Origin of the sequence: Mycolicibacterium mageritense (assembly GCF_010727475.1) — a bacterium.
GTDB classification, from domain to species: Bacteria; Actinomycetota; Actinomycetes; order Mycobacteriales; family Mycobacteriaceae; genus Mycobacterium; species Mycobacterium mageritense.
In genome coordinates, this window is record NZ_AP022567.1 from 6,987,710 (window position 1) to 7,441,530 (window position 453,821).

General features: G+C 67.5%; 426 protein-coding genes, 29 tRNA genes, 3 rRNA genes, 1 other RNA gene, 7 pseudogenes and 1 other annotated feature (2 of these 467 running past the window's edge). Of the genes and pseudogenes, 207 read left to right on the plus strand and 259 right to left on the minus strand.

Annotated features, from left to right (window positions below):
* The 26 genes from G6N67_RS33685 to G6N67_RS33805 all read left to right on the plus strand — a co-directional run.
* Positions 1–275, plus strand: partial view of a hypothetical protein gene (locus G6N67_RS33685; protein WP_036439613.1) — the 3' portion only. It extends 40 nt beyond the left edge of the window; the window shows 275 of its 315 coding nt (coding positions 41–315); its start codon lies beyond the left edge, outside the window; it ends in the stop codon at positions 273–275.
* 10 nt (positions 276–285) lie between these two features.
* The gene (locus G6N67_RS33690) at positions 286–462 is read left to right on the plus strand and encodes a hypothetical protein (RefSeq protein WP_163642404.1); all 177 of its coding nucleotides are present in this window, start codon (positions 286–288) and stop codon (positions 460–462) included.
* Positions 455–631, plus strand: a complete 177-nt coding sequence (locus G6N67_RS38875) for a hypothetical protein (RefSeq protein ID WP_165572187.1) — start codon at positions 455–457, stop codon at positions 629–631. Before G6N67_RS33690 ends, G6N67_RS38875 begins: the two co-directional genes overlap by 8 nt.
* A gap of 3 nt (positions 632–634) precedes the next feature.
* Positions 635–711 (plus strand) — tRNA-Thr (locus G6N67_RS33695).
* Positions 712–733: 22 nt separating this feature from the next.
* Positions 734–808, plus strand: a tRNA-Thr gene (locus tag G6N67_RS33700).
* A 144-nt stretch (positions 809–952) separates the two neighbouring features.
* Positions 953–1,028: transfer RNA gene (locus G6N67_RS33705), tRNA-Gly, on the plus strand.
* 1 nt (position 1,029) lies between these two features.
* A tRNA-Leu gene (locus G6N67_RS33710) sits at positions 1,030–1,103 on the plus strand.
* Between the two features lie 17 nt (positions 1,104–1,120).
* A tRNA-Asn gene (locus tag G6N67_RS33715) sits at positions 1,121–1,193 on the plus strand.
* 11 nt (positions 1,194–1,204) lie between these two features.
* A tRNA-Ala gene (locus tag G6N67_RS33720) sits at positions 1,205–1,277 on the plus strand.
* Between the two features lie 59 nt (positions 1,278–1,336).
* Positions 1,337–1,795 (plus strand): HNH endonuclease, encoded by a 459-nt coding sequence (locus tag G6N67_RS33725; RefSeq protein WP_036376710.1) that lies wholly within the window; start codon positions 1,337–1,339, stop codon positions 1,793–1,795.
* Between the two features lie 67 nt (positions 1,796–1,862).
* Positions 1,863–1,933, plus strand: a tRNA-Glu gene (locus G6N67_RS33730).
* Between the two features lie 28 nt (positions 1,934–1,961).
* Positions 1,962–2,032: transfer RNA gene (locus G6N67_RS33735), tRNA-OTHER, on the plus strand.
* A gap of 64 nt (positions 2,033–2,096) precedes the next feature.
* Complete coding sequence (locus tag G6N67_RS33740) at positions 2,097–2,333, plus strand: hypothetical protein (RefSeq protein WP_131524825.1); 237 nt, start codon at positions 2,097–2,099, stop codon at positions 2,331–2,333.
* Positions 2,334–2,344: 11 nt separating this feature from the next.
* Positions 2,345–2,920 carry a hypothetical protein gene (locus G6N67_RS33745; RefSeq protein WP_131524822.1) on the plus strand — a complete coding sequence of 192 codons (576 nt, stop codon included), beginning with the start codon at positions 2,345–2,347 and terminating at the stop codon, positions 2,918–2,920.
* A 31-nt stretch (positions 2,921–2,951) separates the two neighbouring features.
* Entirely contained in the window at positions 2,952–3,440 is a 489-nt protein-coding gene (locus tag G6N67_RS33750) for an HAD domain-containing protein (RefSeq protein ID WP_036439609.1), read from the plus strand.
* Positions 3,441–3,443: 3 nt separating this feature from the next.
* Positions 3,444–3,516: transfer RNA gene (locus G6N67_RS33755), tRNA-Phe, on the plus strand.
* Between the two features lie 23 nt (positions 3,517–3,539).
* On the plus strand, positions 3,540–4,109 hold the full coding sequence (locus tag G6N67_RS33760; protein WP_062654571.1) for a ParB N-terminal domain-containing protein: 570 nt from the start codon (positions 3,540–3,542) through the stop codon (positions 4,107–4,109).
* Between the two features lie 57 nt (positions 4,110–4,166).
* On the plus strand, positions 4,167–4,379 hold the full coding sequence (locus G6N67_RS33765; RefSeq protein ID WP_036376698.1) for a hypothetical protein: 213 nt from the start codon (positions 4,167–4,169) through the stop codon (positions 4,377–4,379).
* A gap of 31 nt (positions 4,380–4,410) precedes the next feature.
* Positions 4,411–4,483: transfer RNA gene (locus tag G6N67_RS33770), tRNA-Arg, on the plus strand.
* Between the two features lie 32 nt (positions 4,484–4,515).
* Positions 4,516–4,589 (plus strand) — tRNA-Ile (locus G6N67_RS33775).
* 106 nt (positions 4,590–4,695) lie between these two features.
* A tRNA-Asp gene (locus tag G6N67_RS33780) sits at positions 4,696–4,769 on the plus strand.
* 59 nt (positions 4,770–4,828) lie between these two features.
* A tRNA-Val gene (locus tag G6N67_RS33785) sits at positions 4,829–4,900 on the plus strand.
* Between the two features lie 4 nt (positions 4,901–4,904).
* Positions 4,905–4,988 (plus strand) — tRNA-Tyr (locus tag G6N67_RS33790).
* A 28-nt stretch (positions 4,989–5,016) separates the two neighbouring features.
* Positions 5,017–5,092, plus strand: a tRNA-Pro gene (locus G6N67_RS33795).
* 10 nt (positions 5,093–5,102) lie between these two features.
* Positions 5,103–5,175, plus strand: a tRNA-Arg gene (locus G6N67_RS33800).
* A gap of 4 nt (positions 5,176–5,179) precedes the next feature.
* A tRNA-Lys gene (locus G6N67_RS33805) sits at positions 5,180–5,252 on the plus strand.
* A gap of 16 nt (positions 5,253–5,268) precedes the next feature.
* Here the strand turns inward: G6N67_RS33805 and G6N67_RS33810 are convergent.
* Complete coding sequence (locus tag G6N67_RS33810) at positions 5,269–5,862, minus strand: GIY-YIG nuclease family protein (RefSeq protein WP_036439605.1); 594 nt, start codon at positions 5,860–5,862, stop codon at positions 5,269–5,271.
* A gap of 85 nt (positions 5,863–5,947) precedes the next feature.
* Between G6N67_RS33810 and G6N67_RS33815 the strand changes: the two genes are divergently transcribed.
* From G6N67_RS33815 to G6N67_RS33875, 13 genes are all read left to right on the plus strand, one after another.
* Positions 5,948–6,019 (plus strand) — tRNA-Trp (locus G6N67_RS33815).
* A gap of 61 nt (positions 6,020–6,080) precedes the next feature.
* Positions 6,081–6,153, plus strand: a tRNA-Glu gene (locus G6N67_RS33820).
* A 61-nt stretch (positions 6,154–6,214) separates the two neighbouring features.
* A complete protein-coding gene (locus tag G6N67_RS33825; RefSeq protein ID WP_036439603.1) occupies positions 6,215–6,412 on the plus strand; it encodes a hypothetical protein in 198 nt (65 codons plus the stop codon).
* Between the two features lie 397 nt (positions 6,413–6,809).
* A complete protein-coding gene (locus G6N67_RS33830) occupies positions 6,810–7,310 on the plus strand; it encodes an Rv2253/PknI dimerization domain-containing protein (RefSeq protein WP_036376689.1) in 501 nt (166 codons plus the stop codon).
* Between the two features lie 563 nt (positions 7,311–7,873).
* Positions 7,874–9,886, plus strand: a complete 2,013-nt coding sequence (locus tag G6N67_RS33835; RefSeq protein WP_036439601.1) for a hypothetical protein — start codon at positions 7,874–7,876, stop codon at positions 9,884–9,886.
* A 36-nt stretch (positions 9,887–9,922) separates the two neighbouring features.
* Positions 9,923–9,999, plus strand: a tRNA-Met gene (locus G6N67_RS33840).
* 31 nt (positions 10,000–10,030) lie between these two features.
* Positions 10,031–10,103, plus strand: a tRNA-Ile gene (locus G6N67_RS33845).
* A gap of 31 nt (positions 10,104–10,134) precedes the next feature.
* Positions 10,135–10,222 (plus strand) — tRNA-Ser (locus G6N67_RS33850).
* A gap of 134 nt (positions 10,223–10,356) precedes the next feature.
* A tRNA-His gene (locus tag G6N67_RS33855) sits at positions 10,357–10,433 on the plus strand.
* A gap of 57 nt (positions 10,434–10,490) precedes the next feature.
* Positions 10,491–10,781: a hypothetical protein gene (locus G6N67_RS33860; protein WP_062654573.1), complete on the plus strand. Its 291-nt coding sequence runs from the start codon at positions 10,491–10,493 to the stop codon at positions 10,779–10,781.
* On the plus strand, positions 10,778–11,035 hold the full coding sequence (locus tag G6N67_RS33865; RefSeq protein ID WP_036376680.1) for a hypothetical protein: 258 nt from the start codon (positions 10,778–10,780) through the stop codon (positions 11,033–11,035). The genes G6N67_RS33860 and G6N67_RS33865 overlap by 4 nt, the downstream gene beginning before the upstream one ends.
* A 6-nt stretch (positions 11,036–11,041) precedes the next feature.
* Positions 11,042–11,341 carry a hypothetical protein gene (locus G6N67_RS33870; protein ID WP_036439597.1) on the plus strand — a complete coding sequence of 100 codons (300 nt, stop codon included), beginning with the start codon at positions 11,042–11,044 and terminating at the stop codon, positions 11,339–11,341.
* Between the two features lie 157 nt (positions 11,342–11,498).
* Complete coding sequence (locus G6N67_RS33875) at positions 11,499–11,882, plus strand: hypothetical protein (RefSeq protein WP_036439595.1); 384 nt, start codon at positions 11,499–11,501, stop codon at positions 11,880–11,882.
* A gap of 201 nt (positions 11,883–12,083) precedes the next feature.
* On the opposite strand, the gene G6N67_RS33880 is transcribed toward G6N67_RS33875, so the two are convergent.
* Together G6N67_RS33880 and G6N67_RS33885 are read right to left on the minus strand one after the other, a co-directional pair.
* The gene (locus G6N67_RS33880; protein ID WP_163642406.1) at positions 12,084–14,093 is read right to left on the minus strand and encodes an FtsK/SpoIIIE domain-containing protein; all 2,010 of its coding nucleotides are present in this window, start codon (positions 14,091–14,093) and stop codon (positions 12,084–12,086) included.
* Positions 14,094–14,797: 704 nt separating this feature from the next.
* Positions 14,798–15,031 carry a hypothetical protein gene (locus G6N67_RS33885; protein WP_051579166.1) on the minus strand — a complete coding sequence of 78 codons (234 nt, stop codon included), beginning with the start codon at positions 15,029–15,031 and terminating at the stop codon, positions 14,798–14,800.
* Positions 15,032–15,139: 108 nt separating this feature from the next.
* Here G6N67_RS33885 and G6N67_RS33890 point away from each other — a divergent pair, with 108 nt between their 5' ends.
* The 7 genes from G6N67_RS33890 (at position 15,140) to G6N67_RS33920 (ending at position 17,016) form a co-directional block, all read left to right on the plus strand.
* Positions 15,140–15,490, plus strand: a complete 351-nt coding sequence (locus tag G6N67_RS33890) for a hypothetical protein (RefSeq protein ID WP_051579165.1) — start codon at positions 15,140–15,142, stop codon at positions 15,488–15,490.
* A 143-nt stretch (positions 15,491–15,633) separates the two neighbouring features.
* The gene (locus G6N67_RS33895) at positions 15,634–15,834 is read left to right on the plus strand and encodes a hypothetical protein (RefSeq protein WP_036439593.1); all 201 of its coding nucleotides are present in this window, start codon (positions 15,634–15,636) and stop codon (positions 15,832–15,834) included.
* A 4-nt stretch (positions 15,835–15,838) separates the two neighbouring features.
* Positions 15,839–16,126, plus strand: coding sequence for a DUF4031 domain-containing protein (locus G6N67_RS33900; RefSeq protein ID WP_036439591.1), 288 nt, complete (start codon positions 15,839–15,841; stop codon positions 16,124–16,126).
* Positions 16,127–16,199: 73 nt separating this feature from the next.
* Positions 16,200–16,394, plus strand: a complete 195-nt coding sequence (locus G6N67_RS33905) for a hypothetical protein (protein WP_036439589.1) — start codon at positions 16,200–16,202, stop codon at positions 16,392–16,394.
* A gap of 81 nt (positions 16,395–16,475) precedes the next feature.
* A tRNA-Cys gene (locus G6N67_RS33910) sits at positions 16,476–16,549 on the plus strand.
* Between the two features lie 283 nt (positions 16,550–16,832).
* Positions 16,833–16,905: transfer RNA gene (locus G6N67_RS33915), tRNA-Thr, on the plus strand.
* A gap of 26 nt (positions 16,906–16,931) precedes the next feature.
* A tRNA-Ser gene (locus G6N67_RS33920) sits at positions 16,932–17,016 on the plus strand.
* A 25-nt stretch (positions 17,017–17,041) separates the two neighbouring features.
* Here the strand turns inward: G6N67_RS33920 and G6N67_RS33925 are convergent.
* The 3 genes from G6N67_RS33925 to G6N67_RS33935 form a co-directional block, all read right to left on the minus strand.
* Positions 17,042–17,323, minus strand: a complete 282-nt coding sequence (locus tag G6N67_RS33925) for a hypothetical protein (protein ID WP_036439585.1) — start codon at positions 17,321–17,323, stop codon at positions 17,042–17,044.
* Between the two features lie 90 nt (positions 17,324–17,413).
* On the minus strand, positions 17,414–18,406 hold the full coding sequence (locus G6N67_RS33930; protein ID WP_051579164.1) for a hypothetical protein: 993 nt from the start codon (positions 18,404–18,406) through the stop codon (positions 17,414–17,416).
* Between the two features lie 2 nt (positions 18,407–18,408).
* On the minus strand, positions 18,409–19,545 hold the full coding sequence (locus tag G6N67_RS33935; protein WP_036439581.1) for a site-specific integrase: 1,137 nt from the start codon (positions 19,543–19,545) through the stop codon (positions 18,409–18,411).
* 331 nt (positions 19,546–19,876) lie between these two features.
* On the opposite strand from G6N67_RS33935, the gene G6N67_RS33940 reads away from it, so the two are divergent.
* The 3 genes from G6N67_RS33940 (at position 19,877) to G6N67_RS33950 (ending at position 22,203) form a co-directional block, all read left to right on the plus strand.
* Entirely contained in the window at positions 19,877–20,167 is a 291-nt protein-coding gene (locus tag G6N67_RS33940) for a helix-turn-helix transcriptional regulator (protein WP_036439579.1), read from the plus strand.
* Positions 20,168–20,394: 227 nt separating this feature from the next.
* Positions 20,395–21,141: a helix-turn-helix domain-containing protein gene (locus G6N67_RS33945; RefSeq protein WP_036439577.1), complete on the plus strand. Its 747-nt coding sequence runs from the start codon at positions 20,395–20,397 to the stop codon at positions 21,139–21,141.
* A 30-nt stretch (positions 21,142–21,171) separates the two neighbouring features.
* Positions 21,172–22,203, plus strand: a complete 1,032-nt coding sequence (locus G6N67_RS33950) for a hypothetical protein (RefSeq protein ID WP_036439575.1) — start codon at positions 21,172–21,174, stop codon at positions 22,201–22,203.
* Positions 22,204–22,253: 50 nt separating this feature from the next.
* On the opposite strand, the gene G6N67_RS33955 is transcribed toward G6N67_RS33950, so the two are convergent.
* The gene (locus G6N67_RS33955) at positions 22,254–22,406 is read right to left on the minus strand and encodes a hypothetical protein (RefSeq protein ID WP_163642046.1); all 153 of its coding nucleotides are present in this window, start codon (positions 22,404–22,406) and stop codon (positions 22,254–22,256) included.
* Here G6N67_RS33955 and G6N67_RS39005 point away from each other — a divergent pair.
* Positions 22,402–22,524 (plus strand): annotated as a pseudogene (locus G6N67_RS39005) (IS21-like element helper ATPase IstB); the annotation flags it as partial. The gene G6N67_RS33955 and the pseudogene G6N67_RS39005 sit on opposite strands and share 5 nt — an antisense overlap.
* Positions 22,525–23,007: 483 nt before the next feature.
* On the opposite strand, the gene G6N67_RS33965 reads toward G6N67_RS39005, so the two are convergent.
* The 4 genes from G6N67_RS33965 to G6N67_RS33980 all read right to left on the minus strand — a co-directional run bounded on the left by G6N67_RS33965 (position 23,008) and on the right by G6N67_RS33980 (position 26,865).
* Positions 23,008–24,846: a hypothetical protein gene (locus tag G6N67_RS33965; RefSeq protein WP_081812779.1), complete on the minus strand. Its 1,839-nt coding sequence runs from the start codon at positions 24,844–24,846 to the stop codon at positions 23,008–23,010.
* A 27-nt stretch (positions 24,847–24,873) separates the two neighbouring features.
* On the minus strand, positions 24,874–25,485 hold the full coding sequence (locus G6N67_RS33970) for a TetR/AcrR family transcriptional regulator (protein WP_036439573.1): 612 nt from the start codon (positions 25,483–25,485) through the stop codon (positions 24,874–24,876).
* 73 nt (positions 25,486–25,558) lie between these two features.
* Positions 25,559–26,293, minus strand: a complete 735-nt coding sequence (locus G6N67_RS33975) for a sensor domain-containing protein (RefSeq protein WP_081812777.1) — start codon at positions 26,291–26,293, stop codon at positions 25,559–25,561.
* A complete protein-coding gene (locus G6N67_RS33980; RefSeq protein ID WP_051579163.1) occupies positions 26,290–26,865 on the minus strand; it encodes a hypothetical protein in 576 nt (191 codons plus the stop codon). The genes G6N67_RS33975 and G6N67_RS33980 overlap by 4 nt, the downstream gene beginning before the upstream one ends.
* A 111-nt stretch (positions 26,866–26,976) precedes the next feature.
* Between G6N67_RS33980 and G6N67_RS33985 the strand changes: the two genes are divergently transcribed.
* The 11 genes and pseudogenes from G6N67_RS33985 to G6N67_RS34025 all read left to right on the plus strand — a co-directional run bounded on the left by G6N67_RS33985 (position 26,977) and on the right by G6N67_RS34025 (position 35,911).
* The gene (locus G6N67_RS33985) at positions 26,977–27,927 is read left to right on the plus strand and encodes a hypothetical protein (protein WP_036439569.1); all 951 of its coding nucleotides are present in this window, start codon (positions 26,977–26,979) and stop codon (positions 27,925–27,927) included.
* A gap of 102 nt (positions 27,928–28,029) precedes the next feature.
* Positions 28,030–28,179, plus strand: a pseudogene (locus G6N67_RS39795) (DUF7832 domain-containing protein); the annotation flags it as partial.
* A gap of 65 nt (positions 28,180–28,244) precedes the next feature.
* On the plus strand, positions 28,245–28,433 hold the full coding sequence (locus G6N67_RS33990) for a hypothetical protein (protein WP_036439567.1): 189 nt from the start codon (positions 28,245–28,247) through the stop codon (positions 28,431–28,433).
* 97 nt (positions 28,434–28,530) lie between these two features.
* Complete coding sequence (locus G6N67_RS33995) at positions 28,531–28,785, plus strand: hypothetical protein (RefSeq protein ID WP_036439565.1); 255 nt, start codon at positions 28,531–28,533, stop codon at positions 28,783–28,785.
* 191 nt (positions 28,786–28,976) lie between these two features.
* The gene (locus G6N67_RS39360) at positions 28,977–29,774 is read left to right on the plus strand and encodes a site-specific integrase (protein ID WP_235684079.1); all 798 of its coding nucleotides are present in this window, start codon (positions 28,977–28,979) and stop codon (positions 29,772–29,774) included.
* 223 nt (positions 29,775–29,997) lie between these two features.
* Entirely contained in the window at positions 29,998–30,282 is a 285-nt protein-coding gene (locus G6N67_RS39365; RefSeq protein WP_131805410.1) for a hypothetical protein, read from the plus strand.
* 11 nt (positions 30,283–30,293) lie between these two features.
* A complete protein-coding gene (locus G6N67_RS34005; protein WP_234713980.1) occupies positions 30,294–32,021 on the plus strand; it encodes a hypothetical protein in 1,728 nt (575 codons plus the stop codon).
* Positions 32,018–33,514: a hypothetical protein gene (locus tag G6N67_RS34010; protein ID WP_051579162.1), complete on the plus strand. Its 1,497-nt coding sequence runs from the start codon at positions 32,018–32,020 to the stop codon at positions 33,512–33,514. Before G6N67_RS34005 ends, G6N67_RS34010 begins: the two co-directional genes overlap by 4 nt.
* A 72-nt stretch (positions 33,515–33,586) precedes the next feature.
* Positions 33,587–34,724, plus strand: a pseudogene (locus tag G6N67_RS34015) (IS3 family transposase).
* Positions 34,725–34,789: 65 nt separating this feature from the next.
* Positions 34,790–35,464, plus strand: a complete 675-nt coding sequence (locus G6N67_RS34020; protein WP_036439561.1) for a hypothetical protein — start codon at positions 34,790–34,792, stop codon at positions 35,462–35,464.
* Between the two features lie 12 nt (positions 35,465–35,476).
* Positions 35,477–35,911, plus strand: coding sequence for a hypothetical protein (locus tag G6N67_RS34025; protein ID WP_036439559.1), 435 nt, complete (start codon positions 35,477–35,479; stop codon positions 35,909–35,911).
* A gap of 99 nt (positions 35,912–36,010) precedes the next feature.
* Here the strand turns inward: G6N67_RS34025 and G6N67_RS38880 are convergent, their stop codons facing one another.
* Positions 36,011–36,184, minus strand: coding sequence for a hypothetical protein (locus tag G6N67_RS38880; RefSeq protein ID WP_165572186.1), 174 nt, complete (start codon positions 36,182–36,184; stop codon positions 36,011–36,013).
* A 223-nt stretch (positions 36,185–36,407) separates the two neighbouring features.
* On the opposite strand from G6N67_RS38880, the gene G6N67_RS34030 reads away from it, so the two are divergent.
* A complete protein-coding gene (locus G6N67_RS34030; RefSeq protein ID WP_048470744.1) occupies positions 36,408–37,475 on the plus strand; it encodes an SIR2 family protein in 1,068 nt (355 codons plus the stop codon).
* A 518-nt stretch (positions 37,476–37,993) separates the two neighbouring features.
* On the opposite strand, the gene G6N67_RS34035 is transcribed toward G6N67_RS34030, so the two are convergent.
* From G6N67_RS34035 to G6N67_RS34045, 3 genes are all read right to left on the minus strand, one after another.
* Positions 37,994–38,575 (minus strand): TlpA family protein disulfide reductase, encoded by a 582-nt coding sequence (locus G6N67_RS34035; protein WP_036439553.1) that lies wholly within the window; start codon positions 38,573–38,575, stop codon positions 37,994–37,996.
* A gap of 109 nt (positions 38,576–38,684) precedes the next feature.
* Complete coding sequence (gene lnt, locus G6N67_RS34040) at positions 38,685–40,289, minus strand: apolipoprotein N-acyltransferase (protein WP_063835185.1); 1,605 nt, start codon at positions 40,287–40,289, stop codon at positions 38,685–38,687.
* Between the two features lie 188 nt (positions 40,290–40,477).
* On the minus strand, positions 40,478–40,855 hold the full coding sequence (locus G6N67_RS34045; RefSeq protein ID WP_036439551.1) for an ArsR/SmtB family transcription factor: 378 nt from the start codon (positions 40,853–40,855) through the stop codon (positions 40,478–40,480).
* Between the two features lie 142 nt (positions 40,856–40,997).
* On the opposite strand from G6N67_RS34045, the gene G6N67_RS34050 reads away from it, so the two are divergent.
* Both G6N67_RS34050 and resB read left to right on the plus strand, forming a co-directional pair.
* On the plus strand, positions 40,998–41,765 hold the full coding sequence (locus tag G6N67_RS34050) for a cytochrome c biogenesis CcdA family protein (RefSeq protein WP_036439549.1): 768 nt from the start codon (positions 40,998–41,000) through the stop codon (positions 41,763–41,765).
* Positions 41,762–43,354 carry a cytochrome c biogenesis protein ResB gene (resB, locus tag G6N67_RS34055; RefSeq protein ID WP_036439547.1) on the plus strand — a complete coding sequence of 531 codons (1,593 nt, stop codon included), beginning with the start codon at positions 41,762–41,764 and terminating at the stop codon, positions 43,352–43,354. Before G6N67_RS34050 ends, resB begins: the two co-directional genes overlap by 4 nt.
* 767 nt (positions 43,355–44,121) lie before the next feature.
* Here resB and G6N67_RS34060 read toward each other — a convergent pair.
* Positions 44,122–44,589, minus strand: a complete 468-nt coding sequence (locus G6N67_RS34060; protein WP_230023371.1) for a helix-turn-helix domain-containing protein — start codon at positions 44,587–44,589, stop codon at positions 44,122–44,124.
* Between G6N67_RS34060 and G6N67_RS34065 the strand changes: the two genes are divergently transcribed.
* Positions 44,588–45,544, plus strand: coding sequence for an alpha/beta hydrolase (locus tag G6N67_RS34065; RefSeq protein WP_063835184.1), 957 nt, complete (start codon positions 44,588–44,590; stop codon positions 45,542–45,544). The two genes, G6N67_RS34060 and G6N67_RS34065, sit on opposite strands and share 2 nt — an antisense overlap.
* A gap of 24 nt (positions 45,545–45,568) precedes the next feature.
* Here the strand turns inward: G6N67_RS34065 and G6N67_RS34070 are convergent, their stop codons facing one another.
* Positions 45,569–46,234 (minus strand): peroxiredoxin, encoded by a 666-nt coding sequence (locus G6N67_RS34070; protein ID WP_036439543.1) that lies wholly within the window; start codon positions 46,232–46,234, stop codon positions 45,569–45,571.
* A 446-nt stretch (positions 46,235–46,680) separates the two neighbouring features.
* Complete coding sequence (locus G6N67_RS34075) at positions 46,681–47,691, minus strand: NAD(P)/FAD-dependent oxidoreductase (protein WP_235684080.1); 1,011 nt, start codon at positions 47,689–47,691, stop codon at positions 46,681–46,683.
* Between G6N67_RS34075 and G6N67_RS34080 the strand changes: the two genes are divergently transcribed.
* From G6N67_RS34080 to G6N67_RS34090, 3 genes are all read left to right on the plus strand, one after another.
* Positions 47,654–48,724 carry a hypothetical protein gene (locus G6N67_RS34080; RefSeq protein ID WP_163642048.1) on the plus strand — a complete coding sequence of 357 codons (1,071 nt, stop codon included), beginning with the start codon at positions 47,654–47,656 and terminating at the stop codon, positions 48,722–48,724. The two genes, G6N67_RS34075 and G6N67_RS34080, sit on opposite strands and share 38 nt — an antisense overlap.
* Before the next feature lie 77 nt (positions 48,725–48,801).
* The gene (locus G6N67_RS34085; protein WP_036377622.1) at positions 48,802–49,605 is read left to right on the plus strand and encodes a hypothetical protein; all 804 of its coding nucleotides are present in this window, start codon (positions 48,802–48,804) and stop codon (positions 49,603–49,605) included.
* Positions 49,606–49,695: 90 nt separating this feature from the next.
* A complete protein-coding gene (locus tag G6N67_RS34090; RefSeq protein ID WP_051579160.1) occupies positions 49,696–50,334 on the plus strand; it encodes a hypothetical protein in 639 nt (212 codons plus the stop codon).
* 41 nt (positions 50,335–50,375) lie between these two features.
* Here the strand turns inward: G6N67_RS34090 and G6N67_RS34095 are convergent, their stop codons facing one another.
* The 7 genes from G6N67_RS34095 to G6N67_RS34125 form a co-directional block, all read right to left on the minus strand.
* A complete protein-coding gene (locus G6N67_RS34095) occupies positions 50,376–50,981 on the minus strand; it encodes a helix-turn-helix domain-containing protein (protein ID WP_163642408.1) in 606 nt (201 codons plus the stop codon).
* A gap of 282 nt (positions 50,982–51,263) precedes the next feature.
* Positions 51,264–51,533, minus strand: coding sequence for a helix-turn-helix domain-containing protein (locus G6N67_RS34100; protein WP_081812807.1), 270 nt, complete (start codon positions 51,531–51,533; stop codon positions 51,264–51,266).
* Between the two features lie 147 nt (positions 51,534–51,680).
* Positions 51,681–52,892 (minus strand): tyrosine-type recombinase/integrase, encoded by a 1,212-nt coding sequence (locus G6N67_RS34105; RefSeq protein ID WP_051579157.1) that lies wholly within the window; start codon positions 52,890–52,892, stop codon positions 51,681–51,683.
* Positions 52,893–53,015: 123 nt separating this feature from the next.
* A tRNA-Pro gene (locus tag G6N67_RS34110) sits at positions 53,016–53,089 on the minus strand.
* A gap of 78 nt (positions 53,090–53,167) precedes the next feature.
* A complete protein-coding gene (locus G6N67_RS34115; RefSeq protein ID WP_036439541.1) occupies positions 53,168–53,950 on the minus strand; it encodes a nitrilase-related carbon-nitrogen hydrolase in 783 nt (260 codons plus the stop codon).
* The gene (locus G6N67_RS34120) at positions 53,947–55,314 is read right to left on the minus strand and encodes an APC family permease (protein ID WP_036440595.1); all 1,368 of its coding nucleotides are present in this window, start codon (positions 55,312–55,314) and stop codon (positions 53,947–53,949) included. The genes G6N67_RS34115 and G6N67_RS34120 overlap by 4 nt, the downstream gene beginning before the upstream one ends.
* 11 nt (positions 55,315–55,325) lie before the next feature.
* On the minus strand, positions 55,326–56,216 hold the full coding sequence (locus tag G6N67_RS34125; RefSeq protein ID WP_081812774.1) for a carbon-nitrogen hydrolase family protein: 891 nt from the start codon (positions 56,214–56,216) through the stop codon (positions 55,326–55,328).
* A gap of 102 nt (positions 56,217–56,318) precedes the next feature.
* Between G6N67_RS34125 and G6N67_RS34130 the strand changes: the two genes are divergently transcribed.
* Positions 56,319–57,080, plus strand: a complete 762-nt coding sequence (locus G6N67_RS34130; protein ID WP_036439539.1) for a FadR/GntR family transcriptional regulator — start codon at positions 56,319–56,321, stop codon at positions 57,078–57,080.
* On the opposite strand, the gene G6N67_RS34135 is transcribed toward G6N67_RS34130, so the two are convergent.
* From G6N67_RS34135 to G6N67_RS34210, 16 genes and pseudogenes are all read right to left on the minus strand, one after another.
* The gene (locus tag G6N67_RS34135; RefSeq protein ID WP_036439537.1) at positions 57,077–57,994 is read right to left on the minus strand and encodes a sulfite exporter TauE/SafE family protein; all 918 of its coding nucleotides are present in this window, start codon (positions 57,992–57,994) and stop codon (positions 57,077–57,079) included. The two genes, G6N67_RS34130 and G6N67_RS34135, sit on opposite strands and share 4 nt — an antisense overlap.
* Positions 57,995–58,240: 246 nt before the next feature.
* The gene (locus G6N67_RS34140; protein ID WP_235750436.1) at positions 58,241–59,008 is read right to left on the minus strand and encodes a sulfite exporter TauE/SafE family protein; all 768 of its coding nucleotides are present in this window, start codon (positions 59,006–59,008) and stop codon (positions 58,241–58,243) included.
* A gap of 88 nt (positions 59,009–59,096) precedes the next feature.
* Positions 59,097–60,509 (minus strand): ribosome biogenesis GTPase Der, encoded by a 1,413-nt coding sequence (der, locus tag G6N67_RS34145; RefSeq protein WP_036439534.1) that lies wholly within the window; start codon positions 60,507–60,509, stop codon positions 59,097–59,099.
* Positions 60,506–61,192: a (d)CMP kinase gene (gene cmk, locus G6N67_RS34150; protein ID WP_036439533.1), complete on the minus strand. Its 687-nt coding sequence runs from the start codon at positions 61,190–61,192 to the stop codon at positions 60,506–60,508. Before cmk ends, der begins: the two co-directional genes overlap by 4 nt.
* Positions 61,189–61,929, minus strand: coding sequence for a pseudouridine synthase (locus tag G6N67_RS34155; protein ID WP_036439532.1), 741 nt, complete (start codon positions 61,927–61,929; stop codon positions 61,189–61,191). Before G6N67_RS34155 ends, cmk begins: the two co-directional genes overlap by 4 nt.
* Before the next feature lies 1 nt (position 61,930).
* Entirely contained in the window at positions 61,931–62,635 is a 705-nt protein-coding gene (gene scpB / locus G6N67_RS34160; RefSeq protein WP_036439531.1) for an SMC-Scp complex subunit ScpB, read from the minus strand.
* A gap of 8 nt (positions 62,636–62,643) precedes the next feature.
* Positions 62,644–63,468 carry a segregation/condensation protein A gene (locus G6N67_RS34165; protein ID WP_051579214.1) on the minus strand — a complete coding sequence of 275 codons (825 nt, stop codon included), beginning with the start codon at positions 63,466–63,468 and terminating at the stop codon, positions 62,644–62,646.
* Positions 63,469–63,497: 29 nt separating this feature from the next.
* Positions 63,498–64,382 carry a ParA family protein gene (locus tag G6N67_RS34170; RefSeq protein WP_036439528.1) on the minus strand — a complete coding sequence of 295 codons (885 nt, stop codon included), beginning with the start codon at positions 64,380–64,382 and terminating at the stop codon, positions 63,498–63,500.
* A 104-nt stretch (positions 64,383–64,486) separates the two neighbouring features.
* On the minus strand, positions 64,487–66,775 hold the full coding sequence (locus tag G6N67_RS34175) for an MMPL family transporter (RefSeq protein ID WP_036439526.1): 2,289 nt from the start codon (positions 66,773–66,775) through the stop codon (positions 64,487–64,489).
* Positions 66,772–67,920, minus strand: a complete 1,149-nt coding sequence (locus G6N67_RS34180) for a flavin-containing monooxygenase (protein ID WP_036439524.1) — start codon at positions 67,918–67,920, stop codon at positions 66,772–66,774. The genes G6N67_RS34175 and G6N67_RS34180 overlap by 4 nt, the downstream gene beginning before the upstream one ends.
* Positions 67,921–67,930: 10 nt before the next feature.
* Positions 67,931–68,989: a pyridoxal phosphate-dependent aminotransferase gene (locus tag G6N67_RS34185; protein WP_036439522.1), complete on the minus strand. Its 1,059-nt coding sequence runs from the start codon at positions 68,987–68,989 to the stop codon at positions 67,931–67,933.
* Positions 68,986–70,782 carry a fatty acyl-AMP ligase gene (locus G6N67_RS34190; RefSeq protein WP_036439520.1) on the minus strand — a complete coding sequence of 599 codons (1,797 nt, stop codon included), beginning with the start codon at positions 70,780–70,782 and terminating at the stop codon, positions 68,986–68,988. Before G6N67_RS34190 ends, G6N67_RS34185 begins: the two co-directional genes overlap by 4 nt.
* A complete protein-coding gene (locus G6N67_RS34195; protein WP_036440592.1) occupies positions 70,779–71,045 on the minus strand; it encodes an acyl carrier protein in 267 nt (88 codons plus the stop codon). Before G6N67_RS34195 ends, G6N67_RS34190 begins: the two co-directional genes overlap by 4 nt.
* Positions 71,046–71,065: 20 nt before the next feature.
* Positions 71,066–72,094: a 3-oxoacyl-ACP synthase III family protein gene (locus tag G6N67_RS34200; RefSeq protein WP_036439518.1), complete on the minus strand. Its 1,029-nt coding sequence runs from the start codon at positions 72,092–72,094 to the stop codon at positions 71,066–71,068.
* A 1-nt stretch (position 72,095) separates the two neighbouring features.
* Positions 72,096–72,785, minus strand: a complete 690-nt coding sequence (locus G6N67_RS34205; RefSeq protein ID WP_036439516.1) for a hypothetical protein — start codon at positions 72,783–72,785, stop codon at positions 72,096–72,098.
* A pseudogene (locus G6N67_RS34210) lies at positions 72,766–74,536 on the minus strand (thiamine pyrophosphate-binding protein). Before G6N67_RS34210 ends, G6N67_RS34205 begins: the two are co-directional and overlap by 20 nt.
* Positions 74,537–75,762: 1,226 nt before the next feature.
* On the opposite strand from G6N67_RS34210, the gene G6N67_RS34215 reads away from it, so the two are divergent.
* Genes G6N67_RS34215 through G6N67_RS34225 form a run of 3 tightly spaced genes read left to right on the plus strand, consistent with a single transcriptional unit; the run spans position 75,763 to position 79,211 of the window.
* Positions 75,763–77,109 carry a cytochrome P450 gene (locus G6N67_RS34215; RefSeq protein ID WP_036439514.1) on the plus strand — a complete coding sequence of 449 codons (1,347 nt, stop codon included), beginning with the start codon at positions 75,763–75,765 and terminating at the stop codon, positions 77,107–77,109.
* Positions 77,106–78,434, plus strand: a complete 1,329-nt coding sequence (locus tag G6N67_RS34220) for an FAD-binding oxidoreductase (RefSeq protein ID WP_036439512.1) — start codon at positions 77,106–77,108, stop codon at positions 78,432–78,434. Before G6N67_RS34215 ends, G6N67_RS34220 begins: the two co-directional genes overlap by 4 nt.
* 21 nt (positions 78,435–78,455) lie before the next feature.
* A complete protein-coding gene (locus G6N67_RS34225; protein ID WP_036439510.1) occupies positions 78,456–79,211 on the plus strand; it encodes an O-methyltransferase in 756 nt (251 codons plus the stop codon).
* A gap of 5 nt (positions 79,212–79,216) precedes the next feature.
* Here G6N67_RS34225 and G6N67_RS34230 read toward each other — a convergent pair whose 3' ends face one another.
* The 17 genes from G6N67_RS34230 to G6N67_RS34305 all read right to left on the minus strand — a co-directional run bounded on the left by G6N67_RS34230 (position 79,217) and on the right by G6N67_RS34305 (position 99,542).
* On the minus strand, positions 79,217–80,329 hold the full coding sequence (locus G6N67_RS34230) for a methyltransferase (RefSeq protein WP_036439508.1): 1,113 nt from the start codon (positions 80,327–80,329) through the stop codon (positions 79,217–79,219).
* 271 nt (positions 80,330–80,600) lie between these two features.
* Positions 80,601–81,548 carry a site-specific tyrosine recombinase XerD gene (xerD, locus tag G6N67_RS34235; RefSeq protein WP_036439506.1) on the minus strand — a complete coding sequence of 316 codons (948 nt, stop codon included), beginning with the start codon at positions 81,546–81,548 and terminating at the stop codon, positions 80,601–80,603.
* Positions 81,545–82,165 (minus strand): NUDIX domain-containing protein, encoded by a 621-nt coding sequence (locus G6N67_RS34240; protein ID WP_036439504.1) that lies wholly within the window; start codon positions 82,163–82,165, stop codon positions 81,545–81,547. The genes xerD and G6N67_RS34240 overlap by 4 nt, the downstream gene beginning before the upstream one ends.
* On the minus strand, positions 82,158–83,924 hold the full coding sequence (locus G6N67_RS34245; protein WP_036440590.1) for a CTP synthase: 1,767 nt from the start codon (positions 83,922–83,924) through the stop codon (positions 82,158–82,160). The genes G6N67_RS34240 and G6N67_RS34245 overlap by 8 nt, the downstream gene beginning before the upstream one ends.
* Positions 83,925–84,056: 132 nt before the next feature.
* Positions 84,057–84,998, minus strand: a complete 942-nt coding sequence (locus tag G6N67_RS34250; RefSeq protein WP_163642410.1) for a copper transporter — start codon at positions 84,996–84,998, stop codon at positions 84,057–84,059.
* A gap of 3 nt (positions 84,999–85,001) precedes the next feature.
* Positions 85,002–86,198 carry a putative cytokinetic ring protein SteA gene (gene steA / locus G6N67_RS34255; protein ID WP_036439502.1) on the minus strand — a complete coding sequence of 399 codons (1,197 nt, stop codon included), beginning with the start codon at positions 86,196–86,198 and terminating at the stop codon, positions 85,002–85,004.
* Positions 86,199–86,290: 92 nt separating this feature from the next.
* The gene (gene recN, locus G6N67_RS34260) at positions 86,291–88,057 is read right to left on the minus strand and encodes a DNA repair protein RecN (RefSeq protein WP_036439500.1); all 1,767 of its coding nucleotides are present in this window, start codon (positions 88,055–88,057) and stop codon (positions 86,291–86,293) included.
* 6 nt (positions 88,058–88,063) lie between these two features.
* A complete protein-coding gene (locus tag G6N67_RS34265) occupies positions 88,064–88,987 on the minus strand; it encodes an NAD kinase (protein ID WP_036439498.1) in 924 nt (307 codons plus the stop codon).
* Positions 88,984–89,793 carry a TlyA family RNA methyltransferase gene (locus G6N67_RS34270; protein ID WP_036439496.1) on the minus strand — a complete coding sequence of 270 codons (810 nt, stop codon included), beginning with the start codon at positions 89,791–89,793 and terminating at the stop codon, positions 88,984–88,986. Before G6N67_RS34270 ends, G6N67_RS34265 begins: the two co-directional genes overlap by 4 nt.
* Before the next feature lie 6 nt (positions 89,794–89,799).
* Positions 89,800–89,958 carry a hypothetical protein gene (locus G6N67_RS38885; RefSeq protein WP_165572185.1) on the minus strand — a complete coding sequence of 53 codons (159 nt, stop codon included), beginning with the start codon at positions 89,956–89,958 and terminating at the stop codon, positions 89,800–89,802.
* A gap of 13 nt (positions 89,959–89,971) precedes the next feature.
* Complete coding sequence (locus G6N67_RS34275; protein ID WP_036439494.1) at positions 89,972–90,988, minus strand: HAD-IIA family hydrolase; 1,017 nt, start codon at positions 90,986–90,988, stop codon at positions 89,972–89,974.
* Position 90,989: 1 nt separating this feature from the next.
* The gene (locus tag G6N67_RS34280) at positions 90,990–91,829 is read right to left on the minus strand and encodes a hypothetical protein (protein WP_073913019.1); all 840 of its coding nucleotides are present in this window, start codon (positions 91,827–91,829) and stop codon (positions 90,990–90,992) included.
* 143 nt (positions 91,830–91,972) lie between these two features.
* Positions 91,973–92,085: ribosomal RNA gene (gene rrf / locus G6N67_RS34285) — 5S ribosomal RNA — on the minus strand.
* 126 nt (positions 92,086–92,211) lie between these two features.
* Positions 92,212–95,332: ribosomal RNA gene (locus G6N67_RS34290) — 23S ribosomal RNA — on the minus strand.
* A gap of 371 nt (positions 95,333–95,703) precedes the next feature.
* Positions 95,704–97,221 (minus strand): 16S ribosomal RNA (locus G6N67_RS34295).
* Together the 16S, 23S and 5S rRNA genes form the textbook arrangement of a ribosomal RNA operon.
* Positions 97,222–97,616: 395 nt before the next feature.
* Positions 97,617–98,903 carry a tyrosine--tRNA ligase gene (gene tyrS / locus G6N67_RS34300; RefSeq protein ID WP_179976773.1) on the minus strand — a complete coding sequence of 429 codons (1,287 nt, stop codon included), beginning with the start codon at positions 98,901–98,903 and terminating at the stop codon, positions 97,617–97,619.
* A gap of 27 nt (positions 98,904–98,930) precedes the next feature.
* Positions 98,931–99,542, minus strand: a complete 612-nt coding sequence (locus G6N67_RS34305) for a DNA-3-methyladenine glycosylase (protein ID WP_036439490.1) — start codon at positions 99,540–99,542, stop codon at positions 98,931–98,933.
* A gap of 67 nt (positions 99,543–99,609) precedes the next feature.
* On the opposite strand from G6N67_RS34305, the gene G6N67_RS34310 reads away from it, so the two are divergent.
* Genes G6N67_RS34310 through G6N67_RS34320 form a run of 3 tightly spaced genes read left to right on the plus strand, consistent with a single transcriptional unit; the run spans position 99,610 to position 101,760 of the window.
* Complete coding sequence (locus tag G6N67_RS34310; RefSeq protein ID WP_036439488.1) at positions 99,610–100,377, plus strand: ABC transporter ATP-binding protein; 768 nt, start codon at positions 99,610–99,612, stop codon at positions 100,375–100,377.
* A complete protein-coding gene (locus G6N67_RS34315; RefSeq protein ID WP_073911715.1) occupies positions 100,302–101,129 on the plus strand; it encodes an ABC transporter permease in 828 nt (275 codons plus the stop codon). Before G6N67_RS34310 ends, G6N67_RS34315 begins: the two co-directional genes overlap by 76 nt.
* 7 nt (positions 101,130–101,136) lie before the next feature.
* Positions 101,137–101,760 carry a TetR/AcrR family transcriptional regulator gene (locus G6N67_RS34320; protein WP_036439484.1) on the plus strand — a complete coding sequence of 208 codons (624 nt, stop codon included), beginning with the start codon at positions 101,137–101,139 and terminating at the stop codon, positions 101,758–101,760.
* Here the strand turns inward: G6N67_RS34320 and G6N67_RS34325 are convergent.
* From G6N67_RS34325 to G6N67_RS34335, 3 genes are read right to left on the minus strand one after another with little or no spacing between them, the layout of a single operon-like run.
* The gene (locus G6N67_RS34325; protein WP_036439482.1) at positions 101,734–101,943 is read right to left on the minus strand and encodes a Trm112 family protein; all 210 of its coding nucleotides are present in this window, start codon (positions 101,941–101,943) and stop codon (positions 101,734–101,736) included. The genes G6N67_RS34320 and G6N67_RS34325 overlap by 27 nt on opposite strands.
* A 9-nt stretch (positions 101,944–101,952) precedes the next feature.
* Positions 101,953–102,396, minus strand: coding sequence for a hypothetical protein (locus tag G6N67_RS34330; RefSeq protein WP_036439481.1), 444 nt, complete (start codon positions 102,394–102,396; stop codon positions 101,953–101,955).
* A gap of 42 nt (positions 102,397–102,438) precedes the next feature.
* Positions 102,439–105,447, minus strand: a complete 3,009-nt coding sequence (locus G6N67_RS34335; RefSeq protein WP_036439479.1) for an acyl-CoA synthetase — start codon at positions 105,445–105,447, stop codon at positions 102,439–102,441.
* Positions 105,448–105,605: 158 nt separating this feature from the next.
* Between G6N67_RS34335 and G6N67_RS34340 the strand changes: the two genes are divergently transcribed.
* Positions 105,606–107,396: an ABC-F family ATP-binding cassette domain-containing protein gene (locus tag G6N67_RS34340; RefSeq protein WP_036439477.1), complete on the plus strand. Its 1,791-nt coding sequence runs from the start codon at positions 105,606–105,608 to the stop codon at positions 107,394–107,396.
* A gap of 4 nt (positions 107,397–107,400) precedes the next feature.
* Here the strand turns inward: G6N67_RS34340 and argH are convergent, their stop codons facing one another.
* The 8 genes from argH to argC all read right to left on the minus strand — a co-directional run bounded on the left by argH (position 107,401) and on the right by argC (position 115,811).
* Entirely contained in the window at positions 107,401–108,810 is a 1,410-nt protein-coding gene (gene argH / locus G6N67_RS34345) for an argininosuccinate lyase (protein WP_036439474.1), read from the minus strand.
* Between the two features lie 72 nt (positions 108,811–108,882).
* On the minus strand, positions 108,883–110,082 hold the full coding sequence (locus G6N67_RS34350) for an argininosuccinate synthase (RefSeq protein WP_036440584.1): 1,200 nt from the start codon (positions 110,080–110,082) through the stop codon (positions 108,883–108,885).
* Positions 110,083–110,120: 38 nt separating this feature from the next.
* Positions 110,121–110,597: an arginine repressor gene (locus G6N67_RS34355; protein WP_036439472.1), complete on the minus strand. Its 477-nt coding sequence runs from the start codon at positions 110,595–110,597 to the stop codon at positions 110,121–110,123.
* A 28-nt stretch (positions 110,598–110,625) separates the two neighbouring features.
* Complete coding sequence (gene argF, locus G6N67_RS34360; protein ID WP_036439470.1) at positions 110,626–111,549, minus strand: ornithine carbamoyltransferase; 924 nt, start codon at positions 111,547–111,549, stop codon at positions 110,626–110,628.
* Positions 111,546–112,712, minus strand: coding sequence for an acetylornithine transaminase (locus G6N67_RS34365; RefSeq protein WP_036439468.1), 1,167 nt, complete (start codon positions 112,710–112,712; stop codon positions 111,546–111,548). Before G6N67_RS34365 ends, argF begins: the two co-directional genes overlap by 4 nt.
* Positions 112,709–113,584 (minus strand): acetylglutamate kinase, encoded by an 876-nt coding sequence (gene argB / locus G6N67_RS34370; protein WP_036439466.1) that lies wholly within the window; start codon positions 113,582–113,584, stop codon positions 112,709–112,711. Before argB ends, G6N67_RS34365 begins: the two co-directional genes overlap by 4 nt.
* Positions 113,581–114,780, minus strand: a complete 1,200-nt coding sequence (gene argJ, locus G6N67_RS34375; protein WP_036439464.1) for a bifunctional glutamate N-acetyltransferase/amino-acid acetyltransferase ArgJ — start codon at positions 114,778–114,780, stop codon at positions 113,581–113,583. Before argJ ends, argB begins: the two co-directional genes overlap by 4 nt.
* Positions 114,777–115,811, minus strand: a complete 1,035-nt coding sequence (argC, locus tag G6N67_RS34380) for an N-acetyl-gamma-glutamyl-phosphate reductase (RefSeq protein ID WP_036439463.1) — start codon at positions 115,809–115,811, stop codon at positions 114,777–114,779. Before argC ends, argJ begins: the two co-directional genes overlap by 4 nt.
* 206 nt (positions 115,812–116,017) lie before the next feature.
* Here argC and G6N67_RS34385 point away from each other — a divergent pair, with 206 nt between their 5' ends.
* Genes G6N67_RS34385 through G6N67_RS34400 form a run of 4 tightly spaced genes read left to right on the plus strand, consistent with a single transcriptional unit; the run spans position 116,018 to position 120,545 of the window.
* Positions 116,018–118,153: an acetate--CoA ligase family protein gene (locus G6N67_RS34385; RefSeq protein WP_051579155.1), complete on the plus strand. Its 2,136-nt coding sequence runs from the start codon at positions 116,018–116,020 to the stop codon at positions 118,151–118,153.
* A gap of 15 nt (positions 118,154–118,168) precedes the next feature.
* Complete coding sequence (locus G6N67_RS34390) at positions 118,169–119,113, plus strand: acyl-CoA thioesterase (protein ID WP_036439461.1); 945 nt, start codon at positions 118,169–118,171, stop codon at positions 119,111–119,113.
* A gap of 29 nt (positions 119,114–119,142) precedes the next feature.
* Entirely contained in the window at positions 119,143–119,748 is a 606-nt protein-coding gene (locus G6N67_RS34395; protein ID WP_230021434.1) for a carboxymuconolactone decarboxylase family protein, read from the plus strand.
* On the plus strand, positions 119,745–120,545 hold the full coding sequence (locus G6N67_RS34400) for an SDR family NAD(P)-dependent oxidoreductase (protein WP_036439459.1): 801 nt from the start codon (positions 119,745–119,747) through the stop codon (positions 120,543–120,545). The genes G6N67_RS34395 and G6N67_RS34400 overlap by 4 nt, the downstream gene beginning before the upstream one ends.
* 19 nt (positions 120,546–120,564) lie before the next feature.
* On the opposite strand, the gene G6N67_RS34405 is transcribed toward G6N67_RS34400, so the two are convergent.
* From G6N67_RS34405 to G6N67_RS34430, 6 genes are all read right to left on the minus strand, one after another.
* The gene (locus G6N67_RS34405; protein ID WP_051579154.1) at positions 120,565–122,628 is read right to left on the minus strand and encodes a 3-hydroxyacyl-CoA dehydrogenase NAD-binding domain-containing protein; all 2,064 of its coding nucleotides are present in this window, start codon (positions 122,626–122,628) and stop codon (positions 120,565–120,567) included.
* Positions 122,625–123,794, minus strand: coding sequence for an acyl-CoA dehydrogenase family protein (locus G6N67_RS34410; RefSeq protein ID WP_036439457.1), 1,170 nt, complete (start codon positions 123,792–123,794; stop codon positions 122,625–122,627). Before G6N67_RS34410 ends, G6N67_RS34405 begins: the two co-directional genes overlap by 4 nt.
* A 74-nt stretch (positions 123,795–123,868) precedes the next feature.
* Positions 123,869–125,083, minus strand: coding sequence for an ABC transporter substrate-binding protein (locus tag G6N67_RS34415; protein ID WP_230021436.1), 1,215 nt, complete (start codon positions 125,081–125,083; stop codon positions 123,869–123,871).
* Positions 125,076–126,845, minus strand: coding sequence for an ABC transporter permease (locus G6N67_RS34420; RefSeq protein WP_036439455.1), 1,770 nt, complete (start codon positions 126,843–126,845; stop codon positions 125,076–125,078). The genes G6N67_RS34415 and G6N67_RS34420 overlap by 8 nt, the downstream gene beginning before the upstream one ends.
* Positions 126,842–127,969, minus strand: coding sequence for an ABC transporter ATP-binding protein (locus tag G6N67_RS34425; RefSeq protein WP_036439453.1), 1,128 nt, complete (start codon positions 127,967–127,969; stop codon positions 126,842–126,844). The genes G6N67_RS34420 and G6N67_RS34425 overlap by 4 nt, the downstream gene beginning before the upstream one ends.
* Positions 127,970–128,005: 36 nt before the next feature.
* Positions 128,006–129,394 (minus strand): MmgE/PrpD family protein, encoded by a 1,389-nt coding sequence (locus tag G6N67_RS34430; protein ID WP_036439451.1) that lies wholly within the window; start codon positions 129,392–129,394, stop codon positions 128,006–128,008.
* Positions 129,395–129,668: 274 nt separating this feature from the next.
* Between G6N67_RS34430 and G6N67_RS34435 the strand changes: the two genes are divergently transcribed.
* Positions 129,669–130,340, plus strand: coding sequence for a GntR family transcriptional regulator (locus G6N67_RS34435; RefSeq protein ID WP_230021439.1), 672 nt, complete (start codon positions 129,669–129,671; stop codon positions 130,338–130,340).
* Positions 130,341–130,353: 13 nt separating this feature from the next.
* Here G6N67_RS34435 and G6N67_RS34440 read toward each other — a convergent pair whose 3' ends face one another.
* Positions 130,354–131,211, minus strand: coding sequence for an IclR family transcriptional regulator (locus tag G6N67_RS34440; protein ID WP_051579211.1), 858 nt, complete (start codon positions 131,209–131,211; stop codon positions 130,354–130,356).
* A 132-nt stretch (positions 131,212–131,343) separates the two neighbouring features.
* On the opposite strand from G6N67_RS34440, the gene G6N67_RS34445 reads away from it, so the two are divergent.
* The 12 genes from G6N67_RS34445 (at position 131,344) to G6N67_RS39375 (ending at position 142,393) form a co-directional block, all read left to right on the plus strand.
* Entirely contained in the window at positions 131,344–132,567 is a 1,224-nt protein-coding gene (locus G6N67_RS34445) for a CaiB/BaiF CoA transferase family protein (RefSeq protein WP_036439447.1), read from the plus strand.
* Complete coding sequence (locus tag G6N67_RS34450) at positions 132,564–133,358, plus strand: enoyl-CoA hydratase-related protein (RefSeq protein ID WP_036439445.1); 795 nt, start codon at positions 132,564–132,566, stop codon at positions 133,356–133,358. Before G6N67_RS34445 ends, G6N67_RS34450 begins: the two co-directional genes overlap by 4 nt.
* The gene (locus tag G6N67_RS34455; protein WP_036439443.1) at positions 133,355–133,789 is read left to right on the plus strand and encodes a PaaI family thioesterase; all 435 of its coding nucleotides are present in this window, start codon (positions 133,355–133,357) and stop codon (positions 133,787–133,789) included. Before G6N67_RS34450 ends, G6N67_RS34455 begins: the two co-directional genes overlap by 4 nt.
* A 51-nt stretch (positions 133,790–133,840) precedes the next feature.
* On the plus strand, positions 133,841–134,821 hold the full coding sequence (locus G6N67_RS34460; protein WP_051579153.1) for a tripartite tricarboxylate transporter substrate binding protein: 981 nt from the start codon (positions 133,841–133,843) through the stop codon (positions 134,819–134,821).
* Positions 134,818–135,282: a tripartite tricarboxylate transporter TctB family protein gene (locus tag G6N67_RS34465; RefSeq protein WP_036439441.1), complete on the plus strand. Its 465-nt coding sequence runs from the start codon at positions 134,818–134,820 to the stop codon at positions 135,280–135,282. The genes G6N67_RS34460 and G6N67_RS34465 overlap by 4 nt, the downstream gene beginning before the upstream one ends.
* A 120-nt stretch (positions 135,283–135,402) precedes the next feature.
* Positions 135,403–136,962: a tripartite tricarboxylate transporter permease gene (locus G6N67_RS39370; RefSeq protein WP_063835183.1), complete on the plus strand. Its 1,560-nt coding sequence runs from the start codon at positions 135,403–135,405 to the stop codon at positions 136,960–136,962.
* The gene (locus G6N67_RS34475; protein WP_036439439.1) at positions 136,962–137,462 is read left to right on the plus strand and encodes an AbrB family transcriptional regulator; all 501 of its coding nucleotides are present in this window, start codon (positions 136,962–136,964) and stop codon (positions 137,460–137,462) included. The genes G6N67_RS39370 and G6N67_RS34475 overlap by 1 nt, the downstream gene beginning before the upstream one ends.
* Complete coding sequence (locus G6N67_RS34480) at positions 137,459–138,622, plus strand: CaiB/BaiF CoA transferase family protein (protein WP_036439437.1); 1,164 nt, start codon at positions 137,459–137,461, stop codon at positions 138,620–138,622. The genes G6N67_RS34475 and G6N67_RS34480 overlap by 4 nt, the downstream gene beginning before the upstream one ends.
* Positions 138,619–139,827, plus strand: a complete 1,209-nt coding sequence (gene lhgO / locus G6N67_RS34485) for an L-2-hydroxyglutarate dehydrogenase (RefSeq protein WP_036439435.1) — start codon at positions 138,619–138,621, stop codon at positions 139,825–139,827. The genes G6N67_RS34480 and lhgO overlap by 4 nt, the downstream gene beginning before the upstream one ends.
* Positions 139,824–140,711, plus strand: a complete 888-nt coding sequence (locus G6N67_RS34490) for a dihydrodipicolinate synthase family protein (protein ID WP_036439433.1) — start codon at positions 139,824–139,826, stop codon at positions 140,709–140,711. Before lhgO ends, G6N67_RS34490 begins: the two co-directional genes overlap by 4 nt.
* A 9-nt stretch (positions 140,712–140,720) precedes the next feature.
* Complete coding sequence (locus G6N67_RS34495; RefSeq protein WP_036439430.1) at positions 140,721–141,509, plus strand: SDR family oxidoreductase; 789 nt, start codon at positions 140,721–140,723, stop codon at positions 141,507–141,509.
* 29 nt (positions 141,510–141,538) lie between these two features.
* Positions 141,539–142,393 carry a fumarylacetoacetate hydrolase family protein gene (locus G6N67_RS39375; RefSeq protein ID WP_036439428.1) on the plus strand — a complete coding sequence of 285 codons (855 nt, stop codon included), beginning with the start codon at positions 141,539–141,541 and terminating at the stop codon, positions 142,391–142,393.
* Positions 142,394–143,067: 674 nt separating this feature from the next.
* On the opposite strand, the pseudogene G6N67_RS39380 reads toward G6N67_RS39375, so the two are convergent.
* A pseudogene (locus G6N67_RS39380) lies at positions 143,068–143,367 on the minus strand (MerR family transcriptional regulator); the annotation flags it as partial.
* On the opposite strand from G6N67_RS39380, the gene G6N67_RS34510 reads away from it, so the two are divergent.
* On the plus strand, positions 143,314–143,952 hold the full coding sequence (locus G6N67_RS34510) for a maleylpyruvate isomerase family mycothiol-dependent enzyme (RefSeq protein WP_036439427.1): 639 nt from the start codon (positions 143,314–143,316) through the stop codon (positions 143,950–143,952). The pseudogene G6N67_RS39380 and the gene G6N67_RS34510 sit on opposite strands and share 54 nt — an antisense overlap.
* A 52-nt stretch (positions 143,953–144,004) precedes the next feature.
* On the opposite strand, the gene pheT is transcribed toward G6N67_RS34510, so the two are convergent.
* The 4 genes from pheT to G6N67_RS34530 form a co-directional block, all read right to left on the minus strand.
* Positions 144,005–146,485 (minus strand): phenylalanine--tRNA ligase subunit beta, encoded by a 2,481-nt coding sequence (gene pheT / locus G6N67_RS34515; RefSeq protein ID WP_036439425.1) that lies wholly within the window; start codon positions 146,483–146,485, stop codon positions 144,005–144,007.
* Positions 146,485–147,528 carry a phenylalanine--tRNA ligase subunit alpha gene (gene pheS / locus G6N67_RS34520; protein ID WP_036439423.1) on the minus strand — a complete coding sequence of 348 codons (1,044 nt, stop codon included), beginning with the start codon at positions 147,526–147,528 and terminating at the stop codon, positions 146,485–146,487. The genes pheT and pheS overlap by 1 nt, the downstream gene beginning before the upstream one ends.
* A 57-nt stretch (positions 147,529–147,585) precedes the next feature.
* Entirely contained in the window at positions 147,586–148,353 is a 768-nt protein-coding gene (locus G6N67_RS34525; RefSeq protein WP_051579210.1) for a rhomboid-like protein, read from the minus strand.
* A 74-nt stretch (positions 148,354–148,427) separates the two neighbouring features.
* On the minus strand, positions 148,428–149,342 hold the full coding sequence (locus G6N67_RS34530) for an adenylate/guanylate cyclase domain-containing protein (protein ID WP_036439421.1): 915 nt from the start codon (positions 149,340–149,342) through the stop codon (positions 148,428–148,430).
* Positions 149,343–149,595: 253 nt separating this feature from the next.
* Here G6N67_RS34530 and G6N67_RS34535 point away from each other — a divergent pair, with 253 nt between their 5' ends.
* Together G6N67_RS34535 and G6N67_RS34540 are read left to right on the plus strand one after the other, a co-directional pair.
* Positions 149,596–150,630 carry an oxygenase MpaB family protein gene (locus G6N67_RS34535; RefSeq protein ID WP_036439420.1) on the plus strand — a complete coding sequence of 345 codons (1,035 nt, stop codon included), beginning with the start codon at positions 149,596–149,598 and terminating at the stop codon, positions 150,628–150,630.
* Between the two features lie 9 nt (positions 150,631–150,639).
* Positions 150,640–151,875 (plus strand): acyl-CoA dehydrogenase family protein, encoded by a 1,236-nt coding sequence (locus tag G6N67_RS34540; protein WP_036439419.1) that lies wholly within the window; start codon positions 150,640–150,642, stop codon positions 151,873–151,875.
* Here the strand turns inward: G6N67_RS34540 and G6N67_RS34545 are convergent.
* Genes G6N67_RS34545 through G6N67_RS34555 form a run of 3 tightly spaced genes read right to left on the minus strand, consistent with a single transcriptional unit; the run spans position 151,872 to position 154,101 of the window.
* On the minus strand, positions 151,872–152,276 hold the full coding sequence (locus G6N67_RS34545; RefSeq protein WP_036439417.1) for a RidA family protein: 405 nt from the start codon (positions 152,274–152,276) through the stop codon (positions 151,872–151,874). The genes G6N67_RS34540 and G6N67_RS34545 overlap by 4 nt on opposite strands.
* A 35-nt stretch (positions 152,277–152,311) precedes the next feature.
* Entirely contained in the window at positions 152,312–153,061 is a 750-nt protein-coding gene (locus G6N67_RS34550; protein WP_036439415.1) for an IclR family transcriptional regulator, read from the minus strand.
* Positions 153,058–154,101, minus strand: a complete 1,044-nt coding sequence (locus tag G6N67_RS34555; RefSeq protein WP_036439413.1) for a sugar kinase — start codon at positions 154,099–154,101, stop codon at positions 153,058–153,060. The genes G6N67_RS34550 and G6N67_RS34555 overlap by 4 nt, the downstream gene beginning before the upstream one ends.
* 121 nt (positions 154,102–154,222) lie before the next feature.
* Between G6N67_RS34555 and G6N67_RS34560 the strand changes: the two genes are divergently transcribed.
* From G6N67_RS34560 to G6N67_RS34575, 4 genes are read left to right on the plus strand one after another with little or no spacing between them, the layout of a single operon-like run.
* Complete coding sequence (locus G6N67_RS34560) at positions 154,223–155,536, plus strand: amino acid deaminase (protein WP_036440556.1); 1,314 nt, start codon at positions 154,223–154,225, stop codon at positions 155,534–155,536.
* Positions 155,537–155,547: 11 nt separating this feature from the next.
* A complete protein-coding gene (locus tag G6N67_RS34565; protein ID WP_036439411.1) occupies positions 155,548–157,155 on the plus strand; it encodes an N-acyl-D-amino-acid deacylase family protein in 1,608 nt (535 codons plus the stop codon).
* Positions 157,152–157,781 carry a bifunctional 4-hydroxy-2-oxoglutarate aldolase/2-dehydro-3-deoxy-phosphogluconate aldolase gene (locus tag G6N67_RS34570; RefSeq protein ID WP_036439409.1) on the plus strand — a complete coding sequence of 210 codons (630 nt, stop codon included), beginning with the start codon at positions 157,152–157,154 and terminating at the stop codon, positions 157,779–157,781. Before G6N67_RS34565 ends, G6N67_RS34570 begins: the two co-directional genes overlap by 4 nt.
* A 38-nt stretch (positions 157,782–157,819) precedes the next feature.
* Positions 157,820–159,211, plus strand: a complete 1,392-nt coding sequence (locus G6N67_RS34575) for a GntP family permease (protein ID WP_036439407.1) — start codon at positions 157,820–157,822, stop codon at positions 159,209–159,211.
* A 73-nt stretch (positions 159,212–159,284) separates the two neighbouring features.
* Here G6N67_RS34575 and G6N67_RS34580 read toward each other — a convergent pair whose 3' ends face one another.
* From G6N67_RS34580 to infC, 4 genes are read right to left on the minus strand one after another with little or no spacing between them, the layout of a single operon-like run.
* Positions 159,285–160,028, minus strand: coding sequence for a TrmH family RNA methyltransferase (locus G6N67_RS34580; protein WP_036439405.1), 744 nt, complete (start codon positions 160,026–160,028; stop codon positions 159,285–159,287).
* Between the two features lie 23 nt (positions 160,029–160,051).
* Positions 160,052–160,441: a 50S ribosomal protein L20 gene (gene rplT, locus G6N67_RS34585; protein WP_005149096.1), complete on the minus strand. Its 390-nt coding sequence runs from the start codon at positions 160,439–160,441 to the stop codon at positions 160,052–160,054.
* Positions 160,442–160,480: 39 nt separating this feature from the next.
* A complete protein-coding gene (gene rpmI / locus G6N67_RS34590; RefSeq protein WP_036439403.1) occupies positions 160,481–160,675 on the minus strand; it encodes a 50S ribosomal protein L35 in 195 nt (64 codons plus the stop codon).
* Positions 160,676–160,703: 28 nt separating this feature from the next.
* Positions 160,704–161,342: a translation initiation factor IF-3 gene (gene infC / locus G6N67_RS34595; protein WP_163642553.1), complete on the minus strand. Its 639-nt coding sequence runs from the start codon at positions 161,340–161,342 to the stop codon at positions 160,704–160,706.
* Positions 161,343–161,541: 199 nt separating this feature from the next.
* Here infC and G6N67_RS34600 point away from each other — a divergent pair, with 199 nt between their 5' ends.
* The 3 genes from G6N67_RS34600 (at position 161,542) to G6N67_RS34610 (ending at position 166,687) form a co-directional block, all read left to right on the plus strand.
* Entirely contained in the window at positions 161,542–161,901 is a 360-nt protein-coding gene (locus tag G6N67_RS34600; RefSeq protein ID WP_036439399.1) for a DUF1844 domain-containing protein, read from the plus strand.
* 68 nt (positions 161,902–161,969) lie between these two features.
* Entirely contained in the window at positions 161,970–165,272 is a 3,303-nt protein-coding gene (gene lysX / locus G6N67_RS34605) for a bifunctional lysylphosphatidylglycerol synthetase/lysine--tRNA ligase LysX (RefSeq protein ID WP_036439397.1), read from the plus strand.
* Between the two features lie 47 nt (positions 165,273–165,319).
* A complete protein-coding gene (locus G6N67_RS34610) occupies positions 165,320–166,687 on the plus strand; it encodes an alpha/beta hydrolase (protein ID WP_036439395.1) in 1,368 nt (455 codons plus the stop codon).
* Positions 166,688–166,691: 4 nt separating this feature from the next.
* Here G6N67_RS34610 and G6N67_RS34615 read toward each other — a convergent pair whose 3' ends face one another.
* On the minus strand, positions 166,692–167,783 hold the full coding sequence (locus G6N67_RS34615; RefSeq protein ID WP_036439393.1) for a hypothetical protein: 1,092 nt from the start codon (positions 167,781–167,783) through the stop codon (positions 166,692–166,694).
* On the minus strand, positions 167,780–169,111 hold the full coding sequence (locus G6N67_RS34620; protein WP_051579152.1) for a hypothetical protein: 1,332 nt from the start codon (positions 169,109–169,111) through the stop codon (positions 167,780–167,782). The genes G6N67_RS34615 and G6N67_RS34620 overlap by 4 nt, the downstream gene beginning before the upstream one ends.
* An 85-nt stretch (positions 169,112–169,196) precedes the next feature.
* Here G6N67_RS34620 and G6N67_RS34625 point away from each other — a divergent pair, with 85 nt between their 5' ends.
* Complete coding sequence (locus G6N67_RS34625) at positions 169,197–169,634, plus strand: hypothetical protein (protein ID WP_370466159.1); 438 nt, start codon at positions 169,197–169,199, stop codon at positions 169,632–169,634.
* Positions 169,635–169,639: 5 nt separating this feature from the next.
* Here the strand turns inward: G6N67_RS34625 and G6N67_RS34630 are convergent, their stop codons facing one another.
* The 3 genes from G6N67_RS34630 to G6N67_RS34640 all read right to left on the minus strand — a co-directional run bounded on the left by G6N67_RS34630 (position 169,640) and on the right by G6N67_RS34640 (position 173,146).
* Positions 169,640–170,830 (minus strand): CHAT domain-containing protein, encoded by a 1,191-nt coding sequence (locus G6N67_RS34630; protein ID WP_179976891.1) that lies wholly within the window; start codon positions 170,828–170,830, stop codon positions 169,640–169,642.
* On the minus strand, positions 170,827–172,581 hold the full coding sequence (locus G6N67_RS34635; protein WP_036440550.1) for a hypothetical protein: 1,755 nt from the start codon (positions 172,579–172,581) through the stop codon (positions 170,827–170,829). The genes G6N67_RS34630 and G6N67_RS34635 overlap by 4 nt, the downstream gene beginning before the upstream one ends.
* A 64-nt stretch (positions 172,582–172,645) precedes the next feature.
* The gene (locus G6N67_RS34640) at positions 172,646–173,146 is read right to left on the minus strand and encodes a lipoprotein LpqH (RefSeq protein WP_036439387.1); all 501 of its coding nucleotides are present in this window, start codon (positions 173,144–173,146) and stop codon (positions 172,646–172,648) included.
* Positions 173,147–173,263: 117 nt separating this feature from the next.
* Here G6N67_RS34640 and G6N67_RS34645 point away from each other — a divergent pair, with 117 nt between their 5' ends.
* Genes G6N67_RS34645 through G6N67_RS34655 form a run of 3 tightly spaced genes read left to right on the plus strand, consistent with a single transcriptional unit; the run spans position 173,264 to position 175,327 of the window.
* Entirely contained in the window at positions 173,264–173,599 is a 336-nt protein-coding gene (locus G6N67_RS34645) for a hypothetical protein (RefSeq protein ID WP_407663297.1), read from the plus strand.
* Positions 173,600–173,602: 3 nt separating this feature from the next.
* A complete protein-coding gene (locus G6N67_RS34650; RefSeq protein WP_036439383.1) occupies positions 173,603–174,751 on the plus strand; it encodes a winged helix DNA-binding domain-containing protein in 1,149 nt (382 codons plus the stop codon).
* A 6-nt stretch (positions 174,752–174,757) separates the two neighbouring features.
* Positions 174,758–175,327, plus strand: coding sequence for a hypothetical protein (locus G6N67_RS34655; RefSeq protein WP_036439381.1), 570 nt, complete (start codon positions 174,758–174,760; stop codon positions 175,325–175,327).
* Here G6N67_RS34655 and G6N67_RS34660 read toward each other — a convergent pair.
* Together G6N67_RS34660 and uvrA are read right to left on the minus strand one after the other, a co-directional pair.
* On the minus strand, positions 175,324–176,970 hold the full coding sequence (locus tag G6N67_RS34660) for an ATP-binding cassette domain-containing protein (protein ID WP_036439379.1): 1,647 nt from the start codon (positions 176,968–176,970) through the stop codon (positions 175,324–175,326). The two genes, G6N67_RS34655 and G6N67_RS34660, sit on opposite strands and share 4 nt — an antisense overlap.
* 49 nt (positions 176,971–177,019) lie before the next feature.
* Entirely contained in the window at positions 177,020–179,914 is a 2,895-nt protein-coding gene (uvrA, locus tag G6N67_RS34665; RefSeq protein WP_036439377.1) for an excinuclease ABC subunit UvrA, read from the minus strand.
* A gap of 73 nt (positions 179,915–179,987) precedes the next feature.
* On the opposite strand from uvrA, the gene G6N67_RS34670 reads away from it, so the two are divergent.
* Entirely contained in the window at positions 179,988–180,671 is a 684-nt protein-coding gene (locus G6N67_RS34670) for an MBL fold metallo-hydrolase (protein ID WP_036439375.1), read from the plus strand.
* 6 nt (positions 180,672–180,677) lie between these two features.
* Here G6N67_RS34670 and G6N67_RS34675 read toward each other — a convergent pair whose 3' ends face one another.
* The 5 genes from G6N67_RS34675 to G6N67_RS34695 form a co-directional block, all read right to left on the minus strand.
* Complete coding sequence (locus G6N67_RS34675; protein WP_036439373.1) at positions 180,678–181,121, minus strand: universal stress protein; 444 nt, start codon at positions 181,119–181,121, stop codon at positions 180,678–180,680.
* Positions 181,122–181,471: 350 nt separating this feature from the next.
* A complete protein-coding gene (locus G6N67_RS34680; protein WP_036439370.1) occupies positions 181,472–182,329 on the minus strand; it encodes an acyl-CoA thioesterase in 858 nt (285 codons plus the stop codon).
* An 11-nt stretch (positions 182,330–182,340) separates the two neighbouring features.
* Positions 182,341–186,045, minus strand: a complete 3,705-nt coding sequence (locus G6N67_RS34685; RefSeq protein ID WP_131524816.1) for an Ig-like domain-containing protein — start codon at positions 186,043–186,045, stop codon at positions 182,341–182,343.
* A 280-nt stretch (positions 186,046–186,325) separates the two neighbouring features.
* Positions 186,326–186,396: transfer RNA gene (locus G6N67_RS34690), tRNA-Cys, on the minus strand.
* A 61-nt stretch (positions 186,397–186,457) separates the two neighbouring features.
* A complete protein-coding gene (locus G6N67_RS34695) occupies positions 186,458–187,222 on the minus strand; it encodes a DUF899 domain-containing protein (protein ID WP_036439366.1) in 765 nt (254 codons plus the stop codon).
* 86 nt (positions 187,223–187,308) lie between these two features.
* Between G6N67_RS34695 and G6N67_RS34700 the strand changes: the two genes are divergently transcribed.
* The gene (locus tag G6N67_RS34700) at positions 187,309–188,028 is read left to right on the plus strand and encodes an MgtC/SapB family protein (protein ID WP_036439364.1); all 720 of its coding nucleotides are present in this window, start codon (positions 187,309–187,311) and stop codon (positions 188,026–188,028) included.
* A gap of 47 nt (positions 188,029–188,075) precedes the next feature.
* On the opposite strand, the gene G6N67_RS34705 is transcribed toward G6N67_RS34700, so the two are convergent.
* Both G6N67_RS34705 and uvrB read right to left on the minus strand, forming a co-directional pair.
* Positions 188,076–189,467: an MFS transporter gene (locus G6N67_RS34705; protein ID WP_036439362.1), complete on the minus strand. Its 1,392-nt coding sequence runs from the start codon at positions 189,465–189,467 to the stop codon at positions 188,076–188,078.
* A 45-nt stretch (positions 189,468–189,512) separates the two neighbouring features.
* Positions 189,513–191,684 (minus strand): excinuclease ABC subunit UvrB, encoded by a 2,172-nt coding sequence (uvrB, locus tag G6N67_RS34710; protein ID WP_036440547.1) that lies wholly within the window; start codon positions 191,682–191,684, stop codon positions 189,513–189,515.
* Positions 191,685–191,751: 67 nt separating this feature from the next.
* On the opposite strand from uvrB, the gene G6N67_RS34715 reads away from it, so the two are divergent.
* Together G6N67_RS34715 and G6N67_RS34720 are read left to right on the plus strand one after the other, a co-directional pair.
* Positions 191,752–192,258 carry a ribonuclease FAU-1 family protein gene (locus tag G6N67_RS34715; protein ID WP_179976892.1) on the plus strand — a complete coding sequence of 169 codons (507 nt, stop codon included), beginning with the start codon at positions 191,752–191,754 and terminating at the stop codon, positions 192,256–192,258.
* 11 nt (positions 192,259–192,269) lie between these two features.
* Positions 192,270–192,827, plus strand: coding sequence for a hypothetical protein (locus tag G6N67_RS34720; RefSeq protein ID WP_036439355.1), 558 nt, complete (start codon positions 192,270–192,272; stop codon positions 192,825–192,827).
* Here G6N67_RS34720 and glsA read toward each other — a convergent pair.
* Positions 192,824–193,750, minus strand: coding sequence for a glutaminase A (glsA, locus tag G6N67_RS34725; protein ID WP_179976777.1), 927 nt, complete (start codon positions 193,748–193,750; stop codon positions 192,824–192,826). The two genes, G6N67_RS34720 and glsA, sit on opposite strands and share 4 nt — an antisense overlap.
* Positions 193,751–193,925: 175 nt before the next feature.
* Between glsA and G6N67_RS34730 the strand changes: the two genes are divergently transcribed.
* On the plus strand, positions 193,926–195,473 hold the full coding sequence (locus tag G6N67_RS34730) for an APC family permease (protein WP_179976778.1): 1,548 nt from the start codon (positions 193,926–193,928) through the stop codon (positions 195,471–195,473).
* Positions 195,474–195,541: 68 nt separating this feature from the next.
* Here the strand turns inward: G6N67_RS34730 and G6N67_RS34735 are convergent, their stop codons facing one another.
* Positions 195,542–196,276 carry a FadR/GntR family transcriptional regulator gene (locus G6N67_RS34735; RefSeq protein ID WP_036439349.1) on the minus strand — a complete coding sequence of 245 codons (735 nt, stop codon included), beginning with the start codon at positions 196,274–196,276 and terminating at the stop codon, positions 195,542–195,544.
* Between the two features lie 171 nt (positions 196,277–196,447).
* Between G6N67_RS34735 and G6N67_RS34740 the strand changes: the two genes are divergently transcribed.
* From G6N67_RS34740 to G6N67_RS34780, 10 genes are all read left to right on the plus strand, one after another.
* Complete coding sequence (locus G6N67_RS34740) at positions 196,448–197,179, plus strand: SDR family NAD(P)-dependent oxidoreductase (RefSeq protein ID WP_179976779.1); 732 nt, start codon at positions 196,448–196,450, stop codon at positions 197,177–197,179.
* A complete protein-coding gene (locus G6N67_RS34745) occupies positions 197,176–198,189 on the plus strand; it encodes a YlbE family protein (RefSeq protein ID WP_235684081.1) in 1,014 nt (337 codons plus the stop codon). Before G6N67_RS34740 ends, G6N67_RS34745 begins: the two co-directional genes overlap by 4 nt.
* A complete protein-coding gene (locus tag G6N67_RS39385; protein WP_235684082.1) occupies positions 198,186–198,440 on the plus strand; it encodes a hypothetical protein in 255 nt (84 codons plus the stop codon). The genes G6N67_RS34745 and G6N67_RS39385 overlap by 4 nt, the downstream gene beginning before the upstream one ends.
* Positions 198,437–199,210 carry an SDR family NAD(P)-dependent oxidoreductase gene (locus G6N67_RS34750; RefSeq protein ID WP_036439340.1) on the plus strand — a complete coding sequence of 258 codons (774 nt, stop codon included), beginning with the start codon at positions 198,437–198,439 and terminating at the stop codon, positions 199,208–199,210. Before G6N67_RS39385 ends, G6N67_RS34750 begins: the two co-directional genes overlap by 4 nt.
* On the plus strand, positions 199,207–200,271 hold the full coding sequence (locus G6N67_RS34755) for a hypothetical protein (protein WP_036439337.1): 1,065 nt from the start codon (positions 199,207–199,209) through the stop codon (positions 200,269–200,271). Before G6N67_RS34750 ends, G6N67_RS34755 begins: the two co-directional genes overlap by 4 nt.
* The gene (locus G6N67_RS34760) at positions 200,264–201,532 is read left to right on the plus strand and encodes a glutamine synthetase family protein (RefSeq protein WP_036439334.1); all 1,269 of its coding nucleotides are present in this window, start codon (positions 200,264–200,266) and stop codon (positions 201,530–201,532) included. Before G6N67_RS34755 ends, G6N67_RS34760 begins: the two co-directional genes overlap by 8 nt.
* Entirely contained in the window at positions 201,529–202,899 is a 1,371-nt protein-coding gene (locus tag G6N67_RS34765; RefSeq protein WP_036439331.1) for a glutamine synthetase family protein, read from the plus strand. The genes G6N67_RS34760 and G6N67_RS34765 overlap by 4 nt, the downstream gene beginning before the upstream one ends.
* Before the next feature lie 15 nt (positions 202,900–202,914).
* The gene (locus G6N67_RS34770) at positions 202,915–203,844 is read left to right on the plus strand and encodes an alpha/beta hydrolase (RefSeq protein WP_036439328.1); all 930 of its coding nucleotides are present in this window, start codon (positions 202,915–202,917) and stop codon (positions 203,842–203,844) included.
* A complete protein-coding gene (locus G6N67_RS34775; RefSeq protein WP_036439326.1) occupies positions 203,841–204,563 on the plus strand; it encodes an SDR family NAD(P)-dependent oxidoreductase in 723 nt (240 codons plus the stop codon). Before G6N67_RS34770 ends, G6N67_RS34775 begins: the two co-directional genes overlap by 4 nt.
* Positions 204,564–204,650: 87 nt before the next feature.
* On the plus strand, positions 204,651–206,114 hold the full coding sequence (locus G6N67_RS34780) for a flavin-containing monooxygenase (protein ID WP_036439324.1): 1,464 nt from the start codon (positions 204,651–204,653) through the stop codon (positions 206,112–206,114).
* Here G6N67_RS34780 and coaE read toward each other — a convergent pair.
* Positions 206,111–207,238 carry a dephospho-CoA kinase gene (gene coaE, locus G6N67_RS34785; RefSeq protein ID WP_036439322.1) on the minus strand — a complete coding sequence of 376 codons (1,128 nt, stop codon included), beginning with the start codon at positions 207,236–207,238 and terminating at the stop codon, positions 206,111–206,113. The two genes, G6N67_RS34780 and coaE, sit on opposite strands and share 4 nt — an antisense overlap.
* Before the next feature lie 106 nt (positions 207,239–207,344).
* The gene (gene rpsA / locus G6N67_RS34790) at positions 207,345–208,784 is read right to left on the minus strand and encodes a 30S ribosomal protein S1 (RefSeq protein ID WP_036439320.1); all 1,440 of its coding nucleotides are present in this window, start codon (positions 208,782–208,784) and stop codon (positions 207,345–207,347) included.
* 199 nt (positions 208,785–208,983) lie between these two features.
* On the opposite strand from rpsA, the gene G6N67_RS34795 reads away from it, so the two are divergent.
* Both G6N67_RS34795 and G6N67_RS34800 read left to right on the plus strand, forming a co-directional pair.
* On the plus strand, positions 208,984–210,153 hold the full coding sequence (locus G6N67_RS34795) for a PrsW family intramembrane metalloprotease (RefSeq protein WP_036439318.1): 1,170 nt from the start codon (positions 208,984–208,986) through the stop codon (positions 210,151–210,153).
* Positions 210,154–210,193: 40 nt separating this feature from the next.
* The gene (locus tag G6N67_RS34800; protein WP_036439316.1) at positions 210,194–210,829 is read left to right on the plus strand and encodes a LysE family translocator; all 636 of its coding nucleotides are present in this window, start codon (positions 210,194–210,196) and stop codon (positions 210,827–210,829) included.
* On the opposite strand, the gene polA is transcribed toward G6N67_RS34800, so the two are convergent.
* Together polA and G6N67_RS34810 are read right to left on the minus strand one after the other, a co-directional pair.
* A complete protein-coding gene (polA, locus tag G6N67_RS34805) occupies positions 210,826–213,486 on the minus strand; it encodes a DNA polymerase I (protein ID WP_230022832.1) in 2,661 nt (886 codons plus the stop codon). The genes G6N67_RS34800 and polA overlap by 4 nt on opposite strands.
* A gap of 46 nt (positions 213,487–213,532) precedes the next feature.
* The gene (locus G6N67_RS34810; protein ID WP_036439312.1) at positions 213,533–214,417 is read right to left on the minus strand and encodes a LysR family transcriptional regulator; all 885 of its coding nucleotides are present in this window, start codon (positions 214,415–214,417) and stop codon (positions 213,533–213,535) included.
* Positions 214,418–214,488: 71 nt separating this feature from the next.
* Here G6N67_RS34810 and G6N67_RS34815 point away from each other — a divergent pair, with 71 nt between their 5' ends.
* Complete coding sequence (locus G6N67_RS34815; protein ID WP_036439310.1) at positions 214,489–215,610, plus strand: FAD-dependent monooxygenase; 1,122 nt, start codon at positions 214,489–214,491, stop codon at positions 215,608–215,610.
* Entirely contained in the window at positions 215,607–216,272 is a 666-nt protein-coding gene (locus G6N67_RS34820; protein WP_036439308.1) for an alpha/beta fold hydrolase, read from the plus strand. Before G6N67_RS34815 ends, G6N67_RS34820 begins: the two co-directional genes overlap by 4 nt.
* On the opposite strand, the gene G6N67_RS34825 is transcribed toward G6N67_RS34820, so the two are convergent.
* On the minus strand, positions 216,266–216,616 hold the full coding sequence (locus G6N67_RS34825; RefSeq protein WP_036439306.1) for a hypothetical protein: 351 nt from the start codon (positions 216,614–216,616) through the stop codon (positions 216,266–216,268). The genes G6N67_RS34820 and G6N67_RS34825 overlap by 7 nt on opposite strands.
* Before the next feature lie 139 nt (positions 216,617–216,755).
* Here G6N67_RS34825 and G6N67_RS34830 point away from each other — a divergent pair, with 139 nt between their 5' ends.
* From G6N67_RS34830 to G6N67_RS34840, 3 genes are all read left to right on the plus strand, one after another.
* The gene (locus G6N67_RS34830) at positions 216,756–217,193 is read left to right on the plus strand and encodes a Zn-ribbon domain-containing OB-fold protein (protein ID WP_036439304.1); all 438 of its coding nucleotides are present in this window, start codon (positions 216,756–216,758) and stop codon (positions 217,191–217,193) included.
* Positions 217,193–218,395 (plus strand): lipid-transfer protein, encoded by a 1,203-nt coding sequence (locus G6N67_RS34835; protein ID WP_036439302.1) that lies wholly within the window; start codon positions 217,193–217,195, stop codon positions 218,393–218,395. Before G6N67_RS34830 ends, G6N67_RS34835 begins: the two co-directional genes overlap by 1 nt.
* 88 nt (positions 218,396–218,483) lie before the next feature.
* On the plus strand, positions 218,484–218,711 hold the full coding sequence (locus G6N67_RS34840) for a DUF167 domain-containing protein (protein WP_036439300.1): 228 nt from the start codon (positions 218,484–218,486) through the stop codon (positions 218,709–218,711).
* Positions 218,712–218,797: 86 nt separating this feature from the next.
* Here the strand turns inward: G6N67_RS34840 and G6N67_RS34845 are convergent, their stop codons facing one another.
* Genes G6N67_RS34845 through G6N67_RS34855 form a run of 3 tightly spaced genes read right to left on the minus strand, consistent with a single transcriptional unit; the run spans position 218,798 to position 224,333 of the window.
* Positions 218,798–220,795, minus strand: a complete 1,998-nt coding sequence (locus tag G6N67_RS34845; RefSeq protein WP_036439298.1) for a DUF7064 domain-containing protein — start codon at positions 220,793–220,795, stop codon at positions 218,798–218,800.
* 45 nt (positions 220,796–220,840) lie between these two features.
* Positions 220,841–222,778, minus strand: a complete 1,938-nt coding sequence (locus tag G6N67_RS34850) for a primary-amine oxidase (protein ID WP_036439296.1) — start codon at positions 222,776–222,778, stop codon at positions 220,841–220,843.
* Positions 222,779–222,827: 49 nt separating this feature from the next.
* Positions 222,828–224,333 carry a carboxylesterase/lipase family protein gene (locus G6N67_RS34855; protein ID WP_036439294.1) on the minus strand — a complete coding sequence of 502 codons (1,506 nt, stop codon included), beginning with the start codon at positions 224,331–224,333 and terminating at the stop codon, positions 222,828–222,830.
* A 77-nt stretch (positions 224,334–224,410) separates the two neighbouring features.
* Here G6N67_RS34855 and G6N67_RS34860 point away from each other — a divergent pair, with 77 nt between their 5' ends.
* Positions 224,411–225,121, plus strand: a complete 711-nt coding sequence (locus G6N67_RS34860; RefSeq protein ID WP_036439293.1) for a hypothetical protein — start codon at positions 224,411–224,413, stop codon at positions 225,119–225,121.
* Here the strand turns inward: G6N67_RS34860 and G6N67_RS34865 are convergent.
* The 7 genes from G6N67_RS34865 to G6N67_RS34895 all read right to left on the minus strand — a co-directional run bounded on the left by G6N67_RS34865 (position 225,118) and on the right by G6N67_RS34895 (position 231,375).
* Positions 225,118–226,224 carry an LLM class flavin-dependent oxidoreductase gene (locus G6N67_RS34865; RefSeq protein WP_036439292.1) on the minus strand — a complete coding sequence of 369 codons (1,107 nt, stop codon included), beginning with the start codon at positions 226,222–226,224 and terminating at the stop codon, positions 225,118–225,120. The genes G6N67_RS34860 and G6N67_RS34865 overlap by 4 nt on opposite strands.
* A gap of 12 nt (positions 226,225–226,236) precedes the next feature.
* Complete coding sequence (locus G6N67_RS34870) at positions 226,237–227,259, minus strand: ABC transporter substrate-binding protein (RefSeq protein WP_036439290.1); 1,023 nt, start codon at positions 227,257–227,259, stop codon at positions 226,237–226,239.
* A 25-nt stretch (positions 227,260–227,284) separates the two neighbouring features.
* Complete coding sequence (locus tag G6N67_RS34875; protein ID WP_036439288.1) at positions 227,285–228,022, minus strand: ABC transporter ATP-binding protein; 738 nt, start codon at positions 228,020–228,022, stop codon at positions 227,285–227,287.
* Positions 228,019–228,747 carry an ABC transporter permease gene (locus G6N67_RS34880; RefSeq protein WP_179976893.1) on the minus strand — a complete coding sequence of 243 codons (729 nt, stop codon included), beginning with the start codon at positions 228,745–228,747 and terminating at the stop codon, positions 228,019–228,021. Before G6N67_RS34880 ends, G6N67_RS34875 begins: the two co-directional genes overlap by 4 nt.
* Before the next feature lie 244 nt (positions 228,748–228,991).
* The gene (locus G6N67_RS34885) at positions 228,992–229,705 is read right to left on the minus strand and encodes a hypothetical protein (RefSeq protein WP_036439287.1); all 714 of its coding nucleotides are present in this window, start codon (positions 229,703–229,705) and stop codon (positions 228,992–228,994) included.
* Between the two features lie 70 nt (positions 229,706–229,775).
* Positions 229,776–231,026: an alpha/beta hydrolase gene (locus G6N67_RS34890; RefSeq protein ID WP_036439285.1), complete on the minus strand. Its 1,251-nt coding sequence runs from the start codon at positions 231,024–231,026 to the stop codon at positions 229,776–229,778.
* 7 nt (positions 231,027–231,033) lie between these two features.
* The gene (locus G6N67_RS34895; protein WP_036439283.1) at positions 231,034–231,375 is read right to left on the minus strand and encodes a hypothetical protein; all 342 of its coding nucleotides are present in this window, start codon (positions 231,373–231,375) and stop codon (positions 231,034–231,036) included.
* Positions 231,376–231,500: 125 nt separating this feature from the next.
* Here G6N67_RS34895 and rbpA point away from each other — a divergent pair, with 125 nt between their 5' ends.
* Positions 231,501–231,839 (plus strand): RNA polymerase-binding protein RbpA, encoded by a 339-nt coding sequence (gene rbpA, locus G6N67_RS34900; protein WP_036439282.1) that lies wholly within the window; start codon positions 231,501–231,503, stop codon positions 231,837–231,839.
* Positions 231,840–231,899: 60 nt separating this feature from the next.
* On the opposite strand, the gene G6N67_RS34905 is transcribed toward rbpA, so the two are convergent.
* From G6N67_RS34905 to G6N67_RS34960, 12 genes are all read right to left on the minus strand, one after another.
* On the minus strand, positions 231,900–232,688 hold the full coding sequence (locus G6N67_RS34905; protein ID WP_036439281.1) for a polyprenol monophosphomannose synthase: 789 nt from the start codon (positions 232,686–232,688) through the stop codon (positions 231,900–231,902).
* On the minus strand, positions 232,685–234,568 hold the full coding sequence (lnt, locus tag G6N67_RS34910) for an apolipoprotein N-acyltransferase (RefSeq protein WP_081812770.1): 1,884 nt from the start codon (positions 234,566–234,568) through the stop codon (positions 232,685–232,687). Before lnt (G6N67_RS34910) ends, G6N67_RS34905 begins: the two co-directional genes overlap by 4 nt.
* Entirely contained in the window at positions 234,561–236,153 is a 1,593-nt protein-coding gene (locus G6N67_RS34915; protein ID WP_036439280.1) for an amidohydrolase, read from the minus strand. Before G6N67_RS34915 ends, lnt (G6N67_RS34910) begins: the two co-directional genes overlap by 8 nt.
* 16 nt (positions 236,154–236,169) lie before the next feature.
* On the minus strand, positions 236,170–236,670 hold the full coding sequence (locus G6N67_RS34920; RefSeq protein WP_036439278.1) for an FxsA family protein: 501 nt from the start codon (positions 236,668–236,670) through the stop codon (positions 236,170–236,172).
* Positions 236,671–236,707: 37 nt separating this feature from the next.
* On the minus strand, positions 236,708–237,094 hold the full coding sequence (locus G6N67_RS34925) for a PPOX class F420-dependent oxidoreductase (RefSeq protein WP_036439276.1): 387 nt from the start codon (positions 237,092–237,094) through the stop codon (positions 236,708–236,710).
* 6 nt (positions 237,095–237,100) lie between these two features.
* Positions 237,101–237,484, minus strand: a complete 384-nt coding sequence (locus G6N67_RS34930; RefSeq protein WP_036439274.1) for a PPOX class F420-dependent oxidoreductase — start codon at positions 237,482–237,484, stop codon at positions 237,101–237,103.
* A 96-nt stretch (positions 237,485–237,580) separates the two neighbouring features.
* The gene (gene cobN / locus G6N67_RS34935; RefSeq protein ID WP_036439272.1) at positions 237,581–241,180 is read right to left on the minus strand and encodes a cobaltochelatase subunit CobN; all 3,600 of its coding nucleotides are present in this window, start codon (positions 241,178–241,180) and stop codon (positions 237,581–237,583) included.
* Positions 241,181–241,488: 308 nt separating this feature from the next.
* The gene (locus G6N67_RS34940) at positions 241,489–241,962 is read right to left on the minus strand and encodes a hypothetical protein (protein WP_036439270.1); all 474 of its coding nucleotides are present in this window, start codon (positions 241,960–241,962) and stop codon (positions 241,489–241,491) included.
* A 2-nt stretch (positions 241,963–241,964) separates the two neighbouring features.
* Positions 241,965–243,200, minus strand: a complete 1,236-nt coding sequence (locus tag G6N67_RS34945; protein WP_036439268.1) for a DUF58 domain-containing protein — start codon at positions 243,198–243,200, stop codon at positions 241,965–241,967.
* Positions 243,197–244,144 (minus strand): AAA family ATPase, encoded by a 948-nt coding sequence (locus G6N67_RS34950; protein WP_036440538.1) that lies wholly within the window; start codon positions 244,142–244,144, stop codon positions 243,197–243,199. Before G6N67_RS34950 ends, G6N67_RS34945 begins: the two co-directional genes overlap by 4 nt.
* A gap of 23 nt (positions 244,145–244,167) precedes the next feature.
* The gene (locus tag G6N67_RS34955; protein ID WP_073909832.1) at positions 244,168–244,650 is read right to left on the minus strand and encodes a hypothetical protein; all 483 of its coding nucleotides are present in this window, start codon (positions 244,648–244,650) and stop codon (positions 244,168–244,170) included.
* On the minus strand, positions 244,647–245,585 hold the full coding sequence (locus G6N67_RS34960) for a DUF4129 domain-containing protein (RefSeq protein WP_163642416.1): 939 nt from the start codon (positions 245,583–245,585) through the stop codon (positions 244,647–244,649). The genes G6N67_RS34955 and G6N67_RS34960 overlap by 4 nt, the downstream gene beginning before the upstream one ends.
* 78 nt (positions 245,586–245,663) lie before the next feature.
* Here G6N67_RS34960 and cobG point away from each other — a divergent pair, with 78 nt between their 5' ends.
* The 4 genes from cobG to G6N67_RS34980 all read left to right on the plus strand — a co-directional run bounded on the left by cobG (position 245,664) and on the right by G6N67_RS34980 (position 250,132).
* The gene (gene cobG / locus G6N67_RS34965) at positions 245,664–246,812 is read left to right on the plus strand and encodes a precorrin-3B synthase (RefSeq protein ID WP_036440534.1); all 1,149 of its coding nucleotides are present in this window, start codon (positions 245,664–245,666) and stop codon (positions 246,810–246,812) included.
* Between the two features lie 33 nt (positions 246,813–246,845).
* Positions 246,846–247,472, plus strand: coding sequence for a precorrin-8X methylmutase (locus G6N67_RS34970; RefSeq protein WP_036439264.1), 627 nt, complete (start codon positions 246,846–246,848; stop codon positions 247,470–247,472).
* On the plus strand, positions 247,469–248,947 hold the full coding sequence (locus G6N67_RS34975) for a precorrin-2 C(20)-methyltransferase (RefSeq protein WP_036439262.1): 1,479 nt from the start codon (positions 247,469–247,471) through the stop codon (positions 248,945–248,947). The genes G6N67_RS34970 and G6N67_RS34975 overlap by 4 nt, the downstream gene beginning before the upstream one ends.
* Before the next feature lie 114 nt (positions 248,948–249,061).
* Positions 249,062–250,132, plus strand: a complete 1,071-nt coding sequence (locus G6N67_RS34980) for a phosphotransferase family protein (protein WP_036439260.1) — start codon at positions 249,062–249,064, stop codon at positions 250,130–250,132.
* Here G6N67_RS34980 and G6N67_RS34985 read toward each other — a convergent pair.
* From G6N67_RS34985 to G6N67_RS35000, 4 genes are read right to left on the minus strand one after another with little or no spacing between them, the layout of a single operon-like run.
* Positions 250,095–250,841: a cobalt-precorrin-6A reductase gene (locus G6N67_RS34985; protein WP_036439258.1), complete on the minus strand. Its 747-nt coding sequence runs from the start codon at positions 250,839–250,841 to the stop codon at positions 250,095–250,097. The two genes, G6N67_RS34980 and G6N67_RS34985, sit on opposite strands and share 38 nt — an antisense overlap.
* Positions 250,841–251,596: a precorrin-4 C(11)-methyltransferase gene (cobM, locus tag G6N67_RS34990; protein WP_036439256.1), complete on the minus strand. Its 756-nt coding sequence runs from the start codon at positions 251,594–251,596 to the stop codon at positions 250,841–250,843. The genes G6N67_RS34985 and cobM overlap by 1 nt, the downstream gene beginning before the upstream one ends.
* Complete coding sequence (locus tag G6N67_RS34995) at positions 251,593–252,768, minus strand: bifunctional cobalt-precorrin-7 (C(5))-methyltransferase/cobalt-precorrin-6B (C(15))-methyltransferase (protein ID WP_036440532.1); 1,176 nt, start codon at positions 252,766–252,768, stop codon at positions 251,593–251,595. The genes cobM and G6N67_RS34995 overlap by 4 nt, the downstream gene beginning before the upstream one ends.
* Positions 252,765–253,523, minus strand: coding sequence for a decaprenylphospho-beta-D-erythro-pentofuranosid-2-ulose 2-reductase (locus G6N67_RS35000; RefSeq protein ID WP_036439255.1), 759 nt, complete (start codon positions 253,521–253,523; stop codon positions 252,765–252,767). Before G6N67_RS35000 ends, G6N67_RS34995 begins: the two co-directional genes overlap by 4 nt.
* A gap of 35 nt (positions 253,524–253,558) precedes the next feature.
* On the opposite strand from G6N67_RS35000, the gene G6N67_RS35005 reads away from it, so the two are divergent.
* Positions 253,559–253,969, plus strand: a complete 411-nt coding sequence (locus tag G6N67_RS35005) for a F420-dependent biliverdin reductase (RefSeq protein ID WP_036439253.1) — start codon at positions 253,559–253,561, stop codon at positions 253,967–253,969.
* A 16-nt stretch (positions 253,970–253,985) separates the two neighbouring features.
* On the opposite strand, the gene G6N67_RS35010 is transcribed toward G6N67_RS35005, so the two are convergent.
* Together G6N67_RS35010 and G6N67_RS35015 are read right to left on the minus strand one after the other, a co-directional pair.
* Positions 253,986–255,107, minus strand: a complete 1,122-nt coding sequence (locus tag G6N67_RS35010; RefSeq protein WP_036439251.1) for a M24 family metallopeptidase — start codon at positions 255,105–255,107, stop codon at positions 253,986–253,988.
* 10 nt (positions 255,108–255,117) lie between these two features.
* Positions 255,118–255,513 (minus strand): VOC family protein, encoded by a 396-nt coding sequence (locus tag G6N67_RS35015; RefSeq protein WP_036439249.1) that lies wholly within the window; start codon positions 255,511–255,513, stop codon positions 255,118–255,120.
* Between the two features lie 87 nt (positions 255,514–255,600).
* On the opposite strand from G6N67_RS35015, the gene G6N67_RS35020 reads away from it, so the two are divergent.
* Entirely contained in the window at positions 255,601–256,557 is a 957-nt protein-coding gene (locus G6N67_RS35020) for a 5'-3' exonuclease (RefSeq protein WP_036439248.1), read from the plus strand.
* A gap of 3 nt (positions 256,558–256,560) precedes the next feature.
* Here the strand turns inward: G6N67_RS35020 and G6N67_RS35025 are convergent, their stop codons facing one another.
* From G6N67_RS35025 to pafA, 7 genes are all read right to left on the minus strand, one after another.
* Positions 256,561–257,358 carry a DUF4333 domain-containing protein gene (locus G6N67_RS35025; RefSeq protein WP_036439246.1) on the minus strand — a complete coding sequence of 266 codons (798 nt, stop codon included), beginning with the start codon at positions 257,356–257,358 and terminating at the stop codon, positions 256,561–256,563.
* A 44-nt stretch (positions 257,359–257,402) separates the two neighbouring features.
* Positions 257,403–260,144: a DEAD/DEAH box helicase gene (locus G6N67_RS35030; protein WP_036439244.1), complete on the minus strand. Its 2,742-nt coding sequence runs from the start codon at positions 260,142–260,144 to the stop codon at positions 257,403–257,405.
* Positions 260,128–261,090 carry a twin-arginine translocase subunit TatC gene (gene tatC, locus G6N67_RS35035; RefSeq protein WP_036439242.1) on the minus strand — a complete coding sequence of 321 codons (963 nt, stop codon included), beginning with the start codon at positions 261,088–261,090 and terminating at the stop codon, positions 260,128–260,130. Before tatC ends, G6N67_RS35030 begins: the two co-directional genes overlap by 17 nt.
* 76 nt (positions 261,091–261,166) lie before the next feature.
* Positions 261,167–261,421 carry a Sec-independent protein translocase subunit TatA gene (tatA, locus tag G6N67_RS35040; protein ID WP_036439240.1) on the minus strand — a complete coding sequence of 85 codons (255 nt, stop codon included), beginning with the start codon at positions 261,419–261,421 and terminating at the stop codon, positions 261,167–261,169.
* 30 nt (positions 261,422–261,451) lie between these two features.
* Positions 261,452–262,408, minus strand: a complete 957-nt coding sequence (locus tag G6N67_RS35045) for a helix-turn-helix transcriptional regulator (RefSeq protein ID WP_036439238.1) — start codon at positions 262,406–262,408, stop codon at positions 261,452–261,454.
* A complete protein-coding gene (locus G6N67_RS35050) occupies positions 262,405–263,403 on the minus strand; it encodes a helix-turn-helix transcriptional regulator (protein ID WP_036440529.1) in 999 nt (332 codons plus the stop codon). The genes G6N67_RS35045 and G6N67_RS35050 overlap by 4 nt, the downstream gene beginning before the upstream one ends.
* Positions 263,404–263,459: 56 nt before the next feature.
* Positions 263,460–264,818 carry a Pup--protein ligase gene (pafA, locus tag G6N67_RS35055; RefSeq protein ID WP_110798650.1) on the minus strand — a complete coding sequence of 453 codons (1,359 nt, stop codon included), beginning with the start codon at positions 264,816–264,818 and terminating at the stop codon, positions 263,460–263,462.
* 72 nt (positions 264,819–264,890) lie between these two features.
* Between pafA and G6N67_RS35060 the strand changes: the two genes are divergently transcribed.
* A complete protein-coding gene (locus G6N67_RS35060; RefSeq protein WP_131524813.1) occupies positions 264,891–265,169 on the plus strand; it encodes a hypothetical protein in 279 nt (92 codons plus the stop codon).
* Here the strand turns inward: G6N67_RS35060 and G6N67_RS35065 are convergent.
* Positions 265,141–265,815: a TetR/AcrR family transcriptional regulator gene (locus G6N67_RS35065; RefSeq protein WP_051579150.1), complete on the minus strand. Its 675-nt coding sequence runs from the start codon at positions 265,813–265,815 to the stop codon at positions 265,141–265,143. The two genes, G6N67_RS35060 and G6N67_RS35065, sit on opposite strands and share 29 nt — an antisense overlap.
* Positions 265,816–265,896: 81 nt before the next feature.
* Between G6N67_RS35065 and G6N67_RS35070 the strand changes: the two genes are divergently transcribed.
* Positions 265,897–266,331 carry a hypothetical protein gene (locus tag G6N67_RS35070; protein WP_036439234.1) on the plus strand — a complete coding sequence of 145 codons (435 nt, stop codon included), beginning with the start codon at positions 265,897–265,899 and terminating at the stop codon, positions 266,329–266,331.
* Between the two features lie 48 nt (positions 266,332–266,379).
* Complete coding sequence (locus G6N67_RS35075) at positions 266,380–267,246, plus strand: alpha/beta fold hydrolase (protein WP_036439232.1); 867 nt, start codon at positions 266,380–266,382, stop codon at positions 267,244–267,246.
* Positions 267,247–267,266: 20 nt separating this feature from the next.
* On the opposite strand, the gene G6N67_RS35080 is transcribed toward G6N67_RS35075, so the two are convergent.
* The 11 genes from G6N67_RS35080 to G6N67_RS35125 all read right to left on the minus strand — a co-directional run bounded on the left by G6N67_RS35080 (position 267,267) and on the right by G6N67_RS35125 (position 277,290).
* Complete coding sequence (locus G6N67_RS35080) at positions 267,267–268,520, minus strand: methyltransferase family protein (RefSeq protein ID WP_036439230.1); 1,254 nt, start codon at positions 268,518–268,520, stop codon at positions 267,267–267,269.
* The gene (locus tag G6N67_RS35085; protein ID WP_179976781.1) at positions 268,517–269,473 is read right to left on the minus strand and encodes a hypothetical protein; all 957 of its coding nucleotides are present in this window, start codon (positions 269,471–269,473) and stop codon (positions 268,517–268,519) included. The genes G6N67_RS35080 and G6N67_RS35085 overlap by 4 nt, the downstream gene beginning before the upstream one ends.
* Before the next feature lie 9 nt (positions 269,474–269,482).
* Positions 269,483–270,211 carry a proteasome subunit alpha gene (gene prcA, locus G6N67_RS35090; RefSeq protein WP_036439228.1) on the minus strand — a complete coding sequence of 243 codons (729 nt, stop codon included), beginning with the start codon at positions 270,209–270,211 and terminating at the stop codon, positions 269,483–269,485.
* Positions 270,211–271,071, minus strand: a complete 861-nt coding sequence (prcB, locus tag G6N67_RS35095; protein ID WP_051579149.1) for a proteasome subunit beta — start codon at positions 271,069–271,071, stop codon at positions 270,211–270,213. Before prcB ends, prcA begins: the two co-directional genes overlap by 1 nt.
* Complete coding sequence (locus G6N67_RS35100; protein ID WP_036439226.1) at positions 271,068–271,262, minus strand: ubiquitin-like protein Pup; 195 nt, start codon at positions 271,260–271,262, stop codon at positions 271,068–271,070. The genes prcB and G6N67_RS35100 overlap by 4 nt, the downstream gene beginning before the upstream one ends.
* A 96-nt stretch (positions 271,263–271,358) precedes the next feature.
* Positions 271,359–272,855: a depupylase/deamidase Dop gene (gene dop / locus G6N67_RS38950; protein ID WP_036439224.1), complete on the minus strand. Its 1,497-nt coding sequence runs from the start codon at positions 272,853–272,855 to the stop codon at positions 271,359–271,361.
* Positions 272,856–272,864: 9 nt separating this feature from the next.
* Positions 272,865–273,737 (minus strand): ectoine hydroxylase, encoded by an 873-nt coding sequence (gene thpD, locus G6N67_RS38955; protein WP_081812768.1) that lies wholly within the window; start codon positions 273,735–273,737, stop codon positions 272,865–272,867.
* Between the two features lie 2 nt (positions 273,738–273,739).
* Positions 273,740–274,132, minus strand: coding sequence for an ectoine synthase (locus G6N67_RS35110; RefSeq protein ID WP_036439220.1), 393 nt, complete (start codon positions 274,130–274,132; stop codon positions 273,740–273,742).
* 16 nt (positions 274,133–274,148) lie between these two features.
* On the minus strand, positions 274,149–275,435 hold the full coding sequence (gene ectB, locus G6N67_RS35115) for a diaminobutyrate--2-oxoglutarate transaminase (RefSeq protein WP_036439218.1): 1,287 nt from the start codon (positions 275,433–275,435) through the stop codon (positions 274,149–274,151).
* Between the two features lie 73 nt (positions 275,436–275,508).
* Positions 275,509–276,090, minus strand: coding sequence for a diaminobutyrate acetyltransferase (ectA, locus tag G6N67_RS35120; RefSeq protein WP_051579148.1), 582 nt, complete (start codon positions 276,088–276,090; stop codon positions 275,509–275,511).
* A gap of 312 nt (positions 276,091–276,402) precedes the next feature.
* A complete protein-coding gene (locus tag G6N67_RS35125) occupies positions 276,403–277,290 on the minus strand; it encodes a DMT family transporter (RefSeq protein ID WP_051579147.1) in 888 nt (295 codons plus the stop codon).
* Between the two features lie 71 nt (positions 277,291–277,361).
* Between G6N67_RS35125 and G6N67_RS35130 the strand changes: the two genes are divergently transcribed.
* The gene (locus tag G6N67_RS35130) at positions 277,362–278,303 is read left to right on the plus strand and encodes a LysR family transcriptional regulator (RefSeq protein ID WP_051579146.1); all 942 of its coding nucleotides are present in this window, start codon (positions 277,362–277,364) and stop codon (positions 278,301–278,303) included.
* Here the strand turns inward: G6N67_RS35130 and G6N67_RS35135 are convergent.
* Positions 278,245–278,802: a TetR/AcrR family transcriptional regulator gene (locus G6N67_RS35135; protein ID WP_230021310.1), complete on the minus strand. Its 558-nt coding sequence runs from the start codon at positions 278,800–278,802 to the stop codon at positions 278,245–278,247. The two genes, G6N67_RS35130 and G6N67_RS35135, sit on opposite strands and share 59 nt — an antisense overlap.
* A gap of 49 nt (positions 278,803–278,851) precedes the next feature.
* Here G6N67_RS35135 and G6N67_RS35140 point away from each other — a divergent pair, with 49 nt between their 5' ends.
* Complete coding sequence (locus G6N67_RS35140) at positions 278,852–280,108, plus strand: DUF418 domain-containing protein (RefSeq protein ID WP_063835180.1); 1,257 nt, start codon at positions 278,852–278,854, stop codon at positions 280,106–280,108.
* Here G6N67_RS35140 and arc read toward each other — a convergent pair.
* On the minus strand, positions 280,041–281,888 hold the full coding sequence (gene arc / locus G6N67_RS35145; RefSeq protein ID WP_036439216.1) for a proteasome ATPase: 1,848 nt from the start codon (positions 281,886–281,888) through the stop codon (positions 280,041–280,043). The genes G6N67_RS35140 and arc overlap by 68 nt on opposite strands.
* Positions 281,889–282,033: 145 nt before the next feature.
* Between arc and G6N67_RS35150 the strand changes: the two genes are divergently transcribed.
* Genes G6N67_RS35150 through G6N67_RS35160 form a run of 3 tightly spaced genes read left to right on the plus strand, consistent with a single transcriptional unit; the run spans position 282,034 to position 283,398 of the window.
* On the plus strand, positions 282,034–282,537 hold the full coding sequence (locus tag G6N67_RS35150) for an MTB12 family secreted protein (protein WP_036439214.1): 504 nt from the start codon (positions 282,034–282,036) through the stop codon (positions 282,535–282,537).
* The gene (locus G6N67_RS35155) at positions 282,538–283,101 is read left to right on the plus strand and encodes a lipoprotein LppK (RefSeq protein ID WP_036439212.1); all 564 of its coding nucleotides are present in this window, start codon (positions 282,538–282,540) and stop codon (positions 283,099–283,101) included. It abuts the gene before it with no gap.
* A gap of 3 nt (positions 283,102–283,104) precedes the next feature.
* Positions 283,105–283,398 carry a DUF503 domain-containing protein gene (locus G6N67_RS35160; RefSeq protein WP_036439210.1) on the plus strand — a complete coding sequence of 98 codons (294 nt, stop codon included), beginning with the start codon at positions 283,105–283,107 and terminating at the stop codon, positions 283,396–283,398.
* 30 nt (positions 283,399–283,428) lie between these two features.
* Here the strand turns inward: G6N67_RS35160 and G6N67_RS35165 are convergent, their stop codons facing one another.
* Entirely contained in the window at positions 283,429–284,268 is an 840-nt protein-coding gene (locus G6N67_RS35165; protein ID WP_036439208.1) for a tRNA (adenine-N1)-methyltransferase, read from the minus strand.
* An 85-nt stretch (positions 284,269–284,353) separates the two neighbouring features.
* On the opposite strand from G6N67_RS35165, the gene G6N67_RS35170 reads away from it, so the two are divergent.
* The 5 genes from G6N67_RS35170 (at position 284,354) to G6N67_RS35190 (ending at position 289,695) form a co-directional block, all read left to right on the plus strand.
* A complete protein-coding gene (locus tag G6N67_RS35170; RefSeq protein ID WP_036439206.1) occupies positions 284,354–285,193 on the plus strand; it encodes a RecB family exonuclease in 840 nt (279 codons plus the stop codon).
* Entirely contained in the window at positions 285,190–285,987 is a 798-nt protein-coding gene (locus G6N67_RS35175) for a thioesterase family protein (protein ID WP_036439204.1), read from the plus strand. The genes G6N67_RS35170 and G6N67_RS35175 overlap by 4 nt, the downstream gene beginning before the upstream one ends.
* Positions 285,984–286,502 carry a DinB family protein gene (locus G6N67_RS35180; protein WP_036439203.1) on the plus strand — a complete coding sequence of 173 codons (519 nt, stop codon included), beginning with the start codon at positions 285,984–285,986 and terminating at the stop codon, positions 286,500–286,502. The genes G6N67_RS35175 and G6N67_RS35180 overlap by 4 nt, the downstream gene beginning before the upstream one ends.
* A gap of 352 nt (positions 286,503–286,854) precedes the next feature.
* A complete protein-coding gene (locus tag G6N67_RS35185) occupies positions 286,855–287,841 on the plus strand; it encodes an acyl-ACP desaturase (protein WP_036439202.1) in 987 nt (328 codons plus the stop codon).
* Between the two features lie 651 nt (positions 287,842–288,492).
* Positions 288,493–289,695, plus strand: a complete 1,203-nt coding sequence (locus G6N67_RS35190) for a helix-turn-helix domain-containing protein (protein ID WP_036439200.1) — start codon at positions 288,493–288,495, stop codon at positions 289,693–289,695.
* A gap of 123 nt (positions 289,696–289,818) precedes the next feature.
* Here the strand turns inward: G6N67_RS35190 and G6N67_RS35195 are convergent, their stop codons facing one another.
* Genes G6N67_RS35195 through G6N67_RS39770 form a run of 8 tightly spaced genes read right to left on the minus strand, consistent with a single transcriptional unit; the run spans position 289,819 to position 299,444 of the window.
* Positions 289,819–291,138 (minus strand): aspartate aminotransferase family protein, encoded by a 1,320-nt coding sequence (locus G6N67_RS35195; protein ID WP_036439199.1) that lies wholly within the window; start codon positions 291,136–291,138, stop codon positions 289,819–289,821.
* A 13-nt stretch (positions 291,139–291,151) separates the two neighbouring features.
* Positions 291,152–291,892 carry an SDR family NAD(P)-dependent oxidoreductase gene (locus tag G6N67_RS35200; protein ID WP_036439198.1) on the minus strand — a complete coding sequence of 247 codons (741 nt, stop codon included), beginning with the start codon at positions 291,890–291,892 and terminating at the stop codon, positions 291,152–291,154.
* A 56-nt stretch (positions 291,893–291,948) separates the two neighbouring features.
* Complete coding sequence (locus tag G6N67_RS35205) at positions 291,949–293,655, minus strand: diol dehydratase reactivase ATPase-like domain-containing protein (RefSeq protein WP_036439196.1); 1,707 nt, start codon at positions 293,653–293,655, stop codon at positions 291,949–291,951.
* A 28-nt stretch (positions 293,656–293,683) separates the two neighbouring features.
* The gene (locus G6N67_RS35210) at positions 293,684–294,085 is read right to left on the minus strand and encodes a diol dehydratase small subunit (RefSeq protein ID WP_081812802.1); all 402 of its coding nucleotides are present in this window, start codon (positions 294,083–294,085) and stop codon (positions 293,684–293,686) included.
* Positions 294,067–296,310: a propanediol/glycerol family dehydratase large subunit gene (locus G6N67_RS35215; protein WP_081812766.1), complete on the minus strand. Its 2,244-nt coding sequence runs from the start codon at positions 296,308–296,310 to the stop codon at positions 294,067–294,069. Before G6N67_RS35215 ends, G6N67_RS35210 begins: the two co-directional genes overlap by 19 nt.
* On the minus strand, positions 296,307–297,881 hold the full coding sequence (locus tag G6N67_RS35220; protein ID WP_081812765.1) for an APC family permease: 1,575 nt from the start codon (positions 297,879–297,881) through the stop codon (positions 296,307–296,309). Before G6N67_RS35220 ends, G6N67_RS35215 begins: the two co-directional genes overlap by 4 nt.
* Positions 297,866–298,945, minus strand: a complete 1,080-nt coding sequence (locus G6N67_RS35225) for a phosphotransferase (RefSeq protein WP_163642423.1) — start codon at positions 298,943–298,945, stop codon at positions 297,866–297,868. The genes G6N67_RS35220 and G6N67_RS35225 overlap by 16 nt, the downstream gene beginning before the upstream one ends.
* 28 nt (positions 298,946–298,973) lie before the next feature.
* On the minus strand, positions 298,974–299,444 hold the full coding sequence (locus G6N67_RS39770) for a hypothetical protein (protein WP_407663298.1): 471 nt from the start codon (positions 299,442–299,444) through the stop codon (positions 298,974–298,976).
* Positions 299,445–299,550: 106 nt separating this feature from the next.
* Here G6N67_RS39770 and G6N67_RS35235 point away from each other — a divergent pair, with 106 nt between their 5' ends.
* The 3 genes from G6N67_RS35235 to G6N67_RS35245 are packed head-to-tail and all read left to right on the plus strand — an operon-like array spanning position 299,551 to position 301,020.
* Complete coding sequence (locus tag G6N67_RS35235; RefSeq protein WP_036439189.1) at positions 299,551–299,868, plus strand: ArsR/SmtB family transcription factor; 318 nt, start codon at positions 299,551–299,553, stop codon at positions 299,866–299,868.
* The gene (locus G6N67_RS35240; protein ID WP_036439188.1) at positions 299,865–300,392 is read left to right on the plus strand and encodes an SRPBCC family protein; all 528 of its coding nucleotides are present in this window, start codon (positions 299,865–299,867) and stop codon (positions 300,390–300,392) included. The genes G6N67_RS35235 and G6N67_RS35240 overlap by 4 nt, the downstream gene beginning before the upstream one ends.
* Positions 300,373–301,020 (plus strand): flavodoxin family protein, encoded by a 648-nt coding sequence (locus G6N67_RS35245; protein WP_179976782.1) that lies wholly within the window; start codon positions 300,373–300,375, stop codon positions 301,018–301,020. The genes G6N67_RS35240 and G6N67_RS35245 overlap by 20 nt, the downstream gene beginning before the upstream one ends.
* Here the strand turns inward: G6N67_RS35245 and G6N67_RS35250 are convergent.
* From G6N67_RS35250 to G6N67_RS35265, 4 genes are all read right to left on the minus strand, one after another.
* A complete protein-coding gene (locus G6N67_RS35250) occupies positions 300,971–302,347 on the minus strand; it encodes an FAD-containing oxidoreductase (protein ID WP_036439186.1) in 1,377 nt (458 codons plus the stop codon). The genes G6N67_RS35245 and G6N67_RS35250 overlap by 50 nt on opposite strands.
* Positions 302,348–302,356: 9 nt before the next feature.
* Positions 302,357–302,839 carry a DUF4126 family protein gene (locus G6N67_RS35255; RefSeq protein ID WP_036439184.1) on the minus strand — a complete coding sequence of 161 codons (483 nt, stop codon included), beginning with the start codon at positions 302,837–302,839 and terminating at the stop codon, positions 302,357–302,359.
* A 65-nt stretch (positions 302,840–302,904) separates the two neighbouring features.
* The gene (gene hisG, locus G6N67_RS35260) at positions 302,905–303,759 is read right to left on the minus strand and encodes an ATP phosphoribosyltransferase (protein ID WP_036440498.1); all 855 of its coding nucleotides are present in this window, start codon (positions 303,757–303,759) and stop codon (positions 302,905–302,907) included.
* A gap of 5 nt (positions 303,760–303,764) precedes the next feature.
* A complete protein-coding gene (locus tag G6N67_RS35265) occupies positions 303,765–304,046 on the minus strand; it encodes a phosphoribosyl-ATP diphosphatase (protein ID WP_036439182.1) in 282 nt (93 codons plus the stop codon).
* Between the two features lie 37 nt (positions 304,047–304,083).
* On the opposite strand from G6N67_RS35265, the gene G6N67_RS35270 reads away from it, so the two are divergent.
* Positions 304,084–304,581 carry a DUF7956 family protein gene (locus G6N67_RS35270; RefSeq protein ID WP_036439180.1) on the plus strand — a complete coding sequence of 166 codons (498 nt, stop codon included), beginning with the start codon at positions 304,084–304,086 and terminating at the stop codon, positions 304,579–304,581.
* Here the strand turns inward: G6N67_RS35270 and G6N67_RS35275 are convergent.
* The gene (locus G6N67_RS35275) at positions 304,578–306,044 is read right to left on the minus strand and encodes a sugar porter family MFS transporter (RefSeq protein WP_036439178.1); all 1,467 of its coding nucleotides are present in this window, start codon (positions 306,042–306,044) and stop codon (positions 304,578–304,580) included. The two genes, G6N67_RS35270 and G6N67_RS35275, sit on opposite strands and share 4 nt — an antisense overlap.
* 96 nt (positions 306,045–306,140) lie before the next feature.
* Complete coding sequence (locus tag G6N67_RS35280) at positions 306,141–306,824, minus strand: HAD family hydrolase (RefSeq protein ID WP_036439176.1); 684 nt, start codon at positions 306,822–306,824, stop codon at positions 306,141–306,143.
* Between the two features lie 93 nt (positions 306,825–306,917).
* Here G6N67_RS35280 and G6N67_RS35285 point away from each other — a divergent pair, with 93 nt between their 5' ends.
* The 3 genes from G6N67_RS35285 to G6N67_RS35295 all read left to right on the plus strand — a co-directional run bounded on the left by G6N67_RS35285 (position 306,918) and on the right by G6N67_RS35295 (position 309,951).
* Positions 306,918–308,006 carry a sensor domain-containing protein gene (locus G6N67_RS35285; RefSeq protein ID WP_036439174.1) on the plus strand — a complete coding sequence of 363 codons (1,089 nt, stop codon included), beginning with the start codon at positions 306,918–306,920 and terminating at the stop codon, positions 308,004–308,006.
* A gap of 124 nt (positions 308,007–308,130) precedes the next feature.
* On the plus strand, positions 308,131–309,072 hold the full coding sequence (locus tag G6N67_RS35290; protein WP_036439172.1) for a sensor domain-containing protein: 942 nt from the start codon (positions 308,131–308,133) through the stop codon (positions 309,070–309,072).
* A 75-nt stretch (positions 309,073–309,147) separates the two neighbouring features.
* Positions 309,148–309,951 carry an SDR family oxidoreductase gene (locus tag G6N67_RS35295; protein WP_036439169.1) on the plus strand — a complete coding sequence of 268 codons (804 nt, stop codon included), beginning with the start codon at positions 309,148–309,150 and terminating at the stop codon, positions 309,949–309,951.
* A 3-nt stretch (positions 309,952–309,954) separates the two neighbouring features.
* Here G6N67_RS35295 and metH read toward each other — a convergent pair whose 3' ends face one another.
* The gene (gene metH, locus G6N67_RS35300) at positions 309,955–313,722 is read right to left on the minus strand and encodes a methionine synthase (RefSeq protein WP_036439167.1); all 3,768 of its coding nucleotides are present in this window, start codon (positions 313,720–313,722) and stop codon (positions 309,955–309,957) included.
* 409 nt (positions 313,723–314,131) lie between these two features.
* Here metH and G6N67_RS35305 point away from each other — a divergent pair, with 409 nt between their 5' ends.
* The gene (locus G6N67_RS35305; protein WP_036439165.1) at positions 314,132–315,010 is read left to right on the plus strand and encodes a PAC2 family protein; all 879 of its coding nucleotides are present in this window, start codon (positions 314,132–314,134) and stop codon (positions 315,008–315,010) included.
* Positions 315,011–315,026: 16 nt separating this feature from the next.
* Here G6N67_RS35305 and G6N67_RS35310 read toward each other — a convergent pair whose 3' ends face one another.
* The 3 genes from G6N67_RS35310 to G6N67_RS35320 form a co-directional block, all read right to left on the minus strand.
* Complete coding sequence (locus G6N67_RS35310; protein WP_036439163.1) at positions 315,027–315,905, minus strand: SDR family oxidoreductase; 879 nt, start codon at positions 315,903–315,905, stop codon at positions 315,027–315,029.
* A 22-nt stretch (positions 315,906–315,927) separates the two neighbouring features.
* Positions 315,928–317,169, minus strand: a complete 1,242-nt coding sequence (gene mshC, locus G6N67_RS35315) for a cysteine--1-D-myo-inosityl 2-amino-2-deoxy-alpha-D-glucopyranoside ligase (protein ID WP_036439161.1) — start codon at positions 317,167–317,169, stop codon at positions 315,928–315,930.
* 108 nt (positions 317,170–317,277) lie between these two features.
* Complete coding sequence (locus G6N67_RS35320) at positions 317,278–318,036, minus strand: 3'(2'),5'-bisphosphate nucleotidase CysQ (protein ID WP_036439159.1); 759 nt, start codon at positions 318,034–318,036, stop codon at positions 317,278–317,280.
* A gap of 113 nt (positions 318,037–318,149) precedes the next feature.
* On the opposite strand from G6N67_RS35320, the gene G6N67_RS35325 reads away from it, so the two are divergent.
* Positions 318,150–318,800 carry a DUF6891 domain-containing protein gene (locus G6N67_RS35325; RefSeq protein WP_131524811.1) on the plus strand — a complete coding sequence of 217 codons (651 nt, stop codon included), beginning with the start codon at positions 318,150–318,152 and terminating at the stop codon, positions 318,798–318,800.
* Between the two features lie 3 nt (positions 318,801–318,803).
* On the opposite strand, the gene G6N67_RS35330 is transcribed toward G6N67_RS35325, so the two are convergent.
* Genes G6N67_RS35330 through G6N67_RS35350 form a run of 5 tightly spaced genes read right to left on the minus strand, consistent with a single transcriptional unit; the run spans position 318,804 to position 322,090 of the window.
* Positions 318,804–319,628: an Rv2133c family protein gene (locus G6N67_RS35330; protein ID WP_036439155.1), complete on the minus strand. Its 825-nt coding sequence runs from the start codon at positions 319,626–319,628 to the stop codon at positions 318,804–318,806.
* Positions 319,612–320,199: an Rv2134c family protein gene (locus G6N67_RS35335; RefSeq protein ID WP_036439153.1), complete on the minus strand. Its 588-nt coding sequence runs from the start codon at positions 320,197–320,199 to the stop codon at positions 319,612–319,614. Before G6N67_RS35335 ends, G6N67_RS35330 begins: the two co-directional genes overlap by 17 nt.
* Positions 320,200–320,234: 35 nt before the next feature.
* Complete coding sequence (locus G6N67_RS35340) at positions 320,235–320,906, minus strand: histidine phosphatase family protein (protein WP_036439151.1); 672 nt, start codon at positions 320,904–320,906, stop codon at positions 320,235–320,237.
* On the minus strand, positions 320,903–321,733 hold the full coding sequence (locus G6N67_RS35345; protein WP_036439149.1) for an undecaprenyl-diphosphate phosphatase: 831 nt from the start codon (positions 321,731–321,733) through the stop codon (positions 320,903–320,905). The genes G6N67_RS35340 and G6N67_RS35345 overlap by 4 nt, the downstream gene beginning before the upstream one ends.
* A gap of 45 nt (positions 321,734–321,778) precedes the next feature.
* A complete protein-coding gene (locus G6N67_RS35350) occupies positions 321,779–322,090 on the minus strand; it encodes a hypothetical protein (RefSeq protein ID WP_110798671.1) in 312 nt (103 codons plus the stop codon).
* A gap of 159 nt (positions 322,091–322,249) precedes the next feature.
* Here G6N67_RS35350 and G6N67_RS35355 point away from each other — a divergent pair, with 159 nt between their 5' ends.
* Genes G6N67_RS35355 through G6N67_RS35365 form a run of 3 tightly spaced genes read left to right on the plus strand, consistent with a single transcriptional unit; the run spans position 322,250 to position 324,569 of the window.
* Positions 322,250–323,248 carry a YncE family protein gene (locus tag G6N67_RS35355; RefSeq protein ID WP_051579142.1) on the plus strand — a complete coding sequence of 333 codons (999 nt, stop codon included), beginning with the start codon at positions 322,250–322,252 and terminating at the stop codon, positions 323,246–323,248.
* Positions 323,245–323,505, plus strand: coding sequence for a DUF5703 family protein (locus G6N67_RS35360; protein ID WP_036439146.1), 261 nt, complete (start codon positions 323,245–323,247; stop codon positions 323,503–323,505). The genes G6N67_RS35355 and G6N67_RS35360 overlap by 4 nt, the downstream gene beginning before the upstream one ends.
* Positions 323,505–324,569, plus strand: a complete 1,065-nt coding sequence (locus G6N67_RS35365; protein WP_036439145.1) for a quinone-dependent dihydroorotate dehydrogenase — start codon at positions 323,505–323,507, stop codon at positions 324,567–324,569. Before G6N67_RS35360 ends, G6N67_RS35365 begins: the two co-directional genes overlap by 1 nt.
* Before the next feature lie 66 nt (positions 324,570–324,635).
* On the opposite strand, the gene G6N67_RS35370 is transcribed toward G6N67_RS35365, so the two are convergent.
* Both G6N67_RS35370 and G6N67_RS35375 read right to left on the minus strand, forming a co-directional pair.
* The gene (locus G6N67_RS35370) at positions 324,636–325,160 is read right to left on the minus strand and encodes a YbhB/YbcL family Raf kinase inhibitor-like protein (protein WP_036439143.1); all 525 of its coding nucleotides are present in this window, start codon (positions 325,158–325,160) and stop codon (positions 324,636–324,638) included.
* 23 nt (positions 325,161–325,183) lie between these two features.
* Positions 325,184–326,527, minus strand: a complete 1,344-nt coding sequence (locus G6N67_RS35375) for a M20/M25/M40 family metallo-hydrolase (protein ID WP_036439141.1) — start codon at positions 326,525–326,527, stop codon at positions 325,184–325,186.
* 122 nt (positions 326,528–326,649) lie between these two features.
* Here G6N67_RS35375 and G6N67_RS35380 point away from each other — a divergent pair.
* Positions 326,650–326,735, plus strand: a tRNA-Leu gene (locus tag G6N67_RS35380).
* 255 nt (positions 326,736–326,990) lie between these two features.
* Here G6N67_RS35380 and G6N67_RS35385 read toward each other — a convergent pair.
* The 5 genes and pseudogenes from G6N67_RS35385 to G6N67_RS35405 form a co-directional block, all read right to left on the minus strand.
* Positions 326,991–328,229, minus strand: a pseudogene (locus tag G6N67_RS35385) (IS3 family transposase).
* Positions 327,814–327,945: a sequence feature (AL1L pseudoknot), on the minus strand. It overlaps the preceding pseudogene by 132 nt.
* 381 nt (positions 328,230–328,610) lie before the next feature.
* Entirely contained in the window at positions 328,611–328,790 is a 180-nt protein-coding gene (locus tag G6N67_RS35390) for a DoxX family protein (RefSeq protein ID WP_081812763.1), read from the minus strand.
* Between the two features lie 10 nt (positions 328,791–328,800).
* Complete coding sequence (locus G6N67_RS35395) at positions 328,801–329,664, minus strand: fumarylacetoacetate hydrolase family protein (protein ID WP_036439137.1); 864 nt, start codon at positions 329,662–329,664, stop codon at positions 328,801–328,803.
* Positions 329,665–329,698: 34 nt separating this feature from the next.
* Entirely contained in the window at positions 329,699–330,529 is an 831-nt protein-coding gene (locus tag G6N67_RS35400) for an alpha/beta hydrolase (RefSeq protein WP_036439135.1), read from the minus strand.
* 48 nt (positions 330,530–330,577) lie between these two features.
* Complete coding sequence (locus G6N67_RS35405) at positions 330,578–331,237, minus strand: hypothetical protein (RefSeq protein WP_036439133.1); 660 nt, start codon at positions 331,235–331,237, stop codon at positions 330,578–330,580.
* 63 nt (positions 331,238–331,300) lie between these two features.
* Between G6N67_RS35405 and G6N67_RS35410 the strand changes: the two genes are divergently transcribed.
* The gene (locus tag G6N67_RS35410) at positions 331,301–331,963 is read left to right on the plus strand and encodes a TetR/AcrR family transcriptional regulator (protein WP_036440493.1); all 663 of its coding nucleotides are present in this window, start codon (positions 331,301–331,303) and stop codon (positions 331,961–331,963) included.
* Positions 331,960–332,604, plus strand: a complete 645-nt coding sequence (locus tag G6N67_RS35415; protein ID WP_036439131.1) for a polysaccharide deacetylase family protein — start codon at positions 331,960–331,962, stop codon at positions 332,602–332,604. Before G6N67_RS35410 ends, G6N67_RS35415 begins: the two co-directional genes overlap by 4 nt.
* 96 nt (positions 332,605–332,700) lie before the next feature.
* On the opposite strand, the gene G6N67_RS35420 is transcribed toward G6N67_RS35415, so the two are convergent.
* Both G6N67_RS35420 and G6N67_RS35425 read right to left on the minus strand, forming a co-directional pair.
* Positions 332,701–334,116, minus strand: a complete 1,416-nt coding sequence (locus G6N67_RS35420) for an amidohydrolase family protein (protein WP_268951234.1) — start codon at positions 334,114–334,116, stop codon at positions 332,701–332,703.
* Between the two features lie 35 nt (positions 334,117–334,151).
* Positions 334,152–334,853, minus strand: coding sequence for a TetR/AcrR family transcriptional regulator (locus tag G6N67_RS35425; RefSeq protein WP_230023870.1), 702 nt, complete (start codon positions 334,851–334,853; stop codon positions 334,152–334,154).
* A 58-nt stretch (positions 334,854–334,911) separates the two neighbouring features.
* Here G6N67_RS35425 and G6N67_RS35430 point away from each other — a divergent pair, with 58 nt between their 5' ends.
* The 4 genes from G6N67_RS35430 (at position 334,912) to G6N67_RS35445 (ending at position 339,460) form a co-directional block, all read left to right on the plus strand.
* Positions 334,912–335,754 carry an alpha/beta fold hydrolase gene (locus tag G6N67_RS35430; RefSeq protein ID WP_036439127.1) on the plus strand — a complete coding sequence of 281 codons (843 nt, stop codon included), beginning with the start codon at positions 334,912–334,914 and terminating at the stop codon, positions 335,752–335,754.
* The gene (locus tag G6N67_RS35435; RefSeq protein ID WP_036439125.1) at positions 335,751–336,644 is read left to right on the plus strand and encodes an alpha/beta fold hydrolase; all 894 of its coding nucleotides are present in this window, start codon (positions 335,751–335,753) and stop codon (positions 336,642–336,644) included. Before G6N67_RS35430 ends, G6N67_RS35435 begins: the two co-directional genes overlap by 4 nt.
* A gap of 3 nt (positions 336,645–336,647) precedes the next feature.
* Positions 336,648–338,222, plus strand: coding sequence for an FAD-dependent monooxygenase (locus G6N67_RS35440; RefSeq protein ID WP_036439123.1), 1,575 nt, complete (start codon positions 336,648–336,650; stop codon positions 338,220–338,222).
* Between the two features lie 68 nt (positions 338,223–338,290).
* Positions 338,291–339,460: an MFS transporter gene (locus G6N67_RS35445; protein ID WP_036440487.1), complete on the plus strand. Its 1,170-nt coding sequence runs from the start codon at positions 338,291–338,293 to the stop codon at positions 339,458–339,460.
* Positions 339,461–339,620: 160 nt separating this feature from the next.
* On the opposite strand, the gene G6N67_RS35450 is transcribed toward G6N67_RS35445, so the two are convergent.
* The 7 genes from G6N67_RS35450 to G6N67_RS35480 all read right to left on the minus strand — a co-directional run bounded on the left by G6N67_RS35450 (position 339,621) and on the right by G6N67_RS35480 (position 350,841).
* Complete coding sequence (locus G6N67_RS35450) at positions 339,621–341,141, minus strand: M6 family metalloprotease domain-containing protein (protein WP_063835179.1); 1,521 nt, start codon at positions 341,139–341,141, stop codon at positions 339,621–339,623.
* Positions 341,142–341,292: 151 nt separating this feature from the next.
* Positions 341,293–341,571 (minus strand): hypothetical protein, encoded by a 279-nt coding sequence (locus tag G6N67_RS35455; protein WP_036439121.1) that lies wholly within the window; start codon positions 341,569–341,571, stop codon positions 341,293–341,295.
* A gap of 135 nt (positions 341,572–341,706) precedes the next feature.
* Positions 341,707–345,750 carry a bifunctional nitrate reductase/sulfite reductase flavoprotein subunit alpha gene (locus G6N67_RS35460; RefSeq protein ID WP_036439119.1) on the minus strand — a complete coding sequence of 1,348 codons (4,044 nt, stop codon included), beginning with the start codon at positions 345,748–345,750 and terminating at the stop codon, positions 341,707–341,709.
* A 126-nt stretch (positions 345,751–345,876) separates the two neighbouring features.
* Positions 345,877–347,040: an ABC transporter substrate-binding protein gene (locus tag G6N67_RS35465; RefSeq protein WP_036440481.1), complete on the minus strand. Its 1,164-nt coding sequence runs from the start codon at positions 347,038–347,040 to the stop codon at positions 345,877–345,879.
* 5 nt (positions 347,041–347,045) lie between these two features.
* Positions 347,046–347,894: an inositol monophosphatase family protein gene (locus tag G6N67_RS35470; protein WP_051579140.1), complete on the minus strand. Its 849-nt coding sequence runs from the start codon at positions 347,892–347,894 to the stop codon at positions 347,046–347,048.
* Positions 347,891–348,994 (minus strand): ABC transporter ATP-binding protein, encoded by a 1,104-nt coding sequence (locus G6N67_RS35475; protein WP_235684084.1) that lies wholly within the window; start codon positions 348,992–348,994, stop codon positions 347,891–347,893. Before G6N67_RS35475 ends, G6N67_RS35470 begins: the two co-directional genes overlap by 4 nt.
* 26 nt (positions 348,995–349,020) lie before the next feature.
* On the minus strand, positions 349,021–350,841 hold the full coding sequence (locus tag G6N67_RS35480) for an ABC transporter permease (protein ID WP_036439117.1): 1,821 nt from the start codon (positions 350,839–350,841) through the stop codon (positions 349,021–349,023).
* Positions 350,842–350,993: 152 nt separating this feature from the next.
* Here G6N67_RS35480 and G6N67_RS35485 point away from each other — a divergent pair, with 152 nt between their 5' ends.
* Positions 350,994–351,758 carry a GntR family transcriptional regulator gene (locus G6N67_RS35485; protein WP_051579139.1) on the plus strand — a complete coding sequence of 255 codons (765 nt, stop codon included), beginning with the start codon at positions 350,994–350,996 and terminating at the stop codon, positions 351,756–351,758.
* A gap of 12 nt (positions 351,759–351,770) precedes the next feature.
* Here the strand turns inward: G6N67_RS35485 and G6N67_RS35490 are convergent, their stop codons facing one another.
* From G6N67_RS35490 to G6N67_RS35505, 4 genes are read right to left on the minus strand one after another with little or no spacing between them, the layout of a single operon-like run.
* On the minus strand, positions 351,771–352,160 hold the full coding sequence (locus G6N67_RS35490) for a universal stress protein (protein ID WP_036439115.1): 390 nt from the start codon (positions 352,158–352,160) through the stop codon (positions 351,771–351,773).
* Complete coding sequence (locus G6N67_RS35495; protein WP_036439113.1) at positions 352,157–353,698, minus strand: tripartite tricarboxylate transporter permease; 1,542 nt, start codon at positions 353,696–353,698, stop codon at positions 352,157–352,159. The genes G6N67_RS35490 and G6N67_RS35495 overlap by 4 nt, the downstream gene beginning before the upstream one ends.
* Entirely contained in the window at positions 353,699–354,220 is a 522-nt protein-coding gene (locus G6N67_RS35500; protein ID WP_036439112.1) for a tripartite tricarboxylate transporter TctB family protein, read from the minus strand. It lies immediately after the preceding gene.
* Positions 354,217–355,146, minus strand: coding sequence for a Bug family tripartite tricarboxylate transporter substrate binding protein (locus tag G6N67_RS35505; protein WP_230023041.1), 930 nt, complete (start codon positions 355,144–355,146; stop codon positions 354,217–354,219). Before G6N67_RS35505 ends, G6N67_RS35500 begins: the two co-directional genes overlap by 4 nt.
* A 139-nt stretch (positions 355,147–355,285) precedes the next feature.
* Between G6N67_RS35505 and G6N67_RS35510 the strand changes: the two genes are divergently transcribed.
* Together G6N67_RS35510 and G6N67_RS35515 are read left to right on the plus strand one after the other, a co-directional pair.
* Positions 355,286–356,950, plus strand: a complete 1,665-nt coding sequence (locus G6N67_RS35510; RefSeq protein WP_081812760.1) for a sensor histidine kinase — start codon at positions 355,286–355,288, stop codon at positions 356,948–356,950.
* The gene (locus tag G6N67_RS35515; RefSeq protein WP_036439109.1) at positions 356,943–357,605 is read left to right on the plus strand and encodes a response regulator; all 663 of its coding nucleotides are present in this window, start codon (positions 356,943–356,945) and stop codon (positions 357,603–357,605) included. The genes G6N67_RS35510 and G6N67_RS35515 overlap by 8 nt, the downstream gene beginning before the upstream one ends.
* Here the strand turns inward: G6N67_RS35515 and G6N67_RS35520 are convergent.
* Complete coding sequence (locus G6N67_RS35520) at positions 357,587–357,955, minus strand: DUF2784 domain-containing protein (protein ID WP_036439107.1); 369 nt, start codon at positions 357,953–357,955, stop codon at positions 357,587–357,589. The two genes, G6N67_RS35515 and G6N67_RS35520, sit on opposite strands and share 19 nt — an antisense overlap.
* Positions 357,956–358,013: 58 nt before the next feature.
* Between G6N67_RS35520 and G6N67_RS35525 the strand changes: the two genes are divergently transcribed.
* Positions 358,014–358,751: a type 1 glutamine amidotransferase gene (locus G6N67_RS35525; protein ID WP_110798648.1), complete on the plus strand. Its 738-nt coding sequence runs from the start codon at positions 358,014–358,016 to the stop codon at positions 358,749–358,751.
* A 34-nt stretch (positions 358,752–358,785) separates the two neighbouring features.
* Positions 358,786–359,460: a phosphoribosyltransferase gene (locus G6N67_RS35530; RefSeq protein WP_036439105.1), complete on the plus strand. Its 675-nt coding sequence runs from the start codon at positions 358,786–358,788 to the stop codon at positions 359,458–359,460.
* On the opposite strand, the gene G6N67_RS35535 is transcribed toward G6N67_RS35530, so the two are convergent.
* From G6N67_RS35535 to G6N67_RS35630, 20 genes are all read right to left on the minus strand, one after another.
* Positions 359,457–359,870 (minus strand): hypothetical protein, encoded by a 414-nt coding sequence (locus tag G6N67_RS35535; RefSeq protein WP_036439104.1) that lies wholly within the window; start codon positions 359,868–359,870, stop codon positions 359,457–359,459. The genes G6N67_RS35530 and G6N67_RS35535 overlap by 4 nt on opposite strands.
* A 46-nt stretch (positions 359,871–359,916) precedes the next feature.
* Entirely contained in the window at positions 359,917–360,741 is an 825-nt protein-coding gene (wag31, locus tag G6N67_RS35540; RefSeq protein ID WP_036439103.1) for a DivIVA-like cell division protein Wag31, read from the minus strand.
* Positions 360,742–360,949: 208 nt separating this feature from the next.
* Positions 360,950–361,240, minus strand: a complete 291-nt coding sequence (locus tag G6N67_RS35545; protein WP_036440463.1) for a YggT family protein — start codon at positions 361,238–361,240, stop codon at positions 360,950–360,952.
* A gap of 152 nt (positions 361,241–361,392) precedes the next feature.
* Positions 361,393–362,034 carry a cell division protein SepF gene (locus tag G6N67_RS35550; protein ID WP_036439102.1) on the minus strand — a complete coding sequence of 214 codons (642 nt, stop codon included), beginning with the start codon at positions 362,032–362,034 and terminating at the stop codon, positions 361,393–361,395.
* A complete protein-coding gene (locus G6N67_RS35555) occupies positions 362,031–362,846 on the minus strand; it encodes a YggS family pyridoxal phosphate-dependent enzyme (RefSeq protein ID WP_036440460.1) in 816 nt (271 codons plus the stop codon). Before G6N67_RS35555 ends, G6N67_RS35550 begins: the two co-directional genes overlap by 4 nt.
* 14 nt (positions 362,847–362,860) lie before the next feature.
* A complete protein-coding gene (gene pgeF / locus G6N67_RS35560; protein WP_110798647.1) occupies positions 362,861–363,574 on the minus strand; it encodes a peptidoglycan editing factor PgeF in 714 nt (237 codons plus the stop codon).
* 43 nt (positions 363,575–363,617) lie between these two features.
* Positions 363,618–364,772 (minus strand): cell division protein FtsZ, encoded by a 1,155-nt coding sequence (gene ftsZ / locus G6N67_RS35565; RefSeq protein WP_036439100.1) that lies wholly within the window; start codon positions 364,770–364,772, stop codon positions 363,618–363,620.
* Positions 364,773–364,966: 194 nt separating this feature from the next.
* Positions 364,967–365,920, minus strand: coding sequence for a cell division protein FtsQ/DivIB (locus G6N67_RS35570; protein WP_036439099.1), 954 nt, complete (start codon positions 365,918–365,920; stop codon positions 364,967–364,969).
* Positions 365,917–367,374 carry a UDP-N-acetylmuramate--L-alanine ligase gene (gene murC / locus G6N67_RS35575; RefSeq protein ID WP_036439097.1) on the minus strand — a complete coding sequence of 486 codons (1,458 nt, stop codon included), beginning with the start codon at positions 367,372–367,374 and terminating at the stop codon, positions 365,917–365,919. The genes G6N67_RS35570 and murC overlap by 4 nt, the downstream gene beginning before the upstream one ends.
* The gene (gene murG / locus G6N67_RS35580; protein WP_051579137.1) at positions 367,371–368,537 is read right to left on the minus strand and encodes an undecaprenyldiphospho-muramoylpentapeptide beta-N-acetylglucosaminyltransferase; all 1,167 of its coding nucleotides are present in this window, start codon (positions 368,535–368,537) and stop codon (positions 367,371–367,373) included. The genes murC and murG overlap by 4 nt, the downstream gene beginning before the upstream one ends.
* On the minus strand, positions 368,534–370,138 hold the full coding sequence (gene ftsW / locus G6N67_RS35585; RefSeq protein ID WP_036439095.1) for a putative lipid II flippase FtsW: 1,605 nt from the start codon (positions 370,136–370,138) through the stop codon (positions 368,534–368,536). The genes murG and ftsW overlap by 4 nt, the downstream gene beginning before the upstream one ends.
* Positions 370,139–370,143: 5 nt before the next feature.
* Positions 370,144–371,601 carry a UDP-N-acetylmuramoyl-L-alanine--D-glutamate ligase gene (gene murD, locus G6N67_RS35590; RefSeq protein ID WP_036440454.1) on the minus strand — a complete coding sequence of 486 codons (1,458 nt, stop codon included), beginning with the start codon at positions 371,599–371,601 and terminating at the stop codon, positions 370,144–370,146.
* Position 371,602: 1 nt separating this feature from the next.
* A complete protein-coding gene (gene mraY, locus G6N67_RS35595) occupies positions 371,603–372,682 on the minus strand; it encodes a phospho-N-acetylmuramoyl-pentapeptide-transferase (protein WP_036439093.1) in 1,080 nt (359 codons plus the stop codon).
* Positions 372,679–374,196 carry a UDP-N-acetylmuramoyl-tripeptide--D-alanyl-D-alanine ligase gene (locus G6N67_RS35600; RefSeq protein ID WP_036439091.1) on the minus strand — a complete coding sequence of 506 codons (1,518 nt, stop codon included), beginning with the start codon at positions 374,194–374,196 and terminating at the stop codon, positions 372,679–372,681. The genes mraY and G6N67_RS35600 overlap by 4 nt, the downstream gene beginning before the upstream one ends.
* Positions 374,193–375,761, minus strand: a complete 1,569-nt coding sequence (locus G6N67_RS35605) for a UDP-N-acetylmuramoyl-L-alanyl-D-glutamate--2,6-diaminopimelate ligase (RefSeq protein WP_036440451.1) — start codon at positions 375,759–375,761, stop codon at positions 374,193–374,195. The genes G6N67_RS35600 and G6N67_RS35605 overlap by 4 nt, the downstream gene beginning before the upstream one ends.
* A gap of 58 nt (positions 375,762–375,819) precedes the next feature.
* Positions 375,820–377,742, minus strand: a complete 1,923-nt coding sequence (locus tag G6N67_RS35610) for a peptidoglycan D,D-transpeptidase FtsI family protein (protein WP_073916977.1) — start codon at positions 377,740–377,742, stop codon at positions 375,820–375,822.
* The gene (locus G6N67_RS35615; RefSeq protein WP_036439089.1) at positions 377,739–378,854 is read right to left on the minus strand and encodes a cell division protein FtsL; all 1,116 of its coding nucleotides are present in this window, start codon (positions 378,852–378,854) and stop codon (positions 377,739–377,741) included. Before G6N67_RS35615 ends, G6N67_RS35610 begins: the two co-directional genes overlap by 4 nt.
* Positions 378,851–380,002 (minus strand): 16S rRNA (cytosine(1402)-N(4))-methyltransferase RsmH, encoded by a 1,152-nt coding sequence (rsmH, locus tag G6N67_RS35620; protein ID WP_179976783.1) that lies wholly within the window; start codon positions 380,000–380,002, stop codon positions 378,851–378,853. The genes G6N67_RS35615 and rsmH overlap by 4 nt, the downstream gene beginning before the upstream one ends.
* Positions 379,977–380,408 (minus strand): division/cell wall cluster transcriptional repressor MraZ, encoded by a 432-nt coding sequence (mraZ, locus tag G6N67_RS35625; RefSeq protein ID WP_036439085.1) that lies wholly within the window; start codon positions 380,406–380,408, stop codon positions 379,977–379,979. The genes rsmH and mraZ overlap by 26 nt, the downstream gene beginning before the upstream one ends.
* Before the next feature lie 381 nt (positions 380,409–380,789).
* Entirely contained in the window at positions 380,790–381,188 is a 399-nt protein-coding gene (locus tag G6N67_RS35630) for an SCO2097 family morphological protein (RefSeq protein ID WP_036439084.1), read from the minus strand.
* 224 nt (positions 381,189–381,412) lie between these two features.
* Between G6N67_RS35630 and G6N67_RS35635 the strand changes: the two genes are divergently transcribed.
* The 4 genes from G6N67_RS35635 to G6N67_RS35650 all read left to right on the plus strand — a co-directional run bounded on the left by G6N67_RS35635 (position 381,413) and on the right by G6N67_RS35650 (position 385,540).
* On the plus strand, positions 381,413–382,033 hold the full coding sequence (locus G6N67_RS35635; RefSeq protein ID WP_036439082.1) for a GNAT family N-acetyltransferase: 621 nt from the start codon (positions 381,413–381,415) through the stop codon (positions 382,031–382,033).
* A gap of 50 nt (positions 382,034–382,083) precedes the next feature.
* The gene (locus G6N67_RS35640) at positions 382,084–382,791 is read left to right on the plus strand and encodes an LppM family (lipo)protein (protein ID WP_036440445.1); all 708 of its coding nucleotides are present in this window, start codon (positions 382,084–382,086) and stop codon (positions 382,789–382,791) included.
* Positions 382,792–382,932: 141 nt separating this feature from the next.
* Positions 382,933–383,991 (plus strand): bifunctional (2E,6E)-farnesyl/geranyl diphosphate synthase, encoded by a 1,059-nt coding sequence (gene idsA2 / locus G6N67_RS35645; RefSeq protein WP_036439079.1) that lies wholly within the window; start codon positions 382,933–382,935, stop codon positions 383,989–383,991.
* A gap of 16 nt (positions 383,992–384,007) precedes the next feature.
* Positions 384,008–385,540: an alpha-(1->6)-mannopyranosyltransferase A gene (locus G6N67_RS35650; RefSeq protein ID WP_036439078.1), complete on the plus strand. Its 1,533-nt coding sequence runs from the start codon at positions 384,008–384,010 to the stop codon at positions 385,538–385,540.
* Here the strand turns inward: G6N67_RS35650 and G6N67_RS35655 are convergent.
* Positions 385,527–385,931 (minus strand): Rv2175c family DNA-binding protein, encoded by a 405-nt coding sequence (locus G6N67_RS35655; RefSeq protein WP_036439077.1) that lies wholly within the window; start codon positions 385,929–385,931, stop codon positions 385,527–385,529. The two genes, G6N67_RS35650 and G6N67_RS35655, sit on opposite strands and share 14 nt — an antisense overlap.
* A 36-nt stretch (positions 385,932–385,967) precedes the next feature.
* On the opposite strand from G6N67_RS35655, the gene G6N67_RS35660 reads away from it, so the two are divergent.
* Complete coding sequence (locus G6N67_RS35660) at positions 385,968–387,236, plus strand: protein kinase domain-containing protein (protein WP_036439074.1); 1,269 nt, start codon at positions 385,968–385,970, stop codon at positions 387,234–387,236.
* Here the strand turns inward: G6N67_RS35660 and G6N67_RS35665 are convergent.
* The 3 genes from G6N67_RS35665 to G6N67_RS35675 are packed head-to-tail and all read right to left on the minus strand — an operon-like array spanning position 387,233 to position 390,045.
* Positions 387,233–388,630 (minus strand): class II 3-deoxy-7-phosphoheptulonate synthase, encoded by a 1,398-nt coding sequence (locus G6N67_RS35665; protein WP_036439073.1) that lies wholly within the window; start codon positions 388,628–388,630, stop codon positions 387,233–387,235. The two genes, G6N67_RS35660 and G6N67_RS35665, sit on opposite strands and share 4 nt — an antisense overlap.
* A 33-nt stretch (positions 388,631–388,663) precedes the next feature.
* Positions 388,664–389,170 carry a polyadenylate-specific 3'-exoribonuclease AS gene (locus G6N67_RS35670; RefSeq protein ID WP_036439071.1) on the minus strand — a complete coding sequence of 169 codons (507 nt, stop codon included), beginning with the start codon at positions 389,168–389,170 and terminating at the stop codon, positions 388,664–388,666.
* The gene (locus G6N67_RS35675; RefSeq protein WP_036439069.1) at positions 389,170–390,045 is read right to left on the minus strand and encodes a hypothetical protein; all 876 of its coding nucleotides are present in this window, start codon (positions 390,043–390,045) and stop codon (positions 389,170–389,172) included. Before G6N67_RS35675 ends, G6N67_RS35670 begins: the two co-directional genes overlap by 1 nt.
* Before the next feature lie 81 nt (positions 390,046–390,126).
* On the opposite strand from G6N67_RS35675, the gene G6N67_RS35680 reads away from it, so the two are divergent.
* On the plus strand, positions 390,127–391,416 hold the full coding sequence (locus G6N67_RS35680) for a glycosyltransferase 87 family protein (RefSeq protein WP_036439067.1): 1,290 nt from the start codon (positions 390,127–390,129) through the stop codon (positions 391,414–391,416).
* A gap of 7 nt (positions 391,417–391,423) precedes the next feature.
* Here G6N67_RS35680 and G6N67_RS35685 read toward each other — a convergent pair whose 3' ends face one another.
* The 5 genes from G6N67_RS35685 to G6N67_RS35705 all read right to left on the minus strand — a co-directional run bounded on the left by G6N67_RS35685 (position 391,424) and on the right by G6N67_RS35705 (position 394,851).
* Positions 391,424–392,155, minus strand: a complete 732-nt coding sequence (locus G6N67_RS35685; protein WP_036439065.1) for a lysophospholipid acyltransferase family protein — start codon at positions 392,153–392,155, stop codon at positions 391,424–391,426.
* Positions 392,156–392,253: 98 nt separating this feature from the next.
* Complete coding sequence (locus G6N67_RS35690; RefSeq protein WP_036440442.1) at positions 392,254–392,640, minus strand: hypothetical protein; 387 nt, start codon at positions 392,638–392,640, stop codon at positions 392,254–392,256.
* On the minus strand, positions 392,637–393,926 hold the full coding sequence (locus G6N67_RS35695) for an ArsA family ATPase (protein ID WP_081812758.1): 1,290 nt from the start codon (positions 393,924–393,926) through the stop codon (positions 392,637–392,639). The genes G6N67_RS35690 and G6N67_RS35695 overlap by 4 nt, the downstream gene beginning before the upstream one ends.
* Positions 393,919–394,356, minus strand: coding sequence for an SRPBCC family protein (locus tag G6N67_RS35700; RefSeq protein WP_036439061.1), 438 nt, complete (start codon positions 394,354–394,356; stop codon positions 393,919–393,921). The genes G6N67_RS35695 and G6N67_RS35700 overlap by 8 nt, the downstream gene beginning before the upstream one ends.
* Positions 394,357–394,461: 105 nt before the next feature.
* A complete protein-coding gene (locus tag G6N67_RS35705) occupies positions 394,462–394,851 on the minus strand; it encodes a polyketide cyclase / dehydrase and lipid transport (RefSeq protein WP_036439059.1) in 390 nt (129 codons plus the stop codon).
* 95 nt (positions 394,852–394,946) lie between these two features.
* On the opposite strand from G6N67_RS35705, the gene G6N67_RS35710 reads away from it, so the two are divergent.
* Positions 394,947–396,746 carry an AMP-dependent synthetase/ligase gene (locus tag G6N67_RS35710; protein WP_036439057.1) on the plus strand — a complete coding sequence of 600 codons (1,800 nt, stop codon included), beginning with the start codon at positions 394,947–394,949 and terminating at the stop codon, positions 396,744–396,746.
* 6 nt (positions 396,747–396,752) lie between these two features.
* Here G6N67_RS35710 and pimB read toward each other — a convergent pair whose 3' ends face one another.
* From pimB to G6N67_RS39390, 4 genes are all read right to left on the minus strand, one after another.
* Positions 396,753–397,895, minus strand: coding sequence for a GDP-mannose-dependent alpha-(1-6)-phosphatidylinositol monomannoside mannosyltransferase (pimB, locus tag G6N67_RS35715; protein WP_036439055.1), 1,143 nt, complete (start codon positions 397,893–397,895; stop codon positions 396,753–396,755).
* A 10-nt stretch (positions 397,896–397,905) separates the two neighbouring features.
* Positions 397,906–398,646: a basic secretory family protein gene (locus tag G6N67_RS35720; RefSeq protein WP_230023641.1), complete on the minus strand. Its 741-nt coding sequence runs from the start codon at positions 398,644–398,646 to the stop codon at positions 397,906–397,908.
* Positions 398,647–398,705: 59 nt separating this feature from the next.
* Positions 398,706–399,851 (minus strand): peptidoglycan hydrolase RipC, encoded by a 1,146-nt coding sequence (ripC, locus tag G6N67_RS35725; protein WP_036439053.1) that lies wholly within the window; start codon positions 399,849–399,851, stop codon positions 398,706–398,708.
* Between the two features lie 154 nt (positions 399,852–400,005).
* Positions 400,006–400,260, minus strand: a complete 255-nt coding sequence (locus G6N67_RS39390; protein WP_036439051.1) for a hypothetical protein — start codon at positions 400,258–400,260, stop codon at positions 400,006–400,008.
* Between the two features lie 114 nt (positions 400,261–400,374).
* Here G6N67_RS39390 and G6N67_RS35735 point away from each other — a divergent pair.
* Positions 400,375–402,198: pseudogene (locus G6N67_RS35735) on the plus strand (DEDD exonuclease domain-containing protein); the annotation flags it as partial.
* Here G6N67_RS35735 and trpD read toward each other — a convergent pair.
* Positions 402,136–403,230 (minus strand): anthranilate phosphoribosyltransferase, encoded by a 1,095-nt coding sequence (gene trpD / locus G6N67_RS35740; protein WP_073916379.1) that lies wholly within the window; start codon positions 403,228–403,230, stop codon positions 402,136–402,138. The pseudogene G6N67_RS35735 and the gene trpD sit on opposite strands and share 63 nt — an antisense overlap.
* Before the next feature lie 124 nt (positions 403,231–403,354).
* On the opposite strand from trpD, the gene ctaE reads away from it, so the two are divergent.
* From ctaE to G6N67_RS35765, 5 genes are all read left to right on the plus strand, one after another.
* A complete protein-coding gene (ctaE, locus tag G6N67_RS35745; RefSeq protein ID WP_036439049.1) occupies positions 403,355–403,966 on the plus strand; it encodes an aa3-type cytochrome oxidase subunit III in 612 nt (203 codons plus the stop codon).
* Between the two features lie 59 nt (positions 403,967–404,025).
* On the plus strand, positions 404,026–404,832 hold the full coding sequence (qcrC, locus tag G6N67_RS35750; RefSeq protein ID WP_036439047.1) for a cytochrome bc1 complex diheme cytochrome c subunit: 807 nt from the start codon (positions 404,026–404,028) through the stop codon (positions 404,830–404,832).
* Positions 404,829–405,995, plus strand: coding sequence for a cytochrome bc1 complex Rieske iron-sulfur subunit (gene qcrA / locus G6N67_RS35755; protein ID WP_036439046.1), 1,167 nt, complete (start codon positions 404,829–404,831; stop codon positions 405,993–405,995). Before qcrC ends, qcrA begins: the two co-directional genes overlap by 4 nt.
* On the plus strand, positions 405,992–407,635 hold the full coding sequence (gene qcrB, locus G6N67_RS35760) for a cytochrome bc1 complex cytochrome b subunit (RefSeq protein WP_036439044.1): 1,644 nt from the start codon (positions 405,992–405,994) through the stop codon (positions 407,633–407,635). Before qcrA ends, qcrB begins: the two co-directional genes overlap by 4 nt.
* A 148-nt stretch (positions 407,636–407,783) precedes the next feature.
* Positions 407,784–408,428: an HAD-IA family hydrolase gene (locus G6N67_RS35765; protein ID WP_036440429.1), complete on the plus strand. Its 645-nt coding sequence runs from the start codon at positions 407,784–407,786 to the stop codon at positions 408,426–408,428.
* A gap of 22 nt (positions 408,429–408,450) precedes the next feature.
* Here G6N67_RS35765 and G6N67_RS35770 read toward each other — a convergent pair whose 3' ends face one another.
* From G6N67_RS35770 to ctaC, 4 genes are all read right to left on the minus strand, one after another.
* Positions 408,451–409,044, minus strand: a complete 594-nt coding sequence (locus G6N67_RS35770; RefSeq protein WP_036439042.1) for a DUF2561 family protein — start codon at positions 409,042–409,044, stop codon at positions 408,451–408,453.
* Entirely contained in the window at positions 409,044–409,955 is a 912-nt protein-coding gene (locus tag G6N67_RS35775; RefSeq protein ID WP_163642427.1) for an MmpS family transport accessory protein, read from the minus strand. The genes G6N67_RS35770 and G6N67_RS35775 overlap by 1 nt, the downstream gene beginning before the upstream one ends.
* 179 nt (positions 409,956–410,134) lie before the next feature.
* Positions 410,135–410,554, minus strand: a complete 420-nt coding sequence (locus G6N67_RS35780; protein ID WP_036439039.1) for a cytochrome c oxidase subunit 4 — start codon at positions 410,552–410,554, stop codon at positions 410,135–410,137.
* Positions 410,555–410,566: 12 nt separating this feature from the next.
* A complete protein-coding gene (ctaC, locus tag G6N67_RS35785) occupies positions 410,567–411,556 on the minus strand; it encodes an aa3-type cytochrome oxidase subunit II (protein ID WP_370466156.1) in 990 nt (329 codons plus the stop codon).
* Positions 411,557–411,787: 231 nt separating this feature from the next.
* Here ctaC and asnB point away from each other — a divergent pair, with 231 nt between their 5' ends.
* On the plus strand, positions 411,788–413,770 hold the full coding sequence (gene asnB, locus G6N67_RS35790; RefSeq protein WP_036439033.1) for an asparagine synthase (glutamine-hydrolyzing): 1,983 nt from the start codon (positions 411,788–411,790) through the stop codon (positions 413,768–413,770).
* A 2-nt stretch (positions 413,771–413,772) separates the two neighbouring features.
* On the opposite strand, the gene G6N67_RS35795 is transcribed toward asnB, so the two are convergent.
* A complete protein-coding gene (locus G6N67_RS35795) occupies positions 413,773–414,750 on the minus strand; it encodes a carbohydrate kinase family protein (protein ID WP_036439032.1) in 978 nt (325 codons plus the stop codon).
* Between the two features lie 169 nt (positions 414,751–414,919).
* On the opposite strand from G6N67_RS35795, the gene G6N67_RS35800 reads away from it, so the two are divergent.
* Entirely contained in the window at positions 414,920–415,528 is a 609-nt protein-coding gene (locus tag G6N67_RS35800; RefSeq protein ID WP_036439030.1) for an Rv0361 family membrane protein, read from the plus strand.
* 37 nt (positions 415,529–415,565) lie between these two features.
* Here the strand turns inward: G6N67_RS35800 and G6N67_RS35805 are convergent, their stop codons facing one another.
* Positions 415,566–415,922 carry a HesB/IscA family protein gene (locus G6N67_RS35805; protein WP_036439028.1) on the minus strand — a complete coding sequence of 119 codons (357 nt, stop codon included), beginning with the start codon at positions 415,920–415,922 and terminating at the stop codon, positions 415,566–415,568.
* Positions 415,923–416,094: 172 nt separating this feature from the next.
* Between G6N67_RS35805 and G6N67_RS35810 the strand changes: the two genes are divergently transcribed.
* The 4 genes from G6N67_RS35810 to G6N67_RS35825 are packed head-to-tail and all read left to right on the plus strand — an operon-like array spanning position 416,095 to position 419,119.
* Positions 416,095–416,775 carry a DUF3043 domain-containing protein gene (locus tag G6N67_RS35810; protein WP_036439026.1) on the plus strand — a complete coding sequence of 227 codons (681 nt, stop codon included), beginning with the start codon at positions 416,095–416,097 and terminating at the stop codon, positions 416,773–416,775.
* 30 nt (positions 416,776–416,805) lie between these two features.
* Positions 416,806–417,339: a bifunctional adenosylcobinamide kinase/adenosylcobinamide-phosphate guanylyltransferase gene (gene cobU / locus G6N67_RS35815; RefSeq protein ID WP_036439024.1), complete on the plus strand. Its 534-nt coding sequence runs from the start codon at positions 416,806–416,808 to the stop codon at positions 417,337–417,339.
* Complete coding sequence (gene cobT / locus G6N67_RS35820) at positions 417,336–418,397, plus strand: nicotinate-nucleotide--dimethylbenzimidazole phosphoribosyltransferase (protein ID WP_036439022.1); 1,062 nt, start codon at positions 417,336–417,338, stop codon at positions 418,395–418,397. The genes cobU and cobT overlap by 4 nt, the downstream gene beginning before the upstream one ends.
* Complete coding sequence (locus tag G6N67_RS35825) at positions 418,394–419,119, plus strand: adenosylcobinamide-GDP ribazoletransferase (protein ID WP_036439020.1); 726 nt, start codon at positions 418,394–418,396, stop codon at positions 419,117–419,119. Before cobT ends, G6N67_RS35825 begins: the two co-directional genes overlap by 4 nt.
* Here G6N67_RS35825 and G6N67_RS35830 read toward each other — a convergent pair.
* Both G6N67_RS35830 and gcvT read right to left on the minus strand, forming a co-directional pair.
* The gene (locus G6N67_RS35830) at positions 419,116–420,222 is read right to left on the minus strand and encodes a branched-chain amino acid aminotransferase (protein WP_036439019.1); all 1,107 of its coding nucleotides are present in this window, start codon (positions 420,220–420,222) and stop codon (positions 419,116–419,118) included. The genes G6N67_RS35825 and G6N67_RS35830 overlap by 4 nt on opposite strands.
* Before the next feature lie 22 nt (positions 420,223–420,244).
* A complete protein-coding gene (gcvT, locus tag G6N67_RS35835; protein ID WP_036439017.1) occupies positions 420,245–421,351 on the minus strand; it encodes a glycine cleavage system aminomethyltransferase GcvT in 1,107 nt (368 codons plus the stop codon).
* Between the two features lie 56 nt (positions 421,352–421,407).
* On the opposite strand from gcvT, the gene G6N67_RS35840 reads away from it, so the two are divergent.
* Both G6N67_RS35840 and G6N67_RS35845 read left to right on the plus strand, forming a co-directional pair.
* Positions 421,408–422,484, plus strand: a complete 1,077-nt coding sequence (locus G6N67_RS35840) for an adenylate/guanylate cyclase domain-containing protein (protein ID WP_036439016.1) — start codon at positions 421,408–421,410, stop codon at positions 422,482–422,484.
* A 24-nt stretch (positions 422,485–422,508) separates the two neighbouring features.
* A complete protein-coding gene (locus G6N67_RS35845) occupies positions 422,509–424,026 on the plus strand; it encodes a leucyl aminopeptidase (RefSeq protein ID WP_036439014.1) in 1,518 nt (505 codons plus the stop codon).
* Here the strand turns inward: G6N67_RS35845 and G6N67_RS35850 are convergent.
* Both G6N67_RS35850 and G6N67_RS35855 read right to left on the minus strand, forming a co-directional pair.
* Positions 424,023–425,759 (minus strand): SDR family oxidoreductase, encoded by a 1,737-nt coding sequence (locus tag G6N67_RS35850; RefSeq protein ID WP_036439012.1) that lies wholly within the window; start codon positions 425,757–425,759, stop codon positions 424,023–424,025. The two genes, G6N67_RS35845 and G6N67_RS35850, sit on opposite strands and share 4 nt — an antisense overlap.
* A gap of 66 nt (positions 425,760–425,825) precedes the next feature.
* Positions 425,826–426,182, minus strand: a complete 357-nt coding sequence (locus G6N67_RS35855) for a hypothetical protein (RefSeq protein WP_036439009.1) — start codon at positions 426,180–426,182, stop codon at positions 425,826–425,828.
* 205 nt (positions 426,183–426,387) lie between these two features.
* Here G6N67_RS35855 and sucB point away from each other — a divergent pair, with 205 nt between their 5' ends.
* The 5 genes from sucB to G6N67_RS35880 are packed head-to-tail and all read left to right on the plus strand — an operon-like array spanning position 426,388 to position 431,470.
* Positions 426,388–428,124, plus strand: a complete 1,737-nt coding sequence (gene sucB / locus G6N67_RS35860) for a 2-oxoglutarate dehydrogenase, E2 component, dihydrolipoamide succinyltransferase (protein ID WP_163642429.1) — start codon at positions 426,388–426,390, stop codon at positions 428,122–428,124.
* A 6-nt stretch (positions 428,125–428,130) separates the two neighbouring features.
* On the plus strand, positions 428,131–429,051 hold the full coding sequence (locus G6N67_RS35865) for a TIGR01777 family oxidoreductase (protein WP_036439006.1): 921 nt from the start codon (positions 428,131–428,133) through the stop codon (positions 429,049–429,051).
* A 38-nt stretch (positions 429,052–429,089) separates the two neighbouring features.
* Complete coding sequence (gene lipB, locus G6N67_RS35870) at positions 429,090–429,764, plus strand: lipoyl(octanoyl) transferase LipB (RefSeq protein ID WP_036439004.1); 675 nt, start codon at positions 429,090–429,092, stop codon at positions 429,762–429,764.
* Positions 429,765–429,768: 4 nt separating this feature from the next.
* Positions 429,769–430,713 carry a lipoyl synthase gene (gene lipA / locus G6N67_RS35875; RefSeq protein ID WP_036439001.1) on the plus strand — a complete coding sequence of 315 codons (945 nt, stop codon included), beginning with the start codon at positions 429,769–429,771 and terminating at the stop codon, positions 430,711–430,713.
* 4 nt (positions 430,714–430,717) lie between these two features.
* Complete coding sequence (locus tag G6N67_RS35880) at positions 430,718–431,470, plus strand: DUF4191 domain-containing protein (RefSeq protein ID WP_036438998.1); 753 nt, start codon at positions 430,718–430,720, stop codon at positions 431,468–431,470.
* Position 431,471: 1 nt separating this feature from the next.
* On the opposite strand, the gene G6N67_RS35885 is transcribed toward G6N67_RS35880, so the two are convergent.
* Entirely contained in the window at positions 431,472–431,960 is a 489-nt protein-coding gene (locus G6N67_RS35885) for an RDD family protein (RefSeq protein WP_036440422.1), read from the minus strand.
* Positions 431,961–432,106: 146 nt separating this feature from the next.
* Between G6N67_RS35885 and glnA (G6N67_RS35890) the strand changes: the two genes are divergently transcribed.
* From glnA (G6N67_RS35890) to G6N67_RS35900, 3 genes are all read left to right on the plus strand, one after another.
* Complete coding sequence (gene glnA / locus G6N67_RS35890) at positions 432,107–433,543, plus strand: type I glutamate--ammonia ligase (RefSeq protein ID WP_036438995.1); 1,437 nt, start codon at positions 432,107–432,109, stop codon at positions 433,541–433,543.
* 71 nt (positions 433,544–433,614) lie between these two features.
* Positions 433,615–434,046: a D-aminoacyl-tRNA deacylase gene (gene dtd / locus G6N67_RS35895; protein ID WP_036438992.1), complete on the plus strand. Its 432-nt coding sequence runs from the start codon at positions 433,615–433,617 to the stop codon at positions 434,044–434,046.
* Positions 434,047–434,078: 32 nt separating this feature from the next.
* Positions 434,079–434,489, plus strand: coding sequence for a DoxX family protein (locus G6N67_RS35900; protein ID WP_036438989.1), 411 nt, complete (start codon positions 434,079–434,081; stop codon positions 434,487–434,489).
* On the opposite strand, the gene G6N67_RS35905 is transcribed toward G6N67_RS35900, so the two are convergent.
* From G6N67_RS35905 to G6N67_RS35935, 7 genes are all read right to left on the minus strand, one after another.
* Positions 434,486–435,343 carry a TIGR03619 family F420-dependent LLM class oxidoreductase gene (locus G6N67_RS35905; protein WP_036440419.1) on the minus strand — a complete coding sequence of 286 codons (858 nt, stop codon included), beginning with the start codon at positions 435,341–435,343 and terminating at the stop codon, positions 434,486–434,488. The genes G6N67_RS35900 and G6N67_RS35905 overlap by 4 nt on opposite strands.
* The gene (locus tag G6N67_RS35910) at positions 435,340–435,969 is read right to left on the minus strand and encodes a PaaI family thioesterase (protein ID WP_036438986.1); all 630 of its coding nucleotides are present in this window, start codon (positions 435,967–435,969) and stop codon (positions 435,340–435,342) included. The genes G6N67_RS35905 and G6N67_RS35910 overlap by 4 nt, the downstream gene beginning before the upstream one ends.
* Before the next feature lie 80 nt (positions 435,970–436,049).
* Positions 436,050–439,052, minus strand: a complete 3,003-nt coding sequence (locus G6N67_RS35915) for a bifunctional [glutamine synthetase] adenylyltransferase/[glutamine synthetase]-adenylyl-L-tyrosine phosphorylase (RefSeq protein WP_110798645.1) — start codon at positions 439,050–439,052, stop codon at positions 436,050–436,052.
* A 37-nt stretch (positions 439,053–439,089) separates the two neighbouring features.
* Positions 439,090–440,430 carry a type I glutamate--ammonia ligase gene (gene glnA, locus G6N67_RS35920; RefSeq protein WP_036438983.1) on the minus strand — a complete coding sequence of 447 codons (1,341 nt, stop codon included), beginning with the start codon at positions 440,428–440,430 and terminating at the stop codon, positions 439,090–439,092.
* A 72-nt stretch (positions 440,431–440,502) separates the two neighbouring features.
* The gene (locus G6N67_RS35925; RefSeq protein WP_036438980.1) at positions 440,503–442,050 is read right to left on the minus strand and encodes an alpha/beta hydrolase; all 1,548 of its coding nucleotides are present in this window, start codon (positions 442,048–442,050) and stop codon (positions 440,503–440,505) included.
* 88 nt (positions 442,051–442,138) lie between these two features.
* On the minus strand, positions 442,139–443,662 hold the full coding sequence (locus G6N67_RS35930; RefSeq protein WP_036438977.1) for an alpha/beta hydrolase: 1,524 nt from the start codon (positions 443,660–443,662) through the stop codon (positions 442,139–442,141).
* Between the two features lie 56 nt (positions 443,663–443,718).
* Complete coding sequence (locus G6N67_RS35935) at positions 443,719–445,110, minus strand: WS/DGAT/MGAT family O-acyltransferase (RefSeq protein ID WP_036438974.1); 1,392 nt, start codon at positions 445,108–445,110, stop codon at positions 443,719–443,721.
* Between the two features lie 157 nt (positions 445,111–445,267).
* Between G6N67_RS35935 and panB the strand changes: the two genes are divergently transcribed.
* Both panB and G6N67_RS35945 read left to right on the plus strand, forming a co-directional pair.
* Positions 445,268–446,119 carry a 3-methyl-2-oxobutanoate hydroxymethyltransferase gene (gene panB / locus G6N67_RS35940; protein ID WP_036440413.1) on the plus strand — a complete coding sequence of 284 codons (852 nt, stop codon included), beginning with the start codon at positions 445,268–445,270 and terminating at the stop codon, positions 446,117–446,119.
* 79 nt (positions 446,120–446,198) lie between these two features.
* Positions 446,199–448,013 (plus strand): BamB-related PQQ repeat family beta-propellar protein, encoded by a 1,815-nt coding sequence (locus G6N67_RS35945; protein WP_036438971.1) that lies wholly within the window; start codon positions 446,199–446,201, stop codon positions 448,011–448,013.
* Between the two features lie 3 nt (positions 448,014–448,016).
* On the opposite strand, the gene G6N67_RS35950 is transcribed toward G6N67_RS35945, so the two are convergent.
* The 3 genes from G6N67_RS35950 to G6N67_RS35960 are packed head-to-tail and all read right to left on the minus strand — an operon-like array spanning position 448,017 to position 451,321.
* Entirely contained in the window at positions 448,017–448,802 is a 786-nt protein-coding gene (locus G6N67_RS35950) for an enoyl-CoA hydratase/isomerase family protein (protein ID WP_036438969.1), read from the minus strand.
* Positions 448,803–448,813: 11 nt separating this feature from the next.
* On the minus strand, positions 448,814–449,488 hold the full coding sequence (locus G6N67_RS35955) for a TetR/AcrR family transcriptional regulator (RefSeq protein WP_036438965.1): 675 nt from the start codon (positions 449,486–449,488) through the stop codon (positions 448,814–448,816).
* Positions 449,489–449,515: 27 nt separating this feature from the next.
* Positions 449,516–451,321: a fatty acyl-AMP ligase gene (locus G6N67_RS35960; RefSeq protein ID WP_073911736.1), complete on the minus strand. Its 1,806-nt coding sequence runs from the start codon at positions 451,319–451,321 to the stop codon at positions 449,516–449,518.
* Positions 451,322–451,484: 163 nt separating this feature from the next.
* Here G6N67_RS35960 and G6N67_RS35965 point away from each other — a divergent pair, with 163 nt between their 5' ends.
* Positions 451,485–452,999 (plus strand): CYTH and CHAD domain-containing protein, encoded by a 1,515-nt coding sequence (locus G6N67_RS35965; protein ID WP_036440410.1) that lies wholly within the window; start codon positions 451,485–451,487, stop codon positions 452,997–452,999.
* Between the two features lie 4 nt (positions 453,000–453,003).
* On the opposite strand, the gene rnpB is transcribed toward G6N67_RS35965, so the two are convergent.
* An RNA gene (rnpB, locus tag G6N67_RS35970) (RNase P RNA component class A) lies at positions 453,004–453,383 on the minus strand.
* Positions 453,384–453,412: 29 nt separating this feature from the next.
* On the opposite strand from rnpB, the gene G6N67_RS35975 reads away from it, so the two are divergent.
* On the plus strand, positions 453,413–453,821 hold the 5' portion of the coding sequence (locus tag G6N67_RS35975) for a helix-turn-helix transcriptional regulator (RefSeq protein WP_036438961.1). It continues 32 nt past the right edge of the window; 409 of the gene's 441 nt are visible here — the first part of the coding sequence; the start codon lies at positions 453,413–453,415; its stop codon lies beyond the right edge, outside the window.

Below are 453,821 nucleotides of genomic sequence, written 5' to 3' on the forward strand. Positions count from 1 at the left end.
GCACCTACCGCGGCGCAGACAGCCGCCCGACAGCCGAAGATCGCTCCCACCTCGAGTCCCTGTGCCGCGAGGTGGCCGCCGATATGGGTGATGACGTGCTGTTCGCGCGCACCGAGCCCACCGAGACGGTGTCCTGGCCGTCGAAGACGCTGGTCCTGTCGTACTCGCTGTTCCACCCTGAATCAGCGGCGCTCAGTTCACTGGCTCAGGTGTGGAAGTCCAAGCTGGAGACGGCCTATGACTGCACCGTCCACGTCAGCGCCAGTACCGATTAAGCTGCTGGCGATGGCGCGTGAAAAGTGGGTCTACCAGGGAGCCCGTATCGCCCTTGGGTATGGGGCTCAGATGGAAGGCCAGCGCCGTTACTGGTTCCGGCGCGAGGACATCGGCGCCGGCGGCACGACGTTGATCATCCCCGTCGACAAGTTCTGGCCGGCCGGCCAGCGGGTCGCACATGCCTGATGCCACACCCACGACGGCACCGCCGCCGCCGAACGGCTGCCGTTGGTGCGGCCGCGAACAGCGCACCCATGCCCTCGAATGGGACGACTCAGCGGGGTACCACGGCTGGGTAGCGCCCACCGACGATCAGCGCGTCGAACGTATCCGCACCCGCCGCGAGGCGGGATAGCACGCCCCGGTAGCTCAGCCCGGCCAGAGCGGCCGCCTTGTAAGCGGTGTCCGCCGCCGGTTCGAATCCGGCTCGGGGCTCCCCCGCACCCATCGGTGCGTCGCCGCCGTAGCTCAGTGGCAGAGCGCCGCCTTGGTAAGGCGGAGGCCTCGGGTTCAACCCCCGACGGTGGCTCCACGGTTGTCGGTGACCATCCGCTGCGCGAGCGGGGCGTGGAACCGTCAGACCCGGCGTCGCCCTGCCCGCGCGGGGACCGTTGGCGGATGAGTGAATCTGTGCCGGGCAAGTCAGACTGCAGCTGGCCGAAAGTCGCGGGTCTACGTGGATGTGGCGCAGCCGGTAGCGCGTCTCGTTGCCAACGCGAAGGCCGCGGGCTCGATCCCCGCCGTCCGCACCATGCCCCTCTGGCCCAACTGGTAGAGGCGTCGGGTTTAGGTTCCGAAGGTTCCCGGTTCGAATCCGGGGAGGGGTACGCAGATCAAAACACATTGGCCCGTAGCTTAATTGGCAGAGCACGCGACTGTTAATCGCGCCGTTGAAGGTTCGAGTCCTTCCGGGCCAGCGCACCATCTCGGGGGCTTAGCTCAGTCGGTAGAGCGCCTGCTTTGCAAGCAGGATGTCGGGAGTTCGAATCTCCCAGTCTCCACTTCCGGCGCACCCGCGCCACCTTGGCCCGACCACGACACCGAAAGGAGGTGCGGCGCCATGACCACATTGCTGCCCGCACCTGCCGTGCAGGTGTTCAACGCCGACTACTCCGATCACGGCACCATCTCCTGGCAGGACGCCGTGAGCATGATCCTGCGTGAGGCGGCGTTCGTGCTGGAGACCCACGTTCCGCCGCGGCTGGTGCGGTCCCCCTCGGTCGCGATCGAGGTTCCGCGGTCGCTGATGCTGGCGCGATACGTGCACGTGCCGTACCGGCGCGACACCGAGCACGCCGCTCGCGCTGACATCCTGGCCCGCGACAAGCACACCTGCGCCTACTGCGGCAGTCGGGCTGACACCTACGATCACGTGCTGCCACGTTCCCGCGGTGGTGGTGACACCTGGTTCAACCTGGTGGCCGCCTGCGGGCCATGCAACTGGAGCAAGGCCGACCGGACGCCGGAGGAGGCGGGGATGCGGCTGCTTTGGCAGCCGTACCGACCCAAGGGTGTGTGACCTGGGGTTTGAGTGTTACCCGCAGTGGAGACTTGGCCCGCTGCGGGTCACACTCAAACCCCATCTTGGTCCGTTCGGTTAGTGGCAGGCCGCGGGTTTCTCAGACCCGTTGCGCGGGTTCGATTCCCGCACGGACTACGTTGAAGCCCGCCGAGGCGACAGCACTGAGAGGGTTGGCATAGACGGTCTGCCGGCTGGGACGCCAGCTGCACGCGGGTTCAACTCCCGCCCCTTTCACTCGACACCGCCCTGCTATTCTCTACTTTAGAGATTCGCACATGTGCTGCTTGAGGGAGGTTCGGTGGGACGGTGGAAAGTAGGCGCGCGAGTCACGATCGCCGACGCCGCCCACGTACCTGTCTCGCTGCGGCGGTACTTCGTCCCCGGCGAGACGGCCGGCACGGTGTCGCATCAGGTGCGCCACAACGGGATCAGCGGCTATGGATATTCCTGCGATGTGCGTTGGGACATCGCAGGACGGTGGGGCGACACAATCTCGAAGCGGCACGCTGAATCGGAACTCACCGCACTGGAATAGGGGCTGACACCGTGACAACGCCGATGTGGTTGCTCGACTTCGACGGCGTGATCAACGCGCTGTCCAAGCGCGGCGGGCGAAGCTTCTGGCCGGACTGGCGATCCGCGACCATCGACCACCCCGAAGGGGACCGTGACCGTCACGGCAAGCCGGTGAAGCTCCCACTGCTGTGGTCGGCGACGGTCGTCGAGACCGTTGCCGCGGCTGTCGACGCCGGTGTGGCGGTGCAGTGGTTATCGACGTGGCGTGAACACACCCGGCAGCTGCCGCCGATCCTGGACGGGCTGCCGGAGATCCCGTGGTTCGACGAGAACGTCCTCGCCGCCGATGCTGCAGACGGGCTGGATGCGCGTGAGCGGATGGTATCGGGCCCCTGGAAGGTTGCCGTCGCCAAGGCGGCGGTCCCCGGCGATGCAGCACTTCTGTGGACCGAGGACGCGCTGTCAGTCGACATGCTCTCGGAGAGCTGGCGCAAGTCGCGTACCGCGCCCACTACGTTCGTGCGTCCGCACCCGGCACAGGGGCTGATTCCCCGCGATGTGCGCGTGATCCGCGAATGGATCGCCCAGTACGCGCCACATCCGTAGCATCGATCCGACCCAGTTACAGTCCCACGGCATGGACGCCGTGTTTCTCGACATCGACGGCACGCTGAATGTCACCGACTCCGCACCGGGTTGGACACTGAGCACCCGCACAGTCGGGTATCCGATCCACGCGGTGACCGAGGTCGTCGACTGGCTGTGCACGCTGCATGATCGCGGCGTCGCGCTGGTGTGGAACACCACCTGGAACGACCAGGCCGACGACTACGCCGAGTGGTTCGGCCTCCCGCACGGGCTGCCATGGGTTCGCCACGACGAGAACCGGGTCAGCTTCGGGCACAGCCTGAAAGTGCGCGGCGCGCTGCGCTACCTGCAGGCGCATCCTCGGATCAAACGTGCCGTGGTACTCGACGATGTGGTCGGCGAGCATGACGCGTGCCTGCCAGCAGTTACGTCCGGCCGGGTACTGGTACCGGAACTGCACGAGCGCCACGGCGTGACCCGTGAGGTGATGGTCGCTGTCGATGCTCACCTGCGCCTGCACCCGCGTGTAAGGGTGTGAGATGGTCCCGAAGCTGACATGGTTCAAGCGCCCGGTTGAAGCCCAGGAGAAGTCGGTTCGATTCCGGCCGGGACCACACAACAGGGAGGTGAGGAGGTGATGCGGCGCCACAGCACCCGCGCGGTTGATGCGGAGTGGTTCCGCGCCCACGTCCGTCCTGCTCACGAGGAACGGTGGTCTGACACCGAGGCGATTCTGCTGGCGGACCCGCATGAGCGTCGCCGCATCGCCGAGCTGGCATCCGAGCTGGTTGATGGCTTCGAGCGCCCGATCATCGTCCGCCGCGATCGCTGGTGGAGCCGACGGCTGCGAGTCGCAGACGGAGTGCACCGCTCGATTGCCGCGATGCGTCACGGGATTCCGCTGCTCATCCGCAACGGGTACCCGCCCGAGAGCGATGACAGCGGCGGCGACATCTACACCGCGACTGTCAGTGGGTCTGATCCTGCGGAATTCCTTGATGCAGCGCTGAGTCTGTCGTCGTTCCGGTGCTCAGCTGGGCCATGGGTGCAGTGTGATGTCGCATCCGGTGCTCCGGACGGTGTTGTGCGGCTGCATCTGTCACGCCACGACGACCTGCAGGAGCTGATCTCCGCGGAGCTGCAGGAGCGGCTGCGCGAGTCCGGATGGTGGGCGCAGGTGAAGTTCATCGGCCCCGCCGAGGACTGAGTATCCGTACGCGCCGCGTGCCGACCGGGGACCGTTGCCCGCGCAGGGTGGCCGGCTATGAGCGGATCCGACTACAAGAAACGGCTCAAGGCGCTGATCTCGACAGCCGAGGAGCAACAATGGGACGTCTGTAAGACCAGCGGCGGGCATTGGCGGTTCGTTCCGCCGGACAAACAGCAGAACATCGTGATCGCGCCGGCCACTACTCGCGATCACCGTGCCGTGGCCAACTTGGAAGCCGACCTGCGCCGTTCCGGGTTGTCTGCGTGAAGTGCGTCGGTCCCGTTGCGGGGATCGTCACGCCGCGGTAGCTCAGTGGAGAGAGCGCCTGATTACGGATCAGGGGGTCGGGGGTTCGAATCCCTCTCGCGGTACGTCATCACGCGAATCGCTCAGCGGTGCGCGCGGATTCCTAGCTCAGTTGGTTAGAGCACCGTCCTGATAAGACGGAGGTGCCGGGTTCGATTCCCGGGGGATCCACAACGGTGGTGTGTCCAGGCGGGCACGCGGTTCGAGTCCGCAGCGTGTCGAATCGGGCGCGTCATGGGCCGTGTGTGGGTTTCGAGTCCCGCGCACACCACCTCATGGCTGTGTGGAGGAGCTGGAGTCCTCGCCGCCCTGTCACGGCGGAGATCGCGGGTTCAAGTCCCGTCACGGTCGCAACTCGCTGGCATCGCCGCTTTCCCTGTGCACGGGGGCCGGCGGTGTCCGGCGGCAACGGTCCTCTAGCTCAGCGGGAGAGCGCCGCGCCTACAACGCGGATGTCGGGGGTTCGAATCCCTCGGGGACTACAAGCGCGGTGTTGAGCAGGTGGTGGGCTCAGCGGCCTGTAAAGCCGTCTCTTCGGACGTGTCGGTTCAATTCCGGCCACCGCGACCAGGACCGCGCCGGCCTCAACGGCGCACACCGGGGTGTAGCTCAGCTTGGTTTAGAGCACCCGCTTTGGGAGCGGGAAGTCGCACGTTCGAATCGTGTCACCCCGACCGATCGCATGCCCGCGTAGCTCAGCGGATAGAGCACCTGCCTCCGGCGCAGGTTGTCCCGAGTTCGATTCTCGGCGTGGGCTCTTGGCCTCCATAGCTCAGTTGGCAGAGCTTCCGACTTTTAATCGGAATGTCGCAGGTTCGATCCCTGCTGGGGGCACGCACAGCGGAGGAAGTCAGGTCTGTCGGCAGTCGGCCGCCATCACCGCCCTGGCAGCCCGGATCGATTTTCCCCAGCGGTGGGTGACTTTGTCGAGATTCAGCGGTGGCTTCAGCACTGTGAGTACCGCGGTTTCGACCGCGTCGAGCGGCACCTCAGTTGCGGGGTGGACCCAATACGTTGCGCGCAGGTTGGCGCGCATCCACGTGCTGAGAAGTTCGTCGTGCTCGGCGGATAACCCGTAATTCGACGCATATTTCGGAATCGACGGATTACGGTAGCGGCCTCGCAAACCCAGCGTCGACCGCAGTTGTGCCGCCAAAGATCGGCGCAGTGTCGAGCTGCCGGTGATGCTGGTTGACCCGCCGGCGAAACCGAAGTGGGTGCCGACATCTCGGCTGGACAACGATCGCTCGGCTTTCCCGGCGTAGAGCGGACGCGCGTCTGGAGCTTCGCCGAGTCCCAGCGTGTGCCAGACGGTATCCGCACCGAACACCGCATACAGACCGGGACTTGCCGGCCACGAAAGCAGCGACGCCTCTGTGATGGCCTCCGGTGGGGCGTACAGCGCTGCCATGGCGGCACAAGACAGCTCGTCGACAGTGACCATGCGGCCCCACGTTAGCGGGCTACCGACGGTCCCCGGCGCACAGTCGTCCCTCACCTTTCCGACACCCACCCCGCTCGCGGGGCAAGCGTCCGTAGCTCAGCGGCAGAGCAACCGTCTCCAAAGCGGTTACGCGCAGGTTCGAGTCCTGCCGGGCGCGCAACACCTCGCTGGGTTGGCGGGGTTCCAGAGGTCGCGGCGACGGTCGTGGTCTCGTCCATGGCGCCGTGCTGTGATGGCTAGGCACCCGAGTTTTCACCTCGGGAGGCGCGGGTTCGATTCCCGTCGGCGCTACAAATTTCGATACCGCGCCGCGCACGGCTGAGGTGCCGACCACCGGCCTACGGTCACCGACATGTCCAGCGCCGTCGTCACTGCCACTCACCCGACGCACTGGGAGGTCACCTCGCACAGTGTGGCCGTCACGGTGCGCGATGTCCGCAAGATCGAATCGACCTACGACTGGCTGGTTTTCAACAGCCACGGCCAGTCTCTGCTGACCAGCAACCCGGTCGCTGCAGCCGCGATCGAGGCCGTGAAAGCCACCCCATAGCGGCGCATCCTCCGCGTGTCGCGCGCCGTCGGCGGGATCTTCGGTTCCATCGGTGAAGCTGTGCGCAGCGAGACCTCGTGTCAACACCGGCTTCGATGACCTTCACCGGTGAAGGCGTCTCCATGACGCTGGCCCCAGACGAGAGGCGACCTGCACGGGGTTTCGCTACTGCCCCTGCAGCTCAGCGGATCAGAGCACCGGGCGATCCGTTCGGGGCCAGCGGGTGTGGCCCCAACTGAAACGAGTGGCAACCGCACCAACCGTGTCGAGCAACGCGTCAGCCGCGAGGTGGCTACTCCATGCATGGTGGGTACTCGGCCGAAACGCCCAGCCGGATCGCCCGCCAGTGATATTCTCCGAAAGCGAGAATGCCACTATCAGTAATGGGAGCGGAGCAATGTCATCCGGTAGGGTGTTGGCGGTGGTCGCGTCCGCGATGCTCGTTGTGCTCGGCGGTGCCCCGCCCGCGCGCGCCGAACAGCTGTGGGGGATCAACGGAACGTTCCTCACATCGTCAAACGGTGACTGGGCCAAGATCAACCAGCGCTACGAGGATCAGCCACCCACCCGCAGCACCTGGACCATCTCAACGCAATGCGTCTCCCCGTCAGACTGCACCGGCACAGTGAACAGCGACGCCGGCTGGAGTGCGCCGATCTACACGACCAACGGTCTCTGGTACGTCAAACGCAAGGTGCCCAACTGGCGATACTGTGCCGACGGCGTCCCGGTCGAGGGCCTGCAGACCTACATGATCTACCCGGTCGGCGCTAACGGGCACTACGACGCGGATGCCCGGGAGTACACCGGGTTCGACAAGACGATCGGACCGAGCGGATCCTGCGGGCGCAACCAGTGGCCTGTCATCGAGATGCCGTTCTACATGAAGGTGGCATAGCGCGCCCACTTCGGCGCCCGCAGCGTCGCGTTTTGGAGAAGAAAACCACCCTAGTCGTCAGGGCCACCGACACGGTCAAGAGCCAGTAAGCCGCCGGGGATCAGAATGAGCAAATCGCCTGCACAACGTGTTCGGCGAACTATGCGTGCATCGCGACGGTAACTGCCCCACGCGGATCGATGAGTAGAAAAGCCGCGGATAAGGTCGAGCGCCTGGTCCCCGGCGCGTGTACGTCGCTTCCTCCGATCACCGCCGGTGCCGACACACACGATGTACGGCGGTTCCAGCAGCGCCATATTCTGCTCGCGCAGATTGTCGAAGTGCGGGTATGGCGGGCAGCGACCGTCCGGTGGGGGACGTGCAAGCGTAGACAAACCGCCGTGAAAATGCGGTGCACACCCGTCACCCGACCGGCGACGTTCGCAGCGCTACAACTGTTCTCACGTTCAATAGATCGCCCACTGGCACTGGCGACCGCGCGTGACGGAGGTCGCGCCGCACACATCGATGTTCTTTCACTGCGTGGTACAGACTGCCCACCCGCCCAGGCAAGGAAGTCACCCATGCAACGTTCGATCGGTTCGTACCTGCCCGCTGCGACTGCACTCACGGCAGCCGCGATCACCGCTGCTCCGCTGTTGGTCAGCCCAGCCGTGCTGCACTCGACCGCCGCCCCGACGTTGCCGTCGTTGTCGGCACCACGGATTCAGCTCGCGGCGCTGGTCAGCCCCCGAGACATTGATGACCTTGTCGAGCGGTTGAATTCGGCACTCGCGTCCGTGTCCTCTACGGTCACCTCCGTTGTCGCGATGCCGGGGAACAGCCTCAGCTCCGTGCTCGACTCCGCCGTGGCGGTGAACAACGACCTGTGGAACAACATGATCAGGTCCACCGATAACCGCGCGCTCGTCGATCTTCTGCGCGCACTGCGCGCGACCTCCTCGGGTGGCCTGACGCGCCTATCGGACACGGTGGCTGATGTCAGCGGCACCATCGTGCTCACCACCGGTGAGGTCACCACCCTCTTGGCATCGACATTGACAGGATCTTTGAGCACGGCGTTGCATGCCGTCGCGAGCATCATCAACAACCCGCTCTCGTTGTCCAGCTACACAGGTCTTCTCAACGTTCCGCTCGATGTCGCCGGCCTGGTCCTTCACGATGGGGCGGGTCTGGTCAACAGCGTCGGCCGCGGTGCACTTTCCACGGTGGGGACACTCGCCACGGGAGTCACCTCCCAGATCGACAACCTGCTGCGGGGCGTCAACGAGGCGCTCAGCGCCGCGAAGGGCCTCGTGCCGGGTGTGGCGCTGCTTGATGGTGTCCTGACAGCGATACAGGGAATCGTGACGGCCCCGGTCAGCGCTGCGCTCGCCGGCGTCAACGGGTTGACCGGAACGCTGGTCGACGCCGCGGGGCGGACGCTGGGCAACATCACCCATGGTGTGGGTGAGATCGCAGACGCGTGGCTCGGAGACGGTACCGGCGATGGCGCGTTGCAGCGCAGCATTCGCGCCATCGGCTCCGAACCGCTCAGCGTTGCGAGCTACACCCAGGCACTGGGAGCTGTTGTGGCCGCCGGCGTGCGCACCGTGGGGGCCATCACCGACATCGGTACCGGGCTCCTGTCGGTTCCGTTCACCGCTGGTGCCGACCTGTCTGTGACCGCCGCGGAGATGGTCGCGAAATTCAACGGTGGCGCGGCAACGTTGGCTTCTGGGCTGATGCGCGCCGCAGGGTTGCCGTCGCTGGTGGCGAACCTGCCGCACACGGTGGCCGGGGCAATCAATATGGCGGTCCGCGCCGTGGGCGCAGCCGTTGCCGCCGGCTTCAATACGGTTGCCGCCGTGCTGGACCCGGGCTCGTTGACGCACCGATCGGCCGTCTCCGCTGCCGCACCGCAGCTGCGCCAGGCAGCTGCGTCCACGTTCGTCACCGCCGACGTTCAGCTGTCAGCTCCCATGTCTGTTAACCAGGCACGGGACGGTGTCGATGTGGCCGATGCGGGACCGCTCACTGCCAGCAATTCAGCCGCGTCCGCTGTCTCCGCACCGGCGGTGGTCGGATCCGCGGGCGACGTAACCGAAGCCGATCCGGTCGAGGACACCGCGGTTGTCGCGGAACCCCACGAAGACGACGTGCCAGTCACAGATGATGAAACCGGCGACGACGTGACCAAAGCTGAGCCCGAATCCGCGAACAGCACCGCAGCAGATCCCGAGACTTCGACCGGCGGCCTTGAGTCAACCGACGAAGCCGCCGATCCCGGTGACGAATCCACCGTCGCCGTCCCCGGACGCAAACGCTCGGCCACTGAATCTTCGCGCAGCAACGACACCCGGACGAGGCTCGACGTCACTGATTCCACCTCGTCCTCGACCGATACCGGCGAGGACGAATCTCGGCCGAAACCGCAGGGCCGGCACGCGTCCGGAAAGACCGCTGCGGATTCACCGGCAGTTGCGGGTGGGCGCCATCGCGGTGACTCTGCTGGTGCGAAAGGCACCGCCGGGTCGCCGGCCGGAGGTGGCGGAAGCGAATCACCGCGTGCCGGTGGATCAACTGGATCGGAGTAGCCACCGAGCGCGTACAACGCGCGCAAGCAACAGCTTCGCGGAGTAGAGCAGTTTGGTAGCTCGCTGGGCCCATAACCCAGAGGTCGCAGGTTCGAATCCTGTCTCCGCAACCACTTTCGGCCACTCTGCAGAGGGTGTCCGCAACGCTCCGTAGCTCAGTTGGCAGAGCCCCGCGCTCATAACGCGGAAGTCGCGGGTTCGAGTCCCGCCGGAGCAACGAGGATCGGTCCGCGGGGGCCGGTCACATTGGAGGGCCCACCCGACGGCTGGCGACGGGCGCTGTCTTGAAAACAGTTGGTGCATAGACATGTAGGGGTTCGATCCCCCTGCCCTCCGCGCATATCGCCACGGCTCACGGCCGCTGGCGGAACTGCTCAGCTGAGATGCTGGGTGCGGGTGGCTCCGCTCGCGCAGTCGCGGACAGGCGGCGCGCGTTCAGCGGACGGTCCCCCTGTTCGGGGACCGTCATGGCGGCGATAGCTCAGACGGCAGAGCACCCGGTTGTGGTCCGGGAGGTCGGTGGGTTCGATTCCCCCTCGTCGCCCCAACCCAGCTGCCGCGCCGCGCAACGGAAATCGGACCGGTCGTGGCCACTATCGGTGCCATGCCGACAACCGTCATTTCGCTCAACGCGCTGCGCGACCACCAAGCGATCGAGCAGATCATCACGACTCTGGACCCGCGTTCCCCGCTGTGCGGGCAGCTCGAGACGATGGTGTCTAGGGGACGTGACCCCCTGCGGGAGGCACAGTTGGTAGGCGTCGCCGAAGCCTGGGTGCTGCGTGTTCAGCCTGTGGGCGGGCATCCGGTGTATCACCGGTTCGACACCACCGGCAATGCGCACCGGATCATCGCCGAGAATGCCGCTTCCACTTTGGCCGGCGGTGCCCTGTGAACGAGTGGAAGCTGCAGCACACATCGGGCACTCAGACCACCTATGCCCGTGAGTTGTCCGGTCTCGACCGCATCTACGCCTACGTCGACTACGACCAGTGGGACGACGAGGAGCAGCCGACGCACTACCGCTGGTCGGTGCAGGACGGCTCGTGCGGCAAGGTGCTCGACAGCGGTTTCACCGATGAGGGTGGATTGACCGCTGCGCAGGCCGATGCCGATGCCGCCGCCGCGAAACTGTTCCCGGGACGCTGAGGCACGATGCACCAGAACTACCAAGCCCTATTCGCGGAGGCGGGAGCCGAGGTATTGCTCGGTGGGGTCGACGGGCTGCGGTCCGAGCTTGCGACCGCCTCTCGTCTCGGCGGAGAAGCCCGGGCTCGCGGGGCCAAAGTCGATCTCGACGAGGGCCAACCGTTCGACATCTACACCCTGTACGTGCAGGTAACCAACCGGGCATACGACCGCGCCAGGCATCTCGATGAGCTGTACATCCTGTTGCTCGCCCACGCCTACGAATTCGGCGCGGGAGTTCGCGAGGACCCCCTTCCGGATCTCTAGCACCGCGGGTTACGCTGTCCGGCTCGCCACCGCCGCCGCGCGGCTTCGCGCACACGCATGGAAGGACACGGTCATGGGTCTCCCGTTGTAGGTGCGGCTGCCTCCCCTGCGGCCGGACGGAGGTCGCCGGTAGCCCGCCGAAAGGCGGACAGATCCGTTGTCCAAGACCGACAAGACCCGTCCCTGGCGGGTCCAGATCAACGATGCCCCGGGCATGCGAGCGGCGCACATGTGTACCGGCATCCGGCGGCTGCACGTCACCGCTGCGTGTGACCTTCCTACTGACCCGTGGACATACGCGGACACCGTGTGCCGCTGGGAACCTGCGCGTGAGCCTGTTCCGCACTGGAAAATGTTCTCTGACACCGGCTATCGGCAGACTGCTCGCCGCGCCTGGTTCTCTGCCGAGCGGGCGGCGCAGCGGACCATCCTGCGCGACCTCACGCGCCAGGCCAACAGCCGCGGCGAGATCAACGAGGACCGCGTCGACAACCGCCAGACCCACCGCTACTGCGAGTACACCGGCGGGTGGTGGGACTGATGGCGCGCACCGACAAGACGCCCAGCGGGGGCCTCAAAACGGTCGCTCCCGAGCACCGTGCAGGGCCCGCTGGCGGACCGTCGGCGACCCCGGGGAACCCCCGACCTGCGTGCTCGACGCGATGTCGACTGGTGGTGGACGTGAGGCCGCTGCGGGTCGGCGCCGGCTTTCGTTCCGGGCACCGACCCACCGCGGGCGGTGTCACTCGACGGCCACTCCTGCCGATCCCACGATGCGTTCAGCCGCGCACACAATGTCGTCGCGTGTGAGTGTGAACAGTTCGCTGTCGGTCAGCTCAGACAGATCCGCTACTTGTCCGAACCGCTGTGCCGCGATTCCGGCGGCCGCATCGACCACACCGCGAGCGAAACGGATATTGCCGAGCCGGTCGATGTGGCGCACGCCGTAACCGTTGTCCTTGCCCAGCTCCTCGACAATGTGCTGGAACGCACCCTCGGTGGAGTTACTGAGAACGTGGCCGCCATCCTCGGCGAACTTCACCAGGTGCTTCCACAGCTCAGCCGGCGAAGGCGAGGTGAACGTGACATGGCGGCTGAACAGGCCGGCCAGGCTCTGTTCGCGTGCCAGGAAACGCCGCATCTCCTCGGGGTATCCGCACAGGACCACCACCGGGTCGTTCCCGCCGTCTCGCATCCGCTGACTGAGCGTGTCCACCGCCTCGCGCCCGAACGGGTCGCCGCTGCCGCCGCGGTCCTGGACCAGTTCGTAAGCGCTGTCGACGAAGAGAACACCCCCGCGCGCACTGTCGAACACCGCGGATGTTCTCGACGAAGTCTCACCCTCGAATCTGCCAACGAGCGTGTTGCGGTACGCGAACACCACCTTCGAGGTTTCTGTGACCCCGGCGGCGTGCAAGGTGTCTGCCAGGATTTCGGCAGCATGGGTCTTCCCCGTGCCGGGAGCGCCAGTGAAGACGAAGTTGGGGCGCACCGGTGAGACACGCAACCCGCGGCGGACGCGTTCCGCGGTTGCCGACGCATCGGTCAGGATGCCGTGCAGCTGCTCTTTGACCTCGTCCTGGCCGATCAGGGAGTCAATCTCGGCGCGGACGAAACCGATGCGTCCGCGTTGCGCGGCCTCGTCAGACAACGGGTACTGGTCCATCGCGCGGAAGTCACTGAGCGCGGACAGCCGTGAGGAAATCTGCGTGAGCATGCTGTTCGGCTGTCCGGTCCCGCCGGTCTCTGCATGTATGCGGTGTAGTGGTTCATCAAGCGGCAGCGTGATCCGAGTGCGCAGCTGTTCGGACAGTTCATCGCCCAGCCTCCTGTCAGACGGCTGGTCGCCGACCACCAGGTGCATCCCCAACGCCCGCCCGGTGCGCGCCAGGTGGCCAAGTGCTGACACCAAGCGCGGGTGGCTGCGCGCAGCTGCGTGCAACTCGTCGACCACGATGAACAAGTGCGGCAACCGCGGATACTCCGACCCCGCGCGCTGCATGGACCGTTCGGTGTAGCTGACAAAGTCCTCGCATTTTGAATGCGTGTAGATCAGCTGCGCCCGCCGATCCATCTCGCTCGCGATAAAGTCGATGAGGCGCTGGACACGCGGCGGGAAGTGCTCCAGGTGAGAAACCGCCGCAACCACGTGTGGCAGCTTGTCGAGCCCCTCGAATGTGCTGCCGCCCTTACCGTCGGCCAGGACGAAGCTCACGGTGTCGGGCGCATAGGTGGCGGCAAGGCCCAAAACGAGAGAGCTCAGAAAATGTGACTTCCCGCTTCCGGTGCGCCCCTCAATCGCGACGTGCGGACCGTTTCCGCCCAGACTCTCGTCGGTGAGATCGAGGTATTCCAGCTCGGCGTGCGTTGCGCCACTCTCGATGCGTCCTTGGAGCACGGGGTGCGGACCACTTCCGCCCAGACTCTCGTCGGTGAGATCGAGGTGTTCCAGCGCGGCGTTCATTGCGCCGCTTTCGAGCCGATAGCAGTAGGGCACCCGCAGCGAAGCGGTTGCCGTGTTGCGTGCCCACACCTCGGTGAAATCGTGGGTGGCGATGTCTTCGATGCCCAGAGCTTCGAAGAGGTCTACTGCGCACACGCCGACGAGGGACGGTTCCTGTGCTGGCCTGCCGCCGGAACCGTCCCCCGTCGGCGTGTGTGCAGTGACAGCACGCAACGCTGCCTGGTAGCTGACCCCGGGGTGCTGTTCCATGTACGCGCGAGCGTCGGCCTTGAGTCGGTGAGAAACCATGGTTGAAGAAACCTCTCCTGTGCAGTCCGCGGAGTGGATCCGGCGCCGCGACCACCAGCCACACCGCGGTGAACAGGGCGGGTTCGCCATGTGCCCCTGCGGGGGCTGACCTCCACGTTGCGGTGCGGGGTCGCGGCCCGTCTCGCTTCGAGGATCCCGCCCCACGGCCGGGGCGATTGCCGGGAAAGCTACACGGAACTCGGCACCGTGCAATGCGCGACACGAACGCACGGCATCGGGGTGTGCATCACTGGTCAGCGCACTGTCCGGCCTGGCGGCACATTCCGACCGCCTGATCCAGATACACACTCGCTGTGCGCCTCTGGTCAACATCAGCGTCCGCCGACAGTGTCACGTCCGCAGCGAGAGTTGCGGCATGGTGTGCGTGCTGGCGGCGGTAGTGGCGATCATCGGCGGCGGCTACTGCGGTGTGTAGCGAAGACCGTGCCTCGGCCAGTTTCTCGGTGGTGCTCTGCATCTTCGGTGTGACTCCTGCGCTGGGACCGGCCACCTGTTCGACCGCTGGTTACGCGCAGTGTGCAAGTTTCCGGCGCGTCACCAGCCCTACGACACGGGAACCCGAATCCGGCCCTTCCGCGTGTTGCGTGTCCGGCACGGTGAATTCAGGTCATGGGACGCATGCTCACCGATGCATGGACGACTGAGCGCGGTTGTCCCCGGCCAGAGCGGAGCTTTCCCCAGTGTCAGCAGAGAGCATCACCATCAGCCGCGGCGGCCAAACCGAAGATCTGCACGAGTCGTGTGGATCGCCGCGGTGCAGCGTAGCCATTCTGGAAGCCCTCGGCGTCAATGTCTCTGGCCGGCGTCCGGCTGACATTGACAGTGAGGATGTCGGTGGCGCTACGCGGATCTCGGTACTGCCGGCCGGTGAGACCGACTACGACGTGTGGTGTGCCGCCTGCGGTGAATTCCTGCATCACGGGCTGTCTTGCGACTGCTCCAGCTCCGCGGACCGCGCGCCGGCCAGCGGCCCATCCATCTCCCTGCGCGACGCCCCCAGCATCCGCGCACTCTGGAGCTAGCCAATGCAGCTCCTCCACGTCACCACCGCATCGGCAGCTGCGTCGATCCGGAGCCATGGTCTGCGCCCCTCGATCGGGCCCCGTTCCGCGCAACTGGGTGAAACAGTTCCCGCGATCTACTTCTTCACCAGCGAATCCGCGCTCAAAGCGGCCAGTGACAACTGGCTGTCCGAAGCGTTCGAAGACGTCGAGGAGTCCCTGGTGGTGCTCGTCGTCGATGTGTCCGCGCAGGTGGTACGCATCGACCCCACCGCCGCGTTCGAAGCTGTGGTCACGGTGCCAGTGGCGGCCGCTGCTGTCCTGCGGGCCTACGACATCGACACCGGTGCGGCCTTCCCCGCGTCGGCACCTTGAGACCGAGAGGACCACAGCCCGTGGCCGGTGAATCGCAGTGCCCACTATGCGGGTGCTTCTACTTCTGTAACGGCAACCCGAAAGACGAAAACTGCCGCGACCGCATTGCCAATGCAGCCGCGATGAACCGGGGAGGTTGACAGGTGGACGCTGTGTTCAAGAAGAACGACCTGGTGCGAATCGGCAAGAACCGCAAGGTGTATCGCGTGCAAGTGGCTCCGCGTCCCGGCGGCGACGGCATGCATTACCTGGAAGCTGACGCCGATCACCCTGACGCGGCCAAGCGCCAGCCCGATGCGTTCCGCTGGTACCGCGCAGATGAACTGACACCGGTGGAGAGATAGGGCGATGCCGGTCTACGTCGACGACATGCAACGTCCTGCTCAGGTGGGGCGGCTCAACGCGGTGTGGTCGCACCTGCTTGCCGACACCGATGAGGAGCTGCACGCCTTCGCTGCGCAGCTGGGTCTCCGACGCGCCTGGTTCCAAAAGCCCGGCACACCGATCGCGCACTACGACGTGACAGAGTCGAAACGGCAACTCGCGCTTCGGCTGGGAGCGATACCGATCGGGTACCTGAGCCGCGAGTCGATGGATCTGATTCGACGCCGCCGCACGGCACTGGGAACCCGCTAGGGATGTGCACATGGTCAGCCAAGACGACGGGCGATGATTGCGATGAGCGAAACGCCGTGAGTTGATGTCTCACGTGACGGAAGCGCAGGCCCGCGCTGCGAGCGAGATCGTGTACCGCTCGAGCAATGGGTTGCAGGCGTGGTGTCTGTGTCCGGATTGCACCGCACAACATGCGAGCAAGAACAAGTTCCGCACCGCCCACGATCGCTGGGCGATTGATGGGCAGGACTGGCGCATTCTCGAAGACGTGGCCCGGCGCGCGAACTGATCGCTCAGCCGCGCCGGCTCGGCGACGTCTGCCGCTAGGCGTCGACAGTAGCCCAGCGATCGTGAGCGGTACGGCGAACGTGTCTCCGTGGCCGAATGGCGAGGCAGCGGTCTGCAAAGCCGCGCACACCGGTTCGATTCCGGTCGGAGACTCCAACAACGCGTATCGGTACCGCGGTGACTCCGCGGGACGTGCGTTCAAACCTCGACGGTGTCACCGACTTTCGCGTCGTCCGGAAAATCGCTCGATGGCACCACGCTCACGGTCCCGGCACTAAGCTGGTCCGACAGCGCTTTAGCCGCTGTGTATTCGAGATGGTGACCGACCAGCACGTGGGTGTCGTACGGAGCGTGTGACTGGACCACGGAGTACAACCTGTTTTGTGCCATGCACGTAGACAAGCACCGGATCGTCGGCTGCTGCGTGCAAGGCGCGCATGCCCCCATAGCTCAGTCGGCCAGAGCGGCGCACTCGTAATGCGCAGGCGTCGGTTCAATTCCGGCTGGGGGCTCGCAATGGCGGCGGTGCAGCCAAATTGGAGACGTGGCAGAGTGGCGAATGCAGCGCCTTGCTAAGGCGTAGTCGGTGTAACCGGCCGCGGGTTCGAGTCCCGCCGTCTCCGCTGCGCATCACACACGATGGGTTCTCTACCTGGAGGATTCGCGGCGGTTCCGCGCCTGCGGGTGCCGCGACAGGTCGACCGGCGTGCCGGGGAACGCGCCGAGTGACACGTAGCTGCCGGCGCCGTATAGGCGGGTCTCAGACTCGTGCTGGTTCTGTCTATCCTGCGCGTCATCGTCAGTGCGTGGTGTGTAGACCGTGACCTGGATCTTGTCCCCCACGCGCATCACGTCGAGGATGCGCTGGGCATCGTCAGTGGACAGTCCCTCCACTAGTTCGGTGGCCGGCAACTCGTAGAAGACAGACATCGGCGAATCCTCCTGCGTGTGCTGGGAACACGGTGCACCCGGCTGTCTGGAGGGGATCACAGCGCCGTGGCCGAACTGCCACCGGGCGCGTCACCGCTGTGCGCCCGGGTCTGGGTCGTCGAGCAGCCGCAGCAGGTCATCGAGTAGGCGGCTGGCGCGGTCCTCAACATCGTCGAGCACATCGGTGACTCCGGCCAGATCCGTGGCCGCGCGGCGACGTGCGGCCAGGCCGCGGCCGAAGGTTTCCGGGTCCAGTGTCATGACGGTCTCCGGTACCGGCGCAGGCTCTGCTCGGGGCGCGGGACGTCTCGCGCGGTGCGCTTCGGGTGCCGGAAGCGGCGCATGTGGAAGAGCCGTGCCTTCCAGGTGCGGGGCGAGGATTGCCGAGACCGCGGCGGGTGTGAGCGCGGTCGGCGCTAGGCCGCAGTCGCCCCAGCGGTCGATCGGCGTGAACAGCGGTAGATGCACAGGCGCCGCAGCGGCGTTGCGCACCTGCTGCCCCCGAAGATGAGCCGCGACAATGCGTGGGCTCGGGAACTGGTGCTGGAGACCGCGGATCTCCCGCCATTCCTCCCACACACTGACCGGGGACGCGTCGATTGCGGGCGTTGTGGCGGTGTACGCCGTCCCGTCGGGGCAGGTCACCGACACGGTGTCACCGCGCTGGTCGCTGTCGATGTCGCCCAGGCGCAGCGACGCGATCCGGGTGTAGGGCACCGCGGCTGCGGCCAGCGTCAGCAGCATTGCGTCTCGGCGGGCGAACAGCGCTGTTGGCCAGCCGCGTCTGGGGAGCCTGGCCAGCGCAGCTGCTGCGGCATCAGCCCGGGCAGCGACGGTGCCGCGCCGGCGACTGTCGATGAGTTCGCGCACCGTCTCGACGTGCCCGGGCGGTCGGTGTCCGCGACGCCGGTGCACCGCGTTGACGACACCTACACGGCGGCGCTGGCTGGCCACCGTGGCGGGATTCTCGGCCAGGAACCGCGCCAGCGTCAGCGGCGCGGCCGGCAACGGCGGCTGCTCATGCGCCGCGCACCAGTCGGCGAACAAGCCCCACACCGCCTGCTCCCGACGGTTGACAGCCACGGTCAGAGCCCGAGTTGGGTGACCGCGTTGCCGACCAGGGGTGCTTTCTCTCGGGCGTAGCGCGCCACCATCGCCGGGGTCTGGTGGGCTGTCTGGCGCATGATCGCCACGGTGTCGGCGCCGTTGCGTATGGCCTGGGTGACGAATCCGGCTCTCAGGCTGTGCGCGCCGAGTCTGGCGACCTCGTCCTCGGAGAACCCGGCTCGCTCGGCACGCCGGCGCACCGCGGAGTGCACTGCGGCCCCGGACAGTGCATCAGTCGAGAGATTGCCGTTCTGTGCGATGGAGCGAAACACCGCCCGTCCCCCAGTGATCGCTGGGCGCATCCGCCGGCACAGGTGATCCTCGAAGTCATCGTCGACACCGCAAACCGCAGCGATGAGTGCGGCGCGACCGCCGCGGTCGAACGCGGAGACTGCGAGGGCCCAGCGGGTGTAGGCGCACGGCGGGCAACGGCGGGGGTCCTCAGTGCGCGGAAGTGCATGTACGCGGCCCTCGCCACCCTGGTCTGTCTTGGATCGGCGCACGTGAATATGCATCCCGTCGAGCGGGTGCAGTGCCAGATCAGCACCGGTGAGTGCGACCAGCTCGCTGCGGCGGAACGCTCCGGCGAATCCCATCAGCAACAGCGCCGTGTCACGCCTTTCACGGACCCCACTGGCCCACCCGGTCACCTGGGCGCGGGCCGTCTCGACCAGAGCCATGATGTCCTCGGTCAGCAGCGGGTCGCGCGGCGTTCGGGGACGGTCACCGGCGATCGCGTATTCGCGGCGCAGACCAGCGGCGGTTGCGCGCACCAGTGCATGCTGCGTGGGGTCGCTGTCGCAGCTCGCGCGGCGATGTCGGTCGCTGATCGCCGCGACCCACTTGGCCAGCGTCGCGGCGGCATAGGAACGGCGGCCGTCGCTGTCGACGGTCTCGGCGGCTTCGACGAGGTAGGCCGCGACGACATCTGGACGTGCCGGTAGCGGACGGTGCTGGTGGGTGGCACACCAGCGTTCGAATCGGGCCCAGGCGCTGTCGTAAGCGCGCCGGGTGCCCGGCGATTGGGCAGCCGCGGCAGCACGCAGGATCGCCTCCTGTGTGCGCCGGTCCAAGGCGGTGTCCGGACCGTCCGCTGGTACGGCGAGTGACGGCATGGTGGCAGCCTATCGCCGTCCAGGTACTTTCGATGCCGCTGATGTTTGCACGTGCATAAATGCGTGCATCGGCTGAGCTGGGACTGTCACGTCTTTTGGCTGCCGGAGCCGTGCGTGCTCACTGGTGTCATGTGCCTTGCGGGGGCTATGCCATCTGCCCAGTTCAGCGATCCGTCCGGTGGCTTTTCAATGCGGTTCCGGTCAACGATTCGGGTGTCGGCTACAGGTGTTTTGCCTGGTGGGCTCGACTAGTTCCGACCGGTGACAGGGCGATGAAAATTCCTAGTGCGCGGCAGCCTGAATGGCCCGTTTGCAGCCTTAATGTCGGCACATGGAGAACACGAGAGTCGATGAAGCCGCGGCCTATTTCGCAGACCGCCTACGGACACTGATGGGCGGCCACCTCGCGGTGCAGCCCCGTACCGGCCGGCAGCGGCGTGTGACGCCGCTGAGCGTCCACAGGATGCTGCAAGTCGAGCACCCTGACCTCAAGCTTTCACAGACGCAGTGGTACCGATACTGCAACGGGGTCGCGTCGCCGCGCCTCAACGAAGTGTGTGCAGTGGCCGACATCTTCGGTGTCACCCCGAGTTACTTCGTCAGGGATACACATCCGCACTGAGAAAACGCGCTCACCAGGCACTTCACTGGACCTGCTGCGGGAATGAGAATTCTCAGGGGTTAGCGCCGATAAATCGAGGGTGACCGTGCACTGCGCGGGAGGATGGCCAGAATCGGGGCCGAGAAAGACAGCTACCGGGACTGAACGGCGGCCTGTCACGTCCCCATTCTAGGCGGTCCAACAGCAACGATATACACAACTATCGCGATCCCGCTATAGTTGTGTATATGTCCGGCGTCCTTACCACCGCGCAGGTTGCGCACCGCCTCGGTGTGCACACCTCCCGGGTGCGCGCGCTGATCGCCGCAGGGCGTCTGACCGCCACACGCGCAGGCGACCAGTGGCTCATCGACGCCGACAGCGTCGACCGGCACGCCGACCTGATGACCGCGGGGGCCACAGGGCGGCCGTTCGCGGCCCGCACCGCCTGGGCCGCAGCTGCGATGTGCGACGGGCTTGCCAGCGGACTCAACGCCACCGAGCGCTATCGCCTGCGCAACCGACTCGCCCATGCCCGGGAGGCCTCCGCGCCCTGTGAGACGGTGCAACGCTGGCTGTCCCTGCGCATGCAGACGGTGCGCCGCTACCGGATCGGCGCGCGCGACGTACAAGACCTCCTGGGCACCGGCGACGTTCTCCCCACCGGGATCAGCGCGGCTGACGTCTACGGTCTCGGGCTGGCATCCGGCGGCGCGGCCGACGCGTACGTCAGCGCCGGGACCGCGCGCCGACTAGTCGCGGATTTCTTTCTGATCGACAGCCCACAGGGGAACCTCACACTGCGGGTGCTCGACCTCGACATGGTGGCGGCGACCGAGATCGTCGACAGCGGCGCACACGGTGACACCTTCGCAGTGCGCGCATCGCCGCGGTTGATTGTCGGTGCCGACCTGGCCGACGACACCGACGCACGGACGCGTTCCGCGGGCTGCACATTGATCAACGACGCGCTGCGCGCGACCAGGCGGACCTGAACGGTGGGCGCTCTTGAATGTCCCCATTCGGTGGCGCTGGAAGCGATCGCGGCGATCACGGGCCAGACCATCGACAGCGCCACCGAAATGTTTCTGGCAGGACGGCAGCCTGGTGCCTCGGCGATTGCCGACACCGCGGACCTCGCTGCGGCCGTGGACCGTCTCTGCACCCGGGTCGGGCTGGCACCGGCACTGACGCAGAACGAACGCGAGCGGCTGAACACCGATCTGCGCGCACTGGGACAGACGGCGCAGCAGGTCTCGCGCGCCGACCTGGATCGGTGGAATCAGATTCTGCGCACCACACCGGATTTCGTCCGGACCTTGGAACAGGATGCCGTCGTTCTGCCCGACATGCCCGAGCATCAGATGCGCATGTGGCACACACTGCTGGACTTCGAAGAGACTGATCCGCCGCCGTGGGTTCTGGTCGGCGGGCAGATGACCATGCTGCACCTGCTTGAGCATGGAGTCACCATTCACCGGCCCACCGACGACGGCGACATGGTCGTGGGTGTGTGGACCCGCCGCGACGCGCTGCGCGACACGACGCTCTACCTGACCGGCAACGGATTCACCGAGGTGAAAACCAGTGACGGGTTGGGGTATCGCTTCGCTCGCGGGAAGACGGTCATCGACGTGATGGTCCCCGAGGGGATGGAACGCCAGAGGCGACCCGCCAGGACCGGGTCGGGTAGGCCCGGACTCGGCGCTGAAGGTGGAAACCAGGCGCTGACGCGTGCGCAGCGCGTGCCGATTGAGTCCGACGGTCGGCGAGGATACGTTCGGCGACCCACGCTGCTGGGTGGCCTGGTCGCCAAGGCCCACGCATGGACCGTGGATAGCCGCGATCCGGAGCGCCATCTGCAAGACCTCATCTCGCTGGCCGGCCTGGCGCTAGGTGACCCACGCGCTGTGCTGAGCCAGCTTCGGCCCGACGACAGCCGCGCCATGCGGGTCGCACTGCGTCGCGTCGGCGCTGATCACCGAAGGATTCGCGCCGCTGACGACCCCGCCGGTGTGTACGCCTTCCTCACACGGATGGCGAATCCGGCTGGATGACGGGACTGGCATCGAGGCAGATCGAGTCGCGCCGCAGATCAGCGAGCCTGTCACGTCATTGACGGTGCGCCTGACACCGAGACCTCTGACACCAGCCGGGCGTAGCTGTCCCTGGCCGCCGGCGAACGCTCCCCGCGAATCGCCTCACCGACAGCCCTGATGTCGATGTCCCCGCGCCGCGCCGCTGCTGCGACCGCCTTCACCGACCCCAGACTGTGCGCGGCGATCGTTGATCGACTCACATTCGGCGGCAACATCATTGAGACCGGGACCGATTCTTACCGCCTGGCCCACGCCCGCGCTGCACGGGCCGCTACCTAATCAGCCACAACGCCTGTAAAGATGCCCATGCACCTTGCCGGACTCACCTCGCGGTCGCGAGGCGGCTTGCGGTAAGGGCGCTGCTAATGGATACCTCGGCGAGTAGGCCCGGTGCGGCGACCATGTCACCGACGAGGTAGCGGTCGTCGCCTCGGGTGATCGCGGGCCGATCTCGCCAGGTCTGGCCAGGTAGGTCCAGAGCCCCGGTGCGGTAGTTCGCCGACTGCTCGCGTCGCTACGTGACACGATCGCGCCAACCGGGGTAACTCACTCGGTCCAGAAGACCTCGAACATGTTGCTGCGGAGGCTCAGCATGCTGACCCAGTCGAGCAGCGTCCGCGAATAAACGACATTCGCGTCGATCAAGGACGCGCGACACAGGCATGCCGGCCACCGCAACGTCCTCGGAGTTCTTGAAGCCCTCGGCCCCTCACGTGGTACCGCGGCAATCAGATCGGTGACCATCCTCACCGGCCGCCGGATCTACTCCAGCAGTGCGGCCACTTCTGCATCCCTGCGGGCGTGCAGCCGCTCCATCACCTCCTCGGGTGGGCAGCGCAGCGCGCGGGCCATGCCGGCGAGCGGGTCCCGAACGCGGCGGCCCAGCAGGCCCGCGAGCCGTCGTGCTGGTGGCGCATCGGCGGGGATGCACGTCGACTGCACAGTCGAGTCCGTCTTGTCGAAAGCCAATACGAGGGTGTCGCCGTCGGCGCCGCCGACGGCGGCCGCGACCGCGCGCAGGAATCCGATGGTGGGTCCGCGGTTCGAGGACAGCCGCCACCGGATGGGCACCTGCCCGACGGTGGACGTGAACAGTCTGGTGATCCCTGGTGTTATGTCGAGCGCCGCTGCTGCCTGCGCCGGCAACGGCATCTCGGAACCGCGTAGCAGGTTCGCGTCGACGGAGATGGCGACACGGATCTGGCGGCCGTTGCGGTACACGCCACGGGCGGTTGCCGCAGATTCGGGTTTGGGCCAGGGATCGTCGCCGGTGCGCCGCCGGATGATCCCCTTTTCGATGATGTAGCCCGGTGTGCCCATGAACTTGCGCACCGAACTTTCGGTGATATCGGGTGCAGCTGCGGTCACCTCGGCCACCACCTGTGCGGTGCTGACTGCTCCGCCGGCGGCGTCGATGCGCGCGCCGATCTCGCCATAGATGCCGGCGTATTCGCGAAGACCCCACCGAGCCAGCCCCCAGGTTGTTCGCGTGGTCCGGATGAAGCGCGCGTCGCCGTTGAGAACTGCGCGCAGGTACACGCGCCGCTGGCCGGCAACAGGCAATCCGGCCGTCGCGGCGATCTGCTCCAGGTCGCAGGGACTACCGGCAAGGTGCAACGCCGCCTCGGCACGGTCTCCCACACCCGCGCCCCACCGCACCCACCGGTCGCCGACCCGGCGCAGGTCCGGCTGCTGCTCGATGAACGCCATCGCCGCCGACGCAGTGATGCCCACGCTCGCGAAGTAGTTCGTCAGCTGGGATCGGGTCGGGGCACGGCGCAATACGAGGGCACGATCCAGCGCGGCATCGGCTGCGGTCAGTGCGCCGGCGACCTCCAGCCACGGCCCGGTGCACTGGTAGGGGCCGGCCAGATACAACACGATCTGCCCGGCGTCGGAGCCCAGATCCAGTCCGAACTCCTGCAGCGCAGCCGCGGCGGTGGCCTCTCGGGTGAGCGCACCCAGACATGTGCGCAGCTGCTCTGCTGCGTGTGCGATGGGGCTGTGCCACGGCTCGGTGAGCAGATCCTGGAAGCGCAGGCGGCTACGCGGTTCGTTGCGATGCACGTTGACATTGGCGACTCCCAGATGGGTCGCGATCTCATCGATCGACCGCGGGCGCAGCGCCCATCCGCGCGCGGAGAGCACCGTGCGGTCATAGTCGTCGAAGCGCCCGATGAACCGGCGAAGCACCGCGGCCAGTGACGACGTGCTCATCTGCGCCTTGGTCGTCTTCGGCGCGGATAGGTGGCGCGCGACGGCATCGCACGCGGTGAGCAGAACCGCGCGCACGGTGGCCTCGCCCGCATAGGGGCGTCCCAGCAGAGTGGCGATCGTTTCGGCGCCCAGATCCGACCAGACCGTGAACTCAGCGGCGTAGGCGCTGTGGGCACGCACGGGGAGCCAGCCGTAGGGAATGCGTTGGTTGCTGATCTCGGCGAACCCGTCGACCAGCTCGTCGATCGGTGTTTCGGTCTGGTCTTTCGTCGCGGCCCACCACTGCCCGCCCCCGTCGGCCCCTGCGGTGGAGGCCGTCCGACGCTTCGGCCGCGGCGCGGTGCGCACGTCACCGGTCGCCGTATCTGTATCGACGCCACGCATTTCTCTAGGCTATCGGCCCGGGTGCGATCACCTATTTTGCGGCGGCTGCCGGTCGTCGGCGTGGCGGAAATAGCCCTCGCGGATCAGTGACGTGGCCGCGGCGTGCCAGCGCGCCAGCTGCGCCGGGGCGTCCAGCGGTTGTGGCAGATGACGCTCGATGTGGTGGCGGAACATGATCGTCCCCAGGCCCAGGATCAACGGGTTGAGCGCCGCCCACAGCGGGTCCGGGCCCGTAGCTGATGCGCTGGCCGCCGGCGCCTGGGCGGCGCTGACCTGCAGGATCCGGTCGAAGAGGGCCGCCCCGATCGGGTCGCCGTCGCACAAGGCGCGCGCCATGTAGGCCGTGGCCTCGGGGTTGCCGACCAACAGTTGCGCGAACCGGCGGTGCAGCTCTGCCGGCGTGGGTTGTGAACCCCCGTGGGCGGGGCGCGCGGTGAGGGTGTGGGAGACGATACCGAGAACGTGCTCGTCGACCGCAGCGATCAGCGCCGCCTTGGTGCCGAAGTAATGCTGCACCAAGCCCAGACTGACGCCGCACCCGGCAGCAACTGCTCTCAGTGTCATGCGCGAGGCGCCCCCGGCAGCGGCCAGTGTCAGCGCGGATCTGACGATCAGATCCCGCTTATCCGGTTCGACCATTGCGACGCCGCGCACTTCATCCCCGTTCTGACCCGTCCCCGTCACGGATTGAAGCAGATCCCGCGCCGCCGATCTAGGCCGCGTCGATGCGCTCCAGCGACACCTGGGCGACCTTCTCGGCAAGATCGTCTGGCACGGCGGGCCCGTCATCGCGGTAGTAGGTCACGCTGATATCGACGATGCAGTTGGCGGCCACCACTACTGCGCGCTTGATGGTGGCCTCACCGGCGAACGTACTGAACACCACCTCGGCGCTCAGCTGTGCCGGTTCGGTGTGCACGGCGCTCACCCGGTAGGCCAGATCGTGACCGGATCCCGCGGCGTCGGCGACACGCACGTCCGCATCCTGGCACTGCCGCCATTGGTCGCCGAACGCGGTCACCGCATCACGTGCTGCGGCCTCCGAGCGCAGCGCGATCGCCGCGACATCGACGAAAACGTGGGGCGGCATGAAACCTTCGCTGTCCCAGCTGTCCTCCGCCGCCGCCCAGATCGGCAGCGCCTTGTAGACACTGAATGTGGCCTCTTCGGCTACCCCGGCACAGGCAATGTCGCCGCTGTAGTCGGCCCCGACGCCCAGCACTCGTGCACCGCCGACTCTCGGAGGAAAGTCCTCGGCCTCGAAAGCGATATCGAGTGCGGCGGACAGTTCGTGGTGGGTGGGCAGCACGTCGGCGACGTTGCGTCCGATCCGCACATCCGGTGTGCCCTCGATCGCCGCCGATCCGCTCACCGCTACGGTGCATCCGCTGAGGATCCCAGCGGCCAGCGCGAATGCTGCTGCAGCGCAGCGTGTTTCCCGGCTCATCTTTCTCCGATTCCCGGGTAGGACAGGCAGTAGGTGCGCGGCACCGACCGGTAGACCATCGTGCGTGAAGGGGGCGCGTCTGTGCAAGCGTGCGCGTCGCTGACTTCGAACCGTTCCTCGATGCGGATGGTCGCGGCACCTGCGCTCGCGCAGGGCGTCTGTGCGTATATGCCGGTGGGGATTCCGAACGCATAGCACTGGCCTGTCATCAAGTTGGGGACCATGCACAGCCGCGCGGTGAGTCGGTCGGCGAACGGTTCGACGAACACGGTCGCGTCGGCGGGTGACGGGCAGTTACCTGCTACGTCGGTGTGCGCGGCCACAGTGTAGGTCATGCCGTCGCCGCAGCGCGCCACAGCGGCACTCAACGCGTCGTCGTGACCGTCGCCGTGCAACGCGGCGCACTCGCCCACCGGCACTGGTGTGCTGACCGTGGCGGGCCCGGTGTCGTGCTGCGCGGCCGGATCCGCCGTCGTGCACCCGGCGATCACCGCGGAGGCCATGATGGCTGCGGCGGTCGCGCGGCTGCGTTGACGTCGCAGCGTCGCCAGCCGCCGGGGCTCGGGTGTCATGTCCTCTATTCTCGCCGCTGTCCATGCAGTACCGCGCACCAGTTTCTGGGCGGCCCGGAAGCGGGATTCTGGTGTGCGGTGGGGGTGCTGGCCCCACTTAGGCTCGGGGATATGCGATTGCGCGTGAAAGCCGGCATCCTGCTCGTTGCCGCCGCTGCGGTGGCGGGTTGCACCGGTGTACCGGACCGCGGGAGTGAAGCCCTCGACATCGAGCAACGGATCTCGGCGATGCCGGGGGTCAGCGATGTCGATCTCGTCTATGACAACGGGATTCTGGAGGGCACACGCTTTGAGCTGCGCATCGACATGGCGCAGGCCACCGATGAGCAGATCGGCGCCGTCGCAGCCGAGATCAACACCGCACGTGGCGACAGGTTCGAGGAGTTCGATCAGCGCATCGAGATCGATATCGCCGATTTCGTCACTCTGGGCGCCAGCGCATCGCTACCCGACGATTCCGCAGACGTGGCGACCCGGCTGCGGGACTTGGATGGGCGTGTCGCCGCGCAGACGATCGATATGCTCCGCACCTCCGCCGGCGCCACCAGGATCACGATCAACGGCGCCGAGGAAACGGCAACTGTGGTTGACACCGTCCTGCAGGTGTTCGCCAACCGCCCGTTCGACCAGGTCGAGGTCAATCCCCCGGCAGGGCCCGGCACCCAGGCCTCTTGGTGGATCCGCACACAGCTGGGCCCGGAGCAGAAACACCACATCGACATGCAGCTGGCGGCCGCCGCACCCGCGACCCCGCGGCTGCTGATCATCCGTGATGGCGAGGTCGAACGCCTCAACGTCGCCATCCCCAGCCCCGAGACCGCACACGCCGACATTGTGCGGGTCATCGCCGCGCTCGGCGCCGGCTCGCAGCACCCGCTGGAGCTGGGCTGGTCCTGGGCAGATGATCCGGCCCGCCACGGCGATCTGCGCTGGTCGGGCGGCGTCGACATCGGCAACTGCGCTGACCCCGACGCGAACACCGGCTCCGATCCCGACCTGGTGCCCGCCGCCCGCCAATTCCAGCAGCGGATCCGCGACGAGTACGGACCCTGCGTGAAGTAGGCGCGCCGGCTGCGCGGTTCGCCGAAGACGGACCTCCGGGGAGGCGCGCACCCACGGAAACCCGCCACAACAACGGATTCGGACAAGAAAGGGAGTCACACCATGCCGATAGATGATGCCGGATGGCATTTCGACACCTGCCGCGAACACGACCTGGACGAAACGTGCGCAGCGACCCACATCGGGATGTTCTTCGCCTGGTTGTCCCACCACGATCTGGTCAACGAAGACCGGGTCGACGTCGCATCGCTTCGGGATCGTTCGGCCAACCCGGGTGCGTTTGTATTCCAGCACTGTTGCGGCGAGATCCACGGTTCATGCTCACCCCGCGGGGCTGGGCATTCAGCAAGGCCGCCTACCGCGCATACCTTGGCATGTACGAGTACATCCCGGAGATTGCCCGCCACCCGGTGACCTACGCCGCGCCGGACACGTGGGCGACCTACGACGCGGTGGCCCCGGTCATTCAGGAGGCCTACGACGTGTTCTGCGCTCAGATCGAGTAGAAACGAGAGGCGACAGGATCCATACAGTGGCCGCCGGAGCGGGGCTCAGGTGATGGCTCACCCCGATTCGGTACCGGTCCTACCAGGAGGTCACTCGATGAAACGCGGATCGCCATGGGCAGCGCCCGCGGTGCCCGATATTCGTGCCGGGTTGCGCCGCGGGTTTGTCGAGCTGATCGAGCGCTTCTCCGTTGCTTTGACCGATGATCCCGACCTGAGAAGTGTGCGCGACCCAGCCGAGTTGCGGCGCCGCAACAATCGTGCTCGCGATCTGGGCGCGTCGCTGGACGAGATGCGCACCGAGGTGGCGGCACTGGACCGTGCCGGACTGTATTGGGTTCTCTCCGCATAAGTTCCGTGTCTTGTTTTGACGGTCTCCTTTACGCCTTGCGCGTGTCGGGACTCGTTGTCGGATTAATAGGACTTAGGTGTCGGTGTGGAGATGGTGGCGTTCACCGGGGACGGCTGGGAAACATGGGATGTCGAACGGCGCCCGGTGGCGCCGACGGGGATGCGCCGGGCCGTCCCCGTGCGTCTGTTGCGATGAACAGGTGGTTGAGAGAGCTACCTTCGAGCGGGGCGACCTCACCGGCCACGTGGCTTCGGTACGGACGGATTCTGCGAGACTGGGCGCGCTTCTTGACCGAGCACGGAATCGGTGTCTTCGATAACCGGGAGCGGTTGCGCACTGGGCTGAGTGGCTACGCTGCGTATCGAGCGGTGGGTCCTGTTAAAGCCCGCTTCGAGGCGACGACGTGGAATCAGCACGTGAGCGTGTTGGCGTCGTTCTATCGGTGGGCGACGGCGGAGGGCTACGCGGCTAGCGAACCGTTCTCCTACGGCGTGGCACTCAATTCGTATGCGGACAAATTGTTGTTGCGCCAGAAAAATTCTGCCACTCGGCGCGTCCCCAAACCGCACGTGTCGATCAAGTACTTGGCTGTGGATTTCGCTGACTTGCTCATCCGCGGATTGGCAGGACTTGACCGTGACGGCGGTCCGTCAAAATTTCGTGGCCACCATTTGGCCCGCAATGGTGCTGTTGGCCGACTTGCGTTGTCGACGGGGTTGCGGGCCGCCGAGTTCTCATCATTGCTGGTGTGGGAAATTCCCGCTCTACCGCAACGGCCACAACGGTTTCCGATTCCGTTCCCTGTTCCCGCGGGGGTGACCAAGGGCACCAAGTTCCGCACGACCTGGATCGAGTATGACGCGTTGGTGGAAGTGCATCGCTACATCGAGCTGGACCGGGCGGTCAACGTGGAGGGCTCGTTGTGGAAACCGGTGCATAAGCGAGCCGTTGATGGTGACCGAGCCGGATCACCGGGGCGGCCGCGTTAACGGCACCAGGGTCGCGTGGGCTTCGCTTCGTCCCGTTGAGCGGCGCCGGCTGGTCGCGCCGGGCGGTGGTTCGTGTCTGTTGTCGGTGTGTAGTGACGGACGACCGTTCACAGCGTGGTCGACAGTGTTCGCCCGCACTGCGGATCGCATCCGACAACAGTGGGAGCCGCGATTCCCGCATGTGTCTCCACACCGGCTGCGCCACACCTTCGCCATGAAAACGATGGAGCGTTTGGTAGGCGGCTACTACGCCCAGCTTGCCCAGGCGGTGAAGGACACCAACGCCGACAACGCGCTGGCGTTCTACCTGTCGAAAGCAGACCCGATGATGGTGCTGCGTGACCTATTGGGCCACTCGTCGGTACTGACCACGGAGAAATACTTGCGGCGTCTGGACACCACTCGAATCTTCCGAGAGTCCTACGCCGCGGCGGGATCCCATCACGGACTGATAGCCGATTCGGCTGCCGACGAGGCCGCCTCCGAGTTCGCCGAAGAGGCCGACTAATGCCAGCTGAGATGACGACGGACCCGTTGGGACTGGACTGCCTGTTCACCAATGGCCAGCGTTCCCGGATCGCGGTGCCAGCCGGCTTCCGCAACGAGACCTTGGCGACGAACCTGGTGACAGCGCTGATCGAACTGATTCACCCACGGGGCGGGGTTGATGCGGCTGGCACTGTCCGGCATCACATGCGCTCCATTGCCGGCATGGTGTCGTGGTTCGATGATCGGGGATTCACCGGTGGGGTGAAAGACCTGACCCGAAGCCAAGTGGCCGAGTTCCTGATGAGCCGCAAGACTGCCGTCGAACGCAATTGCCGGCAGCTGTTGACCGCATTCGGCAACGAGATCGAGCCCCTATCGCCCGGTGTCATGGAGTTCGTGACCGGCAAAACCTTTCACCCGAAACGCCGCCGCAACGAAAAGCCACTCGCCCCCTACTCCGAGGCAGAGTGGGGCCGTCTACAGCATGCATGCCTGGAGGTCATCAACGACTCCTACGCCGAGAATCGCCGCGCTGCGACCGCAGCGCAACGGGGCCAGCGGCCCTCGCTTGATAACTGGACCTATCAAGACGTCTGCTGGTTACTCGCCGACCTGGGGCCGACCATCACCAACGCATCGGTGAGCCGTCTCTATGGTGTGTGCGCGGCCACGATCGCGAGCCGAAGCGGCGGAGTGGTACCCGCTCGCAGAGCTCTCTTTCCTCAGACTTCGACAGTCATCGCTTACATGCTGCTGTTCGGCAGCTACACCGGAATCGTGCCAGATGGCATCGCTAACCTGGGCGTAAAGGACTTGGACTGGACCGGGGACAGCGAGGTCCTGCTGTCGTACTTCAAGGGTCGGACCGCCGCCGAAAGTCTGGTATTGAACAAGGACGCGGTGAAACTGCTCGAGCAGTGGTTGCGCCACTCGGCGTCGCTGCGGCAGTTCGCACCCGCCGACAAGCGCGGGGCCCTTTGGATTCGGTACCAGCAAGGACAATTCGGTCACCAGTTCCTCACCGGTGCAACTGATTACGCATCCCTGCGCAAGTGGGTGAAGAACCGTGGCCTGGTCGACGACAACGGCAGCCCGTTAAAGGTGCATCGCCACCGTATCCGCACCACGTTCGAGTCCACGCGGGACCGCCGCACCTGGTTCGGCAGCGCGAGGGCCACCATCGACCCCAACCACACACCGGCGGTTGAGGGTGATCACTACCTCAGTGTCACCACGCCCGGCCAGCAACGCGCCATCGAGGGTGTGATCGAGGAGGCTCAGGGCGACCTGGTGCGTCAGGCCTGCGTTCCGCAAGTGCTGCTTGGCGAGGCAGATGCCGCTGAGATCGCCGAACGCTTCCCGCAGCTGGTGGACACGCTGAACCTGGACGGGCCCGCGTTGGCCGAGCTGGTCGGCGGCGAACGCGACGTGTTCGTCGCCAGTTGCGCTGACCAATTAGCCGGCGTCCACGGCCCCGTGGGCAAACCGTGCCCGGCGCGGCCATGGGTATGTCTGTTGTGCCCGCTGGCATTATTCACCCCTCGCCATGCGACGAACCTCCTGCGACTCAAGGCGTACTTCGCCCGGCAATGGCTGCTCATGGCTGCACCGCAGTACATGGCCGTTTTCGGTCCATATTCAGCTCGCCTCGACGAAGTGTTGGCACTGTTTCCCCCTGACGTGCTCACTCGGTCCGCCACCCACGTCAGCGAAACCGACCAAGACATCCCGCTGCGGCCAGAGGAAGGCACTCAGTGAACCGACAAAGCTCGACCGCCGCCGACAGCACCGCGTTGCCGCGATCGGCCTTCGCAGGAATCGATGTCTGCAGAGCCGCCTCGCTTCCACTGACCGAGGGGGCCCGACGGCCGCTGTTTGATGACGACGTGTGGAATTTGGACGAGGTGGTCGGCACAGCCGTCGCACTCGCTAAATGTCAGCAGCAGTTGGACTTTCGGCCGCTAACCAATCCGCGCTGGCGCCAGGTCGCGAAGGAGTACGTGTTCGCCCTGCTGGTCCCCCATCATGAGCACGTACGCGTACTGCCGCACGCCTACCGCGTTGCATTCGGTCTGCAAACCTGCGCTATGCGGCTGGCGGAGCTGGCACGATTCTTCCGCTGGCTGACCGAGCAAGGAGTCGACGAACTGACCCAGCTCGATCAGGGCCTTTGCGACGGGTACTTGAATTGGCGCCGCGAGATACGGAGCGAGAAGGACGAGCCGATTCGTCAAGCGCTAATCGTTCACTATCAGGCTGCGATGGTCATGATCGACATCGCCGAGTACAGCGAATTATTCACCGCCGATCGATGCCGTACTGGATTTCGACCGTGGCCAGGCAAGTCCGCCGCCGAGGCTGCCGGGGTGAAGACCAACACCGGGGAGAACAAGACGCCTCCGCTGCCGATGGAGACGCTGCGGCCGCTGCTCTCGGCGGCCTTATACATCGTGGACACCCTCGGCCCGCACATCCTGGCGCTTCGTGACGAGCTAGTGGAGCGAACTGAACGGAAGGCAAACCTGCGCGGGATGCGCGCGTGCCCGACTGACAAGCTGCTTGCGGTGCTCGACCGGCAGTTGCGCGAGGGCGATCCCTTCTACGAGCGGCTCGGCTCGTTCAGCGCCGTCAAGAGCAGCGCCTATGGCGGACCTCTCGATGCCATCAACTTCACGCCACTGGCTCATGCGGTCGGCTCTCGCCAGTTCTACGGTCGTTGGCTTGACGAACAGCCAGCGCTGCGTAACACGATCGAGAACGTGCTCGCTGTCGTGGGGACCGAAAAACCGCTGTGCCGCAACGCTGCTCTAGTTCTCCGAGCTGATGACGACACCGAAGTGCCCTGGACAGAACCCCTGCACTACGCGGTCGCCGATGACCTGCCCAGCCTGCTGCGCACCGCGTGCCTATTGGTGGTGGCAATCCTGACCGGCATGCGGAGTGGTGAGCTGATGGAACTACAGCGGGGCTGCCTGACCGAAGAGGAAATCGCGCCGGGGCTCAAGCGTTATCGACTAAAGGGGAAAGTGATCAAGGGGCGTGCTCTGGGCGGCGAACCCGAAGAGTGGGTGGTCATCCCCGAGGCGCACCGCGCAGCGGCGGTCGCCGAGAAGCTCATCGGTTTCGACGTGCACGGGGTTCGCAGCGACCTCGATCACCTGTTCGGCCGGTTCAGTTACCAGGACCTCGTTAGACGACTCTGCTCCTGGGTCAACGGGCCAGCCGGCGCCAGGCTGGGCCTGCTGAGGTGAGCCCTTCGTAGTGGTCCAGTCGTTGTGCGACTCTGTTGCCCGGTCTGCGGGCAAGGAAGAATCAACAACGACATGGCATCGAACAAGCGCCGGCGGCACACCCCGGACCAGATCATCCGCAAGCTCGCCGAGGGCAACAAGCTCCTTGCAGCGGGCCAGGAACTGAGCGAGGTGTGCCGACACCTAGAGATCGCGGAGTCGACGTGGCATCGCTGGCTTGCCCAGTACGGCGGCATGAAGGCCAACGACGCCAAGCGTCTCAAAGAACTCGAAGCCGAGAACGCCCGGCTCAAGAAGATGGTCGCCAACCAGGCCCTCGACATCGACATGCTCAAGGAGATCTCGGCGGGAAACTTCTGACCCCGAACCGCAAGCGCAGCGCCGTCACGGTGCTGCGCGAGCGGTTCGGGGTGTCTGAACGCCGCGCCTGCACGGTCGTGGGTCTGCACCGCTCCACGATGCGCCTGACGCCGGCGCCGATCGCCACCGAGGAGGCCGAGCTGCGGGCTTGGTTGCGCCGGTTCTCCACCGATCGACCTCGCTGGGGGTGGCGACGGGCAGCCAAGATGGCCCGCAAGGCCGGCTGGAAAGCCAACAACAAGCGCATCCGCCGGCTGTGGCGTGAAGAGGGCTTGCGGGTCCCACAGCGCCGCCGCAAGAAGCGGCTGACCGGCATCGGTGTCGCCGTGGGTGCGATGTCACCGATCCGCCCGAACGTGATCTGGGCGATGGACTTCCAGTTCGACACGACCGCCGATGGCCGCATCCTCAAGATGCTCAACGTCATCGACGAGTTCACCCGCGAAGCACTCGCGATTGAGGTCGACCGCGCCATCAACGCCGACGGCGTCGTCGACGTCTTGGATCGCCTGGCCCTCACCCACGGGCGCCGCACTACGTGCGCTTCGACAACGGGCCTGAGTTCGTGGCCCACGCCGTGAGCGATTGGTGCCGATTCAACAGTGCCGGTTCCCTTTTCATTGATCCCGGCTCGCCGTGGCAGAACGCCTGGATCGAATCCTTCAACGGCCGCCTGCGTGATGAACTGCTCAACTCGTGGCGCTTCGACTCGCTTCTGGAGGCCCGGGTGATCATCGAGGACTGGCGCTGCGATTACAACGCCAACCGACCCCACTCCGCCCACGGCGAACTTACCCCAGCGGAGTTCGCTCTACAGTGGACCACGACCCACCAACCCCAAGTCGCATAGCGACTGGACCACCAAACGGGTCCCCCTCACTGCAACCGATTCCTGATGAGACGTTCACCCTGCGGATGCTGCGCCGCCGGCTTGCCATCGAACTTGCTTACCGGCCAGCGGGGCTTCTGGCGGCCAAGGTGCAACTCAAACACGTCTCCGTGGTGACCACCGAGGGTTACGCGGCCCGCCCCGGCGGGGCTCAAGCCAAGCTGTGGGCCGAGATCAGCCAGCACGAACAGAGCCGAAACATTGAGCTGACACTGGAGGCCTTCGCCGACTTCGAGCGGGGGGTCATGCCCGCGGGGCCCGGCGCCCGCGAACTCATCGACTACTTCGGCAGCATCGACGCCCGACTCGACCGCGAGCAGGCATCCCCGAAGGTCCTCCCCAACGATCAACAGCTTCGTAACCTGCTTTCACGACGCGCCAAGACGCTGCATCTAGCTGTGGCGAACTACTGCTGGTTCAGCGACCCCGCCCGTGCCCTGTGCCTGAAGATTGCAGGGACACCAACCGCCGAGAAGCCCCTGATCGGTATGTGCGACGCAGCTCGCTGCCCACAGGCAACCCACCACGCTCGTCACCGCGACACGTGGTCGGAAGCCGTGAAATCGACAACGACTTTCCTGGGCTCATTGAGCAAGACCCAGAAAACCGAACGTCAACGCCTGCAGTCCGAACTGAGCCGCGCTCAACGGGTGATCGACGGCATCGATGCTGCCAGCACCGGCGGCCAGCAGGATCCCTAGAGACGCCGACACATGGGCCGAGTTAGCCAACAGCAGCGCGAACAAATCGAATCGCGCATCAGGGCCGCCTCCGACAGGCTGCTGCGCGGAGACATACCCGCAGGAGGTGGTTGCGACGTAAAGACGCTCGCTGCAGAGTCTGGAGTCACTCGCGCCGCTCTCTACAGCACCTATCTGCACCTCAAGGAAGAATTCGAAGCGCGGCGCGAACGCCAGCGCGCCCTCAACATCGACAACGACCAACGGGAAAAACAAATTCGGCGGTTGAAGGACGAGGTCGTCAAGCTGCGCCAATGGTTGGCTGACCGCGATGCCGACATCGCCACCCACGAGCAATTCCGCAAAAGCGCAATCTCTCGACTGGCCGCCCAACACGACGAGATCGTCCGGTTACGCGACGCCCTAGCCGACAACGACAACGTCCGTGGTCTGCCCAGGCGTAGCTGATCAGCCATGCACGTCTCCTCAGATGCCTTTGGCCCCCAGAATCCATGTGAGGCGAAGGTACCCGAGAGGGCAAGGACAGCCCGTTGAGGTGGTTCCACCTCAGCGCTTCGGCGACTGCTGCTTCGCGAGGTACGCCTTGACCGCCGCAGAACGTCGATGATCCGCCGGAATCACCCTGCCCTCCAGCTTGGCGGAAGCTTTTGTAGCTCGGGCGCCGGCCTTCTTGGCGGCCGCTGCGGATACGACCACCTTCTTGGGTGTCCGCTCCGCCATCACCACACCTCCGCCAATCAATAGATTAGGCCGACGGTACTGCTGGCGGCCGAGCCTGACCACCAATTTTTGCCGACACGGAGCCAGCGTGACTGTCCCACAACTGCCCGAAACTCCTAGGGGTATAGAGAACACCGCGTGTCTCACTGCTGCGCTGTCTGCACTCAATGAGACAGTCGATATGTGACCGCCAACGGTCCGTACGAGCAGGAAGGCTCCGGGTTTGAGCGTTGCGGTCGTCGACCTTGGCACCTTCTCTCGCCAGTGGGCCGTAGAGGGTCGGCGGATCGCATGGCTGTTCGGTGCGGGCGCAAGTGCCTCGGCTCAAGTCCCGACCGCTGGCCGGGTCGTCCTTGATCTCCTGTCGCGGTTGTACGCCGACGCACATCACCTCGTCCACCAGGACCTGAACCTTGGCGACGAAGATACGCGGCGGTCGATCCTCGCCTACTACGACGGCATAAACGGCATGCCTCCCATCGGTGATCCCAGCGACTACAGCACCGCCTTCTCCCTGGCTCTGCCCGACGATGGGCCCCGACGTCAGTACCTCCGTGGCCTGTTCCAGGACCGTTTGCCCTCGTATGGGCAACGCGTGCTCGGCGCCCTGATCGCCGAGGGGTTCGTCGACCTCGGGCTGACGACAAACTTCGACGACCTCGTCGAGCAGGCGGCCGAGAGTGCGCGAGCGGCGCTCACAACCTCGTCGCGTCCGCGCCTGGGGATCGCAGCGCTTGGTGATCCTGCGCGGGCCAGTCTCGCGCTGAGTGACGATGACTTCCCCCTGCTAGTCAAGCTGCACGGCGACTTTCGCGAGCACGCACTGAAGAACCTCGAAAGTGAGCTTCAATCACAAGACGCCAAGCTGCGTCAGGCGTTCCTCGACAGCAGCCGTCGGTTCGGCCTGGCCGTCATCGGGTACAGCGGCCGGGACGCCAGCGTGATGACGATGCTCAACGACGCCGTCGCAATCGCTGACGCGCTTCCCGGCGGGCTGTGGTGGCTGACGCGCGACCCGAGCAGTGCACTGCCAGCGGTCGCCGAGTTGATGGAACGGGCCGATGCGGCCGGAGTGACGGCTCGCTTGGTCACCATCGAGAACTTCGATGAGACGTTCGCAAGTCTCGGCAGGACAGCCACCCTCAAACCGGCTCTGCGCTCGCACGTCGATCAGCTGCGTACGACTGCGCGCGTCGTGGACGCCGCCCTCCCAGCCATCGAGGCCGGCGACTTCCCGATCTTGCGTATGAATGCGCTGCCGATCCTGAGTTCGCCGACCCGCGCCCTTTAGGCCACGCTGCAACCGCGCACGACGCTCGATGCGGTTCGTGATGGACTCCACGCCGCGCGTTGGCGAGGAGCCCTGGCCACGTCTGGTGAGCGCGTTCTCGCCCTTGGCAGTGCAACGCAGCTCGCCTCCGCGCTTCCCCTGGCGGGTCTGCCGTCTGGGGTCACGATCAACTGCCATCGAGAGAATGCGCCGACTCTGGAGCGAGCGGTGACCTCCGAGGCCCTGACGCGCGGCCTGGCACGCCGCCTGCCCGTACGAGCGCTGATCCGCGACCGAGGGCATCAGTTGGTCATCAGGTCCGTGAGCGCCGACCGGCCCGACTCCGCTGCCCAAGCCTCAGCCAGTTCACTCGCCCAGTCGACAGCTGTCGAGTCAACCCATGATGTCGCCCGACATGACAGAAAGTGAGACATCGTCAACTGCGGAAACATCTGGTCGGCACTGGGCAGGTACGCTCTTCGGTTGGTCTGTGCCGCATCCCAGCCCGGCAACTTCAGAGCTAAAGAACCTCGCCAACACTAGGATTCCGACAGAAGGCGATTCAGCAGCGGTCTTAGGTCGTCGGCGAGTAAAGCCATCAGGTAGACCGCTGCCACTCGGTGTTGGCGATCAAGCACCATGGTGGTGGGAACCACACTGGTGGGATAGTTGCGGCCCAGGGCGATGAGGGTGCGCATCTCGGGGTCGAAGATGGATGGGTAGCTGACGTTGCGGTCGGTCTTGAAGTCACGTGCTGCCTGGAGATCGTCGCGAACGTCGATGCCAAGGAACTCGACGCCGCGGGAACGGTATTCATTAAAGGCCAGTTCGAGTTCGGGAGTCTCGGTGCGGCACGGGGCACACCATGATCCCCAAACGTTGATGACGACGATCTTGCCGGTGAAGTCGGACAGGCTGACGGTTTCGTCTGTCATCAGATCCGGACCGCTCAACGCTCCGATAGTGCTTCGCGAGTCCGCTGGGTCGTAGTAGATGACTGTCTTGCCGCCGGGCGATACGAAGTCGAAGTTCCCAGCTTGCGCACCAGTTCCCGCGTTCGAGCAGGCAGACAGTAGTGTCAGGATCGCGACCATGAGGACCGCCAGTCGCACGGTGCTCATACGTTCGTTCCTTTGCTTTCTGGCCATCTTTCCTCTGCATCATCGGGATTCACGTACCTACTATCTCGAATAGTAGATACTCGTGGTCGGGCCGACGGACTTGCTCGCATCATCCGCTTGACGATTTGCGCCACGACGGCGTGTAGCGCTGGATCGCCGCTAACAAGAGCGCAGCGATTGCCAAAGCGGTGACAACCCCGTGAATGATCGGGGTCCACCGCGTGGCCGGGGTGAGTTCGTCGTTGAGTTCAATGCGGCTGATCAGATAGTCGGCGGTGAAGAAGGCTGTCTCATCGACAACCCGGCCGTCCGGCGTGATGATGGCGCTGACGCCGGTGGTGCCTGCCACCACGACCGGCCGTCGGTGCTCGAAGGCGCGAATCTTCGCGAACGCGAGAAACTGCCGACTCATAGTTTCGTTGAAGGTGGCGTTGTTGGTCGGGATGACCAACACCTGGGCGCCGTTACGAACTGATTCACGAGGAGCACGGTCGAAAACCGCCTCCCAACAGGTAGCGACTCCGACGGAGACATCGGCGGCTTCGACGACACCGGAGCCGGCACCGGGAACGAAGAAGCCGGCGCGCTCCGCATAATCGGAGAAGAGCCGGAAGAACCCTCTCCACGGTAGATATTCACCGAACGGTTGCAGGATCTTCTTGTCGTGGCGGGCGCCGGGTCCGTCCTCGGGTGACCAGAGAATCATGGTGTTCGAGGTGGATCTGGGGTCGGTGCTTTGTGGTGGGTTGCTCAGGACCGCGCCGATCAGAATGGGTGCGTTGATCGCCCGTGCAGCAGTGTCGATTTGTTGCGCTGCATCGTTGTTGATCAATGGGTCGATGTCGGAGGAGTTTTCCGGCCACACCACCAGATCGGGTTGGGGCGCGCTACTGGCGCGAACGTCGTCGGCGAGACGCAGAGTCTGCTGAACGTGGTTGTCCAGCACGGCGCGCCGCTGTGCGTTGAAGTCCAGGCCGAGGCGCGGCACGTTGCCCTGCACCGCCGCAACCACCAGAGTCTGTTTCTCACGATCCGAACGCCAGGGCTCCCAGGCGAGTCCGGTGAGGGCCGCCAGACACAGTGCCGTTGACAGCGCGACTACCGCGCTGCGCCGTCGGTGTGGACCCGGACCAACGAGCACCGCCGTGACGGTGAAACCGATCAGCGTCGTGGTGAACGAGATCAGGGAAGGTCCTCCCCAGGGTGCCAGTTGCGCCAGCGGCCCGCTGGATTGGCCGAAAGCCAGTACACCCCAAGGGAATCCGCCGAAGGGCACGGCACTCTTCAACAGTTCCACAGCGACCCACCAGGTGGCCCACCACATCGGCCAACCCGGTTGATCGCGCAGTGCCACGGCGGCGGCACCGAACAGTGCAGTAAACGCCGCGCACAGAGTGCTCAAAGCCAACCACGGAACCATGCCGACCAGAGCACCGGTCCACGGCAACAGAGGCAGGTAAAACGCCACGCCGAAGACGAAGCCAAAGCCCAGGCCGCCGAGCACTGTGGTGTTGCGGTGGGCCAGGACCCAGCCCAGCAGAGCGAGTCCGGCGAAAGCGGCGGGCCACCAGTCTGTCGGTGGAAAGCTGCTCCACAGCAACCCGCCGCCGGCGACAACGGCGATCAGCCCACGAGGGATCAGCCGACGAGGATCGCATCGAGCGCCCGGTGAACCGGTGCCTGGCGCCGCGACAGCGGTGGGGAGGGTGTCCATATTTGGCTGCTCGGCGGGTTCACCGGCTATGTTCCGGCCACTCACCCCCCACGAACATCGGACTCGACCGAGGCGGGTTCATCCTTGGCCACGCCACGGCCTGCAATTCATGTACCTGCCAAAGCTTTTCAGGTCCGGACTCGGGTTCGCCGGACTGCTGACCCTCAGGCTGCGGTCCGCAGCACGCATCAGACACGATTGACCCCCTCAACGCGAACCGAAGCGAGTACGGCGGCAGTCAAGTGGACGCCGAGCGGGGTGAGCCGATACATCACCAGCTTGCCGTCGCGGCGAGAAGCGACCAAAGCGGCGTTCTTCAACTGCCGCAGATGATGTGACACCAGGTTCTGCGCCGAGCCGACCACCCAGGCCATATCGCAGACACACAACTCATCACCGTTGCTCAACGCCGTCGCGATCATCAGGCGGGTGGGATCGCTCAGCGCCTTGGCGGCTGAGGCCGCCGACTCCACCTTGCTCGGTGCCGGCAGCGAGGCACGGATGGCTTCGGCGTGCGGCAGATCAAGACACAACAGATCGCAGCTGTCGACAGGCGGATCAGTCATGGCAACATACTAACGGACGTTGAGATGGTCCTCGCGGGCTCGGGCCATGAGAACGTGCGGGGCAGTTATGGTTCTAACTTACTACTCTATGTAGTAAGTACGTAGATTTCTTGAGGATGTGGTTCGACATGCATTGGCGCCGATGAACGGTTTCACCGAGATCGCAATGTCAGGCAATATTGTGCCGGCACTGCTGGTGTCGGTGCTGGCTGGGATTGTGTCGTTCGCGTCTCCGTGCGTGGTGCCCCTGGTGCCGGGGTATCTGTCCTATCTCGCTGCCGTGGTTGGCGTCGACGAGGACAGCCGATTTAGATCACGTGGGGTGCGTTTACGGGTCGCCGGTGCCGCAGGGCTGTTCATCCTTGGTTTCACCGTGGTATTCCTGATGGGCACCATCGCGATTTTGGGCCTTACCTCCACAGTCATCAGCAACCAGTTGCTGCTGCAGCGGATTGGCGGTGTCCTCACGATCGTGATGGGCCTGGTGTTCATGGGCTTCATCCCGGCACTGCAGCGCCAGGCCCGGTTCACGCCGAAGGCGGTGTCCACCGTCGGCGGTGCCCCGCTACTCGGGGCGGTCTTCGGGCTCGGCTGGACGCCGTGTCTGGGACCTACGCTCACCGGTGTCATCGCGGTCGCCTCGGCCACCGAGGGATCGAACATCGCCCGCGGTGTGGTGCTGGTCATTGCCTACTGTCTGGGTCTGGGTATTCCGTTCCTCCTACTCGCATTGGGTTCAGTACGTGCGGTACATGCGCTGGGGTGGCTTCGCCGGCACACCAGGACGATTCAGATTTTCGGGGGTGTCCTGCTCGTCGCCGTGGGATTGGCTTTGGTGACCGGCTTGTGGAACGAGTTCGTCACCTGGATCCGTGACGCGTTCGTCACCAACACCACGTTGCCGATATGAGACGAGCGTTGGCCTATGTCCGCAACACCTGGCGTGCCCTCACCTCGATGGGCACCGCGCTCGTCTTGTTGTTCTTGCTGGCATTTGCGGCGATACCGGGCGCGTTGTGGCCGCAACGCACGGTCAACCCGACGACCGTAGCCGGCTATCTCGCCGACAATCCGCGACTCGGTCCGTGGCTGGACCGGTTACAGGTGTTCGACGTGTTCTCCAGCGTCTGGTTCACCTCGATCTACGTCTTGCTGTTCGTCTCGCTGATCGGGTGTCTGACACCGCGGTTGATCGAGCATGCCCGCAGCCTTGCGGCAATACCGGTGCCGGCGCCGCGCAATCTCAGCCGGCTCCCGAAGCACCGTGTAATGGTCATCGAGGGGGACCCTGACGCCCTCGGCGTCGCAGTCTCCGACAGCTTGCGCCGATGGCGCAGGACCACCCGCAGCAACGACGGCTTCGTCGAAGTCTCCGCGGAGAAGGGCTATTTGAGGGAGGCGGGCAACCTGGTTTTCCACTTCTCGCTCATTGGACTGCTCGTTTCCATCGCGGCCGGGAAACTGTTCGGTTACGAGGGAAACGTCATCGTGATTGCCGACGGGGGACCAGGATTCTGTTCGGCTTCGCCCGCGGCGTTTGATGCCTTTCGTGCGGGCACAACCGTTGACGGTACCGCGCTATACCCAATCTGCCTGCGCGTCAATGATTTCGAGGTTAGTTTCCTGCCGAGCGGACAAGCGGTGTCGTTCGCCGCGGACACCGTCTATCAGGCCGGGGACGACCTGGTAAACGATACCTGGAACGCTTATCAGCTGAGAGTCAACGAACCACTGCGGGTCGGCGGCAACCGAGTGTATCTGCTCGGGCACGGCTACGCACCGACGTTCACGGTCACCTTCCCGGACGGGCAGACGCGCACCCAGACCCTGCAGTGGCAGCCCGAGGACCTGCAGACGTTGCTGTCTTCGGGCGCTGTGCGTTTCGACCCGCCGGCGGGCAGCTACCCCGACCCCGATGAGCGCCGCAAGAATCAGATCGCGCTGGCAGGGTTGCTGGCGCCGACGGCGCAATTCGACGGCACACTGTTGTCGTCGGCGTTCCCCGCCCTCAATGATCCCGCCGTGGCGATCGACATCTACAAGGGTGATACCGGCTTGGATTCCGGTCGCCCGCAATCGATTTTCGCGTTGGACAGGCGCATGATCGGGCAGGGTCGTCTCAATCGGATGGCCAGGGTGAACCTGCGTCTGGGCGAGGAGACACGCCTTGACGACGGCACGGTGGTCCGTTTCGACGCGGTCACCGACTTCGTGAGTCTGCAGGTGTCACATGATCCGGCGCAGATCTGGGTGCTGGTGTTCGCCATGACGATGATGGCCGGCCTGCTGGTCTCGCTGATCATTCGTCGGCGACGGATCTGGGTGAAGATCAGCAGAGACGAAGGCGGCGGTGCTCTGACGGTCGAGGTCGGCGGGCTGGCACGCACCGACAACGCCGGGTGGGGTGAAGAATTCGACCGTCTGGTGATCCGCCTGCTGTCAGAAGCGTCGGAGCAACCACCGGGGAAGACCACGACGAACACCCGCGGCAGACCGTGACGGCCGGGACGCGTCGCTATAACGGCCCTGCTGACCGTGGCGTCGATGGACGCTCTCGCCGCGCCGGTCGATGCGCATGCTGTGTCACCACGGCGATGCCGCACCCAACTATCCGCGTGGTTGTAGACACGCCCGCCCATTTCCTGTGACAGCCGAATACGGCCACGCCGCTGCGAAGTTCAGACGAAAAGACGCCTAGGCGATGCGCCCAAACAGACAGCACCGTAAGCCCCCGACATCGATCGCGCTGGCAATAGCGACCACGATGTCAACGTTGATTTTGGGTCATCTGGCTTGCGGGCGGGTCACTATGCACGTGTTCACCTGCGGGATTCGCCGGCGGGCTGCTGCTGCCCAACCGCGGCAGCTGGGCCGACATCCGGATCCCGTACTTCATCGCCCTGGCCCTGTTCCTGGCGCATCGGGTCGGGTCGAGGAAGAGCAGATGGGCTTCTTCGCCCACCGCCGAAGTGACCGCGCTGCCGTCACCAGCCGTCACCTCGGAGTCTGTCCTCCTGTTGCTTCTGGTGTCGGTGGGCATGTGGCTGCTCATCCCGGTCCTGATGATGAGGGCTCCGGCATTCGGCTGCTACCTGGCTTGGGCGTTCTCCGCGTCGCTGGGCATCACCGAACTCGCTCATTTCGTTGTGCTTCTCGTTCCTCGACCAACCGGGCTACAGCTACGTTCCCGGAATGTGGGCGGTCCTCCCGCTTGCCCCGGTGGCGTGGCTGAACATGTGGCGCTGGCCCGCGGCAAACATGACCTATCAATCGCCGGCCACATCGCCGGCGGCTGATCGGTTGTCGACCCGTTCGGCAAGGACCGACTGAAACCGGGGGCACATGGCCACGTCGCCGTGTTCGCAATTCAACCCGGAATCCACCAGGGCCAGCGCTGACTGCGCATCAGCGATGCGCGCGATCAGCTGATCGCGCTGCCGGTGCAACACCGCGTTGCGCTTCGCCGGGGTGGCCGCGGTGAGGATCTCCCGAATGTCCTCCAGACCCATCCCGGCACGCTTGGCTTGCAGGATCGCCGCAACCCGAAACCGATCCGCGCGCCCGTAGACACGATGGCCCACTGAGGAGCGGTGCGGAACCAGCAGTTCCACGGATTCCCAGTGGCGCAGCACATGGGTAGCGACGCCGAAATGCTTCGCCAGCTCGCTGATCGACACGTCGCCATCTTCATCGCTTGACTTCATGTCGACATTAAGGCCCAGCATCGCTGCCATGTCCACACCCGATAGTCCGATCCACCCCGCCCACCCGCATTTCGAGGTGGTACGCGAAGACCTCGCCTTCAGTTCCGGCAGCGATCGCTGCGACGGCTGGCTGTACCGGCCACGAACAGACGCCACTCACCCGTGCGTCGTGATGGCTCACGGCATCGGTGGCATCCGCAGCGCCGCGCTGCCCGAGTTCGCGACGCGGTTCGCCGCCGCGGGGATCGCCGCGCTCACCTTCGACTACCGCCATTCCGGCACCAGCGGGGGCGTACCGCGCGGTCTGATCGACATCCGCCGACAGCGAGCAGACTTGCGCGCGGCACTGGACTACGCGCGCGGCCTGGATAGCGTCGATCCGGACCGAATGGCGCTGTGGGGGACCTCTTTCGGCGGGGGGCATGTACTGGCCACCGCCGCCGCCAACCCACGTATTGGCGCGGCTATCATCCAAAACCCCTTCGTCGACGGTCGCGCGGCGGCGGCGGCGGCGATGCGCTCGGCCGGTCGTGTCGCCACCTACCGGCTGGCTGTGCGGGCTCTTCGCGACGCGCTGCGCGCCCGCCGCGGCCGCGACCCCATCTACGTCGATCTGGTTGGCGAACCCGGCACGGTGGCGATGATGACCACACCCGATGCGAGAGCTGGATTCGAGGCGATTCTGCCACCCGACCCGATCGGTTGGGAGCCCGCCGTTGCTGCCCGTATCGCGTTGCACTTGCGATCGGATCGGCCCGCCACCAAAGCCGACCAGGTGACCTGCCCTCTGCTGGTCAATGTGTGCGACCACGACGCGATCACGCCACCGGATCCCGCGATTCGCGTCGCCGAAGAAGCTCCTCGGGGCGAGTTAAGCCGTTACCCCATAGGGCATTTTGACCTGTTCGCCGGGGAGTGGTTGAACCGAGTGTGCGCCGACCAAATCGCCTTCCTGCGCAGCAACCTCATTGCCGTTGCGCAGTGAACGGGTGCACGCCCGTCGGCGCCCTCAGCCTTGGGTGGGGTCGGCAACGATGCGCAGGTAGGGACGAGGGGCAGTCCAGCCGTCCGGATAGATCATTTTGGCCTCCTCGTCGCTAACCGAGCCGGCGATGATCACGTCGCCACCTCTGTTCCACTGGGCGGGGGTGGCCACCTTGTGCGCGGCAGTGAGTTGTAGCGAGTCGAGTACACGCAGCACCTCGTCGAAGTTGCGGCCGGTGGTCATCGGGTAAACGAGCACCAACTTGATCGTCTTGTCGGGGCCGATGACGAAGACATTGCGCAGCGTCGCCATCTCGGCCGGAGTGTGACTGGTCGGGTCACCGGCGATTTCGGCGGGTAGCATCCCGTAGGCCTTCGAAATGGTGTAGTCGCTGTCGGAGATCATCGGATAGTTGGGTGCGGTACCTTGTGTTTCGGCGATGTCGTCGGCCCATGCGGTGTGGTTGTCGAGTGGGTCGACCGACAACCCGATGATTTTGGTGTTGCGTTGGTCGAATTCGGGTTTGATCTTGGCCATGTAGCCGAGTTCGGTCGTGCACACCGGGGTGAAATCGCGGGGGTGGGAGAACAGAACTGCCCAGCTGTCGCCGATCCACTCATGGAAGTTGATCGGACCCTGGGTGGTTTGGGCGTGGAAATCGGGGGCGGTGTCGCCGATGGTGAGTGCCATCAGTGGTTGTCCTTTCGGTTTGGTGCGGTCGACATCGACGCTAGCGGTCGAGCCTGAGGCGAACCTGAAGTCGGCGGGGGGCGCGGTCAGCTTCGGAGGGTATCGACTAGTACGAGGCCGGCACCACCGTCATCTACCCTTGAAACGCCGTACTAATGAAAGAAAATGCGTTCTGGCCTGGCGCGTTGTCCGCATTTTGGTCAGTCCCTTGGTGTTTATGTCACGTAAGGCTCGTCAGCATGGGGCTCTCCTCGTCGCGAGCGATAGGAGGTCGATAGGCAGTCGGCTGGTGGTATTTGGTGGTGTCGGCGGCTGCGTTGGGCGCCGGTTGCGGTCGGTTCCCAGGACAATTGGGTTCCGTACGAGGCCGAGGCGAACCGGCGCGTCGGCACGGCTGCGCGATACCAAATGGGCTATGTCCGGCACGGCAGCCATCGGCGACGTTTCTATCGTTCAGCTTCGGATCGGCTGAACCAGCGGTGCCGTCGGGTGTTGGCGAATTCAGCTTTTTCGTCGGCCAGGTCGGTGGAGGGCCCGATGAAGGGGGCGGTGGGTTTGGGCCCGGAGAGGAAGTCGGCCTCGACCTTGCCAACCTGTCCATCGCCGAACTCGATGTAGCAGACCCCGCGCCCAGAATACTTGGCGGTGAAGGGCGTTCCGTGCAGCTGTGCGGCGATGTGGGCGGCAACGGTGCGGGCAGCGTCTTCGGCGTAAACCCCGGCTCGGGGTACGGGTGCGTCGGCGCAGTCACCGATGGCGTACACGCCAGCATGTTTGGTGGCGAGTGTGGCGGGGTCGACGGCGATCCATCCGTCGCTGCCTCCAGCAGTCAGCCCGGAGGCGTCGATCACGCCGGGGACGCGGTGTTTGGGGATGCCGATGAACAGGTCATAGGGCACGGTGTCGGTGTCGGTGTGGACGAGGTGTTGGTTCGGGTCCAGTGAACGGATCTTGGTGTCGGGCCGGTAGATGATGCCGCGTTCGGCCATGGCGGTGATCAGCGATTCGGACGTTTCCGGGGAGACCGGGATCGGGGAGGGCATGGGGCTGATCACCTTGATGGTGGCGGCGTCACGGATGCCCCGCTCGACCAAGTGGGCATGTAGCAGCAGGAGTGCCTCATAAGGTGCTGGGGGGCACTTGAAGGGGACACTGAGGATGCCCAGCACGATGGTGCCTCCAGTGAATTCAGTCAGGCGGTCACGCAGTCGAGCGGCGCCATCCACGGTGTAGAAGTCGTGACCGTCCTCGGAGAAGCCAGGGGTGGCTTCGGGCTCGTAGTCGGCGCCAAGGGCGATGACGAGGATGTCGGTCTGGTAGTCGGATTGATCGGTGGCGACGCGGCGGGTGGCCGGGTCGATCGAGGTAATGTGTTCCTGGCGGAATTCCACGCCTGGCCGGGTCAGCTCGGCATACGGAATGCGGACCTCCTCGGGGGTGTGGTTCGCGAACAACACGTCGGCCGGTGACCCGTCGCAGGCGCTACGCGAAACCACACCTGGGCACTATCTGCGCGACCTCCCCCGGCTGGACACGGCCGACGACCTGCAATTGCGCCGAACATCATCCGCGCTCGCACAGGCGATCCGCGCCGCCACGACCGGTCGCCGTCAACGATGGACTGCACGAGAACTCGTACCGGCCCTCGATGCGATCTACGCAGGTATCGCGCCCATGCGCGCAGCGCTCACCGCGCCCGCGGCTGCCCCGGAGACTTTGGAAGCCATCGTCGAAGAGCTGCGCAGTGAGTTCACGCTGTCGCTGGCGGTGATGCTCAGCGGCCAGTACGCGGTGGTCACCAAGCTCTACGAGTGGTACTCCGCGGGGGCAGGAGTGCCGGCGGATGCCTATCTCGATGTCAGTCGCTTCCAGATCGTGAAGGCAGCGGGCCCCGGCCGGATCGCCATGCGCGATCTCGAAATCGCGACGCACGGCGGCATCACGATGCTGACACCGCAGACCGGGTTCGTCAGCTTCGACCGGTTCTCGCCGGTCCAGCATCTTCTCTACGGTCAGTGGTTCGCCTACATGCACTCGCTGTGGGACGAGCAGTTCCGGGCACGGGTGGCTGCCGCGCACGGCGCCGCGCCGGATGGAGACCCGTGGGACGCGCGGGACATTCGTGTGCCACTGTTCGGCGACATCCGCCGAATCCGCAACGACTTCATCCATAACAAGGGCATCGTCGACGAAGCAAGCGAGACAGAAGTTCTCACCTGGTTCACCGAGGGCAAAGCAGCAGCGATCAAGCCCGAACAGATGCTGGCGCTGCTCACCATGTTTCCCGAATCCGATCTGCTCGCAGTGCCCGCGCGGGCGGCGCGGCACAGCCGAAAACCCCTGCCGTGGAGCGCCGAGCCGGACCTCATCAACCAGGTGCAGAAACGGGCACGCCAGCTCGGACTCAACAGGAAAACCCGTAAGGAAATCGGCCCCGCCGCACTGGAGCTGTGGCTGGCCGCCAACCCAGCCCCCGCCGCGGGCGGGTAGGCGCCACCGACCACTCTCAGCATTCGCGTCAGGTTTGATGCAGGCACGCAAGACGCCTCAACTCGGAAAGGGCCACCATGACGACACCTGCGCCTGGCGGTTACCCGCCGCCATCGGGCTACCCGAATCCGTTCGCGCAGCTGGACGCCAAACGCCGCAACACTGTCGGGTTGGTCGCGCTGACCGTCGCGGTCCTCGGGCTGATCGCCGCTCCGTTTGTGCTGCTGGTCAGCGCAGTGTTGCTGCCAGTCGCGCTCGTTCTCGGTGTTGTGGGGCTGTGCCTGCCGGGGCGGCCGAAGGCGACCAGCGCCGGCGCGGTCGTCGTGGCTGTGATCGGTGCAGTGGTGAGCGGCTTCGCGTTGATGGATCTGGTGCGCGGTGTTTTCGATGACGCTTTCGACAGCGCTGAGCCGCCGTCACCCACTGAATCCGTCAGTGCGAGCGAGGGCCCTGGTGCCGGTGCGCCACCCGGCAGCCGGGAGAACCCGCTGCTGATCGGGGAAACGGTCACCGAGCCGGGGTGGACGGTCACGCTCGGCGCACCGCGCGAGGCCACCGCCGAGGTGGCCGCCGCGGATCCGTCCAATCCCGCACCGTCGCCGGGCATGGAGTTCTGGATCGTGCCGGTGCGCGCGACGTACACCGGGGACGACCCCGTGAGGCCGGCGCTCGAGATCTGGGTGGAGTTCGTCGGTTCAGACAGCCGCACCTATGGCGACGAATGTGGCTTCATTCCCGATTCGCTGCTCGGCTTTGGTGAGCTGCACACCGGCGAGGTTGCCGAAGCAAACACCTGCGTGGCTGTGCCTGCCGACGCAGATGGCCTGTGGGCGTTGACGATCGCCATGTTCTCCGACCCGGTGTTCTTCGCGACCGAATAGGTGACCACGCCGTCACCGCGGAACGGCCGCCCGCGACCTGTCACACCTCTCGTCTATTCTCTGTTTTAGAGAACACAACGAAGGGGAATTATGAGCCGCTACGCCTGGGAACACGGAACCATCACGCTGCCGACCGGCCAGCCCGCCCAGCTGCGCGCCGCCCTGCAGCGTGCCGCTGATGCGCAGATCGCGGCGCTGACCGCGGAGACCGATCGCGCGTGGAATCGACTGCGCACCATGACCCCCGCACAGCGGGCCGACCACTCCCGGATCGCCAACGATCCCATCGTGAGCACGCTGAGCGAACAGGCACACTTTCTGATGTGCCACTGGGAGCGCCGCGGCAACACGTCGGCGACCCGCTGGCGCAAGCCGTCACAGAAGGCGATCCGCGAGTCAGTGATCACCCGCCACAGAGACGGCGCAGGCAAGACCCACACCGTCTTCCGCTGCGGCCTCGACGCGACCATCACCCTGGCCGGCAACACCGTCACCTGGGACGTCTCCGAGAACAACCATGCCCCCGAGCGAGCACACGCACACCCACTGGCCGCATCCCTTTTCCGCCACCTCCACGCGGTTCAGTGGACATCCCGCAGCGGCGGAATCATCGTCGGCAACGACGAGTACGCCCGCGACGACCGTGACGTCGGCGGTGGCGGCAACTACACAGTCGAATCATTCGGGGCAGCTCCGACTCGCGGTGCTCGCGCGTTGGTGCGCCGGTAACGCCACGGCGATGTCCAAGTCCGCGTCCACCCGCCGTGGGGTTACGACGTGGGCGCCATCAAGCGCTCGACCTCTCGCGCTGAGACGAACACGCGGCGACCCACGGTGACCGGCGTCAGCCGGCCGTCGCGCAGCATCGCACGCACCCTGCCCTTGCTACACGCCAGCAACTCGGCTGCCTCATCCATGGTGTGCACCGTCACCGGCGCCGCCTCGGCTTCGGCAGCCGAGGCGGGCGACAGCGCGGGCAGCGCCCGAAGATGCCGCGATAGGCGCGGTTCACCCGTGGCCCGCGCTTTGCCTGCTTGCTCCGGCAGCGGAGGTGGCGACGGTGGCGACGGTGCGACGGCTGTCCTCTTGGGCGCCCGTACATGCGTTTGGTAGCTGTTGTCCGGTTCCGGCTTCGGCGCGGTGCCGGCAGCAGCGTCGAAGAGTCGGTGAACGGCCGACGCCTGAATGAACCTGCGCGAACCGATAGTGATGCTGGCGAGTTCGCCGCGACGCAGCATTGCGCACAGAGCCGAGCGTGACACGTCCAGCCACTCTGCGGCTTCTGCGAGCGTGAGCGTGTCGGGCTCCGCCTGCGGCTGCTGCTCACGCTCGCGGAGCGCGGTGGCCACCACGTCGAGAAGCGTGTCCAGTTGCATGTGCACCATCGTGCGCATATCTCGCGATACGCGCCAGTGCGGGAGTCCGACACTCCGACGTCGACGCACTTCCGCAGGTCTGACGACTTACAGGCACAGCCGCTTCAGTTGGACCGGTGTGTTGCGGCGGCAGCCCTGCCGTCGTCGCCGCCGCCGCTGTGTTCCGCTGGTTCAGCGGCGGTCCAGATCGGCTGCGCCAAGCTGCAATCCCACGGCGACATCTGCGTGCCGGCGTTCCTTGATGCAGCTGCAGCCACCTCACGGTCGCCAGGCGTCACCGGGTCAACTGGCCTCACTGGCGGCCATGATGCGCTCGATCTCGTTCGGGGCAATCCGGCGTGCGTTGCCGAGCTTCACACTGCGGATCTCCCCGGAGCGAATGAGTGCGTACACGTGGGCTTCTGAGATGGCCAACTGTTCTGCAGCTTCGGCAACCCGCAGCAGCTTGCGCGCTCGTGGCGGCGGAGCGCTGGTGGCCCCCGTCGAGACGGCACGCAGAAGCGTGACTACTGCCTGAACCAGTTCGTCGTTGCCACCTTCACTGCCCGCCATGCACTCCATGGTCTGCGCTCAACGCCACCACGTCCAGTGCGAGCACACGACACGCCGCCGAAGACAGATGAATGCATCGCAGGCGTGCATCGGCACATGCATCTCGCTCCTGTCCATGCCATTGCCGACAGGGACGTGACAGCACCGCTAGGTGGCGGCTTTCTCGCGGGTTTCGAGCACCCGCGCGTAGACCGCCATGCCCTGCGTCACCGCATCCTCCTGCGAGTGCGCGTACACCCGCTGAGTGAAGCTGGCGTCGGTATGGCCCAGCACCGCTGCGATGACGGCGATCGGCACCCCGTTGAGATGCATCAACGTTCCACAGGTGTGGCGCGCGTCGTGCAGTCGGACGTGAGGTAGCCCGGCGTCGGCGAGAGCATTGCGCCACATATAGCTCAGGGTCGTGGGGTAGTAGGCGCGCCCCAACTCGTCGCACACGACGGTCCCATCGCCCTGCCACCGGTTACCGACCAATTTCTGTTCTGCCTCCGAGCGCAGCACAGCGCGTTTGAGCACGGGCAGCAGTGTCGAAGGGATCGGGAGCGTGCGGCGGCCGGCGTCGGTTTTTGTGTCGGCCTCCACGGCACCAGCCTCGCTGTGTACACGCTGGCGCGCCACCGTCATCGTTTCGGCCTCCAGATCGATGTCATCCCACTTCAAGCCCGCCAGCTCGCCACGACGCATGCCGGCTTGCAGCGCCAGATGGTGCATGTGCTCCAGGCGGTCCCGGGTGGACTCGAGATGATCGAACAAGTGTTGGCACTGCGCGACAGTCAGCGTCACCTTGGCGCGCTTGACCCGCGCCGGGCCCTTCACATGATCGAGCGGACTCCGCAGCACCGTCCCATCCTCGATCAATCGCCCGTACACCGCACCGAGCCGCGAGAGCATGTGCTTGATGCTGCCTGGCGCCCACGGCCCGCACGTCTCTTTCACCCCCGCCGGCAACTTCGACGGTTTGTGCCAGTCCCCTGACGGCACCGCTTTGGTCGAGATGTCGGTGACAAGTTTCTCGATCTCGTCGCGGCGCAGCTCCTGCACCGGACGGTCCCCCAATCGTTCGATCGCTGGGCGCAGCACCGCGGCATAGGCGGTGCGGGTGTTGGGCCGGGCGTTTAGCGCATCCAGGTAGGCATCGGCGGCCTGACGAAGCGTGACACCTGAAGGTGTCACCTGCACCCCGCGGGATCGGTCGCCGCGCGCCTCGCTGTATGCGTCGATGGCGTCCTGCAGCTTCTTGAAATTGCGCTTGCCCTGGTGGCGCTTCCCGTCGACTTTGCCGGTCTCGATGCGGACCTGGTAGCGGGCCTCGCCGCCCTTCGTGGTGACGATCTTGACGTAGTGCGGGATGCGCGCCATGACACGGAACTGTAGACCGAAACAGAGGCTTGAGTGTCACCGCGTGTCATCGGGGAGCGAGTTGGCACAACCCCCGGATACAAGAAAACCCCCTCCGACCGAGGTCAGAGGGGGTTTTCGTTGTCGGGCTGACAGGATTTGAACCTGCGACCACTTGACCCCCAGTCAAGTGCGCTACCAAGCTGCGCCACAGCCCGTGGTGCCTTTCCGGATCTCTCCGGCAGCGGTCGAAAGCCTACCGCAGTCGGCCACTCTTTTCGTAATCGCCCCACCCGTCACACGTCGACGCTCAACGCGCGGGGATCGGCGGACCGCTGACGCTCGGTAAGAGAAGCCTCGAAATCCGCCGTGACCAGCGCCGGGCCCTCGCCCAACACAGCCAGCACGGTCCCGTCCGGCGCCACGGCCAGGCTGTGTCCGATCGAGATGGGCTCGGCCTGGGTGACCGCGGCGACGTGGCAGATGTTCTCGATCGCCCGGGCACCTGCGAGGGTCGACCACTGTGCGAGCTTGCCCGGGCCCGGCACCCAGGAGGACAGCACCGCCAGGATCGTCGCGCCTGCTCGTGCCTGGCGCCGGCTGATCTCGGGGAACCGGAGCTCGTAGCAGGTCTGCAACCCGAACACCGTCGAGCCGATGCGCACCACACACACCTCCGTGATGTCGCCTGCGCTGATGTACGACGATTCGCGGAACGCCCCGACGTCATAGAGCAGCGCCTTGCGGTGCCGGCCCACCAACACCCCAGAGCTGTCCCAGGCGGCCTGGGTGTTGAACGGCCGCGTGGCGTCGTCGGGATTGGCCTCCACCAGCCCGGTCACTACCGCGATGCCGAGCCGGGCCGCCAAAGCTGAGACAGCACACCCGAACGCCCCGTCCAACGGCTCGGCCACCGCCGCGAAAGTTCCGTCCACCACGGGCTTTTCGTACATCGCGTACTCGGGGAACAGCACCAGCTCGGCGCCCTGGGCCTGAGCGGCCGTGGCAGTGGAGACGATCTGCGCCAGGTTGGCGGTGACGTCGGTGCCCGAACCGATCTGCGCGAGCGTGACCTTCACGCCGCAGGTTCGGCGATCGACACCTCGTCGACGGCGATCTCCGGTGGCAGTTCCTTGAAGCCGCGGCTCGTGACGGCCAGCACCACGATCCCGATGCCGAGCCAGGACAGGCCCAGGACGATCGCCCGGCTGTCGAGCTGCATCAGCAGATACGACGTGATGATCGCGCCGATCGCGGGTGCCACGACGTAGAGCAGCGGGTTGTGTACCACGCCCGCGGCGCGCTGGCGGAAGTAGTGGACGATGACCGACAGGTTCACGAGGGTGAAGGCGACGAATGCGCCGAAGTTGATGAACGACGTCGACGTCGCCACATCGAGGAACACCGCCAGCAGACCCACCACGCCGACCATCACGAGGTTGGCCGCCGGGGTGCGGAACTTGGCGCTGAGCGTGCCGAACACCGACCGCGGCAGGGTGCCGTCGCGGCCCATCGCGAACAGCAACCGCGACGCCGAGGCCTGCGCGGCGATGCCGGAGGCGAACTGCGCCAGGATCAGGCCGGCCAGGAACACCGCGCCGAACAGGTTGCCGCCGATCAGCTTGGCGATCTCCAGTGCCGCCGACGACGAATCGGCGAATTCCCCACCGGGATGCACCAATTGGGTGGTGTAGGCGACGACGAGGAAGATCGAGCCGCCGATGAGTGCGATCAGCATGATGGCGCGCGGCATGTTCTTGCGCGGGTTGACGGCTTCCTCGGTGAACGTGGTCACGGCGTCGAAACCCAGGAAACAGTAGGCCGCAATGGCCGCCCCGGCCGTGACTCCCCCGAGGCTCGCGCCGATCCCGGTGAACGGGCTCGCGCTGACCAGCCCGCTGGCTCCGGCGTCGCGCAGCACCGACGCGACCGACAGCGCCACGAACAACACGATGACCAGCAGCTGGAACGCCATCAGCAGATAGTTGGCCTTGTCGGCGACCTTGATGCCGACGACGTTGAGCACCGTGGTGACGAGGATGAACCCGACCACCCACAGCCAGCCGGGCACCGCGGGGAACTGGGCCTGAAGGTACGCCGCCCCGATCAGCCAGATGACCATGGGCAGGAACAGGTAATCGAGCAGCACGGCCCACCCGGTGAGGAATCCGATGCGGGTGTCGATGGTGCGCCGGACGTAGGTGTAGGCCGAGCCCGACACGGGATAGGCGGCCGCCATCCGGCCGTAGCTGGACGCGGTGAACAGCATCGCCACCAAGGCGATCAGGTAGGCCGACGCGGACGCCCCGGCGGTCGCGGCAGCCACCACACCGAAGATGCCGAGCACGATCAACGGCGTCATGTACGCCAGACCGAACAGCACCAGTGAGCGCAGCCCAAGGGCTCGCACCAACGTCGGTTGCCCTGCGGATGGTTGTGTCATTGCGGTGCCTTTCAGTGGGCGCGGTGGTTCGACGGCGACCACCGCTGCGGATCGATGCGACCGTCGTAGAGCGGCAGCGGTACCGGGCGGTCGCTCGGCCCGAACTGGTCCCACATCCGGTTGGTTCCCGCGGTCCCGCGCTCGCGGACCGCGGCGACGGCACCGAAGTCGAGGTGTTGCAAGAACACGCCGGGTGTCTCGTCCGGACTTTCCTGCAGCACAGCGCCTTCCGGGTCGACGAGGATGCTGCGGCCCATGCCGACCGGGCCAGCGCAGTTGACGCTGACCGTGAACACCTGGTTCACAATCGAATTCGCCCGCGCCAGCACGAGTTCCTGGTACCGGTCCGGGGTCGTGGTCTTGACGACGTTGACGATCACCTCGGCACCCATCCAGGCCAGGTGCCGGCTGAGTTCCGGGAACCACGCGTCGTAGCAGATGGACAGCCCGAGCCGGCCGACATCAGGGATGTCGACGGTGACGAACGTGTCACCGGGAGTGAACTTTTCGAACGGCCGCCACGGGAAGATCTTGCGGTACGACGCCGCCAGCGCTCCGTCGGACGCGAAAACCGGTGCGGTGTTGAATAACTCGCCGTTCTCGCCGAGTTCCAGCACCGACCCTGGCACGAGCCACGCGTCGGCGGTGCGGGCCACCTCGCCGAGTGCCGCGATCAGCGGGCCGTCCAGCGGCTCGGCGGCCTTGGCCAGTGCCGCGGCGTCGTCGGTGCCGAACAGGTGGATCTCGGGATAGACGATCAGCGCGGGGCCGGCCACCGACTCGCGCACGCGCATGACGTCGGCCGCGAACTGCGCGACGGTGTCGTCCCGGCCGAACACCGGCAGGCCCGCGATGTCCAGGGGTGCTGCCTGAACGGCAGCGACGGTGATCGATCCGGGCACCGATGTACCTCCGTGGCGTTAATAGCTCAGGATGAGCGAATTGAGGCACGATATTAGTTCAGGATGAACAAATAAGGCAATAGTTCCCGTACCCTGAGTGCCATGACGTTGCAGGTCGGTGACGCGCATCCGGCATTGAGCGCACCCGCGGTCGCCGGCATCACGCGCCTCAGCGCCGCCGACACCGTGCGAGCCCGCCTCGAATTGGCCATGGAGTTGGAGCTCATGGCCGCCGGCGAGAAACTGCCCGCCGAGCCCGACATCGCCGAGGCCCTCGACGTCAGCGTCGCCACGGTCCGTCGGGCCCTGCAGTCGATGGCCGACGAGGGCCTCGTGGTCCGGCGGCGCGGGCGGGCCGGCGGCACGTTCGTCGCGCGCAGCGGGACGGGGGTGACGCCGGGGGCCGACCGTCCGTCCGCGACCTTCCGCGCCGACGCCGCCGAGGTGCACCGGCTGATCGACCTGCGCGCGCTGTCAGAAGATGCGCTCAGCGCCGCCGCAGCACACGCCGCCACCGACGAGGAACTCGACGGGCTCGCGGCGATCGTCGCGGAGGCGGCCGCGACCACCGACTGGACCAGCTACCACAACGCCGATCAGCGGTTTCATGAATCAGTGGCGGCGGCAAGCCATCTCGACTGGGCGATGAGCACGTACTGCGACGTCCTGCACGGGTTGTACCGGTATTTCATCCCGTACCCCATCAGCTATCTGCACAACGTGAACCTCGAGCACGCGCAATTGGTGGAGGCGCTGCGGCGGCGCGACAGCAGAGCGGCCTCCGAGATCGCGCGCAACCATGTGCTCACGCTGCACAAGACGATGTACGTGGGGCTGCCGCAGCCCGCGAATGACGCGGGTTAACTCTGCCGCTGGGGTTCGGCCACGACGTCGACCGCGGAATCGGCGACTTCGCGCGGCGCCCGGGAGATCCGCCAGGCGTGGAACACCAGGGCGGCCCACGCCACCACGATCACCGAGTAGATACCTGTCGACCACGGCCAGTGCACGCCGAAGAAGTGCACCAGTTTCTGGCTGTTGGTCAGCAGGATGACACCGCCGACAGCGGTCCCGAGCAGAGCCGGGTTGACCCGGCTGACCAGCCATGCGGCAACGGGCGCGGCGATCACCCCGCCGACCATGAGACCGAGCACAACGGGCCAGTTGTCCAGGAATTCCTGGCGCAGCCCGACCAGGAAGCCGAGCGACGCCGAAACCGAAACCAGGAACTCCGAGGCGCTCACCGAGCCGATCACGGTGCGCGGCGCCGTCTTTCCCTGAGACAGCAGGGTGCTGGTGGTCACGGGCCCCCAGCCGCCGCCACCCGATGCATCGATGAAACCGCCGAACAGGCCCAGCGGGGCCAGGAACTTCGCGCTGTGGCTGGTGCCGTGCTCGCCCAGGCTCAGCGGCGTTCCGAGCGAGAACCGAAGCAGGACATAGCATCCGATGCCCATCAGGATCGCCGCCATGAGCGGTGCCGCAGACTCGGTCGACAGCGAGGACAACACCGTGGCACCCACGAATGCGCCTGCCGCGCCCGGGATCCCGAGTTTGGCGACCATCGGCCAGTCGATGTTCTTGAACCGCCAGTGCGACACCGCCGACGCGAGCGTCGTCCCCACCTCGGCCAGGTGCACCGCCGCACTGGCCTGCGCCGAGGCCACCCCGCTGAGCACGAGCAGAGTCGAGGCGGTCACCCCGAAAGCCATCCCGAGTGCGCCGTCGACCAGTTGGGCTCCGACGCCGACGAGCGTGAAGATCAGTAGCGAACGCATGGGTTCGGCTGCTTTCGATTAATGGTCGCCGAGCGACCTGACGGACTGGCGGGCGCGGATCAGCTGCGCGCGCGACACCATTCGTCGAAAGCCATCAACCGCCGCGAAGGCCAGAACGGCTCGAGAGCAGCGAGGGCAGACGGTGCGGTGCGGTATGCACGTTCGGCCACCGGTTCGCCCCTCTCCCTCGTCGTTAGACAGACTGAGCAAGCTTACAAGAGCCCGGGCGGAACCCCGCCGACGGCCTCACACGGTCAACAACCGGTACAGCCCGATTAATCCGACCACCACGATCACGCCGCGCAGTGCGTTCGGCGACAGCCGCCTGCCGTAGTGCGCGCCCAGGAATCCGCCGATCAGGGATCCGACCGCGATCAGGCCTGCCGCGAGCCAGCTGATCCGGTCGAACGCGACGATGGTGTAGGCGACCGCGGCAACGATGTTGACCAGCAGCGACAGCAGATTCTTGGCGGCGTTCATGCGCTGCATCGACTCCGGCAGCAGCGCACCCATCACCGCGACCAGCAGGATGCCCTGCGCAGCGGTGAAGTAGCCGCCGTAGACACCGACCGCGAACGTGCCGAGCACCAACACCGCCATCCGGCGCGAGCTCACGTGATCTGCCGACTTGCCGGATTCTTCGGCGCGTCGGCGAGCCCACGCCTGGATCCGCGGACCGATCACCACCAGGATCAGCGCCAGGATCAGCAGGACCGGCACGACGGCGACGAACACCTTTTCCGGCAGGTGCAGCAGCAGCCACGACCCCAGCCCGGCCCCGATCAGCGAGCCGGGGATCTGCCAGCGCAGCCGATCCCACTGGCCGCGCAGCTCGCGGCGGTAACCCCAGGTGCCCGACACCCCACCCGCGACCAGTCCGACGGCGTTGGACATCGTCGCCGTCACGGGTGGATAACCCAGGGCCACGAGGGTGGGAAACGTGATCAGTGTGCCCGAGCCGACTACCGCGTTGATCGCTCCCGCTCCGACGCCGGCCAATGCGATCAAGATCATGTGGGTGACGGACACTCGGGCCACCCTATCGCGCCGACCTGTGTGCGTTCAGCCGCGGTGACCGCCGCCGAGCGCACACAACTCACAGCTACCGCTTGGCGGAGCGCTTCTCCCGCACCCGCACGTTGATCCGGATCGGGCTGCCTTCGAAGCCGAACGTCTCCCGCAGCCGCCGCTCCAGGAACCGCCGGTAGCCGGCCTCCAGGAACCCGGTGGTGAACAACACGAAGGTCGGCGGCCGCGACGCGGCCTGGGTCGCGAACAGGATCCGGGGTTGCTTGCCACCGCGCACCGGCGGTGGTGTCGCGGCCACGACCTCTTTGAGGAACGTGTTGAGCCTGCCGGTCGGGATCCGGGTGTCCCACGACGTCAGCGCGGTTTCCAGCGCGGGCACCAGCTTCTGCACCGCACGGCCGGTCTTGGCCGAGATGTTGACCCGCGGCGCCCACTGCACCTGGGCCAGCTCCAGGTCGATCTCGCGCCCCAGCACGTAGCGGCGGTCCTCGTCGACCAAATCCCATTTGTTGAACACCAGCACCAGTGCGCGGCCTGCCTCGATCACCATCGACAGCACCCGCTGGTCCTGCTCGGTCAGCGGCTGGGACGCATCGATCAGCACCATCACCACTTCGGCGGCGTCGATCGCGCCGTGCGTGCGCACCGAGGCGTAGAACTCGTGCCCGCTGGCCTGCCCGACCTTCCGGCGCAGACCCGCGGTGTCGACGAAACGCCAAGTCTTGCCGCCCAGTTCGATCAAAGAGTCGACGGGGTCCACGGTGGTTCCCGCCACGTCATGCACCACCGACCGCTCGTCGCCGGCCAACCGGTTGAGCAGCGAGCTCTTGCCCACGTTGGGTTTGCCGACCAGCGCGACGCGGCGCGGTCCCCCGCCGCCTGCCCCGGCCACCTCTGACACCTCGGGCAGTTTCGCGATCACCTGGTCCAGCAGATCGGCGACACCGCGGCCGTGCATGGCGCTGATGGGGTGTGGCTCCCCGACGCCGAGCGACCACAGTGCCGCGGCGTCGGCCTCACCACGTTCGGTGTCAACCTTGTTGGCGGCCAGGAAGACCGGCTTGCCCGACTTGCGCAGGAGCCGCGCGGCAGCCTCGTCGGCCGACGTGGCGCCGACAACGGCGTCGACCACCAGGATGATGGCGTCGGCGCTCCGCATCGCCACGGTCGCCTGATCGGCGACGAGTTGTTGCAGTCCCTTGGCGTCGGGCTCCCACCCACCGGTGTCCTGCACGATGAAGCGGCGCCCCAGCCAGTTGGCGTCATAGGACACCCGGTCCCGGGTGACACCGGGCACGTCCTGCACGACGGCCTCGCGGCGCCCGAGGATGCGGTTGACCAACGTCGACTTGCCGACGTTGGGCCGGCCGACCACGGCGAGCACCGGCGGCGGGGACGTGACCTCCTCGATGGCCTCCGCGACGGCTTCGCCGATCTCCCAGTCGCTCTCGTCGGACCAGGTGCCGTCGGATTCGGTTGTGCTCATCGGCGGGCCCCGGCGTGTGTGGTGACCAATTCCAAAAGGTGTGTCACCACTTGGGTTTCGGCCATGTCGCTGGTGTCGACCACCAGGGCGTCGTCGGCCGCGCGCAGCGGCGACACCGCGCGGGTCGAGTCGAGATGGTCGCGGCGCTGTACGTCGGCCAGCACGGCCGGGTAGTCGTCGGGCAGCCCGCTCGCGATGTTCTGCGCGTTGCGGCGCCGGGCCCGCTCCTCGGCGGACGCGGTGAGGAAGATCTTCACGTCGGCGTCGCGCAGCACCACGGTGCCGATGTCGCGTCCCTCAACGACGACGCGACCGCCCTCGGCGGCCAGGGTGCGCTGCAACTCGACCAGCCGTTCCCGCACCGCGGGCACGGCCGAGACCGCCGACACCGCGCGGGTCACCTCGTCTCCGCGGATCTCGGCTGAAACGTCTTCGCCGCCAAGGTAGGCGCGGTCCACGTCGGGATCCGATCCCACCCCGACCTCGGCATCGGCGGCCACCCGGTCGATCGCATCAGGATCGGACAGGTCGGCATTCGCGCGCAGCACCGCGAGCGTCACGATGCGGTACATCGCGCCGGTGTCGAGGTAGCGCGCACCCAGCGCACGCGCCAAACCCCTCGACACCGAAGACTTTCCGGTGCCGGCCGGGCCGTCCACCGCTACTACAAGAGATCCGCTCACAACCCCACCGCCTGATACAGCTCGCCGACTTCTTTGCGGCTGAGCACTCGGATGCTGCCGGGCCGCTGATCACCCAGCGACACCGTGCCGATATCGGTGCGCACCAGCTCCTGCACCGGGAAATCCACCGCGGCGAGCATGCGCCGCACGATACGGTTGCGGCCCTCGTGCAGCGTGACCCGCACCAGCGTCTTGCCCGGCACCGTGTCCACCACCGCGAAATCGTCCACGTGCGCGGGCCCGTCGTCCAATTCGATTCCGGCACGCAGTTTCTTGCCCAACCCGCGCGGAACGGTTCCGATCACCGTCGCCACATACGTTTTGGGCACCTCGTAGGACGGGTGCATGAGCCGGTGTGCCAACTCACCGTCGTTGGTCAACAGCAGCAACCCCTCGGTGTCGGCGTCGAGCCGTCCGACGTGAAACAGCTTCTTGTTGCCGCGGACCCGGTGCTCGACCAGATCGCCCACACATGGGCGGCCCCGGTCGTCGGACATCGTGGAGTGCATCCCGCGCGGCTTGTTGATCGCCAGATACACCAGGGTGTCGTCGAGCACGATGCGCGCGCCGTCAACCCGGATCTGCGAGACATCGGGATCCACGCGTGTGCCGAGTTCGGTGACGATCTTGCCGTCGACCTCCACCCGGCCGTCGAGGATCATCCGCTCGGCGACCCGCCGGGACGCAATTCCCGCTTGCGACAACACTTTCTGCAGCCGCACACCTTGGTCAACCATGTCAGTCCTTGTCCACATCGAAGGACGCCTGGGCTTGCGCGCTGGGTGTCCCTCCGTTGAGTTTCGCGAAACGCGGTTCGTCGCCGAGGGATTCGCTGAGGTCGTCGATCACGTCGACGTCGGGCAGCAGCGGTGCGATGTCTGGCAGATCGGTCAGCGACGACAACCCCAGCCGCTCCAGGAACAGCTCGGTGGTCGCGAATGCTGCCGCACCGCTGTCGGGATCGGTGCCTGCCTCGGTGATCAACCCACGTGCCAGCAGCGTGCGCATCACCGCGTCGACGTTCACCCCGCGTACCGCGCTGACCCGCGCGCGGGTCACCGGCTGGCGGTAGGCCACCACGGCGAGCGTCTCCAGGGCCGCGCGCGTCAGCTTCGAGCGGGCCCCGTCGAGCAGCAGCCGCTCCACATACGGCGCGTACCGGGCACGCGTGTACATGCGCCAGCCACCGCCGGCTTCCCGCAGGTCGATCCCGCTGTCCCGGGCAGCCAGTTCGTCGGCCATCAGCCGCAACTTGGCGATGATGCGGTAGGCCGGTTGTTCGGTGGCGCTGGCCAGCGCGTCGACCGTCACCGGGGTGTCGACCACCAGCAACAACGCCTCGAGCACCGCGCCCAGTTCATCGTCGTCGAGCTCAGGAACGGTCGCGACGTCCACGTCCAGGTCCGCGCCCAGGTCGACCTCGTCGCGATTCTCGTCAGTCATGGTTCTCGCTATTCTTCCGCGTCGGCGGTGGCCAGGTGTTCGCTGGTCGGCCGATCCCCGGTCCACGAAACCTGGAGCACACCAAGCGGTTCTGATTGCTCGAATGTTACCGCCCTGGCCCGGAACAGCTCCAACAGCGCCAGGAAGCGTCCGACGATCTCGATTCCGGACGAGCAGTCCGCCACCAGTTCGGTGAAGCTCGCCCATTCCCCGATACCGCGCCGTTCGAGCAGATCCAGCAGCCGCTGAGCCTGTTCGGGCACCGACACCTTGGGGGCATGGATGTGGTCGATGCCGACGGTCGGCACGGGGCGCGGCGTGAAGGCCGCCGCGGCGATCTCGGAGAACTTCACGGCATCCACCCCGAGCATCACCTCGGGCAGCAAATCGGAATAGCGGTCCTCCAGCGACACCGCCCGCGGGTAGCTGCGGAGCGCGGCCGCTTCGAGTTCGGCGAACATCTCGGCGACGTGTTTGATGGCGCGGTACTGCAGCAACCGCGCGAACAACAGGTCGCGGACCTCCAGCAGCGCCAGATCCTCCTCGTCGTGCACCTCGCCTGCGGGCAGCAGGCGCGCGGCCTTGAGGTCCAGCAGCGTGGCCGCGATCACCAGGAACGCCGTGGTCTCGTCGAGTTCGAGCTGCGCGCCGATCTGTTTGGTGTAGGCGATGAAATCGTCGGTCACCTGGTGCAACGCAACCTCCGTCACGTCGAGCCGGTGCGCGAAGATCAGCTGCAACAGCAGGTCGAACGGGCCTTCGAAGTTGTTCAGCCGGACTTGGAAGCGGTTCTGCTGGCCACCATCGGTGACCTCCTCCGATACGGCGGGCACGGCCGCGGCATCGGTACCGGGGACATCGTTCACGCGCCGAACCGGTAGATGACTTCCCGCGCCAACGAACGGTAGGCCACGGCACCGCCGGATTTGGGTGCCCACGTGGTGATCGGCTCACCGGCGACGCTGGTCTCCGGGAACCGGACGGTACGGGTGATGACGGTGTCGAACACCAGGTCACCGAAGCGCTCGACGACGCGGGCCATCACCTCACGGGCGTTGACGGTGCGCGGGTCGTAGCGCGTGACCAGGATGCCGCTGATGGACAGCTTCGGGTTGAGCCGATCGTGCACCTTGTCGACGGTGTCGGTGAGCAGCGCCAGGCCGCGCAGCGAGAAGTACTCGCACTCGGTGGGGATGATGACCCCGTCCGCGCACGCCAGGCCGTTGACGGTGAGCAGCCCGAGCGACGGCTGGCAGTCGATCAGCACGTAGTCGTAGCGGTCCAGCACGGGATACAACGCCCGGGCCAGCGACTGCTCGCGGCCCACCTCGTTGACCAGCTGGATCTCGGCGGCCGACAGGTCGATGTTGCTCGGCACCAGGTCAAGGCCGCTGACCCGGGTCTTGATCAGCACCTGGTCGATCGACACCCGGGGCTCGACCAGCAGGTTGTGCACGGTGTTGTCGAGTTCGTAGTGCGGCACCCCGAGGCCCGCCGACAGCGCGCCCTGCGGGTCGAGGTCCACCAGCAGCACGCGACGGCCGTACTCGGCGAGGCTCGCGCCGAGATTGATGGTCGACGTGGTCTTGCCGACCCCGCCCTTCTGGTTGCACATCGCGATCACCTTGGCCGGGCCGTGGCTGGTCCGGGGTGGCGGTTCGGGGATGGATCGTGGTGGCCGACCGGTCAGGCCGAGTTCGGGCTGCGCGTCGGGCTCGTGCCAGAGGTGTCCGCCGTCATGGGTCATGTGTGACCACCGCTGGTCAGGCAACCCGAAGTCATGGCGAACATCCGGGCAAGTTTAACGTTGCCCGGCTGCCAGGACCGGCAGACCCGCGGAGCAACGTGCAGCTATGCACCGACAGAGGTGGCCGGCTTCGGCGCATCCGGCATGCGGTGGCGTCCGAGCGCGGGCTCGTCGTGAGGCGCCTCGGTGATACCGAACCGGCTGTGCAGCCGGGCCAGCGGCTTGGGCGCCCACCAGTTGGCCTGGCCCATCACGTGCATGAAGGCCGGGACCAGCACGAGCCGCACCAGGGTGGCATCCACGAGGACCGCGATGGTCAGGCCCACCCCGAACATCCGCATGAACGACACCTGCGCCGCGATGAGCGCCGCGAACGAAATCGACATGATCAGCGCGGCGGCCGTGATGACGCGGCCGGTATGGGCCAGGCCCAGCGCGACGGCTTCGTCGTTGCGGACGCGCGGCGTGGTCTCTTCGGAGCCGAGCCAGTACTCGCGGATACGGGTCAGCAGGAACACCTCGTAGTCCATCGACAGGCCGAACGCGATGCAGCCGAACAGCACGGGCAACGTCACGGCGAGGGTTCCGGTCGCCGTGGTACCCAGCGCGCCGAGGTGACCGTCCTGGAAGATCCACACCAGAGCCCCGAACGCGGCGCTGAGCGACAGCACGTTGAGCACCAACGTCTTCAACGGCAGCACGACGCTGCCCGTCATCAGGAACAGCAGCACGAACGTCGTGACGCAGATGATCGTCAGCACCCGCGGGAAGACCGCGAGCACCGCGTCGACGATGTCGGTGTTGATCTGGGCCGTACCGGTCAGCCAGACCGTCGTGCCGTGCGGTGCGGGCACCGCGTGGATGCGCTCGAGCTGGGTCCGTGACGCGTCGGTGAACAGCGGCGCGGTGCTGGACACCGTGAAGAACGCACTGCCCTCCTTGATCGCGGTGGGCGCCGAGGGTGGCCCGGTCTGCTTGCCCGCGACGAAGGTGCCTGCCGGTGACGACACCCACGGCACATCCGGGACTTCCGACAATCGCGCCGAGTAGTCGGCCAGCTCGGCAGGTGTGACGTTCGCGACGTCGGGGAGCACCAGCGTGATGTTGGTGACGGAGTCGGTCGGGAAGCCGGTGCGCAACTCGTCGCCCACCTGGTGCGCCGAAGCTGTCGTCGGCAGTACCCGGTCATCCGGGAAACCCCACCGCACGCCGAGGAACGGCGCTCCGAGCAGAAGCAGCAGCGCGATCACCGCCAACCCGACCGGGATCGCATACCGCATCACCGCTTTGGTGCTGCGGTACCAGAACGCGTGCTCGATGGGTTTCCGAGCCGGTGCGGGCCGGCGCAACACCCGCCGCACCAACCGACGCACATCGAACGAATCGAGAGAGTCGCCGAGCAGCGCGATGGCAGCGGGGGTGACGACGAGTGCGGCGCCCGCCGCGAATGCGACGACCGCGACACCGGCGTAGGCGAACGACTTCAGGAAGAACATCGGGAACAACGCCATCGGCAGCATCGCGAGGCCCACGATCACGGCCGAGAAACACACCGTGCGCCCCGCGGCGGCCATCGTGCGCATCAGCGCCTCGTCGCGTGGACGGTCCTGGTCCAACTCGTCGTGGTATCGGCGCAGGATCAGCAGCGTGTAGTCGATGGCCAGCGCGAGCCCCATCGCGACGGCCAGGTTGAGCGCGAAGATCGACACGTCGGTCACCATCGAGATCGCGCGCAGCACGGCCATGGCCCCGAAGATCGCCATGGCCCCGACCGCCATGGGCAGCGCCGCGGCGAACACGCCTCCGAACACCCAGACCAGCACCACGAAACTCAGTGGCATCGCGAACGATTCCATCAGCAGGAGATCGCTCTCGGTCTGCTCGTTGATCTGCGCGTTGACCGTCGCCGCGCCGCCGGCCCGCACCACCACGCCGTCGCGGTCGTGTACGAGACGGCGGGTCAACTCGGCCGCATAGTTCGGCGACTCGGTCTCGCCGCCGTGCAAGCCTGCCACGATCAGGCCCGTGCGGCCGTCGGTGCTGGTGAGCTCGTTGGCCGCCGAAGGGGCGACGTTCCAGGCGGATTCGACGTTCGCGACATACGGGGACTGCTCGAGCTGACCGACGATGTCGGTCGCCACAGCGCGGGCCGCGCCGGCCTGGATGCCCTGCGGCGAGCTGACCGTGATCAGGAACTGATCGTCGGGCCTGCCGAACTTGTCGGTGAGCATCTTCGACGCCAGGGCCGATTCCGAACCGGGATCGCGAAAGCCGCCGCCCGACAAGTGCTTTGCCACCGGGATCCCGAACACCGCGCAGCCGACCATCACCATCAGCGCAACCGTGATGACCCGGCGAGGCGCTGCCATCGCCAGCGCGGTGAGCCACCTCATGGGGTCAGGGACGGGGCGCGGTCGAGCTCGTCGGCGATGCGTTTCGCAACATGGACCGACTGTTTGGCGACGAACGAGATGAGCCCGGGCCGGGACAGGAAGCCCACGAACCGCAATCCCGGTGCGGCCACGGTCTCGCCGGTGACCCGCGGCAACCCCGTGTCGTCGAGCACGCCGAGATGACCCACCACGGGTTCCAGGCCCCGGACGTAACCCGTCGCGCAGATCACCACTTCGGGTTCGAGCGTCTGGCCGTCGATGAGGTGCACAGTGTCGCCCGTGAACTTCTCGATGGTCGGCACCACAACGAACTTGCGGGCCCGGATCGCGTGGACCACTTCGCGATCCACGATCACGGGCGCCCGGCCGAGCCGCTTGCCCCTGGCGAACACGCCCTCGTCCGGTCGCGGCAAACCGTAGGCCGACAGATCACCGACGTCAACGCGCTGGGCCACTTTGGAGATGCTGTCCGCCAGCCACAGCGGCGCGTCGTACAGCGGCGACGCGATGTAGTCGGACGGGAAACCCCCGGGCAGAGCCCGCAGCATGATGTGCGGGGGCGTGCGCACCGCCAACCACGCCTGCGCCGCGCCACCGGTGGCGACGTCATGCACGATCTCCATCGCCGACGAGCCGGCGCCGACCACCAGGACGCGCTTGCCGACGAACGGCGCGGGATTGCGGTACTTCGCGGAGTGGAGCACCTGGCCGGTGTAGTCCACCATGCCAGGCCACTGCGGAATTCGCGGCGTGTGTTCGTATCCGGTGGCCACTACGACCTGGCGCGCGGTGATGTCACCGGACGATGTGGCCAGCAGCCAGCCTTCGGCGTCCTTGTCGATACGCGCCACACACGTGCTGAGCATCAGTTCGATCCCGGCCTCGTGCGCGTGATGATCGAGATGCGCGACCACCTGGTCGCGGGTCGGGAAGACCGCCGTTCCCTCGGGGTACGGCCGGTTCGGCATGTGCGAGGTCCGCCGCCCGGTGTTGAGTTTCAGCCGGTCGTACCTCGCCCGCCAGGACGAGCCGACGTGGTCGGCCCGATCGATCAGCAACGGGCGTAACCCCGCGTCGCTCAGGCTCAACGCCGCAGCGACACCGGACGGCCCGGCCCCCACCACCACAACCTGATAGTCGCGCACGACTCCCCTCCTAAAGCTTGTTCCGCAGTGCGGTCAGCACCGCACCGGTCGACGACCGGCCGCCGATCGTGATGCGCACACCTCCGTCGAAGTAGTGCTTGACCCGCACGCCCGCGTGGTCGAACACCTGCCGCCAGCACACCCCGGCCGCCGGCAGGTAGATGAAGTTGGCGTGCGCCTCGGTGCTTTCGATGCCCATTGCCCGCAACCGCATCTGCAGGTTGCGCCGCTCCGCGGTGATCAACCTGATTCGGTGCCGCAGTTGGGATTCCGCCTGGTACGACGCGGCAACCGCGACCAGGCTCGTGGTGCTCATGCCGAACGGCAACTGCATGGCCCACAGCTTGTCGGCGAGGTCACGGGAACCGAACGCATACCCGATGCGCAACCCGGCCAGCCCGTAGGCCTTCGAGAACGTCCGCATCACCACGAGATTCGGGAACCGGCGCACCAGGCTGACCGCGTCCATCCGATGCCCGGGGCAGACGAACTCCACGTAGGCCTCGTCGATCAACACCACGGTGTCGCTGGGCACACGGTTGAGGAATTCCTCGATGGCCGCAGGCGATTCCACCGTTCCCGTCGGGTTGTGCGGCCGGCAGATGGCGACCACCCGCGCGTCGACCGCGGCGTCGGCCATCGCGCGCAGGTCGTGGTGTCCCAGCGGATCCAGCGGCACTTTGATCGGCGAGATCCGAACCATGTCCGACACGATCGGATAGCCCTCGAACGTCGGGTCCGCGATCACGATGCGATTGCCAGGATCGGTGATGGCGTGCAACACCTGCAGCATCACCCCTGTTGCCCCCGGACCGAGGATCACCTGTTCGTCAGGCAGGCCGATGTGGTCCGCGATCAGATGCCGCAGCGTCTCCGGCATGAACTCGGGATAGCGGTTGGCCGCGTCGATCGACTCGATCAGCGCGGCCCGGACCGCAGGCAGCGGGCGGAACGGATTCTCGTTGAGCGACAGCGCCATCGGGTCGACCGCGGTAGGCAACATCGTAACTGGAGGCTGCAGCGGGGACTTGACGAAGCGCTGCGGCCGCGATTCTGCGACAACGGTCATGACACCCTCCCACCCATGGCTGGATCAGCCGACGGCTTGCCGGCGGTCATCCGGGAATACGTGGCCTTTGCGTGCGACAACTGCCCTTTGGCCGCGTGCAACATCAACCTCATGGCCGACACGCGCTCCGGCGGCGTGAGCGTGCCTGCCAGCCATTGCGCACGCGATTCCCGCCTGCGCAGCTTTCCGCTCGAGGTGCGCGGGAGCGTTCCCGGCGCGAGCAATTCGACATGTGCCGCCAGGATGCCGGTGTGCTCCCAGACCCGTTTGGTGATGTCGCTGATCAGACTGTCCGACGCCTCGGGCGTGGTTTCGACGAGCAGCGCCAGCGCCTCTTCGTCCTCACCGTCTGGTACGAACCCCACCGCCACCGCGCAACCGGTACGGACCCCGACCAGACCGTCGAGTGCGGCCTCGAAGTCCTGCGGCGCATGGTTGGCACCCCGGATGATGATGGCGTCCTTGTTGCGGCCACAGATGAATAGCTCCCTGTCGTGGACGAATCCGAGATCCCCGGTGTCCAGCCAGCCGTCGTGCAGTGCCTGATCGGTCAGGTCGGGTCTGCCGAAGTATCCCGCCATCACACTCGGTCCGCGGACGAAAATGGTGCCCGCGCGATCCTCACCCACGGGTTGCGACAGCTCGTCGCGGATCTCGATGTCGACCCCCGCCAGCGGACGGCCCACGCTCACGAGTTCTTTGAGCCCCGGCGTGACAGTGCCCGCAGACGCGAGTGTGTCCACGTCGACCGCAAGGGTTTTGAACATGGTCCGCGGTGGTTTGAACGCGATGGCCAGTGACGCCTCAGCCATGCCGTAGCACGGGGTGAAGGCAAACTGGTCGAAGCCCCACCGTTCGAACCGTTCGCTGAACCGGCGCTGGACGTCGGCACCGACAGCCTCCGCGCCGTTGAAGCAGACACTCCACGACGACAGGTCCACGCCGTCGAGCTCCTCGTCGCGAATCCGGTTGACGCACAGATTGAAGGCGAAGTTGGGGCCCGCCGAATAGGTGCCGTGGTAGCGGGAGATGGCGCGTAGCCACGCCGCGGGCCTCGCGACGAACAGCTCGGGCGGCAGCAGTACGAGCGGGACGTCGATGTAGAACGACGCGAGCAGGTTCCCGATCAAACCCATGTCGTGATAGAGCGGCAGCCAGCTGACGCCCACCTCGCGGACCGGGTTCTCCTCCGCGAGGCGGCTCGAGATCGTCGCGAGGTTGGACAGCAGATTCCTGTGGGTCAGGGCGACCGGCTTGGGATCGTGTGTCGTTCCCGAGGAGAACTGGATCAACGCAATGTCGTCGGGAGCCAATGTGCGCTGGGCCGCATCCGTTCCATCGAGGTCGGACGCGGTCACGCAGCCCAGCCGTGGCGCCGCGCTCTGCACCGCGACGCCGAGGAAGCGCCGGATGCGCTCGTTGGTCACGACGAGGACGGCGTCGACCGCCTTGAGCATCGCGGCGGTCCTGCGGTGATATTCGTCCAGCTTCCCCAGCCGCACCGGCGGGTACAGCGGTACCGGGATGGCTCCTGCGTACATGACCCCGAAGAAGCACTCGACGAACTCCGGACAGGTGGGCAGCACCAGCGCGACCCGATCGCCCTTGCGCACACCGCGATTCATGAGTTCCGCGGCGATCGCCAGGCCGCGCTCACGCACGTCGGCTTTCGGCACTTCCCGATCCGTCTCGTCGGCGTCGACGAAGTGCAGACTCAGATCGGTGCGCGCGGCCGCCGCGAGTGCCTCGGTGAGCGTCTCGTACTTCGGACGAATCGCAGGTGCGCCCTTCACGATTGCGCCTCGATGCGCTGCACCACGAGCCGGGCGAGATCGCCTACGGTGCGCAGATCGTCGGCGTCGTCGGCATCCAGTTCGATGCCCCAGCGCCCCTCGATCCGCAGCACCAGCGACATCACGCGGAGCGAATCCAGCCCGCCGTCCAACAGCGACGAGTCGGCGCTGAGGTTCGCGATCGGCTTCTCGGCCCTGATCAGCTCGATGATCTCCTGGGTCACGGCAGCCAAGGTCGGGGCCTGCTCTGTCGGGAACGTCATGGCGACCCTCTCGTCGTTTGTCATTGCGGCCGACCGCCCCATTGGATCGCGGCCGCGCCTGCGAAATCGCCGGCGTGGGCAAAGCCCGCCATCATCACGACGTCGCCGGTGTCGATCTGGCCGTCGTCGATCGCCGCCTCCAGGTTCGCGGGTATCCCCACGGCGAAGAGGTTTCCGCACCGCCCGAATGTGTCACGGTGCCGCTCGCGCGGAAGTTCAAGTGCCTCGGCCCAGTTGCGCAGCAACAGCCGGTTGGGCTGATTGGTGACCAGCAGGTCGAGGTCGGTCGGTTTGACCCCGATGCGTTCGCACACCGCGTGCACGACCTGCGGCACCTGCCGGTTGCCCCGCGAGAGCACCTTCATGATCTTGGCCTCGTTGAACCCGACGTAGCCCTGCCCGGGTCCGGCCTCCCACCATTTGCGCGGCGGGTCGGTGTCCAGGGTCATGTCGCGCGCGTTCTCGCCGAAGAAGCGGCATTCGATGTCGAGTACCGGGGACCGGTCCGACAGCGTGACCAGCCCGACAGCCGCGCCGTCGCCGGGCACCGACGCCTGCGCGAGCTTGCGCACCTGATCTTGCTCGAAGATCTTGCCCGCGGCGTTCACCGCGACCGCGATCATCGCGGTCCGGCCTGCTCCCGACCACAACAGTTGGCGAGCCAGGTTGATCATGTACACGAAGGCCGCACAGCCGCCGTTGTGCACGTCGACGATCCACCGCGGCTTCATGCCGAGCCGGGCCGCGGTCTCCCCGCCCGCTCCGACGATCGGCAGATCCGGCATCTGGGAGTGCGTCAACAGGATGTCCACGTCGTCGAGTACGCCGCGCCCGTGACGTGCCACGAGACCGTCGGTGGCGCGCACGATCATGTCGACGTTGGACTCGTCGACGGCCGAGTGATGGCGATACTCGGGCGGCGCGAACATCGGGCTGTCCCGAAGCCCGTCGTCCTCGGCATACTGCGCGTACCACTCTGCGGGAACGCGGTTTTCGGGCAGATAGGTCGAGACGTCGAGCAAGCTGACGGCCTCGTCTTTGCTTCTCATCTCAGCCGCCGTTCGCAGCGGTCGGTGCCCGCATCCAGTCCGGCGTGACCGGTAGGCCGTTGTGGTGGCGGTATTCGGCGATCGCCTTGAGGTTGCGCAGCTCGAGCAGGTGCCCGGCACCGAACATGTCCCAGAAGTCACCGACCCACACGGGCCGCTCCGGTGGTGCGGTCTCGGGATAGGCGTTGTTGTCGTAGAACGGGTGGTGGCAATTCGTCCACAGCACAACCGATCCCGGCTTGTTGAGCACCACCTGCGCATCGACGACGCGCATGAGGTAGATCATCCACAGGTGCAGGCCCTGATCCCACGCGCAGTGGTAGTCGACTGTCCGTGATTCGGGGTTGGCCACCGTGCGTGTGAAGATCTTGGTTTCCGAGCCGAGTTTGTCCCAGGCCAGCCACAGGCCCGGCTCGTCGGTCTCCTCGAACCCCCGCAGGCTGTAGGTCCACTCCTCCAGGCAGCGGGTGTCGGCGAGGTATTCGTAGAGTTCGTCGGGCGGGCAGTCGATGTAGTCGGTGACGGTGCAGTACTGACCGAACACTTCGTCGTGCGGATACACCGACCGCATCATCTCCAGGATGATCGGCGTCGCCTTCTCGCGCGGCGACGTCTCGATGCGGTGCACCCCCTCGATCGGGTCGGTGGTACCGGTATGGCTGACGATGTCATCAAGCGCTGGCAGGGACATTGATCGTGTCCTCCTGTTCGGTGGGTTGGCAGGGCGGTTGGCACTCCTGGGCGGCCGCGTGAATCGCCGTGAGGAATGGGACGAACGGCGGGATCTCGTCGGCTGAGCATTCGACGCTGACCACGGCCGGGCCGTCGGTATGCATGGCGGTGGCCAGCGCCGCGGGCAGGCGGTCGATATCGGTGACGTCGGTCGAGACGAGGCCAGGGAACATCGCGGCGAGCCCGGCCCCGAGCCGGCTCGGCGTGAACCGGTTGTAGCTGTACAGGTCTCGGTAGTAGAGCTGCTCTCGCGTCACGCACATGGCGTGGGCGTTGTTGTTGAACAGCACCACGGTCACGGGCAGCCGGTACTGGATCGCGGTGTGCAGTTCCAGGCCGTGCATGTAGAACGATCCGTCGCCGGAGATGATCACCGTGCGTTCCCGGGGCCGGGCGAACGCCATCCCGATCCCGGCGCCGAAGCTGTACCCCATTCCGCCCATGCCGAGCGCGACGACGAAGCGACCGTCCCGGCGGACGGGAAGGTAGTGCACCGCAGCGGCTCCGGTGTTTCCGGCGTCGACGACGATGTTGGCCCCGTCGGGCAGAACCCGGTCGAGTTCGGCCATTGCTTCGCGGTACCGGATCCCGTCGTCCGCACATCGTGGCGGCGCCAGCTCGGTGTGTGGCACGCGGTCCGGGACGCGTACGCCGAGCGGCCTGCCGTGGCCGGTGAGCGCCCGGGTCAACTGCGTCAGCGACTCCCGCAGATCCTCGGTCTGGACGTGCGTGCAGGGGAGGTACGGTGCGGCAGAACCGATCGAGTACGTGCGCGACGGAGTCAGCACGTCGTCGAGACCGGCGCGGGCCATCACCGGAAGCCTGGTTCCGACCAGGAGACACACCGCGCTGCTGGCGAGCGCCTCGACGGCGCCGGGATGGCCGATCACGCCCGTGACGCCGAGCGCCGACGACGATCCCAGTCCCGGGATACCGGCGACGTCCTTGGCATCGGGTACGCACGCCACCCGCGCGCAGCACCGCGCGCAACCGTTCCAGTTCAACCCTCGCGTCGTCGCGAGCCACTTGCTCGCCGGCGACGATCGTGACCGGCCCACGGGCCCTGCGCAATGCCCGTACCAGTGGATGCGGGTTGCCGACCTGCCGCTGAGCGGGTTGATGGCCGTTGCGGTGCTGCTCGGGCCTGGTGATGGTCTCCTGTTGAATGTTCTTGGGCAGCAACAGCACCGCGGGCCCGCCGGTTCGGGCGGCCGCGATGGCGCGGGGCAGTGCGTCGACGATGTCCGTCGCTTTGGTCACGCGCTCGCAGAACACCGAGATGGCGCCGAACAGATCCTCGGCGTTCAGTGAGCCGTTGCAGCCACTGGTGTCCTGGAAGCTGCCCCGTCCGTCGAGCGGCATAGGCGCCTGCCCGACCAGCGCCAGCACCGGAACCCGGCTGGCAAGCGCCTCCCCCAACCCCGGAATGAGGTTGAGCGAACCGCCACCGGACGTCGCGGCCACGACCCCGAACCCCTTGCCGGCGCGGCTGTATCCGTCGGCCATCACGGCCGCGGAGAACTCGTGCTTGGCAAGTACGGCGGTCAGGTCGGACCGGAAGTACGCGGCGTCGTAGAGATCTTCGATGTTGGCGCCGTCGACGCCGAAGATGTGCGTCACGCCGACAGAGGCAAGGTGGCCGACGATGTGGTCGACGACTCGATATGCAGTTCCCGAGCGCTCCTGCGCTCCCGCTCCCTCGGCTGCCATATTCACCCTCGGATATATCGCCCTGAAAACAATGCGCCGATCGCATCCACGTTTGCGACGACGCGGAGAGCAACAAGGTACAACAGAGTTCCAACGAAGATAAGAGATATGCGATCTACAGTTTCGTGATAGTTTCGCTATCAACTAACGTCCCTATGACGACCGTGTTTCATGATCAATTCTGTCGCCGTCATGCTGGCGCTTTACGCACTGGTAGCAACTTCTGGCGAAACTGATCTAGAAAAATCCGGCCTAATAGATTCATGTCGAACTAGCGTCTGTCGACAGCATCTGACCGACGTTTGGTTGCACGATCAAAGAACAGTCACGTCCGGTTCGGGGCAGGCACCACAGAGCGCTTCGGGGCGCGGGCACGACCGCACCTGGCCGCGCCGCGGCCCGCGCCGGCCACTGTACGTGTGCTGTGAAAAACGCGTTTTCGTTGCCAAGAGTGCGGTAACCGTGCAGATACAAGGCTAAATAAACTTACTTGACACGTAATTCGCGAGTGCGGGCGCGCGCTGAGCCCGTGGCCGACAGCGCGGCACGACGCCCGCCGCCCGCAGACAAATCACGCGCACGATCACGTTGGGCGAGGCGCCTGTCGAGCTCTTCGAGGATCACGACCGACCGGTTGACACCACCCGCCACCGATGCCGAGATACTTGCGTAAGTAACAATTGCCCGCGGGGTTCCGGTATGTCATTCTGGGATTCTCGCAAATAAATGCCGTTGCCCGATCGGGCACACAAATCCAGGGAGGTCACCGTGTTCTATCGTCGGCACCTCTCGGCGTATATCCCAGCATTGCGTTTAATTTCGCTATTTGACCAAATCGAATTCTTCTCCTTGCTCGCAAAAATAAGATTCTTTACTAGAACTGCACAGGGTGGTCCCACTCCTGCCGCCGTGCCGCCAACACATCCTCGGCCTCTCGTCAAGCTCGGCACCGTCGACGACACGACCGCGGCGAGGGCGACATCGGCAGCCCCCGTGTCACCGCGATCACCTCGTCAAACGGCCCGGACCTGCACAAACACCGCGGAGTCCCCCGGCACGAACGTGCCCGACAACTCCGTCGGCTCCCCCGGCCCAAGCGATCACCGGGAACCGCATCGACACCCGGATTCGCATACCGGTCGATACGGAATGCGGCCGGCTGCAGTTCAACCGCCATTCCGCAATGGATTTGACGGTTACGTCAGCACCCGGGGAAGGCCGAGGTAATGGCCGCGCAGTTGGTGAAGTCGCCGCTCGGGTTAATGCGAGCGGCCTCGGCAGGGCTCGACCCGGTCGGATTCTTTCGTCGTCATGCCGCGCAGCCGTGCCCTTTCGAGCTGAGCTTTCCCGGCCTGGGCCAGGTGACGTTCTTCGGAACCCCGGACGCCGCACGCGACATCCTCACCGTCCCGGCAAATCTCAGCGAGGCGCCCACCCCGAACCCGATCGAAGCCGTCGTCGGTCCAGGGTCGCTGATCCTGCTGTCGGGCGAACAGCACCGGCGCGAACGCAGCCTGCTGCAACCGGCGTTCCACGGAGAGCGGATCAAGAGTTACGGCGACATCATCGCAGCGGCGACCGCCGACGAGATCCGTTCCGTACGGCCCGGCGAGTCGATCGGAGTGCGCGAGCTGGCTGTCGCCATCACTCTGCATGTCGCCATCCGGGTGGTGTTCAGTGTCGCCGACGCCGACCGGCGCACGGAATACACGCGTGCCGTCACGGCTCTCATGCGCGCCAACACGGCGCCGCTGATGCTCGTGCCCGCGCTGCGCCATGAGTTGGGCGGGCACGGCCCGTGGGCCCGGCTGGTCCGGTTGCGCGACGATCTCGACCGGTTGCTGTCCGACGACATGGCCCTGAGGCAGCCGGACAGCCTCGCCGGAGCCGACATGCTCGACGTGCTGCTCTCGGCGGTCGATCCCGATGCCACCGGAGAGCCGGGCCTGGCCATCCACGACCAACTCAGGACGCTGCTCGCGGCAGGCCACGAGACCACGGCCACCTCGATGATGTGGGCGCTGTACCACATCTACCGCGACGAGTCGGTACGCGCACGCGTCGCCGCGGAGCTGGCGCACTGCCGCACCCCGGCCGAGATCACCGCCCTGCCCTACCTGGGTGCCGTCATCAAGGAGGCGCTGCGGCTGCACCCGCCGGTGCCGATCGTGTTGCGCAGGCTCAAGGAGCCTCTGACGGTCGGAGGCGTCGACTGCGCGGCCGGCAAGATCGTCGGGATCGCCCTGTACGCCTTGCATTTCAATCCGTCGGTATGGCCCGATCCCGACCTGTTCGACCCGGACCGCTTCCTGCGATCACGGATCTCGCCATTCGAGTACGCACCGTTCGGCGGCGGATACCGGCGCTGCATCGGCGCGGCGTTCGCCTCATGCGAGCTCGCCGTGGCGATTGCGACCATCATGCAAACCCTGGAACTCCGGATGCCCGAACGCGAGCAGAACCGCCGCGAGCCTCGCAGTGTGGCAAGAGGAATCGCCGTGGCGCCGGCGCGCGAGATCACCCTCGACGTGATCGACCGTCAGCCGGTTGCGGTGACAGGAGGTGGAAGATGACCGGTCGGCAGCTTCGGCGCGGAACCGACGATTACGAGCAGGCGCGCCGCGCCACCGTCTGGAACGGGCTCGTCCCCGACCGCTATCCCGACGTGATCGTCCAGGCACTCGACGCCGCCGACGTGGCCACCGCGCTCGCCCAGGCCGCCACCGAAGATCTACCGGTCAGCGTGGTGTCCGGCGGGCACAGCTGGGCGGCCAGCCACCTTCGGGACGGCAGCATGCTGATCGATGTCAGCCGCCTCGACGAGGCCGTGGTCGACGCCGGGCGCATGACCGCGGTCGTCGGGCCCGGCAAGGTGGGCAGCGAACTCGCGGCCGAGCTCGACAAGCAGGAGCTGTTCTTCCCGGCCGGGCATTGCGAAGGCATCTGCCTCGGTGGTTACCTGCTGCAGGGCGGCTACGGCTGGAACAGCCGCGTGCTGGGGCCTGCGTGCGAAAGCGTGATCGGCATCGACGTCGTCACGGCCGACGGCCGACAACTGTACTGCGACGCCGAGAACAACGCCGACCTCTACTGGGCGGCACGCGGCAGCGGGCCCGGGTTCTTCGCCGTGGTGACGGCATTCCACCTGCGAGTGCACCCGCGCCCGCCCGTGTGCGGCAGCTGTCTGTACATCTACCCCGTCGACGTCGTCGACGAGGTCTTCACCTGGGCACGTGAAGCCAGCGCCGCGATCGACGACCGCGTCGAGCTGCAGATCATCACGTCCCGCAATCTGCCCGCGTTGGGCCTCGACCATCCGACCATCGTGGTGGCCTCGCCGGTGTTCGCCGATGACGAGGAGACCGCGTCGAACGCGCTCGCGGTGTTCGGCAGCTGCCCGGTCGCCGACCGGGCGATCGTCAAGGTGCCCTATGCCAAAACGGATCTGGCCGGCTGGTACGGCGCGGTCATGAGCAACTACCCGACCGGGCACCGCTACGTGGCGGACAACATGTGGACGGGCGCCTCGGCCGCCGAACTGCTGCCCGGCATCCACCGCATCATCGACACCATGCCGCCGCCGCCCTCACATTTCCTGATGTACAACTGGAGCCCCTCGCCCACGCGCGCCCACGAGTTCTACGGGTTGGAGGACGAGATCAACATGGCGTTGTACGCGGTCTGGGACGACCCGGCCGATGACGAGCGCTACAGCGATTGGCCCCGCGCCAGCATGGCGGCGATGGCCCACCTCGCGAGCGGTGTTGGCCTGGCCGACGAGAACCTGGGTCGACGCCCGGCCCGCTTCGCCACCGACCAGAACATGGCCCGCCTCGACGCGGTGCGGGCCACGTACGACCCGCAGGGCCGCTTCAATGCCTGGATGGGCCGAGTGTGATTGCGGTACCGTCACTTTCCGATGGCATGGCAACGGCACGCCCCGTTTCTCCGCTGGTCGTTCTGGCGGATGGCGATGAACCAGCACAAGATTCCGGTCACGGGCCAGATCGGCGACGGGCGTGAGGCGGCCGCGGCCGACTATGTCGAGGCCCACGCCCGCCGCGGCGACATCGACGACGTGCTGCGCACGATCGACGAGTTCGCGTACACCAAGTCCTTTCTGATCAACATCGGGGACGAGAAGGGCGTGTTGCTGGACGCGGCGGTCCGCCGCGCCGACCCGGCCCGGGCGCTCGAGCTCGGAACGTACTGCGGCTACGGCGCGCTGCGCATCGCCCGCGCAGCGCCGCGGGCGCACGTGTACTCGGTGGAGTTGGCGGCGGCCAACGCCGAGGTGGCCCGCCGGATCTGGGCGCACGCAGGCGTGGCGGACCGGATCACGTGCGTGGTCGGCACCCTCGGCGACGGTGGCCGCACCCTCGACACGCTGGCCACCGACCATGGATTCGACTCGGGAAACCTCGACCTGCTCTTCATCGACCACGACAAGTCGGCCTATCTGGCCGACCTGCTGAGCGTCCTGGACCGTGGCTGGCTGCATCGCGGGTCGATCGTGGTGGCGGACAACATCAGGATTCCGGGAGTCCCGGACTATCGCAACTACATGCGCGCACAGCAGGATTCGCGGTGGGACACCGTGGAACACAAGACCCACGGCGAGTACCAGACGCTGATCCCCGATCTGGTGCTGGAGTCGGAATACCTGGGCGGCTGAGAGCCTCAGGCTGCGACGGCCTCGATCAGCGACAGGTGGGTGACTGTCGGAACCACGCGCTGCAGTTCGAACCCGGTCTCGGTCAGCAGATCCGAAATCTCCTGCTGACTGCGTTCGCGGCCACCGGCGAAGATCATCATGTCCAGGTCGAGCAGCTTGCCGAAATGGGTGGTGTTGCCCGGCGGGATCACGGTCTCGACCACCAGCAGTTTCGACAGCGGGGACATCGCTTCGCGGACGCGGCGCAGCACCGCCGCGGCCTGATCGTCCTGCCAATCGTGCACGACGTGTTTGAGCAGATAGATGTCTCCGCCGGTGGGAACCCGGTCGAAGAAGGAACCGGCGCTGATCGTGACCCGATCGTCGACCCCGGCCGACCGAAACACCGCGCGCGCACGGCTTTCCAGTGAAGCCTGCTCGAGCAGCACGCCGCGGGACTGCGGGGCGGACTTCAGCACTGCCGCCAGCATCTGCCCGTTGCCGCCACCGACATCGACGATGGTGCGCGCCTGCGTGAAATCGTAGGCGGCCAGTATCGGCGGGATCGCCAGGGACGTCACGCACGTCATGGCGTCGTTGAACACGCGCGCGGTTTCCGGATCCTGGTCGAGAAACTCGAAAAGGCCCATGTCGTGGTCGGATTCGAGAGTGGTCCGCCCGGTGCGGACCACCTGGGCCAGGTTGCCGAACTGCTCCCAGTACAGGGGGTGGCTGAGCATCATCAGCAGCGGACGGATCGACATCGGCGCGTCGGTGCGCAACGGCTCGGCCATCGACGTCATCTCGAACCGGCCGTCCCGCCGTTGCCGGAAGATGTGCTGCGTCGCCAGCACCCGCAACAGCCGGTGCACGGCATCCGGGTCGGCGTCGATGCGTTCGGCGATCTGACCCGCCGTGAGCGGACCGGCTGCGAGCACGTCGGCGATGCCCAGCCGGGCCGCGGCGAAAATCGTCTGCGAGACCGCGAACCCCATCGTGAGGTCAAGCACTCCCGCGAACGGCGGCACCATCTTGCACCGCACCCGGTGCAGCCCCGCGCGGACCGACTCGACGGCGCGGGCCAGCCTCGGCGGTGGGAGCTTCGGCGGCGAGTCCGGTTCGGCTGATCGGTTGATCATGAAAGGCACCTCCGGACCTTCGCTGACAAGCTTTCGAAAGGGAATATAACGTCACCGTCAACGGCCGGGAAGGTTTCCTGGAAGAACGCTGTGAAGTTGTTTCCCCGGCAAATTCATCGCGCCGGGGGTCGCTCGGAGAACACCAGCGCCCCAAGGTGTTTCGGAGTCGCATCAACGTGTTGCGCTGCGCCGGAAGGCACGCAATCAGGCGAATCAGGTTGATCGGGCAAAAAGACGGCGCCCATTGGCGCCGTGACCGTCGGTCAGTTCGCTACCGGGCCCGCGGATGGGCGCCTGCCCACACTTCGCGCAACGTGTGCACGGTGACCATGGTGTAGATCTGCGTGGTGGTCACCGAAGCGTGACCGAGCAGTTCCTGCACGACGCGCACGTCGGCGCCGCCGTCGAGCAGGTGGGTCGCGAACGAGTGCCGCAACGTGTGCGGCGACACCGCCGAGGTGATGCCCGCCCGCTCGGCGGCATCCTGCAGCACCTGCCACGCACTCTGCCGCGACAAACGGCCGCCGCGGACGTTCAGGAAGATGGCCGGGGTGCCGCGGCCGCGCCGGGCCAGATCAGGCCGGCCGCGTACCAGATAGGCATCCAGTGCACTGACGGCCGGTCGACCGATCGGCACCAATCGCTGCTTGCCGCCCTTGCCCCGCAGCAGCACCGACCGCGCCTGGGTGTCGATGTCGTCGATGTCGAGCCCGACCGCTTCGGAGATCCGGGCACCGGTCGAATACAACAGTTCCAGCAGCGCGCGGTTGCGTAGCGTCAGTGGACCGTCGGCCTCGCTGTCCCCGCCCGAGGCCTCCAGCAGTGCGAGCACCTCGTCGAGGGTGAGGCTCTTGGGCAGCCTGCGGCTCGGGGTGGGCGGCTTGACGGCCCGCGCGACGTCGAGTTCCGCGAGGCCCTCGGCCACCGCGAACCGGTGCAGGCCCCGCACCGCGACCACGGCCCGGGCCGCCGACACCGCCGAGAGCGCGATGTGGCCCGCCTCGGGATCGCCCCGGCGCAGCGCCACCAGGAAATCACTCACGTCGGATTCGGTGACCTTGGCCAGGTCGTCGATGCCGCGCCGCGTGAGATGGTCGGCGTACCGGCGCAGGTCACGCCGGTACGAGCTCAGCGTGTTGGCCGCGACCCCGCGCTCGATGGTGAGGTGGTCGAGGTAGCCCTGCAGCTGGTCTTCCAGCACCGGCCGAAATGTCGTCACAACAGGCCTTTTCGCCGCCAGAACGCAGTCGGCCGGTCGGTCCACGGCGCGTCGACAGGCCGCAGGGACTCCGCATCGGGCACGGTGTGCGCGGCCAGGATTCCGGCCACCGCGATCGAATTGACGATGTCACCGGAGAACACCCGGGCCACCGCCTCGCTCAGCGGAATCCGTTCCACGAGCATGTCGGCTTCCTCGTCGTGCGCTTCGGGCCGTCCGACGTCGGTGAGCCCGGTCGCCAGAAAGATCCGCACGCTCTCGTCGGAGAACCCGGGGGCCGAATCGAGGTCCACCAGCACCCGCCACCGCGCGGCCGCGAGGCCCACCTCTTCCTTGAGTTCACGCGCCGCGGTCACCTCGGGTGGTTCGCCGCCCAGATCGAGTAGCCCGGCGGGCAGTTCCCACAGCCTGCGCCCCAGCGGATGCCGGTACTGGTACACCAGCACCACATTGCCGTCGTCGTCGAGCGCGACCACCGCCACGGCGCCGTAGTGCTCCACCACCTCGCGCCGGGCGGAGGTACCGCCGGGCATGCTGACTTCGTCAGCCCGCAACGCGAAAATCTTTCCGACGTAGACGGTTTCGCTTGCCAGCGTCTCGAAGTCGTGTTCAGCCACGGACGTCGGATTTCTCCAGGGACTCGGCCAAGGCCTCTTCGGTGTGCTCGGCACCGTTGGCGAACTGCTCGGGCAGATCCATGCCGGGCAACCGCTCCTCGGCCTTGTAGCCGAGGGCCGCCCCGATGAAGGCCGCGAACAGCGGGTGCGGCCGGGTGGGCCTGCTCTTGAGTTCCGGGTGCGCCTGCGTGCCGACCAGGAACGGATGAACCTCGGGTGCGTATTCGACGAACTCGACCAGGTGGCCGTCGGGCGAGGTTCCGGAGAACCGCAGCCCGCTCTCGGAGATGCGATCCCGGTAGGCGTTGTTGACCTCGTAGCGGTGGCGGTGCCGCTCGGACACCTCGGTCGCCTGATAGGCCTGGGCCACAACCGACCCCGACTGCAACACGGCCGGATAGGCGCCCAGCCGCATGGTGCCGCCCAGATCGGCCTCGCCGGCGACCGCGTCGCGCTGGTCGGCCATGGTGGAGATCACCGGGTCGGGGGTGTCGGCGTCGAACTCGGCCGAGTTGGCCTCGGTGATGCCGACCGAGCGGGCCGCCTCGATCACGATGCACTGCAGGCCCAGACACAGCCCCAGCACCGGCAGCCCACGCTTGCGGGCGTAACGGATCGCGCCGATCTTGCCCTCGATGCCACGGATGCCGAAGCCGCCCGGGATCAACACGCCGTGCACGTCGGACAGTGCCGCGGCCGCACCGGCCTCGGACTCACAGTCGTCGGAGGCGACCCACCGCATCTCGACCTTCGCCCGGTGCTTGAATCCGCCGGCTCGCAGCGCCTCGGCGACCGACAGGTAGGCGTCCGACAGGTCGATGTACTTGCCCACCAGCGCGATCCGGACCGTTTCCTGCGGATCGTGCACCCGACGCAGCAGATCGTCCCACTCGGTCCAATCCACGTCGCGGAACGGCAGATTGAGCCTGCGCACCACGTAGGCGTCGAGCTCCTCGCGATGCAGCACCTTGGGGATGTCGTAGATCGACGGGGCGTCCGGGGTCGAGATCACGCCGTCCACGTCGACGTCGCACATCAGCGCGATCTTGTTCTTGAGCGGCTCGGGGACATCACGGTCGCACCGCAGGATCAGTGCGTCCGGGGTGATGCCGATGCTGCGCAGCGCGGCCACCGAGTGCTGGGTCGGTTTGGTCTTGAGCTCACCGGACGGCGCCAGGTAGGGCACCAGCGACACGTGCAGGAAGAAGCAGTTCTCCCGGCCGACCTCGTGACGAACCTGGCGTGCCGCTTCGAGGAACGGCAGCGACTCGATATCGCCTACGGTGCCACCGATCTCGGTGATCACCACGTCCGGGCGGTTGCCCAAGACATCGGGCTCGGCCATGGCCATGATGCGGTTCTTGATCTCGTCGGTGATGTGCGGGATTACCTGCACGGTGTCGCCGAGGTACTCGCCGCGGCGCTCCTTGGCGATCACCGTCGAGTAGACCTGACCGGTCGTGACGTTGGCCGAACCGGACAGGTTGCGGTCGAGGAAGCGCTCGTAGTGGCCGACGTCGAGATCGGTCTCGGCACCGTCCTCGGTGACGAACACCTCGCCGTGCTGGAACGGGTTCATGGTCCCGGGGTCGACGTTGAGGTAGGGGTCCAGCTTCTGCATGGTGACCTGCAACCCCCGCGCGGTCAGCAACTGACCGAGGCTGGACGCGGTCAACCCCTTACCGAGAGACGACACCACACCACCGGTGACGAAGAGGTGTTTGGTGGCGGTGTGCGGGTGCTTGCGTAAGGCGGGCAAAAGCATCCTCCGTGACGACGGGCAGGGGATCGCTGAACTAGCTGGGGCCTGCCGACCCACGGAATCTCACCTTAACACCGACGCCGACAAGTCGTCGCTGGCGCGCCGCGAGCACCCGGCGTCCGGATCGCGTTATTGCGGCAGCGTCACCGAGGCGGCACCCCGGCCGGTGCCGTACTGTCCCGGCTTGCCCCCGCCGACAAGATCGCCCAGCGCGAGGACCGCGGTGATCTGGCCGGCACTGGAGCTGCCGTCGTCGACCGTGCTGACGGCTGCGCTGAGCGCCGGATCCGACCTGGTCACGGCGACCGGACCGGCTCCGGACGCGGATCCGTCCCGGCCCACGAGAACGGTCCCGGAACCGTGCGGAGCGAGGCCCGCCGCTAGCCGTGCGACGGTCGCGCCGCGGTTGCCTGCGTCCTCGCCGAGCGGCGCACCGGTCACGATCAGCGCGGTGTTTGCCGCACCGATGTGCTCAGCGTCATAGGTGAGGAACCCGGTGTCGCGCAACGCCTCGAGCACGGTCTGTCGTTGCGCGTCGTCGACCGGAGCCGTGGCCGGGTTCTTGTCCGTCAGCAGGGCGATACCGAGCAGATCCCCCGCCTGCGAACCCTGATCGACCGCGACGGTGCTGAGCTGCCTGCCGGCCGGGACGATCGGCGAGTTCACCACCGACAGCAACTTGTCGGCGGAGTTGGCCTCCACGAACTCGTTCGTCAGCGCCACCGTGCCGGTGACGGCGCCGCCGGCCTGGCCGATGAACCGGGTGATCGCGTCGACATCGGCGTCGGCGGCATCGGGTGTCCTGAACACCACCACGGTCTTGTCCTTGAGGACGTCGCGCACCATGCGTGGTGCCAGTTGCGCATCGAATTCCGATGCGGCGTTGAGCTTCTCGTTGAGCGCGTTCTTCTCGTCGGTCAGCGTGTCGATCTGGTGCTGCAGATCCTGCTTGTCGCTACGCAGGCCGGACAACACGGTGTTCGACAGCAGCCCCGAGCCCAGCGCCACGCCGATCGCCAGCGCGAGAAAAACCGCGGCCAGCGAGATCGCGTGGGTCCGAAGTGATATCACCGCTCACCCGCCTACCGAGCCCACCAGATCCTGCACCCAGGCGGTGAACTGATGCCAATAGTCCGCGGCCCAGTCGAGCACCGCGGCATCGGCCCGCGAAACCCACAGCGCGACGATCACGGCGACCAGCATGGCCAGCACCAGCAGCGCGATCGCGCCGCCCGACACCCGGCTGCGGTACAGCGTCGCGACGGCCTTGGCGTCGACGAGCTTCTCTCCCACCTTCAACCGGGTCAGGAAGGTCGACGGATTGCTGCGTTGGCGGGACCGGTCGAAGAACTCCTCGATGTTGGCGGTGTGCCCGGCCGTCACGATCAGCGCGGCTCCGTGGTGATCGCACAGCAGCAGCGCCAGGTCGGCTGCCGAACCGGCGGCCGGGAACGTCATCGCCCCGATCCCCAGATCCTGGATGCGCTCCAGACCAGCGGCATGCCCGTCGGCGTCCGCGGGCAGCACCACCTGCGCGCCCGACCGCAGCACCTCGACGCTCATCTTGTCGGGGTCGCCCACGATGAGAGCCGGGCGGTACCCGGCCTTGCGCAGCACGTCGGCGCCGACCCCGACGCCGACCAGCACCGGTTGATACTCCTTGATGAACGGCTTGAGCGCCTTGAGATCCTCGGCCGCATCGGGTTCCTCCGCGACGATCACGACGTGCCTGCGGCGCAGGTCGACGTCGATGTTGGGAATGCCGATGCCGTCGATCAGCAGCGGGCTCTCACTGCGGATGAATTCGATGGTGTTGCCCGCGAAGGCTTCCAGGTGCGCGACGAGCCCGCTCTTGGCCTCGTGCATGAGCTCGTGGATCTCGTGGTCCGTGCGCTCGGTGCCCAGGGCTATGCGACGGTCGCCCGCGTAGACGCCACCGTTGTGCAGGCGGACCCGCGCACCGTCCTTGACCTTCTTGAAAACCTCGGGCCCGGCCTCGTCGATGAGCGTGACGCCGTTGGCCACGAGCACCTCGGGGCCCAGGTTCGGATAGCGTCCGGAGATCGACGGCGACGCGTTGACCACTCCCGCGACGTTTGCCTCGACGAGCGCGTCTGCGGTGATGCGGTCGAGATCCTGCGCGTCGAGCACCACGATGTCGCCCGGGCCGACGCGGCGCAGCAGTCGATCGATGTCGCGGTCCACGCGGGCGGTGCCGGTGACGCCGGGGCGTGAGCTGGCATTGCGGGCAAGCAGCGCTGACATCTTCATGCCGCGATTCTGTCGGTGATCAGCGGCCGAGGGGTGGAGGCGCGCCGTAACACCAGCCCCACAAGTTCGCTTCAGTCACACGAGTAACAGGCTCAATCGGCCGCGTTGCGCTCTTGCTGAGCCGCCTCGAGCAACTCCCTTGCATGTGCCCGGCCACTGTCGGACTCGCCGAGGCCTGCCAGCATTCGCGCCAGTTCGGCGACCCGGTCGTCGTCCTCGATGCGGCGCACCCCGCTGGATTTGCTGCGGCCGTTGCCGCTGTCCACCACGAGGTGCACGTCGGCATACGCCGCGACCTGCGGCAGGTGCGTGACCACGATGACCTGGTGGGTGCGGGCCAACCGGGCCAGCCTGCGCCCGATCTGTACAGCCGCCCGACCACCGACCCCGGCGTCGACCTCGTCAAACACCATCGTGGTGCCCGCTGCGGATGCCGAGAGAACAACCTCAAGGGCCAGCATCACGCGGGACAGCTCACCGCCCGACGCGCTCTTGGTCAGCGGCAGCACGTCGGCACCGCGGTGCGCGCTGAAGCCGAACTCGACCGCATCGACACCGTCGTGACCGGCGTGCACCACCGATCCGTCGGACAGCTTGAGCGGCGCGGAATCGTCGGCGCGCGCGGCGAGCGGTCCCACCGAGATGCTGAACAACGCGTTGGCCATCGCCAGCCCGGACAGTTCGGCGGTCACCGCCTTCGCGAGCCCCTTGGCGGCCTTGCTGCGCGCCTTGGTGACGTCGCCCGCGGCCGCGACCAATTCGGCCTCCAACTCCCCCACCCGGCGCTCGAGAACCGCGAGGGTTTCCTCGGACACGTCGAGCTGCGCGAGCCGTTCGGAGGCCTCCTTGGCCCATGCCAGCACCCCGTCGATGTCGGCGGCGTACTTTCGGGTCAGCGTGCGCAGCTCCCCCTGGCGGGTCAGCTTGCTCTCCAAAGTGCTTGCATCAGTGGGAAGTTCGGAAAGATAGTCACCGAGCTCCGCGGTGACGTCGCTGATCACCGCAACGGCTTCGCCCAGCCGAACGGCCAGCGCACGCAGCGCCGCGTCATCGGAGGACTCCAGCGCGGCCTTGGCCTGCCCGACGCCGTCCGCCGCCGACACCGAATCCGGCGTCGGATCATCGAGCGCGCCGGACAGCGCAACCCTGGCTGACTGCGCGGCCTCACGCAACGCATCGAGTTCAGAGAGGCGCCTGATATCGGCGACGATCGCCTCATCCTCACCCGGTTGTGGTGCGACAGCATCGATCTCGTTGATTCCGAAGCTCAGCCGGTCGGCCTCCTGGGCCAGCTCCCGCGCACGCTGTTTGCGGTCGGCCAGGTCACGCCGGGCCGCGACCCACTGCTCACGGATCCGGCGGTAGCGCGCCAACGGCTTCTCGACGTCGGCGAACCGGTCCAGTGCGGCCCGCTGCTCGTCCGGGCGCATCAACCGCAGCTGATCGTTCTGGCCGTGCAAGGTCAGCACCTCGGCGGTGAAGTTGCTCAGCAACTTGGCCGGGACGCTGCGGCCACCGAGGTAGGCCCGCGACGGGCCGGCCCGGCTCACCGAGCGCGCAGCGATGACGCTGCCGTCGTCGTCCCGCTCGGCACCCGAGGACTCGAGGATGCCGTCCACCCGGTCCGACACGTCTGTTCCGAGTTCTGTTGTGCTGAAGCGTCCTTCGACCACGGCCCGGTCGGCACCCGACCGCACCCGGGTGGCGTCGGCCCTGGCACCACCGAGCAGATGCAGCCCGGTGACCACCATGGTCTTGCCGGTTCCGGTTTCGCCCGTCAGCACCGTGAGCCCGCGGCCGAACTCCGCGGTGGCAGCGCTGATCGCGCCCAACGACTCGATACGAATCTCGGCTAGCACTGGCGGTTACTGCCCCCGCCAACCCGTGACCGGCAGCCGGAACTTGCGCACCAGCCGGTCGGTGAACGGTGCGCTGTCGAGCCGCACCCACTTCAGCGGGGTGCCGCAGCGGGTGACCTCCAGCCGCCCACCCGCAGGCACGACCATCTCGCGCCGACCGTCGCAGAACACCAGCGCGTCGTGGCCGCCGGCTTCGATCTCGATCGCGATCGAAGCCGCCGGGCTCGTCACCATCGGCCGGGCGAACAACGCGTGAGCATTGTTGGGCACCACCAGGATTGCCTCCAGATCCGGCCACAGCACCGGCCCGCCCGCGGAAAACGCATACGCGGTCGATCCCGTGGGCGTGGACACCAGCACACCGTCACAGCCGAATGCCGACACCGGCCTGCCGTCGACCTCGAGGACGACCCCGAGCACACCGAGGCGCGGGCCCTTTTCGAGGCTGGCCTCGTTGAGCGCCCAACCGCGGTTGACGACTTCGTTGCGGGCGCGTACCACGACGTCGAGCGTCATCCGCTCCTCGATCCGGTAATCCCGGTCGATCACCTTCTCCAAGACGTGGTCGATGGCCTCGGCTTCGGACTCGGCCAGGAACCCGATCCGGCCCAGGTTCACACCGAGCACCGGGATCTCGACGTTGCGAGCCAGTTCGGCCGCGCGCAGGAACGTCCCGTCGCCGCCGAGCACCAGCACGAGCTCACAGCCCTCGGCAGCGCGCTCGTCCGCGTTGACCACCTCGATGTCGACTCCGAGCGCCCGCATGTCGTCGGGCGCCAGGTGCAGCGGGCCGCGGTCCACCGCCTCGGCCGACAGCACCCGCAGGCCGATGCCGTTGTCGCCCAGCACCTTCTCCACTCGGCGTGCCACCTCGGTGGCCTCCTCGCGGCCGGTGTGTACCACCAGCAGTATCGTGCGATCGCACGTCATTGCGGCCCCTCCTCGACCGCCCGGCGTACCGCACCCTCGAGTGACTCGCCGTGCAGTGGTTTGTCCGTTTCGGTACGCAGGTGCAGGAAATATTCGACATTTCCCGACGGGCCCGGCAACGGGCTCGCGGTCACGTCGACCGCATGCCAATTCAGTTCGGCCGCTCGCCGCGCGACCGTGCACACCGCGTCGATGCGCAACTCAGGGTCGCTCACCACGCCGCCGGCACCCACCCGGTCCTTGCCGACCTCGAACTGCGGCTTCACCATCGGGACGATATCGGCGCTCGATTCGGCACACGCGGTCAGCGCGGGCAAAACCGTCGCCAGCGAGATGAACGACAGATCGGCCACCACGAGTTCGACCCGGCCACCGATCGCCTCGGGTGTCAGTTCCCGGACATTGGTGCGCTCGAGCACCACGACGCGTGGATCCGACCGTAGGGACCAGGCCAGTTGCCCATAGCCGACGTCGACCCCGACGACTTCGCGGGCACCGCGATCCAAGAGCACCTCGGTGAAGCCTCCGGTCGAAGCGCCGGCATCCAGACACCGCTTGCCCTCGACCGGCAGACCGAAGGCGTCGAGCGCTCCGATCAACTTGTGCGCTCCGCGCGACACCCACGAGCGGGTGTCGCCGGTCGCGACCGTGATGTTGGCGTCGACGGCGATGGCGGTCGCAGGTTTGGCGGCGGGCATGCCGTCGATACGAACCAGACCGGCCCCGATCAACTCCGCGGCCTGCTGACGCGACCGGGCCAGCCCACGCCGCACCAGCTCGGCGTCAACGCGAGCCCGCCGTGCCACCCGGGTTCACCTGTCCACCGATTCGAGCGCCCGGACAAGCACATCGTGGGCTTCTTCCAGCCGCGAGGCCACCATGTCGATCTCGATGTCCGGAGACGACGGATCCGGCAGACCTGCCAGCATTTCGGCGATCTGTGAACGCAGTTGATCGGCGTCGGTAGTCATAGCGCTACTAACGCTAGTCGATGGGTGTCGACAGCAGCGACCAACGTTGCAGCGCCTGGCGCGCCGTGCCGTCCCCGGCGCACACGTCGAATTCGCCGTGATCAAGGTCGGCGGCCCACACCGCGTGAGCCGTCGCACGCAGCACCGCCAACGAATCGTCCGGCTCCGGGCCGGCCGAGTACACCGTGACCTCGGTCGCGGTGACGTCGACACGCCACGCGGCGTGCGGCGCAACGCGCAGGGTGTCGGCGTCGACATGCAAGCCGCGCAGGTCTTCGGCAATGTAGTCGGGTCGCTCGGCCAGCGACGAATGCAGCACGTCCGCCGGGGTGCTCACTCCGGTGAGCACCATGAGGCTCGGCACTCGCGCGGCGTTGGCACCGGCGATGTCGGTGTCCAGCCGGTCGCCGACCATCAGCGGCGACTCGAACGAGCCGCGGGTCAACGCATCCATGAGCAGGGGTGGCAGCGGCTTGCCCGCAACCTGAGGCTCGCGCCCGGTGGCCGCCCGCAAGGCTGCGACCATGGAACCGTTGCCGGGCAACAGGCCGCGCTCGGACGGCAGGGTGAGATCCACATTGGCGGCAACCCACAACGCACCGGCCCGGATCGCCAGGGCCGCCTCGGCCAGTTGCTGCCAGCCCGTGTCCGGCGAATGGCCCTGCACCACCGCGACGGGATCCTCGGTGGCCAACCGGACCGGCTTGAGACCGACATTGTCGATCTCCTGCGCCAGCGCATCGGTGCCAACGACGAGGACAGCCGCACCGGGCGATAGTTGCTCACCGAGCAGACGGGCCGCGCTCTGCGCGCTGGTCACCACATCGTCGGTGTCGGCGTGGAATCCGAGTTCGCGGAGGTGCTCGGCCACCTGCTGCGGCCGCCGCGAGGCATTGTTGGTGACGTACAGCTTCCGGGCCGCGACGGTGGCCAGGCTGTCAAGAGCGCCCGGCGTCGGCTCATGGCCGCGGAAAACCGTGCCGTCGAGATCCAGCAGCAGACAATCGTGCTCCTGCGCCAGCGTCGTCACGTCAGGACAGCTCCGTGATGCGGTCCTCGGCGTCCGTGACACCTTCCACGTCGGCGGCCGCCGCATGGATGAACCACTGCAAAGCCTCTTCGCCACGCCCCAAGGCCAGCAGGATGTCGGCGTACACGTAGAACAGCCGGGCCGCGGTCTGGCCGGTCCGGGCCGGATCCAACGGCGGCGACGACAAGATGGCCAGCGCCTGCTCGAACTGCTGTAGATCGGACCTGGCGCCTGCGGTCACGATCCGCAGCTCGTCGGCGTCGTCGCCTTCGAGCGCTGCCGCCTCTTCACTGCGCGCCAGTTCGATGGCGCGCTCGGGGCGCCCGACGCCACGCTCACAGTCGGCGATCATGGGCAGCAGCGGGGATTTACTGCCCATCCGGCGCGCGGCGCGCAGTTCGGCGAGGGCCTGCGCCCAGTCACCACAGTGGTATGCCGCGATCCCGACCGCCTCGCGTACCGCCGCGATCCGACCGGCCCGATTGCGGGCGGCGCGCGCATGCGCCAGGGCGGTCTCGGGATCCTCGTCGAGCAGATTGCCGGCCGCGACAAGATGGCGGGCCACGTAGTCGGCCGTCGACTTGTCCAGGGTCACGAGTTCGCGGCGAATCTCCGGGGCCAGTTGCCTGGCTTCGATGTCCGCGGAAAGTCGAGGCGCTTCGGGCTTGTTGTCCGTCTCGACCTGAGGCTGGGCCGAACGCGCCCGGTTCGGACCCGATGAACGTGGCGCAGCGGGCCGGGAATCGTGCGAACGTCGACGCTGTCCACCGTTGTCTGCACCGCGGCCGCTGCCGGCTCGCCGCGGACGGCGCTCACCGCCGCCTTGTCTGTCTCCGACCACGTGTGCCTTTCTACCCGCCCCTTGCAGCAAAGGATACTGGCAGGTGCTGGGGCCGACATAATCGCGCTATTGACAATGGCAAATTCGGACGACAAAAAGAGAATCACCCCCCACATAAATGTGGGGGGTGATTCCTAATTTGTGTTCGGCGGTGTCCTACTTTTCCACCCGTGTGGGTAGTATCATCGGCGCTGGTAGGCTTAGCTTCCGGGTTCGGGATGGGTCCGGGCGTTTCCCTGCCGCTATTACCGCCGTAACTCTATTCTCTTGTGTGTTCAAGAGTAAATCTGTGTTGTTTTGGTGGTGGGGTGTGGCACCCCCGGGTGTGGGGGTGTGTGTGGTGTGGTTGCGTGCGGTGTCGTTTTTCCCTGTGTTTGGGGGTTGTTGTAAGTTTTCGGCCGGTTAGTGCCAGTTCCCTGAACACATTGCTGTGCGTGTAGGTCTGGTCTATCGATCCCGTGGTCTGCGGGGGGCCTTATCCCTCTAAAAGGGTGAGAAGCCTGGTCTTGGAGGGGGTTTCCCGCTTAGATGCTTTCAGCGGTTATCCTGTCCGAACGTGGCGATCCAGCGGTGCCCCTGGTGGGACAACTGGTAGACCAGAGGTTCGTCCGTCCCGGTCCTCTCGTACTAGGGACAGGTTTCCTCAAGCTTCTGACGCGCGCGGCGGATAGAGACCGAACTGTCTCACGACGTTCTAAACCCAGCTCGCGTGCCGCTTTAATGGGCGAACAGCCCAACCCTTGGGACCTGCTCCAGCCCCAGGATGCGACGAGCCGACATCGAGGTGCCAAACCATCCCGTCGATATGGACTCTTGGGGAAGATCAGCCTGTTATCCCCGGGGTACCTTTTATCCGTTGAGCGACACCCCTTCCACTCAGAGGTGCCGGATCACTAGTCCCGACTTTCGTCCCTGCTTGACATGTACGTCTCGCAGTCAAGCTCCCTTGTGCACTTACACTCAACACCTGATTGCCGTCCAGGTTGAGGGAACCTTTGGGCGCCTCCGTTACATTTTAGGAGGCAACCGCCCCAGTTAAACTACCCGCCAGGCACTGTCCCTGAACCCGGTTCAGGGTTCGAGGTTAGAGGCCCAATACGATCAGAGTGGTATTTCAACAACGACTCCACACTAACTGGCGTCAGTGTTTCACAGTCTCCCACCTATCCTACACAAACCGTATCGAGCACCAATACCAAGTTGTAGTGAAGGTCCCGGGGTCTTTTCGTCCTGCCGCGCGTAACGAGCATCTTTACTCGTAGTGCAATTTCGCCGAGTCTATGGTTGAGACAGTTGAGAAGTCGTTACGCCATTCGTGCAGGTCGGAACTTACCCGACAAGGAATTTCGCTACCTTAGGATGGTTATAGTTACCACCGCCGTTTACTGGGGCTTAAATTCTCCGCTTCACCCCAAGGGGTTAACGGGTCCTCTTAACCTTCCAGCACCGGGCAGGCGTCAGTCCGTATACCTCGTCTTGCGACTTCGCACGGACCTGTGTTTTTAGTAAACAGTCGCTTCTCACTGGTTTGTGCCACCCCCTACCGCTACCCACCGCAAAGGTGTTGACGGTGTGGGTTCCTTCTCCCGAAGTTACGGGGGCATTTTGCCGAGTTCCTTAACCATAGTTCACTCGTACGCCTTAGTATTCTCTACCTGACCACCTGTGTTGGTTTGGGGTACGGGCCGTGTATGTCCTCGCTAGAGGCTTTTCTTGGCAGCATAGGATCACCGAATTCGCCTCAAACGGCTATGCATCACCTCTCAGGCTGTATGAAACGCGGATTTGCCTACGTTTCGCCCTACCGGCTTACCCCAGTACAACCACTGACTGGTACGGCTACCTTCCTGCGTCACCCCATCGCTTGACTACTACCAACGAAGATCCCATGCAGCCCCACCAACGCCGCACCCCGAAGGGATTGGTCACGGTGGTTTTGGATGGTTAGTACCGCTGATTCATCAGGGACGCACATACACGGGTACGGGAATATCAACCCGTTGTCCATCGACTACGCCTGTCGGCCTCGCCTTAGGTCCCGACTCACCCTGGGCGGACTGGCCTGGCCCAGGAACCCTTGGTCTTTCGGCGGGCAAGGTTCTCACTTGCCTAATCGCTACTCATGCCTGCATTCTCACTCCCACACCCTCCACCACTCGATCACTCGGCGGCTTCACCGGATGCAGGACGCTCCCCTACCCAACGACACAAGATCGTTGCCGCGGCTTCGGCGGTGTGCTTGAGCCCCGCTACATTATCGGCGCACAATCACTTGACCAGTGAGCTATTACGCACTCTTTCAAGGGTGGCTGCTTCTAAGCCAACCTCCTGGTTGTCTTCGCGACTGCACATCCTTTTCCACTTAGCACACGCTTAGGGCCTTAGCCGGCGATCTGGGCTGTTTCCCTCTCGACGCACGGAGCTTATCCCCCGCCGTCTCACTGCCACACTCTTAGACTTGTCGGCATTCGGAGTTTGGCTGACGTCAGTAACCTAGTAGGGCCCATCGGCCATCCAGTAGCTCTACCTCCAACAAGAAACATGTGACGCTGCACCTAAATGCATTTCGGGGAGAACCAGCTATCACGGAGTTTGATTGGCCTTTCACCCCTACCCACAGCTCATCCCCTCAGTCTTCAACCTAAGTGGGTTCGGGCCTCCACACGGTCTTACCCGCGCTTCACCCTGGCCATGGGTAGATCACTCCGCTTCGGGTCCAGAACACACCACTACACCAACCCCTACGGATTGGATACGCCCTATTCAGACTCGCTTTCGCTGCGGCTACCCCACCCGGGTTAACCTCGCGACATGTCCCTGACTCGCAGGCTCATTCTTCAAAAGGCACGCCATCACCCCACACAAAAGCGAGGGCTCTGACGGATTGTAAGCGCACGGTTTCAGGTACTCTTTCACTCCCCTCCCGGGGTACTTTTCACCATTCCCTCACGGTACTAATCCGCTATCGGTCACTGGGAAGTATTCAGGCTTACCGGGTGGTCCCGGCAGATTCACAGCAGATTCCACGGGCCCGCTGCTACTCGGGAACACCATCCAAGGCAGATGTCAGGTTTTCACGTACCGGGCTCTCACCGTCTACGGCAGGCCATCCCAAGCCACTTCCGCTAACCACAACATTTTCTCACTACCCTCCAGGTGAGTAGACCTGGACAGATGGATCCCACAACCCCGCACACACAACCCCTACCCGGTATCACATGCATACGGTTTAGCCATCCTCCGCTTTCGCTCGCCACTACTCACGGAATCACAATTGTTTTCTCTTCCTACGGGTACTGAGATGTTTCACTTCCCCGCGTTCCCCCCCAACGCCTATACATTCAGCGTTGGGTGACACGACATCACTCGTGCCGGGTTTCCCCATTCGGACATCCTCGGATCCACGCTCGGTTGACAGCTCCCCGAGGCATATCGCAGCCTCCCACGTCCTTCATCGGCTCCCAGTGCCAAGGCATCCACCATGCGCCCTTAAACACTTACAACACAAAAAACCAAATATCAGAGAAAAATTACACCACAACAAACCACACACCACACCGAAACCCCAAAGGGCCCCCATGCGGCACACGTGCGGCTTGATGCTCGCAACCACTATCCACAAATCAAACACCACACCCCACCACCAAAGTGAGGCAACAACACGCCGACCCCCGCAACCGGAAGCCACCCCCACAAAGAGGGCACGGGCCTGTTGTCTCAAAGCCCAATAGTGTGTTCAGCGGTTCCTCACCAACGCTTTCCCGCGCCGGCTCACATGTTTGTTGTTGCACCAAACCCCGGTCACTACAACCAGACAGGTTCCTCACGGCTCGACCGGAACCCAGTGTCCCGATCCTCTCGTGGTGCTCCTTAGAAAGGAGGTGATCCAGCCGCACCTTCCGGTACGGCTACCTTGTTACGACTTCGTCCCAATCGCCGATCCCACCTTCGACGGCTCCCTCCCACAAGGGGTTAGGCCACCGGCTTCGGGTGTTACCGACTTTCATGACGTGACGGGCGGTGTGTACAAGGCCCGGGAACGTATTCACCGCAGCGTTGCTGATCTGCGATTACTAGCGACTCCGACTTCACGGGGTCGAGTTGCAGACCCCGATCCGAACTGAGACCGGCTTTGAAAGGATTCGCTCCACCTCACGGCATCGCAGCCCTTTGTACCGGCCATTGTAGCATGTGTGAAGCCCTGGACATAAGGGGCATGATGACTTGACGTCATCCCCACCTTCCTCCGAGTTGACCCGGCAGTCTCTCACGAGTCCCCACCATAACGTGCTGGCAACATGAGACAAGGGTTGCGCTCGTTGCGGGACTTAACCCAACATCTCACGACACGAGCTGACGACAGCCATGCACCACCTGCACACAGGCCACAAGGGAACCGACATCTCTGCCGGCGTCCTGTGCATGTCAAACCCAGGTAAGGTTCTTCGCGTTGCATCGAATTAATCCACATGCTCCGCCGCTTGTGCGGGCCCCCGTCAATTCCTTTGAGTTTTAGCCTTGCGGCCGTACTCCCCAGGCGGGGTACTTAATGCGTTAGCTACGGCACGGATCCCAAGGAAGGAAACCCACACCTAGTACCCACCGTTTACGGCGTGGACTACCAGGGTATCTAATCCTGTTCGCTCCCCACGCTTTCGCTCCTCAGCGTCAGTTACTGCCCAGAGACCCGCCTTCGCCACCGGTGTTCCTCCTGATATCTGCGCATTCCACCGCTACACCAGGAATTCCAGTCTCCCTGCAGTACTCCAGTCTGCCCGTATCGCCCGCACGCCCACAGTTAAGCTGTGAGTTTTCACGAACAACGCGACAAACCACCTACGAGCTCTTTACGCCCAGTAATTCCGGACAACGCTCGGACCCTACGTATTACCGCGGCTGCTGGCACGTAGTTGGCCGGTCCTTCTTCTGCACATACCGTCACTCGCGCTTCGTCTGTGCTGAAAGAGGTTTACAACCCGAAGGCCGTCATCCCTCACGCGGCGTCGCTGCATCAGGCTTGCGCCCATTGTGCAATATTCCCCACTGCTGCCTCCCGTAGGAGTCTGGGCCGTATCTCAGTCCCAGTGTGGCCGGTCACCCTCTCAGGCCGGCTACCCGTCGTCGCCTTGGTAGGCCATCACCCCACCAACAAGCTGATAGGCCGCGGGCCCATCCCACACCGCAAAAGCTTTCCACCCCAGACCATGCAGTCCGGAGTCCTATTCGGTATTAGACCCAGTTTCCCAGGCTTATCCCAAAGTGCAGGGCAGATCACCCACGTGTTACTCACCCGTTCGCCACTCGAGCACCCCGAAGGGCCTTTCCGTTCGACTTGCATGTGTTAAGCACGCCGCCAGCGTTCGTCCTGAGCCAGGATCAAACTCTCCAAACAAAAACCCCCCGGACAAACCAGGGCAGAATTCGAATCAGAAAAATCCGATCACAAACAAAAGACACCAAAACTGGCATCAAAAAACAACAACCACACCCTAAACGGGAAAAAGAATGTGGCCAAAAACAACAAACAAAAACCACCAAACACACTATTGAGTTCTCAAACAACACGCCCGAGCTGACCGCGCAACAATCCCGCGGCCAAAAGCCGCGTCGCTGGTGCGGGCAGTGAGGAACCCCCACCTTAGTGGGAGACTCTCTCGGACTTTGTCTTCGCTTCCCGGCTGGGCCGTGTCGCTCTGACCTGGAATAAGTTACGTGAGCGCTAACAGCGAGTCAAATCGCCAGGTCACGTGAGCGTTTTCCCAGGTCAGAGCACGCACACCGGTGGGCCTACGCGCCGACTCGCTCGACGCCGGCGATGTTGCGCTTGCCACGTCGCAACACCAGCCAACGGTCATGCAAAAAGTCGGAAGCCTGTGGTATCCACTCGTCGCTTTCAATACGCGTGTTGTTGACGTACACGCCACCTTCGGCGACCGTCCGCCGCGCAGCACCCTTACTCGCAACCAGACCGCTCGCGACCAACAAATCGGTGATCGCGTCCGGGCCGCCGGGCTTCAATTCGGCGACCTGGCCATTACTCGCCTCGCGCAGCGCCGCACCCAACGTCGATTCGTCGAGGTCGCCGAGTTCGGCTCGGCCGAACAGCGCCTGACTCGCAAGTTCCACAGCCTTCGTCGCGTCCTCGCCGTGGACCAGTGTGGTGAGTTCACGCGCCAACCGCTTCTGCGCAGCCCGTTCGTGCGCCCGCTCGGTCGTGGCTGCTTCCAGCTCGGCGATCTCGTCGGGCGACAGGAAGGTGAACCAGCGCAGGTAGCCGATGACGTCGGCGTCGGCCGTGTTGACGAAGTACTGGTACCAGGCATAAGGGCTGGTCATCTCCGGATCGAGCCACAGGTTCCCGCCGCCGGTCGACTTGCCGAACTTCTTGCCCTCGGAGTCGGTGACCAGCGGAGTGGTCATCGCGTGAACCGTCGCACCCACCTTCTGCCGCACCAGCCGGGCACCCGCGACGATGTTGCCCCACTGATCGGATCCACCGATCTGCAGTGCGCATCCGTGCCGTTCGTGCAGCTCGACGTAGTCGTTGGCCTGCAGCAGCATGTAGCTGAACTCGGTGTAGGAGATCCCCTCGCCCTCCAGCCTGCGCCGCACGGTCTCGCGGTCGAGCATCACGTTCACCGAGAAGTACTTGCCGATGTCGCGCAGGAACTCGATCGCCGACAAGCCGCCGGTCCAGTTGAGATTGTTCTCCACGATGGCGCCGGTCGGGGTGTCGTCGAACTCGACGAACCGTTCGAGCTGGCCACGGATCCGCGACGCCCAGTCCGCGACGGTGTCTGCCGTGTTGAGGGTGCGTTCGCCGGTGTCGCGCGGGTCGCCGATCATGCCGGTCGCGCCGCCGGCCAGCACGATCGGCCGGTGGCCGGCCTGCTGGAACCGGCGCAGGGTGAGGAGCGGCACCAAATGCCCGGCATGCAGGCTGGGGGCGGTCGGATCGAAACCGGAATACACGGTCACGGGCCCGGCGGCGAGGTCGTTCGCCAGCGCGTCGCGATCAGTGGACTGCGCAATCAGTCCACGCCAATCCAGCTCGTCAAGAATGCCGCTGCTCATGACGCCGATCATGCCGTATGGCCGGTGTCAGTCACTGCTGCCGGGCGCCGGAGCGCGCGGACTGCGCCGGTACGACGACACCTCGGCGTGCTCGGCCAGCCAGAACCGCCAGGGCCGATCGGCGGCCTTGCTCACGCCGACCCGCGGCCCTTCGACCGCATCGACCTCGGGACCGAGTGTCAGCCGAACCGGGCTGTCCGGCGAGAACAGGTCGATCCCGTTGTCGCCCATGGCGATTCCGAGTGCCGAACACAAGTTGCCCGGCCCTCGCGCGAGCCCGGCGGGCACGACGGCAGGCCCCCGCCGCTGCTGGGCCACAAGCGCACCCTCGACAACGGCCGCCGCCCGCAACAGCACCGCCGCGGCGACCCCGTCAAACCCGCACACGACGTTGGCGCAGACGTGAATGCCGTGGCTGCGATACGTGTAGAGGCGCCCGGGCGGCCCGAACATCACCAGGTTGCGACCACCCGGCCCTCGATAGGAGTGCGCTGCCGCATCCGGCCACGGCCCGTCGGGCGGGCCACCGTAAGCCTCGACCTCGACGATCTTCGCGGTCACACCGCGTCCGACCAGTTCGGCCCCCAACAGTCGGCGGGCCGCGTCCAGCGGATCCCCCACCAGCAACTGCGCGCCCACGCGAGCGATTCTGCACTCCGCAACCACAACCGTTGACACCGGACCGGCGGGAGCGCATATTCAACATATGATGACTTCATCGTTTGATGAATTCCCGGCAACCGCCCCAGCCGTCGACATCGAGGGTCTGCACGTGATCCGCGGGGGCCGTCCCGCCATCCGCGACGTCACCGTGCAGATTGCCCGCGGCACGATCACCGGCCTGCTCGGACCGTCGGGCTGCGGAAAGACCACGTTGATGCGCTGCATCGTCGGCACCCAGATCGTGGCGTCCGGTTCGGTGACGGTGCTCGGTCACCCCGCCGGGTCCGCGCCGCTGCGTCATCGCGTCGGCTACGTCACCCAGAACCCCACCATCTACAACGACCTGCGCGTCATCGACAACGTCCGGTATTTCGGCGCGCTGTACGGGGCATCGCCCGCGGCCGCCGACACCGCCGTGAAATCCGTCGGGCTCGGCGATCACCGCACCGCCTACTGCGGCAACCTGTCCGGCGGACAACGCACCCGTGCCTCACTGGCCTGCGCACTGGTAGCCGAACCCGAACTGCTCGTGCTCGACGAGCCGACCGTCGGACTCGACCCCGTGCTCCGCGTCGACCTGTGGGAACAGTTCCGCGAGCTGTCGCGGCGCGGCGCGACCCTGCTGGTCTCCAGCCACGTCATGGACGAGGCCGACCATTGCGGCGATCTGCTGCTCATGCGCGAAGGAGTCCTCCTCGCGCACACCACCCCGGACCGACTACGGAAGGACACGGCATGCACGTCCCTGGAGGAAGCGTTTCTGACCGTCATCCGCCGGCGCACCGTGACCGCGGACAACGCAGCAGGCTGAGCCCCGAGGCATACCTGGCGACGACGACCCGGATCCTGCGGCAGCTGGCCGCGGATCATCGCAGCGTCGCGATGATCCTCGTGGTACCGAGCCTGATCATCGCGCTGATGTACTTCATGTTCCAGAACGCGCCGCGGCCGCCCGGCGCACCCTCGCCGTTCAACAACGCGTGCCTGATCATGCTGGGGGTGTTCCCGCTGATCGTGATGTTCCTGATCACCTCGATCACGATGCAGCGGGAACGCGTCTCGGGAACTCTGGAACGCATCCTTACCACACCGTTGCGCCGGTTCGACCTGCTCGCGGCGTACGGCACGGCGTTTTCGATCGCGGCCGCGGCGCAGGCCACGCTCGCATGTGTAGTCGCGTTCTGGCTGCTCGGCTTCGACACCGCGGGCAGTCCGGTGCTGGTGTTCCTCATCGCGATCATCAACGCCGTGCTGGGCGTCGGGCTGGGGCTGCTGTGCAGCGCGTTCGCCCGCACCGAGTTCCAGGCCGTGCAGTTCATGCCCGTCGTGATCGCTCCACAACTGTTGTTGTGCGGCATCATCGTGCCGCGCGGCGCGCTGCCCGAATGGCTGCAGTGGATCAGCAACGTGCTGCCCGCAAGCTACGCATTGGAAGCCCTTCAGCAGGTCGGCGCATATTCTGAGCCGACCGGTATCGCGGTGCGCGACATCGCGGTGGTGATCGGTTTCGCGGTGCTGGCCCTGTGCCTGGCCGCGGCCACACTGAGACGACGAACCCCATAGGAAACCCTTGACGAGCAATACCGAGCGCAAACGGCCCGGCAGGCCTGCCGGCCCGTCGGACACCCGCGAACGAATCCTGGTCAGCGCACGGGAGTTGTTCGCCCGCAACGGGATTGACAAGACATCGATCCGCGCCATCGCGGCCGACGCGGGCGTGGATCCCGCTCTGGTCCATCACTACTACGGCACCAAGACCCAACTTTTCGCCGCGGCGATTCACATCCCGATCGACCCCATGGCCGTGATCGGGCCGCTGCGAGAAGTTCCGGTCGATCGGATCGGCTACGTCCTGCCGTCAATCCTGTTGCCACTCTGGGATTCTGAGATGGGCAAGGGTTTCATCGCGACCCTGCGCTCGATCCTGGCGGGCAACGACGTCTCACTCGTCCGGTCGTTCCTGCAGGAGGTCATCGTCGCCGAGGTCGGTTCGCGCGTCGACAACCCGCCCGGCAGCGGCCGGATCCGCGTGCAGTTCGTGGCTTCCCAACTGGTGGGTGTGGTGATGGCGCGCTACATCCTCGAGCTCGACCCGTTCAAGTCGCTGCCCGTCGACGTGATCGCCGAGACCATCGCGCCGAACGTGCAGCGGTACCTGACCGGAGACCTACCCGGCTTGAGCGCGCTCGACTAGCCGCTCGTGTTCGGCGTCGTCGGTGATCGTGACCGCCTCGTCGACCAGCAGGACCGGGATGCCGTCGTCGATCCGGTAGGCGCGCCGCAGCCGCGGGTTGTAGAGAAACTCCTGATCCACGAGCAACAGCGGCCCGCGGTCCTGCGGACAGACCAGGATGCTCAAAAGTTTGTCGTCGACCACAGGGCGACGCTAGCCGATCGGTATCTGGATGCCGCCGCCGCTGGGGCCGACGCCGATCCCGCTGTTGTAGTTCGGGCCGTACGGCGATTGGTTGACCCCACCCGACGCCGCGTTCTGGGACTGCGCCTGGATCTTGCGCTGGTAGGACACGGTCGCTTTGAGTGCGTCGATCAGCGGCGTCTGGTTGGGCCGGTACTTCAGCGACTCCTGCAGGGCTTCGATGTTGCCCTTGGAGGGCCGGAAGCCGAGCGCACGCAGCTGCATCGACTCCTTGGCCCAGTTGGACACCTGGCCACCACCGGCTCCGGTCGCGTACTGGTTGTAGACGTCGTCGAGCACATCGGCATGCGCGGTGCCCGCAGCGACACCCATCAGCAGCCCGACCGCCAGCGCTCCGCCGGCCACGGATCCGGTGAGAACACGGCGCCAACCGCCACTCGCCTGCGAAGTCATCAATCCTCCAGTCAGTCTGCTGCCAGCGGGAGCCTAACAGTGCTACGAGTCGGCCGCCGGGTTCTGCGGTTCCCCGGTCAGCTCGGCGCGCATCGCCACCGTGAGCCTCTTGTACGTATCCGTATCGGTGTCGAGATACCAGGAGTTACGCCGCGAGGGTTTGGGCACGCCGGCTGCCCGCAGCGGCGTGATCAGCGGGCGGTAGGAGGCGCCCAAGGTCAGGTCGGCGACGACGTGCACGAAATCGGGCGGATTGCCGACCGGAAGGTCCGCCAGTGCGTGCGACAGGTCCGCGGTGGGGATGGTGCCACCGGGACGGAGCGCGAGAGCGGTGACCGCCACCTGCTTGTCCCCCACCGCGACGTCGTAGGTCACCGCGATGTCGACCGCGTCGATGCGCCCGAGCGCGTCGTTGACCGGGGTGGCGAACACCGGGCCGCGTTCGGTGCGGATCACCGCGCTGCGATTGTCGACGAGCCAGTAGTCGCCGTCCTCGTCACGGCGGAACAGGAACTCGGTGGACACCCAGGTGTCGGCCGGCGCGAACACGCCGCGTTTCACCGACGCCGTCGGATCGACAGGGCCTCGCGGATGCGCCAGCAGCACACCGACCTCGTTGGCCTCGGCCTTGCGGACGAACCCCTGGTCGTCCTCGAGGATCAGGTCGTCCTCGGCGTCGTAGGCCGCGAGCGCGACCTGGCCGCCGCCGGGCAGCGGCCTGCCCTTACTGCCGATCTTGGCACCGGCCACGTTGGCCAGCACGGCCTGCCCGTCGGTGGTCGCGAAGAATTCGACGACGTGGGCGGGCTCGAACACCTCGACGACGCGTTTCCACAGCCCCGCAGGCATGCCGGACCCGATGAATAGCCGCACGGGGTGGCTGCCGGTCAGCGAGAACGACGGATCGTCGATGACCTCGCGCAGCATCGCCCAGGTGTAGGACACCACGGTGACGCCGTACTGGCGGATCTCCTGCAGGAAGCGCTCGGGCTGCAGGCCGCGCGACAGCGCGATCCGCGAACCGCCGACCACCGCGCCGCCGAGGCTGACCAGCAGACCGGACTGGTGATGCAGCGGCGTCAGGCAGTAGACCGTGTCACCGCGCCCCAGGTTGGCGGCCGACGCGGTGCCGAACGCCGAGAGCGCCCAGCGGAAGTTGGTGATCTGCCGCGCGACCAGTTCGCCGCCGATCGTGGTGAACGCGACGAACGCGACGTCGCGGGCCAATCCCGGATTCGGCCGGTACCAACCGGGCAGCTCGACGCCGTCGGGATCGATCTGCTCCATGTCGACGACGTCAGCATCCTCAGGCAGGTGCAGATCACGGCTCTCGCCACCGTGCACATTTCCCGGCATCCCGGCGCCGAGCACGAGCACGCGCATGTCGAGCCGGCGCGCCATGTCGAGGTGACTCGGGTCGGCGATGATCTCCGAGACCCGGCCCAGGCGCGCGGCCTCGGCCAGATCCAGGTCGGGCGGCATCATCACCGCCACCGCGCCGAGCCGGGACAGCGCGGCGATCGCGACCAAGGCGCTGGGTCGGGTTTCCATCAGGACACCGACCCGTGCGCCCTGCCGGACACCGACGTCGATCAGGCCGCGGACCACGTTGTTGATGCGGCGGTCCACCGCCTCGTAGGTGTGCACGCGACCGTCGAACAGCAAGGCCTCGCCGTTGGGGGCACTGCGGGCCTGCTCGCTCATGATGCGGCCGAGCGAGATCCGGGTGTGGTCGTTGACCTGTCCCAGCCGGGCGAGCCTCGGCAGGGTGCGCGCGGTCTCGATGACCAGCGTGCGCGCGTTCTTGTTGGCCGCCACGAGGGCGTCGGCGGCCGATCGGGCCACGCCGAACGCCATCTCGGTGGCTGCCGTGGCGCCGTGGGTCACGCGGGTCGAGAACGACACCCCGCCCTCGTGGTGGTCGGCAGGCTGCAGGCCCATGGGAACCACACCCTCGGGCATGTCGCCGCCGTCGAGCCATTTCACCCACTGCGCCACCGTCGGCCAGGTCTGGGTGGACGCTTTCGATCCCACGACGAGGCCGAAATGCCCTGCGCGGATGAGGTATTCGTAGACGTCGGCCTGCGGGGCGGCGCGCTTGATGCCGCGCACCGAGGCCGGCTGGCCGATGTCGTCGACCTCGCCGACCACCGCGAGTACCGGGCAGTCGATGTCGGAGAGCGTCACCAGATCGCCGTGGATGGAGAAGCCTCCGGTGATCATCCGGTTGTGCGCGATGAACTGCTTGAGCAGCTCGGAGATGGCCGGACCCGACCACGCGATCCAGCCCTCGGAGGCCAGGAAGCGACGCTGCTGTTCGCGTGGCAGCAGGGCTTCGCGATCGTGCAGCTGACGGAGGAAGTCGAGCCGCGACTGTGCGGTCTTGATGGGATCCAGCATCTGAAAACCCGTGCGTGCCAGCCAGCCCGGGATGTCGATGCGGCTGAAAACGTGGTCGGCCATGAAGTCGGCGGCGCCCGCCGCGATCCCGGCGGGCAGGTTCATCGGCAGCGCGGCCAACGTGTCCACCGGGGAGCCGAACGCGATGATGCTGGCCAGATCCTTCGAGCGCCGGTAGGCCGCGGTCTGGTAGGCGAACATGCCGCCCTGTGAGTAGCCGGCCAGGTGGACGTCGCGGCCGGTGACCTGTTTGACGGTGTCGATCGCTTCGCTCAACGCCACCACGTGGTCGGCGAGATTGCGCTGCATACCGCCCTCGACCTTGTCGGGCGAACCGAAGTCGATGACCCACGGGTCGATTCCCGCCGCGTGCAGGATGCCGACCGCGCCGTCGTCACGCGTCACGTCCCACATGTCGGCCGACATCATCATCGGATGCACCATCAGGACGGGCGGCCCGGGATCCGGCGCGCCCGGGCGGGCGTCCGGCGGGAAGTACCGGCGCAGCCGGAACATCGGGACGCTCTGGATGATCTGGAAGGGCGAAGGCACCGCGCCGGTCTCGAGCCCGCCGTAGCGCAGAACTTCCAAACCGTTCTGCGCGGTGGCCAGCAACCGCTCAACCGGTTTGGTCACTGCCGAGAAATCCACCAACGCCTGCTCCCCTACGTCGCAACGCCCAATCCCCCGATTGACGTGGTCATCATGGCATGCGCCGCGGCCCGCAACGAGCACGGAGGCAAAACCTCCCGACCCGACATCCCGCCACCGCGAAGCGCCGCCTGCCTCGACCGCTAAGGTCGGCGGCGATGGCACACCTTCTCGGCGGCGAAGCCCTACATCTGGAGTACCCCACCGGGGTGGTGTTCGACGGACTCACCGTCGGGCTCAACGAGGGTGCCCGCATCGGCATCGTGGGCCGCAACGGTGACGGCAAATCCACCCTGCTCGGGTTGTTGACCGGACGGATCACCCCGGATGCCGGGCGAGTCACGCGCCGTGGAGGTCTCCGCGTCGGCGCCCTGGATCAGGTAGACACGCTGGATTCCGAACGCACCGTGGGTTGGTCACTGGTCGGTGACCGCGCCGAGCACGAGTGGGCAGGCGATCCGCGGGTGCGCGACGTGATCGGCGGACTCGTCGCCGACATCGGCTTCGACACCGTGGTCGGAACGCTGTCGGGTGGCCAGCGCCGACGTGTGCAGCTCGCGGCGCTGCTGATCGGTGAGTGGGACGTCATCGCGCTCGACGAGCCGACCAACCACCTCGACATCGAGGGCATCACGTGGCTGGCCGGTCACCTCAAGCAGCGCTGGGCGCGGGATGCCGGCGGGCTGCTTCTGGTCACCCACGACCGGTGGTTTCTCGACGAGGTCGCCACCGCGACGTGGGAGGTACATCCCGGCCCGCCCGGCACCAAGGGCAGCATCGTCGAACCGTTCGAAGGCGGTTACGCCGCCTACATTCTGCAGCGGGTCGAACGCGACCGGCAGGCGGCGGCCGTCGAGGCCAAGCGGCAGAACCTCATGCGCAAGGAACTCGCGTGGCTGCGCCGGGGCCCGCCGGCCCGCACGTCCAAACCCAAGTTCCGGATCGACGCGGCCAATGCGCTGATCTCGGACGTACCGCCGCTGCGCAACACCGTGGAGCTGTCCCGGCTGGCCACCGCACGGCTCGGCAAGGACGTGATCGACCTGCTCGACGTGTCGGTGTCGTTCGGCGACAAGGACGTGCTGCGCGACGTCGAATGGCGCATCGCCCCGGGTGAGCGCACCGGCATCGTAGGTGCGAACGGCGCAGGCAAGTCCACGCTGCTCGGTTTGATCGCGGGCACCGTGGCCCCGACCGCCGGGCGGGTGAAACGCGGTAAGACAGTGCGGCTTTCGATCCTCGATCAGCAATCGGCCGAACTGGACCGGTTGGCCGGTGACATGGTTCGAGAGGTGATCGGCCGGCTGCAGACCAGCTACCAGGTGGACGGCAAGGAATACACCCCGGCCCAGCTGCTGGAGCGGTTGGGTTTCGCGCGGGCCCAACTGTCGGCGCGGGTCGGTGAACTGTCCGGCGGGCAGCGCCGCCGGCTGCAGCTGCTGCTCGTGCTGCTGTCGGAGCCGAACGTGTTGATCCTCGACGAGCCCACCAACGACGTCGACACCGACATGCTGACCGCGACCGAGGATCTGCTCGACTCGTGGCCCGGCACGCTCATCGTGGTGTCCCACGACCGGTATCTGCTGGAACGCGTCACCGACCAGCAGTACGCGATCCTCGACGGACGGCTGCGGCATCTGCCCGGCGGTGTCGACGAGTACCTGCGGCTGGCCGCGCACCGGCCGAGCGCGCCTGCGCCCCGCGAGACTCCGGCAGCGCAGGGCCTGTCGGGCGCCGAGCAGAGAAGCATCGAGAAGGAGATCGCCGCGATCGACCGGTCCCTGGCCAAGCTGGCCGACCGGATCGCGGCCAAGCACGACGAGCTCGCCGCGCATGACCACTCCGACCACGTCGGGCTGGGAAAGCTCACCGGGCAGCTACGCGAACTCGAGGGTCAGGTGGCCGAGCAGGAAGCGCGCTGGATGGAGTTGTCCGAGCAGCTGGAATGAGCCGTCAGGCCAGACCGGCCCGCAACCGCTGCGCGGTCTCGCGCACCACGCCGAGCTGTTTGGCAACCTGGATCGGCGCCGTCCCGCCCCGTGCGTCGCGTGAGTTCACCGATCCGTCGATGGTGAGAATGTCGCGCACTTCGGGCGTCAACTCGGGATGGATGCCGGACAGTTCGGCGTCCTCCAGTTCCTCCAGGCCGACGCCGCGCGCCTCGGCGGCCCGCACGGCCGCACCCGCGGCCTCGTGCGCGACCCGGAACGGCACACCGCGCCGCACCAACCACTCGGCGACATCGGTGGCCAACGTGTAGCCGAGCGGGGCCAGCGCGGACATCCGGTCGGTGTCGAAGGTCAGCGTGGCGACCAGCCCGGCCATCGCGGGCAGCAGCAGCTCGAGCTGCGCCACCGAATCGAACACCGGCTCCTTGTCCTCCTGCAGATCCCGGTTGTAGGCCAGGGGCTGCGCTTTCAACGTCGCGAGCAGTCCGGTGAGATTGCCGATCAGGCGGCCGGATTTGCCGCGGGCCAGTTCGGCGATGTCGGGATTCTTCTTCTGGGGCATGATCGAGCTGCCCGTCGACCACGAATCGTGCAGCGTCACGTAGCCGAATTCGGTTGTGCTCCAGAGGATGATGTCCTCCGCCAGCCGGGACAGATCCACCCCGATCATCGCCAGCACGAACGCCGCCTCGGCCGCGAAGTCCCGCGCGGCCGTCGCGTCGACCGAGTTGTCGGCAGCCGCGGTGAAGCCCAGTTCTTCGGCGATCGCGTCCGGGTCAAGACCCAGCGAGGAGCCGGCCAGGGCGCCGGAGCCGTACGGCGACACCGCGGCCCGCTTGTCGAAATCGACGAGGCGGTCCACATCGCGCAGCAACGGGTGTGCATGCGCGAGCAGATGATGCGCGAGCAGGATCGGCTGCGCGGACTGCAGGTGGGTCTTGCCGGGAAGGATCGCCGTCGGATGCGCGGCGGCCTGGGTGGCCAGGGCGTCGACCACGTCGAGGGCCGCGGCGGCGACGCGGCGCACCGCGTCGCGCAGCCACATCCGGAAAAGCGTCGCCACCTGGTCGTTGCGCGATCGCCCGGCCCGTAGCCGGCCCCCGAGATCAGGGCCGACCCGGTCGATCAGGCCGCGCTCCAACGCACCGTGCACGTCCTCGTCGGTGACCAGCGGGCCGAAGCTGCCGTCCGCGACGTCCTCACCGAGGCTGTCGAGGCCCGCGAGCAGGCCGTCGCGCTGGTCATCGGTCAGCAACCCGGCGCGGTACAGCACGCGGGCGTGCGCCTTGGACGCCTTGACGTCGTACGGCGCCAGCACCCAGTCGAAGTGCGTCGACTTACTCAGTGCGGCAAGCGCATCCGACGGGCCGTCGGCGAACCGGCCGCCCCACAGCGAACCTTCGTTAGTGCTCATATTTCTCCCCGCGAGCAGTCACGCGCGTACCCGCGAACAGCGTTTCTGGGGTACCTACGTGTCTGTTCGGCATTACAGGCCCAGGTCGCGCTTGGCCGAGATCTTCGACGAGAGCCCGTGCACGTGCACGAAGCCCTTGGCCGAGGACTGGTCGAAGCTGTCGCCCTCGTCGTAGGTGGCGAGGTTGAAGTCGTAAAGCGACTCCGCGCTGCGGCGGCCGTTGACGGCGATGTGCCCGCCGTGCAGCACAAGCCGGATCTCGCCGGTCACGTGCTCCTGCGTGTGCGCGACGAACGCCTCCAGGGCCCGCTTGAGCGGCGAGTACCACAGGCCGTCGTACACCAGCTCGCCCCACTTCTGATCGGTGCCGCGCTTGAACCGGCCGAGTTCGCGTTCGAGCGTGACGTGCTCGAGTTCGGTGTGTGCGGTGATGAGCACCATCGCGCCCGGCGCCTCGTAGATCTCGCGGCTCTTGATGCCGACCAACCGGTCCTCGACGACGTCGAGCCGGCCGACGCCCTGCGCACCGGCGCGCCGGTTGAGCTCCACGATGGCCTCGAGCACCGTGACGGGCCTGCCGTCGATCGAGACCGGCACGCCCTTCTCGAAGCCGACGATCACCTCGTCGGGCGTGCTCCAGTTGACCGTGGGGTCTTCGGTGTAGTCGTAGACGTCCTTGGTGGGCGCGTTCCACAGGTGCTCCAGGAACCCGGTCTCCACCGCGCGGCCCCACACGTTCTGGTCGATCGAGAACGGCGAGCGCTTGGTGACGTTGATCGGGATGGCGTTCTCCTCGGCGAACGCGATGGCCTTCTCCCGGGTCCAGGCGTAGTCGCGAACCGGGGCGAGCACCTCGAGATCGGGTGCCAGCGAAGCGAATCCGACCTCGAACCGCACCTGGTCGTTGCCCTTGCCGGTGCAGCCGTGCGCGACGATGCCGCCGCCGTGTTCGCGCGCCGCCTTGACCAGGTGCTTGACGATCAGCGGCCGGCTGATGGCCGACACCAGCGGGTAGCGGTCCATGTAGAGCGCATTGGACTGGATGGTCGGCAGGCAGTACTCGTCGGCGAACTCGTCGCGGGCATCGACCACGACCGCCTCGACGGCGCCGCAATCCAGCGCCCGCTGCCGTACGACCTCCATGTCCTCGCCGCCCTGGCCGAGGTCGATGGCGACGGCGACGACCTCACGGCCGGTTTCCTTGCCGATCCAGCTGATCGCCACCGAGGTGTCCAGACCGCCGGAATACGCCAGGATGACGCGCTCGGACATTGGTTGATCTCCTTGCTTTTTGGGTTCTGCGTACTGCTTCACTTCAAGTTTTCGAACATGATCGCGAGCTCGGCACCGGTCATCGGCTCGCGCGCTATCACGAAGATGGTGTCATCACCGGCAATCGTCCCGACAACCTGGGGCAACGCGGCCCGGTCGATGGCACTGGCCAGGTAGTGCGCGGCCCCGGGCGGAGTGCGCAGCACCGCCATGTTGGCGCTCGCGTCGGTGGAAACCAGCAGCTCGCCGAGCAGCTTGGTGACCCGCTCGGTGCCACCGGACACACCGCGGACCGGGCTGCCGTCCTCGGGCACGACGTAGACGCCGACCCCGCCGTCGGCGCCGCGCAGCTTCACCGCCCCGAGCTCTTCGAGATCCCGCGACAGCGTGGCCTGGGTGACCTCGATGCCGTCGGCGGCGAGCAGGGCGGCCAGCTCGGTCTGGCTGCTGACCGCGTGGGCGGACAGCAGCGAGACTATGCGGGCCTGGCGGCCTACCCGGGTCGGCGAGCTCATGGTCGGTCGATTCGCTTGCAAGCGTCGCTCATGATCGTTCCAACAACCAGACCAACATCGCCTTCTGCGCATGCAGCCGGTTCTCGGCCTCGTCGAACACCGCACTCTGTGGACCGTCGATCACCTCGTCGGTGATCTCGTGCCCGCGGTGGGCCGGAAGGCAGTGCAACACAACGGCTTCCGGATCAGCAAGCTTCAGCAGCTCGCTGTTGACCTGGAACGGGCGGAACGGGCGGACCCGGTCCAGGCCGTCGTTCTCCTGTCCCATCGACGTCCAGGCGTCGGTCACCAGCACATCGACCCCTTCGGCGGCCGCGCGCGGATCGTCGGTCACGGTCACCGACGCGCCGGTCTCGGCGGCACGCTTACGGGCCGCGTCGACGAACTGCGGATCGGGCGCGAAGCCTGCGGGCGCAGCGATGGTGACGTGGATGCCCGCGGTCACTCCACCGAGCATCAACGAGTGCGCCATGTTGTTGGCGCCGTCACCCAGGTACGTCATCCGCAGCCCCGGCAGCGCGCCCTTGCGCTCGGTCAGGGTCTGCAGGTCCGCAAGCACCTGGCACGGGTGGAATTCGTCGGACAGCGCGTTGACGATCGGGACGGAGGCGCCAGTTGCCATGGCGGTCAGGCGTTCCTGCGCGAAGGTGCGCCACACGATGGCGTCGACGTAGCGCGACAGCACCGCACCGGTGTCTTCGAGCGTTTCCTCGCGGCCCAACTGGGTGCTGCGGCCGTCGACCACGACGGCGTGCCCGCCGAGTTGGGCGATACCCATCTCGAACGAGAACCGGGTTCTGGTCGAGTTCTTCTCGAAGATCACCGCGACGCCGTGCGGGCCTTCCAGGGGCCGGCGGCTGAAGGGGGCCTTCTTGAGCTCGGCGGCCAGCGCCAGCACCTCGGCCTGCTCGTCGGGCGTGAGGTCGTCGTCGCGCAGGAAATGTCTGGTCATTCCGTCCCCTTGTCGAGTACCGCGGGCAGCGCGGTGATGAACTGGCCGATCTGGTCTTCGGTGATGATCAACGGTGGCGCGAGCCGGATGACGTCGGGTGCTGCCGCGTTCACCAGGAAACCGGCATCGCGGGCTGCGGCCTCGACGGCCTTGGCGCCGGGCGCGGTCAGGACCACGCCCTGCAGCAGACCCTTGCCACGCACATGATCGACCAGTGGATGGCCGAGTTCCTCGATGCCGTGGCTCAACGTCTTGCCGAGCACGCCGGCCCGGTTGACCAGATCGCCGTCGGCCAATTCCTTGAGCACCGCGAGGGCGGCCGCGGTGCACACCGGGTTGCCGCCGAACGTGCTGCCGTGCAGGCCCGGGGTCAGCAGGTCACCCGTCGCACCGAGGGCCAGGCACGCACCGATCGGCAGCCCGCCGCCCAGGCCTTTGGCCAGTGTCACGATGTCGGGCGTGATGCCGTCGTGTTGATGGGCGTAGAAGGCGCCGGTCCGGCCGACCCCGGTCTGCACTTCGTCGAGCACGAGCAGCGCACCGTGTCGCGACGTGATCTCGCGGGCCTTGGCAAGGTATCCGGCGGGTGGGACGACGACGCCGCCCTCCCCCATGATCGGTTCGAGGAATACGGCCGCAGTGGTGTCGTCGACCGCCGCGGCGAGGGCATCGACGTCGCCGTAGGGCACATGCGTGACGTTGCCCGGCAACGGTTCGAACGGGGCCTGCTTGGCGGGCTGGCCCGTCAGCGCCAGCGAACCCATCGTCCGGCCGTGGAAGGCGCCTTGGGCGGCAACGACATTCGTCTTCCCGGTGAGCCGGGTGATCTTGAAGGCAACCTCGTTGGCCTCGGTGCCGGAGTTGCAGAAGAACACCCTGGCCTGCGAACCGAGGTGCCCGACAAGCGCCTCAGCCAACGCGATACCCGGTTCGGTGGCATACAGATTCGAGGTGTGCCCGAGGGTGTTGAGCTGACTGGTCACGGCCGCGATGACAGCCGGATTGCGGTGCCCGAGCAGGTTGACCGCGATCCCGCCGAGCAGGTCGAGGTACTGCCTGCCGTCCGCGTCGGTGACCACCGCACCCTCCCCGCTGACCAGAGCCAGCGGCGGAGTGCCGTAGTTGTTCATCATCACCGCTTCCCAGCGGTCCTGCAGCGTCATTCTTTGACCACCTTGGTCCCGGTTCCCTCGTCGGTGAAAAGCTCGACCAGTACGCAATGTTCGACCCGGCCGTCGATCACGTGGGCGCTGGGCACGCCGCCCGCCACGGCCCGCAAACACGCTTCGATCTTGGGCACCATGCCCGATTCCAGCCGTGGCAAAAGCTGCGCCAGGGCCGCGCTGTCGATCTCGCTGACCAGCGAATTGCGGTCAGGCCAATCGGTGTAGAGGCCTTCCACATCGGTGAGCATCAGCAGCTTTTCCGCACCGAGCGCCTCGGCCAGCGCGGCCGCGGCGGTATCGGCGTTGATGTTGTGCACCACGCCGTCGGCGTCGGGCGCGATGGTCGACACCACCGGAATGCGGCCCGCCGCAATGAGATCCAGCAGTGATCCGGCGTTGACGTGGTCGACGTCGCCCACCAGGCCGATGTCGGTCGCCACGCCGTCGACGTTGACGCTGCGGCGCACCGCGGTGAACAGCTGGGCGTCCTCGCCCGTGACGCCGACCGCGTAGCCTCCGTGCGCGTTGATCAGACCGACCAGTTCCCGGCCGACCTGACCGAACAGCACCATCCGCGCGACATCGAGGACTTCCGGTGTGGTGACCCGGAATCCGCCCTTGAAATCGCCCTCGATGCCGAGCCGTTTGAGCATCGCGCTGATCTGCGGGCCGCCACCGTGCACCACGACGGGGTGAATGCCGCAGTTGCGCAGGAACACCATGTCGTCGGCGAACGCGGTCTTGAGCACATCGTCGGTCATGGCATTGCCGCCGTATTTGACGACGACGATCTTGCCGTGCAGCTCTTTGAGCCAGGGCAAGGCCGCCGACAGCACCTTGGCCTTGGTCGCGGTGTCGATGCCCGTCACGAGCTGTAGGCCGAGTTCTCTTCGACGTACCCGTGGGACAGGTCGGTGGTCCGGATGGCGGCCTGCGCGGATCCCGCCGCCAGGTCGATGACCACCTCGATGTCCGCACCGGACAGGTCCACGTCGCGTGCACCGGGCGCCCCGGCGCCATCGATGCACACCGGTGTTCCGTTGAACGACACGCTGATCCGTTGCGGGTCGAGGGTCACCGGCGCGATCCCCACCGCGGCAAGCACCCGGCCCCAGTTGGGGTCGGAACCGAACATCGCGGTCTTGACCAGGCTGTCGCGGGCAACGGCGCGCGCGGCGACAACCGCCTCGTCCTCGGAGGCCGCGCCGGTCACGGTGATGACGACGCGCTTGGTGACGCCTTCGGCGTCGGCCTGCAGCTGGGCGCACAGGTCGTCGCACACCGCCAGCACCGCGGCGTCCAGTTCGTCCTGGCTGGGCGCGATCTCACTGGCGCCCGACGACAACAGCAGCACGGTGTCGTTGGTGGAACAGCTGCCGTCGACGTCGAGCCGGTCGAAGGTCTTGGCTGCGGCACGGGTCAACGCCGTGTTGAGCGCGCCCGCATCGGCGACCGCATCGGTGGTGATCACGACCAGCATGGTGGCCAGCGACGGCGCGAGCATGCCCGCACCTTTGGCCATGCCGCCGACTGTCCAGTTGCCCTGATGGTGCAGCGCAACCTGTTTCGGCACGGTGTCGGTGGTCATGATGGCCCTGGCGGCTTCCTCACCGCCCGTCAGCCCGCCCGCCATCTCGTGCACGATCTCGGTCACACCCGCCAGCACCCTGTCCATCGGCAGGCGGTCGCCGATCAGGCCGGTCGAGCACACCGCGACCTCGATGGCCCCGGTCTCGGTGCCCCAATCCGACAGTGCCGCCGCGACGGCCTCGGCGGTGGCGTGCGTGTCCTGAAAACCCGGTGCGCCGGTGCACGCGTTGGCGCCACCCGAGTTGAGGATGACCGCGCGCAGGCGCCCGGTGGTGAGCACCTGCTGCGACCACTGCACCGGGGCGGCCTTGATCTGGTTGCGGGTGAACACACCCGCGGCCGCGTAATCGGGCCCCTCGTTGAACACCAGCGCGAGGTCCAACGCGCCGGATGCCTTGATACCGGCCGAGATTCCGGTGGCCCGGAACCCCTCAGGCGCCGTCACACCCTGCTTGCGAACGAGCTTCCACGTCACGGTGCCACTCCCACGATCGACAGTCCTTCGGTTTCGGGCCAGCCAAGGGCCAGGTTCATCGACTGGACAGCGGCGCCACCCGTGCCCTTGGTGAGGTTGTCGATGGCGGCAACGGCGACCAGGGTCTTCGCCTGCTCATCTACCGCGACCGCCAGTTGCGCGGCGTTGCTGCCGATCACCGAACCGGTCTTGGGCAGTTGCCCCTCGGGCAGCAGGTGGACGAACGGCTCTGCGTCATAGAACTTTTCGTATGCGGCGCGGACCTCCGAGAGCGATGCCTGCGTGCGGGCCGTGCAGGTGGCCAGGATGCCGCGCGCGGTCGGGATCAGCACGGGCGTGAACGAGACGGTGACGTCCCTGTCGGTGACCGCCCGCAGCCCCTGGGCGATCTCCGGGGTGTGCCGGTGCTTGCCGCCGATGTTGTAGGCGCGCGCCGATCCGATCACCTCGGAGCCGAGCAGGTCGACCTTGGCCGACCTGCCTGCTCCCGAGGCGCCGCTGACCGCGACGACGGTCACGGCCGGCTCGACGAGCTCCTCTGCGACCGCGGGCAGCAGCGCCAGCAGGGCCGCGGTCGGATAACACCCGGGCACCGCGATCCGCTTGGTGTCGCGCAACTTGTCCCGGGCGCCGGGCAGTTCAGGCAGCCCGTAGGGCCAGCTGCCGGCATGGGTCGAACCGTAGAAACGTTCCCAGTCGGCGGCGTCGGTGAGCCGGAAGTCGGCGCCGCAGTCGATGATCAGGGTGTCGGGCCCGAGCTGTTCGGCCAGCGCGGCGGAATGGCCGTGCGGCAGCCCCAGGAACACCACGTCATGACCGGCCAGCACGTCGGCGTCGGTGTTCTGCAGCACGCGCGACGCCAGTGGCAACAGGTGCGGATGGTGTTCGGCCACGCTGGTTCCCGCGCTAGCAGCCGCGGTCAGCGCCCCGATGGTCAGCCGGCCGTCGGCGTAGGCGGGGTGGCCGAGAAGCAGTCGCAGAATCTCGCCACCCGCGTAGCCGCTGGCACCGGCTACAGCTACTGAGGTCATGCACCAGATCTTTGCATTGTTATGCACTTGGCTGCAAATTCATTTACGCCGTCACCGGATCTGCATGGCACGAGTTATACATAGACAACACTCTATAGAGTATGTAGGCTTGAAAACACTCGGAAGGTCGGTGTGATCCAGACCGCATCGCACCGTCCCGCAGCAGTCAGTCACCCGCAGGTACACGTTGCACAGGAGTTGAGTCGATGCGCCCACCCACCACCCGACCGTTTGCCGAGTCCTTGATCAATCCGCACGCGATCGCGATAGTCGGAGCTTCCGACAATCCGAAGAAGACGACCGCGCGGCCCCAGCAGTTCCTGCAGCGGGCCGGCTATCGCGGTAATGCGTACTTCATCAACCCGACTCGCGATACCGTGCAGGGCGCCAAAGCGTGGCCCACGCTGTCGTCGCTGCCCGAGGTGCCCGAGCACGTCTACATAATGACTGGGGCCGAAGCGGCCATCGCCGCGGTGCGGGAATGTGCCCACCTCGGAGTACCGGTGGCCACTGTGCTTTCCGCCGGGTTTGCCGAAGACGGTCCGGTTGGGCAGGACCGGGAGGATCGACTGCGAGCGGCAGCAGCTGAGGGCCCCACGCGGGTGATCGGACCGAGCAGCCTGGGCGTGGTGAACCCGCGTACCGGCGTGATGCTGACCGGTAATGCTGCGTTCGGAGAGCCCAACCTGCCCGCCGGTGGGGTGTTCGTCGCTTCACAGTCGGGCAGTGTGATCGGGTCGCTCCTGAGCCGGGCCCTCGGCCGCGGCATCGGCTTCGCCGGACTCGTGTCGACCGGCGGTGAAGCGGACCTGTCACTGGGATCGCTGTGTGAAGCGATGATCGCCGATCCTGGTGTCACCTCCTTTGCCTTGTTCCTGGAGTCATTGCGGCACGCCGAGGATCTGGCGGCGTTCGCGCGCGCGGCAGCCGAGGCGGGGAAGCCGGTCGCAGTGTACAAACTTGGTCGTTCGGACGAGGCTGCGGCACTGGCGGTTTCGCACACCGGCGCGCTTGCCGGCGAGGACAGTGAAGCCGACGCGTTCTTCCGAGCATGCGGATTTGCCCGGATCTACAACTTCGAGTCGCTGGTCGAGGCGCCGGCCTTGCTGGAGCGCATCCCGGCTACCGCGCCCACGACGCCGCGCGTCGGGGTCATCACCACAACCGGCGGCGGTGCGGCCATCATGGTCGACCAGCTGGCCCTGCGCGGGCTGAACATCGTTGGACCCAGCGCCAACTTGGTCGCGCGGATGGCCGAAGCCGAAGTGATCATTCCGCACAGCCTGATCGCCGATTTGGGACTCGACGGCGCACGACACGACATCGTGACCAACGCACTGACTCTGATGCAAGACAGTGGCGAGTTCGACGTCATCGTCTTCGTCATCGGATCCTCGGCCCGGTTGAACCCCGAGCTGGCCGTGCAAGCGATCGCCGAGCGCGGAAATCATGCCGTGCCGATCGTTGCATCTGCGTTGCCCGAAGCCCCCGAAGCGGCAGCGCTGCTCAACAGCTCGGGAGTACCGGCGTTTCGCACCCCTGAGTCATGCGCCGACGTTGTCGCTGCCGCGTTCAGTCGTCGGCCGACCACCGTCGGCGACACGGCCCAGTTCGCCGCGAATGCTGCTGCTCCGGCGCAGACACTGGACGAACAAGCGTCGGCGGCCCTGCTCGGCCGACTCGGTGTCACCTTCCCCGAATCGGTAGCGGTGTCAGTGCAGGAACTCGAAGATGTGTCGATTTCCGTCGAATTTCCAGCGGTCGTAAAGGTTCTTTCCGACCAGCTGCCTCACAAAAGCGACGTTGGCGGTGTCGTGTTGAACGTCGCCGACATTACCGGAGTCCGGGAAGCGGCGCGCACGATTGTGAGAAATGTTGCGGCACAACGCTCTGCCGTCACGGTGGACCGTGTTCTGGTACAGCAGATGGCACGCAAGGGCATCGCTGAGGCGCTTATCGGCTATCGGGTCAGCCGTGATGTCGGGCCCATGGTGGTGCTGTCCACCGGTGGCGTGCTCGCCGAGATCTTTGCCGACACCTCAGTTCGTTTGGCACCCGTCACGATTGACGTCGCCCACGAGATGATCCGCGAGGTGAAGGGCCTAGCCGTGATCACCGGCTATCGCGGTCTGCCCGAAGGTGACGTCGACGCGCTGGCATCGACGATCGTCGCGATGTCGAGACTCGCCGTCACCAACACCGAAGTGCTGGAAGCCGAGATCAACCCGGTCTCGATCGGCGCGAAGGGGTGTGGGGTTCTGGCGTTGGACGCACTGGTAAGCACATCGGTCAGCGAGTCCGTCGACACTCGGCGTGCTGATGCCGCACTCGCCCACCGCTGACGACGACCGCCCGTGATGGAGGAGTCTTTGCGGCAGGGTTTCGCCCCGACATTCGGCGATGAGAGCTCAATTCCGGGAGAGGTCAACCGAGACCCTCTCGTGGACCGGCTGGCTGTGCGGTGCGTTGCCGACGACGATGCGTCGTCGGCAACGTTCACCGGAAGACCGATTGCGGGATTCGACCAGCGAACCTACGGCGGTCATCTGTTGGCGCAAGCCACTTTGGCAGCGACCGCGACGGTGCAGTTCCCCCGGACAGTCACCTCGTTGCACGCTTACTTCCTTCGTATGGGCGGCAAAGACATAGATTTGACCTACCTGGTCAACCGCGTGCGCGATGGTCGCACATTGTCCGTCCGCTCAGTGGCGATTTCTCAGGGCGACCGCGAACTCGCGGTCGCCCAGATGATGTTCGGCTCGCAGTCCGCCCACGATGACGGTCAGGTGTACCGATTCGAGGCGCCGCACGTGCCCGGTCCCGCCGAACTCCCCAGCTTGGACCAGCGTCGACTACTCCGCCTACCCGATGACGGAATCAAACTGCCGATTCGGTCTGATTGGCGATCGGCGTCGCGCCCACTGGACATCCGTTACGTCGACGATGCGATGCTGCCGAAACAGTCTGGCGCGCAACGGTGTTTCTGGTTTCGCGCAGAAGACATCGCGCGGGACGCCGGTCAGAACGTGCACCGCGCGATCATGGTGTTCGCCTCCGACCGGTCGTTGTTGCCGGTGATCGCGAAAGCCCGGGGTGAACTTGACACCGCGGTGCGACACACGACGGCAAGTATCGATCACACACTGTGGTTTCACGACGATGTGGCGGCCGGCCGGTGGTATCTCTACGCCCAGGACTCGCCTTTCAGCAACGCCACCAATGGGTTGGCGCGCGGAACCATCTTCGACGAACACCGCCGAGCCGTGGCATCCGTTGCCCAGCAGGGCCTCATCCGGTTGTAACTCGTCACTCGACCCACCGCTCCCCCAACGTGTTCGCAGCCCGGTCGGCACGCGCCGAACTGAAGGAGATCGCTGTCGTCGGCACGATCGAAAGGAACGTAATGCGAGTACACCCAGCACCGGTCACCGGAGAAGTCGCCGATCGCATGCGAAAGCGGCGCGGCGGGAATCTCACGCCGCTCGACGAGGCATTGCTGCACAGTGAACCGTTCGCCGATGGTTGGAACAATCTCCTCGGCGCAGTTCGCACCGAGATGGCGCTTCCCGGCGATATTCGGGAGATGGCGATCTGTCGCATCGCCGAACTCAACGGCGCCCAGTACGAATGGCGCGCACACGCGCCGCTAGCACTCCGTGAAGGTCTGACGGTCGAGCAACTCGCGGCATTGCGCGAAGGCGGTGACACGGCAGCCCTGAACGAACTGCAGACGCTTGTATTGCAGTACACCGATGCGATGACAAGCAACGTGACGGTCGCCGATGCACTCAGCGACCGCGTGCACTCCATGTTGGGCACCCGCGGGTTTGTCGAACTGACGGGCACCATCGCCGCATACAACATGGTGTCGCGATTCCTGGTCGCCCTTCATATCGGACAAGTCCAAGAAGCAGAAGAAAGTGAAGCAACAGCATGAGCCAACGGCTGCAAGGCAAGGTCGCGATCGTCACCGGGGCCGGCAGCGTCGGACCCGGTTGGGGCAACGGGCGCGCCGCTGCCGTTCGGTTCGCGCAAGAAGGTGCCCGCGTCTTCGCAGTCGACCTCAGCCATGACGCCCTGGTGGAAACACTCTCCCGATTCGACGGCGTAGCCGGGTCAATCGTGCCATTCCAATGCGATGTCAGCGATGGCGAAGCTGTCCAAGCCATGGTTACCGAATGCCGCGAGATGATGGGCTCTATCGACATCCTGGTCAACAATGTCGGCGGATCTCGCGCCGGCGGCCCGGTGGAGATGTCCGAGCAAGACTGGAACCGTCAGCTCGAATTCAATCTGACCACAACAGATCTGACTTGTAAGCATGTTCTCCCGCAGATGAAGGAGGCCGGCTCTGGCGCGATAGTCAACACCGCTTCGACCTCGGCAATCCGGTGGACGGGTGCGGCACAGGCGGCCTACGCCGCATCGAAGGCCGGCGTTATCGCCTTCACGCGGTCGGTGGCCGTGCAGCACGCCCCGCTCGGTATCCGCGCGAACACAGTCATTCCGGGCCAACTGCACACCCCGATGGTCGAAACCCGACTGGCCGGACAACGCACTGGTGGCGACGTCGACAAGCTCCTTGAGCAACGTCAGGCACGGATCCCCCTCGGCTTCATGGGAGACGGCCGGGACACCGCGAACGTGGCGCTGTTCCTGGCATCCGACGAAGCCCGATTCATCACGGGTACCGAGATTGTCGTGGACGGCGGTATGTCCGCCCGCTGCGACTGATACCCGGCGGCACTCTCGCCTACTGACCGGCCTCGGCGGCAGCGAACACACCCAGGTCGCCACGGCGGAACCCGTACCCGGTGACGGCGGCCAACTCGTCGAGCTTGAGCCCGAGTTCGGCGCGGCGAGGTAGCACCCATGGCGTGAGACCGCCGACATGACTGGGGAATCCGTAAGCGGTGGTGAGCATGAGGTCGACATCGCCGGGGCGTTCGGCGATGCCTTCGGTCAGCAGCAGCGCGGCCTCGTTGGCCATCGTCAGCAGGACGCGTTCGACGATGTCGGCGGCGCTGAACACACGCCGCTGGATCTGCTTGCGCTCCGAGCTCGACCGGATGAGCTCGGCTACGTGGGGGTCGACGATCGGAGTGCGGGAGCCTGCCTCGTAGCGGTACCAACCGGCACCGGTTTTCTGGCCCAGCCGACCCTCCTCGCACAGGATGTCAGCGACGTCCGGATAGCGTTCGCGCGGGTCGCGCCTGCCGGCGGTCGCCTGCCGCATCCGCCACGCGATATCGAGGCCGGACATGTCAGACACCGCGAACGGGCCCATCGCGAAGCCGAATCCGACCAGAGCCTCGTCAATCTGGTGAGGTAAGGCGCCTTCTTCGAGCATCAGTTCACACTGGCGTCGGTAAGCGTTGTAGATCCGGTTGCCGATGAACCCTTCGCACACACGGGCCACGATCGGCAGTTTCTGCAGCAGCTGAGCTGCGGTCAGCGCGGTGTCCAAGGCATAGGTGCCGGTGTGCGCCCCGTGCACCACTTCCAGCACAGCAGCCCGATGCGCCGGGCTGAAGAAGTGCATGCCGACCAGCCGAGTCCGGTCGTCCAGGGCTTGAGCCATTGCGTCGATGTCGAGGTAGGAGGTGTTGGTGGCCAGCACCGTGTCGGGAGCGACAACCTGCTGCAGGCGAATCAGCAGGTCCGTCTTGACGGTCATGTCCTCGAACACGGCTTCGATGATCAGGTCGCAGCCGGCGACGTCGTCGAGCGCGGCGCCGGCGGTCAGCAGCCCCGCTCGGCGTCGCGCGTCGGCCGCGCTGAGACGCCCGGACTGTACGAGCCGCTCAGCCGCGCCGCGCACGGTGTGGGCGGCGCGGGCCGCGGCGTCCGGGTTCTGGTCGACGAGCACCACCGCCACACCGTGTTCGACGAAGGCGCGGGCGATCCCCGAACCCATGGTGCCCGCACCGATGATTCCGACACTGCGCAGTGCGCGCGGGCTACGGGGGCGATTGGCTTTGGTGGCGGCGCGGCGGGCGAAGAACAAGTGTCGTAGCGCTGCCGCTTCCTCCCCCACGCGCAAACGGGTGAACTCGCGACGCTCGAAGCTCAGTGCCGCATCGGGGTCGAGGACAAGTCCGTTGAGGACGGCCGCGACCGCAGCGCCATACTGCGGTCGGCCGCGGCCACGAGTCAGGACATCCAGGGCGGCCGCAGTCACCTCCGCTGCGTCATCGGCACGGATGGGCTCCGCACGGAGGATCCGTTTGCCGGTCATCGCGCCAGCGTGGGCCACGGCCGCTGCGCGCAGCGGCGCGTCGGTGACCACGTCGATGAGCGCGCCGACCGTCGTCACCTGGCGCCGCGCGCCCGAGGAGATCAGGTCCAGCGTGGCGACCGGGCCGATGAGGCGCAGGGGCCGCTGAGTGCCGCCGGCGCCCGGGATCATGCCCAACGTGATCTCAGGGAGCCCGATGACCGAATCTTCGGCGGCGATTCGGGCGTCACAGCCCAGCGCAAGCTCCAACCCGCCGCCCAGGGTGGCACCGCAAAGTGCGGCGACCACAGGTTTAGGGCAGTCTTCAATCGCCGAGATCAGCTCGGGCAGTGTGGGTTCGGGAAGTGGTCCGTTGAACTCGCGCAGATCGGAGCCGGAGATGAAGTGGGAGCCCGCGCCGATGAGGACGACGGCGTCGACATCGGAGTCCGCGCCGGCGCGGCGGACCCCAGACAGCAGCCCGGCGCGGACGGCCGCGGAGCTCGCGTTCACCGGTGGGTTGTCGATGACCAGCACGGCCACCCGGCCGTCGAGCTGGTAGTCGACGACCGCGGTCTCGTGCACGGCTGTCAGAGTCATCGGGTCGCGGCCTCCGCGACGACGGCGCGCTGGTTGAACCTGCGCCCGAAGATCTCCTCGGCGATACGGTTTTTCAGGATCTCCACCGATCCACCCGCGATCATCCATCCGCGCGTACGACGCATGCAGTATTCGACCAGCGACTCGCAGCTGTAGCCCAGCGCGCCCATAGCCTGCATGGCCTCGTTGGCGGCGAAGAATCCGGCCTCGTTGGCAGCGAGCTTGGCCACCGACGTCTCATAAGCCGACGGCAATCCCGCTTCGGCGTTGCGCACCGCACGATCCAGCAGCAGCCTGGCGGCGTCGAGCTTGACTGCGATGTCGGCGAATTTCCACTGCAGACCCTGGAATTCGTTGAGGGTGCGCCCAAATTGGGTGCGCTGGCTGACATGGTCGCGGGCCAGGGTGAACGCCAGTTGCCCAAGAGCCAACGCGCGGGAGGCGTTACCGATCCGCTCGACGTTGAAGCCCGACATCTGCTTCTTGAACCCGCCGGGGCCCAGAAGCACGTTCTCTTTCGGGATCCAGCAGTCATCGAAGTACAGCTGCGCCCACTGCTCGCCGCTCATGTACGACGATGGGGCACCGAATGTGAGCCCGGGGGTATCGCGCTCGACAAGGACCGAGCCGATGTTGCGGGTGCCCGGGCCGAACCGCACGTAGATCAGGAACAGGGTGGCATCGACGCTGTGGGTACCCCAGATCTTGGTGCCGTTGATCCGGAATCCCTCGGCGTCGGGTGTGGCTGACGTCGTCAGTTCGGTTGCCGCAGAGCCGGCTTCGGGCTCGCTCATGCCCAGTCCAATCAACGCCTTGCCGGCGAGCAGACTGGGCAGGTATTGCTGTTTCTGCTCGGGTGTGCCGAACTCGGCGAAGGTGCGGATGGCACCGAAATTGCCGGCCTGCAGAATATCTGCGCTCTTGGGACAGGCCATCGCGACCTCCTGGATGACGGCTACCGCGTCGGCCAGGGTCGCGCCCTGGCCGCCGTCGCGTTCGGCGATGGTCAGACCGAGCAAACCCTGGGCGCCGAGAAGTTCGGCGATATCCCAGGCGTAGCTGGGGTCGTGGGCGCGTTGCAGCGCCCCGTCGGCGAGATGGCGTTTGGCGAACGCGCGCACCGAATCCAGCAGCGATTCGGTTTCGGTCTGGGCAGGTGCAGACATAGCGGATCCTTCGTCTTTCAGTCGGTGTGGATGTTGCGCGGCAGCGCGGGGAGAAGTGCTCGGATTTGCAGGGCTCAACCCATGTAGCGGAACGCTTCCTTCCACCACTTCTCGTCGCGGGCGGCAAACTCGGCGAATTCTTGTTCGGTGAACAGATGGAATTGCGGCGAGTCGGCCTTGGGTAGCTGGTACGGACCGGATTTGACCTGTGGAATATCTGTGCGAGCAGGCACGAAACCCTGTGCCGCAGCGAAGCTTTGGCCAGATTTTGACATCGTCCAATTCATGAAAACTCGCGCGGCGGGGTTGGCCACCCCGTTGGCCGTCATGCCCATGAGGTTCTCCGACGCCGAGATGCCTTCCTCGGGCACCACCAGTGTGATTGGCGCCCCGGCCAGCTCGGCGGCGAATGCGTTGTTGAAGCTCAGTGAGGCGATGGCGATTTCGCCACGGGCCAGGGCATCGACTTCTGTGGAGGTGGAGTCGAAGATCCGCGGATCCTGCTGACCTTGTTTGACCAGGAACTCCCGGCCCAAGGTGTCGATCTGGAAATTCGCCAAAGCGTTGATGGTGCCGCCGGTGGTGATCGCGACGACGCCGAGCTTGCCGAAGTACTTGGGGTCGATGAGGTCGTGCCAGCCGGTGGGCTGATCTTCTTCGATGACTGCGTTGTTATAGCCCATCGCGTTGACGAAGTAGTAACAGTTCAGGTAGGTGTCGCGCACGCCGGTGTGCTGTTCGCGCAGGAGCGCGTCGAACGGCGTCTGGTAGGCGACGTATACCCCTTCTTCGGCAAGTTCGCGGGCAGCCCGGGGGTCGGTGAGCCGCACGATGTCGGCGCCGAGCTTGTTGGCGCCGTGTTCCGACAGCACCCGTTCGGCCAGCTTGTTCGTGGGCAGGCGGGTCAAATTGATATCCAGTCCGGTTTCGGCCTTGAACCGTGCGGCGGTGAGATCCTCGGCTTCCTTACCGGTGCCCGAGTACAGGTTGACGACGTGGCCTTGGGCGGCCTGCCACAGCTGCTTGTCGGCGATGAGTTCCCCGTTGATCCGCAGTCCGTTCGAGGTGTCGACCTGGGCAGCCGGCAGTAGTTCGGCAGCCTGTTCCTCCTTGCCTCCGCCGGGTTTGCCGCACGCAGCCACGGCGGCGGCCACCAGGAAAAATGCCGCCAGTGCCGCTGCGAGGCGGCGCAGGCGTGACCGGCTTATCGCCGATGACGTGGTGGGCATGACGGTTTCCTTCGAGAACTGTTGCGACAGAGTGGTTGTGGCGAGGTGACGGTCAGCCATGGTTGGCTCCGCCGGAGGCGCCGATCTTGCGGGGCAGATAGCTGAGGACGAACATGATGGCGCAGTAGATCAGGGCCATCGCCGAGGCTTCCCTCAGCGCCCCACCGTTTTCGAACTGGTCGTAGATGGCGATGGACAGGATCCGGGTGTCGGAGGTGTAGAGGAAGAGCGGCACGGTCAGTTCACGCATGCTCAGCATCAGCAGCATGAGGAACGTCGAGGACACCGCGACCCGCAGCAGCGGGACGGTGATGACAGTGATAGCGCGGGCTCGGCGCGCGCCGAGCAGGACCGCACTGTCCTCCAAGTCGCGATCCGTGGCCTGGATCGCTGCGGCAATACCGCGGAAGCCCTGGGGCATCTGCACTGCGATGAATCCGATGATCAGTACCCACAGGGTGCCGTACACCGGGACCGGCATGATCAACCACGTCCACAGCAGCCCGATGCCGAGCACGATCGCGGGGATGGCCAGCGGCACCATCGACAGCGCCTCCAGCAGCCCACGGGCATAGGAATTCGTGCGGTACACCACGTAGCCGACGACGAACGCGAGCAGAGTCCCGCCGGCTGCGGCCGCCACCGATACGAGCACGCTGTTGGTGGCCGCGGTGGTGAACAGATCCGAGGTGAACACGTCGGCGAACGAGGTGATGTCGAGGGCTCCAGGCTCGGCGAGGCTGCCGAACGACGACATGTATGGCGAGCTGCGGATCGCCGAGAGCGCCAACGCCAACAGCGGCAACACAATCGAGAGCACGAAATACACCACCGCGGCGATCAGCGCCGGGGTCCGCAGCCGGCCCAGATCCAGCGTGCGGGCTTTGACGCCCTTGCCCGAGACCGTGGTGTAGGACCGTTTGGCCAGGATGCGGCGCTGCGCCAGGGTGATCGCGACAACAGCGACGACAAGCACCACGGCGACGACCGAGGCTTCGTTGCCCCGCGACGGCGAGGCGTTCATCAGCCGGTAGATGAAGGTGGGCAGGGTGTCGATACGTCCGGCGGTGGCCAATACCTGTGAGACCGGGAAGTTTTCCAGAATCAGGATGAACATCAGGAGCCCCGACCCCAGAATGGCGGGCATGGCCAGCGGGGTGCTCACCGAGGTGATGGTGCGCCACGGCGAGGCACCGTGGACGCCGGAAGCATCCTCCAGGTCGGGGTTCATCAGCGACATCGAACCGTGGATGAGCAGGAACGCGTACGGCGCGTAGTACATCGCGAACACCATGATCACGCCGGCGTAGGAGTACATGTTGACGGGCCCGGTCATGCCGAGATCGCGGAAGGCCACGTTGATCAGACCCGCGCCCGGGCTGCCCAGGATCGACCAGGCCAACGCCCCCACATAGGACGGCAGGAACAGTGGCATCAAGCCGATCAGGAACACAAATCCCTTGGCGTGCACATTGGTTCGAGACGTGATGAATGCGAGGAACCCGCCGATCGCCAGGGCCAACGCGGTGGCGGTCGTCGCGATGAACAACGAACTGCCGGTCGCTGACAGGACGCCGGTTTCAATCAGCACGTGCAGGTTTGCCAAGGTGAGGTCGAAGGAGATGCTGCCCGGACGAGGCACGTCGGTGCTGAACGCGGCCAACAGCACGAACCCGGCCGGCACCAGGATGAGGAAACCGACGATGAGCAGCAGCGGCAGGCTGACGGTCTTGCCCCGCCAGCCGATCCCGAACAGGCGTCCCGACTTTGACGAGGCCGGCACTGCCGGAGGCGGCGGCTCGAGGCTCACGGTCGCGGTCATGCCGCCACGACCAGATCGTGCGCCGCGGAAGCAGTGTCGGGAAGCACTTTGACGTTCTCGGGGTCGATGAGCACCGACACCCGCGCCCCTGCGCCCAGGGTGCCGACGGCCGGAGGGGCCGTCACCGCGTCAAGCGTGATGCCGCCGTCCGTGAGAACCTTGCAGCGGATCGTGGATCCCTGGAAGACCGCCACCAGGATCTCACCGGTCAAGACATTGGCGTGCGGCGCCTGCGCCAGTCCTGCACCCTGGCGTTCGAGGCATACGGCGATGTCTTCCGGGCGGATACAGACGCTGGCCGCGGCGGCTGGCATGTCGTGACTGCTGGACAGCACTGTGGTAGTGCCATCGAGTTCCAGTGCGCGAGAAGTGGATCCGGCGGCAACCGGGAAAACGTTGGTGACGCCGAGGAACTTCGCGATCGATGCACTGGCCGGAGTGTCGTAGATCTGCTCCGGTGTGCCCAGCTGACTGATCCGACCCTCCTGCATGATGGCGATGTGGTCGGCCAAGGCAAGCGCTTCCTGCTGATCATGGGTGACGTACAGGCTGGTCAGACCGCGTTCGCTTTGGATACGGCGCAACTCGACGCGCAGGTCGTCGCGGAGCCGAGCATCGAGGTTGGAGAGAGGTTCATCGAGCAGCAGCACACTCGGCGACATCGCCATCGACCGAGCCAACGCGACGCGCTGCATCTGCCCACCCGACAGCATGCTGGCGCCGCGGTCCGCCAGATGGGCCAGGCCGACGAGTTCGAGCACGGCAAGCGCCTCACGCTTACGTTCGGCGCGGCCGACGCCCTTCATCTTCAGCGGGAAACAGACGTTTTCCATGACCGTCTTGTGCGGCCACACTGCGTAAGACTGGAACACCATACCGACGTTGCGCTTGTGCACCGGCACCACTCGCCCTGACGCGGCGTCGAACACAACACGCTCACCTATGGTGATCGTGCCGCCGGTCGGCGTTTCCAGCCCTGCGACACAGCGCATGGTGCTGGTCTTGCCGCATCCCGACTGGCCCAACAGCACCAGCGATTCTCCGTCGGGGATGGTCAGATCAAGCCCCTTGATGGCAGCTACCCCGTTGTAGGCCAGCTGAAGATTCTGCACGGTTACCTTCATTTTCAAGTCCTTTCAGCGCAATGAAGTCGAGCGAGGTCAGCGGGCCGACGCGGCGCGGACGGAAGCGTCGAGGTCGTCGAGAAAGTCCAGCGAGGCGAAGTTCCAGCACGCGTCGGCCAGCATTTTGAAGCCCGCCTCCCCTACGACGGGTTCGACCAGTCCGCGCGCCTTGACCTCCAAGTCGCTGTCGGACAACGGGTTTGAGGGTTCGCCGTAAGGCTGCTCGACCCGGTGTGTGTAGATGCTGCCGTCGCTGGTGGCGATGCTCACCTCGGCCGGCCTGCCGGTCTTCGGATAGGACTGCTCGGCCGCCTCGTCGAGTTCGACGACCACCGTGTCCATCACTGCCCGAATCTCGGCGTCGGACCGGCTCTCTGAAGAGAAGTCGGTCAGAGTCACCGCGCCACGCACCGCAGCAACCGCGACGGTGAACGGCACACTGAGCTGCGCCTGCAGCACCGTGTCGAGATCGCGGCCGGCGTGGCGAGTGGCGATCGCGAAGGTGCCCACCCGGATCGCGGTGATGGTGGCCGGATCGATGTCGTGATCGTGGCGCAACGCCAGGACGGCGTCGATCGCTCCGTGCAGGTGCCGGCAGCACGGATACGGTTTGACGTACGTCTTGAGGACTCTCCACTGCTCACCGAGCTCGCCGACGACGGTGTCTGCGAACCAGTCTCGCCCCTCCGCCCCGGCGTACGCAGCGAAATAGCCATCCCGACCCTCCAGAACCGTCGTCGGTCCGGTCAGTCCGGCCGCGGCCAGATCTGCGCTGGCGATACCGTCGCGGGCGGCCTTGCCCGGGTGGAAGCGTTTGACCTCTGCGGACTGGCCAAGGAATTCGAAGAGTCCGCCGGCATGCGAACCGGCAATCCCCAGAGCATTGGCGATGCCCATCTCGTCGAGATCCAGCAGCACGGCGACGGCTGCGGCCGCGCCGAACACGCCCGCCACCGGGGTGTTGTGGAAGTGGCGGTTGCGGGTGGCGGGATGGCCTGCATCGGCGATGCGGCACGCCAGCTCCATGCCGATCGCAGCCGCGTCGAGCACGCGCTGGCCGTTGAGAGCGCGGTCCTGGGCCACGGCGAACACCGCGGGAAAGACGACCGACGTCGGGTGCATGCTGCCTGGGGTGTATCCCTCGTCGGACTCGATGCCGTGGCCGTTGGTCCCATTGATTACGGCGGCCCCCAGCGGGGACACCCGGCCATGGCCGATTGCGGTGGCGGTGTCGCCGCGATACATCCGCCGCACGTGGGCACCGACCACGGCGGACACCTCACCAACCGAGCTCGCGACGACCCCCGACAAATGGTCCAACAGCATTCGCCGGACGTGATGGTTGACCGCGTCGGGCAGGCTGCGGTTGCGCTGCGTAGACACCCAGCGCGCCACCGCCTGGGTCAATGGGCCGTTGTCAGGCATGTTGTTTTATCTCCATGAACTCGGTGTCGGCTGTCCGGCCGAGATCGGACACAACAGCAACGTGATAGATGTCACCGCTGCTTATCGATTAGACCTCAGTCACATAGCTCACGCTACATACTCTATAGAGTGTTGTCTACCTTCAATGTGATGTGCATTATGCGCTGTACGACGTAGACTGCAACGAAGGACTCGTGCCCCATGGCCGCGAGCCCCTGTGCGGAAAGAGAGGACGAATCCGGTGACCTCCAGCGTCGGTGACCCTGCACCCCCCGTGAGTCGGACAGCGTATGTGGTCGAGCGGCTCAAGGCGGACGTCGCCAGCGGCGCCATCAAACCCGGTGAGCTGATCAAGCAGACAGTGCTGGCCAAGCGCTACGGCGTCAGCGCGACGCCGGTCCGTGAAGCGCTGCGGATGCTGGAAGCGGACGGAGTCATCGACTACTCCGACCATCGCGGTGCTTCGGTCCGGGAGATGACCCCTGAGGCGGCCCGCGACCTGTACCGGCTGCGTGCCGCCGCCGAAAGCGCCGCCGCCGAAATGGCGGTGGAACGGATGACGCCCGCGGGGCTGGTGTCGATCCGTGCCGCGCATCAGGCGCTGGCCGGGGCCCTCGCGTCGCGAGATACCGAGCCGGCGACATTGTCCGTGCTGAACCGCCGCTTCCACTTCGCGATCTACGCAATGAGTTCGCCGCTGGTGGTACAGCACATCGAGTTGCTGTACGCGCGATTCACTCCCGGCACCACCGTGTGGCGCGACCGCGCCGACGCCGAAGCCCTACAGAAGGATCACGACCAGATCCTGGACGCGATCGAGCGCGGTGATGCCACAGAAGCCGGCCGGCTGACCGCCAAACACGTACGCCACGCCAGCGTCATCCGCGAAGGCCGCCCCGATCTGCGTGCCGCCGGCGCCGACGAGCGCGAAACCTTCACCAAATGAACCAGTCCGCGATCTAATTGCTGATCCCGTCAGAGCCCAGGGTGATGTCCGGCACGCTTGCGTGAACTCCTTCCGCCGTGGCACCCAGCGCCGTCGACAGCTGCCACGCCACTTCGCGTATGCGGCAGCCGATTACGCTCGCGCGCTCGGGGTTCATCCGGACGGCGGGAACCGACGCACCGATGGCGCCGATCACCCGTTGGGTGTGATCGAAAACCGGTGCGACGACGGCCCAGATGCCGACTGTGCGTTGCCCGTTGGACTCGGCGTAGCCGCGCACGCGGGCCTCGGCGAGTTCGCGCTCGACGGCGACCGGGTCGACGACCGTAGTGGGCGTCACCTGGTCGATCGGCTCGGCAAGATGACGGGCCCGCTCCGCCTCGGGCAGCGCGCACAGGATCGCCTTGCCGGGGCCGCCGTACGCAAGCTTGATCGGCACCCCGATATCGGTATACGTGCGTCGCAGCTCCTGGTGACTCTCGACCTGGGCGGCCACGATCCGGTGGCCCGTCTGCAACAGCTCGTGCAGGCCGATCGTCTCGTCGAATTCGTCGCGAAGCTCGGTCATGAACGGTAGCGCGGCTTCGCGCAGTGTCCGCGGCATCGCGCCAGAGTTGGCCAATTGCAACAGGAACGGCCCCAGCCCGTAGCGCTTGGCGCCCGTCTGCCTGACCAGATGGTTCTCCTGCATCGCCGCGAGCAGCCGGTGCACCGTGCTGGTCGACAGACCCGTCGCGCGCGCCAGTTCGCTGATGCCGAGCTCAGGCCTGCGCCCGTCGAAACACCGCAGGATCGCAACTGCGCGGTCGATCGACTGCACGCCGTTGCGTCGCGGTTCTGGCCTGTCCCCACCCGTTTCCACGCCCAACATCTTCCACTCCTTCCAGCCCCTCAGGTCCGCGGCGTCGTGATCCACATCGCACACCGGGGTTGACGTGACTCCGATCACGCCCTTAATCTTTCCACGAAGCGTAAAGGCTATCCCACAATGCGGGAAGGATCAATGCGACCACTCAGCAGATTCCGAGTCCTCGACCTGACGAGATTTCTGTCGGGCCCCTACTGCACGATGGTTCTGGCCGAACTCGGCGCCGACGTCATCAAGATCGAACAGCCCGGCACGGGCGACGACTCGCGGCGGATGGCCCCTAAGGTGAACGGCGAGAGCTACCCGTTCGCGATGCCGAACCGCAGCAAGCGCTCCGTATCCCTCGACCTCAAGTCCGAACGCGGCCGCGAGCTGTTCCTCGAACTCGCCCGCGACGCGGATCTGGTGATCGAGAACTTCCGCCCCGGCGTCGCGAACCGGCTCGGCATCGACTACGACGCGGTGCGCAACGTGCGCGACGACATCCTGTACTGCTCGATCAGCGGATTCGGCCAGACCGGCCCATACCGCGACCGGCCCGGATTCGACATCATGGCCCAGGGCATCGGCGGATTCCTGCGGATGACCGGCCACCCCGGCGGCAAGCCCACCAAGGTCGGCATCGCCATCAACGACATCGCGGCAGGCGCCACGGCGATCTATTCGATCCTGGCCGCCGAGCTCAACCGGCGTCAGACCGGAGCGGGCCAGTACATCGACATATCGCTCGTCGACGCCGGTCTGGCATGGACCGTGTGGGAGTCCGGCGCCTACTTCGGCAACGGCGAAACCCCCGCACAGACCGGCACGCGGCATCGCCGGTCCGCGCCATACCAGGCCTACCGGACCGCAGACGGTTACGTCACCATCGGCGCCAACACCGACCGCCTGTGGCTTCGGCTCATCAACGATGTGCTCAAACGACCCGACTGGGCCGATGACCGGCGCTTCGTCGACCTGCCCGCCCGCATGGACCACCTCGACGAACTCGAGGCAGAGATCGAGGCCATCACCACCACGCTCCCGACCAGTGCCTGGGTCGACCGGCTCGACTCGGCGGGTGTACCGGGCGGACCCGTCCTCGCCTATGCCGACACGCTCGACGATCCGCACGTCAAGGCCCGCGGCATGATCGTCGACCTCGAGCACCCGATCATCGGCCCCATGCGGACCATCGCGCCGCCCACGAGGTTCTCCGAACTCGACTTCAGCGTCCGCTCCCCGGCGCCCTGGTTGGGCCAGCACACGGCGTCGGTCCTGGCCGAGCTGGGTGTCGGACACGACGAGATCGACCGCCTGTTCTCCGAGGGCATTCTCTACGACGCGCACCCCGAACTGCAGGAAGGACGTTCCGCATGAGCGGCAAGGACATTCGCGTCGAACGCGACAGCCAGACGCCGAGCATCGCCACCGTGGTGCTCGACAACCCGGGCAGCCACAATGCGATATCACTCGGCATGTACCGCCGCATCCCCGAGGTCTTCGCCGAACTCGACGCCGACCCGGCCGTCAAGGTGATCGTGGTACGCGGCGCGGGCACCAAGAGCTTCGCGTCCGGCGCCGACATCACCGAGTTCGAGGAGGTGCGCGGCAACAGCGCATCCGCGAAGGCCTACAACGAGCAGGTAGCCGCGGCCGAGCACGCGGTCGAGGGATGCACCAAACCGACCATCGCGATGGTCCACGGCTACTGCATCGGCGGCGGCTGCGGGCTGGCGCTGGCGTGCGACCTCCGCTTCGCCGACGAGCGGTCTCGGTTCGGGATCACCCCCGCCAAGCTCGGTCTGGTGTACAGCCTGGAATCCACCAAACGGCTTGTCGATGTCGTCGGGCCGTCGCGCGCGAAGTGGATCCTGTTCTCCGGCCAGCACATCTACGCCGAGGACTCGCTGCGGCTCGGCCTGATCGACGAGCTGGTACCCGCGGACGAGCTGGAGAAGCACACCTACGAATTCGCGCGCCTCGTCACCACCCGCGCGCAGTTCAGCGTGCGTTCATCGAAGCGGATCGTCGAGCTCGTGCTCGGCGGCCAGAGCACCGACGACGACGTCACGGTCGACATCCGCAACTCGTCGTTCGACACCGACGACTATGCCGAAGGGGTTCGGTCGTTCCTGGAGAAGCGGCCCCCGAGGTTCACCTGGTCATGACCACGACAGATCCCCTGCCGGTCGCGGCCGCACGTCACGCCACCGCGCTCGCAGAACCGAGATTCGGTCAGTACTTCCTCATCCATTTCCTGGGCCTGTCCATCGATTACCGCGACGACGAGCAGGCCTGCACCGTGAGCCTGCCGTTCGCATCCCACCTGTGCAACGCCGGCGGCGGCGTGCACGGCGGCGTGCTGTCCACGGTGCTCGACATCTCGATGGGCCACACGTGCAACCGCTACCTGTCGGCGGGGTCGACCATCGAGATGCAGATGAGGTTTCTGCGCCCGGTCCGTTCCGACGTCACCTGCACGGGGCGAATCGTCCACGGCGGCAGGCGCATCGTCCAACTCGAGTCCCGCATGCACGACGGCTCCGGGCGGCTTGTCGCGACCGCGAACGGCTCGTGGTTCCGCCACGAAAACAACTGACACCCAACAGCTCTCCCCCGCCACCACCCACCACTCAACGAGGAGAACACCATGCGATTGAAGAGCGCTTTCGCCGCGCTGGTCGCTGTCACCGCGCTGGTCCTGCCGGCCTGTAGCGGTGCAGGGAGCGGCGGCGGGTCTGCCGAGGACTACCCGTCCAAAGACCTCGACTGGACCATCGCATTCGGCCCCGGTGGCGGCAACGATCTGATGGCCCGCAAACTGGTCCAGGTCATCCAGGAGGAGAAGCTCTACCCGGCCGACATCGCGGTCGAGAACCGCGAAGGCGGCAGCGGCGCGACCGGTTGGGGCTACCTACTGAGCAAGCGTGGTAGCGGCTACGACGTGTCCACCACGTCGGGATCGTTCCTCACCACGCCGCTGCAGGCCAATCCCGGTTGGACGTACCAGGACTTCACGCATGTGGGCCTGCTCGCCACCGACGACGCCCTGCTGCTCGTCGACGGCGCCAAGAACATCAACACCTTCGAGGACTGGGTGGGCTACGCCAAGAACAAGGGCACCGTCGTCGTGGGCGGCATCGGAACGGTGAACGTGGACTTCATCCTGCAGTCGATCATCGCCGAGCACGCCGGCTACAAGATCGAGTACGTGCCGTACAACGAGGAAGGCCAGGTCCAGACCTCGCTGCTGTCCGGTGCCCTCGATGCGATGATCTCCAACCCGGGTTCGATTCTGGGACAGGTCGAATCGGGCGACATGAGGCCACTGCTGTTCACCGGTAAGGAGCGGCTCGCGGCGCTGCCCGACGTCCCGACCGGCGAAGAGAAGGGCATCACCGACCTGCCCTCGATGCCTCGCGGCCTCATCCTGCCCCCGGACGCCCCGGATTACGCCCGCGACTGGTGGATCAAGACGATGCAGCAGGTCGTGAAGAGCGAGCAGTGGGGCAAATTCCTCGCCGACAACCACCTCACGCGAGACGAGCGCTGGGGAGCCGACTTCACCGCATATCTGGAAAAGACCACGGCCGAGTTCGAAACCACCCTGAAAGAGCAGGGCGCCCTGTGACTTCGACAACCCGGCCGACCACCCCGTTCCACGTGCCCGCGCCCGCGCCCGCTGCCACGGCAGCCCGACCGAAACGAAATGTCAACTGGCCCAAGCTCGCGTTCCTCGGAGTGTTGCTCCTGGTCTTCGCGGTCTACACCGAGATGGCCATGGGTATGCAGTGGCGCACCGTGGCCGGCCGCATCGGGCCGGGCTTCTTCCCCCGGATCCTCGGCGCCACCGCGATCGCGGTCACCGTCGTCGCACTGGCCCGCGAACTCTTGGCGCGGGCCGGCGAAAAGCCCTCCGACGCAGTGGAAGCCGCCGAGGAAGCCGCCGAACCCGACCTCGGCCGCCACCCGCTCGCGCTCGTCGCCTTCGTGGTCGCCGCCGCCGTGTTCGTCGCGCTGTTCGGCGTCCTCGGTGCCGGGTCTCTCCGGGGTGCTCTTCCTCGCAGCCACGCTGTGGTTCCTGGACCGTGAACACCGCGTGCGGTCGTTGATCATCGCCATCAGCGTCCCCGTCCTGCTGTACCTGGCATTCGAGACCGGACTCAACGTCGGTCTGCCGCAGGGCATCCTGCCGATCGGCTGAGGAGCATCATGACGCAACTGCTGGACGGCATCGCCGCCATTCTGACCCTGCAGAACCTGCTGCTGCTCATGGGCGGCGTTCTGATCGGCATGATCGTCGGGGTCATACCCGGGGTGGGCCCGTCCGCCGGCCTGGCGATCCTGCTGCCCGTGACCTTCGGGCTCGACCCGACGGGCGCCATCGTGATGCTGGCCGCCGTCTATTACGGCTCGATGTACGGTGGCACCATCACTTCGGTACTCATCAACACGCCGGGCGAATCGGCCACCGTGGCAAGCACATTCGACGGCTATCCACTCGCCAAGCAGGGCCGTGCGGGGCCGGCGCTCGTGATGGCTGCACTGGCTTCGTTCGTGGCGGGCACCATAGGCGCGCTGCTGCTGTCCTTCGCAGCGCCGATCACCGCCGACTTCGCCAAGACATTCGGGCCACCCGAGTATTTCCTGATCGTCATCGCCGGACTGCTCACCGTGATCGTGATCCTGCGCGGCAACAAGCTGCTCGGTGCGCTGTCGGCATTGATCGGCTTCGCCATCGGCACCGTCGGCATCGACATCGGCGGGGGCGAGCAGCGCTACACCTTCGGGTCGGTAGACCTGATCAACGGAGTCGACTTCATCCCCGTCGCAATCGGGCTGTTCGCGGTCGGCGAGGTGCTGCACACCCTGTGGCGGGGCGGTCACCTCGAGAAGCTGGACTTCTTCGGGGTGTCGGCGCGGCAGCGCGGATTCTGGCCGACCCGTAAGGATTACCGCGAGTCCGTCGGGCCGTCCCTGCGCGGGTCGTTCCTCGGTTTCGGCGTGGGCCTCACTCCCGGTGCCGGCGCGACGGTCGCCTCCCTGATGGCCTACAACGTGGAGAAATCCATCTCACGAACCCCCGGCAAGTTCGGCAAGGGCGCACTGCCGGGGCTCGTCGGCCCGGAAGCAGCCAACAACGCCGCGTCATCAGGCGCGATGGTCCCACTGCTGACCCTGGGCATTCCCGGCGGCGGTGCGACAGCGGTGCTGCTCGGCGGCTTCCTGATGTGGGGCCTGCAGCCGGGGCCGCTGCTGATGCAGCAGAACCCAGAGTTCGCGTGGGGTCTGATCGCGAGCATGTTCCTGGGCAACGTGATGCTGCTGCTGGTCAACGTGTTCTGCATCCGCGGCTTCGCCAGCATCGCCCGGGTGCCGTTCCGCATGCTGGGCCCGATCGTCATCGTGCTGTGCGTGCTGGGCACCTTCGCGGTGAACAAGAGCCTGCTCGACGTCCAGATCATGCTCGTGTGCGGCGTGCTGGGGTTCTTCATGCGGATCTACGGCCTTTCGCCCGCCGCGCTGGTCATCGCCCTTGTCCTCGGCCCCCTCGCAGAGGAGTCACTGCGGCAGACCATGGTGATCTCGCACGGAAGCCTCGACGTCTTCCTGCAGCGCGGCACCTCAATGGCGATCCTGTGCTTCATCGCGTTCCTGTTCGCCATCCCGGTGATCAAGAATCCGCTGCGACGCGCGAGTCAAGCAGCGCTGCAGCTGGTTTCGGCCAGGCACCGGCAGGCCAAGGCCGTCGACGACCGGGAACACGTGTGATGAACCTCGGCACACTGTTGCTCACCGCCACCGCGGCGCTCGCCGGTGCGGCGGTCGCCACACTGCTCCATCTGCCCGCGGCGCCGCTGCTGGGCGCCATGGTCGGGGTGGCCCTGGTCAACATCCTGAGCTCGTCGGCCTTCGAGATCCCGGCCGCGGGCAAGTGGATCGTCTATGTCCTCCTCGGCTGGCTGCTCGGAACCGGCGTCACCCACGAGACACTGACGCAGCTGCGCGCAGCTGTCGTGCCGATCGTCGTGACCGTGGTGGCCTTCCTGGTCTTCGGACTCGTTGCGGCACTGCTGTTGTGGAAGTTCACCCCGTTCGACTCGATGACCGCGCTGCTGGCCACCGCGCCCGGCGGCATCGCCCAGATGGGCGCGCTGTCGGCCGGTGCGGGCGCCAACGTTCCGATCGTGCTGACCGTTCACGTACTGCGGATCACCTCGGTGATCGTGCTCATGTCGGTCGGCCTGAAACTGATGGGAGGACGGGGATGACCGAACGTCGACCCCTTGCCGGTATCCGGGTCGTCGACCTGAGCCGCGCGCTCGCCGGCCCCTACGCGACCATGATGATGGCCGACGCAGGCGCCGACGTGATCAAGGTCGAACCGCCCGGCGGTGACGACAGTCGCGGCTGGTTGCCTTACCTCGACCGCAACGGCCACCGGGAGTCTGCGTATTACCTGAGCGCCAACCGCAACAAACGGTCCGTGGTGCTCGATCTCAAGTCGGCCGACGACGCCGATCGGCTGCGCTGGCTCGTCGCGCAGGCCGACGTCGTCGTCGAGAACTACCGGCCGGGTGTGCTGGACCGCTTGGGGCTCGGGCTGGACGGTTTGCGCGCGCTGAACCCGCGGCTGGTCACCTTGTCCATCACGGGGTTCGGCAGGGGCGGGCCTGACGGCAACCGGCCCGGTTTCGACCAGATCGTGCAGGCCGAGGGCGGGCTCATGTCCCTGACGGGCAGCCCCGGCGGGCCGCCGCAGCGTGTGGGCATCCCGATCGCCGACCTGCTCGCCGGTCTGTTCGGGGCGTTCGGCGTGATGACGGCCCTGCGCGCGCGGGAGCGCACAGGCCGGGGGCAGCACGTGGAGACCTCGCTGTTGGCCGCCGTCGTCGGCGTGCATGTGTTTCACGGCGTCGGCTGGCTCGGCGCCGGGGTCGAGCCCGTGCTCACCGGCAACCGTCACCCGTCCATCGCGCCGTACGGGGTCTTCAGCTGTGCGGATGCCGACATCGTGATCGCCGTCGGCTCAGAAGCCTTGTGGCGCAAGTTCGCTCCGATCGTCGGACTCGATGCCGCCCGGCCCGACATCGCGACCAACATCGAACGGGTGAGCCGGGCCGACGAATTGCAGAAGGAGATCGAAGCGCTGCTCGCCGACCGATTGGCCGGCGACGTGCTGTCCGCGCTGGGTGCGGCCGGGGTGCCCGCGGGCCGGATCCGCACGGTGCCCGAGGTCTACGACTGGAAACAGGTCCGCACGTCGATGATCACGACTGTGTCGCACCCGGCGCTGGGCGACGTCGACATGCCCGCGTCCCCGTTGACGCTGTCCGACCACAGTGAACCGCGCCGCGATGCACCACCGGCTCTGGGCGCCGACCAGGATGAGGTGTTCGCCGGTTACGCTCGCGTCGGAGGTGGCCGATGACCCGACGGGTTGCAGTGGTCGGCGGCGGCATCGTCGGCGTGGCGGTCGCCCGCGAACTGCTGCAGCGCCAACCGGACGCCGAGGTGACGGTGTTCGAGAAGGAGAACCGGCTCGCGTCGCATCAGACGGGCCGCAACAGCGGTGTCGTCCACGCGGGCCTCTATTACCAGCCGGGATCGGCCAAGGCGCTGTTGTGCCGGCGGGGTGTCGCCTTGTTGGAGGAGTACTGCGCGCAGCGCGGAATCCGCCGAATCGCCTGCGGCAAGGTGCTTGTCGCGCTCGACGACGCCGAGCGCGCCCGGTTGGCCGACATCGAGGACCGCGCCCGAGCCAATGGGGTGCCCGACATCCGCGTCGTCGGCCCCGCCGAACTGCGCGAACTCGAACCGCACGTGCGGGGCGTCGCCGCCCTGCATTCACCGTCCACGTCGATCGTGGACTTCGCCGAGGTCACCCAGGCGCTCGCGGCAGACGCCGTCGGCGCCGGGGCGAAGATCCTGCTGGGGCACGAGGTCATCGGGATGCGGACCGCCGGTGCCGAGGTTGTGATCACCGTCCGAACCGCCGGCAACACCGATGAGGACGCGTTCGACCAGGTGGTCGCATGCGGCGGGCTGCAGAGTGACCGACTGGCCGAAATGGCGGGCGATGGGCCGGATCCGGTGATCATGCCGTTCCGCGGCGAGTACTACGCGCTCAAGCCGGATCGCCGCGGACTGGTCAACGGGCTGGTGTATCCGGTACCCGACCCGCGGTACCCGTTCCTCGGCGTCCACGTGACCCCGCGCGTTGACGGCGAGGTGCTGATCGGCCCGAATGCCGTTCTCGCCCTTGCGCGTGAGGGCTACACGTGGCGGAACGTCTCGGTCTCAGATCTGGTCGGCGTGGCGCGCACGCCCGCGTTCTGGCGCTTCGCGCGTCAGCATTGGCGCACCGGTATCCGGGAGATGGCGGGCTCGATCAGCAAGCGGCGGTTCGTCGCTGCGGCCCGGGCTTACGTACCCGATCTGGCCGACGACGACGTCGTGGCAGGCACCGCCGGCATCCGCGCGCAGGCACTCGCCGCCGACGGCGGACTCGTCGACGATTTCCGCATCAGCATCCGCGACCGCATCGTGGTGCTGCGCAATGCCCCGTCCCCGGCTGCGACATCGGCACTGGCCATCGCCGAGCACGTCGTCGGCACACTGGAAAGGAAACCGTGAAATCCGCTCTTGCTCAAGGCCTCTGGGGAGTGCTGGCCACCCCCTTCGACGAGCACCGCGGCCTGGACCTCGAATCCCTGCGCAACGAGGTGGCATCCTTCGCGGACGACGGCTGCGACGGCCTTGTCGCTCTCGGCGTGTTCGGTGAGGCGGCCTCCCTGCAACCGGCTGAGGCCGACGCGGTCGCGCAGACCGTCGCCGCCTCGACCCAACTGCCTTACGTGCTCGGCCTGTCCGAACGCGAACCCGACGCCGTCGTGGCACAGGCGCAGCGCCTGCTCGGCGTGGTGCCGCGCCCGCCCGTGGCGCTCATGGCACAGATCGGCGATGCCAACCCCGCGTCGGCGGCCGCCGCACTGCGCCGTCTGTACACCGCGACCGGTGTCGGGGTGCTGATCCAGGACTACCCCGTGGCATCCGGCGTGACGGTCACCGACAAACAACTCGTGGCGGTCGTGCAAGCCTGCCCGTTCACCGTCGGTGTGAAATCCGAGACGCCACCGACCTCGGTCGCGATCGCTCACCTGGCGGCCCGGCTCGACGTGCCCGTGTTCGGCGGGCTCGGCGGTGTCGGCCTGCTCGACGAATTGGCGGCCGGTTCTGCGGGCGCGATGACGGGCTTCAGCCACCCGGCAGTCTTGGCCGCGGTGTTACGCGCCTATCGGGACGGCGGATTCCGCTCAGCCCGCGAAGTTTTCGCACCGTGGCTGCCGCTCGCCAACTTCGAGGGGCAGCTGCGGGTCGGGCTGGCCATCCGCAAGGAGATCCTCCGACGCCGCGGGGTGATCGCATGCGGTCACGTGCGCGGGCCCGCGATGTCGCTGCCCACGTCGCTCAATGCGCTGCTGGACCAGCAGCTCGCAACCGTCCCCGTATTGCACTGAGGAGCAACCATGGATCTCGGAATCACCGGACGCACCGCCCTCGTGCTGGGTGCAAGCGGTGGATTGGGCAGCGCCATCGCCGTGCGGCTCGCCGGGGAAGGAGCCAACGTGGCCGTCGCCGGCCGCTCGGCCGACGCGCTCGCGGCGACCGCCGGGCGTGTCGAGCAGGCGGGCGCCAAAGCCCTTCCGCTGCAGTGGGATCTGGGCGATCCCGACCGGATGGAACCGAATGTCGCGGACGTCGAGCGCATCCTCGGCCCGGTCGAGATCCTGGTGAACAACACCGGTGGCCCGCCACCGACACCCGTCGCCGGCCAGGAGGCCGAGACCTGGCGGGACAGTTTCGACACCATGGTGCTGTCCGTCATCGCGCTCACCGACCGGGTTCTCCCCGGAATGCGGGAACGTGGTTGGGGCCGCATTCTGACCTCGACGTCGTCGGGCGCACTGAGCCCGATACCGAACCTCGGGTTGTCCAACACGCTGCGGGCCAGCCTGCACGCCTGGTCCAAGACGCTGGCCGACGAGGTCGGCCGCGACGGCATCACCAGCAATGTCATCGTGCCGGGCCGCATCGCCACCGACCGCACGCGCTTTCTCGACGAGCGCCGCGCGGCACGTGAGCAACGCAGCGTCGAGGACGTGGCCCGGGACAGCGCCGCCACCATGGCACTCGGCCGGTACGGCAGGCCTGAGGAGTACGCCGACGCCGCGGTGTTCCTGTGCAGCGACCGGGCGTCCTACATCACCGGCGCGGTGCTGCGCGTCGACGGCGGGCTGATCCGCAGCATCGTCTGAAGGGTTTCCCTCGAATCCAAGGAGGTCTCGTGCGCTTACGCACTGTCCTGCTCGACGACCACCCGATCGCGTGTATCGCCCTCGGCGACGGCCGCCTTGCGCGGGTCGACAAGGTGTCGACCGGCGCGCCCGCCGAACTGATGGCTGTGCTGGAAGCCGGCACCCTCGACGCGCTGGCGGCCGCGGTGGCCGCCGGCGTCGCCGACGATGCGTGCGTCGCCGCCGATGCACCCGTGCGCGCGCCCTGGACGCGGCCCCGAAAGATCCTGGGAATCGGGCTCAATTACGGGGCGCATGCGGGAGATCTCGGCGAGCAGGCGCCCCGGACCTCGCCCGCGTCGTTCATCAAGGGCGACCATACGATCGTCGGCCCGGGAGAACCGATCGTGGTGCCGCCCGGCATCGGAAAGGTCACCTCGGAAGCCGAACTCGGGCTCGTGATCGGAAAGCCGTGCTACCAAGTCAGTGTCGAGGATGCGATGTCCTACGTCGCTGGTGTGGTGCCGGTTCTCGACCAGACCGCCGAGGGGATCCTGCTGGAGAACCCGCGCTATCTGACGCGGGTCAAGAACTATCCGTCCTTCTTCGCGTTCGGCCCGGACCTCATCACGCTCGACGAGGTGCTCGCGCACGGGCCGCTCGAAAAGCTCCGGGTCGCAACGATTCACAACGGTGCGGTGCATCGCGAGGACACCGTGTCGGGCATGACGTTCTCCCCCGCCGAGCTCCTGAGCTTCCACAGTCAGGTGATGCCGTTCTATCCGGGCGACATCCTCTCGACAGGTACGCCGGGAGCAGTCGGTATCGCTGCGGGTGACGTCGTGCGCTGCGAGCTCGGCGACGGGCTGGCCTCGCTGACCAACCCGGTGAGAAGCCCGTCGTAGAGCCAACGTTGGAGGGCACCCACTGTTGGCGCCTCGCCCGCTATCTCGACCACCAGACTCCAGTACCGATGGATGCGTGGATCCTGATCGGCGCCGGAATTCTCGGCTAGGGCACGCCTGAACATCGGCGTGTCCGTTGTGCGCCGGGCCCTGGCATGTGCGTCGACGAACTTGTCGACGACCGGGCCTGCGGTCGGTGGCTGACCTGAGAGGAGAAGTGGCAACGCCATATCGCATGCCTCGGCGACGCCCGTGAGGAGCCCTCGACGGTCGACGATGCTCGTTGGTTCGAAGCGCCACAGCTGGCGGGCCATCGCGGTGCCGAACGCCGGTTGCCCGCAGAGCGCGACGAGTTCTGCATACGCGACAACACGGGCAGCGCTCGGCTCGTTCGGCGGGAGCGGAACTGTCATATCCACGAATTCGTCGAGCCTGTCCGGAGCAGCCGAGCCCGCGAACAGCCGCCGCCAGAACTTCACAAGCGCGTCATACCCGCGGCACCCGTCCTGCACGGCGGACAGCAGTTGCAGCCGCACCGACCGATCGCGGGGCGCTGCATGCTCGAGCGCAGCCAACGATGCCCGCCGCCACGCAAGCATGGCCAGCTCGACATCGACCGCGGTTCGTTCGGCCGCGACAGCCTCACCTATCGAGACCCGGCCCGCCAGCACATCACTGATCGCGTTAAGGCCGAGACCAAGCGCCCGGAGCCGTTTGACCAGCGTGAGTGTTTCGACAGCGGTCGCATCGAACACGCGGTGACCGCCAGAACTGCGACGAGACTCGAGGATGCCTTCATCGCAGTAATACCGGATGGTCCGCACGGGCACACCGCTCAGCCGCGACAGTTCGCCGATGGTTGTGCCGTGTGTCACAGTCCCTTGAACCTCCACCCCACTGGAGCTTCTAGCGTAGGCCGCATGAACACCGACGACATCTGGCGGGCCGTCGACACCGAACGACGCAACCTGCATCAGCTGCTCGAACCGCTCACCGCACCACAGTGGCGCCACGCCAGCCTGTGTGAGCAGTGGCGGGTCCGCGATGTCGTCGCCCATGTGGTGCTCTCAACCGAGGCCACCGTCGGGCGGATCATGGTCAACCTGCTGCGCGCCCGCGGCAGCATCGACCGGATGGTGTGCGAAACCGCGATTCGCCACGCGTCGAACGCTGATGACCGAAAGCTGCTGAACGAGCTTCGCGCCACGATCGGGTCACGCTTCACCGCGGTCGGTACCACACCCACGGATCGGTTGATGGATCTGCTGGTACATGCTCAAGACATCGCGGTGCCGCTCGGCCTTCGTCACGAAATACCAACGGCGGCAGCGCTCCTGGCGCTCGAACGGGTGTGGAATCCGCGATTCCCGTTCCACGCCGCCAAGCGATTGGCGCCCTACCGGTTGCGCGCGGTCGACGCCGAATGGGCCGCGGGCACCGGCCCGGTCATCGAGGGGCCGGTTTCGGCGCTGCTCATGCTCGCGACCGGGCGCAAGTCGGCGGCTCTGCCGCACCTCACCGGCGATGGCGTCGAATTCCTGCGCCGAGCAGACGTATAGGTACCCAGGAAAGCGGTTTCCGGGGTACGCGCGCGTCTGCTCGGCCGGGAAGCTAGCCCCGCAGGACCGCGCCGACGCGTTCGGCGGCGGCCGCAACCGCCGCGTCGCGGGCGGCGCTGGCCTCGTCTTCGGTCAGCGTGCGATCGCTAGCCCGGAACCGCAGTGCCACGGTCAGGGATTTGCGCCCCTCCCCGATCTGCGGGCCGGTGTAGACGTCGAACAACCGCGCGTCCTCCAGCAGCTCACCGGCTCCGCTGCGCACCGCGTCGACGACCGCGGCGGCCGAGACGTCGTCGGAGACGATCAGGCTGATGTCCTGGAACACCGCAGGGAACGGTGAAACCGACGGCGCCGGAAGGGTTTCCACGATCGGGATGGCGTCGAGGTCCACTTCGACCGCGCACGTGCCCTTGGGCAACCCGGCACGTTCGACGACTGCCGGGTGTAGTTGCCCGGCGTATCCGACGGTGACCTCGCCGACCAGCACCTCGGCGCACCGGCCCGGATGCCACGGCAGCTCTGCGGCGGCACGCAGCGTGAGCTCCACGCCCGCAGCCCGGCCGATCACGCGCACGGCCTCGAAGGCGTCGGACGCCTCGACCGGACGCCCGGGCCCCCACGGCCCCGCGGGCTCGCGCAACCCGGCGAGCACCGCCCCGACGTGCTGGGGTTGGCGCGGCAACGACGCGTCCAGGCCCGCGATCTCGTCGTCGGTGGGCCTGCGGTCGGTGGGGATGCGCTCGACGGCGCGGGTGTCTGCCGTCGGCTCGACCACCTGGGCGATGGCGAACAGCGCGACATCGGGCGCCCCGCGGGACACGTTGCGCACCAACGCTTCCAGCAGCCCGGGTAGCAGCGTGGTGGCCAGCTCGGGCCGGTCGGCCTCCAGCGGATTGAGCACCGTGGTGGTCGAGCGCCGAGGATCGTCGTCGGCCAGCCCCCAGGTGTCGAACACCCCTCCGGGCAGGAACGGCGTCGGGAGGATCTCGACGAAACCGGTCAGCGCGAGCGACTTTCCGATCGCACGGCGCCGCTTCTGAACCGGGGTGAGCCCACGTCCGCCCGGAGCCTTCGGGAGCACCGACGGGATGATCTCGAGGCCTTCCAGCCGCAGCACCTCCTCGACCAGGTCGGCGGGCTGCCGCAGATCGGGCCGCCAGCTGGGCGGTGTGACGGTGAGCGGATCGGAACCGGCCACCACTGCCCCGATCTGGGCCAGCCGGCGAGCCGTGGTGCCCGCGGCGTACTCGACGCCCGCGGTGCGGTCAGGCCGGTCGGCCGCGATCTCGATGGCCGGCTGCGCCCAGTTCTCCCGATGGTCTGCCCGCCAGTCCGTCAGAGTCGGATCCACCGTGCCACCGGCGATCTCGGCCAACAGTGCGGCGCAACGATCAAGGGCCGCAACAGAGATCGCGGGATCGACAGAGCGCTCGTAGCGCCGGCCGGCCTCGCTGGCCAGGTGCAGGCGACGCTGGGTCCGCGACACCGCGGCGGGATCCCACACCGCGGCCTCCAGCAACACATCGGTGGTGGAATCGCGAACCTCGGTGGTTCCTGCGCCCATCACGCCGCCGATCGCCGCGGTCGCAACGTCGTCGACGATCAGCACATCACCCGCGTTGAGGGTGCGCTCGACATCGTCGAGCGTCACGACCTTCTCACCGTCGCGGGCGAAGCGCACGTCGAAACCGCCGGTGATCAGGCTGCGATCGTGTGCGTGCATCGGGTGCCCGAGTTCGAGCATGACGTAGTTGGTCACATCGACTGCCGGCGAGATGGCCCGGATGCCGCTGAGCAGCAGGCGGCGCTGCATCCACCACGGCGACACCGCGGCCGGGTCGATGCCCGTGACGGGACGCAGCCCGAACCGCTGAACGCCGGTGCCGGGCTGCACGGTGAGCGGCCACGCCTCGCCTTCGACGGACAGCGCAGGCACGTCGGCCGGGTCGACGTAGTCCAGGTCGTAGGCACAGGCGATCTCTCGCGCCAGACCGCGCACCGAAAGGCAGTAGCCGCGGTCGGGCGTGATCGCCAGGTGGAACACGACGTCGTCGAGGCCCAGCACATCGGCGGCGCGCGCACCGGGCTCCGCGGTGCCCGGCGGCAGCACCAGGATGCCGGAATGGTCGACGCCCAGGTTCATCTCGGCAGCCGAGCAGATCATGCCGTCGGACAGCCGCCCGTAGGTCTTGCGCGATCCGATCGTGAAGTCGCCCGGCAGCGTGGTGCCCGGCAATGCCACCACCACTAGATCGCCGACCGCGAAGTTCGTTGCACCACACACGATGTCGCGGAGCTCGGCCTCGCCGACGTCGACCTTGCAAGCCCGGATCGGCTTCTTGAACTCGGTGAGTTCCTCGATCTCGGCGACCCGGCCGACCGTCAGCGGACCGCTGACCGGGCCGATCGGGATGACTTCCTCGACCTCATGGCCGATACGGATGAACGTCTGCTCGAGCTCCTCTGCCGAAACATCCCAACCAGGCGCGCCGGCCTGGACGGTGTCACGCAGCCAGCTGTACGGAATACGCATCAGACGCCGGCTCCGAACGGCAGCGAGAAGCGCACGTCGCCCTCGACCATGTCACGCATGTCGGGAATTCCATTGCGGAACTGCAGGGTTCGCTCCAATCCCATTCCGAAGGCGAAGCCCGAGTACACCTCGGGGTCGATACCGCACGCGCGCAACACGTTCGGATTCACCATGCCGCAGCCGCCCCACTCGACCCAGCCGGGTCCACCCTTCTTGTTGGGGAACCAGATGTCGACCTCTGCCGAAGGCTCGGTGAAGGGGAAGAAGTGCGGACGGAACCGGGTGCGCCCCTCGGGACCGAACTGCGCGCGGGCAAAAGCGTCGAGCGTGCCGCGCAGGTGGGCCATGGTCAGACCCTTGTCCACCGCGAGGCCTTCCACCTGATGGAACACCGGCGTGTGGGTCGAGTCGAGTTCGTCGGTGCGGAAGGTCCGCCCGATCGAGACGATGTAGACCGGCAGCTCACGCTCCAGCAGGGCCCGGATCTGCACCGGGGACGTGTGGGTGCGCAGCACTTGCCGGGAGCCGTCCGGGGCGATCTGGAAGGTGTCCTGCTCGCTGCGCGCGGGGTGGTCTGGCGGGAAGTTCAGCGCGTCGAAGTTGAACTGCTCGGTCTCGACCTCGGGCCCCTCGGCCAGTTCCCAACCCATGGCCACGAAGGTGTCGGCGACGTTCTCGGCGAGGATCGTGATCGGGTGCCTGGCCCCGAGGGGCTGGCGCGTCGACGGCAGCGTGACGTCGATGCGCTCGGCGACCAGCACCGCGGCGTCCCGTTCGGCACGCAACACCGCGAGCCGCTCGTCGTAGGCGCGCTGCGCTTCGCCGCGGGCAACGTTGACGCGTTTGCCTGCGTCGGCCCGGTCGCTCTTCGGCAACGTGCCCAACGCCTGGCGGGCCAGGGCGATCGGGGCCCGGTCACCGAGGTGCTCGGTCTTGGCGCGCGCGAGCGCGTCGAGGTCACCGGCCAGTTCGAAAGCGTGCCGGGCTGCGCTGACGGCTTTGGTCAGGGCTTCTTCTGAGAGGTCACTGGGCTGCTGAGCCACCCGGCGATCATAGGCGATGCCCTGATCACGCTTCGAATGCGTTTCCCGGCGTCATCGTCAGCGGAGTCCGGCCGGCGGCCCCGCGGCATCGGAACGGGGGGCCATCGCGGCCGTACTGTTCACGCCGGCCGATCCCCGGGAAGTCAGCTGGGTGAACCCGTATCCGGCGCCGGCACCCAGCAACCCCGCCGTGACGGTGATCAGCACCATCCCCCCGGTGCCGGCGAGCAGCATGAGGCCGAACAGCCCCGCGAACGCCAGCATCAGACGCCGCGGCGTGGTCCATCCGCCGGGGCGGCCCAGCCGGGTGGCCACCAGCATGCCGAGCCCGAGCGCCGTCACGTGCCCGACGTCGGTGAAGTAGCGACTCACCGCCACCACGGCCAGCGCCACCGCAAGCCACCAGCCGATCCACAGCGGGCGCCAGCGCCGCGGGATGGCGGCCGTGAGCGCGCCGAGCACCGCGGCCGCGCCGTAGCTCATCCCCACGTCGATGTCGTGGCTGACCGAGCCGGGGGTCCAGCCCGCCTTCACGGCGACGGTAAGACCGATCGCGACCAGCAGGGTGGCGCCGATGTGACCGAACGCGAACATCGCGATCAACCGCCTGCTGCGCCAGAACAGTTCCGCGAGCGCCAGCAGGCACACCAGGCCGGGCATCCAGCCGTAGATCGGGCCCGCGTCGGTGACGAACGCGCTGCCCACCAGCGTGCCGAAGTGGCCGTGCCGCAGGTTGTGCAGATTGGTGCTGGCCGCGCTGACGACCCGGTCCTGCACCTGCGGGCCCAGTGCCAGCAACACCACCGTCACCGTCGTCAGGGCCATCGCGTACGCCAGCGTGACCGGAATCCGGGTCAGCTGGGTCCAGAACACCGAAACGCGAGCGAGCACCGGATCCACTATGCGCCCGGCGCTCCTTCGTCCTCCGCCTCGCCTGCTGGCAACTGCCTGGGAATTTTCACGCGGTACATCACCAGGTCGTCGGGCACGCCGTCCGGTCTGGCCGAGAACACCTGCCAGCGTTGCCGTTTCACCGTCAACCCGAGCGCTTCCAGATGCTCGGCGGGGATCTGGTCCACGGTCGTGTGCGACACCATCAGACCCCCCTTGGCCGCCCGTTCCATGACGCGCGCGGTGATGTTGACGTCGACACCGAGCCAGTCCGACCCGATGCGTTGCGGCCGTCCGGTGTGCATACCGACCCTCATGCGGGGCGTGTAGCCGTCCACCTCGACCGAATTGACCGCGTCGAGGGCCATGATGACCGCGGCCAGCGCGGTCGCGGGGTTGGCAAACACCGCCATCATGCCGTCGCCCATCCGTTTGACGATGTGGCCGCCCGCCTCCAGCAACGGCGGCTCCACGACCTGGGCGACGCGGCGCAACAGTCGCAGCGTGGCGTCGTCGCCCGCCTTGAGAGACCACGACGAGAACCCGACCAGGTCGGTGAACACCAGGGTGACCTCGGGGTTGGCCGGCGTGCCCGACACGCGTTCGGTCAGTGCCTGCCACACCTGCAGTGCGCCGAGACTCACCTCGCGGGACGCGGCCTCGCGGTCCAGGAACCGGTCCGCGACCCGAGCGGCGGCACGCGGTCCGCCGTCGCCCGCGGCCGACAGCGGATCACCGAAATCGGGATCGCCGGGCAGCGACCGGCGGATGCGCCGGACCAACGCGATCACCGAAGGGCTGTGGTTGGTCCGCTGCAGCCAACCCAGCGGCCCGGGCAAACCCTGGGGCAGCGTAGGAGGACCGGAGGACTGCTCGATCTCCCCAACACGGCCGGATCGTTCATCGAACGATTCGCCATCCACAGCGCAAGAGTATGTGGCCGTTCCTGTGAGCGGCAATCACGCAGGGTGCAGGCTTGCTCACACCTTCCGACGGCCGTTCGAACCACGCTGGTCACGCCTGTGCGGCGGCGGGATAGCCGTGCGATAACCAGCGCATAACACTGCGCTGCGACGCGCCGCGGCGTCATAGACAACGCATGTTGTCATCACTATGGTGGGGATCACACGCTGGTGTCAGAGCACCTGAGCGTCACCGAGAGTCGATGGAGCCACGATGGCGGCGAGAGCAACGAAACCCGAACTCGATCCTCTGGGCCCGGATTCCCTGACCTGGAAGTACTTCGGTGATCTGCGTACGGGAATGCTCGGGGTCTGGATCGGCGCGATCCAGAACATGTATCCCGAGCTCGGCGCGGGCGTCGAAGAACATTCGATCCTGCTGCGCGAACCGCTGCAGCGCGTCGCGCGGTCGGTGTACCCGATCATGGGCGTGGTCTATGACGGCGACCGGGCCGCCGAAACCGGCGCGCAGATCAAGGGCTTTCACCACACCATCAAGGGTGTCGACGGCCAGGGCCGCCGCTATCACGCACTGAACCCCGACACGTTCTACTGGGCGCACGCCACGTTCTTCATGCTCATCATCAAGACCGCCGAGTACTTCTGCGGTGGACTGACCGAGGCCGAGAAGCGTCAGCTGTTCGACGAACACGTGCAGTGGTACCGCATGTACGGCATGAGCATGCGGCCCGTTCCCAAGACCTGGGAGGACTTCCAGGACTACTGGGACAGCAAGTGCCGCGACGAGCTGGAGATCAACCGGGCCACGCTCGACATCTTCTCCATCCGGATTCCCAAGCCATGGTTCGTGCTGATGCCCACCCCGCTGTGGGATCAGCTGTTCAGGCCGATGGTCGGGGCGCAACGCTGGATCGCTGCCGGATTGTTCGACCCGGCCGTGCGGGAGAAGGCGGGCATGCGCTGGACGCCGGGCGACGAGGTGCTGCTGCGAATCTTCGGCAAGATGGTCGAGTTGGCGTTCGTCGCAGTCCCCGACGAGATCAGATTGCACCCGCGGGCGCTGTCGGCATATCGGCGCGCGGCAGGCAAGATCCCCGCCGACGCTCCCCTGGTCGAGGCCCCGGGATTCATGGCCCCGCCCCGCGATCGCCGCGGACTGCCCATGCACTATCTGCCCAGGCGCAAGTCACTGCTCGACCGGGCCGGCTCGCTGGTGCACACCACGTTCTCACTGTCGGTGCTGCGACCGGCCCGACGACCCGACCAACGCCGCGAACCCGCGGCATAAGCTCTCGAGATGCTCGAATGGTCTGACGTCGATCTGGCCGTGCGCGACGCCGTACGGGAGTTCGTCGACAAAGAGATCCGGCCGCACCTCGACGCGCTGGAAAGCGGCGACCTGGAGCCGTATCCCATCATCCGAAAGTTGTTCGCGACGTTCGGGATCGACACCATGGCGAGGGACGCGCTGGAGAAACGGTTGGCACGCCAGCGCGATGGTGGCGCCAAGCCGTCGGGTTCCGGCGGAATGTTCGGCGGCGGCAGCGCCTCGGCCGGTATGGGTTTCGTGGTGATCAGCGAGCTGTGCCGGGTGTCGATGGGTCTGGTGACGGGCATGGGCGTGAGCCTGGGACTCACGGTGCCGACCATCCAGAGCCGCGGCACGCTGGCCCAACAGGAGCGCTGGCTACCCGGCCTGGTGACCTACGAGAAGATCGGCGCCTGGGCCATCACCGAACCCGACTCCGGCTCGGATGCGTTCGGCGGCATGAAGTCTCATGTGGTGCGCGACGGCGACGACTACATCCTCAACGGCCAGAAGACGTTCATCACCAACGGGCCGGACGCCGACGTGGTGGTGGTCTACGCCAAACTGGACGAGGGCGATCGCACCGTCGACAAGCGTGACCGCAAGGTGCTGACGTTCGTGCTCGACCGCGGCATGGAGGGCTTCGTGCAGTCGAAGCCGTTCCGCAAGATGGGGATTCACTCGTCGCGGACCGGTGAGCTGTTCTTCAACAACGTCCGGTTGGGCCGCGATCGCCTGCTCGGCGAGACCGAGGACAACGAATCCGGTGACGGCCGCGCGAGCGCGCGGTCGAACTTCTCGGCCGAGCGCATCGGTGTCGCCGCGATGGCCCTCGGTGTCATCGAGGAATGCCTGCGGCTCAGCGTGGACTATGCCAAGAGCCGCACGCTGTGGGGCCAGGAGATCGGCCAGTTCCAGCTGATCCAGCTCAAGCTGGCCAACATGGAAGTCGCCCGGATGAACGTGCGCAACATGCTTTTCCGCGTCATCGAGGCGGCCCAGAGCGGTACCCCGATCTCATTGCCAGAGGCGTCGGCGATCAAGTGGTACTGCTCGCAGGCCGCCACCGATGTCGCGATGGACGCGGTCCAGCTGTTCGGCGGCAACGGCTACATGACCGAGTACCGGGTCGAACAGCTGGCGCGTGATGCCAAGTCGCTGATGATCTACGCCGGAAGCAACGAGGTGCAGATCACCCACGTGGCGCGGGGCCTGCTGGGCTAACCCACGACCGCGAGCGCGTCGATCTCCACCAGCATCACCTCGTGCGGGAGGTCCACGAATACCGTTGTCCGGCACGGGAGCTGGTCCGACTTGACGTTCTCTGCGATGAATTCGCCGTACACCTCGTTCATCGCCGCGAAGTCCTCGCGCTTGGTGAGGTACACGCGGAACATCAGGACATCCTCTACACCGGCGCCGCCTGCCGCCAGGATCGCCTTGACGTTCTCCAGGGTGCGCCGGGTCTGCGCGCGGACGTCGCCCTCGCCGATGTACTTGTTGGTCTCGGGATCCATCGGGCCCTGGCCGGACACCTGCAGCATGCCGCCTTTGCGGATGCCCTGGCTGAAGGTGTGGGCGGGCGCGGGCGCCGCGTCGGTGCGGATCACCTGTGAATCGGACATTGCAACCTCCTGTGTTGTCGTATTTCTGTGGTGGGTCAGGACCGCGGCTGATAGCCGCAGTCGAGCGAGATCTGGGAGCAGACGGCCTGCAGCGGCTCCAACAGCTCGAGCAGCTCCTCGGGCGGCAGCACGATGTCGGGCACCGACACCGAAACCGCCGCGACCACCCGGCCGGTGGCTCCGCGGACCGGCGCACCGATGCAATTGATCGACGGCTCGTTCTCCTCGCGGTCCATGGCCCACCCCTGGGCGCGGACCGTGTCGATCTCCCGGAGATATGCCTCCGGGGTGGTGATGGTGTTGGCCGTGCGCCGCGTGAAGTCCATCGCCGCCACGATCGGCCGCAGCTGGGAATCCGGCAGGTCGGCGAGGATGACCTTGGCGACCGCGGTGGAATTGAGGTTGGCGCTCAAGCCGATTCGGGAGTACATCCGGATCTGGTCGTGCGATTCGAGTTTGTCGATGTAGACGACCTCGCCACCTTCCATGGCGGCGAGGTGCGTGGTGCGGCCGTAGGTGCGGTTGAACTCGATCAGGTGCCGTGACGCGATCTGCCGGATCTCGCGCTGGTCGGTGCCGCGCTCGGCGAGTTCGAAGATCCGGGATCCGATGTGGTAGCGGTTGTTCGGATCGCGGAAGGTGAAGCGTTCGTCGGCCAGCGTGCGCAAAAGCCGCAGCACGGTGGTCTTGTGGACTCCGGTGGCGGCCGCGAGCTCGTCGAGGCTGGCCGATCCCTCGCCGAGCAGGATCAGCAATTGCAATGCCCGAGCGACACTTTGGCTCATAGGCTGACGCCTTGCACCGAGATGCCGTCGGCGGTGACCGACGTGGCGGCCCACTCGCGCGCCGAACAGGTGAGCAGGTGGTGCACCGTCTCGTCAGGTGGGGGTGGTGCCGAATCGGCGACCACGGTGAGGGTGACCGCAGCGCCGAGGTGGCCACGGCGCAGGCATGCGGCCATGTCTTCGCCGCGCACCACGCCGGTGAGGAAGCCTGCCGCGAACGCGTCGCCCGCACCCACGGGTTCGACGACGGCGACGCTCAGGGCCGGCACGTCGATCGTGGCACCGGCGCGGTCGACTGCGATGGCGCGATGCGCACCGTCCTTGATCACCAGCGTCGCGGGGTTCGGCAGGATTCGGCGCAGCGCGGCCGGGTCGTCGGTGCCCATGACCCGGATGGCCTCGTCGCCGCCCACCAATACCAGGTCGGCCCGGTCGGCCAGGGCGATCACCTCGGCGGGATCGCCGTCGGGCCAAAGCTGTTCACGCCAGTTCACGTCGAAGCTCACCAGCCCGGTGATGCCGGGCCGGTCGGTGACCAGCCGGTGCATCAGGGCCAGGCAGGTGTCGGACAGCGCGGCGGTGATGCCACTGCAGTGCACCACCGAGGCGTGGCCGAACACCGAGGCGACCGCTGCCGAGTCGAGGAATCCCGGGTCCACCGCCGATGCCGCGGATCCGGCTCTGCTGTAACGACTTTCGGTGCGCAGCTCGCCCGTTTCGTCGGCTGCGGTGATCTTGTAGTAGTGGCCGGTGGGCCTGATCGGGTCGGTCTCGACGGCGGAGATGTCGACGCCGCGTCCAGCCAGCTCGGAACGGATCAGCGCGCCGAAGGCGTCGTCGCCGAGCCGGCCGACGAAGGATGCGGGGACGCCCCAGGCGACGAGTCCGGCCGCGACGTTGGCTTCCGCACCGGCCAGGTGCAATTCGGCTTGAGCGCCGGCCAGGTGCAATTCGGCATCCGCGCCTGCCGCGGACCGCAGGACGAGGGCCTCGCCCAGAGCCGCGACGCGATCGGTGGAGCGTTTGATCGGTTCCTGCACTGCCGTCCTTCGGGTTGTGGGAGATTGACGCGGCGCCGGGGCCATGTTAGACATATCACACCACATGTTGCAACTCTGATTGCACTATATGCAACATAGCAGTTCACAGACGGGACGGATGATGACAACGCACGGCGGGTCGACACTGGATCGACGCGCGCTCGACGGCATGGCCGCCGAGCGGCTGACCGGACTGGACAAGGCGCTGCCCCTCACGGCGGACGGCCTGACGACGGCGGAGTTCCTCGCGACCGAGCCTCGGCTGTCGGCACTCACGACACCCGTGTTGACGCTGGACGATTCCGCGATCGAGGAAAACCTCGCCGCGATGGCCGCATGGTGCACAGCGCACGGCATCGATCTCGCTCCGCACGGCAAGACGACGATGTCGCCCGTCCTCTGGGATCGCCAATTGCGTTCCGGGTCATGGGGCATCACGCTCGCCACGCCCGCCCAGGTCCGCGTCGGTGTGCATTTCGGGGTCCGGCGCATCATTCTCGCCAACGCCCTCGTCGATCCGGCAGCGCTGCGCTGGCTGGCCCAGGCCCTCGCGGACCAGCCCGATCTGGAAGTCTTCACCTGGGCCGACTCGACGGCCACGGTCGATGCCATGGAAACCGCGCTCACGGGCGTCGCGGTGCCGCGCCCGATCCCGGTGCTGGTGGAACTGGGCGCACACGGCGGGCGGACCGGGGCGCGAACCGTCGACGAGGCGACCGCCGTCGCCAAACGCCTCGCGGCCAGCGCGGTCCTGGAGGCGGCCGGGGTGTGCGGCTACGAGGGCGCACTCGCACACGACGACTCCGAGCCCTCGCTGTCGCGCGTCCGGCAGTATCTGGAGGAGATGGCCCGGCTGCACCGACAGCTCGACACCGAGGGGCACTACCGGTCCGACCGGGAGATCTACGTAACCGCGGGCGGCAGTGCGTATTTCGACGTCGTGGCGGACGTGCTGGCGCCGCTGGCCGGCGGGCGGACGCGAGTGGTGGTCCGTGCCGGCGCCTACGTCATCCACGACGACGGCTTCTACACCGGGATCACACCGTTCAGCCGTGGCGATGCCGCGCAGCACTACCGGTTGCGGTCCGCAATGCACGCATGGGCTCGCGTGGTGTCGCGTCCCGAACCCGGCTTGGCGCTGCTCGACGCCGGAAAGCGTGACGTGCCGTTCGACGAGGGACTGCCGATGCCACAACTCGTGGCCGACGATCTCGGGGCACCCGCGCGTCCGCTCAGCGAGGCCCGGGTCACCGCGGTCAACGATCAGCATGCATTCCTGGCCATCCCACCGGAGACCGAGCTCAAGATCGGTGACGTGGTGCGGTTGGGTCTGTCACACCCGTGCACGGCATTCGACAAGTGGCGGTGGATCCCGGTGCTCGACGGGTCCGGTGACGATCCCCGCGTGGTCGACCTCCTGCGCACCTACTTCTGAGCCGGATTGCCATGCGTACCCTGATCCGCTCCGCGACCGTGATCGACGGCACCGAGACTGCCCGCTATCAGGCTGACGTACTCGTCGAGGACGGCCGGATCGCCGCGATCCACACCGAGTCCGCGCAGTCGCCCGGCGCGGATCGGGTCATCGACGCGACCGGTCTGGTGCTCGCGCCGGGATTCATCGACATGCACGCCCATTCGGACCTGCAGATCCTGCTCAATCCGACCCACCCGTCGCGGATCACCCAGGGGGTCACCACGGAGGTGCTGGGACAGGACGGCTTGTCGTATGCGCCGGTCACGTCCGAGGTGCTGGCCGTGGTGCGCCGCAAGATCGCCGGCTGGAATTCCGACCCCTCCGATTTCGACTTCGACTGGCGTTCGGTCGGTGACTACCTGGACCGGCTGGACCGTGGAATCGCCACCAACGCAGCATATCTGGTGCCACACGGGGTCGTGCGCGCCCTCGTGGTCGGGTGGGACGACATTCCGGCCACGCCTGAGCAGATCGCCGAGATGCAGCGCATCGTCGGCCAGGCCATGTCCGAAGGGGCGGTCGGGCTCTCCGCCGGACTGACCTACACGCCCGGAATGTACGCCGACAACGACGAATTGCTGGCGCTGTGCCGAACCGTCGCCGAGTACGGGGGCTACTTCTCCCCGCACCACCGCTCGTACGGGGCCGGTGCCATGGAGGCCTACGCGGAGATGGTCGATCTGACCTCACGCGCGGGATGCGCGCTGCACCTGGCTCACACGACACTCAACTTCGGACCCAACAAGGGGCGGGCCCCCGAACTGCTCGCCCTGCTCGACGCGGCCACCGAGGCAGGCGCCGACATCAGCCTCGACACCTACCCCTACCTCCCCGGCGCCACCACGCTGTCGGCGATCCTGCCCAGTTGGTCGTCCGCAGGCAGCACCGAGGAGACGCTGGCCCGGCTGACCGATCCGGAGGCGCTCACCCGAATCCGCGAACACCTCGAGGTCACCGGTTCCGACGGCTGCCACGGGGTGACCGCCGAGTGGAACACCATCGAGATCAGCGGGGTGGGCCACGACGAGCTCAATCACTATGTGGGACAGACCATCGAGCAGATCGCGACCGCCGAGGGCCGTGATCCGTTCGACGTGTGCATCGACATTCTGCTCCGCGACGAGCTCGCGAGCGGAATCCTGCAGCACGTCGGGCACGAGGAGAACGTACAGGCAATCATGCAGCACCCCAGGCACACCGGCGGCAGCGACGGGCTGCTGGTCGGCGCCAAACCGCACCCGCGTGGCTGGGGCACGTTCGCGCGCTATCTCGGGCACTACTGCCGCGATCTGGGACTGATGTCGCTCGAAGAGTGCGTCGGCCACCTCAGCGGCCGCGCCGCCACCCGGCTGCGGCTCGTCGACCGCGGCTTCATCCGTCCCGGCTACGCCGCGGATCTGGTGCTGTTCGACCCGGACACGGTCGCCGACACCGCAACCTTCGACCAGCCCCGCCAGGCCGCGGCGGGCTTCACCCACGTCTTCGTGCGCGGCCAATTGGCGCTCGACGACGGCGAACTCACCGGTGTGACGGCGGGGCGATCGCTGCGCCGCGGTGCCGATGGAGGTGTGCGATGACTGCGCTGGAGATTCTGCGGGAGGACCGCGTCCTGACCGTGGTGCGGGCCGACACGATTCCCGACGCCGCCGACCTGTGCCACGCGATCGCCGCAGGCGGCATCCGCACGGTTGAACTGACCTTCACCACCCCGGGCGTGCTGGATCACGTACGGCGGTGCGCCGACGCGGTTTCCGCCGCAGGCATCCTGCTCGGCCTGGGTACCGTGATGACCGGCGACCAGGCCGCCGCAGCGATCGACGCCGGGGCGCGTTTCCTGGTCACCCCGGGCCTGCGCCCCGACGTCGCCGCGGTCGCGGTGGCCAACGGCATACCGGTCTTCCTCGGCGCGCTGACTCCCACCGAGGTGGCCGCCGCCGTGGATCTCGGCTCGGCCGCCGTGAAGATCTTCCCGGCCGGCAGCGTCGGGCCGAAGTATCTGTCCGACTTGCATGGTCCGTATCCCGAGGTCGAGTTGTTGCCGTCGGGCGGGATAACCGCCGAGAACGCGCGCACCTACCTCGACTCCGGCGCGCTTGCGGTGTGCGCCGGCACCGGCGTCGTACCGCCAGCCGCGGTCGCCGCGGGCGATTGGTCCGACATCACCAGCCGGGCACGCACTTTCGTCGACGCGCTGACCGACTGACCCCATCGCCCCACTCCGAACCCACGCCGGGAGCATTCATGACCTCATTCGTGAACTGGCTGCAACACGACACCGCGGGGCTGCTGACGCTGGCCGCAGTGTCCATCGCGGTATTGCTGCTGCTGATCATCAGACTCAAGCTCGAGCCGTTCATCGCGTTGATCGTGGTGAGCGTCGCGGTCGCGCTCGTCGCGGGCATCCCGGTGAGCGACCTGGTCGGCACCCCCGCCAAGGCCGCGGATTCATTGCTGGAGAAGGGCTTCGGCAGCATCCTCGGCCACATCACGGTGATCATCGGTCTCGGCACCGTGCTCGGGGCGATGCTGGAACGATCCGGTGGGGCTGACGTGCTCACCACGCGATTGCTGAACCTGTTCGGCCCCAAGGGCGCTCCCCTGGCCATGGGCGTCACGGGTCTGGTGCTAGGCATCCCGGTGTTTTTCGACATCGGCATCTTCATCCTCGCGCCGCTGGTGTACGTGGCGGCCAAGCGGGGCGGCAAGTCGATGGTGATGTACGCGCTGCCGATGCTCGCCGGCCTGTCGATGACGCATGCGTTCCTGCCGCCGCACCCCGGTCCGGTCGCGGCGGCCGGTCTGCTGCACGTCAGCCTCGGGTGGATCATCATCATGGGTCTCGCGTGCGGCATCCCGGCCTGGTTCGTCAGCGGTGTCGCGTGGGGTTCGTGGATCGGCAAACGCATCCAGGTCGAGGTGCCCGAGGAGTTCGTTCCCGAAGAGGACGAGGCAGATACCACCAATCCCCCGTCGATCGGGTTGATCGCCTTCATCATCCTGGCACCGATGGTGCTGATCCTGGCCGCCACTGTCGCCGATGTCATGCTCGACAGCGGTCGGCTCCTGGCGGTGCTCACCCTCGTCGGCACCCCGGCCATCGCATTGACCATCGCAGTGTTGCTCTCGTTGTATCTCCTGGGAATCCGGCGGGGTGTCTCCGCGGCCGAGCTTGCCAAGATCTCCGCGGCGTCGCTGCGCCCGGTCGGCATGATCCTGCTCGTGGTGGGTGCCGGCGCGTTCTTCGGCGCAGTGCTGCGCGCAACCGGCATCGGTCAGGCCCTCGCCGACTCGATGACCGCGATCGGACTGCCCGTCATCCTGTCCGCCTATCTGATCAGCTGCGCGCTGCGGATCGCGCAGGGCTCGGCGACGGTCGCGATCGTCACCACCGCGGGCATCATCGAAACGTCGATCGGTGCAGGCAATTACAGTCCAGCCCAGATCGCTCTGATCGTGGTTGCGGTGTCCGCCGGGTCGATCATCGCGAGCCACGTGAACGACGGCGGCTTCTGGATCGTGTCGCGGTACTTCAACATGTCGGTCAAGGACACCTTGAAGACCTGGACCGTGCTGGAGACCATCCTGTCGGTGGTCGGCTTCGCGATGGCGGGGCTGATCTGGCTGGTGATCTAGGCCGTTTCCCCGCGAACAGACGCGTGCGTACCCCAAACGCGACATTTTGGGGTACGCGCGCGTCTGCTCGGCGTCAAGGGTGAAGCGCCTGCGCGCTCTCGTACAGACAGATCGATGCGGCGGCCGCGACATTGAGGCTCTCGGCGCTGCCCCGCATGGGAATCCGGACGCGGGCATCGGCCGCGGCGGCGACGTCTGCCGCAAGGCCGTGCGCCTCCGAGCCGAACAGCCACGCCGTCGGCTTCGTCAGATCGGCTGTGGGCAGCGGGGTTTCACCGTCGAGCGTGGTGGCCAGCACCTGCAGGCCCGCGCTGCGCAGGCCCGCGAGAAGCTCGTAGGTGTCGGGCGCCTGCACGACGGGCAGCGCGAAGATGCTGCCGGCCGACGATCGCAGGCATTTGCCGTTGTAGGGGTCGACGCTGTTGCCGGCCAGGATCACGGCGTCGGCACCCATGGCGTCGGCCAAGCGGATCAGCGTGCCGGCGTTGCCCGGTTCGGACGTCTCCACGGCGACCGCCACCAACCGGGGTGCACTCGCGAGAACGTCGTCGAGCGAGGTCTCGGGTAGCCGGCAGACCGCCACCAGACCGACCGGGGTCACGGTGTCCGACAACGCCTTTGCCGCGCGGTCGGTCACCAGCTGCACGGGTGCACCGTCCAGCAGCGAGCCGAACCGGTCGAGTGCGGCCTCGGTCGCGAAGACCTCGGAAACAAGTCCGCGCCGCAACGCGGCCTCGACGAGGTTCGGTCCCTCGGCAAGGAAGCGTGCGGCGCGGCGGCGCCCGACGTGGCGGTGCAATTTGACCGCAGCCGCCACTCGGGCAGAACGCTCGGTGAGCGTCAGGCGGCCTCTCCGGATGGCGCATTGACGTCTTCGGGCAGGGCAGCCTTGGCGGCCTCGACCAGCGCGGTGAACGCAGCCGGGTCGCTCACGGCGATCTCGGCGAGGTTCTTGCGGTCCACCTCGATACCGGCGGCCTTGAGGCCCTGGATCAGCCGGTTGTAGGTGATGTCGTTGGCGCGGGCCGCGGCGTTGATGCGGGAGATCCACAGCTTGCGGAACTCGCCCTTGCGGGCGCGACGGTCGCGGTAGGCGTAGGTCAGCGAATGCAGCTGCTGCTCTTTGGCCTTGCGGTACAGGCGGGACCGCTGGCCGCGGTAGCCCTTCGAGGCCTTCAGTACGGTGCGCCGCTTCTTCTGGGCGTTGAGTGCGCGCTTCACGCGTGCCATGGGGGTGTTCCTATCGTTTCGGTATCGGGAGCGGCGGTACTAGCCGTTGAGCATCTTGTTGACGCGGCCGGTGTCGTTGGCGGCAACCACGGTGCGGCCGTCCAGCCGGCGGGTGCGCTTGGTGGCCTTGTGCTCAAGCAGGTGGCGGCGGCCGGCCTTCTGGCGCACGATCTTGCCGGTCCCGGTCTTGCGGAAGCGCTTCGATGCTCCGCTGTGCGTCTTCGCCTTGGGCATGGATCCTCAGTTCTGTCTTGGTGTGGTTCTACGTGGCGTCTGGTTCTTCGGTGGCCGGCTGCCCGCCAGGGCGCTCAGCCTGTTCCGCGGCCTTGGCGCGAGTCTTCGCGCCGCGGTGCGGTGCCAGCACCATCGTCATGTTGCGGCCGTCCTGCTTGGCTGACGTCTCGACGAAGCCGTACTCGGCGACATCGGCGCCCAGCCGCTGCAGCAGCCGGTAGCCCAGCTCGGGCCGCGACTGCTCACGTCCGCGGAACATGATGGTCACCTTGACCTTGGACCCGGCTTCGAGGAAGCGGACCACGTGGCCCTTCTTCGTCTCGTAGTCGTGATCGTCGATCTTGGGACGCAGCTTCTGTTCCTTGACGACGGTCTGCTGCTGGTTTTTGCGAGACTCGCGCGCCTTCTGAGCCGTCTCGTACTTGTACTTGCCGTAGTCCATGATCTTGCAGACCGGCGGTCTGGCGTTCGGGGCAACTTCGACAAGGTCGAGATCGGCGTCCGCGGCGACGCGGAGGGCGTCTTCGATGCGCACGATGCCTACCTGCTCACCACCTGGTCCAATCAGGCGGACTTCGGGTACGCGGATGCGCTCGTTGACGCGGGTCTCAGTGCTGATGGGGCCTCCTATGTTGGTCTGGCGAAGAGACCCAACCCCAATCAACAGAAAAGCCCTGCTCACAGCAGGGCCCAATGCCGACCGATCACGGCTCGCGCCGCCTGCACCTCCACTTCTGGAGCACAGAACCGGCATCCGTGGATGCCGGTGACCGGACCGCTGTACCGGTATGGTCAGCGGTGGGAGTGGGACTCCACTTACTGTCCTGGCGTACGCCGGGACGGTCGCGCATGACACTCTACCAGTTATGACGGATCCGATCGAAACGCCCGATCCAACGCAACCCCAGGTTCGTGAGCTCGCGGAGATCCCCGCCGTGGAGGTGATCACCCGGGCGGCGGTCATGTTGATGAGCGCCGCGGCCGAGAAGATCGGGCTGTCGTCCGAGGATCCCGACGACAGCCCGCACCGCGATCTCGACGAGGCCCGCCGCCTGATCACGGCGCTGGCCGGGCTGGTGACGTCATCGGCGGAGTACCTCGGGCTGCACGCGGGGCCGCTGCGCGACGGCCTCAAGAGCCTGCAACTGGCCTTCCGCGAAGCCAGTGCGGCCCCCGACGAACCCGGCCACGGCCCGGGCGAGAAGTACACCGGACCGGTCTGGTAGCGGCGCAAACACCGCAGTCCAGGCGCGTTCCAACTTTTTCCCGGTTTCAGCGCCTATCCTCCCGGCATATGACCGTTACGAGCCGCGTCACTCGTCCCGGGGTGCGGCCTAGTTCCAGATTTGCCTGGGTACCCGCGGCAGCGGGCTGGACCGTCGGCGTCATCGCGACCCTGTCGCTGATCGCCAGCGTCTCGCAGACCGTGCGCTGGGTCATCCGGGTGCCACGCGAGTTCGTCAACGACTACGTCTTCAACTTCCCCGACACCAGCTTTGCGTGGGCGTTCGTGCTGGCCCTGCTGGCCGCGGCGCTGGCTGCCCGCAAACGCATCGCGTGGTGGATCCTGGTGCTCTACATGGTGGGCGCCGTCGGCTGGAACCTCGGCGACCTCGCGACCGGTGGCGACCCGGTCGCCGATGACATCGGCGAGGTCATCGGCCTGGTGCTCCACGTCGCGGCCATCGTGTTCCTGCTACTGGCCCGCAACCAGTTCTGGGCCAGGGTGCGCCGCGGTGCGCTGCTGAAATCGGCCGTGGTGCTGCTCGCCGGCATGGCGGTCGGCATCCTCGCGGCATGGGGCCTTTTGGAGATGTTCCCCGGAACGTTGGAGCCCGAGTGGCGACTGCCCTATGCCGTCAACCGCGTCAGCGGGTTCGCGACCGTCCCCACCGAGACCTTCGAGGGCTACTCGCACACGTTCCTCAACGCGATCTTCGGTCTGTTCGGCGCGCTGGCGCTGATGGCCGCAGCCATCGTGCTGTTCCAGTCGCAGCGTGCCACGAATGCCCTCACGGGCGAGGACGAGTCGGCCATCCGTGGGCTCCTGGAGCTGTACGGCAAGAACGACTCGCTCGGCTACTTCGCGACCCGCCGCGACAAGTCGGTGGTGTTCGCCCCCAACGGCCGCGCAGCGATCACCTACCGCGTCGAGGTCGGCGTGTGCCTGGCCAGTGGGGATCCGCTGGGCGACCCGAAGGCCTGGCCGCAGGCCATCGATGCGTGGTTGCAGCTGTGCCAGACCTACGGCTGGGCGCCGGGCGTGATGGGCGCGAGTTCGGCGGCGGCCGAGGCGTTCCGCGCCGCCGGGCTCAACGCGCTGCAGCTCGGTGACGAGGCGATCCTGCACCCGGACAACTTCCGGTTGTCGGGCCCCGACATGCGCGCGGTGCGCCAGGCCGTGACCCGGGCCCGCCGGGCCGGGACGACGGTACGCATCCGCCGGCACCGCGAGTTGTCCGGCGCCGAGATGGCCGACGTGATCAATCGGGCAGACGCGTGGCGCGACACCGAGACCGAACGCGGCTTCTCGATGGCACTCGGCCGGCTCGGCGACCCCGCCGACGGGGACTGCCTGCTGGTCGAGGCCGTGCAGAACGATGAAGCGGTCGCATTGCTCTCACTCGTGCCGTGGGGCACCAACGGCGTGTCTCTCGACGTCATGCGCCGGTCCCCCAAGTCGCCAAACGGCACCATCGAGCTGATGGTCAGCGAACTCTGTATGCAAGCGGAAGGCATTGGTGTCAGCCGCATTTCGCTGAACTTCGCGATGTTCCGGTCGGCGTTCGAGCAGGGCGCCCAGCTGGGCGCGGGCCCGGTGCTGCGGTTGTGGCGCGCGCTGCTGGTGTTCTTCTCCCGCTGGTGGCAACTGGAGACCCTGTACCGCTCGAACATGAAGTATCAGCCCGAGTGGGTGCCGCGCTATGCGTGCTACGAAGACGCCCGGCTAATCCCACGGGTCGGCGTAGCCTCGGTCATCGCCGAAGGCTTCCTGGTGCTGCCGTTCTCGCGGCGCAACAAACAGCACACGGGTGAGCACGTCGCCGCACCGGCGAACCTGGTCGAATCGGGACGGCTGCACCACGACGGCAGCGCGCCCGACCTGACCGGCCTGCCCACGGAGCAGCCGGATCCCGAGGAGCGGTTGCCCGAGCAGGTCCGCGTGCGGCTGGCCAAGCTCAAGGCATTGCAGGCCAACGGCGTCGACGCCTACCCGGTCGGCGAGGCGCCGAGTCACACCGTCGCGCAGGCCCTGGCCGCGGACGGCGAGCACGTGACGGTGGCCGGGCGGATCCTGCGCGTCCGCGACTACGGTGGCGTGCTGTTCGCCCAGCTGCGGGACTGGTCCGGCGAAGTGCAACTGCTGCTGGACAATTCACGCCTGGCCGACGGATCGACCGCGGACTTCACGGCGTCGATCGACCTCGGGGATCTGATCGAGGTGTCCGGCTGCATGGGCTACAGCCGCAAAGGCGCCCAGTCGCTGCTGGTCGACAGCTGGCGGCTGATCGGGAAATGCCTGCGCCCGCTGCCGGACAAATGGAAGGGCCTCACCGATCAGGAGGCCCGGGTGCGCGCGCGGTATGTCGACCTGGCCGTCAACGCCGAGGCCCGCGAGCTGATCCGGGCCCGCAGCGGCGCTCTGCACGCCATCCGGGAAACCCTGTACGCCAAGGGTTTCCTTGAGGTGGAGACCCCGATCCTGCAGCAGATCCACGGTGGCGCGAACGCCAGACCGTTCCTCACCCACATCAATGCCTACGACCTGGACCTGTACCTGCGGATCGCGCCGGAGCTGTACCTCAAGCGACTCTGCGTGGGGGGCGTCGAGCGGGTCTTCGAGCTGGGCCGGGCGTTCCGCAACGAGGGTGTGGACTTCAGCCACAATCCCGAGTTCACGCTGCTGGAGGCCTACCAGGCACACGCCGACTACAACGTGTGGATCGACGGCTGCCGCGAGCTCATCCAGAACGCGGCCCAGGCCGCCAACGGTGCGCAGGTGTTCCTTCGACCACGCGCCGACGGTGTGCTGGAGCCCGTGGACATCTCCGGACCGTGGGCCATCAAGACCGTGCACGATGCGGTGTCGGAGGCCATCGGCGAACACATCACGGCCGACACCGACGTCGACACGCTGCGCAGGCTGTGCGATTCCGCGGCGATCCCGTACCTGACGCACTGGGACGCCGGCGCCGTGGTCCTGGAGATGTACGAGCACCTGGTCGAGGACCGCACCGAGGAGCCGACGTTCTACAAGGACTTCCCCACCTCGGTCTCGCCGTTGACTCGACCGCACCGCAGCATCGCCGGGGTTGCCGAACGGTGGGATCTGGTGGCCTGGGGCGTCGAGCTCGGCACGGCCTACAGCGAGCTGACCGACCCCGTCGAACAGCGCCGCCGGCTGCAGGAGCAGTCGTTGCTGGCGGCAGGCGGCGATCCGGAGGCGATGGAGCTCGACGAGGACTTCCTGCAGGCGATGGAGTACGCGATGCCGCCGACCGGCGGCCTCGGAATGGGAGTGGACCGCGTGGTCATGCTCATCACGGGCCGCAGTATCCGGGAGACGCTGCCGTTCCCGCTCGCCAAACCTCGTTAGCAGGCAGCTCACAGCCAACCGCAAGGATCGGCAGCCACGATGTTGCCGTGACCTTCAACCACCATCTGTCCCTGATGCACGGCTGGGTCCCCACGACAGTGCAGGTCGTGACCGCCCTGGTGCTGATCGCGGCGATCGGCTGGCGCAGCCGGCGGTGGCGGTTGATCTGGCTCCCCTTCGCGGCAAGCATCGGCGGTGTGCTGGCCGCGGCCACCTACTGGTACATCGAGGCGCAGGGCCTGTCCGACACCAGCAACCCGGCGCCACGCTCGCTGTGGGTGTGGGTGGCGCTGACGGGTGCGGCGGTCGTGGTTCTCATCGCGGGCTGGCGCACCAGCCGGTGGTGGCGACGCGGGGTTTCGACGCTTGCGGTGCCGATGAGCCTGCTGTGCGCGGCCCTGGCGCTCAACCTGTGGGTCGGCTACTTCCCGTGGGTCCAGACGGCGTGGAGTCAGCTGACGGCGGGACCGCTGCCCGACCAGACCGACGAGGTGACGGTGACCGCGTGGAAGCGCGAGGGCACCATCCCGGCCCAGGGCACGGTGGTGCCCGTGGAGATTCCGAACACCGCATCGGGGTTCCGCCACCGGGGTGAATACGTCTATCTGCCACCCGCCTGGTTCGCGAGCAACCCCGCACCGAAACTGCCGACCGTCATGATGATCGGCGGAGAGTTCAACACCCCCGCCGACTGGATGCGGGCCGGCAATGTCGTCAAGACCATGGACGACTTCGCCCGTGCCCATGAGGGATACGCACCGGTGCTGGTGTTCGTCGACCCCGGCGGGGCCTTCAACAACGACACCGAATGCGTCAACGGACCCCGCGGAAACTCGGCCGACCACCTCACCAAAGACGTTGTGCCGTATATGGACGCCCACTACGGCGTGAGCCCGGCCGCGGCCAACTGGGGCATCGTGGGCTGGTCGATGGGCGGCACGTGCGCGGTCGACCTGGCTGTCATGCACCCCGAGCTGTTCAGCGCGTTCGTCGACATCGCAGGTGACGCCGGGCCGAACTCCGGCACCAAGGCTCAGACCGTCGACCGGCTGTTCGGCGGAAAGACCGCGGCGTGGGAGGCGTTCGACCCGGCAACCGTGATCACGCGGCACGGCCAGTACCAGGGCGTGGCGGGCTGGTTCGACGTGAACGACGCAACCGGGGTGACCAAGACCGCGACGAAGGTGAGCGACCAGTCCAAGGCCGCGGACGCGCTGTGCTCGCTCGGCTCCAAGCACGGCATCGCGTGTGCGGTGGTGAGCCAGCCCGGTACCCACGACTGGCCGTTCGCGTCGCACGCCTTCGCGGCCGCGCTGCCCTGGCTGGCGGGTGCCATCGGCACCCCGCAGGTGCCTGCGACGGGACTGCCGCAGTCGTCGACGTCGGCGACCATCGTCCAGACCGCCGCGAAATAGCGCGTCAGTAGTCGGATTCGGCCGCCAGGAGCTCGGCCAGGAAAGCGTCGTCGGAAGGTTCCGCGAGTCGCGCGCGGGCCAGCGCGCGCACGCGGGCACGGGTCTCGGCGGGCTCCCCCGCCCCGGCGCCCACCGTGAGTTCGGCCGCCGACCAGTCCGTGTTCCACGCCTGCGCCTCGAGCAGCGGCGTGCCGTCGGCGTCGAGAATCGGCAGCGTCGCGCGACCCGCCGCGTCGAACACGCCGGAGCCGTGCCACGAGCCGCACCGCAAGGTCGCCGCGATGCCCGCCGCCTGATCGGGACCGGAGAGTGCCGCCTGCACAACGGCATCGACCGCGTCGGCACCCGCGCGGACAGTCCAGTCCACGGTGTGCTCCGCGGCGTCGAAAACGCCCGGTGGCACCGCCGACCACCTGACCGAGGCGACCCCCGCGGCGATCGCCGACCGGTCGGCCGCCGCACCCGCACCGCCGGCTGCCGCCAACGCGTAGTCGTCGCGGCGTGCCGGTGTGCCCACCGTCACCGTCCATGGCAGCCCGATGTCGTCGGCGATGTTCCGGCACTTGTCAACCAGCTCGGTGATCCGCGGATCACCTTCGCGGGCAAGGCTGTCCAGCGTCGCCAGGTGCGGCGCCAGCAGGCCCGTCACGTCCGAATCGAACGTGTCGTCGGCGAAGAAGTCCTCGGCTCCCACCGTCAGCACCGCAAGCTCGGCATCGAGCACCGCGGGATCGAGCGCGGTGATGGCGTCGCGGACGCTGGCAGGCCACCAGCGTCGCAACCAATGCCCGAAGGCCAACCGCCGCAAGGAATCCGCCGAGCCGGGCAGCACGCTCACGCCCGGCACCTCGACCGGTTCGGCCGGATCCCGGTACTGCAATGCCTCGGCGAGCGCGACATGGCCGGCCTCGCCGATCACGCGCCACAGCCAGTCGGCCCGGCGATGGTCGGTGAAGGTGATCACCGGTGGCTCGCCGACCGGGGCGTCGACGATCCAGCTCAGCACGGCGCCACTGACCTCAAGCACCGCGGCGAGCGGTCCGGGTGCCGGCGCGGCACCCGTGGCCCACAATCCCGATTCGGCGGCCAATCTCATCCCGACACCTGCAATTCCAGCATGGCCTTGATGCGCTGCCGGTGGTCGAGGCTCACCGACCGCGCCACGCCTTCGAGCAGCGCCCGGACGTCGTCGACATCCTCGCAGGATTCCTGCCAGACGTCGCGGCCATGCAAGCGGGCCCACAGCCTGCTCAGGTAGGGACGCGCGAACACCGCCAAGTCGTCGACCACCTGTTGTTGGCGGGGATGGATCGCGGAGCCATCGGCGAGATAGCGGCGCGCGTGCAGCACATAGGCTTCCTTGGCCAGGCGGGCCTGGATCCGAGCCGTCAGCTCATGGCGCGGCCGCGCCGAAACCTCAAGCGGTTTCAGCTCGTTGGCCACCTCGACGCCGGTCAGCAGACCGGCTTGCTTGTCCTCGGTCAGCAAGCCCCACGGGGCGCAGGCCCGGTCGACCTCCTCGGCGCACAGCAGCGGCACATCGGGCAGTTCGTCACGGTCGAGTGCGCGCCGCAGGGTGGCTCGCACGCGGTCGACCACGCTGCGATCCAGCGGGCGATCACCGGCGGCGTTCCCGTCGATCGACGGCGGCGCTTGGGGCGTAATGGAACTCAGTCCGATCTCGACGATGGACCAGGGCAGGCCGGAATCGGCCAGCCGCGCCTTGGCGCCCAGGTTGTACGGCGTCGCATCGGCGATCAGCGCCGACCACACGCGCTGCCGGGCCATCTCGGCGCGGTGGCTGGGTGCGGGGCCGAGCACTGTCGCCAGCCCGGCGAAAAACGGTCCGGTGATGGCGTTCGTCGGCTGCACGTCGCGCCAGCTGCGTTCGAGCTGCCGCCGCAACCGCGTGATCACCTGCGGATCGCCCACATGCTCGTTGAGCACCTCGATCGCGGTGCGGTCGCGGCCGTGGTGGATCTCGCGCAGCACCGCGGCCGCGGCCTGCCGGCCGCCGGGCGGGCCCTGGGTCACGGCGAGCTCGAAACACACCGGGAAATAGAGTTCCTGCGCGTTGCCGGTGGTGATGCGTTGTGCCCGGCGCTCCTGTTTGAGGACGACGAACCACGCGGCCGCCGCCCGCAACTGCGCGGCCTGCCCGACGATCGTCTCGTACATCGCCGCGGCGACATCCGGACCGAGCACCGGCGCGGAGAACTGGGTGTTGCTGCGCAGCCGCAGAACCAGAGGGTCGATGATGCGTTTGACGGTGCGGCGCAGCGGCCCACCGTCATCACCGCTGAGCACCTCGACACCGGGACCGACAGCGCGCCAAGCCCGGTCGATCACGGCGCGGCGGGGTTGGTCCGCCTGCTGGTCCGAACGCGACCGGGCACCCGGCGCTGCTTCCGACCCGATGCTCATCGGCACCAGGATAGAGCCACGGGTCCAAAAGTTGGGTTCGGTAGCGCTGTGCGAGCCTGACCCTGGTGCGATGACCGACGCCCTGATGCTCACCGTTGTCTGCTTCATCTGCGGCGGTGCCGCAGGTGCCGTCCTGTCCGCGGCGCGCCGCCGACGATGCGCGCGGCCCGACGACGAGGCAACCGAGCGCCTCGTCACGATCGAGGAGTTGGTCGCAGAGTTCGACCACATGCTGATCCGCAAAGGGTTGATGACCAGTGCACAGCTGGCACTGATCCGGCACGGCACCCGGTCACGCGGCGTCGTCACGGGCATGCGGGCCACCGGGACGGCACGCGAGGACTATCGCGAGGTCGAGCTCGACCTCATGGTCACCAGGCCCGGCGGCGGCCAGTTCCCGGCGACCGAGACCGCGCTGATTCCGGCGTCTTCACTGGCGAAGGTTTCGCCCGGCAGCGTCATCGACGCGTACTACCGGCCCGGCGACGAAGGCACCATCGCGGTGTGCGTCTCGCCCTGCTGAGCGGCTCATCGCACACCGTCGACGGCGAAACTGGCCACCGCGGCCCAATGCAGGGGGCTTGCCGCACGATCGCCGTCCCGCCACCGCCGCATCTGGGCCCGCTGCCACCGGTTGACCGCGCGGCCCGCGTCGTCGCCACGGTGTGCCAGGTCGACACCGACGATGGTGTCCGCCATCAGATCGGCCTCGGCCGTCCCGAACATCCGGAACCCCGCTGTGGTCGGAAGCGACCACAGCGTCGCAGTGACCAACTGCGCGCCCCCCAGGATCATCGCGGCCACCAGTCCGGCCGCCTCGTCGAACCGGTAGTCACCGCCGGAAGCGCACGCCAGCAACGCAACCCGCGGCGGGATCGGCACCCCGGCCGAGATCACCTCGCCCGCGGTGAGCGGCCGGTCCTCGGCCAGATGCAACGCAGCGCGGTCGGCATGCCCGGCGTCGCCGTCGGCCGCGCTGGCATGACCGACGTAGAGCAACCGGGACGGCTCTTGTGCACACACCTCGGCCAGCCAGCGACGGTCGGTGTCGGTGCGCCGGAACAGTTCGACGGCGTCGGTCACTGCCGGAAGCACGCCCTCATCGATCAGGTTGCCGAAATGCCGAGACAGCACCGTGTCCGGCGACGGTCTGCCGAGCACCGAACCCAGCGGCGAATCCGGTCGCTGCCCCGGTATCCGCGGATCGAGCAGCAGCACCGGCGGATGATCGCGCCGGTCCTGCCAATCGGATACCTGGCGCGGTGCATGAACAATGTTGGGCGGCACCGCCATCAGCACGTCGACCAGCTCCATGAGGCGGAAACCGTGCGGTCCCGGCATGGCCAGCTGGCCCCACGGCACCCGGCCCAGCGACGGGCTCGGCGACACGAACAGCACAGGCCGCGGCGACTCGACACAGTCCGCCAGCAACTTCCAGCCGTCGGCGCCGATCAACTGGGCTCCGAGCAGCTGCGCAAGCTCGAATTCAGCCTTGGGGTCCGCGAATGCTCCTGTGGTCACGGCCCGTTCGATAGCCTCCGCAGGCGTTTCGGACCCGACCGGATCTGGCAACGCGGAGTTCAGTGCGGCCTCGACAGCCTGCAGGTTGGGTTCCTCGATCACCCAGGTGACCGAGCGTTCCGGTGCCCCTACAACGCGCAGGCTCGCATACGTCGCGATGCCGACTTCAGCCAACCGCAGCACCAGGGTATGCGTCATGGCCACGTCGCCCATTCCGCGCCGGGCGCAGTCACGTCACGACCGTAACGTTGTCGCGCCAGCTCCCGGTAGCGGCTCAGGATCGGCCCCGAACTCGGGTCCATCCGCAACGGAGGCAGCGGTCCGAGCCGGGTCAGCGCACCGTCGGCCAGGACCGGTGCCGCCGCGGCCGCGACGGCGAGTTGCGGTGCGAGTTCGGCTTCCACGGGCACCGCACCGGTGGCTGTGTCGGCCCAGTCGACGGACTGTGCCGGGCCCGCTTCGGCGGCCCCGTCGGTACTGAACGTGCCGCGCGCGCTGTGATATTCGATCAGCTCGCAGATCAGCTCCGTGTTGTCCGATTCCCAGGCCACCGCGAACGCGCCCGCCAGCAGCGGAGCCGATACGCTGTGCGCCCAGCGGGCTCGGGCTCCGGCGTCGGTGATCGTGTAGCGCACCGAATCCACCGCCAACGCAGCGGGCACTTTCAGGTCGGCGGCGCGATCGAGCTTGACCATCGCGCGGCGGTACTTGCGACTACCCGGGCGGCAGTTGTACCAACCGGTTCCCGCTGCGTGCCGGGCTTCGACCTGTTCCCAGCTCTGCCCGGGTTTACCGAGCCCGTCGAACCCCATCTCCGCGAGCGCATCGGCCCGCCAGATGTTGCCGAGGTGTGCGTCGAGCCGGGCATACTGCAGCCAGCTGTGCCGCGGCGAGGCGTCCAGGAGCTTTCTGGCCTCGTCCACCATCGCGATCGCGTCGTCGAACAGGCCGCGAAAAAGGGCTATCCAGCTGCGCTGCAGCAGAATCCGGTGGATGTAGAGAGGTCGCTCGATCTCGCGCCAATGCCTCTCGGCATGTTCCCAGCATTGATCGGCCTCGCGCAGCCTGCCGATACCCAACCGGATCAGCCCGAAATACAGCCAGCTTCGTGAAACATCGTGCGCGCGAGCATGTTCGGCGATCACCGGGTAGGCCTCGGTGACCAGATCCTGGGTTTCGGCGTACGCGCCCCCCGACCAGCAGGCAGCGGCCTGTTCCAGCTGCGCACGGGCGGACGCGAGTCGCCAGCCCCTGGCCTGCGCGCGGGCACCGGCCCGATGCAACCACGGCGCGGCCTCATCGAGTCGCCCCGACTCGATGCAGAACCGGCTGTAGCCGAGTGCGCCGGCAACGAACAGGTAATCGGTCTCGGCGTCGCCGGTTCCCGGCGCGACGTAGCCCTCGAGGACGTCGAGCACCTCGGACCACAGCGGGACCGACGCGGCGTAGAGATCGTCGTCGCAGAGCGCTGTGGCGAGCAGGATCCTGGTGTGGCAGGTCAGATTGCGGTGTTCGTCGGCCAGATCCCGGAAATCCCCTGCCGTCGCGATCAGTGCCGCGAGATGCGCTGCGGCACTGTCATGATCGCCACGCGCCGCGGCCAGTCCTGCTTCGAGGAACTCCGCCCGTCGGTTGTACCGGCAGATCATGTGGTCGACCTCGGCGTCGGACATGCTGACCTGTCCGGCCAGATCTGGTCGTTGACCCGCACGGACGGCGGTGTAGATCGCCAGGCAGTCCCGGATGCGGGAAATGCTTTCCACCACACCGTCATACGCAGTGCGCACCAGGTAGATCTCGCCGAGTTGGGCGAACACCTCGAGCGCATAGTCGTCGCGGTCGGCCTGCTCGATCACGGGCAGCAGCGACACCAGCAATTCCCGGGCCGAATCTTCATCGGCCGCGAGCGCGAGCTGACGGGCGCGATGCAGATCCCCGACTATGGTCACCTTTTGCACCATACAAAAGGGGCGGGCGTGCCCGGCACCGGGCACGCCCGCCATGTCGGGACGCTCAGCTGCAGGTCACCGTGATGGTGAACGGCTTGTTGATCATCCCGGCCATCGGGTTCTTCATGTCGGCTCCAGAGGCCTCACCGGTGATGGTGTAGGTGTCTCCGTCCACCTTGACCTCGGCGGAACCGACCTTCACGCCCATGTTCTCGCTGACCGCGAGTGCGCTGCCGTCATACACCAGGCCCAGCGACTCGACCTTGGGGGTGGCCTCGTCGGTCATCACCACGCCGAGACCCTGCTGGCCACCGATCGCGGCACTGGCGACGTTGATCTTGCCGGCCTGCTTGACACAGGTGACCGAGTTGAGGTCGAGACCGGCCAGGTCGGAGCCGCCGACCTTGACCTCGGTCTTGCCGCCCGTGCTGACCTGCGATGCACCGCTCGACGCGGCGGGCTTGTCGGAGGGCTGGTCTGCCGGCTTGTCGTTCGAGCAGCCCACCAGCACCGCGCCGGTCGCGAGCAGTCCCATTGTGGCCGCGATAACCCGATTCTTCGTCATTGCGTCTTCCCCTTCGTTTCGCGTCGCCCCGATGGCTCCGTCGTGTCACGAAGTCTTGGCGGCACGGAGCGCTACCGATCCCAAGAAATGTCGGTTGTCGCAGGTAACGTGGGGTACGTGACGAACGACCCAGCCCAGCCCGGAACGCCCGAAGAGCGCGCAGCGGCCGAGGAGGACGCCGCGGTCGAGGGCGAGGTCGTCCCGCCCGCCCCGGCGCCCGGACCGCTCTCGGAACCTGCCGACACCGGCTACACCGCGGCAGGCGTACCGACGTTCGACTCGGTGCGCGAGAAGATCGAGACCCGCTACGGCACCGCGATCGGTGCCCACGAGCTGGCAGCCGAAACGCCCGAAGGGCGCTCGGTCGAGGAGCAGTACGAGAAGCGGCAGGAGGCGGCGGCCGAACGGCTGCGCCAGATCCGCGAATCCATGCGCGAGCAGGGCGACGCCTGATCCGTGCGGTCGTTCACCCTCGCGGAGCGGCGTGCCAGGCTGGCCCGGCGGCACTTCCTGAACGGCCCGGCCGTCTCCGTCGCCGACGCCACAGCGGCCTTCGTCGGCCTGCACGCCACCGATCCGTCGACCCCGTACCTGTCACTGTGGGCACGCCTGCCGGACTTCTCGGTCACCGATCTGGACGCGGCTCTCTACGAAAAACGCTCGCTGGTCAAGCATCTCGCGATGCGGCGCACCCTGTGGGTGGTGCCCAGCTGCGATCTGCCGCTGATCCAGGCCGCGGCCAGCGACCGCGTCGCGGCCAACGAGACCCGAAAGCTGACCGCGGACGCACAGAAGGCCGGCCTCGGCGCCGAGTGGCTCGACACCGCGAGCGCGGCCGTGCTGACGTACCTGGCCGAGCACGGCCCGACGGGCGCGGCGCAGCTGCGTGCCGCGCTGCCTGAGCTGGCCGGGCGCCACGACCCCGCACCGGGCAAGCCCTGGGGCGGGGAAACTCCTTTGGCGCCACGAGTTTTGACGGTGCTGGGCGTACGCGGGGACATCGTCCGCGGCCCCAACGAGGGCAGCTGGACCACGTCGCGGCCACGGTGGGCGGCAATGACCGACTGGATCGAACCCGGCGACCCGCCGACGCTCGAGGTGGCGCGGGCCGAGTTGGTGCGCACGTGGCTGCGCACGTTCGGGCCGGCGACCGTCACCGACATCAAATGGTGGTTCGGCAACACCCTGACCTGGGCGCGGCATGCCCTGCGTGACGTCGGCGCGGTCGAGGTGGACCTGGCCGGCGTGACCGGGTACGCGTTGGCCGACGATCTCGAAGTCGAGCCGGACGTCGAGCCGTGGGCGGCGCTACTGCCGGGGCTCGACGTCACCACCATGGGTTGGTTCGACCGGGACTGGTATCTCGGTGCGCACCGCGGCCAGGCGTTCGACTCCAACGGCAACGCGGGGCCGACGGCGTGGTGGAACGGCCGCGTTGTCGGAGGCTGGGCCCAGGATGCCGACGGCCGGGTCGAACTGCGCCTGCTCGAAGACATCGGGCGCGAAGGCAACCGCGCGTTGCGGCGCCGCGCCGAGGCCCTCACCGAATGGTTGGCCGGCGCACGCGTCAGACCGCGCTTTCCGTCGCCGCTGACGAAAGGCTGACGGATCGTGCGATCCACCGGCTGGACGCTGCCGATTCTGGTCACCTTTGCACTCACCGGCATGATGTACGGGGCGACCGTCCCGGGCGAACAACCCGCCGTCTTCGACATCTCTGCGCTGCTGCTCATGGCACTGACGCTCGCCTGGTTGGTGGCCGTCGTCCGTCAGCTGACAGTATCGGGCGAACACCGCAACTGGTTTGCCCTGGTGGCCTCGCCCGCGCTGGTGCTGACGGCCCTGCTCCTCATCCACGCCGGGGTTCCGCTGCAATTGCGTTGGTATACAGCAGAACCCGCCTTTACCCAGGCACTGCAGGCGTTCGAGAGGGATCCGGCTTTCGGGAGAAATCCGGGTCAGATCTCCGGCTACCCGATCGAATACATCACCCGGCGAGCCGACAATTTCGTCGACTTCACCTACCGCAATGACCAGAACGGCTGGGACGGCATCACCTACAGCGCCGACGGCAGCGAACCACGCACTGTGCACCATTCTGCCGGGAACTACGTCATCCACTGGGCGCAGCGGCTCGGTGCGCACTGGTTCGCGTTCGAGGGCTACCAGACCGTGAGCTAACGGCGGGTGCGCTCCACCCTGGTTTCGTCCCACACCGGGTCCGGCGACTCGTAGACGAAGCCGTCGGCCCCGAACACCAGGAACCGGTCGAACGACCGCGCGAACCAGCGGTCGTGCGTCACGGCGACCACAGTCCCCTGGTACGCGGCGAGCCCGTACTGCAGCGCTTCGGCGCTGGCGAGGTCGAGGTTGTCGGTCGGCTCGTCGAGCAGCAGCAGTGTGGCGCCACCGAGTTCGAGCAGCAGGATCTGTAAGCGTGCCTGCTGGCCTCCCGAGAGGGTCTCGAACGGCTGCTCGGCGCAGGCCTGCAGCTCGTAGCGGGCCAACGCGCTCATCGCGTCGGTCCGGAGCCTGGCGTGCTCGACCATCACGATCTCGCACGGCGTGCGGCCGACGAGATCGGGCCGCGCGTGCGTTTGGGCGAACAAGCCCGGCGCCACCCTGGCACCCAGCCGCGCGACCCCGCTGTGCGCGACGGGCTCGGCGGTGAGCGCACCACGGGGCAACTCGTCGGCCACGGCCGTCAGCAGTCGCAGGAAGTGTGATTTGCCGGATCCGTTGGAGCCCAGCACCGCGACGCGCTCACCGTAGGAGATCTCCAGATCGAACGGCTGCATCAGACCGGTCAATTCGAGGTTCTCGCAGATCACTGCGCGCCTGCCGGTGCGGCCGCCCCGCAGCCGCATCTTGATGTCCTGGTCACGCGGCGGCACCTCGGGTGGACCCGCCTCCTCGAACTTGCGCAGCCGGGTCAACGCGGCCTGGTACCGGGACGACATGCCGTCGTTGTAGGCGGCCTTCTGGCGCAGCTCGACCACAAGGGTCTTGAGCTTGGCGTGCTCCTCGTCCCAGCGCCGCCGCAGCTCTTCCAGGCGTTCGTTGCGGTCGCGGCGGGCCTGGGCATACGTTTCGAACCGGCCGCCGTGAATCCAGACGTGCCGGGCCTCGACCGTAACGATGCGTTCTGCCGTCCGGTTGAGCAGCTCACGGTCGTGACTGACCATGACGACGGTCTTGGTGGTCTCCCCCAGCCGCTCCTCCAGCCACTGCTTGCCCGGAACATCGAGATAGTTGTCCGGCTCGTCCAGCAGCAACACTTCGTCGGGGCCCCGCAGCAGCGCCTCGAGCACCAACCGCTTCTGTTCGCCGCCGGACAGGGTGTTCACCAGGCGCCACCGACAGGATTCGTACGGCATCCCGAGCGCAGCGATACAGCAGGCGTCCCAAAGGATTTCGGCGTCGTAGCCGCCTGCGTCGCCCCAGCCGGCGAGCGCGTTGGCGTAGCGGAGCTGGCTGGGTTCGTCATCGCGTTCCATCAGGGCCAGCTCGGCCGCGTCGACATCGGCCGCAGCCGCGCGCAGACGAGGCGGCGCCACCGACAGCAGCAGTTCGTGGACCGATGTGGAATCACGGATGCCGCCGATGAACTGGCGCATCACCCCCAGGCCACCGCTGTACGCGACCGTGCCTTCCTGCGGCACCAGGTCGCCGGAGATCAACCGCAGCAGCGTGGTCTTGCCCGCCCCGTTGGGGCCGACGAGCGCCGCCGTGACGCCGTCGGCGATCCGGAACGAGACGTCGTCGAGCAGCTGCCGGCCATCCGGCAGCGTGTGGCTGATGTGTGCGACCTCAACGTGGCCCATGGGGCCAGTCTCGAAAACCACACCGGCCGCGTGCAACCGGATTTTCGGGTCAGGCGCTCACCTTGCGGCGTTTACGCCGCGGTGCAGGCACATCGAGCAGCTCGGCGAGGAACTTGCCGGTGTAGCTGTCCGGGTCGGCCGCCACGTCCTCCGGTGTGCCCGACGCGACGACCGTGCCACCGCCGGCACCGCCCTCGGGGCCCATGTCGACGATCCAGTCCGAGGTCTTGATCACGTCGAGGTTGTGCTCGATGACGATCACCGTATTGCCCTTGTCGACAAGGCCGTTGATCACCTTGAGCAGCTTGCGGATGTCCTCGAAGTGCAGGCCGGTGGTCGGCTCGTCCAGGATGTACACCGTGCGGCCGGTCGAGCGCTTCTGCAGTTCGGCGGCCAGCTTGACGCGTTGGGCCTCGCCGCCGGATAGCGTCGGGGCGGGCTGGCCGAGCCGCACGTAGCCCAGCCCGACGTCGACCAGCGTCTTGAGGTAGCGGTGGATCGACGAGATCGGCTCGAAGAACTCGGTCGCGTCCTCGATGGACATGTCGAGCACTTCGGAGATGGTCTTGCCCTTGTAGTGCACTTCGAGCGTTTCCCGGTTGTACCGGGCACCGTGGCATACCTCGCACGGCACGTACACGTCGGGCAGGAAGTTCATCTCGATCTTGATGGTGCCGTCACCCGAGCAGGCCTCGCAGCGGCCGCCCTTGACGTTGAACGAGAACCGGCCGGGTTGGTAGCCGCGGACCTTGGCCTCGGTGGTGGCCGCGAACAGCGAGCGGATCTTGTCGAACACGCCGGTGTAGGTGGCCGGGTTGGACCGCGGAGTGCGGCCGATCGGCGACTGGTCGACACGCACCAACTTGTCGAGCTGATCGAGACCGTTGACCCGGGTGTGCCGGCCGGGCACCTGACGCGCGCCGTTGAGCTTGTTGGCCAGCACCGAAGCCAGGATGTCGTTCACGAGCGTCGACTTGCCCGACCCGGACACCCCGGTGACCGAGGTCAGCACACCGAGCGGGAACGCCACGTCGATCTCTTTGAGGTTGTTCTCCCTGGCTCCGACCACCGTGATCTGGCGGCGCTTGTCCGCGGGCCGCCGGATGGCCGGCACCTCGATGCTCTCCTTACCGGAAAGGTAAGCGCCGGTGAGGGATTCGGGATTGCGCAGCAGCTCGTCGTAGGTGCCGCTGTGCACGATGCGGCCACCGTGCTCGCCTGCGGCCGGGCCGATGTCGACGACCCAGTCGGCATGCGCGATGGTGTCGAGATCGTGCTCGACGACGATGAGCGTGTTGCCGAGGTCGCGCAGCCGCACCAGGGTGTCGATGAGCCTGCGGTTGTCGCGCTGATGAAGGCCGATGGACGGTTCGTCGAGCACGTAGAGCACCCCGACCAGACCCGAGCCGATCTGCGTGGCCAGCCGGATGCGTTGCGCCTCACCACCGGACAGTGTGGCCGCGGCCCGTGACAGGGACAGGTAGTCCAGCCCGACGTCGAGCAGGAAGCCCAGCCGCGACTGGATCTCCTTGAGCACCTGGCCGGCGATCGCCTGCTCACGATGGCCCAAGGTGAGCGCGTTGAGGAAGTCTGCACAGTCCGCGATGGACAGCTCGGCGACCTGCGCGATGGATTTGGCACCGTAGTCCCCCGCCGCCATGGTGACCGCGAGGATCTCGGGCTTGAGGCGCGTGCCGTTGCACTCCGGGCACGGGATGTCCCGCATGAAGCCCTCGTAGCGTTCCTTCATCTGCTCCGAGTCGGTCTGCTCCATGCGGCGCTGCAGGAACGCCATCACGCCTTCGAAGTCGGCGTAGTACGACCTGGTACGACCGTACCGGTTCTTGTAGCGGACGTGGACCTGGTGGTCGGAGCCTTCCAGGATGGCCTTGCGCGCCTTTGCCGGCAGCTTCTTCCACGGGGTGTCGACGTCGAAGCCCATCTGGTCGCCGAGGCCCGACAGCATGCGGGTGAAGTACTCGGCCGACTGGCCCACGGCCCACGGCGCGACGGCCCCCTCGGCGAGCGTCAGCTCCGGGTCCGGCACCACCAGGTCGGGGTCGACCTCTTTGCGGACACCCAGGCCCGTGCACTCAGGGCACGCGCCGTAGGGCGAGTTGAACGAGAAGGACCGCGGCTCCAGGTCGTCCACGGCCAGCGGGTGGCCGTTGGGGCAGGCCAGCTTCTCGGAGAAGCGCTGTTCACGGTGGGGGTGATCGTCCTCGCGGTCGACGAACTCCAGCACCACGATGCCGTCGGCCAGGTTCAGCGCGGTCTCCACCGAGTCGGTGAGCCGCTGCTTGGCGCTGGCCTTGACCGTGAGTCGGTCCACCACGACCTCGATGTCGTGCTTTTCCTGTTTCTTGAGCTTCGGCGGGTCGGTGAGCGAATGCACCACGCCGTCGACCCGCACGCGGCTGTAGCCCTGCGTGTTGAGCTTGTCGAAAAGGTCGACGAACTCGCCCTTGCGGGTGCGCACGACGGGCGCGAGCACCTGGAAGCGCAGGCCCTCATCCATCGCGAGCACCTGGTCGACGATCTGCTGCGGGGTCTGCCGAGCGATGCGCTCGCCGCACACCGGGCAGTGCGGCGTGCCGGCCCGGGCGTACAGCAAACGCAGGTAGTCGTACACCTCGGTGATGGTGCCCACCGTGGACCGCGGGTTGCGGTTGGTCGACTTCTGATCGATCGACACCGCGGGCGACAGGCCCTCGATGAAGTCCACATCGGGTTTGTCCATCTGACCGAGGAACTGCCGCGCGTACGCCGACAGCGACTCGACGTAACGGCGCTGCCCCTCGGCGAAGATGGTGTCAAACGCCAACGAGGACTTGCCCGACCCGGACAATCCGGTGAACACGATCAGGGCGTCACGCGGCAGATCGAGGTCCACCCCTCGCAGATTGTGCTCGCGGGCACCCTTGACAATCAGGCGGTCAGCCACGCGTTTCCTTTCCCACGGCATACTTCACGCCCATGCTATGTGGGACCACCGACAAGCCGGATACCGTGAGGTCATGACCCGTCCCAACATCACGGTCGACGAGACCTACACCGGCCATGTCGAGCCCCACACCGCCGCACGGCGCACCGTGCCCGGCGCCTCCATCGTGAAGGCGTCAGTCGGCCCGATGGACAACAACGCCTACCTGGTGACGTGTGCATCCACCGGCAAGACCCTGCTCATCGACGCCGCCAACGACGCCGACGCCCTGCTGGGCCTCATCGAGGCCAACGCGCCGAAGCTGGACCTGATCGTCACGACCCATCAGCACTTCGACCACGTGCAGGCGCTGGCGGCTGTGTCCGAGGCCACAGGTGCCCCGACCGCGGCACATCAACTCGACGCCGAAGCCCTTCCGGTGCGACCCGACCGCATCCTGGCCGACGGCGACACCATCCGGATCGGCGATCTCGAGCTGGACGTCATCCACCTGCGCGGCCACACCCCCGGGTCGGTCGCGCTCGCCCTGAACTCACCCGACGGTGTGACGCACCTGTTCACCGGTGACTGCCTGTTTCCGGGAGGCGTTGGCAAAACCTGGCAGCCGGGTGATTTCGAAACCTTGCTGGGCGATGTGACCAGCAAGGTCTTCGACGTCTATGACGACAACACCGTCGTCTACCCGGGACACGGCGACGACACCACGCTGGGCGCCGAACGGCCCAGCCTGACTGCGTGGCGCGAACGCGGCTGGTAAGCCGCTCTAGCTGGTGTGAACGATGAGCACGTCGGTCTTGGACCGGCGTGCCACGTTTGCGGGCACCGAGCCCAGCAACCGGCCTGCGATGGTGCTCAGGCCCACGTTGCCGACCACCAGCAGGTCAGCCTTGACGTCCTCGGACAGTTCGACGAGCGCGTCGACGGGAGCACCGACGATCGGGCGCTCCTCGATGTCCTTGGCGCCGGCTGCCTTGGCGCGGTCGCTCGCCTCACGCAGAATGGCGTAGATCGGGGCGTTGCCCGCCATCTGGTAGCCCTCATCCTTGAGCACGTCGGCCGCGCGCTGGTCTTCGCTCTGCGGGAAGTACGCAGTGGCGATGACAAGCTTCGCGTTCGCACCGGCGGCAATCTGACCGGCGCGGTCCACTGCACGCAATGACGAATCAGATCCGTCGGTGCCGACCACCACAGTTCGATAGGCGCTCATCCATACCCTCCCACTGTCAGTTGCAACGCCACCCGAGACATTAACCCGTAGCCCGCCGAACAGGGGTGCGATTGATCACACCCGTACGTTCGGCCGGCAGAACAACCCGGAATGTCGCCCGGGGTGGCATCTAAACGACTGATGTTAACCGCGGATCGCCAGATTCGGCGTCAACCGTGACGGATGCGACCCGTGAAAAAATCGTGTCGACACCGCCCGGAGTTGCGGCAAACGTGACGCAGGTCATCCCACGTTCCTGAATGTGGGGCCAATTATGGCCCCTCACTGGGTATTTCACCGACAGTTGGGACGGCGCGACGGAAAGTGTTGCGTCCTACGCGGACCCGGCTTCAGGATGACCGACGCTCCCGGCCGAAGTAGATCTCCTGGGTTGCGGTGCAGACGAATTGGCCCGACCGGTTGAACATCGTGGCCGTGGCCAGGCCGCGCCCGTGGATACCGCTGGGCGAAGTCTGGTCCGACAGCACCCAGTCGGACAGATCCGCAGGCCGGTGAAACCAGATGGCGTGGTCGATCAGCGCCGAGAATGTCGCGAGTTGTGTGGTGCGCCGCTGCGTCACGGTGGTTTCGAGCATCGTGGTGCCGGTGATGTAGGTGAGCAGGCAGCTGTTGAGGATGGGATCGTCGGCGACGGGTTCGGCTGGGCGCCACCACATTCGGGTGTGCTCGGGCGCTGCAGGCAGATCGCGGGCCAGCCGCGGCGGCGCGTCGATGTAGCGCCGCTCGACCCATTGCGGACGCACCCAGAATCCGCCGAGTTCGTCGGCATAGTCCCGTAGCTGCTCCTCGACCGGGAGCAGCGCGCCAGGATCCGGCACGTCGGGGATGGCCTGCTGATAGTCGATGCTCTCCATCGGGACGCTGAACGAGACGAGCGCTTCCAGCAACACGTCCCCACCCTGACGCGCGGTCACCTGACGCGTGGACAGTGATCCACCGTCACGTAGGCCGGCCACGTCCATCTCCACCGGGTACCGCGCGTCGCCGGCGCGCAGCAGATAGACGTGGATGCTGTGCGGTTGTCGGTCGACCACGGTACGACTGGCCGCCATCAAGGCCTGCGCCGCGATGTGCCCGCCGATGATGTGGTGGTCGGCGTTGTCGATCTGCGTGGCGACGAACGTGGTGTCGTCTTTCTGCGCGAGATCGAGCGTGGCCAGGATGTCGGCGAGCTGCGGGAGGGGCACCGCAGCATTATCTACAGCGCGGACGGCAGCTCAAGATCGGCGGGCAGTTCCGAGGGGCTGATCGAGATGATGGTGACGGTGTCGCTCTGCGCTCCGTTGAGTGACGTCCTGCCGGTGACGTATAGGTGGGTGCCGTCGGGGCTGATCGCAATGTTGTTGACCGCCCCGATGCCGGTGATACTTTCGATCACCGGGTCGCGCGCATCCCGGTCCAGGTCGAGTACGACGATCGCGCCGCTGCCGGAGACCACGTACGCGCGCTGCCCATCGGGTGAGACGACGATGCCGCTGGGATCCCGTACCGAAATATCCTGTTGTTCAGTTGTTCCGGCGCCCGTCGCGAACCGGACGATCCGGTCGTTCGCAGCATCGACGACCCAGACGTCGCCGCCGCTGACGGCGAAGTCCCCGGCGTCGAACGTGGTTGCGCCGCGGTCGACCGGCTGCCCGACGTCCGGGTCGATCACGGTGTACCCCGTGACACCGTCGCCGTTGTCGATGACGATGTTGCCGTGGGCGTCGACGGACATCTGTCCGATGTCGTCGGGCAGCTGCGTGATCGGACTGACCGTGCCGTCGGCGTCGAGCGCCCGCAGCAGGGTGTTGCGTCCGTCGAACGACGCGTAGTACAGGGTGCTGCCGTCCGGGCTCACGGCGATCTGCAACGGCGGATTCTCGAGCTCCACTTCCTCGATCTCACCCGTCGCGGCGTCGATCTTCCATACCGTGTTGTCGCTTCCGAGCGCGTACACGACCGGGTTGTCGGCCGATTGCGACACGACGAGTTGCCGCGTGCGGACGTTGGTTCCGGTGCCGATCGTGTAGGTGTCCTCGACGGTCCCGTCGATCGCGTTGATCCGGCTGATCACGTTGTTGTTGGCGTTGGCGACGAGGATCGTGGTGCCGTCCGGCGCGACCACCACGGCGTCGACGCGATCGATGCTTGCCGGTGTCCTGTCGCCCGCGATGGTGCCGACCACCGCGTTGTCCAGCGGCGCGATGAGTACCGCGACGTCCTTGGTGTAGACGCCGTACGGGTCGGTGACCGTGAACGTCACCACGACCCGCCGATCGGTGAGCGGCGCGCCCACCACGGAGGCCGCTTCGCGCGCGGCTTCGGTTGGCGTGAAAGTCAATTCGCCGGTCTGCTCGTCGTAGGCGAAGACGCCCTTGTCGGTGGTGGGAAGTTGCACCGAGGCGGCACCGAGATCCGGTGGCCCGTCGAGATCACGCCATGTGGCGGTCACGGTCGCCGTGCCGGTGGCGCGGTCCACGGTCTGCGTGGTCTTGACTGTGGGTTCATGGTTGAGGCCGACGATGGTCACGGCGACCTGCTGCGTGGTCGCGGTGGCGGTGTGGCCGTCGGACATCGTGAACGTCAGGTCCACGGGGGCTTCGCCGGTCGGCCCGAGCGCGTGCGCGTCGGCGTAATTCGCGGTGTACGTGACGGTCCGGCTGCCGTCCGCGTTGACGACGCCGGACAGCGTCACCTGACCCGACGGCGCGGTCACGCCGATGTTGCTGACAGCGTCGCCGTCGGCATCGGCGAACTTGACGTCGAACGTGGCTTTTCCGTCGGGGCCGATCCTCGTCGAACCACCGACGACGCTCACGGTCGGCGCGGAATTGACTCCAGTCACGACGATGTCGTCGCGGTAGGTCGCACTGACCCCTTGATGGTCGTCCGTGGCCACGAATTGCACTGTTGCCGTGCCGGTTTGGGTGCTGCCATTGGCGGTCAAGCTGTGCGCATATGCCGGGTCGATGGTGAAGGTGTACTGATAGTGGCGCTCGTCGATCTTCGTCGCGGTGAGTGTTCCGTGTGTGACGGTCGGGACGACGGTGACGACGTCTCCGGTGTCGTCGTCGCGCACCTCGACGGTGTAGATGCCGTCCTTTTCCGTCACGTTCAGCACCGGAGCGGCGTTGACGCCGCTGACCGGGATCGTGTCACCGTCCTGTGCTGAACCGCCGTGGCCGTCGGTCGCGCGGAAGCCGACCTCCGCTGTTCCCTCATCCGGCGGTCCCGGCTTCGTCAGGTCGTGCGCGTATGCCGGGTCGACCGTGAAGGTGTACTGGTAGACCCCCTTGGTCGCGGTCTCGCCGCCTGTCAGCGTGCCGTGCGTCACCGACGGCGTGAGTGTGATCGGGTCATCATCGTCGTCTGTCACCGTGATGGTGTACACGCCGCCGGCACCGGGAACGACGGTCATCTCGGGAGCGGCGTTGACCGCCGCGATCGAGACCGTCCGCGACTCGGTGTCCGTGCCGCCGCGGCCGTCCGACACCGTGAACGTTGCCGTTCCCACCCCGGGATCCGTGTTGCCGCCGAGGCTTAGATCGTGTGCGTACGCCTTGTCGGGCGTGAAGGTGTACTCGTAGTTCGTGATTGCACCGGTCTGGCTGGTCGACGTTTGCGTCAGCGTGCCGTGGACGCCATTGCTCGTCAGGTGCAACGCGTCGCCATCTTGGTCGGATGCGCTGACGGTGTACTTCACGGTGCCGTCCGGTTGGACGTCGCCGCCGGTCACTGTCACGTCAGGTGCGTGGTTGACCGCGGCGTAGGAGAACGTCACCGTGTACGTCGCCTCGTGGCCGCCGCCCAGGAGGTGCAGGTGTGGCCATGTCGACGATGCGTCGCTGACCGCGATGGTGAACTGGACCTCGTCTCCGCTGTTGGGCGTCCAATCGTCCTGCGGTGTGTAGGTGAATTTCCCGTCGGCGCCGACCTCGACCGAGCCCTGCGACGGCGGTGTCTTGACCGAGTACTTCAATTGGTCGCCGTCGGCGTCTGCGCCCACGATCTGCCCTGTCGCCACGCCGGTGGTGTTGTTCACCTCGACCTGGCCGTTCAGCCGCGCGGTCGGCGTGGCGTTGAAGAATGTGCGGCGTACGGCCACGAAGGCCAACTCGATCAGTCGCGGCAGCGGCAGGACCGGTCGCGTGGGGCTGCCCGCCGATGGCCGCAGCCCCAGCGCAGCGAACAGGTCCGTCGCGACGCGGGGTGTAGCCGCCGTGGCCGCGGCTTCGGGTGCTACGACCGTCACCGCCGGGGTCACCGGCGCGTGAACCACCGAGACCCTGTTGATGTCGAACGTCGAAACCTCTTGCCGCAGCTGCAGGTTGGTCGCCGAGTCCAGACCGTGATCCATGGTGTCCCGGCGCTCCGAGACCGGCTTGGGCTCGGTCGAGGACACCGTGTCGCGCGGCGACACGTCGATGGTCACCGTGTGCGGGCGCTCGGTGATCGAAGCGCGCGGTGTGGAGCGGTTGCGGGACGAACTGGTGTGCGCGTCGGTCTCCTCACGCGCCGCGGCAGTCTCGACGTCAGCACCCGCCGAATCGGCATCATCGTCGACGACTGGCTCGGTGTCGCGCTCGACCGTCTGTTCCTGGCGGTTTTCAGGGTCGTCGTCCTCGATGGCCGGCTTGACCTCGTCTCGTCTGATCGTGATGCGCGTTCCATCGAAGAGGGCGCGGGGCCGCTTCTTCTTGGCGGCAGGCTTGGAGTCCTCTTGCGGATCGGAACCCGCTTCGGTTTCCGGTGCTGCCGCACCCTCACTCGGCCCCGACGCCGATGCCGGCGATGTGGGATCGTTCGGGGCGGAACCCGCGTCCGTCGTGTCTGCCAGAGCCGTGCCCTGGCCAGTTGTCACGGCGACGCTGAGGCCGACCGCCAATGTAAGACCGGTGATTGCGCGCCGTGATGTCGACATCCCCGACTCCTGAGCGGATACATGCCGGAGCCGACTGGCAGCCGACATTTACCCGACAGGAAATCATGTCTCTGCCCGACCTGCGGCAAGCGGCAAATGTGGGAACGAGGCGTCGGTTTGCTGGCAAGTCATTGCCAAGGGAAGGAATGTCGAGCGTTACCGCCCGCGATGCGCGCTCACGGCCAATTGTGTTCGGCTGGACGGCGAGCCTGGATCCGCGCAGCCCAGTGGGTCATTCGCGGTGCGGCGAAATCCCCACTGGGCTGCGCTGATCCCATCGAGCGAGTGACGGGATTCGAACCCGTGTAAACGGCTTTGCAGGCCGGTGCCTAGCCACTCAGCCACACCCGCATCGGATAGTGACTGTGCCAGGTGCGCCGGTGGCCGCCCACGGTTTCGATCGCGGTGATCGCTACTCGTCCTCTCCGACCGGCCTGCCGACCACGGCCCCGCCCTGGGGCCAGCCGGCCGGCGAGTCCTCCCACGGTTCCTGACGCCCGTACGGCGTGAGGTCGAGGTACGGGTATCCCACCGCGGTGTGATCGAGCCCGCGCGCGAATGTCGAGTAGGTGTGGAAGACGTCGTCACCGCGCCGCAGGAACACGCTCGCCCCGGGCCAGTCACCGCGCAGATCTTCGTCGGCGAAGCCGTCGGCCCGCAGTTCGTCCGCGGTCTTGTAGTTGTATTCGATTGGCGCACGGGCCGGGTCGAGCGTCACGTGGTAGTCGTAGGTGAAGTCGTTGTCGCACGACGAGTACCACGGGAACGTCCACCCGTGCTTGTCCTTGTAGGCGGCAATGCTCGCGTACGGCGCGCGGGAGATGCACGCGAACGTGACGTCCTTACCGTGCAGCAGCGCCCGGTCCTGCTCGGTGAAGGTGAGATCGGCTGCGGCCGTGCAGCTGGGGCAACCCTCGTCGATCGCGTCGATCCACATGAAGTGGTGGATGTAGAGCTGGCTGCGGCCCTCGAACATGTCCAGCAGCCGCACCTCGCCGTCGGGCCCCTCGAAGACGTAGTCCTTCTCCACCCTGACCATGGGCAACCGGCGTCGCTGGGCGTTGACCGCGTCCCGCAGGTGCGTGACCTCGCGTTCGGCGGCCAACAGTTTCGTGCGGGCCTCCAGCCACTCCTCCCGGGAGACGACGTCGGGGTAGGCCGTTGGATGTGGCGACATGGGAATCCCTCCTCGTCGGAAACAGATCTCACCCATATCGACTCGCTCCGGCCACAAGAGTCATCGCGGGGACGTAGTTTGTGCCCATGGATTTCTGGCTGGCCGATCCGCCGTTCTTCGGCGGGCCGGGACAGGGCACCCGTCAGATCATCGAGTTGTTCGTCGCGTTCGGGTTGACCGCGCTGATCGGGCTGGAACGCGAGGTTCAGGGCAAGAGCGCCGGGTTACGCACCCAGACCCTCGTCGGCACGGCAGCGGCCCTGATCCTGTTGGTCAGCAAGTACGGCTTCATGGACGTGTTGTCGCCCGGCACCGTGGTGCTCGACCCGTCCCGGGTCGCGGCCCAGATCGTCACGGGGATCGGCTTTCTGGGCGCTGGCATCATCATCGTCCGACGCGGCTCGGTCCACGGCCTGACCACCGCGGCCGCGGTGTGGGAATCCGCGGCGATCGGGATGGCTGCGGGCGCCGGGCTGCTGCTGTTGGCCTGCACCGTGACCGTGATGCACTTCCTGATCATCCTGGGGTTCATGCCGCTGGTGAAGCGGCTGACTGCTCGCGTCAACGGTTCGATCCGTATGCTCGTCGGCTTCGAGGACGGTCGTGGTGTGCTGCACGAGATCGTGCGGGTCTGTGATCGGCACCGGTGGCAGCTGACCGATCTGGCGGCCAACTCGGCTGACGACGCGGGAGGCGCCGGCGTGACGCTCACGCTGACCGGCAGCGGAATCCGCACCGCACCCGCGGTTCTGGCGGCGATCGACGGAGTCACGGCGATCCACCAGCTCGACGAGGATCCGGACTGACGCAGCCCTGATGCCGAAAGGCCAGTCGCCGATGCTGGAGACCGCGGTTACCGGCGGGAGCGGAACGACGCGACGGTGCCGGCCGCGGCGAGCACCGCGAAGACCGCGAACAGCCACTTCGCGGCGGCCGCACCACCGGTCTCGCTGAGGTTGACGACGACGCCCGCGAGGCCGGCGCCGAACGCGCCGCAGATCAGCTGCACGGTGTTGATCGCCGCGGCCGCCGCGGGCCCCTCGGCCGGGTCGTCGACGCTGCCCATCGCCCAGGCGGACAGGTGCGGCCAAGCGATGCCGATCCCGGCACCGGCCACCAGCAGCGCCAGGGCCCACAGCACCACCAGCGGCGCGGCCATGCCGCCGCGGATGAGGAGCGCACCGGCAGCAAGACCGACCGCCATCACCAGCGGCGCGACCGCGACGGTTCGCCTGATGGCGCGCCGGCGTTGCAGCGACGCGCTGAGGATCTCCCCCACGGTCCACCCCACCGAAAGCACCGCTGCGAAGAACCCGGCCGCGACCGGCGTCAGATGTGCGAGGCGCTGTCCGAACAGCGGCACATACATGTCGACCATGGTCGCCGCCATCAACACCCCGAGGGTCAGGTAGATCCACTTCAGCGGTCCGGCGCCGAACGTGCTGGGCGGCAACACCGATGCGGACATCCGGCGGTCGACCGCGATGAACGCGGCGACGAGCAGGCCGCCCAGCACCAGCAATGCCGCCGTCGCCCGCACATCGTGAGGGATGCCCGCGACACTGACGGCCATCGCGGCCGCACCCAACAGCGCCAGCGACCAGATCGGCACCCCGGGCAACGCCTCATGGGCTGCGGTGCTGTCGCGCCCGGGCAGCACGATCGGCACCATGACCGCCATCGCGACGGTCAGGATCACCAGAACCCCGAACGCCCACCGCCAGAGCCCGTACTGCGCGAACAGTCCGCCCGCCGCCGGGCCGACCAGGGTGCCCACGCCCCACATCGCCGACACCAACGCAGAAGCCTTGGTCCACAACGTGTTCGGCAGCGCGGTGTTGATGACCGCATAGCCCAGCCCGGCCACCAGACCGCCCGCAAAGCCCTGAACGGTACGGCCGGCCAACAGCACCTCCATGCTCGGCGCCACCGCACACACCAGGCTGCCCGCACCAAAAAGGCTCAGCCCCAACAGGTATGACAACCGCGGGCCGATTCTCATCAGAACGGTGTGCACCGTGGTCGCCGCGATGACCGACGCCACCAGATACACCGCCGTCACCCACGCGTAGAAGCGCTGGCCGCCGATGTCGGCGACCGCGCTGGGCAGCAGGCTGATGGTGATGAACTGATTGGTCGCGTACAGCAGGACGCCACCGGCCAGCACGGTCGATGCGCCGAGGTGGCCGGGCCCCAGGAGTTGACGCCATGTCCCCGTGGTGTCGGCGGTCGCGGTATCGGTCACGACGACGACGCTAGATCCTCAACTGCCGTTGAGGTCAAGGACGGCTCATTTGAGTCCCGCGGCATCCATGCCGCGCAGCTCCTTCTTCAGATCGGCGATCTCGTCACGGATCCGGGCCGCCAGTTCGAACTGCAGATCGCGCGCTGCGGTCATCATCTGTTCGGTCAGATCCTTGATGAGGTCGGCCAGCTCGGCACGCGGCATGTTCGACGTGTCGCGGCCCTCGACGATGCCGGCACTGACCGCCCGCCCGGGCTCGCCCTGCGCGCGCCTGCCCCGCGAAGCATTGCGGCCCGAGCCACCGACATCGACCGTTTCCGTGTCTTCGGCCTCGCGGTACACCTGGTCCAGGATGTCGGCGATCTTCTTGCGCAACGGTTTCGGGTCGATACCGTTGGCCTCGTTGTAGGCGATCTGCTTGGCCCGCCGGCGTTCGGTCTCGTCGATGGCCTCCCGCATCGAATCGGTGATCTTGTCGGCGTACATGTGCACTTCGCCCGACACGTTGCGGGCCGCACGGCCGATGGTCTGGATCAGGCTGCGCGTCGAACGCAGGAACCCTTCCTTGTCGGCGTCGAGGATGGACACCAGCGACACCTCGGGAAGGTCGAGACCCTCGCGGAGCAGGTTGATGCCGACCAGCACGTCGTACTCCCCCAACCGCAACTGCCGGAGCAGTTCGACGCGCCGCAGCGTGTCGACCTCGGAGTGCAGGTACCGCACCCGGATACCGAGCTCCAGCAGGTAGTCGGTGAGATCCTCGGCCATCTTCTTGGTCAGCGTCGTGACCAGCACGCGCTCGTCGCGTTCGGTGCGCTTGCGGATCTCCCCGATCAGATCGTCGATCTGTCCCTTGGTGGGCTTCACGATGACCTGCGGGTCGACCAGGCCCGTCGGCCGGATGACCTGTTCGACGAACTCACCACCGGACTGACTGAGCTCGTACGGCCCCGGCGTCGCCGAGAGGTACACCGTCTGGCCGATCCGGTCGGCGAACTCCTCCCACGTCAGCGGCCGGTTGTCGACCGCCGACGGCAGCCGGAAGCCGAAGTCCACGAGGTTGCGCTTGCGGGAGATGTCGCCCTCGTACATGCCGCCGATCTGCGGCACCGTGACGTGCGACTCGTCGATCACCAGCAGAAAATCCTCGGGGAAGTAGTCCAGCAACGTCGCCGGGGCCGAGCCCGCCGGGCGCCCGTCGATGTGCCGCGAGTAGTTCTCGATGCCCGAGCAGAAGCCCACCTGCTTCATCATCTCGACGTCGTAGTTGGTGCGCATGCGCAGCCGCTGCGCCTCGAGTAGCTTTCCCTGCCCTTCGAGTTCCGCGAGGCGCTCCTCGAGTTCGGCCTCGATGGTCGAGATCGCGTGCGCCATGCGATCCGGACCCGCGACGTAATGGGTAGCTGGGAAGATCCGCAGCGAATCGACCTTGCGGACGATGTCGCCGGTCAACGGGTGCAGGTAGTACAGCGCCTCGACCTCGTCGCCGAAGAACTCGATGCGCACCGCGAGCTCCTCGTAGGACGGGATGATCTCGACGGTGTCGCCGCGGACGCGGAAGGTACCGCGGGTGAACGCCATGTCGTTGCGGTTGTACTGAACGTCGACCAACAACCGCAGCAGACCGTCCCGCGGCACCTCGTCACCGACGTTGAGCTCGACCGACCGGTCCAGGTAGGACTGCGGCGTGCCCAGGCCGTAGATGCAGGACACGGACGCGACCACCACGACGTCGCGCCGCGAAAGCAGGCTCGACGTCGCCGAGTGCCGCAGCCGCTCGACGTCGTCGTTGATCGAGCTGTCCTTCTCGATGTAGGTGTCGGTCTGCGCGATGTACGCCTCTGGCTGGTAGTAGTCGTAGTACGACACGAAGTACTCGACGGCGTTGTGCGGCAGCATCTCCCGCAGTTCGTTGGCCAACTGCGCGGCGAGTGTCTTGTTGGGTGCCATCACGAGCGTCGGCCGTTGCAGCCGCTCGATGAGCCACGCGGTGGTGGCCGACTTCCCGGTGCCGGTGGCGCCGAGCAGCACCACGTCGCGCTCGCCGGCCTGGATGCGGCGTTCCAACTCGTCGATGGCCGCGGGCTGGTCACCCGCCGGCTCGTACTCGCTGACCACCTCGAACCGGCCGCCGGTGCGGACCAGGCCGTTCACGGCATCGCCAGCTGGTCGGTACTCAGAGTGCGCGAGCACCGGATGTTCGGTCGCGAAAGCCATGTTCACCAGGGTAGAACTGCCCGCCGACAAGTTCCTGATGTGTTCACTGCCCGCGTAGGCTGACCGCATCCACCCGCCGAAGAACGAGACGTTTGACCTGCTCGCCCGCACGAACACGGACCCGAAGGGCATCGTGCGGGCGGTCGACGTGTACACCGTCGAGCCGTGGGGGCTCTACATGGCCAGGCCGACTCCGGGCCGCGCGCAGTTCCACTATCTGGAGTCCTGGCTGCTGCCGACGCTGAACCTGCGGGTCAGCGTTTTCCACTTCAACCCGGGTCACGAGCGCGAACAGGACTTCTACCTCGACATCGGGCGGTTCACGCCGGGACCGACCGCGTGGCATTCAGAGGACCACTACCTGGATCTGGTGCTCCGCACGGGCGCGGGAGTCGAGCTGTGCGACGTCGACGAACTGCTCACCGCGGTCCGCCACGGACTGCTGCCGCCGGAAGCCGGCGAAACCGCGATCCAGACCGCCGCGGAGGCAATCGACGGCCTCGCCCGCAACGGCTACGACCTTCACCGGTGGCTGGCCGCCAATGGCATGGCCCTGTCGTGGCAAAACGCGTAAGGTCGGCGTTCATGAGTTCAACTAAGTATGCGTGGGGGGTGGCCGCCGTGGTGGCCGGGCTGCTCGCCGGCGCACAGTTGATTCCCGCGACGGCATCGGCCGATCCGGAAACTCCGCCCCAGCCACAGGTCGAGCCGCTGCCCGATCAGCAACTGCACAACGTCACCTACAAGGCCAGGATCGACGGCGTGTCCCGCAACGCGACGATCACCTACAAGATCGACGACAGCCAGGTCAACACGGCTGACCCGACCATGCTGCCGGGCCGCACGTTCGAGGCCACCGGCGTCGTGTCGGATCCGCAGCTGGCGGGCATGAAGGTGTCGATCGACTGGCCGTACTCGGCGAACCTGCACTGTGAGGTTCTTGTGGACGACCAGATCGTCGCCCAGGCCGACACCTGGGTCGGGCCCAGGCTCACCCGCCAGCTCGACGACCCGGGATACGGCAGCCTGCCGTGCGGTGCGAGCGTCGACAACGTGGGCGCAAACGTGGTCAACACCGGACCGGTCCCCGCCGATCCGGCCGCGCCAGTGGCACCGCCGGCCGAAGTTCCGCCCGCGGCCTAGAACACGGACCAGCCGGCCAGCCGGGCGAACTCCTCGATGGCCGCGACGCCGCCTGCCGAGTTGCCGTCGCCGTCGAGCGGCGGGCTCCACACGCACACCGTGCCGCGGCCCGGCATCACGGCCAGCACGCCGCCGCCGATCCCGCTCTTGGCGGGCAACCCGATGCGGTAGGCGATGTCACCTGCGGCGCCGTACATCCCCGACGTGAGCAGCACCGCGTTGACGCGACGCACCGTCTCCGCATCGAGCACGGAGTGGTCGCCGCTGCGGTCCGCGAGGAACAACGCTGCGCGCGCGACCGTCCGCACCGACGCGGTGATCGCGCACTGCGCGAAGTACTGCGGCAGGACGCGGTCGATGCCGTTGGTGAGCCGGCCGTGCTCGGCCAGCACATGCGCGATGGCCGAATTGCGATGGTCGATGGCCATTTCCGACCCTGCGACCGCGGCGTCGGAGTACACGGCGTCGCCAGTCCGCAGCAGCTCGACGGTGGCTTCGACGGCATCGCCGGTGTGCGTCAGCAACCGGTCGGTCACCACGAGCGCCCCGGAGTTCACGAACGGGTTGCGCGGGCGCCAGTGGTTGCGTTCCAGGTCGGCGACCGACCCGTAGCCCGCATCGGTGGGCCCCCATCCGACGTCCGCCCAGGCTCGCGGATCGTGGCGGAGCAACGCACACAGCGCGAACAGCTTCGAAATGCTCTGGATGGAGAAGCCTGTCGTCGATTCCCCGATCTGGGCTTCGGTGCCGTCCACGGTCGCGACCGCCATCGCGAAGCTGGTGGCCGGGATGCCGGCCAGCGCAGGCACCTGACGGCTCACCGTGCCGCGCCGCGCGGCGCGGCGACCCCGGGACTGCGCGGCCCGCAGATATTCGTGCAGCCGCTCGCACGCCGGGGTCTCGGACAAACGTGTTCCGGGCATTCCTCACCCTCCACCTGCACTTGGCCAAAACATCGGTCAATAGACCAAAACTATCCATGGTCAAACCCGCTCGGGTAAACGTTATGTCACGCGTCAACAGATTAGGTCTATGGGTCTTGTCTTTAGACCTTTACGGTCATAGGCTCGCGGCAACCAGATTGAAAGGCAGGTGGCGATGGCAGTCGACTACGAGCAGGGAACGGGTGCGGCCAGATCCGCACCCGCAGCGGGATCGGCCACGCTCAAGCGTGGCGCGATCGGTCTGGCGGGCGTGGTGTTCATGGTGGTCGCCTTCTCGGCACCGATCACTGCGATGACCGGCAACCTGCCTGTCGCGGTGGGTTTCGGCAACGGCCTCGGCGCCCCGGGCGGATTCGTCATCGCCACAGTCGTTCTGACCATCTTCAGCATCGGATTCGTCGCACTGGCGCGGCACATCACCGCGGCGGGCGCGTTCTACACCTTCGTCTCGCGGGCCTGGTCGAAGGTTCCCGGGCTGGCCGCCGGCGTGCTGCCCGCCTTCACGTACATGACGATGGAAGCCGGGCTCATCGGCATCTTCGCGGCGTTCGCCGATCAGGCGTTCACCGCGCAGTTCGGCCTCAACCTGCCGTGGGAGATCTACGCCGCCATCGGGCTGATCGCCATCGCGGCACTGTCACACTTCGACATCTCGGTGGCGGCCAAGGTGCTTGGCGTCGTCCTGGTCTCGGAGATCACCATGTTGTCGATAACCGCCGTGGCCGGGCTGATCCACCATCCCGACGGCATGAGCTTCCAGTCGCTGAGCCCGTTGACCGCGCTGAGCACCAACGGGGTCGCCGGCGGTGTCGTGGGCCTGGGCCTGCTGATGGCCTTCTGGTCCTGGGTCGGCTTCGAATCGACCGCGATCTACGGCGAGGAGTCCAAGAACCCCAAGCGCATCGTGCCTCTGGCCACCATGATCGCGGTCATCGGCATCGGCGTGTTCTACACGTTCATCTCGTGGGGTGTCGTGGTCGGCAACGGTCCGGCCAAGGCCGTCGAACTGGCGTCCGGCCCCGCACCGTTCGACCTGTTGTACGCGCCCACCGCCCAATACGTAGGGCAATGGGGCGTAACGGTATTCGAGTGGCTCGTGATCGGCGGCTCGTTCGCGTGCGCACTCGCGATCCACAATTCCGCGGCCCGCTACCTGTTCGCGTTCGGCCGCGACAGCCTGCTGTGGCACCGCCTCGGTGAGGCGCACCCGAAACATGCCTCGCCGTGGGTGGCGTCGCTGACACAGACCCTGTTCGCGACCCTACTGGTCGCGGTCTGCTCGATCACCGGCTCAGATCCGTATGCCGACCTGTTCGTGCTGGTGGCGATCCTGGCGACGCTCCTGCTGCTCATCGTGCAGACCATGTGCTCGTGCGCGACCATCGTCTACTTCCACGTCAAGAAGCAACACCCGGAGACCGCCTCGTGGTGGCGGACCCTACTGGCACCGATCGTGGGCGGTGCGGGCATGGTGTATGTCATCTACCTGATGGCCTCCAACATGCAGGCCGCCGCGGGCACCGCGTCGGACACCTTGTTCTTCAAGGCAATCCCCTACCTGGTGGTGGGGCTGACCCTCGGATCGATTGCCCTGGCGCTGTATTGGCGCAAAGCCAGGCCGGATCTGTACGCGCGGATCGGCAGCACGATCTTCGACGATCACGAACCGGCGCCCACGCCGGAGGCCCCCTCCTCCCGGTGACGTGGGCGCGCGCCCGGTGCGATCGATCCCCCCGGCGGTCGCACCGGGCGCATCCACATGCCGCGGGATCAGCGCTTGAGCCAGGACTCGATGGTGTGCCGGGTGTCGTTGATGTGCTCGGCCATCCGGGCCGCGGCCAGCTCCGGCTCCCGGTTCTCGATCGCCTCGAGGATGGACTCGTGGTAGTCGTTGGCGTTGGGCTCCAGCCGCCCGAAGATGGCGCCCACCGGCAGCCACATGCGCCTGCGGGCGTCGGCGACCGCGTCGAGCAACCGGTCGTTCTGGGCGGCCTGTGCGATGCCCAGGTGAAACGCCGAGTCGAGCGTCTGGAAATCGGTGGTGTGCTGTGCCGACTGGTCGTCGAGCGCGGTGTGCAGCGCGGCGTCCATACCGGTCAAGAGCTTGTGCAGCTCGGTCAGATCCGCACTGCGGCGCCGCTCGGCGGCCAACCGGGTCGCCCCGGTCTCGACGATCACGCGATAGTCGAAGGCGTCGCGGATGGCCCGCTTGTTCCTTCGCATCTCGCGCCGCATCTCCGCCGCGTCGTAGACCGGGGCCTGCACCGTGAAGCCGCCGCCCCGACCGCGGCGCACCGCGATCAGGCCTTCACGCTCGAGCACCGCCACCGCGGTACGCACGGTGGTCCTCGAAACGTCGAGCATGTCCGAGAGTTCACGTTCGGTCGGCAAGCGGTCACCCGGCCGGAACTGGCCGAGTTCCAGGGCGCGCCGCATCTGGTCGACGACCAGCTCGTGCGCCGGAATCTGCCGGACCGGAACCAAAGCCGGCTTCGCTGCTGACATGCCCAGCCCCCCTTCGGATGTCCACAGGTTACCGCATGGCCGCCGATAACAGCGTTTGCCTTGCCCAATGGACCATACCGAAATTTAAAGTCCTAAAAACTTGACCTATAGCCCAATCAAGACGAAACTTGGTGGAGTCCAGGGCAGCTGAGCACAGATGAGGATCGTGGGTTGAACAACAAGGTGATCGTGACGGGCGGAGCCGGAGTTATCGGGCAGGCCATCTGCCGCCGCCTGTTGCAGAGCGACTATGTCCCCGTGGCAGCCGATCTCAAGCCCGCGGTGGACGCGCTGGACCTGACCGAGGCGCGATTGGAAGGCGCGCTGCCGGTCGCCATGGACGTGGCTGATCGGGAGAGTGTGCAAAGTGCGGTGGGTTCGGTGGTGGCTGATGGTGAGACGCTGGCCGGGTTGGTGAACTGTGCTGGGATTCTTAGGGATTCGTTTCTCGGTGAGTTGGATGAGGCGAAGCTGGAGTTGATGTTCCAGGTGAACATCGCCGGGATGGCGCGGGTGACCGATGTGGTGGCGCCGTTGTTGGGCGAGGGCAGCGCGATCGTCAACATCGGGTCGTTGACCGGACACTTCGGCCGGTTCCGGGGTGCTTCGGTGTACGGCGCCACCAAGGCCGGCATCGCGGCCTACACCCGGTATCTGGCCGAGGAACTGGCCCCGCGCGGTATCCGGGTCAACAACATCGCCCCGGGGGTGATCCGCGCCCCGATGAGCCCGTCGATGGCCCGGGTCTCCGGCGGCGAGGAGATCAGCGCGAGCTACGCCATGCTCAAACGCATCGGCGAACCCGAAGAGGTCGCCGAGGCCGTCGAGTTCATGCTGTCCCCGCGGGCGTCGTTCATCACCGCCCAGACCCTGCTCGTCGACGGCGGCGTGGTGGCCTGGTGAGCACCCACCTCGACACCACCGCACTCGACGTCGACGCCGCCAACGCGACCGCGTTCGCCCGCCTCGACGCGGCCGACCCCTGGGTCATCGACGTGGCACCGGCGCGCGAGGTCCTGCCCGGGTTTCGCGACAACCTGGTGCTGACCTCGGGAGCGCCGATGCCGTGGTCGGCCTACACCGGCGGGCAACGCGAAGCCCTCATCGGCGGCGCCCTGTTCGAGGGCCTGGCCGGCACCCGCGACGACGCCATCGCGGGTTTCGCGTCCGGTGAGATCGAGGTCGGGGGCTGCCACGACTACGGCGCGGTGGGCTCGCTGGCCGGGATCTACACCGCGTCGATGCCGGTGTTCGTCGTTGAGAACCGCACCCACGGCAACCTCGGGTTCTGCAACTTCTACGAAGGCAAGGAACCCCGCCGGCTCAACTACGGCTGCTACGACGACGGCGTGCGCGAGCGGCTGCTGCATGTCAACACCGTGCTGGCCCCGGTGGTGGGCGAGGCGATCCGCCGCCACGGCGGCATCGCGCTCAAACCGTTGATCGCGCGTGCCCTGCGCATGGGCGACGAGGTGCACAGCCGCAACGCGGCCGCCTCGATCCTGTTCAACCGCGAGATCCTGCCCGCGATCCTGGACATGGTCGAAGCCCGGGTGCCCGGTGTCCGCGAGACACTGCTGCACCTGGCCGACAACGACTACTTCTTCCTGCGGTTGTCGATGGCCGCGGCCAAGGCCTGCGCCGATGCGATGGTCGAGCCGGGCTCCACCCTGGTCTCGGCCATGGCGTTCTCCTGCCGCGGTTTTGCCATCAAACTCGCCGGGCTCGGCGACACCTGGTTCCAGGGACCACCACCCATCCACCAGGGCAAACTGTTCGCCGGGCACACCGAGGACGAGATCACCTGGATGGGCGGGAATCCCCGATCACCGAAACCATCGGACTCGGCGGCTTCGCCCAAGCCTGCGCACTGTCACTGCAGGAATACCAGGGCGGTTCCCCGGAGATCATGATCGAACGCAACCGCGAGATGTATGCCATCACCCACGGCGAGAACAGCACCTACCGCATCCCGCTGTTCGGGTTCCGCGGCACCCCCACCGGCATCGACGCCCGCAAAGTCCTCGACACCGGCATCCTGCCCGTCATGGACGTCGGCCTCGCCGGACGCGACGGCGGCCAGATCGGCGCCGGGGTGATCCGCGCACCCCGAGAATGCTTCACCGACGCCATGACCGAACACACGCGTAGGTTCGGTCGATGACGACCGATGCCAAGACCCTCGCGCTGTCCTTCGGTGGTGGCGACGCCGTCGTCACCGGCGCCGCATCGGGTATCGGAGCCGCCACCGCGGCCGCGCTGATGTCGGCCGGCATCCGCACCGTGCGCCTCGACATCCGCACGCCGGAACCCGATCCGCGCCACCCGGACGAGCTTCAGGTGAACTGTGCGGCCGACGTCCGCGATCCCGACCTGGTATCGCGGTTGCGCGAGGCCGGGGCCGCTGCCGATTCGATCAGCTATGTCGTCAACTGTGCGGGCATCATCGACAACACCGGGTTCGGCGGTGTTCCGCGCGACGCGTGGCTGCGGTGCCTGGAGATCAACCTGGTCGGGGCGTACAACGTCATCGACGCCCTGACCCCGGCGCTCCGTCAGAACACGCCTGCCGCGGTCGTCAACATCAGCTCGATCGAGGCGGCCAGGGTCGTCGCACTGTCCGACCCGGACCCCACGCCGCAGTACGCGGCCTCCAAGGCCGGGCTGAGCATGCTCACCCAGAGCAGCGCCCGCGCGCTGGCGGCCGACGGGATCCGGGTCAACAGCATCGCGCCCGGGTTCGTCGCCACCCCGATGGCCGCCGCACACGGCGACACCGGCAGCCTGCCCCCCGCTCTGGCGCCCCGGGTTCCGGTAGGACGTTTCGCCGATCCAACCGAAATCGCTTACGCAGCAGCATTTCTGCTGAGCGACCAAGCCGCCTATCTCACAGGTTCCGAGGTGCGCGTCGACGGCGGGTTCGCGCTGACATGACCCGTACGCACACGCCCGTCGTGGCCTTCGAACCGGCTCTTGGCCGCAACGCCCGGAGCGGCACCTGGGCCGAGCTGGCCCGCGGCACCTTCCGCACCGCGCGCGAACACGTCGACCGCAACGAGTGGGAGGCCGCCGCGCAACTCGTCGAGGTGTCGGTGCTCGAAGCCGACGAACTCCGCGACATCTACGACCGCTGGCCCGCCGCTACACTGCGGTGGGTCCGGGCCCACGACGTGACCAGCACCGAGCTGGACGCCGCGGTCACGCGGCTCGGCGAACTCGTGGGTGACGAGGCCATGGCCGGGGTCGGGCCGGCCTGGCCCCGCTACACCGACGCCGTGACACGGGCCGCGCAGGCCTGCCGCGACCAGGATCCCGGGGCCGGCGAACTGATCGAAACCGCACGGCAGGTCTGGCAGCAGATCCACGACCGTGCGGTCGACCGGGTCGCCGGCATGATCGACATCGCCGTGCGCCTGGTCGGCGAATCCTCACTCGGCGAGCTGTGGGACCACCTGATGGGTGACTGGTACGAGATCCATGAGCGCCGTTACTCATTGGACAACCAGCCGTGGGCCGACTCGGCTCATCAGCTGATGGTCGCGATCGTCGACGGATTCCACGCGCACCTCACCGGGACCGGACGCCAGGGCGACATCGAGCTGATCGAGGAACCGGGGCGCACCGGATTCCGGTTCGCGCCATGCGGATCCGGCGGCCGCTCGGTGGACGCCAGGATCACCGGCGGGACACCCCGGTCGGCGCCACCGTTCGGCTTCGCGGTCACCACCGAACCGCACGACTGGGCGTGGAACACGGTCGGCATCTGCTCGTACTGCGTGCACTGCTGCCAGCTCAACGAGGTCATGCCGATCGACCGGCTCGGCTACCCGACGCGCGTGATCGACCCGCCCACCTGGACGCCGGACGATCCCACGACCTCGTGCACCTGGTGGGTGTACCACGACCCCGCCGACGTCCCCGACCACGTGTATCGCCGGGTCGGCCGTGACCCCGCCCGCCGACCGAGCCGAACCAGGAGCAACCGACATGGCTGACACCGTGGCGATGACGCAACTCGAAGTGGCCGACTACGACCTCGGGTTGCGGGGAAAACTGGTGCGCTCGAACAAGACCCGCGGTGGTTCTGCCCTGGCGTTCTGCACCATCGTGTACGGCCTGTCGCTGACCGACGACGTCACCGACACGCCGTTCAGCAGCGCTGCCAACGGCTATCCCGACGCTGCGCTCGTGCCCGACGAAGCCACGCGGATCCCGCTGCCGTGGCGGGCCGGAACCGACGCCGTGATCGCCGACCTGGTCGACGCCGACGGCAGGCCGCTGGATCTGTCGCCGCGTGCCGTCTTGGGCACCCTCACCGAGCGCTACGCCGAACTCGGCCTGGCCCCGGTGCTCGGTTTCGAATACGAGATGTGGATCTTCTCTGCCGACGCCGGCCATGCTCCGCACGGCCGCACCGAGAACGCCTACAGCCTCACCCGCTGCGCCGAGATCAACTGTTTGGCAACCGAGTTCGTCAACCGCATGGATCAGATCGGCATCGAGGTCGAGATGTTCCACGCCGAACTCGGGCCCGGTTTCTTCGAGTTCACCCTGGCCCCCGCGACCGCGGTGACCGCTGCAGACCACGCCGTGCGGGCCCGCCAGTACCTGCGGGATCTGTGCGCCGAACGCGGTCTGCACGCGAGCTTCATGGCCAAGCCGTTCGCCGACAAGTCCGGTGCGGGTGGCCACGTGCATTCCAGCCTCGATCGCGACGGCGCCAACGTGTTCTCCGACGGCGCAGGCGGGCTGTCGGCCGAGGGTCGCCATTATCTGGCTGGTCTGCTTGCCGGGATGGCCGACACCGCCGTGATGCTCAACCCGAACATCAACTCCTACAAGCGCATCGACCCCGAGATGTTCACCCCTTCGTCGGCGAGCTGGGGCTACGACGACCGGGGCACGGCGGCCCGGGTACTGCTCACCGACCCCAAGTCCGCGCGCGTCGAGCACCGCAGACCCGGAGCCGACGCGAACCCGTACATCGTGGCCACCGCGCTGCTGGCCGCGGGACTGCACGGGCTGCGCGAACAACTGCCGTTGCCCGGGCCGGACACGGATCCGCCAGACCTGCCGGGCGATCTGGGCACTGCCCTGGCCCAGTTCGAAAGTTCACCGTGGGTGGCCGATCTGCTGGGCAAGCCGTTCTGCACGTCCTTCGCCGCCACGCGGCGCGCCGAACTGCAACGCTATGAACGTTGGTTACGCACCACCATCACCGAGTGGGAACTGCATCGACACCTGGAGCACCAATGACATCTGTACTCGACCTCGACCGGTTCGAGGCGCTGGCCGCCGCCGGCGAGATCACCACCGTGGTGTGCGCCGCGCCCGACCCGTACGGACGCCTGGTCGGAAAGCGACTGACCATCTCTGCTTTCCGCACTCTCGGCCTGCAGGGCAACGGCGTCAACGCCAGCAGCTTCATCTTCGGCGTCGACCTGGAGATGAATCCGCTTGAGCTGCCGGTGTCCAACGCGGCCAACGGCTGGGTCGACATCCGACTGGTGCCCGACCTCTCGACCCTGCGCCGAGTGCCGTGGGAGCCCACGGCCGCACTGGTGCTGTGCGACGCCTACCACATGGATTCCGACGAGCCGTTGGCCGTGGCACCCCGCAGCATCCTGCGGGCTCAGCTCGACCGGGCCGCACAGCGGGGCCTGTCCTTCAAGTTCGCGTCCGAGCTGGAGTTCTATCTCGCCGCGACACCGCCGCGGGAGGCCTGGCAGCTGGGCTACCAGAACCTCACGATGCTTTCGGACTACCGGTCGGACTACCAGATGATCCAGGCCGCCCGCGACGACTGGTTCATCGAGCGCATCCGCAACCAGATGCCCGCGTTCGGAGTTCCCGTCGAATCGTCCAAGCCCGAATGGGGTTTGGGCCAGCAGGAGGTCACCCTCGACTACTGCGACACCCTGGAGATGGCCGACCGGCACGTGCTGTTCAAATACGGCGTCAAGCAGTTGGCCAACAATGCCGACCTCACGGTCACGTTCATGGCCAAGCCCAAGATCGACGAGGTCGGCTCGTCGTGTCACCTGCATGTCAGCATGTGGTCGGCCGACGGCGCCGAGCCGCTGTGCTGGTCGGCAGAGCGCAACGGCATGTCGGAGCGGTTCGGGGCGTTCGTCGCCGGCCAGCTGCATCACGCGTCCGACATCAGCCTGATGTTCGCGCCGACCGTCAACTCCTACAAGCGTTTCCAGCCGGACCAGTTCGCCGGGACCGCGATAGCACTCGGCAACGACAACCGCTCGTGCGCGTTCCGGTTGGTCGGCAGTGGGCCGTCGTTCCGGGTGGAGAACCGCATCCCCGGCGCCGACGTCAACCCGTATTACGCCTACGCCGCCACGATCGCCGCCGGCCTCGACGGCGTCGACCGGGAGATGTCCGCACCGGACATCTTCGACGGCAACGCATGGACGGGAGCCGACATCACGACCGTCCCCACCGCGCTGCACCGCTCCCTGAACCTGTTCGCCGAAAGCAAGATGGCCCGCACGGCCTTCGGCGACGAGGTCTTCGAGCACCTGTTGGCCTCTGCGCAAAGCGAATTGGAGGCTTTCGACTCGCACACCGTGACGGATTGGGAATCCCGTCGCTATTACGAACGCGTCTAGGACCGAAGGAGAACCATGCCGATCGACCCCATCGCCCAGAAGATGCTCGACGACGCCAAGGCGTCGGGCCGGCCCAACGCGCACCTGCTGCCCGTGCCGACCGCGCGCGAGAACTTCGAGAACACCTTCGCGGCCCTCGCCAAGCCCGACGTACATCGCGTCGTCGACGTCACCGTCGGAACCCGTGACGGCGCAGGCATTCCGGGCCGGCTCTACCTCCCCACCGATGCCACGGACCTGCCGCTGACGGTGTACTACCACGGTGGCGGGTGGCTGCTCGGCAGCATCGATTCGCACGACGTGGCGACACGGCTGCTCGCCAATGCCTCCGGCAGCGCGGTGTTGTCGGTGGGATACCGGCGCGGACCCGAGTCGCGGTTCCCCACCGCGGTCAACGATGCGGTCGACGCGCTCGCCTGGGCCCGCAGCGAGGCGCTCGGCATCGACGGCACGCGGCTGGCGGTGGCCGGCGACAGCGCCGGCGGAAACCTGGCCGCCGCCGTCGCGCTGCACGCCCGCGACACCGGCGAACCCGCTCTGCGCCACCAACTTCTGGTTTACCCGGTCACCACGACCGACCTCGACCGCGGCATGGATCCCGCATACGACGGTGTCATGCTCGAACGCGACGAACTGCAGTGGCACCAGGACAATTACCTGCCCGGTCCGGACGCCGCGACCGACCCGCGGGTCAACGTGCTCGACGCGGATCTCACGGGTCTGCCCGACACGACGATCATCCTGGCCGAGTGCGATCCGATCCGCCCGCAGGGTGAGCTGTACGAACGTGCGTTGCGCGCGGCCGGGGTCACGGTGCAGAGCCATCTGACCCCCGGCATGGTGCACGGATTCTTCGGGCTCGACGAGGTTTTCCCAACAGCCACCGGCGCCATGACCTTCGCCGGACAGCGGCTCGCCGAGTCCTTTGCCGTGGCGGTCCGATGATCGCTCTCGTGACCGGCGCCTGCGGCGGTATCGGCTCGGCGACCGTGCAGCGTCTGGTCAAAGACGGTGTGCACGTGATCGCCACCGATGTGGGCGAACGCGCGGAAAACCTGCCGGCCGAGGCCGACTACGTGGCGTTCGATCTTCTCGACGGAGATCTGGCCGAGTTGTTCGACCGGCTCGACGGCCAAGGCCTCGACTACCTCGTCAACGCCGCCGGGGTGGCCCTGTTCGACCGCGACGGTTCGACACTCGACATCGACGAATCCGTCTGGGACATCACGCTCGGCGTCAACCTGCACGGACTGCGCAAGGTCACCACTGCGGCCGTCCCGCACCTGCGCCGTGGGACGGGCAAGAGCATCGTCAACGTCGCGAGTACCGCGGGCATCAGAGGTATGGATTCCCCCCTGGACGCGTACCAGGTCAGCAAGGCCGCGGTGGTGTCGCTGACGCGGGCGCTGGCGCTGCAGCTGGCGCCCGAGGGGATCCGGGCCAATACCGTGTGCCCCGGTGCGATCCTCACCCCGATGATCGACTACCTCTACGTCGACAATCCCGCGCGCAGGGCCGACATGGAGAGCCGCACGCCGCTGCGCCGACTGGGTATGCCCGACGAAATCGCGGGCGCCATCGCGTTTCTGCTGTCCGCCGACGCGTCGTTCGTCACCGCGACCGATCTCGTGGTCGACGGCGGCTGGACGGCCCAGATCAAGTAGCCCGCGCCGGCGCCCGGCACCGGGCATGTTGACAATCTCGTTATTGGTCTAACTAATCGACCTATAGTTCTTTAGACAGGAGACAGGATGAGCGGGCCATCGATGCCGCGAGTCGCCATTATCGGATCCGGGTTCAGCGGTATCGCCGCGGCAATCGCCCTGCGCAAGAAGGGCATCGAGGACTTCGTGATCTTCGAGCAGGCCCCCGCGCTCGGCGGCACCTGGTGGCACAACCGCTACCCGGGCGCCGAAGTCGACCTGGAATCCCACATCTACTCGTTCTCCTATGAGCGCTACGACTGGACCCGCACCCACGCGGGCTGGCGCGAGCTGCAGGGCTATCTCAACCACGTCGCGAACAAGTGGGATCTGCCCCGCAGGATCCGGTTCAACGAAAAGGTCGAGGACATCACGTGGTCCGACACCGACCACGCCTACACGGTCAGCACCGAATCCGGCGCCGACCACGACCGGTTCACCGCGGTGATCAGCGCGGTCGGATTCCTCAACATCCCGTTGCTGCCGCCCTTCGCGCGCGAATCCAGCGACTTCGCCGGCGCGATCTGCCACACGTCCCGGTGGATCGACGGCCTGGACATGACCGGCAAAAAGATCGGCGTGGTGGGCACCGGATCGTCGGCCGTGCAAGTGGTCACCGAGGCCGAACGGGTGGGCACCGAGGTCAAGATCTTCCAGATCGAACCGAACTGGATCCTGCCGAAGGGCAGCCACGATTTCACGCCGCTGCAGCGCCGGCTCAACCGCCTCGCACCGGTATATGCGTGGCGACGCCTCAAGCTGTACCTCGGCTACGACCTGCGCCAGTACCGGTCGAGCCATGCCCGGCCCACCGGCTGGACCAACCGGCGGAAGCACCAGGCGGCCGTGGAATTCCTGCACCGCGAGCTGGCAGACCGGCCGGACCTGCTCGAATTGGCCACGCCGACTTTTCCGTTCGAGGGCAGGCGCACGGTGGTCAGCGACACCTACTACGCGTCGCTGCGCAGCCCGAAGGTGACGCTGGTCCCCCACGCGGTCAAAGGGCTGTCCCGCACCGGGGCGATCGACGCCAACGGTGACGAACATGAGCTCGACATCATCGTGCTCGCAACCGGATTCGACGCGGCAAACTACCTCGGCAACTATCGGGTGCACGGCCGCGGCGGCGCCGAACTGCACGAGCAGTGGCAGGGTGAACCGGAGGCCTTCCTGGGCATGATGGTGCCGAAGTTCCCCAACTTCTTCATCATGTACGGACCCAACACCAACTCGATTCCGCTCGTGTCGTTCTACGAGGCGCAGGCGTCGTTCGCGGCGGGCCTGATCTCGCGCGCCGCCCGCGCCGGTGCCGGCAGCATCGAGGTGCGCCGCTCGGCGTTCGTCCTCTACAACGACTGGGTGCAGGCGCAGTTGTCGAAAACCGTGTGGGCCCAGGTCAACAACTACTTCAAAGCGGGCACTGGCCGCATCGTCTCCCAGTGGCCTTCCGGCGCGACGCCGTACATCCTGGCGACCAAGCTGTTGCGCCGGATCGCCGTGCGGCTGTCCTAGGGCCGCCAGCCCGTCGCGTCCGCCCACTCCCACACCCGTCGATAGGCACCGGCCTCGAGCGTCCCCGGGTGGGCGCGGCGCCAATCGACACACAGCAGCGCGTACTGCTGATCCGGCCACCCCTCGACCCGCAGGTGGACATTGGTGGGCCGGCCGGGATCGGCTGACCCGTGTAACCGGCTGCGCCACAGGTTCGGATCATCGGAATGGTCGAACTCGGCGACCGTACTGCGGGCATCGGGCTCGACGCCGTCGATGCCGTCGGCGAGGCGCACGTACCCGACCGCCGTCAGCGCGTCGGCGAGTTCGTCTGCCACGTCGAGAGACTCGACGGTGACCTGCACATCGATCACGTCGGCCGCCTCGGTGCCGGGCACCGCGGTGGGGCCGACATGGTCGATGCGCACGGCACGATGCCCGCATGCGGCCTGCAGCCGAGCGATTATCCGTCCGGCCTGCTCGGGCCAGCTCGGATCGTAGGGCACCGGCTGCGCCGGCGCTGCGGCCGCCGCACCGATCTCCATGTTCTGCGCGAACGGCAGGATCCGGTCGTACCACAACTGGCGGGCGGAATCCCGCAGCGCCTCCGCATCTCCCGAGTTGTCGAGCCACACGTCGGCGACAACGCGCCGCTGCTCGACGGTGGCCTGCGCGGCGATCCTGGCACGGGCGTCGGCCTCGCTGAAGCCGCGGTAGGAGATGAGCCGGGCCACCCGCACATCCTCGTCGGCGTGCACGATCACCACCAACGGAAACAGCGGCGCCATATGGGATTCCACGAGCAGCGGGATGTCTTCGACGATGACCGCGTCGGCGGGAGCGGCGTCGATCAACTCGGCGCGCCGCCGAGCCACCAGGGGGTGCACGATGCCGTTGAGCGTCGCCCGCTTCTCGTCGTCGCTGAACGCCACGGCCGCCAGCGCAGGCCGGTTCAACGCGCCGTCGGGCAGCAGGATCCCGTCGCCGAACGCCTCGACAAGCTTGGCCAGGCCCTCGGTGCCGGGCTCGACCACCTCACGGGCGATCACGTCGCCGTCGACGACGATGCCGCCCAACTCGCTGAACGCGGCCGATACCGTCGACTTGCCCGCGCCGATGCCTCCGGTCAGTCCAATACGCAACACCCGCCCAGTCTGTCAGGACGCCACCACGACGAGCGCCCCGGCTCGCCGACCGGCTTGAAACGACAGATGCCCCGGCCGTGGGCCGGGGCATCTGTCGTTGAGCTGTTTAGGCGCTGCCTGCGAGCTTCTCCCGCAGAGCGGCGAGCTGCGCGTCGCTGGCCAGCGTGCCGCCGGAGGACTCCTCCGAACGCGACGACCCGTTGGACACCGGTGCGTTGGCGGCCTCGGCCTCGGCCGCGGCGAACTTCTCCATCTGCGCAGTGTGCATCTTGTGGCGACGCTCGGCCTCGGCGTACCGGGCCTCCCACTCGTCACGCTGCTTCTCGAAGCCCTCGAGCCATTCGTTGGTCTCGGCGTCGAAGCCCTCGGGGAAGATGTAGTTGCCCTGCTCGTCGTAGCTGTCGGCCATGCCGTACTTCGACGGGTCGAACTCCTCGGTGTAGTCCTCGTTGGCCTGCTTGAGGCTCAGCGAGATGCGGCGACGCTCCAGGTCGATGTCGATGACCTTGACCATCGCGTCGTCGCCGACCTGGACCACCTGGTCGGGAACCTCGACGTGGCGCTCGGACAGCTCCGAGATGTGCACCAGGCCCTCGATGCCCTCCTCGACGCGGACGAACGCACCGAACGGCACCAGCTTGGTGACCTTGCCCGGCACGATCTGGCCGATCGCGTGGGTGCGGGCGAAGTGGCGCCACGGATCTTCCTGAGTCGCCTTGAGCGACAGCGAAACCCGCTCGCGGTCCATGTCGACGTCGAGCACCTCGACGGTGACCTCGTCGCCCACCTGAACGACCTCGGACGGGTGATCGATGTGCTTCCAGGACAGCTCGGAGACGTGCACCAGGCCGTCGACACCGCCGAGATCGACGAACGCGCCGAAGTTGACGATCGAGGACACGACACCCTTGCGGATGGCGCCCTTCTGCAGCTGGTTGAGGAACTCGCTGCGCACCTCGGACTGCGTCTGCTCCAGCCAGGCGCGGCGGCTCAGCACCACGTTGTTGCGGTTCTTGTCCAGCTCGATGATCTTGGCCTCGATCTCCTTGCCGATGTACGGCTGCAGATCGCGGACGCGACGCATCTCGACCAGCGACGCGGGCAGGAAGCCGCGCAGGCCGATGTCGAGGATCAGGCCGCCCTTGACGACCTCGATGACGGTGCCCTTGACGGCCTCGTCCTTCTCCTTGAGCTCCTCGATGGTGCCCCAGGCGCGCTCGTACTGAGCCCGCTTCTTGGACAGGATCAGGCGGCCTTCCTTGTCCTCCTTGGTGAGAACGAGGGCCTCGACCTCATCGCCCACGGAAACGACCTCGTTGGGGTCGACGTCGTGCTTGATGGAAAGTTCGCGAGAAGGAATGACACCTTCGGTCTTGTAGCCGATGTCGAGCAGAACCTCGTCGCGGTCCACCTTGACGATGGTCCCTTCGACGATGTCGCCATCGTTGAAGTATTTGATGGTCTTGTCGATGGCGGCGAGAAAGTCCTCAGCCGAGCCGATGTCGTTGACGGCTACTTGCGGCGAGGTGACGGAGGGACTTGGCATGTGGTGGGTTGCTCCGGACAGGTTTAATCGTAGGGACTCGGACATTGCTTGTTTTTGCTTCGGCGCGAGCGCCGAGGTCGTGCTGTGCACCCGCGTCAACACACAGGTACTTCTAGAGCGTACTCGACTGGGGACACGCTGGACAAACCCGGTCCACAGACATGGCCGGACACGCGCCCCGACCCGCTAACCTTCCGTCGTGGCGTACAACCCCGTGCCGACTCCCCCGCCGTGGACGACGCTGCCGCTGGTGCCCCTGCCGCGGCCGGTCCGCAAAGTCGGGGCCCCGTTGGGCGTGATCATCGCACTCGGCGTGCTCACCGGGCTGCTGATCCTGCTGATCACGCTCAGCAACCCGGTCGGCGCGATCATCGGATTCGTGCTCTCCAGCATCGCGATGACCGCGGTGCTGTTCGCCTACCTGTGGCTGGACCGCTGGGAGCCCGAACCACCCCGGCTCCTGCTCATGGCGTTCGGCTGGGGCGCGTCGGTCGCAGTCGTGCTGTCGGTGGTGCTCAGCCTTCTCGGCGACGCCGTGTTCCCCCACAGCACCGTGCTGCCGCAGGGCTTCGACTCGATCGCGATCCGGGCCCCGCTGGTCGAAGAGGCCGCGAAAGGCGCGTTCCTGCTGATCATGATGACGGGCCGACGGCGCAACGAGCTCAACTCGCTGACCGACTGCCTGGTCTACGCGGGCCTGGTCGGTGTCGGCTTCGCGTGGCTGGAAGACATCATGTACATCGCGAACGCGGAATCACTGGCCGGCTCGCTGCTCACGGCCGCGATGCGGCTGATCATGGCGCCGTTCGCGCACCCGCTGTTCACGAGCATGACCGCGATCGGCGTGTACTTCGCGCTCAAGCAGCGCAGCCTGGTCGCCAAGGCCGGCTGCATCCTGCTCGGCTATGCCGCGGCGGTCCTGATGCACGGCCTGTGGAACGGCTCGTCGCTGGTGGGGATCGAGACCTACTTCGCGGTCTACGTGGTGTGGATGGTGCCGATCTTCGCGCTGATGATCGCCGTGGCCATCACGAGCCGCCACCGCGAGCAGCGGCTCGTGGCCGCGAAACTGCCCGGCATGGTGGCCGCCGGGCTGATCAGCCAGAACGAGGCAACCTGGCTCGGCTCGCTCAAGACCAGGCGTGCCGCGATCGCCACCGCGGCCAGGACCGGTGGGCGCCCGGCGGGCAAGGCCGTCGCGCGGTTCGCCGCGGCCGTCGTCGAGCTCGCGTTCGTGCGGGACCGCATCGACCGTGGTTTCGGCGACGCGCGGGTGCATGCGCTGCTGAACGAGGAAGTGCACAGCGTCGCCGCGGCCCGGTCCGCCGCGCCGATCCTGGGTTGGCTCGCCAACTACCGGGCGCCCTGACGGGGATAAACGGCTTGCGCTGGTCAGCGATAATTCCGTCATGGTCGCGCACATCCTCGACGTCCTGCCTGCGTTCCTGCTCGCGTGCGTGATTCTGGCGGCACTGCCCGGGCCGGCGACCGCGTTGTTCCTGCACCGCGCGATCCGTGACGGCCGCGCGGCGGGCCTCGCGGCTGTCGTGGGCAACGAAATCGGCGTGCTCGGCTGGACCCTGGCAGGCGGGGCCGGACTGTCGATGCTGCTGATGGCCAACCATGCGTTGTCCGTGGTGTTGCACGTCGTCGGCGCGGCGATCCTGATCTGGCTCGGAATCAGCGCGTGGCGCAGCGCGAAACACCCCGCCGACGTCGAGTTGCCGCTGCCGCCGCGCGGACGGACGCCTGCCGCGGCGTTTCGCGCGGCACTCGTGTCGATCGCCGCAAACCCGAAGGCGGCCGCATTCGGCATCGTGGTGCTGCCGCAGTTTCTCCCCGCCACCGGTTCCGTGCTGCCGACGTTGCTGATCCTCGCGGTCATCCAGCTGGTGGTCGACACCGCATGGTGCGTCGGCGTCGTCCTGGCCGCCGACCGCGCACGAAACATCCTGAGCCGCACCCACATTCGTCAACGCATGGAACGAGCAATGGGAGCCGTCCTGGTCGCGCTCGGCCTCGGGCTCGGGGCCGACGCCCGCTAGTGGGCGGCGGCGTCCCAGCTCCGGCCGTATCCGACCGACACCTCGAGCGGAACGTCCAGCGGGTACGCGTTACCCATGTGCTCGCGCACCAGGGCCTCCAGCGCGTCGCGCTCGCCTTCGACGACCTCGAAGAGCAGCTCGTCGTGCACCTGCAGCAGCATGCGCGATTTCAGTCCGGCTGCCTTGATGGCCTCGTCGACGTTGATCATCGCGACCTTGATGATGTCGGCGGCGCTGCCCTGGATGGGCGCGTTGAGCGCGGCACGCTCGGCGGCTTCACGGACGTTGCGGTTACTGCTGTCGAGCTCGGGCAGGTAGCGCCGACGACCGAACACGGTCGACGTGTAGCCGTCCTTGCGGGCCTGGTCGACGACGTCGCGCAGGTAGTCGCGGATGCCGCCGAACCGCGCGAAGTACTGCTCCATCTGGAGTTTGGCTTCCTCGGTGGAGATCTTGAGCTGGCTGGCCAGGCCGTACGCACTCAAGCCGTAGGCCAGGCCGTACGACATGGCCTTGACCCGGCGCCGCAGCTCGGGCGTGACCTCGTCGATCGGCACGTCGAAGGCCCGCGACGCGACGAACGAGTGCAGATCCTCGCCGGTGTTGAAGGCCTCGATCAGGCCCTCGTCACGCGAGAGATGGGCCATGATGCGCATCTCGATCTGGCTGTAGTCGGCCGTCATCAGTTCGGCGTAGCCGTCGCCCACGACGAACGCGTCCCGGATGCGCCTGCCGGCCTCGGTGCGGATCGGGATGTTCTGCAGGTTGGGCTCGGTCGACGAGAGCCGGCCGGTCGCCGCGATGGTCTGGTTGAACGTCGTGTGGATGCGCCCGTCGGAGGCCACCGAGTTGAGCAGCCCGTCGACCGTCACCTTGAGCCGCGTGGCGTCGCGGTGCGTGAGCAGGTGCTGCAGGAACGGATGCCCCGTCTTGTCGAACAACGACTGCAACGCGTCGGCGTCGGTGGTGTAGCCGGTCTTGGTGCGTTTGGTCTTCGGCATCTCCAGCTCGTCGAACAGCACGACCTGAAGCTGCTTGGGTGAGCCGAGGTTGATCTGTTTGCCGATGACGCCGTAGGCGGCCTCGGCGGCGTCGCGGATCTGATCGGCGAAGTCGCTCTGCAGTTCCTTGAGATGCTCGCTGTCGACCGCGATGCCGGTGTGCTCCATCTGGGCCAGCACCCGTTGCACCGGCAGCTCCATGCGCCCCAGCAGCGAGGACGAGTCGATCCGCGCCAACTCCTCGTCGAGCGCGTCGGCGAGATCAAGCACCGCGCAGGCCCGCAGGATCACGGTCTGCACGGCTTGCTCATCCACCCCGTCGGAATCGTCGAGCAGCGAAAGCTGTTGCTGCTCAGGAGTTTCGGCGCGCAACTCGCGGTGCAGGTAGCGCACCGCGAGGTCGTCGAGCGCGAAGCTACGCTGACCGGGCCGCACGAGGTATGCGGCCAGCGCGGTGTCGGAGGTGACGCCGCGCAGCGTCCAGCCCCGGCCTGCCAGATCGTGCATGGCCAGCTTGGCCTCGTGCAGCGCCTTGGGCGGCCCCGGATCGGCGAGCCACGACGCCAGCGCGGCCTCGTCTTCGGGCGTGAGCGTTGCGGTGTCGATGTAGCGGCCGTCACCGTCGGCCGCCACGATGGCCAGCGCGGTGGCGTCGGCGTCATACGCCAGGTGCGTGCCGACGACGGCCAGCCCGAACCGGTTGCCGAGGCTGTGCTCGGACAGCCAGGCCGCGAGCTCGCCGGGTTCCAGCGCGCGCCCGCGGACGTCGAAACCGTGCTCGACCTCGGGCTCGGCCGCGACGAGCGTCTCGAACAACCGGTCCCGCAGCACCCGGAACTCCAGGTCGTCGAACAGGCGGTGGATCTGGTCGCGATCCCACGGCAGGACGCGCAGCGTGTCGGGCGTCTGAGCCAGCGGCACGTCCCTGATCAGCTCGGTGAGCTCACGGTTGAGCACGACGCTGGACAGATTGGCGCGCAGCGCATCGCCCACCTTGCCCTTGACCTTGTCGACGTTGTCGACGAGCCCCTGCAGTGAGCCGTACTCGACGATCCACTTGGTGGCCGTCTTCTCCCCCACACCCGGAATGCCGGGCAGGTTGTCGCTCGGGTCGCCACGCAATGCCGCGAAATCCGGGTACTGCGTCGGGGTGAGGCCGTACTTGTCCGCCACCGCTTCCGGGGTGAAGCGGGTCAACTCGCTGACGCCCTTGCGCGGGTACAGCACCGTGACGTCGTCGGTGACCAACTGCAGCGAGTCGCGGTCGCCGGTGACCACCAGCACGCGGTACCCGTCCTGCTCGGCCTGGGTGGCCAGGGTCGCGATGATGTCGTCGGCCTCAAAGCCGGGCTCGGCGAGCACCGTGATGCCGAGCGCGCCGAGCACCTCCTTGGTGATGTCGATCTGCCCGCGGAACTCGTCGGGCGTCGCCGACCGGCCCTCCTTGTACTCGGGGTATTTCTCCTTGCGGAACGTCTGCCGGGACACGTCGAACGCCGCGGCGACGTGGCTGGGCTGCTCGTCGCGGAGCAGGTTGATGAGCATCGCGGTGAATCCGTAGACCGCGTTGGTGGTCAGCCCGCCCTGCGTCTTGAAGTTCTCGGCCGGAAGCGCGTAGAAGGCGCGGAACGCCAGCGAGTTGCCGTCGAGGAGCATGAGAGTTGGCTTGGTGGTGGCCTGGGCGTCCGTCACGCCACTAACTCTATGCACCGCCTCCGACGAGTTCGGCGGCCATCTCGATGAGCGCCCGCGCGGCCGGGCTGATCGGCCCGGCCGCGCGCCAGGCCAGCACCAGTCGCCCGCGTAGTTCAGGCCTGATCGAGATGGCGTGGACGTCGGTGCGCTCACGGGCCACCGACCCCGGCACGATCGCCACCCCCAGTCCGCGGGCCGCGAGGTCGGCGAGCGCATCGGGCGTCGCGGCCTCGAACACGACGTGCGGCGTGACCCCGGCCGCCGCACATGCCCGGTCGAACTGCCGACGGATGCCCCCGCCGGCCGGCAGCGCGATCAACGGGCGCTGCGCGAGGCCGGCGAGCCCGACCGTGCGGCGCGTCGCCCAGGGATCGGCGTGGCCCACCACGGCCTCGATCGGCTGTTCGGTCGTGGTCGCGACCGCCAGCCCCTCGGGTACCTCGTCGGCACCGACCGACGTGATCGCGACGTCGAACCTGCCGCTGCGGACACCGTCGATCAATGCATCCGAGGTGTCGGTGGACAACGTGATCTCCACCGCGGGATGGGCCCGGTGGTAGTCCGCGAGCAGCTGCGGCATGTCGACGTTGTGGGCCGTCACCGTGCCCACCGTCACCGAACCGCGGACCAGCTGCGCGAGCTCGTCCACCGCGGCCTTGGCCTGCCGCACCGCGTCGAGCGCGGCCCGTGCGTACGGCAGCACGGCCTCCCCCGCCGCAGTGAGCCGGACCTCGCGCCGGGACCGGTCCAGCAGAGGCTGGCCCAATTCCCGCTCCAGCCGGGCGATCTGGGCACTCACCGCGGGCTGCGCGACGTGCACGCGCCGGGCCGCGCGGGTGAAGTTGGCCTCCTCGGTGACGGCCACGAAGTATTCGAGCTGCCGCAGTTCCATAACCTATGATTATAGTTTCTGTATTGAGATCGTATTGGACTTATAACTGCTGCTCCGCGCACGCTGGAAACATGAATATCGTCATCGCAGGCGCCGGCATCGGTGGCCTCACCACAGCATTGACCCTGCACGCGAGGGGCATGGACGTCACCGTCGTGGAATCTGCCCGCGACCTCGCAGCCCTGGGAGTCGGCATCAACCTGCTGCCGCACGCCGTGCGCGAATTGCACGAACTGGGACTCGGCGACGCTTTGCGGGACATCTCGGCCACGCCCGCGGTGATCGACTTCTACACGTCCGACGGGGCGCTGTTGTTCCGCGAACCGCGCGGGATCGAAGGCGGGTACGGCTATCCGCAGTGCTCGGTACACCGCGGCAGGCTGCAGATGCTGTTGCTCGACGCCGTGACGGACCGGCTCGGCCCGGACGCGGTGCGCACCGGTGCGGGCGTGGTCGATTTCGCAGAATCCGCGTCCGGGGTGCGCGTGCGAACGCGGGCAGGCGAATTCGCCGCCGAGGTGTTCGTCGGCGCCGACGGCGTGCAGTCCACGGTGCGGCGCCGACTGCATCCCGGCCCCGACCCGCTGGCCTGGTCGGGCGTGCGGATGTTCCGCGGCGCGAGCCATATGCCGCCGTTCCTCGACGGGCGCACGATGGCGATCGTCAAAGGCCCCGGTGGCGTCGAACTGGTCACCTATCCGATCGGCGGCGATCTGGTGAACTGGGTGCTGCAGGTGGAAGACGGTGAGCCAGGGGCGTTGCCGGGCGACGCGAACTGGAACACCCCGGCCGATCCCGCGGCCGTCGCGGCGCACATGTCGGGCTGGCACCTGGACTGGCTGGACCCCGCCGAGCTTGTGGCCAATTCCGGCAGGGTGTTCGAGTACCCGATGGTCGACCGGGAACCGTTGTCTCACTGGGGAACTCGACGCGTCACCCTGCTCGGCGACGCCGCGCACCCGATGTACCCCGTCGGCGCCAACGGCGGCTCGCAGGCCATCCTCGATGCCCGGGCGCTGGCCGACGAGCTGGCCGAAGGCCGCGGCGTGGCCGGTTACGAAGCCCGGCGCATTCCCGAAACCACCGCCGTGGTGCAGGCGAACCGCGACATGCATGCGTCGAGCCCTGATGATCTGGCCCGGGTCACGGCCGACTACCGCCGGAACACGTTCGCCGACAGGAGTTCCCGATGAGCACGTACGTCCTGGTACCCGGCGCGTGCCACGGCGGCTGGTGCTTCGACGACCTGACGGCCGCGCTGCGCGCGGACGGTAACCGGGTCTTCGCACTCACACTGACCGGACTCGCCGAACGCGCACACCTGCTGCATGCGGGCGTCAACCTCGACACCCACATCGCGGACGTGGTAGCCGAATTCGAGGCTCAGCGCATCATGAACGCGGTTCTGGTCGGGCACAGCTACGGCGGCATGGTGATCACCGCTGTCGCCGACCGCCTCCCGGACCGGGTCCGCGCGCTGGTGTACCTGGACGCGTTCGCGCCCCGGGACGGCGAATCGTGCTGGACGCTGACCAACGAAGAGCAGCGGCAGTGGTATATCGGGGTCGACGCGACGGGCTACGGCGTGCCGCCGCTGCCGTTCTTCGACGAGCGCGCGACCGCGCATCCGCTGGCGTCGCTGCTCCAGCCGGTTCGGCTCGGATGCGAGCCGCAAGGGGTACGCCGGGTGTTCGTCTACGCGCAGCAGTGGCCGACCGAGTCACCGTTCGCACCAACTTACGAGCGGCTGCGCACCGACCCCGCGTGGACGACGTACTCACTCGACGGGGCGCACAACCTCATGCGGGACAACCCGGACGACCTGCTGCGGATCCTCACCGCCGCCGGTCAGTAGCCCAGCAACTTGCGGAACTGTTGTCCGACCGCCATCGACCGGCCCATCCGCTGCACCCAGCCGTCGAGTGCGGCCTTGGTGTCGGCCGGATCCCAGCCACGCTCCCGCGCAAGGGTGATCAGGCCGGCCTCGTCCGTGATCCCCCTGGCCTGAGCGTCCCGCGCCAAGCCGGCGTAATCCTCCAGCGAGATGCCGTTGATGGGCGCCCAGATGGGGTCGTTCTGAGCCACCGACCGGGTCGACGGCCCACCGAAGACGGCGGTGTCGATGGGGCCTGCACCCCGAACGTGCACCATGCCGTCACCCTGCTGGGCGGCTTGTCTTACCTTCTTGAAGAGTCCCATCGATGCCTCCGATCCCCGATGCCGTCTCGGTGAAACTAACGGCGCTGTACTCGGGTGGCTGGGGTATCGGACTACCCCACTTGGACCCGAAACTGGAACACGTTTCAGTTTCGCCGCGGAAATCGGTAGGCTGACCCGCGTGCCAGCAGCAACCACGCAACCCGCGATCGAAGGGTGGTTCGCCACCGACGACGCCGGTGCCACACATCTGATCGGCGGCAAGTGCACCCAGTGCGCCACCTACGTGTTCCCGCCGCGGGAGAACAACTGCCCCAACCCGGCCTGCACCAGCGACACGCTTGACCTGGTTCCGCTGTCGCGCCGCGGCACGGTGTGGAGCTACACCGAGAACCGGTACCTCCCGCCTGCGCCGTACCCGCAGTCCGACCCGTTCGAGCCGTTCGCGATCGCTGCCGTCGAACTGGCCGAGGAAGGCCTGATCGTGCTCGGCAAGGTCGTCGAGGGCACGCTGGCCGCCGACCTCAAGGTCGGCATGGAGATGGAGCTGACCACGATGACGCTCTACACCGACGACGAGGGCGTCGAGCGCACCACCCATGCCTGGAGGATCGCCTGATGAGCACGCCGGAGCCTTTGTACATCCTCGGCGCGGGCATGCACCCGTGGGGCAAGTGGGGACGTGACTTCACCGAGTACGGCGTCGTCGCCGCCCGCGCGGCCCTGGCCGAGGCCGGCCTGGACTGGCGCCAAATCCAGCTGGTCGCGGGCGCCGACACGATCCGCAACGGCTACCCGGGCTTCATCGCCGGGTCGACGTTCGCGCAGAAGCTGGGCTGGAACGGCGTGCCGGTGTCGTCGTCGTACGCGGCGTGCGCGTCGGGCTCACAGGCCCTGCAGAGCGCCAGGGCCCAGATCTTGGCCGGGTTCTGCGATGTGGCGCTGGTGATCGGCGCCGATACCACACCCAAGGGTGCGTTCGCGCCCGTCGGCGGCGAACGCAAGAACGATCCCGACTGGCAGCGGTTCCACCTGCTCGGGGCGATGAACCCCGTGTACTTCGCCCTGCTGGCCCGGCGCCGGATGGACCTCTACGGCGCCACCGCCGAGGACTTCGCGCAGGTGAAGGTGAAGAACTCGCGCCACGGCCTGCAGAATCCGAATGCGCGCTACCGCAAGGAAGCCGCGATCGAAGACGTGCTGGCCAGCCCGGTGGTGTCCGATCCGCTGCGCCAGCTCGACATCTGCGCGACGTCCGACGGGGCGGCGGCGCTGATCGTGGCTTCGAAGTCGTTCGCGGAGAAGCACCTCGGTTCCGTGGAGGGCGTGCCGTCGGTGCGTGCGATCTCGACCGTGACGCCGCAGTACCCACAGCATCTTCCCGAATTGCCGGATATCGCAACGGATTCCACCGCCGTGGTGGCAGCTCCCGAGCGCGTGTTCAAGGACCAGATCCTCGACGCGGCCTACGCCGAAGCCGGGATCGGGCCCGAGGACGTCAGCCTGGCCGAGGTGTACGACCTGTCCACCGCACTCGAGCTGGACTGGTACGAACACCTGGGGCTGTGCGCCAAGGGCGAAGGTGAGCAGTTGCTGCGCAGCGGGGCCACCACCATCGGCGGCCGGGTGCCGGTGAACCCGTCGGGCGGCCTGGCGTGCTTCGGCGAAGCCATCCCGGCGCAGGCCATCGCGCAGGTGTGCGAGCTGACGTGGCAGCTGCGCGGGACCGCGACGGGCCGCCAGGTCGAGGGCGCCACGGTCGGCGTGACCGCCAACCAGGGCCTGTTCGGCCACGGCTCGTCGGTGATCGTCGCGCGATAGCTCACTTCGCACCGCGAACGTGCGGGTCTGCTGCCCGACACACCGGGGAACGTCAGCATTTTCCGCACGTTCGCGCCACGATGACGGTGTGAGCGAAACCGTGGTCGTCCGCGTCAAGCCGGGCAGCAAGAAGGGCCCGCTCGTCGAGGTCGGCGACGACAGTGCGCTCACGATCTATGTGCAGGAGCGCGCGGTCGACGGCAAGGCCAACGAAGCCGTCACGAAACTGCTTGCCGCACATCTCGGGGTGCCGCGCCGCCGCGTGGAGTTGATCTCGGGAGCGACCGCGCGGCTCAAGCGTTTTCGCATCACCTGAGCGCCGACGAGCGTGCACAGAGTGCTGGTCAAAGGCGGCGTGTCGGCGGACAGACACGCACGCTCGCGGTGCAAATGGGCCCTGCGTCAGCCCACGTTGCGGTTCCATTCGAGCCAACCGGTGCCGGTGCGGCCGTCGGCGGTGCGGACAGTTACCCACGCGCGGGGGAACTGACTGACCCGCCCGTCGGGCGCGGTCAACAGCACGGGAGCGTGCCCCTTGATGTCGACCGCCAACTCGATGTCGCCGGGCTGCAGGGTCAGGGTGGTCGCGACAGGGAGGTCGTCAGCGCCGAGGGTCTGCTGCGCTGTGACGGTCTGCAGCTCGACGAGCGGTGCGCCGGCCCGTTGTGAGTAGCCGATGCCGATCGGCGGCATGCCCGCGATCCGGATGTCCACGCCGTGCAGGTGCGTGCCGTCGTCGAGATGCAGTGCGCTCCACACCCAGTTCATCGACCACCAGTCGCGCACGCCCCAGGAATGGTCGCGCTGGCCCGGGACCGCGTCGACGGCGTAGTGCTGCTCCCCCACGGTGACCGCGCCGGTGACCGTGCACGGGATCTCGTAGCGCGGCGTGATCCGGTACTGATACGGGGTGCCGGCAGTGGTCCAGGTCAGGTCGAGCGTGACCTCGACCGGTCGGCCGGATTCGCCGCGCAGCAGGCCCCCCGGATCGTCGTAGGACCGGCCGGTTCCGGTCGCGGTGACGCGATAGGTCCGCAACGGGGTGCCGGGCAGCAGTGCGAGTTCGATGGCCTCGCCGGTCACCGAAGACACGTCGGCCGGCAATGCGGCGTGAAAGTCGTTGAGCGCCACGGTCGGCAGTCCCGGGCCGCAGACCAGCGCGTTGATCCACGCGGTCTCCTGGTTGGGCATCAGGCCGAGCCGGACCCAGCCACCGAAACCTGCCGCGGCGTCTGCGAAGTCGAAGTACCAGCTCTCGTTCCACAATGCCTCGTCACCCGCCTGATGCGCGCCCTCGTCCGCGGCCGCAACCACCAGCGGCTCCGGAACCGCGCGCGGCGCAAGCTCATCCAGCGCACCGGTGTCCAGCACGTGGCTGCAGTGCCGGTCGAGCATCGTCATGAACATCTGATCGCCACGCTCGGTGCGTTCGACGAGCATCGACGACACGATCGCCATCATCACGCCGAAGAAGCTCTGCCGCCGCACCCCGGCGCGGACCTCGTCGAAACTCAGCGGCGCATCGGGCCCCAGCGCGGTGTGGTAGGTGCGCAGCAGCGTCTCGTAGTGCTCGCGGCGCGCCGCGACCGGCAACGCGCAGCCGATGAAATACGCGACGTCGGTCAGCGCGGGCCCCCAGGTGACTGTCTGCCAATCGATGACGGTCAGGGCGCGGTCGGCACCGGAATCGCCGAAGAGCATGTTATCCAGCCGGTAGTCGCCGTGCACCAGTCCCTGCGGCCGGCCGGGCTCGCCCTCGGCCGCCAGGTAGGCGTCGAAGCTCTCGACGAGCCGCTCACACACCCGACGCTGCTCCGGGGTGATCAGCGCACCGTAGCGGTCGGCGAACGCCGTGTAGAGACCCGAGATCATGGCCTGGTTCAGCGGGGTGTCGCGGTTGAGCCACTCGGCCTCGCTCAACGCGCTGCTACCCAGCGCCGGCCCGTGCACGCGGCCCAGTTCGGCCAGCGCCAGGGCCGCCTGTTCGGTTGTCGCACCGCGGATCTCGTCACCTACCGCCGCGGGAGCGGCATCGCCGAGCAGCAGGTCGAACGCTCCCGTCTCGGCGTCGAACGCGGCGTGGTAGCACGGTGCGACGGGACCGGCGGGCAGGTGCGGCGCCACATCGGTGTAGAACCGCACCTCGCGCTCGTAGAGGCCGAGCGCGAGCCCCGTCTGGCGACTGCTCGGATCGGTGGCGGCGACCTTGAGCACCACCGACGCCGGGCCCGACACTCCCTCGACGTACGTGAGCGCCACGCGGTAGCACTCGCTCATCTGGCCGGTGCCGATTCGCTCGACGCGGAATCCGGTCACCGGGGCCGTGCCGAGCGCCTCGGTGAGCCAGTCGCAGGTCAGGTCATCGGGACAGTCGAGCAGAGCGAGCGAAGTCGGGGCCACACAGGCAACTTAGCAGTGGGCCCGATCACACCTGACAGGTGTCAACTAATGGTGGGCGGCCTTGGCGTCGGTGTGTTCGCACGCAGCAGGCGGTGTCGGTGCCACGTCGAGCGACGGGTTACGGTCGAAGAACCCGTACGGCTTGAGCCAGAACGACACCACGTCGACGGGCATCACGGGCCAGTCCTCCGGGCGGGTGATGTGATGGATGCCGAACACGTACCACAGCACCACGTCGGTGTTGTCGATCGAGCGGTTGGCTTTGGTCCATTCCCCGATGCCCGTGTCCGTCGCCGACTGGTTGACGAATTCGCCTGCCGGCCAACGCTCCTCGGCACTGTTCGGAGTGACCCATAGCGTGTGCCCGATCACGGTGGCACGCTGGAAGATCGGCGACGCCGGATCGAACATCGCCGGGAACGCCCCGGTGGGCACCAGCTTGTACGACGGATGCGTGCCGAGCCCGTTGGTCACGTTGGTGTTCACCACTTTCCAGGCCCGCTGCGTGGCGAAGTTGACGTCCTGCTTGCCCTCCGCCTCGGTCCGCAACGGTTCGTTGCGCACCACCAACGACAGCCCCAGCGGATTGTCCGGGCCCATCGGCTCGGCGTAGGACTCGGTCATGTACACCGTGTTGTCACTGCCGTCGATGTCGAGATCCAGTCGGGCGATCAGGAAGTGCTGATGGAACGGCGCATACGTGCGCTCGTCGACCAGGGTGCCGTTGGGATGCGACTGGCCCGGCGCGACGGGCGTGGTCACCATGATCCCGGTGGCCCGGACCTCGCACTCGATGTTGCCGTCCTGATAGAAGCGCCAGTACACCAGATATTCGTAATTGGCGACCGTCACGTGCGACGACACCGTCAGCCTGCGCATCCGGCGCACCTCGGCGCCCGCGTCGTAATCGACGTGCTTCCACAACACGGCGTTGTCTTCCTCGTGGATGCAGACCGCGTTCTCGATGGTGTACGGCTCGCCCTTGCTGTTGTGCAGAACCGCGTCCAGATAGCGGATTTCACCCAGGCAGTCGCACCCCAGCGCCAGCGACGTGGTCATGAAACCCAGGCCCCATTCACCGATGTCGAACGCGGTCCTGCGGTAGTGGTCGACCGACGAATCGCGATAGGGCACGACCATCTCGGCGAATGACATCCGGTGCGCGACAGAACGATTCGTTTCACCGTCGCGGTACCGCACGGTGTGCAACGTCATGCCCTCGCGATGGTTGAACCCGACCCGCAGCGACCAGTTCTGCCACTGCAGCAGGTTGCCGTCGAGCGTGAACGACGGCCCCTCCGGTTGGGTGATGTTCAGCGGTTTGAGCGGTTCGCGGGTGGAGGCCGAGCGGATGCGCTCTGGAATGTGCCGGGGCACGTATTCGCCCATCACATCCGGACTTTCGGAGCTGCCGTCGTCCTCGATGCGCAGCAGTTCCATGGTGTTGAGGTCGATGACGCAGTGCAGGCCGCTGACCGGATGCGCATAAGGATTGGCACCGGGCGCGTCCTTGTACCACGTGTCCGACCAGCCGATGCGCCGGTCACGGTATTCGGGCGGCGCGACCGCATCACCGTAGGTCCAGGTGTCCATGAAGACGTTGTCCATGTCCGTAATGCCCCGTTTGGCCAGCGCGGCGATGACGTCGGGGTGGTTGCGCAACACCTCGTCGCACTCGACGAACTCGTCGACGGTGAAGTTGGCCTGTACCCCTGGCACGTGGTCGAACGTCTCGACACGGTCGTCGGTCAATGACACCGCGCCCTTGTACGTGGCGTTCTCGGCGCGGTTGAGGCAGATCACCGCGGCGCGGCGCGGTGGGGTCGGACCGCCGTCGTCGAACGCCGCCAGGTCGCTCTTGGACGGCTCGATCAGCTCCACCGAGGCGATGCGCCAGCCGTCGTCCACCCCGTGTTCACGCCGCAATATCGCTGCCACCGCGGTGAAGTCGTCGGCGGACAGCGGATCCAGAGGGTAGCTCACGCGATCACGGAATCACACCCGAGGGGCTTCCCGCAGCGGATCGCGCAAGTCAGCGCTCGGCGAGCGAAAAGCCCTCCCAGGCTCGCCGCCGCTCGGCCCTCGGGTCGTGTTCGACACGGGATCGGCGGTCGAACACGTACACCGCGCGGCTGTCGGTGTCATACGCCGGCCATCCCGTGCCGGGGATCCCGGACCGGCTGAATTCACGCCACCGGGTCTGCACGTCCCGGGTGACCCTGCGCGCCGAGCTGCGGTCCGCGGCCGCCGCGAGCATCGAGCCGTAGCGCGTGCTGTAGGTGTCGAACACCGCGAGCAACTCCATCGCGTGCGTCGCCCCGAGGCCCGACCAGCGCAGCGTGCGGGGTGCATAGTCGTAGCGGTACACGTAAGTGGGCGCGTGCCTGCTGTGCGCCTCGGCGATCTGCCACGTCGCCGAGCCGAACGCGAAGTCCCCACCGAGCCGGACACACGCCGCGGCACTCGGATAACCCGGGTAGGCCGCGACGATCTTCTCCCGGTGCTCCGGGTCGACATCGGCGAACAGCTTCTCGATCATGGCCTCGTTGGTCGGCAGCAGCTGCAGGAACCGGGTGAACAACCGTCCCTCGTCTGCGTTGTTGCCGACGATCAACGGCAGCCGGTGGGCCGTGCCGTCGGCCATCGCCTCGACCGGATCAGCCGGCAGGAACGGGGTGCCGTGCGTCGGACCGACCGGGAACGCCCCGGGCATATCGCTCTGACCACGCCCGATGAGCGCTGCGAGAGCCTTGCCCAGTTCGGCGGGACGCAACGTCTTGACCGCGGCAGCCGGCTCGTCGGCACCCAGTAGTTCCCCGAACTTCTGCGCGAGCCTCGCGGCGGCGGGCGCCGAGCTCACCATGCCGCTGGCAGGGCTTTCCGAGATGACCCGGGCGAACAGCCCTGCGGCCGCGGGCACCGCGAGCAACGTGGCCACGGCCTGTGCCCCCGCACTCTCGCCGAAGATCGTGACGTTGTCGGGATCTCCGCCGAACACCGCGATGTTGTCCCGGACCCACTGCAGCGCCAGCACCAGATCGCGCAGGAACAGGTTGTCGTCGATCGGGTGGTCCCGCGTCGACAGCGACGACAACTCCATGCAGCCCAGCACGCCGAGCCGGTAGTTGACCGACACGTAGACGCAGCCGCGCCGGGCCAGCGCCGCGCCGTCGTAGATCGGCGTCGCCGAACTGCCGAGGATGTAGCCGCCGCCGTGCACGAAGAACATCACCGGCAACGGGCCTTGCTCGGCCGGCGACTCGGGCGCCACCACGTTGAGCGTCAGACAGTCTTCGCTCATCGGCTGGTATTTGCCCACCCCCATGACTGTGTAGCGCCGTTGCTGCGGCGCGCAGTAGGAGAATCCGTGGCAGTAGCGCACGCCCGGCCACGGTTGTGCGGGCTGCGGCGCGCGCAGCCGGAGTGGGCCCACCGGTGGTCGCGCGTAAGGGATCGAGCGCCATCTGTGCACGCCGTCCCGGGTGAAGCCTTCGACGATCCCGGTGCTGATGGTTGCGCGGACGGTTCGTTCGTGCATTAGCTGACGGTAGCGAACATCGCCCGCGCACGCCGCGCCTGGTCGCGGGCGCGTCGTGGACCGCTAGCCTTGCGGGTATGCGAATTGCCGCGAAGTTCGCGCCGGTGTTGGGGTTGATGCTGCTGGCGGCATGCTCGTCCGGAAACGACCGTCCCGCCGAATCGACCGGCCAGACCCGGTTGTCGGTTCCGACGAGCAGCGCCCACACCAGCGCGAAACCGACGACGACCACCACCTCGCCGCTGCCCACCACTGCGCCCGCCGCAGGTACCCCGATGCCGACCGTGATCCGCTGGGTCGAGGCCGGTACCGCGGCCGACCCCGAGCGGTTCCATTCGGCCACCCGGGACGGCGAGACCACCGACGTGAGCCCCGACGTCGCGTTCGTAGGCGCTTCGGGCGCCGCGCGGTGTGCCACCGACAAACTCGTCGCGGGCCAGCTGGCGTGCCTGGTCACCGCCGACGGGCTGCCGCCGAAGCCGTCCGACGTCGAGGGCAACTGGGTGGCCAACTGGGTCGACTTCATCGGGCCGACGCTCGATGTCGGCTCTCTGCACGGCGACCCGGGTCGTTTCACCTACGGAAACGGAGCCGATTTGCCCACCGGGCAGTCACTGGCGTTCGGCGACTACCGGTGCCGCACCGACGCGACCACGCTGGTGTGCGTCAACTACGCGCACCAGTCCGGCGTGCGGATCAGCAAGGCGGGTGTCGAACCGCTGGGGTGCCTCAAACCGGTGCCGCCTCAGGTCGGGATCGGCAGGCAGTTCGGCTGCGAGCCTGCTTAAGCGACGCCTTTGCGGCGCAGGATCGGCAGTACGCCTTCGGCGAACCAGTACGCCTCTTCCAGGTGCGGATAGCCGGACAGGATGAACTCGTCGAAGCCCAGCGAGTGGTACTCGTAGACGAGATTGGCGACCTCCTCGTGGCTGCCGACCAACGCGGTGCCCGCACCGCCGCGGACCAGGCCGACACCGGCCCACAGGTTGGGGTAGATCTCGAGCTTGTCGAGCCGGCCGCCGTGCAGCGCGGTCATGCGGCGCTGCCCTTCGGACTGCGATTTGGCGTGCAGTGCAGTCGCTTTCGCGATCTGATCGGGGCTCAGCTCGGAGACCAACTCATCGGCGACCGCCCAGGCCGCGGCCGAGGTGTCCCGCGAGATCGTGTGCAGCCTGATGCCGAACCGCACCGTGCGGCCGCGCTCCTCGGCCAGCGCGCGGACCCGTTGGATCTTCGCCGCGGCCGCCTGCGGCGGCTCACCCCAGGTCAGGTACACGTCGACGTGCTCGGCCGCGATCGGCAGCGCGGCAGGTGACGACCCGCCGAAGTAGATCTGCGGCAACGGATCCGGCGGCGCGGACACCCTGGCGTCGGCGACCCGGTAGTGGCTGCCCTCGAAGTCCAGCGATTCGTCGCCGCCCTGGCGCCACAGCGTGTTCACGATGTGCAGGAATTCTCCCGTGCGCGAGTAGCGTTCGTCGTGGCTGAGCCAGTCGCCGAACCGGCGCTGCTCGACGTCGTCGCCGCCGCTGACCACGTTGAGCAGGAGCCTGCCGTCGGAGAATCGCTGAAACGTGGCAGCCTGTTGCGCGGCCAGGGTCGGCGGTACCAGGCCGGGCCGGAACGCCACGAGGAACTTCAGCCGCTCGGTCTCGGCGATCAGCGCCGAGGTGGTCAACCACGCGTCCTCGCACCAGGTTCCGGTCGGGGTGAGCACACCTTCGTAGCCCAGCCGGTCTGCCGCGCGGGCCACCTCGGCCAGGTACCGGCGCGTGGGCGGCCGGAAGTTGTCAGGAACGTGCTGTTGTGCCGACGCGTGCGACGAACCGACGATCGAGCGGCCGTCGCCTGCGGTGGGGAGAAACCAGAAGAATCGGGCTTGAGCGGTCAAGACGCCTCTTTCCTAGTTGCGGTTGAGGTAGTACGGCCGCAGTTCGTCGGCGTAGCGGCGGTCGACGAACGACGCGAAGTCGGGTGCCGCGGCGATCTGCCCTGACTCGGCGAACAGATCGGCCATCTCCTGTTCGGACGCGACCAACGGATCGGACAGGTCGGTGGGCAGGCGCAGGCTGCGGCCCTGCGCGGTGGCCGCCACCGCGGGGTCGAGGCCGACCTCGGCCGCGTACCGCTGGACCCACTGCTCCCGGTTGGAGTTGGCCCACTGCACGGCCTTGGCGTAGCGCACCAGCAGATCGGCCAACGCGGTGTTGCGTTTGGGGTCGGCGAGCGCCGCGTCTGAGGCCACGCCGAACCCCGCGCCGTTGGTGACGCCGGTCGCGCGGGCGATGCTGCGCACCGGAAGTTCCTTCTCGGCTTGAGCCGTATAGGGATCCCACACCGCCCACACATCCACGCGGTGCTGCTTGAAGGCCGACAAGGCGTCGGCAGGTTGCAGGAACACCAGCTTCACGTCGGCAGGGGTGAGACCCGCACGGTTCAGCTGCACCAGCGTATGGCCGTGGGCCGAACTGCCTTTCGCGATCGCGATGCTCTTGCCCCGCAAGTCGGCGACCGATCGGATCGGCGAGTCGGCCGGCACCAGGATCTGGTCGCCGAACCCGCCGCCGTCGTAGGCCGAGACCACCTTCACCTTGGCGTTGGACGCGGCGCCGAAGATCGGCGGCGTGTTGCCCGTGATCGCGAAATCGATCTTGCCCGCGGTCGCGGCCTCGATCTGCGGTGGCCCGGACGTGAACGTGGAGAACGCCACCTGGTACGGCAGACCGTCGAGCGCGCCCGCGGCTTTCAACAACGATTCCGTGCCGCCCTTCTGATCGCCGATCTGCAGTGTCACGTCGGCGAGCTCGGACAGCGGAACCGTCTCCGGTGCCGCCTGCGGCGCCGAATTGTCCTGCCGGGAAACACAACCCGCCAGCAGCCCGGCGACGAGCAACAGCACCGCAAGCACGCGGTTGGGTGTGGACATGGCCCTCATTTCGTCGTGTCGGTGCTCAGAGTGCGACACCGAGCTGGTGCAGCAGTTCGGCGCGGTAGCGCTCGGTGTTGGCCGACGGATCGCCGGGCGACCGTCGCGTGTCGTCGATCTCGAGCGTGTGCACCACCCGGCCGTCCTCCAGCACCAGCACCCGGTCGGCCAGCGCGACCGCCTCGTCGACGTCGTGCGTCACCAGCAGCACCCCGAATCCGTGTTCGCGCCACAGATCGAGCAGCAGCGTGCGCATGCTGAGCCTGGTCAGCGCATCCAGCGCGCCGAACGGCTCGTCGAGCAACAACAGCTGCGGCTCGGCCACCAGGGCGCGGGCCAGCGAAACCCGTTGCGCCTGACCACCCGACAGCGTCAACGGCCAGGCATTGCCACGATCGGCCAGGCCCACGTCGGCGAGCGCGGCCTCGGCCCGGGCCGATGCCTGCCCGCGAGAGAGCGGGCTGCGGGTGAGCCCGTAGGCGACATTGGTGCGCACGTCGCGCCACGGAAACAGCCGCGGTTCCTGAAACGCCAGCGCGGGCGCCCCGGCCACCACGCGCTCACCGGTGTGGTCGGTGGACAACCCGGCCAGCACGCGCAGCACGGTCGACTTGCCGGATCCGCTGCGCCCGATCAGTGCCACGATCTCACCGCTGCCGACGCGGATCGACACGTTGTCGAGCACGTGATGCTCGCCGTACCACTTGTCGACGCCCCGCAACTCACCGGCAATGGTCGTGGTGCGCTCGGAAATGACTGTCATGCGCGATACCTCAGGGCTCGACGTTCCAGCAGGCGGACGATTGCGTCGGTGCCGATGCCCAGCAGCGCGTAGACGATCAGCCCGAAGATGATGATGTCGATGCGCAGGAAGTCCCGGGCATTGTTGATCAGGAAGCCGATTCCCTTGTCCGCGTTGATCTGCTCGGCGACGATGAGCGTGAGCCAGGCGATGGCCAGCGACTGCCGGAAGCCCACCAGCACCTGCGGCGCCGCACTGGGCACGATGATGTTCCGGAACCGTTGCCAGAACGAAAAGCCAAGCACCTGAGCCGTTTCGAACAACTTGGGGTCGACCTGCCGCACGGCCGAGAAGGTGTTGAGGTACAGCGGGAAGCTCACGCCGAGGGCGACCAGCAGCACCTTGGGCAATTCTCCGATGCCGAACCACAGGATGAACAGCGGGATCAGACCCAGGTGCGGTAGCGCGCGGATCATCTGCATCGGCGGGTCGACCGTGGCTTCCAGCCAGCGCGACAATCCGACCGCGGTACCCAGCGCGACCCCGATGACCCCGCCGAGCAGCAACCCGGCCCCGACCCTCAGCCCGGAGACCTGTAGCGCGTCGGCCAGTTGGCCGTTGCGGATGAGCTCGATGCCGGCCTCGACGATGAGCGACGGCGCGGGCAGGACATCCTGCGGTATCAGGCCGACCGCGCTGCCCAGTTGCCACAACGCCAGCAAGACCACTGGCGAGATCAGCCGGATGACGGCCCATTTGCGTTGGCCGGAGTGACGTTTGGCCCTGCGGGCGGGTGCAGTGAGAGTGGCCTCCGGCGCGATCGGCACCGCCGGCACGGTGGAACTGGTCACGGTGAGTCGACGTTACGGCCCGCGCCGATCACCGATAAGGGTTGTAATCGGGCTGAGGGAAAGGGACTGCCATACGAAAGTGCCCCGTCGGGTCGACCGGGTGACGGTCGACCCGACGGGGCCGATGGAGAGTCGAAGCTCAGCCGAACCGCGTGTTCCCGGTGACGAGCTGGGCGATGACGTCGTGACCGTTGATCGTCGAGGTGAACGACCCGTTCTGCAGCCGGATCAGCTGCTGCGCCTGCTGCAGCTTGCGCTTGTTGCGGACCTGGGCCTGGAACTGCTGCGCGTTGAGTTGCTGCAGCTCGGCCTGCTCGAAGTCACGACCCGAGATGCCGCCGTTGAACTGCACGCCGACCGCCGAGCCGTCGGGCCGGACCACCCACGAGGCCCGCACACCCTCGAAATCGGCGGTGTACATGCCCGCGGGGTCGGTCACCGCGGCCGCGGTGAACGTGTAGTTGACGCCGTTCATCGTCAGGTCGCCCTTGGCGTCGGAGGCGTTGAAGTCGGCCTTGAGCGTGTCCTTGAACTTCGACGTGATGTCGATCTTGCCGTCGGTCTGGTTGCCGAAGAACCACGCCTCGTCGTCGACACCGTTGCAGGCATAGGCGGTGACGTTGGTGCCGTCCACCGAGATGCCGATGGTCATCTTCTTGCCCTCGGACTCCATGTCGGCCATGTAGCGGATGGACGCGGGCAGCGGCGCCGCAGTGGCGGCCGCACTTGTCGTCGGAGCCGGCGCCGATGACGATTCGGCCTCCGGCGTAGAGCCGCCGGAGCAGGCGGACAGGGTGCCCAGGGCGACGATCGCGCTGACACCCACGAGCAGGTTGCGGAGGGATTTTCTCATGTCATCAGCATGAACGGCGGCCGCGGGCGCTGCATGAAGATTGTGTGGAGATTGCCTGGAGAACGCGGGTTCACTCGGCCAGGAAGGCGTCCAGCTCGTCGCAGAAAACCTGCCAGGCCGGTTCCGTCGACGTCAGCAGGTGGTTGTTGCTCGACAACGCGACCAGCCGCGAGTCCGGGATCAGCGTCGCGAGCTCCTCACCGAACTGCATCGGCACACGGTGATCGTCGCGCGAATGCATGATCAATGTCGGGCAACGGACTTCGCTGGCCGCGTCGCGCACGTCGATGCGCGCGAACTCCTCCAGGAACCGCACCGCATTCTCGGGCGACGTGGTGCGGCGCTGGAGTTGATCGAACGCGGCCCAGTCTGCGCGGGTGCCGTCGGGCAGGAACTGTGCTGCGAACACCTGCCTGAAAGCCGGGTCGTCGCGGCCCCAGCCGACCCGGGCCAGGTCGAGATCGAGTGCGGCAGCCCGCTTTTCGTCGTCACCGACCGCCCGCACGGCGCGGCCCCTTGCGTAGGCCCCGCACAGCACCAGGCGGCTGACCCGCTCGGGGTGCCGGGCTGCGTAAGCCACCGCGACCGCGCCGCCCTGCGAAACGCCGAGCAGCGGAAAACGTTCCAGCCCAAGCGCTTCCACGACCGATTCCAGGTCGGCAACCCAGTCGTCGAACGAGAAGTCGGAGGCCTCCCAGTCCGACAGCCCGCAACCTCGCTCGTCGTACCGGATGAACGTGTGGTTGCGCGACAGATCCCGCACCCAGTGCCGCCACACGGGGCTTTCGATGTCATACCCGAGGTGCGTCATCCAGTTGGCGGCCCGCACCAGCGGCGGGCCCTCCCCCGCAACGGCGTACGCGAGCCGCACGCCGTCGCCGGCCCGGCAGAACGCGATGTGCTGACGCGGCGGCGGTTGCTGCTCCTGGGGCGGCTGAGCCGGCGTCTCGGCCTGCGGCGTATCGGGTTCGCCGACCGCACCGACGAACTGGTAGCCCCGGCCGCGCACGGTACGGATGTAGCGCTGCGACTCGCCGTCGTCGCCCAGCGCACGCCGCGCGGCCTTGATCCGGCTGGTCAGCGCGGCCTCCCCGACGAACCGCCCGCCCCACACCGAATCGAACAGCTCCTCCTTGGTGACCACGCGCTCGTGGTGGCTGACCAACTGGTTGAGGACGTCGAACACCTGGGGCTCGACCCGGATCACGGCGCTGCCCTGGCGCAACTCGTAGCGGCCGATGTCGAGGACGAAATCATCGAAGCGCCAGACGCGCGTCGACTCGGTCTGCTCGTGCTGCGATCCGCCGGTCACCGACGTCATCGTAGAGCTAGCGCCAGCCGTCGGCGGCCTTGGCGGCCTGCATCAACGCATCGCAGAGCTGGCGGAGCTCGTCGGCCGCGGCGCCCTCGTCGACGGCCGTGGCGACGTCTTCGGCCGCACACCGAACCTGATAGACCCGATCCGCGAGTTGGGCCGCTTCCTCAGCGGTCAGCACCACCGAATCGGGCGACAGCGACGTGCCCTTGACCATCGCCCGTTGCTCGTAGGCCCGCTGCCGGCAGGACTGCCTGCAGTACTGACGCCTGCGGCCCATCTGCGCGTCGGCCACCTCACGTCCGCACCACCGACACGGTTGCGGACGTTTGCGTCTGCCCGGCGCGGTAGTCATGGAACCCGACTGTAGACGGAGGTTCCTTGTGATCGGCGTATCATGAGGGGTCGAGTCGGGAACTCAGCAACGCCATGCAGCGTTGAAACATCCGGACAAATTCGCGTGAATGAGGAGTGTTGACGATGGCTGATCGTGTCCTGCGAGGCAGTCGCCTCGGAGCCGTGAGCTACGAGACCGACCGCAACCATGACCTGGCGCCGCGTCAGGTCGCCCGCTACCGCACCGACAACGGCGAGGAGTTCGACGTCCCGTTCGCCGACGACGCCGAGATTCCCGGCACCTGGCTGTGCCGCAACGGCCTGGAAGGCACCCTCATCGAGGGTGACGTGCCCGAGCCCAAGAAGGTCAAGCCGCCGCGCACCCACTGGGACATGCTGTTGGAGCGCCGGTCGGTCGACGAGCTCGAGGAGCTGCTCAAGGAGCGCCTCGATTTGATCAAGACCAAGCGGCGCGGTAGCTGAACCGTCGCAAAAAGCCGCGGGCGTGTGCACTCGACGTGCACGCCCGCGGTTTTTTGCGGCTCAGCGCACCACGCCCCTGGCGCGGTCCATGCGGCCACGGATGCCCCACTCGGCGACCTTGAACATCGCCTCCCGGATGTTGGAGCCGCTCATCTTGGAGACCCCGAGCTCGCGCTCGGTGAACGTGATCGGCACCTCCACGACACTGAAGCCGTTGTTGATCGCGCGCCAGGTCAGGTCGATCTGGAAGCAGTAACCCTTGGAGTCGACCGCCGACAGGTCGATCTTCTCCAGCACCTCACGCCGGTAGGCCCGGTAGCCCGCCGTGATGTCGTGGATGTTCACCCCGAGCAGCAGGCGTGAATAGGTGTTGGCGGTCTTGGACAGCACCAGGCGGCGCATCGGCCAGTTGCGCACCGTGCCGCCCGGGACGTACCGCGATCCGATCGCCAGGTCGGCCCCGGCGTCGACGGCGTCGAGCAGACGCGACAGCTCCTCAGGTGCGTGGCTGCCGTCGGCGTCCATCTCGACCAGCACCGAGTACCCGCGGCCCAGGCCCCAGCTGAAGCCTGCGAGGTAGGCGGCGCCGAGGCCGGCCTTGCTGGTGCGGTGCATGACATGCACGCGGTCGGGGTCGGCCAGTGCCAGCTCGTCGGCCAGGTCACCGGTGCCGTCAGGGCTGCCGTCGTCGACGATCAGGATGTGGACCTGCGGGCAGGCGTGGTGCACGCGTCCCACGATGAGCGGCAGGTTTTCCCGCTCGTTGTACGTGGGGATGATGACCAGAGTGCGCTCGCTCGGACGGGCACTGGCAGGGCTTTCCCCAGCTTGTTCCCCAGGGACGCTCATTTTGCTCCTTCGTCGTCGCCGGTGGTTGTGGCCCGGCGGCTACTGAATCTTCTCGGCACGAACCCTCCATTGTGCAGGATTGCCCCGAGCAACGCCCCAATACCGACGATGACCAGTAACGATTGCACAATCGGACCCCAACGCGTAGCCGGGGTCAAATCGGACTTCAATCGGACCTGAGTATCGAGGTAGGCGGGCTGGAACCATTCGGTCCGGGCCAGCTCCCGACCGTCGGGTGCGATCACCGCGCTGATCCCGGTGGTGCCCGCAACCACCACGTAGCGGTCGTGTTCGACGGCCCGCAGCCTGCCGAACGCCAGTTGCTGCGCGCTCATCGTCTCGTCGAACGTCGCGTTGTTGCTGGGCACCGCGAGGATCTGCGCGCCGTTGAGCACCGATTCCCGCGCGGCCCGGTCGAAGATGACCTCCCAGCATGTCGTGACGCCGATGGGAACGCCTGCTGCGTGGACGACACCGTTGCCCGTTCCGGGGACGAAATAGCCGGCGCGGTCCGCGTACGACGACAGATGGCGGAAAAAACCGCGCCAGGGCAGGTATTCACCGAACGGCTGCACGATCTGCTTGTCGTGGCGCTCACCGGGGCCGTGGTCGGGCTCCCACACGATCACGGTGTTGTTCGCGACCGGGGTTTCCGGCGTGTAGCCGTCGGCCTTGACGACGCCGCCCACCAGGATCGGCGCCTTGATGGCCTCGGCCGCCGTGCTGATCTGCGCCGAGGCGTCGGCGTTGGCCAGCGGGTCGATGTCCGACGAGTTCTCGGGCCAGATCACGAACATCGGCTGTGCGGCCCGGCCCGCCCGCACATCCTCGGCCAGCCGCAGCGTTTCCCGCACGTGGTTGTCGAGGACCGCGCGGCGTTGCGCGTTGAACTCCAGACCCAGACGCGGGACGTTGCCCTGCACCGCGGCCACCGTGACGGATTGTTCGTTGCCCGCACCCGCGGCGGAGTGTCGCACCTGCGGCGCGGCCAGAGCGGTGACGAGCAGCACCACGGTGATGCAGACCCCGGGAAGCACGACGGCCGGGGCCGGCGCTCCTGGCTTGTGCCCGTGATGCCACCAATGCACGATCTCGGCCGCCACGACGAGCAGGCTGAACCCGACCAGCACCACGGCGAACGACAGCAGCGGTGCGCCGCCCAGCCACGCGATCGGCAGGAGCGGCCCGTCGGTCTGGCCGAAGCCGACCACACCCCACGGGAAGCCACCGAACGGCACGGTGGACTTGAGCCATTCCTGTACGGCCCACAGCGCGGCGAACCACAACGGCCACCCGGGCAGTCGTCTGCTGACCACGGCCATGAGTCCGAACAGCCCGCAGAAGACCGATTCCACCGCGGCCAGCGCCAACCACGGGAACGCGCCGACCAGTCCGCTGATCCACGGCAACAGCGGCACGTAGAACGCCAGGCCGAACAGGAAGCCATAACCGAATCCGCCTGCACGCGTGGTGGATTCGCGGGTTAGCGGCCACGCCAGCAACGCGAACGCACCGAAGGCGGTGAACCACCAGCCGACCGGCGGGAAACTCAGCCACAACAGCAGCCCGCCACCGATGGCCGTGCTCAACTGCGGGATCCGGTCGCGCACCGACCGGCCGAACCTGGTTGCCCAAGCGATCATCGCCGCTCGGCGGGCACTGGTCTTCGCGGGCTCCGAGGTGTCCTGCTCGGCCGTCGCGTCGTCGAGGTCGGGTTCCTCGTCGAGACCGCCCTCGATGTCGTGGTCGAGTTCCTCGTCGAGGTCGTCGATGTCGTCGTCCTCGCCGTCGACGACCGCAGGGATCACCTCGGTGACATCGTGCGGCCGGGCCCGCAGGCGGTCGAACCTGTTGCCGGGCCGCGACTGATCCTTAGCCATGGATCGTCACACCCCGGTGCACGGTCCGGCGACACCGCGGCAACTGTGCGCCTGCGGTCAGCCGAGGCAGTGCGGGAACCCGGGACCGCGGGTCGGTCGACCACCGCTGCACGGCATTTGCCGGAGCGCTGACCTCGAGGCCGTCGGCGTCCCAGATCGCGTAGCTGGCGGCGGCGCCCGGTACCAGGGTGCCGGTGATGCCGTCGCGGACCCCGCAGGCCCGCCAGCCGCCGCGGGTCGCCGCGGCGAACGCGGCGCGCGCCGATATCGCGCTGCCGCTCGTCCGGTGCTCGATCGCGGCGCGCACGGTTGCCCACGGGTTCATGCCCGTGACGGGGCTGTCGGAACCGAATGCGAGGGGCACGCCTTCGGATGCTAACAGCGCCAGCGGGTTGAGCCTGCCGACTCGATCAGGCCCGAGACGCTGGGCATACATGCCGTCGCCACCGCCCCACAGCGCGTCGAAGTTGGGCTGCATGCTCGCGATCACCCCGGCGGCCCCGAGGCGCACGGCCTGGTCGCCGTCGACCATCTCCAGATGCTCGAGGCGGTGACCGCAACGCGCGGTCGCCGGACCCCCGAACCGGTCGACGACCGTGGCCACGGCGTCGACGACTGCGCCGACTGCCGCGTCACCGATCACGTGGAATCCGGCGGGTATGCCCGCCTCGGTGCAGGCCTGCAGATGGGCCGTGATCGCGCCCGCATCGAGGTAGCTGTTGCCACAGGTGTGTGGGGCGTCGGTGTAGGGCTCGCGCAGCCACGCGGTGCGTGAACCGAGTGCGCCGTCGACGAAGAGGTCGCCCGCCAGCCCGTGCGCGCCGGTCTCGGCGATCAGCGCCTTGGCGTGTTCGGCGTCCGCGACGGCCTCGCCCCAATAGCCGACGACTTCGACACCGTGCTCGACGGCGCGCAGCTCGTCCCAGTCGTCGCGGCCGCCGATCTGCGGTCCGGCACATTCGTGTACCGCGACGATGCCGAGGCCTGCGGCATGGTCGAGCGCGGCGACCCGCGCCGCGTGGCGCTGCCGCGGTGTCAGCGCGTTCCTGGCCGCGGCCCGCACCAGATGATGCGCGTCGGCACTCAGCGGCTGTTGGGGTGCGAATCCGGTGGCGTCGGCCAGACCTGGTACCTGCCTGCGCAGCGCGGTGGTCGCCGCTGCCGAGTGCACGTCGACGCGCGCCAGATATGCGGGCCGCTCCCCCAGGACGGCGTCGAGGTCGTCGGTGGTCGGCGCGGTGCGCTCGGGCCAGCCCGACTCGTCCCAGCCATGGCCCCACACGGGCCCGTCCGGGTGCCGGTGCGCGTACTCGGCGATCAGCTGCAGGCAGTGCCGCAGCGACGTGGCTTCCCGCAGGTCTAGGCCGTCGATGTTGAGCCCGGTGGCGGTGACGTGGACGTGGCTGTCGACGAACGCGGGTGCGACGAAGCCGCCGTCGAGGTCGACGACGCGGGCCTCGGGAAACTGCGACCGGCCGATGTCGTCACTACCCAGCCACGCGATCACGCCGTCGCGGACCGCGAACGCGGTGGCGTCGGGATGGGACGGACTGTGAATCCGTCCGTTGATCAGTAGTGTCGTCAAGCTTTCGGTGGGCTGGCTAGGCCGTAGGCGGCAGGCGATGGTGGTCGAAGCCGCGAGCGTCCCCGGTGACATCGTCGGTGACATCGATGACTTCGCCGTCAATGTAGTCGCCCCGACGCCCGGGGTATGCGGCGGTACCGGCAGACCACGCCGCAGCTGTGACCAGCGGCACGCGGCGGGCGGCCATCGCGGTGAGCACCGGGCGGGCCACCGCGCGCGTCGGCGGGAGCAGCAGCAGCGCACCGATCACCGAACTGGCCAGGCCGGGAACCACCACCAGCACCGTGCCGAGCGCCACCAGCACGCTGTCGGTGAGCGCGCCGTGGGCAGTGGTGGCGTCGAGTCCGGCGCGGAGCCGTCGCACGTGCCTGCTGAGCTGCGAGCCGGCCAATGCGAGGCCGACGACGAACGACGCCAGCAGCAACAGCACGGTCCAGCCGAAACCGATGGTCGCCACGAGGGCGATCACCACCGCCAATTCGACCAGTGCGTAGATCCCGAACAGCCGCTTAGCCATGTCGGTTCAACGTCCGGCGGCGCCGGGAGGTTCCGCCTCAGCCCGCGGCGCGCACCTCGATGGCACTGTGCACCTTGTCGATGCCGCCACGCAGGAGCGCCTGTGGCACGAAGTACCAGGCATGGTTCCAATACCGCCGGATGATCGCGTTGAACACCCGCCGGGTCTCGGACTTCGGCAGGTTGCGGGCCACCGCCTCGACCGGATCCCCCTTCGGGGCGCCGAGCACACCGCACTTCTGGATGGTGACCCGCGGGGCGTTGTTGATGCGCTTGGTCTTCCACGACCCGTCGTCGGTGATGATCAGCAGCCTGTCGCCGTCGGGGACGCCCCACACAGCGGTCGGCTTGGGCTTGCCGTCCTTGGTGAAGGTGGTCAGCAGCAGGTACTTCTCGCGGTAGACGTCCTCGAAGGCGGGTGACATGGCAGCTCAGCTAGCCGGTTTCAGCAGGAGCGAAACATTGTTCTGCATGCCACCGCGCAGCTTGGAGAAGAGGTTGAAGGTCTTGCCCAGCAGGCCGTAGCGCTTGCCGATCGCGTCGTAGGTGGCGCCGTTGGCCGATCTGGGCAGGATCTCGGCGACGGCCTCGACGGCCTCGCTCTTCGGATTGCCGCGCACATCGCACACCGCGACGGTGCCCCTGGGCGTGTTGCGGATGCGCTTGACCTTCCAGGACGTCTCCTGCGTGATCACGACGAGCCCCTCGGGGGATGGCGCGGCCCAAATCGCGGTCGGCTTGGGCCTGCCGTCCTTGGTGAACGTGGTCAGCAGGAGGTAGTTGGCCTTGGCGACATCGTCGAAGGTGAGAGCCATGGCAGCCAATCTAGCCAAGAACCCGACAGCCGATGGCTCTGCGAACGGGGCGACGATGTGCGAGAACGGCGCACCCCGACCGCAGAGTCAGCGGTGTCAGCCTTCGAGTTCGCCCTCGGTCTCCAGCAGCACCTGTCGCAGCCCGTCGAGCGTGGCCTGCTCGGGCTGCGCCCACATCCCCCGTCCGGCCGCCTCCAGCAGTCGCTCGGCCATGCCGTGCAGGGCCCACGGATTGGACTCGTTCATGAACTTGCGGTTCTCGTCGTCGAGCACGTACTCGGCGGACAAGCGCTCGTACATCCAGTCGGCCATCACATGCGCCGTGGCGTCGTAGCCGAACAGATAGTCGACCGTGGCGGCCATCTCGAACGCGCCCTTGTAGCCATGCCTGCGCATCGCGGTGATCCAGCGCGGATTGACCACGCGGGCCCGGAACACCCGGTTGGTCTCCTCCGACAGCGTGCGGGTACGCACCGCGTCGGGCCGCGTGTTGTCGCCGATGTAGGCCGCGGGCGCCGCACCCGTCAGCGCCCGCACCGTGGCGACCATGCCGCCGTGGTACTGGAAGTAGTCGTCCGAATCTGCGATGTCGTGTTCGCGGGTGTCGGTGTTCTTGGCCGCCACGGCAATTCGCCGGTAGGCGCGGTTCATGTCGTCGGCGGCGGGTGCGCCGTCGAGGCCGCGGCCGTAGGCGAACCCGCCCCACGCGGTGTACACCGCAGCCAGGTCGGCGTCGTCGCGCCAGTTGCGGCTGTCGATCAGTTGCAGCAGGCCAGCACCGTACGTTCCCGGCTTGGAGCCGAAAATCCGTGTGGTGGCGCGTCTTTGATCACCGTGTTCGGCCAGGTCGGCCTGGGCGTGGGCGCGTACGAAGTTGTCCTCGGCCGGCTCGTCGAGGCCCGCGACCAGCGCCACCGCGTCGTCGAGCATCGTGACCACATGGGGGAAGGCGTCGCGGAAGAATCCGGAGATGCGCACCGTCACGTCGATGCGGGGCCTGCCGAGCTCGGCCAACGGGATGGCCCGCAGATCCACGACGCGGCGCGAGGCGTCGTCCCACACCGGCCGAACCCCCAGCAGCGCAAGCACTTCGGCGATGTCGTCGCCCGCGGTGCGCATGGCCGACGTTCCCCACACGGAGAGTCCCACCGACTGCGGCCAGCGGCCGTGATCCTCGCGGTACCGTGCCAGCAGCGAATCCGCCATCGCCACACCGGTTTCCCAGGCCAGCCGCGACGGCACGGCCTTGGGGTCCACCGAATAGAAGTTGCGGCCCGTGGGCAGCACGTTGACCAGGCCGCGCAGCGGCGAGCCCGACGGGCCCGAAGCGATGAAGCCGCCGGCCAGGGCACGCAACACCTGGTCGATCTCACCGGCGGTGCCGGCCAGCCGCGGCACCACCTCGGTGGCGGCGAACCGCAGGATGCGGGCCACCTCGGCGTCGTCGGTCAGCGTGTCGACAGCATCGGCGTCCCACCCGGTTCGCTGCAGTGCGGCAACCAGTTCCCTGGCCCCGGCCTCGGCGGCGTCGACGGCCGTGCGGTCGTCGGTGCCGTCCTCGGTCAGGCCAAGCGCCTGGCGCAGACCCGGTACGGTCTGCTCGCCGCCGAACAACTGCCGGGCCCGCAGGATGGCCAGCACCAGGTCGAGTTCACCGTCACCGGCGGGCTTCTGCCCCAGCACGTGCAGGCCGTCGCGGATCTGCACATCCTTGATCTCGCACAGCCAGCCGTCGACGTGTAGCAGCATGTCGCCGAACGAGTCCTCGTCGGGACGATCCTCCAGGCCCAGATCATGGTCCATCTTGGCCGCGCGCATCAGCGTCCAGATCTGCTGGCGGATGGCCGGGAGCTTGCCGGGGTCGAGAGCGGACACCGTGGCGTGCTCGTCGAGCAGTTGCTCCAGACGCGCGATGTCCCCGTAGGTTTCGGCGCGCGCCATCGGTGGGATGAGATGGTCGACGAGCGTGGCATGGGCGCGGCGTTTGGCCTGCGTGCCCTCCCCCGGATCGTTGACCAGGAACGGGTAGATCAACGGCAGGTCGCCGAGTGCGGCGTCGGTGCCGCAGGCCGCGCTCATGCCGAGGGTCTTGCCGGGCAGCCATTCCAGGTTGCCGTGCTTGCCCAGGTGCACGACGGCGTCGGCGCGAAATGACTCGGGGAACGCCGAATCCAACCAGCGGTAAGCGGCCAGGTAGTGGTGGCTGGGCGGCAGATCCGGGTCGTGATAGATGGCCACCGGGTTTTCGCCGAACCCGCGCGGCGGCTGCACCATCAGCACCACGTTGCCCGCCCGGATCGCGGCGATCACGATCTCCCCGTCGGGGTTCTGGCTGCGGTCGACGAACAACTCGCCCGGCGGCGGGCCCCAGTGCTCGACGACAGCGTCGGCGAGATCGGTTGGCAGCGTCGCGAACCACTCGCGATAGTCCTTGGCGGACACGCGGATCGGGTTGCCGGCCAGTTGTGCGTCGGTCAGCCAGTCAGGATCCTGACCGCCACGTTCGATCAACGCGTGGATCAGGGCGTCGCCATCGCCTGCGTCGAGCCCGGGGATTTCACCCACCTGGTAACCGGCCTCGCGCATCGCGCGCAGCAGCGCGACGGCACTGGCCGGGGTGTCCAGGCCGACCGCGTTCCCGATGCGGGCATGCTTGGTGGGATAAGCCGAAAAGACCAGGGCGACCCGCTTTTCCGCGGCGGGCGTGCCGCGCAGCCGGGCGTGGCGGACGGCCAGTCCGGCCACGCGGGCGCAGCGCTCCGGGTCGGCCACATAGGAGATGAGCCCTTCCGAGTCGATCTCCTTGAACGAGAACGGAACCGTGATGATGCGGCCGTCGAATTCCGGCACCGCGACCTGGCTCGCGACGTCCAACGGGGACATGCCGTCGTCGTTGGACGCCCATTGGTCACGTGAGCCGGTGAGGCAGAGTCCTTGCAGGATGGGCACATCGAGCGCCGCGAGGTGCGCCACGCTCCAGGTGTCGTCTGCACCGCCCGCACCGACCGCGGCGGGGGTCGCACCGCCCGCCGCGAGCACTGTGGTGATCAGCGCGTCGGCTGTGCCCAGCAGTTCGAGCAGTTCGGGTTCCGCGGTGCGCAGCGACGCGCAGAACACCGGTAGCGGCCGGCCGCCCGCGTGTTCGATTGCCGTGCACAGCGCGTCGACGTAGCCGGTATTGCCCGCGAGTTGCTGGGCCCGGTAATACAGCACGGCGATGGTGGGCCCGTCCGCGCCGGATGCGGTGCGCTCCAGCACCCCCCAGCTCGGCGTCGTCACGGGCGGTTCGAATCCGAATCCGGTCATCAGCAGGGTGTCGGACAGGAAGGAATGGAGATTCGCCAGGTTGGTCACGCCGCCCTGGGCGAGATAGGTGTGGGTCTGCAGGGCGACGCCCTGCGGGGCGGTGGAGTGCCCCATCAGCTCGGCGTCGGGTGACTGCTCGCCGCTGACCACGACCGTGGGGACTCCGCTGGCCACCACCGCGGCGATACCGTCCTGCCAGGCCCGGTACCCACCGAGGATGCGGATCACGGCGACATCGGCACCGTCCAGCAGTTCTTCGAGTTCGCCGGTGACCAGCCGGGAAGGGTTGGCCCACCGGAACCCCGCTGCGCTGGCGCGAGCCGTGATCAGGTCGGTGTCAGACGTCGACAGCAGCAGGACGGTGGGACGCGGTGATGCGGAGGTGGCCACGCACCATTCGTACCGCACCGATCACCTTGCCGGTAAGCTCGGTGCGGTACGGGCGGGACGTCAGGCCTGGATCTCGCCGAACCGGTCGTGCCACGACTGCCGGTACGGCCGGCCCGCAGCGGCCACGAGCACCAACACGAACGCAGCGAATGCGCCGAATGCAAGCATGGTCGTTCCTCTCCTCGATCGGTGAACCATCCCGGTACCGGCGGTCCCGGGTACACGATCGACGGTACGTCGGATCGCCGCGAAAGTCGTCAATGTGTAAGGGAGCGAACAGCTTTCCCGATCAGTGACGAATGTCACAATCAGCCCGAACGGCCGGCCTCCCACCTGCTGTTATCCAGGAACGGCCGGATCGCCACGAGGTACGCCCCCGCAACGCTCAGCGGCGCCAGCAACGGCAGCCACGGCACTCCGGCAGGCAACGTCACGGCCGCCACCCCGGTCGCGGTGAAGCCGATCGCACTCAGCACCGTGGACCGCGTGGTCGTCACGACCGCGGGCGCGCCGACCGCGTGCCGGATCACCAGATACGCGGTTGCGGACAACCCCGACAGGGCGGCGAACAGCGGCGGCGGATCGGACAGTGCGAGCGCGGCGACGGTGGCCAGCACGGCCACGGTCGCCGCGGGCCTCAGCAGCAGGCCGACTGCCACGCCGGCGGCGCTCACCGCGGCGGCCAACAGCGCGGGGCCATCGGCCGGCGCGGCCGCTGCGGCCACCATCAGCAGCCCGAACACCGTCGAGAACGCGCGCGGGGCGGGCTGGGCAGCGGCCATGCTCATCGCCGCCGGTGCCGGTCGGGGATCAGCCGCATCGCGTCCTGCAGGCCCGTGTCGGGTCGCCAGCGCACCACGTCGATCCCGATCGTGCCCATGTCGCGGTACATCGTCGAGCGCTCGAGGGCCCACATTCGCGCGATGAGGGGGTCCAGGTCACCCGTGAACGGGGCGCCTTCGAGGACGTCGACGGCCACCACGGCATGCCCTCGCTTGCTCAGTTCGATCAACGCCAGCGCGAACTCAGTGCTGAGCAGGGTCGAGATCGCGATCACCACGGATCCCGGCGGCACCGCGGCACGCGGCGCCAATGTGCCTGTGGTGGTTTCGAATCCGCTGCCCGCAGCCAGTACGGTGTCGAGCACGCGATAGAACTGCCTGCGCCCGATGTCGACCCCGAGCCAGCGGGGCTGCCTGCCGCCGAGCGCGACGATGCCCGCGCGGTCACCGTTGCGCAGCGCGCTCTGCACGACCTGGGCGGCGCCCCGGGCGATGCGTTCGGTGGCATCGGTGGCCGGGCCGGGCGCCTGGTCGTGCGTGTCGATCAGCACGACCACGTCGGCGCCGCGGTCGGTCAACCGTTCCGTGACGTGCAGGCGGCCGCGACGTGCGCTCACCGGCCAGTTCACGGTACGCAGGTGGTCGCCGGGCACGTACGGACGCACGTCGGCATATTCGACGCCCGGTCCCGTGTGCCGGGTCAGATGCGCCCCGAGCCGGTCGGGCAACTCGGTGTGCGGGATCGCCGTGCCCTGTGGCGCCGCGAGCGGAAAGACGTAGAACTCGGCCGCGTCGACGACGCCGCGCCCGGCCCGAAGCCCACCGGGGGCCAAGACGTCGACGGTGGCCCGCGCCGGATATCGGCCCCAGCGCTCGGCTGTGCCGGCGACCGCAACCCGGGTGCGGGTGGCGTCGACCACGTCGAGCCGCATGCCGTCGACGCTGTCGATCTGCAGCGCGCAATCCGTTCCGCCGGCATCGACGGTCGCGTGCACCGTGAGCGCAGCGGTCTCTCCCTCGAAACACCGCACCGCGCCGGGTTCGCCGTGCACGCGCACGTCGGCCGCGCGCCGCTGCCAGTGAATCGAACACAAGACGCCGATGAGCGGTGCGGCGAACGCGATCAGCTGCCACCGTGCCCCGATCACCGCAGCGCCGAGTGCGACCGCCACCACGGTGGCCAGCGCCTTCGCCAAAGGTGCGGGGCGCCATTGCAGTTCGACGTCGACCGCGGTCACGGTGTCGCCCGCGGGACCGGCAGGCGGCGCAACAGCTCACCCATCACGTCGGAGCCGTGGATGCTGCGCACCCACATTTCGGGCCGCAGGCTTATGCGGTGCGCCATCGCGGGCACCGCCAGGGTCTTGACGTCCTCGGGTATCACGTAGTCGCGCCCCAGCAGCAGCGCCCGGGCCCGCGCGAGCTGCACCAGGTCGAGTTCGGACCGGGGGCTCGCGCCCACCGCGACCTGCGGATGGTGCCGCGTCGCGCCCGCGAGCGCCACTACGTATTGCAGCACGTCGTCGTGCACCGTGACCTGCTCGACGGCCTCGCGCATGGCCAGGAACTGCGGGCCGTCGACGACCTGGTGGACCGCGGCCGCGGCCGAACCCCGGTCCAGCCTGCGCCGCAGCATGACCTTCTCGTCCTGCTCGGTGAGATATCTGAGCTCGAGCCGGATCGCGAAGCGGTCCAGCTGGGCCTCGGGCAGCGGGTAGGTGCCCTCGTATTCGATCGGATTGTCGGTGGCCAGCACGATGAACGGGGCCGGCAGCGGGTGGGTCTGGCCGTCGATGCTGACCTGCTGTTCGGCCATGGCCTCAAGCAGCGCGGCCTGGGTCTTGGGCGGCGTGCGGTTGATCTCGTCGGCCAGCAGCAGATTGGTGAAGATGGGGCCGGCCCGGAATTCGAACCGGCCCGACTGCATGTCGTACACGGTCGACCCGAGCAGATCGGCAGGCAACAGGTCCGGCGTGAACTGCACCCGGGTGAATTTCAGGCCGAGGGCCGCGGCGAACGACCGCGCGATCAACGTCTTGCCCAGGCCGGGGAGGTCTTCGATCAACACGTGCCCACGCGCGAGCAGCGCGGTGAGGATGAGCGTCAGCGCGTCACGTTTGCCGACGACGACCCGCTCGATCTCGTCGAGCACGGCATGCGCCGTGGTGGCGGCCGGGGGCAACTCCGACACGGGGATCTCACCGCTCACAGCCGCTCCAATCGTTGCAGGATCTCGGCGAGGACCGCGCGACCGGGCCCGGGTTCCTCTGCCCGCGAGGCGATCACGTTGTTCGGATCCACCCACTGCCACAACTCGGCGCCGAACAGCATGCGCCCGGTCGCGGCGAACGCCGCCGGATCACCGGACTGGCGGTGGCCCGTCGCAGCGGCGAATTCCCTGGCCAGCCTGGGCCGCAGATGCCGATCCCATTGCAGGCGGCTGGAGTCCGCCCGCCGTACCAGGGTCTCGGTTTGAGACATCCACTGCGCCAACAACTCCGCCGCGTCGTCGGAGGCCGGGCCGGGATTGTCGTCGTCATCGCGCAGCATCCACCGCATGGCCCCGAGCACGATAGCCACCGCGACGCCCGTCGCCCAGCCCACCACGGACCGGTCCGGCAACACGAGCACCGCGTACACCTCGACCAGCAGGACGAGCAGAAACCCAGCTGCTACAGTCCTTTTCACGGCACACTCCGCAGATCGGCGAGCACCTGACGCAGGGCGGCCACGGCACTGTCGCGGTGGGCTTCGGTCATCACGTGCGGGCTGAACCGCGCCTCCGTGAACAACTCGACCAATTCCGTTGCGCCCGCGCCGGAGACGGCATGGTGATCCACCGCGCGGGCCAGCACCTCCGACGGGGTGTCGGAAGCCAGCGGCATCGCGCCGGGAGCGTGCGCCAGTCCGCGCTCCATCGCGGCATAGCACGCGATGATCGCGGCCCTGGGGTCACGGCTGGCGTCGCCGATCTCGACCAACCCGAGTTCGGCTGCCCGCGCGAGGGTTTCCGGGCCGCGACGGACAGGCGCGGGCTCGTACGCGTCGGAGTCGGTGGGCAACCCCGTAGGTTGCCTGCGGCTGACCTGGACGATGAACCCGACGACGAGGATGACCATGAGCACCACGGTGACCACGGCCAGGTAGCGAAGTGTTCCGTCGCTCGCGCCCGTGGGATCGGGCGGTTCCGGCGGAGCCGTGTCGGGCGCTGGTGAACCCGGCCGGTCAGCGGGCGGCGACTGCGCCGGCACGGGCCGGTCGGCGCCGGGAGGCGTCCCCAACCGCACGATCAGCACGACCGCGAGCAGCCACGCCAGCACGGCGCCCACAGCGATCAACACCCACCTGGTGCGCAGTTCACCGCCGATCCCGCGAAGTGCCGCAGGACCGTACTGGGCACTGCTCGGGGTGGGTGGCCGGCGTGTGACCACGGCGAACGCGAGGATGGCCAGGGCCACCGCCGACAATGCGACGACAGCCACCAGACTCGCGGTCGAATTGGCCGGGGGCTGCCGGGCGGCCCGCTGCGCGCCGGGCAGGTAACCGCGCAGCGCCGTCGCAGCCACCACCACGAGCACGAGCACAATGGCCACGCGCCCTGCCGACTTGTCGATTCCTGGCATCGCCTGGTCAATCGTCGCATGGAACGCGCCCACGTCCGGCGAAATGCGAATCCGCTGTTCCTAGAATGGAGCCCGAACATGGCAAGAACCAGAGACCACGACGCCTGCCCGGGTGCCCTCACGGTGCACCGGGCCGCCGATGGCGCCCTGGTCCGGATCCGGCTGGCCGGTGGCATGATCTCCGCGCCGCAACTTGCGACGCTTGCCGGGATCGCCAAGGACTTCGGTTCGGACGCAATGGAACTCACGTCGCGCGGCAACATCCAGCTGCGGGCGCTGACCGATACCGACGCCGTGGCGGCAGCACTGACCGGCGCGGGCCTGTTGCCGTCGACCACGCACGAGCGGGTCCGCAACATCGTCGCCTCACCGCTGTCGGGACGGGCCGGCGGCCTCGCCGATGTGCGCGGTCTGGTGGGTGATCTGGACGCCGCGATCCAGGCCGCACCGGTTTTGGCCGAACTGCCGGGACGGTTCTGGTTCAGCCTCGACGACGGGCGCGGCGACGTCTCGGGGCTGGCCGCGGACGTGGGCATCCACCTGGTCGAACCCGGCGAGGCCGCGTTGGTGCTGGCGGGCACGGACACCGGGGTGCGGCTGGCCCCCGCGGACACGGTCGCGACGCTGACCGGCATCGCGGAGCGCTTCGCAGGCATCCGCGGGAAGGCATGGCGGGTGGCCGAACTCGACGATGCGAGTGAACTGCTGGCAGGCCTGCCCGTCACCGCCGAACCGGGTGCGCAGTGGCCGCCGACCGTACGCCCGCCCGTCGGTTGGATCGCGCAGGCCGACGACCGGGTCGCCCTCGGCGCCGCCCTGCCGCTGGGGGTACTGCAGGCCAGGGTCGCCGAGTTTCTCGCCGCAGTCGAGGCCCCGCTGGTGATCACGCCGTGGCGTTCGGTCTTGCTCTGCGACCTCTCCGAAGAGGTCGCGGAGGTTGCGGTACGCGTGCTGGCCCCCATGGGCCTGGTGTTCGACGAGAACTCGCCGTGGCTCGACGTCAGTGCCTGCACCGGCAGCCCGGGATGCGCGAAGTCGATCGCCGACGTGCGGGGCGATGCCGCCGAGGCCGTTCAGACCCCGACCGGGACGCACCGGCATTTCGTCGGCTGCGAACGCGCGTGCGGCAGCCCCGCGGTCGGTGAGGTGCTCGTTGCGACCGCGGACGGGTACCGCGCACGTGAGGAGCAAGACGGATACCGCGCACGTGAGGAGCAAGACCCGTAGGAGTTGCGTGGCGCCTCCCCGTAGGGTGTTCGGGTGCTCGACTACATCCGTGACGCCGCCGAGATCTACCGGCAGAGCTTCGCGACGATCCGCGCCGAGGCCGAGTTGTCCCGTTTCCCGGCAGACGTCGCGCGCGTGGTGGTCCGGTTGATCCACACGTGCGGTCAGGTCGACGTGGCCGACCACGTGGCATTCACCGACGAGGTCGTCGAGCGGGCCCATGCAGCGCTGGCCGCGGGTGCGCCGATCCTGTGCGACTCGTCGATGGTCGCGGCGGGCATCACCCGCTCGCGCCTGCCTGCAGCCAACGACGTGGTGTCGCTGGTCGCCGACCCGCGCGCGCCCGAATTGGCGGAGCGGCTGGGCTTCACCCGGTCGGCGGCCGCGGTCGACTTGTGGGCGGACCGGCTCGGCGGCGCCGTGGTGGCCGTCGGCAATGCCCCGACGGCGTTGTTCCGGCTGCTGGAACTGCTCGACGACGGGGCTCCCGTGCCCGCCGCCGTGCTCGGCGGGCCGGTCGGTTTCGTGGGATCGGCCCAGTCCAAGCAGGAACTGATCGACCATCCCCGCGGGATGTCCTACCTGGTGGTGACCGGCCGGCGGGGTGGCAGCGCCATGGCCGCCGCGGCTGTCAACGCGATTGCGAGTGAACGCGAATGAGAGGAACGCTCTACGGTGTCGGCCTCGGGCCCGGCGACCCGGAGTTGGTGACGGTCAAGGCCGCGCGCGTGATCGGTGAGGCCGACGTGGTGGCCTATCACAGCGCCCGGCACGGCCACAGCATCGCGCGCGGTATCGCCGCGCCGTATCTGCGGCCCGGCCAGGTCGAGGAGCACCTGGTGTATCCGGTGACCACCGAGACCACCGACCACCCGGGCGGCTACGCGGGCGCCATGGAGGACTTCTACGCCGAGGCCGCCGAGCGGATCGCGACGCACCTGGACGCGGGCCGCAGCGTGGCCCTGCTCGCCGAGGGCGACCCGCTGTTCTACAGCTCGTACATGCACATGCACACGCGGTTGACGTCGCGGTTCGACGCGGTCATCATTCCCGGTGTCACGTCGGTCAGCGCGGCCGCGGCCGCCACCGGAACTCCGCTCGTGCAGGGCGACGAGGTGCTGACCATCCTGCCCGGCACCTTGGCGCCCGATGAGCTCAAGCGCCGCCTCGCCGACACCGACGCCGCCGTGGTGCTCAAGCTGGGCCGGTCGTATCCGGCTGTGCGGGAAGCGCTTTCGTCGACCGGTCGGCTCGACCAGGCGTTCTACGTCGAGCGGGCGTCGACCGAGCGGCAGCGGGTGTCACCGGCCGGCGAGGTCGACGCGGCCAAGGTGCCGTACTTCTCGCTGGCGATGCTGCCAGGCAGCATGACCAAGCCCGAGCGCACCGGCAGCGTCGTGGTGATCGGCCTGGGACCGGGCGACGGTGACTGGATGACGCCGCAGAGCCGTCGCGAACTGGCCGAGGCCACCGACCTCATCGGCTACTTCCCGTATCTCGAGCGGGTCGGGCTGCGGGCCGGTCAGCGCCACCACCCCAGCGACAACACCGACGAACCGGCCCGGGCACGGCTGGCCTGCGAACTGGCCCAGGAGGGCAAGGTGGTCGCCGTGGTGTCCTCTGGCGATCCGGGGGTTTTCGCCATGGCGACCGCCGTCTTGGAGGAAGCCAAGCAGTGGCCGGACGTACCGGTCCGGGTGATCCCGGCGATGACGGCCGCGCAGGCCGTCGCGAGCCGCGTCGGCGCACCCCTCGGCCACGACTACGCGGTGATCTCGCTGTCGGACCGGCTCAAGCCGTGGGACGTGATCGCCGAGCGGTTGACGGCCGCCGCGAAGGCCGACCTGGTGCTGGCGATCTACAACCCGGCCTCGAAGACCCGCACCTGGCAGGTGGGCGCGATGCGCGAGTTGCTGCTCGAGCACCGTGACCCCAGCACCCCGGTGATCATCGGCCGACGGGTTTCGGGTGCCGCACCCGGCCCCGACGAGAGCGTGACCGTGGTGCGGTTGGCAGACCTGGATCCCGCGCGGGTCGACATGCGCTGCCTGTTGATCATCGGCTCGTCGCAGACCCAGTGGTACAGCTATCAGGACCAGGACCGGGTCTTCACCCCGCGCACCTATCCGAGTTGACTCCCGCCGACAACGTTTGACGACCGTCAAAAACCTGGTTAGTGTCCGGCGTCACACCACGCTGCTGGAGGGCGCAGAGGCGATGCGGATGGAAACGGGCCACGGGGTGATGCCATGACGACGACGGCACCACTGCCCCGGTCCATCCCGGGCCACCCCGAGGACGTGACCGCGGAGTGGCTGTCGGCCGTGCTGGCCACCGAGGTCAACACCGTCGAAACCGCGCCGATCGGGACGGGCCAGACCGGCGCGACCTACCGGGTGACGGTGACCTACCCCGGTCCGACCGAACTGCCCGCGACGTTCGCGGTCAAACTCCCGGCGCAGGACGACACCGTGCGGGACCGGGTGGTCATCGGTTACCGGTCCGAGCACGCGTTCTACACCGATGTCGCCGCGCACGTGGACATTCCCGTGCCGCGCTGCCATCACTGCGAGATCGCCGGCGAGGGAAGCGATTTCGTGCTGCTGCTCGACGACATGGCGCCCGCGGTGCAGGGCGATCAGATCGCGGGCTGCACAGTCGACGAAGCGATCCTCGGGGTACGTGCCCTGGCCGGCCTGCACGGGCCGACCTGGTGCGGCGAGCAGTGGGCCAGCTTTCCCGGTGTCGCGATGCCCAAGCCCGATCCGGATTCGGCGAAGGGCTTCGGGGACGTCGCGAAGATGGCGGCCGACATCACCCTGGAGCGGCTGGGCGATCGGATGAGTCCGGAGAATCGCGAAACCCTGTATGCCGCAATGTCGGTCGTGACGCCGTGGTTGATGTCCGAGCCGGATCGGTTCGCGGTCCTGCACGGCGACTACCGACTCGACAACATGCTGTTCGACCCGGACCGGACCCGGATCACCGTGGTCGATTGGCAGACGCTCGGCGCAGGCTTGCCGGCCCGCGACCTGTCCTACTTCACCGCCACGAGCCTGCTCCCGGAGATCCGCGCGGCCGTCGACAACGACCTGGTCGACCAATACCACGGCACGCTGCTGACGTACGGTGTCACCGGGTACGACCGCGAAACATGTTGGCGCGACTACCGGTTGGGCATGCTGCAGGTGCCGTTGATCACGGTGCTCGGCTGCGCCTTCGCGACCTCGACCGAGCGGGGCGACGACATGATGGTGGTGATGGCCGAACGGGGTTGTCAGGCTATCCGCGACCTGGACACCCTTGAGCTGATCGCCTGACCCAGTCGACGGCCTCGGCGACGGTGCCCACGGCCTGCACGCCGGCCGGCAACAGCGGCCGGTCCACCATGATCACGGGTACCCCGGCCGTCGCCGCGGCGTCGAGCTTGGGCTGCGTCATCGCGCCGCCGCTGTTCTTCGTCACCAGGGCGTCGATGCGGTGCTCGCGCAGCAGTGCCAGCTCCCCCTCGTAGTGATACGGACCCCGCGACAGCAGCAGTTCGTGGTGGGCCGGCAGGGTCGCGGCGTCGGGCGCGGTGACCGCACGGATGAGAAACCAGGCGTCGACGTCTTTGAACGCGCGGGTGCCGGACCGGCCCGTCGTCAGGAATACTCGCGAATACCGGTTGTCGGCAACGGTTTCGGCGGCCTCGACGTCCGATCCCACCACGACCGCCGAACCGGGCGACCAGGCCGGGCGGGCCAGAACCAGATGCGGCAGGGCCAGGTCGGCGCAGACCTGCGCGGCATGTGCGGTGATGGTTGCCGCGAAGGGATGCGTCGCATCGACAACAGCGTCGATCGCCGCGGCCCGCAGCCACTGCCGCATGCCGTCGACGCCACCGAACCCGCCGATGCGGACCGCACCGACCGGCAGCGCGGGATCGGGCACCCGTCCGGCCAGGGAACTGATCACCTCGACATCGGGATGCAGCGCGGCCGCCAACGCGCGGGCTTCGCCGGTGCCGCCGAGCAGCAGGAGCTTCACTAGTGCCTGCTGCCCCGGCGCCGGTCCGACGAATACAGGTAGCTGTCCGAGAAGCCTTCGGCGCCGAGCACCTCCCCCACCACGATGACGGCGGTCTTGGTCACCTTCGCGGCGTGCATCTGTCCGGCGATGTCGGCCAATGTGCCGCGCAGCACGACCTCGTCCGGCCAGCTCGCGAATGCGACCACTGCACAAGGCGTTTCGGGTCGGTAGCCGCCGTCGAGGAGATGCGGGACGATGTTGTCGATCTGCGCGGCGGCCAGGTGCAGTACGAGCGTCGCACCGGGTTTGGACAGCGTGGTCAGATCCTCGCCGTCCGGCATCGCGGTCGACAGGGTCGCCACCCGTGTCAAGGTCACCGTCTGGGCGACACCGGGCACGGTGAGCTCCCGCCCGAGAGCCGCGGCCACCGCGGCGAATGCCGGCACGCCTGGCACGATCTGGTAGTCGATACCCAGCTCGTCGAGCCTGCGACACTGTTCGGCCAGCGCGCTGTAGATGGACGGGTCACCGGAGTGCAGGCGCGCGACGTCGAGACCCGCCTTGTGGGCTTCGGCGAGCTCGCTGATGATCTGGTCGAGGGTCAACGGCCCGGTGTCGATGACACGCGCGTCGTCCGGACACAGCGCCAGCAGGTCGTCGGGCATGATCGACCCGGCGTACAGGCACACCGGTGCGGCGGCCAGGATCCGTTGGCCGCGCACCGTGATCAGGTCGGCCGCGCCCGGGCCCGCCCCGATGAAGTAGACCGTCATTTGACCACCGTCCACTGCGTGACCGGCAGCGCCGGACGCCAGCCGGTGAACCCACCGATCGCGCCGCCCTGATAGTGCTGATACCGCCGCAACTCGCCTCCAAGCCGGGAATAGTACTGCGCAACAACTGCTTCCGATTCCACCGTGACCGCGTTGACGACGAGCCGGCCGCCGCTCGGCAGCCGGTCAAGGCACGCGTCCAGCAGCCCTGGCTGCGTGATGCCGCCGCCGATGAAGATCGCTGCCGGATCCGGGGCGACCATGAGATTTTCCGGGGCTGCACCGCAGACATCGACCCGGACGCCGAAAGCCCGCGCGTTGACCGCGATCCGGTCCCGCCGCTGGGTGTCACGCTCGAACGCGACCGCCCGGCAGCCGGGAGCGCTGCGGCACCATTCGATCGCGATGCTGCCCGAGCCTGCGCCGACGTCCCACAGCAGCTCGCCCGGTCGCGGGCCGAGGGCCGCCAGCGTGACGGCCCGGATCGATTGTTTGGTGATCTGCCCGTCATGCGCGAACGCGTCGTCGGGCAAAGTCCCGGCCCGCCGGTCGTCGGGCAGGTACCGCACGGCCATCACGTTGAGCGCGTCGACGTCGCGCGGCGGCCGCGCCGCCCATTCCCGCGCGGTGGCCGAGCGGCGCAGTTCTCGCGGTCCGCCGAGCTGTTCGAGCACCGTCAACTCCGAGTCCCCCCGGCCGGTCTCGGTGAGCAGCCCCGCGAGGGCCGCGGGGCTGGTCGCGTCCCGGGAGAGGACCACGGCCTGCCCGCCGCGCCGCACCGCGGTGTGTGGTTCGGCGCTGACCAGGCTGATGATCTCGGTGTCCTGCACCGACCAGCCGACCCGCGAGCACGCCAGCGTCACCGACGAAACGTGGGGCAGCACCGTCACGGCGTCGGCACCGTACATCCGGATCAGCACGCTGCCGACACCGTGCAGCAGCGGATCACCGCTGGCCACGACGTGAACGTCACCGTCGGTGTCGTCGAGCAGCGTCCGCAACGCGGGCATCATGGGCGACGGCCACGCCCGGCGCGCCGCGCGGATGCTGTCGTCGAGCAGGTCGAGCTGACGCTTCGAGCCGTAAACGACGGTGGCCCTGGCCAACTCGTTGCGCGAGGCCGCGGGCAGGCCCGCCATACCGTCAGCCCCGATCCCGACCACGACGATCACCGCGGCAACCTCCGCCAAATCGGACCCGGCACCAACCGCGTCGCGAAGATCATCGGCCGGATCACCCATGGCACCCACACCGCACGCTTGCCCCTGGCGAGCGCCTGCGCAACCGCGTCGGCCACCTGCGGCGGGGTGCTGGAGAACGGCGCGGGTTCCATGCCCTCGGTCATCCGTCCGACCACGAAACCCGGCCGCACGATGAGCAGTTGCACGCCCGAGCCGTGCAGGGCGTCGGACAGGCCGCTCGCGAAGCCGTCGAGGCCGGCCTTGGCGGAGCCGTAGACGTAGTTGGCGCGACGCACCCGGCCGCCTGCGATCGACGAGAACACCACGAGCCTGCCCGCCGCGGCCGCGCGCATCCGCTGCGCGAGCTCGGTGAGCAGGTTCACCTGAGCGACATAGTCGGTGTGCACCACCGCCACGGCGTGGGCCGCGTCGCGTTCGGCGCGGGCCTGATCACCCAGCACGCCGAAGGCCAGCACCGCGGTGCCGATGCGTCCGTGGGCGGCCTCGATCGTGTCGATCACGCCCACGTGCGACGCCAGGTCGTCGGCATCGAACTCACAGGTGTGCACCGCCGTCGCACCCGCCTCGCGCACCTGCGCGGCCTGCTCTTCGAGCCGGTCAGCACCCCGCGCGGCCAGCACCACCGTGGCGCCGGGGGCGAGCCGGACCGCGATCTCGGTCCCGATCTCACTGCGACCCCCGAAAATCACCACGACGTGGCCGGCCGTGTCTGCCGTGTCTTTCATGGCTGCGATTATGTCCTGCGCTAGTTTGGACACCGATGGCGAAGGCAACCACACGGCTCACCAACGACGCGCTGGCGTTTCTCACCGAGCGCCATCTGGCGATGCTGACCACCCTGCGGTCGGACAACTCGCCGCACGTGGTCGCCGTGGGGTTCACGTTCGATCCGAAGACCCACATCGCGCGGGTCATCACCACCGGTGGTTCGCAGAAGGCCGTCAACGCTCACGAGCGTGGTGTCGCGGTGCTCAGCCAGGTCGACGGCGCCCGCTGGCTGTCGCTGGAAGGCAAGTCCACGGTCAGCACCGAGGCCGACGCCGTGCGCGACGCCGAGCTGCGGTATGCCCAGCGCTACCGCACGCCGCGGGTCAACCCCCGGCGCGTCGTGATCGAAGTGCGGGTCGAGCGCGTGCTGGGCTCGGCGGAGCTGCTGGACCGCGGCCAGTAGACCTGCCGAGACAGCCTCAGTCGACCGGAACGACGATCAGGTCGTGCGGCCGGTTGTTCACCGACACCGCGCCGTCCTCGGTCACGATCACGATGTCCTCGATCCGGGCACCCCACTGCCCCGGGAAGTACACCCCGGGCTCGACGCTGAACGCCATGCCCGGTTCGAGCGGCAGGTTGTTTCCCGCGACGATATAGGGCTCCTCGTGCACCGAAAGCCCGATGCCGTGGCCCGTGCGGTGCACGAACGCCTCCGCCAGCCCCTCGGCAGCCAGCACGTCGCGCGCCGCGGCGTCCACCTGTTCTGCGGTCACACCGGGCCGCACGGCCTCCACGGCGGCCTGCTGCGCCCGCTGCAACACCGCATACCGGCGAGCCACCTCAGGGTCGGGTTCGCCGAGGCTGTAGGTGCGGGTCGAGTCGGAGTTGTAGCCGGGTTCGTACGGTCCACCGATGTCGACGACGACGATGTCGCCCGCCTGCAGTTCGCGGTCCGAGCATTCGTGGTGCGGGTCGGCACCGTGCGGGCCCGAGCCGACGATGATGAACGCCACCTCCGAATGCCCCTCGGCGACAATGGCTTCCGCGATGTCTGCGGCGACGTCGGCCTCAGTTCGGCCCGGCACCAGGAACTCGGGCACGCGGGCGTGCACGCGGTCGATGGCAGCGCCTGCCTTGTGCAGCGCGTCGATCTCGGCGGTGTCCTTGATCATCCGCAGCCGGCGCAGCACGTCGGTGGCAAGCACTGGTACGGCGCCGAGCAGGTCGGCCAGCGGGAGCAGGTGCAGCGCGGGCATCGAATCGGTGACGGCGACGGCCTGTCCCCCGAGCGCGTCCGCGACCAGCTGGTACGGATTCTCGCCGTCGACCCAATCCCGCACCGCCACACCGAGTTCTGTGACTGCCGACTCCTTGAGCGAAGCCAGTTCGAGGCGCGGCACCACGATCGTGGGCTCACCGCGGGCCGGCAGCACCAGCGCCGTCAGCCGCTCGAAGGTCTGCGCACGCGAACCGACGAGATACCGCAAGTCGTAACCGGGCGTGATCACCAGCCCGGCAAGCCCCGCCTCGGCCGCGGCGGTTGCGGCCGCGGAGAGTCGATGAGCGTACACATCGGTGCTGAAGCGGGTGATGGTCATGCGTACGAGGCTAATCGGCGCCCAGATAGCTGGCGATCTCGACCAGGTTGCCGTCGGGGTCGCGGCAGTAGTGGGAGGTCATCGGCCCGAGTGCGCCCGTCTTCTGCACCGGGCCTTCGGTGATCTCGACCCCACAGGCACGCAAGTGCTCGCCCACCGCGCCGGGTGCGACGTCGGCGATGAAACACAGATCCAGCGAACCGGGGGCATCCACGGCGCCCGTGGTCCAGTTCTCCGAGCCGGTCGGGCGCACGTTGATCTTCTGGTTTCCGAACGCCAATGCGATGCGGCCGGCGCCGAACACCTCTTTGCGCATGCCGAGCACCCGCTCGTAGAACGCGACGGTCGCGTCGGCGTCGCGGCAGTTGAGCACGACATGGTCGATACGGTCGACGGTGAAGGTCATACCTCACGCTACTGTCGCTTGAATGTTGCGCGACATGGGCGATCTCACCCCGCAGGCGTGCGCCTCCTACGAGTTTCGGAGAATCTGATGACCGCACCCGTCCTGCTCCTCGACGGCGCCAGCATGTGGTTCCGGTCCTTCTTCGGCGTCCCGTCGTCGATCAAGGCTCCCGACGGCCGCCAGGTCAACGCGGTCCGCGGCTTCCTCGACGCCATCGCGACCCTGGTCGCCCGCGAGCGGCCCAGCCGCCTCGTCGTGTGCCGGGACGACGACTGGCGGCCGCAGTGGCGCGTGGACCTGGTGCCGTCCTACAAGGCCCACCGTGTCGCCGAACCCGAACCCGACGGCATCCCCGACATCGAAGAGGTTCCCGACGAACTCACGCCCCAGGTCGGCATGATCATGGACCTGCTGGACGCCTTCGGCATCACCACCGCGGGTGCGCCCGGATTCGAGGCCGACGACGTGCTGGGCACGCTGGCGACACGCGAGCAGCGCGATCCGGTGGTCGTGGTCAGTGGCGATCGCGATCTGCTGCAACTCGTGCGGGATGAGCCGGTGCCCGTGCGTGTGCTCTATCTCGGCCGGGGCCTGGCCAGGGCCACCAAGTTCGGCCCCGTCGAAGTCGCCGAGCAGTACGGGGTTCCCCTCGATCGGGCCGGCGCGGCATATGCCGAGCTGGCCCTGCTGCGCGGTGACCCGTCCGACGGGCTGCCCGGCGTCGCCGGAGTCGGCGAGAAGACCGCAGCGGGCTTGCTCGCGAGCTACGGCTCGCTGGCCGCCATCCAGGAGGCCGCCGCCGATCCGTCGTCACGCATGTCGAAAGCCCACCGCGCCAAGCTGATTGCCGCGGCCGACTACATCGCCAAGGCCGAGCCCGTCGTCCGGGTCGCAACCGACGCACCCGTCACGATGTCGACCCCCACCGACACCTTGCCGCTGACGGCAAACGACCCGGCCAAGGTCGCGGACCTGGCCGGGTCGTATGGGGTGACGTCGTCGATCAGCCGGCTGCAGAAGGCGCTGGACCAACTGCCCGGCTGACTCCTACTTGGGGCGGCCGACCTCGTAGGTGCCCTTGTCGTCCTGGAACGTCACGGTCACCTTGCGCTTCGTACCGTCGATGCTGACGTCGCAGTCGAAGGTGCTGCCCTTCTTCACCTCGGGGTTCTCGCCGTTGTTGCACTTGACCCCGGAGACGTTCTTGTTGCCGTAGCCGTTGGTGTCGTCCTTGAGGATGTTCTCGACACCGGACTGGGCCTTATTGATGTCCAGCACGGTGGTGACCGCCCAACCGGGCAGCCAGAACGCCGTGATGGCCACCGCGATCACCACGAGAGCGGCCGCACCGATGGCCACGATCCCGATCATCGCGAGCGACTTCTTCGAGCCGTCTTCGCCTCCCGGCGGCGTGTACTGCCCGTACTGGCCGGGTTGGCCGAACTGGCCGGGCTGCTGCCCGAACTGGCCCGGCTGCCCGTATTGCGGCTGCCCGAACTGGGGCTGACCGAACTGCGGCGGCTGGCCGTACTGCCCCGGCTGCTGGCCGAATTGGCCGGGCTGCTGATAGCTCTGCTGCCCGAACTGTTCGGTCGCGGGATACTGCGGCTGCTGGTAACCCTGCTGCCCGGGCTGCTGGTACTGCGAGTAGTCCGGCTGCTGCGGCTGCTGTTGCGGCTGCTGCTGCGTGTAAGCCGGCGGCTGCCACGCGGGAGCGTGCGTGGTCGGGTCGTCAGGATTCGAGGGCGGCTGCCATGCGTCGGAGCCTGACGGCTGGTTCCCACCCGACTCAGGCTGCTGACCGGGCCACGACTGCCCCGGATCAGATCCCTGCGGTCCGCTCATGATTCTCCTTGATCCTGTTCGCTGTCACCGTTTGTAAATGCACCCTACCCCGCATCAACAGCGACGACGCCGCGCCGAACGTCGTTGATGGCGCGTTTCGCGCTGGTGCGCAATGCCGCCGTGGGCGCCGCGTTGCGCACCTGGTCGAGCAGGTCGAGCACCTGACGACACCACCGCACGAAATCGCCCGCGGACAGCGGGGAGCCCGAACCGAACGTATCGGACGCCTCCAGCGCCGACGCGAGGTCACCGGTGGTGGCCCACCGGTAGACCGCCGCGACAAAGCCTTCGTCGGGTTCCCGGCTGGGCGCGATCCGGTGGCGTTGCTCGTCGGAACGCAGCTCGGCTGACAGCCGCCGCGTGCGGGCCAGCGCGCGCCGCAGCCCCGCGGTCGGCGCGTCGGCACCCGCCGGGACGCCCGGGCCGTCGCCGCGTGATTCGTAGAGCACCGCGGACAGCACGGCCGCGAGTTCGGCGGGTTGCAGCCCCTCCCAGACGCCGCCACGCAGGCACTCGGCCACCAGCAGGTCGCTTTCGCTGTAGATCCGCGCCAGCAACCGCCCGTCCTCGGTGGCACGCGGTTCGCCGTCCTCGACCGCGATGAAACCGCGTTCGCTCAGCAGTGCCACGATGCGGTCGAACGTGCGGGCCAGCGAGTTGGTCGCCGCGGCCACCTTCTGCTGGATCTGGGCGTTGTCCCGCTCGATCCGCAGATAGCGTTCGGCGACACGCACTTTCGCCTCCCGATCGGGAAGTTGGTGCGCGGGGTGGGTGCGCAGCTCCTCACGAAGGCCTGCCAGTTCGGTGTCGACATCGCGTTCCGGGGCGGGCCCGCCGCGCCGGGACCGGCCCGTCGGGCCGGGCAGACCGGCCGCCGCCGACCGCAGCGCCGACGCGAGGTCACGGCGCACGCGCGGCTGCCGGTGCTCGACGTGTTTCGGCAGCGTCATGGTGCCGATCGGCGCCGACGCCCCGGAGTAATCCGCCGACGAGATCCGGCCGGCCCACCGGTGTTCGGTCAACACGAGCGGTCGGGGATCGTCTTTGTCGCGGGCCGCTTCGAGCACGACCGCGAGACCGCCGCGGCGCCCCTGTGTGATGGTGATGATGTCGCCGCGGCGCAACTCCGCGAGCGCGTCGGTGGCGGCCTTGCGGCGCTGCAGGCGCGAGGCCCTGGACTGGGCACGCTCGCGCTCGTTGATCTTCGCGCGCAGCCGCGTGTAGTCCAGGATCGGCGAATCCGGCCCGCCCAGCTCGGCAGCAAGTTCTTCGAGCATCCGTTCCCCGCGGCTGATGCCCCGCACCAGGCCGACCACCGAACGGTCGGCCTGATACTGCGCGAACGAACGCTCCAGCAGCTTGTGGGCCTGCTCGGGGCCCATGTGTTGCACGAGGTTGATGGTCATGTTGTACGACGGTGCGAAAGAACTGCGCAGCGGGAAGGTCCGCGTCGACGCGAGGCCTGCCACCTCGGCCGGTTCGGCGGTCGTGTCGTCCGGACGCCACAGCACCACGGCGTGCCCCTCGACGTCGATGCCACGCCGCCCGGCCCGTCCGGTGAGCTGCGTGTACTCCCCCGGCGTCAAGGGCAGGTGCTGCTCGCCGTTGAACTTCACCAGCCGCTCCAGCACCACGGTGCGCGCAGGCATGTTGATGCCCAAAGCCAATGTCTCGGTGGCGAACACGGCCTTGACGAGTCCCGCGGTGAACAGTTCCTCGACGGTGTGCCGGAAGATCGGGAGCATACCCGCGTGGTGGGCCGCGAGGCCGCGCAGCAGGCCTTCCCGCCACTCGTGGTAATCCAGCACGATCAGGTCGGAGTCGGCCAGGTCCGCGCAGCGGCGGTCGATGACCTCGGCGATGCGCGTGCGTTCCTCGTCGGTGGTCAGGCGCAGCGGCGAGCGCAGGCACTGCTTGACGGCGGCGTCGCAGCCGGCGCGCGAGAAGATGAAGGTGATGGCGGGCAGCAGACCCGCGCTGTCGAGCGCGCCGATCACGTCGGGCCGGCTCGGCGGGCGGTACAGCTGCGGCGGCCTGCCGCGTCCCCGGCCTCGGGGTTGCCAGTCGGCGAGCCGGTCAGCCTCCCGCCGGTGCGCGATGTGGCGCACCAGCTCGCGGTCGACCAGCGTGGTGTTGGTGCCCTCGAACAGGTCGAAGATCCGCCGGCCGACCATCATGTGCTGCCACAGCGGCACCGGGCGGTGCTCGTCGACGACGACGGTGGTGTCGCCGCGCACGGTCTGGATCCACCCGCCGAACTCCTCGGCGTTGCTCACCGTCGCCGACAGGCTGACCAGCAGCACCTCCTCGGGCAGGTGCAGGATCACCTCTTCCCACACCGCGCCGCGCATCCGGTCGGCCAGGAAGTGCACCTCGTCCATCACCACATACGAAAGCCCGTGCAGCGCAGACGAATTCGCATACAGCATGTTGCGCAGCACTTCGGTGGTCATCACCACGACATCGGCGTCACCGTTGATCGACTGATCGCCGGTCAGCAGCCCGATCTTGTCTGCACCGTAGCGCGCGACCAGATCGTTGTGCTTCTGATTGCTCAGCGCCTTGATGGGGGTGGTGTAGAAACACTTGCCGCCCGAGGCGAGCGCGAGGTGCACCGCGAACTCCCCGACCACGGTCTTGCCTGCCCCGGTCGGCGCGCACACCAGCACACCGTGGCCGTTCTCCAGGGCCTGGCATGCCCGCATCTGAAAGTCGTCGAGGTTGAACGGCAACTGCGCGGTGAAATCCGCCAGGCGGCTGCCGCCCGCGTCAGGTGGCGTCGTCATCGATGGTGAGTCGGTTTACCCCAGCGGCAGGCCCGGACACCGGTGCGGGCGCTTCGATGGGTTCGGTGGCTCCGATCGGGGCGGCCGCGTCGTCGGGAACCTCCTCGAGCGCCTCGCGACGCGCCTTGCGCCGGTCGTTGAGCCGGGCAATCTGGATCGCGAACTCGAGCAGCACCGACAGTGCGCACGCCAGCGCCAGCATCGAGAACGGGTCGGAGCCGGGCGTGGCGAACGCCGCGAACACGAACAATCCGAATATCAAGCCGCGCCGCCAGGCCTTGAGCCGCTCGTAACTCAGCACCCCGACCAGGTTGAGCATGATGATCAGCAGCGGGAACTCGAAGCTGATCCCGAACACCAGCAGCAGGTTGATCAGGAAGCCGAAGTACTGCTCACCGGACAGCGCGGTGACCTGCACGTCGCTGCCGACCGTCAGCAGGAAGCCCAACGCCTTGGCCAGCACGATGTAGGCCAGCACCGCGCCGGAGATGAACAGCAGTGCGCCGAAGCCGACGAACGCCATAGCGAACCGGCGTTCCTTCTTGTACAGCCCTGGCGTGATGAACGCCCACAGTTGGTACAGCCACACCGGGCACGCCATCACCACACCGGCGGCCAGCCCCACCTTGAGCCGCAGCATGAACTGGTCGAACGGCGCCGTCGCGAGCAGCCGGCACTGGCCGTCCGACGAGATGCTCGCACGCGCCGATTCGGGCAGCGCACAGTACGGCCCGCGTAACCACTCGCCCAGGCTGTGCAGGCCGAAGACGCCATGGCTGTACCACAGGAAGCCCACGATGGTGGTCAGCACGATCGCGGCGACCGCGATCAACAGGCGATTGCGAAGTTCCTGCAGATGGTCGACCAGCGACATCGTGCCGTCAGGGTTGACACGCGAACGACGTTGGCGCGGATCGAGCTTCTTGAAGATTCCGGGGGTCTGCACGGGCTTGCTCTCAACGGCCTTCCTCCAGACACCATCTGACGACGCGGCAGGTGACCGCGGTCAGCTTGGGGCCGGGTCAGGCCGTGTGGCGGTCCGGCGACTGCTCGGGGGCCGGCGCAGCGGTGTCGACGCGCTCCGAGGTGATCGGCTTGGCCGGGGTCTCCGGCTGCGACGCCGATTGAGACTCGGACTGCATCTCCTTGATCTCGGACTTGAAGATCCGCATCGACTTGCCGAGTGAACGGGCCGCATCCGGAAGCTTCTTGGCGCCGAAGAGCAGCACGAACACAGCGATGACGATGATCCAGTGCCAGGGTTGTAGACCACCCAATTTGGTTACCTCCAGACGTCTGCGCCGAGTCTACTCGTCGGCGGGAACCTCGTCGTAGGCGCGCAGCGCCGCCGCCGCGGCATCCCGCACCCGTTGGGCCAACGAATCGGGGGCGAGCACCCGCACCGCCGACCCGAATCCGAGCACGAACCTGGCCATCCAGTCTTCGGATGCGTAGGTCATCGCGGCTTCACAGGCGCCGTCGGGCAATTCGTTGACCACCCGCAGCGGGTAGTAGTCGAACATCCACGACGCGCTTGCATCGATCAACAAGGTCGCCGACGGCAAGGCCGGGTCGGCGTCGAACAGCGACGTGTCCGGACCCGCCTGCACGGCAGGCGGTGGCGGCGCCGACGCTTCGGCGAGCACGTGCGCGTCGACGATGCGGTCGAAGCGGAACAGCCGCACCGCCTCGGCGGTGCGGCACCACGCCTCGAGGTAGCTGTTGTCGCCGACCAGCACCACCCGGATCGGGTCTACCGTGCGGGCACTCAACGAGTCCCGCGACGCCGAGTAGTACTCCAGGGTCACCGCGTGGCCGTCGCGCACCGCGGCCCGCACGGCCGCCGCGGCGTCGCTTTCGGCATGTCCGGGCTCGTCGACCGCGGCGAGCTTGCTGCCCGCGGCGGATTCGATCTTGGCGATGGCGCTGCGGGCCGCCTCGGGATCGACCATGCCGGGCACGTCGACCAGTGCCCGTAGCGCCACCAGGATTCCGGTGGCCTCGATCGACGTGAGCCGCAGGGGGCGGTCGACACCGGCGCTGAAGGTGACTTCGACTGTGTCCCCTTCGAAATCGAAGTCGATCAGATCGCCGGGGCTGTAACCGGGCAGGCCGCACATCCACAGCTGCCGCAGGTCGGCGTCGAGCTGCTTGTCGGTAACACCGAGCGCGGCCGCGGCGGCGGCGCGGGTGACCTTGGGGTTGGCCTGGAAGTACGGCACCATGTTGAGCATCCGGACCAGCCGCGTCGAAACCTGGCTCATGATGCGTGCCCCACCCCCGCCTGCGCGCGCAGCCGTGCCACGACGTCGTCCCGCAACGACCGCGGCGCCAAGACCACCGCGTCAGGCCCGTAACTCGCGATCTCCCTGGCCAATCGGTCGTACCCGCCGACGTCGACGGTGATCTCCTCACCGGCCCGCCCCGCCAGCGTCCGAGGGGTCGCGGCCGTGGCCTGGCGGCGCAGCGCGGTGCCCTTGCCCTCGGCCACCCACACCCGAGCCTGTTCACCCGTCGGCGATTCGGCGACGACCCGCTGCACGACCTCGCGCAGGTTGACACCGTCGGGTTTGCGCACCGCGCCGGGCTCCCCGATCGCGGTCACGTGTTCTCCGATCCGAGACAGCCGGAAGGTGCGGGTGTCGTCACGCAACCGGTCGTGTCCGACCAGATACCAGCGTCCCCGATGTGTCACCACGCCCCACGGCTCGACGGTCCGCGTGGTGTACGGGTCGCTGCGCGAATAGCGGTGCTCGAACTGCACCACCCGCCCGGAGTCGATGGCCGACAACAGGATTCCCAGCACCTCCTCCGAACCTCGTACCCCGGGCAGCACGCTGGTCGAGGTGATCGCGACCGACGGGTCTCCCCCCTCGACGTCGACACCTGCGGCGCGCAGCTTGAGCAGCGCCCCCTGTGTTGCGGTGATGAGTTCGGGTGACTGCCACAGCTGCGTCGCGACCGCGACGGCGGCTGCCTCGTCGGTGGTCAACTCGACCGCGGGCAGCGCATACGCCTCGCGGTTGATGCGGTAGCCCTCGGTCGGGTCGAACTTGGACACCCGGCCGGTCTCCAACGGGATACCCAGATCGCGCAATTCGTTCTTGTCCCGCTCGAACATTCGCGAGAACGCCTCGTCGCTCGGGCTGTCGTTGTAGCCCTGGACGATGTTGCGGATCTTTTCTGCCGGCAGGAACCGATCGGTGGACAGCAGGGCGATGACGAGGTTCATCAACCGCTCGACTTTGGAAACTGCCACGCCCATGAGCTTAGGGCCTGGGGAGCGTGGACCCGGACAGCGACAGCCGCCGTCGATCACATGCTGGCGATGAGCCGCTTCACCCGCTCGTCGACCGACCGGAACGGATCCTTGCACAGCACGGTGCGCTGCGCTTGGTCGTTGAGCTTGAGGTGCACCCAGTCGACCGTGAAGTCACGGCCGGCTTCCTGTGCGGCACTGATGAATTCACCGCGCAGCTTGGCCCTGGTGGTCTGCGGCGGGGTGTTGACCGCGGCGTCGATCTCCTCATCGGTGGTGATCCTGGCGGCCAGCCCCTTGCGCTGCAGCAGGTCGAAAACCCCGCGACCGCGCTTGATGTCGTGGTAGGCGAGATCGAGCTGGCTGATCTTGGGGTCGGACAGCTCCATGTTGTAGCGGTCCTGGTAGCGCTGGAACAGCTTGCGCTTGATCACCCAGTCGATCTCGGTGTCGACCTTGGCGAAATCCTGGCTCTCGACCGCGTCGAGCTGGCGGCCCCACAGGTCGACCACCTGCTCGATCTGGGTGTTGGGTTCACGCGTCTGCAGGTACTCGACCGCGCGGCTGAAGTACTCCCGCTGGATGTCGAGCGCGCTGGCCTGGCGGCCGCCGGCCAACCGCACCGGACGCCTGCCGGTCAGGTCGTGGCTGACCTCGCGGATCGCGCGGATCGGATTGTCCAGCGAGAAATCGCGGAACGGCACACCCGCCTCGATCATCTCCAGCACCAGCGACGCGGTGCCGACCTTGAGCATGGTGGTGGACTCGCACATGTTGGAGTCACCCACGATCACGTGCAGCCGCCGGTACTTCTCGGCGTCGGCGTGCGGCTCGTCGCGCGTGTTGATGATGGGGCGGCTGCGGGTGGTCGCGCTCGACACGCCCTCCCAGATGTGCTCGGCGCGCTGACTCAGGCAGAACGTCGCAGCCTTCGGGGTCTGCAGCACCTTGCCCGCGCCGCAGATCAACTGCCGGGTGACCAGGAACGGCAGCAGCACATCGGAGATCCGGGAGAACTCGCCGGCCCGCACGATGAGGTAGTTCTCGTGGCAGCCGTAGGAGTTGCCCGCCGAGTCGGTGTTGTTCTTGAACAGGTAGATGTCACCGCCGATGCCCTCGTCGGCGAGCCGCTGCTCGGCGTCGATCAGCAAATCCTCCAGCACGCGCTCACCGGCGCGGTCGTGGGTGACCAGCTGAGTCAGGTTGTCGCACTCGGCGGTCGCGTACTCGGGGTGGCTGCCCACGTCGAGATACAACCGGGCGCCGTTGCGAAGGAACACGTTGGAACTGCGCCCCCACGACACGACCCGCCGGAACAGATAGCGGGCAACCTCGTCGGGACTGAGCCGGCGATGGCCATGGAAGGTGCAGGTCACACCGAATTCCGTCTCGATGCCCATAATTCGTCGCTGCACCTTATCGAGCTTACGGGGTGGCTCACAGTATCGGTGGGCAAGCCGGTCGGGGTGGCGCCGTAAAATCGGCGCGTGCGCAGGCGTGGCGCCGGAATTCGGCTGGCGATGACCGCTCTACTCGTTGCCGCGGCAACCATCGGCCCCGCTGCGCCCGCTGCCTTCGCCGACGAGCCGTGCCCGCCGCCGTATGCGCAGGGCATGCCGCCGTGCACGGCGTCGCCCGTCGCGACGTGCCCGCCCAACATGACGTCGTACTGGGACGGCCGGCCGTGTACGCCGTTGCCCTGCACGCCGCCGTACTCCCCGGGTTTGCCGCCCTGCATCATGGCGCCGCAGGCCCCGGTGCCGTGAGCGAACCGTCGGGCAACCCCAGGATCCGTTCGAACGCCTGCTGGTAGGCCGCCACCGCCGTACGCGCGTGCGGTCCCGAGATGTCGATGCCGGTGGCGCCGTCGGCCTCGATGGCTTCGATGAACGCATCGGCCAGGTGCAGGCCCATCGCGGTGATGATGCCGGCCGCCTCATGAGGGAAGTCCGTGTCGAAGACACCTTCGGCAACGCCCTGCCGGATGATCGACTCCAGGAACGGCGCCGTGGTGCGCATCGAACCCTGGGCCAGCTTCTGCCGGAGCAGCGCATTGTTCTCGTCGTGCCACAGCCGGATCAGCGTGGCGACGGCGGTCGCGTTCTCGGACTTCCACGCATACGACGCGGCGAAGTAGGCGTGCAATTTGTCGAGGGCCGTCTGGTCGGGTGCGTCCGCGATGTGTTGCAACCGCGCGGTGGCGGCCTCGCCCATCTGGTCGACGACGCCTTCCAGCAGTGCCTGCTTGGACCTGAAGTAGTGATACAGGGCGCCTTTCGAGATCTGCAGCGCGCCGAGCACGTCCTCGATGGTCATCGCTGCGTACCCCTTGTCGTGCATCAGCTGCAGCGCGACGTCGAGGATCTCGCGCCGCCTGGCGGCGTGCTCCTCGGGTTTCACTTGGCGTGCCATGGGCCTCCCTTGACGTCGGTCATCCCTCGATCCTACCTTTATTAATAGACCGGTAGTCGGTTTATTAATAAAGGAGACCTGATGCCCACGTCCACCCCGGAAGGCCGGCACCGCACGCGCATGTTCGCCCGGGTTCTCGGCCCCTTCGTCGCCGTGGCCACCCTGATCATCGCGATCCGGCTGCCACAGCTCGGCGACCTGCTGTCCGACCTGTTCACCAACGGCACCCTGCCCTGGATCCTTGGCGCGGCCATGCTGATGATGGGCCTGATCGTGATCGCCTTCCACCAGTACTGGTACAGCGTGACGGCCGTACTCATCTCGCTGTTCGGCTGGTTCGTCGCGCTGCGAGGCGTGGCGATGATGGCTTTCCCGTCGGCGATCGAGAGCGGCGCCGACACCACGGTCGGCAGCCCCGGCCTGCTGATCGCGGCCCGGATCTTCTTCCTGCTGCTCACCGCGATGGGCCTGTGGTTCGCCTACGTGGGCTGGCGCCCGGAATCTGCCGAGCGCTGAAAGCGCCAACCGCCCCACAACGCTGCGACAGCGGATGAGAATTGACCGATGTCCTCGCGCAGCGCTCCGGTGGACGGATTCCGATTGGCCTTCGATCGGCACGGCGTGGCAGGCGGGCCGCCCGTCGTGCTGCTGCACGGCTGGCCGGGCAACCGGCGGGACTACCGAAAGGTGGTGCCACTGCTGACCGACATCGCCGACGTCATCGTGCCCGACCTGCGCGGGTTCGGCGGCTCCGACAAACACGCCGTCGCGGTGCAGCACTTCTACAGCGCGACGGCCCAGGCGGCGAGCGTGGTCGGGCTGATCAACGAGCTCAACCTCACCGACGTCATCCTGGCCGGGTACGACGTCGGCAGCCGCGTGGCCCAGAGCGTGGCCCGCATGCACCCGCACCTCGCGAAGGCACTGGTGCTGTCGCCGCCACTGCCGGGTGCGGGCGATCGGGTGCTGAGCCCGCACGCTCAGCACGAATTCTGGTACCAGGCGTTTCACCAGTTGCCGATCGCCGACCGCCTGATCGACGGGAACCCGGAGATCGTCCGGGAGTACCTGCGCCACTTCTGGAACCACTGGTCCGGACCCGGATTCACGCTCTCCGAGGACGATCTGGACCGGCTCGTCGCGGACTACGCCCTGCCGGGTGCGTTCACCGCGTCGCTCGGCTGGTACCGCGCGGGAGCAGGCACCGTCGCGCAGTCACTCACCGAGCTGCCGCCCGACCGCGCCGTCAAGATCCAGGCGCCGACCGCGGTGCTGTGGCCACGACACGACCCGCTGTTCCCGCCGGACTGGGCCGACCGCCTCGACGACTACTTCCTCGACGTCCGGCTGCACACGGCCGACGACTCGGGCCATTTCACGCCACTGGAAGTGCCCGACGCGTTCGCCGAACTGATTCGCGCCGCGGTCTAGCGAGCCCGCAGGCCGTCTCGTCACCGGTTGAGCGCGCGCGGGCCGGCGCCCACCGCGTCGGCAAGCAGCTGCACGAACCACGCCAGCACCGGCGCGCGCATGAGCCACCCCACCACGGCCCAGCCGAGCGAGATGTGCTCCAGCGCCGCACCGATGGCCCGGGTGCCTTGCAGGACCACGACATCCGACTCGTAGCGCACCCGTCGCAGATCCTCGGCGTGTTTCTCGGCGGGCTCGATCGCCAGCGCGACCGGGTGCCTGCGCTGCAGCCACCCGGCGACCTCGCTGCACGGGTCACACGACACCGCCACATAGATCCGGGCCTGCGCCCGGTTTGGATACGGCCGCCACCGCGCCAGCCAATCGTGCACCGAAGCGCGGTAGGCGATCCACTCGTCGCCGAAGCGACCCAGAAGCTGGTCGCGCTCATACCAACTCGCGATCCCGGCACTGAACACCACGCCCACCCCGGCGGCCATGACCAACCCGGCACTGTTCAGCACACCGGCGCCGACGAGCAGGATCAGGACCGCGGCGAGCTGCATCGGATTGGCGACGAACGCGTACGGTCCTCCCGTCACCAACTGCGGTGGCGGATCCCACGGGAACGGCGTGCCGCCGTGGTGGGCGAAATCGGCGACCGCTCGCAATGCGATCACCACGACGACCGCGCCGGCCTGCAACAGCACCGAATCCGCGAGCCCACCGACGTCGACGTCCGACCACGAGGAGCCGGTGAGCGCGAAAGTCGTTGCCGGAATGGCGAACAGCAGAATCGCGCCGAACAACACCACCTGCAGGGTCACGCGGCACCACAGGTTGCGGCCCCGGGCCGTCGACCAGCCCAGCACCACGCCGGGCACCAGGCACACGGCCACGGCCAGCGCCTCGCCGTAGGCCCAGTCGGTGCGCAGCCGCACCAACGGCTCGAGGCTGCCCATCGCCAGCACATCGCAGGCAATCAGAACTGCCACGGACACAACGGGATTCACCCATCGTGCGAGCAGGACGGGCACCGCACCCCACAGCACGGCCCAGCCGAAGATCACATCGATGGGCACCCCGGCCCACATCAGCCCCTCGGTGCCGAACGACCACCAGCCGGCTGCCACGGCGACGGCGTTGACCCCGGCGAGCCCCACCGCGTTCCACAGCGTGGCAAGCGCCGCACCGATCCGCCCGCCGGGTGCCGCCAGCCACAGCGCAGCGGCCAGCGCCGCTGACACCAGGACCGCGCCGCTGCGCAGCACGGTGACGTCCAAGCCCGTGGTCACCGGCCGAGATCGACGGCGTCGAGCAGATACGCCGCCGCGCGCTGCGTCACCACCGCTTCGATCGGCCCGAAATACCAGGCCGGCGCGAGCCGCCGGGTATAGCTCAAGGACCAGGTGATCTCGGTGTGCCCGCTGTCGACGGCATGCCAGCTCACGTCCGACGAGCGCCACGTGAGCCAGGTCGCCAGTGGCGTGGCGTCCGAAACCAGCAGGAATTGCACCGAATCCGCGGTGCGCGCGGCCACCTCGAAATCCACCGCTGACGGCGCTTCGCCCCAGTGGTGCGCGGCGACAAATCCCGGCCGGTGATGACCCCCTTCGAACATGACGGTGCGGCGTTGGCCTACCTGCAACGGGCCGCCGTGGTCCAGCAGAGGCTTGGGAAAGCCAAGGGCCAGCACACCGGGCGGTGCGACCTCGGACAACCGCAGTGGCCGGCCCAGGGCCGCGGCGACCTGGTCCGGTGTCGCGGCGACGATGCGGCTCGCGGACACGGTGTTATCGCCGGGCAGGGTCAGCGCGGGCACGACGCCTTCCATCGACACCACCAGCGCAAGGGCGGGCACGACCGCGATGCGGGCGGTGCCGGGCCGGTCGGACTTGCGGGCCGCGCCGACGATCAGCGCCACGACGATGCCGACCGCGTAGAACAGCGGCGCGGCGATGATCACGCAGATGAACGTCTCTCCGGCCACCGGGATCGCCAACAGCAGCAGGATCGTGATCGCCTTGAGCGTCATGCCCATGATCCGGCCCGACGGCGCGGTCAAGGTCAGGATCAGCGCCAGCACCGTGGGGATGCCGATGTAGAACGCAGCCGTCTGCCCCAAGCCGAAGCCTTTGATCACCCGGAACAGGACCACGCCGACCACGAACGCCAGGATCAGCCCGGCCAGCGACCATTGCGCGCGGCTCGGCCGATAGCGTCGCCGCTGCTCTCCCCCGTCGTCCACGGGCCGACTCTACTCAGCCGGCGTCGGCTCAGGCTCCGGTTCGGGCAGCAGTCCTTCGAGCGCCGCTCCGGTGATGCGCCGGAAGCACCGGCGCGGCCGCTTGGCGTCGAGCACGGCCACCTCGAGGGTCGAGGGGCCGAGTTTACGTGGCTCCGAGCCTTCCGCACCCGCACTGAGTGCCTCGACCGCGATCTTCACCGCGGCCGCCAGATCGGCGTTCTCGGTGTAGGACTCACCGAGCTTGGCGACGATGGGCTCCGTCGTGCCGCCCATCACCACATAGTGCGGTTCGTCCGCGATCGACCCGTCGTAGGTGATCCGGTAGAGCTCAGGGGCCTTCGTCTCGCCGTAGTGGGCGACCTCGGCCACGCACAGCTCGACCTCGAACGGCTTGGCCTGCTCGGTGAAGATGGTGCCCAGCGTCTGCGCGTACACGTTGGCGAGCTGACGGCCGGTGACATCGCGACGGTCATAGGCGTAGCCGCGGGTGTCGGCGTACTGGATGCCGCCGACGCGCAACTTGTCGAACTCGCTGAACCGGCCCACCGCCGCGAAACCGACCCGGTCGTAGAGCTCGCTGACCTTCTGCAGGGAGCGCGACGGGTTCTCCGCGACGAACAGCACTCCGCTGTCGTACGCCAGCACCACGACGCTGCGGCCCCGGGCGATGCCCTTCCGGGCCAGCTCGGAGCGCTCCCGCATCGCCTGCTCGGGCGAGATGAAGTACGGGAAGCTCATCAGCCGTCACCTTTCGTCGCGGTGCGGCTTGCGATCACCTCACGAGCCAGCTCGGCGATCCGCGCCTCGGCGACCTCCTCGGCGCCCTCGACACCGATGGTCACCGCGGTCGGGTAGATGCCGCGGACCAGGTCGGGACCGCCCGTGGCGGAGTCGTCGTCGGCTGCGTCGTAGAGCGCCTCGATGGCCACGCGCAGCGCCGAATCCGCGTCGGTCACTTGCAGATACAGCTTCTTGATCGAGGCCTTGGCGAACAGTGAGCCCGAACCCACCGACTGGTAGCCCTCTTCCTCGAGGTTCCACCCGCCTGCGGCGTCGAATGACACGATGCGCCCGGCGTTCTCGGTGTCCGGATCGTCGACGTCGAAGCCCACCAGCAGCGGCAGCGCCACGAAACCCTGCAGGGCCGCACCGAGATTGCCGCGCACCATGGTGGCCAGCCGGTTGACCTTGCCGCGGAAGGTCAGCGGAACGCCTTCGACCTTCTCGTAGTGCTCGAGCTCGACCGCGTACAGACGCGCGAATTCGACCGCGATCGCGGCGGTTCCGGCGATGCCCGTGGCCGTGTAGTCGTCGGTGATGTGCACCTTCTGCACGTCCCGCACCGCGATCATGTTGCCCTGCGTGGCGCGGCGGTCACCCGCGATGACGACGCCGCCGGGGTATTTGAGCGCGACGATGGTGGTGCCGTGCGGCACGACGTTGGTCGCGGTCGGGTTCAGCGCGTCACCGAGCCTGGCGGCGGGCAGCAAGTCGGGTGACTGCCTACGCAGCAGATCCGAGAACGACGACAGGTCGACGGCTACAGCTGGTGCTCCTGGGAGGGACTTGGGGAACGATAAATTCTCGTGCCAGGTCACTGGCCGCCCTTTTGCACGTATGCGCGCACGAAGTCCTCAGCGTTCTCTTCCAGTACGTCGTCGATCTCGTCAAGCAGGTCGTCGGTTTCCTCAGCGAGCTTCTCGCGACGCTCCTGGCCGGCGGCCGTGGTACCGGTGGGATCGTCGTCCTCGCCGCCGCCACCGCCACGCTTGGTCTGCTCTTGAGCCATCGCTGCCTCCTGCACTCGTCATCGGCGGGCTCACCGCCGCCCACCGGTCCTTCCACAGTACCGGTCTGTGACCGGTTTGCCCGGGATAGCGGGCCGTCAGGTCGTGAGCTGTTCGACCAGTTCGACCGCGCTGTCCACCGAATCCAGCAGGGCCCCGACATGCGCTTTACTGCCGCGCAGCGGCTCCAGGGTTGGAATCCGGACGAGCGCATCGCCACCCAGGTCGAATATCACCGAGTCCCAGCTCGCCGCGGCGATGTCGGCACCGAACCGGCGCAGGCACTCACCGCGGAAGTACGCGCGCGTGTCGGTCGGCGGGTTGTCGACCGCGTCGAGCACCTGCTGTTCGGTGATGAGCCGCTTCATCGAGCCGCGCGCCACGAGCCGGTTGTAGAGGCCCTTGTCGAGGCGCACGTCGGAGTACTGCAGATCGACCAGATGCAGCCGGGGCGCCTGCCAGCTGAGGTTCTCGCGCTGCCGGAAGCCTTCGAGCAACCGCAGCTTCGCCGGCCAGTCCAGCAGGTCGGCGCACTCCATCGGGTCACGCTCCAGCAGATCGAGCACGTTGGCCCAGGTCTCGACGACATGGCTGGCCCGCGGGTCGGGGTCGCGGCTGTCGACGAGCTTGGCCACCCGGTCCAGGTAGATCCGTTGCAGCGCAAGCGCTGTCAGTTCCCGGCCGTCGGCGAGGGCGACCGTCGCGCGCAGCGACGGGTCACGGCTGATCACGTGGACCGCGTGCACGGGCCGGGCCAGGGCGAGATCGGAGAGATCGATGCCCTCTTCGATCAGGTCGAGCACCAGCGAACTGGTGCCGAGCTTGAGGTAGGTCGAGGTCTCCGCGAGGTTCGCATCGCCGATGATGACGTGCAGCCGCCGGTACTTGTCGGCGTCGGCGTGCGGCTCGTCACGCGTGTTGATGATGCCGCGCTTGAGGGTGGTCTCCAGGCCCACCTCGACCTCGATGTAGTCGGCACGTTGCGACAGCTGGAAACCCGGATCGTCGCCCGAGGGCCCGATGCCGACCCGCCCCGAGCCCGTGACCACCTGGCGCGACACGAGGAACGGCGTGAAACCCGCGATGACCGCCGAGAACGGGGTCTGGCGGCTCATCAGGTAATTCTCGTGCGAGCCGTACGACGCGCCCTTGCCGTCCACGTTGTTCTTGTAGAGCTGCAGTTTCGCGGCGCCGGGCACGCTCGCGACGTGGCGCGCCGCGGCCTCCATGACGCGTTCGCCTGCCTTGTCCCAGATCACCGCGTCCATCGGATCGGTGCACTCCGGAGCCGAGTACTCGGGATGCGCGTGGTCGACGTAGAGCCGCGCACCGTTGGTGAGGATCATGTTCGCCGCGCCGACCTCGTCGGCGTCGACGATCGGCGGTGGCCCCGACGACCGCGACAGGTCGAATCCCCTGGCATCGCGCAGCGGCGATTCCACCTCGTAGTCCCAGCGGGTGCGCTTGGCGCGCTGGATACCGGCGGCCGCCGCGTACGCGAGCACCGCCTGGGTCGAGGTCAGGATCGGATTGGCGGTCGGATCCGACGGCGACGAAATGCCGTACTCGACCTCGGTTCCGATGATCCGTTGCATGAGATCAGCCTAGGTGACGGCGGTTGCGCGTCTGGCTGCCAGGTACTCGGGCCGCGGGCGCGGCGCCGCGTACGGCTCCCCCAGTGCGTTGTCCACCGAATTGAACACCAGGAAGATGTTCGACCGCGGCAGCGGCGTGATGTTGGAGCCTGAGCCGTGCAACAGATTCGCGTCGAACCACAGCGCCGTTCCGGGCGGACCGGTGAACTGGTCGATCCCGCACTGGTCGACGGCCTTGGTCAAGGTGTTCTCGTCGGGCACACCGATGCGCTGCGACACCAGTGAGGTGTCGTGGTTGTTGTCGGGCGTGGCTCCCACGCACGGGTAGAACGTGTGGTGCGAACCCGGTATCACCATCAGCGACCCGTTGTACGGATAGTTGTGGGTCAACGCGATCGAACACGACACCGCCCGGATCGCCGGCATCCCGTCCTCGGCATGCCAGGTCTCGAAATCGGAATGCCAGTAGAACCCGGTCCCCGTGAACCCGGGCATCAGATTGATCCGGGCCTGGTGGATGTAGACGTCGCTGCCGAGCAGTTGCCGCGCGACCGGCAGCACGGTGTCGAGCCGCACCACCTCGGCGACGAGTTCGCTGAGCAGGTGGGGCTCGAAGATCGACCGGATGGTGCCGCCCGGCTCACGGATCACCCGCGGATCGTCGGGATCGAGATCGGCTGCGATGCGGTCGAGTTCGTGCCGGAGCGCGGGCAGAGACTCCTCGGCGACGGTGTCCGGGCGGATCAGGTAGCCCTTGTCGGCGAAGCCGTCGAGAACGCCCTGCTTGAGCGGCCCGCTCGTGGCCTGCCCCCACACCACCGGATCCTGTCGCGGGATCGGCGCGATCGCGTGGTCGAGCCGGGTGGGATAGGTGTCGCCCATGCTCATGCGACCGACTGCGGTGGCGGGTAGGCGCCGGTCTCGTCGTGCACTTCCTGACCGGTGACCGGCGGGTTGAACACGCACAGCATGCGCAGCTGCTCGTCACACGTGACCCGGTGGCGCTCATGCCCGTTGAGCAGGTACATGGTGCCGGGGCCGAGCGGATGCTGCTCGCCGGTCTCCAGGTTGGTCAGCGTCCCGGTGCCCTCCACGACCCAGACCGCCTCGACGTGGTGCTGGTAGTGGAACTCGCTGACCGACGACGCGTTGATGGTCGTCTCGTGGAACGAGAATCCGACGCCGTCGCCGGCGAGGATGATCCGTTTGGATCGCCAATTGCCGTCGGCGACATCGCGATCGGTGCCGGTGATCTCGGCGGTGGTACGCACGATCATTGCGGTGTTCTGCTCCTTAGCTCAGGGTTGCGGAAACGGATTCGTCGAGGATGTCCAGGCCCTTCTCCAGGTCGGGCACGGGTGTGGTCAGTGGCGGCAGGAGCTTGACCACCTCGTCGGACGGGCCGCTGGTCTCCATCAGCACGCCGCGGTCGAACGCTGCGCGGCACACCTTTCCGGCCAGGTCGGCATCGTCGAACTTCAGGCCCTGCGCCATCCCGCGGCCACGGGCCGTGACACCGGTGTGCCGCTGCTCGATGTCATCGAGGCGGGCCCGCACCAGGTCGCCTTTGCGGGCCGTCTCCTGCGAGAAATGCGGTGTCTTCCAGTAATTTTCGAGTGCCGCGGTGGCCGTGATGAACGCGGGGTTGTGCCCGCGGAAGGTGCCGTTGTGTTCGCCGGGCGCCCACACGTCGAGATCCCGGCGGAACAGCGTCAGCGCCATCGGAAGGCCGTAGCCACTGATCGACTTGGACAGCGTGACGATGTCGGGCACGATGCCTGCGGCTTCGAAGCTGAAGAACGGTCCGGTTCGGCCACAACCCATTTGAACGTCGTCGACGATCAGCAGGATGTCGCGGCTGCGGCACAGATCTGCCAGCGCCTGAAGCCATTCGATGCGCGCGACGTTGAGGCCGCCCTCCCCCTGGACGGTCTCCACGATCACGGCGGCGGGCCGGTTGAGACCGCTGCCGGAATCGTCGAGGACGCGCTCGAACCAGTGGAAGTCCTCGGTGACCCCGCCGAAGTAGTTGTCATAGGGCATCGGGGTGGCGTGCACCAGCGGGATGCCCGCGCCGGCACGCTTCATCGAATTGCCGGTGACCGAGAGCGCACCCAGGGTCATGCCGTGAAAAGCGTTGGTGAAGCTCACGATCGATTCCCGGCCCGTGACCTTGCGGGCGAGTTTGAGGGCCGACTCCACGGAGTTGGCGCCCGTGGGCCCCGGGAACTGCACCTTGAAGTCCAGCCCGCGCGGCTCGAGGATCACGCGCTGGAACGTCTCCAGGAAGCGCTGTTTGGCTTCCGTCGCGATGTCGAGCGAATGCACGATGCCATCGGAGGCCAGGTAATCCAGCAGCGGCGCCTTGAGCAGCGGGTTGTTGTGGCCGTAGTTGAGCGCACCCGCGCCGGCGAAGAAGTCGATGTAACGGCGGCCCTCGGTGTCAGTGACCCAGGAGTCGTTGGCGCTCTGCATGACTGTCGGCCAGCCCCGGCAGTAGCTGCGGACCTCGGATTCCACCGAGGAGAACACCTCGGGCAGTCCGGCCTCGGTCAAGGGGGCGGTCTCGGCGAGCAGCAAGAGAAATCCTTCCGATCGGTTCAATGGATGACGCCTTGGCCATGAATCTGCGGCCAGGCGACCTAACTCGAAATCAGTTGGCCAGCGGTGCGGCGATCGGGCCGATGCGCAGGATCGGCTCGTCTTCGTGGCTGTTGTCGGCGGAGAGCAGGTCAGCACCGAAATGAGGCTGCTCGACCAACGGGACGCCGTGCCTGCGCGCGAACGCACCGAAGAAGGCACGTGACGCCGAATTATCCCGCGAGACAGTCGCTTCCACGGTCACCGGATGACCGTGGCGGTTCGCCCTGACCCGGTGGACCAGCGCATCGATCATGGCACTCGCCACACCGCTGCCCTGGCCGGCCGGGGCAACGGCCACCTGCCAGACGAACAGCACGTCGGGCCGTGCCGGCGGGTGGTAGCCGGTGATGAAACCGCGCAGCGCACCGGCTGATTCGGCCACGATCGAGGTCGCCGCGAAGTCGGTGGCGAGTAGCAGGTAGGCATACGTCGAATTCAGGTCGAGCACGCCGGTCGCGGCAGCCAGATCGCGGATTGCGATCGCATCCTCGGCGCATGGCGGGCGCAGTAATTCGCTTCGGGCATCTGGGCCCGACGGACTTCGTCCCGGCTCTGCGCTGATACGCGGCGGGGCGCTGTTGTAAACGTGCATATCGAGTTAGAAGTCACCACCGAACAGTCATCGATAATCGTCAGTTCAAGTCATCGGTGCACCGACCGTAAGCACACCGCCGGTGCCGGATCAAGCCGCCACGCAGCCGCGGGCGTCGAAGGAGCACAGCCGTCAATACTTCCTGATCTGCGGTTATCCCGACACAGCCGCCTGAGGGGCGAACGTCGCCACCGTTATCAAATCGTTATCTTTGCCTCGGCGTTCTGTGCGCGATCTGACCGCAATGTGCCGCCCGAGCGTTTGTCAAAAGACTTGCATCAAGCAATGCCTCGGCGCATTCGGGCGAATTCGTCAATCGTTTTTTAATGGAATTTGAACTGTTTTCTCACGCAGTGAACCCCACGCCGCGCCCCCGACGACCAGCAGCGCCCCGACCACTCCCGCGGCGGTGACCGGATCCGAACCAACCCCGACGCCGATCATCGCGGCCCACAGCGGCTCGGTGCCCAGCAGCAGGCTCACTCGCGCCGGGGTGCTCAGCTGCACGGCACGCACCTGCACGACGAACGCAAATACCGTGCACGCCAACGCCAGATACAGCAGCAGCATCACGTCAGCGGCCCCCATATCGACCGCGACGGCGCCTGCCGGCTGTCCGGTCACGGTCGACAAGCCCGTCGAAAGGCCTGCCACGGTCGCCAACTGGACCAGCGTCAACCGCGTGATGTCGAGCTCGCGCCCGGCGGAGATGCGCCCGAGCAGCGTGACATGGCAAGACCGCAGCACCGCGGCGGTTCCGATCACCAGATCGCCGATTCCGGGCGGGCCGAAACCGTGCGACTGGGTGAGCAACACACATCCGAGCACCGCGGCCACACCTGCCCCGTAGAACCGCACCGGGACGCTGCGCGGCCCCTGCAGCAGCGGCGTGACCACGATCGTCAGCGCCATCAGCAGGCCCGCATTGGACGCGGATGTCCGCGTCACACCGTAGGTTTCAGCCGCGCAGACCGCCCACAAGACACCGCCGCACATGACCCCGGAGACGAGTTCAGCCGCGGTGATGTGCCGCAGCCGCGGGCCGACCAGCACCGCGAGCACCACCGCCGCGACGACGAACCGCAGGGCCAGCAGCGCGAACACGGTGTCGGCGCTGGCCAGTTCTTTGAGCGCCAGGTAGCTCGATCCCCACACCACCGCGACTCCGAGCAACGCGACGTCGGACATCCGGTTGGGCATGGAGACAGCCTCTTGCGACCAATTACATCAGTCAAGCTAATGATTCTTCTCAATATATGTAGAATTACTTCATGGATGCCGGACGCCTGCGTATGCTCCGCGAGCTGGCGGATCACGGCACCGTTGCGGCAGTCGCTCAGGCGCTGTCGATGACACCGTCCGCGGTGTCCCAACAACTCAAGATTCTCCAGCGCGAAGCGGGTGTACCGCTGATCGAACCCGCGGGCCGCCGGGTTCGGCTCACCGATGCCGGTCGCGTGCTCGTGGGGCACGCGGACGCCGTGCTGGCCGCGCTCGACCGGGCCCGAGCGGAGATGGACGCCTACCGGACGTCGCCGCGTGGCAGCGTCAGCATTTCCTTTTTCCCCTCGGGCGCGGCGATGCTGCTGGCTCCGTTGATCACCCGGTCGCATGACCGCGGTGTCGACGTGCTGGGCAGCGACATCGACGTGCCCGCATCGCGTGCGCCGCAGCAACTCACCGAGTTCGACGTCGTGGTGGTCCACCGCGACGACCGCGACAGCACGGAGTGGGGGTCGCGCTTCACCGCGACCCCACTGCTGCGCGAGCCGCTCGACGTGGTGATGCCCGCCGGTCATCGGCTCGCCCGCCGGGACCACGTCCGGTTGGCCGAGCTGGCCGACGAACAGTGGATCGGCGTCGAGGGTGGGCTCATGGTCGACGACGTGCTCAACTCGATCGCGTTGCTGACCGGAGTGCAGCCGCGGATCGCTCAGCGGATCAACGACTTCCGGATTGTCGAGGAGCTCGTGCACGCCGGCATCGGCATCGCGCTGATGCCGCGCTATGTCGCGCTCGCGCGTCCACTGGTCCGGTTGCCGGTCAGTGACATCACCGTGGCACGCCGCATCGAGGCGGTCACCCGTGCCGGGGCCACGTCGCGACCCGCGGTGGCGGTCGTGCTCGAAGAGCTCCGCGCCATCGCCACGGCCATCAGCTCACGAGACCGCGAACATGGCCACGGGCGATCCGTTCGGCGAGGTCGGCGCTGACCCGCTCCGGTTCGACCGCCACCGAGCACGCCAACCCGTCGAGGAGCGCCAGTAATTCGACCGCCGCGACTTCGGCGTCCACCGCGGGGGCCGCCTCGACGATCAACGCGCGCAGCCATTGCGAAACGCGGGTCCAGTCCGCACGGTGGCGCTGGGCGGTCGGTTCGTGTACCGCGGCCCGGGCCAGCCGCAGCAGCCACGCCACGCTGATGTCGCGGTCGCGCGGATCCGGGCACACCAGCGCGACCGCCAACGCCTCGAGCCGCTCGGCGGCGGACATGTCGGGCCGCATCTGCTCGCCCAACCGGGCCACGAAGCGTTCACTCGCGCGGTCCATGGCCGCCGCCAGCATCGCGTCTTTCGTGGGGAAATGATGCTGCACCGCACCGATCGAAACATCGGCCTGCGCAGCCACTTTCCGCACCGAAACGCCCTCGAAGCCGTCGGCGACCAGAACCGCCAGCACCGCGTCGGTCATGCGCTCGTACGGCTCGCTCACGGTCCGATCATAGCCGAACCCATACGTTCGTATGGTAGCGTCCGCAGTCATGTCCTCGTCACGGCTGCAATCCCTGGACGTTCTGCGCGGTATCGCGATCCTGGGCACGCTCGGCACCAACATCTGGATCTTCACCCATCCCGAGGGCCTGGTCGGTTATCTGAGCGGCACCCCGGACTCCGACTGGCGCACCCTCGAGGTCGTGCTGCAGTTCCTCGCGCAGGGCAAGTTCCTCGGCCTGCTCACCGTGATGTTCGGTATCGGTCTTGCCCTGCAACAACGTTCGGCGTTGCGGGCCGGGCTGCGCTGGCCGGGCAGCTACCCGTGGCGAGCTGCCCTGCTGCTCCTCGACGGTGCCGTGCACTTCGTGCTGCTGACGGAATTCGACGTGCTGATGGGCTACGCCATCACGGGCTGGATCGTCTCCTACCTGCTGGTGACCTCGCCGCGAACGCAACGGTGCATCATCGCGGTCGCCGCGGCAGTGCACGTCACGATGATGACCGCGATCACCGCGCTGTTGTTGAGCTCGCCGCAGGTCGCGGGTCCGCCGCGGCGACTCGATCCCAATCCCTACGCCGACGGATCGTTCTGGGATCTGGTGGCGTTCCGGCTCGACCACGTGGTGCTGTTCCGGCTCGAGACCGTGCTGATCTTCCCGATGTCGATCGCGCTGTTCCTGCTGGGCGCCAGGCTTTTTCACGCGGGCATCCTCGACGCCCGCGGCGCGGTGTTGCGCCGCCGGCTGATGTGGCTGGGCTTCGCGGTCGCCGCGCCTCTCGACATCACCCTGGAAGTCGCAGGGGGCGGGACCGGACTGCTGGTGGCGCGCTACGCCGTCGCGCCGTTCGTGTCGCTGGCGATCCTGTCCGCGGTTGCCGAGTATTACGTTCATCGCCCGGCGCCCGGGTGGGCCGGGCGGCGGCTGGCCGAGGTCGGACGGATGGCGTTGTCCAGCTACGTGTTACAGAACCTGGTCGCCTCTGCCCTGTGCTACGGCTGGGGCCTGGGCCTGGCCGCGTCGACGCCTCCGCAGCACCGGGTGCCCGCCACGATCGCGATCTACCTCACCGTCGTGGTGGTGATCATGACGTTCGCGCACCTGTGGCTGCGCCGGTTCCGCCGGGGGCCGGTGGAGTGGCTGTGGAACACCAGTTACCGGGCCCTGGCGGGCAGACGCAAACTCGCCCTTTTCTCGGCGGAAAAGGACGAGTTTGCGTCTGCTCGTGCGGAAAAAACTACAGGTACTGACCCAGGTTCGACTCGGTGTCAATCGCCCGCGACGCACTCGAACTCTTCCCGGTGACCAGCGTGCGGATGTAGACGATCCGCTCGCCCTTCTTACCCGAGATCCGGGCCCAGTCATCGGGATTGGTGGTGTTGGGCAGATCCTCGTTCTCGGCGAACTCGTCGACGATCGAATCCAGCAGGTGCTGGATGCGCAGACCGGGCTGACCCGTCTCCAGCACGCTCTTGATCGCGTTCTTCTTGGCGCGGTCGACGACGTTCTGGATCATGGCCCCGGAGTTGAAGTCCTTGAAGTACATGACTTCCTTGTCACCGTTGGCGTAGGTGACCTCCAGGAACCGGTTGTCGTCGATCTCGGCGTACATCCGGTCCACGACCTTCTCGATCATGGCCTTGATGCACAGACCGCGGTCGCCCGAGAACTCCGCGAGGTCGTCGGCGTGCACCGGCAGATCCTCGGTGAGGTACTTGGAGAAGATGTCCTGCGCCGACTCGGCGTCCGGCCGCTCGATCTTGATCTTGACGTCCAGGCGGCCGGGCCGCAGGATCGCCGGGTCGATCATGTCCTCGCGGTTGGAGGCGCCGATGACGATGACGTTCTCCAGGCCCTCGACACCGTCGATCTCCGAAAGCAGCTGGGGAACAACGGTTGTCTCGACGTCGGAGCTGACCCCGGTGCCGCGGGTCCGGAAGATCGAGTCCATCTCGTCGAAGAACACGATCACCGGGGTGCCCTCGGAGGCCTTCTCCCTGGCGCGCTGGAAGATCAGGCGGATGTGCCGCTCGGTCTCGCCGACGAACTTGTTGAGCAGCTCGGGGCCCTTGATGTTGAGGAAGTAGCTCTTCGCCTCGCGGGCGTCGTCGCCACGGACCTCGGCCATCTTCTTGGCCAACGAGTTGGCCACGGCCTTGGCGATGAGCGTCTTGCCGCAGCCGGGCGGACCGTAGAGCAGCACACCCTTGGGCGGCCGCAGCGAGTACTCTTTGTAGAGCTCCTTGTGCAGGAACGGCAACTCGACCGCGTCGCGGATCTGCTCGATCTGCCTGCCGAGGCCACCGATGTCGTTGTAGCTGACATCGGGCACCTCTTCGAGCACCAGATCCTCGACCTCGGCCTTGGGGATGCGCTCGAACGCGTAACCCGCCTTGGTGTCCACCAGCAGCGAGTCGCCCGGGCGCAGCCGGCGCGGCCGGGAATCGTCGAGCAAGGCCTCGCCCTCGTCGTCGTCAGGCAGATCCTCGGCGGCGACCAGCGGCTCGGCCAGCCAGACGATGCGCTCCTCGTCGGCGTGCCCGACCACGAGTGCGCGGTGCCCGTCGGCCAGGATCTCGCGCAGCGTGCTGATCTCGCCGACGGCCTCGAACGACCCCGCCTCGACGACCGTGAGCGCCTCGTTGAGGCGCACGGTCTGGCCTTGCTTGAGTGAAGCGGTCTCGATGTTCGGCGAGCACGTGAGCCGCATCTTGCGACCCGAGGTGAACACGTCGACCGTGTCGTCCTCGTGCGTCGCCAACAGCACGCCGTAACCGCTGGGCGGCTGGCCCAGCCGGTCCACCTCTTCACGCAGCGCGAGAAGTTGCTGGCGGGCTTCCTTGAGGGTGTCCATGAGTTTGGCGTTTCGCGCCGCGAGCGAATCGATCCGGGCCTCAAGTTGGTGCACGTCGCGCGCGCTGCGCAACCCGCTCTGCGGACCTACCGCGTTCTCCAGTTGCTCGCGCAGAACTGCGGCTTCGCGGCGCAACGCTTCCAACTCTGCGGCATCTTCACTGGACATAGGTCCGGACCCGAACGAGGCGGAACCCTCAGAAAAGCCTTCCGAACGCTCTGACTCACTCATATTGCGCTCCCTCCCGCACCGGAAGTTGGTGCAGTAACAACTTCAACGCTACCGGCGATTCAGCCTTTGTGTGTGCTCTAGGAACTCGACACACCAGCGCCACTGTTAGCCTCTACCCAGAGTTGGTCCCTTCGAAAGGACAGTCGTGACCCTGAAAACCCTCGTTACCGGGTTTGTCGCCGCAGCCGGAGCCGCCGCAGTCGTGGGCGGAGCCGCAGCGGGTGTGACTTCCATTGCATCGAGCACGATGTCGGCCTCCCCCGCTGTGCAGCCGGTCGTCTTCGGTGCGCCGCTGCCGCAGCTGCCCGCGCCGGAGCTCGAAGCCCCGCTGGTGCAGACCCTGCAAGCGCTCTCCGCGGGCGGCTCATTCCGCGGCAAGGCCGCCTACATCCAGGGCGGCATCGGGCGCGTCGAGAGCATCGCCGCCGACCGTGCCTACAACCAGGCCGCCGCCGAAGGCAAGTTCCCGCTGACCTTCACGGTCGCCAACGTCGATCAGCAGGGCCCGGTGGCTTACGCCGACGTCACCGCGACGGCCGCGACCGGCGGCACCGCCACCCAGAACATCCAGTTCGTCGCGGGCCCGAGCCCGACCGGCTGGCAGATCTCGAAGGGATCGGCCCTGAACCTGCTGTCGTCCGTCGGGTAATTGCTCCGGACCCGCATCGCAGCTCTGAGTGCCGCCACCATTGTGGCGGCACTTGGGCTGTCCGGGTGTAGTACCCCCGAAAAACCGCCCACAACCCCGACACTCGAGACCACGGCGGCGCTGCCGGTCACGCCTGTCGCGCCGCCCACCGATCCGCTGCCCGCCCCGGACGTGCTCACCGGTGTGCTGTACCGGCTTGCCGACGTCAACGTCCCAGGCGCGGAGAAGATCGACGTCGTCGAGCAGGCAACCGCGGCCGACGCCGAAGCCCTGGACAAATTCGGGCGCGCGTTGGCCGACAACGGATTCACCCCACTGACTTTCGAGGCCACCGACCTGGCCTGGGCACAGACCGAGCAGGGCAACGTCATGGCCACCATCAAGGTCAGCACCGCCGCGCCGGCCGGCGCGGCGCCTCGCGAGTTCAGCTTTCCGATGGAGTTCACGCCCCACAACGGTGGCTGGCAGCTGACCAGACGCACCGCCGACATGCTGCTGGAGATGGGGGCCGCCGGCGGACCGCCAAGTCCCGCGCCCGCTCCGCCCCCCACGCCGACGCCCTAGCGCATGTGGATCGGATGGTTGGAGTTCGATGTGCTGCTCGGCGACGTGCATTCGCTCAAGCAGAAGCGGTCGGTGATCCGGCCGGTGATCGCCGAACTGCAGCGCAAGCTGGCGGTGTCGGCCGCCGAGACCGGGGCGCAGGATCTGCACCGGCGTGCCGGGATCGGCATCGGTCTCGTGGCTGCCGACCGCGCGCATGTCGTCGATGTTTTGGACACCGCCGAACGGATGGTCGCCGCCAGGCCTGAGATCGAGCTGCTGTCGGCCCGCCGCGGCCTGCACCACAGCGACGACTAGGCGCGCGCGCCGACGATCGGCGTGTTCAGATCAGACCGAGCCGCCGAGTTGACGTTTGCGCCGCAGCGGCATGGGCGCGACCGCGCCCGGCGCCAATTTGCGCACGCTGATCAGAAAGGCCGTGTGGCCCCGCATGGTGTGTTGTGGCCGCACCGCCAGGCCCACCACATGCCAGCCGCGCTGCATGCTCTCCCAGGCCCGCGGTTCGGTCCAGCACTGCTGTTCACGCAGGGCCTCCACGGCGCGGGAGAGCTGGGTGACGGTCGCGACGTAGATCATCAGGACGCCGCCCGCCACCAGGGCGCGGGAGACCGCGGGCAGCACCTCCCACGGCGCGAGCATGTCGAGCACCACGCGGTCCATCTCGGGCCCGGAGTAGTCGGCCAGGTCGCCGATCACCAGATCCCAGTTGTCGGGCCGCTCGCCGAAGAACGTCGTGACGTTGCGCTCGGCGTGCACGGCGTGGTCGTCGCGCACCTCATAGGACGTCACGCGGCCCTGCGGCCCGACCGCGCGCAGCAACGAACACGTCAACGCGCCGGAACCGGCGCCTGCCTCCAGGACGCGTGCGCCCGGGAAGATGTCGCCCTCGTGCACGATCTGGGCGGCGTCCTTCGGGTAGATCACCTGCGCGCCGCGCGGCATGGACATCACGTAGTCGACCAGCAGCGGGCGCAGCACCAGGAACTGATCACCGTTGGTGGATTTCACGACGCTGCCCTCGGGTAACCCGATGACGTTGTCGAACGCGATGATCCCGCGGTGGGTGTGGAACTCACCGCCGGGATTGAGCACCATCGTGTAGTGCCTGCCCTTCGCATCGGTGAGCTGCACGCGGTCACCTACGGCAAACGGTCCTGTTCTCGGCACAGCTGTCCAGCCTGCCAGTACAACGGCACGCACGAGCGCGCGGGGTTGCCCAACTTTGTCGGCCCGCGGTCATAGGCTGCCAGGTATGAGTGATGACCCGGGTGAGGGTGAGCCGGCGCGCCGCCCGGCGCTGTCGCCGTCGCGGGCCAGCGACTTCAAACAGTGCCCGCTGCTGTACCGGTTCCGGGCCATCGACCGGCTGCCCGAGCCGCGGTCGACGGCCCAGCTACGCGGTTCGCTGGTGCACGCCGCCCTCGAACAGCTCTATGAACTGCCCGCGGCCCAGCGTGACCACGACACCGCACTGAGCCTGATCGAACCCGCGTGGGACCGCGTCGTCGCGGCCGAGCCGGAGCTGGCCGAGGTCACCCATCCCGCGTTGTTCGACGAGGCGCGGGCCCTGCTGTCGGGCTACTACCGGTTGGAGGATCCGACCCGGTTCGACCCGCAGAGCTGTGAGTACCGGCTGGAGGTGGAACTGGCCGACGGCACGCGGCTGAGGGGGTTCGTCGACCGCATCGACGTCGCGCCGACCGGTGAGATGCGCGTGGTCGACTACAAGACCGGCAAGGCGCCACCGGAGGCCCGCACGCTGGCCGAGTTCAAGGCGATGTTCCAGATGAAGTTCTACGCCGTGGCGCTGTTGCGGTCACGCGGCGTGCTGCCCGCCCGGCTCCGGCTGCTCTACCTGGCCGACGGGCAGGTGCTGGACTACACCCCCGACGAGGACGAGTTGCTGCGGTTCGAACGCACCCTGATGGCGATGTGGCGGGCGATTCAATCCGCCGGGGCCACCGGAGATTTCCGGCCCAACCCGTCGAAGCTGTGCAACTGGTGTGCGCACCAGTCGTTGTGCCCGGCGTACGGCGGCACACCTCCGCCCTACCCGGGGTGGCCCGATCTTTCGACGGAACCGGCCGCGTGATCGGCTGCCATTACCGCCGGCTGGGGGCCGACGGCGAATACCGGCTGTTCGAATCCACCGCCGACACCCGCAGCAACTGGGATCCGGCGATCCAGCACGGTTCACCACCACTGGCGTTGCTCACCAAGGCCATCGAAGAGCTGATGGCCGGTTCGGGCCTGCGGGTGGGCCGGTTGACCCTCGACATCCTGGGCGCCATACCAGTTGCGCCCGTTCGGGTCCGGGCGTGGGTGGACCGTCCCGGCGCACGCATCTCGCTGGCCGTCGCCGAGATGGCCGCGGCCCGGCCCGACGGATCCTGGCGGGCCGTCGCGCGCGTGAGCGCGTGGCTGCTGGCCACGAGCGACACCGCCGACGTCGCCACCGATCGATATCCGCCGCTCGTCGAGGGTGAGGCCGCCGACACGGCCCACGATTGGGAGGGCGCACCCGGGTATCTGGAGAGCGTGACGTGGCGCCGCCAACGCGCGTTGGACGGTGGCGCCAGCGTGGTGTGGATGAGCCCGTTGACCCCGATCGTCGACGACGAGGAGACCACCCCGGTGCAACGGCTTGCCCAGGTGGTGGATTCGGCCAACGGCGCGGGGGCCGCGCTGGATCCGACGCGGTTCGTGTTCATGAACACCGACACCGCGGTACACCTGCACCGTGTGCCCGTCGGGTCGGATTTCGCGTTGCGGGCCCGCGGTTCGATCGGTCCGGACGGCGTGGGTGTGACGACGGCCGAGATCTTCGACCGGCAAGGCTTCATCGGCACGTCGGCACAAACCCTGCTGGTGCTGCGGGCTCCGTGATCGAGGAGTTGCGCCGCCAGTTCGACCTTGCGTGGGCCCTGGCCGATCTGCACTTGGCGGCGCTGACCGACGACGATTTCCTGTGGGAACCCGGACCTTTGGTGTGGACCGTGCACCAAGACGCGGCGGGCCGGTGGTGGCCGGATTGGGCGGACACCGAGCCAGAACCGATCCCGGTTCCGACCATCGGCTGGCTCACGTGGCACGTCGTCTTCTGGTGGTCGACTGCGCTCGCACACCTCAACGGCGAGCAACCGCCGGCCCGTACCGAGATCGACTGGCCACCCAAAAGCGCTGCGGTGGAGCGCATTCGAAGCCTGGCAGCCCAGTGGCGCACGCTGCTGACGTCGTTGCCACCAGCGGACCTCGGTGCGGCGGCAGAGTTTCCGTGGGGCCCCGACGCGGGGCGCCGTGTCGGGGACACCGTGCTGTGGCTGCACGTCGAACTCACGAAGAACGCCGCGGAGATCGGGCAGCTGCGGTTGCTACGCGCCGCATCCCAGCTATCGATCTAGTTTCGCCGGCTGTTAGTGTGGGCGCCACGGCGCGCCACGGCCCGAGAAGCGACCGGCACTGACCGGCCGGCGGGACGGCGATGACCGGGTTGACACTCGGGCGTGTAGACTCCCCCGGACGGCTCGGACCGAATCGAGCTGGAAATCCCGGGAAATTCCCGGTATGAGATGGTGGATCATCCCGAAGCCGTGGAGTACGGTCTTTGCGGATGGAAACTTTGCTCATCCACCGCGTCAACTGCCAGCGACGGCATCGTTGCTTTCACGTCGGACCCGGTGTGCGGTACCGAGCTTTTCTGAGCAAATAACGCACACAAGTAGGGCGAGCAGTCTTGTTCGCAGAGGGAGTGGTATGCAGAGGCACCTGACCGACGCCGAGTTTCTCGAGGAGCTTGAGCCGGTCGCAGAGGAGAATCTCAACCACCACCTGTCGGTCGCCAAGGAATGGCACCCGCATGACTACGTGCCGTGGGACCGGGGCCGCAACTTCGCGGCCCTCGGCGGCGAGGACTGGGATCCCGAGCAGTCGCAGCTGAGCGAAGTGGCGAAGGTCGCGATGGTGACCAACCTGCTGACCGAGGACAATCTGCCGTCCTACCATCGTGGCGCCGCGAATCACTTCTCGCTGGACAGCGCGTGGGGGCACTGGGTCAACCGCTGGACCGCGGAGGAGAACCGCCACGGCATCGTCATCCGGGACTACCTCGTCGTCACTCGCGGTGTCGACCCGGTCGCGCTCGAACGCGCTCGTATGGAGCACATGTCCAACGGCTACGACCCCACCGAGGAAGAGCGCAAGATCCACGAGCCGGGGCCGCTGATGATCTCGGCGTACGCGACGCTGCAGGAGCTCGCGACCCGGGTCAGCCACCGCAACACCGGCAAGGTGTGCGACGACCCCATCGCCGAGGCCATGCTGGCACGGGTGGCCACCGACGAAAACCTGCACATGGTGTTCTACCGCAACATGTTCAGCGCCGGTTTCGACCTCGCACCCGACCAGGCCATGGAAGCGGCCTGCGCGATCATCGAGGGCTTTCAGATGCCCGGCCGCGGCATGCCGAACTGGCGTCGCAACAGCGTGATCATGGCCAAACACGGCATCTACGACCTGCGCCAGCATCTGCAGGAAGTCGTGATGCCCAGCGTCAGGAAGTGGCGGATCTTCGAACGCAACGACGTCAGCGCAGTCGGCGAGAAGCGCCGCGAACAGTTGGCGGCCTACCTGGAAGACCTTGAGAAGCAGGTCATCAAATTCGAGGAACAGCGCGATCGCATGCTGGCCCGTGAGGCGGCAAAGGCCGAGCGTGAGGCCGAAAAGGCTGCTGCCCGAGCCTGATTCAGCATCCGGTCGCACCGTCGATCAGCTCACGCAGGATGTCGGCGTGGCCCGGCACGAAATTTGCAGTTCCGGCAAGACCGCTGCGTGGGGGTGCGGCCAAGGGTGCACGTTGGCAATTGAGAGTGTTTCCCAGTAGCAACGCCAGTCGCGTTTCAGATAGGTATCCACGATGACGTGAGCATCTCCGTACTCGTCGGCGACAGCATTGGCACGGCGCCTCTTGAACCAATCATCTTCGCCACCAAACTTGGCTGCAGATGTCAATTGCGTTGCAAGCTGGGAAAAGTGCGCTATGAGAGCCGTGACAGATAGGCATCAGGCGGTTAGTCGCAAGCAAGGCGCTCAACCCTTGCCTGCCACGCCCTGCGCCTGCAGCCTTTTGAACACCTTCTCGGTGCAAAGCACGACGCCCATCTGGTACATGCTCAGGCTCCCGGTCGATCTCGCAAATCAGCGTGCTGCCCAAGACCACGTCCTTCTAGTCCAGCTGTAACTCTGGGACAGAGGGCGCACGATCGCGCGACGCAGCCAAGGGAGTGAATCCGGTAGACCGTGCGCCGAGTGGTGTCGCAGGTATCACGGAAATTTCTTCGGACACCGTGCATCGTGCACAATCGACTGGGCTTATCGCTGGGAGGAGTGCGACCGATGAGTGCATCCGACGAAGCAGCAAAAGGAATCCGGCAAGTTGCCCGCAATCTGTTGCGACAGGGCATCGAGGATCTCGTTGAAGCCTCGGCCGATCTCATCAGCGGCGAGGAGCCCAGCTACGGCGAAGCCCACGTGGCACGCTCCGATCTGGCACGCCAGACGCACCGGACGCTGTCGCTCACGCTTCACCGTTTGGCAGCTCTCGATGTCCCCGAAGAGCTGGTTACCGCGGCGTACGAGACTGGACTACGCCGTGCGGAGCAAGGGCTACCTCTCGCCAGCCTTCTCCACGCTTTCCGGATAGACCTGCGGTTGCTGTGGGACGCGATCACCCAGGAAGTGCGCGGGCTCGAAAATGTGGAGCGGTTGGCCGTCCTTGAGCAGCACACCCTTCTCTGGGAAGCCCTGGAGGCCAACACGGCCGATGTTGTGGAGGCATACCGCGTAGTCGAGACCAGGCAGGCGCAGCGCGTGGACCAGCGTGACCGCGAACTGTTCAAGCGATTTGTGACGACCGCGGAACGCCAGCCGGAGGCGCTCGCGGCGTTCGCTGCGCACACCGCAATGCACGTTGACGACCGCTACTCGACGTTCGTCGTGACCGGTCTCGGCGATCCGCGAGAAATCGCTACGGTCCTGCGGGGCCGCCTGCGGACCAACGGTTTTCGCGCGTTTGTGACGGTGTACCAGGAGGATGTCCATGGCATTGCGCGCGAACAGGATGGTCAGGGACCGCGGGTCGAGCTACTAGCCGACGCTGCTGGCGAAGGATCGGTCGCAGTTGTACCTGCGATTGGGCTGAGCGCCGTTCCGCGGGCATTTCGGGTCGCCCGCAAAGTCGGTGCCGCCCACCCACCAGGGTCGTTTGCAGACGTCGGCGCGGAGCCGTTCGCGCAACTCACCGCACTGGAGCCCGAAATCGTTGAGGCAGTGGTCGATTATCACTTGCACGGGCTTACAGGCTTGACCGCTTCGGAGGTAGCCGGCATCTGGGAGACCGTCGAGGGGCTGTTCGCCGGCGACGGCAGTGTGACCGACATCGCGGCTCGTACCTACCGACATCGCAACACTGTTCGGGGCCGCATTGACAAGCTACGGGAAATGACAGGGCTGAACAGCCGCGTGCCGGCAGATCTAATCATCCTCGCCCTGGCGGTCTCTCGCCGTCGCATCACCACAACGCAAGCAGCCAACCCATAGGCGACCGGTACGTCCACGATTGAGAGGTGTCTCGCCCACGACGATCATGGTCGATGGTGGTAGAGGTTCGGGCTCTTTCTGCCATCAGAGATGGCGCAACTGCGGTCGGGTCAGCCAGCGGAGTCAGTCCCGCACAATTCGTTCGACACCCTCGAAGGTGGTGAGGAACCGGTCTGCGTCGACCAGGTCGAAGCACAGTGGCGGTCGAACTTTCAAAACGTTGCCGTCCGGGCCGCTGGCAGAGATGAGCACGTACCGCTCGCGCAGTTCGTTGACGTAGCGGGCCGCCAGTGCCGCGTCGGGAAGTAATTCTCCGTCGGAACCCGGTTTTCGCACATCGACCCCGATGAACAGGCCTGCTCCACGAACCGAACTCACCCGAGGATTGTCGCCTGTGATAGACGCGATCCCTTCCTTGAGCACCTCGCCGACAGCACGGACGTTGTCGAGCAGCCGTTCATTGCGAATGGTTGACAGGACCGCGTGTGCGGCGGCGATCGACACCGAGTTGCCGCCGAAGGTGTTGAAATAGCGCATATCTCGCCCGAACTGTTCGCCGATGTCTGCCCGCTGCACGACAGCGGCGATCGGCATGCCGTTGCCCATCGGCTTGCCCAGGGTCACCATGTCGGGTTCTATCCCGTGCCGCTGGTAGCCCCACCAAGAGCTACCCAGGCGGGTGAACCCGGGTTGGACCTCGTCTGCGATGAACAAGCCGCCAGCGGCACGGACTGCGGCAACCGCCGGTGCGAGGAAACCCCGCGGGTCGGCAAAGATGCCGTCACTGGAGAAGATCGTGTCGGCGTACATCGCAGCCAGGCCGTAGCCGTGCCGCGACAGGTCGTCGATCGCCGCACGCACCCCAGCCGCGAAGTGCTGGCCCAGATCCCCATCGACTGCGGACGCGTCGGGCGCGTCGACGACTCTCACGTGCGGGCCGAGTGCGGAGCCAGCACCGAGGGATGGTGAGAACTCGGCGACACGCGCTGTGAGCCCGTGATAGGCGTTGCGTGTCACGATGATGCCCTCGCGCCCGGTCTCGTGCCGCGCAATCCGATAGGCCAGGTCGTTTGCCTCTGATCCCGTACACGTGAAAGTGACGTGCTGGAACGTCGACTCGAAGGTACTCAGCAGATCCTCTGCGTAGGCAACGACACCCTCGGTGAGGTAGCGAGTGTTGGTGTTGACCGTGGCGGCCTGCCGACTGAGCGCTTCGGTGACTACCGGGTGGCAGTGTCCAACGCTGGGGACGTTGTTATAGGCGTCCAGGTAGTCGTTTCCGGCGGCGTCGAACAGGTGAGCCCTTTCGCCCCGGACGACTTCGACGGGGCTGGCATAGAAGAGCCGATACCCGGGGCCGAGTACCCGCTGTCGGCGTTCGAGCAGTGCCTGTTCTCGTGCAGGCAATTTCGGGGCGGTTGCCGGGTCGTAGGAGTTGACCATCGTGGAGCGTTGTTCAGACAAGGGTCTCGCCCCCATCCGCAACGATGGCCTGACCGGTCATGTAGGCGGCGCGTTCGTCGGTCAACAGCCACGCGGCGAGACGACCGATCTCCTCGGCACTCGCCATCCGACCCAACGGAATCGTTGTGCCGACCTGGCTCAAGAACTCGTCTCGCCCACCCACCAGCGACCAGATCGGCCCGTTGAACGCGGTGTCCACGTAGCCAGGACACAAGGCGTTGAACCTGATTCCAGACGACGCGTGGTCCCGGGCCAGGCACCGCACCAGAGCGATCGCGGCCGCCTTGGTCACTGAGTAGGCAACCATCTCGGACTCGGCCAGCAGGCCACTGTTGGACGCGGTGACGAGGAAGGAGCCGTGGCTGAAACGAAGGGCCGAGAGAGTAACGCGCGAAATCAGCGCGTGGGCACGCACATTGACCGCCCAACTCTGTTCCCATTGTTCTGCTGTCACGGCCTCGATGCCACCGCTGATCTGTACGCCCGCGTTCGACCAAACGGCATCGACTCTGCCTAGGGCAATCATTGATTCGCGCACCGCGACTTCCAAAGCCGCAGTGTCGCCGGCGTCGACAACGCACCAATGCGCGGCGCCCACGGCGGTCGCCACGTCACGCACCGCGTCGTCGCGGTCCAAAAGCGCGAGCTTCCAGCCACGCTCAGCCATGTCGCGCACCCCGGCGGCCCCGATGCCATGGGCGCACCCGCTCACGATCGCTGTGGGTTGAGTCATCGTCGTTCTCCTTGGGTGTGTCTGGGATGAGAAAGGCGGGTGTTCCGGATCAACTTTCAACCCTCGCCGGCGCCGAGAACCAGGCCCCAAGCAACCGCACAGCGTGGACCGAAGCGACCGGCGACGTCCGCGATAGCTACCTGACCCAGGTGTGCGAATCGGGCTGCAGCGGTGACGAGCTCGGCGTCTTCGGCGCCGCCGCCGGCCAAGAGGAGTAGCGCGTCATCGGCGAAGCCTCCACGCAGAACACGGCGCGCCCGCAACAGGCCTCGCTCAAGAACGGTCGCTTTGATGCCTAAGCGCTCGCGGTGCCAGGTCTCGGGCGCCAACCGGCTGCCGAGCGGCACCAGGTCGCCATGCGCTGTGACCAAGCTGAGCCGGCCGACGGACGAGCCCGGGACAGGATCCTCGGGAAACTCGCGCACTCCGTCTTCTCTGGCAATCAGGTGTGGTGTCTCCACGCGCACGGCCGGGTGCATTTTCGCGTTCTCTGCCAGGGTTGTCGAGATTGACAGCGACAACGCCACCCCTGCTGTGATCAAGTCGCCGGCGCCGGCGACGGCCACCGAGTCGTCGCCGGTGATGACATCGAGGGTGCCTGCGCCGATGTCAATGACGACCACTTCGCGGGGCAGGCCGGGAGTGGAACGTGCGCCGATCCAGCCTGCCCTGGCCTCGGCCCCACCGACGAACACCGGTCGCATGACGATCTCGGCAAAGACGGCGCACACGTCATCAAGAGGAGCGGCCGAAGCCAGGACCGCCAGCGGCACCGAATCTGATACTGAAAGATCAAGAGCCGCAATATCCCTCACGCCTCCTGGGCAAGCGTTCAGGGCCGCCGACAAAGGCGTACCGGAGGTGGCCGTCAGCGACCTGACACCGCCCGGAGGCACCGCTCGGGCCAAGACGTCCGCCGAAGCCGGCAGCAACAGCCGCCGTTGCGCATGACTGTCCTCCCAGACAATCTCGCCGATCACTCGGTGTTCACTGGCGTCCGGCTCGGCATCAGCTTTGACGAGGACCGCCGCGGACACAGATGCGAAGTGGCGTGTGAGCGGCAGCAGGGCTGGTATCGCCGCAGGCCCTAGGCGCAGTGAGTGCGCCAGAAACACCGGGTCGGCAAGTCGGTTGACACCGTTCCCGCGAGGGGCTGACTCGCCGACGACGAGCGTGCCATGAGCGATACCGGACAGCGGGACCGTATCGATCGTCGGGCATGCGAGGCTCGTGCGGTTGCCGATGAGAACAGCTTCGTCCTTCTCGACAAGAACGCCGACAATGTTGACCTCCCGGTCTTGGGCAGCCGTAAGTTCGCGTGCCGCGTCGGCAAAGTCCCAAGCACTGTCGATACCGACTACAAGTGGCTCGTCGGCGGAGGTGGAGTCGAGCTCGTCAAGCCGAACGTAGCAACCAGCGAACGCGCCAACGCCCGTGCAGGTCGCTGCATCTGGAACGTCGAGGATGTCTACGGGCAGTCCAGCGTCTGGCTTCCGCCGCGGCCACGAAGCGTCGACCACCGGTGCCGGAGCAAGCTCGGCAACGATCACCGCGTCAACGCGTTGACCGCATTCCAGCTCCAACCGATGCACAAGATCAGCGGCGGCCTTGACCGATTCGAGACCGCCTTTTATGCCCACGGTGGCAACGCGATCCGCGACAACAGGTGTCGCGCCGAGCCCCGGCCCCCGAAGACGACCGATCGCGACCTCGGTCGTGCTGTTGCCAATATCGACCCCGGCAACCAGAGCGTCGGGCCGCAAGCTCGCACGGTCGTAATCGGTTGCGTGCCTATACATCCCCATCACGGGTCACAGGTGTCACGGCTGCCGCCTCGGTGAACAGGGCAGCGACCAGCGGCATGCCCCGGTTCCGCAGCTCCTCCCCCACCGAGCGCAACCGGTCAGGGGTCGCACGCCCGGGACGCAGGAGCTCGTAGTACTCCAACAGCTGGTCTTCCGGGACGGCAACCAGCTCGGCTGCCCGCAACAAGTTCTCAGCCAGTTGGACGTCACCGTGCTCACGGGCAACAGCTGCTTGGCGTGCCAGACCGTCGGGAGAGATGCGGATGTCGTCGGGACCGATCTCACCGGCCAGGACGGCACCCACGTTCACTTCGTTGACTGGCCGACCGGACTGGGCGCGGGGAACATCCGCTCCAGCATGTGTCGAGTTCACATCAGATCCTTCCACTCGATCGTCGTGGGTCGCGCGTTGACGTCGGAGGCAGCACGTTCGATGGCGACCAAAGCCACGGTGAGCGCGTGGTACCTCGCGGTGATCGCTTCTTCTGTGTAGGGGTTGCGGATCGGCCGGGGAGCCATGTTCTTGACATAGCCGCCTGCGTTGAGGCCGATAGTGCGGTACATGTCCGTAGTGATGAGCGGCGCGGTGCTCAGCAGTTCGAGGTTCGCCAATGGGGGCAGGTCGCGACGATGGATCAGGACCGTTCCCTTGGCTTGTAGGCCGACGCCGATGCCAGAACCGGCCAGTCTGGCCGCACTCAGTCCTATCTGGCCGAGGTCAATACTGTGACGTATCCGCACGATTCGACCGTGACACCCCTGCTCTTCGATCCCGGCGAGGATCTCGCGAAGCATGGTGCGTATTGGAACGCCGTTCGTGCCGACCCATAGATCCTTCGCGAACGCGGGGCTGACGCCTACCACGACGTCACGTGGGTCATGCGACGTGACGGCTTCATCGTGCTCGACCACTTGGTCCGGGGTGGCGTGATCGATCTGATTCTTCGACAACGCCGCGAAGCTGACTGCACGCGGTGCGTAGGTCACTTCGGATCGTCGATGGGCACTCATTCGGTAGCCCGTGCCCGGGCCCGCGTAGGTGTTCGGATCGGTGTGGGCACTGAGCAAGTTCATCTGCTCGTCGAAGATGGCGGCCGGCTGCAGGTAATCGCCGACGACGCGATGCTTGACCATTTCGAGCACCCGTTCGGCTTCGATCTCGAATCCGGTCTCGGCCAACGCACGCACCACGTCAATCGCCGTCAACTGGCGACGCTCAATCGCGCTGGCGGCAATCTGGGCCGAGCTCGCATTCGCCTCCGGCAAATCCTTGCTTCCCGAGGCCAGCGCCGCTGCCTCCACCTGCTCATCGGAGAAGTCGAAGAGGTCGAGGTGGCGGTAGACCGCCTGAACGGCGGCAGCGGCACGCCGGCGCACGTTGATCAGGGTGTCGCGATCGACCGACCGCAGCCCGCCGTCGACCTCCCAGTCGCGCTGAACGAGCAGGTAATCCTCCACATCTTCGCCGTTGAAGTTCGACGGACCGAACATGTTGTCATAGCGCGGCACGCTGCCGAAGCCGGAGAAGATGAAATCGCTGCCCGTCAAGATGAGGGGCAGGCTGCGCGCGGTGCGCCGGATGTCCGATTCGCTGACCAGCGTGTCGTTGCCGGAGCACGACTCCATCCCCCGCACCATCACCATCAGGTTTTCTGCCAGCAGTCCCTTGAAGCCGGCCGGGACGCTGCCGGCGACGCTGGCGCCGTCAATACCGCCGTTCTGGACGCCTTGCACACCCATGGCTCGAGCGAGGGAAACGCACCGAGACTCCAGATAGAGCATCGATTTGGACTGTGCGGCGCCCATGAGGACTTCACTGCCGGCGCCGGACGTTACGCGGACCTTGATTCCGCGGCTCGCGTAGGCGGAGATCAGGAAGGTTTTGGACCATGGTGTGTCATCACCGTCTTCGAATACCTGGTCGGTGCCGTAGATGCTGATCGTCTCGGCGTACGTCGTCAGCCCGCGTACGCCCAGCTTCAGTTCGAAGGCTTCCTCCACTGAGCACTGTGTGATTGCTCCGGGATGAGCGACTTGGCTTCCGACGAGAAGGGCGACCGCGTTGCTGGCCGCGTCGGGGAACACCGGCACTGTCGTTTCGAGTTCGCGGAACCCGCGGGCCACAGCCGTTGCGGCATCCGCAGCGAGCAGAAGAGGGTCATCGAGCCTGTTGGTGACGTGAGCCTGAATGGAGGGTGTCTGCCGCACCCGCATTTTCGCTACAGCGGTCATCAGCTCGTGCGGTTCCAGGAGTCGCACGACAGCAGCGAGCTTGGCTGGGGTGAGTCCCCCTGCGAGGCGGCTGACTTCGGCACGTGGAACGCGCAAGTCGACGAGCATGCGCGCCAGATCGATGTCGGGAATCGCCATCGCTTGCTCGGCAATCGCGACGTCGATGCCGCGCAAGGCAATGAAAGTGTCGATCTGGTCGAAACGTTCCTCGGGCACACCGTCGAGCTCGACTACCCGGCCATCTCTGATGACCACTGAGGGCTCAGGATCGTAAGGACTGTGAAGGGCGATCAGTCCCCAGTCCGGTTGCTCCTCGGCGAGGCCGTCGAGCATGGCAGAGCCGGTTTGACCTGTCTGCGTTGGCTTTTCGTCCCGATTCATGCGTTCATGTCCTCGCTAAGCACCGCGGGCGGCGGCTGAACTGTCTGCTTCGGCGGCCCGGCCTCGCCACTGTTGATCTTGCGGCGAAGGTAGAGCGCCCAGTACAGAATTCCGATGAGAAGTGCGTAGCCGAAGTACTCGGCGGCTACTCGGTTGCCCTCGGGAATGGTGCCGTAGGCGATGACGACGAGCGACCAGGCAATTCCGACACCTGCCAGTGGTACGAGCCAGCGACCGAGGCTGAAGTATCCACGGGGCGCGGTCGGGATCGTGCCGCGCCGCTGACCGTAGATTGTGGCAACCATCGTCAGTAGGTATGTCGTGTAGTACGCAACTGCGGTGAGACTCAGCACCTTCGCAACAAGGCCCGCGGAGAGGAGATTGATCCCCAACGCGAACACGCCAACCACGACCACACACCGCACTGGAGCATGCGTCGTGGTGCTCACCTTCGCGAGGCGCTTCCCGAACGGAAGCACGTTGTCTCGGGAGAGGGCGAAGAGCATCCGTGTTGCCACGGTGACGTTGGCCAACAAGGCAGCGAAGATGGAAACCAGCGCGACGACCTCGATGAACCGTGCGGCGCCGGTCCCGAGTTGGGTGCTCACGACGTAGAACAGCGGATTGCGGCCCTGGTTCACGGTGTCCTCGATGCCAAATGGGATCGCCATGGCGAAGATCGCGTAGATGACGAAGCCGGCAATTCCGCTCACAAGCACGGCGCGGACCATGGCCCGCGGCGCTGTCCGCCGTGGGTCGTGGGTTTCTTCAGCAAGATCCGCAGCGCCTTCCCAACCGAGCAGCGTGTAGAGAGGGAGAAGCGCGGCAAGGCCCAGGACGCCGAGCCCGATTTCCCCGCCGCCCACCGGGTTGGTGTCGAAGAGCACTGAGGGCCCTTCTTTGTTGTCGAAGAAGAACATCAGCCCGACAACCGTCACAGCGCCAAGGCCGAGGGTGCCCACCAGTTCGGTGGTGGCTCCGATGTTGTTTATCCAGCCGGCTGCCTTGACTCCCACGATATTGATGATCACCGCGAGCGCGATCGCGATGCCGGCAACCAGCTGGATCTGGCGCTGTGTGGGCGAATCCCACACTTCTGGAGCGAATACCGATGCCATTGCGAGCGCGATACTGGCGGTTCCGACGAAGAAGCTGCACAGCGCAACCCAGCCCACGGCTGCGCCAAAGTGTGGCCCCACAAGGCGCGAGGACCACTGGTAGGCGTAACCGGTGACGGGCATCCGGGCGGCGAGATGCCCGTACACGAGAGTCAGCATCAGCACGCCTGCTGTGACGGGTAGCCATAGCCAGATTCCCACTCCGCCTAGCTTGGTGAACGGGTCGGCAAAGAGCGTGAAGATGGTTGTCGTGATCGTCACCATCGAGAAGCTGAGCGCGAACGACGTATAACCGCCGATGGCACGCGAAAGCTTTTGTTCGTAGCCATATTTGGACAGGTCGTCGTCATCCCTCTTGTCGGATTGCATATTTCCTCCGTAGTGGTTCGAAGCGCGAGTTGGGTCGATGGTCGGGTTGCGTGCGTCGGTGTCGAACGTCAGGTCAGCCTGCATGCGCGCCGGATTCGGTCAAGAGCCCACCGTGGATCGACCCGCGAGATGTGCTCCACGGCCGGCCACGTGTCAGCCATCCGGCACCGTCCATATTTGACGGCCTCAGTGTGCTCAAGGTCGGCGGTCCGACGGGTCCAGAGGGTCGCGTTGAGGCACAGTCGTGTCGCGGCTAGTGGGAGGACCGCCTCGAGTTCGGCGTCGCTGAGCGCGGAGCGGAAGTGATAGCCGCTAACGACAGCCGCTGCGGCGTCGATAGGTGCCGATTGACGCAGCATTGCGTACGCCGCGGCGATCGCGGGGTCGGCAACGCGGAATGTCCGAAGGGCATCGTTGAAGTCAAGAATTCCGCTGATCCGTTGACGACCTTCTACATCCGACATGACGAGGATGTTGTAGTCGTTAAGGTCGTGGTGCACTGTCGCTCGCGGCAACTGCCCCAGCAGAGGTTGGACAGCGTCGAAAATGTCGAGGACGCGACGGACGGCGTCGGCATGCTCGGACGACCGCAGAAAAGGGATGTTGTCCTGCAGAGTCTCGACAGCTGTGCGGAGATCCCAAGGATGGGTCGCCATCGAAGCATCGTCGAACGATAGGAGCGCCTCAGTGAGTTCAGCAGACGAACGCCCGAGGTCGCCCAAGAGCTTCAGCGTCGGACTGACGTGAGCAAGAAGGTCACCCTCGAGCCAGTTGAAGACCCTCATCTGCCAACCGGCGATTCCGTCGATTAGCGGCGTCGAAGTCGCCCCTTGAAGGTTCGCGACCAGGTGTGGAACCGGGAGCCACGGCGCCTCTCGAGCAACGTGGCACAGGATGTCATCACGCCACCGTTCGTCTTCACCTCGTGGTGCACTGATCTTGACTAAGAACCGACCACTTTCTGTGTCGACCCGTACGTTCATGTCGACTTCTCCGCCGGCGGGCTTCGCGTCTATAACGTCAAGCCCATACGTTTCGCGTAGCGCATCTGCGATAACGGAGATCGGAACGTCGGGAGACCCGGGGGCGGTGCTGTCGACGGACCGCTGATCCGTTTGTCGCTCGCTGGCGAGGCTCCTGGAATCCATGCAGATATCGGACCGCATAGTTGAACCCCTACGGTAGTGCGCTCGCCCACTGAAATTCCCCGTGAGATTGTGCACGGTGCACTGTCGGGCAGCGTAAAGCGAAGTTGTCGAGGCCGCGCAGATACCCACGTTCGGGACCGTCCGCCAAGCGCCTGCAATCGCCCGCGAGTGCGATGGACAGTGGTGCACCGTGCACATCGCAGTGCGAAGTTTCAGTGAACGGGTAGGCGCTCAGCAGCCGTGATTCGGGTTCTACGCAGACCCCGACACCTGCCATGTTCGACCGCCCCTTCTGAGCGCGGTCTGCCCGGTCGATCGACACGTCGACGACGGCGTCGTGTTCGGCCGTATCGTCGACGCGATCCATCGCCTGGACCCCAACACCGCAGCGTCCGGCGACACCTTCGGCGAAGCGGCCATAGCGACCGATACCGGACTCGTTGTCCCACAACAGTATTCGAGTAACCGCACCGATGTGTTGGGACTTCGACTGCCGCATGCCAACCAGCACATCCCCAGTGACTCGCGACGCGGTCCCACGTGCGCCGCAACAAAGGCTCCTATATGCACTTGCAGCTATATAGATCAGATGCAATACTCGAGACATGGATGTCTTCGAGGCGGTAGCCGAACCCAGTCGACGGGCCCTGCTCGACGCTCTCATCGACGGAGAACGCACCGCGGGTGAGTTGGTGGCGACCCTGCCCGGGCTGACCCAGCCGACCGTGTCGCGGCATCTCAAGGTGCTGCGCGAGGTCGGCCTCGTCGAGGTGCGTCCGGACGCTCAGCGGCGCATCTACGCGCTGCGCAGCGACGGCCTGATGCAGATCGACGCCTGGATCGACCGTTACCGCCGCTACTGGACCAACCACCTCGACGCCCTCGAGCGCCATCTCGAATCGACCCACAAGGAGACGAAATGACCAGCCGCGAAGGAAAACTCACGGTCGAAGGCGACCGGGCGGCACTCCTGTTCGAGCGCCGGCTGCCCTATCCCGTCGACGCCGTATGGGCCGCCATCACCGATCCCGCGCAACGCGATCAATGGATGGGCACGACGACGATCGACGCCCGAGAAGGCGGCACCATCGAGATGGTTCCGCACTCGCCACCGATCCCACCGCAGCAGAAGACGATGACGGGCCGGATCCGCGTGTGGGATCCACCGCGAGTGTTCGAGCACGAATGGAACCAACCCATCCTGACCGACACCGGATCCGGCGTCGTGCGCTACGAACTCACGCCCGACGGCGAGGGCACACTGCTGCGGTTCAGCCACCACGGCCTCACCGTGCGTGACGCCGAGGGATTCCATCCGGGCACGCATGCGTATCTGGACCGGCTGGAGGCCCACCTCGGCGGCCAACCCCTGCCCGACTGGGCTCAGCGCTACCAGGAAGTCGCTCACCTTCTGAGAGGAAATGATCATGCCGCACAATGGAACTGACATCGCCGCGCCCACCGTTGCGGTGGTCTACCACTCCGGGTTCGGCCACACCGCGACCCTGGCCGACGCGGTCGCGGCGGGTGCGCGCGACGCCGGTGCCGAGGTCAGCATCGTGGCCGTCGACACGCTCACCGAGGACGACTGGAACCTGCTCGACGGCGTCGACGCGATGATCTTCGGCAGTGCGACCTACATGGGCAACGTGTCCGCCGGATTCCAGGCCTTCGCCGAACAGACCGGCAGACGCTGCATGAACGGCGCCTGGCGCGACAAGGTCGCCGGCGGATTCACCAACTCGGGCGCCAAGAGCGGCGACAAGTTCGCCACCCTGAGCTCACTGGCAGTGTTCGCCGCCCAGCACCACATGCATTGGGTGAGCCTCGGTTTGGGCGCGGGCTGGAACAGTTCGACGGGCAGCGAGAACGACCTCAACCGCCTGGGCTTCTGGCTCGGCGCGGGTACCCAGACCGATGTCGACGCCGGCCCGGCCGACGTCCACCCCGCCGATGTCGCGACGTGCCGGCATCTGGGCGCACGCATCGCGCTGGTGACCCGCCAGCTCAACATCGGCCGGTCGGTCAGTCCAGCGGCTCCAGTTCCTGCAGCATCGTCGGCACCAACTCGCTGACGGTCGGGTGGATGTGCATGGTGCGCGAGATCGCGGTGTAGGGCTTCTTCGCCGTCATGATGTCGAGGATCGCGTGCACCACCTCGTCGCCGCCGACACCGAGGATGGCCGCGCCGAGGATCTCCTCGGTCTCGGCGTCGACCACCACCTTCATGAAGCCCTGTGTCTCGCCCTTCTCGACGGCGCGACCAACCCGCGTCATCGGACGCTTGCCCACCAACGCCTTTCGGCCCGATGCCCGCACCTGCGCGACAGTCATCCCGGCCCGCCCCAACGGCGGATCGATGTAGAGCGCATAGGTGGGGACGCGGTCGCTCACGCGTCGCGGATCGTCGTCGAGCAGGTTCGCGGCGACGATCTCGAAGTCGTTGTACGACGTGTGCGTGAACGCGCCCTTGCCGTTGCAGTCCCCCATCGCCCAGATGTGGTCGGCGGTCGTGCGCAACTGATCGTCGACCACGACGTAGCCGCGCTCATCGGTGCGCACCCCGGCGAGCTCCAGCCCCAGATCGTCGGTGTTGGGTTGACGCCCGACCGCCAACAGCAGGTGTGTGCCTGCGATCGGCTCAGCCCCGTCGCGTGGAGTGACGGTGAATCCCGTGTCGGTCTTGGCGAATCGAATGGCGTTGGCGTTCAACACGACATCGATGGCCTCGGCGGTCAGGATGTCCTTGATCGTGGCCGAGACGTCCTCGTCCTCGCGGGAGGTCAGCCGTGGCCCCTTCTCCACCACGGTCACCTGCGCACCGAAGCGCCGGTACATCTGGGCGAACTCGAGTGCGATGTAACTGCCCCCGATGATCACGAGATGCTCTGGCACCGTGTCGAGTTCGAGGATGCCGACGTTGGTCAGGTAGTCGATGTCGGACAGCCCGGGAAAGTCGGGCACCACGGCGCGGCCACCCACGTTGAGGTAGAACCGGTCGGCCTGCAGCAGCGTCCCGTCGACATCGACGGTGTGCGGGTCGACGAACCGGGCGTGGCCGCGGATCAGCGTGGCGCCGTCCATCCCCTCGAGCCACGACTCCACCCCGTGCCGGTCGTCCAGCATGATGCGGTCCTTGCGGGCCTTGACCTTGGCCATGTCGACGTCGACTTCGCCTGTGCCGATGCCGTATTCGGCTCCGCGTCGGGCCAGGTGCGCGGCGTGCGCGCTGGCCACCAGGGTCTTGGTGGGGATGCACCCGTAGTTCACGCACGTACCGCCGACCAGTTTGCGTTCGATCACCGCGACGGTCTGGCCGGCAGCGGTCAGCCTGCCCGCCAGGGGCGGACCGGCCTGGCCGGCTCCGATGATGACTGCGTCGAATCGCTGAGCAGTGGGCATCGCGGCGACCTAAAGCACCGAGGTGAGCGCGGCGACCGCGAACCCGCCCAGCACCGCGATGGCGTCCTCCACCAACGCGACCGGCAGATCGTGGCCGCCGTTGGCCTCGACCAGGCGCTTACGAGCCTCATATCCGCCGAGCGTGCCCAGCACCGCGCCGACGATGCCTGCGCCCAACCCGCCGAACGTGTAACCCCACGCGGTGCCGATCACCGCGCCCGCGAAGGCGCCCGTGGCCAGCCGAGCGATGAACTGCACGGGGGTCTTCCGGCTCGGAGTGGCGGGCAGTTGGTCGGTGACCAATTCCACGACCAGCAGAACCGTCAGCACCGTGACGGTGATCGGGTGGTCCAGCCAACTCGCCCAGGTTCCGTCGAGATTGATCCAGTCGAGTGCGGCCGCCCACGCGACCACGGCAGGCGGGGTCAACGCCCGCAACCCGGCCACCACCCCGATCAACAACGCCAGCAGCAGAACCAGGAAATGCGTCATGGCGACCTCCGTGCCGTGGAAACGTCACCCGGACGCTAACACGCACGGCGGCAGCGCACCGGCTATCAGAACCGGCAGAACCGGATGTCGGACGCCAGAATCGCTTTGGCGCCGATGGCCGAGATGGCGTCCATGATCGAGTTCACGTCACGCCGCGGCACCAACGCGCGCACCGCGACCCATGCCGGATCCGCAAGTGGCGCAATGGTCGGCGACTCCAACCCCGGCGTCACCGCGGTGGCCTGCTCAAGCACCTCGCGCGGGCAGTCGTAATCCAGCATCAGATACTGCTGGCCGAACACCACGCCCTGCACCCGGGCGGTGAGTTGATCGCGGGCCGCGGCGTTCTCGTCGGCGCCGTTACCGTCCCGTTCGATGAGCACCGCCTCCGATTCACACAGCGGTTCCCCGAACGCCACGAGATTGTGCAGGCCCAGGGTGCGGCCCGAACCGACGACGTCGGCGATCACGTCGGCGACCCCGAGCTGGATCGAGATCTCGACGGCGCCGTCCAGCCGGATCACGGTCGCGTCGATGCCCTGCGCCGCCAAGTCTTTTCGCACCAGGTTCGGGAACGAGGTGGCGATGCGGCTGCCCGCGAGATCCTTCGTCGTCCACTCCCGGCCGGCCGGCGCCGCGTAGCGGAAGGTCGAGTTGCCGAACCCGAGCGCAAGCCGCTCGCGCACCGGCGCATCCGAATCCGCGGCCAGGTCGCGGCCTGTGATACCGAGGTCGAGCTGACCGGAACCGACATAGATGGCAATGTCTTTGGGCCGCAGGAAGAAGAACTCGACGTTGTTGTTGGGGTCGACGACCGTCAGATCCTTGGGATCGCGCCGGCGCCGGTACCCGGCCTCGGAGAGGATCTCGGCCGCGGACTCACTCAGTGCCCCCTTGTTGGGCACGGCAACCCTGAGCATGCCGTTCACAGTTTCCGGTAGACGTCGTCGAGGGTCAGGCCGCGAGAGATCATCAGCACCTGCGTCCAGTACAGCAATTGGCTGACCTCCTCGGCGAGTGCCTCGTCACTCTCGTGCTCGGCGGCCAGCCACACCTCGCCGGCCTCTTCGAGGATCTTCTTGCCGAGTCCGTGCACGCCGGCGTCGAGCGCGGCGACCGTGCCGCTGCCGGCGGGCCTGGTCTGCGCCTTGTCGCTGAGCTCGGCGAACAACGCGTCGAAGGTCTTCACGGACATGAATTGTTTCATGCGCCGAGGGGTTGCCCGAGTGGGGTGCAATAGAGGTGTGCGTGATGCCCTGCAACAGCTGCCCACCTACACCGCGCGGGTATCGGCGATCCGGTCGATCCTGGCGCACCACCTGCCGCTCGCCGACCTGGTCCAGAACAACCGCGTGACGAACCCGATCGCGCCGGTGGAGTGCCTCGCGGCGTCGTGGGGTGCGACGGTGACCGCCGTTCCAGAACTCGTGGTGTCGGTTCACCACGTCGAGGACTTCGCCGAAGAAGTGGAGCTGCTGCGCTACATCGCGGGTATCGAGGACGGTTCGATCGAGGTGGCCAGGCCGCGAGCCGACGAGTTCGCCCTGGTGCAGGAGAAGCTCAGCACAGTCCAGGCCGTGGTCGGAAACTGTGCGGTGCGCATCCGCCACGACGGCACCGCGCTGCGCGGGCTGGTGGCTCCGGCGATCGAGATCGCCACCACAGGCTGGACGGCCTACACCGACGACTATGTGCCGCCACCGCTGCCGCCCGGGGCCGACGCGCCGATCTGGAACGTCTAGGTGACCGCAGGCTTCTCGTCGTGGGTGATCTCGTCCTGCATGTCCTCGAGATGCTTGCCCTTGGTCTCCTGCACCCATCGCGAGACGAACAGGAACGACAGCACGGCGCACAGCGCGTAGAAGCCGTACGCGACCCCGAGCATGTTGCTCAGCTGCGGGAAGGTCACCGTGATGAGCCAGTTGGCCACCCATTGTCCGGCGGCTGCCAGGCCCAGCGCGGCCGCGCGGATGCGGTTGGGGAACATCTCGCCCAGCAGCACCCAGACGACCGGCCCCCACGACATCCCGAACGCGACCACGAACAGGTTGGCGGCCACGAGGGCGACCGGTCCGGCGACGTCACCGAGCACCGGCTTGCCGTCGACCTGGGCCGCCGTACCGAAGATCACCGCCATGGTGCCCAGCGTGATCGCCATGCCGGCCGAACCGGTCAGCAACAGGGGCTTGCGGCCGACCTTGTCGATCAACGCGATGGCGATCAGCGTCGTGACGATGTTGGTGATCGATGTGATGACGGTGATGACGAACGCCTGGCTCTCGCCGAACCCGACGGCCTCCCACAGCACGTTGGAGTAGTAGAAGATCACGTTGATGCCGACGAACTGCTGAAACACCGACAGCCCCAGGCCGACCCAGACGATTCCGTGAATCCCGCCGGTCGGCTTGCGCAGATCCCGCCATGACGGTGGCCTGTCGGACTTCAGCGAATCCTGGATGCGGCTGATGGTGATCTCCAGGTTCTTCTCCCCCAGCAGCATGGTGAGCACCTTGCGGGCTTCCGGAATCCGGTACTTGGACACCAAGTAGCGCGGCGACTCGGGGATTGTGTAGGCCAGCGCGCCGTACACGATGGCCGGGATCGCCATCATCAGGAACATCCAGCGCCAGGCCGCGAGCCCGAGCCAGAGTTCCTCACGTGACCCACCGGCCAGGTGCGCGAGCAGCGCATCGATCGCCAGCGACACGAAGATGCCGGTGACGATCGCCAACTGCTGCAGTGAGCCGAGGCGTCCGCGGATGCGCGGCGGCGAGGTTTCGGCGATATAGGCCGGCGCGATCACCGAGGCGACGCCGACCCCGAGGCCACCGACGATGCGGAAGAGCACCACCAGTTCGATGTTCGGCGCCATGCCGGTGCCGATCGCGCTGATCAGGAACAGCAGCGCGGCGATCTTCATGACCGACAAGCGGCCGATCCGGTCCGCGAGACGTCCCGCGGTCATGGCGCCGACGGCGGCACCGAGCAACGCCGATGCGACCGCGAAACCCAGCGTGAGTTCGCCGATGCCGAACTCGTCGCGCAGCGCCGAGACGGCGCCGTTGATAACCGCGCTGTCATAGCCGAACAGCAGGCCGCCGAGTGCGGCGACCGAGGCGATGCGCACGACTTTGCCGCTGTGCTCGGATTCCTCGTAGTCCTCCAGACCTGACGGGGAGTCCCCTATAGGACCATGACCGGCCATGTGACGACCTTTCCGCATCAGTGCGTGATCTGTGCCACATCACAATCGCACAGTCAGACCGCGGATAGGGCCATATCCGGCCGCGCCATCGACGTCTCAGGCAGTGCGTTGACCGGGATCGACGCCGAGCTCGGCATGGATCGCCTGCAGGTCGGCCACGTCGAGAAGGGTCAGCGATTCGACATGCCTGCGCCGCGGCCCGTGCGGGACCGCCATGTCGTTGGGCACCACCAGCACAGGGCACCCGGCGGCCTCGGCGGACGCCGTGCCCGTCACCGAGTCCTCGACCGCAAGGCACCGCTCGGCGGGCAGCCCGAGCAACTCGGCCGCACGCAGATACGGATCGGGCGCCGGCTTGCCGCTCGGTACCTCGTCACCGCACACGGTGACCGAAAAATAATGGCGGCCAATGCTTTCCAGCGCGCGCTCGGCGAGGTCGCGACGCGTGTTGGTCACCAGCGCCATCGGGATGCCCGCGGTGAGCAGGCGGTCGAGCAGCTCCTGGGCACCGGGCCGCCACGGCAGGCCCTGCTCGAACAGGTCTCCCGTGTAGTCGTGCAACCAATCCTCCGATTCGGCCATCGCGACCGGGTCGGGTTCGAGACCGACGTCTTCGTAGACGATCCGCATCACCGTCTCGGCTGAGCCACCCAGCGTCGACTCCCGCACCTCGGGAGTGAGCACCGCACCCATCCGCGCATACAGCGCGTGCATCGAGACGTCCCAGAGTTTTTCAGAGTCGACCAGGGTGCCGTCCATATCCCACAGCACCGCTTTCACGCCCCGATTGTTTCATGGCAATCTGCCGCAAGTCACATCGCCTACGTGCAGGTATGGTGCACAGCACACGCTGTAGAGGTTCGGGGGCCGGGTATGACGCAGTGGGGACACGGCGGCGATCCGTTCGGCGGTGCGCCTTTCGGCGGCTCACCGTACGGCGGTCCACCCCAGTTCGGCCCACCCCAATACTCGGCACCTGCACCCCCGCCGCCCCGAGAGACCAACACCTTCGCCACCCTCTCGGTGATCTTCGCGTTCGCCTTCGCACCCGCAGGCGCGATCTTCGGCCACATCGGGCTCAACCAGATCAAGCGCACCGGCCAACCCGGTCGCGACCGCGCCATCATCGGACTCGCCCTGTCCTACGCCATCATCGCCATACTCGTTGTCGCGCTGGCTATCTGGCTGATACTGCGCGACACCACGCCGTCGTCTCACAGCTCGGAGCGGACCGCGCCGTCGGCCACGGCGCCACCCAGCGCGTCGCAGAAACCGACAACCTCCACGCCGACCGGCGTTCCGTCGTCGCCATGCGGCGGGTTCGAGCCACCAGCCCTGCACTCCGGCCGCACGGTCGATGACACCGCACTGCCAGGTCTTCTCCTCGATGTGACCGCAGCCCAAGAGCTGATATCGAGGCAGCACAGCACGCTGGGGTTGACCGCTGCGCCCCAACGCACCGAACCCCTCGCCGAGCCCTTTCCCTTCGGCACCGTCGCACCGTCATCCTGTACGGCGGTCGTCTTCGCCGGCTCGGCCGAGGCGTATCGCGACAGCGACTACCGTGGCTTCGTGATGTCCACGATGACCGCTCCCGACGGCACGGTCATCATCCAAACCGCGTCCAGTTACTCAGATCAGGAAGCCGCACACCGCGCCCTGACCGGCTACAGCGCCAACCTGGGCGAGCCGGACAGCACCGGCCACGCCACCTACACCCCGTCCGCAGGTGGCTCCCCGGCCGAATTGCTGTTCAGCCTCAACAACTTTGACGGCGGGAGTTCGCCCTTCATCCTTGGCAACTACTTCGACCACAACAACCTTGATGCCGGGTTCGGCGGGACACGGGCAGTCTTTCAGAGCGGAAACGTCCTCATCGACATCTCGGTATCCGGCATGGATTATTCGACGACCGGCGACTCACACTTCATCGCCATGGAGATCGACAAGCGGCTGAAATGAGCACGTGGACAGTGGAAGCGGTAGCGCACACCGCCTGGTTTGGCGCTGAGGCAGGGTCATGACCCAATGGGGATATGGCGGCCCACACCACTATTCGGCGCCGCCTCCGCCACAGCGCCAAGAAATGAACACCTTCGCAACGCTGTCGGTGATCTTCGCATTCATCTTCGCCCCCGCCGGCGCAATATGCGGCCACCTCGGGCTCACCCAGATACAACGTACCGGCCAACCCGGCCGCACCCGCGCCATCATCGGACTCACGCTGTCCTACACCATCATCGTCGTACTCATTGTCGCGCTAGTCGTTTGGCTGGTACTGCGTGGAGATGCAGACACACCGCCACTTGCGACGTCGGCACCCGGGCCGCAAACCAGCGCCACGGTCTCGCCCACCGCTCCGACCGCAGCGACCTCCGAGGACGTGTTCGCACTGTCATGCGGCGAAGGCGCTGGGCCGCGAGCCGAGTGGCCCGGACGTACCGTGAGCGACGCCGAACTCGGCAGTATCCCGATGGACCTCACCGACATCAAGAGTGCACTGAAGTCCGACGTGTCCGTCGACAGGCTCGCGGCGGATCCGCCGCGGACGGATTTGTTGAGACCGCCATACCCGGACGGAACGGTAGAGCCGGCCGCATGCACGTCGCTGGTGTTCGCAGGCACCGCCGACGCATACCGCGACATCGGTTACCGGGCCGTCTATCTCACTCGAATCTCCGCCCCTGCACCCGAATATGTCTCGGTGATCCAGGTGGCCAGCAGCTACCCCGACAGCGCGGCAGCACTTCGCGCCCTGGAAAAACTCACCATGCATCTCGTGGAGGCCCGGGGTCCCACGATCAAAGTCACCCGAACTTGGGGTGAAACCATCACGCTCGAGCGACCGCTGGTGAGCGAGACAAAGTTCGTTTATGTGCTGGCAAATCAGGCAGGCGAGATAAAGAGCCGATTCGATCGAGTCCTCTTCCAAAGGGGAAACGTCGTATTCGATCTTTCCCTGCAGAGCCGGTCCAGTGTGAGCGAGATTACGTCGATGGCGGTGAGCATCTCACACCGTCTGGGCTAGCGCCGTCGACAGGGGTCAAGCGTGCCTCGCGCCTGTCTGCCTCAGCTGTCGGCCCCCTCACCTACGGTGGGTGGCATGACGATTCTTGTGACCGGCGCCACGGGGAACATCGGCAGGCGCATCGTGGACGAGCTGATTCGCTTGGGCGGCAACGGCATCGGGGAGGTCCGGGCACTCACAAAAAACCCCGCCAAGGCAAACCTGCCCGCGGGGGTCGAGGTTGTCACCGGCTACCTCGGCGAACCCGAGTCCCTGGACGGGGTCTTCGACGGGGTCGAGCGCATGTATCTGGCTCCGTATCCGCCCACGTTGGCTGCCACGCTCGAGCGCATCGAACACGCCGGGGTCGGCTACCTGGTGGCGCTCTCCGGCGGTGCGCACTGGTCCGAATATGCCGACATCGTGCGCGCGTCCGGTCTCCCCCACACCCAGCTCGGGCCGGGCGAATTCACCGACAACTTCACCATCTGGGCCGAGCAGATCAAGCAGACGGGAACCGTTCGCGAACTCTGCCCGTCGGTGGTCGAAGCGCCGGTCAGCATGGACGACATCGCCCGTGTCGCCGCGCAACTGCTCGTCGAACCCGCGCGCCACGGCGAGATGCTGGAGCTCACCGGACCGGAGGCGCTCAGTCGCGCCGACATCGCCCGCCAGATCGGCGTCGGCATCGGCAGGCCCGTCACCGTCGAGCAGTGCGACCGCGCCGAAGCCGAGGCCACGCTGCGGCCCGTCATGGGAGACGCCGCGGCGTGGTATCTCGACACGATCAGCACCAACGAGGAACCGCAGCGGGCCAACCAGCTGGTGGCCGAGCTGACCGGAACACCCGCGATGTCGGTCGCGCAGTGGGCCGCGCGGAACGCCGACAAGTTCCGTTAGGGCTCAGTCCTCCGGGTTGTAGCCGAGATTGGACGACAGCCACCGCTCGGCTTCGGCCAACGTCCAGCCTTTGCGCTTCGCGTAGTCGGCGACCTGGTCCTGGGCCAACCGGCCGACCACGAAGTACTGCGACTGCGGATGCGAGAAATACCAGCCGCTGACGGCCGCGCCGGGCCACATCGCCATCGACTCGGTGAGCTCGATGCCGGTCCGCTTGGTGACGTCCAGCAACGAGAACAGCGTCGTCTTCTCGGTGTGCTCCGGGCAGGCCGGGTAGCCGGGGGCCGGGCGGATACCGACGTACTTCTCGGCGATGAGCGCCTCGTTGTCGAGCCGCTCGTCGGGCTGGTATCCCCAGAACTCCTCGCGGACCCGCTGGTGCATCCGTTCGGCGAACGCCTCCGCCAGCCGGTCGGCCAGCGACTCCAGCAGGATCGCGCTGTAGTCGTCGAGGGCGGCCTTGAACTCCATGATCTTGTCCTGGCTTCCGAGGCCGGCGGTGACCGCGAAGGCCCCGACGTAGTCGGCCAGGCCGGTGTCTTTGGGCGCGATGAAGTCACCCAGCGACCGGTTGGGGATGCCGTCGCGGTGCTCGCCCTGCTGGCGCAGATTGTGCAGCGTGGTGAGCACCTGGGAACGGGTCTCGTCGGTGTACACCTCGATGTCGTCGCCGACCGCGTTCGCGGGGAAGAACCCGATCACCCCGTTGGCCGTCAGCCACTTCTCCTTGATCAGGGTGTCGAGCATCTCCTGGGCGTCGTCGTACAGCTTGCGGGCCGTCTCACCCGTCGCCGGGTTGTTGAGGATGTCGGGGAAGCGGCCCTTCATCTCCCAGGCATTGAAGAACGGCTGCCAGTCGATGTACTCACGCAGCTCGGCGAGGTCGTAATCATGAAAATCGCGGACACCGAGTCCGTGCGCCGGCACCGGCGGCGTGTAGCCGTCCCAGTCGATCGGCGTCCGGTTCGCGCGCGCCTTCTCCAGCGTCAGCATCGGCCGCTCGTTCTTCTGGGCGTGCCGTTCCCGCAGGGACGCATAGTCGGCCTCGGTGGCCTCCAAGAGCGCCGGTCGCTGCTTGTCGTCAAGGAGTGCGGCCGCGACCGGCACCGAGCGCGAGGCGTCCTTGACCCAGACCACCGGACCGGTGCGACGCGGCGCTATCTTCACGGCCGTGTGCGCACGTGAGGTGGTCGCGCCACCGATCAGCAGCGGGATCTCCAGCCCCTCGCGTTCCATCTCGACGGCGAAGTTGACCATCTCGTCCAGCGACGGCGTGATCAGGCCGGACAGCCCGATGATATCGGCGTTGTGCTCCTTGGCCGTGTCCAGGATTTTCTGCGCGGGCACCATGACACCGAGGTCGATCACCTCGAAGTTGTTGCACTGCAGCACAACCCCGACGATGTTCTTGCCGATGTCGTGGACGTCGCCCTTCACCGTCGCCATCACGATGGTGCCGTTGGTGTCCTTGGAGTCAGCGGTGCCGCTCTGCTCTTTCTCCGCCTCGATGAACGGCAACAGGTAGGCCACGGCCTTCTTCATCACCCGGGCCGACTTCACCACCTGCGGCAGGAACATCTTGCCCGAGCCGAACAGGTCACCGACGACGTTCATGCCGTCCATCAGCGGACCCTCGATCACCTCGATCGGCCGGCCACCGGCAGCGGCGATCTCGGCCCGCAGCTCCTCGGTGTCGTCGTCGACGTGGGCGTCGATGCCCTTCACCAGGGCGTGCGTGATGCGCTCGCGGACCGGGAGGCCACGCCACTCGGCTGCCCCCTGGTCCTCTTCCTTGCCTGAGGCCTTGTTGAACCTCTCGGCGATCTCCAGCAGCCGCTCGGCGGCGTCCTCGCGCCGGTTCAGGACCACATCCTCGATGCGATCCCGCAGTTCGGGGTCGATCGAGTCGTAGGGCACCAGTGCGCCGGCGTTGACGATGCCCATGTCCAGACCGGCCTTGATGGCGTGGAACAGGAACACCGCGTGGATCGCCTCGCGGACCGGGTTGTTGCCGCGGAACGAGAACGACACATTCGAGATACCGCCGGAGATGTGCACCCCGGGGAGGTTCTCCTTGATCCACGCGCAGGCGTCGATGAAGTCGATCCCGTAGGTTGCGTGCTCCTCGATACCGGTCGCCAGCGCGAAGCAGTTGGGGTCGAAGATGATGTCCTCGGCCGGGAAGCCGACCTCTTCGGTCAGGATCCGGTAGGCCCGCCCGCAGATCTCCTTGCGGCGCTGCAGGTTGTCGGCCTGGCCCTGCTCGTCGAAGGCCATCACGACGACGGCGGCGCCGTACTTGCGGCACAGCCTGGCCTCACGGACGAACTTCTCCTCGCCCTCCTTCATCGATATCGAGTTGACGATCGGCTTGCCCTGCACGTTCTTCAGGCCCGCCTCGATGACCTCGAACTTGGAGGAGTCGATCATCACCGGCACGCGGCTGATGTCGGGCTCGGCGGCGATCAGCTTGGTGAACCGGTCCATCGCGGCGACGCCGTCGATCATGCCCTCGTCCATGTTGATGTCGATGACCTGCGCACCGACCTCCACCTGCTGCAGGGCAACCGACAGCGCGGTGTCGTAGTCCTCGGCCTTGATGAGGTTGCGGAACCGGGCGGAACCGGTGATGTTGGTGCGCTCGCCGATGTTGACGAACAGCGAGTCCTCGGTGATGTTGAGCGGCTCAAGGCCCGCGAGCCGGGTCGCCACCGGAATCTGCGGCACCTCGCGCGGCGGCACGCCCTCGACCACCTTGGCGATCTCGGCGATGTGCGCCGGCGCCGTTCCGCAGCACCCACCGACCAGGTTGACCAGACCGGCCTGGGCGAAGTCGGCGACATAGCCGGCCTGACGCTTCGGGGTCTCGTCGTACTCGCCAAAGGCGTTGGGCAGGCCCGCGTTCGGGTAGCAGGAGACGAAGGTGTCGGCGATCCGCGACATCTCGGCGATGTACGGCCTCATCTCGGGCGCGCCGAGGGCGCAGTTGAGGCCCACCGCGAGCGGCTTGGCGTGCCGGATCGAATTCCAGAACGCCTCGGTGACCTGACCGGACAGCGTGCGCCCGGAAGCGTCGGTGATGGTGCCCGAGATGATCACCGGCCAGCGGCGGCCGCGCTCCTCGAACAGCGTCTCCATGGCGAACACCGCCGCTTTGGCGTTGAGCGTGTCGAAGATCGTCTCGACGATGAGGATGTCGGCGCCACCGTCGACCAGGCCGTTGGCGGCTTCGAGGTACGCGGCCACCAGCTGGTCATAGGAGACGTTGCGAGCACCCGGATCGTTGACGTCCGGCGAGATCGACGCGGTGCGCGTCGTCGGCCCCAGTGCTCCGGCGACGTAGCGGGGCTTGTCCGCGTTCGTGAACTCGTCGCAGGCTTTGCGGGCCAGGGCGGCGCCGGCGTAGTTCAGCTCGTAGCCGAGCTCCTGCATGCCGTAGTCGGAGAGCGAGACCGCGTTCGCGTTGAACGTGTTGGTCTCCAGGATGTCGGCACCGGCCTCGAGGTACTCGCGGTGGATGCCCTCGATGATCTGCGGCTGTGTCAGGTTGAGCAGGTCGTTGTTGCCCTGAACCGGGCTCGGCCAGTCCTTGAACCGCTCGCCGCGGTAGCCGGCCTCGTCGGGCCGGTCGCGCTGGATCGCCGTGCCCATGGCGCCGTCGATCACCATGATGCGCCGCAGGAGAGTAGCCGCCAGTTCCTCGGTGCAGTCGGGACGGATGTTCGGCTCGAAGGCACTCGACGCCGGGAAATTCGACTCAGAGGCGTTCACATACTCTCCTTCCGTAACGGAAGGCGTCCTTGTCTCTGCCGAGCGTGGCGGATACGGGCAAAAACCCGGAACCGTTGCAACGCCTCTCGACCAGAAGAGTCTACGTTGTCATCCGACAGACGTGTGGACGCCCAACTCGTCGCCGCGATCGGCCAGCCCCACCCGGCGATACGCGATCTTGTCGGCAATGTCGTCGTCATCAGGCTAACCAGATTGCAGCGGCACGTATTTCGTATCGGCGGCGCCTGCGCCCGCCGAGCGCGGGTCGTAGGCGGAACGGTCAGCGGCATTCACATCAACAGGGTAGTCGGTCTATCAAACTGCGCGTTCGCACCGGCGTCCCGGCACGGTGGAACGACCCGCGGCCACAAGAGGCTCATCGTCACCACAGAAGGCTTACGCTGAGGATGTGACCTCGCCGTATCCCAGCTCCGGCCGACCCGCCGACCTGCCGGAATTGCAGGACGCCATCGTGGTGGCGGCGTTCGAAGGCTGGAACGACGCCGGCGACGCGGCCAGCGACGCACTGGACCACCTGGATGCGATCTGGGAGGCCGAGCAGATCGTCGAGATCGACGACGAGGCGTACTACGACTACCAGGTGAACCGGCCCGTGATCCGCCAGATCGACGGCGTCACGCGGGAGCTCGTGTGGCCGTCGATGCGGATCTCGCACTGCCGTCCCCCGGGCAGCAACCGCGACGTGGTGCTCATGCACGGCGTCGAACCGAACATGCGGTGGCGCACCTTCTGCGCCGAGCTGCTGGCGATCGCCGACAAGCTCAACGTGACGACGGTGGTGATCCTGGGGGCGCTGCTGGCCGACACCCCGCACACCCGCCCCGTTCCGGTGTCGGGTGCGGCCTACTCCTCCGAGTCGGCGAAGTTCTTCGGGCTTGAGGAGACGCGCTACGAAGGCCCGACCGGCATCGCGGGCGTGTTCCAGGATGCGTGCGTGCAGGCCGGGATTCCCGCGGTCACGTTCTGGGCGGCCGTGCCGCACTACGTGTCGCAGCCGCCCAATCCCAAGGCGACGGTCGCGCTGCTGCGCAGGGTCGAGGACGTGCTCGACGTCGAGGTGCCGCTCGCCGACCTGCCCGCCGCGGCCGAGGAATGGGAGCAGGCGGTCACCGAGATGACCACCGAGGACGACGAGATCGCCGAGTACGTGCAGTCGCTGGAGGAACGCGGCGACGCCGAGGTCGACATGCACGAAGTGCTCGGCAAGATCGACGGGGACGCGTTGGCGGCCGAATTCGAGCGCTACCTGCGGCGTCGCGGCCGCTGAGGTATTTCTCGCCGGGCTACTTCTCTTCCAGCGCCTCGATGCGCGCGCTGGTCGACCGACCGAGCGCGGCGGCCTCGGCGTCGAGTTTGGGCAGCAACTCGGGGGTGAACCTGCGGATGTCCCGCTCGCCGAGCGGGCTGGACACCAGCGGCCGGATCCACCGGAAAACCCCGACCCACTCCGGGCAGTAGATGCGCTTCTTGCGGCCCTCGATGCCCTTGACGAATGCGGCGCCGCACGCGTCAACGGTGGTGGTCCGGTTCAGCGGTGGCGGCAGTTTGGAGAGCATCTCCCGGAACGCCGACAGGTCCGCCTTGGCGTCCTGCACCAGCGGCGTGTCGATCCAGCTCATGTGCGCCGAGCCGACCTCGACACCGAGGTGGGCGACCTCCAGGCGCAGCGTGTTGGCGAAGTACTCGGCCCCGGCCTTGGACGCGTGGTAGGCGGCCAGGCCCGGCGCGGAGGTGAACGCCGCAAGTGAGGACACCACCAGCACATAGCCGCGGCGCGTGATGACCGACGGCAGCGTGGCCCGCACGGTGTTGAAGACGCCGACCACGTTGATGTCGACGACGCGCTTGAACGCCTCGGGGTCGACCTGCATGACGGAGCCGAAGCTCGCGATGCCCGCGTTGGCCATCACGATGTCGATGCCGCCGAACCGCTCGACCGCCGCATCGGCGGCCTTCTGCATGGCGGGCAGGTCGCGTACGTCGGCGACGGCTGTCAGTACGTGCTCGTCGCCCAGTTCGGCGGCCAGCGCGGCGAGTGGTTCCTTGTCCAGATCGGTGAGCACCAGTTTGGCGCCCTTTTTCCGCAACCGCCGGGCCACTTCTTCGCCGACGCCGCGTGCGCCTCCCGTGATGAAGACGACCTTGCCGTTCACTGTGCTCATGGCCGTCAACTTACCGCCGCGGTTACCCCAGTTCTATACCCAACAGTGCGTCGACAGCGGTCGCGACGGTCCGGGGCGCCGCCGCGTCGTGCCCCCCGTAGGTCAACGCATCCTCGACCCAACCATCCACTGCGGCAAGGGCTTTCGGAGTGTCCAGATCGTCCGCGAGGTACTGGCGCACGCGCGCCACCACATCGGTCGCATCAGGACCGGCCGGCAGCGCGGCTGCGCTGCGCCACCGTGCCAAACGCGCTTCTGCCTCGGCGAGCACCTGATCGCTCCAGAACCGGTCCGACCGGTAGTGGCCGGCGAACAAGCCGAGCCGCACCGCCGAAGGATCGACCCCGTCGGCCCGCAGCCGCGACACCAGCACCAGGTTGCCGCGGCTCTTGCTCATCTTGTGCCCGTCCCAGCCGATCATGCCGGCGTGCACGTAGTGGCGGGCGAATCGCCGCTCCCCCGTGGCGGATTCGGCATGGGCGGCCGAGAACTCGTGGTGCGGGAAGATGAGGTCGCTACCGCCGCCCTGGATGTCCAGGCCGGTGCCGATGCGGGTCAGCGCGATCGCCGAACACTCCACATGCCAGCCGGGGCGGCCGGGACCGAACGGCGACGGCCAGCTGGGCTCGCCGGGACGCTCGGCGCGCCACAGCAACGCGTCGAGTTCGTCGGCCTTGCCTGCGCGGTCAGGGTCGCCGCCGCGCTCGCCGAACAGCCGCAGCATGGTTTCGCGGTCGTAGCCGGATTCGTAGCCGAACTGCACGGTGGCGTCGGCCCGGTAGTACACGTCGGGATACTCGGCGTCGTCCACGACGTAGGCCGCGCCCGAGGCCAGCAGCTTCTCGACCATCTCGACCACTTCGTCGATGGCCTCGGTGGCCGCCACGTAGTCGCGCGGCGGCACCACCCGCAACGCGGTCATGTCCTCGCGGAACAACTGGGTCTCGCGATCCCCCAGCTCGCGCCAGTCCAGGCCGTCGCGGGCGGCCCGCTCGAACAGCGGGTCGTCGACATCGGTGATGTTCTGCACGTAGTGCACGTGATGCCCGGCGTCCAGCCACAGCCGGTGCACCAGGTCGAACGTCAGATACGTGGCGGCGTGACCGAGGTGGGTCGCGTCGTACGGGGTGACACCGCACACGTACATCGTGGCGGTGGGGCCTGGCGAGACCGGGCGGATCTGCCGGTCGGCGCTGTCGTAGAGCCGCAACTGGGGGCCCTGCCCCGGCAGTACCGGGATGGTCGGCGCCGGCCATGCTTGCATGGTCTCGACTCTAAGGTGCTCGCTCAGATCGGCCTCCCGCCGGTCAGTACCACGCAGTTCAAAGAGACAGACAACGATGCACTCCGATCCATTCCCGATCCACCGGAATCAGGCCGCACCGATCGCGTCGAGCAGCACGGGCGCCAGTTCGGGGCGGCACATCACGAAGTCCGGCAGGTACGGGTCGGCCCGGTTGTACACGAGCTCGGAGCCGTCGAGGCGCGACGCGTGCAGCCCCGCGGCCAGCACCACCCCGGCAGGCGCCGCCGAATCCCATTCCCACTGGCCGCCGGCGTGGATGTAGGCGTCGACATCGCCGCGCACCACCGCCATGGCCTTGGCCCCGGCCGACCCGATGCGCACCATCCGGAAGTCGAGGCGCTCCCGCATGCGCCACAGCACCGCGGGCGGCCGGTTGGAGCTCGCGGTGATCAGGATCGGACCGTCGCTTCGGGGTGCGGGTGGGGTAACGGTGTCGCTGCGGTACACCTCACCGCGGGCCGGAAGAGCCACCACGGCGTCGGTGAGGCCGGGCCCGCCGATCCGGTGCCGCTGCCACAGCGCGATGTGCACGGCCCAGTCCTCCCGGCCGGGCAGTGAGAACTCCCGGGTGCCGTCGACGGGGTCGACGATCCACACCCGGTCGGCGTCGACGCGCGCGAGGTCGTCGACGGCCTCCTCGCTGAGCACCGCGTCGCCCGGTCGCGCCTGCGCCAAGCGATCCAGGATCAGGGCGTTGGACCGCCGGTCGCCCTCGTCGCCGAGGTAGTACGGGTCGTAGAAACCGATCTCCTCGCGGACACCGATGAGCAGCTCTCCGGCCTCCTCGGCCACGGCGGCAGCCAGGTCGGCATCGGTCGAGTGCATACAACAAGTATCTGTGCCGCCGAATCGCCGAGCAGCGCCGGGTTGGCCCGATGCCGGATTCGGGGCGGAAATTGGTGCCAGGGCCGGGCTCGGGACGCCGTTAGATTCGAATGATGAGTTTGCCGGAGCCCCTCAGAAGCACCCTGAGCGAATATGTGCGGCCCTACCTGGCGGCAGGCTTCTGGGATCTCGACGACGTCACGTGTTGGGCGTTCGACCATGCCGAGGGTCTCGAGGAGCACCGCGACGAGGTCACCGCCCTGGTCCGCGCGATGTGGCAGGACCGACTCGTCGAGCAGGCCCAGTGGCCCGACACGGGCGACTACGGTCGCCTGCAAAGCGTCTTCGAGCAACTGGAATCGGAATCGATCGTGGCTCGAATGTGCTTCTCCTGCTGTGGAACCTGCGCCTACCACGACATCGCGAGCGAGGCGACGTGGGTTGCGGACGGCGGCATCCGCGAGATCGGCTACGTGTACTTCCATCAACAGGACGCGTACGAACTCGGCTACCCCGAGCCGGCGGTGTACCTGGGCTTCGGCTCGTTCAACCCCCACCCCGCGTTGCCCGAGGCGATCCGCAGCGCCGCGACCGCAGGCGACGAAGCCGCGATGGACGAGGCGCTCGCGCAGACCGACGTCATGGTCGGCACGCGCGTCGTCGAAATCGCCACGGGCCATGGGCTGTCGGTCACCTGGTCGGGGTCGGCCGCCGAACGCATCGAGGTGCGCCTGCCCCAGTGGCGCAAGCCGTTACCGCAGTAGGCGCTAAAACGCGGGCCAAGGAATGGGCCTGCGCCGGTCCGGCGTGGGCATCACGGGATTGTCCAGCAGCGCAACGATTCTCGCGCGCAAGGCGGCGATCTCGGCCCGCGTGATGTGCCCGCGCAACTGCTCGTCGAGTTCGGCGAAGCCGTCACGCAGCGCCGCGACATCGGCCAGCGTTTCATCGTCGACAGGTTTGCCCGCCCAGCCCCACAGCACCGTACGCAGCTTGTCCTCGACGTGCAGGCTCACGCCATGGTCGACGCCGTAGACGTGGTGGTCGACGCCGCAGAGGACGTGGCCGCCCTTGCGGTCGGCATTGTTGATGAGCACGTCGAACACCGCCAGCCGGAACAGCCGCGGATCGTCGGCGTGCACCAGGGTCACTTCGTCGCCGCGGTAGTCGTAGGCCTGCAGGATCGGCAGGAACCCCGGCGGAATGTGGCCCGCCGGAAGCAGATCGACCAGATCCGGGCCGGCATCGGGCACGTCGTCCGCCTCGGCGGTGTCACCTGGTTGGTCGACCCACAGCTGGAGCATGCCCGGTCCGGCGGGGCCGTCACGGATGATGGTGTGAGGCACGACATTCCAGCCGAGCGCGGCAGAGACCAGGTATGCGCTCAGCTCGCGGCCGGCCAGCGTGCCGTCCGGGAAGTCCCACAGCGGCGCCTCGCCCCGCACGGGCTTGTACACACAATGCACCTGCCGGTCGTCGAGTTGGGCCTCGCACAGGAAGGTGGCGTTGCTGGCCGAACGGATCCGGCCGATCACCGTCAACTCACCGTGGGAGAGAACCTCGCCGTCGCGGCCGCTAGCCGTCGGCGTCATCATCCCCTCCGGCCACCTCGCCCCGCCGGTAGCCGTTGGTGCGGACACAGATGTGACCGTCGGGATCCAGCGGTTCGTCACACAGCGGGCACGGCGGCCGGCCGGCCGAGATCACCCGGTTGGACCGCGTGGCGAATTCCCTGGCCGACTCGGGGGTGAGGAAAACCCGCACGGCGTCCGGGCCCTCCTCGGCGTCGTCGAGCACCACCGACGCGTCGAACTCGGCATCGGAAACCGCGAGCAGCTCGACCACGATGGTCTGCGCCTCCGAATCCCAGCCCAGCCCCATGGTTCCGACCCGGAACTCGGCGTCCACCGGTGTGATGAGCGGCCGCAGGTCGGCCACCTCGCCCGTGTCGGGCGGGATGGGCGTGCCGAACCGGCGGTTGATCTCGAGCAACAGCGCGGCGATCCGTTCGGCGAGCACCGCAACCTGCTGCTTCTCCAGGACGACGGAGATCACCCGTTTGTCGTGGACGGCCTGCAGGTAGAACGTCCGGTTACCGGGTTGGCCGACCGTCCCGGCCACGAAGCGGTCGGGGGTGCGGAAGACGTGAATTGCGCGGGCCATGGCTCCTCCCAAAATACCGGTAGCGGCGCCGCGGGTCAGTCGGTGGACCCACCGACGACCGCGTCGGTGGCCGGCTTCGCGGCAAGCCCGGCGCTCAGTTGCGGACCGGTGTGGTTGATGTGCACGACGAACGGCCTCAGGTCGGTGTAGCGAATCACACTCATCGACGCCGGGTCGGCGGTGATGCGCTGGAAGCCGTCGAGGTGGATACCGAGGGCGTCGGCCAGCACCGCCTTGATCACGTCGCCGTGCGTGCACGCGACCCAGAGCACGTCGGCCTCATGCTCCTCGGACAGCGCGCGGTCGGTCTCGCGGATCGCGGCGACTGCACGCGCCTGCACCTGGGCCAGCCCCTCGCCGTCGGGGAACACCGCGGCCCCGGGCTGCGCCTGCACCACCTTCCACAGCGGTTCTTTGACCAGATCGGCGATCTTGCGCCCCGTCCAGCTGCCGTAATCGACCTCGGTCAGGCGGTCTTCGACGATCGGCCGCAGCCCGAGCGCGGCGGCCAGCGGCTCGACCGTGCGTTCGCAGCGCAGCAACGGTGACCGCACGATCGCGCGCACGGGCAGCTCGCCGATCCGGTCCACCACGGCCGAGGCCTGCTCGAGCCCGCGCTCGTCGAGATCCACGCCCTCGGACCGGCCCGCGAGGGTGTGTGCGGTGTTGGAGGTCGAGCGGCCGTGCCGCAGCAGGATGACGGTCATTGTGCCGCCATCACGCCGGTGCCCAGCAGCGTGAGCACCACCACACCGAGCACCACGCGGTACCCGACGAACCAGTACATGCTGTGCGACACCAGGAATCGCAGGAACCACGCGATCGCGGCGAAGCCGACCACGAACGCGATCACGGTGGCGACCAGCAACTGTGGGCCGCTGGCGCTCATGCCCTCCCCGACCGGGTGGAACGCGTCGGGCAGCGAGAACAAGCCGGACGCGAACACCGCGGGAATGGCCAGCAGGAACCCGAACCGGGCCGCGAGCTCGCGGTCCAGGCCGAGGAACAGACCCGCGCTGATGGTCGCGCCGGAGCGCGAGACGCCGGGAACCAGGGCCAGGCACTGGGCCAGGCCGACGACGACGCTGTCGCGCCACGTGAGCCGCTCGACGTCGCGGGTCTGGCGACCGAAGTACTCGGCCGCGGCGATCACCGCGGAGAACACGATGAGCGCCGATGCCACCAGCCACAGATTGCGTGCACCGGTGCGGATCTCGTCCTTGAACAGCAGACCGAAAACCCCGATCGGGATGCTGCCGATGATGACGTACCAGCCCAGCCGGTAATCGGCGTTGCGGTGTGCGGCGACGAACAGGCCGTTGAACCAGGCAGTGATGATCCGCCAGATGTCCCGCGCGAAATAGACCAGCACTGCCAGTTCGGTGCCGAGCTGGGTTACCGCGGTGAACGAGGCACCCGCGTCGTCGTCGAAGAACAACCGCGAGGTGATCGCGAGATGCCCGGAGGACGACACCGGGAGAAACTCGGTGAGGCCCTGCACGATCGAGAGCACGATCACTTGCAGCCACGACATGGCCGGGACGTCAGTCACGACGACGACCGTACCGTGAGGGAAATGTCAGCGAGCTGTGCGCGGTACGGGCTGCGCGTCGGCGACCGCGTCGCGCACCGTGGCGGACAGGCTCCGTTCGTCGGTGAGGTCGATGTCGGTCAGTTTGCGGGTGGCGACGGCCACCACGTCCTCTTCGCCGGGAACCGGGCCCGACAGCCGCGGGCGGTACACCTCGACGAGCAGCTGCTGTCGCTCGATGTGGAAGGAAAATGTCCGGCCATCGCCGACTTGGCCAAATCCGCTGGCGTGTACACCAGTGGAAATGTCTTCGATAGCAAATTCCCGGCTACCCAATTCCCGGTCTGCGGAGAGGGTCATGATTCGCACCATACTCTTGCATATGCAAGTACGTAGGCAGACGCGACCAAATCCCCGCACATGCCCGGCCGGGGCGCCTGCCTAGACTGGCTGGTCAACCGTCCGAACCTGATCGAGAGCCATCCGTTGCGCCTAATTTTTGCAGGTCAGGCCCGTCGCATGGGCCTGGCCGCACTGGCCCTGCTGCTGCTGGCCGGGTGCTCGTCCAATCCGGCCGACACCCCGCCGCCCACCATCGAACCCGCCAAAGCCGCCGTGTCCCCACCGGTGACCGGCGCACCGGACGGCATCGTCCGGCCCCTGAGCGGCCATGCACAGGCCGCGGTGTTCGACCCGGCGACCGCGACACTGGCAATACTCGGGCCCGGCCCGGCGGGCCAGTCCACGCTGACGCTGATGGCGGGCGCACAACCGCCCCGCACGGCGTTGCTCGAAGCCACGGCCACCGCGCTCGCCGACACCGGCAGCGGCACTTTGCTGCTGGCCACCCGCGGCGGCTACTTCCGGATGGATCTCACCGACGCCGCAGCGAAGCCCACCAAGATCGCCGTCGACGGTGCCACCGACGTCGATTTCACCGCGATCGCGGTGCGCGCCGACGGCAACGTCGTGCTCGGCAGCTCCGACGGAGCCGTGTACACCTTGAATTCCGAGCGCACTGTGGGCGCCACGCTGAAGACGTTCGCCCGAGTGGATTGGCTTGTCACCCAAGGCAATACCGCCGTCGTACTGGACCGCGGGCAGACCTCGGTGACCACCGTCGACGAAACCGGCACCAAGGCCGAACACGCGCTGCGGGCCGGCGAGGGGGCCACCACCATGGCCACCGACCCGCACGGCCGCGTCCTGGTGGCCGACACCCGCGGCGACGAGCTGCTAGTGTTCGGGACCGGGCCGCTGATCATGCGTCAGCGCTATCCCGTGCCCGCCGCGCCGTACGGCCTGGCCGGATCGTCGCGGCTGGCCTGGGTGTCACAGACGGCTTCGAACACGGTCATTGGTTACGATCTTGACACCGGCATCCCCGTCGAGAAGGTGCGATATCGAACCGTGCAACAACCGAACTCCCTGGCCTACGACGACAAATCCGGCACTCTGTATGTAGTGTCCGGCTCGGGAGCAGGTGTGCAGGTGATCACCAACGCAGGCAAACCATGACGGCCATCCAACGCGGCCGGATGCCACCGGGCTGGGACAAAGTGGTCGCGGAAGACTCGTCCGACGAATACGACTGGATTCCGCTGCGGCTGCCACCCGATGTCACGAGGGTCAGCGCCTCGATCCGGCTGTCGATCGAAGCGGAATACCGGGGCTGGGAGCTGACCAGGGTCCGGGCCTATACAGACGGGAGCCGACGGGTGCTGCTGCGCCGCAAGAAGACCAATTCCGGTATGCCGGACCAGCCGGCGCTGTGATGTACGCCGCGCTGCGGCGGGTGCTGTTCCTGGTGCCCGCCGAACGTGTCCATGTGTGGGTCTTCGGCCTGCTGCGGCTCGCGACGGGCCCCGCGGCACTGCGGCGCGCACTGGCCAAGCGGCTCGCGCCAAGTGACCCGGTGCTCGCCAGCACGGTGTTCGGCGTGCGGTTTCCGGGCCCGCTGGGCTTGGCGGCCGGGTTCGACAAGGACGGCCGCGGACTCGACACATGGGGCGCGCTGGGCTTCGGTTACGCCGAGGTCGGCACCGTCACGGCGCAAGCCCAGCCGGGCAACCCGGAACCGCGGCTTTTCCGGCTGCCGGACGACCACGCCCTGCTGAACCGCATGGGGTTCAACAACAAGGGCGCGAGCGCGCTGGCTCAGCGCCTGACCCAGCACACGCCCGACGTGCCGATCGGGGTGAACATCGGCAAGTCGAAGGTCACCCCACCCGAGAAGGCCGTCGACGACTACGCGCACAGCGCGCGGCTGCTCGGTGCGCTCGCGTCATTCGTCGTGGTCAACGTCAGCTCACCGAACACCCCGGGCCTGCGAGATCTGCAGGCGGTGTCCTCGCTGCGGCCGATCCTTGCCGCCGTCAAAGCCGAGACCACCAAGCCGGTGCTGGTCAAGATCGCACCCGACCTCTCCGACGCGGACATCGACGAGATCGCCGACCTGGCAGTCGAATTGGGGCTGGCGGGCATCGTCGCCACCAACACCACGATCTCGCGCGACGGACTGCAGACGCCTGGGGTCGCGGACCTGGGCTCCGGCGGCGTGTCGGGGCGGCCCGTGGCCCGGCGGTCGCTTGAGGTGCTGCGCCGGCTGTACCGCCGCGTGGGCGACAAGCTTGTGCTGATCAGTGCCGGTGGCATCGAGACCGCCGACGACGCGTGGGAGCGGATCACCGCCGGGGCGTCACTGCTACAGGGCTACACCGGATTCATCTACGGCGGCGGCCTGTGGGCCAAGCAGATTCACGACGGCATCGCGCAGCGCCTGCACGCCGGCGGATTTTCGTCTCTGGCCGACGCGGTGGGCTCGGCCAATCCCCGCTGAGGCGGCCCAACCTGAGCTTGTGTACGAGATTCCGCTGATTTCTCGCACACAAGCTCAGGTTCGTGGCTACTTCTGCTCGTAGGTGCCGTAGATGACGGCGCGGGCGATGGCCTGGCCGAACAGGTTGAAGCCGAGATAGGCCGGGGTGGCGCCGTCGGGCAGGCCGAGCGACTCGACCGGCAGGGCGTGCACCGCGATGTAGTACCGGTGCGGGCCGTGGCCCGCCGGCGGGGCGGCACCGATGAAGCGCTTGAGGCTCGCGTCGTTGGCCAGCGTGACCGCGCCGCCCGGCAACTCGCTACCGTCACCCGCGCCCGCGGGGAGCTCGGTGACCGACGCGGGCAGATCGGCAACCGCCCAGTGCCAGAAGCCGGACGCGGTGGGTGCGTCTGGGTCGTACACCGTGACCGCGAAGCTCTTGGTCTCCGCCGGGAAACCCGACCAGCTCAGCTGCGGCGAGACGTCCGAGCCGCCCGCGCCCATGATGCCGCTGACCTGGTCGTTGCCGAGCGGCTGGCCATCGGTGACCGATTCGGAGGTCAGCGTGAAGCTCGGCAGCTTCGGCAGGTTGTCGTACGGCGATGTGGTCATCTGATCCCCTTCGTAAACGTCGGTCAGCAGTTTTGCAGGAAGTGTTCCAGAACGTTGGCCCCGAACTGCAGGGCGTCGACCGGCACCCGCTCGTCCACACCGTGGAACAGCGCCGCGAAATCCAGGTCCGGCGGCAGCCGCAGCGGTGCGAACCCGAAACACCGAATACCCAATCGTTGGAAGGACTTCGCATCGGTTCCGCCGGACAGCATGTACGGCACGATGCGGGCCTGCGGATCCTGCGCGAGCAGCGACGCGTTCATGGCGTCGACCAGATCCCCGTCGAACGTCGTCTCGTACGACGGCAGATCGCGCTCCCAGCTGCGCGTCACGTCCGGACCGATCAGCTCGTCGATCTCACGTTCGAAGGCCTCCTTGCGGCCCGGCAGCACCCGGCAGTCGACGACGGCCTCGGCAGTCGCCGGGATCACGTTGGCCTTGTATCCGGCCTTGAGCATGGTCGGGTTGGCCGTGTCACGCAGCGTGGCCGACACGATGCGGGCCACCCCGCCGAGCTTCTCGATCGTCACGTCGAGATCGGGTGAATTCACGTCGAACGAAAAGCCGGTCTCCTCGGACACCGCGGCCAGGAACTGCTCGACCGCGTCGTTGAGGATCAGCGGGAACCGGTGCCTGCCGAGCCGGTCCACCGCGCCCGCGATGGCCGTCACCGCGTTGTCGTCGTGCACCATCGACCCGTGCCCGGCGCGGCCCCGCGCCGTCAGTCGCATCCACGACAGGCCCTTCTCGGCGGTCTCGATCAGATACAGGCGGCGTTCACCACCGTCCTTGCGCGGCACGGTCAACGAGAACCCGCCGACCTCACCGATCGCCTCGGTGACGCCCTCGAACAGGTCGGGCCGGTTGTCCACGAGCCACTGGGCGCCGTAGGTGCCGCCGTGCTCCTCGTCGGAGACGAACGCGAACACCAGGTCGCGGGGCGGCACGATGCCCGCACGTTTGAAGTGGCGGGCCACCGCGATCATCATGCCGACCATGTCCTTCATGTCGACCGCGCCGCGGCCCCACACGTAGCCGTCCTCGATCGCGCCCGAGAACGGGTGCACGCTCCAGTCGGCGGGCTCGGCGGGCACCACGTCGAGGTGGCCGTGGATCATCAGCGCGCCACGCCGCGGGTCGGCGCCGGCCAGGCGGGCGAACACATTGCCGCGGCCGGGAGCCCCCGCCTCGACGTATTCGGTCTCGTAACCGACTTCCTGCAGCTTGTCGGCCACCCACCGGGCACATTCGGCTTCGGGTTTCAGCGTCGCCGGGTCGCCGGTGTTGGAGGTGTCGAACCTGATGAGCGCGCTGACAAGGTCCACAACCTCGTCGGCGCTGGCCGCGGGGACAGTCACAGTCACCATTCGTACCATTGCCGGCGGAGCTGTGTGGGCCTGCGGGTTCGGCGGGTCCGGCCGACCTGGTTTGGGCCAAAGCCACTTGATCCGATAGCCTTAGGCGCCCAACCCCGCGGGGTTGGCCACGAGTCCGAGTGGCGGAATGGCAGACGCGCTAGCTTGAGGTGCTAGTGCCCTATTAACGGGCGTGGGGGTTCAAGTCCCCCCTCGGACACAGTGTGAGTCGAGTCGTTGGTTACAGATCACCCCGGCCTTTGGTCGGGGTTTGTTGGTCGGGCCAGTAATTGCGGTCTGGGTTGATGTGGTGGCCGGCGATGAGGTGGTAGCCGGTGTTGCTGATGACCGACACGGTGGTGGTTACCAGGATCAGGACCGGGGCGCCGACGTGGCGGCCTCCGATGCCGAGGTGGTGTAGGTGGCTGCCATGACGCCATCAGCTGAACCGTCCTGGTCTGGGTGGAGACCGTCGTTATGCCACGTCCGGTATGGACGTGACGGTGTCACGGTAGCGGTTTTCGTAAGTGGTCGGCGAGAGGTAGCCCAGCGCAGAGTGAAGGCGGCTGGTGTTGTACCAGTGCACCCACGATGCGGTTTCTCGTTCGACCTCCGCGCGGCCGGACCAGGTTTTCTCTCGGTTGATCAGTTCGGTTTTGTAGAGTCCGATCGCCGATTCCATCAACGCGTTGTCCAAGGCGTCGCCGACCGAGCCGATGGAGCCGGCGATGCCCGACTCGCGCAGGGCGTCGGTGAACGCCAGTGAGGTGTACTGACTGCCCGCATCGGAGTGATGCACTAAATCTGTTGTGGTGAAACGGAAATCGGTTCTGCGCCGGGTGAACACGGCCTGCTCGAGAACGCTGGTCACCAACGGCGCGGCCTTGGTCGGCATCACCCGCCAGCCCAGGATCCTTCGCGAGAACACGTCGACGCAGAACGCGGTATAGACGAACCCTTGCAGCGTCGGGAACCCACAACTGATCGGGTCTGGTCGGTGCACCCCATTGACGGTCGATCAGATCCGGGTGCCGCGGCGCGCCCGGGTCGGCGGTGGTAGTCACGGTGCGCCGTGTGCCGCGCACGATCCCCGCGATCGGAGCAGATCCGCATCAACCGGCCCACCTGATCGCGGCCCATGTCGTGACCGGCGTGTTTCATCGCATGCCACATCTTGCGGACCCCGTAGAGCCGCCGGTTGGCCACATACAGCCGATGCACGACGTTGGCCGCGTGCGCCTCCGCCCAGGCGGCATCGCTGACCGGACCCCGGACACAAGGCCCGCGTAGTAGGTGGACGGGGCGATCGGCAGGCCGTGCTCGGCGAGCACGGTGCAGATCGGGTCGACCCCGAACCGGTGGCGGTGAGCGTCGATGTACTCGACGACCACCGAATGCGGCGGTCGACCTCCGCCGCCGCGAAAAACGCTGTCGCCGTCTTCAAAATCTCATTGGCCCTCCGCAATTCGGCGACCTCCTTGCGCAGCGACTTCAGTTCAGCGTCCTTCTCATCGGGAGCCGCACTGGTGGTCGAGTCCATCGTTCCGTAACGGTTCTCGACCCAGCCACGCAGCGTGTCCTGGTTGATCCCCAACAACTGCCCGACCTGCTTACGCGCAGCCAGCTTCGAATCCCCGGTCTGCGCGATCCGGTCGTGATACATCCGCACAGCCCGCTCACGGGTCTCTGGGTCAAACTTCCTCGGTGCAGCCACAACCACATCCTCCTGGTGCGATCAAGGACTCCACCAGACCCAGGACGGTTCAAGCTGCATCCACCGCTTATGTTCCTGGGTGCCCTGCCGGTGGAAGATGCTCGCCGAGACCAATCCCGAGGCATACGTGTAAGCCGCCGGCTGCGCGCCCAGTACCAGCTCGGCCACGGCCCATAGCAACGCCTTCGGTGCCGGCACCCCGCCACACGCGGGCTCCATGCCCAACTCCAAACATCCAGCCTCCAAAGGGAAGCTCTTTCTGAAGTCCTCCGCCAACGTCACGGCGTGGGTGTCGCGGGTCGAACACCGGCGGGGTGCGGTCTGCGGAAGCGAACGACTCCGCTAATGGCCTCTCAGCAAGCTCGGCGGCTCCAGCCAAGATCAAGAAGCATTCGCAGCCCCTGCGATTTCGGCGAGGCCGATCGCGCGGCTCAGATTGGCACTGATCCCAAGGTGATCGGCGTTGCCGCGCGCGGTGGCGTTGTTGAGCAGTTTCATCGTGCCGGTGGCGATGAGCAGCAGTGCCAGTAACCCCATCAGGATGGTCGTCGCTAAACGCATATGTGCGTCCTCAGCCGGCGGCGGTGCAGGGGTTGCGAAGTCGGCCCAGGCCTTCGATGGCCGAATACACGATGCTGCCGGGAGTGAGGTAACGCGGTGGGGTGCGTGAGTATCCGACGCCGGACGGGGTGCCGGTGAAGATGAGGTCACCGGGCATCAGTTCACAGATGCCGGACAGGTGACTCACAAGGTCTTCGACGGTGAAGATCATCTCGCTGGTGCGGGCCTGCTGGACGATCTCGTCATCGAGCGTGGTCATGATGGCCAGGTCGCTCGGGTCGGAGAGTTCATCGGTGGTGGTGATCCACGGGCCGATTGGACTGAACCCTCGATGACTTTTGGCGAGACTGAATTGCGGTGGCGTGCCTTCCATCTGGGAAGCCCGCTCCGAGATGTCCTGGCCGACACAGTATCCGGCCACATGACTCATCGCGGCCTCTGGCGTGATGTTGCGGCCACCGCGGCCGATGACCGTGACCAGCTCGACCTCCCAGTCGCAGGTCGGCGCGGGTAGCGGGATGCTTGCGCCCGGGCCGGCCAATGAAGAGGCGAATTTGGTGAAGATCAGTGGCCGGTCGGGAACGGCAAGGCCGGTTTCTGTGCTGTGGTCGGCGTAGTTGAGCCCGACGGCGAAGATCTGTCGGGGAGCGGTCACCGGTGGGCCGAGCAGGCTGAGGTCGTCGAGCAGGTCGGCTTCGGTGAGGGTGACGTTCGGTTCGGGCTGCGCAGTCGCGTAGAACGTCCGGAAGTCATCGAGATTGGCGATCGCCGCGTCGGGTTGACTGGGCAGTGACCCTCCGGACGCTTTGGCGAGATCGACAATCCCGTCCGGGGTGATCGACACGGCGCGGCCGGCCAGGTTGGCGAGTTTCATGGCTTTCCTTTGCAGGCGACAGAGGGGTCCGGTTCTAGTGCGATGAGCTGAGCTGGTTGGTGCACCAGCCGTGCACCACGTCGGCATAGCCGCAGGTGTGGAAGAGCATCAGCTGATGGACGGCGTCAGGATGGATGTGTAGCTGGACCGGTCCGCCGGTGGCATCGGCGACCATCTTGGCGATCTCAGGGGTGAAGATGGGATCCTTCTCCCCGACGGCGAACAGGATCGGTTTGGTGTTGTCGGCCAGCGCGACGGCCGGGTCATAACGCAGGATCGACCCCCAGGCGGCGAGGTCATAACTCCAGGTGTTGAGCGGGTCATTGTGTTTCTGCACGCCCGCTCCACGGAACCCGTAGTCCTCGTCGAAGTTGATGTATTGGTCGATGTCGAATCGCAAAGCCGTGCCGAAAAAGGCGGTCATCTGCTCGAACGCCTCGGAGCGAAAGGGGTTGTCGGCGGGAATCAGTGGCGAGGACGGTATGGCGAATCCCATCAAAATGGCGCCGGCGTGGGAGTCTGACGCCGCATAGGCACAGTAGGCGGCGGCTGCGCCCAACGACGAACCTTTGATGAACACCGGCAAGCCGGTGTGGGTGGCGATGTGCTCGGTCACGTTCAGCGCGGCGTCCACCCACTCCTGCAAGGTGAATTGGCCGGCACGACGATCGACACACGAGCGGCCATGGCCGGGAGCGTCCATGCACCACACCTCGGCGCCTCGTTCGGCGTAGTGTGCCCCGAACTTGTCGTAGATCCCCCCGTGACCTCCGATCCCATGCTGTACCAACAGGACATGGTCAGCCCCGGGTCCGGCATACCGGTAGGCGAAGGTGTCGCCGATCATGTGTTCTTCGCGTTGCATTTCGCATCTCCTCGCTGAGTGTCTGACAGCGGTCTTATCCGTTTGGTGTCAACGTGTTTCGGCCTTAGGGGCGGTGCGCAAGCTCTCCCGTCGCGACGGCGAGGTGGCCGCAGAGTCACCGGCCGAGAACACCGGACTCCACCGGCCGCTGGTGTCCTCAGCAGCCTGCTCGCGCGCCCACGTGAAATGGTGCCGGGCCGATGCCAACAGCAACGGACCGGCGACGAGTCCGACCACAGCGTATTTCAGGTCGGCGCGGCGGGTCTCGAAGAGGATGCTGCCGGCACCCCCCACGCCCCAGACCCACAACACAGCGTTATAGGGGCCTACCAACTCCGGCGGTAGGCCTTCGGCCTCGTCGAGCCACGGGAACAGCCCGAGCCGCCGTGTCCAGGGCCAATCGATGAAGTGCACGACCACCGATGCCAGCGAGATGCCGGCGTTAAATGCCAGCGCCGCGTCCTCCCCGCGCCAACGGCCCCGCGCGGCGCTGCGCAACAGCAGCGGTGGTGCAGCCGCCCACAAGACGTTGGTCACCCGCCGGCCCAGCCAAGGCTCCAGGAAAACCCCGAGACCCGCCCACCGCTCGAACCAATTGTGGCCTGCGCCTCCCAGCGTGGCCAGGATATTGAAGACCTGGACCGACGAACGTGTCCTTGGTTTCCGCGCCATTGCATCCTCCCGCAAATTGTTGATGATCATCAACATGATGGAGCCGAGGCTATCGTCAGATGTTGATGCTCGTCAACATCTGCCGTTATGCTGGATGACATGACAACTGCCAAGCGACAGGGCCGGCCGCCGGCTGCCGAGACTCCGGCGGCATTGCCGGATATTTTGTCCACGGCATTGAAGATGTTCGCTGAGAAGGGCTTTGAGGGGACGTCGGTCGCTGCGCTCAACCGTGAACTGGGCGTCAGTCACAATCTGATTCATCAGCGGTTCGGGTCCAAGGAGGGACTGTGGTACGCCGCGGTGGACTTCGCGTTCGGTGAAGTCCACGAGCAGATCACCGTCGACACAGAGTTGGCCGAGCGCGACCTGATGGAGGCAGCACGTCAGACCATCGTGCGGTTCCTGGTGAGCCACGCACGCCGCCCGGAGCTTCTGCGGTTGGTCACCGTCGAAGGCGCGACCCTCAGTGCGCGCCTCACCTACCTCCACGAGGTTCATGTTCAGCCGCTCTACGCTCGCCTTACCGAGCCCCTGAAGGTGCTCGTCGACAGTGACGTATTGAACGCCGCCGACGTGCGCAGCCTGCACTTCCTGGTCGCCCACGGGGGCACGGCGCCGTTCAGCCTGGTGCCGTTTGCCCTCATGCTCGAACCCGACGACCCAACCGAACCTGCCGCCATCGAGCACCACGCCGAGTTTGTCGCCGACATGCTCATCGCGGGCCTGCGGGCGCGTGTCGCGGCAAGGGAGACGTCATGAAAGTCACCCTCACCTTCGACAACGGCCCTACCGAAACGACCGCCGAGGTTCTCGACATTCTCGGTCAGCGGGACATCAAATCCACGTTCTTCGTGATCGCCGGCCAACTCACCGAACCGAGTGCGCGTGCCCTGTCGGAACGAGCAGCCTCCGAAGGTCACTGGATCGGCAACCACACCTTGACTCACAGCATCCAGTTCGGCGATGCCCCAACAGATCTAGCTTTAGTCACCCGAGAGATTGGGGATGCAGAAGAGATCATCGGCACTTTGGCCCGACCGGTGAAGTTGTTCCGGCCTTACGCCGGCGGCGGCGTGCTGGGCCGACGCGTCTTTAATCCTGCCGCGATCGACTACCTGCAACGGCACGACTACACCTGTGTGCTGTGGACGAGCGTGCCGCACGACTGGGACCAGCCCGACCAGTGGGTGCAGCGATGCCTCGATGACATTGCCCACCAGGACTGGAGCGTCGTAGTCATTCACGACCTACCCACCGGAGCCATGCAGCACCTGCCGAAATTTCTCGACGAACTCACCGAGCGAGGCGCCGACATCGTCCAGGACTTTCCCGAGCCATGCATGCCCATCTACAACGGAATCCGCACCGCCGACCTCGACCATTTGACGACAAGCCTTTGACCCGACGATACGAACCAACCCCTCGGGCACACACTTGAGGCGACACGAATTGAGTCGGCAGTCGCCGTCACTCGCTGGAGATGTGAGTCGATGTCGCTAGTCACCGGAGCCGATTTGGCGACGAAGGTGCCGGCGCACGACCGTGCGTACGACGCGGCGTCGTGTGCGGGCGAGCGGGCCGGTCGCGCGGATCTTGTGGGCGAAGCGTTCGCCGGACTGCTGCAGACGGTCTTTGACTTCGTCGATATCCGTGTCGACCAGGCTGTGGTGGCGTTTGCGCCAGTGCCCGCCGATCATGACCGCTTCGATGTTGGCGATGCTCGCCTGCAACGCCGCGGCGATCGGGTCGTGGGCCGGCCACAGGTTCAGTGCGCGGGCGTCGATGACGACGAGATCGGCTTGCATGCCGGGGGCGAGGTGGCCGACCTTGTCGGCCATGCCGAGCGCGCGCGCACCGTGGACGGTTGCCCACGACAGCGCCTGCTTGCTGCTGAGCCCTGCGCTGGGCGCGCTCAGCCCGGTGCGGTGGAACTCCTGCTCGTGGGCCAGGCCTCGTTGGTGGGCCAGGGTGATACGGGCAGCGGTGAGAACTTCACCGGATACGGCCGTTTCAGTATCGGTGCCGAGTGACGGCGCCCCGCCGGCATCCAGCAGTTTTTCGGTGATTGCCGTGCAATGTCCTTGACCCAGTTCGTTTTCCGGTGTGGTCGTGAAGGTGACTCCGGCGTCGGCGAGTTTCTTGACCCATCGGTCGGTCAGCCCGGTGCCGTGCACGATGTTGGCGTGTGGGCCCCACAGGCCAGCAGTGCCGACGGCATTCCAGCCGTGTCCTGACGTTCCGGCGCTCTGGTGCATCGATGCGATCAGGCCGCGGTCGACGGCGGCTCGCAGGTCCGCGATCGCCACGTCAGGTGCAGAGAGTTGCGGGCCTTTGATTGCCATCCCCAGCGTGAGTAGAGGGTTTCTCGCGATGGGACCGCAGAGGAGGCGGTCGACTTCGGACATGTCATGGGGTTTGGTAGGACCGCCGTGAGGTGTGCCGTGAAAGAAGACCGCACGGATGCCGGCAATATTCAGTGCGTCGATAGCGGCGTCGGCATGGGCCGGGGTCAGGCAGTTGTGACACCAGTCGCCCACAGTGGTTGTACCGCAGCTGATTTGGTTCAGCGCACCAGCCATTGTCCCGATGTGCATATCGTCGGGGCCGTATCTGCGGGCGACGTGGCCGTGAGTGTGGGCCAGGTATTCCAACAGCGACCAGTCTCCGCCGGCGAACCGTAGCGCGGTCTGCCACGTGTGCAGGTGCGCGTTGACGAGCCCGGGGATGACGATGCGGTCCTCAAGGTCGACAACGTCGGCGCCAATCGGATCGAGGTGGTCGCCCATCGCCGCGATGCGATCGTCCTCGACGAGGACGTCGATGCGTTCGGTGTCGGGACGATGCGGCGCCATGGTGATCACCTGCGCACCGCGTAGCAATATTCGCGCCACTGCTCGCCTCCCACTTCCCATTAACGGATACAGTGTGTCCGATAATAGAGCCGGTGTCAACGCCTCTTGCGTGCGGGGGGCGTCGGCGCGAGTTGACTCAAGCCGTTGATGAGGAGTTCGAGACCGAAGGCGAACTCTCGCTCGAGCGGAACGGGTAGGTGATCGGCCACGCTGACGGTGGCGGGAAATGCCTGCGGGTCGAGGGTCTGCCAGACCTTGTCCCGGTCCGCAGCGTTGACGCCAGGCGGGGACAGCTGTGTCGCGAATCCCAACACGTAGCGCGCCAGCGTGGCACATGCCTGCGCGGCCAACGGTGCCGCAAAGCCCGATTTGAGCAGCAGTGCGATCGTCTGCTCGCGCTGGGCCATCGCATTGGGTCCGGTCGGGATCTTCTCGACCAGCAGCGGCGCGACGTGAGGGTGGCGTCGGAACACATCAAACAGGCTGTGCGCCAATGCTTCACAGGCTTGTTGCCATGTCATGGCGTCCAGTGTCGCGTCGTCGACGTGCGCCTCGGCCAACACGCTGTCAATCACCTGGGCGACCAGGTCCGCCCGTCCGGTGAAGTGCCGGTACAACGTCGCGGTACCCGAGTCCAGCCGCTGGGCCAGGTTGCGCATCGACAGCGCGTCGGCGCCTTCTTCGTCGAGGAGCGCTGTGGCGGTCGCGATGATCCGGTCCAGCGGCAGCCGCGGACGACCCCGGGATCGCCGCGGGCTCTGCTCCGCCAGCTCGGACCTTGAAGGTGACGTACTCACGCGGCTCAGTATGACCACTCTTGACAACCGCCGCAATAACGGCAACACTGTATCCATTATGAATCTTCGAGACATCGATGTGCAGTCGGACTCGCGGTTCGCCGCGGTCGACGGAATGCGCATCCACTACAAGCGCTCCGGAACGGGCCCCACGGTGGTGCTGCTGCACGGCAGCGCATCCTCGCTGCACGGGGTGGAGGCCGTCGCGCAAAGACTGTGGGGTTCCTTCGACGTGATTCGCCTGGACCTGCCAGGTTTCGGCGTGACGGGGCCGCGCCCCGACCGCGATTACAGGGTCGCCACCTACGCCGCAGCGCTCGCTCGCTTCTTGGACGTCATCGGCGTCGAGCAATGCGCGGTGGCTGGTAACTCGTTGGGCGGCAACATCGTCTGGAACCTCGCCCTCGATCACCCCGAGCACCTGCAGCTCACCGGGCTGGTGTTGATCAACGCGACCGGATACCCGGACAAGGAACTGCCCGCCGCGATGGCACTGGCGCGCAACTCCATTGCCGGTCAGTTGTTGCGACGGTTCATGCCGCGCCGCGCCGTCGAGCGCAGCCTGCGCCAAGCCGTCGGCCCGAACTCCGACATCGTCGACGCCGCTATGGTGGAGCGCGCGCACCGGCTGTGGAACCGGCCAGGCAACCGCTCGGCGTTCGTCGACTTCCTCACCACCGACCAACCTGACCGCAGCGCCGAGATTCCCGGCATCACCGTGCCCACCCTGGTGCTGCGCAGCGCAGACATGGACGGCCAGCACTTCATCCGCGACATCGCCGGCAGCACCGAGAAAGTCCATCCCGATGGCGGGCATCTGCTCCCTGAGGAAGACCCCGCATGGGTGGCCGACGCAATCAACGATTTTCTGCAATCCCTCCAGCTGAGGAACGCCAAATGAAGTACTTCGTCTCAGCCGGAGAAGACCGCCGACTCGATGAAGCCACGCGGCGCACCTTGCGCGGTGACTACATTCGTCTGTCCGATGGCGTAACGCATTACGAACTGGCCGGGCCTGACGGTGGCGACGTCGTCGTCCTGGCCGGCGGGCTGACCATCCCGTTGTTCTACTGGGACGAGCTGGCCGTCGAGTTGCACGCTCGCGGGCTCCGGACCCTGGCCTACAGCGGCTACGGGCGCGGCTATTCCGACCGTGTAGTCGCCCGCTACGACGAGGCGCTATTTGTCCGCCAACTGCGCGAGCTCGTCGAGCACCTCCAGGTGCCTGCGCCATGCCACGTCGTAGGCACGTCGATGGGCGCGCTGATCGCCATGGCATACGTCAGCCAACACGTCGCCAGCACCGCCACCCTGACCCTGGTGGGCCCAGCCGGGCTCAGCCGCCAGCCGGTGACCCAGAAACTGGTGCTGGGCAACGACACCACGGCCAGCCTGATCGCCAAATACTTTGGCCGCCGCATCCTCGAACAGCATCTGGGACACAATGTGGCAGACGCCAACCGTGCCGCCGCACTCGCGGACATGATCGGTGACGCCTCACGTTACGAAGGTTCGATCTACGCCTTCTTCCAGACACTGCAACACTTTCCGTTGTTCGATCGCGCCGAGCTCTACCGGCACACCGGCACACTTCACCTGCCCACACAACTGATCTGGGGCCGTGAGGACCACGTCACCCCGATCAGCAGCCTGGACCAGGTCCGCGAACTGCTCCAGCCCAGCCAATACCACGTCATCGACGACTGCGGCCACATGGCGCCGTTCGAGCGTCCCCTCGTCGTCGCCGACCAACTGGCGACTTTCTATGACACCTTCCACAGATCGGCTTGACCCATGACAACAACGAGCATCACCGACGTCTTGATCGTCGGCGCGGGGCCCGCCGGCACCGCGCTCGCGATCGACCTCGCGCGCCGCGGCGTGACGGTACGCCTCATCGACAAAGCGCCACATGCCTTCGACGGTTCCCGCGCCAAAGGCATCCAGCCCCGCACCCTCGAGGTTCTCGACGACCTCGGCGCCCTGCCCGACATCCTCGACCAGGGCACCCTGTACCCCCCGATGGGCATCCATCTCGGCCCGATCACCATCCCATTCCGGATGATGGCCAAGGGAAAGCGCGGCCCCGATGTCCCATACCCCGATACCTGGCTCATCCCGCAGCACCGCACCGACCGTGCGCTGCACGCCCGGTTCGAATCCGTAGGCGGCCATGTCGAATTCGGCACCGAGCTGATGGAGCTCACCGACCACGACACTCATGTCACCGCGCACGTCGCAACCTCCGACGGCGCCGAGGACATCAGCGCGCGCTACCTTGTCGGCGCCGACGGCGGCGCCAGCCGAGTCCGCAAGATCCTCGGCGTCGAGTTCAGCGGCTCAACCGACGAAGCGGACCGCATCCTCATCGTCGACGCCGCCGTCTCGGGTGGATTGTCCCGCAAGTACTGGCACGTGTGGCCCGGGCTAAAAGGACGCTTCGTCGGCGCTTGCCCGCTGCCATACAGCGACACATTCCAGTGGATGATCCGCCTTTCACCCGACGAACAACCGCCGCAAGACCTCGCGCAGATCAACGCCCGCATCCAAGCCCACACCCACGACAAACGGCTCACACTGCATGACATTCGGTGGCAGTCCGTTTTTCGCCCGAACATCCGACTGGCCCAGAACTACCGCCGCGGCCGCGTCCTGCTGGCCGGGGACGCCGCCCACGTCCACACACCCGCAGGCGCCCAGGGCCTCAACACCGGCATCGGTGACGCCTACAACCTGGGCTGGAAACTCGGCCAAGTCCTGGCAGGAGCCGACGATCGACTCCTCGACACCTATGAACAGGAACGGCAACCGATCGCCGCAGGCGTGCTCGGGCTATCGACCAAGAAGTACGAAGGGATCGGAAAGTTCGACCCGTCGAGCATCCGACGCGGTAAGGACGAGAAGCAACTAGGCCTGACCTATCACGGCGGCCCACTGGCGCCCCTGGCTGCCGACCGCACCGCGGCGCTACGCGGCGGTGATCGTGCGCCGAATGCTGATGTCGTCGACGCTGACGGAGGTCGCGTGCGACTGTTCGATGCGTATCGCGGTCCTCACTTCACAGCCATTGCCTACGGCGCGTATGCCGCCGACGCGTTGGCGAAACTCGACTGGCCCGCCGACGGCGCGCAACTCAACCGCATTATCATCGACACCGATAGCAAGGGCGACATACCCGGTCGTGTCCTCACCGACCCGACCGGACAATTCGCCGAGATCTACGGGTTGTCCCGAGACACGTTGTTGCTGATTCGGCCGGACGGCTACATCGGCCACATCGCCATCCACAACATCGCCGAAACAACCAGCGCCGCTGCGCAATCCATGACGCCGCACATCGTGACATCAGCGCCATCGAAGCGGTCATGATTGCAGGCGCCGAGGCGCTTACGTCGCAGGGTCAAAACCCGAGGCGCAGTGGCGGCGTGGCCACGGTGATGCTGGCGTACGCGTTCGCTGTCATCATGGCCGGCACCACGCTGCCCACCCCGATGTATGCGCTCTACGCCACGACGATGGGTTTCACCGTCCTCACCACCACGATGATCTACGCGGCTTATGCCGGTGGGGTATTGGCGGCGCTGGTGATTTTCGGACGCTGGTCCGACGCGATCGGTCGACGCCTGGTTCTGCTGGGCGGCGTCGTCGCCGCAGTGGCCAGTGGCGCGATGTTCCTGCTCGCCGACACCGTCCTGGCTCTGGTGGCGGCACGCGTGCTGTCCGGGCTGTCGGCAGGTGTCTTCACCGGCACTGCCACCGCAGCGATCATCGAAGCCGCACCGCCGAAATGGCGCACTCGGGCCGCCGCGACCGCGACCATCGCCAACATGGGTGGGCTGGGCGCCGGGCCCCTGCTGGCAGGTGTTCTCGTGCAGTACTGCCCCGCACCGCTGCGCCTGGCCTTCGTGATGCACATCCTGTTAGCGGTGGCGGCCGGCCTTGCCATCATCGGCGTGCCCGAAACATCATCCAAAACAGGACATCTCGGGATGCAGCTGCTGCGACTTCCTGTCCAAGTGCGTGCCACGTTCGCCCTCGCGGCGATCGGGACGTTCGCGGGATTTGCGTGCATGGGGCTGTTCGCCGCGCTGGCACCGTCATTCCTTTCCACCATGATCGGCATCGACAACCACGCCGCAGCCGGGGTGGTCGCCAGCTGCGCCTTCCTGGCCTCAGCAGTGGCCCAGGTAGCGGCTAACCGGATACGGCCCCAACGCGCGATGGCATTGGGCTGCGCAACTCTGGTGATTGGCATGATCGCCTTGACGGCGGCACTGGTTACCACTTCACTCGCCGGACTCGTCGTCGCAGCCATCATTTCCGGTGCGGGACAAGGCATCAGCTTCAGCCGCGGTCTGGCTGCCGTCACCGAAGCCACGCCAGCCGATCGGAGAGCCGAAGTCAGCTCAGCACTGTTCGTGGTGGCCTATATCGCCATCTCCCTACCCGTCATCGGCGAAGGCCTGTTCGCCGACCACTGGGGACTACGCAGCGCCGGCATCGGCTTCGCCGCCACCGTCGGCATACTCGCCGCCGGCTGCCTCATAGCGCTACTAACCCGGCAGCCGCGCCGCCAGCAGCCAGGCCGCGCACGAATTCACGCTTAACGCCGCACCCTTCGCCGAGGACGGCGGAGGCCACAGTGAGTTCCGTCGACGTCCAAGGTCGCCCTGTCACAGGCATCCGGCGCCGGGGTGCGATGCGTTCACCTCCTCAATGGCAGGAACGCGATCCGTGTCGTAGACGGACAACCCCCGGCGGACACTCTTACGAGGCTCGCACGAGACTCGGCTGCGGCGCGAGGCTCGGCCCGCCTGCCATCTGACCGACCACGTGGGTCCGCGGTTGCCCCTCGATGGTGACCTTGATCTTCATCTGGGTGTCCCCCGGTGTGCCCGACACGACGATGGTCACCCCGGACCACGTCCCGTCGGGCAGATTGAGCGCCGGTTGGGTGGTCTTGCCGATGCGGCGTTTGCGCCCGAACGGATAGAGGTCGTCGGCGTCGCCGCCGTTGCCCCGCGAGAACACCTTGGCCAGATCCCGCCTGCCGTCGGCCTGCATCAGTTCGATGGCCAGCCCGTGCTCGTCGTTGACGTTGTCGATGCTCTCGTCGACGACGTACACCGCGATGCCCTCGTCGGGCAGGAACGCGTCCTGTCCCCTGCGCCGCCGGTATTCGACGATGATGTACTGGCTTTCGGTCATCGTTGCCGGGTTGCGGATGAAGGCGACGGTGCCGCCCTCCGCGGCCGGGCTGAGGACCACGTTGCCGACGGACTCGGTGATCTCGACCGGTTCGATCCAGCCGTGGAACAGCCGCACCATCCCGTTGGGGAACGTCGGCGTCAGGCCGCCCTGGCCCCAACTGCCCGCGGCCATCAGGCAATAGCCGCCGAGGCCGTTGGACCTCGACCGGGCGACCTGCCCGGTGTCGTAGTAGTCGGCCCAGCGCGCGGCCAGGTGGCCCCACTCGTGCGCGCACACGCCCATGGTGCAGTCTTCGGGCACCGTGAGAAACGTTTGCACCGAGAGGTTCTCGGCCACCGGCAGCTCGCCGGGAATGACCCACTTGAGGCTCCACAGGTCGGTGCGCTTGGTGGTCTGTTCGGCGCCGTGCCCGGCATGGATGATGATGAGGGCCGTCACCAGGTTCTCGCCGAGCGCGTCATACGGTGTGAGATCCACGCCCTCGGCGAGCGCGGCCAGCACCGCATCGCGGGCCATACCTTGCGAATTGCGCGGGAAGTTGTCGTTCATCCCGGAGTTGCCGTCGACGTAGAAACTCATGGGCTGCGGCAACCGGAACCATCCGTACACCTCGCCCTGCACGTCGATGCCGTTTTCCGCGTCGGCATCGTACGCGCTCACGCGGCGGTAGTAGTCCCGCATGCTGCCCGTCGGAAAGGTGTTGTCGCTGAACAGCATCTGCTGGAAGTAGCCGGTGTTGTGATCCGGGTTGTGTTCATGGTCGGGAAAATCGACCAGCAGCACGACGGTCCGCACGATCCCCCGCAGGGTCCGGGTGGGCCGGTCGATGAGCTCCTTCTCGGTCGCGGGCCCTGGCCGCACAGCACCGTCGTCGAGCCCGAGCTGGCTTTCCCCGCGCCGGGTGGACCGCCACACCGAGAAGTACTGCTCGAACGTCAGGGTGTCCGGAAGCCGTTTGGCCGCTTTGAGTTCCAGGAACCTGGCGTACAGATGCGCGAGCGCCTGGGGCGACGGGGGCACCGGGCACAACTCCGCTGCGCAGCTGTGCGGACGGAACGGTTTGACGGTGATTCGCATGGCGTCGCTGCTTTCGGGAGAAGGGTGCGGATGGTGTCCTAGTCCGACCGGTGCCGGTCGTGATCCCAGCGTTCGAGCCAGCGCTGCAGGTCGTACACCCCGAGCCCGGTCACGACCGCCAAGGACAGTGACAGCACCGCCGGCCAGCCGTTCACAACCGCCCCATTTCGCGGGCCATCCGCGACGACTCCAGGTAGTCGCTGTTGTTGTCGTAGTGCGGGTGCGGCGCCGGCAGGTGCGGATGTGGCACATGCAGGTGCGGCAGGTGCAGGTGCGGAAGGTGCGGCAGGTGCGGGTGCGGCACCGGATGGTGCGCGAGCCACGCGGTGAGCTCAAGCCTGCGATCGCCGATGGTCCGGTGCGGCGTGCCCGACCGGCCCGCGGCCGCGGGTGTGGCGGTGTGCAACTCCCCGGTAACCGATGTGCTCATGTCCGTTACTCCTCACCGTGAGGTCGGGGTGGCACCGAATGTGGTGCCGATACTGCGAAACCTACGGTCGGGCATGCCGGGACGCACGAGTGGTGGACTACCTGTGTTCGGCCCGCACCACCCCACGCGGCGTGCTCAGTACACGTCGCGCACGTAGCGCTTCTCGGCGACCAGCTCACGCTTGTAGTCGTGTGCGGCTTCCTCCGACATGCCGCCGTGGGTGCGGATGACGGCGGTCAACGCGGCGTCGACATCCTTGGCCATCCGGGCCGCGTCGCCGCACACGTAGAAGTGCGCGCCATCCTCGAGCCAGCGCCACACGTCCGCGCCGTAGTCGAGCAACTTGTGCTGGACATACACGCGTTTCGCCTGATCCCGGGAGAACGCCAGATCGAGCCGGTTCAGGAATCCGTCACGCACCATGTCTTCGAGATCCTCACGGTAGTAGAAGTTCTCGTCGCGATGCCGGTCCCCGAAGAACAACCAGTTGCGCCCGCTGTGCCCGAGCGCGCGACGCTCCTGCAGGAACCCGCGGAACGGCGCGACACCGGTGCCCGGACCCACCATGATCATCGGGGTCGAGGCCTCCTGAGGCGGCCGGAAATGCGGTGAGCGTTGCAGGAACACCGGTGCCGCCTGCGCGCGGTCGGCGAGGAACGTCGAGCACACACCGCCCCTGGCGGCGCCGTTGGCGCCGCGGTACCTGACGACCGACACGGTCAGCTGCACCTCGTGCGGGCTGACCAGCGGGCTCGACGAGATCGAGTAGTTCCGTGGCGTCAACCGCACCAGGACTTCCTGCCACCGTTCGGGTTCAGCGCGCACCGCGAATTCGGTGACGAGGTCCAGCCCGTTGCGGTTGCGCAACCAGTTGTCCCGCCGGTGCCCCGCGCTTCCGAGCATCCTTGCGGCCGTTCGGTCGGATACCGATTCCGCGACGAAGCGCAGCAGGTTCGGTGTCACGCGGCAGATGTCGTACGACGAAATGAGGGCATCGCGCAGGGATTGTTCGGTGCCGTCGACCTCGACGACCGCGTCGGGGCTCAGCGCGGTCGCGGCGAGCCAGGCATCCACCACGGCCGGGTCGTTGCTCGAGTAGACGCCGAGCGAGTCGCCCGCCGCGTACTCGACGTCGTAGTCGGAGATGTCGAACCCGAACTGGCGCACCTCCTTGGCCGCGGCCGGTGCGGTGAGGATCTCGTTGCGGGCCAACCGGGCCAGAATCGGCTTGGCCCTGGTGAATTCGTCGGGCTCGGTGCGGATCGCGGTACGAGCACCGCCGGAGCGGGCCGGTGCGGGCGACTCGCCGGTGAGCAGCCCCGCGACGGTGTCGGCCCACTGCCGCAGCGGCTCGTCGTCGTAGGCCTCGCAGTCGGTGCGTTCCAGCAGCTTGGTGGCGCCCAGGTCGGCGAATCTGCGGTCGAGGGCCTTGGCGTGCCCGCAGAAGTTGTCGTACGCGCGGTCACCGATGCCGAGCACCGCGTATCGCATGCCGTGCAGCTGCGGCGCGTCCGGGCCGTCCAGCCGGCTCCAGAAATCGGCGCCGTTGTCGGGCGGGCCGCCGTCGCCGAATGTGCTGGTGACCACCAGCACGTCGCGCGCGGCCGACAGCTCGGCCAGGGCCACGTCGTTCATGTTGGCCAGCGCGGCGCCGAGCCGCGCGGCCAGTTGGGCCGCGTACTCCTCGGCGGTTCCGGTCTGCGACGCCCACAGCACGAGGCGCCCCGCCGGTTTCGTCGATTCGGCGGCGAGGGTGTCACCCGCCCGCGAGTACCGGCCCGCGAGCATGCCGTCGACCCACAGCCGCACCGCCGCACTCACGGGTGCGGAGCGCGGCAGTACCGGCACCCCGGCAGGAGCATCGGGCAGACCGGTGAAAAAACCCGCCAGATAGACCTTCTCGTCCTCGGACAGGCCCGGCCGCGTCGTGGGGCCCACCCCGAGCTCCACCGCGATCGGGTGGGCCTGCTGGGGGTCGTCGACCGATCGGGCCGGCCGCAGGCTCACCGCGCAGGCCTTGAACTCGGGCTGCAGCGAGTCAGGGTCGACGGCGTCGTTGGTCACGGCGTTGATGGTCAGGTACTCCCCGTGCTCGTCGTTCCAGTGGAAAGGGGCGAAGCAGCTGCCCGGTAAGACCCGGTCGGTCACCGTGGCGGGCAGCACGGCCCGACCGCGTCGCGAGGTCAGCTCGACCGGTTGGCCCGGCGTGATGTCGAGTGCGAGCGCGTCGGCCGGGTGGATCTCGATGAACGGTGCCGGGTTGAGTCTGTTGAGCTTGTCGACCTTGCCGGTCTTGGTCATGGTGTGCCACTGGTGTTGCAGCCGTCCGGTGTTGAGCACGAACGGATAGTCGTCATCGGGCAGCTCGGCGGCGTCCAGGTGGGGTCGTGCGTGAAAGACCGCGCGCCGCGACGGCGTGGCGAACGCCAGCCGGGGCCGGTGCCCGTCGTCGTCGACGAGCAGTTCCTGGCTCACGCCGTCGTTGAGGTAGCGGATGGGGTGCCGGTCGTCGTGGGCACCGGGCGCGCCGGCCGGCGGGCACGGCCACTGCAGCGGGTTCTGCCGCAGCCGCGCGTAGCTCGCGCCGCGCAGGTCGTATCCGGTGCGCGGATTGGCGAAGCCGCGGATCTCCTCGAAGACCTCCTCGGCCGACGAGTACGTGAAATGCTCCCCGAACCCCAGGTGCGCGGCGACCTGGCAGATCAGCTGCCAGTCCGGGCGGGCCTGCCCCGTGGGAGGCACCGAGGGCGACAGCAACGTCAGCGTGCGTTCGGAATTGACCATCACGCCCTCCGACTCGGCCCACAGCGTGGCAGGCAGCACGATGTCGGCGTAGTGGTTGGTGGCCGTGGTGCGGTACGCGTCCTGCGTGATGACGAGCTCGGCGGCCTCAAGGCCGTTGATGACGGTCTTGCGGTTGGCCACGCTGGCAACCGGATTGGTGCAGATGATCCAGCACGCCTTGATGGCTCCGGCGTCCATCTGCTCGAACATCGCGACGGTGCCCGGCCCGACGTCGGATCGGATGGTGCCCGGTGCGAGTCCCCACCGGGCCTCCACGAAGGCCCGGTCGTCGGCCGAGACCACCGCACGCTGACCCGGCAATCCGGGCCCCATGTAACCCATTTCGCGCCCGCCCATGGCGTTGGGCTGCCCGGTCAGCGACATCGGGCCGCTGCCGGGCCGGCAGATGGCGCCCGTCGCCAGATGCAGATTGCAGATCGCGTTGGTGTTCCAGGTGCCGTGCGTACTCTGGTTGAGGCCCATGGTCCAGCAGCTCATCCAGTCCCCCGCTGCGGCGATCATCGCTGCGGCGGTACGGATGTCGGCTTCGGGGATACCGGTGATCTCGGCGACCCGTGCGGGCGGATAGTCGGCCAGGAATGCGCCCATCGCGTCCCAGCCCTCGGTGTGCGCGGCGATGAACTCGTGGTCGATGGCGCCGTCCGCCACGAGAAGATGCAGCAGACCGTTGAGCAGCGCCAGATCGGTGCCCGGCTTGATCTGCAGGAACAGGTCGGCCTTCTCGGCGGTCGCGGTGCGCCGTGGGTCGACGACGATCAGCTTGGCCCCGGCCTTGAGCCGGTCGGCCATCCGCAGGAACAGGATCGGGTGGCAGTCGGCCATGTTCGACCCGATGACGAAAAACAGGTCGGCGCAGTCGAAATCGTCGTACGAGCCGGGCGGTCCGTCGGAGCCCAGCGACTGCTTGAACCCGGTTCCCGCGCTGGCCATGCACAGCCGCGAGTTGGATTCGATGTGCACGGTGCGCAGGAAACCCTTGGCGAGCTTGGTCGCGAGATACTGTGCCTCGAGCGTCATCTGGCCCGAGACGTACAGCGCGACCGAGTCGGGCCCGTGTTCGTCGATGATGGCGCGCAACCGACGCCCGGCCTCGGCGACCGCGTCGTCGACGGGTGTGGGGGTGAGCTCGTCATCGCGCGTGGGGCGCACCAATGCGGACTGCAGCCGGTCGTCCGCGGCGGCCATGAGTTCGGCGTGCGTGGCGCCCTTGGTGCACAACCGGCCGGAATTGGTGGGGTGCAGCTTGTCGCCGGAGACACGGGCGATCACCGTGCGGCCGTCCTCGACGCGCGTGCCCACCTCGATGCCGCAACCGACACCGCAGTACGAGCACGCGGTGCGATGGGTTGCACCGGGGGTTGCACCGTCCGCCATGCGCCCATCGTGGGCGGACGGTGTTCCGGACTATTTCCAGCGGCGTTAGCGCGAGGAAAATTGATGCTCACCGCGCACCCTACGCCGCGGTGAGGAGGGTTTGCGCAGGTCAGCCCCGCCGGGAGATCACCTCCGGCTGACGCGCCAGAAGTCCTCCCAGGTCGAGCGGGTCTCGTAGTCGCTGATCAAGTACCTGTTGTCGACCGGCTCGGTCTGGTCGATGAAACTCCTCACGTTCGACGGATCGTCGGGCAGCGGCACCATGCTGTTGGTCGACACCTTGCCGTCTGCGGCCAGCGGCGCAAAACCCTCTTCAGTCAACAGATAGTGCACATAGAGCTTGGCGGTGTTCGGGCTGTGCGACCTCGCGGCGATCGCCACGGCCGACGGGAACGCCTTCAAAGCCCACGGGCGTAGCCCGTCACAGATCGCCAGCGCATATCCCTTGCCCTTGACGTTGCGGAACTTGGCCATCGAGACGGGCCCGATGCTGGGAGCGCTCTGCCCGGGCGCTCCCACCGCCTCGGACACCTCTTCGTCGGTCTTGGTCAGCTGGGGCTGATTGTGGGCGAACCGCTTGACCCACTCGTGGGCCGCGGTCGGCTCGTCGGTGTGCAGGTCTTCGCCGTACCGCTGGTGATACAGCTCACGCAACGCCTGGTCGTCACGCAGGCTCAGCTCGTTGAACCAGGTCATGTACTTGGAATTGCTCAGGGGGTCGGCCATGGCGACCCGGCCGGCCCACTCGGGTTCGGTCAGCTGCCAGATGTTGGACACCGGACACCGGTCGTAGACGGCGTTGTTGTAGACCCAACCGAACGTGCCCTGATGGACCAGCAGTGGGTACCGCGCATTGTCGGCGATGGAATCACGCACGTCGCCCGGGATCCAATTGACCAGAACCCCCTGATCGAGCAATTCGATCGCATAGCTCGCGAGATCCTCGTTGACGACGACATCGGCCACGACATTGTCCGACTCGTACTCGCGCACCACCTTCTGGATGGCGCCCAGTTCGACCTTGACACCCCGCGCGCGGACCCCGTACTTCTTGGCGAAATTCTCGGCGAGCTTGACCACCGTCCCCGACTGGTCGTAGACCGTGATCCCCGACTCCTTGCGGGCCGCGTCGACGAGTGCCGCAAGGTCGAACCCCTCCGGCGTCTCGTCGGTCTGGGTCACCGCTGGAGCTGCCAACACCTGCGGCGCGGCTCGGCTCGGGTCCACCCCGGGTGGAGCGCACGCGCTGATCAGTGCGACCACGCCCAAACCGGCCAGCCCCCTTGTCATCCGGCTCATCGCGCTGCCTGCCGTGCATGCTGGTCCCGGATCACCGAACCCTTACGCAGCACCGGTTCGACCAGCGTCGTATCGGCGTCGCGGACCAGCCCGAGGTAGTGCGGCGCCAGGAAGGCGTCGCGCCCCTGCACGCGGGATCCGTCGGAGTACGCAAGGTAGGTGCCGCCGGCCTGTTCGAGGATGAAGCTACCCGCTGCCACGTCCCATGCATTGGTACCGAAATTGAGGGTCACGTCGCCCCATCCCGCGGCCACGTGTACCAGGCTCAGCGCACCCGACCCCTTGTTGCGCACCGCGGAATAGGCACGCAACAGCATCGCATACTCGGTCAAGGCGAACTGTTCGTCGGCATCGAGGTCGGCGGGCATCGGAAAGTGGGCCAGCATCGTCGACCGCGACGGTTCGGTGAACCCTCTGGCGTGCAACGGCTTTCCGTTGAGGAAGGCCCCCGAGGAATCGGCGTGGAACATCAGGTCCGCGACCGGGTCGTACACCGCGCCCGCAACCCGCTCGCCGTCGACCGTGGCCCCGATCGACACACACCAGAAAGCGATGCCGCGCGCGAAGTTCGCGGTCCCGTCGATCGGGTCGACATACCACGTCAGGCGGGCCTCGCCCGTGCGCCCGCCCTCTTCGCCGACGATGGCCGACTCGGGATTCGCGGCCAGTAACAGTTCGGCGATCCGGCGCTCGGCCGCACTGTCGTATTCGGTGACCAGATCGTGGAAGTCGGCTTTGGTGCTGATATCGAGATCGCTGCGGAAGCCGTCCAGCAGCATGGGCGCGACGTCGCGTGCGGCAGACATCGCGAGCGTCATCAACTGCGTGGATCCGTAGCCGGTCATCGTGTGCTCACCTCGGTCTGTGCGTGGTCCAGTTCATACACCCGGCGACCGTCGCGATCGAAGGCATGGGTGTCTGCCGCGTCGGCGAACAGGCATACCGGCTGGCCCACAGTGAGATTGGGTTTGTCCGTGCTGACGGCGAAGAAGCGTTGGCCGTCGCGAACGGTCTCGATGATCCAGCTGCCGCCCGTCGGCAGGAGCGCGGACACGTCTGCGTTCAGCGCGATTCCCGCGCGCAGCGGCGCGCTGTCCAGTACCCGCACGGCCTCCGGCCTGAACCCGACCGACGCCACGTCCGTTGCGCCGGACGCGGTTGCGACGTAATACGCGGCTGCCCGCCGCGCCTCGGTGTCGGGACTCTCGGTGCCCAGTTCGATGATGTTCATCGGCGGGTTGCCCAGGAACTCGGCGACGAACCGGTTGGCCGGCCGATCGTAGATGTCGGTCGGCGTACCGAGCTGCTGCAGCCTGCCCTCGAACATGACCGCGATCCTCGTGGCCAAGGTCATGGCCTCCCATTGATCGTGGGTGACGAAGACGACTGTCGATCCGAACTCGCGATGGATGCGCCCCAATTCGGCGCGCATCTCGAGACGCAGTCTGGAGTCGAGATTGGACAACGGCTCGTCGAGCAGCATCACATCGGGGTTGACCGCAAGCATGCGCGCCAACGCCACCCGCTGCTGCTGCCCACCGGACAGCTGGGACGGGTAGCGGTCGCCGTAGCGCTCGATGCCCATGGTTTTCATCACCGCCGCGACCTGTGTCCGCTGTTGCGCCTTCGCCAGTTTGCGAAGCCTCACACCGTAGGCGATGTTCTTCTCCACCGTGAGATGCGGCCACAGCGCGTAGGTCTGGAAGACCAGCCCCATGCCGCGGCGCTCGGCAGGCACAAACGTTCCTTCGGCAACCGAATCCATCACGGTGTCCCCCACCGAGATCGACCCGGACGTGGGGTGTTCGAGCCCGGCGATCATGCGCAGGGTGGTGGTCTTGCCGCAACCGGAAGGCCCGAGCATGCACATGAAATCGCCGTCTTCGATGGTCAGGTTCAACGTCGAGACCGCCTGTGGTCCATCACCGCCGTAGTGTTTCTCCACGTCCCGAAGCCTGATCTGTGGCATCGCTATCCTTCCAATCCGCTCGCGAGGTCCGTCTTGAGGAGTTTCTGAATCGAATACGTGCCGAGGAATGCCACCGCCGCGACGATGAGCACGACACCGTTGGCTGACTGCGTGTAACCGAAGTCCACCAGGCGAATTGCCAACGTGGTCAACACATCGCCACCGGGGACGGCCAGGATCACGACCAGGCTGAGGCTCTTGAGCCCGGAGATGAAGGGCATCAGGATGCCCGCCGCCAACGCACCCTTCTGAATGGGCACCACGACCGTGCCCATGCGCCGCAGCCATCCGGCACCCATGATCTGTGCCGATTCCTCCGGGTCGCGGCCGAGTTGCATCATCGCCGAGATGCCCGCGCGCGACGCGAACGGCATCTGATCGGCCAGGTAGATCAGCAGCAGGATCGTCGTCGTGCCGTACAACGCCGGTATGGGCCCTCTCGGAACCGCGAACAACGTGATGTAGGCGACGGCGAACGCGATGCCCGGCACCAGATAGGGCAGAAAGGTCAACTGCCGCAGAACGGTTGACAGGAGCCGGGATTCCGACCGGACCACGACGTAGCCGACCAGCAGCCCCAGGATGCCCGCGCAGACCGATGCGACGCCGACGATCCAGAAGCTGTTCCAGGCGGCACTCCACACGCTGGGGCTCACCAGGATGCCGTCCGGGAAGGCCGGTGTGTTCAGATCCCGCCCGATCCAGTACTGAAGTGTGAAGTTGTGTGGCGCGAACTCCGCGGGCACCTTCATGACGGTCGACAGGCACAGCACAGTGATCGGCACCGCCACGCTGACGCCGAACAACGCCACACACCACATCGTGGCCGGGGCTCGCCACCGACCCAGGTCCGCTGTCCTGTTCAGCGCACCTTTGCCGCCGACCGTGACGAATCGTCGGGCCTCGTTGAGGAAATGCACGTCCACCCACAGCGACACCAAGCCGATCAACACGATCGCCGCGACCAGGATCGCCGCGACACCCGTCTGATCGGAGGCGATGCTGCGGTACAGCGACGTGGCGAGCACGTCGAACCCCACGGGCAATCCAAGGATGTAGGCGACACCGAATTCACCGAGCACTTTGGCCAGGATCAGAGTGGTGGCCGAGATCAGCGCGGGGCGCATCATCGGCACGACGATGGTGAACATCACCGCCAAGCGGTTCGCACCGAGCATCCGTGCGGACTCCTCAAGTTGAGAGTCGAAGCGCCTGAGCGCATTTCCCACAAGCAGAATCACGAAGGGCGAGAAGTGCATGGTGAAGATGACGATGATCGGAAGCCGTCCGTAGGCCAGCCAATCCGGTGGCACGAAACCGAGCTGCTCCATCCAGCCGGCCTGACCACCCGCGGTTCGGTTCTTGAACACCGTCGTCCACGCCAGCGCGAACGTCCACGACGGCAGCATGTACGGCACGATCAACGCGGTGGCGAACCATTTTCTGCCGAAGATGTTGCTACGCGCGATGAACCAGGCGGCCACGCCGCCGACGGCCAAGGCCAGCAGGACCGAGAAGAACGCGATCACCACGGTGTTCCACAGCGGCGTCCAGAAGATGTCGACCGCCGTCGGCGAGCGCAGCACGCGCCACAGGTAGTAGGTGGTCGGTTCACCCGTGAGCTTGCGCGTGATGCCTTCATCCGCACGTTCGACGCGAAAGCCGTCGACCATCAACACCACGATGGGAACCGCGATCAGGTAACCGAACAGCACCAGCGCCAGCGCGCCGATCGCGGTGGTCGGGTTGCGTAGGGCGACACGTGCCCGGTAGCCCAGACCTCGGCGGGGTGGACTGTCCGACAGCCGAGTCAAAACACTCAAGGAAGGCGTCCTCGTCTCTCTGCACGCAAGACATCCATAAAAGTGGATGTCTTGTCATAGTGACACATCTGGAGAGAGATGTACATCACCCCGCGGAACATTCAGCGGCCGCCCTCACCGGCCGGCGTCCCGTCCTGGCTTAGCATGGCCAGGTGACCCACAGCGCCGCCGAACCGAGCGCTACCAGCGGCTTCGTACCCGTCGACCAGTCGGTGTCGCTCCCCCTCTACGTGCAGGTGATCGATCAGATCGAAAGCGGGATCAGACGCGGCAGCCTCCCACCGGGTTCTTTCCTGCCTGCCGAGCCGCAACTCGTACAGGATTTCCGCGTCGCCCGGGGCACGCTGCGGCGGGCCATCGACTACCTGATCGACAAGGGCCTGATCGTCCGCGTCCGAGGCGTGGGCACCCGGATCGCCGCCGCGCCGGGCATCGACAAACCGGGTATCCGCAGCCTTTACGCCGAACTGGCAGCCGCTGATCGAAAGCCGGCCACACGCGTGCTGCGAGTCGATGCCTGCGATGCCGACCGGGCCCTGTCCGACCTCACCGGGTTCCCCATCGGCACGCCGCTGCGGACCATCGTCCGGCTTCGGCTGGCCAACGACCTTCCCGTCGCGGTGATGGAGAATTACTTCCCGGCGGCATTTCCCGAACCGCGGGTGGACGAGCTCACCGATCGCAGCATGGATGAATACTGGGAACGGATCGGACATTCCGCGGCGATGGTGCGCCAGGAGGTCATCGCATGCCTACCGACCACCGAGCAGGCTGCCCTGCTCGGCATCGAGGCCGGCGTCCCGATCCTCTCGGAACACCTTCGCGTCTACGACGATTCGCGAGAGTTCACCAACTACTCGCGCAACTTCTACCACCCGACGCTGTACCGCATGACGTCGGTCTCGACCAAGCGGTGAGTTTCGGCGTGACTAGCCGCGGGGTTTGACCGCCAGAACCGGCTTCGCGCACTCGAGCAGCAGCCGCTGGGAAACGCTGCCGAGCAGCAGCTTGCCGACCGGGCTGCGATGCCGGACGCCGATCACCAGCAACTCGGCGTCGGGCCGGTCCATCGCGTCGAGCAGCACCTCGGCCACGTCAACCCCGACCTTCTGCTCGAGCTCGAACGCCACGCCGCTCTCGGCCAGGTGTTCCTCGACGTCGTGCACCTCGCCCGAGCGGGCGAACCTCGTGTCGACGTAGGACTCACCGGACGTCGCGTTGATCACCAGCAGGCTGGTGTTGCGCAGCTTGGCCTCCGCGATGGCGTGCTCGATGGCGGCCTGGCCGAACATGTCCGCGCTGTAGCCGACGACGATCATAGGTTGCCCGCCTTCTCTTTCTGATCCGCGTCGTCCTCGACGATCAACAGGGATTCCTCGCTGCGGTGCATGAGCTTGAGCACCAGCGGCATCAGCAGCAGGATCGCCATGAGCACATACGTCACGATCGCGACCGGCTCGGTGAACAGGCTGCCCCAGTCGCCGCCACCGAGCTGCAGGCTCTGGCGCAGTTGCCGTTCGATGCGCGGCCCGAGGATCACGCCGATGATCAACGGCAGCACGGGCAACCCGAATCGGCGCATCATCAGGCCCAGCAACCCGAACACCAACAGCAGCGCCAGATCCAGCGGTTGCACGTTGACAGCCAGCGCGCCCAGCGTCGCGAAGAATAGGATGCCCGCGTACAGGTAGGGCCGCGGGGTGCGCAGCAGCCGGGCCCAGATCGGCGCCAGCGGCAGGTTGAGCACCAGCAGCAGGAAGTTGCCGATGAACAAGCTCGCGATCAGCGTCCAGATCAGCAGCGGTTCCTTCTCGAAAAGAGTTGGGCCGGGCTGGATCCCGTAGGACACGAACGCCGTCAGCATGACCGCCGCGGTGGCGTTGGTGGGCAGCCCCAGCGACAACATCGGCACCAGGGTTCCTGCGGCCGACGCGTTGTTGGCCGCCTCGGGCCCCGCCACCCCTTCGATCGCGCCCTTGCCGAACTCCTCGGGATGCTTGGAGAGCTTCTTCTCGGTGATGTAGGACAGGAACGTCGGCAGCTCGGCACCGCCGGCAGGCAGTGCGCCGAACGGGAACCCGTATGCGGTGCCGCGCAGCCACGGCTTCCACGACCGTCCCCAGTCCTGCTTGCTCATCCACGGCCTACCCACGGGGATCACGTCGGCCGGGCGGCGACGCAGGTGCGCGGCGACCCACAGGGCCTCGCCCAGCGCGAAGATCGCCACCGCGATCACCACGATGTCGATGCCGTCGGACAGCAGCGGCAACCCGAACGTCGCCCGCGGCTGACCGGTCAGGAAGTCGATGCCGACGACGCCGATGGCCAGGCCCAGGAACAGCGAGATGGCCCCGCGCAGCTTGGACGCGCCGAGCACCGCGGTCACGGCGACCAGGGCGAACAGCATGATCGCGAGGTAGGACGGGGCACCGAGCGTGACCGCGAAGCGCGAGATCGGCGGGGCGAACGCCGCCAGCAGCGCGGTGCCGATCGCCCCCGCGACGAACGATCCGATGGCCGCCGTGGCCAGCGCCTGGGCCGCGCGACCGGCCTTGGCCATCTTGTTGCCCTCGATCGAGGTGATGACCGACGACGATTCACCCGGCGTGTTCAACAGGATCGACGTCGTCGATCCGCCGTACATGCCGCCGTAGAAGATGCCCGCGAACATGATGAACGCCGCGCTGGGGCTGACGTTGTAGGTGACGGGCAGGAGCAACGCCACGGTCATGGCCGGGCCGATGCCCGGCAGCACGCCCACGGCGGTACCCAGCAGCACGCCGATGCAGGCGTACAGCAGGTTCATCGGAGTCGCCGCCTCGGCGAACCCCTGCAGCAACCAGTCGAAGTTTCCCATTTACAGAATCCCGTCCAGAATGCCTGCGGGCAGCGGAATTCCGAGCCCGGAGTAGAAGCCGTAGAAGGTCAGGACCGACAGCACCGCGCCGATCGCGATGTTGCGGATGTAGTGCCGGTTGCCGAGGATGGTCGCCGCGCCGCCGAAGAACAGCGCCCCGGCGATGGCCCAGCCCAACGGCTTGACCAACACGATCAGCAGCACGAACAGGCCCACGAGCAACCCGACCGTGCGCCAGTCCCCCGGTGAGTTCGGGTCGACGTCCTCGCCGGCGTCGGCCTCACCGACCGATCCGCGTGGAATCGCGATCGCGAGGATCACCGCGAGCACGATCAGCACGGCGCCGATGGCCACCGGGAAGAACTTGGGCCCCACGGGGTCGACCTTCGCGAAACCCGCGGTCAGCGTCAGCGCGTCGTAGATCAGGAACGCACCGACGGCCACCATCACGACGCAGACCAGATACTGGGCCTTGTCCACCCGCTTCTCCGGGGTCTCCCCGACCGCTTTCTCGTCGCTCATAGCAATCCCAATTCGCTCAGCGTCGAGGAGACGCGGTTGTCCTGGTCGGTGAGGAACTGTTCGAACTCGGGCCCGGTCACAAACGCGTCGCTCCAGCCGTTCTTGACCAGGGCCTCCTTCCACTGATCGGTCGCGTGCAGCTCCTCGAGCGCCTTCACCATCGCCTTGCGGGCGTCGTCGGAAATGCCTGGCGGAGCGAGGATTCCGCGCCAGTTGGTGAAGGTCAGGTTGATTCCGGCCTCGGTGAGGGTCGGCGCGTCGACGCCCTTGACGCGTTCCTTGCCCGACACCGCGAGCACGCGCACCTGGCCGGCCTCGATCTGGTCGACGAACTCGCCGAGTCCTGTCGTGCCCGCGGCAATCTTCTTGCCCAGCAAGGCCGTCAGCAGATCGCCGCCACCGTCGTAGGTGACGTAGTTGACCTTGCGCGGGTCGACACCGACCGCACGTGCGGTCTCCATCGGGAACAGGTGATCGGGGCCGCCGGGCGACGATCCACCACCGATCGTGATCTTGGCCGGATCGGCCTTCCACGCGGCCACCAGATCTCCGATGGTCCGGAACGGCGAATCACCGGGAACCAGAATGCCTTCCTGCTCCTCGACCATCTTGGCCAGAGCCGTGGCATCGGAGGCGCGGGCAGACGATCCGTTGGTGTACACCGCGCCGACCACGCCGAGCCCCATCATCATCATGAGGTCGTCGTTGCCCTTCTCGTTCATCAACCGGGCCATGGCGACCGTGCCGCCCGCGCCGATCACGTTGAACACCTCGATCCGCCCGGTGATGTCGGTGTCTTCCATGATCTTCACCGCGGTTCGCGCGGTCAGGTCATAGCCACCGCCCGGGCTGTTCGGCACCATCATGCGCAGCCGGTGCAGCCCGCGGCTCTCGTCGCCGCCGCGCGTCACCCCGCATGCGGTCATCGATGCCGCCGCGACGAGAGCGACCAGTACGGCCGCGCACAATCGTCTGAACTTCACAGCAGTCCCCAATCACCGAGTCCGGAAAACACTGACGTGTGATGCTCAGCAATACTGAATCACGAAGTGAGCCACGTCACCGATGAGAACGCAAAGGAAGTATTGGTCATTGAGTTCACCGTCCGGCGTTGCCCGCCTGCTGCGCAGCCGCAGCCTGGCCGGCCGCTTCCTGGTGTTCCAACTGCTGGTGGTGGCGGTGGTGTTGATCGCCGTGGCAGCGGTGTCGGTGGCCCAGTCCACGCGTGAGTTTCGCGATGTCCGCGGCCAGCGCATGATCGCGGTCGCGGAGAACCTGGCGTCCACACCGATCGTGCGCGACCGCTACGCCGACCCGCTCGCGGCGCAGGTGCTCGCACCCGACGTGGACCGCGCGGTGGCGCTGTCCGGCGCAGGCCTGGCCGAGATCGCGGATCCGGCCGGCCTGGTGCGGGTGTCCTCTGACCCCGGCCGGCTCGGTCAACGCCTCGACCTCGGCCCGAGCCGCGTCGACGAAGGCCGGGCCTGGTTCGGCGACAGCGACATCGGTGGCGTGCACAGCCTCGTCGGGCAGGTTCCCGTGCTCGCCGGCGATGGCGCGGTGCTGGCCGTCGTGTCGGTCAGCGAACGGTATCCGTCGGTGTGGGAACTGCTCGGCGGTGCCGGCGAACGGCTGTTGATCTATCTCGGACTGGGTGCGGTACTCGGGCTGGTGGCGTCGTGGCTGTTGTCGCGGCGCATCAACAGGCACACGCGCGGCCTCGACATCGCCGAGATCGCGAGCCTGGCCGATCATCGGGAAGCGTTGCTGCACAGCATCCGCGAAGGCGTGGTGGCGGTCAGCACCGACGGCGTCATCACGGTGCTCAACGACAGCGCGGCCGAACTGCTCGGCGTCAGTGCCGGCGCGATCGGCCGCCGGGTCGACGACATCGGCCTGGACCGGGCCGTCGTCGACTTCCTGCTGTCGGGTGAACAGGGCCGTCCCGACGAGGACGATGCCGTGATCGCGACCGGAACCCGGGTACTCGCGCTGAACCGAAGGGCGGCCAGCAGCCAGGGCAGGCGCATCGGTACCGTCACCACCATGCGCGACAGCACCGAACTCGCCGCGCTGCAGTCACAGTTGTCGTCGCACCGCAGTGTCACCGACACCCTGCGCGCCCAGACCCACGAATTCGCCAACCAGTTGCACACCATCTCCGGGCTCGTCCAGCTCGGCGAGTTCGACGCGGTGCACGATCTGGTCGGAACCCTCACCCGGCGTCGCGCCGAGATCAACGACGCTGTCACCCAACATGTTTCCGATCCAGCCGTGGCCGCGCTGCTGATCGCCAAGATCTCGCTGGCCGCCGAGAACGGCGTCACCCTGGCCATCACGCCCGACAGCCACCTCGCGGCGCTGGACCCGGCGCTCGCCACCGACGTGATCACGCTGCTCGGCAATCTGATCGACAACGCGGTGGACGTGTCGGTGGGCGCCGAGCCTGCGCTTGTGCAGGTCCGCGTGACCGACGCGGCCGGGCTCGAGCTGGCCGTGTCCGACTCGGGATCCGGTGTGCCCGAGCATCTTCGGGAGTCGATCTTCTCCCGCGGGGTCACCTCGAAACCCGACGTGCCGGGTGGCCGGGGCATCGGGCTGGCCCTCGTGCGGCTGGTCAGCGCGCAGCACGGTGGCACGATCGAGGTCACCGACGCCCCGGACGGCGGCGCCATGTTCGTGGTCCGGTTACCGCAGGCCGCCGTCGCGAGACGGGCCGCCCATGCGTGACGTGCTCATCGTCGACGACGACTTCATGGTGGCCGAGATCCACCGCCGGTTCGTCGAACGCGTCGACGGGTTTCGCCCGGTTGGCTTGGCGCGCAACGGAACCGAAGCGTTGTCCGCGGTCGAGGAGCTGAAACCCGACCTGGTGCTGCTCGATGTCTACCTACCCGACATGACCGGACTCGAGGTGCTGCAACGGCTGCGGTCGGCGGGCCATCCCGTCGGCGTCATCATGATCACCGCCGCGCGGGAGATCGACACCGTGCGTGGCGCGCTCGACGGCGGCGCGGCCGACTACCTGATCAAGCCGTTCGAATTCGACCAGTTGCGGGCGAAGCTCGCGGCGTTCGCGGCGCGCGCCGACGCACTGGCCTCGGCGCGTGGCGCCGACCAGTCGCTGATCGACACCCTGTTCGGGGGTCCGGCGGCCGCCACCCAGGTGTTGCCGAAGGGCCTCGGAGCGGAGACCGGCAAGCTCGTGCTGGACGCGGTCCGCGACGCCGGGGAGGTGTCGGCGACCGAATGCGCCGACCTGGTCGGAATCTCCCGGGTCAGCGCACGCCGCTATCTGGAGCACTACCTGGCCACCGGGGCCCTCGAGCTGCGCCTGCAGTACGGCGCGGGGCGGCCCGAACGGCGCTACCGCACCGCGCGCTGACGGCGCCGCACGGCCACCACCCACGACATCACCACGGTTGCGAACACTGCCAGCTGCACCGCGGTCGCCCAGCTCGCCGGGTACACGACCCCGGTCAGGTAGTGGGCGATGAAACCGTCGGGCGGCAACGGCGCCATCCCCGCGCCGGCCCGCGCCCATCGTTCCACGTCGGTGAGCGGACACGGCAGATCCAATGCCAACCCGGCCGCACCCCACGCGACCGCGGCCACGTGCAGGACAAGGGTGCGCGGCAGGCGCCACGCCAGGAAACCGCCCAGCACCACATAGGCGATGAAGGTGAAGTGCACCGTGACCGTCACGGCAACGATCAGTGTGAAGAGAACCGCCATATCGCCTCCTCACTGGTACCCAACCCGACTATGCACCCGTCACGGCGGTCACGAGATAATGGCGGACGTGGCGCCCCGAGTCTTGTTCATCTACAACGATCCGATCGCGACCGAAGCCTTGTTGGGTGAGGCGTTCAGCGACTGTGGGTTCGACATCGAGACCTTCACGGTGGTTCCGGCCGACCGGGTGGACCAGCCGGCCATGCCGGTGCGGTTTCCCGACCCCGCCGACTATGACGTGATCGTGCCGCTCGGTGCGCGCTGGCCCGTGTACGACGAGGCACTGCGCGCGGCCTGGGTGGACGACGAGATGAATATGGTGCGCCAGGCCGCCGACACCGGTGTGGGAGTGCTCGGCGTGTGCTTCGGCGGCCAGCTGATCGCACAGGCCTACGGCGGCTCGGTCAGCAGGTCGAACACCCCGGAGATCGGTTGGTATGACGTCACCAGCGATGAACCCGGCCTGATCCCGGGCGGACCCTGGTTCCAGTGGCACTTCGACCGGTGGACGGTGCCACCCGGGGCCACCGAGATCGCCAGGACCGCCGCGGCGTCGCAGGCCTTCGTGCTCGGGCGGACGCTGGCACTGCAGTTCCACCCGGAGCTGGACACCGCGCTGCTGGAGCTGTGGCTGGCCGACGACCGCGACGGCGAGGCCGCCGGAATCGGCCGGACGCATGACCAATTGCGGATGCGGACAACCGAACTCGTCACGGACGCGCGCATCCGGATCCGCCGCCTGGTGCACGGGTTCCTGGCGCAGGTAGCCCAGGCCCCCGCCGCGGACGTAGGCTGAATTCAGAAGTTCACCGACTGCGACCACCCACACCATGAGCGGATGGGGCGGACTCGTCCGACGAGCCGCCGGAGGAGTGTTCCAGGACCGCCGCGAGGCCGGCCAGGTTCTGGCCCAGAAGTTGGTGTCCTACCGCGGAACTCCCGGCCTGTTGGTGCTCGGGCTTGCACGCGGCGGAATCCCGGTCGGCTGGGAAGTGGCATCGTTCCTGAACGCGCCGCTCGAAGTGTTCCTGGTGCGCAAGCTCGGGGTGCCGAACTGGCAGGAACTGGCCATGGGCGCGCTGGCCTCGGGCGGCGGTGTGCTGGTGAACGACGACCTGGTCCGCCGGTTGGGCATCAGCGAGCAGGACGTCAACAACACCATCGGACGGGAAAGGGTCGAGCTGGCCCGCCGGGAACGCGCGTACCGCGGTGACCGGCCGCCGCTCGACGTCACCGGTCGGACCGTCATCCTGGTCGACGACGGAATCGCGACCGGCTCGAGCATGATCGCCGCGTTGCGTGCGCTTCGCACTGCCGCGCGACTGGTCGTGGCCGTGCCGGTCGGACCCGCGTCGGTGTGCCGGGAATTGCGCAGGGAGGCCGATGAGGTGATCTGTGCGAGCAGCCCACCCGAGTTCGAATCGGTTGGCCAGGCGTTCGCCGACTTCCACCAGGTCAGCGACGACGAAGTGCGCGAACTGCTCGCGACACCGACCGTCGACTAGTTCTTCTGCTCGTTCTTCTGGTCGTCGGCGGCATCGTCGGAAACCTCGGCGCTCTCGTCGACGCCGTCCGACGTGTCGTCGGCGGTCGTTTCGCCGAGCGCCTCGTCGTCGTGGTCCTCGCGCGGAATCTCGGCCGTGTCGTCGGACACCCCGCCGCCCGCGGGCACCTCGGGTTCTTCCTCGTCCGGGTAATCCACGGCCTCGGCTTCTCCCGAGTCCGACACGCTCGCGGCCGACTGTCCCGCGGACGCACCCCGGGACCGTTCCCGCAGCGCGTCGACGATCAACAGGATCACGCCGATGACGCTTGCACCGATGCACACCCAGGCGATCAACTCATTGCTGGTGACCACAGCGGTCACCAGCGCGGCGAGGCCGATGACAGCAAGGACAAGCGCAATGATCAGCATTGTTCAACCCCAGGTGTGGTAGGCCAGCGTGCGGTGTCAACCGGTGTCAGTTGTTGCCCCGGTTGAACTGGCCGAACCCACCTGCATCGTTGTTGGCGCTGGAATCCACCGGTGCTGCCGAGCCGCGCTGACCGAGCTCCTCGAGCTGCGACTCGAGGTAGGTCTTGAGCCGCGTGCGGTATTCGCGTTCGAACGTCCGCAGCTGCTCCAACCGGCCCTCGAGCACGGTGCGCTGCTGGTTGATGGTTCCCATGATCTCGGAGTGCTTGCGCTCGGCGTCGGCCTGCAGGGCGTCGGCCTTCTCCTGCGCCTGGCGCAGCTGGGTCTCCGAACGCGTCTGCGCGTCGGCCAGCATGGCGTCGGCGCGCTGGCGTGCCTCCGACACCGTGGTCTCGGCGGTCTTGCGCGCATCGTTGACCATGGCGTCGGCCTGGGCGCGGGCATCGGCGAGCAGCTTGTCCGACTCCGCCTTGGCCGTGCTCGTGAGCCGGTCGGCGGTGTCCTGGGCCAGGCTCAGCACGCGCGCGGCGCGCACCGCGGTGTCCTCGCTCGCAGGGGCCGCGGCCGCGGCGGCAGGCGCGGGTGCAGGAGCCGGGGGCTCGTACACCGGCTGCGGCTCGGGCTCGGGCTCGCTGTACAGCGGGATCGACTGCGTCGGCTGCGCACCGCCTCCCCCTGCCCGGGCCGAGCTGAGCTCGGAGTCGAGCTCGGCGACGCGCTGCCGGAGGTCGGCATTCTCCTCGATGAGCCGGGTCAGCTCGTTCTCAACCAGATCGAGAAAGGCGTCGACCTCGTCTTCGTTGTAGCCGCGCTTGCCGATGGGCGGCTTGCTGAACGCGACGTTGTGGACGTCCGCCGGTGTGAGCGGCATTGTCTGCCCCCTTGAAGTCTTGGACCGTCAACCGATCTCAAAGTGTAAAGCCTTGTTTGAACGCAACTGGCGTCCATCCTGTCACACCAGACCCGAGGGTTGCAGTGGAGGCCAATTTTTAAGAGCGAATTTCAATCTTCTTACGCGATTGTGGTAAGTCCGGCAAACCCGGATCGGGCCAGGGTCGACGCATCCGGCGAGCCGCTGCTCAGCTGGCGGCGTTGAGCGCGACCTGCATTCCGATGAACACCACGAGCAGCAGCACCATGATCGACAGATCCAGCCGCACCGCACCTATGGTGAGCTGCGGAATGAGCCGTCGCAGCAGCTTCACCGGCGGATCGGTCACCGTCATGATGACCTCAAGGATCACCACGGTGAGTCCCTTGGGATGCCAGTCGCGGCTGAACGAGCGAATGAACTCGACCACGACCCGCGCGATCAGCAACAGCCAGAAGATGAACAGCGCGAAGAACAGAATCTCGAAGAGCAGCGACAACTGAGCCGACCTCACTACAGGCAGGTGTGTGACATTGGATACAGGTCGCCGGCGCTGACCATGTCAGCCGCAATGCGACGCCGCCAGCCTACCCGGCCCCGCGGTGGGGCCGGGTGACCGGCGGTTTAGGAGCTACGGAACGCTACTCGACGCTATTGGTAGGAGTAGAAGCCCGCCTCGGCGATGCGTCGCCGCTGCTCGGCGCTGACGTCGACGTCGGCGGGTGAGAGCAGGAACACCTTGGTCGCGACCTTGTCGAACGAGCCGCGCAGCGCGAAGGCCAGGCCCGCGGCGAAGTCGACGAGCCGCTTCGCGTCGGCGTTGTCCATCGACACCAGGTCCATGATGACCGGGGTGCCGTCGCGGAAGCGTTCGCCGATGGTGCGCGCCTCGCTGTAGTCCTTGGGCCGCAGCGTGGTGATCTTCGACAGCGGGCTGCCCGCTTCGAACAGCTCGGCCATGCGGCGCGGGTCCATTGCGAGCGCACCTCGCGTGGATCCGGCGAGGGTGCCCAGACGCGGTGCGGGACGGTCGAATTCGCGCGGACCACGCATCCGGGGCTCGAACCGCGACTCGTCGGCGAAACCACCCGGGTAGTTGCCACCGCGGTAGGCCGGGCCCTCGTCGTATTCGCGGCCCTCGTAGCCGTAGCCGTCGTCCTCGAAGCGCTCTTCACGGGGCCTGCGGGCATAGCTGCGTGCCGCGCCACGGTCGTCGTCCTCGTAGTACTCGTCGTCGTAGTCATCCATCGGCGCCATGCCGAAGTAGGCCTTGACCTTGTGCAGTGTGCTCATCTCGGCGACCCTTCTGCTGACCGTGGGGGTGGTGATGTCTGTGATGAAGATGTGACTGGTGTGACTACTGCGGGAGACGTTAGCGGCCGTTTTCCCATTAGCGCGGTACCGACACGCACACACGTCGAACCGTGTTTCACCGCGATCTCAAGGTCGCTGGACATCCCGGCCGACAACTCGAGCCGCTGCGGGTAGTCGGCCTGCACCCGGTCGCGCTCGGCGGCCAACCGCGCGAACGCGTCGTCGGGATCCACTTCGAGCGGCGGAATTCCCATGAGTCCGACGAAGGTCAGGCCGTCGGCCCGGTCTGCGGCCGCGCACAGTTCGTCGACCAGATCGGGTGACCCGACGTCGATGCCACCCCGTTCGGTGTCACCGTCGAGACTGATCTGAAGGTAGACGCGCAGCGGCTCGGCGCGCGTACCCGCGGCCAGCGCCGCCGTCGCGGCCCGGTCCAGCGCGGTGATCAGCCGCTGACTGTCGACCGAATGCGCGGCATACGCCCAACTCGCAACAGCCTTGGCCTTGTTGCGCTGGATGCGCCCGACCATGTGCCAGCGAACCGTCGCATCGGGTAATTCGGCACGCACGGTCGCGACTTTATTCGCCGCTTCCTGTTCGCGGGATTCACCGAATGCGTGACAACCCAATTGATGGAGAATGAAAATATCGGAGGCCGGAAAGAATTTTGTTATCGGAAGTAATTCGATGTCATTGACATTTCGTCCGGCCGCCTCGGCCGCATGCGCCAGCCGGGCTCGCGCCGCCCCAAGCTTGGCGGTCAGCTCACCCACCCGGTCGGCGTTCTGCATGTACTGACAGGTGCTCATCGCACGGCCGATTCCATCCACACCACCGATGCCAGCCGACCGGTCGGGGCATCCCGGCGGTGGCTGAACAAATTGCGGTCGTCGACCGTGCACCGCGGATCGATGTCGATCGCTTTGACCCCCAAAGCCGTTAACTGCCGGGCGATTCCGGCCCGCAGGTCCAGACCTGGCGTGCCCTTGGCTGTCGTGGTGCGGCTGCCGGGCAGCGCCGCCTCGACCTCGTCGGCCATGGCTGCGGGCACCTCGTAGTTGCGGCCGCTCACCGCCGGGCCGAGCAGCACCGAGACGTCCTCGACATGCGCACCGTGCGACAGCATGGACTCCAGCGTGCGCACCGCGATGCCTTTTTGTGCGCCGACCCGGCCGGCATGGGCTGCCGCGACCACACCCGCGCGCGCGTCGGCCATTAATACCGGCACACAATCGGCGGTCACCACCGCCAATGCCAAACCAGGGGTCGTGGTGACCAAAGCGTCGGCATTATCGACGGCGGTGTCGAGCGGACCGTCGACACTGACCACGCGGTCCCCGTGGACCTGGTTCATCCACACGAGCGCGTCGACACCGAGCGCCGCCGCCAGCCGCTTGCGGTTGGCGGCGACGGCCGCCGGATCGTCGCCCACGTGGTCGCCGAGGTTGAAGGAGTTGTACGGCGGTGCGGAGACACCACCGGTGCGGGTGGTGGTCACCCGGCGTATGCGAACACTCACAATCCCAGTATCCGAATCTGGCGTCCGCGGACCCGGAGCCGACTCAGTGCCGCATGAACGGCGGGACGTCGACATCGTCGTCCGCGATACCGCCGTCACCGCCGATGCTCACGGTCGCGCCGTTGGTGTGGGCGGGCACACTGGCCGCGTCCGTTGGCTCGAACAACGACGTGGTGACCTTGCCCGCACGCGCCGAGGCGATCGGCTGCGTCGGGGCCTGCCCCGGGCCGACCACGGGTTTGCGGCTCGGCCCGGTGGTTTCGAAGCCTGCCGCGATCACGGTCACGCGCACCTCGTCGCCCAGCGAGTCGTCGATCACGGTGCCGAAGATGATGTTGGCCTCGGGATGCGCGGCATCCTGCACGAGCGATGCCGCCTCGTTGATCTCGAACAGGCCCAGGTCGCTGCCGCCCGCGACCGACAGCAGCACGCCCTGCGCGCCCTCCATCGAAGCCTCCAGCAGCGGCGAGTTGATCGCGATCTCGGCGGCCTTGAGCGCGCGGCCGTCACCACGTGCCGAACCGATGCCCATCAGAGCTGTACCGGCCCCGCTCATCACGCCCTTGACGTCGGCGAAGTCCACGTTGATCAGGCCCGGTGTGGTGATCAGGTCCGTGATGCCCTGCACGCCGTTGAGCAGCACCTCGTCGGCGCTGCGGAACGCGTCCATGAGCGACACCGCGGCGTCGCCCATCTGCAGCAGCCGGTCGTTGGGGATCACGATCAGTGTGTCGCAGCTCTCGCGCAGCGCCGTGATACCCGCCTCGGCCTGATTGCTGCGCCGCTTGCCCTCGAACGAGAACGGCCGGGTCACTACGCCGACGGTCAGCGCACCGAGCTTGCGCGCGATGGTCGCCACGACCGGCGCCCCACCGGTTCCGGTGCCGCCGCCCTCACCCGCGGTGACGAACACCATGTCGGCGCCGCGCAGCAGTTCCTCGATGTCGTCCTTGGCGTCCTCGGCCGCCTTGCGGCCCACTTCGGGATCGGCGCCGGCACCCAGACCACGGGTGGAGTCACGGCCGACGTCGAGCTTGACGTCGGCATCGCTCATCAACAACGCCTGCGCGTCGGTGTTGATCGCGATGAACTCGACGCCTTTGAGGCCTTGCTCGATCATCCGGTTGACGGCGTTGACGCCGCCACCGCCGATACCAACCACCTTGATCACTGCCAGGTAGTTATGCGGGGGGGTCATGGATCGTCTTCCTCCCTGGTTGGGTGTTCGTGGCACCGAACTGGTTCCCGGCAAACCCTCAACCTCAACCATAGGCTTAGAGTTATGTCAAGTAGTTCCGCGCAAACAGAACGGTAGGGCGACAACCCGAGGTATCGCGGCAGGCGCGCCGACAAGCCGGCGGGCAATTTGTTGACCTGGATCACCCGAAGGGGTCACTTGACCGTCGGCAGGTCCGGGCTCGAGACGTCGTAGGTGTGCCCGGGCTGGGTCAACAGCGCCGCGAGCTTCATCGCCTTCTCGTCGGTGTGGTCGGTGGTCCCCCACACCACGACCCGACCGTCGGTGAGCGTCAACGTGATCGACGCGACCGAGGGCGCCGCGATCCGGCCTACCTGCACGACGACGTCGGGCGGCAGCGCCTGCATCACGTCGAGCGCGGCCCGCGTCGCGGGATCGCTCGGGCTCGGGTTGTCGGCGTCCAGATACGGCAGCGACGGCGGTGGTGGCGCGGTCGCGAAATCGACACCGTCCTTGTCGAACAGGTGCGGCCCGTCCGGATAGTCCTTGACCACCACCGGAACCCGTTCGATCACCGTGATCCGCAGCGTCGACGGGTACTCGCGCTGCACGCGCGCGCTGGCGATGCGGCGGATGGTCGCCACCCGCTCGGCGACCGTGTCGGTGTTGATCTGCAGCAGCGGAGTTCCGCGCGGCACGGCGGCCGTGGCCAGCACCTCCTCCTGCGTGACCACGGCCAACCCGCTGACCACGACGTTGCGCGCGGACATGATCGGGGTGAAGTACAGCACTAGGCCCAGCGCCACCGCTAGCACGCTGGCCAGCGCGGTCCACACCAGCACCTTGACGCCCCGAAGAGCGCCGGACGCAACAGGTTTCGACGACTCCGCGGCACCGCCCACGACGCGGCGCTTGGCCTCTCGGCGGGCCTGCTCGATCGCCATGGCCCGGTCGCGCGCAGCCCGCCGCTCCTCGCGCTCGCGCCGCGCGCGCCGGCGCGGCCCCTCGTAGTCCGCCGACGCGGCCGCCAGTGCCGGCGGACCGCCGGGCGTGGTCTCGGTCGACTCGGTGGGTTCCGCCGTTGGCTCGGTCTGGCCGGATTCGGCAGCGGTACCCTCGGGGCCGCCGTCAGGATCCGGCCCGGTCACGACGGACCCGCGTCCGACCGTCTCGGCGCGTTGCGATTCGCCTTGATCTGCAGCTCGGTGAGGATCTCGGCGCCCAGCATGGTCACGTCGCCCGCGCCCATGGTGAGCACCACGTCCCCGGGGCGGGCCGCGGCGGCCACCCGGTAGGCCACGGCCGAGAAGTCCGGCACGTAGGTGACCTCCGCGGTGACATGATCGGCCACCGTGGCGCCGCTGACCCCACCGATCGGCTGTTCACGCGCACCATAGACATCCAGCACGAACACCTGATCGGCCAAACTCAGCGCCGCACCGAACTCGCGCGCGAAAGTCTTTGTCCGCGAATACAGATGCGGTTGGAACACCACGATCGAGCGGCCACCGGTCTGGTCCGCAACCGTCCGCGCGGCCTCCAGGGTGGCGCGCACCTCGGTCGGGTGGTGCGCGTAGTCGTCGAACACCCGCACGCCGTCGGTCGTGCCGACCAACTCGAAACGCCTACGCACGCCCTCGAACCCGGCCAACCCGTCGAGTACCGCTTCGGCGGACGCACCCACCTGCACTGCGGCCAACACGGCCGCCAGCGCATTGAGCGCCATGTGCCGCCCCGGCACCGCCAAGCGGATCGCGCGCGGATGCGGCTCTGCGGCCAGCTGGATGTGCGCGACCGCGCCCGTGCCCTGCTGATCCCAGCTCACCAACGTGCCTGCCAGGTCGGTGCCCGTGCTGCCATATCGCAGCACCCGGATGCCCAGCGCCTCGGTGCGGTCGGCCAGCGCGGCCGCACCGGGATCGTCGGTGCACACCACGAGCGCCCCGCCCGGCGCAATACGCTCGACGAACGAGTCGAACACCGCGGTGTAGGCCTGCTCGCTGCCGAAGTAATCCAGATGGTCGGCCTCGATGTTGGTCACCACCGCGACGTCGGGCGTGTACTCCAACAACGAGCCGTCACTCTCGTCGGCCTCGGCCACGAAGCACCGGCCACTGCCGTGGTGCGCGTTGGTGCCGGCCTCCCCCAGCTCGCCGCCGACCGCGAACGACGGGTCGAAACCGCTGTGCTGCAACGCCACGATGATCATCGACGTGGTCGTGGTCTTGCCGTGGGTTCCGGTCACCATCACCGTGGTGTAACCCGCCATGAGCTTGGCCAGCACCACGGGCCGCAGGATCACCGGGATCCCGCGCCGACGTGCCTCGACCAGTTCGGGGTTGGTCTTCGGGATCGCGGCGTGCGTGGTGACCACCGCGGTCGGCCCACCGGGCAGCAGGTCGAGCGACGACGCGTCGTGCCCGATCCGGATCTCGGCGCCGCGGGCCCGCAGCGCCACCACGCCGCGCGATTCCTTGGCGTCCGAACCCGACACCTGACCGCCACGGTCGAGCAGGATCCGGGCCACACCCGACATCCCGGCCCCGCCGATGCCGACCATGTGCACGCGCTGCAGTTCCTCGGGTAGCGAATTACCGTTCACCGCAACTTCTTTCGTCCGGCCCGCGCCACATCCAGGGCCACCTTGGCCACCTGCTCGGCGGCATCGCGGTGGCCCGAGAGGGCGGCCGCCGCGGTCATGTCGGCCAACCGGGCATCGTCGGTGAGCAGACCCGTCACGGTGTCGGCGACGAACTCGGCGCTGAGATCGGCGTCATCGATCAGCACCCCACCGCCGGCAGCCACCACGGGCAGGGCGTTGAGCCGCTGCTCGCCGTTGCCGATGGGCAGTGGCACGTACACCGCGGGCAGTCCGACCGCCGTCACCTCGGCCACGGTCATCGCGCCGGACCGGCAGATCGCCAGATCGGCTGCGGCGTAAGCGAGATCCATGCGATCCAGATACGGCACCGCGACGTACGGCGCGGCGTCCGATGCCTGCTGCGGCAGCTCGAGCGTGTTCTTCGGACCGTGTGCGTGCAGCACCGAAACACCGGCGGCGGCAAGGGCTTCCGCTGCCCCGGCGACGGCCCGGTTGATCGACTGGGCGCCCTGCGAGCCACCGAACACCAGCAGCACCTTGGCGTCCTCGGCGAAGCCGAACTCCGCGCGCGCCGCCGCACGCAGCGCCGCGCGGTCCAGCGACGTGATGGTCTGGCGCACCGGCATGCCGACCACCTCGACGCGGCGCAGTCCCGGATCCGGCACCGCCGACAGCACGCGCTGCGCGGACCGGGCCCCGACCCGGTTCGCCAACCCGGCGCTCGCGTTGGCCTCGTGCACCACCACGGGGACCGCGCGCCCCCGCCGCATCACCCCGCGCCGCGCCGCGAGGTAGGCGGGCAGCGCCACGTAGCCGCCGAACCCCACCACCACGTCGGCGTCGACCTCGGTCAGCACCGAGCGGGTCTGGCGGATCGCCCGGCGCACCCGCAGCGGCAGCTTGAGCAGGTCTCCCGAGAGCTTGCGGGGCAGGGGCACGGGCGTGATGAGTTGCAGGTCGTAGCCGCGCGCGGGAACCAACCGGGTCTCCAGCCCACGCTGCGTGCCGAGCGCGGTGATGCGCACCTGCGGGTCGAGCGCACGCAGGGCATCTGCGACCGCCATCGCAGGTTCGACGTGACCGGCGGTGCCACCACCGGCCAGTACGACAGATATCCCCTGGTCGCTACGCTCCTGACCCGGAGGAGACGAACTCGCGCTCACGCGTGACGCTGACCTTCCAATGTGCGGGCCCGACGACCCTGTTGGCGTTGAGGCGTCCGAGGTTGCCTGACCCCGGGTTGGCCGGTTCCATGATGCCTTGGCTGGCGTACGCGTCGGTCAGCCGCATGGGGTTTGCGTCGTTCGGCGGCGCCTCCGCGGCGCTCGGGCTTCCGCTCGGGCTTGCGGGCCGGCTTGCGATCGGCCTTGCGCGGCGGCTTGGCGGGCGTGCGGGGTGCCACGGCCTTGCGGGTGCGCAGGCGGTCGCGCACGGCCTCGAGCCGGGTCGGCACGTAGGGCTCGGGCAGCGGCAGCCGCAGCAGCCGGCTCATCCGGTCATCACGTCCCGCCCGCAGCGCGGCCACCGCCTCGGGTTCGTGGCGCGCCGCGTTGGTGATCAGGCCCATCATCAAAAGCGTTGTCGCCTGCGATGATCCACCAGCCGAGATGAGTGGCAACTGCAGACCCGTGACCGGCAGCAGGCCGACCACGTAGCCGACGTTGATGAACATCTGGCCGACCACCCACAGTGTCGTGGTCGCCGTCAGCAGGCGCAGGAACGGATCGGCCGAGCGGCGCGCGATCCGCATGCCGGTGTAGGCGAACAACCCGAAGAGCCCGAGCAGGCCCAGCGCGCCGATGAAGCCGAGCTCCTCGCCGATGATCGCGAAGATGAAGTCGTTGTGGGCGTTGGGCAGGTAGTTCCACTTCGCGGTGCCCTGACCGAGGCCGTCACCGAAGATCCCGCCGTTGGCCAGCGCGAACCTGGCCTGCTTGGACTGGTAGCCGATGCCCTGTGAGTCCGAAGCGGGGTCGAGCCAGGACTGCACGCGGTCGGAGCGGTAGCCTGCCGACACCGCGAGCACACCGGCCGAGACGATGGCCGCGGCCATCGACGACAGGAACACCCGCAGCGGCAGGCCCGCGTACCACAGCAGGCCCAGCAGGATGATGCTCAGCGACACCGTCTGCCCGAGGTCGGGCTGCGCGACGATCAGCGCGAGCGCGATCACCGCGGCGGGCACCAGCGGGATCAGCATCTCGCGCAGCGACGCACGTTCCATGCGACGCGCGGCCAGCAGATGCGCGCCCCAGATCGCGAACGCGATCTTCGCCAGCTCAGAGGGTTGCATCGAGAACCCGGCGAAGACGAACCATCCGCGAGAACCGTTGGCCACCTTGCCGATTCCCGGGATCAGCACCAGGATCAGCAGCACGATGGTGAGCAGGAAGCCCGGGAAGGCCAGCCGGCGCAGCGTCTTGACCGACATGCGCAGCGCGATGTAGAAGGCGATCAGCCCGAGCACGGTCCACATCACCTGGCGGCCGAACACGGCCCACGGGGATCCGTCGAAGTCGTACGAGTACACGCCCGACGCGGACAGCACCATGATCAGACCGAGGGTGGTGAGCAGGGCCGTGACCGCGATGATCAGGTGGAACGAGGTCATCGGGCGGCCCAGCCAGACGCCGAACCGCGTGCGGGGCGCCTTGGCTGTCGCGGCGGCCTCGGAGCTGCCGTCGGCCCCGGACGGCGCGGCTCCCTCAGGTGGCTCGGTGGCGTCGGCGTTGCCGCGACGCAACCGGGTCAGCAGGTTGCCCACGACGGCTACCCGATGGCAGCGTGGACCGCGGCGGCGAACGCGTCGCCCCGCTGGCCGTAGCCGCTGAACTGGTCGAAGGACGCGCCCGCCGGGGCCAGCAACACCGTGTCACCGGGCGAGGCCAATCCGCGGGCGGCTTCGATCGCAGCCGTCATGACAGCGTCGGAAACCGGTCGGTCCCCGACGTCAATCACACGAGTCACATGCACACCAATAGACTCATTTGTCTCAAGCACCCCAGAATCCTCCCCCGTCACGAGCTCCACAACGGGGACATCCGGGGCGTGTCGCGATAACGCCTCGGCAACCATGCGCCGATCGCGGCCGATCAACACGGCGCCGGCCAGGCGATTCGCCACGTTGCGCACCAGGTCGTCGACCGATGCGCCTTTCAGCAATCCTCCGGCGATCCACACCACCCGATCGAACGCCGTGATCGAGGCCTGCGCGGCGTGCGGGTTGGTGGCCTTCGAATCGTCGACGAAGCGCACCCCGCCAGCAGACCCGACCAGCTCGGCCCGGTGCCTGCCGACCTGGAACGACGCCAGTGCCGCGGCGATCGACGCGGGCGCCACCCCGACCGCGCGGGCCAGTGCCGCGGCAGCCAGTGCGTCGAGCACGCCGACCGGGCCCGCCACCGGGATGCTTGCGGTTTCAGCCAACTCGACCGCTTGACCGAACGCGCGGTCGACGAGCTTGCCGGCACGCACACCGAGCTCACCAGCTGCGGGCTCGCCGAGACGGAAACCCACGCGCACGGCGGCGGTCGCGGTGTCGAGCAGGCCTGCGGCCACGTCGTCGTCCAGGCCGACCACCGCGACCCGGCCGTCGAGCACCCTGGCCTTGTCGGCGGCATACGCCGCGAGCGATCCGTGCCAGTCCAGGTGGTCCTCGGCGACGTTGAGCACCACGCCGGCCTCGGGCCGCAACGACGGCGCCCAATGCAGCTGAAAACTCGACAGCTCGACTGCCAGCAACTCGGCAGGCCGGTCGAGCACGGCCAGCACCGGATCACCGATGTTGCCGCACAACACGCTGCGCCTGCCGTCGGCCAGCAGCATCGCGTGCAGCATCGACGTCGTCGTCGTCTTGCCGTTGGTGCCCGTCACCACGAGCCAGCGCCGGGGCGGGCCGAACCGGCCCGCGGCATCGAGGCGCCATGCCAACTCGACGTCACCCCAGATGGGCACGCCCGCGGCGGCTGCCGCGGCCAGCACCGGCGCGCTCGGCGGGAACCCGGGGCTGGTCACCACGAGCGCGTAGGCACCGATCGTGGCGATCGCCGTTGCCGGGTCGACGACCGTGACGCCGGCGTCGGCATAGGACCGCAGCGCGTCGGCGTTGTCGTCACACAGCGTCGGGGCGACCTGCAACGGGGCCAGCGCGGCCAGCACGGCCCGGCCCGTGATGCCCGCGCCGGTCACCAGCACGGGCGCGCCGGGGGTCAGTAATTCCAGGGACACCTCAGGCACCGACGGCCGTGAGCCACTCGCTGTAGAACAACGCCACGCCCAGGCCACACGCGATGGCCGTCAGCAGCCAGAACCGGATGATGACCGTGGTCTCGGCCCAGCCGACCAGTTCGAAATGGTGATGGAAGGGCGCCATGCGGAACACGCGGCGGCCCGTCGTGCGGAACGCCAGGATCTGCACGACGACCGAGGTCACCTCGGCCACGAATAGCGCGCCGAGCACGACCGCGAGGATCTCGGTGCGGCTGGTCACCGAAAGGCCCGCGATGACGCCGCCCAGCGCGAGCGAACCGGTGTCCCCCATGAAGATCTTGGCGGGCGCGGCGTTCCACCACAGGAACCCGATGCACGCGCCTGCCGTCGCCGCCGCGATCAACGCGAGGTCCAGCGGGTCGCGCACGTTGTAGCAGCCGAGGCCCGGCGCGGTCGCGCACGCGTTGCGGTACTGCCAGAACGTGATCAGTACGTACGCGGCGCACACCATGGCCATCGCACCCGCGGCCAGGCCGTCGAGGCCGTCGGTGAAGTTCACCGCGTTGGACCACGCGCTGACGATCACCACGCAGAACACCACGAACAGCCACGGTGCGAGCGTCACCGTGGCGATCTCGCGCACATAGGACAGCTCGGCGCTGCCCGGGGTCAGCCCGTCACCGTTGCGGAACTGCAGCGCGAGCACGCCGAACAGGATCGCCGCAAGGAGCTGGCCGACTGTCTTGGCGGTCTTGTTCAGGCCCAGGTTGCGCGCGCGCCGCAGTTTGATGAGGTCGTCGATGAAGCCCACCAAGCCCAGTGACGTGGCCAGGCCCAAAACCAGCAGACCGGACGCCGACGGGCCTTCGCCGCCCAGCGCCAGACCGACCAGGTGCGTGCCGAGGTAGGCCGCCCAGATGCCGGCCACGATCGCCACGCCGCCCATCGACGGCGTGCCCCGCTTCTTGGCGTGGCTCGCCGGGCCGTCTTCACGGATCTCGTGGCCGAGCCCGCGCTTGGTGAAGAGCCGGATCAGCGCGGGGGTCAACAGGATCGACACGGTCAGCGCGATGCCGACGGCGATGAGGATCAGCTTCATCGGCTGCCGCCCTGGTCCGCCGGCTCGGCGACCAGTGCCTCGGCCAACGCGCCGAGCCCGACGGAATTGGAAGCCTTCACCAGAACCACGTCTCCTGCCTGCAGCTCTGCCCGCAACACGGCCAACGCGGCGTCGGCATCGGCGACCATGACGGACTCGGCACCCCAGGAACCTTCCATGACGGCGCCGTGGTGCATGGCGTTCATTGCCCTCCCGGATCCGACGACGATTAGTCGAGACACATCTAAGCGCACCGCGAACCGGCCGATCGCGTCGTGCTCGGTTATCGCGTCGTCGCCCAGTTCGGCCATCTCGCCGAGCACAGCCCAGCTGCGCCGCTTCGCCCCGCCGCGCTCCTCGGCCTTGTCACTGGCCATCCACGCGAGCGCCTTGAGTCCCGCGCGCATCGAGTCGGGATTGGCGTTGTACGCGTCGTTGATCACGGTCACGCCGTCGGCCCGCGTGCTGACCTGCATTCGGTGCCGCGACACGGGACCGGCCGCGGCGAGCGCGTCGGCCACCTGCCGCAGACTCGCACCGCACTCGAGGGCGACCGCGGCCGCGCACAGCGCGTTGGACACCTGGTGATCGCCGTGTACCGCCAGCGCGACCTCGACTTCGTCATCGCCGGCATGCAGCGTGAACCGGGGCCTGGCCAACGCATCGAGCGTGACGGACCCGGCCCACACGTCGGCGCCCGGCTCACGCGACACGCGCACGACCCGCGCCGCGGTCAGCTCGGCCATCGCGGCCACGGCCGTGTCATCGGCGTTGAGCACCACCACCCCGCTCGACGGGACAGCTTGGGGCAGTTCGGCTTTCGTTTTCGCGATGATCTCACGGGAGCCGAATTCACCGAGGTGGGCGGTACCGACGTTGAGCACCACGGCGATCGACGGCGGCGCGATCGCCGCGAGCGCGGCGATGTTGCCGGGGTGACGCGCCGACATCTCCAGGATCAGATAGTCGGTGTCGGCGTCGGCCCGCAGCACGGTCCAGGGATGGCCCAGCTCGTTGTTGAACGACCCGGGTGGCGCGATAACCTGCCCGAGCGGCGCCAGCACGGCCGCCAGCAGATCCTTGGTCGAGGTCTTACCCGACGATCCGGTCACACCGATGATCGTCAGACCACCCGCGACCAGTTCGGCGGCCACCGCCGCGGCCAACCGGGCCAGCGCGGCCAGCACCGCGGCACCCGAGCCGTCGGTGTCGTGTTCGAGGGCTCCCGACGCCGCGTCGGCCGCGCCCGGTTCGGGGCGGACCACGATGGCGGGCACTCCGACGGGCCGGGCCGCGAGCACGGCGACCGCGCCGGCCGCCACCGCGGCGGAGGCGAAATCGTGGCCGTCCGAACGGGCGCCCGGGAGCGCGAGGAACAGGCTGCCGGGTCCGACCGCGCGCGAATCGAACTCGACGGTGCCGGTGACGCGCGTCGCCGCGGCCGCCTCGGGCGTGATGTCGGCCAGTTCGCCGCCCACGATCTCGGCGATCCTGGCGATGGTCATCTCGATCATGCGGGCGTCTCCCCTGAGTGCGGTGCCTGCGTCAGCGCGTCCAGCGCCGCGGCGAGCTCGACGCGATCGTCGAACGGCCTGGTGTGGCCGCGGCTGGTCTGTCCGCTCTCGTGCCCCTTGCCCGCGACGAGCACGATGTCGTCCGGACCGGCCCATGCCACCGCGTGGTCGATCGCGGCCCTCCGGTCGCCGATCTCCACCACCTGCGCACCGGCGTCGACGCTCTTGGCCCCGGCCAGGATCGCCGCCCGGATGGTCGCGGGCTCCTCGTCGCGCGGGTTGTCGTCAGTCACCACGACGAGGTCGGCCAGCTCGGCGGCGACCTGCCCCATCGGCTCGCGTTTGCCGGCGTCCCGGTTGCCGCCGGCGCCGAACACCACCGCGATGCGGCGCCCGGGATTTTCCCCGGTCGCTGCGCTCGCCTTGAGCGTCTCCAACACTGCCTGCAGTGCCCCGGGTTTGTGCGCGTAGTCGACGAGCGCGAGGAACGGCTGGCCGCGGTCGACGGCTTCCAACCGGCCCGGCACCGTCGCGGTGCGCAGCCCGGGGGCGGCCTGCTCGGGCGATACGTCCACCGCGTCCAGCAGCGCCACCGCGAGGGCCGCATTGGCCACGTTGTAGCCGCCCGGCAACCCGATCCGGAGGTCGTGGTGCACACCGGCCGGATCGGCCAGGACGAACTCCTGCGCACCCGGATCGGTGACGGTGACGTTCTGCACGCGCCAGTCCGCGACCCGGTCCGTGGCACTGACCGTGACCGCGGCCGCGGCGCGTGTCGCCATCGCGGCGCCCGCCTCGTCGTCGACGCAGACCACCGCGGCGGCCGCGTGATTGGGCGAGCGCGGGTCGAACAGCTTGGCCTTGGCTTCGAAGTAGTCCTGCATGGTCGGATGGAAGTCGAGGTGGTCGCGGGACAGATTGGTGAATCCGCCGACCGCGAACCGCAAGCCGTCGACCCGGCCCTGCACGAGCGCGTGGCTCGACACCTCCATGACCACGGTGTCCACGCCGCGTTCGACCATCACGGCCAGCAGCGCCTGCAGATCCGGCGCCTCGGGGGTGGTCAGCGCGCTCGGCAGGTCACGGCCGTCGATGCGGATGCCGACGGTGCCGATCAGCCCGGCCACGCGCCCCGCGGCCCGCAGCCCGGCCTCCACCAGATAGGTCGTGGTGGTCTTGCCCGACGTTCCGGTGACGCCGATGACACGCAGCTTGTCGGACGGATGGCCGTACACCGCGGCAGCGGCCCGGCCCAGCACACGCCGCGGCTCCGGGTGTACGAGCACCGGAACCTCGCTGCGCCCGGCCAGTTCAGCGGCGCCGGCCGGGTCGGTGAGCACCGCGACCGCGCCGCCCGACACCGCGTCCGGTGCGTACCGCACGCCGTGTGCCGACGCACCGGGTAGCGCCGCGAACAAGTCGCCTGGCCCGGCATCCTGACCGCGCAGTGTCACACCGGTCACGCGGACCTGCGGCAACGAGGCCTGCCCGACGGGTACGGCCTCGATCTGTTCGGCGAGCGCGGCGAGGAATTCGCCTGCGGGGTGGGACGGACGCAGCTTCATGGCCCTGTCACAGTACCCACCGGCCGCACCCACACCGACCACATGCGGCGAGTCGAGGTCAGGTCGCCTGCAGAGTCAGTCGCGGGCCGGGATCGGCCGACAGCGGCACACTCTCGCGTTGCAGCAGCCAGGACGCGATGTTGTGGAACAGCGGCGCAGCCGACGATCCGGGCGAGCCGTCCGCGGCGCGGTGCGGCGCGTCCATCATGATCCCGACGACGTAGCGCGGGTCGTCCGACGGCGCCATCCCGGCGAACGTGATCCAGTAGACGTCGTCGTAGTAGCAGCCGCACGCGGGGTTGATCTGCTGCGCGGTTCCGGTCTTGCCCGCGATCTGGTAGCCCTCCACCGCGGCCTGCGGGCCGGTGCCCTGCTGTACGCCCATCGGGTCACGCTGCACCACCGCGCGCAGCATGCCGCGCACCGTACGTGCGGTCTCCGGGGTCACGACGCGCACGCCCTCGGGACGAGGCTCGTCGGTGCGGGTGCCGTCCGCCGCGATCGTGGCCTTGATGATCCGCGGCGGGATGCGGACCCCGTCATTGGCGATGGTCTGATACATCGCGGCCATCTGCAGCAGAGTCATCGAAAGACCCTGTCCGATGGGCAGGTTGGCGAACGAGCTGCCCGACCACTGGTCGATCGGCGGCACCAGACCGGAACTCTCGCCGGGCAGGCCGACATTGGTGCGTTGGCCCAGCCCGAACCGGCGCACCATGTCGTAGAAGCGTTCCGGGCCGATCCGCTGGGCCAGCATCAGCGTGCCGACGTTGGAGGACTTTCCGAAAACCCCGGTGGTGGTGTACGGCATGACGCCGTGATTCCAGGCGTCGCGAACCGTGACCCCACCCATGTCGATCGAGCCCGGCACCTGCAGCACCTCGTCGGGATTGGTCAGGCCGAGTTCGATGGCCGTCGCCGCGGTGATGATCTTGTTGACCGAACCCGGTTCGAACGGTGAGGACACCGGCAGATTGCCCATCTGCCGGTTCTCCTGACGTCCGATGTCCTGGCTCGGATCGAACGTGTTGTCGTTCGACATCGCCAGCACCTCACCGGTTTTCGCGTCGAGCACGACAGCCGAGACATTCTTGGCGCCCGAGGCGTCCTTGGCCATCTGAACCTGCTGCTGCACGTAGTACTGGATGTCGTCGTCGATCGTGAGCATCACCGACGATCCGTTGACGGCATCGTGACGGTTGCGATAACTGCCGGGAATCACCACGCCGTCCGAGCCCCGGTCGTAGGTGACCGACCCGTCGGCGCCCGCGAGCACCGAGTCGAGCGAATCCTCCAGCCCAAGCAGGCCGTGCCCGTCCCAATCGATTCCGCCGACGATGTTGGCCGCGAGCGACCCACCCGGGTACTGGCGCAGGTCTTGGCGCTCCGTGCCGACCTCCGGGAACTTGTCGGTGATCGCCTGCGCCACAGCCGGATCCACCGCACGCGCGAGGTACACGAACGTCTCGCCGCTGCGCAGCTTCTTCAGGATGGTCTTGGCATCGGGTTTGTTGTCGAGCCGTTCCGCGACTCCCGTCGCGATCTCGGAGAGCCTGCGGTCAGGATCAGGCGCCTTCGACGACTTGGCCTTGGCGTCGGCGAGCTGCTGGCGGATCCGCACCGGCTGGAAGGTCAGCGCCCTGGCTTCGATCGTGAAGGCGAGCTTGTCGCTGTTGCGGTCGACGATGCTGCCGCGCAACGCCTGCTGCACGTCGGTGACCTTGAGCTGGCTGGCCGCCTCGGCGCGCAGCCCTTCGGCACGCGGCACCTGCAGGTTGAACAACTGCGCGGCGGCGATCAGCAGCACCGCGAAGATGACGAAGTTGCCCGCGCGGTGCCGGAACACGAACGAGGCGCTGCGCAAGCCGGTTTCGGTTGCGGCGACCCGGGTGCGCCGGATGCGGGCGGATCTCCCCTGCCCGTCCTTCTTCACGGGTGGCTGCTGCGCGCCGCGGGGCCGACGTCCGTCTGCCCGACTCATGCTGCCGGTGCGGGGACGGCGACGGGTGCGGGCGGTGCCACGACGGGCGGGCTGAACTGCTCGACGGGTGCGGCCGGACCGGGCGCTATCGGCACCCCGGCGGTGGGTACAGGTAGCGGCGCCTGCGGTGCGGCGGGCGCCACCGGCTCCACGGCCGGAGCGGCCGGAGCGGCCGGAGCGGCCGGCGGCACAGGGGCAACCGCTTCAGGTGCGGGGGCGACGGCCGGCGGCTGGCCCGGTAACGGCGCAGCCAGCGGTACCGGACCGGGGGCCTGCGCACCCGGAACCCCGTGTGCCGCATCGGCGGGCGCACCACCGGGCAGCGCCGCGGCGGGCGGCACGGCGGGAACGCCTCCGGCGGGCGGCACGGCCTGCGGCATCCGCACCGTCACCTCACGCGGGTCGAGGACGCGGGGTGCGGGCGGTGCCGGTGGCGGTGGCGGCGCGGCCTCGGGCAGCGGCGTGTTGAGCGGCGGCGGTGGGACGCCTTCGGCCGGTTTGGGTGTGCCCACCACGACCCAGTTGCCCGCGGGATCCTGCACCAGGTGGGCAGTGTCGCGGGACGGGATCATGCCGAGGTTGCGGGCGGCCTCGGCCAGCGCCGGGGCGGCCTGCGCCTCGAGCACGTCGCGCTCGAGTGCCTCTTTCTGTTGCAGCAGGCCCTGATTGGTCTGCCGGGCGTGACCCAACTGGTAGGACCGTTCGGCCGATCCGGTCGACAACCACAGCGTGATGCCGAGCCCGATGCCGAGTGCCGCGATCACCAGGACCACGAACGGGACACGTGAGACGAGCTCACGGGGATTCAGCTCGATGGACGCCAGCCGGACCAGCAGCCGCTCGCGCAGTGGTGGCCGGACAACCTTGGGGGCCTTGGCTTTCCGCGCCTTCGCCCGAGCCTTGGCCTGGCTGGTGTTCTTGGGCCGGGCCGGGCCGGAGCGCGGCCGCGGTATCGGCCCGGTTTGTGGCGCCGACCGGGCCGGACGCTGCTCCGGGATGGGCCTGCGCTTGCGCGGTGGCGCTTCCTTGGTCCGGCGAGCAGCCCCCCGCACTGATTGTCGCGCACCGGGACGACGGTCGCCGCGCACCGGGGCGGGTCGTTTGACCTTCATGACTTGCCCCTTCCCCCAACCTTTTCCAGCGCCCGCAACCGCACGGGTGCGCTTCGCGGATTGCGTTCGATCTCTTGTTCATCCGCCCGTTCGGCCCCGCGCGTGAGCGTCACGAACTCGGGCTCGTGACCGGGCAGTTCCATCGGCAGCCCCGGTGGTGTGCGTGATGCGGTGGCCGCGCTGAACGCGTGCTTGACTATGCGGTCCTCCAGGGACTGATAGGCCATGACCACGATCCGGCCGCCCTCGGACAGCGCCGCCAGCGCGGCGGGCAGTGCCGCACGCAGCGAGTCCAGCTCACCGTTGACCGCCACTCGCAGCGCCTGGAACGTGCGCTTGCCCGGGTGTCCACCGGTCCGGCGCGCGGGGGCCGGTATTGCCTCGTAGAGCAGTTCGACCAGCTCGCCGGTGGTGGTGAACGGCTGCCGGGCGCGGCGCCGCACGATCTTGTCGGCGATCCGGCCCGCGAAGCGCTCCTCACCGAAATCCCGCAGGATACGCGTGATCTCCTTGGCGTCATAGGTGTTGAGGATCTCGGCGGCGGTCAGCCGTGCGTCGGGATCCATCCGCATGTCCAGCGGCGCATCGACGGAGTAGGAGAACCCGCGCTCGGCAAGATCGAGTTGCATCGAGGACACCCCGAGGTCGAACAGCACGCCGTCGATGCGGGACTGCCCGCACTCGGCGATCGCAGCGGTGATGCCGTCATACCGCGTCCGGACCAGGCGGGCGCGGTCCCCGAACGGGGCGAGCCGCGCACCTGCGGTGGCCAGCGCGTTGGGATCCCGGTCCAGGCCGATGAGCTGCAGTCCGGGGAGTTCGGTGAGAAAGCGTTCGGAGTGCCCGCCCGCACCCAGCGTGGCATCGACGAGCACCGCGCCGGTTCCGTCGTCGTTCCTGCGGGTCAGCGCCGGGGTCAGCAACTGCACGCAGCGGTCCAGCAGGACCGGAATGTGTCCGTGGTCTCGGCTGTCTTGAGCCACACCAATCCCTCCTCCGGTTGGGGCTGCCGCTGCAACGAGGTCCCTGTCCGAATCCTTGGACCTGGCGTTGGGGAAGTACGTCAGGGCCGGTTCGGGCAGAGGCCACGCTGCACAGGCAGCCTCCGGGTCGGCAGCCAGTTCAGATGATGTCGCGCAGAGCTTCATCGGTGGCCGCGGAGAAGTTTTCTTCGTGCGTCTGCTGGTACTCCTGCCAGGCTTGTGCGTCCCAGATCTCCAGGTAGTCGACCGACCCGATCACCACGCACTCCTTGGACAGGTTCGCGTAGCGGCGGTGGTCGGCCGACAGGGTGATCCGGCCCTGTGCGTCGGGATGCTGCTCATCGGTCGCGGCCGCCAGGTTGCGCAGGAATGCCCGGGCATCGGGATTGCTGCGCGACGCGTCGGCGGCGCGACGGGCGACCTTCTCGAACTCGTCCCGCGGGTACACGGCCAGGCTGTGATCTTGGCTCTTGGTGACCATCAACCCTCCTGCCAGTGCGTCGCGGAACTTGGCGGGCAGCGTCAGCCGCCCCTTGTCGTCGAGCTTGGGCGTGTAGGTGCCCAGAAACATCTGGCCACCTCCCACACGGGGCTCCGGTTTCCCCGCTGGCCGCCACTTTACCCCACGATCCCCCACTTTGCTCCATTTGATGGGACGAGTTGGCCCGCCTCCCCCACTTCAGCCCAAAAATTGGCCGGCAGAGACCGCTGCGAGAGGCATCCGCGCACCCTAAGAGAGAGAAAACCCCAGTTCAGCACCCGCGGGAGTGCGGTGGGGCGGAGTGGGGAGAAATTTTGATCCCGAATCTGTCACGGAGCGCGCCGACCGCACATGCCAGTGCGCTGGAGGCCGCGTCGGCGTGTCGCACGAACCCCACACCGCCCCACCGGACGCCCGCAGACAACAAAAAAGGGGTAGCCCGCAAAGGGCTACCCCATCGACCTGTCAGGTCTAGTCGTCGAAACGCCTGCGGAAGCGGTCTTCCATCCGATTGGTGAACGAGCCGCCGCGCTGTTTGCGCTGGCGTGGCGAACCGGCCTGCGGCGCCGAGCGGTCGGCGCCACGGGTGATCCGCGGACCGGTCACAGCGAACACCACGCCGGCGAACATCACCACGAAGCCGAACACCGACAGGACCGGGAAGCCACCGATCATGGTGGCCTTCACCGCGACACCTACAACCAGAAGCCCCAGGCCCAGTACGAAGAGCACCGCGCCCTGGATCCTGCGCCGGGCCGAAGGCGCGCGTAGAGTGCCTCCCCGGACACTGGACGCGAACTTCGGATCCTCGGCATAGAGCGCGCTCTCGATCTGGTCGAGCATGCGCTGCTCATGATCGGAGAGTGGCATTCGTCCCTCCTTGCCGACGCCGCCATCGCGTTGTCCAAAGTCGTGTGTGTGCCCGCAATCACGGACACCTAACCCTAATGATACGAGGTCGATCCGAGCCGTACCACCAAGTTCACCTTCGATTGTAAGCCGTGGAATGCGGCTATGGCCCACCGCCTCACCCGCCCCATAATGACTCCGAATAATGGGTGGCAAGCACAGAGCGCTGGGGAAGGGCGACCGCATTGGCGACGTATCTGATCGATCTGTCGCCGGACGACATGCAGCGCCGGCTCCCCGAGGCGCTGAAGGTCTATGTCGACGCCATGCGGTACCCCCGCGGCACCGAAGAACAGCGCGCCTCGCTGTGGCTCGAACACACGCGCCGCGCCGGCTGGAAAGCCGTCGCCGCGGTTGATTTCGCAGGTCAGCCCAGCGATGCCGACGATCGGCAGGCCCCCGCGCCCACCGCGGAAGACCTGCTCTCCGCGCCCCTGCTCGGCATCGCCTACGGCTACGCCGGCGCACCCGACCAGTGGTGGCAGCAACAAGTCGTGGCGGGCCTGCACCGGGTCGGTACGGCCCCGGGACGCATCACCGAGCTGATGTCCAGCTACTTCGAACTGACCGAGCTGCACATCGAACCACGTGCGCAAGGTCACGGTCTCGGCGAGGCGCTGACGCGGCGGCTGCTGGCCGGATGCAATCAATCTCACGTTCTGCTGTCGACGCCGGAGATCAACGGCGAGGCCAACCGGGCCTGGCGGCTGTACCGGCGGCTCGGGTTCACCGACGTCATCCGCGGCTACTACTTCGCCGGAGACCCGCGGGCGTTCGCCATTCTCGGTCGCACGCTTCCGCTCTAGATGTGCCCACCGGTCGTGTGCGGCCCGCCCCATCTGGCACGATGACCAGGATGCGCGCCCGACCGACCCGCACCCCAGCCCGCCGCCGCGGCCGGGCCCGCCTCGGTGCGTTGGTGATGTTGCTGCTGCTGATGCCGATGGTGGTCGGTTGCGTCCGGGTACGCGCGTCGATCACGGTGTCGGCCGACGACCGCGTTTCGGGCCAGATCATCGCCGCGGCCAAACCGCGCAGCGCCGACGACAAGGGCCCGCAGCTGCTCAACAACCTGCCGTTCGCCACCAAGGTGGCGGTCTCGGAGTACAGCCGCGACGACTACGTCGGATCGCAAGCGGTGTTCTCCGACCTGAGCTTCGCCGAGCTGCCCCAGCTGGCAGGCATGAACCGCGACGCCGCCGGGGTGGACATCTCGCTGCGCCGGGCCGGTGACCTGGTGATCCTGGAGGGCCGCGTCGACCTGACCTCGCTCAACGACCCGCAGGCCGACGTGCTGCTGACGGTGTCGTTCCCGGGCGAGGTCACCTCGACCAACGGCGATCAGGTCAGCGAGTCGATCGTCGAGTGGAAGCTGCGGCCCGGCATCGTCAGCACCATGAACGCGCAGGCCCGGTACACCGACCCGAGCGCGCGCTCGTTCACCACCGCCGCCATCTGGCTGGCGGTCGGCGCGTTCCTGGTCGCCGGCGTGATCGCCGGGCTGGCATGGGCGAACCGCGACACGTCGCCAAAGCCGGGCGAACGCGCCACCGCGGGCGACTGAACCCCACCCGCGGGCAGCCATGGGCTGCCTTGCTATCGGGCCCCTGGCACGCTCTACCCTGAATGGACTCGGGGGCCGAGTACCAGGAGCAGAAAGGGGCGGGCGCTGAGCGTTGATGCAGCGGCACCGTCAGCCGTCGAGTTGGCCGGAGCCGTCACCGATCAGTTGCGTACGTATCTTCACGAACGACGCCGGGATTGCGCCTATATCGGCACCGAGTACGCCGAACTCACCGCGGCACTCGAAGAATTCGTGCTGCGTGGCGGAAAGCGGTTGCGCCCGGCCTTCGCCTACTGGGGTTGGCGCGCGGTCGTGGCGCCGCCCGACGCGCCTGCCGGCCCCGGCGTACTGCGCCTCTTCGCGGCCCTTGAGCTGCTGCAGGCCTGCGCGCTGATCCATGACGACGTCATCGACGACTCCGACACCCGGCGCGGCCTGCCCACCGTGCACCGGTTGTTCACCGAGCGCCACCGCGAACGCGGATGGCGCGGATCGTCGGCGCAGTTCGGCCTGTCCGCGGCGATCCTGGCCGGTGACCTCGCGCTGGCGTGGGCCGACGACATCGTCGCGACCGCGGACCTGACGCCCGATGCGCATCTGCGGGTCCACGACGTGTGGGGCTATATCCGCACCGAGGTGCTCGGCGGCCAGTATCTCGACATCGTGGCCGAGTCCAGCGGCGCAGAGACCGTCGCGTCGGCCATGAACGTCAACACCTACAAGACCGCGTCGTACACGGTTGCCAGGCCGCTGCAGCTCGGCGCGGCCGCCGCGGCCGACCGGCCCGATGTGCAGGAGATCTTCCACCAGATCGGTAATGATCTCGGGGTGGCGTTCCAATTGCGCGACGACGTGCTCGGCGTGTACGGCGACCCGGCCGTGACGGGTAAGCCCTCGGGCGACGACCTGCGGTCGGGCAAGCGCACGGTCCTGCTGGCCGAGGCGCTCGAGCTGGCCGACAAGTCCGATCCGGCCGCGGCCACACTGCTGCGCGACACCGTCGGCACCGAGCTGTCCGATGCGCAGGTCCACGATCTGCGCGCGGCCATCGAATCGGTCGGCGCCCTGTCTGCCGTCGAGAACCACATCGAGCTGCTCACCCACCGCGCGCTCGAGTTGCTCGACGCCGCACCCGTACACGATCAGGCCAAGATCGGTCTCGCCGAACTCGCGCGCCTGGCCGCCAACCGGTCGGCGTAGGAGTCGGCACAGCAGCATGACCACACCTGAACGCACCCGGACCACGAGCACCGGTCTGGGGCAGCACATCTCACGATTCGCGTCGTTCGCGGTCTCCCCCGAGGCGCAGCCCGCCCGGCTCGGCTGCGTTGGCGCCGCGCTGTTGACCGTCGGCGGGCTCGGCGCGGGCAGCACCCGGGTGCACGATCCGCTGCTGGAATCGCTGCATCTGTCGTGGCTACGCTTCGGCCACGGCCTGGTGGTGTCGTCGGTGTTGTTGTGGGCCGGGGTCGCGGTGATGCTGATCGCGTGGCTGTGGCTGGGCCGCCGGGTGCTCGACGGCACGGCCACCGCGTACACGACGGTCGCGACCACCGGCTTCTGGCTCGCGCCACTGTTGTTGAGCGTTCCGCTGTTCAGCCGGGACACCTACTCCTATCTCGCCCAGGGCGCGCTGTTGCGCGACGGCTTCGACCCCTACCTGGTGGGGCCGGTGGAGAATCCGAACTCGTTGCTGGACAACGTCAGTCCGATCTGGACGACCACGACGGCGCCGTACGGCCCGGCGTTCATCCTGGTCGCCAAGTTCGTCACGATGATCGTCGGCAACGACATCGTCGCGGGCACCATGCTGCTGCGGCTGTGCATGCTGCCCGGCCTGATCCTGCTGATCTGGGCGACGCAACGCGTCGCGCGCCACATCGGCGCGAGTCCGGCCACGGCCCTGTGGGTCTGCGTGCTGAATCCGCTCGTGATCATCCACCTGATGGGTGGCGTCCACAACGAGATGCTCATGGTCGGGCTCATGATGGCCGGCATCGCGCTCACGTTCCAGCAGCACCCGGTGTGGGGCGTCGGCCTGATCGCGATGGCTGTCGCCGTCAAAGCGACCGCGGGCCTTGCCCTTCCGTTCGTCGTGTGGGTGTGGATGCGGCAGCTGCGGGACCGCCACAACCACCCGCCCGTGCGGGCCTTCGCGCTGGCGACCGCGGCCTCCGTGGTGATCTTCGCCGCGGTGTTCGCCGTGATGTCCTGGCTCGCGGGCGTCGGCCTCGGCTGGCTTTCGGCCCTTGCTGCAGGCAACGTCAAGATCATCAACTGGCTGACCGTGCCCACCGCTGCCGCCAACCTCATCAATGTCATTGGCGGCCTGGTCTTTTCGGTCAATTTCTACGCGGTGCTCGATGTCACGCGCATAATCGGGCTCGCGGTCATCGCGATCTCGCTGCCGCTGCTGTGGTGGCGGTTCCGGCACACCGACCGCGAAGCCCTTACCGGCATCGCCCTGGCCATGCTGGTGGTGGTGCTGTTCGTGCCCGCCGCGCTGCCCTGGTACTACACGTGGCCGCTGGCCGTCGCGGCCGCGCTGGTCCAGACCCGTCCGGCCATCGCGGCCATCGCGGGCTTCTCCACGTGGATCATGGTGATGTGGAAACCCGATGGCGCCCACGGCATGTACTCGTGGGCGCACGTGCTGCTGACCACGGCATGCGCCCTGGTGGCGTGGTACTCGATCTACCGCATGTCCAAGCCGGACACGTCCGACGAGACCGCCGTCAGTACGCCATAGCCTGCGCGCGCCGCACGACTTCTCTGGCCTGATGCGAGTGCAGGGCGTCGACGGGGCGCGCGTTGGCCTGCCGGTCGGTCGTGCCGTCCCTGGTGATCGTCAACGACGGATCGGGTGTGAAGAGCCAGCGCACGATCTCGGTGTCGTGATAGCCGCCGTCGTGCAGCACGACGAGCAGGCCGGGCAGGGCCTTCACCACATGCCCTGTGGCATCGAAGAAGATCTTCGGCACCACCACCACACCGTCGCGACGCACGGCGACCAGGTGCCCTTCCCGCAACTGTTGATGCACCTTGGTCACGGGTATGCCGAGTAAATTTGCCACTGTGGGTAGGTCGTAGACGGCCTCGCTGGGATCCAGTACGTCGTCGGCGGCCGGAATGCTGCTCACCGCACAGATTCTAGGACTAGTGGGGCGACTCGTAACATGTGTTCGGTGGAGCCCTACCGGCAATCGGACCCACTCGTCGGCGCTGTGCTGGACGGGCGCTACCGCGTGGACGCCGCAATCGCGTCCGGCGGCATGTCAACCGTGTACCGGGGGCTCGACGTTCGCCTGGACCGGCCGGTCGCGCTGAAGATCATGGATTCCCGGTACGCGGGCGACGAACACTTCCTCACGCGGTTCCGGCGGGAGGCCAAGGCCGTGGCCCGGTTGAAGGATCCCGGCCTGGTCGCGGTTTTCGATCAGGGTGGCGGCGAGAGCGGCACGGCCGGGCAACCGCCTTTTCTGGTGATGGAACTGATCGACGGCGGGACGCTGCGTGAGCTGCTCACCGAACGTGGGCCGATGCCGCCTCATGCGGTCGCCGCGGTGCTGGCTCCCGTGCTCGGCGGGCTCGCGGTGGCGCACCGGGCCGGGCTGGTGCACCGCGACATCAAGCCCGAGAACGTGTTGATCTCAGACGACGGCGAGGTCAAGATCGCCGATTTCGGGCTCGTGCGGGCCGTCGCGGAAGCCAAGATCACCTCGACCAGCGTGATTCTCGGCACCGCGGCCTACCTGTCGCCCGAGCAGGTCAGCACCGGCGAGGCGGATCCGCGCAGCGACGTCTACTCGGTCGGCGTGCTGACCTACGAACTGCTCACGGGTGTCACACCGTTCACCGGGGATACCGCCCTCGCGGTGGCCTACCGCCGCCTGGACACCGACGTTCCGCCACCGAGCTCGGTAATCGCCGGTGTGCCAGCACAATTCGACGACTTCGTGCGGCGGGCCACGGCCCGCGACGCGGCGCAGCGGTTCACCGACGCCGACGAGATGGGCACGCACCTGGAGACGATCGTCGACGACTTGGAGCTGCCCGCGTTCCGCGTTCCCGCACCACGCAACTCCGCCGCACACCTTTCCGCCACCAGGTTTCACCACCGTGAGGAAGCGGCCACCGAGGTGACGGCCGTCGTGCCATCGGTTACCGCACCGCCGCCACCGCCCCGGCAGGCGCCGCGCCAGCCGACCCGGGAACTCACCCGCGACCCTCAGCGCTTCGTGCCCGTCGCGGCCGTGCCCGACGAGTACGACGAATACCAGCCGGTGTCAGGTCAATTCGCGGGCATCGACATGAGCGAGTTCTACTGGGCGCGGCAGCGCGCCAAACGCGTGCTGCTGTTCTGGGTTATCGCGGTGCTGACCCTCACGGGCCTGGTTGCCGCCGCGGCGTGGACCCTCGGCAGCAACATCAGCACGCTGATCTAGTCGCGGAGCATCTCGGCGACCAGGAACGCCAGCTCCAGGCTCTGCTGGGTGTTGAGCCGCGGGTCGCACGCGGTCTCATACCGCCCGGCCAGGTCCGAATCCGAAATGTCCTGGGCGCCACCGAGACATTCGGTGACGTTCTCCCCGGTGATCTCGACGTGGATGCCGCCGGGATGCGTCCCCAGTGCCCGGTGCACCTCGAAGAAGCCCTGGACCTCGTCGACGATGCGGTCGAAATGGCGGGTCTTGTACCCGGTCGACGACTCGTGGGTGTTGCCGTGCATCGGGTCGCACTGCCAGATCACCTGATGCCCGGTGGCCTGCACCTTCTCGATGATGGGCGGCAGCAGGTCACGCACCTTGTTGTTGCCCATCCGCGTGACGAGCGTCAGCCGGCCCGGCTCGCCTCGCGGGTCGAGCCGCTCGACATACTCCACGGCCGTCTCCGGCGACGTGGTCGGCCCCAGCTTGACGCCGATCGGGTTGGCGATCACCTCCGCGAACGCGATGTGCGCACCGTCGAGCTGGCGCGTGCGCTCCCCGATCCACAGGTAGTGCGCGGACTGGTCGTAGAGCTTCGGGGCGCCCTCGACGCCGGAGGCCTCGTCGGACAACCGCAGCATGGCCCGCTCGTAGTCGAGCACCAGCGCCTCGTGGCTCGCGAAGATCTCGGCCGTCTGCAGGTTGCGGTCGGCCACCCCGCAGGCCGACATGAAGTTCAGGCCGCGGTCGATCTCGCCGGCCAAGGCCTCGTACCGCGCGCCCGCGGGCGAGGTCCGGACGAACTCACGGTTCCAGTCGTGCACGAGGTGCAGCGAGGCCAGACCCGACGACGTCAGCGCCCGCACCAGGTTCATCGCCGCACTGGCGTTGGCGTAGGCCCGCACCAGGCGGGACGCGTCGTGCTGACGCACCGCGGCGTCCGGCGCGAAACCGTTGACCATGTCACCGCGGTAGGACTTGAGCCCGAGCGCGTCGACGTCGGCCGAGCGCGGCTTGGCGTACTGCCCGGCGATGCGGGCGACCTTGACCACGGGCAGGCTCGCGCCGTAGGTCAGCACCACGGCCATCTGCAGCAGCGTGCGGATGTTGGCCCTGATGTGAGGTTCGGTGTTGTCCACGAACGTCTCGGCACAGTCCCCGCCCTGCAGCAGGAACGCCTTGCCGAGCGCAACGTCGGCCAGCAGGCCCTTGAGCTTCTCGATCTCGGACGGCACCGTGACCGGCGGCACGCTCTCCAGCACCGTGCGCATGGCCTTGGCCGCGTCGGCATCCCAACTGGGCTGCTGGGCGGCCGGCTTGGCCAGCGCCGCATCCAGCCGTTGCCGCAGCTCGTCCGTCAGCGGAGGCAGCGGGGGCAGCTGGTCGATGGGGATGTCCACGGTCCAGTTCACCCGTTCATGGTAACCGCCGGTGAACGCCGGTTTTCAGGCCTGGTCAGTGCCGGTGCCGCGGACCAAACCGGTCATCAGCCGGAACCGGTGCAGGTTGTGTCGCGCGTCGACCAGTGCGTCGTGCGCGTCGCGGGGCCGCGGTGGCATCCGCGGCGATCCGCGGTCCTCCCAGAATTGCCGCAGTTCCCTGGTGAACCGGGGTATCGCGGGCGGCAGGTCGGTCATGGGCCCCCACAGCTGGCACAGCACGACGTGGTCGTAGGCACCCACCCAGGCCCACAGCTCGATGGGCTCGTCGCCGTCGATGTCGAAGAAGTCCTCGAGCTCCGAGCGGATCTGCCGCCGCGAGCGCCACAGCTGCGAGGACGGTGACGGCAACTTGGGCAGCACGTTCTTGCGCACCCACCGGCCGGCCCGGTCCGGATTGAATTCTGTTGAGATGGCGTAATACTCGCGGCCGTCCTCGGCGGCCACCCCGATCGAGATCAGGTCGATGGTGCGACCGTCGTCGATGAACTCGGTGTCGTAGAAAAAGCGCATCACCCGGCCCGTCCCGCCTGCTCGGCGGTCAGGCTCGCCGGGGCCGGCGCGGCGTGGATCTCGCGGTCGAGTTCCTTGTCCACCTCGGCGTCGTCGGGGAACTTCGGCATGCCGGTGATCGCGTCCTGCAGCCAGAGCTTGGCCTGCACCACGGGCCGGCGCAGCCACCGCTCCCGCTCCAGTGCGCGGTGCATCTTGCGGGGCCGGGTGGTGTAACGCCAGCGGGCCCACGGCGCGTGCGGCCGGGACAGCCGCAGCGCGCCGACCACCAGCAACGGGGTTATGAACATTCCCACCAATCCGGTCCACACCTTGCCTTTGAGCAGCACGACCACCGCCAGGAGCAGCGTCAGCACCGCGATCACGATCACGGTCGCACGAGCGACCAGCGAGTGGTCCTCGCGCCAGATACCGATATCAAAGAATGACAACGGATTGAAACCCAGGATCAACAGCCCGGCGACGGCGACCGCGGCGAAGACCGCGTCGACCGACGTGCGGCCGTCCTCTGCCCAGTAGACGTCGGACAGGTGCAGGATGAGCGCGAACTCGTCGAGCACCAGCGCCGCGCCGATGCCGAAGAACGTCGCGGCCACGGTGAACTCCGGCACGCCGCCGCTGACCGCGAGCGTCACCATGGTGATCCCGGAGACCATGACGAGCACGACTCCGATCACCACATGGTGGATGTGAAGTGTCCCGTGGCCGATGTTGCGCGGCTGCCACCACCTGCGCGGCGCGTCGCTGCCGGCATGCCTGCGGATGTAACGCACCAGAGTCCGCGTGACGAAGAACGTCAGGATGAAGGCCACCAGGCAGCACAGCAACGGCAGGCGATCGCGGGTGATGAAATCGAGTTGGACGGTCGCGTGCACGCAGAAAACTTACGCCGACCTGCGCGCGTCGGGGCCACGGATACACCCACCGATCCATGCCACCGATAGGCTGTCAGGGAAATGAGTAAGCGGCAGTCGCCCGGCCGGGCTGGTTTGGGACCAACCATCGCGTGGCGGGGCTTCCAGCTGCTGACGCTTGCCGGGCTGGCATTCGCCTGCTGGCGCCTGTTGGGTCACACCCCCTATCGCATCGACATCGACGTGTACCGGATGGGCGGAAGGGCCTGGTTGGACGGTCAACCGCTGTACGCGGACGGTGCGATCTTCCACACCCAGGGCGGGCTCGACCTGCCGTTCACCTATCCCCCGCTCGCGGCCATCACGTTCGCCCCGTTCGCGTGGCTGTCCCTGCCCGCGGCGAGCGCAGCCATCACCGCCACCACCCTGGTGCTGCTGATCGTGTCGACCGTCATCGTGCTGACCCGCCTCGACGTGTGGCCGCACACCACCGTCACCTCCGAACCGGCGTGGCTGCGCCGGTGCTGGCTGGCCGCGGCCATCGTGGCGCCCGCGGTGATCTACCTGGAGCCCATCCGGTCGAACTTCAACTTCGGCCAGATCAACGTGGTGTTGATGACCCTGGTCATCGCCGACTGCCTGCCGCGCCGGACCCCGTGGCCGCGCGGCGTGCTGCTGGGCCTTGCCATCGCGCTCAAACTCACGCCGGCCGTGTTCCTGCTGTACTTCCTGCTGCGGCGCGACGTCCGCGCGCTCGTGACGACGGCCGTCGCCGCCGTTGCCGCCACGCTGGCGGGGTTCGCGCTGGCCTGGACCGATTCGCTGGAGTACTGGACGGCGACGGTCCGCAACACCGACCGGATCGGCACTGCGACGCTGAACACCAACCAGAACATCTCCGGCACGCTCGCGCGGCTCGGCCTCGGCGAGGAGCCCCGATTCGTGTTGTGGCTGTTGGCGTGCTTCGCCGTGCTGGCGCTCACCGTGTGGGCCGCGCGCCGGGCCCTGCGCAGCGCGGATGACTCCGGTGCCGTGCTCGCGCTGATCTGCGTGGCGATGTTCGGCCTTGTGGTCTCGCCGGTGTCGTGGTCCCACCATTGGGTGTGGACGCTGCCGACGCTGCTCGTGACGGGCATCCTGGCCTACCGGCGCCGCAGTGTGGCGCTGGCGGCCGTGACCGTGCTGGGCGTGGCGTTGACGGTGTGGAATCCGATCACCCTGATGCCAGAACACCGCGAGACCGCGGCGTCGCTGTGGCGTCAGCTCGCGGGCGGATCCTACGTGTGGTGGGCGCTGGCCGTGATCGTCGTCGCGGGGCTCGCCCCGACTGTGTCGACGCGCCCCCAGCCCGCGGTCGCCACCGTCCCGGCGCACCGCTCAGCGGCGGCCTAGGAGCTGCTCAACCCGCCGCGGCGTGCGGCATCCGCGACGCGGGCTTGGCCGCGGCTGCGGCTTTTTCCGCATTCTCCTTGACGTCGGCGGCATACAGGTCGACGTATTCCTGGCCCGACAAACCCATGAGCTCGTACATCACCTCGTCGATGACGGCACGCTCGATGAACCGGTTGCCCGCGAGCCCGTCGAACCGGCTGAAGTCCATGGGCTTGCCGAAGCGGACCTCGACCCGGCCGAACCGCCACATCTTGCTGCCGGGCGGGTTCACCACGTTGGTGCCGACCATGGCGACCGGGATGACCGGGACACCGCTCTGCAGGGCCAGCCTGGCCAGGCCGGTCTTGCCTTTGTAGAGCCTGCCGTCCGGCGACCGCGTGCCCTCGGGGTACATGCCGAGCAGCTTGCCTTCGGCGAGGATGCGTTCGGCGGTGGTCAGCGCGCTCTGGGCCGAGTCGGCGTCGGTGCGGTCGATCGGCACCTGGCCCGCGACGGTGTAGAACCACCGCGTGAACCAGCCCTTGATGCCCGTCCCGGTGAAGTATTCGGCCTTGGCCAGGAAGGTGATGCGGCGGCTCACCACGAGCGGCAGGTAGAAACTGTCCGCGACCGCCAGGTGGTTGCTGGCCAGGATCACCGGGCCCGACGACGGAACATGCTCAAGCCCAGTGACTTTCGGCCGTCCGAGCAAGGACAGCAAAGGCCCCATGAAGATGAACTTGAACAGCCAATACCACATAGTTCCTCCCCATCGGGCGCACCAGACGGTGCTCTGCGACAACTTTACCCAGGCGCTGCAATTGCGACCACAGCACGGCGCATGCCGTGCCCGAGATCTCATTCCTCGATGGTCACCGGTATGTGCTGGTAGCGCCCGGGACCGGCGGGCGGTGGCTCGTCACCGGGCGCCGGCCCGGTGGGCCCGCCGTCAGGACCGGGGGTGTCGTCGCCGCCGGGCGTGCCGTCGGTGACCACCGCCCGGATCACCTCCAACAGCGCGACGCTGTGGTCGGCGATCACCGTGAGCAGCGGGTGATGTTCACCGTTGACCACGGCGGCCAGGGCGCACACCGGGCACCACACCTGTTGGCACTTGCCCGGCCCGTTCGCGGCCGACGCTGCGGCCGCGGCCGCCGCCAGGCGGACGGCCGGGTCGAGCCGGTCCAAGATGGCCTGTGCCAGCTGCCGCAGCTCCGGACCCAGATCGGAATGGGATCCAGTCATGCTGGCCACACCTCCGGGTTCGGTCGAAATCGCACCGTCAGCTCACTGCCCCGCAGCTGTGCGTCCGTCACGATGCACCGCCGCAGCACAGAGGCCAACCGCACCCGGCGCCGCACACCGCCGACGCCGATGATCAAGTCGTCGTCGACCCGGCCCAACGTGAGTCCGGCGGAGTCGACCTGCGGCAACTCTAGCCGCAAGCGGTAGACGGCTTCGAGTCCAGACCCTGATTCCCGGTCGACCACGGGCCGCAGCGGCCCGGGCGGCGGCGAACCGTCCCGTCGGCGCGCGGCCGCGAGCAGGTCTCCGAGCGCCTTGGGCCCGATCGGCTCGCCGGCGACGTGCGGAACCAGCACCAGCTGCACGTCGCCGATCGTGGTGTCGAGGTGTTCGAGCACCGCGCGCTGCTCGGAGATCCGCTCGCTGTACCAGTCGAACGCGGGATGCGCGGGCAGGTTCTGGTACTCGAACGAATCGTCCTGCACCAGAATCTGATTGACGATCAGCTCGGAGACCTTGACCCCCATCAAGGCCAACGAGCCCAACGTGCGGACCGCTTCGGCGGCCACGACGCGCTCGGGTGTCAGCACCAGATGCGCGCCGACGCGCGCGCCGTCGGCGAGCAGTGCCGAAAGTTGTTCGATGCCCGCGGCGATCCGTTCGAGCAGCATGACGATCGCCGTGGTCGCGGCATCGGCCGGCTGAACGCTTCCCGAATGCGCCGACGTACCGGACAACCGGCGGTGCCGGGGCCAGGCCCGTTCGAGGTACAGGCCGAACGTCGCGGGCAGGGTCAGCATGCGCAGCGCGTCGGCCGTCGAGGCGCAGTCCACCACGACGTGATCCCACCGGCCGGACGCGGCGAGCTCGCCCACCTCGTACAGACCGAGCACCTCCTGGATGCCCGGAAGTGCCGAAAGTTCCTCCGGGGCAACGTCTCCCAAGTCGGATTCGGTGAACCGGTCCGCAAGTGGCCCGGCGATCTCGGCCCACCGCGCTTCGAGCAGCGCGAGGGTGTCGAGCGCGAGCGCGTCCAGCGATCCGGTGTCGAGGTCTGCCAGCACCCGTGTCGGCGCGCGGTCCCCGGTCGGCGTGAGACTGGTGCCGAGGACGTCGCCCGTGGAATGGGCTTGATCCGTCGAGACGATGAGCACCCGCAACCCGGCCTGCGCGTCGCGCACGGCGGTGGCGGTTGCCAGCGTGGACTTGCCCACCCCGCCCTTGCCGACGAACAGGCTTATCCGGGCCGGCTGTGCACCGTGGGCGGGCGGCGGCGAATCACTCAGCCTCGACTCGTTTCTTGAGATCCTTCAGCGCGGTGTCGGTGAGTCTGCGCTCGGCCTTGCGCTTGAGCAGCCCGATCATCGGGATGATCAGGTCGACCGAGAGTTCGTAGGTGACTTCGGTGCCGGATCCCTTGGGCGCCAACCGGTATGCGCCTTCCAGCGCGCGCAACAGGGAACTCGACACCAAGGTCCAGGTGACCGAGGTGCGATCGGCGGGCCAGACATAGGACAACACCATGGTGTCCTTGAGCACCGCGGCGTCGAGGACGAGGCGCGCGGTCTTCGGATTGCCTGCCTCATCGGTCTCGAGCACCTCGGCGTCGGTGTACTCGGCTACCCAGTCGGGGTAGGAACCGATGTCGGCGATGACGTCCATCACCGTCGCCGGGTCGGCATCGATATATATGGTCTGCGCCGTCTTGTCCGCCACTGCACGCCCTTCTCCCCGCCCCGCGGAGGTGCCCGGCCATCTGAGCCAGCCCGTCACAGTCCTCTGAAGGAGAAATCTACTCCCCTGGACCCCTGTGCTTCATTCTCAGGCCAGGCGCGAAACCCCGACGGGGCGCGACGCCTCAAGCCGCTGCTTGATCTCGAAGGACATCTCCTTGCCCGCCACGCGGCGCCGGTGATTGGCCTTGGCCAGATCCATCTTGGCCAGCTCACGCGCGGTCACGCCGGACGGCTCGGCGTGCAGGAAGTAATGAAGGATCACGCCGTCCAGCATCTCTTCGAGCCAGACCTCCATGGTGCCGGTGAGGGCGCCGGTGACCGTCCAGCGGTGCCCCTTCTCGGCCCGGTCCTCGACCACTGTCAGCCGCAGGTCCGGCCACCACCGCCGCCAGCTCGCGGGGTCGGCCACCGCGGCGCCGACCGCGGCAGGGTCGGCGGCGACGAAAGTCTCGTCGGCGATCTGAATGCTGTTCATCGCCGACTAGCTTCACATATGCATCGCATCGTGCCTACCCGGGCCGACTAGGCTGACCCGCACAAGCCGTTACCACCAGCCTGGAGGCCAGGATCGTGCGTGAATACAGTGTTCAGCCGTCTTTCACCGTCGGCGAGCACGACAACATCGTGAGTTCGGTCTTCACCCATGAGGCCGACGACCCCAACCATGTCGCGTTCCGGCGCCTGGTCGACGGCGCGTGGACCGATGTGACCTCCGCCGAGGCCGCCGCGCAGGTGCGAGCCGCCGCGCTGGGCCTGATCGCGGAGGGCGTCCAGCCCGGCGACCGCGTGGCGATCCTGTCGGCGACCCGCTACGAGTGGCCGATCATCGATTTCGCGATCCTGGCCGCGGGCGCGGTGACCGTGCCGATCTACGAAACCTCGGCGGCCGAACAGGTCCGGTTCGTGCTGGAGAACTCGGCGGCCGTGCTGGTGATCGCCGAGACCGACGCGCACGCCGAGAAGGTCGAGCAGCTTTCCGGGCAGCTGCCCGCGCTGCGCAAGGTGCTGCGCATCGACGGCACGGGCATACCTGCTCTCGAGGCGCTGGCCGAGGCGGGCAAGTCGGTCGACGCCGCCGAGTTGGACAAGCGACTCGAGGCGATCCGGTCGGCCGATCCCGTGACGCTGATCTACACGTCGGGCACCACCGGCCAGCCCAAGGGCTGCCAGCTCACACACTCGAACCTGCTCTACGAGATCCGTGGCGCCAAGGCGTGCTTCCCCACCGAGTTGGCCAAGGGTGAGCGGATGCTGGTGTTCCTGCCGCTCGCGCACGTACTGGCCCGCGCGATCACGCTCGCGGCCTTCACCAACAAGGTGACGCTGGGCTTCACGAGCGACATCAAGAACCTGGTCCCGATCTTCGGGGTGTTCAAGCCGACGCTCGTGGTCTCGGTACCGCGCGTGTTCGAAAAGGTCTACAACACCGCCGAGCAGAACGCCCGAAATGACGGCAAGGGCAAGATCTTCGAGATCGCGGCCGATACCGCGATCGAGTGGAGCAAGGCGCAGGACACCGGTGGAGCGGGGTTGCTGCTGCGGGCCAAGCACGCGGTGTTCGACCGGCTCGTCTACGGCAAGCTGCGGGCCGCACTCGGCGGCGAATGCCACGCCGCCATCTCGGGCGGTGCGCCGCTGGGCGCCCGGCTCGGCCACTTCTACCGTGGCGTCGGCCTGACGATCTACGAGGGCTACGGCCTGACCGAGACCAGCGCGGCCATCACCGTGAACCGGGTCAACGACCTCAAGGTCGGCTCGGTCGGAAAGCTGGTGCCCGGCAACAGCATGCGGCTGGCCGAGGACGACGAGCTGTTGGTCAAGGGCGGCGTGGTGTTCGGCGGCTACTGGAACAACCAGAGTGAGACCGACGCGGTGTTCACCGACGGCTGGTTCCACACGGGTGATCTGGGCGCGATCGACTCCGACGGCTTCCTGACCATCATCGGCCGGAAGAAGGAGATCATCGTCACCGCGGGCGGCAAGAACGTCGCGCCTGCGCTGCTCGAGGACAAGTTGCGGGCGCATCCGTTGATCAGCCAGGCCATGTGCGTTGGCGACCAGCAGCCGTTCATCGCCGCGCTGATCACGATCGACCCCGAGGCGTTCCCGGGTTGGAAGGAACGCAACGGCAAGGATCCGAACGCCACGGTGGCCGATCTGACCGAGGATCCGGATCTGGTCGCCGAGATCGATCTCGCGGTCAAGGAAGCCGATCAGGCCGTGTCGAAGGCAGAGGCCATCCGCAAGTTCCGCATCCTGCCGGTCGATTTCACCGAGGACACCGGTGAGTTGACCCCGACGCTCAAGGTCAAGCGCAAGGTCGTGGCCGAGAAGTTCGCCGCGGACATCGAGGCGCTGTACGCCAAGTAGGCCGGGTCAGCCCGCGAGGAGCTCGGCCAGCCGGGCCCCCTTGGCGCGCCACTGCCAGTTGTCGACGGCCCAGTGCCGGCCCGCGACCCCCATCGCGGCGGCCCGGGCCGGGTCGGCGAGCAGATCGGAAACGGCGGAAGCCACGACTCCGACATCGTTGCCGTCGACCACCAGACCGGTCTCACCATCGAGCACGGTTTCCGGTGCGCCGCCCGAGGTGCCCGCGACCACGGGCACGCCGCACGCCGAGGCCTCCAGGTAGACGATGCCGAGGCCCTCGACGTCCAGGCCTGCGCCGCGGGTTCGGCACGGCATCGCGAAGACGTCTGCCATCGCGTGGTGTGCGGGCAGTTCGGCGCCGGGCACGCCTCCGGTGAAGATCACGTCGTCGGCCACGCCGTAGCTGTGTGCGAGCTTGTGCAGCGTCTCGGCGTACGGGCCGCCGCCGACGATCACGAGCGCGGCCTCCGGAACCCGGTGCCGGATCACCGGCATGGCCCGGATCAACATGTCCTGGCCCTTGCGGGGCACAAGACGCGACAGGCACACCACCACGGGACGGCCGCCGAGCCCGTAGCGCTCCCGCAGTTCTGCGCGGGCTTCCGGGTCGGGCCGGAACCGGTCGACGTCCACGCCGGGGGGCAGATGCTCGAGCGCGGCGTCGGGGCCGAACGCCGACGCGAACCGGTTGCGGGTGTAGCGGCTCACGAACGTCACCACGTCGGCGTCGTCACCGATGCGGCGCAGCGCGCTGCGCGCCACCGGCAGCATCGACCAGCCCACCTCGTGTCCGTGGGTGCTCGCCACGATGCGCCGGGCTCCGGCGCGCCGCGCCAACGGCCCGAGCAGGGCCAGCGGTGCGGCCGCCCCGAACCACACTGTCTCGGGCTGATGTTGCTCGATGAGCCTGCGCATGCGGATTGCCACGGTGGGCTCGGGAACCATGAGCGTGGTGGGATGCCGCACCACGGTGTACCCGGACGCCGCGGCGTCCCGGTCGAACTCTTCGGCGCCCTTCCATTTCGGCGCGTACACGGTCAGCTCATGTGAGCCGTCGGCAACCAGCTGGTCCACGAACGCTTCGAGGTAGGACTGAATGCCGCCGCGCCGAGGCGGAAAATCGTTGGTAACCAGCAGAACCCGGGTCATCGGTGCCAGGCTATCGGTTCATCCACGCGCGCCAGCCTGCCAGAACCTCGTCCAGGCCGACGCCAAGGGTGTCCCGCACCGCGGTGGCCACGTCGGGATGTCCGGCTCCGCAGGCCCGCACATACAGCTCACGCAGCGCGTGCGGGCCGTAGCGGTCGGCGACGTAGCGGCTGAACCACCAGGCGCGGTCGTAGGCCAGGGTTCGCACCCGGCCGGGCGTGTCGAGATCGGCGTCGGTGGGCAACACCGCGAGGTCCGCCGCCGCGGCAGGCACCGGCACGTGCGGACGGCCGACGTAGTCGGCAACGCCTTCGGTGAGCCAACGGGGCGCATCGGCCGTGGTACGGGTTCTCGCTGCGTAGTGGAAAAGCTCGTGGCGCAACACAATTCGCAGCGCATCAGGGCTCATCGCGGCGGCGCCCGGGGCGAAAACGACACCCTGCGCGGTGGTGGCGGCCGCGATGTCGGAGCCGCTGACGGCCATGGCCTGGAACTGCTCCGCCGACCCGGTGACGACGATGACGATCTCCCGCGGCCAGTCCGCGCCCCAGAACTGCGTCACCGCGGCAGCCGCGCCGTCGAGTTCCGCGCGGAGCCGGTCGCGCAGGGCCGCGGAGTCCGGTCCGCCCAGGGCGATCACCTGCGCGGTACGGCCGTCGGACAGGGTGATGCGCGCGTCGGTCGGCGCGGCGACGGTGGGTGCGGCCGACGTCTGACGCGGCGGCGGTTGCGTCGAAGGCCCTGCCCACAACAGAGCGGCCGCGACCGCGATCTCACCCAGCAGCGCGCTGCCGAGAAGCGTGCGCCGGCTCAGTACCGGCGGATGTTGTGGATCGGCGCGTTGTTGACCGGGGCGACCCGAACCGGGGTGCCGTACGTCGAGGCGTGCACCATCATGCCGTCGCCGATGTAGATGCCCACGTGCGATGCGTCCGAGTAATAGGTCACCACATCGCCCGGCTGGATCTGGTCCATCGAGACGGGCTGACCGCCGTTGGCCATGGCCTGACTCGAGTGCGGCAGCGAGATGCCCGCGTGCTGGAACGACCACATCACCAGGCCCGAGCAGTCGAACGCGCTCGGACCCGAACCACCCCACGAGTACGGCGAGCCGATGCGGCTCAGCGCGGCCTGGATGACGGTGGCCGAATGATCGCTGCCGCCACCGGGGATCGCGGCCTCGGGCGGTGCGACGTCACCGGGCGGAATGCCCTCGGGCGGAGCCGCCAGAATGTTGGGGTCGTTGGCTGGTGGCAACGCGTCCGGCGCCGGTACCGGTGGTGCTGCCGGGGCCGGTGGGACAGCTGCCAACGCTTCGCGCTGACCCGGCGTCAACGCTTCGTACTGCGACTTGACGATCGCGATCTGCACCTGCAGCTGGCTTTGCTTGGATTGCAGATCGGCACGCACCGCGGCGGCCTGTTCGGCCGCGGTCTTGGCGTCGGCAGCCGAGCGTGCCGACACCTGCTCGGCCTCGGTCGCCTTGGTACTGGCCTCGCGGAAGCCCTTCATCTGTGTCGCCATCTCGGTGGCCATCACGCGCTGCACGGTCAACTGGTCGATCAACTGCTGCGGCGAGCCCGCGGTCAACATCGCGTCGAAGCCCGACGTGCGCCCGCCCATGTACTGCGCGGCAGCAACCTTGTCGACCGAGGCTTGGAACGTTGCCAGCTGCGCCTTGGTCGAATCCACCTCGGCCTGAGCGGCAGCGTGCTTCTGATCTGCTTCCTGTTGCGCGGCAAGCTTGTTGTTCAGATCCAGCTGGGCGGAATGCATCGCCTCGGTGGTCTGTTCAGCTTGTCGTGACAGTTCGTTGAGTTTTGCCAGTGCGTCGGCGGCGGGGTCCGCCTGCACACTGCCGGCAAGGAGGCCGGCGAATACCGTCAAGCCCGCGATTGCACCTGCAATGGGTCGCTTGACTCGACTTGTGGGCCGGTGCGCGCGGTCGAGCCTCAAGTTTTCGTCCTCACAACTGGCGTTCGAATGCCGCCTCGAACTGCGATTTGGTCACAGATAGGTTACGAAACGGCATCGGGGTTGTCCAACACAGGAGAGGTAAATTTAACAGGCCCGGCAGGAATTTTTTCTACGTGCCCATCGATGCGTGTCGTCACGCAACCCCTGAGTCACGCCTCGAGTGAATCGGGACCAACCGCAGCCGGGGCGCCAACCCCACCTCAGCGAGCGCTTCGAGGGCTTGACGCTCGTCAGCCAGCAATCTTTCGGGCACTCCGAGCAAAACACTGACGACACAGTCCTGGCAGCCCGGTCCACGAACCGCGCAGTCGTCACAATCGATGATCACGCTCCCGCTGTCGGCGTCGGCGTGGCGGCCGGTGGCCCGGCCCTGCTCCTCGTATGGCATCTCTGACCGTCCTCTCGATCGGTGTTGCGCGCACGGTATCGCCGGCCACCGACAAGCCGCCGCGGCCGCGTGGCAACCGAATCCTGTCGGTGGCCGTGCCTACGGTCTGGGGTCATGGGCCAGCACCACGGGAGCACCCGGGCCGAGACCGGCCAGCTGACCCTGGATTTCGACCGCGACCTCGAAATGGTGTCGCTGGCCGAGACCACCTTCGTGGTGGTGGACCTGGAAACCACCGGCGGGCGGGCGACCGCGTCGCAGCCGGGCGGCCCGCATGACGCCATCACCGAGATCGGCGCCGTCAAGATCCGCGGCGGCGAGGTGCTCGGCGAGCTGGCCACGCTCGTCGACCCCGGCCGGTCCATCCCGCCCCAGATCGTCGAGCTGACCGGGATCACCTCGGCCATGGTCCGCGACGCACCGCGCATCGAATCGGTGCTGCCCGCCTTCCTCGAGTTCGCCAGGGGCGCGGTTCTGGTCGCCCACAACGCCGGATTCGACGTGGGTTTCCTGCGGGCCGCTGCCGAACGGGCCCAGCTCCCCTGGCCCCGGCCACCCGTGCTGTGCACGGTCAAGCTCGCGCGCCGTGTCCTCACGCGCGACGAGGCGCCCAGTGTCCGGCTGTCGGAGTTGGCGCGGTTGTTCGGTGCGTCGACCACGCCGACGCACCGCGCGCTCGACGACGCGCGCGCCACGGTCGACGTTCTGCACGGGCTCATGGAGCGCGTCGGCAACCAGGGTGTGCACACGTACGCCGACCTCCGGGCGTACCTGCCCAACACGAGTCCGGCGCAGCGGCGCAACCGCAGCCTGGCCGACCGGTTGCCGAACCGGCCGGGCGTGTACCTGTTCCGCGGACCGTCGAACGAGGTGCTCTACGTGGGTACCGCGGTGGATCTGCGCCGGCGCGTCCGCCAGTACTTCACCGGCGCCGATCCGCGGGCCCGCATGAAGGAGATGGCGTCGCTGGCCACGGCGGTCGATCACGTCGAATGCGCACACGAGCTGGAGGCCGGAGTCCGTGAGCTACGGCTGCTGGCGGCGCATGCGCCGCCCTACAACCGGCGCTCCAAGGCGCCGCAGCGGTGGTGGTGGGTGGCGTTGACCGACGAGGCGTTCCCGCGGTTCACCACGGTGCGAAACCCCAAGGAGCGCACGGCCCTCGGCCCGTTCTCGGCGCGGGCCGACGCCGTGCAGACGGCCGCGCTGCTGGCTCGCTTCACGGGCGTGCGCACCTGCACGGGCCGGTTGGCCGCCGCTTCGACCCACCGCTGCCCGGTGCTCGAACTGTCGCCCTGCCCCGCACCCCAGGGCGCCGGGGCCGCCGACTACGCCTCGGCCCGGCAGCGTGCGGAGGCACTGATCGGCGGCACCGACGGCACCGTGCTCGCCGAGATCCTGGCCCACATCACCGAACTGGCCGGGGCCAACCGCTACGAGACCGCCGCGCGGGTCCGCGACCACGCCACGGTCGCCATCGAGGCGCTGTGGCGGGGGCAACGGCTCGCAGCCCTGGCGGCACTGCCCGAGCTGGTGGCGGCGCGCGGCGACGGAAACGGCGGCTGGCACCTGGCGGTCATCCGCCACGGGCAGCTGGCCGCTGCGGGCACCGCGCCGCGTGGCGTACCCCCCATGCCGGTGGTCGAGGCCCTCTGCGCGGCAGCACAAGTCGTGCTACCGGTCCCCGGCCCGCTCGGCGGTGCCCTGGTCGAGGAGACCGCGCTCATCGCGCGCTGGCTCGCGCAGCCGGGCGTCCGCATCGTGCACTGCCTGGGCGACGTGGGCTACGCCACGCCGCTGGGATCGGCCGGGCGCTACGCGCAGTGGGCGGCTACCGCGCGGTCGGCGAGGTTGGCCGCCGAGCAACAGAGCCGCTCAGAGCTGGTGGCCGAACCGCACCCAACGCGCGAGCAGCTTTTCGGCCGCCCCGGAGTCGATGGCTTCGGTGGCGCGGGCCAGACCGGATTCCCACGCAGGCACCCACTGGGCGTCGCTGGCTAGCCCGGCGTGGGCGACCATGGCCCCGGCCGCGTTGAGCACCACGGCATCCCGGACGGGGCCCTTGGCGCCGCCCAGCACTGCCCGGGTCGATGCCGCGTTGGTGGCCGCGTCACCGCCGACGAGCTCACTGATCTCGGCGCGCGCGAATCCGAATGCCGCGGGGTCGAACGTCAACCGCTCGACGGTGCCCGCCTGCACGCGCCAGATGGTGCTGGTGGTCGTGGTGGTCAGTTCGTCGAGGCCGTCGTCGCCGTGCACCACAAGCACGCTGGAGCCGCGGGCGGCCAGCACGCCCGCCATGACCTCGGCCAGATCGGCCCACGCGCAGCCGATCAGGCCGGCCCGCGGGGTGGCCGGATTGGTCAGCGGACCAAGCAGATTGAAGACCGTCGGCACGCCGATCTCGCGGCGCACCACCGACGCGTGCCGGTACGACGGGTGGAACTGCGGCGCGAAGGCGAAGCCGATGCCCACCTCGGCGACGCTGCGGGCCAGTTCGTCCGGGCCGAGGTCGATCCTGACCCCGAGGGCTTCCAGCGTGTCGGCGCCACCCGAGAGCGACGACGCCGCGCGGTTGCCGTGCTTGACCACCGGCACGCCGCACGCCGCGACCACGATCGCGGCCATGGTGGACAGGTTGACGGTGTTGGCGCCGTCGCCGCCCGTGCCGACGATGTCGACGGTGTCCGTGCCGATCTGACCGGTGGGCACGCGGCGCGCGTGCGACAGCATGATGTCGGCCAGCTCGCCCACCTCGCCCGAGTTCGGGCGCTTCATCTTCATCGCCACCGCGAACGCCGAGATCTGGGCCGGGGTCGCCACACCGGTCATGATCTGGTCCATCGCCCAGGCCGCCTGACCGTTCAGCAGGCTCTGACCGGTGGTCAACCGGCCCAGGATCTGCGGCCACGTGGGGGCCGGCTGGGAACGCGACGCGGACGAAGACGAGCGAGAGAATCCAGATACCACCGCCGAATGTTATCGCCCGGCGGGGATCTGGCCCGGCGTCTGCCCGGCATCGGTTCGAGCGGAATCCGGCCAATTGCTCGACCCGGGTGGAGTTCGACAACTACAAAGCGTCATACTTGCGGATGTGACGAGCGCTGTAGGGACCTCGGGAACCGCCATCACATCGCGTGTTCATTCGCTGAACCGACCCAACATGGTCAGTGTCGGCACCATAGTGTGGCTTTCCAGTGAGCTGATGTTCTTTGCTGGGCTGTTCGCGATGTACTTCACCGCGCGCGCCCAGGCTGGAGGCGACTGGCCGCCCGAGCCAACCGAACTGAATTTGGCCCTTGCCGTACCGGTGACGCTGGTGTTGATCGCGTCGTCGTTCACCTGCCAGATGGGCGTGTTCGCCGCCGAGCGCGGTGACGTGTTCGGGCTGCGCCGGTGGTATGTGATCACGTTCCTGATGGGCCTGTTCTTCGTGCTGGGCCAGGGATACGAGTACATCCACCTGGTCGAGCACGGCACCACGATCCCCGGCAGCGCTTACGGATCGGTCTTCTACCTGGCAACCGGTTTCCACGGCCTGCACGTGATCGGCGGTCTGGTTGCCTTCATCTTCCTGCTGGCCCGCACGAAGATGAGTAAGTTCACCCCCGCGCAGGCCACCGCCGCGATCGTCGTCTCGTACTACTGGCACTTCGTCGACATCGTCTGGATTGCGCTGTTCGCCACCATCTACTTCGTCAGGTGATCGGCTCGCCGATGCATCCGATAATCGCCTCGCCGATGAGTTCGATGAGAAGGAGTTCGATGACCAGCAAGTCGCGCCGTCGGCTACGCCGGCGATTGTCAGCAGGATTGCTGCTGTTGATCGGCCTGGCAGTCGCGGGTGGTGTTGCGGCAACGCTCACGCCGACACCGCAGGTTGCCGTCGCCGATGAATCGCAGTCGGCCCTGCTGCGCACCGGCAAGCAGCTTTTCGACACCTCGTGCGTGTCGTGCCACGGCGCCAATCTGCAGGGTGTGCCGGACCGCGGCCCCAGCCTGATCGGCACCGGCGAGGCGGCCGTGTACTTCCAGGTGTCCACCGGCCGCATGCCCGCGATGCGCGGCGAGGCTCAGGCCCCGTCGAAGCCCGAACACTTCGACGAGTCGCAGATCGATGCGCTCGGCGCGTACGTGCAGGCCAACGGCGGCGGCCCGACGGTCGTGCGTGACGCCAACGGCGAGATCGCCCAGGAGTCGCTGATGGGCTCCAACGTGGCCCGCGGTGGTGACCTGTTCCGGCTCAACTGCGCGTCGTGCCACAACTTCACCGGCAAGGGCGGCGCACTGTCCTCCGGCAAGTACGCCCCGGATCTCGGCGACGCCAACCCGCAGCAGATCTACACCGCGATGCTGACCGGTCCGCAGAACATGCCCAAGTTCTCCGACCGCCAGCTCTCCCCCGAGGAGAAGCGCGACATCGTCGCCTACGTCCGCGAGTCGGCGGAGACCCCCAGCTACGGCGGTTACGGCCTCGGTGGCTTCGGCCCCGCGCCCGAGGGCATGGCGATGTGGATCATCGGCATGGTCGCTGCCATCGGTATCGCAATGTGGATCGGAGCACGGGCATGAGCGACAACACCCCGCAGACTCCCAGCGACGCTGAACTGACGGAGATGTCGCGCGAGGAGCTCGTCGAACTCGGCGGCAAGATCGACGGCGTCGAGACCATCTTCAAGGAGCCGCGCTGGCCCATCTCCGGCACCAAGGCCGAGAAGCGCGCCGAACGCGTGGTGGCGTACTGGCTTCTGCTTGGCGGCTTTTCGGGCCTGGCCCTGCTGCTGGTGTTCCTGTTCTGGCCGTGGGAGTACAAGCCGTTCGGCTCAGAGGGTGAGTTCCTCTACTCGCTGGCCACGCCGCTGTACGGCCTGACCTTCGGCCTGTCGATCCTGTCGATCGGCGTCGGTGCCGTGCTGTTCCAGAAGAAGTTCATCCCCGAGGAGATCTCGGTCCAGGACCGTCACGACGGGCGCTCCTCCGAGCTGCACCGCAAGACCGTCGCGGCCAACCTCACCGACGCTCTCGAAGGTTCGACCCTCAAGCGCCGCAAGGTCATCGGCCTGTCGCTCGGCATCGGCCTCGGTGCGTTCGGTGCGGGCACGCTGGTCGCCTTCATCGGCGGCCTGATCAAGAACCCGTGGAAGCCCGTGGTGCCCACCGCAGAGGGCAAGAAGGCCGTGCTGTGGACGTCGGGCTGGACCCCGCGGTTCCACGGCGAGACCATCTACCTGGCCCGCGCGACCGGCAGGCCCGGCTCGTCGCCGTTTGTCAAGATGCGGCCCGAGGACATCGACGCAGGCGGCATGGAGACCGTGTTCCCGTGGCGGGAATCTGACGGCGACGGCACCACCGTCGAGTCGGAGCACCACCTCACCGAGATCGCCATGGGTGTGCGCAACCCGGTCATGCTGATCCGCATCAAGCCTGCCGACATGCCCAAGGTGGTCAAGCGCAAGGGACAGGAAAGCTTCAACTTCGGTGAGCTGTTCGCGTTCACCAAGGTGTGCTCGCACCTGGGCTGCCCCTCGTCGCTGTACGAGCAGCAGACCTACCGCATCCTGTGCCCGTGCCACCAGTCGCAGTTCGACGCGCTGCACTTCGCCAAGCCGATCTTCGGTCCGGCGGCACGCGCGTTGGCCCAGCTGCCCATCACCATCGACAAGGACGGTTACCTCGTCGCCAATGGTGACTTCATCGAACCCGTCGGACCGGCATTCTGGGAGCGCAAATCATGAGCCCTGACCTTGCCAAGATCGCAGCCGCACAAGGCGATGCGATCGACTCGCGGTATCACCCGTCGGCGGCGGTGCGCCGGCAGCTGAACAAGGTGTTCCCCACCCACTGGTCGTTCCTGCTGGGTGAGATCGCCCTCTACAGCTTCATCGTGCTGCTGATCACCGGTGTGTGGTTGACGTTGTTCTTCGATCCGTCGATGGCGCACGTCACCTATGACGGTGTGTACCAACCGCTTCGGGGTGTGCAGATGTCGCGGGCCTACGAGTCCGCGCTCGACATCAGCTTCGAGGTCCGCGGCGGCCTGTTCGTCCGGCAGATCCACCACTGGGCGGCGCTGATGTTCGCGGCGTCGATCATGGTGCACCTGGCCCGCATCTTCTTCACGGGCGCGTTCCGCCGCCCGCGTGAAGCCAACTGGATCATCGGTTCGCTGCTGTTGATCCTGGCGATGTTCGAGGGCTACTTCGGCTACTCGCTGCCCGACGACCTGCTGTCGGGCATCGGCCTGCGCGCCGCGTTGTCCTCGATCACCCTCGGTATGCCGGTCATCGGAACCTGGTTGCACTGGGCGCTTTTCGGTGGGGACTTCCCCGGCGAGATCCTGATCCCGCGTCTCTACGCACTGCACATCCTGCTGATTCCGGGCATCATCCTGGCCCTCATCGGCGCGCACCTGGCGCTGGTGTGGTTCCAGAAGCACACGCAGTTCCCCGGCCCGGGCCGTACCGAGACCAATGTGGTGGGCGTGCGCGTCATGCCGGTGTTCGCCGTGAAGTCGGGTGCGTTCTTCGCCCTCATCACCGGCGTGCTCGGCTTGATGGGTGGTCTGCTGACCATCAACCCGATCTGGAACCTGGGCCCCTACAAGCCTTCCCAGGTGTCCGCGGGCAGCCAGCCCGACTTCTACATGATGTGGACCGAAGGCCTGGCACGTATCTGGCCGGCCTGGGAGTTCTACCCGTTCGGCCACACCATCCCCGCGGTGGTCTGGGTCGCGGTCATCATGGGCGGCGTCTTCGGTCTGCTCATCGCCTACCCCTTCATCGAGAAGAAGGTCACGGGTGACGATGCGCATCACAACCTGCTGCAGCGGCCGCGGGATGTGCCGGTACGCACCGCGATCGGCGCCATGGCCATCGCCTTCTACATGGTGCTCACCCTGGCCGCGATGAACGACATCATCGCCCTGAAGTTCCACATCTCGCTCAACGCGACCACCTGGATCGGCCGCATCGGCATGGTCGTCCTGCCCGGCATCGTGTACTACATCGCCTACCGCTGGGCCATCTCCCTGCAGCGCAGCGACCGCGCGGTCCTGGAGCACGGCATCGAGACCGGCATCATCAAACGCCTGCCCCACGGCGCCTACGTCGAGCTGCACCAGCCGCTGGGACCGGTCGACGACCACGGCCACCCCATCCCCCTGGAATACCAGGGCGCACCACTGCCCAAGCGCATGAACAAGCTCGGCTCCGGCGGCGCCCCCGGCACCGGCAGCTTCCTGTTCGCCGACCCCACCGTCGAACACGACGCCCTCACCGAGGCCGCCCACGCCTCCGAGCACCGCGCCCTCACGGCCCTCAAAGAACACCAGGACCGCATCCACGACACCGACGGGGACACCAACGGCCACCACTGACCGGCCCCGGCAGTTTCACGCGATCGCCGCAACCTCTCCCCGGAGAGGTTGCGGCGATCGTCTTTTGCCGGACGTCCCCTCCCCTACCCCGGTGGGCCCGTCGGGCACGGAAACCGTGGGACCGGCGGACGGCAACTACAGTGCTGACGTGACATGGAATGCGTGCGCGATCCTGTTCGACATCGACGGCACCCTGGTGGACTCCACACCGGTCGTCGAACGGTCGTGGCGCACATGGGCTCACGAGTATGAGGTCGACGCCGAAGAGGTGCTGCGCGTCTGCCACGGCCGTCGGACCGAAGACACCGTCGCCGACTTCGTCGCGCCGCGGCATCGAGCCGAGGCGGTGGCCAGGCTGCAGGCGTTGGAATCGGCGGACCTTGCGGGCGTCACGGCCTTGCCAGGGGCTCACGTGGTGCTCGAAGCGCTCCCGCCGTGCCGGTGGGCCGCGGTCACATCCGGCGAACGGGCGCTGATGACCGCCCGACTGGCGGCCGCGCAGCTGCCCATTCCCGAGACACTGATATGCGCCGAGGACGTTTCGGCGGGCAAGCCGAGCCCGGAAGGCTACCTCAAGGTAGCGGCCGCGTTGAGCTTCGCTGCCGCACAGTGCGTTGTGGTGGAAGACGCGCCGGCCGGGATCAGCGCGGGCAAGAGAGCAGGCGCACGGGTGCTGGCGCTGACGACCACTCATACGGTTCGTCAGGTGGCGGGCGCAGACGCCACCGCACCCGATCTTTCTGCCGTGGTCGTCGGGTACGCCGACGGCAGTGTCACGGTGTCGATCCGATAGGACCGCGCTCGCGCCGTCGGAGCTAGGCGGTCACGGCATCGAGCTGACGCAGCGCGACGATGGGCAACGCCACCATGCCCGCTGTGACCACGCCGGCAAGGCCGTACAGGCACCATGCGGCGACATCACTGTCGGTTGCCATCAGATAGGTCGCGATACCGGTCGCCGCTGTGGCGATACCCATGGCACACGCGACCGCCAAGGTGTAGCGCAACCACACCTGCTCGACCTTCGCGGTCGCCGAATTCTCGTCGCGCCCATAGCCACTCACCACGACCGGGGCGCCGGCGCCCGGCCCGCCGAGCGGTCGCCGCGGCGGCAGCGGCTGCTGAGACGGACGCAGGACGCCGCTCGCGGGTTGCCGCGAATCGGCCTGTGCCCGGGCCCGGAGCAGCAGGGGAACCGCGGCCGCGATGACCACGACCGAGATCCCGATGATCGTGTACAGCAGCCATGGCGTATCCGCCGAGTCCGCGTTCTGCACGTGCCCGCGCCCGAGGTCCACGAGTGCCACCGCGGCGGCCACGCCCGCACCCAGCGCGGCCAGCCAGACCGCGGCACAGGCTCCGAGCAGAATCCGGTCGGTCCCGTCCAGGCTGTCCAGCGGTCCGGTCATCAGCAGGCTGTCTGGGCCGAGTTGTTGGCGTTGGAGGACAACACCGTGCCGTCGCTCGCGGTGATGGAGCAGTTCAGCCGGCTCACCAGGAACAGGCTGGAGGCCTCCACCGAACCCACGTCCGAATTGGAGATGGGGGTCATGGTGAACGTCCACGGGATGTAGACGTTGCGCAGCGTGCGGCGGTTTCCGTTGCCGTCGACGTAGGTGATCGTGATGATGTCGCCGGGCGCCTTGGTACCCGTCACCGAGTACGTCACCTGGCGCGGGCCCGAGCGTGTCGTCGTGGGCGGCGCCGGGGTCGTGGTCGCGGGCGGCGGTGGGGGCGCCTCGGATGTCGGCGCGGGCGCGGGCGGGGGCGGCGGGGGCTCGGTCACCGTCACCGTCTCCGGTGGTGGCGGCGGAGGCGGTGCCTCCGACGTCGGCGGCGGGGGTGGTGGCGGCGGAGGCGGAGCCTCCGTCGTGGTGGTGATCTCGTCCTGCACGGGCGGTGTCGAAGGCGTCGTGCTGGTCTCGGGCGTCGCCAGGTTGGTGGTGCTGTCGTCGCGCGTCACCAACACCGACACCGATACGACGAGCGCGATGGCCGCGATGATCGCGGTGATGCCGACGACCCAGGGCCAGCGTGGCGGCTTCTGCGCGTCCGCGAGCTCACTGGCCGGGTCGTAGCTGTCGTAGTCGTACAGCGCGATGTCGGCCGGAACGTATGGGCCGCTGGTGAACTGCTCCGATTCGGGCGCGGAGTACGCCTGCGAGTAGATCTCGGTTTCGCCGGTGCGCGGTTCGGGCGCCCCGACCTGCGCCTGCTCATCGTGCTCGGGTTCAGGTTCGGGTGCGGAATGCCTACCGGGTTTGTCATCCGGCAGATCCGAACCGACAGCATCCGGCTCAGTGGGATCCGGCCCGCTCATCTACGCCTATCCTTCTCGACTGCTTCACTGCCGCGCCGGGCGAACCCTATTGTTCGCAGCTGACAGTGCCCCGGCAACATTACCCAACCGGACGGCGAGAGTGTTCCCGGCGGTGCCGGTGGCGGGTCGACTGGTGTCCCGATTGTGACCTTGATCAGCCGATCGGGACCAACCGCAACTCAGTGCTTTTCCGGGCCCCAGTAGTACTCGAAGACCAGGCCGCCGACGGACACGAGCACGAAGCACACGCCTGCGACGATCAGCCACGGCAACCACAGCGCGGTGCCCACCGCGGCGGTCGAGAACGAAAGCGCGATCATGATCGGCCACCAGCTGTGCGGCGCGTAGAAGCCCAGTTCGCCTGCGCCGTCGCTGATCTCAGCGTCCTCGTAGTCCTCGGGCCGGGTGTCGAGACGGCGGGCCACGAAGCGGAAGAAGGTACCGGTGATCAACGTGAGGCCGGTGGTCAGCACGAGCGCGGTGGTGCCGGCCCACTCCACGCCACCGGTGGCGAACATCGCGGTCAGCACGCCGTACACGACGGCCGACAAGGCGAAGAACGCAGTCAGGATCTCGAACAGCCGGGCTTCAATATGCATGAGGTGTCGTCCCTACTTGCTCGCCTGCGGTGCTTGCTCACCGCGTCGGGTGTCGAACGGCTCGGTCGTGGTGGCCAGCGGCGCCTGGTTGATGGCGGCCAACGCCTCGGCGTTGGTCTTGCCCGCAGACCGCTGATCGATGTAGGCCTTGAAGTCGTTGGGCTCCACCACGCGGATCTCGAAGTTCATCATCGAGTGGTAGGTGCCGCACATCTCGGTGCAGCGCCCGACGAACGCGCCGGTCTCCTGGATCTCGCTGACCTGGAAGATGTGGTCCGAGTGGTTGGCCACCGGATCCGGCATGACGTCGCGCTTGAACAGGAACTCGGGAACCCAGAAGCCGTGGATCACGTCGGCCGAGTTGAGCTGGAACTCGATGCGCTTGCCCTTCGGCAGCACCAGCACCGGGATCTCGGTCGAGCTGCCCAGGGTCTCGATCTTGTCGAAGTTCAGGTAGGTGCGGTCCTCGGGGTTGAGGCCGCGCACCGCGCCGACGCGTTCCTTGCCGTGCTCGTCGGTGCCCTCCGGCTTGGAGGTCATCGCGGCCTTGCGCTCGGGGTCGGCGCCGTCGTAATCGAATGTGCCGTCGGCGTAGTCGATCTTCTGGTAACCGAACTTCCAGTTCCACTGGAAGGCCGTGACGTCGATGACGACCTCGGGATTGGGATCCTTGTGCAGCATGCGCTCCTGCACGACCACGGTGAAGTAGAACAGCACCGAGATGATGAGGAACGGGATGACCGTCAGCACCAGTTCCAGCGGCATGTTGTAGCCGAACTGGCGCGGCAACTCGGTGTCGGTCTTCTTCTTCCGGTGGAAGGCACTGGCCCAGAAGATCAACGCCCACACGATGGCGCCAACGACGAACGACGCGATCACCGATCCGAGCCACAGATCACGGTTCAGTTTGCCTTCCGGCGTGATGCCGTTCGGCCAGCCCAGGCCAAGCACTTCCTGCCAGCTGCAACCGCTCAGCAGCACGGCCGTACCGCCCAAGACCATTGACAACGCCACCACCCGGAGCCCGCGAGGTGTCACGTTGGCGCCTCCTAGAAGTCGGTAAAACTCGACCGCGAGCGGTCATCAACTCAGCGAATACTACGCAGCGTAGACCACGCCGGTGCGCGGGGAGAAAGCGACCGGGGAATGGGTTCCGCGCGGCGGCCGGCGCAGCGACTCACGCAAGGGTCGGGTGAAACCTCGACATGTTCGGCGAACAGGCATACTGGCGCGGTGTGTGGACTGCTGGCCCTGGTAACTGACCCGTCGCGAGCCGCCCAGGGTGAGGTCTCCCCCGAGGCCGAAACCCGGCTCGTCGACGCGGTGGCGGGGGCGTCGCACCTGATGCGGCACCGCGGCCCCGACGAGCCCGGCACGTGGGCCGAGACCGGCCCGGACGGCGCGAGCGTCGTACTCGGTTTCAACCGGCTGTCGATCATCGACATCGCCCACAGCCACCAACCGCTGCGGTGGGGCCCGGCCGACGCTCCGGATCGCTACGTGCTGGTGTTCAACGGCGAGATCTACAACTATCTGGAGCTCCGTGACGAGCTCCGCGACAAGCACGGTGCCGAATTTCACACCGACGGCGACGGCGAGGCCATCGTCGCGGCCTACCACCACTGGGGCGCCGATGCGCTGAGTCGGCTGCGCGGCATGTTCGCGTTCGCCCTGTGGGACACCGAGACGCGCGAGTTGTTCTGTGCGCGCGACCCGTTCGGCATCAAGCCGTTGTTCATGGCCACCGGGCCAGGGGGCACCGCGGTCGGCAGCGAGAAGAAATGCCTGATGGATCTGGCGCAGAATCCGGACCTGGCGCTCGGTATCGATCTGGATATCGACGCGCGGGCGCTGCAGCACTACACCGTGCTGCAGTACGTGCCGGAGCCCGAGACCCTCAACCGGGGCATCCGCAGGCTCGAATCGGGCAGCTACGCCCGGATCCGCCCGGGCGCGGCGCCTGAGGTGACCCGGTATTTCGTGCCGAAGTTCGCCGCCGTGCCGTTCGTGGCGGGCGGCGAGCAGTCCAGGTACGACGAGATCACGGCCGCGCTGGAGGATTCGGTCGCCAAGCACATGCGCGCCGATGTCACGGTCGGCGCGTTCCTGTCCGGGGGCATCGACTCGACGGCCATCGCGGCGCTGGCCATGCGGCACAACCCCCGGCTGATCACGTTCACCACCGGTTTCGAGCGCGAGGGTTTCTCCGAAGTCGATGTCGCGGTGGCGTCCGCCGAGGCAATCGGCGCCCGGCACGTCACCAAGGTGGTCAGCCAGGCCGAGTTCGTCGAGGCCCTGCCGGAGATCGTCTGGTATCTCGACGAGCCCGTGGCCGATCCGGCCCTGGTGCCGCTGTTCTTCATCGCGCGCGAGGCCCGCAAGCACGTCAAGGTGGTGCTGTCGGGAGAAGGCGCCGACGAGCTGTTCGGCGGGTACACGATCTACCGCGAGCCGTTGTCGCTCAAGCCGTTCGACTATCTGCCGCGCCCGGTGCGCAAGTCGTTGGGCAAGGCGTCCAAACCGCTGCCGGAGGGCATGCGCGGCAAGAGCCTGCTGCACCGCGGCTCGCTGACGCTCGAAGAGCGCTATTACGGCAATGCGCGCAGTTTCTCCGACGATCAGTTGCGGGCCGTGCTGCCGGGTTTCCGTCCGCACTGGGTCCACACCGATGTCACCGCGCCCGTGTACGCGGCGTCGCAGGGCTGGGATCCGGTGGCGCGTATGCAGCACACCGATCTGTTCACGTGGTTGCGCGGCGACATCCTGGTCAAGGCCGACAAGGTGACCATGGCCAACTCGCTGGAGTTGCGGGTGCCGTTCCTCGATCCCGAGGTGTTCGCGGTCGCGTCCCGGCTTCCGGTCGACGCGAAGATCACGCGGTCGACGACCAAGTTCGCGTTGCGCAAGGCGCTCGAACCGATCATCCCGGCCCACGTGCTGCACCGCCCCAAGCTGGGCTTCCCGGTCCCGATCCGGCACTGGCTGCGCGCCGGTGAGCTGTTGGACTGGGCCTACGCGATGGTCGGCTCGTCACAGGCCGGTGAGCTCGTGGATCTCGCCGCGGTGCGCACCATGCTCGATGAGCACCGCGGCGGCGTCAGCGATCACAGCAGGCGGTTGTGGACCATGCTGATCTTCATGCTGTGGCACGCCATCTTCGTCGAACACAGCGTGACCCCGCAGATCAAGGAGCCGCACTACCCCGTGCAGCTTTAGGGCTACGCGCCGAGGGCCTTGCCGATCTCGGCGCCGGCGTCGGCGCCGTACGCCTCGGACAGCCGCCGCACGGCGTCGTCACGATCCCAGCTCCATTCCTGCGGCCCGGGCGCCTCGAGCACCAGGACCGCGACGAGCGACGCGAGCTGCGCCGCGCGTTCGAGGCTCAGACCTGCGCTGCGCCCGGTGAGGAACCCGGCCCGGAAGGCGTCGCCGATGCCGGTCGGGTCGTCCTTGTGGGTCTCGGGGACGACGTCGACGTGAACGAATGTGCCGTCGCGGCCCACGATGTCGACGCCCTTCTCCCCCAGCGTCGTGACCCGGAGCTCGATCTGGCGCATCACCTCGGCTTCTGACCAGCCCGACTTCTGCAACAGCAGATCCCACTCGTAGTCGTTGGTGAACAGGTAGGTGGCGCCGTCGATGAGCTTGCGGATCTCCTCGCCCGAGAGCCGGGCCAGCTGCTGCGAAGGATCGGCGGCGAAGGCCAGGCCGAGCTCGCGGCATTCCTGGGTGTGCAGGAACATCGCCTCGGGGTCGTTGGCCCCCACGATCACCAGTTCGGGTTTACCGGACCGCGCGACCAGGTCGGCAAGCGAGATGGTGCGCGCCTCCGACATGGCGCCCGGGTAGAACGAGGCGATCTGGGCCATGTCCTGGTCGGTGGTGCAGACGAAGCGCGCGGTGTAGGCCGTCGACGACACGAGGACGCTGTCGCAGTCCACGCCGTGCGAGGTCAGCCAGCCGCGGTAGTCGTCGAAATCCTTGCCGACGGCGCCGACGAGCGTGACGTCGCCGCCCAGCACGCCGATGGCGTACGCCATGTTGCCCGCGACGCCGCCGCGGTGGATGACCAGCTCGTCGACCAGGAAGCTCAGCGACACCTTCTGCAGGTGGTCCGCCAGCAGTTGTTCGGAGAACTTGCCGGGAAACTTCATCAGATGGTCGGTCGCGATCGAGCCGGTAACTGCGATGGTCACGAAGCGTCACCCTTCATTTCGTTAAGTCGTCTAGGTAAGGCTACGCGCGCGGGTTGACGCCACAAGCGCTCACGGCCCCACGTCCCGGCTTGCGCTAACCTGCGTATAACCGTATGCCCGGTCGCCATAGATCAGGTGACCCACCTCCATATCGCGGGGAGCGCCCTTAATGACTGGTACCTACCAGTACCCCGAATCCGTTCCGCCCCAGCCCTACCCGGAGCAGACGCCGTCCGCGTACCCGGGGATGCTGCCGCCGCCGGTGCCCTATCCGAAATCACGCAGGCGCTGGCCGAAGATCGTGGCCGCGGTGCTGGTGGTGGCGGCGCTGGCCGCGGTCGTGACGGTGGTGATCATCGCCGGCCGCAAGGCGTCGTCGCAGGGTTCGGTGCTGTCCGCCGATCGCGCGAAATCAGCGATCCAGGAGTATCTGACCGCGCTGACCAACGGGGACGACGAGACGGTCGCACGCCACACGCTGTGCGGCCTGTACGACGCGGTGAAGGAGCGCCGGGCCGATCTGGCGGTGGCCGGCCTGGCCAGCGACGCGTTCCGCAAGCAGTTCAGTCAGGCCGAGGTGACCAACATCGACAAGATCGTGCCGTGGTCGGGCACGCAGGCTCAGGTGTTGTTCACGATGAAGGTGGTGCCTGCGGACGGTGCAGGCCGGGGTCAACGCCCGCAAAACGACGAGCAACAGGGCGTCGCGCAGCTGCTCGTGCAGGACAACAACGTCCTGGTGTGCTCGTATGTGCTGCGCACCGGCGGTCAGTACTGACGTTCAGCACCGACCGCCCGCGCGGTCCAGGTCAAGCTCAGTTGAACGAATCGCCGCAGGCGCACGAGCCGGTGGCGTTCGGGTTGTCGATGGTGAAGCCCTGCTTCTCGATGGTGTCGACGAAGTCGATGGTCGCGCCCTGCACGTACGGCGCGCTCATACGGTCGACGGTCAGGTTGACACCACCGAATTCGGCGGTGAGGTCACCGTCGAGGGTCCGGTCGTCGAAGAACAGGTTGTAACGCAGGCCTGCACAGCCGCCCGGCTGCACGGCGATACGCAGGGCCAGGTCATCCCGGCCCTCCTGGTCGAGCAGCGCCTTCGCCTTGGTCGCCGCGGCGTCAGTCAGGGTGACACCGTGGGTTTCGGTGGCGGTCGCGTCCTGAACAGTCATTGCTCTCCCTAAAGCGTTCCTGGGCATCGCTGATGCCGAAGTTCCTGGCGAACCCGCGGGTGAGCCCGCGAATCCACCAACTCAACGGTACCTTGTTCTGCCGCTATTCCCGAGTTATCCCCAGGCTGGGCCCTTCGGCTTCGCCCACAGTGCGGGCAGTAACCTGGCTGACGTGAAACTGCTGGGCCGCAAGAACGACGACGATGGCGCCGACCGGGGCGACGAACCCGCCGACGACGGTATCGAGACCGCGGCTGACAGCAATCAGACCGGTACCACCGCACCCAAAGGCAGGCCGACGCCCAAGCGCAGCGAGGCCAGCCGGCGCCGGGGTCCGGTGGCTCCCGCCCCGCTGACCGCGGCCGAGGCCCGTAAACGGCGCAAGGAACTGCAGGGCCCCAAGCTCAGCAAGGAAGAGCGCAAGGCCGAACGGCTGACGCGCCGCGCCGACATGGCCGACCGCCGGGAGCGGATGATGGCCGGCGAGGACGCCTACCTGCTCCCCCGCGACAAGGGACCGGTGCGCCGCTACGTGCGCGACATCGTGGACTCGCGCCGCAACGTGCTCGGGCTGTTCATGCCCGCCGCGCTGTCGATGATCTTCTTCATGCTGGCGCTGCCCGCGGTGCAGTTCCAGCAGATCCTGTCCTACGCGATGCTGGCCCTCGTGCTGGTGATGATCGTCGACGGCCTGCTGCTCGGCCGCAAGGTCAACCGCATGGTCGACGAGAAGTTCCCCGGCAACACCGAAAGTGGTTGGAAACTTGGGTTCTACGCGTCGAGCCGGGCCTCGCAGCTCCGGCGCATGCGGGCTCCGCGGCCCATGGTCAACCGCGGCGACAAGGTCGCTTGATGCCGCGTCCGGTCATCCGGGTCTGACGGCGTGCGCATCCTGGTGCTCGGCGGGATCCGGTCGGGAAAATCACAGTGGGCCGAGGCGGCCATCACCGCGGCGACCGGCGCGGCCGAGCCCGTGCGTTACGTCGCGACCGGTGCGACCACCGACCGTGACCCGGCATGGGCGGCCCGCGTGGCCGCCCATCGGGCGCGTCGTCCCGCGCGGTGGAGCACCGTCGAGACCGCCGAGCTGGCCACCGAGCTGACCGAAGCGCCCGCGTCCGCGGCGCTCGTCGACGACATCGGCGGCTGGCTCACCGCGGTCATGGACCGGCGCGAGGCCTGGGGCGGGGCGCCCATCGACGCCGACGTCGACGAACTCGTCCGCGCTGTCGCTGGTTTCACCGGTGAGCTCGTGCTGGTGAGCCCCGAGGTCGGGCTCACGGTCGTGCCCGCGACCGAGGCCGGACGACGTTTCGCCGACGAGTTGGGCACGGTGAATCAGCGCCTGGCCGCGGTGTGTGAGCGCGTGGTGCTCGTGGTGGCCGGCCAGCCGGTCACGGTGAAGGAGCCGAAATGACCGAATCCGGACCGGAATTCGCCCCGGTCGCGCCACCGGATGCCGAGGCGGCCGCGGCCGCTCGGGCACGTCAGACGCGGTTGACCAAGCCGCCGGGCTCGCTCGGCAGGCTGGAAGACCTGTCGGTGTGGGTCGCGGCATGCCAGGGCGAGTGCCCGCCGCGACAGTTCAGCCGGCCGCGCGTGGTGGTCTTCGCGGGCGATCACGGCGTGACCGCGGCCGGGGTCTCGGCGTACCCGTCGGCGGTGACGGGCCAGATGGTGGCCAATTTCGACGCGGGCGGGGCCGCGATCAACGTGATCGCGGAGGTGGCCGGTGCCACTGTCCGGGTGGCCGACATCGCCGTCGACTGCGACGAGCCACTGTCGGCCGCGATCGGCGCCAACAAGGTGTGTCGCTCAAGCGGTGACATCTCGCGCGAGGACGCACTGTCCGCAGCGGACACGGTCGCCGCGATCGCGGCGGGCCGCCGGATCGCCGACGAGGAGGTCGATTCCGGGGCCGACCTGTTGATCGCGGGCGATATGGGGATCGGAAACACCACGGCGGCAACGACTTTGATCGCGGCGCTGACGGGTGCCGAACCTGTCGCGGTGATCGGGCGCGGCACCGGGATCGACGATCACGGCTGGATGCGCAAAGCCGCTGCCGTGCGCGATGCGCTGTACCGGGCCCGCACGGTGACCGAGGATCCGGTCGGCCTGCTGCGGGTCTGCGGCGGCGCCGACCTGGCGGCGATGGCCGGATTCTGTGCGCAAGCGGCGATGCGGCGTACACCGGTACTGCTCGACGGCATGGTGGTGACGGCCGCGGCCCTGGTTGCCGACCGGCTGGCCCCCGGTGCGCGCGCGTGGTGGCAGGCCGGGCACCGCTCCACCGAACCCGCGCACAGCCTGGCCCTGCAGCGGCTCGAACTGGAGCCGATCGTGGATCTCGGGATGCGCCTCGGCGAGGGCACCGGCGCGGCCGTGGCACTGCCGGTGGTCCGTGCCGCGGTGGCCACACTGGCATCGATGGCCACCTTCGACGAGGCCGGGATCTCCGAAAACACTCCATGATCCGTTCGCTCGCTTCAGCTTTCGCGTTCGGCACGGTGCTGCCGGTGCAATCGTCGGCCGGCGTCGGGCGCTCTGCGCTGGCCGCGCTGCCCGTGGTGGGGGTGGCGCTCGGCGCGCTCGCGGCCGGCGTCGTGTGGGTGGGCCAGCGGGTTTTCGAGCCGGGCAATCCCCTCCCGGGCCTGCTGGCCGTGGCCGTGCTGCTGCTGGCGACCCGCGGCCTGCACATCGACGGACTCGCCGACACGGTCGACGGCCTGGGGTGTTACGGGCCGCCCGAACGTGCGCTGGCGGTGATGCGCGACGGTTCGGCGGGGCCGTTCGGTGTGGCGGCCGTCGTGGTGACGCTCGGCGCCCAGAGCCTGGCGCTCGCACAGCTGAGCCTGCCGGCGATCGTGGTCGCCGTCGCGGCGGGTCGCGTGGCGGCCGTCGCGGCGTGCCGGCGCTCGGTGCCCGCCGCGGCAGGCAGTTCGCTGGGCGCCGCGGTGGCGGGCAGTCAGCCGGCCGCCGTGGTGCTGGGTTGGCTGGTCGCCCTCGCGGCGGCGGCAGTGTGGACCGGTCCCCGCCTGTGGCAGGGACCGGTCGTCGTGCTGATCGCGGTGGGCCTCTCGGTGCTGCTGGTCGCCCACTGTGTGCGCCGGTTCGGCGGCATCACGGGTGACGTGCTCGGCGCGGTCGTCGAGGTGACGACGACCGTGACCGCGGTGGGCCTGGCGGCCGGCTAGTTCAGCCGGGCCATCCAGCCGTGGGTGTCGACGAAGGTGCCGCGCTGGATCCCGGTCAGGGTGTCCCGCAGCGCCATGGTGATCTCCCCGGGCTGGCCGTCGGCGATGGTGAACTCACCGTCGCGGTGTTTGACGTGCGAGACCGGGGTGATGACGGCGGCCGTGCCGCACGCGAAGACCTCGGTGATCTCGCCCGCGGCGGCCTTCTTCTGCCATTCGTCGACGTCGATCTTGCGTTCCTCGACCGCGAAACCCGCGTCGGTTGCCAACTGCAGCAACGAGTCCCGTGTGATTCCCGGCAGCAGCGAGCCGGACAGCTCGGGCGTGACCAGGCGCGCCGAACCGCCGCTGCCGAACACGAAGAACAGGTTCATGCCGCCCATCTCTTCGACGTAGCGGCGTTCGATGGCGTCGAGCCACACCACCTGGTCGCACCCGTTGTCGGCGGCCTGCGCCTGCGCGAGCAGCGACGCCGCGTAGTTGCCACCGAACTTCGCCGCGCCCGTGCCGCCCGGAGAGGCACGCACGTACTCGTGCGAGAGCCACACGCTGACGGGTTTGATGCCGCCCTTGAAGTACGCCCCGGCCGGTGAACCGATGGCCAGGTAGCGGTACTCGTTGGCGGGACGCACGCCGAGACCCGGCTCGGTCGCGATGATGAACGGCCGCAGGTACAGCGACTCCTCACCGCCCGCCGCGGGCACCCACTGCCCGTCGATCGCGATGAGCCGGCGCAGCGACTCGATGAACACCTCGTCGGGCAGCTCGGGGATCGCGAGCCTGCGGCACGAGGACCGCAGCCGCGCCGCGTTGGCCTCGGGGCGGAACGACACGATCGAGCCGTCCGCCCACCGGTAGGCCTTGAGCCCTTCGAAAACCTCTTGCGCGTAGTGCAGCACGATGGCCGACGGATCGAGTTCGATCGGGCCGTACGGAACCACCTTGGCGTCGTGCCAGCCCTGCCCCGCGGTGTAGTCGATCGACACCATGTGGTCGGTGTGGTACTTGCCGAACCCCGGGTTGGTCAGGATCGATTCGCGTACCGCATCGGTCGCCGGGTTCGCATTGGCAGAAACCGTGAACTCGAGCAGGCCGCTAGTCATACAGCGATTGTATAGCCCGAGGCTAACGAGTTTTCGCCGCCACGAACGGGGGTTTGACGACCTCGCATTCGACCGCGCGACCACGCACGTCGACCGTGACGCGCGCGCCGTCGGCGATTCCGCTCGCGGTGTCGATGAGTGCCAGCGCGATCCCGACCTTCAAAGTCGGAGAAAAGGTTCCCGACGTAGTGACACCCACCTGGGTGTCGCCGTCGAGCACCGCGAGGTCGGCCCGCAGCACGCCGCGGCCGACCGCCTTGAGGCCACGCAGCACACGCGTGGGCCCGGCCTCCTTCTCGGCCAGCAGGGCGTCGCGTCCCCAGAACGCGTCCTTGCGCCAGCCGATCGCCCAGCCGCAGCGGGCCTGCAGCGGCGAGATGTCCAAGGACAGCTCGTGGCCGTGCAGCGGGTAGCCCATCTCGGTGCGCAGCGTGTCGCGGGCGCCGAGGCCTGCGGGCTCTCCCCCGGCCGCACGCACGGCCGCCACCAGTGCGTCGAACACCACCCCGGCGCGGTCCCAGGCGGGCAGCAGTTCGTAGCCGTGCTCGCCGGTGTAGCCCGTACGGCACACCCGGACGAACACGCCGTCGAACTCGGCGTCGGCATAGCCCATGTAGTCCATGTCGGTGGGCAGCCCGAGCGCGGCGAGCACCTCGGTCGACTTCGGCCCCTGCACGGCAAGCACGGCATAGGACCGGTGCTCGTCGGTGATGGTGAGGCCCGCAGGGGCATGTTTCTGCAGTTCGGCGACCACCGCGGCGGTGTTGGCGGCGTTGGGCACCAGGAAGATCTCGTCGTCGGAGACGTAGTACGCGATGAGGTCGTCGATAACCCCGGCCACGCCTCCGTTGTCTTTGCAGCACAGGGTGTACTGGGCCTTGCCGGGGCCGATGCGGTCGAGGTCGTTGGTCAGCGCCGCGTTGACGTATGCCGCGGCGCCAGGACCGCGCACGAGTGCCTTGCCCAGGTGGCTCACGTCGAACAGGCCGACGGTCTCGCGCGTCGCGGTGTGCTCGGCGACGGTTCCCGCGTAGGACACCGGCATCAGCCACCCGCCGAATTCGGCGAAGCCGGCGCCCAGCTCGCGGTGGCGGTCTTCCAGTGGTCCGTGCAGCAGGTCCTCACTCACGACCTCACACCCTAATCCCGGCCCTGATCGCGGCGGAGGCCTGCCACACTTGATCGGTGGTCGATTTCGATGCGCTGGAGGCGGCCGGGATCGCCGACGCGCGCAGGCGTGCGCCACTGATCGAGTACCTCGCCGGGCTGGGGTTCACCGCCGAGGAGATGGTCGACGCGGAGCGCCGGGGCAGGCTCTTCGGCCTGGCGGGCGACGTACTGCAGTGGTCGGGACCGCCGACCTACAGCCTGGCCGCGGCCGCCGAGACGCTGGGCTTGCCGATCGCCGACGTGCAGCGGGCCTGGGCCGCGCTGGGCCTGACCGTCGCAGGCCTCGACGTGCCCGCCCTGAGCCAGGCCGACGTCGACGGACTGGCGACCTGGGCCGAGATGCGTGCGGTGGTCGGTGAAGAAGCCGCAACGGGGCTGTTGCGCGTGATCGGCTCCGGCATGGCGCGCCAGTCCGAGGCGATCTCGTCGATCGTGCGGGCCGGCTCCCCCGATGTCCAGCTCGACTACTCGCACAACGAGCTCGCCACGGCGCGGGCCTACCGGGCGGCCGCGGCATTCGTACCGCGCATCGGCGCGCTGGCGGACGCGGTGCACCGGCATCACCTGATGAACACCCGTGCGTACTTCGAGCACGTCGTCCGAGAAGAAGGGTCAAGTGTGGTGTGCGGCATCGGTTTTGCCGACCTGTCGGGCTTCACCTCGCTCACCCGGATACTGACCACGACCCAGCTTTCGGCCCTGCTCAACGAGTTCAGCGCGACCTGCTCCGACGTCGTGCACGCGGCAGGCGGGCGGGTGGTGAAGTTCATCGGCGACGAGGTCATGTGGGTTGCGCCGACCCCGGACGCGCTGGTGCAGGTCGCGGTCGACCTCGTCGAACACCCGCGGGCGCGCGAGGCGCACCTGCAGGTGCGCGCGGGCCTGGACTTCGGCACGGTGCTCGCAATCAGCGGCGACTACTTCGGAAACCCGGTCAACCTCGCGGCCCGGCTGGTGTCGGCCGCCGGGCCGGGCCGGATCCTGATGTCGGCGGCGCTGCGTGCCGCGCTGCCGGACCGGCCTGCCGTGATGCAGGAACCGTTGCCCCTGAAAGGCTTCGACGAGCCGGTCCCGGCCTACGCGCTGAGCTGAACGTTGCTGACTAGGGTGAGCAGGATGACCAGCGCACCCGGCTACCAGGCCCCCACCGTCACTGTCAGCTCGTCCCTGCCGCGGCGCGGCGTGTCCGATGCCGTGCTCGTCGTCGGCGTCGTGACCGGCGATTCCGGACCCGTCGTGATCGGCAGCGCCGATTTCCTCGACGCCGACGCGGTCACCGCGATCGAGTCGAACCTGCAGGCGCTCGGCGCATCCGGCGGCGAAGGCCAGGTGCATCGACTCGTGGTGCCTGCGCTGCCCGTCGCCAGCGTGCTGACGGTCGGCCTGGGCAAACCGCGCGACGCGTGGCCCGCCGACGTGATCCGCCGTGCGGCCGGTGCGGCCGCCCGCTCGCTGGACAAGACCGGAGTCGTGGTGACGTCGCTGTCCGCGATCGATCTCGAGGCGGCCGTCGAGGGCCTGATCCTGGGCGCGTACCGGTTCAACGACTTCCGCAGTGCCAAGACCGCGCCGACCGACGCGGGCCTGAAGAAGATCACGGCGCTGGCGGCCGACGCCAAGGCGGCCACGAAAGCACAGGCCCAGCGCGCCGTCGACATCGCCACCGCGGTGGCCACCGCCCGGGACTTCGTCAACACCCCGCCGAGCCACCTGTACCCGGCCGAATTCGCCAAGCGCGCAAAGGCTTTGGGTGAGGCACACGGACTCGACGTCGAGGTGCTCGACGACAAGGCACTGGCGAAGGCGGGCTATGGCGGCATCATCGGCGTCGGGCAGGGTTCGTCGCGGCCGCCGCGGCTGGTGCGGCTAGCGCACCGCGGCGCGAAGAACAAGAAGGCCAAGACCGTCGCGCTGGTCGGCAAGGGCATCACGTTCGACACCGGGGGCATCTCGATCAAGCCCGCGGCCAACATGCACCACATGACGTCCGACATGGGAGGCGCGGCCGCGGTGATCGCCACGGTAGTGCTGGCCGCGGTGCGGCAGCTGCCGATCGACGTCATCGCGACGGTGCCGATGGCCGAGAACATGCCGTCGGCGACCGCGCAGCGTCCCGGCGACGTGCTCACGCAGTACGGCGGCATCACGGTCGAGGTGCTCAACACCGACGCCGAGGGCAGGTTGATCCTGGCTGACGCGATCGTGCGCGCGTGCGAGGACAACCCGGACTACCTGATCGAGACCTCGACGCTGACGGGCGCGCAGACCGTCGCGCTCGGAGCGCGCACTCCCGGCGTGATGGGCAGCGACGAGTTTCGTGACCGCGTCGCGACGCTGTCGCAGGAGGTCGGCGAAAACGGTTGGGCCATGCCGCTTCCCGAAGAGCTCAAAGACGATCTCAAGTCGACGGTCGCCGATCTGGCCAACGTCAGCGGGTCGCGCTTCGCCGGCATGCTGGTGGCGGGCACGTACCTGCGCGAGTTCGTCGCAGACGGCGTCCAGTGGGCACACATCGACGTCGCGGCGCCGGCCTACAACACCGGAAGCCCGTGGGGTTACACCCCCAAGGGTGGCACGGGCGTTCCGACGCGGACCATGTTCGCGGTCCTTGAGGACGTCGCAGCCAACGGTTAGCGCGAGCCCGCGCGCGCGGCGCGGCGGAGCACCGACGGCACCAACCTCGAAACCCCGTAGGCCGCATAGGCTTCCGGGGTGACGGGGCGGATCGCGGTGTTCTTCTCGACGGCCGCCACGATGGCTTTGGCCACCTTGTCGGGCCCGTAGCGGCGCGCGGTGAAGGCCTTCTTGGCCTGCGCGCGCCACTGCTCGACCTGCGCCTGCTGGTCGGCAGGCACGTCGAAGTGCGTGGTGTCGATGATGTTGGTGTCGATGACTCCGGGGCAGATCGTGGTCAAACCGATTCCCGCCGAGGACAATTCGGCCCGCAGGCAGTCGGAGAACATGAACACCGCGGCCTTGCTGGTGGAGTAGGCGTTCATCGACTGCGACGGCGAGTAGGCCGCCATCGACGCGACGTTGACGATGTGACCGCCGGTGCCGCGGTCGACGAGCCGCCGCGCAAACGACCGGCAACCGTTGACGACACCGCCGAAGTTGACGTCGAGCACCCGGTCGAACTGCTCGGCCGGGGTGTCGAGGAACTTGCCGCCGTGGCCGATGCCCGCGTTGTTGACGACGACGTCCGGCACGCCGTGGTCGGCGCACACCTGCTCGGCGAACCGCTCCACCGCGTCGGCGTCGGCGACGTCGAGCTGGTACGCGTGGGCCACTCCGCCGCGCGCGACGATCTGCGCCGCGGTGTCCTTGGCCGCGGCCTCGTCGATGTCGCTGACCACCAGCTCGGCCCCCTGCGCGGCGAAGGCCAGCGCAGTCGCGCGCCCGATGCCGCTGCCTGCGCCCGTCACCGAGACCAAGGTGTCGCCGAACGGTTCGCGGGACCGGCCCACCTGCGCGCGCAACAGGCCGCGCGCCGCGGGCGCACCTTCGAGGTGGTCGACGAGTTCGGTCAGCGCCCGCGCGATCGCCTGCGGGTGCGAGAACGGCGCCCAGTGGCCGGCCCGCAGGTCGCGCCGCCACAGCCGGGCGACCCACTTGGACTCGTCGTCGTAGCCGTGACCACGGACCACCGGATCCTTGTCATTGCAGATCACCTGCACCGGCACGGACACATAGTGGTCGCGCCGGACCCGGGTGAACGAGCGAATTGCGTTGGCACGGTAGATCTTCAGTGAGTTCGCCGCATCGGCGTCGAGATTGTCGGACTGGAACTTTCGGCCGGGTGTGTCGATGGCCTGCAGGCGCCGCGCCGCGCCGCGGCGCATGAGCGCAGGCGCCACAACCGGCACCGAGAACGGGATCCAGTAGCTGAACCGCGATGCCAGGTTGACCGCTTTGACGAACCGGATCGGCCGGTAGGGCCGGGCCAACCGGTCGCGGACGAACGCACCGTAGTGGTCGCTGCTCGGACCGGACACCGACGTGAAGGATGCGACCCGGTCGGCAGCCACGGCGCGACTGAGGTACTCCCACACACCGACCGAACCCCAGTCATGGGCCAGCACATGCACTTTCCGCCCGGGGCTCACGGCGTCGATCACGGCGGAGAAGTCGTCGGCGAAGCGCTCCATGGTGAACGCCGAAACCCGCTTGGGCACGTCGGAGGCTCCCGCGCCGCGGTTGTCGTAGCGCACGATGCGGTAGCGGTCGCCGAGCTCTGCCACCACGCCGTCCCACAGCACGTGGGAGTCCGGCCAACCGTGGGCCATCACCACCGTGGGCCGGTCCGGGTCGCCCTGTTCGTAAACCGCGATGCGGGTTCCGTCCGAGCTGTCGACGAAGCGCTGCATGGCCACCCTCCAGGAGTTATCTGTGACGTCCAGTAGCTCATACCAGTGGTATCGGCTTCTTCGACTCTAGCGCTCGTCCAACTCCCGCCTCGCGGCGCGTTGCCGTTCGATCCGGCGGCGGGCGTCGTAGTCACGCATGCGTTGTGGGTAGCCGACCTTCTGCACGTCGTACACCGGTATCTGCAGTCGGTCGCTGAGGCGTCGGGCGCCCGCGTCGCCACCGGCCCGCCGCCGGGTCCACTCCCCGTCGGCAGCAACCAGCACCACGGTGACTTCGGTGACGGTGGTCTTCGGTTCGACAAACGCTTCGACCCCGTGATGGTCGGCAACCCACTGGCGCAGATAACGCAGATCGGCGTCCCTGTCGGCACCGGCCGCCGAGCGCGCCGACGCGCCCCGGCGCAACCTGTCGAACAGCCCCAATCCAGCTGCCTCCTCACCTCGGCCCGTCGCAGCGAACCCTTGTTTCGATAGTGCCAGAGCTTGCGGCAACCCTGAGTTAGAGCAGAACGCTGCGCAGTGACAGGATGGTCCGGACAATCCATCTAGGTGCCGCACCCAGTGCACCTTGCTGTGGTAAGCCAGAGTTCGAGTCGTCACAAGTGACCGTCCGAGGGAGTCAAAACACATGGCCATCTCCGTCCAGATGCCCGCACTAGGTGAGAGTGTCACTGAGGGGACCGTCACCCGCTGGCTTAAACAGGAGGGCGACACGGTCGAACTCGATGAGCCACTGCTCGAGGTGTCCACCGACAAGGTCGACACCGAGATCCCGTCCCCCGCGGCGGGTGTGCTGACCAAGATCGTCGCGCAGGAGGACGACACCGTCGAGATCGGTGGCGAACTCGCCGTCATCGGCGACGCAGGCGAACAATCCTCGACCGCTCCGTCCGCGGCTCCCGCCGAGCAGGCCGAGCCCGAACCAGAGCCGGAGCCCGAGGCCGCCCCCGCGGCCGAGCCCGCCGCCGCGGCCCCCGCCCAGCCCGCCGCCGCGTCGTCCGGTGCGGCCACCTCCGTGGTGATGCCCGAGCTGGGTGAATCGGTCACCGAGGGCACCGTGACCCGGTGGCTCAAGAAGGTCGGCGACACCGTGGGCGTCGACGAACCGCTGGTCGAGGTGTCCACCGACAAGGTCGACACCGAGATCCCGTCCCCGGTGGCCGGCACCCTGCTCTCGATCACCGCCGAGGAGGACGACGTCGTCTCCGTGGGTGGCGAACTGGCCAAGATCGGTGAGGCCGGTTCGGCCCCCGCGGCCGCGCCTGCCCCCGAATCCAAGCCGGAACCCAAGCGCGAGCCCAAGCCGGAACCCAAGGCCGAGCCCAAGCCGGAACCGAAACCGGAACCCAAGCCCGAACCCAAGCCCGCTCCCGCCCCGGCGGCTGCACCGGCCGCCGAGGCTCCCGCCACCGACGGCGCGCCGTACGTCACGCCGCTGGTGCGAAAGCTGGCCGCCGAGAACAACATCGACCTTGCGTCGGTGAAGGGCACCGGGGTCGGTGGCCGCATCCGCAAGCAGGACGTGCTCGCCGCGGCCGAGGCCAAGAAGGCACCCCCGGCTGCCCCGGCACCCGCGGCCGCTGCCCCCGCCGCACCCGCACCCTCGGCGCCTGCCGCCGCGCCCGCACCCGCGCTGGCCCACCTGCGGGGCACCACGCAGAAGGCCAACCGGATCCGTCAGATCACGGCCAAGAAGACACGCGAATCCCTGCAGGCGACAGCGCAATTGACGCAGACCCACGAGGTCGACATGACCAAGATCGTGGCGCTGCGGGCCCGCGCCAAGGCCGATTTCGCCGAACGCGAAGGCGTGAACCTGACCTACCTGCCGTTCATCGCGCGTGCGGTGATCGACGCGCTCAAGATCCACCCGAACGTCAACGCCAGCTACAACGAGGACACCAAGGAGATCACCTACTACGACGCCGAGCACCTCGGCTTCGCGGTGGACACGGACCAGGGCCTGCTGTCGCCGGTGATCCACAACGCCGGTGACCTGTCGCTGGGCGGGCTCGCGCGCGCCATCGCCGACATCGCCGCGCGCGCCCGCTCGGGCAACCTCAAGCCCGACGAGCTGTCCGGCGGCACGTTCACCATCACCAACATCGGTAGCCAGGGCGCGCTGTTCGACACCCCGATCCTGGTTCCGCCGCAGGCGGCCATGCTCGGCACCGGGGCGATCGTCAAGCGGCCCCGCGTGATCTCCGACGCCTACGGCAACGAGTCGATCGGTGTCCGGTCGGTGTGCTACCTGCCGTTGACCTATGACCACCGACTGATCGACGGCGCCGACGCCGGACGCTTCGTGACCACCATCAAGCGCAGGCTTGAAGACGGTGCGTTCGAGGCCGATCTGGGGCTGTAGATAGCGGTGGCCACGGGAGACAACCGAGCAGTCGTCGCGATTGCGGGGTCCTCGGGTCTCATCGGCTCGGCGTTGGGATCGGCGTTGCGCGCCGCAGATCACCGCGTGTTGCGGATCGTGCGGCGGGCACCGTCGAATGCCGACGAGTTGTTCTGGAACCCAGACACCGGTGAATTCGACGCCGGGGCCCTGCAGGGCGTCGACGCCGTGGTCAATCTGTGCGGCGTCAACGTCGGCGAGAAGCGCTGGTCGGGCGCGTTCAAGCAGAGCTTGCGCGACAGCCGCATCGGGCCGACCGAGGTGCTGGCAGGCGCCGTGGCAGACGCCGGGGTTCCGGTGCTGGTCAACGCCAGCGCGGTCGGCTTCTACGGCGACACCCGCGACCACGTCACCGATGAGTCCGCGCCGGCAGGCGACGGGTTCCTCGCCCAGCTGTGCCAGGACTGGGAAGCCGCCACCGCCCCGGCCGCCGAGGCCGGGGCCCGGGTGGTGCTGATGCGGACCGGGCTGGTGCTGTCCCCCTCCGGGGGCATGCTCAGTCGGCTCAAGCCGCTGTTCTACCTCGGTCTGGGCGCCCGTTTGGGCAACGGCAGGCAGTACCTGCCGTGGATCAGCCTGGAAGACGAGATCCGTGCGGTGCTCTACACGATCCGGACCGACAGCATTGCCGGCCCGGTCAACATGACCGGACCCGCGCCCGTGACCAACGCCGAGTTCACCGCGGCCTTCGGCAGGGCCCTCAACCGGCCGACGCCTGCCATGGTGCCGGGGTTCGCGCTGCGGACGCTGCTCGGCGAGTTCGCCGACGAAGGGCTGCTGCGCGGCCAGCGGGCCATCCCCGCGGCGCTCGAGCGGGCGGACTTCAAGTTCCACCACAACACCGTGGGTGAGGCTCTCGCCTACGCGACCGCACCGAAGGATCTGTGACTGCGATCGACACGCGGCTTGGGAGTACCGTCAAGCCTGTGACATCCATCCGCTCGGCGACCACCTCGGTCGACGTCCGAAGACTCGGCACCATCGACTACGAGGCGGCGTGGCAGCTGCAGCGGGAGATCGCCGAGGCCAGGGTCGCGGGCGGGCCGGACACCCTGCTGTTGCTGCAGCACCCCGCGGTGTACACCGCGGGCAAGCGCACCGAGCCGCACGAGCGCCCGATGGACGGCACACCCGTCGTCGACACCGACCGCGGCGGCAAGATCACCTGGCACGGCCCGGGCCAGCTCGTCGGCTACCCCATCATCGGGCTGACCGAACCGCTCGACGTGGTGAATTTCGTTCGGCGCCTTGAAGAAGCGCTCATCGCGGTGTGCGCCGATCTCGGGCTGGCCGCGGGCCGGGTCGAGGGCCGCTCGGGGGTGTGGGTGCCGGGCGACGAGCTGCGGCCGGCCCGCAAGGTCGGCGCGATCGGCATCCGCGTGTCCCACGCGACGACGCTGCACGGGTTTGCCCTGAATTGCGACTGCGACCTGTCGGCGTTCTCGTCGATCATCCCGTGCGGCATCACCGACGCGGGCGTGACGTCGCTGACGGCCGAGCTGGGTCGCCGCGTCACGGTCGACGACGTGATCGACCGGGTTGCCGACAAGGTGTGCGACGCGCTCGACGGCCGCCTCGCGGTGGCCCTGAACGTAGGATGAACCAGTGACTGTGGTGCCAGAGGGACGCAAGCTGCTTCGGCTTGAGGTGCGTAATGCGCAGACGCCGATCGAGCGTAAGCCGCCGTGGATCAAGACCCGCGCCAAGATGGGCCCGGAATACACCGAACTCAAAGGCCTGGTCCGCCGCGAAGGCCTGCACACCGTGTGCGAGGAAGCCGGCTGCCCCAACATCTTCGAATGCTGGGAAGACCGCGAAGCCACCTTCCTCATCGGCGGCGAACAATGCACCCGCCGCTGCGACTTCTGCCAGATCGACACCGGCAAACCCGCCGCCCTCGACCGCGACGAACCCCGCCGCGTCGCCGAAAGCGTCCAAGCCATGGGCCTGCGCTACTCCACCGTCACCGGCGTGGCCCGCGACGACCTACCCGACGGCGGCGCCTGGCTCTACGCCGAAACCGTCCGCCAGATCAAAGCACTCAACCCCCACACCGGCGTCGAACTGCTCATCCCCGACTTCAACGCCCACCCCGACCAGCTCGCCGAAGTCTTCGACTCCCGCCCCGAAGTCCTGGCCCACAACGTCGAAACCGTACCCCGCATCTTCAAACGCATCCGCCCCGCCTTCCGCTACGACCGCAGCCTCGCGGTCATCACCGCCGCCCGCGACGCCGGACTGGTCACCAAATCCAACCTCATCCTCGGCATGGGCGAAACCACCGACGAAATCCACACCGCCCTGCACGACCTGCACGACGCCGGCTGCGACATCATCACCATCACCCAATACCTCCGCCCCTCCCCACGCCACCACCCCGTCGAACGCTGGGTCCACCCCGACGAATTCGTCGCCCTGTCCAACTACGCCGAACACCTCGGCTTCGCCGGCGTCCTGGCCGGACCCCTCGTCCGCTCCTCCTACCGCGCAGGCAAGCTCTACACACAAGCCGCACGGGTTCGGTTCGCGGACCGGCCCCCCGTATCCTGATGTAATGGCTAAATCCCGCAATGCCGCCGAGTCGAAGGCGGCAAAAGCCGAGGCGAAGGCCGCCCGTAAGGCGGCCTCCAAGCAGCGTCGCAGTCAGCTCTGGCAGGCCTTCCAGATCCAGCGCAAAGAGGACAAACGGCTGCTGCCGTACATGATCGGCGCGTTCGTGCTGATCGTCGCCCTCGCCGTGGTCGCGGGCATCCTCATCGGCGGGCTGACCATGTACACCCTGCCCCCGCTCGGTGTGGTTCTCGGCGTGCTCGTGGCGTTCATCATCTTCGGCAGGCGGGCCCAGAAATCGGTGTACCGCAAGGCCGAGGGCCAGACCGGCGCGGCCGCGTGGGCGCTGGACAACCTCCGGGGCAAGTGGCGGGTCACCGCGGGTGTCGCGGCCACGGGCCACTTCGACGCGGTGCACCGCGTGATCGGCAGGCCGGGTGTGATCTTCGTCGGGGAAGGCTCGCCGTCGCGCGTCAAACCGCTTCTCGCGCAAGAGAAGAAGCGCACGGCTCGAGTGGTCGGCGACATCCCGATCTACGACATCATCGTCGGCAACGGCGAGGGTGAGGTGCCGCTGTCCAAGCTCGAACGCCACCTGACCAAACTGCCCGCCAACATCACGGTCAAGCAGATGGACTCGCTGGAATCACGCTTGGCGGCGCTCGGTTCGAAGGTCGGCCCGGCCGCCATGCCCAAGGGCCCGATGCCGTCGGCGGCCAAGATGCGCGGCGTGCAGCGCACCGTGCGCCGGCGCTGAGCTATCGGCGCACCACGGCCGTGAACGTCACGCGGTCGTGCAGGCCACGCAGGTCGGTGTCGGTCACCAGCGGTGGGATCACCAGCGCGATCAAGACCATCCGCACGAACGCGCGGCCGATACCGACGTGGTCGCGGCCGTCGGCCGGCACCACCACCAGGCCGAGCGCGAGCTGCCCCGGTGTGAACGAGAACAGCCGAACCGCCACGGTTCCCAGCACCATCCAGATCACCAGCACGGCCGTCGACAGCGTTGCCATCGACACCCAGCCCGCGGCCATCGCGAGCCCGGCGAGCCCGTAGGCGACGAGCCAGTCGAGGAACAACGCTCCTATGCGACGGCCGGTGCGGGCCAGCGATCCAGGGCCGGTCTGGGGAAGCCCGAGGCGCTGACCGGGGTATTTTTCGGAAGCATCGGTGGAGCCGTCCGAACCGTCGCCGGCATCGAACGGACCGGGGCCGGACAGCCAAGTCCCCATTGAGCGCGCCATGCTGCCAGGATAGGTGCAGCCCGGCGAACGGTTGCTCGTCACCGTCACCGGCAATTGCGTAACGTCCGCGCAACATACGGTTGACGACTGCGCAACATCGTGTCCTTAGCGTCAAGCCGCGGGTTACCAGTAAAGGAGAACACTAAGTGGCAGAAAAGACGTCCGACGACATCTTCAAGCTGATCAAGGACGAAAACGTCGAGTACGTCGACATTCGTTTCTGCGATCTCCCCGGCGTCGTCCAGCACTTCTCGATCCCGGCAACGGCGTTCGACGAGAGCGTGTTCGAAGACGGACTCGCGTTCGACGGTTCGTCGGTGCGCGGCTTCCAGTCGATCCACGAATCCGACATGATGCTGCTGCCCGACCCCGACACCGCGCGCATCGACCCGTTCCGGGCCGCCAAGACGCTGAACCTGAACTTCTTCGTGCACGACCCGTTCACGCGCGAGGCCTACTCGCGGGATCCCCGCAACGTGGCCCGCAAGGCGGAGAACTACCTGACCAGCACCGGCATCGCCGACACCTGTTTCTTCGGCGCCGAGGCCGAGTTCTACATCTTCGACTCGGTGAGCTTCGACTCGCAGATCAACGGCACCTTCTACGAGGTCGATTCCGAGTCCGGCTGGTGGAACACCGGCGAGCCCTTCGAAGCCGACGGCAGCGCCAACCGCGGCTACAAGGTCCGCCCCAAGGGTGGCTACTTCCCCGTCGCCCCGTACGACCACTACGTCGACCTGCGCGACCAGATGGCCACCAACCTGATCAACGCCGGGTTCACCCTGGAGCGCGGCCACCACGAGGTGGGCACCGCGGGGCAGGCCGAGATCAACTACAAGTTCAACACGCTGCTGCACGCGGCCGACGATGTGCTGCTGTTCAAGTACATCATCAAGAACACCGCGTGGCAGGCCGGCAAGACCGTCACGTTCATGCCCAAGCCGCTGTTCGGTGACAACGGGTCCGGCATGCACGCCCACCAGTCGCTGTGGAAGGACGGCAAGCCGCTGTTCCACGACGAGTCCGGTTACGCGGGCCTGTCCGACACCGCGCGCCACTACATCGGCGGCATCCTGCACCACGCGCCGTCGCTGCTGGCGTTCACCAACCCGACGGTGAACTCCTACAAGCGTCTGGTGCCGGGCTACGAGGCCCCGATCAACCTGGTGTACAGCCAGCGCAACCGCTCGGCCTGTGTCCGTATCCCGATCACCGGCAACAACCCCAAGGCCAAGCGCCTGGAGTTCCGTTGCCCGGACAGCTCGGGTAACCCGTACCTGGCGTTCGCGGCCATGCTGATGGCAGGCATCGACGGCATCAAGAAGAAGATCGAGCCGCTGGCCCCGGTCGACAAGGATCTCTACGAGCTGCCGCCGGACGAGGCCGCCAACATCCCGCAGGCTCCGACCTCGCTGGCCGCGGTGATCGACAAGCTCGAAGAGGATCACGAATACCTCACCGAGGGCGGCGTGTTCACCGAGGATCTGATCGAGACCTGGATCTCCTACAAGCGCGAGAACGAGATCATGCCGATCCAGATCCGGCCTCACCCGTACGAGTTCGCCCTTTACTACGACGTGTAAGTCGTCATACGCCGGCAAGGCCGGGCACATCCGATTCGGGTGTGGCCCGGCCTTTCTGGTGCAATGGACCGGTGCGTGTTCTGGTGCAGCGGGTGACGTCTGCGAGCGTGACGGTCGACGGTGAGGTCGTCGGCGCGATAAAGCCGGCCGGGCAGGGCCTGCTCGCCCTGGTGGGGGTCACGCACGACGACGATGCCGCAAAGGCCCGCAAGATGGCCGAAAAGCTCTGGCAATTGCGGATTCTCGACGATGAGCGATCGGCCGCGGATGTTTCCGCGCCCATCCTGGTGGTCAGCCAGTTCACGCTCTACGCCAACACCGCGAAGGGGCGCAGGCCCTCGTGGAACGCGGCGGCTCCCGGGCCGGTCGCCGAACCGCTTGTGATCGAGTTCACCGAGGCCCTTGAACAGCTCGGCGCCGAGGTCCAAACGGGTGCTTTCGGCGCGATGATGCAGGTAGAACTGGTCAATGACGGGCCGGTAACGGTGCTGCTCGAGCTGTGAGAAACCTGGGTGTCTGCGCGTATTGTCTGCCTATGACGACCAACCTGGACGCCCGCCTCACCTCGATCTCGCCTGCCGTGGTGAGCCTGTTCCGCATAGTGTTCGGCTTCCTGTTCGCCATCCACGGCGCCTCGAAGCTGTTTGCCTGGCCGGTGGATTCGGGAAGCGGCGCAACGCCTGTCGGCACCTGGCCCTACTGGTACGCCGGTGTCATCGAGCTGGTGCTCGGCCTGCTGATCATGCTGGGGCTGTTCACCCGCATCGCGGCCTTCATCTCGTCGGGCGAGATGGCGTTCGCCTACTTCACCCAGCATCAGCCCAAGGGCCTGCTGCCTCTGGAGAACGGCGGCGAGCTGGCGGTGCTGTACTGCTTCGGCTTCCTGCTGCTCGCCGCGATCGGCGGCGGCGCGTACGCGCTGGACGCGGTGCGCGGCAAACGCTAGTCCAGCCGCAGGTCTTTACGGAACCGCGCCATCCCGTCGATCTTGTCGGCCAGCGTGCAGTCGAGGCCGGCGTAGAACGCCCACGGCATCGTCAAGATGTGGGTGATCCCGCCGGCCTCGGCACGCTCGTAATCGGCGACCGTCACCGCGTCGGTCAACGGCGTCAAAACGGTGAAATCGTCCATGGACAAACCGGCTTCGGCCCTCAGGTCACGCAACCTGTCGACCGCGGCCACCGCCCGTTCGGTCGAGATCAGGTCACCGATCCAGCCGTCGTGGCGCGCGGCCCGGCGCAGCGCCACCTCGCTGAGCCCACCGACGTAGACCGGGATGGGCGGCGGCGACGGCTCCATCTCGAGCCTGGGCGCGGTGTAGAACTCGCCGTGGAACTCGGTCCAGCCCGGCGCCCACAGTTCGGCCAGCAGTTCCAGCATCTCGTCCGTGCGCTTGCCCCGCCGATCGAAGCGCTGCCCCACCAAGGCGAATTCGTCCTCGCACCAGCCGACCCCGACGCCGAGTTCGACCCGGCCGCCCGCAAGGAATGCCGCGGTACCAATCGCTTTCGCGGCGGCATAGGGATCACGCATGGCGGGCACGTACACCGTGGTGACGAACTTCAGCCGCGTGGTGGCCTGTGCCAGCGCACCGACCAGCACCCACGGGTCGGGCCAGTGTGTGAACGGTTGCCACCGGCGCTGCCCGTCGCGCGTATACGGATATGGTGTGGACAGTGTCTCCAGGTTGACGATGTGATCGGGGATGCCGATCCCGTCATAGCCGAGATCGTCTGCGGCCTTGGCGATCTCGACGATTTCCCCGGTGTCGAGGAAGCCGGTCGCCACATAGAATCTCATCCGGCGTCCCGCGCCCACGCCGGTGTGATGAACACGCCTTCGGCCTCGACCGTGATCCCTTCGGCGTCGCTGATGTGGCCCCGCGCAAAGGTTTTGACGCCTTCCGTCCGGTCGATGTAGGCCTCGGCACGCAGCGGCCCGAGCGGCGTGCCGCGGCGGTACCGGCACGTGATGGTGCCGGTGTAGCGGGGCTCGTTGAGGCCATCACTGGCCACCTCTCCGAGAATGTGGTCGAGCACCAGCGCGCAGATGCCGCCGTGTACCCAGCCCAGTGGCCCCTCATAGGCCGCGCCAAGGACGAATTCGCTCCAGCAGCTGCCGTCGTCGGCATGCTCGATCACCAGGGGCGGGGCCAGTGCGTTGCGCAAACCGACGACCGGGTTCGCCCACACCACGGGCTTGCCCGTGACGGCGTGAAGCATGGCCTGCGGCCCGTCGCGCTGTTCGCGGCGCAGCGATGCGGTGACGGCCTCGACGGCCGCGGTGGCCTGGGCGATGGTGTGCGAGTCCACCTCGGTGCGGACTCCGGCATCCACGAGTTCGCGCACCGCCTGGGCGAACGGCTCGAAGAGCGCCTGCAGCCGGTCGTGCTCGGCAGCGGTGATGACGTCGAACGTATGGTCCACGCATCTTTACTAACACGTTGATTCTGCGGTCAGGACGTGACCCACTCGCAGTTACGCGCCCTGACCGCGCAGCCAGCGGATCAGCCGCCGAAAATCTTCCGCACCACAGTCTTGGCCCGACGTGTCACCCTCAGGTAGTTGTCCAGGAACTCGCCGCCGTCGTCGCTGCCCCAGCCCGCCGCGAGCGCCACGGCGTTGAGCTGGCGCCCCGGGCCCGGCAGCTGGTCGGTGGGCTTGCCGCGCACGAGCACGAGCGCGTTGCGGGCCCGCGTCGCGGTGAGCCACGCCTGCCGGAGCAGCTCCACATCGCCCTCGGCGACCAGTTCGGCCGCGCCGATCGCGTCGAGGGTCTCCAGCGTCGACGTGTTGTGCAACGCAGGCACTTTGTGCGCGTAGCGCAGTTGCAGCAGCTGCACGGTCCACTCGATGTCGGCGAGCCCGCCACGCCCCAGCTTGGTGTGGGTGTTGGGGTCGGCGCCGCGCGGCAACCGTTCGGCGTCCACGCGTGCCTTGATCCGCCGGATCTCCTGAACCGCCTCGGCCGAAACGCCGCCCGGTGGATACCGGGTGTTGTCGACCATGAGCAGAAACCGCTCACCGAGTTCAAGATCGCCCGCCACGCGGTGCGCGCGCAGCAGCGCCTGGATCTCCCATGGCTGCGCCCACTGCGCGTAGTACGCCTCGTAAGACGCCAGGGTGCGCACCAGCGGACCGTTGCGCCCCTCGGGCCGCAGGCCGGCGTCCACTTCGAGGGGCGGGTCGGCACTCGGCGTGCCCAGCAGCGCGCGTACCTGTTCGGCGATGCTCACCGACCACTTGACCGCGACGGATTCCTCGACGCCCGCGGTCGGCTCGCACACGAACAGCACGTCGGCGTCCGAGCCGTACCCCAGCTCGCCGCCGCCCAGCCGGCCCATGCCGATCACGGCGAGCCGCGCGGGCGGGCCCGATTCCGGGGTGTTGGCGCGGATCACCGCGTCCAGCGCGGCCTGCAGCACCGCGACCCACACCGACGTGAGGGCCCGGCACACATCGGTGACCTCGAGCAGTCCCAGCACGTCGGCTGACGCGATCCGGGCCAGTTCACGACGGCGCAGCGTGCGTGCGGCCGCGATACCGCGCACCGGATCGGAGTGCCGTCCGGCCGAGGCCACCAGCGAGCGCGCAACGCTGTCCGGATCACCTTCGAGCAGTTTGGGTCCGTTGGGACCGTCCGCGTAGAGCTGGAGCACCTCGGGTGCACGCATGAGCAACTCAGGGATGTAGGCCGACGTGCCGAGCACGCGCATGAGTCGCTTGGCCACCGCGCCTTCATCGCGCAAGGTTGACAGGTACCACCGCTGCTCGGACAGCTCGTCGCTGATGCGGCGGTAGGCCAACAGGCCCGCATCCGGGTCTGGGGTGTCCGACAGCCAGTCCAGCAGTGTCGGCAGCAGCACCTGTTGCACGCGCCCGCGGCGCCCGCTCTGCCCGGTGAGCGCCGCCAGGTGGGTCAGTGCGCTCTGCGGACCTTCGTAACCCAGTGCGGCGAGCTGACGTTCGGCGGATTCGGCACTCATACCCGCACCGATGCCCACCGCCGGCTGGCCCACCGATTCCAGCAGCGGCTGGTAGAACAGCTTGGCGTGCAGCCGCGAAACCCGCAGGCTCTGGCGCTTCAACTCCTCGCGCAGCACGCCCTGGGCGTCGTGCCTGCCGTCGGGGCGCACGTGGGCGGCCCGGGCCAGCCAGCGGTAGGCCTCGTCGTCGCTCTCGTCGGGCAGCATGTGGGTCCGCTTGAGCCGCTGCAGTTGCAGCCGGTGCTCGAGCAACCGCAGGAACTCGTAGGACGCCGTCATGTTGGCGGTGTCGTCCCGGCCGATGTAGCCGCCGGCCCCCAACGCCGCGAGCGCGTCGACCGTCGACGCCACGTGCAGCGACTCGTCGTTGCGGCCGTGCACCAGTTGCAGGAGCTGCACCGCGAATTCGACGTCCCGCAGCCCGCCGGTGCCGAGCTTGATCTCGCGGGCCCGCACCCCGGCAGGCACCAGTTCCTCGACGCGACGGCGCATGGCCTGCACCTCGGGAACGAAATCCTCACGCTCGCAAGCGGTCCACACCATGGGCATGAGCGCGTCGGAGTACGCGGTGCCGAGCTCGGCATCCCCCACGGCCGGACGCGCCTTGAGCAGCGCCTGGAACTCCCAGGTCTTGGCCCAGCGCTGGTAGTAGGCAATGTGCGAATCGAGCGTCCGCACCAGCTGGCCGCGTTTGCCTTCGGGCCGCAGCGCCGCGTCCACCTGGAAGAACGCGTCACCCGCGAACCGCATCATCTCGCCGGCCACCCGGGTGGCCAGTGCGAGGTTGTCGTTCACCCCGTCTATTTCCACGTCGTCACCCACGAAGATGATGTCGACATCGCTGACGTAGTTCAGTTCGCGCGCACCGCATTTGCCCATCGCGATGACCGCGAGCCGGGGCCTGGGCCCGTCGCCGCACACCACCCGGTTGGCCACGGTCAGCGCCGCACCCAGCGCAGCGTCGGCCAGATCGGACAGGTGCTCACCGACGGTGACGAACGGCAGCACCGGCTCGTTCTCCACGGTCGACGCGACGTCGAGCGCGGCCAGCACCAGCAGCCGGTCCCGGTACAGGTCGCGCAGCGCCGGCACCGCAGAGCCGGTGCCCCTTGAGATTTCAGCGCCCTCGGCTGCCTCGGTGAATGTCTGGTGCAGCTGTTCGGCGCTCGGCAACTCGACGTCGCCTGCCAGCAGCCGCCAGGACTGTGGATGAGCGGCCAGGTGGTCACCGAGCGCCAGCGACGACCCGAGCACGCCGAACAGCCGGCCCCGCAGCGCGCGATCGGTCAGCAGCGCACGGTTCAGTTCGTCCCAGTCGGCGCCGGGCGCCTCGGCCAGGCGCACCATGGCGGACACCGCGATGTCGGCGTCCGGGGCGCGCGACAGCGACCACAACAGTTCGACGTGCTCGTCGGTGTTCCAGCCCAGCCGGTCCAGGTCGGCCGCGGCCTGCGGTTGCACGAGCCCGAGCCGTCCGACACTGGGCAGCTTGGGGCGTTCGGTAGCAGGTTTGGCCACGGTCACGACGGTAGCGCACCGGCGCGGCCATCGGCCCGACACTCTAGAGCGACAGGTAGTTCTTCAGCTCGTACGGCGTGACGTGGCTGCGGTAGTTCTCCCACTCTGCGCGCTTGTTGCGCAGGAAGTAGTCGAATACGTGCTCCCCCAACGCTTCTGCCACCAGCTCGGAGTTCTCCATGGACTCCAGCGCGTTTCCGAGGCTCGACGGCAGCTCGCGGTAACCCATCGCCCGGCGCTCCTCGGGAGTCAGGCTCCACACGTTGTCCTCGGCCTGCGGGCCCAGCACATAGCCCTTCTCGACGCCACGGAGCCCGGCGGCCAGCAGTACTGCGAACGTCAGGTACGGGTTGCACGCCGAATCGGGGCTGCGCACCTCGACGCGGCGCGACGACGCCTTGCGCGGCGTGTACATCGGAACGCGCACGAGCGCCGATCGGTTGGCCGCGCCCCACGACGCCGCGGTGGGCGCCTCGCCGCCGTGCACGAGCCGCTTGTAGGAGTTCACCCACTGGTTGGTGACCGCGCTGATCTCGCTGGCGTGCTCAAGGATGCCTGCGATGAACGACTTGGCCACGTCGGAGAGCTGCAGCGGGTCGTCGGGGCTGTGGAACGCGTTGGTGTCGCCCTCGAACAGGCTCATGTGGGTGTGCATGGCCGAGCCGGGATGTTCGGCGAACGGCTTGGGCATGAACGACGCCCGCACACCGTCGGCCAGCGCGACTTCCTTGACCAGGTACCGGAACGTCATCACGTTGTCGGCCATCGACAGCGCGTCTGCATACCGCAGATCGATCTCCTGCTGGCCCGGCGCGCCTTCGTGGTGGCTGAACTCGACCGAGATGCCCATCTGCTCCAGCGCATCGATGGCGTGGCGGCGGAAATTGGGGGCCGCGTCGTGCACGGCCTGGTCGAAGTAGCCGCCGTTGTCGGCCGGGACCGGCGGCGTGCCGTCGTCGGGCCCCGGCTTCAGCAGGAAGAACTCGATCTCGGGATGCACGTAGCAGGAGAATCCGAGGTCACTGGCCTTGGCGAGCTGGCGGCGCAGCACGTGCCGCGAGTCGGCCCACGAGGGCGAACCGTCGGGCATGGTGATGTCGCAGAACATGCGCGCGGAATAGTGCTTGCCGCCGCTGGTGGTCCACGGCAGCACCTGGAACGTCGACGGATCAGGCCGCGCGACGGTGTCGGATTCGTACACCCGCGCGAAGCCCTCGATCGAGGAACCGTCGAAGCCGATGCCCTCCTCGAAAGCCCCTTCGAGCTCCGCGGGCGCGATCGCGACCGACTTGAGGTAGCCAAGGACATCGGTGAACCACAACCGGACGAAGCGGATATCGCGTTCTTCCAGCGTGCGCAGCACGAATTCCTTCTGGCGGTCCATGACCGCAGCGTAGGCACCGGCTGTTAAATCCGTGTTACGCGGCCGAGTCAGCTTCGCCTCAACCCGCTTCCGTCAGCACTGCAGCCCGTCGGACGGCGGCACGCCGTCGACGAAGAACCGCAGCACGGCGCTGTCCACGCACGCGTCGCCGTTGAACACCACGGTGTGCTGTGTGCCGTTGAACGTGATCAGCGACGCGTCCATCTGGCGGGCCAGCTCCACGCCGGCCTGATACGGCGTGGCCGGATCGCCTGTCGTCGACACCACCACGACCTTGCCGGGCCCCGGGCCGCGCACCTGATGCGGCGCCGACGTGGGCGGCACGGGCCACAGCGCGCAGATGTCCCGCGGCGCATAGCCCGTGAACTCGCCGTAGGCCAAGAACGGGGCGACCTGGCGGATCTGCTGATCGGCCTGGGCCCACACCGTCGGATCCGTCGGATACGGCGAATCCACGCACCGGATCGCGGTGAACGCGTCCTGCAGGTTCTGGTAGTGGCCCGCGTCATTGCGGTGTTGATAGTCGTCGGCGAGCAACAGCAGATCGCCGGCGTCGGTGCCGCGTTGCAGCCCGAGCAGGCCGCTCGTGAGGTACAGCCAGTACCGCGCCGAGTACAACGCGTTGACGGTGCCGGTGTCCGCGTCCTGATAGCTCAGACCGCGCGGATCGGATGTGACGCCCGGCCGGGTCACCAACGGATCGACGAGTTGGTGGTAGCGGCTCACGAACTGCGCCGGGTCGGTGCCAAGCGGGCACCCCGCGGATTTGGCGCAGTCGGCGGCGTAGGCGTCGAAAGCCTTTTGGAAACCTGCCATCTGGCGGATCGTCTTGGTGATCGGGTCGGCGCTGGGGTCGATGGCACCGTCGAGCACCATGGTGCGGACCCGGTCGCCGAACTGCTCGGCGTAGGCCGCGCCGAGTTCGGTGCCGTACGAGAAACCCAGGTAGTTCACCTGGTTCTCGCCGAGCGCGGCCCGTACCGCATCCATGTCCCGCGCCGACGACGCGGTGCCGATGTTCGCCAGGAACGGCGCACCCATGCGGTCCAGGCACTGTTGCGCCAACTGCCGGTACAGGCCTTCGATGTGCGCGACGCCTTGAGGGCTGTAGTCGACCATGGATTCGCGCCGGTACGCGTCGAATTCAGCATCGGTACGGCACCGCAGCTGCGGCGTGGAATGCCCGACGCCGCGCGGGTCGAACCCGACCAGGTCGAACCGGCGGCCGATCTCGGTGCCGGCCAGTGCGGCACCCATGCCTGCGACGGTGTCCACCGCCGACGCGCCGGGGCCGCCCGGGTTGACCATCAGCACGCCGATTTTGTCGCCGCTGGCCGGAACCCGGATGACGGCCAATTCAGCTTGTGCGCCTTGGGCATTCGCCGGGTCGTCCCAGTCGACCGGCACCGCGACGGTGCCGCACTGTGCCGTCGGGATCGCCGAGGTGTCCGATACCCAGTTGGCACAACTCCCCCACAGCGGCGGTTCGCCGTACGGCTGTGCCGACGTGCCTTCGGGCGAGGCCGTCGCGGCCGGAGCGGCCATCAGGGGCGTCATGAGCAGTGCCGCTGCCAGTAGTCGTGTTGCTCCTCGCGTCCCGGCCCACCGCACGGCTGACATGGTCGCACGCCTGGGACACGCCGGACGGGTCCGAAGCCGAGCAGAGATCAGTAGGCAACCAATCGGTGACCTTGCGGTCAACGGGATCTCAGCACTTGGTGCCCGCGGGCGGCACCGCGACATCGATCAGGTACTTGGTCGCGATGTCGTCGATGCACGTGTTGCCCTGGAACACCACGGTGTGCTGGGTGCCCTCGAAGGTCACCAGCGTGCCGCCGAGCTGGCGGGCCAGGTCCACGCCGGCCTGGTACGGCGTCGCGGGATCGTTGGTGGTCGAGACCACCAGCGTGGGCGGCAACCCGTCGACCTTGATCTCGTGCGGGGTGCTGGTCGGCTTGACGGGCCAGAACGCGCACGTGCCCAGCGGCGCGTGCCCGGTGAAGTCGCCGTAGCTCATGAACGGGGCGACCTCGCGCAGCCTGCGGTCCTGCTCCACCACGACTGCGCGGTCGGTGATCGCGGGCTTGTCCATGCAGTTGACCGCGACACGCACGTCGGTCGAGTTGTTGTAGTGGCCCTTGGCGTCACGCCCCATGTACAGGTCGGCCAGCGCGAGCATCAGGTCGCCGTTGCCGTTCTTGATGCCCGTGAGGGCATCGGTGAGGTGGCGCCACAGGTTCGGCGAGTACAGCGGCAGGATCGTCCCGACGATCGCGTCGCTGTAGCCGAGCCCACGCGGATCCCGGGTCTTGGCAGGCGTCTGTACGAGCGGGTACACCAACTCCTTGTAGACATCCACGGCTTTGGCCGGGTCGGTGCCCAGCGGGCAGTCCGGGCTCTTGGCGCAATCGGCGGCGTAGTCGTCGAACGCCTTCTGGAACGCCGCGGCCTGCCGGATGTCGGCCTCGACCGGATCGGCGTTGGGATCCACCGCTCCGTCGAGGATCATCGCGCGGACCTTCTGCGGGAACTGCTCGGCGTACGTCGCGCCGATGCGCGTGCCGTACGAGTAGCCCAGGTAGGTCAGCTTGTCGTCGCCGAGCGCCCCGCGGATCGCGTCGAGATCCTTGGCGACGTTGTCGGTGCCGACGTTCTCCAGGAATTCGATTCCGGCCTTGTCGACGCACCGCTGCACGAACGCCTTGGTCTCGTTCTCCAGGTGCTCGACGCCTTCGGGGGTGTACTCGACCGTCGGGTCGGCCCGCACGCGGTCGTTGTCGGCGTCGGAGTTGCACCACACGGCCGGGTTCGACAGCGCGACGCCACGCGGGTCGAAGCCGACCAGATCGAAGCGCTCCTTGATGGCCTGCGGCAGGCTCGGCAGCAACGAAACCGCGGATTCGACGCCGGACTCGCCCGGCCCGCCCGGGTTGATCACCAGCGAACCGATCTTCTGCCCCGTTGCCGGGAAACGGATCATCGCGATCTGCGCGACATCACCGTCGGGCTTGTTGTAGTTGACCGGCACCGAGAGCATGCCGCACTCGGCACCCGCCGGGATCGGCACCTGGTTGCCTGAGCCGCCCGCGCACGGCATCCACTGCACCGGGGTGCCGGGCGGCGGCACCGCCATCTTCGCGTTCCCGTCGACCACTCGGCTGCAACCGGCCAGCACCAGTGCCACCACCGCCACCAGCGCACCGACCCGGGCGGCCCCGATCCTGAACGTCATGGCTCAACATGCTGCCATGAAGCCGGCCCGGCGCTGGCTCCGCCCATTTTCGACGCCTATTTCGCGGCCTTCAGCAACTCGTCGAGGGCGACGGAGAAGTCGTCGGCCATGTCCCACAGGTCGGGCAGCAACTCGGGGCACGACACGATGCCGACGTCGAGCATCCCGGTCAGCGACATCACCGTGATGTTGAGGCCGGATCCGTGGAAGATCGGCCCCAGTGGATACATGGCCTTGACCTCCGAGCCCAGGAAGTACAGCGGCACCTGCGGCCCCGGCACGTTCGAGATCACCAGATTGTGCACGGGTTTCGCGCCGGACAGCCTGCTGGCCGCGTACACCCGCATCGCCGCGCCGAACACCGCGGGTGCGGCGAATTGCGTCCAGTCCTGCAGCAGGGTCGCACTGATCGCCGAGCTGTGCTGTTTGGCAACGGAATTCGCCGATGCGATCGACTTGATGCGCTCCACCGGATCGTCGATCTGGGTCTCCAACTTGGAGAACATGCCAGAAACCTGGTTGCGGCCCGGCCGGTCGGAGCGCTCGTGCACCGACACCGGCACCATCGCCACCAGGGAATTGTCCGGAAGTTCGCCCCGATCGATGAGGTAGGTGCGCAGCACCCCGGACACCAGCGCCATGACGACGTCGTTGACCTTGACGCCGAAGTGGTTCTTGACGGTCTTGATGTCCTCCAGGTCCAACTGGGCGAACGCGATGTTGCGCCGGCCCGAGATGTTGGCGTTGAACGCGGTCTTGGGCGCGGCGAACGGCGCGGCCATCGTCAGGCCGCTGCGTGCCCGTTTGACCGTGTCGACCACCGAGGACACGGTCGTGGGCAGCACGTTGATCAATTTCAGCGGGCGCGTCACGAACTTGACCGCACCGTTGATCGCGATCTCCAGTTCGGAGGCGTCCCCGGCACCCGCCACAGGCTCGGGCGCGGGTGCGTCGGGTTCTGTGGTGCACAGCTGCGACATCAGGTTGGCACCAGTGACGCCGTCGACGCCGGCGTGGTGCATCTTCGTCATGACCGCGATCCGCCCGCCTGCGTGCGCGTCGGTGCCCGCGACGTTCTCGATCACCCACATCTCCCACAGCGGCCTGGTGCGGTCGAGCGACAACGACGCGATATGGCCGCATATCTCGGAAAGTTCCACGCGGCCGCCCGGAGCAGGCAACCCGATCCGGTGCAGATGCCGGTCGACGTCAAAGTCCTTGTCTTCCACCCACACCGGATGATCGAGGTTGAGCCTGCTGTCGGCGAGCTTCTCCCGGAACTGCGGCATGGCCGCGATCCGCAGCTCGAGCGCCTCGCGCAGCCGGTCGAACGTGTAGCCCCCGGGCATGGTCGTGGTGTCGAGCTCGAGTATCGAGCACACGTGCATCGGCTGAGCCGGAGTTTCGAGGTAGAGGAAGCTGGCGTCGAGTCCACTGAGCCTTTGCATGCCGCTGATCGTAGGTCCGAGCAGGCCAAGTGTGAGCAAATCCACTTAACGCGCCTTTTACCTTCGTTGGCGGCGGTGGCAGACTGACAGCTGTCAGACGAATCCGGGGACCGCAAGGCGGCGTCGAGATTCGAACCGACCATCACAAGGGACGATGATGTCTGAACACGCTCTGTACGGTGCTGCTTCCGGTTCCGCGGAGACCGCGAAACCGCGCACCAAGGTCCGCACCCTCACGCTGCAGAAATGGAAGTCCGAAGGGCACAAGTGGGCCATGCTCACGTGCTACGACTACTCAAGCGCACGGGTTTTCGACGACGCAGGCATCCCGGTGCTGCTCGTCGGCGATTCCGCGGCCAACGTGGTCTACGGCTACGACACCACGGTGCCCATCACGATCGATGAGCTGATCCCCCTGGTGCGCGCCGTCGTCAAGGGCGCGCCGCACGCCCTCGTGGTCGCCGACCTGCCGTTCGGCAGCTATGAGAGCAGCCCGACGCAGGCCCTGGCCACCGCGACACGGTTCATGAAGGAAACCGGCGCGCAAGCGGTCAAGCTCGAGGGCGGCGAGCGCATGGCCGATCAGATCGCGGCGCTGAGCGCTGCGGGAATTCCCGTGGTCGCCCACATCGGATTCACCCCGCAGAGCGTCAACAGCCTGGGCGGGTTCCGGGTGCAGGGCCGGGGCGACGCCGCCGAGCAGACCATCCACGACGCCATCGCCGTACAGGAAGCCGGCGCGATCGCGGTCGTGCTTGAGATGGTGCCCGCCGAGCTGGCGACTCAGATCACCGGCAAGCTCACCATCCCCACCGTCGGCATCGGTGCGGGCCCCAACTGTGACGCCCAGGTGCTGGTCTGGCAGGACATGGCCGGGCTGACCAGCGGTAAGACCGCCAAATTCGTCAAGCGTTTCGGCGATGTCGGTGGCGAATTGCACCGCGCGGCAACGCAGTACGCGCAGGAAGTGGCGTCCGGGGTGTTCCCGGCGGACGAGCACAGCTACTGACCCTAACCAGCACGAGCAGACGCGGACGGGCTGATATTGGCGTGCGGAGCGGCGTGTTGACCGTGTGACGATTGGGCGCGTGCACAGCGACCAGGGGAACTCGTCGGACAACAGCGCGTGGGGAAAAGCTGCATCGCTTTCCGCGGGCGCCGCATGCGTCTTGCTCGTGTCGGCAATCTTGCTGGCAGTGTGGAGCCGGCTGAGCGGCAAGTTCGGACTGGTAGGTGATCCCCCACCCCCGTCGGGAGTCGACGTCAATCCGTGGAACTCGACGACGTTCGTGTCCATCTCGGCGGCGGTCACCGCTGCGGTGCTGCTGATTGCGTTGACAGGCGCGCGGGGACCGCGCCGTTCAGGTGGCCCGCTCAGATGGTGGAGTATCGGCGGTTGGGCCATCGTTGCGCTTCTCTTCGTCGCGGGGTTCCACACCGGCATCACGGTCTATTACCGCCAAGCGATGAACGAGGGCCCCGTCAGCGTCGCGCTCCCGGCGGCTGTCGGAGCCTGGGTTCTTGTCATCGCCGGCACCGTCGCCGCAATGCTCGCCGGCCTTGTTCTGCCGTGGTGGACCCGGCGGAACAATCGGATGCTTGTTCTCGGCGCGGTGATCGGGGTTGTCGCGTCGACCGCGGTGGCGGTGACCGCCGCTTCCGCCGGCAACGACGACCGATACATCGACGCGACCACCGCAGACCGGGTCGATGTTCCGCCGTATCCGTCAGCACTCGGTCAGCACCGGTTCACGTTGACGCTGCCTGACGCGCTGAGCGCCAGTTACGGTCCGCGCTACGAAATCTGGCCTGCGGGAGCAGGTTTCATCACTGTCCAGAATGGCTATGTGACCGCCTACGGCGCCGACGGCAACGAACGCTGGCATTACCGCAGAACTGGGCCCGGACCGTCCGCGATCGAGGCCAGGGCGTACGACCAGGGAGCTACCGTGGTTCTGGCCCACCACGGCAGGTCAAAAACCGTTCTCGTCGGCCTCGACGCCATGACGGGGCAACGCTTGTGGACTCGCTCCGACGAACAGCTGGACACCGCATTCCACAGCGAATCAGGTCTCTACGATCCCGACCCGTTCCTGGTGTACCGCGACGAGCAGACGTGGACCCGGTTCGATGCCCGGTCGGGCCGGCCGATGTGGTCGGTTCCCAATCCCAGAGGTGACTGTTCGGAGCATCATCCAGCCGATACCACCACTCGACTCGCATCGATTCTGTGGTGTGACCGAGACGACAACGGCAACAAGGTGGTGGACTTCAAAGTCTTGGTTGCCGACCCGAAGAACGGTGAGAAGCTATGGGAGAACACGTTTTTGCAGGGCCCACCCTCGACGGAAGAATATTGGACGAGCGCGAGCTCATACGTGTTCCCGACCGGCGCAGAAGGCTTCTATCTGCAAACGGACTGGAGAGATCGGCGCGTACCCGACTTCTTCTTCAATGCTGACAAGCAACTGGTTGTGCCTCTTCCCCCGGACACCGCCGTTCAGACCACCCCCGCTCCTGCCCAAGGCTTTCTGGCCATGCACAGGCAGAACCAACCCGATTGGGACGTGCTGTCGGGGTACGGCAATGACGGACAGCTGAAATGCACCACCACGACGCCGATCGAGGTGGCATCACAGCGGCTGCCCAACCGTCACGGCAGCCAGGACATCGGCTACGTGGCACTGCGCGACGGTTTCGTCTTCTACGACTTCGGCCGCAAACTCGCCACAGGCCGACACGGACAATCGCTTCTGCGGATGTTCAGCAATACGACGTGCCAGCCCATCTCTCAGGTTCCATTCGACGCGTTCGAGGGACTCGTCAACGCTCCGGGTGTGGTGCTCGCCCTACGCCAGGACGCCACGAACAGGGACACCGTCCTGATCGAGGGCTATGCCTGAGCGTCAGGCGAACTCGGCCCGGCGCTTCGCGAGGAACGCATCGACCCCTTCGCGTCCGTCGGCCGAGTCCGCGCGCTCGGCGATCAACCGGCCCTCGGCCTCCATCTGCTCTTCGAGGCTGTTCTTGAACGACGACAGCAGCAGCGCCTTGACCGCGCCGTTCGACCCCGCCGAACCGGCCGCCACCTGCTGGGCCAGCGCCGTGGCGCGCTCGGCGAGTTCGGCGTCGGGGACGACCTCGGTGACCAGCCCCCATTCGTGCGCTTCTGCCGCCGACAGGGTGCGGTTGCTCAGCATGAGTTCCTGCGCGCGGCGAAGCCCGACGAGCCGCGGCAGGTAGTACGACGAGCTGCCGTCCGGGCTCAGCCCGACCTTGGTGTAGGCCATGGTGAACGACGCCGACTCGGCGGCCAACACGAGGTCGCCGGTGACCGCGATGCTGAACCCCGCACCGGCTGCGGTGCCGTTGACCGCGGTGATCAGCACGGCGTCCATCCGGGCGAACGTCGAGATCGCCCGGTGCAGGTCGTCGGCGACGCCCTTGATGTAACGGCCCCGCGACTCGGCCGTCGCGAACGATTTCAGGTCGCCGCCCGCGCAGAAGAACCGACCCGACCCGGTCAGCACCACGGCCTTGGTGCCCGCTGCGTCGCACCGCCGCGCGGCGTCTGCGAGTTCGCGAGTCATGGTGTCGTTCATGCCATTCGCGGCGTCCGGGCGGTTCAGGGTGATCTGCGCGACGGGGCCGGCGTGGGAGAGCGTGATGGCTTCATAGGAAGAGTCGGTCACGAAGCCGCACTCTATCGGGCGGCCCGCTCGGCCGGTTGCACACCCAACCGCGTCGCGGTCGCCCGCACCAGGGCGGCGAAGTCACCGTCGTAACCCAGGAGGCGCAACGCCCCCTCCCCGATCACCCACGGTTGTTCCGATGGCACGTCACCGTCGTCGGACCTGCTGTTGACGGTCGATTCGACGAGCCGGAACGGCAGGTCGGCCGCGTCTGGCGGCCCGCCGCACTCGGCGATCACGGCCGCCGACAGTTCCTGGTAGGCGTTGCGCAGTTCGGCCCGCCGGCGGCGGAACGGCTCGAACCGGTCGGTGCGCAATTCCGGCAGCAGGTACAGCGCGCCCAGGTTCCACCGGCCCGCGCACAGCTGGATGGCGTCGCCGACCGCGAGTGCGTGCAGCCGGGGCGCCGCCGGCCCGCGATCGTCGCGCAGCGCCACGACCAGTTGCAGCGGCGGATCGACCGTGTCGGTCAACAGCGCGTCGAGGATGTCGTCCTTGGTCGCGAAGTGGTGATAGAGCGACGCCTGCCGCACCCCCACCGCGTCGGCGATCCGCCGCGTCGAGGTGCTGGCGTACCCCTGGGTGGTGAACAGTTCAGCCGCCGCGTCGAGAATTTCCTCGCGGGCCGTCTTGCCCGGCCTGCGCGGCTGCTCGAGCCTCGGGCGGCCGCGGCCGATGCTGCTCATCGCGCTATTGTCCCCTGCCGCCCGCGGTCAGCCCGACCGCACCTCGGCGAGATACTGCTCCCGGCAGGCGCGGCGCGCCAGCTTTCCGCTCGTGGTGCGTGGAATCGAGCCTGCCGCAACCAGTTTGATGTCCGACACAGCGACGGCGTGATGCCGTGAGACCGCCGCACGGATGGCGTCGGCGATCGGCGCCGGATCGGCCCTGCCCGCGCCGGGCGCGCGTTCGGCGACGATCACGAGCCGCTCGCCGTGCGGCGAGGGCACCGAGAACGCGGCGACGAAACCTGCCCGGACGGCACGCGACGCCGCGGCAACCGTGGCTTCCAGATCCTGCGGGTAGTGATTGCGGCCATCGATGATGACCATGTCCTTGATCCGCCCGGTGATGTAGAGCTCGCCATCGAGGTACATGCCGAGATCCCCTGTGCGGAACCATGTGCCGCCCGCGGGGGCGCCTTCCGCGTGGCTGCCCTGCTGCAGCCGTGACTGCAGCTTGTTGGCGAACGCCAGCTCGGATTCGGCCGCGCGGCGCCAGTAGCCCCGCCCGACATTGTCGCCGTGCAGCCAGATTTCACCGATCTGGCCGTCCGGCAGTTCGGCGTCGTGGTCGGGCGCGACGATCACGGCCCATTGACTGCGTGCGACCTGTCCGCAGGACACCTGCGGCAGCGCGCCCGGCGCGTCGGGCTCCACGATGACGGCGTGGCCGGCCCCGAGCTGCTCGCGGTCGACGTACACCGCGCTCGGCTGGGCGTCAGGTGCGATGGTCGAGACGAACAACGTGGCCTCGGCCATGCCGTAGGACGGCTTGACCGCCGTCGGCTGCAGTCCGTATGGCGCGAACGCGGCGTTGAACGTCTCGATCGAGGCCATGCTGACCGGCTCGGAGCCGTTGATCAGGCCCGCGACGTTGCTCAGGTCGAGCTCTTCGCCGGCAGGCGGCAAGCCGCGCTGCGCGGCCAGTTCGAAGGCGAAGTTGGGTGCCGCCGCGAACGTCGGCACATCGGAGGCGCCGAGTTCCTTGATCCAGCGATACGGCCTGCGGACGAACGCGACCGGCGACATCAGCGTGATCTCTCCGCCGCACAGGGCCGGGAACATGATCATGAGCAGCCCCATGTCGTGGAACAACGGCAGCCAGCTGACGCTGCGGATGTTCCAGTCCAGGCCCACCGACATGATCATCTGCAACACGTTGGTGCACGCGCACCGGTGGGTGATCTCCACGCCGGCGGGGGTCCGGGTGGAACCCGAGGTGTACTGCAGGTAGGCGATGTCGTCGGTGGCGATGGGAACGGTCCTGAAATCGGCGCCGACGGAGTCCGGAACCGCGTCCATCGCCATCATCCGGGGCCTGCGCGACCGCGGCAGCTTGCGCAGGAACCGGCCCACGGCCTCGGCGGCTGCCGTGGTGGTCAGCACCACCGTCGGGGCGGCATCGGCCAGGACCGCGTCGAGCCGCTCGGCGTGCCCGGGGAGTTCCGGGGAGAACAACGGCACCGCGATGTTTCCGGCCCGGATGGCGGCGAAGAAGCCGACCACGTAGTCGACCCCCTGCGGGGCGAGGATGGCGACCCGATCCCCCGCGCTGGTCACCTGTTGCAGCCGGGCACCGATCGCGCGGACCTTGGTGTCCAGCTCTGCCCAGGTCAGTTCGATGGCCTGGCCGTCGTGTTCGTAGTCCAGATAGCGGTAGGCGGTCGTCTCGCCGAGTTCGGCGACGTTGCGGTGGAAATGCGACAGCAGCGTGGAGCCCTCAGGGATGGCGATGTTGCCCTCCGAATCGAGGTAATCCCCGATCTCCATGCGCGCTGGCCTGGTCTGCACACTCATGCACACAATATTAAGAGGCCTCTCAGAATTTGCGGAGTACCCCGGGCCGGAAACATCAAGTCTTGACCGTGCTGTGACCGTCGTCGGCGACTGCGTGTTCATCCCGATGTGGCACGCTGGGCTATCCCGGCTCCCCCATCCAGCGCCCACGACGAAGGTGAACATGGCCCCCAGAACGCGCAAAACCTCCAGGCACACCGAGGTCGAGCGGAAGTTCGAGGTAACCGAATCCACTGTGTCGCCGTCGTTCGACGGCCTGTCGGCGGTGGCCCGGGTCGACCGGTCGCCGGAGCAGCAGTTGGATGCTGTGTATTTCGACACACCTGAGCGTGATCTTGCCGCCCACCGCGTGACCTTGCGGCGCCGCACCGGCGGCACCGACGCCGGCTGGCACCTCAAGCTGCCCGCGGGCCCCGACGCCCGGACCGAGGTGCGGGCCCCGCTGGAGTCTTCCGAAGACGACGTGCCCGGCGAGTTGCGAGACATCGTGCTGGCGATCGTGCGGGCCAAACCCCTGGCGCCGGTCGCCCGGATCTCCACCCGCCGCCGCATCGACGTGCTGTACGGCCACGACGGCGGCGCGCTGGCGGAGTTCTGCGACGACGCGGTCACCGCATCGACCATCGGCGAAGGCGCCGAGGAGCAACGGTGGCGCGAGTGGGAGCTCGAGTTGTTGTCCGACCGCGACGACGTGCCTGACGACCTGCTCGACCGGCTCTCCAATCGGTTGTTCGACGCCGGAGCGGCCCCGGCGGGGCACGGCTCGAAGCTGGCCCGGGTACTGGACACCGCAGGCACCGCTGCCGCGACGGCCCGCGTGCCTGCCGACCCGGTACACCGCGCCATCGCCGAACAGATCGACCAGCTGCTGGTGTGGGACCGCGCGGTACGCGCGGACACCTACGACTCGGTCCATCAGATGCGCGTCACGACACGCAAAATTCGGAGTCTGCTGCAGGAGTCCAAGGACTCGTTCCCCCTCGCGGACAACGAGTGGATTCTCGACGAGCTGCGCACCCTGGCCGCTGTGCTCGGCGTGGCCCGCGACGCCGAGGTGCTCGCCGAGCGCTATCAGCGTGCACTCGACCAGCTGCCTGCCGATCTCATCCGCGGTCCGGTACGGGAGCGTCTGGTCGACGGCGCCAACCGGCGCTATGCGTCGGGGCTGCGGCGCTCCTTGGCGGCGATGCGGTCGCAGCGGTATTTCCACCTGCTCGATGCGCTCGACGAGCTGGTCACCGCCGAGCCGCCGGAGCCGGAGGCCGGCGAGGAAGCGCCCTCGGTGAGCATCGATTCGGCGTACAAGCGGGTACGCAAGGCGGCCAAGAAGGCCAAGGCCGTGGCGGCCGCCGATGACACCGAAACCGAGGAGAAGGACGAGGCGCTGCACCGAATCCGCAAGGGCGCCAAACGACTTCGCTACACCGCGGCGGCAACCGGCGAAAGCAAGGTGTCCGACCGCGCCAAGACCATCCAGACCCTGCTCGGCGACCACCAGGACAGCGTCGTGAGCCGGACCCACCTGAGCACCCAGGCCGAGGCCGCACATGCCGCCGGTGAGGACACGTTCACCTACGGCCTGCTGTATCAGCAGGAGGACGACATCGCGCACTATGCGCGCACGATGCTCGACGATGCGCTCAAGCAACTCGACAAGGCGGTCCGCAAGAGCCACTAGTAGGCGAACGAGTTGGCCGGTAAGCCGGATTCTGTTCCCCGCCCCGGAGGGCGAGGCGGCGACCATCCATCTGGACACACCGTCGCCGGGTGCCTCAAGCGGCCTACCCGCAGGCTCGGGCGAGCAACCCTCGAACGCCTGCGCGGCCGCAACCGGGTTGCGGCCTTCTTGGCCTTGCTTCGGGTGGGGTTTGCCTAGCCACCCCGGTCACCCGGAGTGCTGGTGCGCTCTTACCGCACCGTTTCACCCTTACCATTGCTGGCGGTCTGTTTTCTGTGGCACTTTCCCGCGAGTCACCTCGGATTGCCGTTAGCAATCACCCTGCTCTGTGAAGTCCGGACTTTCCTCGACACCCGAGGGTGCCGCGGCCGCCTGGCCAACTCGTTCGCGCAGATCACCGTACCCTTAAATCCATGCCGCAGGTGCCACCGGCCCGATATCTGCTGCGGGCGAAAGATCTGGCCGACGCACGCTACGCCGATCCGATCACCGTCGACGACCTCGCCGCGGCCGCCGGGCTGTCCCGGGCGCACTTCAGCCGCATGTTCAGCCGCACGTTCGGGGAATCGCCGCGGGCCTATCTGCAGAGCAGGCGGCTGGAGCGCGCGGCGGCCCTGCTGCGCAACACCGACCGTTCGGTGGCCGACATCTGCGTGATGGTCGGCTTGCGCAGCATCGGGTCGTTCACCACGAGCTTCGCCCAGGTGTACGGCAGGCCACCCGCGGCCTATCGTGCGAGCCTGCCGCCGGCGATGCTCCGCGCCCCCGTGCCCAGCTGCATCCTGGCGCGCGACACCAGACGGTCGGCCAAGACAGCACATA

Excerpts from the sequence above, each read along its gene's own strand:
- G6N67_RS35410 (WP_036440493.1), top strand. The coding sequence starts at position 331,301 with ATGACAACTGCCAAGCGACAGGGCCGGCCGCCGGCTGCCGAGACTCCG.
- G6N67_RS34775 (WP_036439326.1), top strand. The coding sequence starts at position 203,841 with ATGATCGCTCTCGTGACCGGCGCCTGCGGCGGTATCGGCTCGGCGACC.
- G6N67_RS35400 (WP_036439135.1), bottom strand. The coding sequence starts at position 330,529 with ATGCAACGCGAAGAACACATGATCGGCGACACCTTCGCCTACCGGTAT.
- G6N67_RS34670 (WP_036439375.1), top strand. The coding sequence starts at position 179,988 with ATGACCCGTCCCAACATCACGGTCGACGAGACCTACACCGGCCATGTC.
- der (WP_036439534.1), bottom strand. The coding sequence starts at position 60,509 with ATGAGCACAACCGAATCCGACGGCACCTGGTCCGACGAGAGCGACTGG.
- G6N67_RS34640 (WP_036439387.1), bottom strand. The coding sequence starts at position 173,146 with ATGACGAAGAATCGGGTTATCGCGGCCACAATGGGACTGCTCGCGACC.
- G6N67_RS35490 (WP_036439115.1), bottom strand. The coding sequence starts at position 352,160 with ATGATCGTCGTCGGCTACAGCGCGGACATGTTCGGCCAGGCCGCCATC.
- G6N67_RS34630 (WP_179976891.1), bottom strand. The coding sequence starts at position 170,830 with ATGACGCATACCCTGGTGCTGCGGTTGGCTGAAGTCGGCATCGCGACG.
- G6N67_RS33870 (WP_036439597.1), top strand. The coding sequence starts at position 11,042 with ATGCACCAGAACTACCAAGCCCTATTCGCGGAGGCGGGAGCCGAGGTA.
- G6N67_RS34175 (WP_036439526.1), bottom strand. The coding sequence starts at position 66,775 with ATGAGGTGGCTCACCGCGCTGGCGATGGCAGCGCCTCGCCGGGTCATC.
- G6N67_RS35360 (WP_036439146.1), top strand. The coding sequence starts at position 323,245 with ATGACGGCCATCCAACGCGGCCGGATGCCACCGGGCTGGGACAAAGTG.
- G6N67_RS34230 (WP_036439508.1), bottom strand. The coding sequence starts at position 80,329 with ATGATCAACCGATCAGCCGAACCGGACTCGCCGCCGAAGCTCCCACCG.
- G6N67_RS35005 (WP_036439253.1), top strand. The coding sequence starts at position 253,559 with ATGGCGAAGGCAACCACACGGCTCACCAACGACGCGCTGGCGTTTCTC.
- G6N67_RS34100 (WP_081812807.1), bottom strand. The coding sequence starts at position 51,533 with ATGGCGGGCAGTGAAGGTGGCAACGACGAACTGGTTCAGGCAGTAGTC.
- thpD (WP_081812768.1), bottom strand. The coding sequence starts at position 273,737 with ATGGGCGACACCTATCCCACCCGGCTCGACCACGCGATCGCGCCGATC.
- G6N67_RS34940 (WP_036439270.1), bottom strand. The coding sequence starts at position 241,962 with ATGGCCGCTGCCCAGCCCGCCCCGCGCGCGTTCTCGACGGTGTTCGGG.
- G6N67_RS34120 (WP_036440595.1), bottom strand. The coding sequence starts at position 55,314 with ATGACACAACCATCCGCAGGGCAACCGACGTTGGTGCGAGCCCTTGGG.
- uvrB (WP_036440547.1), bottom strand. The coding sequence starts at position 191,684 with ATGGCTTTCGCGACCGAACATCCGGTGCTCGCGCACTCTGAGTACCGA.
- G6N67_RS35825 (WP_036439020.1), top strand. The coding sequence starts at position 418,394 with ATGATCCGTTCGCTCGCTTCAGCTTTCGCGTTCGGCACGGTGCTGCCG.
- G6N67_RS33725 (WP_036376710.1), top strand. The coding sequence starts at position 1,337 with ATGACCACATTGCTGCCCGCACCTGCCGTGCAGGTGTTCAACGCCGAC.
- G6N67_RS34215 (WP_036439514.1), top strand. The coding sequence starts at position 75,763 with ATGGCCGCGCAGTTGGTGAAGTCGCCGCTCGGGTTAATGCGAGCGGCC.
- G6N67_RS34755 (WP_036439337.1), top strand. The coding sequence starts at position 199,207 with ATGACCCGTACGCACACGCCCGTCGTGGCCTTCGAACCGGCTCTTGGC.
- G6N67_RS38875 (WP_165572187.1), top strand. The coding sequence starts at position 455 with ATGCCTGATGCCACACCCACGACGGCACCGCCGCCGCCGAACGGCTGC.
- G6N67_RS39390 (WP_036439051.1), bottom strand. The coding sequence starts at position 400,260 with ATGCCATACGAGGAGCAGGGCCGGGCCACCGGCCGCCACGCCGACGCC.
- rsmH (WP_179976783.1), bottom strand. The coding sequence starts at position 380,002 with ATGAAGCTCTGCGCGACATCATCTGAACTGGCTGCCGACCCGGAGGCT.
- G6N67_RS35345 (WP_036439149.1), bottom strand. The coding sequence starts at position 321,733 with ATGTCGTGGCTGCAAGTGATCGTGCTCTCGATCGTGCAGGGCCTCACC.
- lysX (WP_036439397.1), top strand. The coding sequence starts at position 161,970 with ATGACCGTTACGAGCCGCGTCACTCGTCCCGGGGTGCGGCCTAGTTCC.
- sucB (WP_163642429.1), top strand. The coding sequence starts at position 426,388 with ATGGCCATCTCCGTCCAGATGCCCGCACTAGGTGAGAGTGTCACTGAG.
- G6N67_RS34090 (WP_051579160.1), top strand. The coding sequence starts at position 49,696 with ATGAGCCGCTACGCCTGGGAACACGGAACCATCACGCTGCCGACCGGC.
- G6N67_RS34615 (WP_036439393.1), bottom strand. The coding sequence starts at position 167,783 with ATGAGATTGGCCGCCGAATCGGGATTGTGGGCCACGGGTGCCGCGCCG.
- G6N67_RS34930 (WP_036439274.1), bottom strand. The coding sequence starts at position 237,484 with ATGGCTCTCACCTTCGACGATGTCGCCAAGGCCAACTACCTCCTGCTG.
- G6N67_RS39770 (WP_407663298.1), bottom strand. The coding sequence starts at position 299,444 with ATGCGGCAGTCGAAGTCCCAACACATCGGTGCGGTTACTCGAATACTG.
- G6N67_RS34980 (WP_036439260.1), top strand. The coding sequence starts at position 249,062 with ATGACGACGACGGCACCACTGCCCCGGTCCATCCCGGGCCACCCCGAG.
- G6N67_RS33970 (WP_036439573.1), bottom strand. The coding sequence starts at position 25,485 with ATGGTCGAACCGGATAAGCGGGATCTGATCGTCAGATCCGCGCTGACA.
- G6N67_RS34330 (WP_036439481.1), bottom strand. The coding sequence starts at position 102,396 with ATGACTTCGCAGGCGAGTGGCGGTTGGCGCCGTGTTCTCACCGGATCC.
- G6N67_RS34695 (WP_036439366.1), bottom strand. The coding sequence starts at position 187,222 with ATGTCGCCACATCCAACGGCCTACCCCGACGTCGTCTCCCGGGAGGAG.
- G6N67_RS34310 (WP_036439488.1), top strand. The coding sequence starts at position 99,610 with ATGATGACTTCATCGTTTGATGAATTCCCGGCAACCGCCCCAGCCGTC.
- G6N67_RS35125 (WP_051579147.1), bottom strand. The coding sequence starts at position 277,290 with ATGCCCAACCGGATGTCCGACGTCGCGTTGCTCGGAGTCGCGGTGGTG.
- cobG (WP_036440534.1), top strand. The coding sequence starts at position 245,664 with ATGGCAAGAACCAGAGACCACGACGCCTGCCCGGGTGCCCTCACGGTG.
- G6N67_RS39360 (WP_235684079.1), top strand. The coding sequence starts at position 28,977 with ATGAACAGGTGGTTGAGAGAGCTACCTTCGAGCGGGGCGACCTCACCG.
- G6N67_RS34525 (WP_051579210.1), bottom strand. The coding sequence starts at position 148,353 with ATGGCCCTGACGACGGTGACGGTGGTGTTGCTGGCACTGGGCCCGCAG.
- G6N67_RS33760 (WP_062654571.1), top strand. The coding sequence starts at position 3,540 with ATGCGGCGCCACAGCACCCGCGCGGTTGATGCGGAGTGGTTCCGCGCC.
- G6N67_RS35680 (WP_036439067.1), top strand. The coding sequence starts at position 390,127 with ATGAGTAAGCGGCAGTCGCCCGGCCGGGCTGGTTTGGGACCAACCATC.
- G6N67_RS34565 (WP_036439411.1), top strand. The coding sequence starts at position 155,548 with ATGCGTACCCTGATCCGCTCCGCGACCGTGATCGACGGCACCGAGACT.
- G6N67_RS34855 (WP_036439294.1), bottom strand. The coding sequence starts at position 224,333 with ATGCACGAACGAACCGTCCGCGCAACCATCAGCACCGGGATCGTCGAA.
- G6N67_RS35520 (WP_036439107.1), bottom strand. The coding sequence starts at position 357,955 with ATGGCGGTTCTCTTCACACTGATCGTTGCCGTGACGGTCACGGTGCAC.
- G6N67_RS34080 (WP_163642048.1), top strand. The coding sequence starts at position 47,654 with ATGCGGACCTCCTCGGGGGTGTGGTTCGCGAACAACACGTCGGCCGGT.
- rpmI (WP_036439403.1), bottom strand. The coding sequence starts at position 160,675 with ATGCCCAAGGCGAAGACGCACAGCGGAGCATCGAAGCGCTTCCGCAAG.
- G6N67_RS35075 (WP_036439232.1), top strand. The coding sequence starts at position 266,380 with ATGTCCTCGCGCAGCGCTCCGGTGGACGGATTCCGATTGGCCTTCGAT.
- G6N67_RS35020 (WP_036439248.1), top strand. The coding sequence starts at position 255,601 with ATGACCGCACCCGTCCTGCTCCTCGACGGCGCCAGCATGTGGTTCCGG.
- polA (WP_230022832.1), bottom strand. The coding sequence starts at position 213,486 with ATGCTCCTCGACGGCAACTCGCTGGCGTTCCGCGCCTTCTACGCGCTT.
- G6N67_RS35930 (WP_036438977.1), bottom strand. The coding sequence starts at position 443,662 with ATGACGTTCAGGATCGGGGCCGCCCGGGTCGGTGCGCTGGTGGCGGTG.
- G6N67_RS34425 (WP_036439453.1), bottom strand. The coding sequence starts at position 127,969 with ATGAAGGTAACCGTGCAGAATCTTCAGCTGGCCTACAACGGGGTAGCT.
- G6N67_RS35195 (WP_036439199.1), bottom strand. The coding sequence starts at position 291,138 with ATGGTCAACTCCTACGACCCGGCAACCGCCCCGAAATTGCCTGCACGA.
- G6N67_RS34445 (WP_036439447.1), top strand. The coding sequence starts at position 131,344 with ATGCGACCACTCAGCAGATTCCGAGTCCTCGACCTGACGAGATTTCTG.
- G6N67_RS34545 (WP_036439417.1), bottom strand. The coding sequence starts at position 152,276 with ATGTCCGATTCACAGGTGATCCGCACCGACGCGGCGCCCGCGCCCGCC.
- G6N67_RS35800 (WP_036439030.1), top strand. The coding sequence starts at position 414,920 with ATGACTGGTACCTACCAGTACCCCGAATCCGTTCCGCCCCAGCCCTAC.
- G6N67_RS35110 (WP_036439220.1), bottom strand. The coding sequence starts at position 274,132 with ATGATCGTGCGTACCACCGCCGAGATCACCGGCACCGATCGCGATGTC.
- G6N67_RS35370 (WP_036439143.1), bottom strand. The coding sequence starts at position 325,160 with ATGACCACATCGCCGTACGACAACCTGCCGAAGCTGCCGAGCTTCACG.
- G6N67_RS34570 (WP_036439409.1), top strand. The coding sequence starts at position 157,152 with ATGACTGCGCTGGAGATTCTGCGGGAGGACCGCGTCCTGACCGTGGTG.
- G6N67_RS35340 (WP_036439151.1), bottom strand. The coding sequence starts at position 320,906 with ATGACCGTCATCCTGCTGCGGCACGGCCGCTCGACCTCCAACACCGCA.
- G6N67_RS34405 (WP_051579154.1), bottom strand. The coding sequence starts at position 122,628 with ATGACTCTGACAGCCGTGCACGAGACCGCGGTCGTCGACTACCAGCTC.
- G6N67_RS35310 (WP_036439163.1), bottom strand. The coding sequence starts at position 315,905 with ATGAGCACAGTGAACGGCAAGGTCGTCTTCATCACGGGAGGCGCACGC.
- rpsA (WP_036439320.1), bottom strand. The coding sequence starts at position 208,784 with ATGCCAAGTCCCTCCGTCACCTCGCCGCAAGTAGCCGTCAACGACATC.
- G6N67_RS34135 (WP_036439537.1), bottom strand. The coding sequence starts at position 57,994 with ATGCGTTCGCTACTGATCTTCACGCTCGTCGGCGTCGGAGCCCAACTG.
- G6N67_RS34225 (WP_036439510.1), top strand. The coding sequence starts at position 78,456 with ATGGCATGGCAACGGCACGCCCCGTTTCTCCGCTGGTCGTTCTGGCGG.
- G6N67_RS35045 (WP_036439238.1), bottom strand. The coding sequence starts at position 262,408 with ATGAGCCAGGTTTCGACGCGGCTGGTCCGGATGCTCAACATGGTGCCG.
- G6N67_RS35395 (WP_036439137.1), bottom strand. The coding sequence starts at position 329,664 with ATGAAACTCGCCAACCTGGCCGGCCGCGCCGTGTCGATCACCCCGGAC.
- G6N67_RS35440 (WP_036439123.1), top strand. The coding sequence starts at position 336,648 with ATGACAACAACGAGCATCACCGACGTCTTGATCGTCGGCGCGGGGCCC.
- G6N67_RS35000 (WP_036439255.1), bottom strand. The coding sequence starts at position 253,523 with ATGAAAGACACGGCAGACACGGCCGGCCACGTCGTGGTGATTTTCGGG.
- G6N67_RS34155 (WP_036439532.1), bottom strand. The coding sequence starts at position 61,929 with ATGGTTGACCAAGGTGTGCGGCTGCAGAAAGTGTTGTCGCAAGCGGGA.
- G6N67_RS35275 (WP_036439178.1), bottom strand. The coding sequence starts at position 306,044 with ATGGCCGGTCATGGTCCTATAGGGGACTCCCCGTCAGGTCTGGAGGAC.
- qcrB (WP_036439044.1), top strand. The coding sequence starts at position 405,992 with ATGAGCCCTGACCTTGCCAAGATCGCAGCCGCACAAGGCGATGCGATC.
- G6N67_RS34875 (WP_036439288.1), bottom strand. The coding sequence starts at position 228,022 with ATGACAGTCATTTCCGAGCGCACCACGACCATTGCCGGTGAGTTGCGG.
- G6N67_RS34495 (WP_036439430.1), top strand. The coding sequence starts at position 140,721 with ATGGATCTCGGAATCACCGGACGCACCGCCCTCGTGCTGGGTGCAAGC.
- glsA (WP_179976777.1), bottom strand. The coding sequence starts at position 193,750 with ATGCCCGGAACACGTTTGTCCGAGACCCCGGCGTGCGAGCGGCTGCAC.
- ftsZ (WP_036439100.1), bottom strand. The coding sequence starts at position 364,772 with ATGACCCCCCCGCATAACTACCTGGCAGTGATCAAGGTGGTTGGTATC.
- G6N67_RS34820 (WP_036439308.1), top strand. The coding sequence starts at position 215,607 with ATGAGCACGTACGTCCTGGTACCCGGCGCGTGCCACGGCGGCTGGTGC.
- G6N67_RS33835 (WP_036439601.1), top strand. The coding sequence starts at position 7,874 with ATGCAACGTTCGATCGGTTCGTACCTGCCCGCTGCGACTGCACTCACG.
- G6N67_RS34685 (WP_131524816.1), bottom strand. The coding sequence starts at position 186,045 with ATGTCGACATCACGGCGCGCAATCACCGGTCTTACATTGGCGGTCGGC.
- G6N67_RS34825 (WP_036439306.1), bottom strand. The coding sequence starts at position 216,616 with ATGGGACTCTTCAAGAAGGTAAGACAAGCCGCCCAGCAGGGTGACGGC.
- G6N67_RS34660 (WP_036439379.1), bottom strand. The coding sequence starts at position 176,970 with ATGGGCCACGTTGAGGTCGCACACATCAGCCACACGCTGCCGGATGGC.
- G6N67_RS35430 (WP_036439127.1), top strand. The coding sequence starts at position 334,912 with ATGAATCTTCGAGACATCGATGTGCAGTCGGACTCGCGGTTCGCCGCG.
- G6N67_RS34475 (WP_036439439.1), top strand. The coding sequence starts at position 136,962 with ATGAACCTCGGCACACTGTTGCTCACCGCCACCGCGGCGCTCGCCGGT.
- G6N67_RS33940 (WP_036439579.1), top strand. The coding sequence starts at position 19,877 with ATGGAGAACACGAGAGTCGATGAAGCCGCGGCCTATTTCGCAGACCGC.
- G6N67_RS35415 (WP_036439131.1), top strand. The coding sequence starts at position 331,960 with ATGAAAGTCACCCTCACCTTCGACAACGGCCCTACCGAAACGACCGCC.
- G6N67_RS35170 (WP_036439206.1), top strand. The coding sequence starts at position 284,354 with ATGAGTGATGACCCGGGTGAGGGTGAGCCGGCGCGCCGCCCGGCGCTG.
- G6N67_RS35320 (WP_036439159.1), bottom strand. The coding sequence starts at position 318,036 with ATGCACTCGACCGATGCCGACCTGGCTGCCGCCGTGGCCGAGGAGGCC.
- G6N67_RS35770 (WP_036439042.1), bottom strand. The coding sequence starts at position 409,044 with ATGACCGGACCGCTGGACAGCCTGGACGGGACCGACCGGATTCTGCTC.
- G6N67_RS34410 (WP_036439457.1), bottom strand. The coding sequence starts at position 123,794 with ATGTCTGCACCTGCCCAGACCGAAACCGAATCGCTGCTGGATTCGGTG.
- G6N67_RS35650 (WP_036439078.1), top strand. The coding sequence starts at position 384,008 with ATGACCACACCTGAACGCACCCGGACCACGAGCACCGGTCTGGGGCAG.
- G6N67_RS34185 (WP_036439522.1), bottom strand. The coding sequence starts at position 68,989 with ATGACCGTTGTCGCAGAATCGCGGCCGCAGCGCTTCGTCAAGTCCCCG.
- G6N67_RS34535 (WP_036439420.1), top strand. The coding sequence starts at position 149,596 with ATGGCGGCGAGAGCAACGAAACCCGAACTCGATCCTCTGGGCCCGGAT.
- G6N67_RS35495 (WP_036439113.1), bottom strand. The coding sequence starts at position 353,698 with ATGGGAAACTTCGACTGGTTGCTGCAGGGGTTCGCCGAGGCGGCGACT.
- G6N67_RS35235 (WP_036439189.1), top strand. The coding sequence starts at position 299,551 with ATGGATGTCTTCGAGGCGGTAGCCGAACCCAGTCGACGGGCCCTGCTC.
- G6N67_RS35530 (WP_036439105.1), top strand. The coding sequence starts at position 358,786 with ATGAGCGGATGGGGCGGACTCGTCCGACGAGCCGCCGGAGGAGTGTTC.
- ctaC (WP_370466156.1), bottom strand. The coding sequence starts at position 411,556 with ATGGTCTTGGGCGGTACGGCCGTGCTGCTGAGCGGTTGCAGCTGGCAG.
- G6N67_RS35330 (WP_036439155.1), bottom strand. The coding sequence starts at position 319,628 with ATGACGCCGACGGCTAGCGGCCGCGACGGCGAGGTTCTCTCCCACGGT.
- G6N67_RS35185 (WP_036439202.1), top strand. The coding sequence starts at position 286,855 with ATGCAGAGGCACCTGACCGACGCCGAGTTTCTCGAGGAGCTTGAGCCG.
- G6N67_RS33985 (WP_036439569.1), top strand. The coding sequence starts at position 26,977 with ATGCGATTGCGCGTGAAAGCCGGCATCCTGCTCGTTGCCGCCGCTGCG.
- G6N67_RS34050 (WP_036439549.1), top strand. The coding sequence starts at position 40,998 with ATGAACGGTTTCACCGAGATCGCAATGTCAGGCAATATTGTGCCGGCA.
- G6N67_RS35200 (WP_036439198.1), bottom strand. The coding sequence starts at position 291,892 with ATGACTCAACCCACAGCGATCGTGAGCGGGTGCGCCCATGGCATCGGG.
- G6N67_RS35190 (WP_036439200.1), top strand. The coding sequence starts at position 288,493 with ATGAGTGCATCCGACGAAGCAGCAAAAGGAATCCGGCAAGTTGCCCGC.
- G6N67_RS35510 (WP_081812760.1), top strand. The coding sequence starts at position 355,286 with ATGAGAACGCAAAGGAAGTATTGGTCATTGAGTTCACCGTCCGGCGTT.
- G6N67_RS39365 (WP_131805410.1), top strand. The coding sequence starts at position 29,998 with ATGGAGCGTTTGGTAGGCGGCTACTACGCCCAGCTTGCCCAGGCGGTG.
- lnt (WP_063835185.1), bottom strand. The coding sequence starts at position 40,289 with ATGGACACCCTCCCCACCGCTGTCGCGGCGCCAGGCACCGGTTCACCG.
- G6N67_RS35140 (WP_063835180.1), top strand. The coding sequence starts at position 278,852 with ATGTCCTCGTCACGGCTGCAATCCCTGGACGTTCTGCGCGGTATCGCG.
- G6N67_RS33690 (WP_163642404.1), top strand. The coding sequence starts at position 286 with ATGGCGCGTGAAAAGTGGGTCTACCAGGGAGCCCGTATCGCCCTTGGG.
- pheT (WP_036439425.1), bottom strand. The coding sequence starts at position 146,485 with ATGCGTATTCCGTACAGCTGGCTGCGTGACACCGTCCAGGCCGGCGCG.
- G6N67_RS33975 (WP_081812777.1), bottom strand. The coding sequence starts at position 26,293 with ATGAGCCGGGAAACACGCTGCGCTGCAGCAGCATTCGCGCTGGCCGCT.
- cobM (WP_036439256.1), bottom strand. The coding sequence starts at position 251,596 with ATGACGGTCTACTTCATCGGGGCGGGCCCGGGCGCGGCCGACCTGATC.
- G6N67_RS35240 (WP_036439188.1), top strand. The coding sequence starts at position 299,865 with ATGACCAGCCGCGAAGGAAAACTCACGGTCGAAGGCGACCGGGCGGCA.
- G6N67_RS35225 (WP_163642423.1), bottom strand. The coding sequence starts at position 298,945 with ATGGATTCCAGGAGCCTCGCCAGCGAGCGACAAACGGATCAGCGGTCC.
- G6N67_RS35670 (WP_036439071.1), bottom strand. The coding sequence starts at position 389,170 with ATGCGCTTTTTCTACGACACCGAGTTCATCGACGACGGTCGCACCATC.
- G6N67_RS35250 (WP_036439186.1), bottom strand. The coding sequence starts at position 302,347 with ATGCCCACTGCTCAGCGATTCGACGCAGTCATCATCGGAGCCGGCCAG.
- G6N67_RS35640 (WP_036440445.1), top strand. The coding sequence starts at position 382,084 with ATGCGCGCCCGACCGACCCGCACCCCAGCCCGCCGCCGCGGCCGGGCC.
- G6N67_RS34975 (WP_036439262.1), top strand. The coding sequence starts at position 247,469 with ATGAGAGGAACGCTCTACGGTGTCGGCCTCGGGCCCGGCGACCCGGAG.
- G6N67_RS34005 (WP_234713980.1), top strand. The coding sequence starts at position 30,294 with ATGACGACGGACCCGTTGGGACTGGACTGCCTGTTCACCAATGGCCAG.
- G6N67_RS34730 (WP_179976778.1), top strand. The coding sequence starts at position 193,926 with ATGGCAGTCGACTACGAGCAGGGAACGGGTGCGGCCAGATCCGCACCC.
- G6N67_RS34420 (WP_036439455.1), bottom strand. The coding sequence starts at position 126,845 with ATGACCGCGACCGTGAGCCTCGAGCCGCCGCCTCCGGCAGTGCCGGCC.
- G6N67_RS34760 (WP_036439334.1), top strand. The coding sequence starts at position 200,264 with ATGGCTGACACCGTGGCGATGACGCAACTCGAAGTGGCCGACTACGAC.
- glnA (WP_036438983.1), bottom strand. The coding sequence starts at position 440,430 with ATGGACCGCCAGAAGGAATTCGTGCTGCGCACGCTGGAAGAACGCGAT.
- G6N67_RS34600 (WP_036439399.1), top strand. The coding sequence starts at position 161,542 with ATGACGGATCCGATCGAAACGCCCGATCCAACGCAACCCCAGGTTCGT.
- G6N67_RS35435 (WP_036439125.1), top strand. The coding sequence starts at position 335,751 with ATGAAGTACTTCGTCTCAGCCGGAGAAGACCGCCGACTCGATGAAGCC.
- G6N67_RS35025 (WP_036439246.1), bottom strand. The coding sequence starts at position 257,358 with ATGAGCGGACCGCAGGGATCTGATCCGGGGCAGTCGTGGCCCGGTCAG.
- G6N67_RS35160 (WP_036439210.1), top strand. The coding sequence starts at position 283,105 with ATGTGGATCGGATGGTTGGAGTTCGATGTGCTGCTCGGCGACGTGCAT.
- G6N67_RS34035 (WP_036439553.1), bottom strand. The coding sequence starts at position 38,575 with ATGAGCACCGTGCGACTGGCGGTCCTCATGGTCGCGATCCTGACACTA.
- G6N67_RS34170 (WP_036439528.1), bottom strand. The coding sequence starts at position 64,382 with ATGACCCATGACGGCGGACACCTCTGGCACGAGCCCGACGCGCAGCCC.
- G6N67_RS35285 (WP_036439174.1), top strand. The coding sequence starts at position 306,918 with ATGACGCAGTGGGGACACGGCGGCGATCCGTTCGGCGGTGCGCCTTTC.
- G6N67_RS35805 (WP_036439028.1), bottom strand. The coding sequence starts at position 415,922 with ATGACTGTTCAGGACGCGACCGCCACCGAAACCCACGGTGTCACCCTG.
- G6N67_RS34455 (WP_036439443.1), top strand. The coding sequence starts at position 133,355 with ATGACCACGACAGATCCCCTGCCGGTCGCGGCCGCACGTCACGCCACC.
- G6N67_RS35630 (WP_036439084.1), bottom strand. The coding sequence starts at position 381,188 with ATGCCACTCTCCGATCATGAGCAGCGCATGCTCGACCAGATCGAGAGC.
- lnt (WP_081812770.1), bottom strand. The coding sequence starts at position 234,568 with ATGGCTAAGGATCAGTCGCGGCCCGGCAACAGGTTCGACCGCCTGCGG.
- G6N67_RS35685 (WP_036439065.1), bottom strand. The coding sequence starts at position 392,155 with ATGTGGTATTGGCTGTTCAAGTTCATCTTCATGGGGCCTTTGCTGTCC.
- G6N67_RS35390 (WP_081812763.1), bottom strand. The coding sequence starts at position 328,790 with ATGCGTTTAGCGACGACCATCCTGATGGGGTTACTGGCACTGCTGCTC.
- G6N67_RS34800 (WP_036439316.1), top strand. The coding sequence starts at position 210,194 with ATGGTCGCGCACATCCTCGACGTCCTGCCTGCGTTCCTGCTCGCGTGC.
- qcrA (WP_036439046.1), top strand. The coding sequence starts at position 404,829 with ATGAGCGACAACACCCCGCAGACTCCCAGCGACGCTGAACTGACGGAG.
- G6N67_RS35290 (WP_036439172.1), top strand. The coding sequence starts at position 308,131 with ATGAACACCTTCGCAACGCTGTCGGTGATCTTCGCATTCATCTTCGCC.
- G6N67_RS35605 (WP_036440451.1), bottom strand. The coding sequence starts at position 375,761 with ATGAAGCTGCGTCCGTCCCACCCCGCAGGCGAATTCCTCGCCGCGCTC.
- G6N67_RS35010 (WP_036439251.1), bottom strand. The coding sequence starts at position 255,107 with ATGACCATCACCCGCTTCAGCACCGATGTGTACGCTCATCGACTCTCC.
- G6N67_RS34350 (WP_036440584.1), bottom strand. The coding sequence starts at position 110,082 with ATGTCCGAGCGCGTCATCCTGGCGTATTCCGGCGGTCTGGACACCTCG.
- G6N67_RS34620 (WP_051579152.1), bottom strand. The coding sequence starts at position 169,111 with ATGAGCATCGGGTCGGAAGCAGCGCCGGGTGCCCGGTCGCGTTCGGAC.
- G6N67_RS35420 (WP_268951234.1), bottom strand. The coding sequence starts at position 334,116 with ATGGGAAGTGGGAGGCGAGCAGTGGCGCGAATATTGCTACGCGGTGCG.
- G6N67_RS35255 (WP_036439184.1), bottom strand. The coding sequence starts at position 302,839 with ATGACGCATTTCCTGGTTCTGCTGCTGGCGTTGTTGATCGGGGTGGTG.
- G6N67_RS34720 (WP_036439355.1), top strand. The coding sequence starts at position 192,270 with ATGAGTTCAACTAAGTATGCGTGGGGGGTGGCCGCCGTGGTGGCCGGG.
- G6N67_RS34780 (WP_036439324.1), top strand. The coding sequence starts at position 204,651 with ATGAGCGGGCCATCGATGCCGCGAGTCGCCATTATCGGATCCGGGTTC.
- G6N67_RS35070 (WP_036439234.1), top strand. The coding sequence starts at position 265,897 with ATGCCCACGTCCACCCCGGAAGGCCGGCACCGCACGCGCATGTTCGCC.
- G6N67_RS34675 (WP_036439373.1), bottom strand. The coding sequence starts at position 181,121 with ATGAGCGCCTATCGAACTGTGGTGGTCGGCACCGACGGATCTGATTCG.
- G6N67_RS35535 (WP_036439104.1), bottom strand. The coding sequence starts at position 359,870 with ATGCTGATCATTGCGCTTGTCCTTGCTGTCATCGGCCTCGCCGCGCTG.
- G6N67_RS34835 (WP_036439302.1), top strand. The coding sequence starts at position 217,193 with ATGAGCACGCCGGAGCCTTTGTACATCCTCGGCGCGGGCATGCACCCG.
- G6N67_RS34070 (WP_036439543.1), bottom strand. The coding sequence starts at position 46,234 with ATGGCACTCACCATCGGCGACACCGCCCCCGATTTCCACGCCCAAACC.
- G6N67_RS35775 (WP_163642427.1), bottom strand. The coding sequence starts at position 409,955 with ATGAGCGGGCCGGATCCCACTGAGCCGGATGCTGTCGGTTCGGATCTG.
- G6N67_RS35335 (WP_036439153.1), bottom strand. The coding sequence starts at position 320,199 with ATGGCCCGCGCAATTCACGTCTTCCGCACCCCCGACCGCTTCGTGGCC.
- rbpA (WP_036439282.1), top strand. The coding sequence starts at position 231,501 with ATGGCTGATCGTGTCCTGCGAGGCAGTCGCCTCGGAGCCGTGAGCTAC.
- G6N67_RS35505 (WP_230023041.1), bottom strand. The coding sequence starts at position 355,146 with ATGACCGCATGCGGGGTGACGCGCGGCGGCGACGAGAGCCGCGGGCTG.
- G6N67_RS35265 (WP_036439182.1), bottom strand. The coding sequence starts at position 304,046 with ATGAAACAATTCATGTCCGTGAAGACCTTCGACGCGTTGTTCGCCGAG.
- G6N67_RS35660 (WP_036439074.1), top strand. The coding sequence starts at position 385,968 with ATGTGTTCGGTGGAGCCCTACCGGCAATCGGACCCACTCGTCGGCGCT.
- G6N67_RS33965 (WP_081812779.1), bottom strand. The coding sequence starts at position 24,846 with ATGCGTGGCGTCGATACAGATACGGCGACCGGTGACGTGCGCACCGCG.
- G6N67_RS35780 (WP_036439039.1), bottom strand. The coding sequence starts at position 410,554 with ATGCATATTGAAGCCCGGCTGTTCGAGATCCTGACTGCGTTCTTCGCC.
- G6N67_RS34085 (WP_036377622.1), top strand. The coding sequence starts at position 48,802 with ATGACGACACCTGCGCCTGGCGGTTACCCGCCGCCATCGGGCTACCCG.
- G6N67_RS35845 (WP_036439014.1), top strand. The coding sequence starts at position 422,509 with ATGACCAGCGCACCCGGCTACCAGGCCCCCACCGTCACTGTCAGCTCG.
- G6N67_RS35350 (WP_110798671.1), bottom strand. The coding sequence starts at position 322,090 with ATGACCCTCTCCGCAGACCGGGAATTGGGTAGCCGGGAATTTGCTATC.
- G6N67_RS35470 (WP_051579140.1), bottom strand. The coding sequence starts at position 347,894 with ATGACCGGCTACGGATCCACGCAGTTGATGACGCTCGCGATGTCTGCC.
- G6N67_RS34550 (WP_036439415.1), bottom strand. The coding sequence starts at position 153,061 with ATGAGCCAAAGTGTCGCTCGGGCATTGCAATTGCTGATCCTGCTCGGC.
- G6N67_RS34770 (WP_036439328.1), top strand. The coding sequence starts at position 202,915 with ATGCCGATCGACCCCATCGCCCAGAAGATGCTCGACGACGCCAAGGCG.
- G6N67_RS34440 (WP_051579211.1), bottom strand. The coding sequence starts at position 131,211 with ATGTTGGGCGTGGAAACGGGTGGGGACAGGCCAGAACCGCGACGCAAC.
- pimB (WP_036439055.1), bottom strand. The coding sequence starts at position 397,895 with ATGACCCGGGTTCTGCTGGTTACCAACGATTTTCCGCCTCGGCGCGGC.
- G6N67_RS35850 (WP_036439012.1), bottom strand. The coding sequence starts at position 425,759 with ATGCAGCGCTTCGTCGACAGCTCGGACGGAACCCGCATCGCGGTTTAC.
- G6N67_RS33935 (WP_036439581.1), bottom strand. The coding sequence starts at position 19,545 with ATGCCGTCACTCGCCGTACCAGCGGACGGTCCGGACACCGCCTTGGAC.
- G6N67_RS35465 (WP_036440481.1), bottom strand. The coding sequence starts at position 347,040 with ATGACAAGGGGGCTGGCCGGTTTGGGCGTGGTCGCACTGATCAGCGCG.
- G6N67_RS34735 (WP_036439349.1), bottom strand. The coding sequence starts at position 196,276 with ATGTCAGCAGCGAAGCCGGCTTTGGTTCCGGTCCGGCAGATTCCGGCG.
- G6N67_RS39370 (WP_063835183.1), top strand. The coding sequence starts at position 135,403 with ATGACGCAACTGCTGGACGGCATCGCCGCCATTCTGACCCTGCAGAAC.
- G6N67_RS35960 (WP_073911736.1), bottom strand. The coding sequence starts at position 451,321 with ATGAGTGTGCAGACCAGGCCAGCGCGCATGGAGATCGGGGATTACCTC.
- hisG (WP_036440498.1), bottom strand. The coding sequence starts at position 303,759 with ATGCTCAGGGTTGCCGTGCCCAACAAGGGGGCACTGAGTGAGTCCGCG.
- G6N67_RS33980 (WP_051579163.1), bottom strand. The coding sequence starts at position 26,865 with ATGACACCCGAGCCCCGGCGGCTGGCGACGCTGCGACGTCAACGCAGC.
- argF (WP_036439470.1), bottom strand. The coding sequence starts at position 111,549 with ATGACCAGACATTTCCTGCGCGACGACGACCTCACGCCCGACGAGCAG.
- G6N67_RS35900 (WP_036438989.1), top strand. The coding sequence starts at position 434,079 with ATGACGACCAACCTGGACGCCCGCCTCACCTCGATCTCGCCTGCCGTG.
- G6N67_RS35555 (WP_036440460.1), bottom strand. The coding sequence starts at position 362,846 with ATGCAGAACGCCGACCGGGTGGGTGAGCTGACCGCCAAGCTTGGGGCG.
- G6N67_RS35925 (WP_036438980.1), bottom strand. The coding sequence starts at position 442,050 with ATGTCAGCCGTGCGGTGGGCCGGGACGCGAGGAGCAACACGACTACTG.
- panB (WP_036440413.1), top strand. The coding sequence starts at position 445,268 with ATGTCTGAACACGCTCTGTACGGTGCTGCTTCCGGTTCCGCGGAGACC.
- G6N67_RS35615 (WP_036439089.1), bottom strand. The coding sequence starts at position 378,854 with ATGAAGGTCAAACGACCCGCCCCGGTGCGCGGCGACCGTCGTCCCGGT.
- scpB (WP_036439531.1), bottom strand. The coding sequence starts at position 62,635 with ATGACTGACGAGAATCGCGACGAGGTCGACCTGGGCGCGGACCTGGAC.
- steA (WP_036439502.1), bottom strand. The coding sequence starts at position 86,198 with ATGAAGATGTCAGCGCTGCTTGCCCGCAATGCCAGCTCACGCCCCGGC.
- G6N67_RS35215 (WP_081812766.1), bottom strand. The coding sequence starts at position 296,310 with ATGAATCGGGACGAAAAGCCAACGCAGACAGGTCAAACCGGCTCTGCC.
- G6N67_RS35405 (WP_036439133.1), bottom strand. The coding sequence starts at position 331,237 with ATGTTGATGATCATCAACAATTTGCGGGAGGATGCAATGGCGCGGAAA.
- G6N67_RS35450 (WP_063835179.1), bottom strand. The coding sequence starts at position 341,141 with ATGCGAATCACCGTCAAACCGTTCCGTCCGCACAGCTGCGCAGCGGAG.
- G6N67_RS33810 (WP_036439605.1), bottom strand. The coding sequence starts at position 5,862 with ATGGTCACTGTCGACGAGCTGTCTTGTGCCGCCATGGCAGCGCTGTAC.
- G6N67_RS35705 (WP_036439059.1), bottom strand. The coding sequence starts at position 394,851 with ATGAACAGCATTCAGATCGCCGACGAGACTTTCGTCGCCGCCGACCCT.
- G6N67_RS34480 (WP_036439437.1), top strand. The coding sequence starts at position 137,459 with ATGACCGAACGTCGACCCCTTGCCGGTATCCGGGTCGTCGACCTGAGC.
- G6N67_RS33860 (WP_062654573.1), top strand. The coding sequence starts at position 10,491 with ATGCCGACAACCGTCATTTCGCTCAACGCGCTGCGCGACCACCAAGCG.
- G6N67_RS34365 (WP_036439468.1), bottom strand. The coding sequence starts at position 112,712 with ATGACGCTGCAGGACCGCTGGGAAGCGGTGATGATGAACAACTACGGC.
- G6N67_RS34220 (WP_036439512.1), top strand. The coding sequence starts at position 77,106 with ATGACCGGTCGGCAGCTTCGGCGCGGAACCGACGATTACGAGCAGGCG.
- G6N67_RS34105 (WP_051579157.1), bottom strand. The coding sequence starts at position 52,892 with ATGGCGCGCATCCCGCACTACGTCAAGATCGTCACCACGAAGGGCGGC.
- prcA (WP_036439228.1), bottom strand. The coding sequence starts at position 270,211 with ATGAGCTTCCCGTACTTCATCTCGCCCGAGCAGGCGATGCGGGAGCGC.
- G6N67_RS34920 (WP_036439278.1), bottom strand. The coding sequence starts at position 236,670 with ATGGCTAAGCGGCTGTTCGGGATCTACGCACTGGTCGAATTGGCGGTG.
- G6N67_RS34750 (WP_036439340.1), top strand. The coding sequence starts at position 198,437 with ATGACGACCGATGCCAAGACCCTCGCGCTGTCCTTCGGTGGTGGCGAC.
- G6N67_RS35130 (WP_051579146.1), top strand. The coding sequence starts at position 277,362 with ATGGATGCCGGACGCCTGCGTATGCTCCGCGAGCTGGCGGATCACGGC.
- G6N67_RS35830 (WP_036439019.1), bottom strand. The coding sequence starts at position 420,222 with ATGACTAGCGGCCTGCTCGAGTTCACGGTTTCTGCCAATGCGAACCCG.
- argC (WP_036439463.1), bottom strand. The coding sequence starts at position 115,811 with ATGACCTCAGTAGCTGTAGCCGGTGCCAGCGGCTACGCGGGTGGCGAG.
- G6N67_RS35015 (WP_036439249.1), bottom strand. The coding sequence starts at position 255,513 with ATGACCTTCACCGTCGACCGTATCGACCATGTCGTGCTCAACTGCCGC.
- G6N67_RS35690 (WP_036440442.1), bottom strand. The coding sequence starts at position 392,640 with ATGACTGGATCCCATTCCGATCTGGGTCCGGAGCTGCGGCAGCTGGCA.
- G6N67_RS35935 (WP_036438974.1), bottom strand. The coding sequence starts at position 445,110 with ATGCAAAGGCTCAGTGGACTCGACGCCAGCTTCCTCTACCTCGAAACT.
- G6N67_RS35100 (WP_036439226.1), bottom strand. The coding sequence starts at position 271,262 with ATGGCTCAAGAGCAGACCAAGCGTGGCGGTGGCGGCGGCGAGGACGAC.
- G6N67_RS35375 (WP_036439141.1), bottom strand. The coding sequence starts at position 326,527 with ATGGTGACTGTGACTGTCCCCGCGGCCAGCGCCGACGAGGTTGTGGAC.
- arc (WP_036439216.1), bottom strand. The coding sequence starts at position 281,888 with ATGAGTGAGTCAGAGCGTTCGGAAGGCTTTTCTGAGGGTTCCGCCTCG.
- G6N67_RS35460 (WP_036439119.1), bottom strand. The coding sequence starts at position 345,750 with ATGGCGGACGGTGCAACCCCCGGTGCAACCCATCGCACCGCGTGCTCG.
- G6N67_RS34625 (WP_370466159.1), top strand. The coding sequence starts at position 169,197 with ATGCTCACCGTTGTCTGCTTCATCTGCGGCGGTGCCGCAGGTGCCGTC.
- G6N67_RS35355 (WP_051579142.1), top strand. The coding sequence starts at position 322,250 with ATGGGCCTGGCCGCACTGGCCCTGCTGCTGCTGGCCGGGTGCTCGTCC.
- G6N67_RS33990 (WP_036439567.1), top strand. The coding sequence starts at position 28,245 with ATGCTCACCCCGCGGGGCTGGGCATTCAGCAAGGCCGCCTACCGCGCA.
- G6N67_RS35515 (WP_036439109.1), top strand. The coding sequence starts at position 356,943 with ATGCGTGACGTGCTCATCGTCGACGACGACTTCATGGTGGCCGAGATC.
- G6N67_RS38885 (WP_165572185.1), bottom strand. The coding sequence starts at position 89,958 with ATGACTACCGACGCCGATCAACTGCGTTCACAGATCGCCGAAATGCTG.
- ectA (WP_051579148.1), bottom strand. The coding sequence starts at position 276,090 with ATGCACGTTTACAACAGCGCCCCGCCGCGTATCAGCGCAGAGCCGGGA.
- G6N67_RS34815 (WP_036439310.1), top strand. The coding sequence starts at position 214,489 with ATGAATATCGTCATCGCAGGCGCCGGCATCGGTGGCCTCACCACAGCA.
- G6N67_RS34355 (WP_036439472.1), bottom strand. The coding sequence starts at position 110,597 with ATGAGCTCGCCGACCCGGGTAGGCCGCCAGGCCCGCATAGTCTCGCTG.
- G6N67_RS34890 (WP_036439285.1), bottom strand. The coding sequence starts at position 231,026 with ATGACGTCGGTGACCGGCGGATCGCAGCACGAGCAGACCGAGTCGACG.
- G6N67_RS35885 (WP_036440422.1), bottom strand. The coding sequence starts at position 431,960 with ATGGCGCGCTCAATGGGGACTTGGCTGTCCGGCCCCGGTCCGTTCGAT.
- G6N67_RS35365 (WP_036439145.1), top strand. The coding sequence starts at position 323,505 with ATGTACGCCGCGCTGCGGCGGGTGCTGTTCCTGGTGCCCGCCGAACGT.
- G6N67_RS34860 (WP_036439293.1), top strand. The coding sequence starts at position 224,411 with ATGCGAATTGCCGCGAAGTTCGCGCCGGTGTTGGGGTTGATGCTGCTG.
- G6N67_RS34575 (WP_036439407.1), top strand. The coding sequence starts at position 157,820 with ATGACCTCATTCGTGAACTGGCTGCAACACGACACCGCGGGGCTGCTG.
- G6N67_RS33825 (WP_036439603.1), top strand. The coding sequence starts at position 6,215 with ATGTCCAGCGCCGTCGTCACTGCCACTCACCCGACGCACTGGGAGGTC.
- G6N67_RS35030 (WP_036439244.1), bottom strand. The coding sequence starts at position 260,144 with ATGACGACGCCACCTGACGCGGGCGGCAGCCGCCTGGCGGATTTCACC.
- G6N67_RS34065 (WP_063835184.1), top strand. The coding sequence starts at position 44,588 with ATGTCCACACCCGATAGTCCGATCCACCCCGCCCACCCGCATTTCGAG.
- tyrS (WP_179976773.1), bottom strand. The coding sequence starts at position 98,903 with ATGAGCAGCGGCATTCTTGACGAGCTGGATTGGCGTGGACTGATTGCG.
- mraY (WP_036439093.1), bottom strand. The coding sequence starts at position 372,682 with ATGAAGCTGATCCTCATCGCCGTCGGCATCGCGCTGACCGTGTCGATC.
- G6N67_RS35610 (WP_073916977.1), bottom strand. The coding sequence starts at position 377,742 with ATGAGTCGGGCAGACGGACGTCGGCCCCGCGGCGCGCAGCAGCCACCC.
- G6N67_RS33750 (WP_036439609.1), top strand. The coding sequence starts at position 2,952 with ATGGACGCCGTGTTTCTCGACATCGACGGCACGCTGAATGTCACCGAC.
- G6N67_RS34265 (WP_036439498.1), bottom strand. The coding sequence starts at position 88,987 with ATGACGTGCGATCGCACGATACTGCTGGTGGTACACACCGGCCGCGAG.
- G6N67_RS34765 (WP_036439331.1), top strand. The coding sequence starts at position 201,529 with ATGACATCTGTACTCGACCTCGACCGGTTCGAGGCGCTGGCCGCCGCC.
- G6N67_RS34095 (WP_163642408.1), bottom strand. The coding sequence starts at position 50,981 with ATGCAACTGGACACGCTTCTCGACGTGGTGGCCACCGCGCTCCGCGAG.
- G6N67_RS33885 (WP_051579166.1), bottom strand. The coding sequence starts at position 15,031 with ATGCAGGAATTCACCGCAGGCGGCACACCACACGTCGTAGTCGGTCTC.
- G6N67_RS34140 (WP_235750436.1), bottom strand. The coding sequence starts at position 59,008 with ATGATCTTGATCGCATTGGCCGGCGTCGGAGCGGGAGCGATCAACGCG.
- G6N67_RS35220 (WP_081812765.1), bottom strand. The coding sequence starts at position 297,881 with ATGCAGGCTGACCTGACGTTCGACACCGACGCACGCAACCCGACCATC.
- rplT (WP_005149096.1), bottom strand. The coding sequence starts at position 160,441 with ATGGCACGCGTGAAGCGCGCACTCAACGCCCAGAAGAAGCGGCGCACC.
- G6N67_RS34810 (WP_036439312.1), bottom strand. The coding sequence starts at position 214,417 with ATGGAACTGCGGCAGCTCGAATACTTCGTGGCCGTCACCGAGGAGGCC.
- G6N67_RS35600 (WP_036439091.1), bottom strand. The coding sequence starts at position 374,196 with ATGATCGAGATGACCATCGCCAGGATCGCCGAGATCGTGGGCGGCGAA.
- dop (WP_036439224.1), bottom strand. The coding sequence starts at position 272,855 with ATGCAACGGATCATCGGAACCGAGGTCGAGTACGGCATTTCGTCGCCG.
- G6N67_RS34195 (WP_036440592.1), bottom strand. The coding sequence starts at position 71,045 with ATGACGTTCCCGACAGAGCAGGCCCCGACCTTGGCTGCCGTGACCCAG.
- G6N67_RS35550 (WP_036439102.1), bottom strand. The coding sequence starts at position 362,034 with ATGAGCACACTGCACAAGGTCAAGGCCTACTTCGGCATGGCGCCGATG.
- G6N67_RS34340 (WP_036439477.1), top strand. The coding sequence starts at position 105,606 with ATGGCACACCTTCTCGGCGGCGAAGCCCTACATCTGGAGTACCCCACC.
- resB (WP_036439547.1), top strand. The coding sequence starts at position 41,762 with ATGAGACGAGCGTTGGCCTATGTCCGCAACACCTGGCGTGCCCTCACC.
- G6N67_RS39385 (WP_235684082.1), top strand. The coding sequence starts at position 198,186 with ATGATCGAACGCAACCGCGAGATGTATGCCATCACCCACGGCGAGAAC.
- G6N67_RS34130 (WP_036439539.1), top strand. The coding sequence starts at position 56,319 with ATGACGTTGCAGGTCGGTGACGCGCATCCGGCATTGAGCGCACCCGCG.
- G6N67_RS35500 (WP_036439112.1), bottom strand. The coding sequence starts at position 354,220 with ATGAGCGACGAGAAAGCGGTCGGGGAGACCCCGGAGAAGCGGGTGGAC.
- G6N67_RS34060 (WP_230023371.1), bottom strand. The coding sequence starts at position 44,589 with ATGGCAGCGATGCTGGGCCTTAATGTCGACATGAAGTCAAGCGATGAA.
- mraZ (WP_036439085.1), bottom strand. The coding sequence starts at position 380,408 with ATGTTTCTGGGCACCTACACGCCCAAGCTCGACGACAAGGGGCGGCTG.
- mshC (WP_036439161.1), bottom strand. The coding sequence starts at position 317,169 with ATGCAAGCATGGCCGGCGCCGACCATCCCGGTACTGCCGGGGCAGGGC.
- G6N67_RS34400 (WP_036439459.1), top strand. The coding sequence starts at position 119,745 with ATGAGCCAACGGCTGCAAGGCAAGGTCGCGATCGTCACCGGGGCCGGC.
- G6N67_RS34460 (WP_051579153.1), top strand. The coding sequence starts at position 133,841 with ATGCGATTGAAGAGCGCTTTCGCCGCGCTGGTCGCTGTCACCGCGCTG.
- argH (WP_036439474.1), bottom strand. The coding sequence starts at position 108,810 with ATGAGCACTAACGAAGGTTCGCTGTGGGGCGGCCGGTTCGCCGACGGC.
- G6N67_RS33995 (WP_036439565.1), top strand. The coding sequence starts at position 28,531 with ATGAAACGCGGATCGCCATGGGCAGCGCCCGCGGTGCCCGATATTCGT.
- G6N67_RS33830 (WP_036376689.1), top strand. The coding sequence starts at position 6,810 with ATGTCATCCGGTAGGGTGTTGGCGGTGGTCGCGTCCGCGATGCTCGTT.
- qcrC (WP_036439047.1), top strand. The coding sequence starts at position 404,026 with ATGACCAGCAAGTCGCGCCGTCGGCTACGCCGGCGATTGTCAGCAGGA.
- G6N67_RS33765 (WP_036376698.1), top strand. The coding sequence starts at position 4,167 with ATGAGCGGATCCGACTACAAGAAACGGCTCAAGGCGCTGATCTCGACA.
- G6N67_RS34540 (WP_036439419.1), top strand. The coding sequence starts at position 150,640 with ATGCTCGAATGGTCTGACGTCGATCTGGCCGTGCGCGACGCCGTACGG.
- G6N67_RS34205 (WP_036439516.1), bottom strand. The coding sequence starts at position 72,785 with ATGTCCCTGCCAGCGCTTGATGACATCGTCAGCCATACCGGTACCACC.
- G6N67_RS34510 (WP_036439427.1), top strand. The coding sequence starts at position 143,314 with ATGAACACCGACGACATCTGGCGGGCCGTCGACACCGAACGACGCAAC.
- G6N67_RS35905 (WP_036440419.1), bottom strand. The coding sequence starts at position 435,343 with ATGAGATTCTATGTGGCGACCGGCTTCCTCGACACCGGGGAAATCGTC.
- G6N67_RS35065 (WP_051579150.1), bottom strand. The coding sequence starts at position 265,815 with ATGGCACGCCAAGTGAAACCCGAGGAGCACGCCGCCAGGCGGCGCGAG.
- G6N67_RS33890 (WP_051579165.1), top strand. The coding sequence starts at position 15,140 with ATGCAGCTCCTCCACGTCACCACCGCATCGGCAGCTGCGTCGATCCGG.
- lhgO (WP_036439435.1), top strand. The coding sequence starts at position 138,619 with ATGACCCGACGGGTTGCAGTGGTCGGCGGCGGCATCGTCGGCGTGGCG.
- G6N67_RS33900 (WP_036439591.1), top strand. The coding sequence starts at position 15,839 with ATGCCGGTCTACGTCGACGACATGCAACGTCCTGCTCAGGTGGGGCGG.
- G6N67_RS35880 (WP_036438998.1), top strand. The coding sequence starts at position 430,718 with ATGGCTAAATCCCGCAATGCCGCCGAGTCGAAGGCGGCAAAAGCCGAG.
- G6N67_RS34885 (WP_036439287.1), bottom strand. The coding sequence starts at position 229,705 with ATGAGAAAATCCCTCCGCAACCTGCTCGTGGGTGTCAGCGCGATCGTC.
- G6N67_RS34385 (WP_051579155.1), top strand. The coding sequence starts at position 116,018 with ATGCGCCCACCCACCACCCGACCGTTTGCCGAGTCCTTGATCAATCCG.
- G6N67_RS33880 (WP_163642406.1), bottom strand. The coding sequence starts at position 14,093 with ATGGTTTCTCACCGACTCAAGGCCGACGCTCGCGCGTACATGGAACAG.
- G6N67_RS38880 (WP_165572186.1), bottom strand. The coding sequence starts at position 36,184 with ATGGCGGAGCGGACACCCAAGAAGGTGGTCGTATCCGCAGCGGCCGCC.
- G6N67_RS34025 (WP_036439559.1), top strand. The coding sequence starts at position 35,477 with ATGGGCCGAGTTAGCCAACAGCAGCGCGAACAAATCGAATCGCGCATC.
- G6N67_RS34045 (WP_036439551.1), bottom strand. The coding sequence starts at position 40,855 with ATGACTGATCCGCCTGTCGACAGCTGCGATCTGTTGTGTCTTGATCTG.
- cobT (WP_036439022.1), top strand. The coding sequence starts at position 417,336 with ATGACCGAATCCGGACCGGAATTCGCCCCGGTCGCGCCACCGGATGCC.
- G6N67_RS34200 (WP_036439518.1), bottom strand. The coding sequence starts at position 72,094 with ATGAGAAGCAAAGACGAGGCCGTCAGCTTGCTCGACGTCTCGACCTAT.
- G6N67_RS34415 (WP_230021436.1), bottom strand. The coding sequence starts at position 125,083 with ATGGCTGACCGTCACCTCGCCACAACCACTCTGTCGCAACAGTTCTCG.
- G6N67_RS34315 (WP_073911715.1), top strand. The coding sequence starts at position 100,302 with ATGCACGTCCCTGGAGGAAGCGTTTCTGACCGTCATCCGCCGGCGCAC.
- G6N67_RS34895 (WP_036439283.1), bottom strand. The coding sequence starts at position 231,375 with ATGACTACCGCGCCGGGCAGACGCAAACGTCCGCAACCGTGTCGGTGG.
- G6N67_RS34905 (WP_036439281.1), bottom strand. The coding sequence starts at position 232,688 with ATGAGCGTCCCTGGGGAACAAGCTGGGGAAAGCCCTGCCAGTGCCCGT.
- wag31 (WP_036439103.1), bottom strand. The coding sequence starts at position 360,741 with ATGCCGCTCACACCGGCGGACGTCCACAACGTCGCGTTCAGCAAGCCG.
- G6N67_RS35245 (WP_179976782.1), top strand. The coding sequence starts at position 300,373 with ATGCCGCACAATGGAACTGACATCGCCGCGCCCACCGTTGCGGTGGTC.
- G6N67_RS35525 (WP_110798648.1), top strand. The coding sequence starts at position 358,014 with ATGGCGGACGTGGCGCCCCGAGTCTTGTTCATCTACAACGATCCGATC.
- G6N67_RS33945 (WP_036439577.1), top strand. The coding sequence starts at position 20,395 with ATGTCCGGCGTCCTTACCACCGCGCAGGTTGCGCACCGCCTCGGTGTG.
- G6N67_RS35965 (WP_036440410.1), top strand. The coding sequence starts at position 451,485 with ATGGCCCCCAGAACGCGCAAAACCTCCAGGCACACCGAGGTCGAGCGG.
- G6N67_RS34020 (WP_036439561.1), top strand. The coding sequence starts at position 34,790 with ATGCTGCGCCGCCGGCTTGCCATCGAACTTGCTTACCGGCCAGCGGGG.
- G6N67_RS34960 (WP_163642416.1), bottom strand. The coding sequence starts at position 245,585 with ATGCCAGGAATCGACAAGTCGGCAGGGCGCGTGGCCATTGTGCTCGTG.
- G6N67_RS34390 (WP_036439461.1), top strand. The coding sequence starts at position 118,169 with ATGGAGGAGTCTTTGCGGCAGGGTTTCGCCCCGACATTCGGCGATGAG.
- G6N67_RS34700 (WP_036439364.1), top strand. The coding sequence starts at position 187,309 with ATGGATTTCTGGCTGGCCGATCCGCCGTTCTTCGGCGGGCCGGGACAG.
- G6N67_RS35455 (WP_036439121.1), bottom strand. The coding sequence starts at position 341,571 with ATGAGCACATCGGTTACCGGGGAGTTGCACACCGCCACACCCGCGGCC.
- G6N67_RS35325 (WP_131524811.1), top strand. The coding sequence starts at position 318,150 with ATGAGTTTGCCGGAGCCCCTCAGAAGCACCCTGAGCGAATATGTGCGG.
- G6N67_RS34560 (WP_036440556.1), top strand. The coding sequence starts at position 154,223 with ATGACAACGCACGGCGGGTCGACACTGGATCGACGCGCGCTCGACGGC.
- G6N67_RS33925 (WP_036439585.1), bottom strand. The coding sequence starts at position 17,323 with ATGTCTGTCTTCTACGAGTTGCCGGCCACCGAACTAGTGGAGGGACTG.
- G6N67_RS35295 (WP_036439169.1), top strand. The coding sequence starts at position 309,148 with ATGACGATTCTTGTGACCGGCGCCACGGGGAACATCGGCAGGCGCATC.
- G6N67_RS34870 (WP_036439290.1), bottom strand. The coding sequence starts at position 227,259 with ATGTCCACACCCAACCGCGTGCTTGCGGTGCTGTTGCTCGTCGCCGGG.
- G6N67_RS35955 (WP_036438965.1), bottom strand. The coding sequence starts at position 449,488 with ATGAGCAGCATCGGCCGCGGCCGCCCGAGGCTCGAGCAGCCGCGCAGG.
- G6N67_RS34925 (WP_036439276.1), bottom strand. The coding sequence starts at position 237,094 with ATGTCACCCGCCTTCGAGGACGTCTACCGCGAGAAGTACCTGCTGCTG.
- G6N67_RS34450 (WP_036439445.1), top strand. The coding sequence starts at position 132,564 with ATGAGCGGCAAGGACATTCGCGTCGAACGCGACAGCCAGACGCCGAGC.
- G6N67_RS35445 (WP_036440487.1), top strand. The coding sequence starts at position 338,291 with ATGCTGGCGTACGCGTTCGCTGTCATCATGGCCGGCACCACGCTGCCC.
- G6N67_RS34430 (WP_036439451.1), bottom strand. The coding sequence starts at position 129,394 with ATGCCTGACAACGGCCCATTGACCCAGGCGGTGGCGCGCTGGGTGTCT.